436 protein-coding genes, 4 tRNA genes, 1 other RNA gene, 2 pseudogenes and 3 riboswitches (1 of these 446 only partly in view) are annotated in these 458208 nt (G+C 61.0%); of the genes and pseudogenes, 239 read left to right on the top strand and 204 right to left on the bottom strand.

Features of this window, described 5'->3' with window-relative positions:
- From HH303_RS02180 to HH303_RS02130, 12 genes are all read right to left on the bottom strand, one after another.
- A protein-coding gene (locus tag HH303_RS02180; RefSeq protein ID WP_319637282.1) for an ABC transporter ATP-binding protein crosses the window boundary here: on the bottom strand, positions 1 to 1024 show its 5' portion. It extends 584 nt beyond the left edge of the window; the window shows 1024 of its 1608 coding nt (coding positions 1–1024); it begins with the start codon at positions 1022 to 1024; its stop codon lies off the left edge, out of view.
- A gap of 33 nt (positions 1025 to 1057) precedes the next feature.
- On the bottom strand, positions 1058 to 2059 hold the full coding sequence (locus tag HH303_RS02175; RefSeq protein WP_169623559.1) for a BMP family lipoprotein: 1002 nt from the start codon (positions 2057 to 2059) through the stop codon (positions 1058 to 1060).
- A gap of 38 nt (positions 2060 to 2097) precedes the next feature.
- Positions 2098 to 2946: an isopenicillin N synthase family dioxygenase gene (locus HH303_RS02170; RefSeq protein ID WP_169623558.1), complete on the bottom strand. Its 849-nt coding sequence runs from the start codon at positions 2944 to 2946 to the stop codon at positions 2098 to 2100.
- On the bottom strand, positions 2943 to 3893 hold the full coding sequence (locus HH303_RS02165) for a nucleoside hydrolase (RefSeq protein ID WP_169623557.1): 951 nt from the start codon (positions 3891 to 3893) through the stop codon (positions 2943 to 2945). The genes HH303_RS02170 and HH303_RS02165 overlap by 4 nt, the downstream gene beginning before the upstream one ends.
- A 5-nt stretch (positions 3894 to 3898) precedes the next feature.
- Positions 3899 to 4777, bottom strand: coding sequence for a ribokinase (locus HH303_RS02160; protein WP_169623556.1), 879 nt, complete (start codon positions 4775 to 4777; stop codon positions 3899 to 3901).
- Between the two features lie 58 nt (positions 4778 to 4835).
- Positions 4836 to 5864 carry an ACP S-malonyltransferase gene (locus tag HH303_RS02155; RefSeq protein ID WP_169623555.1) on the bottom strand — a complete coding sequence of 343 codons (1029 nt, stop codon included), beginning with the start codon at positions 5862 to 5864 and terminating at the stop codon, positions 4836 to 4838.
- Positions 5861 to 8071 carry a dehydrogenase E1 component subunit alpha/beta gene (locus HH303_RS02150; protein ID WP_169623554.1) on the bottom strand — a complete coding sequence of 737 codons (2211 nt, stop codon included), beginning with the start codon at positions 8069 to 8071 and terminating at the stop codon, positions 5861 to 5863. Before HH303_RS02150 ends, HH303_RS02155 begins: the two co-directional genes overlap by 4 nt.
- 181 nt (positions 8072 to 8252) lie before the next feature.
- On the bottom strand, positions 8253 to 8837 hold the full coding sequence (locus tag HH303_RS02145; protein WP_169623553.1) for a hypothetical protein: 585 nt from the start codon (positions 8835 to 8837) through the stop codon (positions 8253 to 8255).
- A gap of 290 nt (positions 8838 to 9127) precedes the next feature.
- A complete protein-coding gene (locus tag HH303_RS20345) occupies positions 9128 to 9241 on the bottom strand; it encodes a DUF6471 domain-containing protein (RefSeq protein ID WP_406610860.1) in 114 nt (37 codons plus the stop codon).
- Between the two features lie 95 nt (positions 9242 to 9336).
- On the bottom strand, positions 9337 to 9747 hold the full coding sequence (locus HH303_RS02140; protein ID WP_227421470.1) for a DUF1801 domain-containing protein: 411 nt from the start codon (positions 9745 to 9747) through the stop codon (positions 9337 to 9339).
- Positions 9744 to 10217 carry a cupin domain-containing protein gene (locus HH303_RS02135; RefSeq protein ID WP_169623551.1) on the bottom strand — a complete coding sequence of 158 codons (474 nt, stop codon included), beginning with the start codon at positions 10215 to 10217 and terminating at the stop codon, positions 9744 to 9746. Before HH303_RS02135 ends, HH303_RS02140 begins: the two co-directional genes overlap by 4 nt.
- Positions 10218 to 10223: 6 nt before the next feature.
- Positions 10224 to 10565, bottom strand: a complete 342-nt coding sequence (locus HH303_RS02130; protein WP_169623550.1) for an accessory factor UbiK family protein — start codon at positions 10563 to 10565, stop codon at positions 10224 to 10226.
- Positions 10566 to 10731: 166 nt separating this feature from the next.
- On the opposite strand from HH303_RS02130, the gene rfaD reads away from it, so the two are divergent.
- From rfaD to HH303_RS02100, 6 genes are read left to right on the top strand one after another with little or no spacing between them, the layout of a single operon-like run.
- Positions 10732 to 11715, top strand: a complete 984-nt coding sequence (gene rfaD / locus HH303_RS02125; protein ID WP_169623549.1) for an ADP-glyceromanno-heptose 6-epimerase — start codon at positions 10732 to 10734, stop codon at positions 11713 to 11715.
- Between the two features lie 22 nt (positions 11716 to 11737).
- A complete protein-coding gene (gene lgt / locus HH303_RS02120; protein ID WP_169623548.1) occupies positions 11738 to 12586 on the top strand; it encodes a prolipoprotein diacylglyceryl transferase in 849 nt (282 codons plus the stop codon).
- A complete protein-coding gene (locus HH303_RS02115) occupies positions 12583 to 13695 on the top strand; it encodes a class I SAM-dependent methyltransferase (RefSeq protein WP_169623547.1) in 1113 nt (370 codons plus the stop codon). The genes lgt and HH303_RS02115 overlap by 4 nt, the downstream gene beginning before the upstream one ends.
- Positions 13692 to 14495, top strand: coding sequence for a peptidoglycan editing factor PgeF (gene pgeF / locus HH303_RS02110; protein WP_169623546.1), 804 nt, complete (start codon positions 13692 to 13694; stop codon positions 14493 to 14495). The genes HH303_RS02115 and pgeF overlap by 4 nt, the downstream gene beginning before the upstream one ends.
- Positions 14496 to 14500: 5 nt before the next feature.
- On the top strand, positions 14501 to 15652 hold the full coding sequence (locus HH303_RS02105; RefSeq protein ID WP_169623545.1) for a M24 family metallopeptidase: 1152 nt from the start codon (positions 14501 to 14503) through the stop codon (positions 15650 to 15652).
- 6 nt (positions 15653 to 15658) lie between these two features.
- A complete protein-coding gene (locus tag HH303_RS02100) occupies positions 15659 to 16537 on the top strand; it encodes a hypothetical protein (protein ID WP_169623544.1) in 879 nt (292 codons plus the stop codon).
- Between the two features lie 4 nt (positions 16538 to 16541).
- Here HH303_RS02100 and HH303_RS02095 read toward each other — a convergent pair whose 3' ends face one another.
- A complete protein-coding gene (locus HH303_RS02095) occupies positions 16542 to 17345 on the bottom strand; it encodes an FkbM family methyltransferase (protein ID WP_169623543.1) in 804 nt (267 codons plus the stop codon).
- Positions 17346 to 17492: 147 nt separating this feature from the next.
- Here HH303_RS02095 and HH303_RS02090 point away from each other — a divergent pair, with 147 nt between their 5' ends.
- Both HH303_RS02090 and HH303_RS02085 read left to right on the top strand, forming a co-directional pair.
- A complete protein-coding gene (locus HH303_RS02090) occupies positions 17493 to 17942 on the top strand; it encodes a VOC family protein (RefSeq protein WP_169623542.1) in 450 nt (149 codons plus the stop codon).
- A gap of 87 nt (positions 17943 to 18029) precedes the next feature.
- On the top strand, positions 18030 to 18536 hold the full coding sequence (locus HH303_RS02085) for a hypothetical protein (RefSeq protein ID WP_169623541.1): 507 nt from the start codon (positions 18030 to 18032) through the stop codon (positions 18534 to 18536).
- An 18-nt stretch (positions 18537 to 18554) separates the two neighbouring features.
- Here HH303_RS02085 and HH303_RS02080 read toward each other — a convergent pair whose 3' ends face one another.
- Positions 18555 to 21005 carry a GcvT family protein gene (locus HH303_RS02080; RefSeq protein WP_169623540.1) on the bottom strand — a complete coding sequence of 817 codons (2451 nt, stop codon included), beginning with the start codon at positions 21003 to 21005 and terminating at the stop codon, positions 18555 to 18557.
- A 208-nt stretch (positions 21006 to 21213) separates the two neighbouring features.
- Between HH303_RS02080 and HH303_RS02075 the strand changes: the two genes are divergently transcribed.
- Entirely contained in the window at positions 21214 to 22563 is a 1350-nt protein-coding gene (locus tag HH303_RS02075) for a M24 family metallopeptidase (RefSeq protein ID WP_227421469.1), read from the top strand.
- Here HH303_RS02075 and HH303_RS02070 read toward each other — a convergent pair.
- The 3 genes from HH303_RS02070 to HH303_RS02060 form a co-directional block, all read right to left on the bottom strand.
- Positions 22502 to 23542, bottom strand: a complete 1041-nt coding sequence (locus HH303_RS02070) for a peptidoglycan-binding protein (RefSeq protein WP_169623539.1) — start codon at positions 23540 to 23542, stop codon at positions 22502 to 22504. The genes HH303_RS02075 and HH303_RS02070 overlap by 62 nt on opposite strands.
- Before the next feature lie 76 nt (positions 23543 to 23618).
- Positions 23619 to 24500, bottom strand: a complete 882-nt coding sequence (locus tag HH303_RS02065; protein ID WP_169623538.1) for a 4-(cytidine 5'-diphospho)-2-C-methyl-D-erythritol kinase — start codon at positions 24498 to 24500, stop codon at positions 23619 to 23621.
- The gene (locus HH303_RS02060) at positions 24497 to 26245 is read right to left on the bottom strand and encodes a tetratricopeptide repeat protein (protein ID WP_169623537.1); all 1749 of its coding nucleotides are present in this window, start codon (positions 26243 to 26245) and stop codon (positions 24497 to 24499) included. Before HH303_RS02060 ends, HH303_RS02065 begins: the two co-directional genes overlap by 4 nt.
- A 271-nt stretch (positions 26246 to 26516) precedes the next feature.
- Between HH303_RS02060 and HH303_RS02055 the strand changes: the two genes are divergently transcribed.
- The 5 genes from HH303_RS02055 (at position 26517) to HH303_RS02035 (ending at position 43184) form a co-directional block, all read left to right on the top strand.
- A complete protein-coding gene (locus HH303_RS02055) occupies positions 26517 to 28358 on the top strand; it encodes a TolC family protein (RefSeq protein ID WP_169623536.1) in 1842 nt (613 codons plus the stop codon).
- 90 nt (positions 28359 to 28448) lie between these two features.
- Positions 28449 to 30176 (top strand): peptidase domain-containing ABC transporter, encoded by a 1728-nt coding sequence (locus tag HH303_RS02050; RefSeq protein WP_169623535.1) that lies wholly within the window; start codon positions 28449 to 28451, stop codon positions 30174 to 30176.
- Between the two features lie 8 nt (positions 30177 to 30184).
- Positions 30185 to 31507, top strand: coding sequence for an HlyD family type I secretion periplasmic adaptor subunit (locus HH303_RS02045; protein WP_169623534.1), 1323 nt, complete (start codon positions 30185 to 30187; stop codon positions 31505 to 31507).
- A 179-nt stretch (positions 31508 to 31686) separates the two neighbouring features.
- A complete protein-coding gene (locus HH303_RS02040; RefSeq protein ID WP_169623533.1) occupies positions 31687 to 39948 on the top strand; it encodes a LamG-like jellyroll fold domain-containing protein in 8262 nt (2753 codons plus the stop codon).
- A 107-nt stretch (positions 39949 to 40055) separates the two neighbouring features.
- On the top strand, positions 40056 to 43184 hold the full coding sequence (locus tag HH303_RS02035) for an ABC transporter substrate-binding protein (RefSeq protein WP_169623532.1): 3129 nt from the start codon (positions 40056 to 40058) through the stop codon (positions 43182 to 43184).
- On the opposite strand, the gene HH303_RS02030 is transcribed toward HH303_RS02035, so the two are convergent.
- Positions 43181 to 44206: a class I SAM-dependent methyltransferase gene (locus tag HH303_RS02030; protein ID WP_169623531.1), complete on the bottom strand. Its 1026-nt coding sequence runs from the start codon at positions 44204 to 44206 to the stop codon at positions 43181 to 43183. The genes HH303_RS02035 and HH303_RS02030 overlap by 4 nt on opposite strands.
- A gap of 94 nt (positions 44207 to 44300) precedes the next feature.
- Here HH303_RS02030 and HH303_RS02025 point away from each other — a divergent pair, with 94 nt between their 5' ends.
- The 3 genes from HH303_RS02025 (at position 44301) to HH303_RS02015 (ending at position 47171) form a co-directional block, all read left to right on the top strand.
- Positions 44301 to 45488 (top strand): phosphoglycerate kinase, encoded by a 1188-nt coding sequence (locus tag HH303_RS02025; RefSeq protein WP_169623530.1) that lies wholly within the window; start codon positions 44301 to 44303, stop codon positions 45486 to 45488.
- A 65-nt stretch (positions 45489 to 45553) separates the two neighbouring features.
- Positions 45554 to 46789, top strand: coding sequence for a PQQ-dependent sugar dehydrogenase (locus HH303_RS02020; RefSeq protein WP_169623529.1), 1236 nt, complete (start codon positions 45554 to 45556; stop codon positions 46787 to 46789).
- 64 nt (positions 46790 to 46853) lie between these two features.
- Positions 46854 to 47171, top strand: coding sequence for a hypothetical protein (locus HH303_RS02015; protein WP_169623528.1), 318 nt, complete (start codon positions 46854 to 46856; stop codon positions 47169 to 47171).
- 68 nt (positions 47172 to 47239) lie between these two features.
- On the opposite strand, the gene HH303_RS02010 is transcribed toward HH303_RS02015, so the two are convergent.
- On the bottom strand, positions 47240 to 47479 hold the full coding sequence (locus tag HH303_RS02010) for a hypothetical protein (RefSeq protein WP_169623527.1): 240 nt from the start codon (positions 47477 to 47479) through the stop codon (positions 47240 to 47242).
- A gap of 212 nt (positions 47480 to 47691) precedes the next feature.
- Between HH303_RS02010 and HH303_RS02005 the strand changes: the two genes are divergently transcribed.
- Positions 47692 to 47970 carry a helix-turn-helix transcriptional regulator gene (locus tag HH303_RS02005; protein ID WP_169623526.1) on the top strand — a complete coding sequence of 93 codons (279 nt, stop codon included), beginning with the start codon at positions 47692 to 47694 and terminating at the stop codon, positions 47968 to 47970.
- On the opposite strand, the gene msrA is transcribed toward HH303_RS02005, so the two are convergent.
- The 3 genes from msrA to HH303_RS01990 form a co-directional block, all read right to left on the bottom strand.
- A complete protein-coding gene (gene msrA / locus HH303_RS02000; protein ID WP_169623525.1) occupies positions 47924 to 48607 on the bottom strand; it encodes a peptide-methionine (S)-S-oxide reductase MsrA in 684 nt (227 codons plus the stop codon). The genes HH303_RS02005 and msrA overlap by 47 nt on opposite strands.
- Before the next feature lie 98 nt (positions 48608 to 48705).
- Entirely contained in the window at positions 48706 to 49671 is a 966-nt protein-coding gene (locus HH303_RS01995; RefSeq protein WP_169623524.1) for a class I SAM-dependent DNA methyltransferase, read from the bottom strand.
- 77 nt (positions 49672 to 49748) lie between these two features.
- The gene (locus tag HH303_RS01990; protein ID WP_169624141.1) at positions 49749 to 51263 is read right to left on the bottom strand and encodes a UbiD family decarboxylase; all 1515 of its coding nucleotides are present in this window, start codon (positions 51261 to 51263) and stop codon (positions 49749 to 49751) included.
- Positions 51264 to 51340: 77 nt separating this feature from the next.
- Between HH303_RS01990 and HH303_RS01985 the strand changes: the two genes are divergently transcribed.
- The gene (locus HH303_RS01985; protein ID WP_169623523.1) at positions 51341 to 51715 is read left to right on the top strand and encodes a DUF4170 domain-containing protein; all 375 of its coding nucleotides are present in this window, start codon (positions 51341 to 51343) and stop codon (positions 51713 to 51715) included.
- On the top strand, positions 51712 to 52446 hold the full coding sequence (locus HH303_RS01980) for a gamma-glutamylcyclotransferase (RefSeq protein WP_169623522.1): 735 nt from the start codon (positions 51712 to 51714) through the stop codon (positions 52444 to 52446). Before HH303_RS01985 ends, HH303_RS01980 begins: the two co-directional genes overlap by 4 nt.
- Here HH303_RS01980 and HH303_RS01975 read toward each other — a convergent pair.
- Positions 52438 to 53544: a PA0069 family radical SAM protein gene (locus tag HH303_RS01975; RefSeq protein WP_169623521.1), complete on the bottom strand. Its 1107-nt coding sequence runs from the start codon at positions 53542 to 53544 to the stop codon at positions 52438 to 52440. The two genes, HH303_RS01980 and HH303_RS01975, sit on opposite strands and share 9 nt — an antisense overlap.
- Before the next feature lie 158 nt (positions 53545 to 53702).
- Here HH303_RS01975 and HH303_RS01970 point away from each other — a divergent pair, with 158 nt between their 5' ends.
- On the top strand, positions 53703 to 54038 hold the full coding sequence (locus tag HH303_RS01970; RefSeq protein WP_169623520.1) for a hypothetical protein: 336 nt from the start codon (positions 53703 to 53705) through the stop codon (positions 54036 to 54038).
- Here HH303_RS01970 and HH303_RS01965 read toward each other — a convergent pair.
- The 3 genes from HH303_RS01965 to HH303_RS01955 all read right to left on the bottom strand — a co-directional run bounded on the left by HH303_RS01965 (position 54035) and on the right by HH303_RS01955 (position 59274).
- Entirely contained in the window at positions 54035 to 57826 is a 3792-nt protein-coding gene (locus tag HH303_RS01965) for an AAA family ATPase (RefSeq protein ID WP_169623519.1), read from the bottom strand. The genes HH303_RS01970 and HH303_RS01965 overlap by 4 nt on opposite strands.
- A 110-nt stretch (positions 57827 to 57936) precedes the next feature.
- Positions 57937 to 58662, bottom strand: a complete 726-nt coding sequence (locus HH303_RS01960) for a DsbA family protein (RefSeq protein ID WP_227421468.1) — start codon at positions 58660 to 58662, stop codon at positions 57937 to 57939.
- 87 nt (positions 58663 to 58749) lie between these two features.
- The gene (locus tag HH303_RS01955) at positions 58750 to 59274 is read right to left on the bottom strand and encodes a DUF721 domain-containing protein (RefSeq protein WP_169623518.1); all 525 of its coding nucleotides are present in this window, start codon (positions 59272 to 59274) and stop codon (positions 58750 to 58752) included.
- A 59-nt stretch (positions 59275 to 59333) separates the two neighbouring features.
- Between HH303_RS01955 and mutY the strand changes: the two genes are divergently transcribed.
- The 5 genes from mutY to HH303_RS01930 all read left to right on the top strand — a co-directional run bounded on the left by mutY (position 59334) and on the right by HH303_RS01930 (position 65939).
- On the top strand, positions 59334 to 60395 hold the full coding sequence (gene mutY / locus HH303_RS01950) for an A/G-specific adenine glycosylase (RefSeq protein ID WP_169623517.1): 1062 nt from the start codon (positions 59334 to 59336) through the stop codon (positions 60393 to 60395).
- A 415-nt stretch (positions 60396 to 60810) separates the two neighbouring features.
- Complete coding sequence (gene leuA / locus HH303_RS01945) at positions 60811 to 62484, top strand: 2-isopropylmalate synthase (RefSeq protein WP_169623516.1); 1674 nt, start codon at positions 60811 to 60813, stop codon at positions 62482 to 62484.
- Positions 62485 to 62602: 118 nt separating this feature from the next.
- Positions 62603 to 64066: a cation:proton antiporter gene (locus HH303_RS01940; RefSeq protein WP_169623515.1), complete on the top strand. Its 1464-nt coding sequence runs from the start codon at positions 62603 to 62605 to the stop codon at positions 64064 to 64066.
- A 16-nt stretch (positions 64067 to 64082) separates the two neighbouring features.
- Positions 64083 to 64733, top strand: a complete 651-nt coding sequence (locus HH303_RS01935) for a ribonuclease HII (RefSeq protein WP_169623514.1) — start codon at positions 64083 to 64085, stop codon at positions 64731 to 64733.
- Between the two features lie 126 nt (positions 64734 to 64859).
- Positions 64860 to 65939: a site-specific DNA-methyltransferase gene (locus HH303_RS01930; protein ID WP_169623513.1), complete on the top strand. Its 1080-nt coding sequence runs from the start codon at positions 64860 to 64862 to the stop codon at positions 65937 to 65939.
- Positions 65940 to 66012: 73 nt separating this feature from the next.
- Here the strand turns inward: HH303_RS01930 and HH303_RS01925 are convergent, their stop codons facing one another.
- Positions 66013 to 66531, bottom strand: a complete 519-nt coding sequence (locus HH303_RS01925) for a TetR/AcrR family transcriptional regulator (protein WP_227421467.1) — start codon at positions 66529 to 66531, stop codon at positions 66013 to 66015.
- An 84-nt stretch (positions 66532 to 66615) separates the two neighbouring features.
- Between HH303_RS01925 and HH303_RS01920 the strand changes: the two genes are divergently transcribed.
- The 9 genes from HH303_RS01920 to tenA all read left to right on the top strand — a co-directional run bounded on the left by HH303_RS01920 (position 66616) and on the right by tenA (position 74439).
- Positions 66616 to 67689, top strand: a complete 1074-nt coding sequence (locus HH303_RS01920) for an alcohol dehydrogenase family protein (protein ID WP_169623511.1) — start codon at positions 66616 to 66618, stop codon at positions 67687 to 67689.
- 51 nt (positions 67690 to 67740) lie between these two features.
- Positions 67741 to 67855, top strand: a riboswitch (TPP riboswitch).
- Positions 67856 to 67926: 71 nt separating this feature from the next.
- Positions 67927 to 68685 (top strand): hydroxyethylthiazole kinase, encoded by a 759-nt coding sequence (locus HH303_RS01915; protein WP_169623510.1) that lies wholly within the window; start codon positions 67927 to 67929, stop codon positions 68683 to 68685.
- Positions 68682 to 69353 (top strand): thiamine phosphate synthase, encoded by a 672-nt coding sequence (gene thiE / locus HH303_RS01910; RefSeq protein ID WP_169623509.1) that lies wholly within the window; start codon positions 68682 to 68684, stop codon positions 69351 to 69353. Before HH303_RS01915 ends, thiE begins: the two co-directional genes overlap by 4 nt.
- A complete protein-coding gene (thiD, locus tag HH303_RS01905; protein WP_169623508.1) occupies positions 69350 to 70171 on the top strand; it encodes a bifunctional hydroxymethylpyrimidine kinase/phosphomethylpyrimidine kinase in 822 nt (273 codons plus the stop codon). The genes thiE and thiD overlap by 4 nt, the downstream gene beginning before the upstream one ends.
- Positions 70168 to 71253, top strand: a complete 1086-nt coding sequence (locus tag HH303_RS01900) for a TRAP transporter substrate-binding protein (protein WP_169623507.1) — start codon at positions 70168 to 70170, stop codon at positions 71251 to 71253. Before thiD ends, HH303_RS01900 begins: the two co-directional genes overlap by 4 nt.
- Before the next feature lie 3 nt (positions 71254 to 71256).
- Positions 71257 to 72036: an ABC transporter ATP-binding protein gene (locus HH303_RS01895; protein WP_319637280.1), complete on the top strand. Its 780-nt coding sequence runs from the start codon at positions 71257 to 71259 to the stop codon at positions 72034 to 72036.
- Complete coding sequence (locus tag HH303_RS01890; protein ID WP_169623506.1) at positions 72033 to 72782, top strand: ABC transporter permease; 750 nt, start codon at positions 72033 to 72035, stop codon at positions 72780 to 72782. Before HH303_RS01895 ends, HH303_RS01890 begins: the two co-directional genes overlap by 4 nt.
- A gap of 32 nt (positions 72783 to 72814) precedes the next feature.
- Positions 72815 to 73771 carry an ABC transporter substrate-binding protein gene (locus HH303_RS01885; RefSeq protein WP_169624138.1) on the top strand — a complete coding sequence of 319 codons (957 nt, stop codon included), beginning with the start codon at positions 72815 to 72817 and terminating at the stop codon, positions 73769 to 73771.
- Complete coding sequence (gene tenA, locus HH303_RS01880; RefSeq protein ID WP_169623505.1) at positions 73771 to 74439, top strand: thiaminase II; 669 nt, start codon at positions 73771 to 73773, stop codon at positions 74437 to 74439. Before HH303_RS01885 ends, tenA begins: the two co-directional genes overlap by 1 nt.
- 39 nt (positions 74440 to 74478) lie before the next feature.
- Here tenA and HH303_RS01875 read toward each other — a convergent pair whose 3' ends face one another.
- Positions 74479 to 75141, bottom strand: a complete 663-nt coding sequence (locus HH303_RS01875; protein WP_169623504.1) for a DUF2062 domain-containing protein — start codon at positions 75139 to 75141, stop codon at positions 74479 to 74481.
- Positions 75142 to 75286: 145 nt separating this feature from the next.
- On the opposite strand from HH303_RS01875, the gene HH303_RS01870 reads away from it, so the two are divergent.
- Positions 75287 to 76687, top strand: a complete 1401-nt coding sequence (locus HH303_RS01870; protein WP_169623503.1) for an FAD-binding oxidoreductase — start codon at positions 75287 to 75289, stop codon at positions 76685 to 76687.
- A 79-nt stretch (positions 76688 to 76766) separates the two neighbouring features.
- Here the strand turns inward: HH303_RS01870 and HH303_RS01865 are convergent, their stop codons facing one another.
- Entirely contained in the window at positions 76767 to 76979 is a 213-nt protein-coding gene (locus HH303_RS01865) for a DUF1127 domain-containing protein (RefSeq protein WP_169623502.1), read from the bottom strand.
- Between the two features lie 122 nt (positions 76980 to 77101).
- Between HH303_RS01865 and gcvA (HH303_RS01860) the strand changes: the two genes are divergently transcribed.
- Entirely contained in the window at positions 77102 to 78022 is a 921-nt protein-coding gene (gene gcvA, locus HH303_RS01860) for a transcriptional regulator GcvA (RefSeq protein ID WP_169623501.1), read from the top strand.
- 21 nt (positions 78023 to 78043) lie between these two features.
- Here gcvA (HH303_RS01860) and HH303_RS01855 read toward each other — a convergent pair whose 3' ends face one another.
- Positions 78044 to 78235, bottom strand: coding sequence for a DUF4169 family protein (locus HH303_RS01855; protein WP_169623500.1), 192 nt, complete (start codon positions 78233 to 78235; stop codon positions 78044 to 78046).
- A gap of 102 nt (positions 78236 to 78337) precedes the next feature.
- Here HH303_RS01855 and HH303_RS01850 point away from each other — a divergent pair, with 102 nt between their 5' ends.
- A complete protein-coding gene (locus tag HH303_RS01850) occupies positions 78338 to 80938 on the top strand; it encodes an AsmA family protein (RefSeq protein WP_169623499.1) in 2601 nt (866 codons plus the stop codon).
- Here HH303_RS01850 and HH303_RS01845 read toward each other — a convergent pair.
- Positions 80925 to 81560, bottom strand: a complete 636-nt coding sequence (locus HH303_RS01845; protein ID WP_169623498.1) for a hypothetical protein — start codon at positions 81558 to 81560, stop codon at positions 80925 to 80927. The genes HH303_RS01850 and HH303_RS01845 overlap by 14 nt on opposite strands.
- A 130-nt stretch (positions 81561 to 81690) precedes the next feature.
- On the opposite strand from HH303_RS01845, the gene HH303_RS01840 reads away from it, so the two are divergent.
- Positions 81691 to 82935 (top strand): DUF2325 domain-containing protein, encoded by a 1245-nt coding sequence (locus HH303_RS01840; RefSeq protein ID WP_169623497.1) that lies wholly within the window; start codon positions 81691 to 81693, stop codon positions 82933 to 82935.
- 80 nt (positions 82936 to 83015) lie between these two features.
- On the opposite strand, the gene groL is transcribed toward HH303_RS01840, so the two are convergent.
- Complete coding sequence (gene groL / locus HH303_RS01835; RefSeq protein WP_169623496.1) at positions 83016 to 84653, bottom strand: chaperonin GroEL; 1638 nt, start codon at positions 84651 to 84653, stop codon at positions 83016 to 83018.
- Positions 84654 to 84726: 73 nt separating this feature from the next.
- Positions 84727 to 85041: a co-chaperone GroES gene (groES, locus tag HH303_RS01830; protein WP_169623495.1), complete on the bottom strand. Its 315-nt coding sequence runs from the start codon at positions 85039 to 85041 to the stop codon at positions 84727 to 84729.
- A 270-nt stretch (positions 85042 to 85311) separates the two neighbouring features.
- Between groES and HH303_RS01825 the strand changes: the two genes are divergently transcribed.
- Positions 85312 to 85593, top strand: coding sequence for an usg protein (locus HH303_RS01825; RefSeq protein WP_169623494.1), 282 nt, complete (start codon positions 85312 to 85314; stop codon positions 85591 to 85593).
- 3 nt (positions 85594 to 85596) lie between these two features.
- Here HH303_RS01825 and HH303_RS01820 read toward each other — a convergent pair whose 3' ends face one another.
- A complete protein-coding gene (locus tag HH303_RS01820; RefSeq protein ID WP_169623493.1) occupies positions 85597 to 86391 on the bottom strand; it encodes a class II glutamine amidotransferase in 795 nt (264 codons plus the stop codon).
- A 222-nt stretch (positions 86392 to 86613) separates the two neighbouring features.
- On the opposite strand from HH303_RS01820, the gene HH303_RS01815 reads away from it, so the two are divergent.
- Entirely contained in the window at positions 86614 to 87354 is a 741-nt protein-coding gene (locus HH303_RS01815) for a substrate-binding periplasmic protein (protein ID WP_169623492.1), read from the top strand.
- 10 nt (positions 87355 to 87364) lie between these two features.
- Here the strand turns inward: HH303_RS01815 and HH303_RS01810 are convergent.
- Positions 87365 to 87438 (bottom strand) — tRNA-Gly (locus tag HH303_RS01810).
- Positions 87439 to 87697: 259 nt separating this feature from the next.
- Between HH303_RS01810 and HH303_RS01805 the strand changes: the two genes are divergently transcribed.
- Positions 87698 to 88918 (top strand): aminopeptidase P family protein, encoded by a 1221-nt coding sequence (locus HH303_RS01805; RefSeq protein WP_169623491.1) that lies wholly within the window; start codon positions 87698 to 87700, stop codon positions 88916 to 88918.
- Positions 88919 to 88990: 72 nt separating this feature from the next.
- On the opposite strand, the gene HH303_RS01800 is transcribed toward HH303_RS01805, so the two are convergent.
- Positions 88991 to 89323: a DHCW motif cupin fold protein gene (locus tag HH303_RS01800; protein WP_169623490.1), complete on the bottom strand. Its 333-nt coding sequence runs from the start codon at positions 89321 to 89323 to the stop codon at positions 88991 to 88993.
- A gap of 166 nt (positions 89324 to 89489) precedes the next feature.
- Between HH303_RS01800 and HH303_RS01795 the strand changes: the two genes are divergently transcribed.
- Together HH303_RS01795 and hutC are read left to right on the top strand one after the other, a co-directional pair.
- Positions 89490 to 90320, top strand: coding sequence for a phytanoyl-CoA dioxygenase family protein (locus tag HH303_RS01795; protein ID WP_169623489.1), 831 nt, complete (start codon positions 89490 to 89492; stop codon positions 90318 to 90320).
- A gap of 11 nt (positions 90321 to 90331) precedes the next feature.
- Positions 90332 to 91045 carry a histidine utilization repressor gene (hutC, locus tag HH303_RS01790; protein ID WP_319637277.1) on the top strand — a complete coding sequence of 238 codons (714 nt, stop codon included), beginning with the start codon at positions 90332 to 90334 and terminating at the stop codon, positions 91043 to 91045.
- On the opposite strand, the gene HH303_RS01785 is transcribed toward hutC, so the two are convergent.
- Both HH303_RS01785 and HH303_RS01780 read right to left on the bottom strand, forming a co-directional pair.
- Positions 91033 to 91455: an ACT domain-containing protein gene (locus HH303_RS01785; RefSeq protein ID WP_169623487.1), complete on the bottom strand. Its 423-nt coding sequence runs from the start codon at positions 91453 to 91455 to the stop codon at positions 91033 to 91035. The two genes, hutC and HH303_RS01785, sit on opposite strands and share 13 nt — an antisense overlap.
- Complete coding sequence (locus HH303_RS01780) at positions 91448 to 91951, bottom strand: GNAT family N-acetyltransferase (RefSeq protein ID WP_169623486.1); 504 nt, start codon at positions 91949 to 91951, stop codon at positions 91448 to 91450. The genes HH303_RS01785 and HH303_RS01780 overlap by 8 nt, the downstream gene beginning before the upstream one ends.
- Before the next feature lie 349 nt (positions 91952 to 92300).
- Between HH303_RS01780 and HH303_RS01775 the strand changes: the two genes are divergently transcribed.
- The 6 genes from HH303_RS01775 to folE (HH303_RS01750) all read left to right on the top strand — a co-directional run bounded on the left by HH303_RS01775 (position 92301) and on the right by folE (HH303_RS01750) (position 98207).
- Positions 92301 to 93530, top strand: a complete 1230-nt coding sequence (locus HH303_RS01775) for an ABC transporter substrate-binding protein (RefSeq protein WP_169623485.1) — start codon at positions 92301 to 92303, stop codon at positions 93528 to 93530.
- Entirely contained in the window at positions 93520 to 95208 is a 1689-nt protein-coding gene (locus HH303_RS01770; protein ID WP_169623484.1) for an ABC transporter permease, read from the top strand. The genes HH303_RS01775 and HH303_RS01770 overlap by 11 nt, the downstream gene beginning before the upstream one ends.
- A complete protein-coding gene (locus tag HH303_RS01765) occupies positions 95201 to 95872 on the top strand; it encodes an ATP-binding cassette domain-containing protein (RefSeq protein WP_169623483.1) in 672 nt (223 codons plus the stop codon). The genes HH303_RS01770 and HH303_RS01765 overlap by 8 nt, the downstream gene beginning before the upstream one ends.
- Before the next feature lie 218 nt (positions 95873 to 96090).
- Complete coding sequence (locus HH303_RS01760) at positions 96091 to 96945, top strand: OmpA family protein (protein ID WP_169623482.1); 855 nt, start codon at positions 96091 to 96093, stop codon at positions 96943 to 96945.
- Positions 96946 to 97133: 188 nt separating this feature from the next.
- Entirely contained in the window at positions 97134 to 97526 is a 393-nt protein-coding gene (gene apaG, locus HH303_RS01755; protein WP_169624137.1) for a Co2+/Mg2+ efflux protein ApaG, read from the top strand.
- Between the two features lie 45 nt (positions 97527 to 97571).
- Positions 97572 to 98207, top strand: a complete 636-nt coding sequence (gene folE, locus HH303_RS01750) for a GTP cyclohydrolase I FolE (RefSeq protein WP_169623481.1) — start codon at positions 97572 to 97574, stop codon at positions 98205 to 98207.
- A gap of 50 nt (positions 98208 to 98257) precedes the next feature.
- On the opposite strand, the gene HH303_RS01745 is transcribed toward folE (HH303_RS01750), so the two are convergent.
- The gene (locus HH303_RS01745) at positions 98258 to 100051 is read right to left on the bottom strand and encodes a putative bifunctional diguanylate cyclase/phosphodiesterase (RefSeq protein WP_169623480.1); all 1794 of its coding nucleotides are present in this window, start codon (positions 100049 to 100051) and stop codon (positions 98258 to 98260) included.
- 231 nt (positions 100052 to 100282) lie between these two features.
- On the opposite strand from HH303_RS01745, the gene HH303_RS01740 reads away from it, so the two are divergent.
- The 4 genes from HH303_RS01740 (at position 100283) to HH303_RS01725 (ending at position 104238) form a co-directional block, all read left to right on the top strand.
- On the top strand, positions 100283 to 101731 hold the full coding sequence (locus HH303_RS01740; protein WP_319637276.1) for a TrkH family potassium uptake protein: 1449 nt from the start codon (positions 100283 to 100285) through the stop codon (positions 101729 to 101731).
- A gap of 3 nt (positions 101732 to 101734) precedes the next feature.
- Entirely contained in the window at positions 101735 to 102886 is a 1152-nt protein-coding gene (gene argE / locus HH303_RS01735) for an acetylornithine deacetylase (protein ID WP_169623479.1), read from the top strand.
- Positions 102887 to 103084: 198 nt separating this feature from the next.
- The gene (locus HH303_RS01730; protein ID WP_169623478.1) at positions 103085 to 103612 is read left to right on the top strand and encodes a peroxiredoxin; all 528 of its coding nucleotides are present in this window, start codon (positions 103085 to 103087) and stop codon (positions 103610 to 103612) included.
- A gap of 140 nt (positions 103613 to 103752) precedes the next feature.
- Positions 103753 to 104238 carry a PAS domain-containing protein gene (locus HH303_RS01725; protein WP_169623477.1) on the top strand — a complete coding sequence of 162 codons (486 nt, stop codon included), beginning with the start codon at positions 103753 to 103755 and terminating at the stop codon, positions 104236 to 104238.
- Positions 104239 to 104253: 15 nt separating this feature from the next.
- On the opposite strand, the gene HH303_RS01720 is transcribed toward HH303_RS01725, so the two are convergent.
- Positions 104254 to 104961, bottom strand: a complete 708-nt coding sequence (locus tag HH303_RS01720; protein WP_169623476.1) for a UTRA domain-containing protein — start codon at positions 104959 to 104961, stop codon at positions 104254 to 104256.
- 2 nt (positions 104962 to 104963) lie between these two features.
- Positions 104964 to 106322 carry a formimidoylglutamate deiminase gene (locus HH303_RS01715; RefSeq protein ID WP_169623475.1) on the bottom strand — a complete coding sequence of 453 codons (1359 nt, stop codon included), beginning with the start codon at positions 106320 to 106322 and terminating at the stop codon, positions 104964 to 104966.
- A gap of 90 nt (positions 106323 to 106412) precedes the next feature.
- On the opposite strand from HH303_RS01715, the gene hutI reads away from it, so the two are divergent.
- The 8 genes from hutI (at position 106413) to HH303_RS01675 (ending at position 114487) form a co-directional block, all read left to right on the top strand.
- A complete protein-coding gene (gene hutI, locus HH303_RS01710; protein WP_169623474.1) occupies positions 106413 to 107645 on the top strand; it encodes an imidazolonepropionase in 1233 nt (410 codons plus the stop codon).
- A complete protein-coding gene (gene hutH, locus HH303_RS01705; protein ID WP_169623473.1) occupies positions 107642 to 109213 on the top strand; it encodes a histidine ammonia-lyase in 1572 nt (523 codons plus the stop codon). Before hutI ends, hutH begins: the two co-directional genes overlap by 4 nt.
- Positions 109214 to 109233: 20 nt before the next feature.
- Positions 109234 to 110910 (top strand): urocanate hydratase, encoded by a 1677-nt coding sequence (gene hutU / locus HH303_RS01700; RefSeq protein ID WP_169623472.1) that lies wholly within the window; start codon positions 109234 to 109236, stop codon positions 110908 to 110910.
- 89 nt (positions 110911 to 110999) lie between these two features.
- A complete protein-coding gene (locus HH303_RS01695) occupies positions 111000 to 111821 on the top strand; it encodes a transporter substrate-binding domain-containing protein (protein ID WP_169623471.1) in 822 nt (273 codons plus the stop codon).
- An 80-nt stretch (positions 111822 to 111901) separates the two neighbouring features.
- On the top strand, positions 111902 to 112561 hold the full coding sequence (locus HH303_RS01690; protein ID WP_169623470.1) for an amino acid ABC transporter permease: 660 nt from the start codon (positions 111902 to 111904) through the stop codon (positions 112559 to 112561).
- A gap of 13 nt (positions 112562 to 112574) precedes the next feature.
- On the top strand, positions 112575 to 113240 hold the full coding sequence (locus HH303_RS01685; RefSeq protein ID WP_169623469.1) for an amino acid ABC transporter permease: 666 nt from the start codon (positions 112575 to 112577) through the stop codon (positions 113238 to 113240).
- A gap of 15 nt (positions 113241 to 113255) precedes the next feature.
- Positions 113256 to 114062 carry an amino acid ABC transporter ATP-binding protein gene (locus tag HH303_RS01680; RefSeq protein WP_169623468.1) on the top strand — a complete coding sequence of 269 codons (807 nt, stop codon included), beginning with the start codon at positions 113256 to 113258 and terminating at the stop codon, positions 114060 to 114062.
- Positions 114063 to 114106: 44 nt separating this feature from the next.
- Positions 114107 to 114487 (top strand): DUF427 domain-containing protein, encoded by a 381-nt coding sequence (locus HH303_RS01675; protein ID WP_169623467.1) that lies wholly within the window; start codon positions 114107 to 114109, stop codon positions 114485 to 114487.
- Here the strand turns inward: HH303_RS01675 and HH303_RS01670 are convergent.
- The 6 genes from HH303_RS01670 to HH303_RS01645 form a co-directional block, all read right to left on the bottom strand.
- Complete coding sequence (locus tag HH303_RS01670) at positions 114484 to 115107, bottom strand: FMN-binding negative transcriptional regulator (protein ID WP_169623466.1); 624 nt, start codon at positions 115105 to 115107, stop codon at positions 114484 to 114486. The two genes, HH303_RS01675 and HH303_RS01670, sit on opposite strands and share 4 nt — an antisense overlap.
- A 177-nt stretch (positions 115108 to 115284) precedes the next feature.
- A complete protein-coding gene (locus tag HH303_RS01665) occupies positions 115285 to 115782 on the bottom strand; it encodes a F0F1 ATP synthase subunit B family protein (protein ID WP_169623465.1) in 498 nt (165 codons plus the stop codon).
- Between the two features lie 3 nt (positions 115783 to 115785).
- Entirely contained in the window at positions 115786 to 116391 is a 606-nt protein-coding gene (locus tag HH303_RS01660) for a F0F1 ATP synthase subunit B family protein (RefSeq protein ID WP_169623464.1), read from the bottom strand.
- 69 nt (positions 116392 to 116460) lie between these two features.
- Positions 116461 to 116685, bottom strand: a complete 225-nt coding sequence (locus HH303_RS01655; protein ID WP_169623463.1) for an ATP synthase subunit C family protein — start codon at positions 116683 to 116685, stop codon at positions 116461 to 116463.
- Between the two features lie 127 nt (positions 116686 to 116812).
- Complete coding sequence (locus HH303_RS01650; protein WP_169623462.1) at positions 116813 to 117544, bottom strand: F0F1 ATP synthase subunit A; 732 nt, start codon at positions 117542 to 117544, stop codon at positions 116813 to 116815.
- 72 nt (positions 117545 to 117616) lie between these two features.
- Positions 117617 to 118003, bottom strand: a complete 387-nt coding sequence (locus HH303_RS01645) for an AtpZ/AtpI family protein (RefSeq protein WP_169623461.1) — start codon at positions 118001 to 118003, stop codon at positions 117617 to 117619.
- Between the two features lie 247 nt (positions 118004 to 118250).
- Between HH303_RS01645 and HH303_RS01640 the strand changes: the two genes are divergently transcribed.
- A complete protein-coding gene (locus tag HH303_RS01640) occupies positions 118251 to 118754 on the top strand; it encodes a PAS domain-containing protein (RefSeq protein ID WP_169623460.1) in 504 nt (167 codons plus the stop codon).
- Here the strand turns inward: HH303_RS01640 and folE (HH303_RS01635) are convergent.
- Positions 118751 to 119356: a GTP cyclohydrolase I FolE gene (gene folE, locus HH303_RS01635; protein WP_169623459.1), complete on the bottom strand. Its 606-nt coding sequence runs from the start codon at positions 119354 to 119356 to the stop codon at positions 118751 to 118753. The two genes, HH303_RS01640 and folE (HH303_RS01635), sit on opposite strands and share 4 nt — an antisense overlap.
- A gap of 197 nt (positions 119357 to 119553) precedes the next feature.
- On the opposite strand from folE (HH303_RS01635), the gene HH303_RS01630 reads away from it, so the two are divergent.
- Positions 119554 to 120018: an iron-sulfur cluster assembly scaffold protein gene (locus HH303_RS01630; protein ID WP_169623458.1), complete on the top strand. Its 465-nt coding sequence runs from the start codon at positions 119554 to 119556 to the stop codon at positions 120016 to 120018.
- Positions 120011 to 120250 carry a membrane protein insertion efficiency factor YidD gene (gene yidD / locus HH303_RS01625; RefSeq protein ID WP_169623457.1) on the top strand — a complete coding sequence of 80 codons (240 nt, stop codon included), beginning with the start codon at positions 120011 to 120013 and terminating at the stop codon, positions 120248 to 120250. Before HH303_RS01630 ends, yidD begins: the two co-directional genes overlap by 8 nt.
- Here the strand turns inward: yidD and HH303_RS01620 are convergent.
- Entirely contained in the window at positions 120229 to 120705 is a 477-nt protein-coding gene (locus HH303_RS01620) for a MarR family winged helix-turn-helix transcriptional regulator (protein ID WP_169623456.1), read from the bottom strand. The genes yidD and HH303_RS01620 overlap by 22 nt on opposite strands.
- A 145-nt stretch (positions 120706 to 120850) precedes the next feature.
- Here HH303_RS01620 and HH303_RS01615 point away from each other — a divergent pair, with 145 nt between their 5' ends.
- Both HH303_RS01615 and HH303_RS01610 read left to right on the top strand, forming a co-directional pair.
- On the top strand, positions 120851 to 121888 hold the full coding sequence (locus tag HH303_RS01615) for an alpha/beta hydrolase (RefSeq protein ID WP_169623455.1): 1038 nt from the start codon (positions 120851 to 120853) through the stop codon (positions 121886 to 121888).
- 78 nt (positions 121889 to 121966) lie between these two features.
- Positions 121967 to 122392, top strand: coding sequence for an organic hydroperoxide resistance protein (locus HH303_RS01610; RefSeq protein ID WP_169623454.1), 426 nt, complete (start codon positions 121967 to 121969; stop codon positions 122390 to 122392).
- A gap of 49 nt (positions 122393 to 122441) precedes the next feature.
- Here HH303_RS01610 and HH303_RS01605 read toward each other — a convergent pair whose 3' ends face one another.
- The 6 genes from HH303_RS01605 to HH303_RS01580 form a co-directional block, all read right to left on the bottom strand.
- Positions 122442 to 123425 carry an isopenicillin N synthase family dioxygenase gene (locus HH303_RS01605; protein ID WP_169623453.1) on the bottom strand — a complete coding sequence of 328 codons (984 nt, stop codon included), beginning with the start codon at positions 123423 to 123425 and terminating at the stop codon, positions 122442 to 122444.
- Between the two features lie 105 nt (positions 123426 to 123530).
- Entirely contained in the window at positions 123531 to 124283 is a 753-nt protein-coding gene (locus HH303_RS01600; RefSeq protein ID WP_169623452.1) for a class I SAM-dependent methyltransferase, read from the bottom strand.
- Positions 124284 to 124287: 4 nt separating this feature from the next.
- The gene (locus HH303_RS01595) at positions 124288 to 125871 is read right to left on the bottom strand and encodes a glycosyltransferase (protein ID WP_319637275.1); all 1584 of its coding nucleotides are present in this window, start codon (positions 125869 to 125871) and stop codon (positions 124288 to 124290) included.
- Between the two features lie 32 nt (positions 125872 to 125903).
- Positions 125904 to 126899 carry a lysylphosphatidylglycerol synthase transmembrane domain-containing protein gene (locus HH303_RS01590; protein WP_319637274.1) on the bottom strand — a complete coding sequence of 332 codons (996 nt, stop codon included), beginning with the start codon at positions 126897 to 126899 and terminating at the stop codon, positions 125904 to 125906.
- 76 nt (positions 126900 to 126975) lie between these two features.
- Positions 126976 to 128007 carry a polyprenyl synthetase family protein gene (locus HH303_RS01585; RefSeq protein WP_319637273.1) on the bottom strand — a complete coding sequence of 344 codons (1032 nt, stop codon included), beginning with the start codon at positions 128005 to 128007 and terminating at the stop codon, positions 126976 to 126978.
- A 102-nt stretch (positions 128008 to 128109) separates the two neighbouring features.
- On the bottom strand, positions 128110 to 128508 hold the full coding sequence (locus tag HH303_RS01580) for a VOC family protein (protein ID WP_169623450.1): 399 nt from the start codon (positions 128506 to 128508) through the stop codon (positions 128110 to 128112).
- A gap of 185 nt (positions 128509 to 128693) precedes the next feature.
- Between HH303_RS01580 and HH303_RS01575 the strand changes: the two genes are divergently transcribed.
- The 7 genes from HH303_RS01575 to HH303_RS01545 all read left to right on the top strand — a co-directional run bounded on the left by HH303_RS01575 (position 128694) and on the right by HH303_RS01545 (position 137288).
- The gene (locus HH303_RS01575; RefSeq protein ID WP_169623449.1) at positions 128694 to 129455 is read left to right on the top strand and encodes a class II aldolase and adducin N-terminal domain-containing protein; all 762 of its coding nucleotides are present in this window, start codon (positions 128694 to 128696) and stop codon (positions 129453 to 129455) included.
- A 28-nt stretch (positions 129456 to 129483) separates the two neighbouring features.
- Complete coding sequence (locus HH303_RS01570; RefSeq protein WP_169623448.1) at positions 129484 to 130722, top strand: NAD(P)/FAD-dependent oxidoreductase; 1239 nt, start codon at positions 129484 to 129486, stop codon at positions 130720 to 130722.
- Positions 130723 to 130770: 48 nt separating this feature from the next.
- Positions 130771 to 131880, top strand: coding sequence for an ABC transporter substrate-binding protein (locus HH303_RS01565; RefSeq protein WP_169623447.1), 1110 nt, complete (start codon positions 130771 to 130773; stop codon positions 131878 to 131880).
- Between the two features lie 99 nt (positions 131881 to 131979).
- Entirely contained in the window at positions 131980 to 133137 is a 1158-nt protein-coding gene (locus HH303_RS01560; RefSeq protein WP_169623446.1) for an ATP phosphoribosyltransferase regulatory subunit, read from the top strand.
- A 20-nt stretch (positions 133138 to 133157) separates the two neighbouring features.
- Positions 133158 to 134450 carry an adenylosuccinate synthase gene (locus HH303_RS01555; protein WP_169623445.1) on the top strand — a complete coding sequence of 431 codons (1293 nt, stop codon included), beginning with the start codon at positions 133158 to 133160 and terminating at the stop codon, positions 134448 to 134450.
- A gap of 94 nt (positions 134451 to 134544) precedes the next feature.
- Positions 134545 to 136578, top strand: a complete 2034-nt coding sequence (locus HH303_RS01550) for a protein kinase family protein (RefSeq protein WP_169623444.1) — start codon at positions 134545 to 134547, stop codon at positions 136576 to 136578.
- A gap of 23 nt (positions 136579 to 136601) precedes the next feature.
- Entirely contained in the window at positions 136602 to 137288 is a 687-nt protein-coding gene (locus HH303_RS01545) for a hypothetical protein (RefSeq protein WP_169623443.1), read from the top strand.
- A 64-nt stretch (positions 137289 to 137352) separates the two neighbouring features.
- Here the strand turns inward: HH303_RS01545 and rpoH are convergent, their stop codons facing one another.
- Positions 137353 to 138243 carry an RNA polymerase sigma factor RpoH gene (rpoH, locus tag HH303_RS01540; RefSeq protein WP_169623442.1) on the bottom strand — a complete coding sequence of 297 codons (891 nt, stop codon included), beginning with the start codon at positions 138241 to 138243 and terminating at the stop codon, positions 137353 to 137355.
- Between the two features lie 295 nt (positions 138244 to 138538).
- Here rpoH and HH303_RS01535 point away from each other — a divergent pair, with 295 nt between their 5' ends.
- Positions 138539 to 139042, top strand: a complete 504-nt coding sequence (locus HH303_RS01535) for a PAS domain-containing protein (protein WP_169623441.1) — start codon at positions 138539 to 138541, stop codon at positions 139040 to 139042.
- Here the strand turns inward: HH303_RS01535 and HH303_RS01530 are convergent.
- Positions 139029 to 140102, bottom strand: coding sequence for an RluA family pseudouridine synthase (locus HH303_RS01530; protein WP_169623440.1), 1074 nt, complete (start codon positions 140100 to 140102; stop codon positions 139029 to 139031). The genes HH303_RS01535 and HH303_RS01530 overlap by 14 nt on opposite strands.
- A 43-nt stretch (positions 140103 to 140145) precedes the next feature.
- On the opposite strand from HH303_RS01530, the gene HH303_RS01525 reads away from it, so the two are divergent.
- On the top strand, positions 140146 to 140511 hold the full coding sequence (locus HH303_RS01525; protein ID WP_169623439.1) for a hypothetical protein: 366 nt from the start codon (positions 140146 to 140148) through the stop codon (positions 140509 to 140511).
- A gap of 147 nt (positions 140512 to 140658) precedes the next feature.
- Positions 140659 to 143574 carry an HD domain-containing phosphohydrolase gene (locus tag HH303_RS01520; protein WP_169623438.1) on the top strand — a complete coding sequence of 972 codons (2916 nt, stop codon included), beginning with the start codon at positions 140659 to 140661 and terminating at the stop codon, positions 143572 to 143574.
- 21 nt (positions 143575 to 143595) lie between these two features.
- Here HH303_RS01520 and HH303_RS01515 read toward each other — a convergent pair whose 3' ends face one another.
- The 5 genes from HH303_RS01515 to HH303_RS01495 form a co-directional block, all read right to left on the bottom strand.
- Positions 143596 to 144468: a pirin family protein gene (locus tag HH303_RS01515; RefSeq protein ID WP_169623437.1), complete on the bottom strand. Its 873-nt coding sequence runs from the start codon at positions 144466 to 144468 to the stop codon at positions 143596 to 143598.
- A complete protein-coding gene (locus HH303_RS01510; protein WP_169623436.1) occupies positions 144465 to 145310 on the bottom strand; it encodes a 23S rRNA (adenine(2030)-N(6))-methyltransferase RlmJ in 846 nt (281 codons plus the stop codon). The genes HH303_RS01515 and HH303_RS01510 overlap by 4 nt, the downstream gene beginning before the upstream one ends.
- Positions 145307 to 146128, bottom strand: coding sequence for a ferritin-like domain-containing protein (locus HH303_RS01505; protein WP_169623435.1), 822 nt, complete (start codon positions 146126 to 146128; stop codon positions 145307 to 145309). The genes HH303_RS01510 and HH303_RS01505 overlap by 4 nt, the downstream gene beginning before the upstream one ends.
- Entirely contained in the window at positions 146125 to 146589 is a 465-nt protein-coding gene (gene bcp, locus HH303_RS01500) for a thioredoxin-dependent thiol peroxidase (RefSeq protein WP_169623434.1), read from the bottom strand. Before bcp ends, HH303_RS01505 begins: the two co-directional genes overlap by 4 nt.
- A gap of 75 nt (positions 146590 to 146664) precedes the next feature.
- The gene (locus tag HH303_RS01495; RefSeq protein ID WP_169623433.1) at positions 146665 to 149439 is read right to left on the bottom strand and encodes an Rne/Rng family ribonuclease; all 2775 of its coding nucleotides are present in this window, start codon (positions 149437 to 149439) and stop codon (positions 146665 to 146667) included.
- A 1014-nt stretch (positions 149440 to 150453) separates the two neighbouring features.
- Between HH303_RS01495 and HH303_RS01490 the strand changes: the two genes are divergently transcribed.
- Positions 150454 to 151725: an N-acetylmuramoyl-L-alanine amidase gene (locus tag HH303_RS01490; protein WP_169623432.1), complete on the top strand. Its 1272-nt coding sequence runs from the start codon at positions 150454 to 150456 to the stop codon at positions 151723 to 151725.
- A 148-nt stretch (positions 151726 to 151873) separates the two neighbouring features.
- On the top strand, positions 151874 to 154411 hold the full coding sequence (locus HH303_RS01485) for a penicillin-binding protein 1A (RefSeq protein ID WP_169623431.1): 2538 nt from the start codon (positions 151874 to 151876) through the stop codon (positions 154409 to 154411).
- On the opposite strand, the gene HH303_RS01480 is transcribed toward HH303_RS01485, so the two are convergent.
- Positions 154412 to 155563 (bottom strand): DUF1501 domain-containing protein, encoded by a 1152-nt coding sequence (locus HH303_RS01480; RefSeq protein ID WP_169623430.1) that lies wholly within the window; start codon positions 155561 to 155563, stop codon positions 154412 to 154414. It lies immediately after the preceding gene.
- A gap of 5 nt (positions 155564 to 155568) precedes the next feature.
- Complete coding sequence (locus HH303_RS01475) at positions 155569 to 156936, bottom strand: DUF1800 domain-containing protein (RefSeq protein WP_169623429.1); 1368 nt, start codon at positions 156934 to 156936, stop codon at positions 155569 to 155571.
- 199 nt (positions 156937 to 157135) lie between these two features.
- Here HH303_RS01475 and dgcN point away from each other — a divergent pair, with 199 nt between their 5' ends.
- The 3 genes from dgcN to HH303_RS01460 are packed head-to-tail and all read left to right on the top strand — an operon-like array spanning position 157136 to position 160150.
- Positions 157136 to 158131, top strand: a complete 996-nt coding sequence (dgcN, locus tag HH303_RS01470) for an N-acetyltransferase DgcN (RefSeq protein ID WP_169623428.1) — start codon at positions 157136 to 157138, stop codon at positions 158129 to 158131.
- Between the two features lie 3 nt (positions 158132 to 158134).
- Positions 158135 to 159118: an N-acetyl-D-Glu racemase DgcA gene (dgcA, locus tag HH303_RS01465; protein ID WP_169623427.1), complete on the top strand. Its 984-nt coding sequence runs from the start codon at positions 158135 to 158137 to the stop codon at positions 159116 to 159118.
- A gap of 39 nt (positions 159119 to 159157) precedes the next feature.
- The gene (locus HH303_RS01460; protein WP_169623426.1) at positions 159158 to 160150 is read left to right on the top strand and encodes an MDR family oxidoreductase; all 993 of its coding nucleotides are present in this window, start codon (positions 159158 to 159160) and stop codon (positions 160148 to 160150) included.
- Positions 160151 to 160179: 29 nt separating this feature from the next.
- Here the strand turns inward: HH303_RS01460 and HH303_RS01455 are convergent, their stop codons facing one another.
- The 3 genes from HH303_RS01455 to HH303_RS01445 all read right to left on the bottom strand — a co-directional run bounded on the left by HH303_RS01455 (position 160180) and on the right by HH303_RS01445 (position 162362).
- Positions 160180 to 160710: a PAS domain-containing protein gene (locus HH303_RS01455; RefSeq protein ID WP_169623425.1), complete on the bottom strand. Its 531-nt coding sequence runs from the start codon at positions 160708 to 160710 to the stop codon at positions 160180 to 160182.
- Positions 160711 to 160913: 203 nt separating this feature from the next.
- Complete coding sequence (locus HH303_RS01450; RefSeq protein ID WP_169623424.1) at positions 160914 to 161381, bottom strand: flavodoxin family protein; 468 nt, start codon at positions 161379 to 161381, stop codon at positions 160914 to 160916.
- A gap of 24 nt (positions 161382 to 161405) precedes the next feature.
- The gene (locus HH303_RS01445; protein WP_169623423.1) at positions 161406 to 162362 is read right to left on the bottom strand and encodes a PDR/VanB family oxidoreductase; all 957 of its coding nucleotides are present in this window, start codon (positions 162360 to 162362) and stop codon (positions 161406 to 161408) included.
- Between the two features lie 171 nt (positions 162363 to 162533).
- On the opposite strand from HH303_RS01445, the gene HH303_RS01440 reads away from it, so the two are divergent.
- The 5 genes from HH303_RS01440 to HH303_RS01420 all read left to right on the top strand — a co-directional run bounded on the left by HH303_RS01440 (position 162534) and on the right by HH303_RS01420 (position 166075).
- On the top strand, positions 162534 to 163427 hold the full coding sequence (locus HH303_RS01440; RefSeq protein ID WP_169623422.1) for a LysR substrate-binding domain-containing protein: 894 nt from the start codon (positions 162534 to 162536) through the stop codon (positions 163425 to 163427).
- Positions 163428 to 163537: 110 nt separating this feature from the next.
- A complete protein-coding gene (locus HH303_RS01435; protein ID WP_169623421.1) occupies positions 163538 to 164731 on the top strand; it encodes an aromatic ring-hydroxylating oxygenase subunit alpha in 1194 nt (397 codons plus the stop codon).
- 118 nt (positions 164732 to 164849) lie between these two features.
- A tRNA-Ser gene (locus HH303_RS01430) sits at positions 164850 to 164938 on the top strand.
- A gap of 224 nt (positions 164939 to 165162) precedes the next feature.
- Positions 165163 to 165447, top strand: a complete 285-nt coding sequence (locus tag HH303_RS20340) for a toxin-activating lysine-acyltransferase (protein ID WP_169624133.1) — start codon at positions 165163 to 165165, stop codon at positions 165445 to 165447.
- 10 nt (positions 165448 to 165457) lie between these two features.
- Positions 165458 to 166075 carry a hypothetical protein gene (locus HH303_RS01420; protein WP_169623420.1) on the top strand — a complete coding sequence of 206 codons (618 nt, stop codon included), beginning with the start codon at positions 165458 to 165460 and terminating at the stop codon, positions 166073 to 166075.
- 201 nt (positions 166076 to 166276) lie between these two features.
- Here HH303_RS01420 and HH303_RS01415 read toward each other — a convergent pair whose 3' ends face one another.
- From HH303_RS01415 to HH303_RS01380, 8 genes are all read right to left on the bottom strand, one after another.
- A complete protein-coding gene (locus HH303_RS01415) occupies positions 166277 to 167134 on the bottom strand; it encodes an amidohydrolase family protein (protein ID WP_169623419.1) in 858 nt (285 codons plus the stop codon).
- Positions 167135 to 167143: 9 nt separating this feature from the next.
- Entirely contained in the window at positions 167144 to 168250 is a 1107-nt protein-coding gene (locus HH303_RS01410) for an ABC transporter ATP-binding protein (protein ID WP_169623418.1), read from the bottom strand.
- Entirely contained in the window at positions 168247 to 169836 is a 1590-nt protein-coding gene (locus HH303_RS01405) for a phytoene desaturase family protein (RefSeq protein WP_169623417.1), read from the bottom strand. Before HH303_RS01405 ends, HH303_RS01410 begins: the two co-directional genes overlap by 4 nt.
- Positions 169837 to 169854: 18 nt before the next feature.
- Entirely contained in the window at positions 169855 to 171510 is a 1656-nt protein-coding gene (locus HH303_RS01400) for an AMP-binding protein (protein ID WP_169623416.1), read from the bottom strand.
- On the bottom strand, positions 171507 to 172325 hold the full coding sequence (locus HH303_RS01395; protein ID WP_169623415.1) for an ABC transporter permease: 819 nt from the start codon (positions 172323 to 172325) through the stop codon (positions 171507 to 171509). The genes HH303_RS01400 and HH303_RS01395 overlap by 4 nt, the downstream gene beginning before the upstream one ends.
- A 19-nt stretch (positions 172326 to 172344) precedes the next feature.
- Complete coding sequence (locus HH303_RS01390; RefSeq protein ID WP_169623414.1) at positions 172345 to 173166, bottom strand: ABC transporter permease; 822 nt, start codon at positions 173164 to 173166, stop codon at positions 172345 to 172347.
- 121 nt (positions 173167 to 173287) lie between these two features.
- Entirely contained in the window at positions 173288 to 174367 is a 1080-nt protein-coding gene (locus tag HH303_RS01385) for an ABC transporter substrate-binding protein (RefSeq protein WP_169623413.1), read from the bottom strand.
- A 38-nt stretch (positions 174368 to 174405) separates the two neighbouring features.
- Positions 174406 to 175899 carry an aldehyde dehydrogenase gene (locus HH303_RS01380; protein WP_227421463.1) on the bottom strand — a complete coding sequence of 498 codons (1494 nt, stop codon included), beginning with the start codon at positions 175897 to 175899 and terminating at the stop codon, positions 174406 to 174408.
- Positions 175900 to 176054: 155 nt separating this feature from the next.
- Here HH303_RS01380 and HH303_RS01375 point away from each other — a divergent pair, with 155 nt between their 5' ends.
- Complete coding sequence (locus HH303_RS01375) at positions 176055 to 176933, top strand: LysR family transcriptional regulator (protein ID WP_169623411.1); 879 nt, start codon at positions 176055 to 176057, stop codon at positions 176931 to 176933.
- On the opposite strand, the gene HH303_RS01370 is transcribed toward HH303_RS01375, so the two are convergent.
- Both HH303_RS01370 and HH303_RS01365 read right to left on the bottom strand, forming a co-directional pair.
- Positions 176930 to 178216: an NAD(P)/FAD-dependent oxidoreductase gene (locus HH303_RS01370; RefSeq protein WP_169623410.1), complete on the bottom strand. Its 1287-nt coding sequence runs from the start codon at positions 178214 to 178216 to the stop codon at positions 176930 to 176932. The two genes, HH303_RS01375 and HH303_RS01370, sit on opposite strands and share 4 nt — an antisense overlap.
- A 22-nt stretch (positions 178217 to 178238) precedes the next feature.
- Positions 178239 to 179159 (bottom strand): dihydrodipicolinate synthase family protein, encoded by a 921-nt coding sequence (locus tag HH303_RS01365; RefSeq protein WP_169623409.1) that lies wholly within the window; start codon positions 179157 to 179159, stop codon positions 178239 to 178241.
- A 303-nt stretch (positions 179160 to 179462) separates the two neighbouring features.
- On the opposite strand from HH303_RS01365, the gene HH303_RS01360 reads away from it, so the two are divergent.
- The 7 genes from HH303_RS01360 (at position 179463) to HH303_RS01330 (ending at position 186814) form a co-directional block, all read left to right on the top strand.
- On the top strand, positions 179463 to 180035 hold the full coding sequence (locus HH303_RS01360; protein WP_169623408.1) for a helix-turn-helix domain-containing protein: 573 nt from the start codon (positions 179463 to 179465) through the stop codon (positions 180033 to 180035).
- 186 nt (positions 180036 to 180221) lie between these two features.
- The gene (locus HH303_RS01355; RefSeq protein ID WP_227421462.1) at positions 180222 to 181031 is read left to right on the top strand and encodes an ABC transporter permease; all 810 of its coding nucleotides are present in this window, start codon (positions 180222 to 180224) and stop codon (positions 181029 to 181031) included.
- The gene (locus HH303_RS01350) at positions 181028 to 181837 is read left to right on the top strand and encodes an ABC transporter permease (protein WP_169623406.1); all 810 of its coding nucleotides are present in this window, start codon (positions 181028 to 181030) and stop codon (positions 181835 to 181837) included. The genes HH303_RS01355 and HH303_RS01350 overlap by 4 nt, the downstream gene beginning before the upstream one ends.
- A 35-nt stretch (positions 181838 to 181872) precedes the next feature.
- A complete protein-coding gene (locus tag HH303_RS01345) occupies positions 181873 to 183015 on the top strand; it encodes an ABC transporter ATP-binding protein (protein ID WP_319637272.1) in 1143 nt (380 codons plus the stop codon).
- Between the two features lie 35 nt (positions 183016 to 183050).
- The gene (locus tag HH303_RS01340) at positions 183051 to 184112 is read left to right on the top strand and encodes a polyamine ABC transporter substrate-binding protein (RefSeq protein ID WP_169623405.1); all 1062 of its coding nucleotides are present in this window, start codon (positions 183051 to 183053) and stop codon (positions 184110 to 184112) included.
- Positions 184113 to 184254: 142 nt separating this feature from the next.
- Positions 184255 to 185670 (top strand): FAD-binding oxidoreductase, encoded by a 1416-nt coding sequence (locus HH303_RS01335; protein ID WP_169623404.1) that lies wholly within the window; start codon positions 184255 to 184257, stop codon positions 185668 to 185670.
- Positions 185671 to 185689: 19 nt separating this feature from the next.
- Positions 185690 to 186814 carry an alpha-hydroxy acid oxidase gene (locus HH303_RS01330; protein WP_169623403.1) on the top strand — a complete coding sequence of 375 codons (1125 nt, stop codon included), beginning with the start codon at positions 185690 to 185692 and terminating at the stop codon, positions 186812 to 186814.
- Between the two features lie 281 nt (positions 186815 to 187095).
- Here the strand turns inward: HH303_RS01330 and HH303_RS01325 are convergent, their stop codons facing one another.
- Positions 187096 to 187296, bottom strand: coding sequence for a hypothetical protein (locus tag HH303_RS01325; RefSeq protein WP_169623402.1), 201 nt, complete (start codon positions 187294 to 187296; stop codon positions 187096 to 187098).
- Positions 187297 to 187450: 154 nt separating this feature from the next.
- Here HH303_RS01325 and HH303_RS01320 point away from each other — a divergent pair, with 154 nt between their 5' ends.
- Positions 187451 to 188644: an NnrS family protein gene (locus HH303_RS01320; protein WP_169623401.1), complete on the top strand. Its 1194-nt coding sequence runs from the start codon at positions 187451 to 187453 to the stop codon at positions 188642 to 188644.
- 16 nt (positions 188645 to 188660) lie between these two features.
- Here HH303_RS01320 and HH303_RS01315 read toward each other — a convergent pair whose 3' ends face one another.
- Positions 188661 to 188972, bottom strand: coding sequence for a carboxymuconolactone decarboxylase family protein (locus HH303_RS01315; protein WP_169623400.1), 312 nt, complete (start codon positions 188970 to 188972; stop codon positions 188661 to 188663).
- A gap of 15 nt (positions 188973 to 188987) precedes the next feature.
- On the bottom strand, positions 188988 to 189686 hold the full coding sequence (locus HH303_RS01310; RefSeq protein WP_169623399.1) for a cyclic nucleotide-binding domain-containing protein: 699 nt from the start codon (positions 189684 to 189686) through the stop codon (positions 188988 to 188990).
- Between the two features lie 252 nt (positions 189687 to 189938).
- Between HH303_RS01310 and HH303_RS19955 the strand changes: the two genes are divergently transcribed.
- The 15 genes from HH303_RS19955 (at position 189939) to HH303_RS01240 (ending at position 208645) form a co-directional block, all read left to right on the top strand.
- Positions 189939 to 191303, top strand: coding sequence for an MFS transporter (locus HH303_RS19955; RefSeq protein ID WP_227421460.1), 1365 nt, complete (start codon positions 189939 to 189941; stop codon positions 191301 to 191303).
- A gap of 66 nt (positions 191304 to 191369) precedes the next feature.
- Positions 191370 to 192764, top strand: a complete 1395-nt coding sequence (locus tag HH303_RS19950) for a NarK family nitrate/nitrite MFS transporter (RefSeq protein ID WP_227421459.1) — start codon at positions 191370 to 191372, stop codon at positions 192762 to 192764.
- Between the two features lie 24 nt (positions 192765 to 192788).
- On the top strand, positions 192789 to 196529 hold the full coding sequence (locus HH303_RS01300) for a nitrate reductase subunit alpha (RefSeq protein ID WP_169623398.1): 3741 nt from the start codon (positions 192789 to 192791) through the stop codon (positions 196527 to 196529).
- Positions 196526 to 198049, top strand: coding sequence for a nitrate reductase subunit beta (narH, locus tag HH303_RS01295; RefSeq protein ID WP_169623397.1), 1524 nt, complete (start codon positions 196526 to 196528; stop codon positions 198047 to 198049). Before HH303_RS01300 ends, narH begins: the two co-directional genes overlap by 4 nt.
- 14 nt (positions 198050 to 198063) lie before the next feature.
- The gene (gene narJ / locus HH303_RS01290; RefSeq protein WP_169623396.1) at positions 198064 to 198780 is read left to right on the top strand and encodes a nitrate reductase molybdenum cofactor assembly chaperone; all 717 of its coding nucleotides are present in this window, start codon (positions 198064 to 198066) and stop codon (positions 198778 to 198780) included.
- Between the two features lie 11 nt (positions 198781 to 198791).
- Positions 198792 to 199481: a respiratory nitrate reductase subunit gamma gene (narI, locus tag HH303_RS01285; RefSeq protein ID WP_169623395.1), complete on the top strand. Its 690-nt coding sequence runs from the start codon at positions 198792 to 198794 to the stop codon at positions 199479 to 199481.
- 5 nt (positions 199482 to 199486) lie between these two features.
- Positions 199487 to 200284 (top strand): peptidylprolyl isomerase, encoded by a 798-nt coding sequence (locus tag HH303_RS01280; protein WP_169623394.1) that lies wholly within the window; start codon positions 199487 to 199489, stop codon positions 200282 to 200284.
- A gap of 17 nt (positions 200285 to 200301) precedes the next feature.
- Positions 200302 to 200934 (top strand): carbonic anhydrase, encoded by a 633-nt coding sequence (locus tag HH303_RS01275; protein ID WP_169623393.1) that lies wholly within the window; start codon positions 200302 to 200304, stop codon positions 200932 to 200934.
- Between the two features lie 5 nt (positions 200935 to 200939).
- The gene (locus HH303_RS01270) at positions 200940 to 201461 is read left to right on the top strand and encodes a DUF2478 domain-containing protein (RefSeq protein WP_169623392.1); all 522 of its coding nucleotides are present in this window, start codon (positions 200940 to 200942) and stop codon (positions 201459 to 201461) included.
- A gap of 735 nt (positions 201462 to 202196) precedes the next feature.
- Entirely contained in the window at positions 202197 to 202859 is a 663-nt protein-coding gene (locus tag HH303_RS01265) for a FadR/GntR family transcriptional regulator (RefSeq protein WP_169623391.1), read from the top strand.
- Positions 202860 to 202952: 93 nt separating this feature from the next.
- The gene (locus tag HH303_RS01260) at positions 202953 to 204089 is read left to right on the top strand and encodes a sugar ABC transporter substrate-binding protein (protein WP_169623390.1); all 1137 of its coding nucleotides are present in this window, start codon (positions 202953 to 202955) and stop codon (positions 204087 to 204089) included.
- Between the two features lie 93 nt (positions 204090 to 204182).
- Complete coding sequence (locus tag HH303_RS01255; RefSeq protein WP_169623389.1) at positions 204183 to 205721, top strand: sugar ABC transporter ATP-binding protein; 1539 nt, start codon at positions 204183 to 204185, stop codon at positions 205719 to 205721.
- Positions 205721 to 206767 carry an ABC transporter permease gene (locus HH303_RS01250; RefSeq protein WP_169623388.1) on the top strand — a complete coding sequence of 349 codons (1047 nt, stop codon included), beginning with the start codon at positions 205721 to 205723 and terminating at the stop codon, positions 206765 to 206767. The genes HH303_RS01255 and HH303_RS01250 overlap by 1 nt, the downstream gene beginning before the upstream one ends.
- A gap of 4 nt (positions 206768 to 206771) precedes the next feature.
- Positions 206772 to 207725: an ABC transporter permease gene (locus HH303_RS01245; RefSeq protein ID WP_227421457.1), complete on the top strand. Its 954-nt coding sequence runs from the start codon at positions 206772 to 206774 to the stop codon at positions 207723 to 207725.
- Positions 207726 to 207739: 14 nt separating this feature from the next.
- Positions 207740 to 208645 carry an SMP-30/gluconolactonase/LRE family protein gene (locus tag HH303_RS01240; RefSeq protein WP_227421456.1) on the top strand — a complete coding sequence of 302 codons (906 nt, stop codon included), beginning with the start codon at positions 207740 to 207742 and terminating at the stop codon, positions 208643 to 208645.
- A 20-nt stretch (positions 208646 to 208665) separates the two neighbouring features.
- On the opposite strand, the gene HH303_RS01235 is transcribed toward HH303_RS01240, so the two are convergent.
- The 3 genes from HH303_RS01235 to xylF all read right to left on the bottom strand — a co-directional run bounded on the left by HH303_RS01235 (position 208666) and on the right by xylF (position 211974).
- Positions 208666 to 209430 (bottom strand): ATP-binding cassette domain-containing protein, encoded by a 765-nt coding sequence (locus HH303_RS01235; RefSeq protein ID WP_169623387.1) that lies wholly within the window; start codon positions 209428 to 209430, stop codon positions 208666 to 208668.
- 20 nt (positions 209431 to 209450) lie between these two features.
- A complete protein-coding gene (locus HH303_RS01230) occupies positions 209451 to 210719 on the bottom strand; it encodes a sugar ABC transporter permease (protein ID WP_227421455.1) in 1269 nt (422 codons plus the stop codon).
- Positions 210720 to 210930: 211 nt separating this feature from the next.
- Complete coding sequence (xylF, locus tag HH303_RS01225; RefSeq protein ID WP_169623386.1) at positions 210931 to 211974, bottom strand: D-xylose ABC transporter substrate-binding protein; 1044 nt, start codon at positions 211972 to 211974, stop codon at positions 210931 to 210933.
- A gap of 464 nt (positions 211975 to 212438) precedes the next feature.
- On the opposite strand from xylF, the gene HH303_RS01220 reads away from it, so the two are divergent.
- The gene (locus HH303_RS01220) at positions 212439 to 213422 is read left to right on the top strand and encodes an ROK family protein (protein ID WP_169623385.1); all 984 of its coding nucleotides are present in this window, start codon (positions 212439 to 212441) and stop codon (positions 213420 to 213422) included.
- Positions 213423 to 213464: 42 nt separating this feature from the next.
- On the opposite strand, the gene HH303_RS01215 is transcribed toward HH303_RS01220, so the two are convergent.
- Entirely contained in the window at positions 213465 to 215246 is a 1782-nt protein-coding gene (locus HH303_RS01215) for an IlvD/Edd family dehydratase (protein ID WP_169623384.1), read from the bottom strand.
- A gap of 179 nt (positions 215247 to 215425) precedes the next feature.
- On the opposite strand from HH303_RS01215, the gene HH303_RS01210 reads away from it, so the two are divergent.
- Positions 215426 to 216202: an SDR family NAD(P)-dependent oxidoreductase gene (locus tag HH303_RS01210; RefSeq protein WP_169623383.1), complete on the top strand. Its 777-nt coding sequence runs from the start codon at positions 215426 to 215428 to the stop codon at positions 216200 to 216202.
- On the opposite strand, the gene HH303_RS01205 is transcribed toward HH303_RS01210, so the two are convergent.
- Both HH303_RS01205 and HH303_RS01200 read right to left on the bottom strand, forming a co-directional pair.
- Positions 216192 to 217484, bottom strand: coding sequence for an ROK family protein (locus HH303_RS01205; protein ID WP_169623382.1), 1293 nt, complete (start codon positions 217482 to 217484; stop codon positions 216192 to 216194). The two genes, HH303_RS01210 and HH303_RS01205, sit on opposite strands and share 11 nt — an antisense overlap.
- Before the next feature lie 71 nt (positions 217485 to 217555).
- Entirely contained in the window at positions 217556 to 218701 is a 1146-nt protein-coding gene (locus HH303_RS01200; RefSeq protein ID WP_169623381.1) for a fumarylacetoacetate hydrolase family protein, read from the bottom strand.
- Between the two features lie 272 nt (positions 218702 to 218973).
- On the opposite strand from HH303_RS01200, the gene HH303_RS20335 reads away from it, so the two are divergent.
- From HH303_RS20335 to HH303_RS01170, 7 genes are all read left to right on the top strand, one after another.
- A complete protein-coding gene (locus HH303_RS20335; RefSeq protein WP_169624128.1) occupies positions 218974 to 219372 on the top strand; it encodes a sulfatase-like hydrolase/transferase in 399 nt (132 codons plus the stop codon).
- Positions 219320 to 219445 carry a hypothetical protein gene (locus HH303_RS20175; RefSeq protein ID WP_264465880.1) on the top strand — a complete coding sequence of 42 codons (126 nt, stop codon included), beginning with the start codon at positions 219320 to 219322 and terminating at the stop codon, positions 219443 to 219445. Before HH303_RS20335 ends, HH303_RS20175 begins: the two co-directional genes overlap by 53 nt.
- A gap of 129 nt (positions 219446 to 219574) precedes the next feature.
- A riboswitch (cobalamin riboswitch) is annotated at positions 219575 to 219788 on the top strand.
- A 143-nt stretch (positions 219789 to 219931) separates the two neighbouring features.
- Complete coding sequence (locus tag HH303_RS01190) at positions 219932 to 220729, top strand: DUF4198 domain-containing protein (RefSeq protein WP_169623380.1); 798 nt, start codon at positions 219932 to 219934, stop codon at positions 220727 to 220729.
- 12 nt (positions 220730 to 220741) lie between these two features.
- Complete coding sequence (gene cbiM / locus HH303_RS01185) at positions 220742 to 221377, top strand: cobalt transporter CbiM (protein WP_169623379.1); 636 nt, start codon at positions 220742 to 220744, stop codon at positions 221375 to 221377.
- Positions 221374 to 221985 carry a cobalt ABC transporter permease gene (locus tag HH303_RS01180; protein ID WP_169623378.1) on the top strand — a complete coding sequence of 204 codons (612 nt, stop codon included), beginning with the start codon at positions 221374 to 221376 and terminating at the stop codon, positions 221983 to 221985. Before cbiM ends, HH303_RS01180 begins: the two co-directional genes overlap by 4 nt.
- Before the next feature lie 3 nt (positions 221986 to 221988).
- Positions 221989 to 222786 (top strand): cobalt ECF transporter T component CbiQ, encoded by a 798-nt coding sequence (gene cbiQ, locus HH303_RS01175; protein WP_169623377.1) that lies wholly within the window; start codon positions 221989 to 221991, stop codon positions 222784 to 222786.
- The gene (locus tag HH303_RS01170; protein WP_169623376.1) at positions 222773 to 223456 is read left to right on the top strand and encodes an energy-coupling factor ABC transporter ATP-binding protein; all 684 of its coding nucleotides are present in this window, start codon (positions 222773 to 222775) and stop codon (positions 223454 to 223456) included. Before cbiQ ends, HH303_RS01170 begins: the two co-directional genes overlap by 14 nt.
- A gap of 272 nt (positions 223457 to 223728) precedes the next feature.
- On the opposite strand, the gene HH303_RS01165 is transcribed toward HH303_RS01170, so the two are convergent.
- A complete protein-coding gene (locus HH303_RS01165) occupies positions 223729 to 224862 on the bottom strand; it encodes a glycosyltransferase (RefSeq protein WP_169623375.1) in 1134 nt (377 codons plus the stop codon).
- A gap of 218 nt (positions 224863 to 225080) precedes the next feature.
- Positions 225081 to 225518, bottom strand: a complete 438-nt coding sequence (locus tag HH303_RS01160) for a MarR family winged helix-turn-helix transcriptional regulator (protein WP_169623374.1) — start codon at positions 225516 to 225518, stop codon at positions 225081 to 225083.
- 98 nt (positions 225519 to 225616) lie between these two features.
- Between HH303_RS01160 and HH303_RS01155 the strand changes: the two genes are divergently transcribed.
- The 27 genes from HH303_RS01155 (at position 225617) to HH303_RS01025 (ending at position 255627) form a co-directional block, all read left to right on the top strand.
- A complete protein-coding gene (locus HH303_RS01155; RefSeq protein ID WP_169623373.1) occupies positions 225617 to 226774 on the top strand; it encodes a substrate-binding domain-containing protein in 1158 nt (385 codons plus the stop codon).
- Positions 226775 to 226950: 176 nt separating this feature from the next.
- On the top strand, positions 226951 to 228552 hold the full coding sequence (locus tag HH303_RS01150; RefSeq protein ID WP_169623372.1) for a flotillin family protein: 1602 nt from the start codon (positions 226951 to 226953) through the stop codon (positions 228550 to 228552).
- Positions 228553 to 228622: 70 nt separating this feature from the next.
- Positions 228623 to 229849, top strand: coding sequence for an urea ABC transporter substrate-binding protein (locus tag HH303_RS01145; RefSeq protein ID WP_227421454.1), 1227 nt, complete (start codon positions 228623 to 228625; stop codon positions 229847 to 229849).
- 108 nt (positions 229850 to 229957) lie between these two features.
- Positions 229958 to 230824 (top strand): branched-chain amino acid ABC transporter permease, encoded by an 867-nt coding sequence (locus HH303_RS01140; protein WP_169623370.1) that lies wholly within the window; start codon positions 229958 to 229960, stop codon positions 230822 to 230824.
- Positions 230824 to 231891 (top strand): branched-chain amino acid ABC transporter permease, encoded by a 1068-nt coding sequence (locus HH303_RS01135; protein WP_169623369.1) that lies wholly within the window; start codon positions 230824 to 230826, stop codon positions 231889 to 231891. The genes HH303_RS01140 and HH303_RS01135 overlap by 1 nt, the downstream gene beginning before the upstream one ends.
- Positions 231884 to 232597: an ABC transporter ATP-binding protein gene (locus tag HH303_RS01130; RefSeq protein WP_169623368.1), complete on the top strand. Its 714-nt coding sequence runs from the start codon at positions 231884 to 231886 to the stop codon at positions 232595 to 232597. Before HH303_RS01135 ends, HH303_RS01130 begins: the two co-directional genes overlap by 8 nt.
- Complete coding sequence (locus tag HH303_RS01125) at positions 232594 to 235041, top strand: amidase (RefSeq protein WP_227421453.1); 2448 nt, start codon at positions 232594 to 232596, stop codon at positions 235039 to 235041. The genes HH303_RS01130 and HH303_RS01125 overlap by 4 nt, the downstream gene beginning before the upstream one ends.
- Before the next feature lie 35 nt (positions 235042 to 235076).
- Positions 235077 to 236867, top strand: a complete 1791-nt coding sequence (locus HH303_RS01120; RefSeq protein ID WP_169623367.1) for an AMP-binding protein — start codon at positions 235077 to 235079, stop codon at positions 236865 to 236867.
- A 78-nt stretch (positions 236868 to 236945) separates the two neighbouring features.
- Positions 236946 to 237554 (top strand): nitrile hydratase subunit alpha, encoded by a 609-nt coding sequence (gene nthA / locus HH303_RS01115; protein WP_169623366.1) that lies wholly within the window; start codon positions 236946 to 236948, stop codon positions 237552 to 237554.
- Positions 237551 to 238213, top strand: a complete 663-nt coding sequence (gene nthB / locus HH303_RS01110; RefSeq protein ID WP_169623365.1) for a nitrile hydratase subunit beta — start codon at positions 237551 to 237553, stop codon at positions 238211 to 238213. The genes nthA and nthB overlap by 4 nt, the downstream gene beginning before the upstream one ends.
- Entirely contained in the window at positions 238206 to 238604 is a 399-nt protein-coding gene (locus HH303_RS01105) for a nitrile hydratase accessory protein (RefSeq protein ID WP_169623364.1), read from the top strand. Before nthB ends, HH303_RS01105 begins: the two co-directional genes overlap by 8 nt.
- Before the next feature lie 141 nt (positions 238605 to 238745).
- Positions 238746 to 239999 carry a sarcosine oxidase subunit beta family protein gene (locus HH303_RS01100; RefSeq protein WP_169623363.1) on the top strand — a complete coding sequence of 418 codons (1254 nt, stop codon included), beginning with the start codon at positions 238746 to 238748 and terminating at the stop codon, positions 239997 to 239999.
- Between the two features lie 40 nt (positions 240000 to 240039).
- Positions 240040 to 240342 carry a sarcosine oxidase subunit delta gene (locus tag HH303_RS01095; protein WP_169623362.1) on the top strand — a complete coding sequence of 101 codons (303 nt, stop codon included), beginning with the start codon at positions 240040 to 240042 and terminating at the stop codon, positions 240340 to 240342.
- Positions 240339 to 243341: a sarcosine oxidase subunit alpha gene (locus HH303_RS01090; protein WP_169623361.1), complete on the top strand. Its 3003-nt coding sequence runs from the start codon at positions 240339 to 240341 to the stop codon at positions 243339 to 243341. Before HH303_RS01095 ends, HH303_RS01090 begins: the two co-directional genes overlap by 4 nt.
- 14 nt (positions 243342 to 243355) lie before the next feature.
- The gene (locus HH303_RS01085) at positions 243356 to 243859 is read left to right on the top strand and encodes a sarcosine oxidase subunit gamma (RefSeq protein ID WP_169623360.1); all 504 of its coding nucleotides are present in this window, start codon (positions 243356 to 243358) and stop codon (positions 243857 to 243859) included.
- A gap of 78 nt (positions 243860 to 243937) precedes the next feature.
- Complete coding sequence (locus tag HH303_RS01080; protein ID WP_169623359.1) at positions 243938 to 245041, top strand: NAD(P)/FAD-dependent oxidoreductase; 1104 nt, start codon at positions 243938 to 243940, stop codon at positions 245039 to 245041.
- An 18-nt stretch (positions 245042 to 245059) separates the two neighbouring features.
- Positions 245060 to 245410, top strand: coding sequence for a RidA family protein (locus HH303_RS01075; protein ID WP_169623358.1), 351 nt, complete (start codon positions 245060 to 245062; stop codon positions 245408 to 245410).
- 228 nt (positions 245411 to 245638) lie between these two features.
- Entirely contained in the window at positions 245639 to 246805 is a 1167-nt protein-coding gene (locus tag HH303_RS01070) for an O-antigen ligase family protein (protein WP_169623357.1), read from the top strand.
- Between the two features lie 4 nt (positions 246806 to 246809).
- Positions 246810 to 247247 carry a MaoC family dehydratase gene (locus tag HH303_RS01065; protein WP_169623356.1) on the top strand — a complete coding sequence of 146 codons (438 nt, stop codon included), beginning with the start codon at positions 246810 to 246812 and terminating at the stop codon, positions 247245 to 247247.
- Entirely contained in the window at positions 247229 to 247960 is a 732-nt protein-coding gene (locus HH303_RS01060; RefSeq protein ID WP_169623355.1) for an SDR family NAD(P)-dependent oxidoreductase, read from the top strand. The genes HH303_RS01065 and HH303_RS01060 overlap by 19 nt, the downstream gene beginning before the upstream one ends.
- Before the next feature lie 27 nt (positions 247961 to 247987).
- On the top strand, positions 247988 to 249814 hold the full coding sequence (locus HH303_RS01055) for an HAD-IIIC family phosphatase (RefSeq protein WP_169623354.1): 1827 nt from the start codon (positions 247988 to 247990) through the stop codon (positions 249812 to 249814).
- On the top strand, positions 249811 to 250062 hold the full coding sequence (locus HH303_RS01050; protein ID WP_169623353.1) for an acyl carrier protein: 252 nt from the start codon (positions 249811 to 249813) through the stop codon (positions 250060 to 250062). Before HH303_RS01055 ends, HH303_RS01050 begins: the two co-directional genes overlap by 4 nt.
- 7 nt (positions 250063 to 250069) lie before the next feature.
- Positions 250070 to 251554, top strand: coding sequence for an MBOAT family O-acyltransferase (locus HH303_RS01045; RefSeq protein WP_169623352.1), 1485 nt, complete (start codon positions 250070 to 250072; stop codon positions 251552 to 251554).
- Between the two features lie 9 nt (positions 251555 to 251563).
- Positions 251564 to 252526: a hypothetical protein gene (locus HH303_RS01040; RefSeq protein WP_169623351.1), complete on the top strand. Its 963-nt coding sequence runs from the start codon at positions 251564 to 251566 to the stop codon at positions 252524 to 252526.
- Positions 252527 to 252729: 203 nt separating this feature from the next.
- A complete protein-coding gene (gene dctP / locus HH303_RS01035) occupies positions 252730 to 253710 on the top strand; it encodes a TRAP transporter substrate-binding protein DctP (RefSeq protein ID WP_227421452.1) in 981 nt (326 codons plus the stop codon).
- A 97-nt stretch (positions 253711 to 253807) separates the two neighbouring features.
- Complete coding sequence (locus HH303_RS01030; protein WP_169623350.1) at positions 253808 to 254308, top strand: TRAP transporter small permease; 501 nt, start codon at positions 253808 to 253810, stop codon at positions 254306 to 254308.
- A gap of 2 nt (positions 254309 to 254310) precedes the next feature.
- The gene (locus HH303_RS01025; protein ID WP_169623349.1) at positions 254311 to 255627 is read left to right on the top strand and encodes a TRAP transporter large permease; all 1317 of its coding nucleotides are present in this window, start codon (positions 254311 to 254313) and stop codon (positions 255625 to 255627) included.
- On the opposite strand, the gene HH303_RS01020 is transcribed toward HH303_RS01025, so the two are convergent.
- The 10 genes from HH303_RS01020 to HH303_RS00975 are packed head-to-tail and all read right to left on the bottom strand — an operon-like array spanning position 255628 to position 264483.
- The gene (locus tag HH303_RS01020) at positions 255628 to 257136 is read right to left on the bottom strand and encodes an aldehyde dehydrogenase family protein (protein WP_169623348.1); all 1509 of its coding nucleotides are present in this window, start codon (positions 257134 to 257136) and stop codon (positions 255628 to 255630) included.
- 19 nt (positions 257137 to 257155) lie between these two features.
- Positions 257156 to 258181: an aminoglycoside phosphotransferase family protein gene (locus tag HH303_RS01015; protein ID WP_169623347.1), complete on the bottom strand. Its 1026-nt coding sequence runs from the start codon at positions 258179 to 258181 to the stop codon at positions 257156 to 257158.
- Positions 258178 to 258534 carry a cupin domain-containing protein gene (locus tag HH303_RS01010; RefSeq protein WP_169623346.1) on the bottom strand — a complete coding sequence of 119 codons (357 nt, stop codon included), beginning with the start codon at positions 258532 to 258534 and terminating at the stop codon, positions 258178 to 258180. The genes HH303_RS01015 and HH303_RS01010 overlap by 4 nt, the downstream gene beginning before the upstream one ends.
- 13 nt (positions 258535 to 258547) lie before the next feature.
- Positions 258548 to 258913, bottom strand: a complete 366-nt coding sequence (locus HH303_RS01005; RefSeq protein ID WP_169623345.1) for a cupin domain-containing protein — start codon at positions 258911 to 258913, stop codon at positions 258548 to 258550.
- A gap of 8 nt (positions 258914 to 258921) precedes the next feature.
- Positions 258922 to 259290 carry a cupin domain-containing protein gene (locus HH303_RS01000; protein ID WP_169623344.1) on the bottom strand — a complete coding sequence of 123 codons (369 nt, stop codon included), beginning with the start codon at positions 259288 to 259290 and terminating at the stop codon, positions 258922 to 258924.
- Between the two features lie 3 nt (positions 259291 to 259293).
- Positions 259294 to 260592 carry a nucleotide disphospho-sugar-binding domain-containing protein gene (locus HH303_RS00995; protein ID WP_169623343.1) on the bottom strand — a complete coding sequence of 433 codons (1299 nt, stop codon included), beginning with the start codon at positions 260590 to 260592 and terminating at the stop codon, positions 259294 to 259296.
- 36 nt (positions 260593 to 260628) lie between these two features.
- Positions 260629 to 261705 (bottom strand): ABC transporter ATP-binding protein, encoded by a 1077-nt coding sequence (locus tag HH303_RS00990; protein WP_169623342.1) that lies wholly within the window; start codon positions 261703 to 261705, stop codon positions 260629 to 260631.
- A complete protein-coding gene (locus HH303_RS00985; RefSeq protein ID WP_169623341.1) occupies positions 261702 to 262499 on the bottom strand; it encodes an ABC transporter permease in 798 nt (265 codons plus the stop codon). The genes HH303_RS00990 and HH303_RS00985 overlap by 4 nt, the downstream gene beginning before the upstream one ends.
- Positions 262492 to 263364, bottom strand: a complete 873-nt coding sequence (locus HH303_RS00980; RefSeq protein ID WP_227421451.1) for an ABC transporter permease — start codon at positions 263362 to 263364, stop codon at positions 262492 to 262494. The genes HH303_RS00985 and HH303_RS00980 overlap by 8 nt, the downstream gene beginning before the upstream one ends.
- Before the next feature lie 60 nt (positions 263365 to 263424).
- A complete protein-coding gene (locus HH303_RS00975; RefSeq protein ID WP_169623340.1) occupies positions 263425 to 264483 on the bottom strand; it encodes a polyamine ABC transporter substrate-binding protein in 1059 nt (352 codons plus the stop codon).
- A gap of 227 nt (positions 264484 to 264710) precedes the next feature.
- On the opposite strand from HH303_RS00975, the gene HH303_RS00970 reads away from it, so the two are divergent.
- Positions 264711 to 266063, top strand: a complete 1353-nt coding sequence (locus HH303_RS00970) for an NAD(P)/FAD-dependent oxidoreductase (protein WP_169623339.1) — start codon at positions 264711 to 264713, stop codon at positions 266061 to 266063.
- A 13-nt stretch (positions 266064 to 266076) separates the two neighbouring features.
- Here HH303_RS00970 and HH303_RS00965 read toward each other — a convergent pair whose 3' ends face one another.
- Together HH303_RS00965 and HH303_RS00960 are read right to left on the bottom strand one after the other, a co-directional pair.
- Positions 266077 to 266997 (bottom strand): GntR family transcriptional regulator, encoded by a 921-nt coding sequence (locus tag HH303_RS00965; RefSeq protein WP_169623338.1) that lies wholly within the window; start codon positions 266995 to 266997, stop codon positions 266077 to 266079.
- 95 nt (positions 266998 to 267092) lie between these two features.
- Positions 267093 to 267899 carry a helix-turn-helix transcriptional regulator gene (locus HH303_RS00960; protein WP_169623337.1) on the bottom strand — a complete coding sequence of 269 codons (807 nt, stop codon included), beginning with the start codon at positions 267897 to 267899 and terminating at the stop codon, positions 267093 to 267095.
- Positions 267900 to 268007: 108 nt separating this feature from the next.
- Here HH303_RS00960 and HH303_RS00955 point away from each other — a divergent pair, with 108 nt between their 5' ends.
- Genes HH303_RS00955 through pcaB form a run of 3 tightly spaced genes read left to right on the top strand, consistent with a single transcriptional unit; the run spans position 268008 to position 271267 of the window.
- On the top strand, positions 268008 to 269036 hold the full coding sequence (locus HH303_RS00955) for a histone deacetylase family protein (protein ID WP_169623336.1): 1029 nt from the start codon (positions 268008 to 268010) through the stop codon (positions 269034 to 269036).
- Positions 269033 to 269896, top strand: coding sequence for an N-carbamoylputrescine amidase (aguB, locus tag HH303_RS00950; protein WP_169623335.1), 864 nt, complete (start codon positions 269033 to 269035; stop codon positions 269894 to 269896). Before HH303_RS00955 ends, aguB begins: the two co-directional genes overlap by 4 nt.
- A gap of 9 nt (positions 269897 to 269905) precedes the next feature.
- On the top strand, positions 269906 to 271267 hold the full coding sequence (gene pcaB, locus HH303_RS00945; RefSeq protein WP_169623334.1) for a 3-carboxy-cis,cis-muconate cycloisomerase: 1362 nt from the start codon (positions 269906 to 269908) through the stop codon (positions 271265 to 271267).
- Between the two features lie 22 nt (positions 271268 to 271289).
- Here the strand turns inward: pcaB and HH303_RS00940 are convergent, their stop codons facing one another.
- The 3 genes from HH303_RS00940 to HH303_RS00930 are packed head-to-tail and all read right to left on the bottom strand — an operon-like array spanning position 271290 to position 275015.
- Entirely contained in the window at positions 271290 to 271694 is a 405-nt protein-coding gene (locus HH303_RS00940) for a DMT family protein (RefSeq protein WP_227421450.1), read from the bottom strand.
- Positions 271695 to 271729: 35 nt separating this feature from the next.
- On the bottom strand, positions 271730 to 273520 hold the full coding sequence (locus HH303_RS00935) for an acyl-CoA dehydrogenase (RefSeq protein WP_169623333.1): 1791 nt from the start codon (positions 273518 to 273520) through the stop codon (positions 271730 to 271732).
- Positions 273521 to 273563: 43 nt separating this feature from the next.
- Positions 273564 to 275015 carry an FAD-binding oxidoreductase gene (locus tag HH303_RS00930; RefSeq protein WP_319637266.1) on the bottom strand — a complete coding sequence of 484 codons (1452 nt, stop codon included), beginning with the start codon at positions 275013 to 275015 and terminating at the stop codon, positions 273564 to 273566.
- Between the two features lie 144 nt (positions 275016 to 275159).
- On the opposite strand from HH303_RS00930, the gene HH303_RS00925 reads away from it, so the two are divergent.
- Positions 275160 to 276380, top strand: coding sequence for an MFS transporter (locus HH303_RS00925; RefSeq protein ID WP_169623332.1), 1221 nt, complete (start codon positions 275160 to 275162; stop codon positions 276378 to 276380).
- Positions 276381 to 276382: 2 nt separating this feature from the next.
- Entirely contained in the window at positions 276383 to 277423 is a 1041-nt protein-coding gene (locus tag HH303_RS00920; RefSeq protein ID WP_169623331.1) for a hypothetical protein, read from the top strand.
- Positions 277424 to 277426: 3 nt separating this feature from the next.
- On the opposite strand, the gene HH303_RS00915 is transcribed toward HH303_RS00920, so the two are convergent.
- Positions 277427 to 279115 carry a glutamine--tRNA ligase/YqeY domain fusion protein gene (locus HH303_RS00915; protein ID WP_169623330.1) on the bottom strand — a complete coding sequence of 563 codons (1689 nt, stop codon included), beginning with the start codon at positions 279113 to 279115 and terminating at the stop codon, positions 277427 to 277429.
- Between the two features lie 5 nt (positions 279116 to 279120).
- Positions 279121 to 280249 (bottom strand): peptide chain release factor 2 gene (gene prfB / locus HH303_RS00910; protein ID WP_169623329.1). Its coding sequence is split into 2 segments (ribosomal slippage): positions 279121 to 280179 and positions 280181 to 280249, totalling 1128 coding nucleotides; the frame shifts between segments, so codons are not numbered across the junction.
- A gap of 213 nt (positions 280250 to 280462) precedes the next feature.
- On the opposite strand from prfB, the gene katG reads away from it, so the two are divergent.
- Positions 280463 to 282631, top strand: coding sequence for a catalase/peroxidase HPI (gene katG / locus HH303_RS00905; protein ID WP_169623328.1), 2169 nt, complete (start codon positions 280463 to 280465; stop codon positions 282629 to 282631).
- A gap of 138 nt (positions 282632 to 282769) precedes the next feature.
- Here the strand turns inward: katG and HH303_RS00900 are convergent, their stop codons facing one another.
- Genes HH303_RS00900 through HH303_RS00890 form a run of 3 tightly spaced genes read right to left on the bottom strand, consistent with a single transcriptional unit; the run spans position 282770 to position 283923 of the window.
- The gene (locus HH303_RS00900; protein WP_169623327.1) at positions 282770 to 283252 is read right to left on the bottom strand and encodes a HutD/Ves family protein; all 483 of its coding nucleotides are present in this window, start codon (positions 283250 to 283252) and stop codon (positions 282770 to 282772) included.
- Positions 283249 to 283596 (bottom strand): antibiotic biosynthesis monooxygenase family protein, encoded by a 348-nt coding sequence (locus HH303_RS00895; RefSeq protein WP_169623326.1) that lies wholly within the window; start codon positions 283594 to 283596, stop codon positions 283249 to 283251. The genes HH303_RS00900 and HH303_RS00895 overlap by 4 nt, the downstream gene beginning before the upstream one ends.
- Before the next feature lie 3 nt (positions 283597 to 283599).
- Positions 283600 to 283923, bottom strand: coding sequence for an NIPSNAP family protein (locus HH303_RS00890; protein ID WP_169623325.1), 324 nt, complete (start codon positions 283921 to 283923; stop codon positions 283600 to 283602).
- A 76-nt stretch (positions 283924 to 283999) separates the two neighbouring features.
- Here HH303_RS00890 and HH303_RS00885 point away from each other — a divergent pair, with 76 nt between their 5' ends.
- Together HH303_RS00885 and HH303_RS00880 are read left to right on the top strand one after the other, a co-directional pair.
- Positions 284000 to 284689: an ArsR/SmtB family transcription factor gene (locus HH303_RS00885; protein WP_169623324.1), complete on the top strand. Its 690-nt coding sequence runs from the start codon at positions 284000 to 284002 to the stop codon at positions 284687 to 284689.
- An 86-nt stretch (positions 284690 to 284775) separates the two neighbouring features.
- Complete coding sequence (locus HH303_RS00880) at positions 284776 to 285984, top strand: pyridoxal-phosphate-dependent aminotransferase family protein (RefSeq protein WP_169623323.1); 1209 nt, start codon at positions 284776 to 284778, stop codon at positions 285982 to 285984.
- Between the two features lie 9 nt (positions 285985 to 285993).
- Here the strand turns inward: HH303_RS00880 and HH303_RS00875 are convergent, their stop codons facing one another.
- Positions 285994 to 286464, bottom strand: coding sequence for an Lrp/AsnC family transcriptional regulator (locus HH303_RS00875; protein WP_169623322.1), 471 nt, complete (start codon positions 286462 to 286464; stop codon positions 285994 to 285996).
- 109 nt (positions 286465 to 286573) lie between these two features.
- Between HH303_RS00875 and HH303_RS00870 the strand changes: the two genes are divergently transcribed.
- Positions 286574 to 287443, top strand: a complete 870-nt coding sequence (locus tag HH303_RS00870; RefSeq protein ID WP_169623321.1) for an EamA family transporter — start codon at positions 286574 to 286576, stop codon at positions 287441 to 287443.
- 9 nt (positions 287444 to 287452) lie between these two features.
- Here HH303_RS00870 and HH303_RS00865 read toward each other — a convergent pair whose 3' ends face one another.
- Together HH303_RS00865 and lpdA are read right to left on the bottom strand one after the other, a co-directional pair.
- On the bottom strand, positions 287453 to 288037 hold the full coding sequence (locus tag HH303_RS00865) for an HD domain-containing protein (protein WP_169623320.1): 585 nt from the start codon (positions 288035 to 288037) through the stop codon (positions 287453 to 287455).
- A gap of 68 nt (positions 288038 to 288105) precedes the next feature.
- Positions 288106 to 289509 (bottom strand): dihydrolipoyl dehydrogenase, encoded by a 1404-nt coding sequence (lpdA, locus tag HH303_RS00860; protein WP_169623319.1) that lies wholly within the window; start codon positions 289507 to 289509, stop codon positions 288106 to 288108.
- A 191-nt stretch (positions 289510 to 289700) separates the two neighbouring features.
- Here lpdA and HH303_RS00855 point away from each other — a divergent pair, with 191 nt between their 5' ends.
- The gene (locus HH303_RS00855) at positions 289701 to 289964 is read left to right on the top strand and encodes a hypothetical protein (protein WP_169623318.1); all 264 of its coding nucleotides are present in this window, start codon (positions 289701 to 289703) and stop codon (positions 289962 to 289964) included.
- Positions 289965 to 290076: 112 nt separating this feature from the next.
- Positions 290077 to 290799 carry a GntR family transcriptional regulator gene (locus tag HH303_RS00850; protein WP_169623317.1) on the top strand — a complete coding sequence of 241 codons (723 nt, stop codon included), beginning with the start codon at positions 290077 to 290079 and terminating at the stop codon, positions 290797 to 290799.
- Here the strand turns inward: HH303_RS00850 and HH303_RS00845 are convergent.
- From HH303_RS00845 to hflK, 4 genes are all read right to left on the bottom strand, one after another.
- Positions 290796 to 291107 (bottom strand): hypothetical protein, encoded by a 312-nt coding sequence (locus HH303_RS00845; protein ID WP_169623316.1) that lies wholly within the window; start codon positions 291105 to 291107, stop codon positions 290796 to 290798. The genes HH303_RS00850 and HH303_RS00845 overlap by 4 nt on opposite strands.
- 4 nt (positions 291108 to 291111) lie before the next feature.
- Positions 291112 to 292038, bottom strand: a complete 927-nt coding sequence (locus HH303_RS00840; RefSeq protein ID WP_169623315.1) for an SPFH domain-containing protein — start codon at positions 292036 to 292038, stop codon at positions 291112 to 291114.
- 141 nt (positions 292039 to 292179) lie between these two features.
- The gene (hflC, locus tag HH303_RS00835) at positions 292180 to 293073 is read right to left on the bottom strand and encodes a protease modulator HflC (protein WP_169623314.1); all 894 of its coding nucleotides are present in this window, start codon (positions 293071 to 293073) and stop codon (positions 292180 to 292182) included.
- Positions 293073 to 294284, bottom strand: a complete 1212-nt coding sequence (gene hflK / locus HH303_RS00830) for an FtsH protease activity modulator HflK (RefSeq protein WP_169623313.1) — start codon at positions 294282 to 294284, stop codon at positions 293073 to 293075. The genes hflC and hflK overlap by 1 nt, the downstream gene beginning before the upstream one ends.
- A 287-nt stretch (positions 294285 to 294571) precedes the next feature.
- On the opposite strand from hflK, the gene apbC reads away from it, so the two are divergent.
- The 12 genes from apbC (at position 294572) to HH303_RS00770 (ending at position 305098) form a co-directional block, all read left to right on the top strand.
- Positions 294572 to 295672, top strand: a complete 1101-nt coding sequence (apbC, locus tag HH303_RS00825; RefSeq protein WP_169623312.1) for an iron-sulfur cluster carrier protein ApbC — start codon at positions 294572 to 294574, stop codon at positions 295670 to 295672.
- Between the two features lie 9 nt (positions 295673 to 295681).
- Complete coding sequence (locus tag HH303_RS00820) at positions 295682 to 296590, top strand: CAP domain-containing protein (RefSeq protein WP_169623311.1); 909 nt, start codon at positions 295682 to 295684, stop codon at positions 296588 to 296590.
- A 24-nt stretch (positions 296591 to 296614) separates the two neighbouring features.
- Complete coding sequence (locus tag HH303_RS00815) at positions 296615 to 297367, top strand: HpcH/HpaI aldolase family protein (protein ID WP_169623310.1); 753 nt, start codon at positions 296615 to 296617, stop codon at positions 297365 to 297367.
- A gap of 104 nt (positions 297368 to 297471) precedes the next feature.
- Positions 297472 to 298584 carry an S-(hydroxymethyl)glutathione dehydrogenase/class III alcohol dehydrogenase gene (locus HH303_RS00810; RefSeq protein WP_169623309.1) on the top strand — a complete coding sequence of 371 codons (1113 nt, stop codon included), beginning with the start codon at positions 297472 to 297474 and terminating at the stop codon, positions 298582 to 298584.
- Positions 298585 to 298598: 14 nt separating this feature from the next.
- The gene (locus HH303_RS00805; RefSeq protein WP_169623308.1) at positions 298599 to 299546 is read left to right on the top strand and encodes a diacylglycerol/lipid kinase family protein; all 948 of its coding nucleotides are present in this window, start codon (positions 298599 to 298601) and stop codon (positions 299544 to 299546) included.
- A gap of 18 nt (positions 299547 to 299564) precedes the next feature.
- Positions 299565 to 299981, top strand: a complete 417-nt coding sequence (locus HH303_RS00800) for a ferritin family protein (RefSeq protein ID WP_169623307.1) — start codon at positions 299565 to 299567, stop codon at positions 299979 to 299981.
- Positions 299982 to 300118: 137 nt separating this feature from the next.
- Entirely contained in the window at positions 300119 to 300943 is an 825-nt protein-coding gene (gene fghA, locus HH303_RS00795; protein WP_169623306.1) for an S-formylglutathione hydrolase, read from the top strand.
- A 233-nt stretch (positions 300944 to 301176) separates the two neighbouring features.
- Positions 301177 to 302595 (top strand): globin-coupled sensor protein, encoded by a 1419-nt coding sequence (locus tag HH303_RS00790; RefSeq protein ID WP_169623305.1) that lies wholly within the window; start codon positions 301177 to 301179, stop codon positions 302593 to 302595.
- A gap of 106 nt (positions 302596 to 302701) precedes the next feature.
- Positions 302702 to 304291 carry a lysine--tRNA ligase gene (locus HH303_RS00785; protein ID WP_169623304.1) on the top strand — a complete coding sequence of 530 codons (1590 nt, stop codon included), beginning with the start codon at positions 302702 to 302704 and terminating at the stop codon, positions 304289 to 304291.
- Between the two features lie 28 nt (positions 304292 to 304319).
- Complete coding sequence (locus HH303_RS00780; RefSeq protein WP_169623303.1) at positions 304320 to 304592, top strand: DUF6460 domain-containing protein; 273 nt, start codon at positions 304320 to 304322, stop codon at positions 304590 to 304592.
- A gap of 15 nt (positions 304593 to 304607) precedes the next feature.
- Complete coding sequence (locus tag HH303_RS00775) at positions 304608 to 304778, top strand: hypothetical protein (protein WP_169623302.1); 171 nt, start codon at positions 304608 to 304610, stop codon at positions 304776 to 304778.
- Positions 304775 to 305098: an MliC family protein gene (locus tag HH303_RS00770; RefSeq protein WP_169623301.1), complete on the top strand. Its 324-nt coding sequence runs from the start codon at positions 304775 to 304777 to the stop codon at positions 305096 to 305098. Before HH303_RS00775 ends, HH303_RS00770 begins: the two co-directional genes overlap by 4 nt.
- Before the next feature lie 4 nt (positions 305099 to 305102).
- On the opposite strand, the gene HH303_RS00765 is transcribed toward HH303_RS00770, so the two are convergent.
- From HH303_RS00765 to HH303_RS00750, 4 genes are all read right to left on the bottom strand, one after another.
- Complete coding sequence (locus HH303_RS00765; RefSeq protein ID WP_169623300.1) at positions 305103 to 305798, bottom strand: hypothetical protein; 696 nt, start codon at positions 305796 to 305798, stop codon at positions 305103 to 305105.
- Positions 305799 to 305895: 97 nt separating this feature from the next.
- Positions 305896 to 306825 carry a hypothetical protein gene (locus HH303_RS00760; RefSeq protein ID WP_169623299.1) on the bottom strand — a complete coding sequence of 310 codons (930 nt, stop codon included), beginning with the start codon at positions 306823 to 306825 and terminating at the stop codon, positions 305896 to 305898.
- Positions 306826 to 306883: 58 nt separating this feature from the next.
- Positions 306884 to 307588: a hypothetical protein gene (locus tag HH303_RS00755; protein WP_169623298.1), complete on the bottom strand. Its 705-nt coding sequence runs from the start codon at positions 307586 to 307588 to the stop codon at positions 306884 to 306886.
- Positions 307589 to 307756: 168 nt separating this feature from the next.
- A complete protein-coding gene (locus HH303_RS00750) occupies positions 307757 to 307987 on the bottom strand; it encodes a hypothetical protein (protein ID WP_169623297.1) in 231 nt (76 codons plus the stop codon).
- 110 nt (positions 307988 to 308097) lie between these two features.
- Between HH303_RS00750 and gcvA (HH303_RS00745) the strand changes: the two genes are divergently transcribed.
- Positions 308098 to 309027 (top strand): transcriptional regulator GcvA, encoded by a 930-nt coding sequence (gene gcvA, locus HH303_RS00745; RefSeq protein ID WP_169623296.1) that lies wholly within the window; start codon positions 308098 to 308100, stop codon positions 309025 to 309027.
- Here gcvA (HH303_RS00745) and HH303_RS00740 read toward each other — a convergent pair.
- The gene (locus tag HH303_RS00740) at positions 309024 to 309485 is read right to left on the bottom strand and encodes a GAF domain-containing protein (protein WP_169623295.1); all 462 of its coding nucleotides are present in this window, start codon (positions 309483 to 309485) and stop codon (positions 309024 to 309026) included. The two genes, gcvA (HH303_RS00745) and HH303_RS00740, sit on opposite strands and share 4 nt — an antisense overlap.
- 146 nt (positions 309486 to 309631) lie before the next feature.
- The gene (locus HH303_RS00735; RefSeq protein ID WP_169623294.1) at positions 309632 to 310207 is read right to left on the bottom strand and encodes an Hsp20/alpha crystallin family protein; all 576 of its coding nucleotides are present in this window, start codon (positions 310205 to 310207) and stop codon (positions 309632 to 309634) included.
- A 306-nt stretch (positions 310208 to 310513) separates the two neighbouring features.
- On the opposite strand from HH303_RS00735, the gene HH303_RS00730 reads away from it, so the two are divergent.
- A complete protein-coding gene (locus HH303_RS00730) occupies positions 310514 to 311848 on the top strand; it encodes an MATE family efflux transporter (RefSeq protein ID WP_169623293.1) in 1335 nt (444 codons plus the stop codon).
- A gap of 20 nt (positions 311849 to 311868) precedes the next feature.
- Here the strand turns inward: HH303_RS00730 and HH303_RS00725 are convergent, their stop codons facing one another.
- The gene (locus HH303_RS00725) at positions 311869 to 312579 is read right to left on the bottom strand and encodes a transglycosylase SLT domain-containing protein (RefSeq protein ID WP_169623292.1); all 711 of its coding nucleotides are present in this window, start codon (positions 312577 to 312579) and stop codon (positions 311869 to 311871) included.
- Between the two features lie 152 nt (positions 312580 to 312731).
- Between HH303_RS00725 and HH303_RS00720 the strand changes: the two genes are divergently transcribed.
- Positions 312732 to 312806 (top strand) — tRNA-Val (locus HH303_RS00720).
- A 56-nt stretch (positions 312807 to 312862) separates the two neighbouring features.
- On the opposite strand, the gene HH303_RS00715 is transcribed toward HH303_RS00720, so the two are convergent.
- The 3 genes from HH303_RS00715 to HH303_RS00705 are packed head-to-tail and all read right to left on the bottom strand — an operon-like array spanning position 312863 to position 314785.
- A complete protein-coding gene (locus HH303_RS00715) occupies positions 312863 to 313834 on the bottom strand; it encodes a DMT family transporter (protein WP_169623291.1) in 972 nt (323 codons plus the stop codon).
- A gap of 16 nt (positions 313835 to 313850) precedes the next feature.
- Positions 313851 to 314345, bottom strand: coding sequence for a hypothetical protein (locus HH303_RS00710; protein WP_169623290.1), 495 nt, complete (start codon positions 314343 to 314345; stop codon positions 313851 to 313853).
- Between the two features lie 50 nt (positions 314346 to 314395).
- Complete coding sequence (locus HH303_RS00705) at positions 314396 to 314785, bottom strand: c-type cytochrome (protein ID WP_169623289.1); 390 nt, start codon at positions 314783 to 314785, stop codon at positions 314396 to 314398.
- Positions 314786 to 314870: 85 nt separating this feature from the next.
- Between HH303_RS00705 and HH303_RS00700 the strand changes: the two genes are divergently transcribed.
- The 4 genes from HH303_RS00700 to HH303_RS00685 all read left to right on the top strand — a co-directional run bounded on the left by HH303_RS00700 (position 314871) and on the right by HH303_RS00685 (position 319447).
- Entirely contained in the window at positions 314871 to 316922 is a 2052-nt protein-coding gene (locus HH303_RS00700) for an EF-hand domain-containing protein (protein WP_169623288.1), read from the top strand.
- Positions 316923 to 317060: 138 nt separating this feature from the next.
- Entirely contained in the window at positions 317061 to 318401 is a 1341-nt protein-coding gene (locus tag HH303_RS00695) for a S41 family peptidase (RefSeq protein ID WP_169623287.1), read from the top strand.
- 3 nt (positions 318402 to 318404) lie between these two features.
- Complete coding sequence (locus HH303_RS00690; RefSeq protein WP_169623286.1) at positions 318405 to 318932, top strand: GNAT family N-acetyltransferase; 528 nt, start codon at positions 318405 to 318407, stop codon at positions 318930 to 318932.
- Between the two features lie 128 nt (positions 318933 to 319060).
- Complete coding sequence (locus tag HH303_RS00685; RefSeq protein ID WP_169623285.1) at positions 319061 to 319447, top strand: response regulator; 387 nt, start codon at positions 319061 to 319063, stop codon at positions 319445 to 319447.
- Positions 319448 to 319453: 6 nt separating this feature from the next.
- Here HH303_RS00685 and HH303_RS00680 read toward each other — a convergent pair whose 3' ends face one another.
- The 7 genes from HH303_RS00680 to HH303_RS00650 all read right to left on the bottom strand — a co-directional run bounded on the left by HH303_RS00680 (position 319454) and on the right by HH303_RS00650 (position 327860).
- Entirely contained in the window at positions 319454 to 319999 is a 546-nt protein-coding gene (locus HH303_RS00680; RefSeq protein WP_169623284.1) for a hypothetical protein, read from the bottom strand.
- 203 nt (positions 320000 to 320202) lie between these two features.
- Entirely contained in the window at positions 320203 to 321057 is an 855-nt protein-coding gene (locus HH303_RS00675) for an ABC transporter permease (protein WP_169623283.1), read from the bottom strand.
- A 5-nt stretch (positions 321058 to 321062) separates the two neighbouring features.
- On the bottom strand, positions 321063 to 322328 hold the full coding sequence (locus HH303_RS00670; protein ID WP_169623282.1) for an ABC transporter permease: 1266 nt from the start codon (positions 322326 to 322328) through the stop codon (positions 321063 to 321065).
- 85 nt (positions 322329 to 322413) lie between these two features.
- On the bottom strand, positions 322414 to 323514 hold the full coding sequence (locus HH303_RS00665; RefSeq protein ID WP_169623281.1) for an extracellular solute-binding protein: 1101 nt from the start codon (positions 323512 to 323514) through the stop codon (positions 322414 to 322416).
- A gap of 110 nt (positions 323515 to 323624) precedes the next feature.
- Positions 323625 to 324719, bottom strand: a complete 1095-nt coding sequence (locus HH303_RS00660; RefSeq protein ID WP_169623280.1) for an ABC transporter ATP-binding protein — start codon at positions 324717 to 324719, stop codon at positions 323625 to 323627.
- Positions 324720 to 325095: 376 nt separating this feature from the next.
- Positions 325096 to 326307, bottom strand: a complete 1212-nt coding sequence (gene hemA / locus HH303_RS00655; protein WP_169623279.1) for a 5-aminolevulinate synthase — start codon at positions 326305 to 326307, stop codon at positions 325096 to 325098.
- A gap of 173 nt (positions 326308 to 326480) precedes the next feature.
- Entirely contained in the window at positions 326481 to 327860 is a 1380-nt protein-coding gene (locus tag HH303_RS00650; RefSeq protein WP_169623278.1) for an aspartate aminotransferase family protein, read from the bottom strand.
- 294 nt (positions 327861 to 328154) lie between these two features.
- On the opposite strand from HH303_RS00650, the gene HH303_RS00645 reads away from it, so the two are divergent.
- Positions 328155 to 329081, top strand: coding sequence for a ribokinase (locus HH303_RS00645; RefSeq protein ID WP_169623277.1), 927 nt, complete (start codon positions 328155 to 328157; stop codon positions 329079 to 329081).
- Between the two features lie 23 nt (positions 329082 to 329104).
- Here the strand turns inward: HH303_RS00645 and HH303_RS00640 are convergent, their stop codons facing one another.
- The 5 genes from HH303_RS00640 to efp all read right to left on the bottom strand — a co-directional run bounded on the left by HH303_RS00640 (position 329105) and on the right by efp (position 334320).
- Positions 329105 to 330379: a peptidoglycan -binding protein gene (locus tag HH303_RS00640; protein ID WP_169623276.1), complete on the bottom strand. Its 1275-nt coding sequence runs from the start codon at positions 330377 to 330379 to the stop codon at positions 329105 to 329107.
- Between the two features lie 58 nt (positions 330380 to 330437).
- A complete protein-coding gene (locus HH303_RS00635) occupies positions 330438 to 331592 on the bottom strand; it encodes a flagellar motor protein MotA (protein WP_169623275.1) in 1155 nt (384 codons plus the stop codon).
- Between the two features lie 49 nt (positions 331593 to 331641).
- The gene (locus tag HH303_RS20170; RefSeq protein ID WP_169623274.1) at positions 331642 to 332817 is read right to left on the bottom strand and encodes an OmpA family protein; all 1176 of its coding nucleotides are present in this window, start codon (positions 332815 to 332817) and stop codon (positions 331642 to 331644) included.
- A gap of 101 nt (positions 332818 to 332918) precedes the next feature.
- Complete coding sequence (locus HH303_RS00625) at positions 332919 to 333740, bottom strand: inositol monophosphatase family protein (RefSeq protein ID WP_227421448.1); 822 nt, start codon at positions 333738 to 333740, stop codon at positions 332919 to 332921.
- Positions 333741 to 333753: 13 nt separating this feature from the next.
- Complete coding sequence (gene efp / locus HH303_RS00620; RefSeq protein ID WP_169623273.1) at positions 333754 to 334320, bottom strand: elongation factor P; 567 nt, start codon at positions 334318 to 334320, stop codon at positions 333754 to 333756.
- A gap of 166 nt (positions 334321 to 334486) precedes the next feature.
- Between efp and epmA the strand changes: the two genes are divergently transcribed.
- Positions 334487 to 335566: an EF-P lysine aminoacylase EpmA gene (gene epmA, locus HH303_RS00615; RefSeq protein WP_169623272.1), complete on the top strand. Its 1080-nt coding sequence runs from the start codon at positions 334487 to 334489 to the stop codon at positions 335564 to 335566.
- Here epmA and HH303_RS00610 read toward each other — a convergent pair.
- The 7 genes from HH303_RS00610 to tkt form a co-directional block, all read right to left on the bottom strand.
- On the bottom strand, positions 335538 to 336131 hold the full coding sequence (locus HH303_RS00610) for a PAS domain-containing protein (protein ID WP_169623271.1): 594 nt from the start codon (positions 336129 to 336131) through the stop codon (positions 335538 to 335540). The genes epmA and HH303_RS00610 overlap by 29 nt on opposite strands.
- A 9-nt stretch (positions 336132 to 336140) precedes the next feature.
- Positions 336141 to 336785 carry a thiamine phosphate synthase gene (locus HH303_RS00605; protein ID WP_169623270.1) on the bottom strand — a complete coding sequence of 215 codons (645 nt, stop codon included), beginning with the start codon at positions 336783 to 336785 and terminating at the stop codon, positions 336141 to 336143.
- A gap of 8 nt (positions 336786 to 336793) precedes the next feature.
- Positions 336794 to 337714, bottom strand: a complete 921-nt coding sequence (locus HH303_RS00600; protein WP_169623269.1) for a class I fructose-bisphosphate aldolase — start codon at positions 337712 to 337714, stop codon at positions 336794 to 336796.
- Between the two features lie 170 nt (positions 337715 to 337884).
- A complete protein-coding gene (locus tag HH303_RS00595; RefSeq protein WP_169623268.1) occupies positions 337885 to 338985 on the bottom strand; it encodes a hypothetical protein in 1101 nt (366 codons plus the stop codon).
- A gap of 135 nt (positions 338986 to 339120) precedes the next feature.
- Positions 339121 to 340032 (bottom strand): DMT family transporter, encoded by a 912-nt coding sequence (locus tag HH303_RS00590; protein WP_169623267.1) that lies wholly within the window; start codon positions 340030 to 340032, stop codon positions 339121 to 339123.
- A 134-nt stretch (positions 340033 to 340166) separates the two neighbouring features.
- Positions 340167 to 341174, bottom strand: a complete 1008-nt coding sequence (gap, locus tag HH303_RS00585; protein ID WP_169623266.1) for a type I glyceraldehyde-3-phosphate dehydrogenase — start codon at positions 341172 to 341174, stop codon at positions 340167 to 340169.
- A gap of 42 nt (positions 341175 to 341216) precedes the next feature.
- Entirely contained in the window at positions 341217 to 343208 is a 1992-nt protein-coding gene (gene tkt / locus HH303_RS00580) for a transketolase (protein WP_169623265.1), read from the bottom strand.
- Between the two features lie 194 nt (positions 343209 to 343402).
- On the opposite strand from tkt, the gene HH303_RS00575 reads away from it, so the two are divergent.
- The 5 genes from HH303_RS00575 to HH303_RS00560 all read left to right on the top strand — a co-directional run bounded on the left by HH303_RS00575 (position 343403) and on the right by HH303_RS00560 (position 345792).
- Entirely contained in the window at positions 343403 to 343726 is a 324-nt protein-coding gene (locus HH303_RS00575; RefSeq protein ID WP_169623264.1) for a hypothetical protein, read from the top strand.
- A 5-nt stretch (positions 343727 to 343731) separates the two neighbouring features.
- Positions 343732 to 344109 (top strand): cell division protein ZapA, encoded by a 378-nt coding sequence (locus HH303_RS00570; protein ID WP_169623263.1) that lies wholly within the window; start codon positions 343732 to 343734, stop codon positions 344107 to 344109.
- 13 nt (positions 344110 to 344122) lie between these two features.
- A non-coding RNA gene (gene ssrS, locus HH303_RS20375) (6S RNA) lies at positions 344123 to 344282 on the top strand.
- A gap of 80 nt (positions 344283 to 344362) precedes the next feature.
- Complete coding sequence (locus HH303_RS00565) at positions 344363 to 344977, top strand: 5-formyltetrahydrofolate cyclo-ligase (protein ID WP_319637265.1); 615 nt, start codon at positions 344363 to 344365, stop codon at positions 344975 to 344977.
- On the top strand, positions 344974 to 345792 hold the full coding sequence (locus HH303_RS00560; protein WP_169623261.1) for a TIGR00282 family metallophosphoesterase: 819 nt from the start codon (positions 344974 to 344976) through the stop codon (positions 345790 to 345792). Before HH303_RS00565 ends, HH303_RS00560 begins: the two co-directional genes overlap by 4 nt.
- Positions 345793 to 345803: 11 nt before the next feature.
- Here HH303_RS00560 and HH303_RS00555 read toward each other — a convergent pair whose 3' ends face one another.
- Positions 345804 to 346322, bottom strand: a complete 519-nt coding sequence (locus HH303_RS00555) for a hypothetical protein (protein WP_169623260.1) — start codon at positions 346320 to 346322, stop codon at positions 345804 to 345806.
- 517 nt (positions 346323 to 346839) lie between these two features.
- On the opposite strand from HH303_RS00555, the gene HH303_RS00550 reads away from it, so the two are divergent.
- The 15 genes from HH303_RS00550 to glmM all read left to right on the top strand — a co-directional run bounded on the left by HH303_RS00550 (position 346840) and on the right by glmM (position 362147).
- Positions 346840 to 347592: a YebC/PmpR family DNA-binding transcriptional regulator gene (locus HH303_RS00550; RefSeq protein ID WP_169623259.1), complete on the top strand. Its 753-nt coding sequence runs from the start codon at positions 346840 to 346842 to the stop codon at positions 347590 to 347592.
- A 52-nt stretch (positions 347593 to 347644) separates the two neighbouring features.
- Positions 347645 to 348145 carry a crossover junction endodeoxyribonuclease RuvC gene (gene ruvC / locus HH303_RS00545; RefSeq protein WP_169623258.1) on the top strand — a complete coding sequence of 167 codons (501 nt, stop codon included), beginning with the start codon at positions 347645 to 347647 and terminating at the stop codon, positions 348143 to 348145.
- A gap of 24 nt (positions 348146 to 348169) precedes the next feature.
- Positions 348170 to 348784, top strand: a complete 615-nt coding sequence (gene ruvA / locus HH303_RS00540) for a Holliday junction branch migration protein RuvA (protein WP_169623257.1) — start codon at positions 348170 to 348172, stop codon at positions 348782 to 348784.
- Entirely contained in the window at positions 348781 to 349845 is a 1065-nt protein-coding gene (gene ruvB, locus HH303_RS00535; protein WP_169623256.1) for a Holliday junction branch migration DNA helicase RuvB, read from the top strand. Before ruvA ends, ruvB begins: the two co-directional genes overlap by 4 nt.
- Entirely contained in the window at positions 349838 to 350269 is a 432-nt protein-coding gene (ybgC, locus tag HH303_RS00530; RefSeq protein ID WP_169623255.1) for a tol-pal system-associated acyl-CoA thioesterase, read from the top strand. The genes ruvB and ybgC overlap by 8 nt, the downstream gene beginning before the upstream one ends.
- Before the next feature lie 33 nt (positions 350270 to 350302).
- Positions 350303 to 351055 carry a protein TolQ gene (gene tolQ / locus HH303_RS00525; RefSeq protein WP_406610618.1) on the top strand — a complete coding sequence of 251 codons (753 nt, stop codon included), beginning with the start codon at positions 350303 to 350305 and terminating at the stop codon, positions 351053 to 351055.
- A gap of 63 nt (positions 351056 to 351118) precedes the next feature.
- Positions 351119 to 351502 carry a protein TolR gene (gene tolR / locus HH303_RS00520; protein WP_319637264.1) on the top strand — a complete coding sequence of 128 codons (384 nt, stop codon included), beginning with the start codon at positions 351119 to 351121 and terminating at the stop codon, positions 351500 to 351502.
- Between the two features lie 18 nt (positions 351503 to 351520).
- Positions 351521 to 352480, top strand: a complete 960-nt coding sequence (locus tag HH303_RS19935; RefSeq protein WP_227421447.1) for a TonB C-terminal domain-containing protein — start codon at positions 351521 to 351523, stop codon at positions 352478 to 352480.
- Positions 352481 to 352520: 40 nt separating this feature from the next.
- Entirely contained in the window at positions 352521 to 353855 is a 1335-nt protein-coding gene (gene tolB, locus HH303_RS00510; protein WP_169624120.1) for a Tol-Pal system beta propeller repeat protein TolB, read from the top strand.
- A 226-nt stretch (positions 353856 to 354081) separates the two neighbouring features.
- The gene (gene pal, locus HH303_RS00505) at positions 354082 to 354597 is read left to right on the top strand and encodes a peptidoglycan-associated lipoprotein Pal (protein WP_169623253.1); all 516 of its coding nucleotides are present in this window, start codon (positions 354082 to 354084) and stop codon (positions 354595 to 354597) included.
- Positions 354598 to 354756: 159 nt separating this feature from the next.
- Positions 354757 to 355929: a tol-pal system protein YbgF gene (gene ybgF / locus HH303_RS00500; RefSeq protein ID WP_169623252.1), complete on the top strand. Its 1173-nt coding sequence runs from the start codon at positions 354757 to 354759 to the stop codon at positions 355927 to 355929.
- 22 nt (positions 355930 to 355951) lie between these two features.
- Positions 355952 to 357373 (top strand): tRNA lysidine(34) synthetase TilS, encoded by a 1422-nt coding sequence (tilS, locus tag HH303_RS00495; RefSeq protein ID WP_169623251.1) that lies wholly within the window; start codon positions 355952 to 355954, stop codon positions 357371 to 357373.
- A 163-nt stretch (positions 357374 to 357536) separates the two neighbouring features.
- Entirely contained in the window at positions 357537 to 359459 is a 1923-nt protein-coding gene (gene ftsH / locus HH303_RS00490) for an ATP-dependent zinc metalloprotease FtsH (protein ID WP_319637262.1), read from the top strand.
- Between the two features lie 53 nt (positions 359460 to 359512).
- Positions 359513 to 360718 carry a DUF3095 domain-containing protein gene (locus HH303_RS00485; protein ID WP_169623249.1) on the top strand — a complete coding sequence of 402 codons (1206 nt, stop codon included), beginning with the start codon at positions 359513 to 359515 and terminating at the stop codon, positions 360716 to 360718.
- A 91-nt stretch (positions 360719 to 360809) separates the two neighbouring features.
- Entirely contained in the window at positions 360810 to 362147 is a 1338-nt protein-coding gene (glmM, locus tag HH303_RS00480; protein WP_169623248.1) for a phosphoglucosamine mutase, read from the top strand.
- A gap of 30 nt (positions 362148 to 362177) precedes the next feature.
- Here glmM and HH303_RS00475 read toward each other — a convergent pair whose 3' ends face one another.
- On the bottom strand, positions 362178 to 363113 hold the full coding sequence (locus tag HH303_RS00475; RefSeq protein ID WP_169623247.1) for a DMT family transporter: 936 nt from the start codon (positions 363111 to 363113) through the stop codon (positions 362178 to 362180).
- Positions 363114 to 363360: 247 nt separating this feature from the next.
- On the opposite strand from HH303_RS00475, the gene rpsD reads away from it, so the two are divergent.
- The 3 genes from rpsD (at position 363361) to HH303_RS00460 (ending at position 365330) form a co-directional block, all read left to right on the top strand.
- Positions 363361 to 363975 (top strand): 30S ribosomal protein S4, encoded by a 615-nt coding sequence (rpsD, locus tag HH303_RS00470; protein ID WP_169623246.1) that lies wholly within the window; start codon positions 363361 to 363363, stop codon positions 363973 to 363975.
- Positions 363976 to 364079: 104 nt separating this feature from the next.
- Positions 364080 to 364544, top strand: a complete 465-nt coding sequence (locus HH303_RS00465; RefSeq protein ID WP_169623245.1) for a hypothetical protein — start codon at positions 364080 to 364082, stop codon at positions 364542 to 364544.
- A gap of 12 nt (positions 364545 to 364556) precedes the next feature.
- Positions 364557 to 365330 (top strand): heparin lyase I family protein, encoded by a 774-nt coding sequence (locus HH303_RS00460; protein ID WP_169623244.1) that lies wholly within the window; start codon positions 364557 to 364559, stop codon positions 365328 to 365330.
- Here the strand turns inward: HH303_RS00460 and HH303_RS00455 are convergent.
- Positions 365317 to 365988, bottom strand: a complete 672-nt coding sequence (locus HH303_RS00455) for a nitroreductase (RefSeq protein WP_169623243.1) — start codon at positions 365986 to 365988, stop codon at positions 365317 to 365319. The two genes, HH303_RS00460 and HH303_RS00455, sit on opposite strands and share 14 nt — an antisense overlap.
- 139 nt (positions 365989 to 366127) lie before the next feature.
- Positions 366128 to 366766: an OmpW/AlkL family protein gene (locus HH303_RS00450; RefSeq protein ID WP_169623242.1), complete on the bottom strand. Its 639-nt coding sequence runs from the start codon at positions 366764 to 366766 to the stop codon at positions 366128 to 366130.
- Positions 366767 to 367089: 323 nt separating this feature from the next.
- On the opposite strand from HH303_RS00450, the pseudogene HH303_RS19930 reads away from it, so the two are divergent.
- Positions 367090 to 367239 (top strand): annotated as a pseudogene (locus HH303_RS19930) (alcohol dehydrogenase catalytic domain-containing protein); the annotation flags it as partial.
- Between the two features lie 30 nt (positions 367240 to 367269).
- On the opposite strand, the gene HH303_RS19925 reads toward HH303_RS19930, so the two are convergent.
- A complete protein-coding gene (locus HH303_RS19925; protein ID WP_227421446.1) occupies positions 367270 to 368577 on the bottom strand; it encodes an MFS transporter in 1308 nt (435 codons plus the stop codon).
- Between the two features lie 181 nt (positions 368578 to 368758).
- On the opposite strand from HH303_RS19925, the gene HH303_RS00440 reads away from it, so the two are divergent.
- The gene (locus HH303_RS00440; RefSeq protein ID WP_227421445.1) at positions 368759 to 369958 is read left to right on the top strand and encodes a cytochrome-c peroxidase; all 1200 of its coding nucleotides are present in this window, start codon (positions 368759 to 368761) and stop codon (positions 369956 to 369958) included.
- On the opposite strand, the gene HH303_RS00435 is transcribed toward HH303_RS00440, so the two are convergent.
- Both HH303_RS00435 and HH303_RS00430 read right to left on the bottom strand, forming a co-directional pair.
- The gene (locus tag HH303_RS00435) at positions 369955 to 370737 is read right to left on the bottom strand and encodes a TIGR03084 family metal-binding protein (protein WP_169623240.1); all 783 of its coding nucleotides are present in this window, start codon (positions 370735 to 370737) and stop codon (positions 369955 to 369957) included. The genes HH303_RS00440 and HH303_RS00435 overlap by 4 nt on opposite strands.
- Positions 370737 to 371369, bottom strand: coding sequence for a glutathione S-transferase family protein (locus HH303_RS00430; protein ID WP_227421444.1), 633 nt, complete (start codon positions 371367 to 371369; stop codon positions 370737 to 370739). Before HH303_RS00430 ends, HH303_RS00435 begins: the two co-directional genes overlap by 1 nt.
- 203 nt (positions 371370 to 371572) lie before the next feature.
- Positions 371573 to 371799, top strand: a riboswitch (cobalamin riboswitch).
- A gap of 147 nt (positions 371800 to 371946) precedes the next feature.
- Between HH303_RS00430 and HH303_RS00425 the strand changes: the two genes are divergently transcribed.
- The gene (locus tag HH303_RS00425) at positions 371947 to 373185 is read left to right on the top strand and encodes an aromatic ring-hydroxylating oxygenase subunit alpha (protein ID WP_169623239.1); all 1239 of its coding nucleotides are present in this window, start codon (positions 371947 to 371949) and stop codon (positions 373183 to 373185) included.
- 4 nt (positions 373186 to 373189) lie between these two features.
- Positions 373190 to 374275, top strand: a complete 1086-nt coding sequence (locus HH303_RS00420; RefSeq protein WP_169623238.1) for a hybrid-cluster NAD(P)-dependent oxidoreductase — start codon at positions 373190 to 373192, stop codon at positions 374273 to 374275.
- Between the two features lie 63 nt (positions 374276 to 374338).
- On the opposite strand, the gene HH303_RS00415 is transcribed toward HH303_RS00420, so the two are convergent.
- A complete protein-coding gene (locus HH303_RS00415; protein WP_169623237.1) occupies positions 374339 to 374803 on the bottom strand; it encodes an Hsp20 family protein in 465 nt (154 codons plus the stop codon).
- A 216-nt stretch (positions 374804 to 375019) separates the two neighbouring features.
- Complete coding sequence (rpmE, locus tag HH303_RS00410) at positions 375020 to 375241, bottom strand: 50S ribosomal protein L31 (RefSeq protein ID WP_169623236.1); 222 nt, start codon at positions 375239 to 375241, stop codon at positions 375020 to 375022.
- A 207-nt stretch (positions 375242 to 375448) separates the two neighbouring features.
- On the opposite strand from rpmE, the gene HH303_RS00405 reads away from it, so the two are divergent.
- Entirely contained in the window at positions 375449 to 375724 is a 276-nt protein-coding gene (locus tag HH303_RS00405; RefSeq protein WP_227421443.1) for a hypothetical protein, read from the top strand.
- Between the two features lie 22 nt (positions 375725 to 375746).
- On the opposite strand, the gene HH303_RS00400 is transcribed toward HH303_RS00405, so the two are convergent.
- Complete coding sequence (locus HH303_RS00400; RefSeq protein ID WP_169623235.1) at positions 375747 to 376130, bottom strand: hypothetical protein; 384 nt, start codon at positions 376128 to 376130, stop codon at positions 375747 to 375749.
- 252 nt (positions 376131 to 376382) lie between these two features.
- Here HH303_RS00400 and clpS point away from each other — a divergent pair, with 252 nt between their 5' ends.
- A complete protein-coding gene (gene clpS, locus HH303_RS00395) occupies positions 376383 to 376757 on the top strand; it encodes an ATP-dependent Clp protease adapter ClpS (RefSeq protein ID WP_169623234.1) in 375 nt (124 codons plus the stop codon).
- 146 nt (positions 376758 to 376903) lie between these two features.
- The gene (gene clpA, locus HH303_RS00390; protein ID WP_169623233.1) at positions 376904 to 379225 is read left to right on the top strand and encodes an ATP-dependent Clp protease ATP-binding subunit ClpA; all 2322 of its coding nucleotides are present in this window, start codon (positions 376904 to 376906) and stop codon (positions 379223 to 379225) included.
- A 76-nt stretch (positions 379226 to 379301) separates the two neighbouring features.
- On the opposite strand, the gene HH303_RS00385 is transcribed toward clpA, so the two are convergent.
- The 7 genes from HH303_RS00385 to HH303_RS00355 all read right to left on the bottom strand — a co-directional run bounded on the left by HH303_RS00385 (position 379302) and on the right by HH303_RS00355 (position 385087).
- Entirely contained in the window at positions 379302 to 379934 is a 633-nt protein-coding gene (locus tag HH303_RS00385) for a GTP pyrophosphokinase (RefSeq protein ID WP_169623232.1), read from the bottom strand.
- Positions 379931 to 380959 carry a hypothetical protein gene (locus HH303_RS00380; protein WP_169623231.1) on the bottom strand — a complete coding sequence of 343 codons (1029 nt, stop codon included), beginning with the start codon at positions 380957 to 380959 and terminating at the stop codon, positions 379931 to 379933. Before HH303_RS00380 ends, HH303_RS00385 begins: the two co-directional genes overlap by 4 nt.
- A gap of 290 nt (positions 380960 to 381249) precedes the next feature.
- Complete coding sequence (locus HH303_RS00375; RefSeq protein WP_169623230.1) at positions 381250 to 381843, bottom strand: hypothetical protein; 594 nt, start codon at positions 381841 to 381843, stop codon at positions 381250 to 381252.
- An 83-nt stretch (positions 381844 to 381926) separates the two neighbouring features.
- A complete protein-coding gene (locus tag HH303_RS00370) occupies positions 381927 to 382463 on the bottom strand; it encodes a GNAT family N-acetyltransferase (protein ID WP_169623229.1) in 537 nt (178 codons plus the stop codon).
- Between the two features lie 8 nt (positions 382464 to 382471).
- Positions 382472 to 383044 (bottom strand): helix-turn-helix domain-containing protein, encoded by a 573-nt coding sequence (locus tag HH303_RS00365; protein WP_169623228.1) that lies wholly within the window; start codon positions 383042 to 383044, stop codon positions 382472 to 382474.
- 31 nt (positions 383045 to 383075) lie between these two features.
- Positions 383076 to 384413, bottom strand: a complete 1338-nt coding sequence (locus HH303_RS00360) for an ATP-binding protein (RefSeq protein WP_169623227.1) — start codon at positions 384411 to 384413, stop codon at positions 383076 to 383078.
- Positions 384410 to 385087: a response regulator transcription factor gene (locus HH303_RS00355; RefSeq protein ID WP_169623226.1), complete on the bottom strand. Its 678-nt coding sequence runs from the start codon at positions 385085 to 385087 to the stop codon at positions 384410 to 384412. The genes HH303_RS00360 and HH303_RS00355 overlap by 4 nt, the downstream gene beginning before the upstream one ends.
- 162 nt (positions 385088 to 385249) lie before the next feature.
- Between HH303_RS00355 and HH303_RS00350 the strand changes: the two genes are divergently transcribed.
- Both HH303_RS00350 and HH303_RS00345 read left to right on the top strand, forming a co-directional pair.
- A complete protein-coding gene (locus HH303_RS00350) occupies positions 385250 to 385531 on the top strand; it encodes a PepSY domain-containing protein (RefSeq protein ID WP_169623225.1) in 282 nt (93 codons plus the stop codon).
- Positions 385524 to 386099 carry a cytochrome b/b6 domain-containing protein gene (locus tag HH303_RS00345; protein ID WP_227421442.1) on the top strand — a complete coding sequence of 192 codons (576 nt, stop codon included), beginning with the start codon at positions 385524 to 385526 and terminating at the stop codon, positions 386097 to 386099. Before HH303_RS00350 ends, HH303_RS00345 begins: the two co-directional genes overlap by 8 nt.
- Before the next feature lie 26 nt (positions 386100 to 386125).
- Here the strand turns inward: HH303_RS00345 and HH303_RS00340 are convergent, their stop codons facing one another.
- The 9 genes from HH303_RS00340 to cueR all read right to left on the bottom strand — a co-directional run bounded on the left by HH303_RS00340 (position 386126) and on the right by cueR (position 395970).
- Complete coding sequence (locus tag HH303_RS00340; protein WP_169623224.1) at positions 386126 to 388276, bottom strand: DUF6044 family protein; 2151 nt, start codon at positions 388274 to 388276, stop codon at positions 386126 to 386128.
- Complete coding sequence (locus tag HH303_RS00335; protein ID WP_169623223.1) at positions 388257 to 389222, bottom strand: glycosyltransferase family 2 protein; 966 nt, start codon at positions 389220 to 389222, stop codon at positions 388257 to 388259. The genes HH303_RS00340 and HH303_RS00335 overlap by 20 nt, the downstream gene beginning before the upstream one ends.
- Positions 389223 to 389243: 21 nt before the next feature.
- Complete coding sequence (locus HH303_RS00330; RefSeq protein ID WP_169623222.1) at positions 389244 to 389906, bottom strand: class I SAM-dependent methyltransferase; 663 nt, start codon at positions 389904 to 389906, stop codon at positions 389244 to 389246.
- Positions 389907 to 389920: 14 nt separating this feature from the next.
- Positions 389921 to 391000 carry a CDP-glucose 4,6-dehydratase gene (gene rfbG, locus HH303_RS00325; protein WP_169623221.1) on the bottom strand — a complete coding sequence of 360 codons (1080 nt, stop codon included), beginning with the start codon at positions 390998 to 391000 and terminating at the stop codon, positions 389921 to 389923.
- Complete coding sequence (gene rfbF / locus HH303_RS00320; protein ID WP_169623220.1) at positions 391000 to 391770, bottom strand: glucose-1-phosphate cytidylyltransferase; 771 nt, start codon at positions 391768 to 391770, stop codon at positions 391000 to 391002. The genes rfbG and rfbF overlap by 1 nt, the downstream gene beginning before the upstream one ends.
- Positions 391771 to 391945: 175 nt before the next feature.
- Entirely contained in the window at positions 391946 to 393610 is a 1665-nt protein-coding gene (locus tag HH303_RS00315; RefSeq protein ID WP_169623219.1) for an acetolactate synthase large subunit, read from the bottom strand.
- A 38-nt stretch (positions 393611 to 393648) separates the two neighbouring features.
- The gene (locus tag HH303_RS00310; protein WP_169623218.1) at positions 393649 to 395046 is read right to left on the bottom strand and encodes an aldehyde dehydrogenase family protein; all 1398 of its coding nucleotides are present in this window, start codon (positions 395044 to 395046) and stop codon (positions 393649 to 393651) included.
- 103 nt (positions 395047 to 395149) lie between these two features.
- A complete protein-coding gene (locus HH303_RS00305) occupies positions 395150 to 395578 on the bottom strand; it encodes a c-type cytochrome (protein WP_319637259.1) in 429 nt (142 codons plus the stop codon).
- Positions 395575 to 395970, bottom strand: coding sequence for a Cu(I)-responsive transcriptional regulator (gene cueR, locus HH303_RS00300; protein WP_169623217.1), 396 nt, complete (start codon positions 395968 to 395970; stop codon positions 395575 to 395577). The genes HH303_RS00305 and cueR overlap by 4 nt, the downstream gene beginning before the upstream one ends.
- A 143-nt stretch (positions 395971 to 396113) precedes the next feature.
- Between cueR and HH303_RS00295 the strand changes: the two genes are divergently transcribed.
- Positions 396114 to 398288 carry a heavy metal translocating P-type ATPase gene (locus HH303_RS00295; RefSeq protein ID WP_169623216.1) on the top strand — a complete coding sequence of 725 codons (2175 nt, stop codon included), beginning with the start codon at positions 396114 to 396116 and terminating at the stop codon, positions 398286 to 398288.
- On the opposite strand, the gene HH303_RS00290 is transcribed toward HH303_RS00295, so the two are convergent.
- The 5 genes from HH303_RS00290 to HH303_RS00270 all read right to left on the bottom strand — a co-directional run bounded on the left by HH303_RS00290 (position 398265) and on the right by HH303_RS00270 (position 404206).
- Positions 398265 to 399164: an FG-GAP repeat domain-containing protein gene (locus HH303_RS00290; RefSeq protein WP_169623215.1), complete on the bottom strand. Its 900-nt coding sequence runs from the start codon at positions 399162 to 399164 to the stop codon at positions 398265 to 398267. The genes HH303_RS00295 and HH303_RS00290 overlap by 24 nt on opposite strands.
- 25 nt (positions 399165 to 399189) lie before the next feature.
- A complete protein-coding gene (locus HH303_RS00285; protein WP_169623214.1) occupies positions 399190 to 400452 on the bottom strand; it encodes a polyhydroxyalkanoate depolymerase in 1263 nt (420 codons plus the stop codon).
- Between the two features lie 94 nt (positions 400453 to 400546).
- Positions 400547 to 402127, bottom strand: coding sequence for a phosphoglycerate dehydrogenase (serA, locus tag HH303_RS00280; RefSeq protein ID WP_169623213.1), 1581 nt, complete (start codon positions 402125 to 402127; stop codon positions 400547 to 400549).
- A gap of 24 nt (positions 402128 to 402151) precedes the next feature.
- A complete protein-coding gene (locus HH303_RS00275; RefSeq protein WP_319637258.1) occupies positions 402152 to 403297 on the bottom strand; it encodes a phosphoserine transaminase in 1146 nt (381 codons plus the stop codon).
- Between the two features lie 129 nt (positions 403298 to 403426).
- Positions 403427 to 404206 (bottom strand): LytTR family DNA-binding domain-containing protein, encoded by a 780-nt coding sequence (locus tag HH303_RS00270; protein ID WP_169623211.1) that lies wholly within the window; start codon positions 404204 to 404206, stop codon positions 403427 to 403429.
- Positions 404207 to 404300: 94 nt separating this feature from the next.
- Between HH303_RS00270 and HH303_RS00265 the strand changes: the two genes are divergently transcribed.
- Positions 404301 to 404786 (top strand): DUF2306 domain-containing protein, encoded by a 486-nt coding sequence (locus HH303_RS00265; protein ID WP_169623210.1) that lies wholly within the window; start codon positions 404301 to 404303, stop codon positions 404784 to 404786.
- Here HH303_RS00265 and HH303_RS00260 read toward each other — a convergent pair.
- Entirely contained in the window at positions 404768 to 406624 is a 1857-nt protein-coding gene (locus HH303_RS00260; RefSeq protein WP_169623209.1) for an SLC13 family permease, read from the bottom strand. The two genes, HH303_RS00265 and HH303_RS00260, sit on opposite strands and share 19 nt — an antisense overlap.
- 170 nt (positions 406625 to 406794) lie before the next feature.
- Here HH303_RS00260 and HH303_RS00255 point away from each other — a divergent pair, with 170 nt between their 5' ends.
- Complete coding sequence (locus HH303_RS00255; RefSeq protein ID WP_169623208.1) at positions 406795 to 407331, top strand: invasion associated locus B family protein; 537 nt, start codon at positions 406795 to 406797, stop codon at positions 407329 to 407331.
- Here the strand turns inward: HH303_RS00255 and HH303_RS00250 are convergent.
- Positions 407303 to 408847: a tetratricopeptide repeat protein gene (locus tag HH303_RS00250; protein ID WP_169623207.1), complete on the bottom strand. Its 1545-nt coding sequence runs from the start codon at positions 408845 to 408847 to the stop codon at positions 407303 to 407305. The genes HH303_RS00255 and HH303_RS00250 overlap by 29 nt on opposite strands.
- Positions 408848 to 409073: 226 nt before the next feature.
- On the opposite strand from HH303_RS00250, the gene HH303_RS00245 reads away from it, so the two are divergent.
- The 3 genes from HH303_RS00245 (at position 409074) to HH303_RS00235 (ending at position 415297) form a co-directional block, all read left to right on the top strand.
- Positions 409074 to 412571: a response regulator gene (locus tag HH303_RS00245; protein WP_169623206.1), complete on the top strand. Its 3498-nt coding sequence runs from the start codon at positions 409074 to 409076 to the stop codon at positions 412569 to 412571.
- Between the two features lie 49 nt (positions 412572 to 412620).
- On the top strand, positions 412621 to 413745 hold the full coding sequence (locus HH303_RS00240) for a response regulator (RefSeq protein WP_169623205.1): 1125 nt from the start codon (positions 412621 to 412623) through the stop codon (positions 413743 to 413745).
- A 124-nt stretch (positions 413746 to 413869) separates the two neighbouring features.
- A complete protein-coding gene (locus HH303_RS00235; protein ID WP_169623204.1) occupies positions 413870 to 415297 on the top strand; it encodes an AMP-binding protein in 1428 nt (475 codons plus the stop codon).
- A 44-nt stretch (positions 415298 to 415341) separates the two neighbouring features.
- On the opposite strand, the gene HH303_RS00230 is transcribed toward HH303_RS00235, so the two are convergent.
- Positions 415342 to 415416, bottom strand: a tRNA-Thr gene (locus tag HH303_RS00230).
- Between the two features lie 115 nt (positions 415417 to 415531).
- Between HH303_RS00230 and HH303_RS00225 the strand changes: the two genes are divergently transcribed.
- The 3 genes from HH303_RS00225 (at position 415532) to HH303_RS00215 (ending at position 418038) form a co-directional block, all read left to right on the top strand.
- Positions 415532 to 415753 (top strand): hypothetical protein, encoded by a 222-nt coding sequence (locus HH303_RS00225; RefSeq protein ID WP_169623162.1) that lies wholly within the window; start codon positions 415532 to 415534, stop codon positions 415751 to 415753.
- A gap of 190 nt (positions 415754 to 415943) precedes the next feature.
- Complete coding sequence (gene murA / locus HH303_RS00220; RefSeq protein WP_169623203.1) at positions 415944 to 417218, top strand: UDP-N-acetylglucosamine 1-carboxyvinyltransferase; 1275 nt, start codon at positions 415944 to 415946, stop codon at positions 417216 to 417218.
- Positions 417157 to 418038, top strand: coding sequence for a phosphate/phosphite/phosphonate ABC transporter substrate-binding protein (locus tag HH303_RS00215; RefSeq protein WP_169623202.1), 882 nt, complete (start codon positions 417157 to 417159; stop codon positions 418036 to 418038). Before murA ends, HH303_RS00215 begins: the two co-directional genes overlap by 62 nt.
- 3 nt (positions 418039 to 418041) lie before the next feature.
- Here HH303_RS00215 and HH303_RS00210 read toward each other — a convergent pair whose 3' ends face one another.
- Complete coding sequence (locus HH303_RS00210; protein ID WP_169623201.1) at positions 418042 to 418584, bottom strand: hypothetical protein; 543 nt, start codon at positions 418582 to 418584, stop codon at positions 418042 to 418044.
- A gap of 130 nt (positions 418585 to 418714) precedes the next feature.
- Here HH303_RS00210 and HH303_RS00205 point away from each other — a divergent pair, with 130 nt between their 5' ends.
- Positions 418715 to 419494: a creatininase family protein gene (locus tag HH303_RS00205; protein WP_169623200.1), complete on the top strand. Its 780-nt coding sequence runs from the start codon at positions 418715 to 418717 to the stop codon at positions 419492 to 419494.
- Between the two features lie 98 nt (positions 419495 to 419592).
- On the opposite strand, the gene HH303_RS00200 is transcribed toward HH303_RS00205, so the two are convergent.
- From HH303_RS00200 to HH303_RS00150, 11 genes are all read right to left on the bottom strand, one after another.
- Positions 419593 to 420318, bottom strand: a complete 726-nt coding sequence (locus tag HH303_RS00200; RefSeq protein WP_169623199.1) for an SOS response-associated peptidase — start codon at positions 420316 to 420318, stop codon at positions 419593 to 419595.
- Positions 420319 to 420320: 2 nt separating this feature from the next.
- On the bottom strand, positions 420321 to 420941 hold the full coding sequence (locus tag HH303_RS00195) for a CDP-alcohol phosphatidyltransferase family protein (protein ID WP_169623198.1): 621 nt from the start codon (positions 420939 to 420941) through the stop codon (positions 420321 to 420323).
- 67 nt (positions 420942 to 421008) lie between these two features.
- Positions 421009 to 422103, bottom strand: a complete 1095-nt coding sequence (gene paaE / locus HH303_RS00190; RefSeq protein WP_169623197.1) for a 1,2-phenylacetyl-CoA epoxidase subunit PaaE — start codon at positions 422101 to 422103, stop codon at positions 421009 to 421011.
- Between the two features lie 16 nt (positions 422104 to 422119).
- On the bottom strand, positions 422120 to 422653 hold the full coding sequence (paaD, locus tag HH303_RS00185) for a 1,2-phenylacetyl-CoA epoxidase subunit PaaD (protein ID WP_169623196.1): 534 nt from the start codon (positions 422651 to 422653) through the stop codon (positions 422120 to 422122).
- A 4-nt stretch (positions 422654 to 422657) separates the two neighbouring features.
- A complete protein-coding gene (gene paaC, locus HH303_RS00180; RefSeq protein WP_169623195.1) occupies positions 422658 to 423449 on the bottom strand; it encodes a 1,2-phenylacetyl-CoA epoxidase subunit PaaC in 792 nt (263 codons plus the stop codon).
- A 3-nt stretch (positions 423450 to 423452) separates the two neighbouring features.
- Complete coding sequence (gene paaB / locus HH303_RS00175; protein WP_169623194.1) at positions 423453 to 423746, bottom strand: 1,2-phenylacetyl-CoA epoxidase subunit PaaB; 294 nt, start codon at positions 423744 to 423746, stop codon at positions 423453 to 423455.
- 52 nt (positions 423747 to 423798) lie between these two features.
- Entirely contained in the window at positions 423799 to 424773 is a 975-nt protein-coding gene (paaA, locus tag HH303_RS00170; protein ID WP_169623193.1) for a 1,2-phenylacetyl-CoA epoxidase subunit PaaA, read from the bottom strand.
- A 144-nt stretch (positions 424774 to 424917) separates the two neighbouring features.
- Positions 424918 to 425340, bottom strand: coding sequence for a DUF2948 family protein (locus HH303_RS00165; protein WP_169623192.1), 423 nt, complete (start codon positions 425338 to 425340; stop codon positions 424918 to 424920).
- A gap of 80 nt (positions 425341 to 425420) precedes the next feature.
- Positions 425421 to 426071 carry a flavin reductase family protein gene (locus HH303_RS00160; protein WP_169623191.1) on the bottom strand — a complete coding sequence of 217 codons (651 nt, stop codon included), beginning with the start codon at positions 426069 to 426071 and terminating at the stop codon, positions 425421 to 425423.
- Between the two features lie 25 nt (positions 426072 to 426096).
- Positions 426097 to 427011 carry a fumarylacetoacetate hydrolase family protein gene (locus HH303_RS00155; protein ID WP_169623190.1) on the bottom strand — a complete coding sequence of 305 codons (915 nt, stop codon included), beginning with the start codon at positions 427009 to 427011 and terminating at the stop codon, positions 426097 to 426099.
- Between the two features lie 22 nt (positions 427012 to 427033).
- A complete protein-coding gene (locus HH303_RS00150) occupies positions 427034 to 428170 on the bottom strand; it encodes a cupin domain-containing protein (RefSeq protein ID WP_169623189.1) in 1137 nt (378 codons plus the stop codon).
- A 134-nt stretch (positions 428171 to 428304) separates the two neighbouring features.
- Here HH303_RS00150 and HH303_RS00145 point away from each other — a divergent pair, with 134 nt between their 5' ends.
- The gene (locus HH303_RS00145) at positions 428305 to 429027 is read left to right on the top strand and encodes a GntR family transcriptional regulator (protein WP_169623188.1); all 723 of its coding nucleotides are present in this window, start codon (positions 428305 to 428307) and stop codon (positions 429025 to 429027) included.
- 4 nt (positions 429028 to 429031) lie between these two features.
- Here the strand turns inward: HH303_RS00145 and HH303_RS00140 are convergent, their stop codons facing one another.
- From HH303_RS00140 to HH303_RS00115, 6 genes are all read right to left on the bottom strand, one after another.
- The gene (locus HH303_RS00140) at positions 429032 to 429874 is read right to left on the bottom strand and encodes a carbohydrate ABC transporter permease (RefSeq protein WP_227421440.1); all 843 of its coding nucleotides are present in this window, start codon (positions 429872 to 429874) and stop codon (positions 429032 to 429034) included.
- A complete protein-coding gene (locus tag HH303_RS00135) occupies positions 429871 to 430746 on the bottom strand; it encodes a carbohydrate ABC transporter permease (protein WP_169623187.1) in 876 nt (291 codons plus the stop codon). The genes HH303_RS00140 and HH303_RS00135 overlap by 4 nt, the downstream gene beginning before the upstream one ends.
- Before the next feature lie 76 nt (positions 430747 to 430822).
- Positions 430823 to 432109, bottom strand: a complete 1287-nt coding sequence (locus HH303_RS00130) for an ABC transporter substrate-binding protein (protein ID WP_169623186.1) — start codon at positions 432107 to 432109, stop codon at positions 430823 to 430825.
- Positions 432110 to 432205: 96 nt separating this feature from the next.
- Positions 432206 to 433357, bottom strand: a complete 1152-nt coding sequence (locus HH303_RS00125) for an ABC transporter ATP-binding protein (protein ID WP_169623185.1) — start codon at positions 433355 to 433357, stop codon at positions 432206 to 432208.
- On the bottom strand, positions 433354 to 434136 hold the full coding sequence (locus tag HH303_RS00120) for a DeoR/GlpR family DNA-binding transcription regulator (RefSeq protein WP_169623184.1): 783 nt from the start codon (positions 434134 to 434136) through the stop codon (positions 433354 to 433356). The genes HH303_RS00125 and HH303_RS00120 overlap by 4 nt, the downstream gene beginning before the upstream one ends.
- A 120-nt stretch (positions 434137 to 434256) precedes the next feature.
- Entirely contained in the window at positions 434257 to 434814 is a 558-nt protein-coding gene (locus tag HH303_RS00115; protein WP_169623183.1) for a putative glycolipid-binding domain-containing protein, read from the bottom strand.
- A gap of 137 nt (positions 434815 to 434951) precedes the next feature.
- On the opposite strand from HH303_RS00115, the gene HH303_RS20165 reads away from it, so the two are divergent.
- Positions 434952 to 435080, top strand: a complete 129-nt coding sequence (locus HH303_RS20165; RefSeq protein WP_264465879.1) for a hypothetical protein — start codon at positions 434952 to 434954, stop codon at positions 435078 to 435080.
- Positions 435081 to 435121: 41 nt separating this feature from the next.
- Here the strand turns inward: HH303_RS20165 and HH303_RS00110 are convergent, their stop codons facing one another.
- Entirely contained in the window at positions 435122 to 435502 is a 381-nt protein-coding gene (locus tag HH303_RS00110) for a winged helix-turn-helix transcriptional regulator (protein ID WP_169623182.1), read from the bottom strand.
- Positions 435503 to 435626: 124 nt separating this feature from the next.
- On the opposite strand from HH303_RS00110, the gene HH303_RS00105 reads away from it, so the two are divergent.
- On the top strand, positions 435627 to 435953 hold the full coding sequence (locus tag HH303_RS00105; protein WP_169623181.1) for a nuclear transport factor 2 family protein: 327 nt from the start codon (positions 435627 to 435629) through the stop codon (positions 435951 to 435953).
- Positions 435950 to 436732 (top strand): SDR family oxidoreductase, encoded by a 783-nt coding sequence (locus tag HH303_RS00100; protein WP_169623180.1) that lies wholly within the window; start codon positions 435950 to 435952, stop codon positions 436730 to 436732. The genes HH303_RS00105 and HH303_RS00100 overlap by 4 nt, the downstream gene beginning before the upstream one ends.
- A gap of 110 nt (positions 436733 to 436842) precedes the next feature.
- On the opposite strand, the gene HH303_RS00095 is transcribed toward HH303_RS00100, so the two are convergent.
- Positions 436843 to 439407, bottom strand: a complete 2565-nt coding sequence (locus tag HH303_RS00095) for a GcvT family protein (RefSeq protein ID WP_169623179.1) — start codon at positions 439405 to 439407, stop codon at positions 436843 to 436845.
- A gap of 265 nt (positions 439408 to 439672) precedes the next feature.
- Here HH303_RS00095 and HH303_RS00090 point away from each other — a divergent pair, with 265 nt between their 5' ends.
- Both HH303_RS00090 and HH303_RS00085 read left to right on the top strand, forming a co-directional pair.
- Positions 439673 to 440260: a PAS domain-containing protein gene (locus HH303_RS00090; RefSeq protein ID WP_169623178.1), complete on the top strand. Its 588-nt coding sequence runs from the start codon at positions 439673 to 439675 to the stop codon at positions 440258 to 440260.
- 209 nt (positions 440261 to 440469) lie between these two features.
- Entirely contained in the window at positions 440470 to 442056 is a 1587-nt protein-coding gene (locus tag HH303_RS00085; protein ID WP_227421439.1) for a trimethylamine methyltransferase family protein, read from the top strand.
- Positions 442057 to 442137: 81 nt separating this feature from the next.
- Here HH303_RS00085 and HH303_RS00080 read toward each other — a convergent pair whose 3' ends face one another.
- The gene (locus tag HH303_RS00080) at positions 442138 to 442599 is read right to left on the bottom strand and encodes a hypothetical protein (protein ID WP_169623177.1); all 462 of its coding nucleotides are present in this window, start codon (positions 442597 to 442599) and stop codon (positions 442138 to 442140) included.
- A gap of 138 nt (positions 442600 to 442737) precedes the next feature.
- Complete coding sequence (locus HH303_RS00075) at positions 442738 to 444366, bottom strand: ABC transporter substrate-binding protein (RefSeq protein ID WP_227421438.1); 1629 nt, start codon at positions 444364 to 444366, stop codon at positions 442738 to 442740.
- A 191-nt stretch (positions 444367 to 444557) separates the two neighbouring features.
- Here HH303_RS00075 and HH303_RS00070 point away from each other — a divergent pair, with 191 nt between their 5' ends.
- The 3 genes from HH303_RS00070 to HH303_RS00060 all read left to right on the top strand — a co-directional run bounded on the left by HH303_RS00070 (position 444558) and on the right by HH303_RS00060 (position 447977).
- Entirely contained in the window at positions 444558 to 446186 is a 1629-nt protein-coding gene (locus HH303_RS00070) for a GMC family oxidoreductase (protein WP_227421437.1), read from the top strand.
- 21 nt (positions 446187 to 446207) lie between these two features.
- A complete protein-coding gene (locus HH303_RS00065; RefSeq protein ID WP_169623175.1) occupies positions 446208 to 446648 on the top strand; it encodes a YqaA family protein in 441 nt (146 codons plus the stop codon).
- A 123-nt stretch (positions 446649 to 446771) separates the two neighbouring features.
- Positions 446772 to 447977: an MFS transporter gene (locus tag HH303_RS00060; protein ID WP_169623174.1), complete on the top strand. Its 1206-nt coding sequence runs from the start codon at positions 446772 to 446774 to the stop codon at positions 447975 to 447977.
- Between the two features lie 2 nt (positions 447978 to 447979).
- On the opposite strand, the gene HH303_RS00055 is transcribed toward HH303_RS00060, so the two are convergent.
- Positions 447980 to 448363 (bottom strand): winged helix-turn-helix transcriptional regulator, encoded by a 384-nt coding sequence (locus tag HH303_RS00055; protein ID WP_169623173.1) that lies wholly within the window; start codon positions 448361 to 448363, stop codon positions 447980 to 447982.
- 98 nt (positions 448364 to 448461) lie between these two features.
- Here HH303_RS00055 and HH303_RS00050 point away from each other — a divergent pair, with 98 nt between their 5' ends.
- From HH303_RS00050 to HH303_RS00015, 8 genes are all read left to right on the top strand, one after another.
- Positions 448462 to 449577: an NADH:flavin oxidoreductase gene (locus HH303_RS00050; protein ID WP_169623172.1), complete on the top strand. Its 1116-nt coding sequence runs from the start codon at positions 448462 to 448464 to the stop codon at positions 449575 to 449577.
- A gap of 277 nt (positions 449578 to 449854) precedes the next feature.
- Positions 449855 to 450031, top strand: coding sequence for a DUF1328 domain-containing protein (locus HH303_RS00045; RefSeq protein WP_169623171.1), 177 nt, complete (start codon positions 449855 to 449857; stop codon positions 450029 to 450031).
- A 48-nt stretch (positions 450032 to 450079) separates the two neighbouring features.
- A complete protein-coding gene (locus HH303_RS00040) occupies positions 450080 to 450364 on the top strand; it encodes a sll1863 family stress response protein (RefSeq protein WP_169623170.1) in 285 nt (94 codons plus the stop codon).
- A gap of 107 nt (positions 450365 to 450471) precedes the next feature.
- Positions 450472 to 451542, top strand: coding sequence for a pyridoxal-phosphate dependent enzyme (locus tag HH303_RS00035; protein WP_169623169.1), 1071 nt, complete (start codon positions 450472 to 450474; stop codon positions 451540 to 451542).
- Complete coding sequence (locus HH303_RS00030) at positions 451539 to 452699, top strand: M24 family metallopeptidase (protein WP_169623168.1); 1161 nt, start codon at positions 451539 to 451541, stop codon at positions 452697 to 452699. Before HH303_RS00035 ends, HH303_RS00030 begins: the two co-directional genes overlap by 4 nt.
- A 17-nt stretch (positions 452700 to 452716) precedes the next feature.
- On the top strand, positions 452717 to 453460 hold the full coding sequence (locus HH303_RS00025) for a maleate cis-trans isomerase family protein (protein WP_169623167.1): 744 nt from the start codon (positions 452717 to 452719) through the stop codon (positions 453458 to 453460).
- Between the two features lie 87 nt (positions 453461 to 453547).
- Positions 453548 to 455587, top strand: coding sequence for an NADH:flavin oxidoreductase (locus HH303_RS00020; protein ID WP_169623166.1), 2040 nt, complete (start codon positions 453548 to 453550; stop codon positions 455585 to 455587).
- Between the two features lie 191 nt (positions 455588 to 455778).
- Positions 455779 to 456783 (top strand): NADP-dependent oxidoreductase, encoded by a 1005-nt coding sequence (locus tag HH303_RS00015; RefSeq protein ID WP_169623165.1) that lies wholly within the window; start codon positions 455779 to 455781, stop codon positions 456781 to 456783.
- Here the strand turns inward: HH303_RS00015 and HH303_RS00010 are convergent.
- From HH303_RS00010 to HH303_RS00005, 3 genes and pseudogenes are all read right to left on the bottom strand, one after another.
- A complete protein-coding gene (locus HH303_RS00010; protein ID WP_227421525.1) occupies positions 456780 to 457442 on the bottom strand; it encodes a substrate binding domain-containing protein in 663 nt (220 codons plus the stop codon). The two genes, HH303_RS00015 and HH303_RS00010, sit on opposite strands and share 4 nt — an antisense overlap.
- A gap of 63 nt (positions 457443 to 457505) precedes the next feature.
- A pseudogene (locus tag HH303_RS20330) lies at positions 457506 to 457664 on the bottom strand (helix-turn-helix domain-containing protein); the annotation flags it as partial.
- Between the two features lie 78 nt (positions 457665 to 457742).
- On the bottom strand, positions 457743 to 458208 hold a 466-nt coding region (locus HH303_RS00005; protein ID WP_455011037.1), incomplete at its 5' end, for an oxidoreductase.

Below are 458208 nucleotides of genomic sequence, written 5' to 3'. Positions count from 1 at the left end.
GGTTGCGGCTGTCGATCACTTCCCCGGCGACCCGGATTGTGCCTTCCTGTACCGGTTCGATCCCGGACAGGACATCGAGAAGCTGGGATTGGCCGTTTCCGGACACCCCGGCGATGCCCAAGATTTCCCCCGCCCGCAGGGTGAAGGAAATATCGGACAGGACGGTACTGCCGCGACTGTCGTGATGGGTCAGCGCGTCGATTTCCAGGATCGGCGCGCCGGGTTCCTTTTCATGGTATTTCGCGGTGAACAGGACGTCGCGCCCGACCATCAGGCGCGCCAAATCCTCGCGGTTCGTGTCCTTCGTCTTGCGGTGGGCGACCATCTGACCGTGGCGCATGACGTTGACGTCGTCGGTGATGGCCATGATTTCGCGCAGTTTATGCGTGATCAGCAGGATCGTGACGCCGTCTTGTTTCAGCATCCGCAGAATTTCGAACAGGCGGTCCGCTTCCTGCGGGGTGAGGACGCCCGTCGGTTCGTCCAGGATCAGAATACGCGCGCCGCGTAGCAGCGCCTTCAGGATTTCGACGCGTTGCTGCAAACCGACCGGCAGGTCCTGGACCAGGGCGTCAGGGTCGATCTCCAAGCCGTAATCTTCGCTCAACTGCGCCAGACGTTTGCGGGTCTTGGATATGCCGTCGGTCAGGGTGAAACCGCCTTCGCGGCCCAGCATGACATTGTCCAGGACACTCATCGTCGGTACCAGCATGAAATGCTGATGTACCATGCCGATGCCGCAGCGGATGGCGTCGGCGGTGGATGTCAGCGCGACGGGGGTGCCGTCGATCAGGATGTCGCCGCTATCGGCGGAATAAAAACCGTACAGGATGCTGACCAGCGTGGACTTGCCCGCGCCGTTCTCGCCGATAATGCCGGTAATCGTGCCCGCGTCGATGGTCAGGTCGATATCGCGGTTCGCGTGAACCCGTCCGAACCTTTTGTTGATGCGGCGCAATTCAACGGCAGGCGGCGGGGAAACATCCCCGCCGCGCATACCGTGATGGGTGTCCTGTCCGGTCACGAATTCAATCCAACCGTCGTCCCAACTGCCGTCTTAAAACGGGCAGTTGGAATCGTCTTCGTAGTTATGGACAGTGACCTTGCCGGATACGATGTCCTCACGGGCCTGGTCCACCGCATCGGCGATGGCCCCGTCGACCAGGTCCTTGTTGTTGTCGTCCACGGCCCAGTCGACGCCGCCTTCGGCGAGGCCCAGCGACTGTACGCCCGGCGTGAACTTGCCCTTATAGGCATCCATGAAGGTCTGATAGGCGGCGATGTCGACGCGTTTGACCATGGAGGTCAGAACCTTGCCCGGCGCCAGATAGTTCTGGTTGGAATCGACACCGATGGCCAGTTTGCCCGCATCGGCGGCGGCGCGAATGACGCCCATGCCGGTGCCGCCCGCCGCGTGATAGACGACGTCCGCGCCACGGTCGATCTGACCCTGGGTCAGTTCGCCGCCCTTCACCGGATCGTTCCAGGCCGACGGGGTCGTACCGGTCATGTTTTCCAGAACGGTGATGTCGGGCTTCGTGGCCTTCGCGCCCTGGACATAGCCGCAGGCGAATTTGCGGATCAGCGGGATATCCATGCCGCCGACGAAGCCGACCGTGCCGGTTTCGGACGCCATGGCCGCCGCGACGCCGACCAGATAGCTGCCTTCATGTTCCTTGAAGGAATACTGGCGCAGGTTCGGCTGATCCAGCCAGAACACGTCGATGATGGAGAATTGCTTCTCCGGGTTTTCCTTGGCGACCGCATCGATCGCGTCGGCCTGGGCGAAACCGACGCCCAGCAGGATGGTCGCGCCACGGCTGACCATGCGCTCCATGGCCTGCTGACGCTGGGCTTCGTTGGTGACTTCGAATTCCATCACCTCGACGCCGGTTTCCTCGGTGAAACGCTTCACCCCTTCATAGACGCCTTCATTGAAGGATTTGTCGAACTTGCCGCCCAGGTCATAGACGACGGCGGGTTTGAAATCAGCGGCATTGGCAACACCGGCGATCGCCATGACGGCGGCGAGGCCGAGGCCACGGAAAACATTTTTCATTGCTTGGAACTCCCTGTTCGAAAGAGACTGCGGTTACCTTATCCCTTCAGGCCGATTTCGCGCAAACGCTCCTGAAGGTAATCATTCGCCGTGTAATCCGCATCCAACCGGACATCCGGGCGGGGATGCAGGAACATGGGCATGGAATATCGCGAAACATTCTGCCCTTCCTTCGGATTGACCACACGGTGGGTCGTCGACGGATAGTAACCGCCCGACGCTTTTTGCAGCATGTCGCCGATATTCATCGTGATCATGCCCGTATCGCAGGGAACTTCGTGCCAGTTGCCTTTAGCGTCGCGGGCTTCCAGACCAGGCGCGCTGCCGGAAACGAGCAGGGTGATCAGGTTGATATCCTCATGCGCCGCCGCGCGGACCGCGCCGCTATGTGCGTCTTCCGGGTCTTGCGGCGGATAGTGCAGAATGCGCAGCAGGTTCATCGAACTGCCGTCCAGCATCTGCGGCAAGGGTTCGGAAAACAGGGCGCGGATGTCTTCCGGAGAATTGTCCTCGATCCAGGACAGCATGGCGCGGCCCAACGCGACCAGCTTGTCATAGAAGTCCCGCGTCATCGCTTCCAAATCCGCCGGGACGGGACCGTGCGGATAGACGTGGAAGAATTCCTTCAAGTCCTTCTTGGAATAGCCCTTGGCGTTTTCCGATTTGAAGGGGAAATATCCGGTCTGCGTTTCCGGTGTCGTCAGATAGTCGAATTTGGCGTCCGACGCGAAAAACGCCTCCCAACCGGCATAAACATCGGCGATTTCACCGGCGGAAATCGGATGGTTCGTCAGAACCGCGAAACCCGTATCGCGCAGGGATTGGACAAGGCGCTGCGGTGCGTCCGATGCCTGACAGTCGATCGTCAGCAGATTGAAATCGGTCATTTCGCCGTGCGCTCCGCCACTCTTCCGTCCGCCGATTTGATCGTATCAATAAAAATCGATCGGACGCGATCAATATCGACACCCAGGGCCACATCGACCGGGCGGCGCGCCGGATCGTCGATGCGCACGGTCTGGCCGATCTTCTCCCCCTCGCAGATGACGGACAGCGGCACGGATTCGCATGTCAGGACATCGGGGTCGGTGACCGCGATCACCGCCGTCGGGTCATGCATGAAACAGCAATTCAGGTCGTGCTGTCGGCGGTGGAAGTCGAAGTAGAATTGCGTCGCGTCGTTCAGGAACCCACCGATCGTCGGGGACGATCCCGGCATGGACGCGAAATCGTCGGGCGTGCAACGGACCTGCATGGTGACGTCCAACCCGACCAGCGTGATCGGCCAGTCGGCGGCGAAGACTTCTTCCGCCGCGTGGGGGTCGTTAATGATGTTTGCCTCGGCGAAGGGGGACACGTTGCCCGGCGCGTCGACGGCCCCACCCATGATCACGACGCGTTTCAGGTTCTTCGTCACGGCGGGGTCGTGCCGTAGTGCCAGGGCAAGATTGGTCAGCGGCCCGACGGCACACAGGGTGATTTCACCGGGATGGGCGGCGGCCATTTCACAGATATAGGCGGCGGCACTGCGCGGATCGGGTTTGCCCGTCGGCGTGCGTGCGGGCAGGTCGCCGAATCCTTCCGCGCCATGCACGAAATCGGCGGGCGGGTTCAGCGGCAGGACCAGCGGTTTGTCCGCCCCCTGCGCGACGGCGCAGGGATACTGCGCCATTTCGGCCAGGACCAGCGCATTGCGGGTCGCCGTTGCGGTATGCACATTCCCGAAGATCGTGGTCAGGGCGACGACCTCCAACCCCGGATGGGCGAAGGCAAGGTGGATCGCCATGGCGTCGTCGATGCCGGGATCCGTGTCGATGATGATTTTTTCGGTCATGTTTCTCAGGCCCGGCTGAAGAGGAATTTATGGACGTCGTCGGCGGTCGGAATGGCATCCGCCGCCCCATGCCGCGACACCTGTAGCGCAGCGGCGGCGGAGGCTTGCAGCAAGGCATGCTGGCCCGGCGCGTCCTTGCTGATCGCGGCCAGGAAACTGCCCAGGAAGGTGTCGCCCGCCCCGGTCGTATCGACGGCGTCGACTTTGAAGGACGGGACGAATTCGACATGGCCATCGTCACGGTATTCCGCGCCTCGTGCGCCATAGGTGACCAACAGACGCGAAACCGGGATCGCGTCCATGTCGCCGCCATAGCCTTCCGCCAGGGTCGCGGCTTCCAGATGGTTCACGCAAATCATGTCCACCATATCCAACAGCGGGACGACCTTGTCGGCAATGAACGGCGCGGCGCTATAGGCGATGCGCACGCCCTTCGCCTTGCCGGCGGCGGCGATGGCTTCCGTCAGATTGGTTTCATTCTGGAACAGCAGCCAGTCGTCGGCACCCATCGCGCCGACGGCCGTGTCGATCTGATCCTGGGTTAGGGCGGCATTCGCGCCGGACAGGACCAGGATTTTGTTTTCCGCGCTGGGGTCGACCTCAATCACCGCATGGCCGGTGGCTTCGTTTTCCAGCACCGCAATGCCGTCCGTGTCGATGCCTTCGTCCGACAGCCGCTGTTTGGTCCATAACCCGTCGGTGCCGATGGCCCCGATATGTCGCACGTCGGCCCCCGCACGGGCCATCGCGATGGACTGGTTTGCACCTTTACCGCCCAGGCCGACCGAATACCCGTCGACCAGCAGCGTTTCACCCGCAGCCGGAAAATGCGAAACGCGATAGACCTTGTCGATATTGATCGACCCGAAATTGACGATAGCCATGTGATCCGATCTGGCTGTCTTGGGAAAGCGCGGGAGTATGCCCGCGCGGGCGGCGAATTCAAGCCTGAATCGCCAATCCGCGCTGACCGTCCATGCCCAGAGACACTAGATACGGGGCCGCCTTCTGCAACGCGGTGAAGTCGTCTTTGCAGGTCTGCCCGCGCCAGGAATTGGCAATCATGGTCTGCGCCACGGCCCCGCCCAGCGTCTGCCCCGGCCCGAGGACGATCACCAAATCCGGCGCGAATTCACGCAGGCCGCTGCGCACCGCCGCGGTGAAATCGTAGGGTTCGACGACTTGGTGGCCCAGCGTATAGTCGCGCAGGGCCGCACTGTCCGTTGCTTTCGGGAACCAGACATGGCCGCGCCCGTCGATCAACGGCAGGTCGGGGGAGTGGAACAGCGCCAGCGGCAGGGCCGCCTGACCGCGTTCCGCCACCGGCTGCTGCAACGGCGTGTGGAAGGCAGCGTGATTGGCCAGCCGCATCGGGAAGCGTTCCTGCACCACCGGCAGCCGCTTTTCCGCTGCCGCCAGGGCGTTGTCGGTGCCGGCCAGGACCAGCATGCCGCCCAGGTCGATGGACAGATACAGCCCGTCGATTTCCTCCGTCAGGGACAGGATGTCCGCCTTCTTCCCCGGAATGTCGCGCCAGTTCTCATCGACGAAAGGATAGATCAACTGCCCGCCGATCAGGGCTTCCTGCATCAGCGTGCCCATTGTGTTCACGACGGTGAAGCCGCCCATCGCGTCCAGCGCCCCGGCGCAGGCCAGCGCGATGTACCAGCCCATCGAATTACCGGTCACGGCGACCGGCTCGATGCGGTTTCGGTCGATGGTCAGAAAATCGGAATAGGCGCAGGCATAGATCAGGGGGGAGGCATTGTCGCCCCGCGTATGATCCGCCACCGAATAGCGCGCCGCGCCGTCCAGGGCGGAAACCGGCGTCTGCCCCAGGGCGGACCGCGCCGCGTCCAGATCGGCAATGAATTTTGCCTGGGCCCCGTGATAACGGGCCAGATAGCCCAATTCGTCCTTGTTATAGGTGCCGCGTCCGGGACAGACGATCAGTGCGCGTTGCTTGCTCATCGAGCCCCTCCCGTCACCAGATTGATCGCGGCCTTTGCAATCCCGTCTTTGCTGGGCAGGGTCGCGCCGAAGGCCGGACCGGTGGCGATGAAGCTGTCTTTCGCCGCGACCCGCGCCACAGTGGAACGGCCCGCTTCGGTGAACAGGGCCATCAACCCCTCGCTCTGCGACCCGGTGATGCGGCATTCGTCGACGATCAGGACATTCTTGCATCCCTTCGTCGCCGCCAGAATCGCTTCTTCCGGCACTGGTGCCAGCCAGCGCAGGTCGATGATCCGCGTCTTGATACCTTTCGCTGTCAGATCGCGTTCCGCCTGCCGCGACAGGAAATAGCCGTTGCCATAGGTCACGATGGCGAGGTCTTGCCCATCGCCGTGCTGGCCGATCTGGCCCAGGGCGATGCCGCCGTCGCCCGGCTTCGGGTAGATATGCGTCCAGCCGCCGTCCTTCGCTTCATGCAGGTCGCGGGTCATGTAGAGGGCGATCGGTTCGACAAAGGCGATGACGCGCTGTTCTTCGCGCGCCAGCCGCACGCATTCGCGCAGCATATGCACCGCATCCGCGCCGTTGGACGGGCAGGCCACGATCAACCCCGGAATATCGCGCAGGACGGCCAGTGAATTGTCGTTGTGGAAATGCCCGCCGAAGCCGCGCTGATAGCCCAGACCGGCGATGCGCACGATCATCGGATTGGTGTATTGCCCGTCGGAAAAGAAGCTGAGCGTCGCCGCTTCGCCGCGCAACTGGTCTTCCGCGTTGTGCAGATAGGCCAGGAACTGGATTTCCGGGATGGGCAGCAACCCGTTATGGGCCATGCCGATGCCGAGACCCAGGATCGACTGTTCGTCCAGCAGCGTGTTGATCATGCGGGCCGGGCCGAACCGGTCGTGCAGGCGCTGCGTCACGCCATAGACGCCGCCCTTCGGGCCGATATCTTCCCCCGCCATGACGATTTCCGGATGGGTCAGCATCAGGTCCGTCAGCGCCATGTTGATCAGCTTCGCCATGTGTTGCGGCTGTTCCTGGGCGCGCAGATCGGCCTCCCCGAAACAGGCGTTGCGGGCGTCCGCCGACGGGCCGTTGGTCGGGCGGCAATCGCGCTTCGGCGGGATCAGGCTGGCCATCACCTGATCGGCCGTCTTCAGGCGCGGGCGTTTGATCGCCTCTTCCGCCGCCGCCTCGACCCGATCGGACGTGTCGGTATAGAGGCCCAGTGCCTCCTCCGCCGTCAGGATACCCTCGCGGATCAGCGTCCCCGCTGTGTACAGCAGGGGATCGCGCGCCTCGTCGGTTTCGATCTCCTCCTTGCTGATATAGGCGGTTTGGACGTCGGCCCCGGCGTGACCGTACAGCCGCACGCAACCCATATGCAGGAAGGCGGGCTTGCGGCGCGTGCGGGACCAGTCGGCGGCCTGTTTCGCGACGGCGTAGGTCTCCGCGATGTCCAGCCCGTCGCAGCGGAAATATCGCAGGCCCGGACGATGTTCGACGCTGGCCGCGACCCAGCCGCCGGGGGTCTTGGTCGATATGCCGATCCCGTTGTCTTCACAGACGAAGACCAGCGGCAGCGGTACGCCCTGATAGGAGGTCCAGCCCGCCGTGTTGATCGCGCCTTGCGCCGTCGAATGGTTCAGCGAGGCGTCGCCGAAGCTGCACACGATCACCGCATCGTCGGGCAGGGTGGCATGTTCCGGTTTCACCCGTTTCGCCGTGCCGATGGAATAGGCCGCGCCGACCGCCTTGGGCAGGTGGGATGCGATGGTCGATGTCTGCGGCGGGATGGACAGCGCCTTGGACCCCAGAACCTTGTGCCGCCCGCCGGAAATCGGGTCTTCCGTCGATGTGGTGAAGCTTAGCAACATGTCCCATAGCGGCGTTTGACCCGGTACCTGCCGGGACCGCTGAATCTGGAAGGCCGCGTCGCGATAATGCAGGAAGGCCATATCCGTCGGCCGGAACGCGGCGGCCACGGCGGCATTCCCTTCATGCCCCGACGATCCGATCGTGTAATAGCCTTCGCCCCGCGCCTGCAGCTTGCGGGAGATACGGTCCAGGTTCCGCGACAGGATCTGCGACTGATAGATTTCGACCAGCGCTTCCGGCGTCAGCCCGGCGTCTGCCAGCGACACGGTACCGGACCGCACGGGCAGATCGCCCGCCGCCACCCGGCGCAGAAAATTGTCATGAACGATATCGGCGCGATCCATCGCAAACTCCCCAGACTTGAATGACCAGAGACATGCAACGGTTCATCGGGAAGGGCAAGATAGAGTGGGTCGCTTTTCCTCACTCTATGCCCCCTCACGACGGAAGAGGGAGCGTGGTTACAGCATTTGGTGGCAGACACATCTACAAGGGAAAGCCGTGATTAAGGCGGCTGTTCTTGCACTACGTGGAATCGTTGCCTTGTTCTAGCGGTGTGAAGTCGTCGCTGAAGATCGAGTACTTGTATCGGAAATTGGTGGTTTGGGTTTCGCCAAAAGCGTCCACATATCGCGCGGTCCCCCATACAACGAAAGTATGGGTGTTGTTCTCGATCTCCGCGAAACGATCGGCAAAATCGTTCCCGCCTGGCTGAATGAAACGAGCGGTTATGACTTGGCTTGGCCCGATAGTTCCAAGTGGTGGAGGATCGTCGATAAGAAATCGGTAGTCAGACACTTCGTGGGTCGGGATAATTGCACACTTTACTCTACTAGTCGTGTCATTGGCAGGCGTCTGTCCGACATTCTTCAATACCACGCCTACAAACAGCCACCCCTCCTGATGTTCATAAAAAGACACCTTCTCGGGACTTATGTAGGCTCTGAGTTGGGCCTTGGCGGTTCTCTCCGTCACGTCCACGGCATCTCGCGCCGCCTCCGTAGCGAGTTCAGCTTGCCTAACGGCGTCTCGCGTGGCCTCCAGGGTCTTTACCAGAAAATACACAGCCACCCCGCTTATTATCGTAGCAATTGCGCTTACAAGCGTCATGGCCCATTGCGCCGGGCTATCTCCCCAAAACTGAAAGTCTTCAACTACCCGCTTTGGCAGCTCCGCCTCGGTATATTCAGCGCTCTTGGGTTCGCCGTCATGTGAGGCGCTGCTAGGTTCAGTGCCCCTAACTGGCCCCGACGCCCCATCAACGTTGGGCGCTTCTTCTGGGGGGTGAAGCGCGGTCTTATCGTCTGGTTGTTGGGACGATTCTTGTTGGTCGCTTTGTCGCTCTTGCTCGCTGACGGAATCCTGCCCCAGCGCGGGGCCACTCAGTGCCAGCGTTATTCCTAATGCAAGTGCGTGCATCCAATGGCGATAAGACATTGGGTGAAGGATACAGCAGAGAACCCGCCAAGCGAGATTTTATTGTAGATGTTCCGTGCGGACTTGTTGAACCGTATCTCAGCTATTCGTTATGAGCACCGTTTCATTTGCTCCTGTGGTTGAAAGAAAGCTCATTCGATACGAATGGATTTCAAGCTTTTCTCTCTTATCCTCAGGGCAAGGGCCGATGGTATGTCAGCGCGTGCCGGATGAGCATCCGCAGTTTTTCAATATCTGCAGACGTATCGAAAAGAACCGCCCGATTGCCGTCGAAAGTGAACTCGCCGGGGAAGAGCGCGCGGAAATCCGACATGACGGTGGTCTGGCAGTGGGTGTAGAGCGCCGCTCCGCCGGTTTTCGGCATGCCCAGTCGGATCGTAGTGCCGGATTTGGTCTCTGGCGTCAGATAGGCAGGTTGCCCCCATTTCAGGGTTTCCTCGATCGCGCCGACGCCGGGCGTTTCCGCCGCGACCTCAAAGATCAATGCGCGTAAGGCGAGGAGGGTGCCGCGCGCCGGTTCCGGGAAGGCGTCGAAGGCGGCTTCGACGTCTGGCGACTGGAACGGGCGCGCAGGATCGGTCAATACGGCGTGCCGTCCTTGTGCTTGAAGACCCATTGGTCGTTTTCGCGCACGGCCATGATGTCGTCGTTCGGGTATTCGCCGGAATCGCCGGGCAGGCGGTCGCCGATTTCCAGATAGGTGACGTCCTCGTCCGTATCGTTGCGCAGGTGGTGGGCCGCACCTTGTGCCGGGAATCCCATGACCATGCCGGGATCCATTCGGTATTCCTGGTCGTCGACCGCGACGGTCGGGTGGCCGGACAGGATATAGATGAATTCGTCCTGAACGCCGTGGCGGTGGTGCAGGGCGGACATGGCGCCGGGCTTGAGTACCGTTAGATTCACACCGAAGTTCTTCAGCCCGAAAGCGTCGCCCAATTGCCGTTTGATGCGGCCTTCCACCTTCACGGCAAATTCCGGCGGGTAGTTGGACGGCTTCAGGCGCGGCGCGATATCCGTCGCGGTCAGCGGTTTCAACGGAGTGTCGGCCATGGGGATTTAGTCCTTCGTCGGGGCCGTCTTTGCCTTCGCGGTTTTGGCGGCAGCCTTTGCAGTACCAGTTTTTGAAGGGGCGGCTTTGGGCGCGCTTTCCAGCTTGGCAAGGCGGGCTTCCAGGGCCGCGACCTTCTTGGTCAGGGCTTCCTGTTCCTCGCGGGCGGCGCGGGCCACATCGGCCATGGCGTCGAATTCGTCGCGCGGCACAAGGTCCATATCGGACAGGATGCGTTCCAGCCGTTGACGGATCGCGGCTTCCGCTTCCTGCTTCACCCCGCCCAGCGCGCCCATGGCGCCGCCGGTCAGTTTGGCGATATCGTCGAAAAGTCTGCCAGTCGTCTGCATGGGTCTTGCCCTCTTAACAGCGTGTGCGATGCACCTTACATAGTCCCGAACAGGCGACCGGGCAACGGTTGCGGTGCCGCAATCCCGGGTCTAGAAAAGGGGGCGGCGGCGAAAGCGGGTTTACGGGTGACCGTGTGACGGGCGCGATAATCAGTGAGGGACTGGCATGATCTTGGTTACCGGCGGTGCAGGCTTTATCGGCTCCTACCTTGTGGGGGAACTGGCGGCCCGCGGATTGGGTCCCGTCGCCGTCTGCGACCGGTTCGGCACCGGGGACAAATGGAAGAACCTTGCCAAGCATCCCGTCGCCGCCGTCATCCAGCCGGAAAATCTGATGGACTGGCTGGCGGAAAACGGCGGGTCGGTGAACTGCATCTTCCATATGGGCGCGATTTCCGCGACGACGGAGGCCGATACCGACCTGATCCTGGAAACGAATTTCAATCTGTCCCTGGCGCTTTGGTACTGGTGCGCGGAAAACGACTCGCGCCTGATCTACGCGTCCTCCGCCGCGACCTACGGCAATGGCGATCAGGGGTTCGATGACGACAACGACCCGGCGGCGCTGGCGGCGTTGCGGCCGCTCAATCCCTATGGCTGGTCGAAGAAGCTGTTCGACGTGAACGCCGTTCGGTTGGCGGCGCAGGGGGCGGCGCCCCTGCAATGGGTGGGGCTGAAATTCTTCAACGTCTATGGCCCGAACGAATACCATAAGGGCGGTATGCGGTCGGTCGCGCATCAGGTGTTCGAAATGATCCGCGATACGGGCCGGGCGACGCTGTTCCGGTCCCATCACCCGGATTACGAAGACGGCGGCCAGATGCGCGATTTCGTCTGGGTCGGCGATGTCGTGGATATGATGCTGTGGCTCTATGACAACCCGCATGTCTCCGGCATCTTCAACAGCGGGTCGGGCAAGGCGCGCAGTTTCCTGGACCTCGCCAATGCGACCTTCGCCGCGATGGACCGGGAAGTCGCGATCGATTGGCGCGACACGCCCGAAGAAATCCGCCGCCATTACCAATATTTCACGGAAGCGAGCATGACGCGGATTGCGGCGGCGGGATACAAGGCGCCGGGCACGTCGCTGGAAGAGGGCGTGGCCGCTTATGTTCAAAACTTCCTCGCCACCGACGACCGGTATCGCTGACCCTTAGTTTTTCGGAGCCGACATGCAGCAGGCTTTCTGGACCCACGACCTCGATCCGGTTCTGGTTTCCATCGGACCGTTCGACCTGCGCTGGTATGCGCTGGCCTATATCGTCGGCCTGATCGCCGGGTGGCGTTGGGGCATGAAGCTGGCGGCACGCAGCCCGCTGTCGATCGAACCCGACCATATCGATCGGTTTCTGACCTGGGCCGTGCTGGGCGTGATCGTCGGCGGGCGACTGGGCAACGTCATCTTCTATCATCCGGGTCAATATCTGGCCGACCCGATCAGCATCCTGAAAGTCTGGGAGGGCGGCATGTCCTTCCATGGCGGGTTGCTGGGCGTCATGGTCGCCATGATCCTGTTCGCGCGGAACAACAAGATTCCGTTGTTTTCCCTGACGGATATCATCTGCGCCGTCGCGCCGTTCGGCATTTTCCTGGGGCGGATCGCGAATTTCATCAATGGCGAACATTGGGGGCGCGTCGCCGATGTGCCCTGGGCGATTGCCTTTCCCAAGGCGATGGACCTGCTGCCCCGTCATCCCAGTCAGCTCTACGAGGCGGGGCTGGAAGGCATTCTTCTGTTGATCGCTGTCACGGTTGCCGTCCGAAAGTTCAACGGTCTGGCCCGTCCGGGTCTGGTGTCCGGTGTTTTCCTCGTCGGCTATGCCATCGCCCGGTCGGTGGGTGAACTGTTCCGGCAGCCGGAAGTTCTGATGCAGACATTGCCTTTCGGTACGACCTGGGGGCAGTGGTTGTCCTTGCCGATGTTTCTGGGCGGCGTCTGGCTGATCGCGCAGGCCCTGCGGAAAGCGCCGGTGCCGATGCCCGCCCCGACCAAGACACCCAAGAAGAAACAGGCCGCATGACGCCGCTGGAAGCGCATCTACGCCGCCGTATCGCCGTCGAAGGGCCGATTCCCCTGGATACCTATATGGGAGAGGCCTTGGGCAACCCGGCCCATGGGTATTACATGACCCGCGACCCGTTCGGGCGGGCGGGGGATTTCACCACGGCGCCTGAAATCTCCCAGATGTTCGGGGAATTGATCGGCCTGTGGTTCGCCGAAATTTGGCGACAGATGGGCCAACCGAACCGTTTTCATCTGGTCGAATTCGGGCCGGGGCGGGGGACCTTGTCCGCCGATCTGCTGCGCGCGGCGAAGCGGCTGCCGGGCTTCCTGGATGCCTGTTCGCTGCATCTGGTGGAAACCAGCCCGGTCCTGAGAGAGGCACAGCGCAAGACCCTGTCGTCCAGCGGCGTGACGCCGGAATGGCATGGCGATATCGCGGAATTGCCCGACGACGCGCCCTTGCTGATCGTCGCCAATGAATTCTTCGACGCGCTGCCGATCCGTCAAATGCAACGGGTTGAAGGCGGATGGCGCGAACGTCTGGTCGGGATCGACCCGAATAGCGACGCCCTGGCCATAACCCTGGCAGGTGGGACGGGACCGTTGGAGGCGTTGATCCATCCGTCGAAGCGCGACAGCGCGAAGGTCGGCAAGGTGGTCGAACTGGCCCCCATCGCGTGGCGCATTGCGGGCGATCTGGGCGCGCGGCTGGCGGCCCAGGGCGGGGCGGCGCTGATCATAGATTATGGCTATGCCGGTCCCGCTACCGGCGATACGTTGCAGGCGGTAAAGGCGCATGAACCCTGCGGCATTTTTGAAACGCCGGGCGACGCGGACCTGACTGTCCATGTGGATTTCACGGCCCTGGCCCATGCCGCGACGCAGGCCGGATGTCGCGCCGCCCCCTTGCTGACCCAGGGGGAATTTCTGCATCGTCTCGGGATCGACATCCGCACCCAGACCCTGATCCAGGCGGCACCGGAACCGATGCGAGACGGTATCCTGGCGGCACGCAGCCGCTTGATCGGTGAGGAGGCGATGGGCACCCTGTTCAAGGTTCTGGGCCTCGCCGCGCCGGAGATGCCCGTGCTGCCCGGAATGGAAGAAACAGGAACCGAAGAATGACCGCCGATATGCTGGTGCTGACCGACCCGACCCTAATCGCCGAAACCGGCGTTCGGCACGGCTATTTCACGCGGATCGGCGGTGTCAGCGATGGAATATTCGCCGGGTTGAATATCGGCATCGGATCCGCCGACGAAAAAAGCCGCGTGCAGGAAAACCGGGCGAAGGCGATGGCCTGGCTGGGGCAGCCAGCGACCGCACTGACGACGCTGTATCAGATACACAGCGCGGATGTCGTGACCGTCGAGGCGCCCTTTGGCGATGGGAATCGTCCGGATGCGGACGGGGCGGTGACGAACCGTCCCGGTATCGCGTTGGGCATTGCGACGGCGGATTGCGCGCCGGTCCTGTTCGCCGACGGTAAGGCGGGGGTGATCGGCGCCTGTCATGCGGGCTGGCAAGGCGCGGTCGGCGGCGTGATCGGCAACACCGTCGATGCCATGGAACGCCTGGGCGCGGACCGCGATGCGATCACGGCCGTGTTGGGCCCCTGCATCCATCAGGTTTCTTATGAGGTTGGGCCGGAATTCCGCGACCGGTTCCTCGCCCAGAATTCCGCGAATGACCGTTTTTTTGTCGCATCGGATCGGGACGGGCATTTTCGTTTCGATCTTCCGGCCTATGTCCTGGCACGGATATCGGATACCGGCGTGGGGCGGATAGGTCATGTCGCGGAAGATACATATGCCGATCCCGCCCGCTTCTACTCTTATCGTCGGGCGACCCATCGCGACGAGCGCAACGCGGTGGGCAAGATCGATTACGGGCGGCTTCTATCCGCCATTGTTCTGGAGGGGTGACGATCATGGCGGTTCATTTTTCGACGGAAGAACTGGCGGCGCGGCGCGCAAAAGCATGCGCGACCATTCAGGATGCCGGGCTCGACGGGATGCTGATCTTCCTGCAGGAAAGCATGTATTGGCTGTCCGGCTATGACACGTTCGGATACTGCTTCTTCCAATGCTTCTATCTGGGGGCGGACGGGAAGTTCTTCCTGCTGACCCGCGCGCCGGATTTGCGGCAGGCGCAGCATACCAGCGTGATCGAGGATATCCGCATCTGGGTCGACCGGGACGGGGCCAATCCGGCGCTGGACCTGCGCGCGGCGCTGCAAGATGTCGGCGCGGCGGGCAAGAGTCTGGGCGTGGAATACGAGGCCGCCGGCCTGACCGCGTATCGCGGAAAACAGGTTGAGGCCGCGCTGGACGGATTCTGCACGCTGGTCGAGGCGAACGACCTGATCAACAGCCTGCGGATCGTCAAAAGCGAGGCGGAATTGGCCTATATCCGCAAGGCGGGCGAGTTGGCCGACGATGCCTATGACGCGGCGGTCGCCTGCACGGCGGCGGGCGTAGATGAAGGCCTGATCCTGTCGCGCATGCAAGGCGCGGTGTTCGAGGGGGGCGGAGATTATGCCGGGAACGAATTCATCATCGGGTCCGACCGGGACGCGTTGTTGTGCCGGTACAAGTCGGGCCGCCGCACCCTGTCCGCCAATGATCAACTGACCTTGGAATGGGCCGGGTCCTATCGGCGCTATCATGCCGCCATGATGAACACGTTCATCATCGGCAAGCCGACGCCGGAACACCTGACCATGTACGATGCCGCGAAGGAAGCCCTGCTGGCCTGCGAGGCGGCGATGAAGCCCGGCAATATCATGGACGACGTGTTTCAGGCCCATGCGACGGTCCTGGACGCGCATGGGCTGCGGTCCCATCGCCTGAATGCCTGCGGCTATTCGATGAGCGCGCATTACGCGCCGTGCTGGATGGATTGGCCGATGTTCTATGAAGGCAATCCGGTCGTCATGGCGCCGGGCATGGCTTTTTTCATTCACATCATCATCATGAATTCGGAAAAGGGGCTGGCCATGTGCCTGGGCCGCAGTTCGATCATTGAGGAAGGCGGATCGAAAACCGTGTCGCGCAGCCCCCTGGATATGGTGGTTTTGTAACCGGCCATGTCGCGCGTCCTTTCCGTCCTGGTGCTGTCTACCGCGCTGTTGGTTGCGGCCTGCGGTCCTATTCCGCAGCCCTATCGCGAAACTGCGGCGGAAAAGGCGGACAATCCGTTGCTGGCCATCCCGGATGGGGCGGGCATCACCGTCGCGCCGGTCACCGGGGCGGATCCGGCCTTGTCCGGTCCCCTGACGGAGGCGCTGGTCGCGGAATTCGAGAAGATCGGCATCCCGGCCTCCGCCGGGGCGGCGCTGACCAATGCGTTGCTGTTGGAAGGGGCGTCGCGTTGGCGGGACGGGCAGGCCGTGATCGACTGGCGTCTGACCGACCCGGACGGGGTTGAACGCGCCTTCGGCACGACGCAGGTTAATGCGACGCAGGCGGCCTATGACATGGGGTCTCCCTTCCTGATCCAGGATATTGCCCGCGATGGCGCCCTTTTGATCGCGGCGGCGCTGCGGCCCGAACTGGCCGTTCCCATCGAGGAATTCGGTGCCCCGAAACTGGCGGTGATCGGTGTCCGCGGCGCGCCGGGGGATGGCGACCGCGCGCTGGGCCGCGCCATGGGGGCGGTCTTGAAACGAGCCGGAATCGATATCCAGAAAGACCCGGATGCGGCCGATGTCCAACTGGCCGGAACCGTCAGTGTCGAACCGATCAACGAGGCCGCGGAAAAGGTCGATATCCATTGGGTCGTGATGGACCGGGACGGGAATATCGTCGGGTCCCTGACGCAATCCAACGCGGTGCCGAAGGGCGCCCTGGACGACCGCTGGGGACAGGCGGCCTATGATGCGGCCTTCGCCAATGTTGATGCGATTCAGGCCATCCTGGACCGCATGGCCGAAATGCGCAGCCTGGGTACCGACGCGACGCAGTAACGCGTCACTCTGTTTCTTTCTGTTCCGTCAGAAGATGCGGGGCGATGAATTTTCTCGCCCATTCCGCTTCTTTCGGGACGAAGAGATAATTAATTCCAAGCACAAAATACATGTAGTCATTATCGGAAAAGAAGTCGCACAACCGTTGTTGGTCGACCTTGATGCCTTCGCACAGCACGATAGGGCGGTGTTCTGTCACCGTGTCCGGGGCATCGCACAAGGCCTCGCATTCCATGCCTTCAATGTCGATCTTGATGAAATCGGGTGGATAGGGCTGCAAATCGGAAAGGGGGATCATCGGTACGGTCACGGTCGGCGACCCGGATAGGTCCTGACCGATGAATTCCGATCCTTCAGATTGCCGCAGTTCCAGCGACCCGAAGCTGCCGGTCTGGGAATAGTCCGGTTCTCGAAAGCTCAGCCGATCTCGCGCGGCACCGATCGCGGCATTGACCGGCACGACGTTGAACAGATTGTTGATGGCGATATTGCCGCACAACATATGAAAAATACGCGGCTGAGCCTCTACGGCGCAGACGGCGAGATCCCGGCCCAGTTCCCGCGCCCAAACAAGGGTATGGCACCCGATATTCGCGCCGATGTCATAGGCGACGACAGGCCGGTTCAACGCCACGCGCATGGCTTTCAGCAATTCGCTGGTGAATGCGACTTCGGCCTGATCGAAGGCGCCGGTCGTCAACAACTGATGGCCGACGCCGATAGGTCCGCCGTTTGACGGGACATGTCGGTCCAGCCGGTTCACGATCATCGTGCCATGCCATGTGTTCAGGATTACGTTCGGCTTCATTTTGTCCCGGCCGGATCGCGATGGTCGCCGCATATTGGCAATTCTACCGATGATGTGCAATGGCCCCATTTACGCGCGGAAACAGGCGCTTGCGGTCCCCGTGCGACCGATACAAAGTCGCGCGATAACTTGTCTGGAGCGCGCAACATGACATCGAAAAGCACCAAGGAACCGTGGATGAACGCCGACGAATTCGGGCGGTCGATCCCAAAAGGGTTGGGCATCAATCTGCTGGTGAAGGATGTCGAGGCGTCGGTCGGCTTCGCGATGCATGTTTTAGGCGCAAAGGCCGTTTATGCCGATGAGGATTTCGCCGTGATGGTCGAACCCGTGAGCGGCGCGCAGTGGCTTCTTCATGCCGATCATACCTATGACAAGCATCGGTTCTCCGGCCTTGTTCGGTCCGTTCAGGGGCGTGGGCCGGGGGTTGAAATCCGGCTATACGGCACCGATCCGGACGGCGCGGAAGCGCGTGCCCGGGAATGGGGATATCAGGTATTGGAAGGCACGATCGACAAGCCCCACGGGTTGCGCGAATGTTACCTGTTCGATCCGGACTGGTACTGTTGGGTGCCCAGCGTCCCAATCACCGAATAAGTCGATTTACGCCCTATCGGAATCGCGCGACACTTGTATTCGTGACAGAGATGGGTGGGTTGCTTCGGTTGATTGGGAGACTGGGTCGTGCCGAAAACAGAACGCCAAGTACCGAACCATCTGACCGCCAGCCATATCTATGGCGTCACGGAAGGATCGGACGCGCCGACCGTCTATTTCAAGGACGGGTTGGGCAAGATCACGCGCTTCACGCAACGGCACAAGAATCCCGACAATATCGGTTATCACCCGGCACGAGGGACGCATCTGTTCTTCGGCAATGTCCCGGAATCGATGTTGGTCACCACGAATTCACAAGGCCAAACCGTCGATAAATCATGGAGCAAGGTCGCCAGCGAATTGAAGGCGCAGGGTTGGAAAACCCCCGAAGGGACAGGGCGGGGGGTCCTGTTCGAAGTCGTCGATACCGGCGGCGGAAAGGTCAGCCTCCACCGGTCGCGCGGCACCTTCCGCGAGGTGAAGGACATGAACGAAAAGCGCAAATACTTCGCGCAGCTTCAGGGGCCCAACCACTATCGTGCGATGGACCCGATGACCCAGGAATTCTATTTCACCCAGACAGCGCCGCAGTGAGGTCAGGGCGGGGGTAGATTACCCCCGCATGCGTTCCGCTTTCGGGTCGAAGAGCGGTTCGGTCTGGATCGTGGCGGGCAGCATTTCGCCGAAGACTTCGATATTGAAGGCGCCGGTCGTCGTGTCCTCCGCCTGTTCCGCCGGGACGTATCCCATGGCGACGGAACAATCGGCGGCATGGGCGTAACTGCCCGACGTGACATAGCCGACGATCTTGCCGTCGCGATAGATCGGTTCGTTCCCCATGACGTCGCAATCCGTGGCCTGCACGGTCAGGGTGACCAGGCGTTTGGCCGGGCCGTCTTCCTTTTCCTTGCGGGCGGCGTCCTGGCCGATAAAGCCGTTCTTGGTCAGATCGACGAAGCGGCCCATCCCGGCGGCATAGGGACCATAGATTGGCCGGTATTCCGTCGCCCAGGACCCGAACTGCTTTTCCAGGCTCAACGACCGCATGGCCCGCGCGCCGAATAGCTTGATGCCGAATTCCTCGCCCGCCGCCAGCAATTCATCCCACAGGCGGGCGTGGAATTCCGGCTTCACCCAGATTTCGTAGCCCAGGTCGCCGGTGAAGGTGACGCGCCCGACGATGGCATGGGTCATGCCGACTTCCATTTCCTTGATTTGCAGGAATTTGAAGGCGTCGTTCGATACGTCGTCATAGGTCAGCTTGGCCAGCACGTCGCGGGCCTTCGGTCCTGCGAGGCTCAAGCCGACAAGGCCCTGACCGTGGGCGCGGATCGATACGCTGCCGGCCCCCTTTTTCGAGTCGGGCGGCAGGTGTTCTTCGAACCAACGCATGTGATAGGTCTCGCCCGTGCCGGACCCGAAGATAAAGAACCGGTCGTCCGACAGTTTCGCGAGGGTGAAGTCGCCGATGACCTTACCGTTTTCGTTCAACATCGGGGCCAGCGTCATGCGGCCGGTACGCGGCATCTTGCAAGCCATCATGTGGCTGAGCCAGGTTTCCGCGCCGGTTCCGGTGACTTCGTATTTCGCGAAGGAGGAAATGTCGCACAGGCCGACGGATGTCCGTACCGCCTTGCATTCCGCCTTGATGTGCTCGAAGGCGTTGGAGCGTTTGAAGGTGACTTTTTCGACCGGCTCCATCCCTTCCGGCGCATACCATAGGGCCTGTTCCAAGCCGTAGGTGACGCCGAAGACGGCATTGGCCGCCTTTTGCTTTTCATAAATCGGCGTGGTGCGCAGCGGCCGCGCGGCGGGCAGTTCTTCGTTGGGGAAGCGCACCTTGAACCGGCGGGAGTAGTTTTCGCGGACCTTGGCATTCGTATAGGCCATCGAGGTCCAGTCGCCGTAGCGCGCCACGTCCATGCCCCAGATATCGAAACCCGGATCGCCGTCGATCATCCAGTTGGCAAGCGCCAGGCCGACGCCCCCGCCCTGGCTGAACCCGGCCATGACGCCGCAGGCACACCAATAGTTCTTCAGGCCCCGGACCGGGCCGACCAGCGGGTTGCCGTCTGGGGCGAAGGTGAAGGGGCCGTTGATGATTTGCTTGATGCCGGTGGTCTGGAACGGTGGGAAATGGCGGAAGCCGACTTCCAGCGACGGCGCGATGCGGTCGAGATCCTCCGGCAGCAATTCGTGGCCGAAATCCCAGGGCGTTTCCTTCGGCGACCACGGCACGCAGGCCTTTTCATAGGTGCCCATCAACATGCCCTTGCGTTCCTGGCGCATGTAGATTTCGCCATCCGGATCGACGACATGCAGGACTTCCTTGCCGGTGGTACGGTTAATTTCCTCGACCTCCGGCATGTCCTCCGTGATCAGATACATGTGTTCCATCGCCAGGACCGGCAGTTCGATGCCGACCATGCGCCCGACTTCGCGCGCCCATAGGCCGCCTGCATTGACGACATGCTCGGCGCGCACGGTGCCTTGTTCGGTGACGACGTCCCAATGCCCTTCCGGTGTTTGGATCAGTTCCACGACCCGGTTGCGCAGCACGATTTCCGCCCCGCCGATCTTGGCGGATTTGGCATAGGCATGGGTCGTGCCGGACGGGTCCAGGTGTCCGTGCATCGGTGTCCACAGCGCGCCCAGGAATTCGTTGGGGTCCATGATCGGCAGGATCTTTTCTGCCTCCTTGGAGGTCATCAGCTCCGTGTCGATGCCCAGCAGCTTTTCCTGGGACTGCATGACCTTCAACAGTTCCAAGCGTTCCGGCGTCGCGGCCAGAAACACGCCTTCGGTAAGGTGGAAACCGGTGGATTGACCGGAAATCTCCTCGATCTCCTTGTACAGGTTGATCGTATAGGATTGTAGCTTCGCGACCTGCGGGTCGCCGTTCAGGGTGTGGAACCCGCCCGCCGCGTGCCAGGACGACCCGGAGGTCAGTTCGGACCGTTCGATCAGCATGACATCGCGCCAGCCCAGCTTGGTCAGGTGATACAGAACCGAACATCCGACGACGCCGCCGCCGATCACCACGACTTGAACTTGCGATTTCATACTCTGCCATCCCGTTGCATTGATCCGGCCGGTCAACAGCCCTTCCGTTGCGACACTCGCCTACCCTGCAATCCGTGGAGGATCGCCCCGCGACGTGAATTGTTCCGTTTTTGCCGCTTCTGTCGCAAGTGGGAAACTTCCCGATTGACGGGATTTTAAAACGGGTCTCAGAGTTTTGCGGGAGACATTTAGAACAAGGACCACGGGCATGGAACACGACCCCTTTATCCTGGGTGAAAAGCGTAAGATCGATCCGTATCGCAGACCGATCGGTACCGGGGATATGTTGGGGGACGGCACGCCCAACAATTACGATCGGGTCGAAATCGGCCCGACCGACCTGGCCTTCCGGGAATGGCAGGCGCTGGGCCTGACGCTGCCGGACATGCCGGCCTTGCGGGATTACCGGCTGTCGCGGCTGGTCACGGAAATGCAGGCGCGGGACTACGGGGCGCTGCTGCTGTTCGATCCGCTGAATATTCGATACGCGACGGATACGTCGAATATGCAGATATGGGTCATGCACAATTTCTGTCGCGCCGTCCTGGTAACGGCGGACGGGCATTTGACCCTGTGGGATTACAAGCCCGCGAAGCATCTGTCGGCCTATCTGCCCAATGTGCACGACCTGCGGACGGGGGCGGACTTCTTCTATATGGATGCGGCGCAGAGGGCGGAGGAACGCGCGCTGGTCTTCGCGCAGGAAGTCGACGCCATCGTGCGGGAACGCATCGGCGGGTCCAACCGGCGGCTGGCGGTGGACAAGATGGAACTGGCCACCCATTGGGGGCTGGAGAAATGCGGCTTCGAGATCAAGATCGGGCAGGAAGTGACCGAACATGCCCGCAAGATTAAGAACGCGAACGAGCTGAACGCCATGCGCTGCGCCATTGCGGGCTGCGAGGCGGCGATGGCGGAAATGCAGGCCGCCGTCCGCCCTGGCATGACGGAGGTCGAAGCCTGGGCGGAATTGCAAAAAGGCAATCATATCCGTGGCGGAGAATGGATCGAAACCCGTATCCTGTCATCCGGCCCGCGCACCAATCCGTGGTTCCAGGAATGCGGCCCCCGCGTGATGAAGGAAGGCGACATCCTGGCCTATGATACCGATATGGTCGGCGCCTACGGATATTGCGCGGACCTGTCCCGAACCTTCAAGATCGGCGACGGCAAGCCTACCGATGCGGAACGGGAGGCGTATCAGGTCGCCCATGACCAGATTCAGAACAATATGCAGTTGCTGAAGCCGGGCGTGTCCTTCCGCGAATTGACGGAAGGCGCGAAACCCCTGCCGGAAAAATTCCGGGAACGGCGCTATAGCGTCATGTATCACGGTGTCGGCCTGTGCGACGAATACCCGGCAGTGGTCTATCCCGAGGATTGGGAGTCCGTCGGCTATGACGGTGAACTGGTGCCGGGTATGGTCGTTTGCGTCGAAGCCTATGTCGGTTCTGTCGGCGGACCGTGCGGCGTGAAGCTGGAAGACCAGGTCGCGATCACGGAGACGGGTTACGAAAACTTGACCCGCTACCCGTTCGAAGACCGCCTGTTGGCATAAGCGCTAGGTCGGACGGCAGGGCGGTTTCAGCCTCCGTGTCGTCGTCTGACAGCCCCCAATCGGCGAGCGTGTAGCGGCTGCCATGCACCGTACCGGAACCGAGCGCGAGGCAGCGCTTCCGGTTCAGCACGTCCTGTCGGTATTTTTCGCGCGATCCCATGGCGACCTTTTCCGCGACGATTTCCCGGCGTCGGCGTTGATCCAGATGTGCTTCCGCATCGAATGCGGCGCGAATTTCCGCGATCTCGTTGATGCCGCCGTTCTGCACCGCGATGTCGAAGCACAGCGCATGGCCCAGCGGGCCGGTCAGGCCGAACCGTTCCGCATCCCGGACCGCGATGCGCCAAAATTTTTCGCGGGCGCGGGCGGATTGAACGGCCTGGGCCGGTTCCGTCGCCCCCAATCGGGCGAAGCCGCGCGCCCAGTCTTCGCGCAAACGGTATTTGCGGGCGCCCAGGCTGATGGAATCCGCCCAAGCGATCCGGCGCGCGCGATCCGATCCCAGAACACGCCGCAATTCGTCGGTCAGTCCGCCGAAGGCGCGGGACAGGCTGCCCGGTGCACGGGCCTCGATATCGCCCAGGACCGTCGCCAATTCGCCGGAGGCCAGGGTGAATCCGATGATCCCCCAGGTTACGCCCGCGCCATCGAAGTTGCCGACGGCCAGACCATAGCCGTGACCTTCGAAAGTGCCGGTGAGGGCGAGGCACAGATCGAAGGTTTCCGGTACGGGGTGTTCCGGGAACAGGCAGGACCAGCTTACTCCGTCCAGCACGCCGCTGGGCGGCAGCCCGGCATCCGCCTGAAAGGCCTTCAAGCCGCGTTCCGACCCGGCGCCGAAAATACCGTCGATCCCGTTCACGGTATAACCGCCGTCGGTCAGGCGGCGCTGCATCGATTCAACGAGGCGGCCCCGAACGGACTGGCAGCCAGGGGCGGCGCGGCGCGCGAATACCGGTGTTTCCTGTGCATGGGTCATTGTTGCCTCCTTCGGTGTGGAGGCGAGATAATAGGAACATTAGAAAAACAATCAAGATATAAAAGAGGAACAAATGTCAGGAGACTAATTGCCCTGCCTTGATCCACCAAGCATCCGGGACCGCAGGATCACGGGCCAATGCTGTCGCCGCAGCCTGTGCGGAGTCTGCTGTGTCGAACAAGCCGAAACAGGTCGCGCCACTGCCCGACATGCGCGCCAATCGGCAGGAGGGAAGGGTGCTGAAGGCCGTCAGGATTGTTTTGATTTCCGGACAGACCGTAACGGCGGCATCGGTCAGGTCGTTCGGTTCGTCGGCGAGGAAGGCCAATACTGTTTCTCTGTCCCAAGCGTCAGGAATGGACGATGCGGCGGGGGAGAACGATCCGACACGCGCCTTGAATACCGCCGGGGTCGGGCAGGGCGCGCCGGGATTGACCAGCACGATACCGAGTGACGGTAGCGGCGGGATCGGCGAGAGCGTTTCCCCGATCCCCGACATGCGACAGGCCCGCCCCCGCAGGCAGACGGGAATATCCGCGCCCAAGGACAGGGCGACGCCCGGCAGGGCCGGGTGGTCGGGATCGATGTCCCATAAATCGCAGAGCAATCGCAGAGCCGACGCCGCATCGGCGCTGCCGCCGCCGATGCCGCCAGCAGCGGGCAATTCCTTCGAAAGAGTCAGGGACGCGCCCAAACCTGCCGGGATATCAAAGCGATCGGCCAAGGCCTCGGCGGCTTTCACCACAAGGTTTGACGCATCGGCGGGAACGATACCCGCGAAGGGGCCGGTGATGCTGAACGTGATGTCATTGCTTGGCGAGACGGACAGGCGGTCGCCGAAATCGGTGAAGGCGACGAGGCTGTCCAACAGGTGGTAGCCGTCCGCCCGCCGTCCGGTGATCCGCAGGCTCAGATTAACCTTCGCCGGGGCCAGCATCGTGAATGTCGGTCCGGTCATTCCTTGGCGGCGGACTCGACGGCGTCGAGTCCGGATTTGAGTTTGCTTTCGATGGCCTCTCGCAGATCGTCGTCGACATCTTCCAGATCCAGCGCATGGGTCCATTGGTAACGGGCTTCGGTCCGACGACCGACGCGCCAATAGGCATCGCCCAGATGATCGGCGATCACACCGTTTTCCGGGCGTAGCTGCATGGCGCGTTCCAGTTGAACTACGGCCTCGTCATACTGACCCAGCCGATAATAGGCCCAGCCCAGACTGTCGACGATGAAGCCGTTGTTGCGGCGCTGATCGACGGCCTTGCGGATCATGTCCATGCCTTCTTCGACATGGATGCCCTTGTCGACCCATGTATACCCCAGATAATTCAGCACGAAGGGTTCGTCGGGATTAAGTTCCAGCGCTTTCTTCAGGTCCTCTTCGGCCTCTTCCCAGCGGTCGGTGCGTTCCAGTGTAATGCCGCGATTGTAGAACAGCGTCCAATGGCGCGGCTCTACGGTCTTCACGCGGTCCAGGGCGCGGTCGTAATATTCCGTGCCCTCGGCGAAGCGGTCGCGCGCCCGCATCAGGAAGCCCAGTTGTTCCAACGCCTCGATATCGTCGGGGCGTTCGTCCGCCATTTCCTCGAAATGCTCGATCGCCTCGTCGTCGCGTTTCAACTGCATCAGGTTGTCGCCGATTTCCATGCGGGCGTCCCAGCCGTAATGAGAGTCCGCCGGAATTTCGCGCAGTTCGGCAATCGCCTCGTCGTTGCGCGAGAAGCTTTCCAATATGGCCGCGACGATCATGCGGCCCAGATCGTTCTTTTGGTCCAGATAGACCGCCAATCGCGCATAGCGCAGTCCGATCAACGGGGCCTGATGGCGAACCTGAAGTCCCAGATTGACCAAGGCGTCCGCCGCGCCGGCCAAGGGGCCGTCGATTAACGGCGTCAGTTTACCGGTTTCGTCCAGTTCCGATAGATCCTGCTCGATCAGCGAAACGCCTTCATGCAGCGCGTTGTAACTGGTCAGCAGTTCTTCCGCCGCGTCCTTCTCGCCCAGGGCCAGTTTCGCACGGGCGGCGGCGCGGACAATGCCGATCGTGGCGGATTCCAGGTTTTCGACATGCGGCGATAATATCGCATCCGCTTCCTCGTTACGGCCGGCGTCCAGAAAGATTACGCCCGCATGGAAGTCATGCAGGTCCGGCAGTTCCTTTTCCGCGCGCAGCGGTGCCAATCTTTCGATCGCGGCGTCGGTCGCGTCGCGTCCCCGTTCCGCCCAGGCCGCGATGACGGGCGCGGAAAACCGCGCCAGGGCGATGCGGCGTTCCGGTTCAAGGATGGAAACCGCACGTTCCCAATCGCCCCGTTTCATGGCAGCGGCGGCAAGCGTGATGGCAGCGATGTCCACCTCGCTGGGATAGACGGCGATTTGTGGCCGGGCGAGGTCTACCGCGCGTTCAATCCGACCGGCATGCAGATTGGCCAGCATGCCGCGCCGTTGCAGCAGCGGGTCGTCCGGGCGGTTTTCCAGAACTTGATCGAGGAGATCGGCGGCGCGGCTGAAATCCGCGACGATTTCAGCGTGCTTCGCGCCCATATAGGCGCCGTAGAATGCATCCGTTTCCGACGGTGCGGCCAGAACGGTGTCTTCGCTGGTCTGGTCCGCAGACGAATGGACGGGGACCGCGGCAAGGATTGCGCAGGCGGTTCCGACAATCGCGCCGAAAGTCCGAACAGAGACACCAATTCCACTTTTCATCACACCCGCCAATCGAAAGGGGATTCACAAGAACCATGGAATCGTAAGATAGAGAGTATGGGGCAGCCTTGCCACCACCTTGGGGACGATCGTTTCGGTAAAGTCCGGAATTTATCGATTTCACGGCGCGAAGGCTGGCTCCAGCGCGTGCAATTGGATAGAACGAGGTAAGAGGGGGCGATTCTGATCAATCGAGACATCGCATCGGGTCTTCCACTCAGGTCCGGGCCGCCGGTCGGTTGTTAGGCCGGGGCTCATAGGGTCGAACGATATGGGGAAGATGCGCATCCTGAAAGTCGCCGCGATTTGCGCGGCAACCTGCTTCGGCGGGACTTTCGGCGTGCGCGCGCAGGATAACGCGGCCCCGGTTGGCGAAGGACCGGTCAATCCGGCATCCGGCGGGGCCCTTGAAACGCTGATTTCCGAAGTCGTCGAAACCCATGACCGCGTGCTCGCCAGTCAGGCGCGGGTGGAGGCGGCGCGACAACGGTCTTATGAATCGCTTGGTGCTTGGTATCCGTCCTTGGACCTTACCGCCAATGTTGAACGCTATAAGCTCGAACGCTCCCAACAGAACGGGTTGATTGAACCGGCGCAGGAAGTCTCTGCGGAAATCTCGCAGCTTCTTTGGGATTTCGGGGCGACCAACGCGACGATCGAACGGGCGCGGTTGGAACACGTACAGTCGGAAATCTCTCTGGTTCAGACGCGGCAGAATTTGATCGCGGAAGCGCTGGCGGCCTATATCAACCTGCTGCGCAGCGCCGATGTCCTGGTCTTCGCGGAACGGTCCGTTGAAAATATTCGCCGCCAGACCGGTTTGGAAGAAGCCCGGATCGAAGCCGGATCCGGCCTGTCGACCGACCTGTTGCAGGCGAAGACGCAATTGGCGGGCGCGCAAGCCCGCCTGGTGGACGCGCAGGGCGGCCTGGAAATCGCATTGAACCGCTATCGCGCCGTATTCGGCGACGTGCCGACCGCAATGGATGAACTGCCGGGGATCGATATCGACCGGTCCGCAATGCCGACCAGCCTGGACGAAGCGCTGATCCTGGCCTTCAAGGGGAACCCGGACATCCGATTGGCCAGTATCGACATTTCCCTGGCCAATCAGGATCGCATCGCCAGCAAGCAGGGCGACTTCTTCCCGACCTTCGAAATCGTCGCGGATCGGACGATGACGAAAAACGACGCGGGGGTGATCGGCCGCAAGATCGAATCCTCGATCAAGCTGGAACTCAGCTTCCCCTTCAATCTCGGGTTCACCGCGATCAACACGCTGCGTGCGGCGCAATCGGACGTCGTCGCGTCCAACCGCACCATGGCGGATTTGGAACGCACCGTCGAAGAGCGCGTGCGCAACGCCTGGAAACAGTTGGAGACCGCGCAATTGCGATCCGGTCACCTGTTCGATCAGGCGGGTATCGCGAAGGCGTTTCTGGATGTCGCCATTCAGGAACGCAGCCTGGGACAACGGTCGTTGATCGACGTGCTGGCCGGGGAAACCTCCCTGATCAACGCGCAAAGCGATGCGGTGTCGGCGGAAGCGGAGGTCTTGTTGGCGATCGTCGAACTTCTCGCGGCATCCGGCGCATTGGAATACGACATCATCCTGACGGTGCCGCGCAAGGACCGCAGCGAAATGCTGGAGCCGATCAGCGGGTTGTGGGGTGCCGGGCCGGACCCGGCGATGCAATTGCTGCAATCGCCGACCGGTTTGGGGGAAACGCTGGACCCGTCGTCGCTGATCCTGGATCCGTCGCAGACCGGGGATGGTACGACGACGATCACGCCGCCGCCGGGTGCGTCTCCGCCGGGCGCACCGCCCGTCTCAACACTTGAACCGGCCGAACCGCCCGCAGCGGCGGAACCGGTGCCCTCGCCGGATTTGGGTGTGGAGGCGGAACCGTCCCCACAAGACGGCGACGTTCTGCGCGATAGTCTCCTGGCGCCGCCGAGCTTCGATGCGCCGCCGCGTCCGGAACCGCCTTCCGCCCCGGCTCGTGGGGAAGAACCGACCGGTGCAGTTGATGAAACCGCGCCGCAATCCGAAGGCGGAAACGGCCAAGGTGATGGGGAACTCGACAACCCGCTCTTCCAATGGGCACAATAACTCCGTAGTTGTAGGCGTGGTCATAAGCGTGGGCGCGGTGTGCGGTTCGGTTTGCCCGGATCGCACGGCCGATAGGTGACGGGAGGCGGCATGAACGAACTTTGGGCCAGGCTCAGGCAGAGGCCGGGACCGGCGGTTCTGATGTTCGTTGCCTCGCTATTCGCGAACATCCTGGGGCTCGCCTCCTCGCTCTACGTCATTCAGGTTCTGAAGCGTTACGTCTCCTATGGCGTCGATGCGACGCTCGCCACGCTGACGGTCGGCGTGATTCTGGCCATCGTCTTCGAATTCGGCTTCCGGTGGAGCCGTATGAAATTGGCGGCCGTCGTCTCGGGGCGCCCGGATCACGAACTGGGGATCGGTGCCTTCGGTATCCTGGCGACCGCGCAATTGGGCGATTTGAACAAGCTGGCGCCGGGCGAACGTCGCGAAGCGGTCTCAAGCGTCGAACAGGTGGAAAGCGGCTTTTCCGCGCCGAACCTGACCGCATTGTTCGATCTTCCCTTCAGCATCATCTATGTCGGGGCGATCTATCTGTTCAGTCCCATGCTGGCCGGTATCGTGCTCGCCTTCCTGATTTTTGTGGCGACGGTCGGGGTCTTGAACCAAATGGCGGTGCGCCCCTTTACCCGGAAACTGGCGGAACATCAGTCCGTGGGGCATGGGTTGATCGGGACGACATCGACCGCGGCGGAAAGCGTGCGGGCCTTCGGCGCCGCGCAAAAGCTGATCGGGGATTGGTCGGCCAATTTGACGGCGGTGCAATCGCTACGGCGCAGCCTCGCGCGGCGGCAAGGCGTCGTTCAGTCGATGACGCAAAGCGCCCAGGGATTGATGGGCGCGGCTGTGATCGGCGTCGGTGCGACACTGGTCGTCAAAGGCGAGCTTGATGTCAGCATGATGATCGGTGCGAACCTGCTGGCGGCGCGGGCGCTACAGCCGATCACCCGCTTCGCCCAATTGTCGGAAGCCCTGGTGAAATCCAGACAGGCCCTCGATCGGGTCCGCGGTTTGAGCGCCTTGTCGGTGGAACGGGGCGAGGGCGCCGCGCTGCGCGAATATTCCGGGGCGCTTGAACTCCGGGACGTCAGTTTCACGCCGCCGGGGGCGCCCGGTCCCTTGTTCGAGGAATTGACGGTGAAGATCGAGCCGGGACAGGTCGTGGCCCTTGTCGGGCGAAACGGCGCGGGCAAGACGACGCTGATGCGGATGATGGCGGGGCTTATCGGTCCGGACCGGGGGCAAATCCTGGCGGACGGCGTCGATCTGCGCCAGATCGTGCCGGGATGGTGGCGCAAGCAGCTTGTCTATCTGCCGCAGGAACCGACCTTCTTCAACACGACGATCCGCGACAATTTGAAGATGCTGAACCCCGACCTGTCGGACGAAGCGCTGGAGGCCTTGCTGGAACGCAGCGGCGCGGCGCGTTTCGTCCATGAAACGCCGAATGGGTTGGATACGCGTATTACCGGCGACGGTCTGACCCTGGCGCGCGGTGTTCGGCGGCGGCTGGCGGTGGCTCGTGCGATGGCGTCCGGCGGGCGGGTCGTCCTGTTCGACGAACCGACCGAAGGCATGGACGATGAAGGTGTGCGTCAGGTCTATGAATCGCTGATCCAGCTTGCCCGCGCCGGGCGGACGATCGTCATTTCGTCCCATGATCCGCAGATCATCAAGGGTGCGCAGATCATGGTCGATCTGGACGCGAAGCCGAAGCCGACGGTAACCTCCCTGTCCAAGGAACCCGCCGGGGCTTCCAAGGATTGGGGCGCCGGTGCACGCGGGCGCCCGCCCGTGAAGCCGAAAGCGGCGGAGTAGGAACGGTCATGACCGATACGCCGCAATCCCTCTCGTCATCCCGTCCGCAGGGAATGGAAGCACCCCGCGACACGGCCGGGGCGACCGCGATTTTCGTTCTGATCGCGGCGGCGTTCGTTCTGGCGATCGGTCTGTGGTCCTGGTTCGGAACGCTGGATATCGTCAGCGCGACGGTTGGGGAGGTCGTTCCCGGTACCAGGGTTCGACAGGTTCAGCATCTGGAAGGCGGGATCGTCGCCGATATTCATGTTCAGGACCGGCAGATCGTCACGGCGGGCCAACCGCTGATCGAGTTGGAATCGACCCAGATCGACGCCGAAATTGCGGAATTGACCGCGCGGCTGACCGGGCTTCGGATCGATATCGTGCGCTTGGAAGCGGAATTGGCCGGGCAGGAAGCCCCCGACTTTCCGGCGGATCTTGTGGAAAACGCACCGGATCAGATCGCCGAGGCGATGGCCCTGACCGATACCAGACGCAAACGATTGACGGCCTCGTTCAATGTGCAACGGCAGGCGATCGCCCAGCGGCAGCAGGAAATTGCGGAGGTCACGGCGCGGCTGGAAACGGCGGCGTCGACGCGGAAATACCTGAAGGAACAGATCGATATCTCCGATACGTTGCTGGCGCAGAACATCACCAACCGGATGACGCACATCAACCTGCTGAAGGATCTCGCTGCCCTGGACGGACAGGTGAAAGAAGACCGGGCGCTGCTGCAACGGACCAAGGCGGCGCTTGAGGAAGGCAGGGCGAAGCTGCGGGAAATTGCGGAGACCTTCTCGGAAGAAGCACGGGATGCCTTGAGCAAGGCGCGGCGGGAATTCGACGAATTGAACGAACGGCTGCGCAAGTTTCAGGATAGCCAGACCCGGATGGTGCTGCGCTCTCCGGTCGATGGGATCGTGAAGACCATTCAGGTTTCCACCGTCGGCGGCGTGATCAAACCCGGCGATGTGGTGGCGGAAATCGTGCCGTTGGACGACCGGCTTGTCATCGATGCGCGGCTGCGGTTGGAAGACATCGGATATATCCATCCGGGTCAGCGCGCGCAGATCGCTTTGACCTCGGCGGATGCGTCGCGGTTCGGGACGATCGACGGGGAAGTCGTGGGCGTCAGCCCCGATGCCCTGCTGGATGAGGAAGGCGTGCCCTATTATGCGGTGCGGATCGAAACCAATGCGCAGGAATTCGAGGACGGCCAGCTTGTTTACAGGCTTTATCCGGGCATGCGCGTGGCCAGCAGCATCATCATCGGTGAAAGACGAATTGCCCAATATATTCTAGACCCTTACGTCAGCTCCATGCGGGCCGCGATGCGGGAACGGTAATATCATTTTTTAATCATTTAGATAAAATTTTAGACAAAATTTTTTAAAAGATACTAAAAATCCGATCTCGTGCTATACATATAGATGGCAATTTTACGCCATCTTGGCTTAAATTGTCGATATCTGGAGGCGCAGGTTGGGCAGGCTTGTGGGGGCTTCCGGCGAGAGGGACGGAAAATATGGCTGACGATAGCAATGTTCTGCCGGTCGGAAATACCGACGCGGTACCGCCGCAGCAACAGCTTGATGTGACCCTTGGTCCCGATCAGTTCGAGGGAATCCTGACCGCGCTCTCGGCGGGGGACGGCATCGAAGACGCCATTGCGTCCCTGCATTCTGCCGTTTTCGAGCAACTGATGGACCAAGGCGCGTCTGCCGATTCCGCGACCGCGGCCGCCGGTTCTTTCATCGATACGCTGCGCACAGAACTCTACAACGGAAATTTCGATATCGCCGATGCCGTGGATTACGCGCGTCAAGCGATGCTGAATACCATTGAATCCTACGATCCGACGGGGTCTGTCACCGACCCTGCCGATGCGTTGCTGGCGGCGATTGCCTCCGGCGACGGTGTCGAGGCGGCGGTCAGTGATCTGGTCCAGCAGATGGCGGCGAACGGTGCCCTTCCGTCGGACGCCGATTTGACGGATGTCGAATCCGTTTTCCTGGATGAATTGCAGGCCGCGTTGGCACAGGGGCAGGATCCGCAGGCCGCGCTGCAAACAGCCGAGGGCGCCGCGCAGGGATCGATCGACGCGATGCAGGCCGCCCAGGTGCCGGTGGAAAATCCCCTGATTACGGCGCTGGCCGGTGGGGAGAATGTCGACACTGCCCTGCAGGATTCGATCAATGCGTCCGGCGGCGACGCGGACGCCTTCGTCGAAGGGTTGGAAAATGCCCTGGCCGATGGTGTCGGCGCGGAAAACGCGCTGACCGAGGCGGAACAGATTGCCAAAGATACCGAACTGGCCAAAGGCGAAGCCGAGGTGGAACTCAGCGCCGCCGATAAGCTGGCGCAGACCCTGTCCAGCGGCGAGAATGTCGATGAGGCGCTGGCCGGTGCGGGCGGCGGCGATGCCTTTGCCGACGCACTGGAGCAAGCGCTCGCCGGCGGCTCGACCCCCGGCGACGCGATGAACCAGGCCGACGAGGCGCAGCAACTGTCCGATGCGATCACGCAGGAACAGTCCGTGCCCTTGTCGCCCGCGGATCAACTGGCGGCATCGCTGGCGTCCGGCGACAATGTGGATGACGCATTGGGCGCGGCTGGCGGTGGCGATGCCTTCGTCGATGCCTTGGAACAGAGCCTTGCGGACGGGTCGACCCCGGATGCCGCCATGGCCGATGGGCAGCAGGCATCCGATGTCGCGGATCAGACCGCGGCGGATCAATCCGTTCCCGTGTCTCAGGCAGATCAATTGGCGGCGTCCCTGTCGTCGGGCGAGAATGTCGATCAAGCGCTGGCGGATGCCGGTGGCGGCGATGCGTTCTCCGACGAATTGGAAGCGCAATTGGCGTCGGGGCAATCTCCGACGGATGCCATGAACCAAGCCGGTTCCGCCCAGCAGACGGCGGACAATACGGCGTCTCAGCAATCCGTCCCGGCGGATGCCGCCGCGACGGCCCTGGCGCAGGGCGGCGATGCGACGCAGGGTGTCGACATGGCGGGGGCGGTCGCCGATGCCACCGGCTCTACCGGCGTCGACTCCGGCGCGGGCGATGGGCAGCAGCCGGTCATGACGACGGCGTCCACCGAAACGCAACAATCCCAAGAGCAGCAGCCTCAAGCCCAGTCCGAGCCGCAAACCCAAAGCCAAACGGCCCAATCGACGGAAGAGGCCGCCCAAGCCCCGACCGAAAACGCGGATGGCGGCGAGGCGACAGGCGAGGGCGACGCCACGGGTGACGGTGTGACCGAAACCATTCAAACCGCGGAAGGCGGTGACGGCACGGGTGACGAGACCCAGGCCGACGGTGGCGGCGAAGGTGGTTCCGACGCGCCGGAAGATCAGCAGCTTGCGGAAACGACGCCCGTCGAAGGTGTCGGTGGTGGCCAGGAAGGTGGCGGAGAGGGCGACGACACCATCTCTGACGCCGATATCGAGGCCCTGCAAGACATCGCCACGGCGGCTGGCGGCAACAATCAGGGCGGTTCCGGGACGGGTACGACCGGCACACGCCCCAGCTACCAATCCACCTTGGAAGACAGCGGCTTTACCGGCAACGGCTTTACGCCGAGCAATACCGGAACCGGCGGCACCACGACAACGCGCAGCACCACACGGTCCAGCGACGATTCGAATACCGCGACCGGCGGGGCGGGGAATGATCCTGGCTTCGTGAACTCCACACCGACGGCTGTGGACGACAGCAGCGCCGGGACGGAAAATGAAGACCTGACCCTGACCGTTCTGGACAATGACAGCGATCCTGACGGTCAGAACCTGACCATCAGCGTATCGCCCCTGCCGGATGGTAAAGGTGAAGCCAGTGTCGTGGGCGGGTCGATCCTGTTCAAGCCGGGCACGGATTTCGACGATCTGGATGCCGGGGACGAGGAAACCGTCACGATCACCTATTCCATATCGGACGGTGCCGGGGGCAGCGACACCGCGACGGTCAGCCTGCTGATTACCGGGACGAACGACGCGCCGGTGATCACCGTTGCCGACAGCACGGTGACCGGCGACGTGACCGAACAAGGGGATAATGCCGCCGTTAACGCGGTCGAACTGACCACGACGGGGGCTATTTCCTTCGTCGACGTCGATGCGGACGACACGTTGACGATTGTGTCTTCCGACGGGAAAAACGGCGCGGCGACCAACGGAACCCTGACGGCGACGGTATCGACGCCCGCCGCGGGCGGAACGGGGGAAATCACCTGGATCTATACGGTCGACGAAGCGGCCTACAACTCTCTTGCCAAGGACCAAACGACGACGGAAACCTTCACCGTCGTGGCGGAGGATTCCCAGGGCGCAACCATCACGCAGGACGTCACGGTGACGATCACCGGGACGAATGACAGCCCGACCGTCAGCGGCACCATCGACGAAGGTTTGGTTTCCGAAGATGCGGCACCGTTCCAGATCGACCTGCTGTCGGTCGCCCGGGACGTCGACAACGGCGCCAATTTGGATACGGATTCCGTTGTCGTCACTATGCCGGACAGCACCCCTGTCGTGCCGCTTTCTCTGGACGACGACTCCGGCACGCTGGTCCTCGACCCCGCGCAATTTGAGTATCTGGCGGTTGGCGAGTCCGTTGATTTGACGGTGACTTACAACGTCGTGGACGAATATGGCGCGAGTGTCGCCAACACGGCGACTGTGAGGATTACGGGGGCGAATGATGCGCCCACCGTATCCGGCACCATCGATGCGGGCGCGGTGTCCGAAGACGGCGCCGTGGTACAAATCGACCTGCTCGACGGTGCTCAGGATATCGATTTGTCCGATGATTTGGACACCAGTTCCGTATCGGTGACGTCCAGCGACGGCCATCCGGTGGTGTTTTCCGCCGATAATGAGACCGGTACCCTGAATATCGATCCGGCCCAGTTTAACTATCTTGCCCAAGGGCAATCGGTTTCCCTGACCGTGAATTACAATGTTGTCGACGGAAACGGCGGGTCGGTCGCGAATACGGCGACGTTGACAGTTACCGGCGAGAATGACGCACCGTCGGTTTCGCTCGCGTCGGGTTCCGCTGGAGGGATGGGCGAGGAGTTCAATCCCTACACCTCCGCCGCCGGTTTCCAGGCGTATCCGGCGATCGGGACCTTCGCGGATGGCGGCTATGTGGTGGTTTGGTCGGCGATGGACCAAGACGGCAGCGGCAGCGCTGTCGTCACCCAAAGGTTCGCGTCTGACGGTACGAAGGTCGGCGGCGAAACGATCGTCAACACGTACACCGCGGGCGATCAGATCAATACGGATATCGCCGCCCACGCGGATGGTACCTACACCGTGGTGTGGAGCAGTGCCAATCAGGACGGCAGCGGCTGGAGCGCGCAGGCACAGCGTTTCAATGCCGACGGCACGCCGGACGGCGGGGAATTCCAGCTCAACACCGTGACGGTGGGAGACCAGGTGCATCCGACGGTTACCGCCCTTCCGAATGGCGGCGAAGTCATTACCTGGAGTGCCTCGGGTCAGGACGGTGACCGCTTCGCCGTTATGATGCGGGTTTACGACGCCGATGGGAATGAGGTGACGTCCGGTCCCGTCCAGATGAACACCACGACGGTGGGTGAACAATACATCTGGACGGAGCATGGTTCGCCGATTTCCGGATATCCGGATGGTTCTTTCGTCGCGGTATGGTCGTCTCAAAGCGTGGATGGCAGCGGTTATGCCGCCGTGGCACAGCGTTTCGCGGCCGACGGCTCCAAGGTCGGCGGCGAAATCATCATCAACACGACGACGGACCAAGATCAACATACGCCCGCCGTTGCGATCCTGGGCGACGGGACGACCGTGGTGACCTGGTCCAGCTATGCGGACGACGGCAGCGGTTGGTCGGTTATGCAGCGCCTATACGATGCCGATATGAACCCGATCACGGGGGAAATCCTGGTCAACACGACGGATGCGGGGGACCAGTACTTCCCCGATGTCGTCGCCTTGACCGACGGCGGCTACGTCATCGCATGGACCGACGGCAGCGCCTTGGACGGCAGCAGCTACGGCGTTTATGCGCAGGAATTCGATGCCAGCGGCAACCCGGTCGGCAGCGAAACGCAACTGAACGACTACACGGCGTCCGAACAGCGCAACGTCGATTTGGCGGCAAAGCCGGACGGCGGTTATTTCGTCGTTTGGAACAGCTACGGCCAGGACGGCAGCGACTGGAGCGCCGTCGTGCGGGAAGTGACGCCGTCGACATTGACTTGGCCCGGCTCGGTCGCGACCAGCGGCGCCGGTTCAAATGGGACCGATTCCAGCTTCTCCTATGCGGAAGCCGCGAACTTTACGAGTTTCCCGACCAGCGAGGGCACGGTTCAGGCATGGGTTAAGACGACGGATACCAGCGGGACGCTGTTCTCCTATGCCGTACCCGGTTCTGCGAATGAGTTGTGGGTGCACTTGACTGGCGGAAAGCTGGCAGTTTGGCTGAACAATACGAATCTCGGTTCGGTCGATGGGTCGCCCATGCTGGATGGCGAATGGCACAATGTCTCCCTGTCGTTCGGCAGCGGCGCGACCGATACGGTCCTGTATCTCGATGGCGAGCCGATTTTCGATCTGGGCAGCACCGCCTCGCTGACCTCCGGCGGAACACTGATTCTCGGAGCGGATCAGGATGTGGTCGGCGGCGACTTCGAATCCAGCCAATCCTTGAAGGGCGAATTCGACGGCTTGCGGGTTTGGAATTCGGCCCTGACGGAATCGGAAATTCGCGCCACGATGGCCGAAGACCTTGATCCCGCGATTTATCCGAATCTGATCGCGGACTATTCCTTCGACGGGTCGTTGGACAGTAACGTCCCCGGCGCGCCGACACTGACCCTGAACAATGCGACGATGGAAGACGGCGGCGTCTATGCCAGCGGCGCAATGGACAGCGCCATTCCCTTGGCCGGCATCGTTGTCTCGGATGCCGATGACGCGCCGATCACGCTGACGCTCAGCGCCACCGACGGAACGCTGTTTGCGGATGAAGGCGGCGGATCCGCGGACGTGCAGATGAATGGCGCGACACTGGTCATCACCGGGTCGCCCGCCGATGTGCAGGCCGCGTTGAATACCGCGACCTTCACCGGTGCCAACGGGTTCACCGGGACGGCGACGGTCACGGCGGAAGTCGACGACGGGATTGCCCCGCCGGTCAGCCAAACCGTTGAAATCGCGGTGGTCGACACCAATACGGCCCCGGTGATTGCCGGGGTTACAGCGGGTTCCGTGCTGTCCCTGGACGGCAGTGAAACCAGCAAAGTCGAGATTCCGAATGTCGCCGGGTTCGCGGCGGGCGGTAACACGCCGATCAGTGTCGAAATGTGGGTCAAGCCGGACGAGGTGGATGGCCTGAACACCATTTTCGATAAATCGTTGGCCGGTTCGGACCTGTCCACCTTCCGCGTTCACATCGACAATGGAAATATCGTGGTTTGGAACGGCGGCGATGTCGCCAATCTCGGCGGCGCGGTCGTCGAAGGCGTTTGGCAGCACATCGCGGTGACCTATGACGGGACGACGCTGACCGCCTATGTCGACGGTGTCGAAACCGGCTCCGCGCCTTGGACGCTCGGTGCGTGGAACGACGATCCTTGGACGATCGGCGAGGATTCGCAAGCCGGACGGAACTACGATGGATTGATCGACGATGTCCGCCTGTGGAGCACCGCGCGCACCGAGACGGAAATTCAGACCTATAAGGACGCGGAATTGCCGGATGCCGTCAACGAAGGCGATTTGGTGTTCAATCTGACCTTCGACGGCAGCGACGGGACGACCGTGCCCGACATTTCCGGCAACGGCAATGACGGAACGCTGGTCACCGGCGCGTCCATCGGCGTGGGGGAAGGGCGTTTCGGCGACGTCACGACCACGATCACGATGGAAGAGAACAGCATCGTCGAAGGGACCATTCTGGCAAGCGACGCTGACGGCGACACGCTGACCTATCTGTTGTCGGCCGACGGCGGGCATGGGACGGCGGTGGTCACCCCTGACGGAACCTATTCCTACACACCGAATGCCGGTTTCTTCGGGACCGATGCCTTCACCGTTCAGGTGCAGGACGGGAATGGCAAGTTCACGACGCAGCAGATTTCGGTATCTGTGATCGAACAGAATCATGCCCCCGAGACCGCCGGAGTGTTGAACGCAACCGTCGCGGATTTCTCCGGGTCGCAATCCTATATCGAAGTGCCGGACAACACCGTGAACAACATGTCCCAGGGCACGATCGAAGCATGGATCTATCTCGACGCCAATGATAACGAGGTGATCTACGGCTATCAGGCGCATGGCGTGAACAGCGCGGCGTTCCTGCAGATCGGCAAGAACGCCTATGCGGATTTGCCGGACGGAACGGTGAGCTGGCGACCCTATAACGGGGCACCGTTCCTCACCAGCTCCGCCACGATACCGACCGGCGAATGGCACCATGTTGCGGTCACGTTCAGCGGTACCGAAGGCTCCATCTATATCGACGGGCAACTCGACACCACGGTCACGGCCAATTTCTCCGTGCCGCCGGTAACGACGACGAATGGCGGCGGCGCCGCGATCGGCGGCTGGTATGAACACGGTGACTCCAGCTTCGATATGGACGGCCAAATGGGTGAGTTCCGCGTTTGGGATACCGTTCGCACAGCCCAGGAAATCGAGGATAACTATCTGGCGTCCATGGACGGAACCGAAACCGGACTTCGCGCCCTTTACAATTTCTCTTCCGCTTACGGGAACGGCGACACCATCACCGATCTGGCCGGAAACTATGACGGGACGGCGGTAAATTCTGCGTCGGTGAACAGCGACAACTATCCGTTGGGCGACGCTGCCCAGTTTGCCTATGCGCCCGGCTCCGCAACCGAAAGCGTCGAGATCGCCCATGCCGCTGATCTGGACCCCGGCACGGCCAGCATGACGGTGGAAATGTGGTTCTATTGGGAAGGTTCCGGTTCGGTGTCCGGCGTCCATTTCCTGGCGTCGAAGGGCAACACGGCCAATTCGTCCGACGAAGGCTATTCCATCTTTATGAACGACGACACGCTGTCGGTTCGTACCGCGGCCGGAGGTGGCGAGAAGGGCGAAATGGAAATCGATCTGGCGAGCGAAGGCGTGACGTCGGGCTGGCACCATGTCGCAATGGTGATCGACCAGACCGGTACGCCGGGCGTCGCCAGCATCCAGGGGTATCTGGACGGCAGCGCAAGCGGATGGGGTGTTCCGACCGGTTACGGCAATAGCTGGAATTCCGCTGATATCACGGCACCTTCCGATTCGCTGATTATCGGAAATCCGGGATCCGGTCAGGGAAGCGGCTATGCTTATCCGATGGACGAGGTCCGCGTTTGGGATCATGCGCGTAGCGAAGCTGAAATTGCCTCGACGATGGGTCAGGAGCTAAACGGCAACGAAAACGGTCTTGTCGGATATTGGAGCTTCAATGAAGGGGCGGGCACGACCGTCGTCGATCAGACGGATAACGGCCATGACGGCACGATGAGCGCCGGGGGAGACCGCGAGAATCTGGTCGAAATCTCCATCGCCAATAACGAAGTCTACAAGGGACTTCTGTTCGGCAGCGATGCCGATAATGATCATCTGAGCTATCAGATCGTCGATGGGCCGGAACACGGTCAGGTCACGTTGGACGGAAATAGTTTTGTTTACGATCACGACGGCACCGGTAACGATAGCTTCACGGTGGAGATTTCCGACGGAACGGATACAGTAACGCAGCATATTGATGTTACTGTGGTCGTGTAACGGCGGATACGGAGGGGGGAACCCCGTACCCGCCGGATAGCGGTCGAACTGTTTAGGGGCGGGTCGTGTTTCAAAAAATTTGGCGGACGGTTTTCGGCAATTGGCCGATGACCAAACGGAATATGTTCATCGTGATCCTGCTGGCCGTGGCGATCACGTCGGCGGTATTTTCGCTGGTCACCCGGGTCACCGTTCTGGACCTGAACACATCCTCCCCCGTCAGAATTGCCGTTGTCGGCCCGATGAGCGGCCCTGAATCCGCGCTGGGCGATGCGATGCGCCGAGGGGCGGAACTTGCCGCCAAACGGGCGAATGAGAACGGCGGCGTCAGCGGGCATGCCGTCGTTGTGGAAGCCTTCGACGATGCGAACGATCCCAAGCGCGCGGCGGAAATCGCGGAGGAGATCGTCGGGCGCGGCGATATCGTTTCCGTCGTCGGGCATTGGTCATCGGCGGCGACCCGCGTCGCCGAACCGATCTACGAAGCCGCCGGTCTGCCGGTCATCGTCACCGCCCCGGCGGAACCCCGTTCCGAATCGGATGAGGCCGGAACCGTTTATCGCACCGTGTTCGACGACTTGGAGCAAACCCGGTTCCTGGCGAACTATCTGCGCAACGTGGTCGGACAGGAAACGGTGTCGATCATCCATGCGAACACGGCGCGCGGGCGGGATCTGGCGGCGGCCTTCGATGCGACCTATCGGCGGTTCGGCACCAAGGTTCTGAACTATTGGGACTACGATCCCGACGATCTGGCAGGGCTGACCGCGCGGGCCGATGCGATCGCGCAGGAAATCCGCGACCGGAAGCTGACCGGCCATATCTTCATTCAGGGTGGTGCGCCCCAGGCCGCCAAGATCGCCGTCGCCCTGCGTCAGGCCAAGGTGCGCAACGGGATCGTCGGTCTTGCCGACATGGCCTCTACGGCATTCGTTTCGGCGGTGCAGGAAGCTCTGCCCGACGGTGACCCGGCGGCGTCGGTGACGAACGGTATGTTCGTGACGACCCCGCTTTTGTTCGATACGGCGACAGAGGTCGCGCAAAACTTCCGAACCGACTATTTGGCCGAATATGGCACGGTGCCCGACTGGGTTTCCGCCTATACCTTCGATGCCGCGCAATTGACCATCGACGCCCTGATCGACGATCTGGGCCCCGATGCCGACAGCGGGAAGGCGCAGTTGGACGATATGGCGACCTTGCATTCGGCCATTCGCGGCTTCCTGGATCGCTTCGATCATGTCGAACGGGCGCGCCGGACCGTCGGGGGCGAGCGCTATTTCGGGCCGAACGGCACCAACACGACCAGCGTTCAGATCGGTCTGTATAACGGGTCCAGCATGATTTCAGCGCTGACCCAGTTACAGCCGATCCTGGAACGCGGCGTGACCGGGTTCCTCGATCTCGTGCAGGCGGGCAAGGTTCTCTATGTGAACGACCGCTTCATGTACAAGACGAACGTCGTCTATACCGGCGTGCAACTGTTGAACGTGGAAGAAGTCCGCGAAGGCCAGGGCGAGGAAAGCCGGACGCTGGAGGATCGCTATCGCATCGATTTCTTGGTCTGGTTCCGGTATCGCGGCAATTTCGAGCCGCAGGATGTCGTCTTCGTCAATGCGGTCGAGCCGATTACGCTGAGCGCACCGGACAAGACCGGCACCGACGGCGATCTGAGCTACGCATCCTACCGCGTGTCCGGTCAATTCAAGTTGGAATTCTCGGACATCAAACATCCCTACGGGACGGTTCTGACCGGCCTCGGCTTCCATCACCGCCTGTTGAGTCGCAACAACCTGATGTATGTGACCGACGTTCTGGGCATGGGCTTGGCGAAGGCGCGCAACGATGCCGTCGCGTCGGTGCAGGAAGATAAGGAAACGGGCGCCTTCGCGGAGGAAGCGGAAAGCTGGCTGAACATGCTGGGCCTGGATCAGGTCGATCTGGCGGCGTTCTTCAGCACCGGCCCCAGCGGCGATCCCCTGCTGGACGGGCTGTCCGAACGGCGCGTTTTCGCCGGCATGCCGGATTGGGTGCCGGCGCGCAGTTGGATTTCGCAGGAAGTCTACGAAGGGACCGGGGAGGGCGATCCGTCCTTTATCGGCTATGGCAAGCAGGCCCCCGAATTCACGCGCATCGACCTTGGCGTTATCCTGGGACCGGCGGGCGTCGATCCGGCGGATGCGGTGCCCTATAACTGGTTTGTCTATCTGCTGATCTTTTCCATCGTCATCCTGATTTTCGCCGCCATCATGGACCGGAAGGATCGTGGGCAATTCTGGCGAGTCCAAACCTTGGGGATGCGGGTGATCGGTTGGCCGGTCCTGCTGGTGTCGGCCAGTACGCTGATGCTGGACTATTCTGCCCAGAATCTTCCCAACGCGGTGACCGATGCGTTGGTCATGCTGTTCGACAGTCTTTGGTGGATCGTGCCGGCGCGCCTGTTGGCGATATCCATCGAACGGTTCTTCTGGGTCCCGATTGAGGAGAAATCCGGACGGCGTATCCCGAACGTCGTGCGCCTGTTCGCATCGGGCAGTATCTATTTGCTGGCGATCTTCGGTGTTATTGCCTTCGTCTTCGACCAGCGCTTGACCAGCCTTCTCGCCACGTCCGGTTTGTTGGCGACCATCATCGGTTTGGCGATCCATGCCAATATCGCGAACATTTTCTCCGGGATCGTCTTGAACATTGAACGCCCGTTCAAGGTGGGCGACTGGGTCCAGATCGACGAGACGACCGGGATCGTCACGGATATTACCTGGCGGACGATGCGGCTTCTGACGCGCGAGGGCTATCATGTCAGTATCCCGAACGGCGTTGTGTCGGAATCCCTGATCGAAAACTACTCAACCGGGGAAATGGTTCGGTTTAGTTCCGAGTTTTTCGTCCCGGAACGGTTCTCCCCGGATAAGGTCGATCAATCGATTCGTGCGGCCGAATCCCGCATCCGGGACGCGTTGAAACGGATGCTGAAACGCGACGATGCGCTGGACGACTATACGTGGCGCTATGACGGCGTGAAGGTTTTCGAACTGGGCCTATTCCACCGATTCCGCGTCGATTACTGGATCGACGAATACAACGATTTCGAAATCGTGCGCGAAGCGGTCTATGCGGAAGTCTTCCGCCAATTCGGCATCGACGGGATCGAACAAGGACCGGCGCCGATGGATATCAACCTGAAGCGCGACAAGGCGGCCGCCGCGGCAACGGGGACGGCGCCGACCAATTCTTAAACCGGTTTGTCGAAGGTCATGATCCGCGAGAAGAAGGCGCGGCTGGTCCCGGTATGGACCAGTCCGCATTCCGTCCCGACGCGTTCCAAATCGTCGCGGATATAGTCCTGATAATAGGGCTCGTGGAAGGCGATGGGGAAACGATCCAGCAATGTGTCATAGTCGGCATGGTCCCCAAGCCGGATGGAGTCGACGATCACCAGACGCCCGCCGGGCCGCAGGACACGGGCCATTTCCGACAGGCCTTTGTGCCGTATCTTGCGCGGCAATTCATGCATCACGAAAACCGATGCGATGAGGTCCGGCCCCAGACCGGTGGCGAAAGGCAGGGATTCCGCCAATCCCAGGATCGGCGTGAAGTCCTTCCGCCACCGTCGTAAGCCTTGCCGGGCCTTGGTCAGATAGGCGGCGCTGGGATCCAGACCGATCAGGGATAGGGCGGGATGCGCCCGCTTCGCCTCCGCCAGAAAGCGCGCGGTCCCGCAACCGATGTCGAGCAGCGTGCGGTCCGCCGCGCCATTGACCCGAAGCCAATCGCCCAGGGGTACCAGGGCCTGCCGCCGCATCGCGTCGGCCCCGCCGGTGAACAGCACCTCCACCTGATGGTCGTAGAGTGCGGCGCTGTCGTCGGTCATCCAGCCGCCGGACTGATTGTGGAAGTTTTGCATATAATAGCGCGGTCTCGCTGCCGGTGGGACATCGGACCAGTCGCGCAGGCGGCGGCGCAGATTGACCGCGGGCAGGTCCTTCACGAAGCGCAGGGCAGAACCGATGGCCCGACGCGGATCGGGGATCAGATCGTCCGGCATCGGGTAATAACCGGCCTCGATATTCGCCCAATCCTGCAGGCGAAGGGCGCGCAGGTCCTTCAGGATCGTGGGCCAGCCGGGCAGGCTACCCGGTTTCGGCAAGGGGCCGTCAATCGGCGGGGCTAGTCGCTGTGCCAAGCCGTATTGCGCGCCGAACCATGCCGTTCTGGTGGTTTGGCTGGCCAGGAACATCGATTTTCCGATCAGACCCATTGGCTATTCCTCCGTCGGACCTTGCCCATATACTATAGGATCAGGTAGAGCAGGGGGCGAAATTTCAAGTATTCTGACAGAAAGGCGACGGCCCGTGTTCAAAACCATCGACGACGTTTCCCTCACCGGCAAGGTGGCGCTGGTTCGCGCCGATCTGAACGTACCGATGCGCGACGGCGCGGTCACTGACGCGACCCGCATTGAACGCCTGCGCGACACGGTCGACGACCTGATTGCGGGCGGGGCAAAGGTCGTGTTGATGTCGCATTTCGGTCGTCCGAAAGGCAAGGTCGTTCCGGAAATGTCGTTGGAGCCCGTGGCCGAAGCGGTCGTCGATGTCCTGGGGCGGCCAGTCGTCTTCGCCGCCGACTGCATCGGGGCAATGGCGGCGGACGCCATCGCCGCCGCAGCGGACGGCACGATTGTGGTGTTGGAAAACCTGCGCTTCCATGCGGGCGAGGAAGCGGATGATGCGGCGTTTGCCAAGGAACTGGCCGATCTGGGCGATATCTATGTGAACGACGCCTTTTCCGCCGCGCACCGCGCCCATGCCTCCACCCACGCGATTGCGGGGCTGCTGCCTGCCGTCGCCGGTCGGAACATGCAGGCCGAGCTGGAAGCGCTGGAATCCGCATTGGGCGCACCGGAACGGCCGGTGGCGGCCATTGTCGGCGGTGCCAAGGTGTCGACCAAGCTGGCGGTTCTGAACCATCTTGTGGAAAAGGTCGATCTGCTGATCATCGGCGGCGGAATGGCGAATACCTTCCTGCACGCGATGGGCAAGGATATTGCCAAGAGCCTGTGCGAAAAGGATCTGGCGGATACGGCCCGCGAAATCCTGGCCCGCGCGGATGCCGCCGGATGCCGGATCGGCCTGCCGCACGATGTCACCGTCGCGTCCGAATTCGCGGCGGGCGCGGCCAGCGAATCCGTACCGTTGGATGCCGTTCAGGCGGATAAGATGATCCTGGATATCGGCCCGGAAACGGCAGCGGCGCTGTGCGCGGAACTGGAAAATTGCCGGACCCTGATCTGGAATGGCCCGATGGGCGCTTTCGAAATCCCGCCCTTCGACGCCGGGACGGTCGCGCTGGCGCGGAAAGCGGCGGCATTGACCAAGGCAGGCACGCTGATTTCCGTGGCGGGCGGCGGGGATACCGTGGCGGCGCTGGCCGCGGCGGGCGTGTCCGACGACTTTACCTATGTATCGACGGCGGGCGGCGCCTTCCTGGAATGGATGGAAGGCCGCGAATTGCCCGGGGTTGCCGCGCTGAACCGCTGAACCGGACTTGATCTTCGCCGCGTGATCCCCAGGTCCCATTGACGGCAAACGGGAGGAGACGGCGCATGCGCGATATGTCCAAGACGATCCGGCGACTTTGTGCGGCGGCGTTGATGTCGCCGATCCTGGCGGTTCCGTCATTCGCCCAGGACGATCGTCCGGGGCAGGTGCATTTCGTCGATCCGACAACGCTTCCGGCTCCTTACGCCACCCCATCCGTGGCGAATTCGGCGGAACGCGTGCGGCGCGGCGATGCGATGCCGATCCTGGCTGACGGATTTGAGGCCACGCTTTACGCGGATGGTGTCACCGGCGCGCGGACTCTGCGGGTCGTACCGGGCAACGGGCTTCTTGTCGCGCGCAGCCGATCCGGCGCGGTCATGTTGTTGGAAGATCGGGACGGCGACGGGCGCGCCGACAGCAAGCGGGATATCCTGACCGGACTTTCGAGACCGCATGGTCTCGTCCTGCAGGGCGGGAATCTTTTCGTTGCCGATCAGCAAACCGTGTATCGGACGTCATGGCCGCTTGCCGGGGAGCTTACGCCGCTGACCTCGCCGGGCCTGTTCGGGTCGTCCGGTGGGCATTGGACCCGCAATATTGCCGTCTCGCCGGATGGACGATACCTCTACGCGTCTATCGGCTCGCGCAGCAACATTGGCGAAGAAGATGCTCCCCGCGCCACCATTCAACGTTACGAGATCATGCCGGATGGCAGTGTGGGGCCGGGAGAAACCTTCGCCGCCGGTCTGCGCAACCCCGTCGGCATCGCCTTCCTGCCGGGGACCGGACGGTTGTTCACCGTGGTGAATGAACGGGACGGTATGGGGGACGGGCTGGTTCCCGACTATTTCACCGAAGTGCATCAGGGTGCGTTCTACGGCTGGCCCTATGCCTATATCGGGGCGAATCCGCAGCCGGATTATGCCGACCGTCGCCCTGACCTCGTTCAGGCCGGCAGGGTGCCGGACGTTTTGTTCCAGTCCCATAGCGCGCCGCTGGACCTTGTCTTTCTGCAGGGCGCGAATGTGCCGGATGCGTGGCGAGACGACGCATTGGTGTCCTTACATGGCAGCTGGAATTCCGGTACGCCGACAGGCTATAAGGTTGTCCGCGTCGAATTTGAAAACGGCGGCCCGACCGGCCGGTATATCGATTTCATGACCGGATTCCGCGTCGATAACGGGGCGGAAACCGCAGAAGTCTGGGGTCGACCGGTCGGACTGGCGGTAGGTGAGGACGGCGCGATCTATGTCGGGGACGACTTGGGTGGCACGATCTGGAAGATTTTCCACCGTTAGCTTTTTTTTAATAGGTTGAGCGTAAAAGTTCCCGTCGGGTGGGAACTACGGTAACGAGGTTGTTGTGAACATTACCAACACCGATGCAAACGCACTGCTGACCGCGCAACTGACCGCGTCGCAACGCCAGACGGTACAGGACCGTCGCGACGCCACGCAGCGCGATCAATCGCAGGTCGTTCAGGACACGGCGCGCCAGCAAAATGCTCAGGCGCCGCAAAGCCAACTGGCCGTTACGGCCGCTAACACCGATGATTCCGGTCGCGCGGGTACCAGCCGCCGCGACTTGCCGCGCGATGCGCAGTCCGATGCGCGTGCCGCCCAGGAACGTAACGGCGGAAATGCGCCGCGTCGGGGATCCGTGGTCAACGTCTTCGCTTGATTGCCCAGAAATAAGAAAGGCCGGGCCAGCGGAATACGCGGCCCGGCCTTTTTCTTTTGCCGTCGGTATCAGACGACGGAAATCACCTTTACGTCGCAGCTGGGATGCCGGTCGACGAGTTTCGTAACCTCGATCGAATCCGTCGTATAAATCTGTCCGCCATCCCAAGTGACGCGGAACAGCAGCTTCGCGGCCCAATCCAGGGTTTGCGCGCGCGGCGCGGCGACCGCGACCTGCGCCGATTCGGCGCGGGCGATCGATACTTCATCCCGGTAGGCGTGTTTCTCGCCAACATACAGTAATGTCATGGCCATCCTCCAATGGGCTAGCCGCGTCATTTTGTGGGGATCACGTGCCGCGCGGCATCGACCAATTCGTTAAAGGTTGCGCACGTCGTGCGCCTTTGATAATAGATAGGCGCACTTGGTGCGCAGTTCAAGGAAAATCTGCGCACATCGTGCGCTTTGCGATCTGATGGGATTCCGATCGTATCTCGGGTGGGCAGTGATGGGACGACACGGTGAAACCGTCTGATTTCAAACGATGGCGCAAGGCGCATGACCTTTCGCAAAAGGATGCGGCCCATGTGCTCGGCCTGAAACGCCGGGTGGTGCAGTATTACGAAAAAGGGGAACGCGACGGAAAGGAAGTCGACATCCCCCTGACCGTGCGTCTGGCCTGCGCGGCGTATAACGCCGGATTCCGGGATTACCACGGACCGCCGAAACGGGCGGAGGACGATATGCCGCCGGTTACTCCGCCGCCCCCTGCTGTGCCGGAGCCGCCCGCGTCGGAATAGCGGGGCAGGTCACGCCGGTCCCGCCGAGGCCGCAATAGCCGCCCGGATTCTTCGACAGATAGCCTTGATGGTAATCTTCCGCGTAGTAGAAGTCCGGCGCGGCAACGATTTCCGTCGTGATCGGCCCGCGTCCGCGTGCCTGAAGCGCCTTGCCGTAGACGCGTGCGACGGCTTCCGCCGTTTCCTGCTGCACGGAATCGTAAGTGTAGATGCTGGATCGGTATTGCGTACCGACATCGTTGCCTTGCTGCATGCCTTGCGTCGGGTCGTGGCCTTCGAAAAACGCCTTCACCAAATCCGAATAAGAAACGCGGCTGGGATCGAAGACGACCCGCACGACCTCGTTATGGCCGGTCAGGCCGCTGCATACTTCTTCATAGGTCGGATTGGGCGTGTATCCGCCGGCATAGCCGACCGCCGTCGCATAGACGCCAGGAATACGCCAGAACATGCGTTCCGCCCCCCAGAAGCAGCCGAGGCCGAACAGCGCCATTTCGTTGCCGTTGGGGAAGGGTTCCACGATCCGCGTACCCAAATGATGGTGCAGGGGATTGACGCGCATGGCCTCCACCCGGCCCGGTAGGGCGTCTTTGGGGTTGGGCAGGGTCAGTTTGTCCTTACGGCTGATAAAGAACATGATCGGTTCCTTTCGCATCTGCGCTACACCGGAAAGATGAGTATGGCGCGGCTGTCGCGCCAATCAACTGTCGGTGAGGTGAAAGACCGGACGCGATCTTACAGCGGGTCGCGCGCCCCGCCCCGAACGGCCCGCCCAACGTCCATCATATCCGTATCCAGCACCGGCTTCCGCAGGGTCCATACCAGACCGTTCACCGGGCGGCGCTTTTCTTCGCGCAGGACGCATTGGTTGACGGATACGACGTCCAACAGCGCCGCCGCGATCCAGGGGCGCAGGCGTTCCGCCGAATGGCGATAGCGGTGGCCCTCGCCCAGTTCAATATCGGTGTCGGTCCCGGCTTCCACGGTGAAGACGAAATAGCCGCCCGGTTCCAAAAACTCCGCCGCGCGTTGCATGACAGGACCCAGATCGCCGATATAATTCAGCACGTCGCCCGCCGCGATCAGGTGGAAATGCGCGGCATTGTCGCTCCATCCATCGGTCAGGATGTCGGCCTGCCGGACGGTATCGTAAAGGCCCGTCGCCGCTGCTTGAACCAGCATTTTGGACGACAGGTCGATGCCTTCCAAGGAACCGGCGAGCAGCCGCAGCGGTTGGCCGGTCAATCCGGTCCCGCATCCCAGGTCGAGAACCCGCGCGCCGTCCGGCATATGGGGGGCAATTTCGGCAAGGCTTTCCGCGATTACTTCCGGCCCGCGATAGGCCAGCCTGTCCCGCATTTTCGTATCGAAGCGATGGGCTTCCTGATCGAACAGGGCCTCGACATAGGCCGCGGGCAGGCGGTCCGGCACCGGGGCCGCGCCCAGCAGGCTAAGGCGGATTTGCGCGCCCATACGGTCGTCGGGTTCAAGCGCCAGATAGGCGTTGTAGCGCCGTTCGGCCTCCGCCCTATCGGGAAGCCTTTCCAGTAGGCCCGCCAGCGCGAATTGCGCTTCCGGCCAGGCAGGCGCCAGATCGCAGGCAGCGGTGAGCGCCTCGACAGCGGCGGGGATGTCCCCTTCTTCCGCCAAGGCGAGACCGAGATCCAAACGCCGGGCGGCGCGCAGACGGTCGTCAGACATTTCCGTTTTTCCGAAACAGGGGCGATGGTGCCCATGCTTCTAGATGATACCGAATGGCGGTCTTGGCAAGAGGATCGCTATTTCCAAATCGTCTTGCCGTCGCCGGGTAGCCCCAAATCGGGCCACAGGCGGTCGATCTTGTCGATCACGTCCTGATCCATGCGGATTTCCTGACCCCATTCGCGCTTGGTTTCCGGCGGCCATTTGTCGGTGGCGTCCAATCCGATCTTTGATCCCAAGCCGCTTTCAGGGGAGGCGAAGTCCAGATAGTCGATGGGCGTATTTTCGATCACGGTGATGTCGCGGGCCGGGTCCATTTTCGTTGAAATCGCCCACATGACGTCCTTCCAGTCGCGGGCGTTCACATTGTCGTCCACGACGATCAACCATTTCGTATACATGAACTGGCGCAGATAGGACCACGCGCCCAGCATCACGCGCTTGGCATGGCCGGGATAGGCCTTCTTCATCGAAATGACCGCGATGCGATAGGAACAACCCTCCGGCGGCAGCCAGAAATCGGTGATTTCTGGAAACTGCTGTTGCAGCAGCGGAATGAAGACCTCGTTCAGCGCCTCGCCCAGGATCGACGGTTCGTCCGGCGGTCGCCCGGTGAAGGTCGACAGATAGATCGGGTCCTTCCGCATGGTGATGGCGGAAACACGGAAGACAGGGAAGGGTTCCACCGAATTGTAATAGCCGGTGTGATCGCCATAGGGGCCTTCATCACCGTATTCGTCCAGCATGACATGGCCTTCCAGCACGATTTCCGCGCTGGCCGGGACCTTCAGCGGCACCGTTTTGCAATCGACCAACTCGACCTTCTTACCGCGCAGCAGCCCGGCGAATTGGTATTCCGACAATGTGTCCGGTACCGGGGTGACGGCGGCCAGGATCGTGCCCGGATCGGCGCCGATTACCACGGCGGCGGGCAGCGGATCGGGCTTGGACTTTTTCCAGCGCGCGTAATGCTGCGCGCCGCCGCGATGCTTCAGCCAGCGCATCAGCGTGGTGTCGCGACCCGTCACCTGCATCCGATAGATGCCCAGATTGAAGGCGTCGGTCTTGTCGCCTTTCGGATTCGGTCCCTGCGTCACCACCAGCGGCCAGGTAATCAGCGGCGCGGGCTCTCCCGGCCAACAGGTCTGCACAGGCAGGCGCGACAGGTCGATATCGTCGCCGGTCAGGACGACTTCCTGCACCGGGGCCTTGGAGACGGTCTTCGGCTTCATCGCCAGGACTTGCTTGGCGAGCGGCAACAGCTCCAGGGCTTCCTTCAACCCCCCGGGCGGTTCCGGTTGGCGCAGGAAGGCCAGGGTTTCGCCGACGGCGCGCAATTCGTCCGGTGTCCGGTCCATGCCCCAGGCGACCCGTTCCACGGACCCGAACAGGTTTACCAGAACCGGCATCTCGCAGGGCGTGCCATCCGGCCCGACGGGATTTTCAAACAGCACCGCCGGACCGCGATCCTTCAACAGGCGGGTCTGGATTTCCGTCATCTCCAGTGCCGTCGAAACGGGCTGGCTGACCCGCACAAGGCGACCTTCCCGTTCTAGTCGGTCGATAAAGTCGCGGAGAGAGGAATAGGGCATTGGAACGCTTTCTAAATTCGCTATCATGTCCTAGATAGAGCCCCTGTCCGAGACTGTCGAGAGCGGGAGAGTCGCCAATGTCGTCACGTTACTGGGTCGTCGGCGGTATTTACGCCGATACGAACTTCAGCCAGATTGCCGCGGGTCGCGATGAAACGCGGCTCGGCCCCTTTGACGATTACGATCAGGCGAAGGCCGTTTGGCGGGCGAAGGCGATGGAAACGGTGGACGATGCCCATGCGCGCTATTCCATCGAAAAGGAAAGCCACGACGAATTCTGGGTGATCGGCGGCAACTACACCGACACCAATTTCCACAAGCTCGCCGACGGCGGATCGGAACAGCGGTTCGGTCCCTTCACCTCCTACGAACAGGCGCAGCGCGAATGGAAGGCCCGGTCCATGGCCGCCATCGATGACGCCTATGCCCGCTATCGGATCGAGAAGCTTTGAGCGAAACCGCCCGCGAGGCAGTTCTTCACCGCGCGCGCTCCTATCCCTATCTGGCACCACCGGATAGTTACTGCTGGCGGGATGGGGCGGTCGAACCGTTCGACCCGGCGGATCGGGACGGCCGGACGCCGGTTCTGGCCTATGGGTCGAACCGCACGCCGGAACGCCTGGCGCAGAAATTCGCGTCCCTCGGCACCCATACGATCCCGGTCGAACGCGCTGTGTTGCGCGATTTCGATGTCGTCTATTCGGCGCATATCACGTCCTATGGCGCGATCCCCGCGATGTTGCAGCATTGCCCGGGCGCAACGGTGGAAGTGGCGGTAACCTGGCTGGACGACGCGCAACTGCCGATCATGCATGACAGCGAAATGGCTGCGGCGAATTATGTCTATGCGCGGTTGGAGACGGTCTCGCTGCAATTGGGCAGCGGCGGCGGATTGTCTTCCGTTCAGTGCTATGTCGGGCGGCACGGCCATTTTGTCGGATCCCATGGCGGGGCCGTCCCGCTTCTCGCCTTGACCGGAAGCCGCCGACTGGGCACCCCGATGGCGACAGGGGAAGTCCTGGAAGAAATCAGGGAACGGGTTGCCCCGAAGGCCGATCCGGACGAATTCATCCTGCGTCTCGTTGCCGATTCTGACTATCGTCGCGCTGTCACCAAAACGATTTCGGAAAACGCGCGGCCCTTCGGCTATCCGATCACGGTGCTGGAAGACCGATCACAATAAGGGCAATTGCGCCGACGGTTTGGCGGGCGGACGGAAGGATGTGCAATCCATGGCAAGGCTGCGCCCGTCCAGTCCGTAGCGTTTGCGGGCCAGTTTGAAGCGTTGGGCGATCAGGTCGGCATAGGCGCCGGTTCCGCGCATGCGCGTGCCGAATTGGGCGTGGTTCAGGCCGCCGTCCCGGCTTTGCCGGATCAGCGACAGGACATGGGCGGCGCGATCCGGCACATGGGCTTCCAGCCATTCCCGGAACAGGTCCTTTATTTCCAACGGCAGGCGCAGCAGGACATAGCCCGCGCTGTCCGCCCCCGCATCCTTCGCGGCGGCCAGGATATCCTCCATTTCATGGTCGTTCAGGCCTGGGATCATCGGCGCGGCCAGGACGCTGACGGAAACACCGGCGTCGCGCAGCCGCCGGATGGCGTCGATCCGGCGCATCGGCGTGCTGGCGCGGGGCTCCATCTTATTCGCCAGATGCCGGTCCAGGGTCGTGACGGACAGGGTGACGCGGGCCCGGTTGGCAGCGGAGGCGGGGGCCAACAGATCGATGTCTCGGCAGACCATGGCATTCTTGGTGACGATGGAGAACGGGTGAGCGCATCCGGTCAGCACCTCCAGAAACCCGCGCATCAGCCGGGTTTCCTTTTCGATCGGCTGATACGGGTCGGTATTGGTGCCAAAGGCGATCGGCGCACAGCGGTAACGGGGATTCGCCAATTCCGCTTTCAGGAGGTCGACGCCATTCGGTTTCCAGAACAGCCGCGTTTCGAAATCCAATCCGGGCGATAGACCCAGATAGGCGTGGGTCGGCCGCGCGAAACAGTAAACGCAGCCATGTTCACAGCCCTTATACGGGTTGATCGACCGGTCGAAGGGCACATCGGGACTGTCGTTCCGGGTTATGATCTTGCGTGCCGCGTCGATGCCCAATCGGGTTCGGGGAGAGGGCGGCGGGTCTTCGCCTTGTCCGGGCCAACCGTCGTCCACCCGTTGGTTGTTGGTCGCCTCGAACCGGCCGGATCGATTGGACAGAGTCCCCCGTCCCTTCACCGGAAGGTCCGGCAGATCGTCGCTGGGATGGGGGGGTGTTCTTTTTGTCATGGGATCAATATAACAACAAAAATGGAACAATAAACAAAAAAGACATGTTATGTTCTTTAATGCATGACATTCTTGCCGGGATAGGCTGCCGGTTGCCGAATGGTGCGACGCTTCTTACACTGCGAACCGTCAGCAATTGCAGCGATTTGGATCCGGCAATGCCTTATGTCTCCCGCGATGAAAACGGAAAGATCAATGGGATCGGCGACCGGCCGTCGGGGAACGCGAAAGAGTTCTTGCCCAACGATCATCCGGAAGTGATGCAATATCTGCGCGGGGCGAGCCCCAGCGTGATGATGGATCGCTTGAGCGCGACCGACCTTGAAATGGCGCGTATCGCGGAAGATTTGATCGACGTGTTGATCACGCGGAACATCCTGAATTTCACGGATTTCCCGGTGGAAGCGCAGAAGAAGCTGATGGCGCGTCAGAAATTGCGTAAGAGCCTGTCGGCGCTCAGCAACCTCGTCACGGACGAGGACGATATCCTCTAACCCGCCTCGCGCATGCGCTCGGCTTGGCGCAGGTCGACGGAAACCAGCTGTGACACGCCGCGTTCGGCCATGGTGACGCCGAAAAGGCGGTCCATGCGCGCCATGGTCATGCGGTGGTGGGTGACGACGAGGAACCGCGTCGATCCCGCCTTGGTGATCTGATCCAGCATTTGGCAGAAACGATCGACATTGGTGTCGTCCAGCGGCGCATCGACCTCGTCCAGCACGCAGATCGGGGCGGGGTTGGTCAGGAACACCCCGAATAACAGCGCCAGCGCGGTCAGCGCCTGTTCCCCGCCGGACAGCAAGGACAGAATCTGCATCTTCTTGCCCGGCGGGCTGGCCATGATTTCCAGGCCGGCCTGCAACGGATCGTCGGATTCGGTCAGTTTCAGATGCGCTTCTCCGCCACCGAACAGGGTGACGAAAAGCTCCCGGAAATGGGCATCGACCTCGTCGAAAGCCTTCAGCAGGCGTTCGCGGCCCTCCCGGTTCAGGGCGTTGATCCCCTGACGCAGACGCCCGATCGCGGCAACCAGATCGTCGCGTTCGGACTTCATCGATGCGATCTGTTCTTCCAGTTCCTGGGCTTCCTGTTCGGCGCGCAGGTTGACCGGGCCGATGCTGTCGCGTTCGCGGGCCAGCCGTTCCAGCCGCCGTTCAACGTCGTCCAGGTCGGGCAAGGCGGCGTCCGGTTCCAAGCCGGATTGGGCCAAGGTTTCTTCCGGCGCACATTCCAGTTTCTCGCGGATGCGTTCCGCGACCGTGGCGACGGCCTGCATCGCCTGTTCGACCTCGGCCTCCCGCCGCACACGGGTTTCGCGAGCCTCGGCCAAGGCCTGTTCCGCAAGTTTCAGGGCATGGTCGGTATCGCGCATGGCGGTTTCGGCCTCGACCAGCCGGTCCGCCGCCGCCTGTCTTTCGGCTTCCAGGGCCGCGATCTGGTCGCGCAGCAAGGCGCGTTGTTCGGCGATTGCCTGGGGGCGTTCGGCCAGCGCGTCCTTTTCCTTCACGGCCTCGAACTGACGGTCTTTCAGGTCTTTCATGCGCCGCGTCGCGCCATCGGCGCGGGCCTGCCAGGACTGCTGTTCGGCGGAAATAGCGTTCAAACGCTCCTTGCGGGATTTGGCATCGCGTTCGAACCGGTCGCGGGTGGCGCGCTTTTCCACCTGTTCCGCCCTCAGTTCCGCCAGTTCGGTGCGGGCGCGGGACAGCCGTTCGCGCAGGGCATTGGTGTCTTCCAGCACGGACAGGGCCTGTTCCGAGCCTTCGATCCGACCGGCGGCGTCGGTTTTTTCCTCTTCAACACGGCGGCTTTCTTCCACCAGGGTCGCCAGCCGGGTGCGGCTGTCGGACACTTTTTGCTCCAAGCCGGACAGGGCGGTCCGCGCGGCCCCGGCGCGGTCGAAGGCATCTTGCTGCGCCCGACGCGCGGCCTGGGCAGCCTCTGTCTTTTCCGATGCGGTCCGGGCGGCGGTTTCCGCATCGCGGCGCAATGTGTCCAGGCGGTCGGTCGCCGCGTTTTCGGCGGCAGTCACGGCGGCTTCACCTTCGCGGGTTGCCGCTTCGATCGCGGCGGCGCCCGCGTCCTTCGTTTTGGCGACGGCAGCTTCCTGTTCCGCCTTCACGGCGTCCAGCGCCGTGCGGGCGGTCTCTGTCGCGCGTTCTAGGGCGGTCTTCGCGTCCGCCAATTCGGTTTCGACGACAGTCAGTCGGTTGCGTTGTTCCAGGCGTTTGGCGGCGGCGGTCGCTGTGCCTGGGCGGATGCGCAGCCCATCCCAGCGCCACAATCCGCCGTCGCGACTGACAAGGCGCTGACCGACGGCAAGCGACGCCTGAAGCGCCGTGGCATCCTCCGCCGAGTCCACCAGCCCGACTTGGCTCAAGCGCCGGGCGAGGGCTGGCGGGGCCATGACGAATTCGGACAGCGGCTTGGTTCCGGCGGGCAGGACCGGACTGCCGGAGGGCAGACCGCCGAGATCGCGCCATTGGCGAGCGGCATCGTCGTCCAAAGCGGCATCCAGATCGTCACCGAAGGCCGCCCCCAGCGCCGTTTCGAAACCGCCATCGACGGTCAGTTTTTCCAAGACCGGGTCGGCGTCGTCCTCGTCCTGATCCAGCAGGTCGTGCAGTGCCTTTGCTTCCGCCGACAGGTCGGCGACGCGACGCGACTCGGCCTCTACCGCCGCGCGTCCGGCATTTTCCGTTTCGGCGATTTTGGTTCGGGCCGTCTGTTCCGACTGGGACAGGGATTCGCGGGCGATGCGTTCGGCGGCGCTCACGGCATCCCGCGCGGCGTTGCGCGCCTTGTCCAAGGCCTCTCGACGTTGGGAATCGGCCTCCGACAGGGCCTCGCGGGCGGCGGCGGCGGCACGATCGGCCTCAGCGCGCGCCGCTTCAGCGGTCTCCAGCGTTTCCCGTGCGGCAGTCAGTGCGGTTTCCGCGGCCGTTACTTCGGCCCGTGCGGCATCGATATCGCCGGCGCCCGCGATGGCCTCCGACAGACCGGCATTTTCCGCCGCGATTTCCGTCTCGCGCTGTTGTAGGGCGGCCAGGCGTTGACGGGCTTCGTCCACCTGCCGGGACAGGGTGCCGCGTTGCGCCTCCACGGCGGCGACATGCTGGTTCATTTCGTCCAGCGTTTCTTCGCGTTCGGCGACGGCGGCGTCCAGCCGTTCGCATTCGGCCTGCAGCGCGGCCAGGGCTTCGCTTTCCCCGCCGCCTTGGGATGACAGGCCTTCCTGTTCCGTTGTCAGCCGCTCAAGCGCTTCCGCCGCATCGGTCGCCAGGGTTTCTTCCCGGATGATATCGGCGGCGATCTGGTCAAGGCGGCGGACCAAGTCTTCCAATTGTCCGGCGACACGCTCCGCCTCCGCCTCCAATTGGCCTTCGGACAGGATATGCGCCTGCAAGCGCGCCGCCGCTTCCGCCTCCGCCTCGCGTAGTTTCGGCAGGATGTCGTGGGCTTGGCTTTGCAGCGCCGTCCCCTGCGCCGTGCCGCGCGTGCGTTCGGCGACGAGGGCCTCCGCTTCCGTCAGGCGGGCGCGGGCAGCATCGAGCGATTCTTGCGCCGCCGACCAGCGGAGATGCAGCAGAATCGCTTCCTGCGCGCGGTGCTGTTCGGCGATCTTGCGATAGCGATTCGCCTGACGCGCCTGCCGTTGAAGCCCACCCAATTGGCTTTCCAGGGCGCCGATAACGTCTTCCAGGCGTTCAAGGTTGCTTTCGGCGGCCTTCAGACGCAGTTCCGCTTCATGCCGTCTGGAATGCAGGCCCCGGATGCCCGCTGCTTCTTCCAACAGGGTGCGGCGATCGGTCGGCTTCGCGCCGATCAGCGCGCCGACGCGGCCCTGACTGACAATGGCGGTCGAATTCGCACCGGTCGCCATATCGGCGAAGAACAATTGAACGTCGCGGGCGCGGACTTCCTTACCGTTGATGCGGTAGGTCGATCCTTGGCCCCGGTCGATTCGCCGCGTGATCTCCAATTCGTCCGAATCGTTGAAGGCGGCGGGGGCCAGTCGTTCCTGATTGTCGAGGGTCAGGGTGACTTCGGCGTTGTTTCGCTGCGGGCGTCCGGCGGAGCCGCCGAAAATCACATCGTCCATCTCGCCGCCACGCATGCGTTTGGCGGAAGCCTCCCCCATCACCCAGCGCAGCGATTCGATGACATTCGACTTGCCGCAGCCGTTGGGCCCGACCACACCTGTGATTCCCGGCTCGATGACGAGTTCGACCGGGTCGACGAAAGACTTGAATCCGTGAACGCGAAGCTTTTTGAAGTTCACTTAGGCTCTATATCCGCTTCAGCCGATTCCCAAGGGGGTAGGGGATACGGATTCTGAGCGAAGAGTCGAGTCACTCTCGGAATCGGTTGGAATCGCCGGTGATTCAGGACTCAGTTCAGGGCCGCTTCAATGGCTTCTTCGAACGTGGCGAAGGGTTGCGCGCCGACGATCTTCGACCCGTTGACGTAGAAGGTGGGGGTGGACGACACCGCCCCGCTGTCGGAATAGATTTTCCGCTGGCCCAAAACCTTGTCGTAGAGCGCCTGATTGTTGAAGCAGGCATCGGCGTCTTCCGAGGACAGCCCTGCGAAACCGGCCATTTTCTTGAGTTGCTCAATCAAGTTCGGTGCGACGGCCCAGCTATGCTGCTGTTCGAACAGCAGATCGATCAGCGGGAAATAGCGATCGTCCGGTACGCAATAAGCCAGAAGCGTGGCCAGCGCCGCGCGTTCGTCCAACGGGAAGTCGCGGCTTTCCAGCTTCACCTTGCCGGTGTCGATATACTTTTCCTTGATCTGCGGGAAGGTCTCGCGGTGGAACGCGGCACAATGCGGGCAGGTCAGGGAGGCATATTCGATGATCGTGACCGGGGCGTTCGGATCGCCCAGCACATGCGGGGCCAGCAGGACTTCCTCCTCCGAGGTGGTGACAGGAGCGGGCGTCGGCGCGGGGGCGGGTGTCGCGATCTCGCCGGATGCGGGCGACTCAGCCGTTTGATCTCCGGCCGGTTCCATAGTGGCCATTTCTTCGCCGTTCTGGGCGGTCAGATAATAGGCCGCGCCGCCGCCGACAATGACGATGGCAAGGAGAATGGCGATGAGGATGTTGCGATTCATTGACCGGTCCCGTTTCGAAGAAATGACAATCCAGCAAAACCTATTAGGGGGTTAGGTATTGTTTCAGCGCGAGGATGGCAAGGCCCGTTAACGGCCCTTGGCCGCTTCCCGCCGCAACAGCGACTCACCAAGCCGCGCCAGAATTTCCCGCATTTCAGGATCTTCTACATTCTCCAAGCGATCCGACAGGGCCGCCATCTGCTGTGGATCGGCGGGGGGCAGGGGCTTTTTCGGCGCGGCTTTCGCGGTGCGTGTCGTATCCGACCGGTTGGGCGGCACCTGCATCAGCTTGATCCCGGATACAGCGCGATAACCGAAATGTGAATTGATGCGGTCGATCAGCACCGGTTCCAGATGCTGCAATTCGGTCGCCATCGGTCCCATGGCGCGGATATATAGCGTCCCGCCGTCGCGGCGCCCCTTCGGGAAAGACAGGCGGTCGGGATGGGCGTGGCGGGACAGGTCCGCGCCGACGATCTGCGGCCATTCGTTCAGAATGCGCGCATCGGTGAAGCCGCGTTTTCCGACGGCCTTTTTCGCAATGGACGGGACAAGCGCGGCCAGCGGACGCATGCCCGCATATCGCATCTTATCCTGCTTGTCGTCCGTCACGGATGCACCCTTTCATTTCAGCGCTGGAATTGCCGCCCGGCGCGACTACACTCTGGCGCATGTCGTCCCGTTCCGAAACCGATATCGCCGACAAGACCGCCTCCTTGCTGCTGCCCTGGTATGATCGGCATGCGCGGCGGTTGCCGTGGCGATCCCTGCCGGGGAAACGGCCCGACCCCTATCATGTCTGGCTGTCGGAAGTCATGCTGCAGCAGACGACCGTCGCGACGGTCGGCAGCTATTTCGCGAAGTTCCTGGCCCGCTGGCCGACGGTGTCCGACCTCGCGGCGGCGGAATTGGACGACGTCCTGACCGAATGGGCGGGGCTGGGCTATTACGCCCGTGCCCGAAATCTCCATAAATGCGCGAAACGCGTCGCCGACGATTTCGGCGGGCGGTTTCCCGACACGGAAGACGCCTTGTTGGACCTACCGGGGATCGGGCGTTACACGGCGGCCGCCATCGCGGCCATCGCCTTCGACCGGCCCGCGGCGGTCATGGACGGCAATATCGAACGGGTGACGACGCGCCTGTATGCCATCGAAACACCGCTGCCGGATTCGAAACCGGCGCTGTATAAGCGCGTGGTGGCGATGACGCCCGGAAAACGGCCCGGCGATTTCGCCCAGGCGATGATGGATCTGGGGGCGACGATCTGTGTCCCCGGCAAGGCGAAATGCATGCTGTGTCCCTTGGTTCAAATCTGTACCGGCAAGGACATCGCGGAAACCCTGCCGCGCAAGAAACCGAAGGCGGCGAAGCCGACCCGGCGCGGCGCCGCCTTCTGGATCGAACGGTCGGACGGGGCGGTCCTGCTGCGCCGTCGTCCGGAAAGCGGGTTGCTGGGCGGTATGATGGAGTTTCCATCGACCGACTGGACGGAGCACGGCAGCGAGCGGTTTGAAGATACAGGGCTGGCCGGTCTTTCCGCCGATTTTCGGCCGGCGGGCGCGATCCGTCATACCTTCACGCATTTCCATTTGGAACTGTCGGTGCATCGCGGTCAGGCCGATCACAAGGATGCGCCGCCCGACTGCCATTGGTGCCCCATCGACGCGCTGGGCGACCGGGCCTTGCCGACCGTCATGCGCAAGGTCGCGAAGGCGGCTCTTTCCGGGTGAAAGTTTTGCGGAACCAAACCGCTTGACCGCCCCAAAGGTGAAGAGTAGCTTTCGATCACCATGACGAACTTGAGCGGCATTCTGCTCCTTCCGGAGCTTCTTCTAGGCCTAGCGCTAAGCTGAGCCTTGGGCGGGCGTTTATTGCCCCATCCCAACCGAAGCCTCCCCTCTCAAGTTTCCCGAAAATCGGAATAGCGTCATGTTTCAACAGAACACCATTCAGAAGACACAACGCCCAGCGTTCGGCCTTGCTGTTCTATCGCTACGACTAATCGGCGGTCGTCGGGCTTTCCGCGGCCAACCGGCGACCGTATGCGCGCCGCATTCCACGCGCACAAAATCGAAATTTCAGCCGTCCCGGCCCTCCCGTTAAGCAGACAGGGCGGCGGCAAAAGGACCCGAAGGAGTTTTCGTTATGAACCGCATGCCCGTCGAAAAATACCGCATGTATGACCGCATCCCGCTGACCGACCGTCAGTGGCCGGACAAGATCGTCGACAAGGCGCCGATCTGGTGCTCCGTCGATTTGCGCGACGGCAATCAGGCCCTGATCGAACCGATGGGCCCGGACCGGAAGCGCCGCATGTTCGAATTGCTGGTCAAAATGGGCTTCAAGGAAATCGAAATCGGTTTCCCGTCGGCGTCCCAGACCGATTTCGACTTCACCCGGGAATTGATCGAAAAGAATATGATCCCGGAAGATGTCACGGTTCAGGTCCTGACCCAGGCGCGCCCGCATCTGATCGAACGCACATTCGAGGCATTGAAGGGCGTCCACCGCGCCATCGTCCATGTCTATAACTCGACCTCCACCACGCAGCGCCGCGTCGTGTTCCAGCAGGACATGGCGGGCATCAAGCAGATCGCGGTCGACGGTGCGCAGCTGGTGCGGGACTTCGCGGAAAAGAATCCGGAAACCGACTGGCGCTTCCAATATTCGCCGGAAAGCTACACCCAGACCGAAATCGAATACGCGCTGGAGGTCTGCGAGGCGGTGATGGATGTCTGGGAACCGACGCCGGAAAAACCCTGCATCATCAATCTGCCTGCGACGGTCGAAGTCGCGCCGCCGAACGTCTATGCCGATTCCATCGAATGGATGCATCGCCGCTTCACCCGGCGGGACAGCATGATCCTGTCCGTGCATCCGCATAACGACCGGGGATCGGGCGTCGTCGCGGCGGAATTCGCCGTCATGGCCGGGGCCGACCGGATCGAAGGCACCTTGTTCGGCAACGGCGAACGCACGGGCAACGTGGATATCGTCACTCTGGGCCTGAACATGGTCGCGACCGGCGTCGATCCGCATCTGGATTTCTCCAACGTTCCGGAAATGCGCAAGGTCGTCGAATACTGCAACCAATTGCCGGTCCATCCGCGCCATCCCTATGGCGGCGATCTGGTCTTTACCGCCTTCTCCGGCAGCCATCAGGACGCCATCAAAAAGGGCCTGAAGGCGATGGACGACAGCAATAGCGGGGTTTGGGACGTGCCCTATCTGCCGATCGATCCGTCGGATGTCGGCGCGTCCTATGAGGCCGTGATCCGGGTCAATTCTCAGTCCGGCAAGGGCGGTGTCGCTTATATTCTGGAAAACGACTACGGCGTGCGCATGCCGCGTAACCTGCAGATCGAATTTTCCAACGTGATCCAAAAGATCGCCGACGAGTCGGGTAAGGAATTGTCGCCGACGATGATTTGGGACTCGTTCCAGGAAACCTATCTGGATAACGAAACGCCCTACGGCTTCGTCAACCACATTACCCAGTCCGACACACATGCGTCGGAAGTCCGCGCGATTGAGGCGAAGGTGACCAAGGGCGGCGAGGAAGTCCTCCTGCACGGCCGGGGCAACGGTCCGATCGACGCCTATGTCAACGCGCTGAAGGCTGATGCCGGGGTCGATATCTCCGTCATGGATTATTCCGAACATGCGATCGGCGAGGGCGCGAACGCCATGGCCATCGCCTATGTCGAGGCCCGCACCGCGGACGGCAAACGCCTGTTCGGCGTCGGCCGCCACCCGAATATCGTCACCGCCTCGCTGAAGGCTGTTACCTGCGCGGTAAACCGGGCCAGCGCGCTGTAAAACCGACCTTCGACCTTTCAAAAAGCCGGGTTCCGAATTGTCGGGCCCGGCTTTTTTCGTTTCGTGCCACGGCTTTAACGCTGTTTAGCCATGAAGCCCGTGTTATGATCCGGGCATTATGCATGGTGCTTCTGATCTGACAGGTATTGTGATCGTCATCGTCGGCGCGGTGTTCTGCGGCATGGCGATGGTGCGGCTGAAACAGCCGGCGATCATCGGCTATATTTTCGCCGGGCTGTTGCTCGGCCCCAACGGATTGTCCCTGGTGGAAAACCGGGAAACGATCGATCTCCTCGCGCAATTGGGCGTCATCATGCTGCTGTTCTTTGTCGGCATGGAACTGAGCCTGCGCAGTTTCAGGACGATCTGGAAGGTCGCGCTGGTGACGGCGGCGGCGCAGATCGGGCTGTCGGTGGGGGCGCTGTATATCCTGGGCGCCCTGTTCGAATGGCCGCGAGAATGGGCGATCCTGTTCGGCTTCTGTCTGGCGCTGTCGTCCACCGCCGTGGCGGTGAAGGTGCTGGAGGATACGGGGGAGTTGCGGACCCACACGGGCCGGATCGCCGTCGGCATCCTGATCGCCCAAGATCTTGCCGTCGCGCCGATGCTGGTCGTGATCAGCAACATGGCGTCGGAGGCCGAAGGCGCGGTCATGAAGATGATCGTGGAAGTCGGCCTGTCGGTCGGCATCCTGTTGGCGCTGATCTTGTTCCTGACGCGAAGGACGAAGGTGAACCTGCCGTTCCATCGACTGGTGGGGAACAGTGCCGACCTGAAGCCGTTGGCCGCGCTGGCGCTTTGTTTCGGCGTCGCGTCGGTGGCGGGGGTCGTCGGCTTGTCCCCCGCCTTCGGGGCGTTCTTGGCGGGGCTTACCGTCGGGAACAGCGCCCAACGTCAGGAGGTTCACGAAAACGCCGGACCGATCCAGGCCGTCCTGATGATGGTCTTCTTCCTGTCGATCGGCCTGTTGCTGGACCTGCCCTTCGTCTGGGACAATTTCGGTCTGCTCTGCGGGTTGCTGTTCTTCGTCACCGTGTTCAAGACATTGCTGAATGCCGGAATCCTGCGGGCACAGGGGGAAAATTGGCAATGCGCCTTCTCCGTGTCCCTGGTCATCGGCCAGTTGGGGGAATTTTCCTTCGTCATGGCGGCGGCGGCGGCGTCCACGGCGCTGATCGGCAGCGACATTCACAAGATGATCGTCGCACTGACCGTGTTCTCGCTGATGGTCAGCCCTGTCCTGTTCGACTTCCACCGCCGTATCCGGCACCGGGCGGCGGGGCGGATTTCCAGTGTCGGCGGGCTGCTGCGTTTCGCCTATTTCCGCGAGTGGCAGGTGACCAAGCAGATTTCCCGCGCCGTCTTCGCCATGGTCTTCCGGGTGTCCGACTGGTTCTATGACCGGGCGTCGGGCTTACGCCGTCACGCGGCGAAGAAGATCCGCGAAACCCGTCCCTCCAAAACGGCTGTGAAAGCGGAAACCGCGCCCGAAGGAGGAACATCGACGGAAGCGCCCGCAAAGAAAGCGTCGGCGAAGAAACCCCGAGCAACGAGTCCGAACCCAGATGCCGCCAAAGAGTAGCGCGGAACCGGATAAGATGGGTCCCGACCTGACCTTCGAACGGGCGATGGCGGCGCGGTGCAACGGCGGGCCCGTCGCCGGTCTGGACGAGGTCGGTCGCGGTCCCTGGGCCGGTCCGGTCGTCGCCTGCGCGGTGGCGTTGCCCGATCCGTTGGATGACTTTGGCGGTTTGCCGCAGGCGGTTTTCGAGGCGCTGGACGATTCCAAGAAACTGACGGAAGCCCGGCGGGAAGCGCTCTTCGATCCATTGTCCCAAGCGGTATCGCATGCCTTCGGCGAGGCCAGCGTTCAGGAAATCGACGATCTAAACATCCTGCAGGCGAGCCTGCTGGCCATGCGCCGCGCTTTGGAAGGGCTGCCCGGTCCCGTCTGCGGGGCGCTGGTGGACGGAAACCGCGATCCGAATTTGGGCATGCCGACGGAACTGATCGTGAAAGGGGACGGGCGGTCCATTGCCATTGCGGCGGCCTCCATCCTGGCGAAAGTCAGGCGCGACCGGATGATGCAGGCGCTTGGGATGGCCTTTCCCGGCTACGGCTGGGAACGGAATATGGGCTATGGCACGAAGGAGCATCAGGCGGGGCTGGCGACCCTCGGCGTGACGGAGCATCACCGCAAGAGCTTCGCCCCCATCAAGGCCCGCCTTCAGATCGGCCTCAACATCTAGAGTCCTCTCTGGAATCCGAGACTCTATATATAGAAAAAATTTAGTAGAATCAGTTAGTTGTTGACCGATTCTCACAAAAGACTCAAGATTCGGGCCTCTGGCAAGCACATTGGGTCTTTTAAAATCATGAAGAAACTACCTGAGAATCAAATTCTCAAAGGGGATTGTATTGAAGTAATGCGGTCCCTCCCGGAAGAATCCGTGGATATGATCTTTGCGGACCCGCCGTATAACTTGCAGTTATCCGGTTCTCTTTACCGTCCGAATAATTCGAAGGTCGATGCCGTCGACGACGAATGGGACAAATTCGACAGTTTCGACGCCTATGACCGCTTCACCCGCGATTGGCTGGCCGCCGCGCGCCGGGTGTTGAAGCCGTCGGGCACGATTTGGGTGATCGGTAGCTATCACAACATTTTCCGCGTCGGCACGGCGTTGCAGAATATGGGTTTTTGGGTGCTGAACGACATCGTCTGGGTGAAAACCAATCCGATGCCGAATTTCAAGGGCCGTCGCTTCACCAATGCGCATGAAACCATGCTGTGGTGCTCCAAGGATCAGGACGCGCGCTATACCTTCAATTACGAGGCCATGAAGGCGTTGAACGACGACCTTCAAATGCGCAGCGACTGGACCATGCCGATCTGCAACGGCGGCGAACGCATCAAGGACGATAACGGCGACAAGGCACACCCGACGCAAAAGCCGGAAGCCCTGTTGCACCGTGTCCTGCTGTCCTCCACCGAACCGGGGCAGGTCGTGTTGGACCCGTTCCTGGGCAGCGGCACCACGGCCGCGATGGCGAAACGTTTGGGCCGCCGCTGGATCGGGATTGAGCGGGAAGATAAATATATCGAGGTCGCGAAGCGTCGCATTGCCGCCGAAGTACCGGTGACGGACCGCGAGGCGATCCAGCACACGACGCCGAAGCGTAAGGAACCGCGCATTCCGTTCGGACTGTTGGTCGAACGCGGCATGCTGACCCCCGGTACGGTTCTGGTCAGCCCCTGCAAGCGGTTCACGGCGAAGGTGCGGGCCGATGGGACGATCATTTCGGCCGAACATCGCGGTTCCATCCATCAGGTGGGCGCGGCGGTGCAGGGCGCGCCGTCCTGCAACGGCTGGACCTATTGGCAGCTTCCGACGGACCGCACCGCCGTGCCGATCGACGCCTTCCGCCAGAAAATCCGCGCGGAACTGCATTGATCCGACCACGGATCGAATTGCGAGAGCCCCCGCTTCGGCGGGGGTTTTTGTTTAGGGCTGTCGTCCCCGTCGATCAGGCAGGACTGGTTTCTTGCATCAGCGCCGCGCCCAAATGCTTCGCTGCCTGAACCGCATTGTCACCGTGCAGGGGCCAGCTTTGCGTCAATCCTTCCAGGATGATCATCAGTTCGGTCTCATGACCGACGAGATGCAATGCGCCTGCCCCACGAAAGGCGACGTCGGCCTTGTGGTCTTGCAGTAGCTTGCGAAGCCGCTCGTCCCCCGGTGCCGCTGCAACCGCGGTATGGAACAGGCAACCATGCGAGGATTCCCGCCGCATCCACGACCCGACGCGATCCATAAGCGCCGGCAGGGCGTCCGAGGGTGTCGCAGGCAGGTCGTCGAACATGTGGGACAGATAGCGTCGGTGACGGTGTTCCAACGCCGCATAGACCATTTCACTGCGGGACGGCGCGTATTTGTAGAGCGTCCGCAGGCTTACCCCCGCCGCGTCGCGCAGGTCTTCCACACTCGGTTCGGCAAAGCCCTGGGTCGCGAAGGCGCGTTCCAGTCCCGCCGCAATTTTCGTCATCGTATCGATCATGCTTGACGATGTAGAGTAATCCCTCTACCTACGCAAGTAGAAGGATTGCTCTACTGCAAGAAAGGACATGCGATGACGCTGCCGACGGTAATGACGGGCATGGTGCTGACCGGCCATGGCGGGCTTGAGAAATTGGAATGGCGCGACGACTTGCGCGTTCCGGAACCGGCCGCCGGGGAAGTGTTGATCCGGGTATCGGCCTCGGCGGTCAACAACACGGATATCAATACGAGAACCGGCTGGTATTCGAAGGCGGTTCGCGGCGATACCGCGTCCGGCGCAGGCGGCGGCTACGGCGACGATGTTGTGGCCGACGGGGCCTGGTCGGGCGAGGCCTTGGCGTTTCCACGCATCCAGGGGACCGATTGTTGCGGCACGATCGTGGCTGTCGGTCCGGGCGTCGCGCAGACCCGAATAGGGGAGAGGGTCCTCGTTCGGGCGCTTCAGTCGATTGTCGGACCCGACGGCGACCGCCGCGTGGCAACCTTCGGATCGGAATGCGATGGCGGATTTGCGGAATATACGGTCGCGGCCGATCGCGATGCGGTCACGGTAAATTCCACTTTGTCGGATGTCGAACTGGCGTCGTTTCCCTGCGCGTTTTCGACGGCGGAAGGGATGATCCAACGTTCCGCCTTGGGGGTGGAACGGGTTTTGATATCCGGTGCGTCCGGTGGGGTCGGATCGGCGGCAATCCAATTGGCAAAGCGTCGCGGTGCCCATGTAACGGCGATCACAAGTGCGGACAAGGCGGCGGACCTGCGCGCTTTGGGGGCGGATCAAACCATGATGCGGCAGGACGCGATCCCGAAACGCCAGTTCGACGTGGTGCTGGACCTTGTCGGCGGACCGCGATGGGACGATATGATCGATGCGTTGCGGGACGGGGGGCGCTATGTCACGGCGGGCGCCATCGCCGGGCCGATCGTGGAACTCGATCTTCGCACGCTGTATCTGCGCGACCTTACCTTGATGGGATGCACCTATCAGGCGGATTCGGTATTCACCGATTTGATCGGATATATCGAGGCGGGCGAGATTCGCCCGGCGGTCGCGGAAACCTACGCCCTGCGGGATCTTCGGGCGGCGCAAGAAGCCTTCGTCGCGAAGTCCCATATCGGAAAGATCGGCATCGCCGTCGCATAGTCGCGGCAGGGGGTCTTGACCCGCCGTAACGAAGCTGTAATGTCCGCGTCAGACATCTCCTCGGGGTGCCGTCGGTTTCGAGTCGACGGCTGAGAGGCGGGAACCCGCCGACCCGTGGAACCTGAACCGGTTCGGACCGGCGTAGGGAAGGGAGATTTTCGGGTGACGCGACAGAACCCGTATCGATAAATCCCCCTTCATTCCCGATCCGATCCGCTGATTTGACGAGGCGGACCCTTGGACGTTTTTGAACTGGCAGACTTGGCGCAGGACCTGTTGCGGCGGATCGAAGACCGCGCCGTGCGGGTGCATTGCCTGACGAATTCCGTGGCGCAGCCGATCACGGCGAACGCCTTGCTGGCCATCGGCGCCGTGCCCAGTCTGACCGCCGATGCGGAAGAACTGTCCGAATTCGTGGACAGCGCCGATGCGCTGTTGGTCAATCTGGGGACGCCGACCCAGGAACGCCGTGCAGCCTGGGTCGCGGCGGCGGTGCAAGCAAGCGGGTCCGGCAAACCCTGGGTCCTGGACCCCGTCATGGTCGACCGGGCCGCCGGTCGCCTGGACGCCGCGCAGGCCCTGTTGACTTTCCGGCCGGACGCCATCCGCTGCAATGCGGGGGAGGCCGCGCGCCTATCCCTGGATGGGTTCACGGGCATCCTGGCCCGGACCGGCGCGGAAGACAGAATCTCCCAAAACGCGAACAGCGCCAGCTTATCGGCTGGGCACCCCTATCTTGCGAAGGTCACGGCGGCGGGCTGTGCCTTGTCCGCGATATTGGCGGCTTTTCTAGCCGTGGGCCGCGACGATCCCTTCGCCGCGACGGTTGCGGGACTGGCAAGTTTTGGCGCAGCGGGTGCTATGGCGGGGAAACGCGCGGAAGGGCCGGGCAGTTTTGCGGTCGCCCTGCTGGATTCCCTGTCGACCCTGGATGCTGCGGCGATCCGAGAAACCGTTACCGCTTTCACCGATGACCGGAAGGAGACCGCGCAATGAGACGCGATTTCGACCTTTCTCTCTATTTCATTGTCGGACCCAGCCATGTCGCGGGCGATCCCGTGGCCCTGGTGCAGGCGGCGGTCCAGGGCGGCGTGTCCCTGATCCAATTGCGCGACAAGACGTCCGGTACCCGCCAGATGGTGGACAGCGCGAGACGCTTGCTGACCGTGCTGAACGGCACGGGGGTGAAGTTGTTCATCAACGACCGTGTGGATGTCGCCTTGGCCTGCGGTGCCTATGGCGTGCATCTGGGCGCGAGCGACATGACCCCGGAAGACGCGCGGCGGATCGCGGGCGATGGGCTTGCCATCGGTGTGACGGTGAAGACCGTCGATGAGGTTCGGCGGATCGACCCTGCGATCGTGGATTATGCCTCCATCGGCGGGGTTTTCGACACGAAAAGCAAACAGAATGACAGCGCGCCCTTGGGCCTGAGCGGATTGCGGGAAATGGTATCGGCGCTGGATGCCCTTGCCCCGGAGATGCCGCGTTGCGCCATTGCCGGGATCGATCTGGAAAAGGCCGGATCGGTCGCGGCCTGTGGCTTGGACGGCGTCTGCACGATCAGTGCGATTGCCCTGGCCCCGAATGCGGAAGATGCCGCGCGGGCCATCCGTCAGACAGTCGATGCCAATAAGCGTGGCCGGGAAAGCGCCTTCGCATGACCCGTCATACCCCCATTGCGATGACAATCGCCGGATCGGACAGTGGCGGTGGCGCCGGGATTCAGGCCGATCTGAAGACCTTTTCCGCGCTGGGCGTCTATGGCTGTTCGGTCATCGCCGCGCTGACGGCGCAGAATACAAGGGCCGTGACGGGTATCTTCCCCATCGACCCGGGTTTCGTGCGTCAGCAGATCGATACCGTTTTCGCCGATATCGCCGTCGATGCGGTCAAGATCGGCATGCTGGGCGACGTGGCGACGATCCGCGCCGTTCGGGACGGATTGGCCGCGAATAGTCCGAAATGGATCGTGCTTGACCCGGTCATGGTCGCGAAAAGCGGCGATGCGCTGCTGGCGCGGGACGCCGTTGCCGCGCTGGTCGGGGACATGCTGCCCCTGGCCGATATCGTGACGCCGAACCTGCCGGAGGCCGCGGCGATTCTGGACGACGCGGAGGAAGCCGCCGGACAGGACGCCATGGAGGAAACCGCGCGGCGCCTGCACGCCATGGGACCGAAGGCGGTATTGCTTAAAGGGGGGCACCTGAAAGGCGCGGATTCGTCGGACCTGTTGTTCGACGGGGCCGACATGGTCTGGCTGCCGTCGCAACGGATTGAAACCAAGAACACCCATGGCACCGGTTGCACGCTGTCCAGCGCGATCGCCGCCGGGCTGGCCAAGGGGTTGAGCGTGCGAGACGCAGTGATTGAGGCCAAAGCCTATATCGGCCGCGCCATCGCCGCCGCCGACACGCTGACCATCGGATCGGGGCACGGTCCCGTCCACCACTTCCACGCATACTGGCCGGAGAACGGATGATGACGAAACAAACGACACGCCGTGGACTGATCGCAGGCGCCGCTGCAGGATTGGCGGCGAGCGCCGTCGCAACCCCCGCTATTGCCGATGGAAACCGTAAATGGCGGATGCTGACATCCTGGCCGAAGGGATCGCCGGGACCGGGACAGTCGGCGGATCGGCTGGCGAAACGGATCACAGACGCATCCGACGGCCGGATTTCCATCAAGGTCTATGGCGCGGGCGAGGTTGTTTCCGGGTTTGAGGTGTTCGATGCGGTCGCGGGCGGCACCGCCGAAATGGCGCATACGGCCGCCGCCTATTGGACTGGAAAGACGGCGGCGGCAGCCTTTTTCACCACCGTACCGTTCGGCCTGACCTCGCGCGAACACATGGCCTGGATTTATCACGGCGGCGGACAAGCCCTGTGGGACAAATTGTACGAACCCTTCGGGATCAAGCCGTTCATGGCCGGCAATACCGGCATGCAGATGGGTGGCTGGTTCAAGCAGCCGATCCGGTCGCTGGACGACTTCAAGGGCCTTAAAATCCGTATCATCGGCTTCGGCGGCGATATTTATCGGCGGCTGGGGGCGACGACCGTCGCCATGCCGGCGTCCGATATCTTCACGAATTTGGCGTCCGGGGCGATCGACGCGGCGGAATTCCTGGGACCATGGAGCGACGAGGCCTTCGGCTTCTACAAGGTCGCGCCTTATTACGTCTGGCCCGGCTTCAACAAACCGAATGGGACCGGCGAATGCCTGATCCGGCGGGACTTGTTCGAGGAATTGCCGGTCGATTTGCAGACCGTGGTTCAGGATGCCTGCATCGCCGAACATGCCTATGCCCTGGCAGAGGCGGATTGGAAGAACGCAGACGCGCTGGAACGGCTGGTTTCCGAACGCGGCGTCACCCTGATGCCCCTGCCGGACGATTTGATCGCGGCGGCGAGGACGGAGGCGCGTCTGGTATTGGATGCCGCCTTGGCCGAAGCCCCTCTCGGCAAGGAGATCGAAGACTCCTATGCCGAGGCGCAGCGGAAGGCGAAAGGCTGGGGCGCGGTCGGGGCCGCCGCCTATCAGTCGATCCGGGACGCCTGACCCGTGACTGCCGTTCTTCCCCAAATGCCGGGCGTGTCGATCCACGGCGCGGCCCTGGCTTATGCCGGACGGACGGTGTTCGATGATTTGGACCTGTCGCTGCCGGGGGGGGAATGGACGGCTCTATTGGGGCCCAGCGGTGTCGGCAAGTCCAGCCTGCTGCGTCTTATCGCGGGATTGCCTGCCGCTGGGGGGACGGCGGCGGGGTCGGTCCGGGCGACGGACGGTGCCTCGCTTGCCGGACGGATCGCCTATATGGCGCAGCGCGATCTGCTGCTGCCCTGGCTTAGCGTGTTGGACAATGTCAGGCTGGGTGCGCGGATGCGCGGTAAGGGGAGGGACGCGGACTCCCGGCGCGTTGCCATGCACCTGCTGGACACGATGGGGCTTGCGGACCGCGCGACGGATCGGCCGGGGTCGCTGTCCGGCGGCATGCGGCAACGCGTGGCTCTCGCCCGGACACTGTTTGAAGACGCCCCCATCGTCCTGATGGACGAACCGTTTTCCGCGCTGGATGCGGTGACGCGGTTTCAGTTGCAGGAAATGGCGGCGTCCCTGCTGTCCGGCCGGACGGTCCTGTTGGTCACCCATGACCCGATGGAAGCGCTGCGCCTCGCCGGGCGGATCATGATCCTGTCGGGTAGCCCGGCGCGGCTGCGGTCGGCGGGCGATCCGCCAGCCCTATCTATCCCCCGCGATCCGTTCCAGCCGGAAATGGCGGAACGGGCCGCATTGCTGTTTCAGCAGTTGGGCAGCGGGTCCCTGGAGGGGGCTGCGTCATGAAAGTCTTACGACCGATCCTGACTTTCCTGGGGCTTGTCGTCCTGTGGAAGGTCCTGGTTTCGCTGACCGGTGTGCCGGACTTCATCCTGCCCGGACCGGAACGGGTCGCTACGGTTTTGATCGACCGGGCCGGGGTGATCCTGCCCCATGCGGTGACGACCGGGATGGAGATTGTGATCGGTATGGCCGTCGGCACCGTTTTCGGCGGGACCAGTGCCTTGGTTTTGACGGTGTCCGCCCCGGCGCGGCGCTGGGTGCTGCCGGTCTTGGTGGTCAGTCAGGCGCTTCCCGTCTTCGCCCTCGCGCCGTTGCTGGTCCTCTGGCTGGGTTATGGCCTTGTGTCCAAGGTCGCGATGGCCGTGTTGATTATCTATTTCCCGGTCACGGCGGCTTTTTATGACGGGCTTCGACGGGTCGATCCGGGATGGCTGGACCTCGCCCGGGTCATGGGCGGGTCGACACGATCCGTCCTGCGCGTGATCCGCGTTCCGGCGGCGATGCCTGCCTTCGGGTCCGGCCTTCGGGTCGCCGCGGCCGTCGCGCCGATCGGCGCCGTGGTCGGCGAATGGGTCGGGTCGGCGGGTGGGCTCGGTTACCTGATGCTGCATGCCAATGGCCGTATGCAGACCGATTTGATGTTCGCCAGCCTGTTCGTTCTCGCGCTGATGGCGCTCACCCTCTACGCGCTGGTCGATCTCATCGCCCGGCGGCTCGCGTATTGGCAGCCGGAAAACGGCTTCGCTTGATGGTATCAAGAAAGGAACCGCAAATGACCTCAATGAAGCGTATCGCCCTGGCAACGGGCCTGTTCGCCGGTCTGATGTTCTCAGTCCTTATGACAGCCGCCCAAGCGCAGGCGGCGGACAAGATGACCGTCCTGCTGGACTGGTTCGTGAACCCGGACCACGCGGCCCTGATCGTCGCGCGGGAAAAGGGGTTCTTCGAAGCGGAAGGCCTGGATGTCGATCTGATCGCGCCCGCCGACCCGAACGATCCGCCGAAGCTGGTCGCGGCGGGCAAGGCGGATCTTGCCGTTTCCTACCAGCCGCAACTGCATCTGATGGCGGATCAGGGGCTGCCGCTGGTCCGGGTCGGCACCTTGGTCGACCAGCCGTTGAACAGCCTTGTCGTGCTGGAAGATGGGCCGATCCAGTCGATCGCGGATTTGAAAGGACGCAAGGTCGGCTTTTCGGTCGGTGGCTTCGAAGACGCGCTTCTGGGCGAAATGCTGAAACACGCGGGCCTCACCCTTTCGGATATCGAACTGGTCAACGTCAATTGGTCGCTGTCGCCGTCGATGATCGCGGGGCAGGTCGATGCGGTGATCGGTGCCTTCCGCAATTTCGAACTGAACCAGATGGATATCGTCGGGCGTCCGGGCCGGGCCTTTCTGCCGGAAGAACACGGCGTGCCGACTTACGACGAATTGATCCTATTGTCCCATTCGGACCATATTGATGACCCGCGTCTGCCGCGTTTCCTGAAGGCGCTGACCGCCGCGACGGCCTATATCCGCGCCAATCCGGAAGAAGCCTGGATGGCCTTCGCCGCGATCGATCCGGCGCTGGATGACGAATTGAACCACCGGGCCTGGGGCGACACGGTGCCGCTGTTGGCCACCGATCCGGGGGCGCTGGACGTCGCGCGTTACGATGCTTTCGCCGGTTTCATGCAGGATGCGGGGCTGACCCAGACCACACCGCCGGTCGAAACTTATGCAGTGGATGTCCGGTAATGGCCGATCTATTCGACAGGCTAAAGGCGGAGTGCGCGGCGGATTGGCATGCCTATACCGACCATGCCTTCGTGCGCGGACTGGCGGATGGCAGTTTGCCGGAGGCCGCGTTCCGCCACTACCTGACGCAGGATTACCTGTTCCTGATCCATTTCGCGCGTGCCTTTGCCCTGGCCGGATACAAGGCGAAGACCCTTGACGATATCAAACGAGCGAAGGAGGGAATATCCGCCATCGTCGATGTGGAGCTGTCCCTGCATCTGTCCTATTGCGAGAAATGGGGGATCGGCCCGGCCGATCTTACCGATTTGCCGGAGGCCGTGGAGAATATGGCCTATACCCGCTATGTCCTGGAACGAGGCATGGCGGGCGATCTGCTGGACCTGCATATCGCACTGGCGCCCTGCATGTTGGGCTATGGAGAAATCGGCAAGCGGTTGGCGGCGGACCCGGCGACGCGGCGAGTCGGCAACCCTTATCTGGAGTGGATCGAGATGTATGCGGGCGAGGAATGCCAGAACGCCTGCGCGGAAGAACGGGAATATATCGCGTCCCTGGCCGATGGGATCGGGGAGGCGCGTTTCAATGAACTGTCCCGCTGCTTCCGGGATGCGACGCGGTTGGAAATCGGCTTCTGGCAAATGGGCCTTGACGCGGTGCGGACCTAGAGGACTAAACCTGCGTGGCCCCTAAACCTGCGTGGCCCCCTAAATCTGCGTGGCCCGGGCGCGTTCCTTTGCGGCGCGTTTCCGGGCCAGCCTTTCGCGCCGGTTGTGCGCCATGATCCGCTGCTTTTCCCGAAACTTTTTCAGGAATTTCATGGTCAGGTAATAGCCGCCCCAGGTACCGATAATAGTCCATGGAATGCAGCCGACGAAGAGCGGCAGCCCCCATGTCTTGAAGATTTCGTGGGTGTAGACCCACAGGGATTCCAGGAACCCCGAATCCTGCGCCAGCACGGAATCGATATGGGCCCGGAAATCGGCGAAGCCCAGATCGGTCGTATCGCCCAACATCAACCGCCCGGTCATGAGACAGAGATAGTAGTAGAAGGGGGCGGTCAGAACGTTGGTCGGCCACGTCCAGGCCAGGGCGACGATCAGGTTGAATTTCCAGTCGCTGCGCAGCGCCTTCAGAATGCCCCAGAAAACGAGGATCATCGGCATTTGGATGCCGACCGTCGGCGTCAGACCGAAAAACAGGCCGATCGCAGTGCCACGCGCAGTGTAGGAACCGTCATGTCGGCCCCGGGCAATCGGCACGACCAACCGATATTTCAACAGGCGTGCGATGCGGGACAGGCGCTTCGGCGGCTCCCCCTGTCCTTGCGGGGCGCCTCCTGCACTATTGGTCTGTTCGGTTTCCGTCATTCTCAATTGGCGGCCCTACGGTCTTTCACGGGAGGCAACTTAATGCCATATCCTTATCAGGCAATTAAAGAATGGCCAAAAAACGGCGAAGTCGGAAATCTTAATATTCCGCCGAAAATTCGGCCTGAAAACGAGGAGAAGGAAGATGAGCGGAGACGCCGCCGTCCGAACCCATGCGGACAATCCGGGGATCGCGATCCTGAAACAGCGCTTCGGCGACCGAGCGTCCACCGCGGAATCGGTGCGCGAACATCACGGGCGCGGCGAAGGCTGGTTCCCGACCATGCCGCCCGATCTCGTGATTTATGCGCATACGACAGAGGAAGTGGCAGAGATCGTGACGGTCTGTGCCGAATACCGTATTCCGGTCATTCCCTTCGGCACCGGGACGTCGCTGGAAGGGCATGTTTCCGCCCTGCACGGCGGGGTTACCGTTGACCTGTCCCAGATGGACGCGGTCCTGTCGGTGAACACGGAAGACTTGGATTGCCGCGTGCAGGCCGGTGTGACCCGGAAACAACTGAACGAACATATCCGCGATACGGGGCTGTTCTTCCCCATCGATCCGGGCGCGAATGCCAGCCTGGGCGGGATGGCGTCGACCCGTGCGTCGGGTACCAACGCGGTGCGTTACGGCACCATGCGCGAAAACGTGTTGGGCCTGACGGTGGTGACGGCGGATGGACGCATCGTGAAGACCGGCGGCCGGGCCAGGAAGTCGGCGGCGGGATATGACCTGACGCGCCTCTTCGTCGGGTCCGAAGGGACGCTGGGGATTATCACCGAAGTCCAATTGCGTCTCTATGGCATTCCGGAGTCGATTTCGTCCGCCGTCTGCCAGTTCCCCGATCTGGAAAGCGCGGTGAACACCGTCATCCTGACCATTCAGTCCGGCATCCCCGTCGCACGGATCGAATTATTGGACGAAGTTCAGATGGCGGCCTGCATCGCCTATTCGAAACTCGAAGGCTTCGAGCCGGCCGTGACCATGTTCTTCGAATTCCACGGCACCGAAGCCAGCGTCGACGAGCAGGCCGCACAGGTTCAGGCGATTTCCACCGACTTCGGCGGTAGCGCCTTCACCTGGGCGAAACTGGCGGAAGACCGAACGGTCCTTTGGGAGGCGCGTCACAACGCATTCTATGCCGCGCTTGCCGCCGCACCGGGCAAAAAGGGGCTGGCGACCGATGCCTGCGTGCCGATTTCGAAACTGGCGGATTGTATCCTCGAAACGAAACAGGACGTCACGGATACGGGTGTCTTCGCCCCGATCGTCGGCCATGTCGGCGACGGCAATTTCCATCTGTGTCTGATGTTCGATCCGGACGACCCGGAAGACCTTGCCCGCGCCAAGGGGATCGTGGAACGCCTGAATCACCGGGCTATCGCCTTCGGCGGCACCTGCACCGGCGAGCACGGCATTGGTTATGGCAAGATGTCCTATCTCACCGCCGAACATGGTGAGGCGGTCTCCCTGATGCGGGATATCAAAAAGGCGTTCGATCCGAACAACATCATGAATCCCGGCAAGATCGTTTCCATCTGACGATCGCGCGGATACGAAAAAGCCGGCCTCGGATTGTCTCCGGCGGCCGGCTTTCTTTTTGGAAAGCGACGATAGGGGGTCACGCTCTCCAGAACGGTTTCGCGGCTTCCCGCAGGGCTTCTTCGCGGGTCATGCCGATGTCGTCCAGTCGTTCGCGCGGCATCTCTTCCAAGGCGCGGCGGTTCTGCCAACGGGCGTGCCATTTCACGATCAGCGCGCCGACCGTCAAACCGTCCCGTTCCAGCGCATCGGCGTAGGATTCGAAGTTTCCGTGGCTTGCATAATCACTCATGGCTCAGTCCTCTCAGTTGGGTTCTCGCTTTCGATGTGAATAAGGTAATGCTTGCCTTGAGCGCCGACAAACGGGATTATCCAGCCCATTGAATAAGGAAAACTTAGCCATTGGAGTCTGCGATGCGTCGCCGCCTTCCGCCATTGAATTCGGTGCGCGCCTTTGAGGCCGCGGCCCGTCACCTTAGCTTCGTGGAGGCGGCGGACGAACTGGCTGTAACCCCGTCGGCGGTCAGCCAACAGGTGAAACAGTTGGAGGAATGGCTGGGCGTTACCCTGTTCCGGCGGTTGCCGCGCGGCCTGACCGCGACGCAGGCGGCGCTGCGTTATTTGCCCGACCTGACGGAAGCGCTGGACCAGATTGACCGCGCGACCTTGCGGATGGAACGCAGCAAGTCGACGCACTCGCTGACCGTCAGCACGCTCAGCTCCTTCGCGGCCTTATGGTTGTCGCCGCGCCTGCATCGGTTCACCGCCCAACATCCGGAAATCGACGTGCTGCTATCCTCGTCGGATCGGCTGTCCGACATGGCGCGGGAAAATATCGATATCGCGATCCGATATGGCAGCCGGACTTGGCCGGACCTCCACGTCGAGGAACTGATGGACGACCATTTGGGGATCGTATGCAGCGCCGTGCTTGCACGCGATCCTGAACGCCCGATCAACAGGATTGAAGACATTGCCCGTCACACATTGCTGCACGATGCCGACGCGCAAACAGGCAGTATGCTGTCCTGGCCGCGCTTCCTGCAGGCTTGCGGCGTGACGTCCATCGATTCTGAACGGGGGCCGCGTTTCAGCGACAGTCAGTTGATCGTGCAGGCCTGTATCGCGGGGCGGGGTGTGATGATCGGACGATCCAGTCTGATTACCGAAGCGATGGACAGCGGTCTTTTGGTGGCGCCGTTCGGCATGGACTATGTTTCGGAACACCGGTATCGACTGGTCGCCTTGCCCGGCACTTATGCCGACCCGAAACTCCTGGCCTTCCGAAATTGGATTTTTCAGGAATTGGGCAAGGAACCGCCGCCGTTTTCCTGACTGTCCATCCGGCAGACAAGGTCAGTCTTCCGCCGGATCGGTCTCCAATCTGTGTCCGTCCAATTTGGCGCTTTCACGGTCCCGGCGTTTTTCTTCCGTGTCGCGCAGGCGCTTGGGCGTCCCATACAGGCGTCGATTGGCGTCGGCCTGTTTTTCCTTGTCTTCGCGGCGTTTCCGTTTACGCATCTCGCGAAGGTTGACGATCTCCGCCATGGCCATGTCCTATCGAAAATCCTGCCCTATGGAATCATATCGGCAGGGAAGGGTAGGATGACCGGGCGGGTGCGTCCAGTACGGGGTTAGGGGCAGGACGGTATGACGGAACAGGCTGTATCCAATGGACGCAGGCCGGTCTGGCTGGCGCTTGTGGCGGTGGTTGCCGTCCTCGCCGGCCTGTGGTTCGGGCCCCGTTTCGTGGATTGGAGCGGGTTCAAGCCGCGCCTGGAATCGCTGATCTCCAAACAATTGGGTGTCGATGTCGTCCTGCGCGGCGCCCTGCTGGTCGACATCCTGCCGCAACCCAAGATCACGGCGGCGGACGTCCTTGTCGTGGGGGACGGCGTTGACGGGTCCCTGCGCTGGCTGCGCGGGACACTGGACCCGCGCGGGTTGCTGTTCGGGGAAATTCTGCCGCGCGATCTGCATCTGGTTGAGGCCGATATTCGATTGCCCGCCGCCATTCCTCGGATCGGGACCGGCATGGGCAAGGCGGTGGTCGCCATCGAAAACAGCCGCGTTTCCCTGACCGGCGGGCCGGATTGGCTGCCCCAATCCGTCGAACGCGTGAACGGCGTGCTGTCCCTTGGGGGCGCCGCGGTCAATGGCGGGGCAGGCCTGTCCTTCGACGGGGAAGCTCGCTATCAGGGGCAACCGGTCGGCCTCGTCCTCGATGTCGGACGGGACGGCTATTCCCGCATCGCCATCGGACATGGCCCCAGTTCCGGCGATCTGGTGTTGAGCGGCATGGCGACCGCCGACGGGTGGCGGGGCAAGGGAACCCTGGTGTTTGAGGAAGCGGCCTTCCTGTCTACCCTGGATTTGGATGCCGCAACCCGGCTGGTCGGTGAAGGCGCGGCAACCATGGAAGCCGACATCGCGCTGGATGCCGCGGGGGTGTTGTCCCTGGACATTCGGTCCCTGGAATCGACCCGCCTTTCCGGTAAGGGCCGGGGGACGCTGGTCCCCGGAAACCGCCCTGCCGTCGATCTGTCCCTGACACTCGATCGGGCGGATTTCGCAACCGACGCGCCCGATGTTGCGTTACTGTCCGCTGACCTGTCGCGCTTCATGCAACGCAACGGCGGGGTTGATGTCACCGCGACGATTGAGGCCGGGTCTCTGCGCCTGCCCACCGGGATGCTGCGCCATGCGGTTCTGTCGCTCGCGGCCGGGGGCGGGGTGGCGATGATCGACCGGGCGAGCGCGGTCCTGCCGGGGCAGGCGGACCTTTCCTTCTTCGGCAATATCAATCCGTCGGAAGACGGCTGGTGGTTCGACGGGGACCTTGCCTTGTCGGCGGGCGATTTGCGCGGGTTGCTCGATTGGGCCTTACCGGATCGGAAGGCGGTGTGGGCGAATTTGCCACCGGATCGCCTGAAGCGGACCGAACTGACCGCGCATATGATCCTGGAACCGAAAAGCCTGGAAGTGGCGGAATTGACCGCGCGTGTCGACGACACGGTCTGGGCGGGGGCACTTTCCGTGCCGATGGGATCCACCGGCGGTGAGGATACCGGCACGATCAGCGCGGTGCTTCAGGGGGACAGCCTCAATCTGGATCGCTATCGGGGCGAGGGGGAGGGGATCGCCTTGCCGGACGGATGGCTTATATCCGACCGGAATCGGCATCTCTCCTTCTATCTGGACCGGATGATCGTCGGCGGCGTGCCGGTCGGCGGCGTTTCGCTGGATTTGCAGGCTGCCGCCGGCATGTTGCCCAGCATGGATTTGTCGGTCGCCGATATCGTCGGCAGTCGTATTTCCGGACGGATGGGGTTAGAGGCGCAGGGGGCGGCCAAGGCGCAGGTTACGGCATCGATCCCCGCGCCGGACCGGCTGTTCGGCGCCTTCGGCGTCCCGGCGCGGCAGGCGGCGACGTTTGCCTCCTTCGGCGAAACGGAAATAACGCTGGATCTCTCCTACAATCCGGATACCGGCCTCGGTTATGTGCTGGATGCATTGGGATCGGGCGGCGATGCGCGGCTGAACGGCTATACACAGGCGGGCAGTCCAGTGCGACTCAGCATCTCCGACGGCGCGATCAATACGGACTATCTGACGGTGTTCGGGGTTTCCGCCGATTGCCGATCCTTTCAGGCGGGTGGATGGCAGTGTCCCGAATGGTCCGGGGCGGTGCCTGGGCTTCAAGTGCAAGGGTCGGGCGAGGTGAAGGTTCTGGCGGACGGAACCCGCGAATTGGGGGTCAATATTACCGATGCGCAGGCTGATTTAGGATTGTTCGTTGCGCGCGCCGGGGTTCCGCTGTTGCCCGAAGGGAATCTCTTGGGCGCAGGTCGGCTGACGGGGCGCGGCGGCAGTTTTGGGGCTGCTGTCTCGGATTTGTCCGGCAGCTTGGCACTGAGCGGTAAGGCATCCCTGTCCCTGCGGCGCGGTGGCGGCGGTGCCGGGCGTCTGAAAACCATCCGCACCAAACTTGCGAAGACATTCGCGATGCCGGGCGACGTCACTGGCACGATAACGGTGGACCCGTCTCGGATCGGCGTCGATTTCGCGCTGTTGGGGGCCGGGGGACGCTTGGAATCCCATGCCGCGATTGATCGCGCGACGCGGGGGCTGACCGCGTCAATCGACATCGTCACGCCGCAAGAACCGGACCCGGCCCTGACCGTCGACCTGAAAGGCGCCTTGGGCGCGCCGGATATGAAGCTGAACGGGCGATGGCTTAAAGGGGGCTGACCGCCTCGGTACCACCGTCATCCTGGACCGGCCCGCCACCACGGCGCGGCCCGAACCACGAGGCTGCACGACCGGCACGGGACAGGTCTTTGTCCAGGGTGGCCATGGTCTTTGCGAAATCGTCGCTGTCGTCGTCCAACCAGACGGTGAAGACGCGAGTCCAGACAAGGCCCAGTCCTTTCGTCCGGATCAGGCCGAACGGACCTTTGATCGATACCCCTGCTGCTTCCAGATACCAGGATAGAGCCCGAAGCTCCCGCCCGCCGATCAGGGCGGCGAGGCAGGGGTTGCGGCGCATTTCCCGCGATATCGCGGCCATCGCTTGCCGATGAGGGGCCAATCCGTCCAATCGGCGCATCAGCAGATCGAATAACCGGTCCTTCACGCTGTCTTCATCGGTGAAGCCCGCGTCCTCCGACAAGACCTGCCGGTCGGCCCGGTCGAGGAACTTGAGAACGGCATCCGGCAGATCGCCGATATGCCCGCGTAAGACCTGCACCGTACAGGCGTTTCGGGCCGCGACCTCTTCCCAGGCGTCGTGGGATACCCCTCGTTCCGCAATCACGGTCATGGCGGTGTCGATGATGTCGTCCTGCGAGGGCTGGCTGGTGGTCGTGTTCATGATTGCCTCCTGTCCGACAAAGATTTGGGGGGCGGATCCATTGGGACAAGAAAAAAATGATGCAATTAAGAATGACTCGCATTATTAATACGAACGGTTAATGGGAACCACGATACGGGAGCGAGAAGTTATGTGCCGCGATTGCGACGGAAGCAGAAGTTTCGGATCGGTGCCGTCCTTCGACGGGTTCGGCAAGGACCCGCTGGCGAAAGCAGCGCCGGCAGTCGAAAAAGGGAAGGGCGGGCTGCCGTTCATCGGGAAGCAGAAGCAAGGCCGCAAGAAACTGTGGGAAATCGACATGGCCTATCATTGCGCCGTGATCGGAACGTGTTTTTCCATCGCGGAGCTGAAAAAGCTGGGCTCGAAATACGGTGTTTCCTTTCCGGAAAAGACCCAGGATTACACGGTGCATGGTTTCTTCGTTGAAAAGGCGAAGACATCGGAACCGGTGTCCAAGGCGATGTATAAGGCGCTGGAAAAGAAATACGCCGTGCCGGTGCGCCAGTTGGAGCGACAGCCGGACCAAGACGCACAGCGGCGTTTCTGGGCGGACAGTCAGGTGCAGGGCGGTCTGCCCGGCGCCTTTTGGGCCTTCGTCAGCGCCGGTCATGTTGATGCGGCATTGGTATCCGAAGTCTTCGGCGAGGTGCATATGCTGTCGCACGGCGTCGCGCAGGCAACGGCGAAATCGGCGTCGAAACTGACGAAACTGGCTGAAGATGCCGCCGCCGCCGACCAAGCCCTGCGGGACGAACGCAAGAAATCCGCCGGGTTGCAGGCGGAACGCGACGATCTCGCCAACCGGTTGACGGCGATGGAGGAAAAGGCGCGCCGGCTGACGGTGTCCAACGATTATCTGCAAGGCCAGTATCAGGAAGCGGTGAACGGCCTGCCCGCGCAATTGAAGGCGGAGAACGACGAGTTGCGGCGGCGGGTCGATCGCCTGGAACGGGAGCGCGCCGAATTCCTGGCCGAAGGCCCGGCGATAAAGATCGTGGAAAAGGCCAATCCCGAAACCGAGCGGCCCATCCAGGTGACAGACCGGTCCGACAAGGCGGACTTCAAAGGCCAACGCTTGCTGTATATCGGCGGCGTCGACAGCCTGCTGGACCGATACAAGACGGTGGCGGAGGAGGCATGCTGCGTCTTCATGCACCATGACGGCGGCAACCGGGATTGCATCAATCGGCTGGATGGGGCGCTGGAACGGGCGGACTTCGTCGTCGTACCGATCGAATGCGTCAGCCACAGCGCCTGCAAACGGGCGAAACAATTCTGCAAGGCAGCCAACAAGCGGTTCCTGCCGGTACGCACGCCCAGCGTTTCCGCCTTGGCGCAGTTGCTGTCGACCCTTCCGGTGTCTTCCGGCAACTGATCGAACAGCGTTCGAATCAAGAAGGGCGGCACCCGTGGGATGCCGCCCTTCCTTTTTAAGCGTAGGATGTCAGCCGAAGCTTACATCATGCCGCCCATGCCCCCCATGTCGGGCATGGCCGGGCCGGAGGCTTTGTCTTCCGGCTTGTCGGCGATCATGGCTTCCGTCGTGATCAGCAGACCGGCGACCGAGGCCGCGTCCTGCAGGGCGCAACGCACGACCTTCGCCGGGTCGATGACGCCGTCTTTCAGCAGATCGACATATTCGCCGGACTGGGCGTTGTAGCCCCAGCTGGTGTCTTTCGATTCCAGCATCTTGCCGACGATGACCGCACCGTCAGCACCCGCGTTGTCGGCAATCTGACGCGCCGGGGCGGTCAGGGCCTTGCGGATGATGTCGATGCCGACCTTCTGATCGTCGTTGCTCGTCTTCAGGTCCTTCAGGGCCTTCAGGGAGTAGAGAAGGGCGGTACCGCCACCGGCAACGACGCCTTCCTCCACGGCCGCGCGAGTCGCGTGCAGGGCGTCGTCGACGCGGTCTTTCTTCTCTTTCACTTCGACTTCGGTCGCACCGCCGACGCGGATGACGGCAACCCCGCCGGCCAGCTTCGCCAGACGTTCCTGAAGCTTCTCACGGTCGTAATCGGAGGTCGTGGTTTCGATCTGACCCTTGATCTGACCGCAACGGGCTTCGATGTCTTTCTTCTTGCCCGCGCCGTCGACGACGGTGGTTTCGTCCTTCGTGATCGACACCTTCTTGGCCGTGCCCAGCATGTCGAGCGTGACGGCTTCCAGTTTGATCCCGACGTCTTCGGAAATGACCTGACCGCCCGTCAGGACCGCCATGTCTTCCAGCATCGCCTTGCGACGATCGCCGAAGCCCGGCGCCTTGACGGCGGCGATCTTCAGGCCGCCGCGCAGCTTATTGACGACCAGGGTCGCCAGCGCTTCGCCTTCGACGTCTTCCGCGATGATCAGCAGCGGCTTGCCCGACTGAACAACCTGTTCCAGAACCGGCAGCATGGCCTGCAGGTTGGACAGTTTCTTTTCGTGCAGCAGGATATACGGGTCTTCCAACTCAACCGTCATGCGCTCGCTGTTGGTCACGAAATACGGCGACAGGTAGCCGCGGTCGAACTGCATGCCTTCGACGACTTCCAGTTCGGTGTCCAGGGACTTGGCTTCCTCAACCGTGATGACGCCTTCGTTGCCGACGCGCTTCATGGCTTCGGCAATCATGTCGCCGACGGTCTTGTCGCCGTTGGCGGAAATCGTGCCGACCTGGGCGATTTCGCTGTTCTTTTCGATCTTGCGGGCGCGCTTGGCGACGTCGGCGACGACCGCTTCGACGGCCAGATCGATACCGCGCTTCAGATCCATCGGGTTCATGCCCGCGGCCACGGCCTTCGCGCCTTCACGGACGATCGCCTGGGCCAGAACGGTGGCGGTGGTGGTGCCGTCGCCGGCCAGGTCGTTGGTCTTCGACGCGACCTCACGCAGCATCTGCGCACCCATGTTTTCGAACTTGTCCTTCAGTTCGATTTCCTTGGCAACCGTGACGCCGTCCTTCGTGATGCGCGGGGCGCCGAAGGATTTGTCGATGACGACGTTGCGGCCTTTCGGACCCAGCGTCACCTTGACGGCGTTGGCGAGGATATCGACGCCGCGCAGCATGCGGTCGCGCGCGTCGGTCGAGAATTTAACGTCTTTAGCAGCCATTTTCGCTACTCCATTGCTAGTGTGATTTGGCAGTAACGGTTCGCCCGGAACGAATTCCCGGGGGCCCCTTTACTCAGGCGGCCTTCTTCTTCGCGGCGGACGCTTCGATAACGCCCAGAATGTCGCTTTCCTTCATGATCAACAGGTCTTCGCCGTCGATCTTGACTTCGGTGCCCGACCATTTGCCGAACAGCACGATGTCGCCCGCTTTGACGTCCAGGGCGCGGACGGAGCCGTCATCCTGAATATGCCCGGTGCCGACAGCGATGATCTCGCCCTGCATCGGCTTTTCTTTGGCGGTGTCGGGGATGATGATCCCACCGGCCGTCTTCTGATCCTCTTCAACTCGACGAACCAAAACACGGTCGTGCAAGGGACGAAATGCCATGATGTAACCTCCTCCATTCCTTAGACAAAGGTTTGTCATGCTGATGATGACTTGGCACTCATGGCAGGAGAGTGCCAAGCTCGCGTAGCACTGCATTTATTGAAATCCGAGGCGCGTTTCAAGAGGCCATATGTAAATTTATCAGCAGTCGGGGCGTTTGGCTGACAAAGCATTGAAATATAACATTTTTATTGCGCCGAAAATGCGTTTTGGGTCAAAATTCCAGGATGGAGCGCGAACCGCGCCGTTACGAACACGGAGGCTTTTTGCATGACCCATCTTGTTTCCGACGGTTCCTTTTCCCTTCAGATGAAGGGCTACCGCCTGTCGACGGCGGAAATCCTCTATCACATGCCGGACCATCCCGACCTGCTGCAAAGCTTCGTTTGGCAGCATCTGGACATCGCGCCGGACTATCCCGAACTGCACAAATTTCTGGACTTCTGGGTAGATAATATCGACGGTCCGCTGCATTCGGTCCATGTCGCGCGCTACGATCTCGTCACGCCGGGCGACGCCCGCTACGCCGACGCCTGGATGCAGATTCACTGACGCTTAGGTCCGAACCGCGAACGGGACCGTCGTCAACGCGCCATCGGCCGTGACGGAGATCGCGTGGCTGGGCGGGATTGCGGTCCAGCGTTTGCGGTCGGTGTCCAGGGGTTCGGACACGACGGTCAGCGACCCGCCGCCAGTGCAAGGCGTTTCAGTGCAGGAATGGTACAGCGTCGGGGCCATGGCGTCGGTCGAATAGCGGAAGGCGAACAGCCGGTCGCCGTCGGACAGGGCGGCGGTAAAACGCAGCGGTTCGTCGATGCCCGCCTTTTGCATCTCGCCTTCGACGAAGCCCAGGCTTTTGCCCATCGCGCCGACCGGATCGTCGTCCAGTCCCATCGATAGCGCCAACAGGAAGATCAGTTCGGAATCCGTCGTCCCCTGGCGGGAGGCATAGAGCCTGTCCGGCAGGGCCTGTTCGAGCGCCCGGCGGATTTTCGAATAGCCGCCGATCTGGCCGTTATGCATGAACAGCCAGCGGCCTTGTGTGAAGGGATGGCAGTTGGCGCGCGTCGTTGCCGTCCCCGTCGAGGCCCGGACATGGGCGAAGAACAGGCGGGATCGAATTTGCGCCGACAGGTGTTTCAGGTTCTCGTCGTTCCAGGCGGGCAGGATTTCGCGGTACAGGCCGGGATTGTTCCGTTCCCCGTACCAGCCGATGCCGAAACCGTCGCCATTGGTTTCCGACTTCGCCTCGGCCGCATGCAGGCTTTGATGGATCAGCGACCGATCCGGCTTGGTGACCAAATCTTCCATGAACAGGGGCGGGCCCCAATAGGCGAGCCAGCGGCACATGGCCGAACCTCCGGACGTGACGAACGGGCGGATTTGATGCCGGGTCGCCCATTCGATCAAGTGGAATTCGGTGCCGGATCGGCAAGGGAGCCGCTTTCCTCGCGGTGAGAAGATTATTATAGTACGCCTAATAGTGGAAAAGGCGGCGTGCCATATCGGCCGATCGAATCGGACCGGAAGGACATGAAGGTGCGGATTCCGAAAAACAGAGCGGTTGGTTTGGTGTTGCTTTGGACAGCCGCTGCCGTCACCGTCTCCCCGGTTCCGGCGGCAAAGGCGCAGCCGGAAACATTCCTGGTCGCCGTCAACGATGCCCCGCCCTATCGCATTATCGAAACGGACGGCAACGGGCAGACGCGGTTTTCCGGTTTCTATATCGACGTCGCCCGCGAAATGGCGCGGCGTCTGGATATATCCCTGCGCTTTGTCGATACGCCCTTCCGCCGCGCCCTGGCCATGATGCTGACGGGGGAGGCGGACATGATGCTGGGCCCGAACCGCACGGCGGAACGGGAAACCTTCATGGTCTATGTCGAGGAACCGCTGCCGTCGGAACCGAAATCCTTCTATCGAATGGCCGGGAAGCCCGACATTGCGCGGTACGAGGATTTAGCGGGTCGGATCATCGGCGTGCAGCGCAAGGCGGCCTATTTCGATCCCTTCGATACGGACGAAGCGCTGACGAAGTTTCCCGTCGGCGATTACGAAGGTGCCTTCAAGATGATGGTGAACGGACGGCTGGATACGGTGATCGCGCCGACCTTGCTGGGCGATTACCTAATTTCCCGGCTGGGCTTGCCGATCGTGCGCAGCACTTTCACCGCGGGCGGTCGCCCCTCCTATTTCGCGATCTCTCATTTTTCGACCGCCGACGACCGTGCCCCTCAATTCGCGGCGGTCTTGGCCGAAATGAAGGCGGACGGCACCATGGCGCGGATTGAGGCACGGTATCGCGGACAGTAAGGGGAGAGTTTGGAGCGGGTGAGGAGAATCGAACTCCCGTATGCAGCTTGGGAAGCTGCCGTTCTACCATTGAACTACACCCGCATGCGCCGAAGCGGCGGTACCGCCCGGATATAGCCAGTGCGGCGCTTCGGATCAAGCGGGATCGTTGTCCCGACAAATCTATTGACCGGAAATCCCGATCTTCCATAAAGTCGCCGCCGTGACGGATGCCGCGATGGCGTCGCGGGCCTTTAGTTCGTCACGGTCGTCGGAACGATGTGACCTGCTGTCCTGTACGCCGGGACGTATAGCCGGGCATGTCGAACCCTCCACTGCCCGGTTTGGACAATGGAGTCGTGTGATGACCGATTTATCGAAACGCCCCGAATTCTTCCAACGCCCCAATGGCGAAAAGGCCCCGCTGCCGTTCAGCGCGGCGGAATACGAACGCCGTCTGGCGACCCTGCGTGCGATCATGGCGGAACGGGATGTCCCGGCGGTGCTGCTGACCAGCATGCACAACATCGCCTATTATTCCGGCTTCCTGTATTGCAGCTTCGGGCGGCCCTATGGCTGTGTCGTGACGCAGGATCGCTGCACCACCATTTCCGCCAATATCGATGCGGGCCAGCCTTGGCGGCGGTCCTTTGGCGACAATGTCACCTATACCGATTGGCAGCGGAACAACTATTGGCGGGCTGTTGCCTCCGTCCTGCCGACGTCGGTGAAACGGCTGGGGATTGAGGGCGACCACCTGACCTTGGCGGCGCGGGATACGGCGGTTTCCATGCTGGGCGGGCCGGAACTGGTCGATATCGCGCCGGACACGATGGCCGCGCGGATGGTGAAGTCGGCAGAAGAAATCGTGCTGATCCGGGAAGGCGCGCGCGTCGCCGATGTCGGGGGCGCGGCGATCCGCGCCGCGATCAAGGAGGGCACGCGGGAAATCGACGTCGCCATGGCGGGCCGCGATGCGATGGAACTGGAAATCGCGAAGTCGCGGCCGGAGTCGGAATTGCGCGACACATGGGTCTGGTTCCAGTCCGGCATCAATACCGACGGCGCACACAACCCGGTGACGACGCGAAAGCTGGAAATGGGGGATATTCTGTCCCTCAACACCTTCCCGATGATTTCCGGTTACTACACGGCGTTGGAACGCACCCTGTTTCTGGGCGAACCGGACGCGGAGTCCCTGCGCATCTGGAAGGCCAATATCGCCGCCCATGAATTGGGCATAAGCCTGATCAAGCCGGGCGCGACATGCTCCGGCATTTGTGCGGAGATCAACCGCTTCTTCGCCGATGAAGGCTTGCTGCAATACCGGTCCTTCGGATACGGCCATTCCTTCGGTATCCTCAGCCACTATTACGGCCGCGAGGCGGGGCTGGAACTGCGGGAGGATATCGACACGGTGCTGGAACCGGGCATGGTCGTGTCGATGGAACCGATGCTGTGGATTCCGGAAGGCCGGCCGGGCGCAGGCGGGTATCGGGAACACGATATCCTGGTTGTCGGCGAGACCGGGGCGGAGAACATCACCGGCTTCCCTTACGGGCCGGAGAAGAACATCGTCGCCTAAGAAATAGGTTGGAGGTGGCCCGTATTGCCGACGCGATACGGGCCGCATCCGCCAGCAGGCGGCCGGGGGGCCTCAATCGACGATGAAGAGCTTTGCCCCGTTTTCCGAATAGGACCGGTGTGCGGCATCCCCGAAATCCGAGACGTGATAGCTCTGTCCGGCGGTCATGACGGTCTTTCGCCCGTCTTTCAGTTCCGACACCAATTCCCCTTCCAGGACATAGAAGACATGGCCCCGGTCACACCAATGGTCGGCCAGATATCCCGGCGAATATTCGACCTGACGGATGCGAAGGTCCCCGACGGTTACCGTGCGCCAATAGGCGACACCGGTTTCTCCGGGATGTTCGGTTCGGGGCAGGTTAGCCCAGTCGGTAACGGTAAACGGGGAGGTGGGTATCTTCATGGCGATATCGCGGATTTGGGGGTGAGAGGGGCGGAAATCCAAGACCGCATCAGCGCATAAGGCCGACGCTTCCGCAAGCGACGGTATCGTTTGACAGAAGTTGTATATACAAGTAGCGTTGCCGTGGAATTGAGGCGGCGCAAATTTTTGTCAGCGGGAGGACGTCATGACGGAACAGCAAGCCAAGGCAGCGGATATCGGACTTCTCGGACTGACGCCGGAAACGGTAGAGCGGTTCGAAACGGATGGGGCGGTCGTCCTGCGCGGCGTCTTCAACGATTGGCAGACGGTTCTGGCCGACGGCATCGACTGGGCGATGGAAAACCCATCCTGGCGGGAACGCACCTACCGTCCCGACGATGGGAAATCGCCGTTCTTTCAGGACTATGTGACTTGGAACACCAACCCGTTCTTCCGCGATTTCGTCACCAATTCTCCTCTGGGCGCCTTGGCGGCGGGGCTGATGCGATCGCATACCGCGCGCATGTTCCACGAACATATTCTGGTGAAGGAACCGGGGAACAGCACCGTCACCCCCTGGCACCAGGACGGGCCCTACTATCTGGTCGAGGCGCGGCAGAGCGTCAGTTTCTGGGTGCCGTTGGACCCCGTGCCGCGCGAACGCACGATCGAATATGTCGCCGGGTCGCATCTGTGGGGCACAAGCTTCAAGCCGACGCGCTTCGACGGGACGGACCTCTATGCCAATGACGACAGCAGCGGCGTGCCGGACGTCGCCGCGAACCGCGACCAGTTCGATATTCTGGGCTGGGCGGTGGAGCCGGGCGACGCCGTTGTCTTCAATTTCGGCATGCTGCACGGGGCGCCCGCGAACAATTCGCCGATCCGGCGGCGGGTCGTGTCCTGGCGGCTGGTCGGCGACGATGCGACATTCGTGAAGCGGCCCGGCATGACATCCCCAGCCTTTCCGGACCTGGAATACGAGGACGGTGCGCCGTTCGGCGGGGAACAGTTCCCTATCGTCTATTCGGATTGAAAGGCGGATCGGTGACGCACGCCGTACCACAATACGAACGGATCAAGCGGACGATCCTGGAACGCATCGAAACCGGACGTTTGAAACCCGGCGACCGTATTCCGTCGGAAAACGAGCTGCTGCGCGATATGGGCGTCAGCCGCATGACGGTGAACCGGGCCTTGCGAGAATTGTCGCAAGCGGGCGTTCTGGTGCGGGTTCAGGGCACCGGCACCTATGTCGCGGAACGCAAGGCGCCGGTTGAAATTCTGGAACTGCGCAGCATCGCGGACCAGTTGCAGGCGGCGGGGCAGACGCATTCGCAGCGGTTGGTCACATTGGAAACCGTGGCCGCCGCTGGGGGGCTGGCGGAAGAAATGCACCTGCCGCCGGGCAGCCGGGTGTTTCATTCGGTCGTGCTGCATCTGGGCGACGGCATTCCGGTTCAGGTGGAAGACCGATATGTCAATCCGGCCATCTTCCCCAACTATCTGGATACGGATTTCACCCGCGTTACCCCGTATGCCGCGCTGATGGGGGCCGCCGTCCTGTCGGAGGTCGAACATATCGTCGAGGCCGCCTTGCCCGACGCGACGATACGGGAATTGCTGGACCTTGATGACGGCGAGCCCTGTCTGATTCTCCGGCGGCGGACCTGGACCCATGACGATGTAGCCACGGTATCGCGCCTGAGCCATCCGGGCAGCAGCCAATGCTTCGGTACCCGTTTCGCCTATCGCGCCTGATCGCCGATTTGGTGACCCGCATCGGTCCATAGACGGACCGCTCGATCCATTTCCGCCGTTCGGACGAGTATATAATCCCGATAATAGGTCGAGAGGACGAAGATACCGAGACCGGCCTGCGAGATCGGCTTAACGGCGGCGAGAACGACCCCCGGCTCGTCCAATTCGAACAGGGTCGTCACCTTGACCGCCGTCCAGCCGTCCGACCGTGCCACCCCATCCGGCACACGGTCGCTGCGGCATACGATGGAGGTTTCATCCTCCACCGCCGTGACGCTGACGCAGCCGTCACCGAGTGCCCAATCGGGCGCTGGCGATCCGGGCGTCAATTTCGAAATCGAATATCCATGCGGCAGCGGTTCCAGCAGAAGGCTGGGCAATGTAAGGCTGGGCAATGTAACCTCAGACATCGGCGGGGACCGGGGTCACAGTGCCGGATTGACCCGACAGGCTGCCTTCGACGAATTCCAGGCCCATCAATGCCAGCGGCATTACCGGACCGCCCATGTCCAGGTCATGAACAGTATCGACGCGGAAGCCGAACGGCGCGTAATAGCCTGGATCGCCGATGATCAGGATCGCCGGCGCGCCGCTTTCCATCACCGCATCGATACCCTTGCGGATCAAGGCCCGACCGATGCCCAAGCCGCGAATTTCGGGCCGCACGGCGAGCGGCCCCAATAGCGGCACGGTCTGCCCGTTCGGTAGAACCACGGGCCAAAACCGGATCGACGCGACCATGTCGCCGTCCAGATGGGCCACGAAGCCGAATTCGGCCAGCGGCGCGCGTCCGTCTCGGAACTGGAATACAGTGCGTGTCCGCCGCCCGGGACCGAAGGCGTCTTCGATCAGCGTCTCAATGGCATCGATGTCTTTGGGGGATTCCAGGGTAATGGCATAATTCATTTGGCTCTCTTTCCTAGGTCGTCTTGCTGTCGTGGCGACCGGAGGGAAGGAGGCGTATCGGAGCGGCTCTCAGCCTAGACAGTCCGACGCCGACCCATCGCGGTCACGGCGAATAACCATGCCGGTCCTGCCCGATACCGGGGCGGACGCGGCGCGGCTTCGTCGCGACTGAAAGGGTGGGCGCAAAAAGGTCATGTCTAACGGGCCTTGGCTGTCTTTCGTCTAATTCCATGCGCCGACGCATCCACGACAATCACGCAATCGTGTGGCGCGCAGGCGACGCAACTCTGGTCACCCGTAACGGGATTGTCTAGCTTTTCCTGAAACTTGGTCGGAGGAAATCCCGAATATGAGACATTCCCGCACTGTTCGGCACTGGATCGTGCTTTGCCTGTGGTTGATTGGGACCGCAATCCCATTCGGTCAGGTGGCAAGCGCCGAAGATCAGGCTCTGGATTGGGACCGGGCGTTGGAAAAGGCGCGCGGTCAGACCGTGTATTGGAATGCCTGGGGCGGCGACGATTCCATCAATGCCTATGTCGATTGGGTCGGGCAGCGGGTGAAGGAAGATTACGGTGTCACCCTCGTCCATGTGAAGGTGGGCGACATTTCCGAAACCGTCCGCCGAATCCTCGCCGAGAAGGCGGCGGGCCGCGACTCCGGCGGGTCGGTCGACCTTATGTGGATCAATGGCGAAAACTTCAAGGCGATGAAGGATAACGGGCTGCTGTTCGGACCCTTCGCGGACGCTCTGCCCAACCGCGAATTGATCGATACGCAGGAAAACCCCGCGATCCTTCGGGACTTCACGGTTCCGACCGACGGATATGAATCGCCCTGGGGTGGGGCGAAGCTGATTTTCGTATACGATACGGCGCGTTTGGCAAACCCGCCGCGCGATGCCGGTGCTCTTCTGGCCTATGCGACGGCGAATCCGGGGCGGGTTACGTACCCCGCCCCACCGAATTTTCTGGGAACCACCTTCCTGAAACAGGTGCTCTACGAATTGGTAGAAGATCCGTCGGAATTGCTGTCTCCGGCCGGGCAGAATTTCGATGCCGTGACGGCGCCGCTTTGGGATTATCTCTCGGCCCTGCATCCGACTCTGTGGCGCGAAGGCCGCGACTATCCGGCAACCGAAGACGACCTGATCGGGTTGCTGGACGACGGATCGGTGGATATCGCGCTGGCTTTCAATCCGGCTAAGGCGTCGAACGCCATAGAGCAAGACCGCTTGGTCGATACGGCGCGCACCTATGTTCCCGACGCCGGATCGATCGGGAACACGCATTATGTCGCGATCCCGTTCAATGCTTCGGCCAAGGAAGGGGCCGCCATTGTCGCGAATTTCCTGCTGTCGCCGGAAGCGCAGGCCCGCAAACAGGACCCGCGTATCTGGGGCGATCCGACGGTGTTGAGCATGTCGCGCCTGGACGATACGGCACGGGCCCTGTTCGACGATCTTCCGCGCGGTGTTGCGACTCTGTCGCCCGAGGAACTGGGACGTACCCTGCCGGAACCGCATCCGACCTGGATGACTCGGATAGAGGAGGTATGGCTGCGGCGCTATGGCGCTTAATTTTCTGCGCTATGGACCATGGCTGGTCCTGACCTTGTTCCTGGTGCCGCTGGTGGCGGGCGGGATTGGGACCCTGTTGCCCGCCTTCGGATATTTGCCGGCTCTGGGCGGGGTGAATTTTTCATTGGACCCGTGGCGGGCGCTCGCGGCGTATCCCGGCGTCTGGGATGCCGTGTTTCGCAGTCTCGCGACCGGGTTGGCCGCCGCTTTTCTGTCATTTGCCCTAGTGATGGGCGGATTGACCTTTTTCCACGACAGCCGATGGATGGGGCGGCTGCGCGCCGTGCTGGCGCCGATCCTTGCCGTGCCGCATGCGGCCTTGGCCGTCGGCCTCGTCTTCGTTCTATCTCCCAGCGGCTGGCTTGTCCGCATGGCCTCGCCCGGTTTCACCGGATGGGACCGACCGCCGGATGTCGCGCTGGCCCCCGATCCCCATGGCGTCAGTTTGGTTCTGGCCCTGGTCATTAAGGAAATTCCCTATCTGCTGCTGGTCAGCCTTGCCGCCTTGGAACGTCTTCCAACGGCGCGCAGTGTCGATATCGGTCGCAGTCTTGGCTATTCCGGCCCGGTTTCCTGGTTGAAACTCGTCATGCCGCAACTGGCGGGGCGGATACGCCTGCCGGTTTATGCGGTGATCGCGTTTTCCGTATCGACGGTGGATATGGCGATCATCCTGACCGCGACCCCGACGCCGACCTTGGGCGTGCTGATCCTGCGGTGGATGCGGGAAGCGGACCTGTCCTTCCAATTTGTGGCGGCGGCGGGGGCCGTGCTGCAAGTCGGTGTCGTCCTGGCGGCCGTGCTGATCTGGCGGATAGGGGAGGTCGTATCGCGGTTTCTTCTCAAGGCTTGGCTGCAACGGGGGGGACGGAATCTATTCCCCGGGGCGATCATCCTCGCGGCGGTTCCGACAGGCATTGTGTCTTTATTGGGCGGGCTTGGGTTGGTCGGATTGCTGATCTGGTCCTTTGCGGGGCGTTGGCGGTTTCCGGACGCGGTTCCGGGGCGCTGGTCCCTGGAAAACTGGGTCGACCGTTTCGACATGATCGCCGACCCTTTGGCGGCGACGCTATCGCTCGCCACGGCCAGCACGGTCGCCGCTGCAATCCTGGCGATCGTCGGTCTGGAAGCGGAAACCCGTTTCGGACGCGGGCAGAGGACCATGGCCCTGATCCTGCTGCCATTGATCCTGCCGGAGGTGGCGTTCCTGTTCGGGTTTCAGGTCTTTTTGGTCGGTCTGCATGCGGATGGCAGTTGGGGCGGGGTGATTTGGGCGCATCTGTTGTTCGTCCTCCCCTATACATATCTGACGCTCGCCGGACCGTATCGCGGTCTCGATCCGCGATACGCGCGGGCGGCGGCCTGTCTTGGCGCATCGCCCGCGCGCGTTTTCTGGTCGGTACGGCTGCCGCTTCTGTTGCGTCCATTGCTGATCGCCATGGCGGTCGGTTTTGCCGTCAGTGTCGGATCCTACTTGCCGACGGTCTTCGCCGGGGCCGGCCGCGTCACGACCCTGACGACGGAAGCGGTGACCCTGTCATCAGGCGGGGATAGGCGGTTAATCGGGGTTGTCGGCGTCTTGCAGGCGGGTCTGCCCTTTCTGGCCTTCGCACTAGCCTGGGCGATTCCGCGTCTCGTCAGATGGCGGCGTTTCGGGGTAGGACTGGGCCATGATTGACGAAAGCGGCTTGATCATCCGGGATTTGTCGGTGTCGGTTTCAGGCGCGCGCCTGTTTCCGCCCCTGTCCCTGCATGTGCGCCCGGGGGAGGTCGTCGCCGTGACCGGCAGAAGCGGCGTGGGCAAGTCGACGCTGCTTTCCGCGATTTGCGGAACGCTGGACCCATGCTTCGATGTCAGCGGCGATATTCTGGTTGATGGCAGGGTCGTCAGGGGCGTCGCGGCGGAAAGCCGACATGTCGGGATTCTGTTCCAGGACGATCTTCTGTTCCCGCATATGACGGTCGGGGACAATCTGGGCTTCGGTTTGCCGCCGAAGCTCAGCCGCGTCGAACGGCGGACGCGGATCGGCGATGCCTTGGCGGAAGCCGGTCTTGAGGGATTCGAGTCCCGCGACCCGGCGACACTGTCCGGCGGCCAAAGGGCGCGGATCGGCTGCTTGAGAGCCCTTCTGGCACGGCCGTCGGTTCTGCTGCTGGACGAGCCGTTTTCCGCCCTGGACCCGGAGTCGCGGTCGCGGTTCCGGCAATTCGTCTTTCAGACGACGGAACGCCGCGGGTTGCCGGTTCTGCTGGTCACCCATGATGTGGGAGATGTCGAAAACCTCGGCGACCGATCGCGCGTACTATCCTTGGATGTGCTCGAAAACGGCGTATCCGGTTAATACCGATAAACGGCCTAACCCCTTTGAAATTGTTCCGAACCCCAGTATAGTGCCGAATGGGAAGGGACGATCACCTGCGGCTTCGAGAGTTCGGGGCTGCGTGGGAAGTGAACTGAAACGCCGTATCGGTGGGTCGAGCCTGACGGTTCCGGTTGGCTTCTCGAAATTTGAACGGCGACGACGTTATGTCGGCGCGACTATAGAAAAGGGGTATCGAAATGCTGAAGCGTTTGATCGGCCTTGTCGGCGGGGCTGTCCTGCTCACGGGTTGCTCTGTTTACGGAAACCTGGACGAGCTCAAAATGCGCAATGCCCAGCCGGAAGGCACCGCCTTCACCAAAGCGCTGGCGATGGAATATCAGAAATTCTCTGAATTCGAGATGTTCCAGATGTACGACCATGTCGACGCCGATTACTTCGCCCGCAAGGGTGTTCGCGTCGCGATGGGCGAAGTCGTTGCGCCGGAAGATCCCGCCAACTGGAACGAACCCGCCGATTCCATCGACGAACTCAATGCGTCGCGCGCCCGTCTGATTTCGGCGCTGGATTCCGGTGGCCGTGAGGCGCACCCGATCGAAGCCGCAGTCGCTCAGGCGAAATACGACTGCTGGGTCGAACAGCAGGAAGAAAACTTCCAGCCGGACGACATTGCCGCGTGCAAGCAGGAATTCTTCGATGCCATCGCGGTGCTTGAGAAGAAGATGGAACCGGCCCCGGCGCCCGCGCCGGAACCGATGATGGAGCCGGCGAGCTTCATCGTGTTCTTCGATTTCGATGACTCCGCGGTCAACCAGGGCGCCGCCCAGGTACTGAGCCTCGTGAACTCGAAGTTCGGCGACTATAAGGACGGTTCCATCGCGCTGGTCGGCCACACCGATACGTCCGGTTCGAATGCTTACAACGATAAGCTTTCTTTGGACCGTGCGAATAACGTTCGCTTCTCGCTGATCGAAATGGGTGTCCCGGCATCCGCCATCAGCGTCGACGCGAAGGGTGAGAGCGAGCCGCTCGAAGCGACCGGTGACGGGGTGAAGAACCCGCAGAACCGTCGCGTCGAAATCACGATCAAGTAAGATCGCTGAACGGCGGTCGCGACGGCAACGTCGCGACGACGACAGAAATCGGGCCGGGGCCATGTGCTCCGGCCCTTTTTCTTTGTCAGTATCGCTTGGTCCGGGCTGGACTTCGGAAGGTTGGCGACTAATATCAGGCCGGTTGATCGAAGGAGTCCCGGAAACACGGGGTGACTCAGGCAGATATGATTTACGAAGCAACCACGCACGACGTCCGGGTTCAGGTGGAACCGGTCTTCCTGGAAAACCAATCCGCCCCCGACGAAGGGCATTTCGTCTGGGCGTATAGTGTCCGCATCGAAAATCTCGGCACGGCGCCGGTGCGTCTGGTGAACCGCTATTGGCGGATCACCGATGCGCAAGGCCTTGTGGAGGAAGTGCGCGGTCCCGGCGTGGTCGGGGAACAGCCGACGATTTCCCCGGGCAGCCATTTCGAATATACCAGCGGTGCTCCGTTGAAGACTCCCTCTGGAATCATGTTCGGCGCCTATGAAATGCACGATGCGGCGGGCGACAGTTTCCAGGTCGATATCCCGGCCTTTTCCTTGGATAGTCCGCATCAGGCGATCCAATTGAACTGAACCGCCGTATAACGAATGTTACGACAGAATTGAGTAGGATCCGATATGAACGCCATTCAGCCCTTGAGCGAAGACCGCGACGCCGAAGCGACCGAAACGTCGCGCCCCTCCCGTGAGGAAGCGGAAGCGGCGGTACGTGTGCTGCTGCGCTGGACCGGGGACAATCCCGACCGCGAAGGGCTGCTGGACACGCCGAAGCGTGTTGCGAAGGCGTATGAGGAATTCTTCTGGGGCTACCAGGAAGACCCGACGGAACTGTTGTCCCGAACTTTCGAGGAAACCGAAGGTTACGACGAGATGGTCCTGCTTCGGGACATCTCGTTCGAAAGCCATTGCGAACATCACATGGTGCCGATCATCGGCACGGCGCATGTCGCTTATCTGCCGCGCAATCGCGTCGTCGGTATTTCGAAACTGGCCCGCGTCGTCGATATCTATGCCAAGCGCCTGCAAATCCAGGAAAAGATGACGGCGCAGGTTGCCGACGCTATCCAGGATGCGCTCGACCCGTTGGGGGTCGCCGTTGTTCTCAGCGCACAGCACCAGTGCATGACCACGCGCGGTGTGAAGAAGGACGGCGTGTCCATGATTACCAGCCGCATGATCGGCGCTTTCAAGTCCGATCGCGCGCTGAAGGCGGAATTCCTGTCCCTGGCGGGGATGAACGGTAAGGGCCTCTAAGGCGGGATCAAGGGAACGGGCCGTTTCCGCGTTCCGGGGCGGCGACGGTGTCAACGTGCGGCAGTCGCGTCGGCTTTCTCGTCCTGCTCCGCACATTTGTGCGTGGTGGCGTGTTCCTGCACGAATGTCTCGAAATCCGCCTTTTCCATCGGCTTGGCGAAGAAGAAGCCCTGCGCTTCGGAACAACGTAGGTTGCGCAGGTAGTTCGCCACTTCCTCAGTCTCAACGCCTTCGACCGTCACGGCGAGGTCCATGTCGCGCATCAGGTTAATGATGTTGCGCAGAAGCAGGTTCGACTTCTCATCTTCCGGTACGCCGGTCAGGAAGCTGCGATCGACCTTGGCGCGGGACGCCTTCACCTCCCGCAGCATGCTCAGCGAGGAATGCCCGGTTCCGAAATCGTCGATCGATGTCGAAATGCCCAATTCGGACAGCTTTTCGATGGCGGCCAGTGTCTTGACCGGGTTGTTCGCGATGGTGGTTTCCGTGATTTCGAATTCCAGGGCGGAAGCGGGAATATCGAAACTGCCCAACGTCCGTTCGACAAAGTCGACGAAATTCTCGCGGTCCAGCTGTTTCGGGGAGATGTTGACCGCGAGTTTGACCTGGCTGAGGATCGGATCCGATTTCCACTCCTGGATGGCGGCGCAGGATTCCAGGAAAATGAACCGGCCGATCCCTTCGATAAGGTCCGCGTTTTCCGCCACCGGGATGAACAGGCTGGGCGGGATCATTTCACCGGCTTCCGTCCGCCAACGGATCAGGGTTTCCGCAGCCGCGAAACGCCCGGTCGCCAGATCGATCTTCGGCTGGAAGACCGGGAAGAATTCCTGCATCTGCAAGGCGTCTCGGATCTTGTGCACCAGGGACGCCGTCTGAAGCACCCGTGCGACATCCGCTTCTGTCAGAAGGTAAACCTCCCCGCGATGAGAGGCCTTCGCTTCGAAATACGCCATATCGGCGAAGCGCAGCGCGGTGCTGGCGGTTGTGGTCAGCATCGGCACTTCCACACCGCCGGTCGTCAGCGTGATGGAGGCGCGTGCCGCACCGAATTCAAACGGATCGGATAGCGCATCCTGGATTCGGTCCTGGATCGATTCCGCCAGTTCGGCGGCGGAATGCCCCGGCCGGATTTCGAACAGGGCGGAAAACCGGTCGCCATTGCCGCGTCCGAAGAAATCGCAGGGCGTCAGTGCATGTTCCAGGCGCTTTCCGACCAGCCGGATGACGTTGTTGCCGTCTTCCATGCCGAATGTCGTGTTGATTGCGCGCATCTGATCGATGCCCATTTCCATCAACAGGAACCGCATCCGGTTCGATTCCGCGGCCCGTAGTGCCGTTTCGAGGCTGATCGACAACGCTTCCTTGTTGGGCAGGCTCGTCAGTTGGTCATAGTAGAGGGAGAGATGCACCCGGTCTTCGAATTCGGAAACGTTCGACATTTCGCGCAGAAACGCGACGAAATACAGTTCGTCGCCGAACCGGTAGTCGGCGACATGGATATCGACCGGAAACACGCTACCGTTCTTACGCCGCGCCCAGAGTCGGCGCAGGTTGTTGACGACGTTGCCGCGCTTTCCCTGAATATAATCCATGATATAGCGGGCATGATGCGGCGAATGCGTTTCGTTCATCAGAATTTCGACACGTTCGCCGACCAATTCCGACATGCTTTCGTAACCGAAGGTTTCCAGCGTTCGTTTGTTCACCGCAACGATCTTCGAGTCCTTGTTGATCGAAACGATGGAGTCGTTCGTGTTGTGGAACACCAATTCCAAGCGCTCGATCTGTTCTTCGAGCGTTTTGGCGGGACCAAAAATTGGTGTTGTCGACTCCGCTGGCATTTTCTGCGGTTCGCCTCGCAGTTGTTCTGTTGCTTTGACAGACTTAGTACCAGCAACGAATTAAGGAAAAGTAAAGGGTAGCTTTTGAGCCCGGATCGATCGCCTGATGGCGTGTCGCGTTGGCGGCCTAGCGTTCATGGCCGATAATGGCTATTCTCCGCGCGATCGGGGCGATATGCGGTCGAGGGTCTTTTTCGCCGAATTTCCGAATTGGCGGCGCGGAGGGTTTGGGTGTTCGATTTTCGGCCGATTTTCATGGTCAATGGAATATTGCTGATGACCTTGGCGGCGGCGATGGCGTTGCCGGCCGCCGTCGACCTTGCCGTCGGAAATCCGGATTGGCGGGTATTTGCCGCCGCCTCCGGCCTGACCTTTTTTACGGGTGCGATGCTGGCGCTCACCAATTGGGTGAAATCGCGCAATTTCTCGATACGCCAGGCCTTCGTCATGACGACGTCCACCTGGTGCCTGTTGCCGGCCTTTGCCGCGCTGCCGATGGCGTTCTCGGATCTGAACCTTTCCTACACCGACGCCTTTTTCGAGGCGATGAGCGGCATTTCAACCACTGGGTCCACGGTCATCGTCGGATTGGATTTCGCGCCGCCGGGCATTTTGATCTGGCGATCCTTGCTGCAATGGCTGGGTGGGATCGGGATCATCGTCATGGCTGTTTCGGTGCTGCCGATGCTGCAGGTTGGCGGGATGCAGCTGTTCCGCATGGAATTCGCGGAACGGGTCGAAAAGGCGTTACCCCGCGCCGCCCAGATCGGGGCCTGGATCACGATTATCTATCTATTGCTGACCCTGATTTGCGCGGTTCTTTATTGGACGGCGGGCATGACGGGGTTCGATGCGATCAATCATGCGATGACCACCGTCGCAACCGGCGGTTTTTCGACCTATGACAGTTCCGTCGGCCTGTTCGGAAGCGCGTCGATCGAATGGATTTCGACCGTCTTCATGATCCTGGGATCGCTGCCGTTTCTGCTCTATTTACAGGTATTGCGCGGTTCCCCGAATGCGCTTTTCAACGATAGTCAGGTGCGTTGGTTTTTCGGTTTTCTAGGCTCGGCGACGATCATCATGATCGTCTATCTGGTGATGGAACGGGATTGGACGATCACCGATGCGATCCGGTTCACCTCATTCAATGTAACCTCCGTGATGACCGGTACGGGCTATGCGACGCAGGATTTCAGTGCTTGGGGTGCGTTTGCCGCGCCGATGTTCTTCGTCCTGATGTTCATCGGAGGTTGCGCGGGGTCCACGACCTGCGGGATCAAGGTGTTCCGATTTCAGGTCCTCTATGCGTCCGCCCGGGTTCAGATGAAGCGGCTGTTGAGCCCGAACGGGGTCTTCATCGCGTATTACAATCGCAAGCCGATCCCGGATTCGGTCGAAACATCCGTCATGAACTTCTTCTTCCTGTTTGTGGCGATATACGCGTTGCTGGCCTGCGGACTCGGCCTTATGGGCCTGGACTTCATCACCGCGACCAGCGGCGCGGCGACGGCGATCGCGAATGTCGGCCCCGGACTGGGGGAGGTGATCGGCCCCGCGGGGAATTTCTCCTCTCTGCCGGACGGCGCCAAATGGTTGTTGTCCTTCGGTATGCTGCTGGGGCGACTGGAACTTTTCACGGTGCTGATCCTTTTGGCGCCCGGCTTTTGGCGAGGTTGATTGATGCGAACGCCCACCGATTTTTTGGAAAAGCTCGTTTCCTTCGATACGACGACGGCAAAGTCGAATATGGAATTGATCGACTTCGTCGCGGACCATCTGCGGGGTCATGGCATCGAATCGACACTGGTCCGCAGTCCGGAAGGCGACAAGGCCAACCTGTGGGCGACGATCGGCCCGAAGAAGGAAGGCGGCGTTTGCTTGTCCGGTCATACCGACGTCGTTCCGGTTACGGGGCAGCCTTGGGATACCGATCCCTTCACCATGACCCGAAAGGGCAGTCGGCTGTACGGTCGCGGAACCTGCGATATGAAGGCCTTCCCCGCGACTGCCCTGGCGCTTTTGCCGGAAATGTTGGCACAGCCATTGGCGCGGCCCATCCATTTTGCCTTTTCCTATGACGAGGAAATCGGCTGCAAGGGCGCGCCCAGCATGATCGCGGAAATCGGGAGGAGCCTGCCGAAGCCGTCGGTCGTCATCGTCGGCGAACCGACGGATATGAAGGTCGTTTCCGCGCATAAGGGGATGTGGTTCTTCAGTGTCGTCGTGACCGGCAAGGAAGCCCATTCCAGCCAGACGCATCGCGGCGTATCCGCGGTCATGACCGGGGCGCGACTGATCGCGAAACTGGATGAAATGGCGAAGGCCCGCGCCGCCGCCGCGGATCCGGCCTGCAAGTTCGTGCCACCCTATACGACGATCCATGTCGGGACGGTGCAGGGGGGAACCGCGTCCAACATCATATCCCGGCATTGTGAGTTCGTGTGCGACATCCGCAACCTGCCGGACGATTTTCCGGAGGAAATCCAGGAAGAGTTCGAAGCTTGGATCGCGCAGGAAATTTTGCCGGAAATGCATGCGATCGATCCGTCGACATCGATCAAGGTAACGACGGAAAACGTCGTCGCGGGCCTGCGCGAAGACCGCGATAGCGAAGCGGAACAACTGGTCCGGCAACTGACCGGCGACAATGATATGAATTATGTTCCCTATGGCACAGAAGCGGGACAGTTCCAGCGCGCGGGGATGGCCGTCGTCGTATGCGGGCCGGGGTCGATCGATCAGGCGCATCAACCGAATGAGTTCATCGAATCGGATCAGATCGACCAGTGCGAAGCCATGCTGCGCAAGCTGATATTGCGGTGCAGAAAATAATCTTCGCAGGTGCCAAAAAATTCCTTGGAATGGTTCTAAGAAATCTCTATATAGACCGTACACGCTTATTAGAAGCGGTCTAAACGTCAAATCAACATATTGCTGTTGGGCCGCTTCCACGAAATTCGCCTGATCGCCCGGGTTCCGGGGCTTGGGGCGGGTTTCGTATCGACTGAACCGATAGAAATGGAGAAGCACATGTCCAATTTCCCGAATGCCAAGACCGTCGGCGACGCCGTCCCGCAGGTTACTTTCCGCACCCGCGAAAACGGTGAATGGAAAGATGTCAGCACCAACGACATCTTCGCCGGCAAGCGCGTCGTCGTCTTCGCCCTGCCGGGCGCGTTCACGCCGACCTGCTCCTCGACCCACCTGCCGGGCTACATGATCAAGTCCCAGGAAGTTAAGGGCCTTGGCGTCGACGACATTTACTGCCTGTCGGTCAACGACAGCTTCGTCATGAACGCCTGGGCGAAAGACCAGGGCGTGACCGACGAATTGAAGGTCATTCCGGACGGCAATGGTGAATTCTCCGAAGGCATGGGCTTCCTGGTCGGTAAGGAAGACCTCGGCTTCGGCAAGCGCTCCTGGCGCTATTCGATGGTCGTCAATGACGGCGTCATCGAAAAGACCTTCGTCGAGCCGGGCGAACCTGGCGACCCGTTCAAGGTTTCCGACGTCGACACGATGCTCGGCTACCTGAAGGAAGCCAAAGTGGCTGCCTGATCGACACCGATCACAACGGAAAAGGCGCCGATTACCGGCGCCTTTTTCTTTTGTTAACGAAATAATGTTACCCAACGGTCTCTGACACTAAAATTGCGCCGGAAAACCGGCGTAGCGCGTAGCGGGATTACCAGTTCATCATGCTTACACCAAAGAAGACCACCCCGATCGACCTATCGGAAATTGCCAACTATCCCGAGTTTCAGAAGCTCTATGAAAAGTGGTCGTCGGCAATAGACGCGGGTGAAGACGGCGCGTTGGACCTGTTCGACGTTCCCTTGCCACTTGCCCCGACCGTCATGTTGATTGAATTGGAACCCGATTTTTCCGACGGCGCCGTTCGCCTAGCGGGAACCTATGTCTGTCAGGTTCATGGCGGCGAGATGCGCGGTAAAAAGGTCAGTTCCTTTTTCTCCAATGCGGATGCACAGGATGTCCTCGATTCGATGCGGCATTGCATTGAAACCGGATCGGTGGACCTAAGCCTTCGGGAATACATCTCGATGGAAAAAGAGCACTGGAGCTATGTCCGAATCTTGGTGCCGCAGCCCGACAAGAACGGCAAGAAGCGCATCTTGAAGGCAATGGACCGGTCGACACTGCGCCGTATCCCCTGGTCCTGTTAAAGTCGATATTTAGGATTAACGGGCCACGAAAGCGGTGCGCAGGCGATGGCTGCGACCCGGGTGATGGAAGCGCACGGTCGTGACCGGGCCCTTGTCGTTCCAGGTCCGGCGTTCCACGACAAGCACGGGGTCGCCATCCGTCAGGTTCAAGGACCTTGCAATTTCTCCGGCCGCCAAATCGGCATGGATCGAATGTTCCGCATCGGTCCAGGGAACGTTGTGCACCAGCCAGCCGTTCGCTCCTTCCGCCGCGAAATCGACGTCCACAGCTTCCGGCACGGTGTCGATGTCGATCCAGCGATCTTCCAGTTGGTAGGGGCGGCGGTCCGCGAAATGTAGGCAGCGCAGATGCAGCGCGGGCGTTCCTGTCGCGCGTTCCAGGGATGCGGCCTCCGCCGGGGGCAGGGGGGCTATTTCCCGTTCCAGCAATTCGTAATGATAGCGTGCGCCCGTGGCGCGGATTTCATCCTCCACCAGCGGAATGTCGAAGGCGACGCTGCGGCTTGTCGGACGGGCGACGCGCGTTCCGGCCTTGCGGCGGCGTTCCAGCACGCCTTCTTCCGCCAATTCGCGCAAGGCGCGGTGCACCGTGGCGCGGGCGCAGCCGAATTGTTCCGCCAGACGCTGCTCGCCGGGGATCAGGTCGCCGGGCTTCCAGGTGCCGCTGCGGACGCGGTCCAGCAGGTCTTCCTTGATGCGCAGATAGGGGGCCAGCTCTCTCATACCTACATGTTTTCCATGAGTCGCGCCAAAGTGTCGTGAAATCGTGCGGTGATTCCCGTGCGTTCCCGATGACGCCCATCCGTTACGCAATGTCGCCCGGCCGACCAGACGTCCCGCACGGCCCGATCGCCCGACACGAAAATCCAGTGATCCAGCCACTGCGCCTGACCGGGTACGAAGGGCAGGATCTGGTCGGCGTCCAGCGCGACGATATCGGCCCAATTGCCGACCTCCAACGACCCTGTGGGGCGACCCAGCGCCCGCGCGCCGCCCGCCGTCACAGCCTGGAAGAGCGTGTCGCCGATCGATCCCGGATTTGTTCGAAGCACGGTCCGCCGCCGGTCGCGTAGGCGTTGACTGTATTCCAGCAGGCGCAATTCTTCCGTCAACCCGATCCGGATATGGGAATCGCTGCCGACGCCATAGCACCCGCCTTCGTCGATGAAGCGCTTTCCGTCAAAAATACCGTCGCCCAAATTGCCTTCCGTGATTGGGCACAGGCCCGCCACGGCCCCGGATCGGGCGACAGCTTCCGTTTCCGTCTGGACCATATGGGTTGCGTGGACGAGGCACCAGCTTTCGTCCACGGCGGCATTGTCCATCAGCCATGCGACCGGACGCGCGCCGTAGGCGGCCTTTACGTCGTCTACTTCGGCTGTCTGCTCGGCGATGTGAATATGGATCGGTCCCTGGCCCATCTGTGTCAGCGGGAACAGCCATTCCGGCGGCACGGCGCGCAGGCTGTGCGCCGATACGCCCAGGATGGAATCCGGGGCGGTCAGCTTTATCGCGCCATGCAGGTTCGCGAACCGATCCAGGTCGCAACCGAAGCGCAATTGCCGGTCGCTCAAGGGTCGCCGGTCGACGCCGCCTTGCGCATAGAGGACCGGGGCCAAGGTGAGGCCCATATCCGCGATGTCGGCCGCCGCCGCGATCCGATGCGCCATTTCCGCCGGATCGTCGTAGGCGTCTCCACCGGGCGCGTGATGCAGATAATGGAATTCTCCGACCGCGGCATACCCGGCCTCCGCCATTTCCATATAGGCATAGGCCGCGATCGCTTCGACATCGTCCGGGGTCAGTTGCCCGACGAAGCCGTACATCGCTTCCCGCCACGTCCAGAAACTGTCCTCGCCATCGCCCCGGCATTCGGCATGTCCGGCCATGGCGCGCTGGAAGGCGTGGGAGTGCAGGTTGCCGACCGCGGGCAGGACCAGACGATGGGACAAGAGTTTGTCGCCGGGCTGCGCCTGCGCGTTTCGGTCTATGGAGGCGATGCGACCGGTATCGTCGACGCCGATCCGGACATGGGGCGTCCAGCCTTCCGGCAGATATGCCCAATCGCAAAACAGGCCCGTCATCCGTTCCTCCATTTTTTGTATGGACAAAACAATCATTTTATCTATACAAAAAACGTCTCGATAGGCAAGCACGAAGCGGAGTGGGGCGGCATGTCTGACGCGGTATCCGACGATAATAGCACGGTCGTGCTGACCGATGTGACGCTGGCGACCATGGTCGCGGGTGGGCAGCCCTACGGCCTGATCGAAGACGGCGTCCTGGCCATCAGCGGCGACAGGATCGCCTATGCCGGTACCGCCGCCGACCTGCCGTCGCGTATGCAGTCATGGCCGTCGGAAAGTCAGCACGGGATGCTGGCGACCCCGGCGCTGGTCGATTGCCATACGCATATGGTCTACGGCGGCAACCGGGCGCGAGAATTCGAACTGCGCCTGCTGGGCGCCAGCTATGAAGAAATTGCGAAGGCGGGGGGCGGCATTCTGTCCACGGTTTCCGCGACCCGCGCCGCGTCGGAAGACGACCTGCTGGATGCGGCATTGCCCCGTATCGATTCCTTCATCGACGAAGGGGCGGGGACGGTCGAAATCAAGTCCGGCTACGGCCTGGATTTGGAAACCGAATTGAAGATGCTGCGCGTCGCGCGGCGGATCGGACGGGAGCGCCCGGTTCGGATCGAAACCAGCTTTCTCGCGGCCCATGCCATCCCGCCGGAATACAAGGGCAATGCCGACGGCTATATCGATTGGATCGTCCGGGAAATCCTGCCCGCCGCGGCGTCGGAAGGGCTGGTAGACGCGGTCGATGCCTTTTGCGAGACCATCGCCTTCAACCCGATTCAAGTCGCGACGTTGTTCGACGCGGCGGTGAAGCTTGGCCTGAAGGTGAAGCTGCATGCCGAACAATTGTCCAATATGGGCGGGACGGCCTTGGCCGCCGGGTACAAGGCGTTGTCCGCCGATCATCTGGAATATCTGGACGAGCAGGGCGTGGAGGCGATGGCGGCGAACGGTACCGTCGCCGTCCTTTTGCCCGGCGCGTTCTATACCCTGCGCGAAACCAAGTTTCCGCCGCTGGACCTGCTGCGGCAGGCGGGCGTGCCGATTGCGGTCGCGACCGACTGCAACCCCGGCTCGTCTCCCATGTTCTCCCCCCTCTTGGCCGTCAATATGGCCTGCACTCTGTTCCGCATGACGCCGGAGGAGGCATTGGCCGGGATCACGCGCGAAGGCGCGCGGGCGCTGGGCTGTCTGGATGAGGTCGGGACGCTGGAAGTCGGTAAGCGGGCCGATATCGCCATCTGGGATGTCGAAACCCCGGCGGAGCTCGCCTATCGCTTCGGCATCAACCCCCTGGCTCGCCGTATTTTTGGAGGCAATGTATGAAGACCCTGGAACTCGTTCCCGGCAAGGTCGGTATCGATGCGCTGCGCTGGATTTACCGCGACGGCGCGGCGGTCACGATCGACCGCAGTTGGGAAGCGGCGGTTCGCGCGGCATCCGACCGGGTGCAGGCGGCGGCGAACGGCTCGGCCCCAGTCTATGGCGTGAATACTGGCTTCGGCAAATTGGCGCAGAAGCGAATTGCCCCCGCCGATACCGCACAATTGCAGCGCAACCTGATCCTGTCGCATTCCAGCGGGGTGGGCGATCCCCTGCCGGAAGCGGTGGTGCGTCTGGTTATGGCGTTGAAACTGATTTCCCTGGGGCGCGGCGCGTCCGGCGTGCGTTGGGAATTGATTGAGTTGCTGGAAGGCATGCTGGCGAAATGCGTGCATCCGGTCATTCCGGGCCAGGGCTCGGTCGGGGCGAGTGGCGATTTGGCACCGCTTGCGCATATGAGCGCGGTGATGATCGGCGAGGGCGAGGCGATCCTGAACGGCGAACGCCTGCCGGGGGCCGAAGCCTTACAACGGGCTGGCCTGTCGCCGGTGCAGTTGGGACCGAAGGAAGGGTTGGCCCTGATCAACGGGACGCAGGTGTCCACTGCCCTGGCCCTGGCCGGTCTGTTCGACGCGCATCGGGCCTTTAGGGCTGCGCTGGTGTCGGGCGCGCTGTCGACCGACGCGGCGATGGGGTCCAGTGCCCCGTTCCATCCGGAAATCCATACCCTGCGCGGCCATAAGGGGCAGATCGACTCCGCCCATGCGTTGCGTCTGTTGATGGACGGCAGCGATATCCGCGAAAGCCACGCCGTCGACGACGAACGGGTGCAGGACCCGTATTGCATCCGCTGCCAGCCTCAGGTTATGGGCGCGTGCCTAGATGTGCTGCGTCAGGCCGCATCGACTCTGGAGATCGAGGCCAACGCGGTGACCGATAATCCGCTGATCCTGACGGATGGGGCCGGTATTGTGTCCGGCGGTAATTTCCATGCGGAGCCGGTGGCTTTCGCCGCCGACCATCTGGCGATTGCGATCGCCGAAATCGGGTCTATCACCGAACGGCGCATTGCCATGCTGGTCGACCCGGCGTTGAATTTCGGCCTGCCGCCCTTCCTGACCCCCGATCCGGGCGTCAATTCCGGTTTCATGATCGCGGAGGTCACGGCCGCCGCGCTATATTCCGAAAACAAACAGCGGGCCAATCCGGCCTCCGTCGATTCGACGCCGACCAGCGCCAATCAGGAAGACCATGTTTCCATGGCCTGCCACGGGGCGCGGCGCTTGATGGATATGAACCGCAATCTGGAACAGATCGTCGGGATCGAATTGCTGATGGCGGCCCAGGGCATTGAATTCCGAGCACCGTTGACGACCAGCCCCCGCTTGAAAGCGGTAATGACGGTGATCCGCGACGCCGTGCCCGCATTGAAAGAGGACCGCTATCTGTCGCCCGACCTGATCCGGGCGGCGGAATTGGTGCGGTCCGGCGATCCGGTCCGCGCGGCGGGCCGGGATATCTTCCCGCTCCTGCCCGGATCGATGGGGCTCGGGCTGGTTCAGAATGCCTAAGGCTTGAAGAGGAAACGACGATGAGCAGCAATCCCCGCCACAACACCAGGGTCGTCCGCGCGCCGCGTGGGCCGGAACTGACTTGCAAAAGCTGGCTGACCGAAGCGCCCTACCGGATGATGATGAACAATCTGGACCCGGAAGTGGCCGAAAACCCGAATGAGCTGGTCGTCTATGGCGGGATCGGGCGTGCCGCACGGACCTGGGCGGATTTCGATAAAATCGCTGACAGCCTGAAGACGCTGGAAGACGACGAAACCCTGCTGGTGCAGAGCGGCAAGCCGGTCGGCATCTTCCGCACGCATAAAGACGCGCCGCGCGTCCTGATCGCCAATTCGAACCTGGTCCCCCATTGGGCGACCTGGGAACATTTCAACAAGCTCGATAAGGCCGGACTGATGATGTACGGCCAGATGACCGCCGGGTCCTGGATCTATATCGGGTCCCAGGGCATCGTGCAGGGAACTTACGAGACTTTCGCGGAAGCCGGGCGTCAGCACTATAACGGCGACCTGAAGGGCAAATGGATCCTGACGGGCGGTTTGGGCGGCATGGGCGGCGCACAACCGCTGGCCGCCGTCATGGCGGGTGCCTGCTGCCTGGCCGTGGAATGCGACCCGGACCACATCGATTTCCGCATCCGTACCCGCTATGTCGATGAACGCGCCGATACGCTGGACGAGGCGCTGGAGATGATCGACCGCTGGACCAAGGCGGGCGAGGCAAAATCGGTCGGCCTCGTCGGCAACGCGGCGGATATCTTCACGGAAATCGAAGCCCGCGGCATTCGCCCGGATATTGTGACGGATCAGACCTCCGCGCATGATCCGATCAACGGCTACCTGCCCCAGGGCTGGACCCTGGCCGAATGGCGCGACAAGCGGGAAAGCGACCCGGCGGCGGTGGAAAAGGCCGCCCGTGCCTCCATGCGCGTGCATGTGGAGGCCATGGTGCGGTTCCACGAAAAAGGCATCCCGACCGTCGACTACGGCAATAACATCCGTCAGATGGCGCTGGAAGAAGGATTGGACAACGCCTTTTCCTTCCCCGGCTTCGTTCCGGCCTATATCCGCCCGCTATTCTGCAAGGGGATCGGCCCGTTCCGCTGGGCCGCCCTGTCCGGCGATCCGGAAGATATCTACAAGACCGATCAGAAAGTGAAGGAGCTGATCCCCGACGACGAACACCTGCACAACTGGCTGGACATGGCGCGGGAGCGGATTTCGTTTCAGGGCCTGCCGGCGCGTATCTGCTGGGTCGGGTTGGGACAGCGGCATCGCCTGGGTCTCGCCTTCAACGAAATGGTGAAGAACGGCGAATTGAAAGGGCCGGTCGTCATTGGCCGCGACCATTTGGACAGCGGGTCCGTCGCCAGTCCGAATCGCGAAACCGAAGGCATGAAGGACGGGTCGGACGCCGTGTCCGACTGGCCGTTGCTGAATGCGCTGCTGAACTGCGCGTCGGGGGCGACCTGGGTATCGCTGCACCATGGCGGCGGCGTCGGCATGGGATTCAGCCAGCATTCCGGCATCGTCATCTGCTGCGACGGCACGGACGAGGCCGCGGCCCGCATCGGGCGGGTGCTGTGGAACGATCCTGCCACCGGCGTCATGCGCCATGCGGATGCGGGCTACGACATCGCGATCGACTGCGCGAAGGAAAACGGCTTGCGCTTGCCGGGTATTCTCGGCAACTGATTCACTGGGAGGAATGCTCAGGCTCTTATTCGACCAAAAACACAGCGGGGCAAACCCGTGCCAACTCTAACTAACGAAAGAGCAAAATCATGAAGATGTCTTCTGTTCTGGGAACGATTGTCGCCGGTGCCCTGGCGGTTGGTTTGTCGGGTGCCGCGAATGCCGATCTCCTCGCCGATATCAAGGCGAAGGGTAAGATCGTCGCTGCTACTGAAATGCACTATGCGCCGTTCGACATGCTGGTCGATGGCGAATATCAGGGGATTTGCCACGACCTTTTCGTCGAAGTGGCCAAGGAACTGGGGGTCGAAGTCGAATTCCTCGATCTGCCGTGGTCCAGCGTCTTGCCGGGCCTGGAAGCGGGTAAGTTCGATATCGTCAACGCGCCGGTGACGATCACCGCCGAGCGGATGCAGCGCTACAGCTTCACCCTGCCGATCGGCAACGCCACGGTCGCGCTGCTGAAAAAGGCCGGCGACGATTCGATCATGAAACCGGAAGATATCGCCGGTAAGGCTGCCGGATCGCAGAAAGGTTCCGCGCAGTTGGAACAGCTGAAGCATTTCGGTGAATCGCTGCCGGAAGCGGTCGACGTGCGTGAATATGTGAACATCGACGAAGCAATGGCCGATCTGGCCGCCGGTCGCGTTCAGGCCGTCGCGAACTCCATGCCGCTGATGGGCTATGCCGCCGTTCAGCGTCCGGAAACCTTCGCCCTGGTGACCCCACCCTTCGGCGACCCGAAATACTTTGCCTGGGTTGCGCGTCCGGGTGACGAAACGGCCAGCCTGGTCGAGGCGATCAACGCTGCGCTACTGAAGATGCACGAAGACGGTCGTCTGCAGGCGATCAACGAAAAATGGCTGGGTACTGCGCCGGAACTGCCGACGGAAATGCCCGCGGTTAACTAAGTCCGCCTTCTGTCGGAATTGACCGACCCCGGTCCGGCGATTGCCGTCGGGCCGGGGCCGGATTGTGCCGGAGAGACGCCGTGGACTTTTCCTTCCAGGTCATCAGCCACAATTTTCCCTATCTGGTCAGCGCCGCCCGCTGGACGATTTTGATATCCTTTTTGGGTATGCTGGTCGGACTGTTGTTGGGGATCGGCATCTGTGCCGCGCGCCTGTCGCATCATGGCTGGCTGCGCCGCGCCGCCGCGCTGTATATCAGCTTCTTTCGCGGGGTGCCGCTGCTGGTTCAACTGCTGGCTTTCTTCTATATCCTGCCCTATGCGGGCGTGAACCTGCCCGCGACCGTCGCCGCCTTCCTGTCCATCGGAATGTGTTCGGCGGCCTATAACGCCGAAATCTTGCGGGGGTCGTTACAGGCGATCTCCCCCGGACAGCGGGAGGCTGCGGATGCGTTGGGCATTCCGCCCCTGGCCTTGTGGCGGCGCATTTTGGTACCGCAGGCGTTGCGCATCGGTCTGCCGTCTCACATCAACGAACTGATCCTGTTGGTGAAGGTCTCCTCTCTCGCCTCTGTCGTCGGGATCGGGGAATTGACCCGCGTTGCCCAGAACATCACCGGTCAGACCTACCGACCGTTGGAAATCTACATGGCCACCGCCGTGATCTATTTTGTGATCAACGCATTGATCGCCTGGGGTGGTCGTCGACTCGAACGGCGCCTCGGCGTCGGACAGCGGTAGGGGGAGGGCGGATATGGAACTCGACCTTTTCATCCGATACGGACCGGCGCTGTTAAGCGGTTTTGGGATCACGGTGCTGTGCTGGATCGTCGGGTCGCTAGGCGGCATGGGTTTGGGCTTCCTGATCGCCTGCCTGTACCAATGGTCGGGCAGTTGGGGCCGCGCTTGTCTGCAGGCCTATATCGAAGCCGTGCGCGGCACGCCGTTCATGATCCAGCTGTTCATCCTGTATTACGGCGGGCCCTCTTTCGGCCTTTTGCTGTCACCCGTTCAAGCCGGAATCTTCGGCTTCATCATTTACGGCAGCCCCTATTTCGCGGAAATCTTTCGCGCTGGCTTCCAAGCCGTGCCGACCGGGCAGTTCGAGGCCGCACGATGCTGCGGTATGACGGAATGGACGATCGTCCGGCGCATCGTATTGCCGCAAATGCTGGTGTCGATCACCGCACCGCTGACCAATTTCATGATCATTCTGACCAAGGAGACGGCGATTCTGTCCGTCGTCACCGTGCCGGAACTTCTGTTCGAAACGCAGACCATGGCGGCGGAAACCTTTACCTATATCGAACCCTTCCTGGCATTGTCCCTGTTCTATTGGGCGATGGTGGAATTCACATCCTGGCTTGGGCGGCGCGTCGAACGCCATGTTACCCGTCACCAGAACCGACAGACCCCGTAAGGGCCGAGAAACGCCATGACCGAAAACTCCTCCTCTCCCGCCAATGCACTGATCACCGCGCGCGGCTTGGGTAAGCATTACGGAACCTTCCAGGCATTGTCCGGGATCGACCTCGACATCTTGAAATCGGAGGTAACCTGCCTGATCGGACCGTCCGGGTCGGGAAAGAGCACGTTGCTGCGCTGCCTAAACTTTCTGGAAGCCTATGACGAAGGCGAGGTGCGCATCGACGGGCAACTGGTGGGATGGCAAGACGGTAAGGCAAGCCCGCGGAAACCGGTGTCGGCGACGAAGCTGCGCGAACAACGTCGGCAGGTCGGCATGGTGTTTCAGCAATTCAATCTGTGGCCGCATATGACGGCGGCGCAAAATGTGGCGGAAGCACTGGTCCAGGTGAAAGGACTATCGAAGGCCGAAGCCCGCGATAAGGCCATTCTGGCGCTCGCCCGCGTCAACCTGCGGGATAAGGCGGACAACCATCCATCGGCCCTGTCCGGCGGGCAGCAGCAGCGCGTCGCCATTGCACGGGCCATCGCCATGGAACCGCGCGTCGTGCTGTTCGACGAACCGACCTCCGCCCTCGACCCCGAATTGGTGGGAGAGGTGCTGAACGTCATGCGGGATCTGGCCGCGGACGGGATGACCATGGTGGTGGTGACCCATGAGATGGGCTTCGCCGCCCATGTCGCGAACCGTGTGGCCTTCCTGGATCACGGCAAATTGGTGGCTTGTGTCCCGCCCGACGAAATCTTCCGACAAGATCCGGCGGATCCTCGTATCCGGTCCTTCCTTCAAACCTATCGGGAGCGGAATGTGGTCTAAGCGGCGGGCCGCTCTAGTTCTTATCGGGCTGAAGGAGAAACGATATGCCCGATAGAACCGTCAAGAGCCCCGGACCGGACCATCCGCTCGCCATAGAACCGAACCCGAACCGTGTTACCGTCTCGGTCGGCGGTAAGGTGATCGCGGAGAGCAGGCGGGCATTGACGTTGCGGGAAGCGGCCTATCCCGCTGCTGTATATTTCCCCCGCGAGGACGTGGATATGACGGCGCTGGAGCGTAGCGGGCATGCCACCTACTGCCCGTATAAGGGAGATGCTTCCTATTACAGCATCCCGGCAGGCGGGGCGCGGTCCGAGAACGCCGTCTGGTCTTACGAGGCGCCCTATGAGGCTGTGGCGGACATAAAGGACCACCTCGCTTTTTATCCGGACCGGGTCGATGCGATTGTTGAGAGCGACGATTAAAGGTCGCGCATCAGCCGGACGATCCGATCGGCACCGAGCCCCAAACCGTCAGCGGTGACACCGGCGATGCCGTCTGCGGCATCGGCAATCGCTTGGGGCGGTTTCGGCTGGGCCAGCTTCCACGTTCCCTGAACATCGTCGATATCCAACCGGATCGGGACGATTTGCATCGACAGTTTTCGGTAAGCGTCGTCGGCGACCTTATCCAAGGTCCAGACTTTCTTGGGCAGTAGCCGTTGCTCGAATTGATCCGACAGACCTTCCAGAACGCCTCGCAGTTCTTCCGCGGGGAGCTGGTGCAGCGTGCCGCGCAGATGCACGGCCACGTAGTTCCAGGTCGGCACTTGATTTTCGAGCCCGTACCAATCGGGTGAAACGTAACTGTCCCCGCCGGATACCGCGATCACCGCCCGCTTCGGGTCGCCCAGCTGCTTGAGGATCGGGTTGGATCGTACCAGATGGGCTTCGGCATAGCTGCCGTCGGTGGATAGGACGAAGGGGACATGGCTCAACAGCGGCCCGTCGTCGTGGTTCAGACAGAGCGTGCCGAAGCCTCGGTTCCGGGCAAAAGACAGGTTTTCGTCCTGACTGGGGCCGCGATAGGCCTTGTTGGGATGCACGGGTGTGTTCTCCATTTCGACCGGCAGGGGCAGCGGGCTTGGGTCTAGCGGCAGGAGGCATCCAGGCGCAAGGGCCACTATCCGGAACGGAAACGGGCCGCTTCCTGTGGGAAGCAGCCCGTTCGTGACGGCACCGGTCGGTGCCGTTATGGCGTAACCTCGATCGGCGAAGCGTCCTTAGTGGAGCTTCCCGGGCAGGGCCGCGATGGCCTGATCGATGGCGGTATCGCCGTCCTTGCCACCCATGCGGTCCTTCAGAACCTGGGCGGTGGCGGCGATGGCCATGTCGACGGCCAGACTGCGCACTTCGGAAATCGCGTTGGCTTCCGCCTGGGCGATCTTGTCCATGGCCTGCTGTTCCCGGCGGGTCATGGATTCCTTGAAGCGGGCGTCCTGCTCCTTCTTCATGATCTTGGTTTCGTTCTTGGCATTCTCCACGATGGCGGCTGCCTGTTCCGTCGCGTCGCGCTGGGCGCGCTTCAGTTCAGCCAGTTTCGCCGACGCTTCTTCCTTCAGTTGTTCGGCTTGGGCGATTTCCTCACGGATACGCGCAATCCGGCCGTCGATCGCATTCGCGATGGCGGAGCGGCCTTTCCAGACCACCAACAACACAAAGATGACAAAGGAAACGGCAACCCATAGCGTCGTATTCTCAAGAAGGGAATGATGTTCCATGGGTTACGCTCCTTTCGAAGCGGCGTCGATCGCTGCGGACAATTCCGCAGGCTTCGCCTTCGTGCCGGTCAGCTTTTCCACCGATGCTTCCGCGACCTCAAGGGCCACGTCCCGGACGGAGGCGAGCGCCTCGTCCCGGGCGGCGGCAATCCGGGCTTCCGCCTCGGACAGTTTTTCCGCCAGTTCGGCGTCGAGCTTGTCCTGTTTCTTGGCATGATCGGCGGCCAGTTTGTCCTGCGCCTTACGCAGGATTTCCTGGGCTTCCGACCGGGCCTCGGACAGGGCTTTTTCGACCGACAGTTCGGTTTCCGCGATTTCGGCGCTGAGCTGTTCGGCCCGTTCCAAATCGGCACGGACTTTCTGCTCACGCGCTTGGACCACGTCACCAACGCGGGGAATGGCCACCTTCCACATCAGGATGAACAGCACCGCGAAGGTAACCGCAAGCCAGAAGACCTGCGTGCCATAGGTGCTGACATCGAGCTGGGGCATGGCCGAACCGCCCCCGTGGCCGCTTTCGGCGGCGAACAGGGTCAGCGGGGCCATGGCGGCGGAGGTCGCGGTGACCGCTGCCGCAAGGCGAATGCCCGTTTTGAAAATCGGGTTCATCCTAAAATCCCCTTTAAATCCGGTGTTGGGAGAGGACGGCGGAACCGTCCTCGCGACCAGGAACGGATCTTAGGTGAACAGGATCAGGAACGCGATCAGCAGGGCGTAGAGCGCGACGGCTTCAACCAGCGCGAAGCCCAGCATGGACAGGCCGAAGACCTGGCCGCGAGAAGCCGGATTGCGGGCGACGGAGGAGATCAGCGACGAGAAGATGTTGCCGATACCGATACCGACACCGAACAGGGAGATGACGGCGAGGCCGGCACCGATCATTTTCGCAGCAGCGAGTTCCATAACATTCACTCCTAATGTTATGCCCGGGGGGATTCGTTGTAGGCCCCAGGCAGGTTATGAACCGGGCGGGAATGTTAGGACCGCCCGGTCCGAATATCGGGTCCGATATTTCGGACCTGCCGAACGATCAGTGCAGGTGCAAAGCGTCGTTCAGATACAGGCAGGTCAGGACCGTGAACACATAGGCCTGAAGGAAGGCGACCAGGATTTCGAAACCGGTCAGCGCGACCATCATGGTGATCGGCAGAATGCCGCCGACGCCCGCCGTCACTGCGCCCAGGCCGAAAACGAAGCTGGCGAACACCTTCAGCATGGTGTGACCGGCCATCATGTTGGCGAACAGTCGGATCGCCAGGCTGAGCGGACGGGACAGGTAGGAGATGATTTCGATCGGGATCATCAGCGGATACAGCCAAGTCGGCGCACCGTGCGGCACGAAGAAGCTGAAGAAGTGCAGACCGTGCTTGGCGATACCGACCAGCGTCACGAACAGGAACACGAAGACCGCCAGCGCCAGGGTGACGATGATGTGGCTGGTGAACGTGAAGCTGCCCGGAAGCAGGCCCAGCAAGTTGCCGAACAGAATAAACACGAACAGCGTGAAGATCAGCGGGAAGAACTTGCGGCCTTCATCGCCGACATTTTCCCGTATCATCGATCCGATGAACTCATAGACCGCCTCTGACATGCTTTGCCAGCGGCCCGGCACCATTTCGCGTTTCGACATGCCCATGACGGTGAAGATCGTCACGACGATGACGGTAATCGTCATCCACAGCGCGGAGTTGGTGAAGGCGATGCCGTCGACGGGACCGTCGACGATCGGCGTAATCTGAAATTGTTCGAGCGGACCTGCCACGGCGAACCCCTTTTCGATGCTGTTGGCGTGAGCCTTAAGGCTCCGTTTCAAAAACTTCTAACGCGACCCCGGTTACTCTTTGTATTCCGTATCGTCGTCGCCTTTCGGGGGCTTCGTCCCCGCACGGCGCCAACCAACCCCGGAATCCATACCGCTGACCAAGCGATAGACATTCGTCACCCCGGCGCCGCCGCCCAGGAAAACGAACAGGATCATCAACCAGGGCTTCGTCCCCAGCCAGTAATCCAAACCGAAGCCGATCGCGACCCCGACTGCCGTTGCCGTGACCAATTCGGTCCCGACACGCAGGGCGAACCCCAGACCTTCCATACCCGTCTTCGGCTCACTGCCGTCGGCGGATTTCCGGCGTCGACCAGATCGTTCCTCATGGGCGGTTTTCGCGGCCCTTAGACGGGCATCGAAATCGTCCGATGAGGGCTTCTCGCCGCCCTCGGTCATGGTCTTGGTGGACCCCCTCGGTCTCTGCGTTTTCGAACGGTCGAAAGACCGCCCATTTCACGCGCGCGGACACTAGTGGCACCCCCCTTGGGAGTCAAGCGGCGCGGCACTCTTTGTCGCATTCGGGTGCCGTATCGGCAGGCGAAAACTGAAGTGTAGAAACGTGTGGAAAGGCATGCGCAGTTGGCAGCTATGGCGCGAACGTGCAAGCATGCCGTGAATCGTCTCCCGAAAGCGTAAGAACGGTATGGTTCAATCGGACATCAATCAGCGGTTTCTGGACTATTGGCGGTCGATCCGCGGGGCGGGCGGATCGATACCGGCACGCGCCGATTTCGACCCGGTATCCGTGCCGCGCGGCGTGTTGGATCATTTGTTTCTGACACAGATTTCGCCCGATCCGTTTCGCGTGCGGATTTTGCTTCAAGGCAGCTTTATAACGACAGAAGGCGGACAATCCCTGCGCGGGAAGGATGTCGGGCCCGACACGTTCGGGGCGGGATGGGAGGAAATCCTGGGCCTCTATCGCCGTGTCGCCATGCAGGGGCGGCCGATCCGAAGTAAGGAACGACATACGGGCGCGCATGGCTGGAAGATTCTGACGGAGGTGATTCTCGCCCCGTTGTCGGACGATGAGGGCGCGATCGGATACGTCGTCGGCAGCCTCGACCGTTTAAAGGACAGGACGGAGCGCGGTGCACCCGGTCGAACCGATACTTGGTCGGTCCTGGACGTCGCTGACGTCGATTAGATCATCGCCAGGAATTCGCGGCGGGTTTCCGGATTGTCCCGGAAGGCGCCGGTCATACGGCTGGTAACGGTCGAGACGCCCGGCTTATGGATGCCGCGGGTGGTCATACACTGATGTTCCGCATCGATCACGACGGCGACGCCGCGCGGTTGCAGGGTTTTTTCGATGGCGTCGGCGATCTGGACGGTCATGGTTTCCTGCGTTTGCAGTCGCTTCGCATAGATGTCGACGACGCGGGCCAGTTTCGAAATGCCGACAACGCGGCTTCGCGGCAGATAGGCGACATGCGCCGTGCCGATGATCGGCACCATGTGGTGTTCGCAATGGCTTTCAAAACTGATACCCCGAAGCATGACCATTTCGTCGTAGCCTTCGGTCTCTTCGAAGGTGCGGCGCAGTTCTTCTTCCGGGTCGATGGCGTAACCGGCATAAAATTCGTCATAGGATCGTACGACACGGCTGGGTGTATCCAGCAGGCCTTCGCGGTCGGGATCGTCGCCGGTCCAACGCAACAGCACGCGCACGGCCTCTTCCGCTTCTTCGCGGGACGGGCGGTTGGCGGCGATTTGGTCCGCCTGCTTGCGGGCTGCGTTGTCGGACATGCCTTTAGCCTTTCGATATCTGGGCCGGGGCGTAAACGCCCTTAAAGGGCCAGGGCGAAAACGCCCTATGGCGGCTGGGGCGAAAACACCCAATGGGGCGCTATATCGTTGCAATGGACGGTCAAGTCAACAATATCACTGGGCCTAAGCCTCCATCATGCGCGGATACGTCGGGTATCCGCAACAAGGGGTCGTTGATGAGCAATACGGGGTATGAAGCCCTCTACAACGAACGCATTCTCGGTTTGGCCGGTGGCCTGAACAAGGATGACCGCCTGCCCGAACCGCAGGCGACCGCGCAGGTCGATTCCCCTCTATGCGGCAGCCGCATTCGGGTCGATGTCGTGCTGGACGAGGAGGGGCGCGTCGCGGAATTCGGTCAGCAGGTGCGGGCCTGTGCCCTGGGGCAGTCGTCGGCGGCGATCCTGAAAGCGCATGTCCTGGGCTGCGACCGGTCGGAACTGGCCGATGTGCTGGACGCGGTGGCAGCCATGTTGAAACGCGACGGCGATCCGCCGACGGGAAAATGGGCCGATCTGGCGGTACTGCAGCCCGCGAAAACCCATAAGTCCCGCCACGCCTCCATCCTGCTCCCCTTTCGCGCGGTGGTGCAGGCAATCGATACCGTCCTGGCGGAGCGTCAAGGCGCCGATAATGCCTGAGGCGCGGAAACCCGGACCGGCGGCGTGGTTGCTGATCGGGCTGATCTATCTTTACCGCTATACCCTGTCGTACTTCCTGGGCAGATCCTGCCGGTATTTGCCGACCTGTTCGGAATACGGGATAGAGGCCATTCAGCGTCACGGTGCGTGGAAGGGCGGCCGACTGGCCCTTCGCCGTATCCTGCGCTGCCACCCCTGGGGCGGGTCCGGTTACGATCCCGTCCCGGACTGACGGATTGCGGCGTCGAGATTGTCGCGCAGAAAATCGATTTCCGTTTTCATTCCTTGAAGCGCGTCGATAGACATCCCGCTGGCTTCCAGAATGCAGCGCGGAATGTCGGCCGCCTGATCCCGCAGTGCACGGCCTTTGCCGGTCAACCGGATACGCACTTGTCGTTCGTCCTCGGGATCCCGTCGGCGTTCCACCAGTCCCATGCCCTCCATTCGCTTCAGCAGGGGGGTCAGGGTATTGGATTCCAGGAACAATTTCCGGCCCAGGCTACCGACCGTCCGATCGTCTTCTTCCCAAAGAAGGATGAGTACGAGGTACTGGGGATAGGTCAGGCCCAATCGATCGAGCAGCGGTTTGTAGACCCGATTAAAGGCGTGATTGGCGGAATAGACGGCGAAACAGAGCAGCTCTTCCAAATTCCGAACGCTATCTGGCCCCGAATAATCTTGCGGCATTTCGATCTCCTTTCTCGGCACGATATATAAATCGCGTGCGATCTAATCGCAAGCGCTTGACAACGGTTGGGTGGTGCATTAATTAGATCGTGTACGATGAAATCGTAAACGATTAAAATCAATTGAAGATCGAAAGGAGAGTGACATGTTGAAAGTTCGAAATTCGCTTACCGCCTTGGCATTGGTATTGGGCACCTCCGCAGGTGTGTCCGTTATCGCCCACGCCGATCCGATCCTTGAAGCTGAAACCGAGGAATTCCTGGCCGACCTCGCGGGGGCGCCCCCGATCTATACGTTGACCCCGGAGGCGGCACGCGACGTCCTGGTTTCCGTCCAGTCCGGTCCGGTTGCCGCGCCCGCTGTCGATATCGAAGACCGGATCTTGGCGGTCGGTCCGACCGGTTCGACGAAAATCCGCATCTACCGTCCGAAAGGCGTGGACGGTGTGTTACCGGGCGTCGTTTATTTCCACGGCGCCGGCTGGGTGATGGGCGATACCGTGACCCATGACCGGCTGGTTCGTGATATTGCCGACGGGGCACAAGCCGCTGTGGTCTTCGTAGATTATGAACGATCGCCGGAACATCGTTTCCCGACGGCGATTGAGCAGGATTACGCCGTGACCGCATATGTCGCGCGAAACGCGGCTGAATTCGGCATCGATCCGGCGCGGATTGCGGTCGGCGGTGACAGTGTCGGCGGCAATATGGCCGCTGTGATCACACTGCTGGCGAAGGAACGTCAGGGGCCGGACCTTGCAGGACAGTTGCTCTTCTATCCGGTAACTGACGCCGGAATGGATACGGGGTCCTATTCGGAATTCGCCAATGGCCCGTGGCTGACCAAACCCGCAATGGCCTGGTTCTGGGATGCCTATCTGACAGATGAGAAGAAACGCGAACACCGCTATGTCTCGCCGCTGAACGCAAGCCTGGATCAACTGTCGGGCCTGCCCCCAGCCATGGTTATCACGGCGGAAAACGATGTGCTGCGCGACGAAGGGGAAGCCTATGCCGAAAAACTCTCTCAGGCAGGCGTAACCGTCACCGCGACCCGGTATAATGAAACGATCCATGACTTCGTGATGCTGAACGCCTTGTCCGGAACACCGGCGACACGCGCGGCGATCGACCAAGCCGCGGCCTTTCTGAACACTGTTTTCGAAACCCCGGTCGGCAACTGATCGAACCGCCGTACCGACAATAGGGGAAGGCTCATACCGCGCATTCCCCTTTTACCTAGGCAAATGAGGAGAAAGATCATGTCTGTTAACGTTCTGTATCGTACGTCCGCAAAAGCGAATGGTGGCCGCGACGGCCGTTCCGGCACGCTGGATGGAAGTTTTGACGTCAAGCTGACCACGCCGAAGGAGCTCGGCGGTGCCGGGGGAGACGGCGTCAATCCGGAACAGTTGTTCGCGTCAGGTTATGCCGCGTGCTTCCTTGGTGCGATGAAGTTCGTCGCGTCCCAGACGAAGACGAAAATCGACCCGGAAACGACGGTGACCGCCCATGTCGGGATCGGACCGCGTGACGCGGGCGGCTTCGGATTGGAGATTGCCCTGGACATCGACCTACCGGGCCTGGATCGGGACGCGGCGGAAGCCCTGGTGGCGGAAGCCCACCAAGTGTGCCCCTATTCGAACGCGACCCGGAACAATATCGATGTGAAGCTGACCGTTCTCTAAAGACGGTAAGGTGCTAGAAACCCGGTCCCTTTCGATGGGGCCGGGTTTTCTAGTTCAAATGCGCGAAACTGGCGGCGTAGCGGTTCAGCTTGTTCTGCCCGGCGGAGATGGGGCCGTAGGCCGACGGGTGGTCGCCATCGATACATTGCGGCAGCGGTTCGATCACCGCGTCCGCGTTGCAATCCACGAAACAGGGTAGCGAATAGCGCTGGCGCCCGGATACATTCACCACGCGGTGCAGGTTCGCCAGATAGGTATCGTTCGTCAGCCGCTGCATCAGGTCGCTGATATTGATCACGAAGGTGCCGGGAATCGGTGGGGCTTCCACCCATTGCATCTTGCGGTTCAGGACCTGTAGACCGCCGACATTGTCCTGTGCCAGGACCGTCAACAGTCCGTAATCCGTATGCGCCCCGATGCCGATGGAACTTTCGTCGATCTGACCCGCCTGACTGGGATAATGGATCATTCGCTGGATCATCATCGGCTGGGTCATCTTGGGCTTGAAGAAATCGCGATCCAGATCGAGACTGAGCGCGACGCCTTCCAGGAACAGCACGGCGGTGTCGAGCATGGCCTGCAAATAGGCTTCCGTCGTTTCCCGGAACCCCGGCAAGGCCGGCCATTGGTTCTCGCCCTGAAACGGGCCGGTCAGCCCCGGATAGGTCAGGCCCACATCGAAGTTTTCTTTCAAGTCGCGGGTGATGCCGGGATTGGTGTTCTCTCCGCCAAACTCGGTGTAGCCCCGTAACGCCTCCCCCGATTTGGAGATATGGATTGCCATCTTCTCCTCGTCCGGAAGAGCGAAGAGCTGACGCGCCGCCTCGAAGGTCCGTTCGACCAGCGCGTCGGAGACACCATGTCCCTTCACATAGAGGAAACCGACATTGGCCAGCGCCCAACGCAGTCCGGAAACGGCCTCAGCATGATCCTCCCCGCTTCGAAGGGCGGAGAGGTCGACGATGGGGATACGGTCGAAGTCTTGTCGTTCCGCTTTCAGGCGATCATCGAGGTGCACAATTTCGGCGCTCATGGACTGACACCCTCAGACATTCATATGTATACGAATGACTTTGCGGCCAGACGATTCAATTGGCAAGGAAGATTCGATGGACCGGTTACGCCGACGCTTTCCCGGTTACGGGCGTTTTTCCATCACGACGAACAGGCGGAACGCCATCAGCAGGCCGAGTGCCGGAAGCAGCCGATCTTCCAAACGGACCAGGAAATCGGCCAGTCCCGCCGGAATCAGAGACCATGATTTGAAGCCGCCGGTCAGGGGATAGGCGAATAGGCTCAACCATTGCCGGTCGACGGTTCGCAGGGCCGGAACCGCTTCCGACAAGGCGATGCGGTGTTCCTGACGGCGGAACAGCAGCGTCGGGATACCTTGGTTGGAGTCGAACGGGTCTTTGTCGGCGCCGTAGTGCTGATCGGCCAAAGGGTCGGCGATCATGTCCACCGGCTCCTCATGCAGATAGTTGTAAAACAACCAACTGATCGGCGTGATCCCCGGTTCGATCATGGCAATCCGTCCGCCGGGTCGCAGGACGCGAGCGGCTTCCTCGAAGAATTTCCGCGGTTCCGCCAGATGATGCAGCACGTCCAGCAGGAAAATCCCGTCGAAGCTCTCGTCGGGGAAGGGCAGGGACTGGGCATCCGCTACCGTATCGACCCAGGGCGCGGGCAGGATGTCCAATCGGGTTATGTCCCGGCCTTTCGTGAAATCCCGGCTGTGCCCCGATCCTGCCCCTATCTCCAGATACTTGCCCTTCGGCGGCAGGGCGCCAAGCATCCGGAAGTAATAATCGCCATAAACGGCGCGCAGGCTCGCCTTGCGGCCCCAAACGTCGGCATGGGCCAGCAGGCGTGGGTCGACTGTATCATCCATCGGATCAGAATGCCTTCAGCTTACGCCAAGCAAAGACAACCATTTGCAGCAGCAGCCAGCCGTCGCGGAACCGGCTGATCTGCGGTTCGCCATAGGTGCGGTCGGCATAGCGCATGGGGATTTCGATGATCTTCAGGTTCTGCTTCGCCGCCCCGAAAATCAGGTCGAAGTCGCCGAAGGGGTCGAACTCCCCGAAATAGGATCGGCCCGCCTGAATTTTCTGATAATCGGCCTTCGTCAGGACCTTCGTGCCGCACAGCGTATCGGTGAACCGCTGGTTTAGCAGGAAGGAGAAGATCATGGCGAACGTCCGGTTCGCCCAATAATTCAGGAAGCGCATGGCGCCTTTTTCCATCGGATAGACAAGGCGGGATCCGTTGATGAATTCCCCCTTGCCGCCGGCGATGGCGTCATAGAATTTCGGCAATTCTTCCGGCGGCATGGTCAGGTCCGCGTCGAGGATCATCAGCACATCGCCGCGCGCCTCGTCAAAACCCTTGCGGACCGCGTCGCCCTTCCCCTTGCCGGGCTGCTTGAACACCTTGATGTCCCAGCCGCCGTTTTCCGGCTTGGCGTAATGATCGCGGACGCGTTCGCATTCCTCGAACGTCCCGTCGGAGGAGTTACCCTCGACATACAGGACTTCCAAATCGTCGCAGAAGCGCGGCAATCGGGTGATCGCGCTTTCGATATTGCCTTTTTCGTTGCGGCAGGGAACCAGAACCGTGGTCGACAGACTCTTGCGTTTCGCCTTACGGAACGATCGGGCGACGATGAAGTGGCGCAGACTCAATTTCCGGATCAGCGGTAGCGTGCCGATGAAACGGTTGATGGCGGTGCCGATCCCGAACAAGCGGGTCGGAACGATCTGGCGCCACTCGGTCTTGATGACGTCGAAATCGGCAAGCGACAGGATGTTGGCGATGTCGGCCGGGCTCAGGAAGTTCACTTCCGGCTGCGGCATTTTCAGGCCCAGGGCCTCGCCCGTGCGCAGCAGCGGTTCCCACAGATGGCTGTAATAGGCGATGACGATCCGAGTTTCTTCGTCGCACAGATCATGCAACTGCTCCAACAGGGCCTGGCAATCGTCGACGAAGCCCAGAGTGTCCGACAGGATGATGAAATCGAACGGCCCTTTCAGATCGTCCTTCAAGGGCTTCAGCGCTTCCACGTCGCCGACGCGGAATTGCAGTTCCGGATACTCCGTTTCGGGATAGTTGGCGCGCGCCACGTCGATCATATTCGCGGAAAAATCTACGCCCATGCCATAGGACGGCTTCAGTCCGGCCAATAGCGATCCGGTGCCGCAGCCCAGGTCCAGAATACGCGCCCCTTCCGGAATCAGGAATTTCAGGAAATTCATATCGTCGGCATAGAAACCGGAATTCCGATCCCGCCAGCGGTCGCGCTGGGTCGCGATACCGTCGATATGGGACAGGATGGCGGCCTTGCGCGCCGACAGGCCTTCCTTCCAACCGTCTCGCGCCGGGACCTTACGAGGGGCCGATCGCGCCGCCGCTTTTGCCGCCGCACTCTTAACAGCCGCTTTCTTTACGGGGGCCTTCTTTACGGGAGCCTTCTTCGACACCGCTTTCTTTCCAGTCGCTTTCGTAGCCAACGTCACTCTCCTTCGCGAAAGACCGCTGCTTCCGCTTCCGCTTCAGCCTCTTCCGATACTCGCACCGCGCCCCCCAGGAGCCAAACGGCGCCGCCGATAAGACCGACGACAACAAGTTGCAAACCCAATACGACCGAAAGGGCCACCCCGCCCGTCGGATCGAGGCCGATCAAGGCAAAGCCGGAGGCCATCGCCCCCTCGCGAACCCCCCATCCACCCAAGGACACAGGGAGTGTCGCTACCAGAATGGTCGTCGGTATCACGATCAAGCAATCGGTGAAAGACACCTCGAGGCTTAAACCTCTGGCGGAGATATACGCGACGGTAACGCTCAGGACCTGAGTCAGTACGGCGAGAGCCAGAATTGGAATTGACTGACTCGGCCGCCGGATCATTCGGTCTGCCATGCGGGCGAACCGAATGATCGCCCCGCGCAGCTTCCCGCCACGACCATTTTCCGACATGCGGGCGATGAGAACCAAGCCGACTAACCCGATCCCACCCAGTCCCGCGATCATCGCGAGCGCGGGGATCAAACCGGTATCGCCAATGCGGCTAACCAGCAATGGCAGGCCCAAGGCAATCAACACGCACAGCGAGAACAAACCGGTAAGCCGATCGAGGATCACGCTGTTCACCGCCTGTCCCAGCCCGTCGCACCAGCGCCGAATGCGATAGACCCGCAGCACGTCACCGCCGACAGCGCCCGGAAGGGCCTGATTAAAGAACATTGCTTCCAGATAGTAACGGAATGATATGGCATAGGGCGCACGCACGCCGTCCAGAAACAGCAGCCGCCGCCAGCGTTCGGCATTCAAAACGACCTGAAGAAAGATGATTCCGACGGCAAGCGTCAGCAGCAGGATATCGGCCGCGATCAGACGTTCGCCGATATCTGCAAAGTCGATCTTACGGGCAATTAGGACAAACAGCCCCACCGTCACGGCGACTTTCGCCAGGACGAGCAATATTTTCTGGTACTGATGGGATGTTGCCACCGAATCTAGCCCCAGATTCCGAATGCCGGGTAATCGACCCGCGCGTGAATAGCCGCTTCCCCGAGCAATGGCAATCTTAGTAAGCGCGGCGGATCACGAAGTCGATCAGGTCGATCAGGACGGTTTTGACCTCGCTGTTCGGGAAAATTCCCAGCGCGTCGCGGGCGATGCTGCCATAATGGCGTGCTCGTTCGACCGTGTCGGACAGTGTCTCATGCGCGGTCATCAGGCGCATGGCCTCGTCCAAATCGCCGTCCTTTTGATCCTGGTTGGCGATCGTGCGGTTCCAGAAATCCCGTTCCGCGTCGTCACCCCGGCGATAGGCCAGGATGACGGGCAGCGTCACCTTGCCGTCGCGAAAATCGTCGCCGACGGTTTTCCCCAGCGCCTGCTGATCCGCGGAATAATCCAGAACATCGTCAATCAATTGGAACGCGATGCCCAGATTCATGCCGTAGCTTTCCAGCGCTTCCTCTTCGGCTTTCGGTCGGTCGGCGACAACGGCGCCGATTTGGGTTGCGGCCGCGAACAAGGTCGCCGTCTTGGATCGGATCACGTCCAGATAGGCTTCCTCGCTGGTCGTCGGTTCGTTCGCGGTCATCAACTGCAGGACCTCGCCTTCCGCGATCACGGCGGATGCGTCGGACAGGATGCGCAGAACATCCAGCGACCCATCGGCGGTCATCAGTTGGAAGGCACGCGAAAACAGGAAGTCGCCGACGAGGACGGAAGCTTCGTTACCCCATATGGCATTGGCGCTGGCCTGCCCACGGCGCAGATCGCTTTCGTCCACGACGTCGTCATGCAGCAAGGTCGCGGTATGAATGAATTCGACGCAGGCGGCCAGACCGATATGCCGGTCGCCGTTGTAATTACAGAGCTGCGCCGCCGCCAGCGTCATCACCGGACGCAAGCGCTTACCGCCCGCGGCGATCAGGTGGCCGGCCAATTGCGGGATGAGCGCAACCGGACTCTTCATATTGTCGACGATATGTTGATTGACCTTTTTCAGGTCGGATTCGACGAGCGCAAGAAGCGTATCGAGCGCCGGTGGCGCATCGGATTTTGACTGTGCCCGCTTATCGTTCAGCGGCAGGATGGTCGCCACGCCTGTAATCCCCCGAAACTGTTGTCGGGCAACGCGCCCGTACCGGCCCCAAAATAGCGGTCGATCTAGTCCGGTCAAGCAGTGCTGTGTCGCACTGCAGCGTCAGGGGCCCGCCTGTGAAACCGGTAGGTGGCAGACGACTTGCAGCTTGTTCCCGTCCAGATCGCGAAAATAGGCGCCATAATAGTGTTCGTGATAGTGCGGGCGTTCGCCGGGCGACCCTTCGTCCCGCGCTCCGGCCGCGATGGCGGCGGCATGGGCGTCGCGGACTGTTTGCCGGGTCGGGGCATCCAACGCAACATGGGTTCCATTGCCGATGCTCGCCGGCTTGCCGTCGAAGGGGCGGCAGATGAACAGGCGCCCGGCGGCGGTGCCGTACCCAAAGAAGTCGCCGTCCGGGCTTTCGAAGAACAGGGGGCGTCCCAGCACTGCAAAGAGGGCGTCGTAAAGAGGTCGGGCCCGGGCCGGGTCATTGGTGCCGAGGGTGACGTGACTGAACATCCGAAACCTCCAAAATGAAACGGGATGCCGTTTGTTGCTTTTTTCCGACTGAAGCGATCCAATTTTGTCGGTTCATGACAATTGCCGTTATGTGCGTCGGCGCATAGTCTCATCGGTCTCGCCAGGAAGGTCCGATCATGGACTTTAGCGAGTGTATCACGCACCGAATAGAGGAGTTTCCCGACATGTCCGTAACATCCCTGTCCGAAGTCCGCGAAGGCACGCTGGACTACCGTCAGGAGCGTGAGGATTTGGCCTGTGCCTTCCGTTGGACGGCGCGGCTGAACATGCATGAATCCGTGGCGAACCATTTCAGTCTGGCCGTTTCCGACGACGGGACGGAATTCCTGGTCAATCCCTATGGCCGCCACTTCTCGCGGATGCGCGCCAGCGACCTTCTGCTGCTGAACGCGAAGGAAGAAAACCCGGAAGGCCTGGGCGATACGATCGACCCGACGGCGTTCGCCATTCATTCGGCGATGCACCGGAACAATCCGCAGGCGCGCTGTGTCCTGCACGTTCATTCGAAATATTCCCTGGCCCTGGCCACGTTGAAAGACACGTCCATGCCGCCGATCGACCAGAACACGATGCGGTTCTATAACCGGATTGCGGTCGATACCGGGTTCGACGGGATGGGTCTGGGCGACGAGGCCGAACGCCTGTCTACGACGCTGGGGAACGGGTCGGTATTGTTGTTGGGCCAGCACGGTGTCGTGACCGTGGGAGAAACGGTGGCCAAAGCCTTCGACGAACTTTACTATTTCGAAAAGGCCTGCGAAACGTTGATCACCGCGCTTTCGACGGGGCGCGAATTGAATGTCGCGAGCCCGGAAGTCGCGGAAAAGACCGCCCAGCAATGGGAAAACTATCCGGGCGCCTGCGAAAAGCACTTCGCCGCGCTGCGCGATATTTTGGATGAAGAGGAGCCGGGATACCGCTCCTGATAAAGGACCGAAGGGGGTAACATAGCGGATGAGTACCGACAGGGTTGTTATTGTCGGCGCGGGTCAAAGCGGCGGTCGTACCGCCGCTTTGCTGCGTCAGGAAGGGTTCGAGGGCGAGATTGTTCTGATCGGAGCGGAAAAGCACGCCCCCTATGAACGCCCGCCGCTTTCCAAAGCCGTCCTGAAGGGCGACAAGCCCGCGGAAGAATGCACTCTCTATGCCCCTGATTTCTTTGCGGAAAAGAAAATCGATTTGCGCACCGGTGTTACCGTGCAGTCGGTCGATCTTGATGGGAAGTCGGTGACCCTGGACGATGGGTCCAGCCTGAATTTCGGGTCCTTGGTCTTCGCCACGGGCGGCGTCGTGAAGCGGTTGCCGCTGCCCGGCGCCGATCTGCCCGGCGTGCATGTCGTCCGGACCTTCGAAGACAGCGCCGGTCTCGGACAGGACCTGAAACCGGGATCGCGCTGCGTCGTGGTCGGCGGTGGATTTATCGGTCTTGAAACCGCCGCGACCGCGCGTCAGATCGGCTGCGACGTAACCGTTCTGGAAGGTGCGCCGCGCATTCTGGGTCGGTCGGTACCGGTTGAGGTCGCGGACGCGGTTGCGCGGCTGCATGCAGAAAAAGGCGTGAAAACGATCCTGAACGCGCGGATTGCCGGGTTCGAAGGGACGGATCACGTGACGGGCGTCAAGTTTGAGGACGGCAGCGTCCTGCCCGCCGACAGCATCGTCATCGGAATCGGGATCGCCCCGGGGGTGGCCCTGGCGGAAGCGGCGGGGCTTGTCTGCGAAGACGGTATCCTGGTCAACGAATTCGGCGCCACGGCCCGTGAGGGCGTTTATGCGACAGGCGATTGCGCCCGTGGATTCAACCCGTTCTATGGCGAACGTATTCGACTGGAAAGCTGGCAGAACGCCGATATGCAGGCGCGCGCCGTGGCGCGGTCGGTCTGCGGTCATCCGGAGCCTTATGCGCCGGTTCCCTGGCTGTGGTCGGATCAGTTCGAATGGACACTGCAGACGGCGGGCCTGCCGTCGCGGGCGGACAGCGTTATCGTGCGCGGCCGGTTCGAAGACGGCTCGCTGGTCTTCCTGTGCCTTGCGGACGGGAAGCTTGTCGGCGTCGCAGGGTTCGGCCTGGTATCGACGATCGCCAAGGAAGTCAAAGTCGCGCAAATGATGATGGAACGCGGAATCAACCCGGACCCGGCGGCCCTCGCGGACGAGGCGCAGCCGCTCCGGAAATTGATGAAGGGGGGCTGACCGGCACGCGGTCGCTCCTGTTTACCGGCTGGTTTCAGGGGGCGTCGGATGGTCACAAGACGTTTTTGCACCGTTCAAAACGGTCTGATCGCGGCCATCGTCATGGCTTGTGTCTGGGGCGTGTCGTTGCCCGCGGAAACCGACGCCCTTCATCGCGTCACCCTGCAACTACCCTGGCATCACCAGTTTCAGTTTGCGGGGTACTATGCCGCGCAGAAGCTGGGATATTACCGCGATGTGGGGCTCGACGTTGACATTCGCCCCGGCAAGGTCGGCGATGCTTCCATGGACCGGGTGATCCGCAGCAACTCGGAATTCGGCGTGGGGTCGGCGGAAATCGTGGCAGCGCGATTAGAAGGCGCGCCGCTTGTCGTCGTCGCCCCGATTTTTCAGCATTCTGCCCTGGCCATTGTTTCCATCGACGGGTCCGGGATTAAATCCATCCGGGACGTCGAAAATCACAAGATCATGATCGAAGCCCAGGCGGCGGAACTGTTCGCTTACCTGTCACGAGCCGGGGTGGATCCGGAAAAGGTCGAAATCCTGCCGCATACGCATTCGCTGAATCCGTTATTAAACGGGCAGGCAAGCGCGCTGTCTGCGTATATATCCGACGAACCGTTCGGACTGTTGGAACGCGGCATCGCCTATACCGTCCATCTGCCGCGAGAAGTCGGGATCGATTTCTACGGCGATACCCTTTTCACCCAGGAGGCGTTTCTACTGCGTGAACCGCAAATCGTAGAAGCGATGCGGGACGCATCCTTGCGCGGGTGGGAATATGCCCTGGCGCATCCGGAAGAAATCGTAGACCTGATCCTGACCGATTACAGCCGAGATCAAAGCCGATCGCATCTTCTGTTCGAGGCCCGTGAAACACGGGACCTGATTCAGCCAGATAGAATTCCTTTGGGGACAAGCGATCCCGCGCGATGGCGCCACATGGCAGAGGTGTTTCGGGAAGCGGGATTTATCGTGGACGGCCCGATCGACCTGACCGGCCTGTCGATGGATGATCCCGTCTATCACGGGATCACGGCGTGGTTCCAGGGGATCGACCCGAGGGTGCTTCGGTTGGTTTTGGTCGCAGGGGCGTTTGTCGTGTTTGCCGTTGTGTTGCATCGTGCGCGCCGTCGGCGGGGTTCTGGCGCTTCCTGACGGGTTTGACGTCGCACATAAATGCGCTATTGCTTGCCCCCGCCCGTCAAACCCGTTACCTAACCGCGGCACTTTCCCGAACCGACAGAACGATCCGACATGACAGACGGACCATCGAAAATGCTGCTGCCGGATGGCTTGCGCGACGTGCTGTCGCCGGAAGCCACGCGCGAGGCGTCCGTGGTGCACGGCCTGATAGAACGATTTCGAGCTTCGGCCTTCCGCCGCGTCGATCCGCCCCTGGTCGAATTCGAAGACAGTCTGCTCGATGGGGTCGGGGCGCCGACCGCGCCGCACACCTTCCGGCTGATGGATCCCGTGTCCCAACGCATGATGGGCCTGCGCGCGGATATAACGGTGCAGGTGGCGCGGATCGCGACATCGCGCCTGACCCGTACCCCGCGGCCGCTGCGTCTGTGTTATGCCGGGCCTGTCCTGCGCGTTCGCGGCACGCAGCTGCGCCCCGAACGGCAAATTACCCAAGCGGGTTGCGAATTGATCGGCGCGGACACGCCCGAGGCCGATGCGGAACTGATCGAAATCGCGATCGACGCCCTGTCCGGTGTCGGCGCGAAGGACCTGTCCGTCGATATCAGCCTGCCCACCGTCGTGCCGTCGGTGTTCGAATCGCTGGGATTGGACAAGGATACCCGCCGTCGGGCTCGGCTGGCCCTGGACCGAAAAGACGCCCATGACGTTGCGGCGTTGGGCGGGGACGCAGCCCTGCGTCTGGGCGCGTTGTTGGATGCCTGCGGTCCGGCGGAACGCGCGATGGAAAAGCTGCTGGCGATCGATCTGCCCCCGATGGCGGCGGCGGAACGAGACCGTCTCGCCCGTGTCCTGGAACTTCTGGACGAAAGCGCGCCGGGCCTCGTCATCACCGTCGACCCGGTGGAACATCGTGGTTTTGAGTATCAGACGGGCTTGAGCTTCACCCTGTTTTCCAAGGGGGTGCGCGGGGAACTGGGGCGCGGCGGACGGTATGCGGCGGGTGCCGCTGGGGAACCGGCGACGGGGGTTACCCTGTATCTGGATTCCGTGATGCGCGCCGTGCCGATGGCCGAAGAGGTTCAAACCGTCTATCTGCCCCACGGCACCTCGCCTGCCCAGGGCCGCGCGCTTCGGGATGCGGGATGGTGCACGATGGCGGGCCTTTCCGCCGAAGCGGATGTCGCGGCTGAAGCACGCCGATTGGCATGCACGCATATTTTCGATCCGATGCGGGGGGCGGACCCAATTCCCCTCGATGACGCCTAAGGACTGAAAGGCTCTTTGCGATGACGAATGTTGTGGTGGTCGGTTCCCAATGGGGTGATGAAGGCAAAGGTAAGATCGTCGACTGGCTCTCCGAACGCGCCGATGTGGTCGTGCGCTTTCAGGGCGGCCATAATGCCGGTCATACCCTGGTCATCGACGGCACGACGTACAAGCTGAGCCTTCTTCCCTCCGGTGTCGTGCGGAAGGGCAAGCTGTCGGTGATCGGCAACGGCGTTGTCGTCGATCCCTGGGCCCTGATGGAAGAAATCGAACGTATCCGGCAGCAGGGCGTCGAAGTGACCCCGTCGAGCCTGATGGTCGCGGAAAACGCCGCGCTGATCCTGCCGGTGCACCGCGAGTTGGACAAGGCGCGCGAAATGGCGCGCGGGGATGCGAAGATCGGCACGACCGGTCGCGGCATCGGCCCGGCCTATGAGGACAAGGTCGCTCGCCGCGCGATCCGCGTCTGCGATCTGGCGGACCCCGAAACGCTTATGGACCGGGTCAATGCCTTGCTGGCCTATCACAACACGCTGCTGCGCGGCATGGGCCTTGAAACCGTATCGGCGGAAACCGTCCTGTCGGAACTGCACGAAATCGCGCCGAAGATCCTGCCCTATGCTGGAGTGGTCTGGAAGAAACTGGACGAGATGCGCCGCAAGGGCGAGCGCATCCTGTTCGAAGGCGCGCAGGGGATCATGCTGGACGTCGACCAGGGAACCTATCCCTTTGTCACGTCGTCCAATACCGGGTCGGGACAGGCGGCGACCGGATCGGGTACCGGCCCGAATGCGATCGGCTATGTTCTGGGCATCACCAAGGCCTATACGACCCGTGTCGGGTCCGGCCCCTTCCCGACGGAACTGACCGACGCGATCGGCGAACGTCTGGGCGAACGGGGCCGTGAATTCGGCGTCGTTACCGGGCGCAAACGCCGCTGCGGCTGGTTCGATGCGGTTCTTGTCCGTCAGGCGATGAAGGTCGGCGGCGTCAGTGGTATCGCCCTGACCAAGCTGGACGTGCTGGACGGGTTGGACGAAATCAAGGTCTGCACCGGTTATCGCATCGACGGTCGCGACTACGACCACCTGCCGTCGTCCACCGCGCTGCAGGCGCGGGCCGAACCGGTCTATGAATCGATGGAAGGCTGGCAGGAAAGCACCTACGGTGCCCGGAGCTGGGCTGACCTACCGGCGACGGCTATCAAATATATCCGTCGGATCGAGGAACTGATCGAAACCCCGGTGGCGCTGCTGTCGACGAGCCCGGAACGAGACGATACCATTCGGGTGCACGATCCCTTCGAAGGCTGACGGTTAGACCGATCTGACCTTTCGAACGGTTCGAATCGTGATAGCAGCCGAGACGGGTGCGGGAACGGTTTAGGCGGGAAAGGGCGGCAGTCGGATGGCATTGAAGGTCAGCGGTGGCGGCGGCGGTGGCGCCGAACCCACCATATCTACCGCGCGTGTCGTCGAAGTCCGCGATCGATATGATATCGATTCCGCGAAGCCGCTCCCGGAATACGACTCCCAACCCGCCGTGGCCTATAGCGCGGTGCATAAGCGCGATGGAAAACGGTCCATCTATGCGCTGATCTGCGATCCGAAATTGCCGCCGCGTCATGACATCGTCGCCAATCTGCGGCGGATCGACAATCGCGCGCTTGTCCGGACATTGGATTGGGACGTCGTCGACTGGCCGCCGGAAGGGCGTCGCTGCCCGGTCGTGATTATGGAACGGCCAGGTGGCCCCAGGGTGACGGAAAACCTGGATAAAAGTTTCGCGCCGCTTCCCGAAGACGCCATCGCCAGGGCATTCATCGAGCCCATGGCCCAGGTCATGGGCGAAATGCACAATCTGGGAATCTTCCATCGGATGATTCGTCCGGACAATTTGTTTTGGTCCGGTGCCGACCGACGCGATTTGCAGTTGGGAGATTGCGTGTCGTCTCCCGCGGGTATGACGAACCCGGTCGTCTTCGAACCGCTGGATTCTGCCATGGCAACCGCCGCCGGTCGGGGCGAGGGTGGGGCTCCCGCCGACCTGTTCGGTTTCGGCGTGACCGTCCTGGCGCTGTTGACCGGTCATTGTCCGTTACAGGGCAAGACGGATGAAGAGGTAATCCAACTGCGCCTGCAGCAGGGAACCTACGGTGCGTATGTACAGCATCACCGCGTGTCCCTCACCTTGATGGAACCGTTGCGCGGCTTGCTGAACGATGACCCTGCCGAACGCTGGACCCTGGATGATCTGTCGCTGTGGCTGAACGGGCGGCGACTGTCTCCGAAGCAACAGGCCATGCCCAGCAAGGGGTCGCGGTCTCTCGGCGTCGGCGGCACGGAATACTGGACCGCGCGGGAAATCGCCTATGCCATGCACAACAACTGGGATCAGGCGGCGATTCTGGTTACCAGCGGCACGCTGGATACATGGTTGCGCCGATCCCTAAGCGAAGACGACATGGTCGAGGCGGTAAACCTCGCCAAGGCCGGGGCGAGCGATAACCAGGACAAGCTGATCGCGCGTGTGTTGATTGCCATGGACCCGCATGCGCCGATCCGGCTGAAGGCGTTTTCCGCGACATTGGAAGGCTGTTCGACCCTGTTGGGCATGTTTGCGAATGACAGGGACGCGCGGACATTGTTCGCGTCGGTGCTGTCCATGGGGCTGGTTGCGTTTTGGGTCGAACAGCAGCGTGCGCTGGAACCCAATACGATGCGCCAAGTCACCCGGATGGAGCGCGTCAAGAATGTGATTATGCAAACCGGTCTCGGTTTCGGTATCGAACGCGTCATTTACGAGTTGAACAACAATCTACCCTGTCAGTCGGAACAGTTCGAACGCGACTATGTGGCGACGATCGAACATGTCCTGCCGGCCTTGGATCGGTTGTGCTATGGCGACAACCTGCCGCAGAAATTCATCGACCGGCATCTCGCCGCCTTTATCGGAACGCATTTCAAACGCGCCGTCGGTAGCGAATTGCGGGATATCGAACGCGCGGGCGACGACATCGAGGGCCGCATCGCTCAGGCGCGGATATTGAACATGCTGCAAGAAGGGCTGCACCGGAACGTCACTTTCCCCGGACTGACCAATGCGCTCGCCGTGTCTTTGGACCCGGCGACCAAACGGTTCTATAGCCGTGAACGACGGAATAAGATCAGGACGCGTATCCGCAAGGCGGCGAAATCCGGTAAAATCAAGGATCTGTTGGATATCGTCGAGGATTCGGCGGAACTGTCGCAGGACAATCAATCGTTCGAACGCGCCGTCCGCGAATATCGTGGGATGACCTATGAACTGATCGGTGTAATGTCCGACATTCACAATAAGAAGCGTTTGTCGGAAGAATATGGCGGTCAGTTGGCTTATGCTGCGGCATTGCTGGGTTGTGTTGCGGCGGTGGCCTTGTCCGGGTTTTTCCGTTTCTTTTAAGGTCGTGGTCGGAAGGAAAGGGTATGGCGAAGGCACCGCAGCAGGGATTGGTCGACGAGATCGGCGGCGCGCGTCGTCCGGCGGCGTCCGCGGCGTCGACCGCTGCGCCCAAGGCAACCGCCGACGCGGCGAAAAAGACTCGGTCCCCCGGATTTTACTACATGACGATCGCCCTTTCGTTGGTGACCTGCGTCCTGTTCTACGAAACGGCGATCCTGATCACGGTATCCATGCTGCCGACCGGGGTGGCCTATGTCATCGATACGCATCCCCGGCGCTATGCCACGAAGACGGTGGCCTGGGCGAACCTCGCGGGCGCATTGATCGTGACATTCGACTTGTGGGCGGGCGACCGCACATTGGCGACGGCATTCGATCTGATGAGCGATCCGTTCAACTGGGTGATCGTTCTGGGCGCCGCGGGGGTCGGTTGGGGCATCCATTTCATGGTTCCCGACATGGTGCTGCGCTATCTCGACATTTCCTTGGACCTGAAACGCAAGGGACTTCACGAACGGCAGAAGACCCTGGAAAAGGAATGGGGGAAGGAGGTCCGCCGGGATTCGCCGATGGACGATCTTGCCCGCGCCGAAGCCGGGGAGGTCGATGGGAATGAAGAGGACGAGTTCGACCTGCCGCCGGAAGAAGACGACGAGATTGAAGACGAAGATCCCGACGCCGAAATGTTGAAGAACAGCAGAATTGACTGACCCCGATCCAACAAAGGACCGGGGTCGTCGAAATACCTGGTATTCGGCAAGAAAGTTTTAAGCCTTAACTCGCCATTTCCATGTTCTGTTCGATCGCCTTGTTGCGCATCGCACGTTGCAGCTTTTCGAAGGCGCGCACCTCGATCTGCCGGACGCGTTCACGGCTGATCCCGTATTCCTGGCTTAGATCCTCCAGAGTCTTGGGATCGTCCTTCAGACGGCGTTCCGTCAGGATGTGACGTTCGCGTTCGTTCAGCCCCTGCATGGCTTCCGACAACATGTCGCGGCGCAGGGTCAGTTCCTCGCTTTCGGCCAGAACGGTTTCCTGACTGTCGCTTTCGTCTTCCAGCCAATCCTGCCATTCACCGTCGCCATCCGCTCTCAGCGGGGCGTTCAGCGAATTGTCCGACCCGGCAAGGCGCCGGTTCATGGACACGACGTCCTGTTCCGGAACATCCAGTTCCTGGGCGATCTTGGCCACGGTTTCGGGGTGCAGGTCGCCCTCGTCAAAGGCCTGCAGGCGACCCTTGATCTTGCGCAGGTTGAAGAACAGCTTCTTCTGCGCGGCGGTCGTCCCCATCTTAACCAGGGACCAGGAATGCAGGATGTATTCCTGGATGGCGGCGCGAATCCACCACATGGCATAGGTCGCGAGGCGGAAGCCGCGTTCCGGATCGAAGCGCTTCACCGCCTGCATCATCCCGATATTGCCTTCGGAAATCAGTTCCGCCACGGGCAGACCGTATCCGCGATAACCCATCGCGATCTTGGCCACGAGCCGCAGGTGGCTGGTCACGAGCTGATGGGCCGCTTCCCGGTCGCCATGTTCCCGCCAGCTTTTCGCCAGCATGTATTCTTCCTCAGGCGCGAGCATCGGGAACTTACGAATCTGATCCAAATAGCGCTGAAGGTTGCCCTCCGGGGTAAGGGCCGGGATATTCGCCGTGTTGCTCATTGTCTGTCTCTCCCCAACTAGGTCCGCGTCAGACCGGATTTTCCCTGCCGGTGCTAACAGGACCGATTTGGTACTCTATACCTTTCAATTCAAGACCGAAAGGCACGGATATGACTGATTTCCTCATCACCTAATCGTGAATGGCATCGGCCAAGTCTCACGCTATTGCCGGATTGAGGCGGAACTGTGGCCGGTCCAAGACAATGGCGTGGTCTTGATATTCCTTTATAACTGCGTCGAGGATGTTTCGAAATGCGGCTTTGCGACACGGGAACGATGGATAGGGCGATATCCTTTGGCTTGGCTTGAACGATACGATTGGCGGTACGACCTGTTTCCTTTCGACGCGCCTGGCGATTGCTTTCCTAGGAACGATCGTTTCGTTGCCCTGTGGCAAAGCAAGGTCGTGAACGGCGCGGTCCCGGCACGCGCGGATTTTCAGATGGAAGAGTTGAAACCCTGGTTGGGCTGGCTGACGATCCTGGAAATTCTGGACCCTGTCGCGCCCCGTGCCCGGTTCCGGCTGTGGGGATCGCACCTTGCGGAACTGACCCGTCTGGAAATGACGGGAAAGACCATGCAGGAACGTTTTGGTGAAGGCAGCGATGCCACCCATTACAATGCCGCTGACCTGGAATTTATCCGTGAAATCGTGACGCGGCCCTGTATCGGTCTGGCGGCAGGCCCAGTGGATTGGGACATTCCCGATTATGCGCTGATGTCGACGGTGCGCCTGCCGATATCTTTCCGCGGGGACGGGATCGCCGATGGAATCATCAGCCAGGTTACGGTTTCTTAAGCCCTAATTGGGACATCAGGCCGTCGAAATCCGGGGGTGGCGGGGAAACGAAATGCAAGTCCTGGCCGGTGACCGGATGCCGGAATCCCAAAACGCCGGCATGCAGGGCTTGTCGGGGGAAAGCATCCACGGCTTCACGAAACGGTTTGGTCAGTGCCGCCCGCCGCGTTCGGGATGCCTTGCCGTAGAGCGGGTCGCCGACCAGAGGGTGACCGATATGGGACATGTGGACGCGGATCTGATGCGTCCGGCCCGTTTCCAACCGGCATTCGATCAGCGCGACGGACATATCGGTCTGCGACAGGGTCGTATAATGGGTAACGGCATGCTTTCCCGAATGCGGGCCGACCACCGTAAACCGGATGCGATCGGTCGGATGACGGCCGATATTTTCGTCTATCGTGCCGCGCACGGGGTCTGGCACGCCGATGACGACGGCGAGGTAACGCCGGTCGATATCGTGTTCATGGAACAATTCCGACAGCCCCGCATGGGCCTTGTCCGTCTTCGCCGCCACCAGAAGGCCTGACGTATCCTTGTCGATCCGGTGCACGATACCGGGCCGCAACACGCCGCCGATCCCCTGAAGACTGCCGCCGCAATGATGCAGCAGGGCGTTTACCAGGGTGCCGTCCCGGTTTCCCGGCGCCGGATGCACGACCATCCCGGCAGGTTTATCCACCACGATCAGATGCGCGTCTTCGTAGACGACCGATAGCGGGATATCCTGCGCTTCCGGCAAGGCCGGTTCCGGGGGCGGCAGATCGACCAGATAGACGGTTCCCTGTTTGACCCGGCCAGAGGCCTCGGATACTGTCCGGCCCTCTGCCGTTCGGACATGCCCGTCCTTCAGCAAGGCTTGAATTCTGCTGCGGGACAGGGTGTCGATACGGTCCGCCAGGAAACGGTCCAGACGCTTACCGTCGTCTTCCGGGGTGGCGTCGGCTTCGATCGTTTCGAAATCGCCGTCGTTGCCGTCCTCCGCCCCGTCGAAATCGTCATCGGGATCGGGAAGCGGGCTGTCGGCGCCGGGATTGCGGTCGGTGGGGGTGAATTTCATCGTTTGCACCTTAGTGCCTTGAAGAGCCGGAGTCATCGCTTCCATGTCAGCCCAACCCACCGAACCGGAACAGCATCCGGCAAGCAATCATAAGGCGCTGGTCGCTGTCGTCGTCTTTTTGGGCGTCTTGATCGTCCTGGGCTTGGGCGGCCTCGTTTACGGCCTAATGACACGGACAGGCAAGTCGGAAGTGCCGCAAACCGTCACACAAACCATTGAACCGGCCAAAGCGGCCAATACCCCGGCCCTGGCGGACCTGCCCGGCCGACGCGTTGTCGGCATGACGGCGGCGGATGGTATCCTCTATTTGCATGTTCTGGATGACGATGGGCAGGAACGCATTCGCGCCTATGACAGCGGAGGTGGGCTGTTATTTGAAGTCGACCCCTATCCGGCTGTCGTAAAGTAAGTCGTCGCTGAACATCGATAACTAATTTTTTACTAATATTGTATTTAATTCCCTAATGTAAGAACTGCGCCCTGTCCGGGCTACGGTTTTTCTATCATTGGGGGAATTATGGGCGCGCTTAGGCTTAGGCACACGCTGCAGGTGCATTTGAGCAGTATTTTCGTTGTGCTGCTTTTAGGAACCGGTCTGGCCCTTGGCCTCGTCGCCTACCGCAGCATTACCCAGATCGTCGACAGTTCGAATGAAAGTGTCCTGAAAAGCGGTTCGAAATTCGCCATTGCCCATACGGAAGCCGTCTTCGCCCCGGCCAATACGATCGTCGAGCAACTCGCCAACGCGTCGGCGATGCGGTCCCGGACATTGCGGGGGCGTCTTCAAGCGATGCCGCTGTTGATCAGTGGGCTGGAGCTTTCGGAAAACATTACCTCGGTTTATGTGGGGAACGAGGAAGGGGACTTCCTTCTTGTTCGCCGGCTACCAAAAGATCCGGATCTGGCGAAGACATTCGATCCGCCCGACGGGACCGCCTATATCGTCCAAAGTCTGGAGCGAAGCGAGGGCGGGGACGCTGCCGGCCACTTCCTTTTTGTCGACAGAAAAGGTCGTGTCATTCGATTCGACGAACGCGACGATTACACGAAATACGATCCCCGAAAGCGGGGCTGGTACAATGCGGCCCTGGGCGTCGACGCTCTTATCGCCACCGACCCCTATCTATTCTTCACGACGCGGGAAATCGGCACGACGGTCGCACGACGGGGCAGCTATCCGGAAGACCTTGTCACCGTGGTCGGCGCGGATATCACCCTCAATACCCTGGGGCAGGCGATGGCGGGCATCCGTCCGACTCCGCATAGCCAGATCATGCTTCTGACTCGAAATGGAGAGATCGTCGCCCATGCCGATCCGGAAAAGGTCGTGACGATCAAGGCGGATGGCAGTCCGGCGCCGCGCCGTATCGATACCTTGGACGATCCGCGTATCGATGGGGCGTTCGATCGCTTTGTCGGGCAAAGCCAAAAGGCGGCGGCGCAAAATCGCTTCACGGAACAGGGTAGCGAAGACGTTTGGGAAGTCGCGTTCGAATCCGTGCCGATCCGCGGCGGGCGCGATCTCGTCCTGGCCATGACCATCCCGCGGTCGGAATTGCGCGCGGAAAGTACGCGCCTCGTCCTGCAAGGCGTGGTTCTGTTCATTGTCCTGCTGATCGTCGGCGTTATCCTCGTCATATATATCGCTGGGCGGGTGACACAGCCCTTGCGCCAGCTACAGGCGTTGGCGGAGGCGATCCGCCGCTTCGACTTCAGCAAAACCGATGAGGTCCGAACGCCGATTGCGGAGATCGAGGACCTTGCCCGTGCGACGTCCATGATGCAGGACACGATCCGACGCTTCCTGGAAATCACCAGTACCGTCGCGGCGGAGGAGGATTTCGACAAGCTGTTGGACCGGCTGTTGGATGAGATCATCGCGACGACGCAAACCGAAGCGGGAATTCTCTATCTGACGACGCCGGACGGGAAATATCTGGAAGCCCAGGCGCAGCGTCTCGACGCGCGGCGGGACTTGCCCGTATCGGTACCGTCGGTGGCGCTGTCGAATACGGATAGCCTGCTGATCCGGTCGATAGCGGACGAACATGCGGAAAGCGCTCAGGCATCGGAACTGGAATTGAACAGGATCGGTCTGCCGGACATCGCGGCCGTCATGGACGATGCGCCCAGCTTCCTTCTGGCGGCGCCACTGTATAACCGGCAGGGCGAGTTGGTCGGTGTCCTTCTGTTGTTCGAAACGACGGAAATGGAACCGGCCTTGGTACGGTTTACCGAAGCTCTGTCCGGCTCTGCCGCCGTCACGGTTGAGGCGCGGCAGCTGATCGAGATGCAGAAGGAGCTATTCGAAAGCTTCATTCAGATGACGGCGAGCGCGATCGACGCCAAAAGTCCCTATACCGGCGGCCACTGTGCCCGCGTCCCCGATTTGACCAAACTTCTGGCCGCCGCCGCGGACAAGTCGACGGACGGGCCCTTCGCCGATTTCTCCCTGACCGAGGACGACTGGGAGGCGATCCACGTCGCCGCCTGGCTGCACGACTGCGGCAAGGTCACGACGCCGGAATTCGTTGTCGACAAGGCGACGAAGCTGGAAACGATCTACGACCGTATCCACGAAGTCCGCATGCGGTTCGAGGTCATGAAGCGCGATGCGGAAATCGCCTATCTGAAATCCGTTACCGAATCCGGCGGCAGTGATGAGAAGCGGTCCGCGCTGGAACAGGAACTGGCGCAACTGGATGCGGATTTTGCCTTCATCGCATCCTGTAACGTCGGTGGGGAATTCATGACCGACGAGCAGGTGTCGCGTCTGAACGATCTGGCTAAGAAGGGATGGACCCGGACGATCGACGACCGGCTGGGCGTATCGCATGAGGAATTGAGCCGCAAGGAGCGGGAACCGAAAAAAAGCCTGCCGGCTGTGGAACCCCTGCTGGCGGATCGGTTGGAACACCGTTTCGAAAGGCCCGAGACGGAAAAGCTGGACTGCGACAATCCCTGGGGCTTCAAGATGGATGTGCCGGAACTTCTCTACAATCGCGGGGAATTGCACAATCTTCTGATCCGCCGGGGGACACTGACGGACGAGGACCGTTACAAGATCAACGAGCACATCGTCCAAACCATTAAGATGCTGGAAAAACTGCCTTTCCCGAAGCATTTGCGCAGCGTTCCGGAACTGGCGGGCGGTCATCATGAAAAGATGGACGGCACCGGCTATCCGAAGGGCCTGACCAAGGACGACATGTCCCCCGTCGCCCGCATGATGGCGATTGCCGATATCTTCGAGGCGCTGACGGCCATGGACCGCCCGTACAAGAAGGGCAAGAAACTGTCCGAGGCGCTGAAGATCATGACCTTCATGGTGAAGGATCGGCATATCGACCCGGACCTGTTCAACCTGTTCCTGGATGCACGAATCTACGAATCCTATGCCGAGAAATACATGCCGCCGGAACAGGTCGATGCGGTCAATCCGGACGACTATAGGGTAAAAGTCGGCGGCTGACCGTTAGGCGCCGGCATGATTCTAGTTTGTGTTCCGGGACGGATAGGGAGTGTAGCCGTTATCTCCGGGCACTGTCGGAAAGTCCCTGGCAAGCCACCGCTCTCTTGCGGTGGCGATCTTGGCCGGGTCCGATGATACGAAGTTCCAATCCATGGCACGCGGCCCATCGAGAGGTTCCCCGCCCAACAGCATGACGAGACTGGACCGATCCGCCGAGATGGTACGGGCATCTTTGCCCAGAACGGCGAGGCACGGTGCCACGATCGGAGAACCGCCGTCGATTGAAACCGCCCCGGTCGCGACATAGATTGCGCGTTCCTGGGCGTCCGGCAGATCCATGTTCCCGTCTGCGGCCAGCACGATTTGGGCGTAAAGCGTTTCGGACTGCGCCACGACGGGGGATTGTTCGCCCCATCCAGATCCGACGATCAGGGAGGCCGTTGCGCCGTCACCGGTCACTTCTGGGATGGTGCGGGACGGATAGTGCTGGAAGGATGGGGCCGTGTCCTCTCGGTCTTTAGGCAGGGCGGTCCAGGCCTGCATGCCAAATATCCGCGCCCCGGCATGGCGTTGCGCATCCGGGCTGCGTTCGGAATGGACGATCCCCGCCCCCGCGGTCATCCAGTTCACTTCTCCCGGCCTGATGACCAGTTCCGATCCCAAACTGTCCCGGTGCAGAATCTCGCCTTCGATCAACCAAGTGATGGTCGATAGGCCGATATGCGGATGCGGGGCGACATCCAGATATTTTCCGGCGTCGAAGGCGGTCGGGCCCATCTGATCCAGAAACACGAAGGGGCCGATGGACCGTCGCTTGATCCGCGGCAGCGCGCGCCAGACCGGGAAGCCGTCGATGGTGTTGCCCTTCGGGGGCAGGATCAGTTCGACGGTCATAGCGCCTCCAGTCGCCAACCGGCACCGCCGTCCCGCGCAAGCGTTTCGCACAGAAGCGGCAGTCCCTCCCGCAGCCGGTCTTCGATCGGCCAGATGGGATTCAAAAGGATCATACCGCTGCCAGTCAACCCGACCGCGTCGCTGTCCGGGGCCGTGACGAATATTTCACAACGCAATCCGCCTCGATCCGGAACCGGCAGGGACTCCACCAGGGCATCCCCGACGTCATGCGTTTTGATCGGGTACCAGATTGCCATGGTGCCGGTGGCGAAGCGCTTCATCCCGTCGCTGACGGCTTTCGCGGTGCGCGAAACCTCGTCCGAGTTTTCGTAGGGCGGGTCGATCAACGTCAAGCCCCGCTTTTCCTTGGGCGGCAGCATGGACGGTATGGCCTCATACCCGTCGCGCTCATAGACACGGGCATTCCGAAATTCCGCCAGACTTTCCTTGAGCAGACGGGCCTGTTCCGGATGGGCTTCCACTGCGGACAAGCGATCGTCTTGGCGTAGCGCGTCGGCAATCAACCACGGCGACCCCGGATACCAGCGAAGGTCGTTCGGATCGTCCATGCCGGGGTTCAGGCGGCGCACGGCCTCCAGATAAGGCGCGAAACTGTCCGGCAGGCGGGTTTCGGCGGCGAACAGATGGGCGATACCATCCGCCGCTTCCCCGGTGCGGCTGCTTTCGTCGCGGGTCAGGTCGTAGAACCCGGCCCCGGCATGGCTGTCCAGGACGAAGAACGGTTTGTCCTTCGCCGACAGCCGCTCCAGCAACAGCATCAGGATCCAATGCTTGTGCACATCCGCGAAATTCCCGGCATGAAAGGCGTGACGGTAGTTCATGCATTCAGGCTTTCCGCCAACGGCGCGTAATAGCATTCCGGGAAATCCGCCTTGTCCCGGCTGACCACGTTGAAGGGCGGCTTCAATCCGCCCTTGAAATGCCGTGTCACCAAATCCTGCCAAGTCGGCAAGGGATCGAGATTGCGTTTGGAACACAGGTGATCGAACCAGCGTTTCCCGGCGGCGACGTGGGTGATTTCGTCATCATGGATGATCTGTAGGGTATCGGCGCTGCGGTCGTCGCCGACGCTGCGCAGCTTGTCGATCATGGCGGGGGTCACGTCCAGACCGCGTGCCTCCAGAACCATCGGGACAATGGCCAGCCGCGCCAAGGGATCGAACGCCGTATCCATGGAGGCCATCCACAAGCCGTCATGGGCGGGCAGGTCGCCGTAACCGGCATCCAGTTCCGCCATCCGGTCGTCCAGCATCAGGAAATGCCGCGCCTCGTCATCGCCGACCATGATCCAGTCGTCCAGGAATCCTGTGGGAAAGACGTCCGGCGCATCGATCCCTCCGAAGCGGGCAACAATGTCGAAGGCCAGGTCGATGGCGTTCAGTTCGATATGGCAGAGCGCATGGAGGAGGGCGGTCCGCCCTCCGGGGGCTTCCGTGATCCGGCGACGGGGGACGTCCCTGGGGCGCTTCAGTTCCGGTCGGGCGGGACGGGCGGGTCGATCGGGAACGAGCTGGCTCCTGCCGCGCGGCAAAGACCCGGCGCGCCAATTGGCGGCGACGGCGCGCGCCCGGGCGGCCTTGTCCCGCGCATTGCCGGTTTCCAGGACGGAAACGGCGGCGCCGATCAGGGTATCCGTCAAAGATCCTTCAGCGCGGCAAGCACCGCGTCGACATGGCCCGCGACCTTCACCTTGCGCCAAATCTGCGCGACTTTACCGTCCGCGTCGATCAGGAAGGTGGCGCGGTCGATGCCCATATATTTCCGGCCATACATCGATTTTTCGATCCAGGTGCCGAAGGCTTCGCAAACGGTGCCGTCCACGTCGGCGGCCAAGGGAAAGTTCAATTCGTATTTGGTTTTGAACTTGTCATGCTTCGCGGCGGTATCCTTGGAGATACCGATCACCGTCGCGCCGACACCTGAAAAATCCGGCATGGCGTCGCGGAAGCCGCAGGCTTCCTTGGTGCAACCCGGCGTATCGTCTTTCGGGTAGAAATAGACGATGACCGGCTTGCCCTTCAAATCGGACAGGGTGATCGATCCGCCGCCATCGGTCGGCAGGGTGAAGTCGGGTGCGGAATCGCCGATTTCGAGAGCCATCGGACAAGCCTCCTGTTCTTCAAAGGATCGACATCCCGCGCCCCGTTTTCAGGCAGGGCGCGGGATTATGTCGGGTCAGCCGAGAACCCGGTTCCACCAGCCCTTTTTCTTCGGCTGGTCGTTGGCGGGTTCCGGGGTCGGTTCTGCTTCGGGCGCCGGTTCGGATTCGGATACCGGCTCGGAAACAGGTTCCGGCGCGGCTTCGGTCACCATTTCCGGTTGGGCGGCGGCCGCGGCTTGCGTCTCGGGCTTTGCATCCGGTTCAACCGCGGCGTCCTCTGCTACCGGTTCGGCGGCTTCCGGCTTCGCGGCAGCGGCCTTCTTGCGAGAAGCACGGGCCTTCTTGGCCGCTGCCTTTTTGGCAGGTTTCCGCTTGGCCGCTTTCGGTTCAGCCTGTTCGGCTTCCGAGGCCGGTTCCGTTACGGCGTCCGCCGAAGCGCCCGTCGCGGCTTCCGCCGGTTCCGGTTTCGCGGCAGCGGCTTTCTTACGGCTGCGACGCGGCTTCTTGGCCGGGGCTTCTTCCTCAGGCGCTTCGGTCTGGGATTCTGCCTGGGATTCGGCAGGGGCCCCCAATTGGGCGCCCGATTGGGCTTCAGCCGGTTCCGGTTCGGCAGACGTCACTTCAGCAGGGGCGTCATTCGGGACCTCATTCGGGGCAGCAACGGAGGCTTCAGCCGGGGCCGCGTTACCGTCGGTCTGGTCGTCCGTTTCCGACGTACCGTCCTGAGCTTCCGCCGACCGGCCACGGCCGCGACCGCGCCCGCGACGGCGGCGCTTGCTGCGCTCCCCGCCTTCCTGCGCGGCGGTTTCGCCCGTCTCGTCGGATTGTGTCCCATCCGTCTCGTCGGAACCGTCGTCGGCGCTATCGCCTTCGGCATCGCCCTCGGCGGACTGGTCCTGCGGGTTCTCGTCGTTCCGGTTCCGGTTGCGACGACGACCACCCCGGCGGCCCCGTTTGCGGCGCTTCCGGTTTTGATCGTCTTCGCTGTCGCCGGTTTCCGGCGTGCCGTCCGTCTGATCGTCTGCGGTGTCTTCGACATCCTCGGCGGCTTCGGCATCGTCGAACTCGTCGCGCGGGGCCTCGTCGTCCCGGCGTCCCCGACGGCGTCCGCCCCGGCGGCTGCGTCGGCGATTGTTGCGGTCTTCTTCCTGGTCGTTGCGGGCCGGTCGGTCACCACCGGAACGCTCTTCCTTCGCGGTAACCTCTTCGCCCTCGACCTGTCCGGCGCGCTGGATTTCGTAATGCGGCGGCAGCAGGCCGTCGACGGCCTCGATCGTGACGGTGAAGCCGTAGCGGGCCTCCATGTCCATCAGGATCGACCGTTTGTGGTTCAGCACATACAGGGCGACGGAACCCGGCACCTTCACGGTCAGGGCAGAGGCGCGCTTGCGCAGGCCCTCTTCCTCAATCGCGCGGGTAACCATCAGCGCCGCCGATTCCGTCGACACGATATAACCGACGCCGCCACAGGTCGGGCAGGGCTGGCTCATCGCCTCGATCAGGCTGGGGCGCAGACGCTGACGCGACATTTCCATCAGCCCGAAGGCGGAAATGCGGCCGACCTGAATGCGCGCCCGGTCGCGCCGCAGCGCTTCTTTCAGGCGGCGTTCTACCGCGTGGTCGTTGCGGGATTCGTCCATATCGATGAAATCGATGACGATCAGCCCGGCCAGATCGCGCAGGCGCAGCTGACGGGCCACTTCCTCCGCCGCTTCCAGGTTGGTCTTCAGCGCGGTTTCTTCGATATGGCGTTCGCGGGTCGACTTGCCGGAGTTGACGTCGATCGCGACCAGGGCTTCGGTTTGGTGGATCACGATGGACCCGCCGGAACGCAACTGCACCGTCGGTTCGTGGATCAGCGCCAGTTGCTGTTCGACCTGATAGCGGTGGAACAGCGGGATGCCTTGCTCGTCCTTATAGGGCTGGACCTTCTTCGCGTGGCTCGGAATCAGGGCCTTCATGAAGTCCTTGGCGATCCGATAGCCGTCGTCCCCGGCGACCAGCACTTCCTCGATATCCTTGTCGTAGACATCGCGGATGGCGCGCTTGATCAGATTGCCTTCCTCATGGATCAGGCTGGGCGCGGTCGATCCCAGGGTGTTTTCCCGGATTTCGTCCCACAGGCGCATGATATAGTCGAAATCGCGCTTCACCTCCGCCTTGGACCGTTCGGCCCCGGCGGTGCGCAGGATGACGGCCATGCCTTCCGGCACTTCCAGTTCGGACAGGATCGTCTTCAGGCGCTTGCGGTCCGCGACATTCGCGATCTTGCGGCTGACGCCGCCGCCACGCGACGTGTTCGGCATGACGACGCAATAGCGGCCGGCAAGCGACAGATAGGTCGTCAGCGCGGCGCCCTTGTTGCCGCGTTCTTCCTTCACGACCTGCACCAGCATGACCTGGCGGCGTTTGATGACTTCCTGAATTTTATACTGGCGGCGCAGGCGCGGGCGGCGGCGGGCGGCTTCTTCGACGGCTTCGTCGACGCCTTCGCTGGCCCCCATATCCTCTACGGCGCCGTTTTCACCGTCACCGTCGCTGCCCTCGGCATCGCCGTTGTCGTCGCCGTCCTCGTCATCGACGAGTTCTTCGCGGTCGCCGACCGGGATGCGGTAATAGTCGGGATGAATTTCCGAAAACGCCAGGAACCCATGGCGGTTGCCGCCATATTCCACAAAAGCCGCCTGCAGGGAAGGTTCGACCCGCGTTACTTTCGCGAGGTAGATATTGCCCTTGATCTGCTGCTTCGTTGTGGTTTCGTAGTCGAATTCCTCAAGACGGTTGCCATTTACGACCGTTACCCGGGTTTCTTCCGGATGGGTCGCGTCGATCAACATTCTTCTTGTCATATATTCCTACCTCGACGGCCCTGGCATAAAGGGCTGGAGACGTCGATTGTCGTTGCGCGAGCGGCCTGCCATCCGCGACGCGCATCCGTGAGGCGTCCCGGAGGGCGGGCAGCACGGACAAGGATCGCGCCTGTGGCGTCCTCCGGTCCGGTCTTATCTCGCTCGCTTGGTTCATCAAAATCGCTTTCGCGTCGGGGTGGTGCCAAGGCACCGTATGTGTTGTGGCGCCGTTGCGCCGTGATGCGTTCTGGCGCTGGTGCGCCGGTGCGTTGTGGCGCATCAGCGCCTGGTTCGTTGTGGCGCATTTGCGCCGGTTAGATCGCTATCGCCGGGCCGGTAGCCCCCGATGGCGAAGAAATACAGTCTTGCCCAAACGACCGCGCCGCTTCCGTCTCCGGCTCGGATCAGTCCGTGGACTGTCTCTCCGGTCGCGCCTTTGTCCTGTTCCGCCTTCGACAATGCCTTTAACGGCACAAGCCTGACTAGGCGGGGCGAGGACGAAGGAATGGCGGCGCCGCCAAATTCCCGCCCCAGCGTCCTGAACCTTTCCGAACCGTTTTAGATGGATTGGTATCGCACGCCGGTCCCTGGAGCGCCCTGACGGGGCGATCGGGATCGATTTTCGAAAGCCGCGGCCCGGGGCTGTCGACCCGGTCCCAGGAGATGGTTTAAATCCATGGGGCCGGTTTTGCACCGGGCGCGGACAGAAGCGGTCCGCGATCGTCCCGAATCCGTCACCTTGGTCCCGCAAAAACAAAGACTTCCGGCGCGCCGCGATTTTCTTGGCGCTGCCTTTCGCCTCCTGCGGGGGAAACGAATCGGACTCTCTCGAGCGGTAGATTATCCGCCCCGTCGGACTTGTACAATGCAATTCCGCCGCCAATTTCGGAAGAGGGCGTTGCATCGCTTGGAAATCCCGGCGACTCAAGGCATAGGGTGGTGGTTAGGGCGATACGGAATCTATGCTACCGAATCACCGCTTCATGGCAGGCGCATTGCAGGAGCAGCCGACGGATGGCCGGATGGTATGACCGACAGCAGACGCGCATCGGGGATGCGCTGCGGGCGGCGTGCATCGTCGTGCTCGCCCTCGTCGTATGCCTCAGCCTCTACACACCCGATGATGCATCGGCCCAAACTGTAACACCGCCGACCGTCAGCGATGCGCGAATCGGCGTGAACGACGGGAAGACCCGCTTCGTTCTCGAATTCGACAAGCCCGTTCCCTACAAGATATTCACCCTTGCCGGTCCCGACCGGGTCGTGATCGACTTGCCCTCCGTGGAATGGAACGGTCCCAAATCCGGTCAGGCGGAAGGGCGTGGGCTGGTTCAGGGATATCGCCACGGGCTGTTCAAGCCCGGAATCACCCGCGTCGTCATCGATTTGGCCGGTCCCGCTGCGGTGTCGCGGCATTTCGCCTTGGATGCGGGGGGCGGGGCCGGTCCGCGCATCGTGGTGGATCTCGCCGGTGCCGCACGGACGGAACAGTCCACGGAACCTGTGGAATCGGCGGGTTGGGCAGCCTATGCCGACGAGTTGTCGCGGTCGTCGCCGGTTCCGGCGGCTTTGGCCCCGGTTCCGAATTCGACGCGTCGGACCATCGTCATCGATCCGGGGCATGGCGGCGTCGATCCGGGGGCGACGGGTTCAAGCGGCATTTTCGAGAAAAAGGTCGTGTTGGAATTCGGCAAAATCCTACGCGATGCGTTGCAGGCGACCGGACGATACGATGTCGTCATGACCCGCGACCGCGATATCTTCGTCCCGCTGCGCGATCGCTATGCGGTCGCGCATCAGGTGAATGCCGGTCTGTTCGTTTCCCTGCATGCGGATTCGCATAAAAGCGCGGGGCTGCGCGGGCTGTCGGTCTATACCCTGTCCGACAAGGCGTCGGATAAGGAAGCCGAGGCACTGGCGAAAAAGGAAAACCTGTCGGACGTGCTGGCCGGGACGGATCTGACCGGATACGAGGCGGATGTGACCTCCATCCTGATCAGTTTGGCGCAGCAGAGCGTCAAACAGAGCAGCGCCCAATTTGCCGAACTGCTGGTCGCGGAAATGAAGCAGTCGGTGCGGTTGTTGCGCAATCCGCATCGCTTCGCGGGATTCGCCGTGTTGAAATCGCCGAATGTGCCGTCGGTTCTGATCGAGTTGGGCTATCTGTCGAATTCGAAGGACGAGGCCGGGTTGCGCTCCGACAAGCAGCGCAAGGCGATGGCGGGCGCCATGGTCCGCGCGATCGATCAATATTTCGATCGTAAGGAGCAGTTGGAGAGATCCTGATCGATTCCGCTCCTTGGTATTCCTATTCGTTGACCCCGTATCGCCTCATTTGCGTCATGGAATAGGCGGGTATGATCCGTTAGGATCGGGTGATTGGAGTGCCGGAACGGGCTGTCCGGCATGGTTTAAGAGGGTTGCGACGTTGTTTATGCGGTTTGTCGGACGGGCGTTTCTCGTCCTGTTCTTTTTGGCGATTGTCGCGGGGCTGGCCGGTGCCGGTGCCGTGGGGTGGGCGTTCTGGCATTACGGCAAAGGCCTGCCCGACTTCAAGCAATTGGCGGATTACGAGCCGCCGACATCCACCCGCGTCCATGCGGGCGACGGTCGGTTGCTTGCGGAATTCGCAACGGAATCCCGCGTTTTCGTTCCCATCGAATCCATACCGGTGCGCGTTCGTCAGGGCTTCATGGCGGCGGAAGACCAGCATTTCTACGATCATTTCGGCGTTGATCTTCAGGCCCTGTTCCGCGCTGTCGTGACCAATGTGGTGAATGTCGTGCAGGGGCGTCGCCTGATCGGTGCGTCCACGATCACCCAGCAGGTGGCGAAAAACTTCCTTCTGACCAACGAAGTATCGATGGAACGCAAGATCAAGGAAGCGATCCTGGCGCTGCGCATCGAACGCGCGCTCAGCAAGGATCGGATTCTTGAGCTGTATCTCAACGAAATCTATCTGGGCTATCGGTCTTACGGCGTCGCGGCGGCGGCGCTGAACTATTTCGACAAAAGCCTGGATGATTTGAGCGTCGCGGAAATCGCTTATCTGGCGGCGCTGCCGAAGGCCCCGAACAATTATCATCCGACCCGGCGTCGGGAAGCGGCGATTGCGCGCCGCAACTGGGTCGTGGACCGGATGTTGGAAGAAAAATTCATCACCCCGGAAGAGGCCTCCGTCGCCAAGGTCCAGCCGCTGGACGTCAAGGAACATCACGATTTCGATTTCGTCGATGCCGGGTATTTCCTGGAGGAGGTCCGTCGGGAATTGGGGGATCGTTTCGGCGAGACAGGTCTTTATGAAGGCGGCATGTCGGTGCGCACGACGCTCGATCCCGTCTTACAGGATTATGCACGGACCGCCCTGCGGGATGGATTGATCGCCTATGACCGGCGGCACGGTTATCGCGGTCCGATCGCGCGGGTTGCCGATAACGAACCGTGGCGTGAGGCATTGCATGCGTTTGAAACCCCGGCGGGCCACCTGAACTGGCTCAAGGCCGCGGTGATCGGCGTTGCGGACGGGGAAGCCAAATTGGGCTTCGAGGACGGTAGCGAAGGCGTGTTGCCCTTGGCGGAACTGCGCTGGGCGCGGAAACCGAAGGGCGATGTCCGACGCACGGTCGGCGCATCGATCAAATCGGTCGATCAGGTTCTGTCCGTGAACGATATCATCCTGGTGGAGCCGGTCACCGAAGGCGCCCCGGCCAAGGACGGCGACCCGCCGGTCGAATATCCGCCCGGAACCTATGCCCTGCGTCAGATTCCGGAGGTGAACGGCGCCATCGTCGCGATGGACCCGCATACGGGCCGCGTCCTGGCCATGTCCGGAGGGTGGAGCTTCGAAACCAGCCAGTTCAACCGGGCCACCCAGGCCCTGCGTCAGCCGGGGTCGTCCTTCAAACCGTTCGTTTATCTGACGGCGCTGGAAAACGGGTTCACCCCGGCGACGATCATCCTCGATGCGCCCTTCGTGATCGATCAGGGCTTCGGCCTCGGTAAATGGAAGCCGTCCAACTTCTCCAACGAATTCTACGGTCCGTCGCCGATGCGCGTCGGGATCGAAAAATCGCGGAACCTGATGACCGTGCGCCTGGCGCAGGAAGTCGGGATGGAGAAGATTTCCGAAACGGTGGAACGCTTCGGCATCGTGCACAACATGCCGCCGCAGCTTGCCATGTCTCTGGGCTCCGCCGATGTGCGCTTGATCGACATGGTATCCGCCTATTCCGCGCTGGTGAACGGCGGGAAAAAGGTCGTGCCGACGCTGATCGATCGCATTCAGGATCGCAACGGCCATTCGGTCTTCCGCCACGATACGCGCGATTGCCCGAATTGCACGGCGGCTTTCTGGGACAACCAGCCGGTACCGCAATTGGCCGACACCCGCCCGCAACTGACCGATCCGGCCTCCGCCTATCAGATTGTTACGATGTTGGAAGGGGTGGTGCAGCGCGGAACCGGTCGTCGCATCGCGGAATTGGGCAAGCCCCTGGGCGGGAAGACCGGCACGACCAACGATTCCCGTGACGCCTGGTTCATCGGCTTTTCGCCCGACCTTGCGGTTGGCGCTTTCGTCGGGTTCGATACACCGATCCCGCTGGGCTACCAGCCCTGGGGCGGACAGGAAACGGGATCGTCCGTCGCCGCCCCGATATTCAAGGAATTCATGGGTAAGGCCTTGGCCGACAAGCCGGCTATCCCCTTCCGGACGCCACCCGGCATTCGCATGGTCCGTATCGACGCGGAAACCGGGAAGTTGGCGAGCCCGTCCTCCTCCAAGGTGATTACCGAAGCTTTCAAGGCGGGGACCGAACCGGGGGCGGAATCGTCCGGCGTCTTCATTTCCGGCCGGTCCGACTCCGTTCTGCCGGTTCTGCCGCAGGGCGGCGATTCCGGGGACGGATCGACCGGCGTGTCGCTGCCCGCACCCACCGGCCGGGCTCAGGACGCGCCCAGCGGCCTTTACTGATTACAGACTGTAAGACGGCAGCGTTCCCGCGTTCGGAAAGATCGTCCGAACCTGACCGGGGCTGAGCGACCAATGTCGCGCCAGGGCGCTTCCGATCAGGGCCCGGCTGTCGACAGTCGCGGGCAGGGCGTCGCCGTCTTCCGGCAGGGTGGGGATGTCGCCCAGGGTTTGCGATTTGGACAATGTGCCGCCCAGAACGAGGGCGGTGCCACCCAGACCGGGATCCGTACCGCCCTGAGTATTGGGCGATATGCTGCGGCCCTGGGCGGACAGGACCAGCATCATTGCGCCTTCCCAGAATTCCCCCATCGTATCGGCTAGAACCGCGATGCCGTCCGCCAGACCGGCGATCCGCCGGGACAGGGGGCCGGAAGCACCGCCTTGCTGGCGTTGCGTCGTCCAACCGCCGATATCGATCCGCGCGGTCCTGGGGCCGTTGTCTGAAATCAGGGCCATTCCGGCATGCAGACAGGCGAAGGCAAGGTTCTGTGCATGCAGGCCGACGGCATCGGCAAGGCGAACGTCTTCCGATTGGGCCGCCCGTTCCGTTGCCCGCGCCGTTAAGGCGGCTTGCAGCAACCCGCTGAGTTCCCCGTCTTCCGAATAGAGCGCCATGCTGCGGGCCATCAAGGCGTCGTCCCCAGCCTTGCCGAAGGCGGGGCGCCAGACCGGGGTTTCGAACCCGGCGGCGGCGACCGCGCGGTCGAGCCATCCATCGGTGGCCTTGGGATTGAAAGCGGGAAGGCCTGATTCAAGTACGGCCTGGGCTTCCAATGCGGATGTACCGCGATAGGGCGAGGCAAAGGCGGGGGCGACGGCCATGCGTCCCGCTTGCCAAATCGGCAACAACGCCCCGGCGGATGGGTGCAGGCCGACCCGACCGTCCAGATCAAGGATGCCGCCGGGCGCATCGGGCGGCGGCAGGGTCAATTCCCGGCGAAGGTCGGCGTAATGCTTGTCGCTATAGATCGGTGTCAGTGCCTGTCCGTCCGGTGCGCCATGCAGCATGATGACGATCAGGGGGCGGTCCGTCGGTCCGGCGGCGAGGCTTAGTTTCACCCCTCCGGCGACGGTGGCGGCGGCCGCAACGGATCCCGCTAGAAACCGGCGGCGATCGATACGGTTCGACGATAGCTCTGGGGGTCGTGTCATGCCCGTTACCGCCTTTGGAATTCGGGGGAGGCAAGCAGAAGCGCCAGCGCATCCGCCGGGTCGCTGGTGACGCTCAACCGTCGGTGGGTGACCGGGGACAGCAGCGGGCCGAGCGTCGCCAGTCCCAAATCCGCCATATCGGCGCCATGGAAGACCGGCGCGGCCTCCCGCGCCGCCGCCGCGCCCCATTGCAGGCGTTCCAGCAGATGCTGCGGCGACAGCCAAGCTCGTCCGTCGGACGGCCAGCCGGTCAGGACCGGGAAGCGCTTCGGCGCTTGCCCCATGACCGATAGACCTGCAAGCGCCAACGGGGCCGCCGCCGATCCCCATCCGAACAGGCGGGCCGTTGAAAACACGAAATCGGTGGGCGTCTTCACCTTGGCTTGCTGCGGATGCCAGGCCGCCGGAGATCGGACCATGCCTTCCGCCATTCCCAGCAGGCTGTTCCCCTTGCCGGTGAACCCGTTCAGCATGTCGGAAATCAACTCGTCCGGCGGCGAGTCCGTCACAAAATATCGGGCCATGGATATCGCCAGATGGCGGGCGGTGTCTTCCCGGCGGCCGACGGTGTCCAGGGCGGCCTCCGCCTCCAATACCCCGGCTTCGGGGTAATAGCGCCGGAAGAAAAACTTTTTCTTCTGTTCGTGCCACAGGGGGCGGAAGCGGAAGGTGCCGGGGGCGTCTTCGTCCGATCCGGCGACCGACCAGCCGGTCAGCATCTTGGCCAGTTCCACGATGTCCCGCGTTTTGACAGCCCCTTCCGGGCCAAGTGTGTAGTTCTGCAGGATTACCCGTGCCAGGGTGTCGATCAGGTTCGGCGCGCCCTTCAGACCGGCAATGGAAATAGGTCCGGTGGACAGTCGATTGTCGGTCTGGATCAACACTGCCGGATGCCGCACCACGGCGGTCAGCATCTGGATGAAGGTGCCGGTGATGCGCGGTCGGATAACCTCCCGTTCGAAGGCATGCGACAATGCGAAGGAGACGGGATCGCGATCCGACACCGCGAAATGGTTCGACCAGAACCGGATCAGCCTTTCCCGGAACGGCGAGGGGGAGGCGAGCGTCGTGCCGGTATGGGCCAGGGCCTCTCGCCGGTTCATCCCCGCCAGTCGGCGACGAAACGCGTGCAGCGCCTCCGGTCCCGCCTGGATCGCGTCCAACAGGTCCGGAACGATGCTGGTACTGTCCGGCAGGACGGCCAATACTGGCGGCGGTGTTTCCGGTTGGTCGATCTGGGTGATCAACCAGCCCTGTGGATCGGCGGCGATTCCGTCCAACTCGCCCGGACGCGCGCCATAGCCGAAGCGATGCGCGGCAATCGCGGCCTGGAGCAGTTCCGGCGGGAACTTTTTCGGATAGGGAACAGCCATGTCTTTTCGACCTTGATCTAATCGGGGGAGACTATCGCGATTCCATAGGCCAACAAGCAGCCTCGATGCCGGGTCTTGCCGCAGCGCAATAAAAATGTGATCACTTTATTGCAACGGCACGTGACGGGGACGAAACAGGCCCTTATAGTGCGCGCCGACCGACATTCGGTATGATGTTCAATTGAGGGACCTGCACAAAATGCAAATCGAGAATCCGTATCTGATGTTCCTGGGCGATGCCGCCGACGATCTGGCCGCGAAGGTCGCGAATGGCGTCGCGAAATGGCGTCCTGACTGGTGCTTGGGCCAGTTGCGTCTGCCCGGTTGTAACGCGGATCTCGGCCTGACCGACATGACCCTGGAAGAGGCGAAGGCCGCCGGCGTCAAGACCGTCATCGTCGGCGTGGCAAACCGGGGTGGGATCATTCCGCAGTCCTGGCTGTCGACGCTGGAACAGGCATTGGTCATGGGCTTCGACATCGCGTCCGGCCTGCATAACAAGCTGACGGATATCGAAACCCTGTCCAGCCTGGCGGCGGAACATGGGCGTAAGCTGTTCGATGTGCGTCACCCGACCGAAACCTTCGACGTCGCGAAGGGTACGAAGCGTCCGGGCAAGCGTCTGCTGACCGTCGGCACGGATTGTTCCGTGGGCAAGATGTTCACGTCCCTGGCCGTGGAAAAGGAAATGAAGGCGCGGGGCATGAACTGCGACTTCCGCGCGACGGGGCAGACCGGCATTTTCATCGCCGGGTCCGGCGTTTCGGTCGATGCGGTGATCGCGGATTTCATTTCCGGCGCGACGGAAAAGCTGACCCCGGCGAACGAAGCGGACCATTGGGACGTCGTCGAAGGTCAGGGCTCGCTGTTCCATGCATCCTTCGCGGGCGTCAGCCTCGGCCTGTTGCACGGTGCGCAGGCGGATGCGCTGGTCATGTGCCACGAACCGACCCGCAAGCATATGCGCGGCCTGCCGGACTTCGAATTGCCGGACCTGAAGCGTTGCATCGAAGTGAACGAAATGATGGGCCGCATGGTCAATCCGGCCTGCCGGGTCATCGGGATTTCCGTCAACACGTCCGGTCTGCCGAAGGATCGTCAGGACGACTATCTGGAAGCGGTAGAAAAAGAAACCGGCCTGCCGGCGGTGGATGCCTTCCGTCAGGGTGCCGGTCGTCTGGTGGACGCGCTGTAAGTCATGCCGATCCTTACGGTTCGACACGATAGCTTTCCGATTGCCGGAACCTTCACGATTTCTCGTGGCTCCAAGACGACGGTCGAGGTCGTCGTCGCGGAGATTTCAGGAGACGGCCATGTCGGGCGGGGGGAATGCGTTCCCTACGCCCGCTATGGCGAAAGCATCGACAGCGTTATCGAAGAACTGCGCGGAATGGAGAAGGCCGTCACCGACGGCCTGACCCGCGAGGCATTGCTGGACGCGATGCCCGCCGGGGCGGCGCGCAATGCTCTGGACTGCGCGTTGTGGGATTTCGAGGCGAAAGCCACCGGTATGCCGGTCTGGCAACGGGCGGGTCTGTCGACGGCGCCGGAACCCGTCGTCACGGCCTATACGTTAAGCCTGGATACGCCTGAGAATATGGCGGCAAAAGCGACGGAAAACGCGACGCGGCCGCTGTTCAAGCTGAAACTGACCGGCGAGGGCGATTTGGAACGGGTCGCCGCCGTGCGGGAGGCCGCGCCGAATACGCGCCTGATCGTGGATGCCAATGAAGGTTGGTCCGTATCCATGGTCGAACCCTTTTCGGAGAAGCTGGCGGCGCTGGGCGTCGAGATGATTGAACAGCCCTTGCCTGCGGCGGACGATGCCATGCTGGCCGACGTTGCCCATCCGATCCCGCTCTGCGCCGACGAAAGCGCCCATGCTCGGGAAGGGTTTCCGTCCCTTGTCGGTAAATACGAGATGATCAATATCAAGATCGACAAGACCGGCGGGTTGACCGAAGCCCTGGCCTTGAAGGCGATGGCGGAAGATGCCGGTATGGACATCATGGTCGGCTGCATGCTGGCCACGTCCCTGGGCATGGCGCCAGCCTTCCTGGTGGCGCAGGGGGCGAAGGTTGTCGACCTGGATGGGCCGCTTCTGCTTGCACGGGATCGTGATCCGGGTTTTGTTTTCGACGGATCCACGATGATGCCGCCGTCCGCGGCGCTTTGGGGCTGATCGAAACCACCTGAACTTTTCAATCCGAAAGGGGACCGCATGTTCAAGGCATTGATAGTCGACAAGGCCGAGGATGGAACGGTGTCGGCGGCGATTCAGGAAATCAACGCTGATCGGCTGCCGTCGGACGGTGACGTTACCGTCGCGGTCGAATACTCCTCTCTCAATTACAAGGACGGTCTGTGCCTGACCGGCGGCGGCGGGTTGGTACGGAATTATCCGCATGTGCCGGGGATCGATTTCGCCGGGACGGTCGAAAGTTCCGACGATGCGCGATACAAGCCGGGCGACCGTGTTGTCCTGACCGGTTGGCGCGTCGGGGAAGTCTGGTGGGGCGGCTATGCCCAGAAGGCGCGGGTGAAGGCCGATTGGCTGGTGCCGCTGCCGGACGGGTTGACCACGAAACAGGCGATGGCCGTCGGGACCGCCGGTCTGACCGCCATGCTGGCCGTTCAGGCGCTGGAAGCGCACGGGCTGAAACCGGGCGGGCGTCCGGTTCTGGTGACCGGTGCCGCCGGTGGCGTCGGGTCGGTTGCGACCGCGATCCTCGCCAAGCTGGGATATGAAGTAGCGGGCGTGACGGGCCGCCCGGAAACGGAAGAATATTTGCGCTTCCTGGGGGCGACGGCACTGGTGCCGCGTGCCGATCTTGCGGATGCGCCGACACGGCCGTTGGACAAGGAAAGCTGGGCGGGCTGCGTCGATGCGGTCGGCGGCGCCATGCTGGCGCGCGTCCTGACGCAAATCGAATATGGCGGATCCGTTGCGGCGGTCGGTCTTGCCGGTGGCGCAGCCCTTCCGGCGACGGTCATTCCCTTCCTGCTGCGCGGGGTCAATCTGTTGGGCATCGACAGCGTCATGAAGCCTTATGAAGACCGCCTGACGGCCTGGGCGCGGGTCGGCACGGACCTGCCGATGGACAAGCTGGAAACCATGGTCGAGATGGCCGTGCTGTCGGATATGCCGAATTTGGGGAAGGCGATCCTGAAAGGCGGCGTCAAAGGCCGTGTCGTCGTCGACGTCAACGCCTGAGGTAACGCCTTTTCGATTAGGGAGCCTAGTTACGGAAGGTGCGGCAGGAATTTCGGTTCCGGCGCGACAAATGCCCCGTTCGATAAACAGGCGACCTGCGGTTTCGCCGGACCCGTCTTGTTGAAATCGAAGCTCTGCCCCACCAGAACATGCCCAACTCTCTTCGGATCGCCCTTGGCGGAAAAGGGCAACATCATCTGACAGGTGTCCAGCAGCCGACCGCGATCGTATTGGAAACGGTTGCGGCACACGATTGGCGACCGGCTCTTGACGCAATACATGAACAGGTCGTGGATAAAGTCCCGATAGGACCCCGACATAATTTCATCCAGGGTCTTGCCGGTGAAGTCGTCCCCCCAAGCTTGGGCCATTTCCGTTCCGACGACACGAAACAGGACGGTTTCGTCCTTGATATCCGACAAGACGAGGAAGGAGAGAAGCTTGGGAATGGCGCTGGGATCAAATTTGCAACGGTCGGGAATATCCTGCCCCGGTTCGATCAGGGAAGACCAATAGTCCAAGAGTTGGCGGTGCCTCTGTTCGAGCGTGACTCGTTCCATATGCGAGTCCTCCATTGCCTTTGTGCGGTACTCTAGGGCCAATGTTCGAATTCACGAATTAAAAGCTGGTAAAATTTTATTAAAAATTACCTCTATATTCGGTCCGATTGACGGAAACAATTATAGCGACAGTGTGCTTGAATCATAATACCGATATACGAGTACTTTCCTGAAATCCTCAGAAATCTGGCATTTATGAATGTCTAGAAGACCCCGGCACCAAGACCGGCGGCAACCAGCATGCCGAGCTCCCGGCATCGCGCAATAAAATCGTCATCCCACTCCCCGCGGCACAGGACAGGATCCTGTATCGCGGTCCAGCGCAGCCCGGTGGCGATGCTTTCGACGGCGCGCCGGGTGCCCGTGCCGTCCATACCGGCGCGGATATACAGGGCATACGGTAGGCCCTGCTTTTCTTCCAGCACACCGTAATAGGTCCGGTCGAAGAAGTCCTTCAGCGCGCCGGACATGTACCCCAGATTTTCGGTGGTCCCCAGGATGATGCCGTCGCAGGCCAGGACATCATCCGGCCCGGCCTCCAGCGGCGGGCGCATAACGATATCGATATCGCCGTCGCCGCCTTCCTCGGCCCCTGCCAGAACCGCATCGCGCAGCCGTACCGTATTCGGCGACGGGGCGTGAGCGACGATCAATAGGGTCTTGGCAGCCATGAATCCGATCGGGGTTGTGTCTTCCTAAAGGTCGATGACGAGGCGCTTGCCCTTCGCGCGGGACACGCACAGGCACATGATGTCGCCGTCGGCGCGTTCCTCGTCCGTCAGGACGCTGTCGCGGTGATCGATCTCCCCTTCCAGCACATCCGTGATGCAGGCGCCGCAGATCCCTTCGGAGCAGCTGTAGTCCGCCGGGATTTTGGCGGCGGCCAGCGCGTCCAGAATAGACCGGTCAGCCGGAACCTGGAGCGTCTTGCCCGATTGCTGAAGCACCAGTTCGAAGGCGTGGTTTTCGCCTTCCTTTGCCGACGGATCGGCGGAAAAACGTTCGAAATGGATGGCGTTGTGCGGCAGATGCTTTTCGCCTGCGGCAATCGCCGCCTGTAGCAGGGGTTCCGGCCCGCAGACATACAGATGCGTTCCGGCCGGGGCGGCGGCCAGCATTGCGTCCAGATCGAACAGGCCGTCTGTATCGTCGTAATGGCAATGCAGGGCTGCCCCCAGCCCCAGGGCCTCGAAGGCAGGCTGGAACGCCGAATGTGTCTTGCCGCGCACCAGATAATAGACATCGACCGGTTTGCCCTGAGCCTTCAGATGCGCGGCCATGGCATGGATCGGCGTCGCGCCGATTCCCCCGGCCAGCAGGATGGAATGCGCGGCTTCGTCATGCAGGGGGAAGTTGCTGCGCGGCCCGGTCAGGGTCACGCTGTCGCCTTCTTTCAGGGCGTGCATGGCTTTCGATCCGCCGCGTCCGGCATCTTCGCGTTTGACCGCGACACTGCCCCAGCGGCCCGCCGGGTCCCACTGCCACAGGGAATACTGACGCTGCATGTCGCCCGCCAGATGGACATCGACATGATCGCCCGGCTTGCAGGCGGCGAACGGCGCGCCGTCCAGGGCTTCGAAGGTGAAGCTCGATACCTCGTCGCTCAATACGTCGATCTTCGTCAGTCGGGTGGCAAATGTCGGCGCGCTCATCCAAATCTCCGGCAAAATACGGTCAGGGCGGACTCTGGTCCGCCACCAAGTCGGGGGAGACTGCCGGAAGCGACGGCAGGTCGCAAGGCCGGGAAAATACGGCGTGAACGGCACATCTTTTTCGATTGATCCATACTCAACTGACGCAACGGATTTTTCGGGAGAGTTACCATGCGCCGGCCTTATGACCTACCGCCCTTGACGGCATTGTCGGCCTTTGAGGCGGCGGCCCGCTTGGGCGGCGTGAAGCGTGCGGCGGAGTCGCTGAATGTCACGCCGGGGGCCGTCAGTCGTCAGGTGAAGGCATTGGAGGCCGATCTGGGATGCCTGTTGTTCGATAGGCTGCATCGCGGAATCGAATTGACGCCGGAAGGGCGGGAATTGGCGGAAACGCTTGCCGACGGTCTCGCCCGCGTGGCGGAGGTCTGTCGCCGGTTGCGCGGTCGTGGGGACACACCGACCCTGACCGTCGGCGCGACAACGGCCTTTGCCGGTTTGTGGCTCATGCCGCGGATCGGCGGTTTTTGGCAGGACAGCCCGGATGTCGCCGTCGATCATGTCATATCCGACGACCCCATTGATCCTGTCCGCCGCCAGGTCGATTTCGCCTTTCGCTACGGCACGGGCGATTGGCCGGGCCTGACCTCGGTCCTGTTGTTCGGCGATCGCCTGTTCCCGGTTTGCAGCCCGTCCCTCGCGGCGAAGATCGGACCGGTGACGCCCCAGGATCTGCCGGAACTGCCGCTCCTCCGGTTGAAAGGCGTCGATCCGTCTTGGATTGATTGGCGGTCCTTCTTCGCGGAAATGGGGCTGAGCGATCCCGGTGCCGGGCGTGGGATGAACAATTATGCCGTCGTCGTTCAGGCCGCGCTGGACGGGCAGGGTGTCGCCCTGGGCTGGGAAAGCCTTGTCTCCCCGCAGTTGAGGGCGGGCACGTTGACGCGTCTGACGGACCTCTCCATGACCGCGCCCGGCGCGCATTATCTGGTATCCGCCGACGGGCGCGAACCGACCCCGGCAATGGCCGCCTTTTCGGATTGGGTTCGCGCCGTTTGCGTCGATTGACTTTTAGGCAACCGAAACCGCGATTTTTACATATTGAGCCGTCGGACGCTTCAGCGGTATCGGAGTCCTTTATTTCGCGCGATGGGCGCGGTGTGGAGGAGCGACGGATCATGACGGTACAGGTATCTGAATTGGACGGTGTTCTGCGGCCCATCGGGCAGGCGGTCGGCCTGCCCAACGCGGCCTATACCGATGCGGATTTCGCGGCGGCGGAATCCAAGGCCGTCTTCCAGGACGGTTGGGCCGCGATCGGCTTCGGCAAGGATGTACCGGGTCCGGGCGACGCGACTCCCATCGACTTCCTGGGCATGCCGTTGCTGCTGCTGCGCGATCGGAAAGGCGCCGTTCGGGTCTTCCAGAACGTCTGTCGCCATCGCGGCATGATCCTGATCGACAAGCCGACGCGCATTAAGGGCGTGATCCGCTGTCCCTATCATGCATGGTGCTATGGCATGGACGGTGCGCTGCGCACGACGCCGGATGTCGGGGGGGCGGGGATCAACGACCATGAGGATATCGACAAGGACGGGCTGGGCCTGATCGAGGTTCGCAGCACGGTGTGGATGGATGTGGTCTTCGTGAACATGTCCGGTACCGCCCCGGACTTTGCGGTGGCCAATGCGCCGCTGGCCGCACGCTGGCGGGAATTCGATCACCCGATCTATCACGGCGGGCCGGAATCCTCATTCTCGCTGGAACTGAAGGCGAACTGGAAACTCGCGGTGGAAAACTACTGCGAAAGCTATCATCTGCCGGCGGTGCATCCGGGTCTGAACAGCTATTCCCGGCTGGAGGATCATTATCACCTGGAAGAACCGGGTCATTTCTCCGGTCAGGGAACGCTGGTTTACAATCCCAGCCCCGACGCCTCGGGACGCAGCTTCGCGAATTTCCCCGGCCTGTCGTCGAAATGGGACAAGGCGGCGGAATATGCCTCCCTCTATCCGAATGTGCTGCTTGGCGTGCATCGCGATCATACTTTCGCAATCCTGCTGATTCCGACCGGAACGGACCGGGTCGTGGAACGGGTGGAGCTCTATTACGCCGATCCCGCGATGACGGAGGCCCCCTATGACGATTTGCGCCGCCGCAATGCGGAAATGTGGCGCGCGGTCTTCCTGGAAGACGTTTTCGTGGTCGAAGGCATGCAGCGCGGCCGGGCCGCCCCCGGCTTCGATGGCGGTCATTTTTCCCCCGTGATGGACGGCCCGACACACCTGTTCCACCGCTGGGTCGCGGCACGAATGGGGGGCATCGAAAGCACCCCGACGGATGTCCCTGAAGGGATCGAGCGGGTCGCCTGACCGGTTGCTCCAAAGGGCGGATCGGCAAAAGGCGGAAAGGGGCGATTGCCGCATTGACAATGCCCCACCGAACCCGCTATTGCACCGCCTCGGCACGCAACCGCGCCGACCCGAATGCGGAGGGATGGCAGAGCGGTAATGCAGCGGATTGCTAATCCGTCACGGGGTTAAACTCGTGCGGGGGTTCGAGTCCCCCTCCCTCCGCCACTTCACCACCTAAGTGGTTGGAGTACCTAGACCCCGATATCCCAAAAATATGGCCCTCCATGGCAGTGCTACAGAAAACTGCTACAGAAGGGGGCCGTCCGCATGCGCCACCGCGCCATCCCGCATCTTCACTGTCGAGGCTCCGTCTATTGGTTCCGCATGGCCATACAGGAAACGAAACGCCGTAGAACTCAAGCAAAGACGATCTCGAGCCGCCAAGTCGGCTGGGACAGTTTCGAATTGTTCGTCGCAAGGGGGCAGCGCAGGCTTTTGTAACCCGGGCGTTTCTCGACGAAGATGCAGAGGCACGGTTGACTGATGGCGCGCGTAAACTCCGGCCCAGCGTTTGGAACTCCGGAGAACAGCCTTGGGTCATCGACGTCTTTGTACCGTTTGGAGGGGCTGATGATATTCTGCAAACTCTGCGAAAGGCTGTGTTCCTTGGCAAGAAGGTAAAAATGTTACAACGGTCCCCGGACGGCGATGGGGTGGCTGTTGTTGAGTGGTAGGGCGTCAGCCATGGAATTTTCTGGTATGGGTGCGATGACAAAGAAAAATGATGATCCAGTTGGATTCCGAAATATAAATGCGTTTTTGTTGATGTGGGTTCCCACACTATTTGTTCCTATTTTACTTATTTTTACTTTTTATATGTTCCGGCTGTATAATATACCTCTAACTATATCTGGATGGATGTTTAAAGAAATTAACATTGATTTCAATTTTTTTCTTAAAATAGTTTTGTTTATGATTTTTTCTAGGGTTTTTGTTGCTTATTCATTTAGGTCAGTCAAAGTTTTTCGTGAGTTTTTTTGGTGCAAGGGGTTCCTGGATTATAATAGTGGTGAGGTAATTATAAAAAATGACATTAGTTCAGGGTGTAGAAAAATATATGTTGGTGGGCATTATGCACAGTTTTTTACCCTTTTTGGAAAGGGGAACGTTGTTTTTATTGAAGATGATGGGGGGGCGCCCAAAAACAGAGTAACATTGATAATTCGGATCCTTTTATTGGTGCTGACGCACTGTGTTGGCGATCAGGTATTTGGTTTCTTTGGGCTGGTTCCTGAAGAAGTGGAACGCGTAGATGAATGGACCCTCAAAACGGGCGTTTTAACGTTATATAACAAGTTATGAGCGTGTTGTTTGCTTGTTAGGGATCCCAAAAATCGGCAGTTATCGAGCGCAGTGAAAGAGGAAATAGATGCTGATCTGGACACTCAGAATCCCGACAACGTGCATTGTGGTAAAGGAGGTGCCGGATAAAGAATGTCTGTTCATCCGAAGAGATCATTCGATAAACGATAAAACCCCAATAACAAAATTAACCTCGACCATCTAAGTTTCAATATCCAAGAAGTGAGCGGCATTTCCGTATACCCATTTTCGTTCGACATCCGCATCCAGGCCCAGCGATTTGATTTCCGCGATACAGCGGTCGACCGGCATCATCGGATAGGAAGAGCCGAAAATCATTCGGTCGGCGAGGATCCCTTTTCCATATGTCAGCAGTGGTTCGTATCCGGAACCGGTCACGGCGAGCAGTTTCTGGCGCACTGCCAGAACACCGATCCACAAGTTCGGATGCCGCCACGCCACGGCCAGCAATTCATGCACCCAGGGCCAACCCGGCGGCGAGGCGCAGACACGCAATTCCGGTAATGCGGTCAGTACCGAGTCCAGTAGTAGCGGCTGGCCAAAGCGCATCTCGCTTTGCAGTGAAAAATTCGTGCCGCAATGGATGTTGACCGGAATATCCAGCTCGACACATTTCTCGTACAGCCGGAAAAGCTTGGGATCGTCGATCGGCAGGCGATGTTCGAAACACTGGACGTTCAGCCCGCGCAGGCCGAGTTCCTTGACCGCATGATCCAATTCGTCGAGCGCGGCCCGGCCTTTGTGCGGATCGACTCCGGCAAAACCGATGAACCGACCCGGATAGCGGCGGCACAGGTCGGCCACGGCCTCGTTCGGAATTTTAAAACCGAACGTGGTCTCCAGGTCCCGCGCCTTCAACACGATATGATGGGCGCCCATTGCGTCATACATGGCGAGGTAATCGGCAAAGGCGTCGTCGCCGATGTCCCGGTCGACCTGACTTTCGCTATTGCGATAGACGCGTCGGTAGTTCTGGAGATGTCCAGCCCGCGGATTGAAGGCGGGCAGCGGCGGACGGCTCGAAAAATCGATGATCATACGGGCCGCCTATACCCTGTTCCGTAACACGAGGCCGTCCTCGACCCGCCAGGACACCCGAACCTGTGCACCCAAGGCCAAGCGTTCCAAGCCGCGGCGGTTGATTTCCGTCGCTTCGAACATGCGCCCGTTCGGTAGGCGAATGAAATGCTTCACGACGGCACCGAAGACCATCGTGTCGGTCAACTCTCCGGTCAATCCTGGCATGTCGGACGCCGTATCCGCCTTCTGCACGATCGCGCTTTCCGGGCGGATCAGGATTTGAACGCCGTCGCCGACGGACAGTCCTTCTTCCGACAATGCGGCGATTGTGCCGCCGTCTTGCAACGCGACCTGAACGGATCCGTTCAAGGCGCTGACACGGCCCGGGATCAAATTGGAATCACCGATGAAGTCGGCGGTGTACGGATTGGCCGGCCGAAAATACAGCTCTTCCGCTGTGCCGATCTGTTCAATCTGCCCGTCGCGCATGACGACGATCTGATCCGACATGGTCAGGGCTTCTTCCTGGTCATGAGTGACATACACCATGGTGATGCCGAGCTCGCGGTGCAAACGACTGATTTCGAGCTGCATTTCCTTGCGCAGCTTCTTGTCCAAAGCCCCCAACGGTTCGTCCATCAGGATAAGCGACGGGCGGTAGACAATGCACCGGGCCAGGGAGACACGCTGTTGCTGACCGCCGGATAGTTCCTTCGGTCGGCGGTCGCCGACGCCCGGCAGATGCACAAGCTCCAACACTTCCTCGACGCGGCGCTTGATTTCGGCGCTGGGTACTTTCCGGATTTTCAATGGAAAGGCGATATTGTCGAAGATCGACATATGCGGCATCAGGGCATAGTGCTGAAACACCATGCCCAGACCGCGTTTGCTGGCATGAAGGTCGGTCGCGTCCTGACCGTCGATGAACACCCGGCCCGCGGTCGGTTTGAAACTGCCGGATATCAGGTTCAGCAAGGTCGTCTTGCCGGACCCGCTCGGCCCAAGCAGACTGAAGAACTGGCCCTTCGGAACGGATAGGTCCACGGCCTTCAAGGCTTCCACCGTGCCGAAACTCTTGCTCACGCCTTTCAGCGTGACCATCGCATCCGCAGCGTCGGGGGCGGTCAAAGTCATTTCAGGTCTCCCAGGATTACTTTTGCGGCGTTGTGACCCGGCACACCGGTCACGCCGCCGCCCGGATGTACAGAAGCGCTGGCCAGGTAAAGGTTCTTGAAGGGGGTTCGGTAATCCGCGTAACCCGGTGCCGGGCGGCGGAAGAAAATCTGATCGACGGTAATGTCGCCGTGATGCACATGGCCGCCGGGTAGGGACAGGATGCGCTCGAAGTCCGGCGGGGCGAGTATCTGGCGATGCACGACGCGTTGGCGCATTCCCGGCGCATAGGTCTCGAGCGTGTCCATCACCCGATCGTAAAGGACCTCCCGGCCGGTCTCCCAATCCATGTCCTTCAGGTCATAGGCGACATGGCCGCCGAAAATGCTCAACAGATGCATGCCGGGCGGTGCGACGGTGCTGTCCAGGACACTGGGGGCCATGACGGTCATCAAGGGGTTACGCGCGATCCCGCCATATTTCGAATCGTCGAAGGCGCGTTCCAGATAGTCGATGCTCGACCCGATGCGCACCTGAACGGGATAGTCGAAACCGGCGGTTTTTGGATCGAAAGCCGTGTAACGCGGCAGTTCGGAAACCGCCAGATTGACCTTGAATACGGAAGAGGTGGTGCGGAAGCTTTGGATCGCAGCCGCGAAGTCGATAGGCAGGGCATCCTTCCCGATCAGTTTCAGGAAGGTTGTTTTGGCATCGGCGTTCGCGATGACGGCACTGGCCATGATCCGCTCGCCCGATGCCAATTCGACCCCGGTCGCCTGTTCGTTCTCCAGGATGATCCTGTGCACCTCGGCATCGGTGCGGATCTCCAGTCCATAAGCGCGACCTGATGCGGCGATCGCATCGGATATCCCGCCCATACCGCCGCGGACGAAACCCGCGCCGCCCGCCGCCGTGCCGTGGTCCCGCACATAGGGGCGCAGCAAGGCGTATGCTGTCGTCGGCGTCTTCGGCGATCCGTTGCCGCCGCCGCCGCCGGCATAGTAGGACAGCATTGCCTTGACCGTATCGTTTTCGAACCAACGCCCCAGGAAGTCATAGGCGCTTTGCGTCAGGACATCGTAGAAATCGTAGAATTTCGGCCCGATATCCCAGTATCGAACGGCTAGTTTCAGCAGGGCCAGCAGATCTTTGGGGCGTCGGGACCCGACATTCGGCGGAGTTTCCCAGATCAGTCGCTGCAGGTAGGGGGCCAAGCCTTCCATGTGCTTGCGATAATCGAGATAGACGCTGCCGTCCGCCGGGGAAATGCGGGCGATCTCATCGCGCATCTTTTCTTGGTCCGGCCAGAACGTGACGGACCGACCGTCGGGCAACGGCATGAAAAGCGGCGGGGCCGGAAGCACTTCCAACCCGTATTTCTTCAATTCCAGGTCCAGGATCACCTTCGGCTGCAACAGGGCCATGACGAAGGAGGCGATGGAAACCTTGTAGCCGGGCCAAACCTCTTCCGACACTGCGGCGCCGCCGATCATGGTGCGGCGTTCGAGGACCAATACCCGTTTACCGGCGCGGGCCATATAGGCGCCGCATACGAGGGCGTTATGGCCCCCACCGACGATTACTGCGTCATATCCACTGTGAGACATCGACGGTTCTCTTTCCTATCAACCGAGCCATCTGCCTTCCACGCGGTCGAAGGACCCCGTGCGAAGATCTGATTTTTCGTCTTTCAACGTTTGTTTGGCGATTTTCAGGGAGGCGGTCTTGGGGAGCGATTCCCGGAATTCGTAATAGCGCGGCACTTTGAACGGTGCCAGCCGCTCGCGGCAATGATCGATCAGCGCGGTCAGAGTATCCACCGGTCGTCGGTCGGACCGCAGGGCTTCTCGCAGGACGATACAGGCCTTCACTTCCTCGCCGCGGATATCGTCCGGCACGGGGATGGCCGCGACCTCAACGACATCCTGATGGGCCATCAGGACGGCTTCCACTTCCTTCGCCGCGATGTTTTCCGCCGCGCGCCGGATCATGTCCTTGTTGCGCCCGACAATATAGAAGAATCCACGTGCGTCGGTGCGCGCCAGATCGCCGGTATGGAACCATCCACCGTCCAGCGCCGCCGCCGTCGCTTCTGGCCGTTTATAATAACCGAGCAACATACCCGGCCCCTTGATCTGCAACTCGCCGATCTCGCCGACGGGTAGGGGGCGCCCGTCTTCGCCGACGACGCGGCATTCCCGGAACGGACCGGGCATGCCGCAGGACCCGGACCCGACCATGTCGGAGGCTTCCGCCGGGACGAACATGGTCGGCCCAACCTCTGTCATGCCGAAGGCTTCCCGCGCGGTGACGTGAAACCGTTCTTCGAAGGGGTGGTGCAGGGCGGGCGGCATCACATAGACATTGGCGCGCACGACTTCGTTCACGCCGTCGTCCGGTAGTTCCGGCTGCTTCATCATGACGACCGGCATAAGGCAGAAATTGATGTGGTAGTCGCGCAACCAGCCGAGGAAACGGCTCGTGCTCTGCCGCCGCGCGACGAACAGGGTGCCTCGGTGATAGAGCGTCATCAGCAGAATCCATTGCGGATCCATATAAAAGAACGGCGTCGAGGCCAGAAGATTGCGATAGGACAACCCGTCCCGGAATGCATTTACCAGTCCGGCCTGAATCCAATAGCGTTGCGTCAGCATGCAGCCTTTCGGAAACCCCGTCGTGCCGGACGTATATTGGATGTTCAAAAGATCGTCGTGCCCGACAGGTTCCACAGCGTGAAACGGCCCGTCGGATGCATCGTCCAACATCCGTTGCCAGGATTCCACCCCTTGCTCATCGTCCCCGACCAGGATCAACCGGTCCTCTGGCAATGCGATGAGGTTTTCAGACCGGGCTTCGCGATACACGGCCAATTGCTCGGTTCCGATGATCAGGTATTCGGCGTCGCTGTCGTTCAATACGTAAGCCAGTTCGCGTGGCCGATATGCCGCGTTCACCGGCACCGTCACGGCCCCGATATAACCGATCGCCAGCCAACTCAGCGGCCATGCGGGGATATTCGGCAACATGACCGCGACATGCGTTCCCTTGTGGATGCCGTGCGCGCGGAAGGCATGCGCCAGCCGCGCCACCGTGTCCCGCATTGCACGGTAGGTTAGGCTCTCATCCTCGTCGAAAAAGGTCCAGACGGTCCGGTCACCGGCGTCTTCGACCGCCGAGTCCACAAGGGCCTGAATATTGGCGGGAAGCGGCATGGCCTCGACAAGGCGGCGGCGTGTGGCGGCGTCAGGGATCGCCTCTTGGCGGGCGACGGATTCCGTCATTGGGAACTCCCATTATCTTGCTTTTGCAGGAACATGATGGCGACGCAGAACACCAGGGACAGGGCGGTCAGCAATGTCGAAACCGCGGCGATGACCGGGGAAATTTCCCAACGGATGGCGCTGAACATTTTGACCGGCAATGTCATGGTGTCGGCGCCGCTGATGAAGTAGGCGACGATCACCTCGTCGAAGGAGATGAGGAAGGCGAACAGGGCGCCAACGGCGATGGACGCCTTGATCTGCGGAAACACGACACCGAAAAAGATCGTTATATGCCCCGCGCCCATAATAGTCGCCGCGCGTTCCAGGGCCGGATCGATATGGCGCAGCCCGGAACTGATGGAAACCATGACGAACGGTGTCACCAAAACCGTATGTGCCAGGACCAGGGACAGGGTCGATCCCACGATACCGAGGGACGCGAAATGCAGGTACAGCCCCAGTCCCAATACGATAAGCGGAATGAGGATCGGGCTCAGCAGGACGATGGACAGGACCTGCTTGCCCGGAAAGGTACCGCGCACCAGGGCATAGGAAGCGGGTGCCGCCAGAACGACCGCAAGGATCGTCGTCAGTGTCGCGACCTGAAGGCTTTGCACGGCGGTTCCCCACCAGGCCGGATCGGTGAAGAAATCGGCATAGAGGTCCCAGGAAAAGGCCCGTGGAGGAAAGGTGAGTTCCCCCCGTCCACCGAACGAAATCGGGATGACGATCACGCTCGGCAGGATCAGGAAAAGATAACCGACGACGGCGACGGCACCGCCGGAAAGACGGTACAGCCGAATCAGGCCGCCGGGGGACAGTTTGTCGCTCATTGCATCAGCTCCCGTCGGACTAAAGGGCGGCGCCGCGACCGCGGCTCCGTTGCAGGAAGGCGGCCAGGATGACCGAAATCACCAGCAGCGAGACAGCGATGGCCGACGCCAATTGCCAGTCCAGTGTCTTCCGGGTGTAAAAGTCGATCAGGTTGGCCATCATCACGTCCTTGCGTCCGCCGAGCAGCGCCGGGGTGATATACATGCCCAGCGAGAGGACGACGTTCATCAAGACACCCGCCATGACGCCGGTCAGGCTCAACGGCAAGGTGATGGTCAGGAAAATCCGAGTCGGGCCGGCCCCCATGATTTCTGCGGCTTTCCGCAATGCGGGGTCTTGGGACATCAGGCTCGTCAAGATCGGCAGGATCATGAAGGGCAGCAGATAGTTCACCATCCCGACGAACACGCCGACGCGATTGAACATCATCGGGATGAAGAAATCGGGACCGAAGAAAAGGCCCAGAAAGTCATTGATAAGGCCGTTCTCGCCCAGAATGATCGCCAGCGCGAAGCTCTTCACCAGGATGCTGGTCCAGAACGGCAGCATGACCATGATCATGTACAGCGCGCGCCGCTTCGGCGTTTGCCGCGCCAAGTGCATGGCGATGGGATAGCCGAGCGCCAAGCTGATCAGGGTCGCGCCGATGGCGATCTCGAACGTGTTCTGCAATACGATCGCGATCAGGCGGCTGTTGAACAACGCCTCATAACCACGCAGCGTCCATTCCCCGTCATTGACGCTGTTGAAGACGATCAATCCAAGGGGATAGAGAAAAAAGACAGCTACGATCGCGGTCAGCGGCAGCAGCAGTAGGAATGTCGATTTGTGTGTCAGCATCTGGCTGTTCGCAAGGCCGCAGGGCAGGGGTAAACCGCAGAGTGCGGGTAAGACAATGTCGCGAAAAATGGCCCGGTCTAGTCCGCGCAAAGACGGAGTTCGACCGGGCCAGTGAGGCGAATCAGAGCAGAAGCCATTCCGTGAAACGGTTCTGCAGATCCGTGTAGTTGTCCGCCCACCACGCATCGTCGAGGATCGCGTTGTTCGGATTCGTCATGTCCGGCATGTATTCCCGCGCTTCCGGGCTGGCCGCTTCCAGGCCCGCCATGGAGTTCGGCGTGAAGTACAGTTTTTCGGCAAATGCCGCCTGACGATCCGGGCGCAGGCAGAAGGCGATATACCGCATGGCAGCCTCACGGTTTTTCGTGCCTTTGGCGACGGCCAGATATTCCAATGAGTTCAGCGTCTGCATCATCGAGATATTCAACGTGCTGCCGTCGAGCTGGGCCGGACGGATACGGCTGATATAGCTGTAGGAGAAATCGATTTCGCCGTTGGCAACCAGCGTTACCGTCTGCGGTGTCGCTTCGATCCACGTTTTCACGGCGGGTTTGATTTCGTCCATTTTGGCGAAGGCGCGCTCGACGTCGAGAGGATAGAGGTCATGCGGCGCAACGCCGTCGGCGATCAACGCCATTTCAAGGTTTTCGCTGACCCGGGGACGCAAGCCGCGGCTGCCCGGGAAGGCGTCCACGTCCCAAAGGCCCTTGAAGTCGACCGGATGTTTGCCGTCCGGGAAACGATTAGTATCCCATGCGATGCCGCCGCCGAAAAGATAAGTGCCGACATTGTCGTCGCCGCCGGGTGCGGCCAGATCGCTTCGATCGACGATGCTTTCGTCGACCTTTTCCCAAAGGCCCTGCTTCGAGCCGGACATGATCTGCGGGCCGACGCTATCGAAAACATCCCATTCGACGTTACCGCTGTCGATCTGGGCCTTCATCTTGGCCAGGTCCGCATTGTCGATCAACGTGACCGGGATGCCGGTTTCTTCCGTGAAGGGTTTGGCGAAAATCGTGTCGATGCCGTCGCGGTATTTGCCGCCCCAGCACGTCACGGTCAGGCCGGAATCCGCCCGCGCGCCGCGCCAAATCGCGGGGGTGGCCAACGTAACCCCGATACCGGCACCCGCCATCAGAACGCTACGGCGCGAAACAGTTCCGGTGGTACCGGAAAACTTTCCTTTTACTGTATCCGACATGGTCTTTCTCCCTGTTATTGTAATATGACGCGATCGGATCAATGGGCGATCCAGATCGATTTCCAATCGGTGTACTTGTCCATCGCATGCAGCGACTTATCGCGGCCGAAGCCGGATTGCTTGAAGCCCCCGAAGGGCGCCGACATCGACCCGCGGTCGAAGCAGTTGACCCAGACGACACCGGCGCGGATCGCCCGGGCGGCGCGATGCGCCTTGCGGATATCGCGGGTCCAGATCGCAGCGCTCAGCCCGTAAATCGTGTCGTTGGCGACAGTGACCGCCTCATCGAAATCCGCCACGGTGATCGCGGACAGAACCGGACCGAAGATTTCTTCCTGGGCGATGCGCATGCCGTTGCCGACATTGTCGAACACCGTCGGTTCGATGAAAAAGCCGCCGCTTTCCGGTCGGGCCGCCTTGCCGCCCGCCACGACGGATGCACCTTCGGATTTCCCGATATCGATGTAGGACATCACGCGTTCGAACTGTTTTTCGCTGACGATCGATCCCAGTTGGGTCGACTCGTCGAGCGGGTCGCCAGCCTTCAGATCCGTGGCGATGGCCACGACGCGCTCCAACAACGCGTCCTTGATGCCGCTTTCAACGACCAGACGCGACCCGGCGTTGCACACCTGTCCGGAATTCGAAAAAATCCCGGCGGCGATGGCGCGTGCCGCGCCGTCCAGATCGTCGCAGTCGTTGAGCACGATCTGCGGCGATTTTCCGCCCAGCTCCAGGCTGACATGCTTCGCATTGGATTGGCCGGAATATTCCAGGAACATCTTTCCGACTTCCGTCGAGCCGGTGAAGGTGACGCAATCGACATCCATGTGAAGGCCCAGGGCTTTGCCCGCTGCCTCTCCCAGGCCTGGGACGACGTTCAGCACGCCCGGCGGCAGCCCGGCTTCCAGGGCCAATTCGGCGATGCGCAAGGCCGTGAAGGGCGACTGTTCCGCCGGTTTCAAAATGACGGAGTTACCGGTGGCCAGCGCCGGGCCCAGCTTCCAGCAGGCCATGGAAAGGGGATAGTTCCAGGGGACGACCGCGGCGACGACGCCAAGCGGTTCGCGGACCACCATTGTCGTGACGTCCGGGCCGGTTTCGGCGACTTCGCCATACACTTTGTCGATCGCGTCGGCATACCAGGCAATGCACCCGGCCGCGCTCGGGATGTCGCCATTGCGGCTGCGCGTGATCGGCTTGCCGACATTCAGGGTTTCCAGACCGGCGAGTTCGTCTCGGTGCTCCAGCATCAGCTCCGAAAAACGAGTCAAGATGCGCTTGCGGTCCGCCGGAGCCATGCGAGACCAAACACCGCTTTCGAACGCCTTTCGCGCCGATGCGACCGCACGATCCACATCGACTTGGCCGCATGCGGCGATGTCCGCAATCTTCGTGCCGGTGCCGGGATAGATCGTTTCGAAGGTCGCATCGGAGGCCGGATCGACGAATTTTCCATCCACAAAAGGTTTGGTCTTGATGGATGACGGGGTGACGTCCTTTAGCCGGGCAATTAGGTCCTGTGCGGTCATTTTACGTTCCATACTGTGGATGTTTCGATTCCATGACCGGATCGTGAAAGGTCGATAAACTTCTGTCCAATACAGTTTTTTCCCTAACAACCTTCCAAAAAGTTATACCCTGGAGTAGGTATATGCGGTGAAAGAGGGGAACGGGGCGGCAGTGAATGATAAACTTCCGATATCTAACGGTTTTTAATGCGGTGATGCGGCACGGCACTGTTTCCGGTGCTGCGCGCATGCTTCACTTGTCACAACCGGCGGTTACTAAAACGTTGCATTTGCTGGAAGAAGATTTGGGGATCACCCTGTTTTCCCGGGTTCGGGGGCGTCTACAGCCGACCCCGGAAGCGGAACTTCTGCGGGTTGAGGTGGAGCGGTTGAACGGGGTTGCGACATCGATCGAAAACCTGGCCTCGCAATTGCGCGAAGGGCATGCGGGTAAAATCACGATCGCGGCGGCATCGACACTGGCCTCGTCATTGGTCGCCCGGGCCGTATCGCGATTTCACAAGTCATGGCCTGGCGTGCAGGTTCATGTGCATGCCTTCGCCAGCCGCGAGGTTATCCGACAGGTGGTCAATGGACTGGCCGATTTTGCAGTACTGGATGTCTACACCGACGAGGCGGAAGTCGAGGCGATATCCCTGCCAGACGGGGAACTTGTCTGCGTCCTTCAAGAGGATCATCCCTTGGCGGGTTACGAATCGATCCATGTGCGGCAGTTGGCGGGGGCGCGGCTTATCGCATTCGGGGACGATACACGATCCGGCTTGTCGGTCCGGGAGGCGTTTCGGCAGTTCGACATCCCCTTCGCGCCGTCCATGATCGTCAATCAAACGGTCGTGGCTTGCGCCTTTGCTTCCCTTGGCCTTGGAGTGGCGCTGGTCGATTCGTTCTTCCTATCGGCCAATCTGCACACGAATTTGGTCGCGCGTCGGCTGGAACCCAGGATCGTTTTTCAGCCTCGAATTCTGATTCGTCGGGATCGCCCGCCCTCGCATGCCTGCGAGGCCTTAATGGCGGAGCTTCAGGCCGAGTCCTAAATCCCGAAACGGTCGCGTATCCGGCCGGACTGGATCGCGAACCATGCGCCCAGCGGCCAGAATCTTTGGAAAGGGAACGGTTGGACCGGTGTGGTCGGGAACGGCAGGACACCCGCATCGTCAGTCCGCAGGTAGTCCGCCAACCGTTCGCCGAGTGCGGCGCTCAACGCGACGCCCCGACCGTTGTATCCCAAGCAGGCGGTCAGGCCGGGCGCGAGGTCATGGATATGGGGAAGGTGATCTTTCGTCATGGCGATGCGGCCGTTCCAGCCATGGGTCCATTCGATCCCGGCAAGGTCGGGCCACAGCGTTTGCGCATAGCCGGTGAGGTTGCCGAGAACCGCCGCCGTGTCCAGAGGGCGCATCGGCCCGCGCCCGCCGATCAGGAGGCGATTATGCGCATCGACGCGGTAATAGACGGTGATGAGACCCGCCTCGTACAGCACGGCGCGTGTCGCCATGATCCGTGCCGCCAGGGCGTCGGGGAGAGGGGCGGTTGCGGCGATCGCGCTGAACACCGGGACCACCGAACGTTCCAGACCAGGGAAGAGGGCGCCGGTGTAACCGTTGGTTGCCAGCAGTACCCGTTGTGCCCGAACGGTACCGTGAGGCGTGCGCAGGACCCAGTCTCCGGCGACGCGGTCCAGCGACAGAACCGGCGTTGCGCCATGAATTCGCGCGCCGGCCTGCGCCGCGGCAGAGGCTAGACCCAAGGCGAATTTGTAGGGGTTCAGGTCGCCGCCGCGCGCATCCCACATGGCGGAGCAATAGCGGTCCGTCCCCGTCGCATTCTGCAGTTCGTCCGGCGATAGGATGCGAACCGGCATGCCGCGCCGAATGCACTGTGCCGCCGTGCGTTCCACGGTTTTGGCGTGCTTCGGTAGGGTGGCCGCGCGTATAGTACCGTTCTGGCGCAAATCGCATTCGATGCCGTGCCGCTTTACCAAACCGGCGGTGAAATCCGTGACACCATAGGCGAAGTCCACAAGAGCGGCACCGGCCTCTTGGCCGAACATGGCTTCCAAAATGTCCGGATCGTATTTGAGACCGGGATTGAGTTGTCCCCCGTTTCGGCCCGATGCGCCCCATCCCGGCCCTTCGCTATCCAACAGGATCGGACGCTCCCCGGCCTCCGCCAGGTGCAGAGCCGTCGACAGGCCGGTAAATCCGCCGCCGATGATCGCGATCGAGGCCCGGCAGTGGCCGTCCAGGGCAGGATAGTCGGTGGTCTGTCCGGCATCTTCGGGATATAGATTGCGAGTCGCGGTTTCGGTCGCGGTCATGGCGGTGTCGCTACAGATGTTGTCACTTCGGCTGTTTGGGGGTGATGGTCAGGATCCCTTGTGCGTACAGGTCCTGAAGGACCTTGAACAACCGTGCCTTCAGGCCGTCGGATATCGCACCGAGCGGCAGGACCGACGGGCCGTTTGCCAGACCGATCATTTCCAACGCGGCCCGGGTCGGTCCGGGGTTTTCTTCCGCGAACAGGGCATCCATCAACGGGCATAGCTTCCGCTGCAGGGTAAGGGCGTCCATGAAGCGGCCCGCTTCCGCAAGGGCTTGAATGTCGTTCCAGACCCCAGGGACGATGACTGCGGACGTCAACACGCCCCCCCGCGCGCCCATCGACACTTGTTGGGTGAAAAGCGTGTCGTAGCCACTCAACATTTGGAAGTCGGGGCCGACGCGCTGCATGACATGATCGAAGTGATACAGGTCGGTATTCGATGCTTTCATACCGATGACGGTCCCGTCTGCGGCTAGTGCCCCGATCGTTTCCGGCTGTAATACCATATGGCTGCGCGCCGGGTTGTCGTACAGCACGATCGGGATGTCGACGGTGTCCCGAATCTTACGGAAATAGTCGATCACACCTTGCTGCGACGTCCGGACATAATAGGGAACGATCACCATGATGGCATCGGCCCCGGCGGCCAGGAAGTCCGCCGCCGTGCCGATCGCATCGCCCAGGCCGGGGCACAGAACACCCGCGACGACCGGCGCGTCGCCGGCGGCGTCCTTGCTGGTTTCGACGGTGGCGATCCGGTCTGCTTGCGAAAAGGCGGTGTATTCCCCGGTTCCGCCCAATGGCACAAGACCGCTAGCCCCGCCGTCCAGCATATATCGGACAAGCTTGTGCAAGGCGGGACGGTCGACAGTTCCGGACGGTGTGACCGGTGTGGGGCACGCTGGGACAAGGCCGCGTAAGGCGAGGGGGGTGGACATAATCGACTCCTGGTTTGTCGTCTGGAAGCGAGGGCGGAGAACCCGATCGCGATCGATCCAACCCGGCAAGCTTCCCGATAGAATTTCGATTAACTAATATTCGAGGGTATATAAGTTTCAGTATTCTACAATTATAAAATTTCAGTTTCCTGAAATATGTTGTGGGGCGGAACCTGTTTGGCTAAGTTGTTGGCGGCTGGGCGCATTTGCGAACGTGGCGGCAGCTTTGGGATGACAAGATGGTGCGAAAGAGAGATGGAGCGTATAAGAGCCAATTACGATCAGGTCGATGGGGGCTCAAATATGGAGTTGATCGAAGAACAGGAAACGAATCCACAGCTCGGCGCGCGGATTCGTGAGCTTCGTCAAAGTCGTAAGATGACGCTGGCCGATCTCGGGGCCGCAACCGGACTTTCAATCGGGACGTTGTCGCAGTTGGAGCGGGACTTGGTCTCGCCGACCGTGCGAACCCTCTTCACGCTCAGCAATGCATTGGACGTTTCACCTGCTTGGCTGATCGATCCGGACAGTAAGAACGGGAAAGAAGAACCCTATATCGTCCGGGCGGATCGGCGGCAGCCCTTCCTTCATGTGGATGGGCTTCGCAAGGATCTTGTCTCGCCTTTGGCAAGCAAGCGGCTGAAGGGATTCTATCTGGTGATCGATCCGGGTAGCAATTCGGGGCAGGCGCCCTATGTCCATCCGGGGGAAGAAATCGGGCTGGTTTTGGCCGGCGTGCTGGAGCTGCGTATCGAGGACGACGTTTATGTTTTGCGGGAAGGGGACTGTTTTTCGTTCCCGAGTAGTAAACCGCACAGCTTTGCGAATGTCGGCACGATGCAAGCTACTGTTTTCTGGGTGAATGCCGATATTTGATCGGTTGCATTTTCATTTTTCAGAAAATTCCTTGTAACAATCCTGTGCTCATGACAGTATTCTGAAAGTGCGTGACGGAGCTATCCGGCACATGTTTCAGTTTACGAGAATTTGATTCTCGCTATCCCGGTCAGGATGTTGGGTATGAGTTCGGGAGATTCCTACTTAAGCAAGCGGGCGGGAGGGATGTTGATTGCCCCCCTGTTCGTCCTGTTGCTGGTTTTCTTCGTTTATCCGTTGCTGCTGACGGTCTGGCAGAGCGTTTACGAAAACGGATTTACGACGCGGCCCTATGAAGAACTGCTGACCAGCACACTGTTCGCGAAGGTTCTGCGGACGACGTTCGACATCAGCTTCACCGCCACCATGGTCAGCTTGTTTGTCGGATATCCCGTCGCCTTGCATTTGTCGCGTCAGCCGCCGGGCCGCCGCGTTTTCTATCTGATGCTCGTGATGCTGCCGTTCTGGACCAGTATTCTGGTGAAGAGTTTTGCGCTGACCGTGCTTCTCGGTCATGCCGGGATCGTCAATCAGATACTCGGCTACCTTTCCGGCGACACTCTGCATGTGACGATGGTCTTCAACCGCTTCGGCGCGATCGTCGGCATGATCAACTATCTCCTGCCGTTCATGATCCTGTCGATCCTCGGCAGTCTGTTGGCGCAGGACCCGAACCTTGCGCGCGCCGCGCAGGTCATGGGGGCCGGGGCGTTTCGGATTTTCCGCAAAATCACGCTGCCGCTGAGCATGCCCGGTGTCATCGGGGGCGTGATCATCAATTTCACGCTGTCGATCGGCATGTATATCACGCCGGCGCTACTTGGTGGGCGCAAGGACATGATGGTGGCGAACTTGGTTGATTTCTATACGCGGCAGACGCTCGATTGGCCGCTGGCCGCTGCGATTGCCGTGGTGCTGCTGGTGATCTCCGGCGTTCTGGTCGCGCTGCTCGGTCGCGTTCGTGGCGGCTCCGGTACGATGGGAGCGATGGCATGACGGGTCGGAAACTTTCACGCCGCCTTTCCTTTGGGGCGCTGTTCGTCCCGGTCGTCGCCTGGATGTGCTACCTGTTTCTGCTGTTGCCGAGCACGATCGTCTTCCCGATTTCGTTTGGGAACACCAAGGAAATGGAGTTTCCGCCGAGCGAGTGGTCGCTGGACCTCTATCGGCAGTTCTTCAATGATTCCGCATGGTGGGGCGCGATGACGCAGAGCTTGTTCATCGCCACTGTAACGACCGTGTTTACCGCGGTCCTGAGCGTACCGGCAGTCTACGCTCTGCAGCGCGCACGGCTGCCGATGTCCAGCGCCCTGACCCATTTCACCATGGGGCCGCTATTGGTGCCGGTTATCGTTCTTGCCTTGGGCCTGTATCTTCAATGGGCGCCCTGGGGCGGACTGGACCGCAATCTGACCTTGGTCCTGTCGCACACCATGTTGGCGACCCCGTTCATGATGATTTCCGTTGGCGCGTCGTTACGCCATGTCGATCCGGCGCTGGAAAACGCGGCCCTGATCATGGGGGCGTCGAAGGTTCGGATTTTCTTCCGCGTGGTGCTGCCGCAATTGAAGTCTGGCATCGCGGCGGGAAGCCTGTTCGCCTTCCTGATTTCCCTGGACGAGGTGATCGTCGCCTATTTCGTGACGGGCCCTGAGACGGAAACCCTGCCGGTGAAGATGTATAGCGCCATCCGGTGGGAAGTCTCCCCCGTGATCGCGGCCGTTTCGACGTTGCTGACCGTCGTTTCGATGGCCCTGGCCGTCGCGTTGATGATGTTGGAACGCAAGCAGCGATCGGAATGACCCCGCGTTGCGCTCCCCTAAATTGAGGTAGTGAAGTGACGACTGAACTTGCAGAGAAATCCGTTGCGGCCGACACCGGCTCCATGATGATCGAAGTCCACCGACTGACGAAGCAGTATGGGGATTTTCGGGCGCTCGACACTGTCGATCTGTCAATCCGCAAGGGCGAATTCGTCACGCTCCTCGGCCCCAGCGGTTCCGGTAAGTCCACGCTGTTGAATCTGATTTCCGGCATGACGTCGCCGACATCGGGGCGCGTCGTGATCAATGGCGTCGACGCTACGGACATGCCGACCAACAAGCGCGGCCTGGGCATGGTTTTTCAGAATTATGCGCTGATGCCGCATATGACCGTGTTTGAGAACATCGCCTTCCCGCTGCAGGTGCGCGGCATGAAAAAGGCGGAGATCGAAACCCGCGTGGCGGAGGTCCTGAAGCTCATCCAATTGGAAAACGTTGCGAACCGCCGCCCGCGTGCGCTGTCCGGCGGGCAGCAGCAACGTATCTCGCTGGCCCGGTGCATCGTCTACAATCCGTCGATCATTCTGATGGACGAACCGCTGGGGGCGCTGGACAAGAAGCTGCGTGAGGATATGCAGCTTGAAATCAAGCGGCTGCATGCGGAGCTCGGCGTCACCATGCTTTACGTGACGCATGACCAGGACGAAGCCCTGACCATGTCCGACCGGATCGTGCTGATGCGCAACGGTCGCATCGAACAGCAGGGATCGCCGGAAACGCTGTATTTCAAACCGGACACGGTCTTCAGTGCCGACTTTATCGGCAGTTCGAACCTGTTTCAGGGACGTCTGGAAGGGGAAGGCGATACCGTCACCCTTACCGCCGGCAAGGATCGTCTCGCCGTGGAACTGCGTTCTGAAGCCGCGGTCGGTCCCGGCGACGAGGCGGTCGTCCTAATCCGCCCCGAAAACCTGCACATTGCGGACGGCGCAATCCCTGAAGGGACGAATGTCGTCACCGCAACGCTGTTGGATACGGTCGTGCTGGGCGGGGTTGTCCGCCATTTCCTGCGCACCGAAGACGGCAGGCAGTTGGTTGCACAAGTTTTGAACCGCTCGGATCGCGCCCGCCCCAAACGCGGAGCGCCGGTTCAACTGTACTGGCAGGTTGGTGAAAGCCGCCTCCTCAAGGCCGATCCGACCTTTTCCAAACAATAAGCAGAACAGTCAGGTCTCACGAAAGGAGAGTATCCATGAAGAAGTCCTTCAATTTAACGCGCCGCTCCTTTAACAGCGGGCTCGCCATGGCCGGTATCGGTCTCGCCGCCCCGGCCGTTTTCAGCAAACGCGCCAAGGCCGCCGATAAATCGATCACCATCACCTCCTGGGGCGGGGAATATCACAAGCGCGTGCAGCGCATCTTCATCGACCCCTTTACGGCGGAAACCGGCATCGAGGTTCAGATCGTCGATAACGGCGATATGGCAAAGGTGAAGGCGCAGGTTCTCAGCAATTCCGTGACCTGGGACGTGATTGACGCCCCGGCGGCGTTCGCCACGTCGGGCGCCAAGGAAAACCTGTGGGAAGAACTTGATCCCTCGCTGACCGGGATGAAGGGGCTGCTGACGGAAGGTAACCCGTTCTACATGCCCTATTACCTCTATAGCGGCGGTATCCTGTGGGACACGGAACGCACGCCGGACGGCAAACATCCGGTCGATTTCGCGGGGTTCTACGACGTCGAACAGTTCCCGGGCCGCCGTTGCATGCGGTCCCTCGCACCGGAAACCCTGGAAGCCGCCCTTATCGCGGACGGTGTCGATCCGAAAGACCTGTACCCGCTGGACGTCGACCGCGCCTTCGCCAAAATGGACGAACTGAAGGCGAATGTGTCGAAGTTCGCGGCCTCCACGCCGGAACAGGTGTCCTCGGTCGCTCAGGACGAGGCCGATTTCTCCTACAGCTACTACAACCGCGTGAAGGGTGCCCAGGAAGGCGGCGCGAATCTCGACTTCTCCTTCGAGCAGACGAACAATTCGCTCGACTTCTTCGCCATCCCGAAGGGGTCGAAGAACAAGGAAGCGGCGATGCAGTTCATCGCATTCTGCCTGCGTCCGGAGGTCCAGATGGAATGGTCGTTGAGCGGCTACTATCTGCCGAACAACCTCGAAGCGATCGAGATGGTAAAGGCCAAACCGGAAGGAACCTTCCTGCCGGATCTGAACAACGGCAAGAACGTCGTCATCAATCCGGAATGGTGGGGCGACAACTACACCGACGTGCAGAAGCGCTATTCGGAGTGGATCATCACCTGACGCTTGCCTGAATTAGGCGTTACGTAACGGTTGGGACCGGAAGACATACCTTCCGGTCCCGCTTTCCCAACAAAGGTCCGACGAACGCGACGCGGTCGGACAAAGAAGTGAAGCGATCATGCCCCCGGACGGATTGAACGATATGGATTTTATAGCGTCTCTGACGGCCATCGTCGGTGCGCGCAACGTCGTATCAACACCGGAGGATATGGCGCAATTCATGACCGACGTCCGGCGCACCTATCAGGGGCATGCACGATGCGTCGTATTGCCTGGATCGACGCAGGAAGTGTCGGACGTGGTCAAACTGTGCGACCGCCACCAAATCCCGATCACGCCAATCGGCGGCAATACCGGTTTGGTAGGGGGCGCTATCGGGTTGGAGTCTCCGCTCGGTATCCTTCTCAGCCTCAAGCGTATGAACCGCGTGCGTGAGATATCGCTGGTGGATGACACTATCACGGTGGATGCGGGCTGCGTGTTGCAGGATGTGCAACAGGTGGCCGCGGATGCGGACCGACTGTTCCCGATGAGCCTCAGCGCGGAGGGGAGCTGCCAGATCGGCGGCAATATCGCGACGAATTCGGGCGGTGTTCAGGCAATTCGCTATGGCGTTATGCGCGAACTCGTTCTTGGCTTGGAGGTCGTGTTGCCGACCGGCGAAATTCTAGACGGTTTGCTGAAGTTGCGGAAGGACAATACGGGCTACGACATCCGCGATCTGTTCATCGGGTCCGAAGGCACGCTTGGTATTGTTACCGCCGCGGTGCTGAAACTGTATCCCGCCCCCAAATCGGTGGTGACGGCGATGCTGGCGGTTCAATCGGTGGATGACGCCCTGGCCGTGCTGACGCTGATGCGCGGTGCCTTCGGTGAACGGGTGACGAGTTTCGAATGCACCCATGCCGACTACATGGATGTCGTGCTCGAAAACGTCCACAACACGCGTGCACCGTTTGAAACGCGCGCCGAATGGTACCTGTTGGTTGAAGTGATGGATTCGAATCCCGATGCGGATCTTGCCGACATCATGGAAACGACGTTGGAAAAGGCTTTCGAACAGGAAAAGCTGACCGACGCGGTCATCGCGCAGAACCAAGCGCAGGCCGACGCGTTCTGGCATCTGCGGCACGGCGTTTCGGAGGCTATCCGACATGCCGGACCGAACATGTCCCATGACAGTTCGGTGCCGCTGGACCGGCAAGGCGTCTTTGCGGAACGCGCGCGCCAGGACATTGGCGCCCGGTTCCCGGAATGCAAGGTCCTGTGTGTTGCGCATCTAGGCGACGGCAACATGCATATCGTTGTATTGTTCAAGCCGGGCCGTTTTGAGACCCCCGCCGATTACAAGGCCGCTTCCGCGGAAATCGACGAGATCATCGATGCGATCGTGGTGGATCTTGCGGGCAGCATTACCGCGGAGCACGGGATCGGGCTCAGCTATCGGGGGCGTCTCGCCAAGACCTCGGATCCTGTGGAAATTCGCCTGATGAAAGGGATCAAGTCGGTGTTCGATCCCAAGAACATCATGAATCCGGGCAAACTGTTCCTCGACTGATGGTCCTTTGGGGGCTGGTATGACGGTCGATGCCATGAATTATGCGGAGCTTCGGCAGATGGCGCGCCGCCGTTTGCCGCGCGGGATATTCGACTATATCGATCGGGGGGCGGAGGATGAGACGGCGATCCGCCGCAACCGCGACGCCTTGGACGCGACCCGGATCGTCCCCCGCGTGCTGCGCGGCACACCAACGCGCAACCAGGCTGTAACCCTGTTCGGGCAGACCTATCCAACGCCGTTTATCGTTGCACCGACTGCCTTTGCCGGGCTCGTTTGGTATAAGGGGGAAATCGAACTGGCTCGCGCAGCGGCGGACATGCAAATCCCGTTCTGCGCCGCGACCGAGGCGGTGACCTCCATTGAGGAAATCGCGGCGGCTAGTGCCGGTTCGATATGGTTCCAACTGTATTTGTGGCAGGAAGAAAAGCTGTGGCAGGACCTTGTGACGCGGGCATGGGACTGCGGTGTGCGCACCCTGGTTCTGACGGTGGATACCGCCGTCTTTCCAAAGCGTGAATACAATTACAGAAACGGTTTCGGCGTTCCCTTCTGCTACACGCCGCGCAACGTTTTCGACGTGCTGACCCATCCACGATGGCTGGCAACGGTTCTCGGTCGCTACGTATTGGCCGGCGGGCCACCTGGATTCGCGAACTATCCGCTCGAATACCGGCAGCGTATTACCGGCGGTGGGGCCGCAAGGAATATCCGGCACGAACCGGCGCTGACCTGGTCTCATGTCGCATCGCTGCGACGCTATTGGAAGGGGGCCCTCATCCTCAAGGGTATTCTCGATCGTGAAGACGCGCGCCTTGCGGCGAAGCACGGCGTGGATGGGGTCGTCGTTTCCAATCACGGAGGGCGAAACCTGGACAGCGCCGTCGCACCGATTGAAGTCTTGCCGGACATTGCGGATGCGGTCGGGGATAAACTGACAATACTGGCGGATAGCGGCGTACAGCGTGGGGCTGATGCGATGAAGCTGCTGGCTGCCGGCGCCGACGGCGTTATGGTCGGTCGCGCAGTCCTTTACGGCACCGCGGCAGCTGGACGGTTAGGCGCATGTCGGGCGTTCGAAATCCTGAAGTCGGAGTTGGATACCGCTATGGCTTTGGCTGGGATGGCGACCCTCGCCGATTGAATAGCCCCCTAGATTTCTGGACGCCTTCTTCCCTAAATTTGAGGCAAGGAGACCGGTTTGAGGAAAGCTGACCTAAGTCCTTAAATTTTCTCCAGATTTAAGCGGATTTTGTCTAAGGTGCACTGTGCACAAATTTGTCACGGATGCGAACGAGGAGACGATGCGCGGTTCGTCTCGGTTCGAGATGCCAAAACTGCATAACGTGCATTGTGGACCGCTCGTCCGTAGTCCAATGTTTTGGTGCGGCGGCGCGATCACTATCGCTGATCGTTTCTCGTCGATCACAGGTCATAGTCGCGTTCCAAACGGCGCACCGTTGTCCGACAGCCGGAGCTTTCCGGGCAGGGGTCGTCCTTGAAAAGGCATGTGGAACGCACTTGATTGAGAAGTATGAGAGATGCCTCGCGGTACCCTTCCAGGAGCAGCCGTTCCGCTTCCAGCGCGATTTCTTCGCATGTCGTGAATCTAACGTCTTCGATCATGGATTGATGCTGTGATGGAGCTTTCCGAATTTCAACCGTGAATTGGTGGTCCGTTTGGTTGCCGTCGCGATTTGTCCTTTTGGGCGGTGATATTGACGACCCGGCGATTTGCCGACCTCAATGTGCCGAATATCTCCATGCAAGGTAGGGCATAATGGTTTCGTCGATGGATCGTGTCAGAAACTGGCAAGGGCCGGCAGTGTTTTCGTACGGGTTTCGTCCATTCTTTCTGGGGGCGGGGCTTTGGGCGGCGGTGTCGATGGTTCTTTGGGTTCCGCTGCTATCTGGGCATATCGACATTCCGACCGCGTTCGATCCGGTCTCCTGGCATGCGCATGAGTTTCTGTTCGGCTATCTGGGCGCGGTTCTGGCTGGGTTCCTTTTGACCGCCGTGCCGAATTGGACGGGGCGCCTCCCCATGGTGGGATGGCCGTTGGTCGGGCTCTTTGTTTTGTGGGCCGTTGGGCGTCTCGCCGTTTTGTACGGTTCTTTGTTGTCCCCCGGTGTTGTCGCCGCCGCAGATCTCGCCATGCCGGTCGCGTTGATCGTGGCCATCGCGCGGGAGATCGTGATCGGCAAGAACTGGCGCAATCTGATCGTCCTTGCGATGGCCACCGCTTTGGCCGTGGGGAATGCGCTGTTCCATTGGGAAGCGGCGACCGGGGCGTTTGCGGCACAAGGCATGGGGCTGCGCTTGGGCCTAGCCGCCGGTGTCATGATGATCGCCGTCGTCGGCGGACGCATTGTGCCGTCGTTCACGCGCAACTGGCTGGTCAAGCGGGCGGCGGCATCGCTTCCGGCGCCACCGATGGGCAGGTTCGACCGTGTGGCGCTTGTTGCGTTGCTGGCGGCGCTTGTTGCCTGGGTCGGGATTCCGGAAAGCGCTGTAAGCGGCGCTCTCCTAGCCATAGCGGGCGTGTTGCATTTCGTCCGGCTGGTCCGATGGAAGGGCGGCAGCACCGCGGCGGAACCGCTCGTCCTGATTCTCCATATCGGGTATGCCTTCGTCCCGTTAGGCGCGGTTGCGATGGCGGTCGCCGTCCTGACGCCGGATGGTCTTTACGTCGCCGACGCCCAACATCTTTGGATGGCCGGTGGGATCGGCATCATGACGGTCGCGGTCATGACCCGGGCGACACTGGGCCATACGGGGCAAGCCCTGACAGCCGGTAAGGGAACCCTTTTGGTCTATGGGCTGATCATCCTGTCCGTCATGCTGCGGTTTTGCGCCGGGTCGCTGCCGTTCGACGGTACGATGCTGTACTCCCTGTCCGGCCTGAGCTGGATCCTGGGATATGTGGGATTCGTGCTGTTTTACGGGCCGAAGCTGCTGCGCCGGGCGAAATAGTGGCCCGGTCGGCGCGTCAGTCCGCGATGTCTTCCATCCATGTTTTCGCGGCCACCGCTTTCGGCAATCCCAGCGGCCCGATGGCAAGTAAAGCGACCTGAGCAAGCGCTTCCGGCTCGATGCCTTCGGACTTGGCGCGGCGTGTATGGGAATGGACGGCGCCTTCCGATCCCGCGCCGACGGCTAGGGCCAGTTTCACCAACCGCTTTTCCCGTGTTGTAAGGGGACCGGCCTCCCCCGTTGCCTTGCCGAGTTCCGAATAGGCGTCCCAGATATCCGGAAATTGCCGGGCGATATCGCCGGCGGCGCCGGGAATGGATTTAGCCATGGGAGAACTCCTTTCCTAGAGAGTGCGGTCGTCGATCAGGGGGCTGGGTTTGGCGAAGCGCCGAAGGTCTTCCGGGTCGGCAACGGTGATTTTAGCCCCGTCGACCGAAACGCCGTAAGCCTGGAGGGATTTGAAGGCTCGGCTGAGATTTTCCGGGGTCATGCCCAGCAGGGATGCGAGGCGTCGCTTTTCGGTCGTCAGTTCGAATTCCATATGGCCACCGGCGGCTTCCCACTCCCGCAGCAGACAATTTGCCAAGCGCTCAAGTGACGTCCTGAGTTTCAGGTTCTTCTTGGATTTTACGGTCGACCGGTAGCGTATCCCCAGCTCAGTCACGATGGCGCGGGCAAAGTTCGCATCGGCCTTGAATACCGATCGGACATCCTGGCTCGGTATCATCACGATGCGGCTTTTTTCCAGCGTCCGGGCAGACATCAGATACGGGGCGTCGTTGATTGTCGCCGCCAGAATGAAGGTCGAAACGGGTAGGACCGTATCCATGCTGGTTTCCCGACCGTTCCAGGTGGCGAACAACTCGACGGAACCGGACAGGACGATATGAAGGAAATCGCTGGAATCGCCTTCGGTGATCATTTCCACCTGCGGCGGGAAATTCTGCACATACGAACCGCGCATCAACGCTTCAAAATTCGCATCATCAATATCGATGAACAAATCAAGCTCGCGGATATTGGGAATATGCGATCCCGACATTTATTCCGCCCCCCTTTCCATCGACATTGCACCTTTCTCTTTCGGCTTGATAAATGTCAAGTGTCGGATTGATCAGGTTGCGCGCATATCTTGACTCTTTATTCACATTCAGATGACTAATTTGTCTAAGTCATTTATTTTTAACACATTTTTCCGTCAGATGATATAGATCAACCCGTTTCCGCTCCATGGCGGTCAGTTTCCGATGCAGTTCTGAAACAACCCATGCGTTATGAGCCTGGAGGAACAGAAATGCACGTACTGGACGGAGTGACCCGGTCGGATCAATACCGCGCCTTGGGTCTCAGCACCTTCGCCTTCACCGTCTGTTTTGCGGTTTGGACGATTTTTTCCATCATTGGCGTCAAGATTAAGCAGGACCTCGGCCTGAGCGATACGCAATTCGGGCTGCTGGTGGCAACGCCGGTTTTGACCGGCTCGGTCAGTCGGATTTTCCTCGGCGTCTGGACCGAACAATTCGGCGGTCGGGTGATGTTCCCGCTGCAAATGCTGATCACGTCGGTGTGCGTGTGGCTGCTCACGTCGGTTCAGACATATGAAGTGTTTCTCGTGGCCGCGCTCGGACTCGGGCTGGCGGGCGGCTCCTTTATCGTCGGCGTTGCCTATACCTCAAGATGGTTCGACAAAAAGCACCAAGGCACTGCGCTCGGCGTTTTCGGCGCGGGGAATGTCGGGGCAGCGGTAACGAACTTTGCCGCGCCGTTTCTGGTCGTCGCACTGGGCTGGGAAGCGACAGCGCAGGTTTATGCGGTGGTGTTGGCCGTTACGGCGGTTCTGTTCTTCGTCTTCGCCAAGACCGATCCGGTGCAAGTACACCGGCGCGCGTCGGGTGAAGGCCCGGTTTCTGCTGGGTCGCAGTTGGCGCCATTGAAGAATGTGCAGGTCTGGCGTTTCGCCACCTATTACTTCTTCGTCTTCGGCGCGTTTGTCGCGTTGGCGAGCTTCCTGCCGCGCTATTACGTCGGCGCCTATGGCTTGGAACTGACGACGGCGGGTGTTTTCGCCGGGCTCTATTCCCTGCCGGGGTCGGTGTTCCGGGCGCTTGGCGGATGGATGTCGGATAAGTGGGGCGCACGCTTCGTCATGTATCTGACCTTCATCGTGTCGCTCGTCGTCCTGTTTCTGATGAGCTATCCGCAAACCAGCTACATCGTGTCCGGTATAACAGGGCCGATCGAATTCAACTTCGGCCTGTCCGTCGGGTTCTTCGTGGCACTGACAGTCATCCTGGGTTTCGTCATGAGCCTGGGTAAGGCGGCGGTCTACAAGCATATCCCGGTTTATTACCCGCATCATGTCGGGTCGGTCGGCGGACTGGTCGGCATGATCGGCGGTTTGGGCGGGTTCTTCCTGCCCATCGGCTTCGGTGTCCTGTTGGACGCGACCGGTATCTGGACGGCGCCGTTCATGATGCTCTTCGCCATCGTCGGCATATCGACCGTGTGGATGCATGTCGCCATCCGCCGGATGGAACGCGCCCGTCACCCGGCCCTCGCGGACGAAAAATATCTGTCCGACGTGCCGGAAGCGCCTTTGCCGAAACCGGCATCGACCGACGCGACCGACAAATCGGCGGCCACGCAGCCTGCCGAATAATCCAAGCCTGGGCGGGTCGGCCAAGTCCGGCCCGCCGGCCACCAACACGCCGTAAGGGAGAGTCCCATGGCAAGCACGAATTCCGAAGCCATCCAACAGGGTCACATGCTGACCGTTTGGAAACCCGAAGACAGCGATTTCTGGAAACGCCGGGGGCAGGCGATCGCAACCCGAAACCTGTGGATTTCGATCCCCGCGCTTCTGCTGGCCTTTTCCGTCTGGATGGTCTGGTCCGTCGTCGTCGCGAAACTGCCGGCGATCGGCTTCAACTACTCGACCGGCGAATTGTTCTGGCTGGCCGCGCTTCCCGGTCTTTCAGGGGCAACGCTGCGAATCTTCTACAGTTTCATGATCCCGATCTTCGGCGGTCGGAAATGGACGACGATATCCACCGCCTCCCTGCTGCTGCCGGCGATCGGCATCGGCTTCGCGGTGCAGGATCCGGAAACGCCCTACTCGATTTTCCTGATCCTGGCACTGATGTGCGGCTTCGGCGGCGGCAACTTCGCGTCCTCCATGGCCAACATTGCTTACTTCTATCCCAAGAAGACCAAGGGTAACGCCCTGGCGCTGAACGCCGGGTTGGGCAATCTCGGTGTTTCCGTGATGCAGTTCGTCGTGCCGATGGTCATCACCGCGGGTGTCTTCGGCGGTGTCGGCGGCGCACCGCAGGCCTTGGCCGATGGCGGCGAACTTTGGATACAGAATGCCGGCTTCGTCTGGGTGCCGTTCATCGCGGTCAGCGCCGTCGCCGCCTGGTTCGGCATGAACGACATCGCCGACGCGAAGGCATCGTTCAAGGATCAGTCGATCATCTTCAGCCGCGCGCATAACTGGATCATGTGCTTCCTCTATACCGGCACGTTCGGCAGCTTCATTGGATATTCCGCGGGCTTTCCGCTGCTGATGAAAACCCAGTTCCCGGATGTGAACGCCCTGCAATATGCCTTCTTGGGTCCGCTTGTCGGCGCGCTCAGCCGGGCGGCCACGGGTTGGGTTTCGGACAGGTTCGGGGGCGGGCGGGTCACCTTCTGGACCTTCCTCGGCATGATCGTCGCGGTCTACGGAGTTCTGCAATTTCTCCCCCAAGGCGGTGACGCCGGTAATTTCTGGGGTTTCTTCGCCTGCTTCATGGCGTTGTTCTTCCTGACCGGCGTCGGCAATGCGTCCACCTTCCAGATGATCCCGTCGATCATGCGTCAGGAGATTGGTCGTCTGATGCCCGCGCTCGATGCCGCGGCCCAGTTGAAACAGTCTGAACGTGAAAGCGCGGCCATCATCGCCTTCACCAGTGCGATTGCCGCTTACGGCGCGTTCTTCATTCCGAAAGCCTACGGCACGTCGATCGCCATAACGGGCGCCCCGCACGGTGCGTTGTGGACGTTCCTCGGCTTCTACGTCGTATGCCTGGTGATCACCTGGTTCTGCTACAGCCGCAAAAACGCGTCCGTTCCGTGCTGAACGGGTTGAGATAGGAGAAAGACGATGAGCCATCTGCTCGACAGACTGAACTTCCTTCAGTCCAAGGAATTGGAGCAATTCGCGGACGGTCACGGTCAGGTCACCCGGGAAAACCGCGATTGGGAAGACACCTACCGGAACCGCTGGCGGCACGACAAGATCGTGCGCTCGACCCACGGCGTGAACTGCACCGGGTCGTGTTCCTGGAAGATTTACGTGAAGTCCGGGATCGTGACCTGGGAAACGCAGCAGACGGACTATCCACGCACGCGGCCGGACTTGCCCAATCACGAACCGCGCGGCTGTGCGCGCGGCGCCAGTTACAGCTGGTACCTCTACAGCGCCAACCGGGTGAAAAACCCGCTGGTGCGCGGGCGGCTGATGAAGGTCTGGCGCAAGCTGCGCGAAACCAAGACGCCGATCGAAGCATGGACCACGATCCAGGAAGACCCGATCCTGCGCTCCGGCTATGTCGAAATTCGGGGCAAGGGCGGCTTCGTCCGGGCGAATTGGGACGAGGCGACGGAAATCGTCGCCGCGGCCAACGCCTATACCGCGCGGAAATACGGCCCGGACCGGATCTTCGGCTTCTCGCCGATCCCGGCCATGTCGATGGTCAGCTACGCGGCGGGTTCGCGCTATCTCAGCCTGCTGGGCGGCGTGTGCATGAGCTTCTACGACTGGTATTGCGACCTGCCGCCGGCGTCGCCCATGACCTGGGGCGAACAGACGGACGTGCCGGAATCCGCGGACTGGTACAATTCGGGCTTCCTGATCCTCTGGGGCTCGAATGTGCCGCAAACCCGGACGCCGGACGCGCATTTCTATACGGAAGCCCGGTATCGCGGCACCAAGTCGGCGGTGATCTGTCCCGACTATTCCGAGGCGGCGAAGTTCGGCGACGTCTGGCTGAATGCCAAACAAGGCACGGATGCCGCCCTCGCGATGGCTTTCGGGCATGTCATCCTGCGCGAATTCCACCTGAACCGGCAAACGCCGTATTTCGAGGAGTATTGCCGGAAATATTCCGATTTCCCGATGCTGGTGCGCCTGGAGGAAAAGAATGGGAAGTATGTGCCCGGACGGTTCCTGCGCGCAGCGGATTTGGACGGTACTCTGGGCGAAACCAACAATCCGGATTGGAAGACCGTCGCCATCGACGAGATTTCGAACGGCATGGTCTCCCCGAACGGCGCCGTCGGCTATCGCTGGGGCGAGGCCGGGGAATGGAACCTTGAAGAACGCGCCGCCGGGGCCGATACCCGCCTTAAAATGTCCCTGATCATGGACGAGGACCGCGACGACGTTGTCGGCGTCGACTTCCCGTATTTCGGCGGGGCGGCAACGCAGGCCTTCGCCACCGGCCAATCTTTCCCGGATGTGCTGACCCGCAACGTGCCGGTCAAGAAGGTGAAAACCGTCGCCGGTGAGGAGCTCGTGGCGACCGTCTTTGACCTGTTCTGCGCCAATTATGGCCTGGATCGTGGTCTTGGCGGGGAATGGGTTACGGACGATTTCGCTGTCGATGTGCCGGGCACCCCGGCCTGGGCGTCGAAAATCACCGGGGTGCCCACGGACAAGATCGTCCATGTCGCCCGTGAATTCGCGCAGAACGCGGAAAAGACCAACGGGAAATCCATGGTCATCATCGGCGCGGGGATGAACCACTGGTACCACATGGACATGAACTACCGCGCCATCATCAACATGCTGGTGATGTGCGGTTGCGTCGGTCAGTCCGGCGGGGGCTGGGCGCATTATGTGGGGCAGGAAAAACTGCGGCCGCAGACCGGCTGGCAGCCTTTGGCCTTCGCGCTCGACTGGGGCCGTCCGCCGCGCCACATGAATTCGACGTCGGCCTGGTACGCGCATACGGACCAATGGCGGTATGAGACGCTGACGGCGGATGAAATCCTGGCCCCGACCGCACCGGATGGGGATTGGGACGCCAGTCTGATCGACTACAACATCCGTGCGGAACGGATGGGCTGGCTGCCCTCCGCGCCGCAGTTGAAGACGAACCCGCTGGAGGTGGCGAAGGCCGCCAAGGCGGCGGGTAAGGATATCCCGGCCTATGTCGCGGAACAGTTGAAGGCGGGTACGCTGGAAATGGCCTGCGAGGATCCGGACGCGCCGGAAAATTGGCCGCGTAACCTGTTCGTCTGGCGCTCGAACCTGCTGGGATCCTCCGGCAAAGGGCATGAATATTTCCTCAGACACTTGCTCGGCACGGATAACGCTGTTCTGGGCAACGATTTGGCGGAAGAAGGCCGTCCTTTGCCGAAAGAGGCGAAGTGGCATGACGAAGGGCCGCGCGGAAAGCTCGACCTCCTCGTCACCATCGACTTCCGGATGAGCACGACGGCGGTCTATGCCGATATCGTGCTGCCGACGGCCAGCTGGTACGAAAAGAACGACCTCAATACCTCGGACATGCATCCCTTCATCCACCCGCTGCAAGCGGCGGTGGACCCGGCCTATGAAAGCAAGTCGGACTGGGAAATCTTCAAGGCAATCGCCAAGAAGTTCCAGGAGGTCGCGCCGGAAATCCTGGGCAAAGAAACGGACGTCGTCGCCCTGCCCATCCTGCACGACACCCCGGCGGAAATCGCCCAGGACCAAGTGCGGGATTGGAAGAAAGGCGAATGCGACCTGATTCCGGGCAAAACCGCGCCGAATTATATCGCCGTGGAACGGGATTATACCGCCTTCTATGACCGGTATGTCGCCCTGGGGCCTCTGATGGACACAATCGGCAACGGCGGCAAGGGCATTTCCTGGAAGACGGAACACGAGGTGCAGGCGCTGCGGAACCTGAACGGTGCCTGGGAAGACGGCCCGGCGAAAGGCTGTGCGAAGATCGTCACGGATATCGACGCGACGGAGGTCATTTTGATGCTCGCGCCGGAAACCAACGGCGAGGTCGCGGTGAGAGCCTGGGATGCCCTGGGCAAGGCGACCGGGCTGGACCACATGCATTTGGCCCTGCCGAAGGAAGACGAGAAGATTCGCTTCCGCGACATCGCCGCCCAACCGCGCAAGATCATTTCCTCCCCGACCTGGTCCGGGTTGGAAAGCGAAAAGGTCTGCTACAACGCCGGTTATACCAACGTCCATGAACTGATCCCGTGGCGCACGCTGACCGGCCGTCAGCAGCTGTATCAGGATCACCTGTGGATGCGGGCCTTCGGCGAGGGCTTCATGTCCTACCGCCCGCCGGTGGACTTGAAGACCATCACCCAGGAAGTGAACCGTGACGCGCAGGAAGGGACGCCCCACGTGGTGCTGAACTTCATCACGCCGCACCAGAAATGGGGCATCCATTCCACCTATACCGACAACCTGCTGATGCTGACGCTGAACCGTGGCGGTCCGGTGATCTGGATCAGCGAGAACGACGCCCGCGATGCCGGCATCGTCGATAACGACTGGGTGGAACTCTACAACACAAACGGGGCGCTCACCGCCCGGGCCGTCGTCTCCCAGCGGATGAAGGACGGAACGACCTTCATGTATCACGCGCAGGAGAAGATCGTGAACACGCCCGGTTCCGAACGCACCGGCAAGCGGGGCGGTATCCACAATTCCGTGACCCGCACGGTGTTAAAGCCGACCCACATGATCGGCGGCTACGCTCAGCAATCCTACGGCTTCAACTATTACGGAACCGTCGGGTCGAACCGGGATGAATTCGTCATCGTCAGAAAGATGCAGAAGGTCGATTGGCTCGACCGGGAAGCCACCGGAAAGGAGGCAGCGGAATGAAAGTGCGCGCTCAAATCGGGATGGTGCTGAACCTCGATAAATGCATCGGGTGCCACACCTGTTCCGTAACCTGCAAGAACGTTTGGACCAGCCGCGACGGTGTCGAATATGCCTGGTTCAACAATGTCGAAACCAAGCCCGGCACCGGCTATCCAACCGATTGGGAAAACCAGTCGCGTTGGAACGGCGGCTGGACCCGGACGAAATCCGGGAAGATCCAGCCGAAGCAGGGGGCGAAGTGGCGAATCCTCGCCAACCTCTTCGCCAACCCCGATCTGCCGGAAATCGACGACTATTACGAACCCTTCGATTTCGACTACGACCACCTGAAGTCGGCGCCGGAAATGGAGGCCTTTCCGACGGCGCGTCCTCGGTCCCGCATCAGCGGAGAGCGGATGCAGAAGATCGAAAAGGGCCCGAACTGGGAGGAAATCCTGGGCGGCGAATTCTCCAAACGCTCCAAGGACTATAACTTCGAGGGCGTCCAGAAGGAGATTTACGGGGAATACGAGAATACCTTCATGATGTATCTCCCCCGGCTGTGCGAACACTGTCTGAACCCCGCCTGTGCCGCCAGTTGCCCGTCCGGTGCGATTTATAAACGGGAGGAAGACGGTATCGTCCTGATCGATCAGGAAAAGTGCCGGGGCTGGCGCATGTGCGTGTCGGGCTGCCCTTACAAAAAGGTCTATTACAACTGGTCGACCGGCAAGTCGGAGAAGTGCACCCTGTGCTATCCCCGGATCGAATCAGGCAATCCGACCGTCTGTTCCGAAACCTGCGTCGGGCGCATCCGTTATATCGGCGTGATGCTCTACGACGCCGACAAGATCGAGGAAGCGGCCAGCGTCGAACAGGCCACGGATCTCTATGACGCGCAGCTCGACGTCTTCCTGGATCCGAAGGACCCGGCGGTGATCGAGGCCGCCCGGGAAAGCGGAATCCCGGAGGACTGGATTCTGGCGGCCCAGGAAAGCCCGATTTGGAAGATGGCGATGGAATGGAAAGTCGCCTTCCCGCTGCACCCGGAATATCGGACGCTGCCGATGGTCTGGTACATCCCGCCGCTATCGCCGATCCAGAACGCGGCGGAAGCCGGTGCAATCGGCATGGACGGCGGCATGCCGGACGTGCGGAACCTGCGCATTCCGGTCAAATACCTCGCCAATTTGCTAACCGCGGGGGATGAGGAACCGGTCGTCCACGCCCTCGAACGCATGCTGGCCATGCGGTCCTACATGCGCTCGAAAAGCATTGAAGGCGTCATCGACGAGTCGATTGCCGAACGCGTCGGCCTGACCGGCCAAGTGATCGAGGACATGTATCGGATCATGGCGTTGGCGGATTACGAAGATCGTTTCGTGATCCCGACGACCCACCGCGAACAGGTTGAGGAAGCCTACGACTTGCGCGGCGGCTGCGGGTTCACCGACGGCAACGGTTGTTCTTCCGGCATCAGTTCCGGGTCCCTGTTCGGCGGCAAGAAGAAGCCGCTGCGCATGCCCCAGGAAGTGCAGTGAGAGGAGACGCAGAAATGGACCGTACCCTCAAATCCCTGTCGTTGATCCTCAGCTATCCGACGCGCGACTTGCAAAAGGCCATGCCGGAAATTTCCGCGGTTCTTGCCGCCGACAGCCGGTTGACAGCAGCGGCGCGGCGGGCGTTGCGACCGCTGATGGACGAATTGGCGCAACGCGATATCTACGATCTGGAAGAATCCTACGTCGCCTTGTTCGACCGGTCGCGGACCCTGTCCCTGAACCTGTTCGAGCATGTTCATGGCGAAAGCCGTGACCGTGGCGGTGCGATGGTCTCTCTGGTGGAAACCTATCGGGAGGCCGGGTTCGAACCGGCAACGACCGAACTGCCGGATCACCTACCCGTCCTGCTGGAATTCCTTGCCACGCGCCCATTTCCGGAGGCGCAAACGGTTCTGGCCGATGCGGCGCATATCGTCGAGGCGCTGAACGCGCGTCTGACGCGGCGGGAAAGTCCGTATGCCGCCGTTTTCGCGGCCTTGCTGCAACTCGCGGGCACGCAGGCGGACCAGGACGCCGTCGCCGAACTTCTCGAAGAACCGGAAACCGATCCGGACGACTTGGAAGCGCTCGACGCGGTTTGGGAGGAAAGCGAGGTCCTGTTCGGTCCGGATCCGAATGCCGGATGCCCGCAGGTGCGCGACATACTGTCCCGCATGGATGTTCCCGTCACGCCGTCACCGGACCGCACGTCCGGCGCGGCCGCAGAATGATGGAGGTAGCGATGCATAACTTCCTTTTCGGGATTTACCCCTATATCGCCCTGGCGGTGCTCGCCATCGGCTCCATCGCGCGTTACGAACGCGATCCCTTCACCTGGAAGACGTCGTCCAGCCAGTTGCTGCGGCGGCGGCAATTGGTCGTCGGATCGATCCTGTTCCATGTCGGCGTGCTGATCATCTTTTTCGGTCATCTGGTCGGGTTGCTGACCCCGATCTGGATTTTCGACATGTTGGGCATTAGCCACGGGGCGAAACAGACCTTGGCCGTCGTCGCGGGCGGTGTGGCGGGTGTCATGGCATTGATCGGCGGCTGTATGCTGTTCCACCGCCGCTGGACCGACCCGCGTATTCGCCGGACATCCAGTGTCGCGGATATCGGCATCCTGGCCTTGCTGCTGGCGCAATTGGTCCTGGGGCTTGGCACCATCGTCGTATCCGTCGGGCATTTGGACGGGCATGAAATGGTCAAATTCATGAACTGGGCCCAAGGCATCTTCACCTTCCAGGCAAATGCGGCGGATCACATCGCGGATGTCGCGCTGGTCTTCAAACTGCATCTGTTCCTGGGGCTGACGATCTTCCTTCTGTTCCCGTTCACGCGGCTGGTGCACATGCTGTCCGTACCGCTGCGCTATCTGACGCGTCCGGGGTATCAGATCGTCCGGTCCCGGCGGACCGGCCCGGCGGAGTAAGGCGGATGAGCACCCAACTTTTCCCCGATATCGTCGTCAACGGCGAAACGGTGCCGTTCACTGCCGTCGCGGCGGAAACGCAGAACCATCCCGGACCGCGCGACAAGCCGGGTACCTCGTGGCGGAAGGCGGCGGATGCCATCGCGATCCGCACCCTTTTGCTGCAGGAAGCCCGGCGGCGCGGCCTGTCTCCCGAACCGGAGGAGGTTGGACCCAACCGTTTCGAAACCGAGGAGGAAGCCCTGATCCGAACCCTGCTGGACGATGCGGTCGAGGTGGAGAAACCAACTGACGAGGCCGTGCGGGCAGAATGGGCGCGTGATCCGTCCCGGTTTCGCGCGCCGCCATTATGGGAAGTATCGCATATCCTTTGTGCCTGCGATCCGGAAGACGTCGTTGCCTCTGCGGCGGCCCAGGCGCGTATCGCCCATTTGGCGGAACGGGTGGCAGCCGATCCGGCGTGCTTCGCCGATATTGCTGCTAACGAGAGCGACTGCGGGTCCCGGGCGAATGGCGGCTTCCTGGGTCAGCTTCGACCGGGCGACACGGTGCCCGAATTCGAGGACGTTTTGCGCAGTCTTGCCGAAGGGGAGGTGACATCCGGACCGGTGCAGACGCGGTTCGGTTATCATCTGATCCGCATGGATGCCTTGGCGGAGGGACAGGTCCTGCCGTTCGAAACGGTGAAGGACAAGATTGCCGCAGCGATGGAGAAGGCGACCTGGGCCCGGGCGGCGAAAGATTTCGTCGCGGCGCTCGTCGAAGAGGCCGACATCTCCGGCGCGCGTTTCGGAAAGCGCTGAACGGGCGAGGCGGCGTCATGCTCGACGATCTTCTGATACGGAACCGGCAATGGTCAGCGCAGCGAAATGCGGACGAACCGGGATATTTCGCACGCCTGGCGACGCGGCAATCACCGGAATTCTTTTGGATCGGCTGTTCCGACAGCCGCGTCCCGGCGAATGTCGTCGCCGGTCTCGATCCAGGGGAGGTCTTCGTGCACCGGAATGTCGCCAACGTGGTGCATTCGTCGGACATGAACCTTCTGTCCGCCCTCGAATTCGCTGTTGATGCCTTGCATATCCGGGAAATCATCGTGTGCGGGCACTACGGTTGCGGGGGCGTTCGGGCGGCGACGGAAGACCTGCCGCACGGTCTGGCCGATCACTGGTTGGAGCCGATCCGTCGGTTGGCGCGGGCCTATGCCGTCGACCTCGCCCGCTGCGAAAACATGGATGAGCTTCGCGATCGGCTTGCGGAACTGAATGTTCTGGAAGGGGTTCGGCGCGTTTCCGAAACGCCGATTCTCCAACGCGCCTGGGCGGACGGTGAACCGATCCGGGTGCATGGCCTGATCTACGGATTGAAGGACGGCCTGCTGCGAGATCTGGACTGCACCGTCGCACATGGCGACGTGATGAACGGCAAAATGACGGTTTATGGAAGGGAGTAAGAGAGATGAAAATCGCCTATACGATGACGGAAAAGCGCGGGGATACGGATCTGCTATTGGCCGGCCTCGCCGCTCAATTGGAAAGCCGAGGCGCGGTCGTCTGCGGCACGGTTCAGATCAACACGGAAACCGGTGAAGACAATCCCTGCGACATGGACGTGAAGGTTCTCCCTTCCGGCCAAGTGCTGCGCATATCGCAAGCGCTCGGCGCGGCGTCCCGCGGCTGCCGACTCGACCCGCAGGCCTTGGAAACCGCCGTCGGCTATGTTCAGGCGGAACTCGCCAAGGGGGCGGACGTCCTGATCGTGAACAAATTCGGCAAGCACGAAGCCGAAGGTCGCGGCTTCCGCGAGATCATCGCCGACGCGCTGTCGATGGATATTCCGGTTCTGGTCGGTCTGAACGCGCTGAACAAGGATGCGTTTGAGGAATTTTCCAGTGGCGAGGCGGTACGCCTGCCGCCGGTCGAGTCCAGCCTGCTCGCCTGGATCGAAACGAACGCGCGAGCGGACGCCAGCGTAGCGTAACGCTCACGTAAGATTATCCCCGCCTCAAGAGAAGGGGTAATCTTGGAACCAGACCGCCTGACCTGCCCTACATCAGTAGTCCAGCCCGTTTGATAAGGTCGGGCGCATTCGGGTGCCCTGTTAGGTTGCCTGGAGCGAAGCGTAAGGCTTCCCAACAGGGCTTGGCAAGGTCGCCTTCGGCCGGGAGGGCGGTATCAGAGCAAGCCATGCGGTCGCTCGGCCGTTGCTGTGAACGCGGCGCCAACGCTCTTTGATCACCTGCGTTTCCCGGAGCGCATAGAAGATCTCCTGGTTCAGGATCTCGCCCCGCTGCTTGCTGTTAAAGCTTTCATTTTAGCTATTCTCCCAGGGGCTTCCCGGTTCGATGAAGAGGGTAAGCCATTCCCGGACTGCCGTAGCGGTAAACTCCGAACCGTTATCCGATCGAATGTGATTCGGCTTGATTGGTACGAGTCCCCCTGACCGGCGACCATGTCTGGAGACGTTTCACAATTTACGGTTCAGCATATCTCGTTCGGACTACGGATCCCCCCAAGGTGAAAATCTAAGAGTTGAAAAGACGATTCATTTTTGTCGTCACACGGTATTGACATGGAAAAATGACCACATTACGAATCTTGGTCCAACAAAATGGTTCGTAGATGCTTCCCTTGCGGGTATTCCGTGAACCGAAATAGAATATTTTGGGGTATTTCCGTGAATTCCTTGGCCTCGGCAGAATCGGCGGTTGATATCGTGGTTGGACAAATCCGCGATCTTATCGCCGAGAAAGGTTTGACGGTTGGTGACGGATTGCCGACCGAACGGGACCTTTGCACGCAGTTCAACGCGAGCCGGAACACGGTTCGGGAGGCCATGCGTATTCTAAAGGCCTATGGCCTGGTGGAAGTGCGCCCGAAAATCGGCGCAACCATTGCGGACAACCGGCTGGCCAGGGCCTTCGACCTGTTTTCCTTCAATACGATGGAGGTTTCGCGCAAGACCTTCAGCGATGTTCAGGCGTTTCGCGACCTTCTGGAAGTCGGGTCCGCCGAACAGATCATGGATCGGATAACGGACCGGGATATCGCCGACCTCTATGCATTGAACGGCAAGCTGGCGGAAGGCGCCGACATCCACGTGGCGTCGGAGGTCGATTACGACTTCCACTATCGTCTTATCTCCATTCTCGGCAACGACGCCATCCTGGATGTCTACAAGGTCATGAAGCCGGTCATTCTTCGCATCATGCAGAAGGGAAAGACGCGGCGGTCCTATAAGACCGAAACCTTTGCGGAGCATCAGGGGGTGATCGACGCGCTGGCCGCGCGCGACCGGCTGGCATTTCAGTACAGGCTGAGAGCCCACCTTATGATCGGGTTCAAGAACTTCAGCGACGAAATGGAGGGCGCGGCCTAATCGAACAACAGTGGCGTTCGCGTACACGGTTGCAATGAAAACCCGGAAACAAGGGTTCCACACCATGAACAAAACTCATCAGGGAGGTTAACGATGAAAACGGTATTGAAAATGGCGACCGCGGTCGCCGCACTCGCTTTTTCCGCCCATGCCGCGTTTGCGGGGCCGGAGGTCGTTTCCGGTCCGGGCGCGGATCCCGCGTGCTTCGCGCCGTGGTCCAAGGAAACGAAGTATTTCAAATGGGATGCGAAGCCCGGCCCGTATAAGGTCGCCGTCGTCAACGGATTCGTCGGCAATACCTGGCGCATTCAGATGATCAAAACGGCCAAGGCCTATGCCGAAGACCCGTCGGTTAAGGACAAGATCGGCGAGTTCAAGGTCGTGTCGACCGGGACGGATGCGCCGGCCCAGCTCGGCGCCATCGAGGACTTCATCAACCAGGGCTATGACGCCATCGTCACCATCGCGGTGTCGCCCGAAGGCTTCGACCGTGTGATCCGCCTCGCCGACAAGAACAATGTCGTCGTGGTTCCCTTCGACAACGTCCTCGACACCGACAAGGTCATGCAGATCAACGAGGACCAGTTGGAAATGGGTCGGACATGGGCGACCTTCCTGCTCAACGAGTTGAAGGCGGCGGGCAAGACGTCCGGCAAGATTTTGGAAGTACGCGGTCTGCCGGGCAACTCGGTCGACCGAGACCGGTCCATCGGGATCCATGAAGTTCTGGATGCGTCGGGCGGTAGCTGGGAAGTCGTCCAGGTCGTCGGCAACTGGGATGACGGCACGGCGCAAAAGGTCACGGCCGACGCCATCGCCGTGCATGGCCATTTCGACGCGATCGCCGCGCAGGGGGGAACCACCGGCGTTGTTCAGGCGATGCTGGATGCGAACCACCCGATGGTGCCGATTTCCGGGGAATCCGAAAACGGATATCGCAAGCTGGTGGCCGAACATTCGGCGGACGGTCTGAAGGGGATTTCCATCGGGCAGTCGCCGGGATTGGTCGCGATCGCCATGAAGGCGGCGATTTCCGCCTTGGAAGGCAACACCATGCCGCAGCTTATTTCGGTCCCGCTGCCGGTTGCCGATTACACGACGTTGAAAGACGGCGTGAACTATTGGACCGATCTGCCGGACAATTTCTTCACGGTTAATGAATTCCCGCCCTGCGGCGTGAACATTTCCGGTCCGGCGATCATGTCCCAGACCGAAGCCGACGTGAAGTAATTCGGTGCGTAACGGCTTTTATGGCCCCGGTGTCAAAGCCGGGGCCATTTTTTCTCGATTTGGGAGTCGGCCGGATGGCCGGATTGCGATCCGATGAGCGATGCTTCTCTGGTGGAACCGATCGTCGAATACCGTGGGGTATCGAAATTTTTTTCGGGCATTCGTGCCCTCGAAAAGGTCGACTTTGCCTGCCGTCCCGGGACGATTCACGCGATTCTGGGGGAAAACGGCGCCGGGAAGTCGACCCTGATGAAGATCATGGCGGGTGTGCTGAAGCCCGATGCGGGCGACGTGCGCGTATCCGGCGACGCCGTGCAATTCCCGACTCCGCAATCGGCCTGCGATGCCGGGATCGTCTGCATGTTTCAGGAACTGTCCCTGGTCCCGGACCTCAGCGTCGCGGACAATATTTGTATATCCGATCCGCCGCGCCGGTTCGGGCTGATCGACCGGCGCCAACAGGTTCGCCGCGCCGAGGAATTGTTGGCGCGTGTGCGATGTGAGGATGTGGACCCGAATTCCCTGGTCCGTGAATTATCGCTGTCCCGCCGACAAATGGTTGAAATCGCGAAGGCATTGGGGCGCGACCCGAAAGTCCTGATCCTGGACGAGGCGACATCGGCGCTGACGTCCCGGGACGTGCAGACGGTGTACGACCTGCTGGCGGAATTGAAGGCCCAAGGCGTGGCCAGCCTGTTCATTTCCCATCGAATGCATGAAGTGGACGCCTTGTGCGACACGCTTTCGGTGTTCCGGAACGGGCAGCATATCGAAACCTTTGCCAAGGGGACGAAGTCCGAACGCGACATCGTGCGGCTGATGATCGGCCGCGATGTGGAAACCCAGTTCCCGGAAAAGCCGCTGGTGTCGTCGGCGAGTGATGCGGGAGAGGCCATTCTGGAGGTGTCCGGACTGAAATGGGGCCGCCGACTGAACGGTATCGATCTGACCGTTCGGCGGGGGGAGATCGTCGGCCTCGGCGGGCTGGACGGTCAGGGCCAGAAAGAACTTCTCCTCGCCTTGTTCGGTGTCCTGCGTGATGTCGATGGCAGCGTGCGGATCGGCGACAGGAAGGGAATTCCGGCATCCCCGGCGGCGGCGAAATCGGCAGTGACCCGCATGGCTTTGGTTCCGGAAGACCGAAAGACGGAAGGTCTGATGCTCGGCATGTCGATCGCCGACAACCTGCTGTCATCCAGTTATGCACAAATCTCGTCCGGTCCGTTCATCGATCCGACGAAGGCGCGCGATGCAGTCGCGGAGGGAATTGCAAAGCTGCAGATCAAGGTCGGGGCACCGGACGATGCGGTCATGACCCTGTCCGGCGGAAATCAGCAAAAAGTGGTCATCGCGAAATGGCTGATGATCGACCCCGACATCATCCTTTTGAACGATCCGACGCGGGGGATCGATGTCGGCACCAAGCAGGAAATATACAAGCTCATGCGCGATCTGGCGAACGAGGGGAAGGCGATCCTGTTCTATTCATCCGACTATGCGGAACTGATCGGATGCTGCGATCGCGTTTCGGTTCTGTATGGCGGACGCGTGGTCAGTGAGCAGGTCGGCGACGCGATCACGGAGGAAAGTCTCGTCTCCGCGTCGCTCAATATCGATACAGAGGGGGCGTGATGCGCGTGTTTCGTCTGAAGCGCTGGGTCATGCAGAATGTTGGGTTTGCGACGGCGCTGCTGCTGTTGTTCGTTCTGCTGATCACGTACAACATGATGCATCCTCGAGGCTTTTCCTCGGCGGTGGCGATCCAGAATTCGAACGAGGCCGTGGCGATTATTTTCGTCGCGATGGCGCAAACCCTGCCGGTATTGCTGGGCGGGTTGGACCTGTCGGTCGGGGCCATCATGACACTGACGAACTGCATTGCGTCGGAGGTCGTGAACGGCAGTCCCGCTCAAATGCTTTTCGGCGCCGTGCTGACATTGCTGTCCGGAAGCGCGTTCGGCCTGCTGAACGGCTGCATCGTGGTCTATGGGCGGATACAGCCGATCATCGCGACCCTGGCGACGGGTGCGGTCGCCATCGGTTTGGCGCTTGCCGTGCGCCCGAAACCGGGCGGCAATGTCGATGACGACCTGTCCTGGGCGCTGACGAATTCCGTCTACGACCTTGCCGATACCTATGGGTTTGCGGATGGCGGTGATGCCTGGTGGATCAGACCCTTCGCCGATATTCCCGTGCCGATCCTGATCGTGGCTATTGTCGCGCTGGTCGTATGGCTGCCGTTCAAACGGTCGGTAACGGGGCGGACCGTCTATGCGATCGGATCGGCGGAAGGCGCGGCCTATATGTCCGGCCTGCCGATCAATCGTGCGAAGATCACCGCCTTCACATTGGGCGGGTTTCTCGCGGCCTGTGGCGGCCTGTATCTGGCAATTCAGACGTCGTCGGGGAATGCCGACATTCAACAGGCCGGTGCCTATACCTTGAACTCCATCGCCGCGGTCGTTTTGGGGGGCACATCGCTTCTGGGCGGGTCGGGCGGCGCGATCGGCAGTCTTGTCGGCGCGATGATCCTGCGGGTGATATCCTTCTTCTTCCGCATCCTGGATATCGACCCGCTATTGCAGCCGCTGATCGAGGGGTTCGTTCTCCTGACGGCGGTTTCCGTCGGTGCCTTCCGCACCCTGCGGGTTAAGAACAAACTCGATCTTTTCAGGTAGCCCCATGATGCAAACGCTTCTATCGACGGAAAACCGGCCCATCGCCATCGCCTCGACGTTCATCGTCGCGATCCTGCTGGCCGGTACGGTCTATACCCTATCGACGGCTGGAACGGCGCCGCTTCTCTCCCCGAACTATCTGCTTCAGCAATTGCAGACCGGGTCTTTTCTGGGGATATGCGCCGCCGGGATGATGATGGTCATTCTGTTGGGTCATATCGATCTGTCGGTGCCATGGACATTGACCGCCGCGGCCATGACGGCGACGGCCGTCGGCGGCGATATGGCGATCCCCACTGCGCTGGCCGTCGGGATCACTGTCGGGGTCGTGAACGGGTTGGGCGTTTCCGTCCTGCGTATCCCGTCCATGATCTTCACACTGGGCGTCGATACCGTCTTGCGAGGGCTTATGGTCGCGCAGACCGGCGGTTTCGCGCCGCAGGATAAGGCGACACCGATCATGTTGTTCCTGGCGAAGGAGCGGATGATGGGAATTCCGGTCGCGATCTTCGTCTGGGCGGCGGTGTCGGTCGCGATTGTCGTGATATTGACCAGAACGGGTTTCGGGCGGTCGATTTATGCGACCGGGTCTCGGGAAGCGGCGGCGTATCTTTCCGGTATTCGGACGCGGCTGGTGATTATCGGTGCGTTCGTCGCCTCCGGCCTCTGCGCCGCGATTGCGGGGGTGATGTTGGCGGGATATTCCGCGAAAGCCTATCAAGGGATGGGGAACGCCTTCCTGCTGCCGGCGATTGCCGCGGTCGTTCTGGGCGGCACGCATATATTGGGCGGACGGGGGCGGTACATCGGGACGCTGGTCGGCGTGATCCTGATCGTGCTTCTGAATTCGGTTCTGTCTATCATGCAGATGCCGGAGGCGGGGCGGCAGATCATCTATGGCTCGGTCATTGTCGGCATGTTGCTGGTCTATGGCCGAAACCAACGTGTGACATCCTAGGGGAAGAAACGGGCATGACGAAACCGCTGTATCAATTTCACGACGACGCCTTTTCGACCGTGATTCTGCCGACGGCGGGAATGGACACGTTGTGGACCGGCGGGCGCTGGACGGAGGGGCCGGCCTATTTCCCCGCCGGTCGTTATTTGATTTGGTCCGATATCCCGAACGACCGGGTGATGCGCTGGGATGAAATGAGCGGCGCCGTCGCGACATTCGAGCAACCCTGCCGCCACCACAATGGGCATACCGTCGACACCCTGGGACGTTTGATTGCCTGCGAACATCGCGGGCGCTGCGTCAGCCGATACGAAATCGACGGCACCCGAACCGTGTTGGCCGACAGCTATGACGGAAAGCGCCTTAACTCCCCGAACGATGTCGTTGTGAAATCCGATGGCTCCATTTGGTTTACAGACCCGTCCTACGGTATCGACAGCGATTATGAAGGAGACGCCGCGCCGATGGAGCAGGACGGCCGTCATGTCTATCGCATCGGTCAGGACGGTACGGTTTCCCGCGTAATCGACGATATGGTGCAGCCGAACGGTCTGGCTTTTTCCATCGACGAAAAGACACTGTACGTTGCGGATACCGGCCAAACCCATTTTCCCGACTGCACCCCCAAGATCCGCCGATACGACGTTGCCGAGGACGGGCGGATGGTCGAGAACGGTCGAGACTTCGTCACCTGCGACAGCGGCCTGTTCGATGGGTTCCGGCTGGATACGGCGGGAAACATCTGGTCCTCGGCCGGCGACGGGGTGCATTGCTATGCGCCGGACGGCACGCTTCTCGGAAAAATCCTGATTGACGAAATCGTGTCCAATCTGTGCTTCGGTGGGCCGAAGCGGAACCGGCTGTTCATCTGCGCGACGACATCCGTGCGGGCGATTTATGTGAACGCGCGCGGCCTATAGCATAACTCTCTGGCGCGCGATCAGGCCGCGTCCGCACTATCGCCCGGCATCTTTCCCAGGATGATCATGCCCAGGACATCGTCATGGGTGACATCCTGGGTCGCGACGGTCCCGACCAGCTTGCCGTTCTTCAGGACCGTCAGCCGGTCCGACAGATCGAACACATCGTGCAGATCGTGGCTGATCAGGAAGATGCCGATGCCTTCGGATTTCAATTGCTGAACCAATTCCGCGACCTGCGCCGTTTCCTGAACGCCCAGGGCGGCGGTCGGTTCGTCCATGATAAGGATTTTGGCGTTGAAATGGATGGCGCGCGCAATCGCCACGGATTGTCGCTGTCCGCCGGACAGGGCCTTCACCGGGGCGTGGAATTTTTTGAAATTGGGATTCAGGCGATGCATCACCTCGCGCGTCGCCGCTTCCATGGCGGAGTCGTCCAGAAAGCCCAGCGGCGTCCGAATTTCCCGGCCCAGGAAGAGGTTCGCCGCGGCATCCAGATTATCCGCCAGCGCCAGAGTCTGATAAATGGTTTCGATATTGTATTCCTTGGCGTCGTGCGGGTCGGCGATGGCCGCCTTTTCCCCGTTGATGAAGATTTCACCGGAATCCGGCGGATAGGCGCCGGACAGCATCTTGATCAGCGTCGATTTACCGGCGCCGTTATGGCCCAGCAAACCGACGACTTCGCCGGGATAGAGGTCGATGGAGACGTCATCGACGGCTTTCACGCCGCCGAAGGAAATCGACATGTTGCGCATTTCGACAAGAGGGGTGGGTGCGTTCATCGTGTTTCTCCGGCGTCCGATTAGTGAGCGCCATGGCGACGTCTGTAGAGGTGATCGATCCAAACGGCCAAAACCAGGACGATCCCGATGATGATGCTTTGCAGGGACGTGTCTATGCCGATCAGGGCCATACCGCTTTGCAGGCTCTGCATCACCAGGGCGCCCAGCAACGCGCCGTAAATCGTGCCGACTCCACCGGCCAGCGAACAGCCGCCGATCACCGCCGCGGCGATCACCCGCAATTCGTCGAGCGTGCCCAGATCGTTCGCCGCGGATTGCAATCGCGCGGAGGCGATGGCGGCGGAAATCGCGCAGAGTATCCCCATGACAACAAAGATCGCGGCCGTCATCCGTTTGACGTTGATCCCGGCGAGGCTCGCCGCCTCCGGATTGCCGCCCATGGCGAAGACGTACCGCCCGAAACGGGTCCTGGTCGCCAGAATGGTCATGGCGATCGCGACGGCGGCGACGATCAGGATCGGGATCGGCACGCCATGGGCAATGTCCAATCCGCCTTCGGGGACGGGCAGTCCTTGTTCTTCCGCGATGCGCAGCGCCGCGCGGGCCGGGATGGGATAGGCGTTCATCGTCGCGACATAGGCGATGACAAGCGCGGACAGGATTCCGGCGGTCACGATCTCCGCCCAAAGCGGCTTTACGGGGAAATCGAAGGATTTACGCCGCGCACGTCCATAGGCTGTGCCGCCCAGGATCGCCAATATGGCGATGGCGGCGAAGACCCAGCTCCATGTCGCGCCGATTGTGCCGTCAATGCCGCCGCCCATAAGCTGGAACGTGGAATCCAGCGGCGCGACGGTGCGCCCCTGCGTCACCCACCAGGCCGCCCCGCGCCAGACAAGATATCCGCCCAGCGTGACGATAAAGGCGGGAACCCCTAGAAACCCGACGGTCACGCCCTGAAGGCAACCGATGGCCGCCCCGACGCCGATCCCGATCAACAGCGAGACGATCCAGGTTGCCGGATGCTCGTATCCCAGAATTTCGGGCAGTAGATCGGATTGAACGACCCCCATGACCATGGCCACCACCCCTAAGACAGACCCAACGGACAGATCGATATGCCGGGTGACGATAATCAATACCATACCGCAGGCCATGACCGCGACGGAAGCGGTCTGAACCGACAGGTTGAACAGATTGCGCGGTGTGATGAAGCGTCCATCGGTGAAAAGGTCGAATCCGATCCAGATGACCAGAAGCGCCCCAATCATGCCGAGGAGACGCGTGTCGACTTCCATATCCGCCAAGATTTTCTTAAGTCCGTCCATCGACGCATCCCTTTGCGCGATCAATCATCCGATAGGGTTAGGCGATCAACGCCTCCGGTTGCGCAGGATTGTTTTGCGCGGCGACACCGCTGCAATTCCGCCCGTAACCGCCGACCCTGGATGTTTTTTGAAGGATACCATACTTACCGGGGCGCGTGTTGACGGCGCGGTCAGAGCCGGCGCCGTCAACACGTTCCGCCTCAGTCAGCCGTCAATTGCAAACGGCTACTTTGCCCGCCGGGACACCCTGGCAAAGGGCGTCCTTGGAAATCCACCCGGCGTCGACGACGACGTTCAGATTTTCCGCGGTGATCGGCACCGGCTTCAAGAACATGGCGTTCATTTCCACGCCCTTGGCACCGCCGGACCATTTGACCGCGCCATCGATATCCGAAAGCATCGCCCCCTTGGCCAGGTCAACGGCGATCGTCGCCGCGGCCTTGCCCAGGTCGCGCGCGTCCTTCCAGACGGAGACCGTCTGTGTGCCGAGAGCCACGCGGTTCAGCGCGGCATGGTCGCCGTCCTGACCGGACACCGGAATGCCTTCCATGCCCTGCGCGGTCAGTGCGGCGACGACGCCGCCCGCCGTGCCGTCATTGGAAGCGATGACCGCATCGACCTTGTTATCGTTCGCGGTCAGGAACTGTTCCATGTTGCGTTGCGCATTCGCCGGCAACCAGCCGTCGGTATAGGCTTCGCCGACATTCTTGATCGCCCCGCTGTTCAGCGCGTCGCCGACAATTTCAAGCTGACCTTCATGCAGGAAGTCGGCGTTCGGATCGGTCGACGACCCTTTTATGAACACGTAATTTCCGGTCGGCTGCGCCGCGAAGACCGCTCGGGCCTGCATCCGGCCGACTTCCTTATTGTCGAAGGTCAGATAGAAGACATCCTTGTTCTCGATCAAGCGATCGTAGCCGACCACCGGAATGCCTTCGGATGTCGCCTTCGAGATCGCAGGCGTGATCGCGTCGGAATCCTGGGCCAGCACGATCAGGGCATTGGCCCCTCGTGCGATCAGGCTTTCGACGTCGCTGAGCTGCTTGGCACTGCTGCTTTGCGCATCGGTTGAAATGTATTCGGCCCCCATGGCGTCGAGCTGTGCCTTGATGGCGGCTTCATCCGTCTTCCAGCGCTCTTCCTGGAAATTCGACCAACTGACCCCGACAATCAGATCCGCCGCCGACGCCGCACCGGCATAGGCGATGGCGCCGAGAGCGACAACTCCGCAGACTAGTTTCTTTGAAAGCGACATTCTTACCTCCCTTAGCGTTCATTCTTTGGGTTCCTGGGCCAGATTGGCCGTGGAATTATTTTTTTTGTTGCTCGAATTATATCCCTAGAGACCAAGGATCGGTCAACTGGAATTCGGGGGTTTTGAGAAAATCGGTGCCTGAGCATGGTAATAAAATTGTTGTGGAATGTCGTCTTACGAAACTTTCCCTTGATACAACTCTGGTTTTTTTCTTTGATTGAACAAAATAGGGGGAGCCATTGAAGAAAGCCGATGCAGATGTAATGCGGTCGACGAACCGTAAGGCCGTTTTGTCTGCGTTGCGGCGGCTGGGACCATTGGCGCGCGTCGATATCGGCGCGTCGACGTTACTTTCTCCAGCGGCCGTTTCAGGAATTACCGCGGACCTTCTGTCCGAAGGAATGCTACGGGAAGTAACCGCACCGACATCTGCGGCCCCCTCGTCGCGGGGACGGCCGCGCATCTTGCTGGACATCAACCCGGATGCGGCGGCGTTTATCGGTCTGCGCCTGACTAGCGATCGGTTGGATGTCTTTCAGGGCGACGCCCGGACGATTTTGCAAGGACACACGGTTTTCACGGTAAAGACCCGCCAGTTGTCGTCGAACGGTATCGCGGATTTCATAGAGCAAAGCGTCCGCCGTTTCATCGACGAGCGATCGGTCGATATTCGAAATCTTGCCGGAATAGGGATCGCGGTACAGGGCATCGTTGACGAAACGGTCGGCTGCATCCGCTGGTCTCCCATTCTGTCCTGCACGCCGGTCGATCTGGGCGGCGCGTTGGAAAGGCGGTTCGGCGTGCCCGTGATGATGGACAATGACGCGAACACGCTGGGCCTCGCGCATAGTGTCGAGCCGCAGCGATCTCGGAATGGGTGCCTTGTGTCGATCATGATCGGATATGGCGTCGGCATGGGGATCGTCATCGATGGGCGCGTCTATCGCGGAAATCGGGGGAGCGCGGCTGAGTTTGGGCATATGAAGATTTCCGGGTCGGGTGCCTTGTGCCGTTGCGGCGCTAGGGGGTGCATCGAGGCATCGGTAGGGGATTACGCGATCTATCGCGATGCGCGCGAGATACTGGAACTGTCGCCGTCCGTAACCCTGCCCGCAGACGGTGCGACGATGGAGGAGATCGCGGCGGAAGGACGTCGCGGAAACGCCGCGATTTGCAATCTGTTCCGGCATGCCGGGTCGGTTTTGGGGCTGGGCGTTTCCAACATCGTCAACCTTCTGGCCCCGGAAGCGGTACTGATCACCGGGGCGGGCACGGCGTCTTTCGACTTGATGAAGCCTGGTTTCGACGAGGCGCTGATGCCGAACATTCTTCCGTCGGTGCGGGACATCACCGAAATCACAGTGATGGATTGGAGTCTGGAAATCGACGGGCGCGGCACCATCGCCATGGCCGTTCAACACTGGATCGACGAAAGGAGCGCGGCCTAAGACGCGGTTGCGCCCGGATGTGGCGGGGCGACCGTCGGCGGATCAGTGATTATGCCGGGGCAGTTTCTTCCGCGACACGGTTCGATACTTGGTCGCCAATTCCATGCATGCGCCGTCCGACAGATGCCCCACCGTATTGCGGTATATCTCCTGCCAGGGCGTCTCGCTGACTGGGATATCCGGCATGGGCCGGTTTCGGCGCATGGCCAGTTCCTCGTCGCTCAACAGAACGTCGCAGCGTCCTTGATTGAGATCGATCCTGATCCGATCACCCGTTTCCAGAAGCGCCAGTGTCCCGCCGGCCGCGCTTTCCGGCGACGCATGCAGGATGGAAGGGCTGTCGGAGGTGCCGGATTGACGTCCGTCGCCGATTGTCGGCAGGCTTTCGATGCCTTTCTTCAGCAGCGCGGAGGGCGGTTGCATATTCACGACCTCCGCCGCCCCCGGCCATCCGATGGGGCCGGACCCCCGGATAACCAGGATGGAATTTTCGTCTATTCCTAGCGACGGGTCTTCAATCCGTGCATGATAATCTTCGGACCCTTCGAAAACGACGGCGCGTCCCTCGAAGACGCCTTCTTGGCCGGGGGTGACGAGGTAGCGTTCGCGGAAGGAGTCGGAGATAACGGAGGTCTTCATGATCGCCGTGTCGAACAAATTGCCGGTCATGACCAGGAAACCCGCCCGTTCCCGAAGCGGCTTGCCGTAGGCCAGAATGACCTCCCGGTCCGTCGATTGTCGGTTTTCCAGGTTTTCCGCCATCGTCTTGCCGGTCACCGTAGTGGCGTCGCCGTAGAGTTTCCGCTTCTGGAGCAGTTCCCACATGACCGCCGGAACGCCGCCGGCCCGGTAGTACCGCTCGCCCAAATAAGCGCCGGCGGGCTGCACATTGGCAAGCAGCGGGATGTCGTAACCATAGGACTGCCAGTCCGCTTGCGTCAGCTCGATCCCGGCATGTTTTGCCATGGCCATGACATGCGGATGCGCATTGGTCGATCCGCCGATCGCGGAAATGGTCATGATCGCGTTCAAAAAGGCGTCCCGCGTCAAAATCTTGGACGGGCTCAAATCCTCATAGGCAAGCTCCACGATGCGCTTGCCGGTGGCATAGGCCATTTGCGCGCGTTCCCGGTAAGGGGCGGGGATCGCGGCGCAGCCGGTCAGCGAAAGCCCCAGGGCCTCCGCAACCGCATTCATGGTCGATGCGGTTCCCATCGTATTGCAGTGACCGGCGGAGGGCGCGGAATCGGCAGCCGTCTGAATGAATTCCTCCTCGTCGATCTCGCCGGCGGCATATTTCCGGCGGCTCCGCCAGATAACCGTTCCGGACCCGACCAATTCGCCGTTATGCCAGCCGTCCAGCATCGGCCCGCCGCTCAAGACGATCGCGGGAATATCGACCGTCGTCGCGGCCATGATGTTCGCAGGCGTCGTCTTATCGCATCCGGTGGTAAGCACGACCGCGTCGATCGGATAGCCGTAGAGGATTTCGACCAGGCCGAGATAGGCCAGATTCCGGTCCAACGCTGCCGTCGGGCGGCGACAGTTTTCGAAAATCGGATGGACGGGAAACTCCATCGGAATCCCGCCCGCATCGCGGATGCCCTGGGCGGTCCGCTTGGCAAGATCGACATGAATGCGATTGCACGGGGAGATATCGCTGCCGGTTTGCGCAATCCCGATGATCGGGCGTCCGGACCGCAGCTCATCCGGTGTGAGCCCATAATTCATGAACCGTTCCAGATACAGGGCGGCCATATCTACGTGATCCGCATTGCGGAACCAATCCTGAGATCGGAACGGTCTCACGGGCTTCCGGGACATAGTATACCTTTCAACTGCCGTATTGTGCGATTTGGGACGGCGCCGACACATCGCATTCGGCCCCGCGCCCCTCCCTATCCCCTTTTTTTAACAGGTCTCGCAATGGAACCGCATCGAATATTGACCCCTATTATTTCGAGCGTCAAAATAAATCGATTTTCTCAGAGAGGTTCCTGTACATGACCATACGTCAGATTGCCAAATACGCCGATCTTCATGGTAAGTCCGTTTTTATCTCGGGGGGCGGCAGCGGTATCGGAGCCGACCTCGTCCGTGCGTTCCACACACAGGGCGCAGCGACGTTCTTCGTCGATATAGACCGGTCGGCAAGCGATGCATTATGCGAGGAGCTGAAGAAAGAAACCGGCAGTTCGCCGGATTTTCAGGTCTGCGACGTAACCGACCTGGAGTCGCTTGCCGCCGCCCTGGACCGGATTGCGGATCTGACGGGACGGTTGGACGTGCTCGTCAACAACGCCGCCAACGATACCCGTTATCTGTCGGCGGAGGTGGACGAGGCCAATTTCGACGCCAGCATCGCGGTCAATCTGAAACACCAATTTTTCGCCGCGACGCGGGCATTCGCCCATATGCGGCGGCGGGGAAGCGGATCGATCATCAATTTCGGTTCCGTCGCGCCGCGTTTGGGTATTCGAAATCTTGCCGTCTATTCGACCTGCAAATCCGCGGTGCAGGGACTGACACGCAGTCTGGCGCGCGAATTCGGCGAATTCGGCGTCCGCGTGAATGCCATCGTTCCCGGGGCGATCATGACCGAACGGCAACGCCAGCTGTGGATCACGGAGGAAATCGAGAAGGAGAATCAAAAGGCGCAATGCTTGCCGCGCACTCTGGTTGCCGACGATATCGCGCAGATGGCCTTGTTCCTGGCATCCGACGTATCCTGGGGCTGCACCTCGCAGAACTTCATCGTGGATGCGGGCATTACCGGGTAAGGGGTCCCTTGCCTATAACGCAGAAGTCACCGGTGATGGGCCGCGTAATCGGTGGTTCGTAAAGCGCCTGCAGCACCAATGCGGCGGCCCCACGGGCCCAAACAGTGTCGTCGGAGGACCCGACCGCCACGGGCATGGTATGCTGCTCGACACTCAACGCATTGGCTTTCAGGGCCCTCAGAAAGGCGTCTTCCATCAGATCGTAGGATTCCATACCCGCGCCGGACAGGATCAGCAGGGGCGGGTTCAAGATATTGACCGCGTTGGCGACGCCGATGCCCAATGCCTCCCCCGCTGCGGCGAACAGGGCGGCGGCATTGTCGTCACCGGCGCGCGCCAGGGCCGTCAGGGATCCGATCGCTTCCCGGACGGTGGACGGGTCGTCGCCCGCGGGCAACCGAAAGACGGTGCGGGCGTCGCGCACAAGCGCGTAGTCCGCGACATAGGCTTCCAGGCAGCCACGCTGTCCGCACCGGCACAGGGCGCCGTTTCTGTCGATCTTCGTGTGTCCCAGTTCAGATCCGAAGCCGCGATGCCCGCGATAGAGTTCGCCGCCGATTACCGCGCCCATGCCGACACCGTGCTCTACCGTGACGACGACGAAGTCCGACACCCCGTGGCCGTGGCCGAACCATTGTTCGGCCAGCGTAACGAGATTGGCGTCGTTGTCGACAAGCACCGGGATGCCCAACCGGTCGCGCAGCATCGCGGCGAAGGGAATGGCCTTGGCGCCGAAGACGGGGCTCCAATGGCAGACGCCCGCGACATGGTCGATGAATCCGGGGATACCGACGCCAAGGCCGGATAGGCCGGAAATGCTGCATCCGATATCGTCCGCGGACATGTAGAGCAGCCGTTCGATCAAGTCCGCGACAATTTCGGGCGGTTCGTGTTCGACATTCACCGGATGGGTTTTCGAGGTCAGAACGTCGCCCACGAAATTGGTGATCGAAACGGCTACCTGATGCATGGAAATCTTGGTGCCGGCGACGATCGCCGCGTCCGGATTCGGTCCCAACAGCACGCGCGGACGCCCGCGGGGACGCCCACTGTGACGACCATCGGGACGCACGAAATCCCGCCGATCCGCGTCCAATTCGACAAGCACCCCCTCGTCCAGGAGTTCCTGCGTCAGCGCTGAAACCGTGGCGGGGCTCAACCCGGCCGCCTCGGCGATATCGATCCGGGCGCGCCGTTCGTTCGGGCGCAGGACCGTCAAAATTTTGTGCTTGTTGATGCGCTTGATGAAATCCGCATCACCGGTCGCTGCAAAACCGTTCACGCGCGTATCCTTGCCATGCCGACCGGATATTCAGGAAACTTCGATCAACCATTTGAGCACGTTTGGGCCGGTTAAAGAAGACCGCGCGCCGCCAGATTCCGCATGAGATGGGACGCGCCGAATGTCCATTCGCGGCATTCGGTGGATAGCTTTACCCGGTTGCGCAACGTACCCAAACCGGCGGCGGAGATTTCGACGATGTCGCCGATCTTGTGAGTGAACCCCTCCCCGGGATGATCGCGGTCTTCCGTCGGCGCGAACAATGTTCCCAGAAACAGGACGATCCCGTCGGGATATTGATGATGCCGTCCAATCGTTTGGGCGACCAGATTCTCGGGATCGCGGCTGATCTGGTTCATCGATGACCGTCCATTCAGGACGAATCCGTCCTCCCCCCGAACCGTCAACGTCAATTCGGCGTTGCGCACGTCGTTCATGCCGTAGGTATCGTCGAACAGCCGGATCATCGGACCGATGGCGCAGGATGCGTTGTTGTCCTTTGCCTTGGACAGCAAAAGGGCCGATCTTCCCTCGACATCGCGAAGATTCACGTCGTTGCCCAGCGTTGCGCCGACAATGCGGCCTTTGGAACTGACGGTCAGCACGATTTCAGGTTCGGGATTGTTCCATTTCGAAATCGGATGCAGGCCGATATCCGCGCCCAGGCCGACCGACGACAGGACCTGCGCCTTCGAGAACACCTCCGCATCAGGTCCGATACCGACTTCGAGATATTGGCTCCACAAGCCTTCCTGGATGAGTGCATTCTTCACGAGTTGGGCCGTTTCCGACCCGGCTTCGATGTTGCGCAGGCTGTCTCCGATCAAGGATCCGATCCGGTCTCGGATTTCCGCCGCCTTACTGGGGTCGCCGGCCGCCTTTTCCTCGATCACGCGTTCGACCATGGACCCCGCGAAGGTGACGCCGCAGGCCTTGATGGCTTGAAGGTCGCAGGGGGAGAGGAAATGCGTGCGGTCCGGGACACCCACCGGTGCGGTCGCGACGGCCTCCACGGACCCGAGAGACCGTCCCGATGCGTTCCGAACAAAGCCGGACGGATCGTCCAATTCGCAGATGTCACGGACGGTCGCGGCGGTCTTGGATGTGATGTCAATCACCTCGCCGTCGCGAAGGGTGACGACGGCCGGTCCCTGAGCGTCCGAGGACCACACACGCCCCAAGACTACGCCATCCTTCGGCAAATCCACGGCATTCATGCTCTCATCCCCCTGTTCTTGTTCTTCGGGCGAGAGCCTAGTTGTGTGGCCGGGCACTTGGCAAGGATGGCGTGCCGGTCAATCTCGCGTTCCGATTCAAATCGGCACCATGGGTTTGGCACCGATAAAGGGCTGAACGATCTGGAACGCTATATCCCTGAAATTCGGAGGAGCGTCCGAATCGTGGCTAGGGGGCAGCCCGACCGCGTGGGGGGTGCCATTGCCTTGATTGCCGCAAGCATCGCGGCGAACCGGCAGGCTGGACGGACCGTCTGAAGGCGGCGGGCCACGAGACCGTTTCCATCGGCAAGCCGCACTACCGGTCGCCGGAATACGACGATGGTTTTGCGCAGGAAATCGTCGCGTTGCATGTCAGCAATGGGGAAGGGTGGGGCTTCGGTATTCTGCGCCCCCACGATCATACCTGTTTTGATAATTCTCAATATGCCCAGGATATCGGTCCGGGCGATGATAGCTATACAGAATATGATGTGAAGGTCCGGGATCACGCGGTCGACTGGCTGGCACAAGAAGGGGCGGCGGCCCGCGATAAACCATGGGCGCTGTTCGTGTCGTTCCTGCGTCCGCACTATCCGCTGACTTGCCCGAAACCGTTCTATGACATGTATGACCCGGAACGCCTGCCGCCGCGCCTTCGCCGATCTGGATAGTCGGATCGCGGAGCTGGGCGGGTTCGACGGCATCTATGCACGCGAGAATTTCGACCACACGCCGATCGAGTGACACAATAAGAATCTCGTTTTTGATCGGCAGTCCCAGCGCAACAGGATTGGCGAGTCCGATGCCGGAACATCTGTTCACAGAGGTAATCGGTATCCTGCATTTCACTTGACAATTGGCACCTCGACGCGGAAGACAGAAAACGCGCATGGTTGCTCGGCCGTGAAGATGGCCGGGCTGAAAAGGGAACACGGTGAGGCGTACCCATCAGGGACCGAGACCGTGGCTGCCCCCGCAACTGTAAGCGGAGAGCACTCGTTCGATAATGCCACTGATCGTCAGATCGGGAAGGTGGACGAAGGCGACGACCCGCAAGCCAGGAGACCTGCCTGCGCAGTGGACCGAAAGGTTCGCGACCGAGACCGGATGTCGGGGTGAACGTCCAGCGGTAAGGCGGGCTCCGAATCTATCCGGCGTTCTGCCTTCACGCCCTTTTCCCCGTCACCGAACCATCCATTCCGCGGGTGTGCGGTAGTAAGGGGAAGCACTATGAAATTTCGCAATGCAGTTCTGGGCGCGGTGCTGGCCGCGTCGCCGGTGGCGATCACGGGTGCCGAGGCGCATTTCCAACTGATCTATACGGAAAATACGCAAATCGAAGCCGCCGGTGATGTGCCGGTCAAACTGATCTTCTGGCATCCGTTCGAAAACGGTCATGTCATGGATATGGGCCAGCCGATCGAATTCTACGCGGTTCATCGCGGCGAAAAGATCGATCTGATGGACACGCTGAAGCAGACGAGCTTCAAAGGGGCCAAGAATGAAGCGGTTGCGTTCGACGCCGTTCTGCCGATCAAACGCTCCGGCGACTACGTCCTGGTTCTCAATCCCGCGCCTTATTATGAGGAAAGCGAGGACATCTATATCCAGCAGGTCACCAAGGCTTATTTGAATCGCAACGAACTGCCGACGGATTGGACGGAACCGCAGGGGCTCGCCACGGAAATCGTGCCGCTGAACAAGCCGACCAATGTCATCGCCGGATCGACCTTCACGGGCCGGGTTCTGGCGGAAGGCCAACCGGTCGCCGGGGCGGAAATCGAAATCGAATACATGGCGGCCGAACCGGATATGGCGACGAACGCGCCAAAGGAGCCGACCGCCGGCCCGATGCCGGGCGGATCGGTCGTCGCGATTTCCGACGATAACGGCTACTTCACCTTCGGTATCCCGAAAGCCGGGTATTGGGGCTTCGCGGCGCTCGGTTCCGGTCCGGCAAAGGAGCATGACGGCAAGGAGCTCAGCCAGGACGCGGTGATCTGGATCCGCGCCTACGATATCCAATAAGGGGACGGTCGGATGCATATCGTCGACGGTGCCCTGTCCAACCCCGTGGTGATCGGGGGCGCGGTTCTCGCGGTGGGCGGCATCGCCATGGGCTTGCGGAAGCTTCCCATGGAAAAGATCCCGGCGGCGGGCGTTCTGTCCGCCACCTTCTTTGTCGCCTCCCTGATTCATGTGCCTATCGGCCCGTCCTCGGTGCATCTGATCATGAACGGTCTGGCCGGGCTTGTGCTCGGTTGGGCCGCCTTTCCGGCCCTGTTTGTCGGGTTGCTGCTTCAGGCCGTGTTCTTCGGATTTGGCGGCGTTACCGTGCTCGGCGTCAATACGGTGAACATCGCCCTGCCAGCGGTCATCGTCTATTACGCCTGCCTGCGTGGCGTCCGGTCGCCGTCCGCGGTGGCGGCTGCAATATGGGGCGGTGTCGGTGGCGGCCTGGCGATTGCCTTGACCACCGGAACGGTTGCCATTGCGCTCGCCCTATCGGTGGAAGAGTTCCTACCGGCGGCAAAATTGGTCTTCTTCGCCCATATTCCGGTCATGATCATTGAGGCCCTGCTGTCCGCGGCGGCCGTGTTTCTTGCCCGTAAGGTGAAGCCCGAACTGTTCGGCGCGCTGACGGTGCTGCATGGCGCCAAGGGAGGCATACAATGAAACCCGTTTATCTGTCGGTTGCCTTCGCGATCTTGTTGGCGGCCTCGCCCGCTCAGGCGCATAAGGTGATTGCCTCGGTTTTCCGCAGCGGGACCGCTATCGAAGGTGAAATCGGCTTTTCCAACGGCGATATGGCCGCGAACCATTTGGTCGAAGTTTTCGACGCGGTGGGAAACAAGATCGGCGAAACGCAGACCGACGATGAGGGCTTTTTTACCTTCACGCCGACGGAACCCGTCACGCATGTCTTTCGGGCCGATCTCGGTGCCGGACATGTCGCGGAAGTCGCCATGGAGGCTTCGGAGATTGCCACCCTTCTGGGCAAGGCGGAAGCGGCTGCTGCCGAGCTTGCCCAAGAACAGGCTGTCGAGAGCGCCGTGCAGAAGGCGGCTCCCGGCGGTGCCGCGGTTGTCGTCGCGGCCTTGACCGAGGAGGAGAAGGAAGCGATCGCCGACGTGGTGCGAGACGAGGTGCGCCCGCTGCGCCGGGAGATTGCGGCCTATAAGGAGCACAACAATTTCCAGAACATTCTCGGCGGGGTCGGCTATATTGTCGGTCTCTTCGGCGTGGCCTTCTACGTGGCGGCGCGCCGGAAGGTGAAGGCGTAAACCGTGGGGCATGTCCTATCGAAAAGTGAAAAGACGCTGAAAGCGTCGGGCGCACCCGACGCCCAAGGGTCGTTCGTTTCCGGTATCGACCCGCGTTTGCGTATCGTGGCTGCTGTGGCGTATGCGGTGGTTGCGGTAGCCTGTCACTGGATTCCCGTCCTTGTGCTCGCGCTTGGCGTATCGCTCTGCGTCATGTTGGCGGAGTGTTTGCCGATCGCGCGCACGCTGAAGCGCATGGCGGCGATGGACAGTTTCATCATCTTCCTGCTGCTACTGTTACCCTTCACGGTGCCGGGAGAGCAGATCTTCACCGTCTGGGGCTTCACCGCCAGTTGGGAAGGCGTGCATCAGGCGGTGACCATCGCCCTGAAGGCCAATGCGATCGTTCTGATGCTGATGGTCCTTGTGGGTACATTGGAGGCAGTGACCTTCGGCCATGCGCTCCATGCCCTGCGCGTTCCGGCGGCCTTGGTCCATCTGCTGCTGTTCACCGTGCGCTATGTCGAAGTTCTGCACGAAGAATATCTGCGGCTAAGGCAGGCGATGAAGGCGCGCGGTTTCAAGCCGTCCAACTGCCTGCATACCTATCGCTCCTTCGGGTATCTGGTGGGCATGATGCTCGTCCGCGCGTTGGAGCGGTCGGAACGGATTCTCGATGCCATGAAATGCCGGGGCTTCACCGGCGCGATCCCGTTGCTCGCCAAGTTCGAACTCTCGCGTCGGGACTCGGCATTCGCCGTGCTGATGGGGGTGGTCATGGGGTCGTTCCCCGTTCTGGAGTATCTCTATGGCGCTGTTTGATTTGTCCGGCATCCGGTTCGGATATCCGGGGCATCCCCCGGTCCTGGATGACGCGTGTTTCTCGCTGGATTTGGGTGAGCGTCTGTGCGTCACCGGCCATAACGGGGCGGGGAAATCGACGCTGCTGAAAATCATGGTCGGGCTTCTGAAACCGACATCAGGGTCCGTCGTCGCCTTCGGGGTGGAACGGACGGAGGAAAAGGACTTCCAAGAGGTTCGTAGGCGGGCGGGGCTTGTGTTCCAGGATGCGGACGATCAACTGTTCTGTCCGACCGTTGCGGAGGACATCGCCTTCGGGCCACTCAACCTCGGCAAGTCCCGCGACGAGGCGTTGTCGATTGTCGAGGATGTGCTGACGCGCCTGGACCTGATGCGGTTCCGCGACCGGGTCACGCATCGTCTGTCCGGTGGGGAGAAGCGTCTGGTCACCCTGGCCTCCGTTCTTGTCATGGAACCGGACGTGTTGCTCCTGGACGAACCAACCAACGCCCTCGACGAGATGAACGAGGCACGGTTGACGGAAATTCTGCAGTCCTTGCCTCAGGCCATGGTTATCGTCTCCCATGACCCGCATTTTCGCCGCAAGATCGCGACGCGTCGTCTGCATCTGACCGACGGCCGTTTGGTCGAACCGGAACCGACATGCCGGAATGCAGATCCGGTCACCTAAGAAGTTTTCTCCCTCCATATCCGATCCAGGAGGAAAGGATACGGAGATGAAACACGATAGCTATTCCGTTATCGTGACACGGCGGAAGACGCTCTCGGACACGACCGGCATGGGCAAGTAATCCACAATTTGTTCCCGCCAGCATAGATTGAAGAAATCTTACAATATAATTTTCGCTTTGAGGGCTGTCGGGAAAACACTGTACGCGGGTAGGGTATGACAGATTGAGAAACAACCCCCGACATCAAGCGACCGGATCAACAGACAGATGGTCACGATACAAGACTTCTATAAAGCCGCGCGTATTGATCGTGGCAAGTGGACAGGCTGTATAGATCGAGAATGCGCTGGCGCCCGGCTTTGCCCATGGCTTCGCGCATGCTCCGGTCCGCAGCCAACCTTTCCACAGCGTTGGCTATAGCAGTAGGGTCTCGGCGCGGAACGACGATGCCCGCCGGTTCATGGTCCTCGCCGTCGGTTAGCATGCGTGCGGCGTCACCGACATCGGTTGCCACCACCGGAATTCCGCATGCCATGGCTTCGCCGATAGAATTGGACATTCCTTCGCCATAGGCGGAACTCGACACCAGAATGTCGGCGCCGTTCAGAAGGCGCGCCACATCCGAACGGCGGCCAAGACCCTTTAGCGCGGTTTGTTCGGGTAACGCGTCCGTTCCCAGACCCGCAGCATAGAACCTTGCCTTTTTCGAGATTCTGGCCGCCGCCGTTAACGACGCGAAGTCTTTCATCGGGTCGACCCTGGCGACCGTCAGGGCGACGACATCGTCCGGACCGACCTTAAAGTCTTCGATTCGCGCCGTACTCCGAGTCTCGCTGTCTGGGCGGAATAGGTCGGCATTGAATCCGTTGGGAATGACGCCGAATTTCCTACTCGCGTATCCGGCATTCACGTGAACGCCCAACCCGGCGAAAGAATTTGCAATGATTGAATCGACACCGCGCGAGCAAAGGGCCCCCAAACGGATGGCGCGGCGAAGGTTCGGCGGGTAGCGGTCCATATCCATATCCGAACACCGAATTCCCCAAACCAGCTTCGGATATCGGTCGACACCAATCGGCCAGGGAAACCGCAACGCCGCAAAGCAAAAAAGATTAGCGTAATACATCCAGCCGTGAACGATATCCGGTTGGAGGGTCCGGATTTGTCGACGGATTGACCCTATCCAATGCGGCGCGGCACGAAGACCTTCGCCGCCCGCGACTATCAACGGCACGCCGCTGTCTCGTACTTGATCGGAAAATGCCCCGCCGATGCGCAAACACATGACATGGTGCCGAATACCGGGGTCTTTTTCAGAGGTAACCAGATTGACCAATGCGCGTTCCGCGCCGCCGACCTCCAGGTCAACGATCACATGCAAAACAGATACGGTTTCGTCCGCCATGATGAGTTTTTCCGTTCGCTCCAAGACAGGACGTGTTGTCGACCGATTCAGGTCGCCCGTCACGGGTCGCGATACCGTTAAAGAGCGACGTCTTGTCAGAACCGCCAGCCTTCATTTCCTTGGTCAGGGCAGAATACGAGAAAATTGATTGAAGATCTGTTTGTACGACCGGCGGCATGGTGCCGGCCAGAGTGTCCGCAGAGGTTGCGTGACAAGTATTATACCCTTTCGGGAATGGCACGGCTGGCTCCGGTCAACATACCTTCGACCTGTTCGGCGGTGTCGCTGCCGAGCATATCGCGCAGTCTCGCTTCCTGGGCGGCGACGATCGGCTGCAATTTCCGTGTCAGTGCGACGCCGCGATCGGCGGCATAGACCAGGACGCGCCGCTGGTCCGCCGGGTCCGGCGCACGATGGACGAGACCGTTCGCGACCATACGGTCGATCATCTTGGTCAGGGCCGGGTGGTTCATCAGGACCTCGGCGGCCAGTTCGCCCATGGAAAAGCCGTTTCCGTCGGACAGGCGTTCCAGGACACGCCATTGTTCGACGCTGATCCCATGAGGCTGAAGCGTTTCTTCCAGGCTGTTATGGACGAAACGATGCAGTTTCGTGATCAGAAAGGCAATCCGGTCCGTTTGCAGTGCCGTCGTCACGGGCGTCTCCTGGCGTTTCCCTTATGCGACCGCCGAATCGTGCCTGTTGCGCCCGATTTCGGTTTACGCTTAGTATATTTGAATTGGAAAGTTATTGAATGGTTTTTCGGGGAAAGGCAAGTACGACGATCGTGGGGGACCGTCCAGACATGGGGCCGTTTTGGCAGGAATCCGCTCTTCCGGGGTTCAAGGATCGGGTGCACCGGGAAGAAGCCGCGGCCCGCCACGAACACGGGGTCGCGGTGCTGGTTCCCATGGGGGGGGAGGCCGGTATCTGGGGGCCGTCCTGTATTTCCAGCGCCCAACTCGCCATCGCCGAAATCAACCGCACCAACGGCATCGGCGGCAGGCCCGTCGCCCCGCTGTTCCTGAATTCCGACGACAGCAATACCGACGCGCTGGAACGCGAAATCAGTACCTTGCTGGATGACGGCAGTATCCATGCCCTGATCGGAATGAATGTCAGTTCCGTCCGCCAGCGCCTGAACAAAATCCTGCGCGGCAAGATACCCTATATCTACACACCGCTATATGAAGGGAATGAGCGCAGCCCGAACGTCTATACGATCGGGGAGACGCCTGACGATCAATTGCGGCCCGCCATTCGCTATCTATCGGAAACGCTGCGCGTTCGGCGCTGGGCCCTGATCGGCAACGATTACGTCTGGCCCCGGACATCGCATGCCGTCGCGAAGGACAGCATCGCGGCCAGCGGCGGCATCGTGACATTCGACGATTATGTGCCCTTCGGGATCGAGGCGGCGGAGGATCTTGTCGATCGGATCGCGCAGACCAAGCCCGATATCGTGCTGGTATCGCTGGTCGGTCAGGACTCGGTCGAATTCCACCGTGCCTTCGGTCAGCGGGGGCTGGACCGGTCTATCTTCCGGTTTTCGACGGCGGTCGAAGAGAACATCCTGATGGCGGCGGGTGCGGAGAATACCAAACGCCTATTCGCGGCGGCGGCCTATTTCTCCGGCCTGCAAACCCCGGAAAACGAGACGTTCAAGGAACGGTATCAGGCGCAGCATAAGGGCCGACCGCCGGTCCTGAACGCCTTGGGGCAATCGGTCTATGAGGGCATCCATTTTTATGCCGCCATGTTGAACCAGCGGCGGACTGGCACGCCCGGCCCGATCCGGTATCAAAGCGCGCGCGGCGGCTGTTTCCTGTCCAACAACCGCAAGAAGCTGCCGATCTATCTGTCCCGCGCCGATGGACACGATTTCCAGATACTCGACAAAATCTCAGGCTGAACGCGCGGAAGAGCCGGTCCGTCTCGGCCAATTCTCATGTCCGTCATGTTTTCTTTGAATTGGAAAACAAAATACTTGAATTGGAAAATATATCCGCATAATAATTTTCCAATTCAAGAAACGGTAGCTCGACAAAGGGCAAGCCGGACAGGGACAGCTGGGCAGAGGAGGTCGCATTGATTTGGACCATTCTCATTCTTGCGGCCATCGTATTGGTGGTCGTCGGGATTATCATTCTTAATCGGTTCTATGCGAAGGCGACCCGGGATACGGCGCTGATCCGTACCGGCGCGGGCGGACGCAAGATCGTCATCGACGGCGGGGCGTTGGCCTTTCCCTTCCTGCACAAGATAGACCGCATGAACATGCGGTCCCTGCGGCTGCATGTGGACAAGGGCGGCAATGCGTCGCTGATCACCGCCGACCGGCTGCGCGTCGATGTCGGGGTGGAAGTTCATGTGCGGGTCGCCCCGACCGTGGAAGGGATCGCGACGGCGGCACAGACCTTCGGGTCACGGTCGTTCCGCGAAGACGAAATGCAGGAACAGCTTTCCGGCAAGCTTATCAACGCCGTGCAGGGCGAGGTCTCGATCCGCAGCATGGATATGCTGCACGAGGATCGCGCCGGTTTCGTCGACGCGGTCACCGCGCGGTTGGATAAGGCGCTGGCGTCGTCCGGGCTGACGGTGGAATCCGTTTCCCTGGTCCGGCTGGATCAGACCCCTTTCGCTGCGCTGGACGATACCAACGCCTTCAACGCGGTAGGGATGCGCCGGTTGGCCGAACTGGTTTCGGAAAACCGCCGTGCGCGCGTCACGATCGAGGCCGATGCCGATATCGCCATCCGCAAGCGCCAGTTGGAACAGGCAAAAGAACGCCTGTCCATCGAGCGCGAACAGGAAGAGGCGGAAATCGCCAAACGCCTGGATATCGAACAGCAGCGCATCCGCACGGAAACGGAAATTGAAACCGCGCGAACCCGCTCATCCTCCATGACCGAGGAAGCGCGGATCGAACGGGAGCGCGAGGTCAAACAAGCCGAGATCGAACGCGACCTGCATCTGCGCAAACGCGAGTTGGAAGCCTTGAACGAGGTCGAACAGCGCAAGATCGACAATGCAATCCAGATCGAGGCGCGCAAGGCCGAGGAAGTTCTGGAGCAGGCGAAAGCTGAAATGGCGCGGCTGAAGGTCGTGGAAGCGTCGGAAACCGTTCAGACGTCGAAAGACATTGCCGTCGCGGAACGGGCACGCCGCCTCGCCCTGATGCGGGCGGAGGAGGAATCCGATGTCGACGATGCGAAGGTAAAATCGCAGGTCAGTTCCATCCTGGCGCTGGCCAGGGCGGAAAGCGCGGCCGCGGAACTGAAGGGGGCGGCGGAACGCGAACGCATGGTCGCCGAAGCCACCGGAAAACGTGCCCAGATCGAGGCCGAGAACCAGCAGAGCGAGAGCGTCCTGCGGTCGCGGGTCGAGATGTACAAGCTGGATCGCCTGCCGGAAATCACCGCCCAGATGATGAAGCCCGTGGAGAAGATCGAGTCCATCCGGATCAATCAGATCGCCGGACTGGGCCAAGGCGGCAATGGCGGGGGCGGCGGCGACAGCTCGCCCTTCACCCAGGCGCTGGACTCGATTCTCGGCATGTCGGTGCAACTGCCGATGATGAAGAAAATCGGCGAGGAAATCGGGCTCGACTTCGATGCCCAACTCGCCGGACGAACCGCCGATGCGGCAGGACGGGCGGCTGCGGCCACCCGACCCAAGAAAGACACGTAAAAGCATAAGACACCTGAAAATCAGGGTCGACAGGGACGGCTTCAAAACAAGGGACAGAAAGACAATGACGATGAACAGACGTAAATTCCTTTCCACCGGTTCCGCCATCGCGCTGGGGGCGCTTGCGGCACCGGCCATCGCCCGGACGGGCTTTGCCGCCGATACGATCAAGATCGGCTCCTTGCTGGATACATCCGGCCTGTTCGACGCCTACGGGAAGCCGATGGACATGGCGCTTCGCCTGGCTGTCGATGAAATCAACGGCGCGGGCGGCTTGGTCGGTCGCGAGGTCGAAATCATCTCCTACGACACGCAGTCGGACATGGCGCTCTACACGCAATATGCCCAACAATTGGTGCGCAAGGACAAGGTCGATGTCGTGCAAGGCGGGATCCTGTCCGCCTCGCGTGAGGCGATCCGCCCAACGCTGCGCAAGTCCAAGGTGCCGTATTTCTATAACGTTCAGTATGAAGGCGGCGTCTGCGACCGGAATATCGTCATCGACGGCGTGACCCCGGCGCAGCAGAGCGAAATCCTGATGCCCGCGATCATCAACAAATGGGGCAAGAAAATCTACATTCTGGCGGCTGACTATAACTACGGTCAGATCACCGCGCGTTGGATGCAGAAATACGCCCAGGACGCGGGCGGTGAAGTGGTCGCGGTCGATTTCTTCCCGCTGGACGTTTCCGACTTCGGATCGACCATTGCGAAGATCCAAAGCGCCGCGCCGGATATCGTCGTGTCGGCGCTGGTCGGCGGGGCGCATCTGTCCTTCTACCGTCAGTGGGCCGCCGCCGGGATGAACGCGAAAATCCCGATGGCGTCGTCGACCATCGGTGTCGGCAACGAACACAAGGTGCTGACGCCGGAAGAAGGCAACGGCATCATGGTCGCCTACAACTATTCCCCGGAATTGCAGTCCCCGACGAACCTGGCCTTCCTGGAAGCCTGGACGGCGAAATACGGGGACGTCTCCGCGATCCACGAAATCGCGGTTTCCCACTATCAGGGGGTCAAGCTGTGGGCGCAGGCGGTGACCAATGCCGGTACGCCGGATCGGGATAAGATGATCGAGGCCGTGGAAGGCGGCTTGTCGATCGACGGTCCCGCCGGGAAGGTCAGCATCGATCCCAAGACGCATCATGCGATCCTGGACGTGCATCTGATGGAATTTAAGGACCAGAGCCTGAAGGTCATCGAAAGCTTCTCGCAGCGTCCGCCCGTTGACACCCAGGCGGTCTGCGATCTGCAGGCCAATCCGGACGACACGACGCAGTACGAAATCAAAATCTGATAGAGGACGGCGGGGCTTCGGCCCCGCCCGTTTCCAGTCGGCGGGGCCGGTTAGCATCGGCACCGAACGGGTAAGCCTTGCCGTCGGTTTGGCAGGAAAGGACGCACAGTGGATCTCGCGGTCGTCGTCATAATCCAGATCGTTTATTCGGTCGCCCTGCTGGTCCTGATCAGCAGCGGCCTTGCGATCGTCTTCGGCATGATGCGCGTCATCAATTTGGCGCATGGGGAATTCATGATGGTCGGCGGTTATGCCACCATCGTTTCGGTCAATGCCGGGTTGAACGTCTATTTTGCGATGTTGGTGGTCGCGCCGCTGGTCGTCGGCATTCTGGGCCTGATCGTCGAACGATTGGTCATTCGGCATCTGTATGGCCGATTGGTCGATACCATGCTGGCGACCTGGGGGTTGAGCCTGCTGCTGATCGGGCTGGCGACGTTGATATTCGGCAATACGACGACCGGGATTTCCCCGCCCATCGAAGGTTTCCCGATCGGCGATTATCAGGTCAACGGGTACAATCTTTTCCTGATCGTGATGACGGTGCTGATCGTCGGCGCGGTTTATGCCGTGCTGTCGGGCACGCGGTTGGGCCTGATCGCGCGCGGCACGATGCAGCGATCCGACATGGCGGACGCGCTGGGCTACAATCCGGACAAGGTCTACATGGTCACGTTCTTCGCGGGGTCGGCCTTGACGGGGCTGGCGGGCGGGTTGTTGTCGCCGCTGGTCGGGATCGTACCGACGGCGGGGGCACAGTTCATTGCGAAGGCCTTTATCACCGTGATATCCGGCGGCGCGTCGGTCATCGCCGGGCTGCTGTCGAGCGCCACGCTGTTCGGGCTCGTATCCCAGGCATTCACCTTCCTAGTCGATTCCATGGTCGGCGAGATCGCGCTTCTGGTCGCCGCCGTGGTTCTGCTGCGCTTGCTGCCGCAAGGCATTACCGGCCGCTTCTTTAAAGGTGGTCTGTGATGGTCGGGGGAGAGTTCCGTAAAACACTCGCCGTCATCGTCGTTGCCTTTGTCGCAATGCTGATCGGGCCGTCGCTGATCGACAGTTACACGCTCACCGTCCTGATCATTTACGGCATGTTGGCGCTCAGCCTTGGCCTAATTTGGGGCTATGGCGGTATCCTGTGCTTCGGCCAAGCGGTGTTCTTCGGCCTGGGGGCCTATTCCTATGCCATCGCCGCCACAAATATCGGCGAAAGCACCGTGCCGTTCCTGCTGGGCATCGCGATTCCCTTCGCCTTCGCCTTTCTGTTGGGCGCGATGATGTTCTATGGGCGGCTGTCTGACGTTTATCTCGGGGTCATCACGCTGGTCGTGACGCTGATCTTCTACAAATTCGTCAATTCGACGGCGGGGCCGGAATATGTGATCGGCAATGCACGGCTGGGCGGGTTTAACGGTATCCCCGGTTTCCAGACTCTGAACGTTCCGGGCGATCCCGGCGCATATATCTACGATATCGATTTCTATTACTTCTGCGGCGTCGCGCTGCTGGTCGTCTATGCCCTCGTGCGCTGGTTACTGGCCAGTCCCTTCGGTCGGGTCGCCGTCGCCATTCGCGAGAACGAACAACGCGTCGAACTGATGGGCTATGATGTGCGGTTCCGCAAAACCGTTCTATTCGCCGTCGGCGGCGCGATTGCGGGCCTGTCCGGGACCTTGTTCGCGTCCTGGGCGGAAATCGTGACGCCGGGCATGTTCTCCCTGGCGCAATCGGCGGAAATCATCATCTGGTGCATCGTCGGGGGGCTTGGCACGCTGGTCGGGCCGGTCGTCGGGGCGATGGCTTTGGCCTATCTAAAATTCCTGCTGGGTCAGCAGTCCTTGGTCGATACGACGCTGGTCTTCGGCTTGATCCTGGTCCTGTCCGTCCTGTTCCTGCCGCGCGGTGTCGTGCCGACGCTGGGCCTGTTGGGTCGCAAGCGTCGGGGCGGCGGGTCGTCGCGCCGCAGGGCCGGTCGTGGCAGGTCGGGAAGAGGCCGCCGTGCCATGCAAGAGGATGCTGCGAAGGAGGGCGCGGATGTCTAGCGTTCTGGAGACACGTGGCCTGACCATGCGCTTCGGCGGGGTGACCGCTGTCGATACGGTTGATTTCAACCTTCAGCGCAAGGAGCTGCGGTGCCTGATCGGCCCGAACGGGGCGGGGAAGAGCACCTTCTTCAAATGCCTGACGGGACAATTGAAACCCAGTGACGGGCAAGTCTTCATCGACGGGGCGGAAACGACCGGATGGGACCCGCATCAGGTCGCAAGGCTGGGCGTTGGGATCAAAACCCAGGTGCCCAGCGTCATGGACGGCCTGTCGGTGCGCGAGAATATCTGGCTGGCCGCGAACCGGACTCATGGTCGCGAACAAGCCCGGCACCGGGCCGCCGACGCGATCGAGCGGCTGGACCTCGGTACTATAGCGAATTCGGAGGTTGGGCGCCTGTCCCATGGCGAACGCCAGCGGGTGGAGCTGGGCATCGTCATTGCGGGCGAACCCTGGCTGATCCTGCTGGACGAACCCGCGGCGGGCATGACGGCGGAGGAGGTCGACCGCATGGCCGACATCATTGTCGATCTCAACCGCGAGGCCGCGATCATCATTGTGGAGCATGACATGCAGTTCATCCGGTCCATCGCCCGGAAAGTGACCGTCTTCAGCCAAGGCCGCATCCTGATGGAAGACGATGTCGATGCGGTGATGCAGGACCAACAGGTGCGCGACGTCTATCTGGGGAAAAAGGCATGAGCGACGTGATGACCGATGCCGTCCCGGATATTGCCCTGGAAGTGCGTTCCCTGGCGACGGGGTATGGCCGTATTCCGGTTCTGCATGGGATCGATCTTTCCATCGCACATGGGGAAATCGTCGGCATCCTGGGCCATAACGGCATGGGGAAAACGACGCTGCTGAAGACCCTGATGGGGTTCCTGCCCGCGCGGTCGGGCAGCATCCATCTGGACGGGGAACAGATCACGCGGCTGAAACCGCATGAACGGTCCCGGCGCGGATTGGGCTATATCCCGCAGGGGCGCGGTATCTTCCCGAAACTGTCGGTGCGGGACAATCTGCGCCTCGCCTGGCAACAGGACGGTGAGGGGAGCGAGGAAGAGGCGCTGGATTCCGTGCTGTCCGACTTCCCGCGCATCCGCCGTTTGCTGGACCGGGACGGCGGCGCGCTGTCCGGCGGGGAACAGCAATTGCTGGCCCTGGCGCGCGGCTTGATGGCCGATCCGTGGTTGTTGCTGCTGGACGAACCGACGGAGGGGATCCAGCCCAGCATTATCGAGGAAATGGAAGAAACCCTGCTGGCCCTGCGTCAGCGCCATGGCCTGACCATCCTGCTGGTCGAGCAGAACTTCGATTTCATCAGCGCCCTGGCCGACCGGGTTCTCGTTTTGGAACGCGGGAAAATCACAGCCGAGTTCGACGCCGCCGGATTGACGGATTCCCGCGAGATCGAGGAATTTCTGGGGTTCGGCGGGGTGCGCCGGACGCGCGGTGCGGGAACGCCGGCATCCCCCGTGGCGTCCCGGGCGGCGGCCGCCGCCACCCCGATTCCCTATTCACCTTTACCGGATTTATCAGCCGGTTACCGCAGCGACGGGGCGATGGTCCCGACGCGGCCGGAACCGCAGCAGTCCGCCCGGATCGATGCCGGGCCAACGGAGGTACGCATGAGCGTCAGACGTCCCACCCTCGACCAGATGCGCAAGGTCGTGCAGGGCCTGTATATGTCCATGGATGATCGGGAGATCATCGACTACATGACGATCATGGAAGACACGTTCAAGGCCTATGACGTCGTCGATTCCCTGCCCGACAACCTGCCGAAGGTTAAATATCCGCGCACCCCCGGATACCGACCGAGCGGCGCGGAAAATCCCATGAACGCCTGGTACTACAAGGCGGAAGTGCGCGGTGCGGCGGGCGGCCCGCTGGAAGGGAAGAAGGTCGTTCTGAAGGACAATGTCTGTCTTGCCGGGGTGCCGATGATGAACGGCGCATCGACGCTGGAAGGCTACACCCCCGATGTCGACGCGACCGTGGTGACGCGCATCCTGGATGCGGGCGGCACCATCGCCGGCAAGGCGCATTGCGAATATTTCTGCCTATCCGGCGGCAGCCATACCAATGCGACCGGTCCCGTGCACAACCCCTATCGTCACGGTTACATCGCCGGGGGATCGTCGTCCGGTTCCGGGGCGCTGGTCGGGGCGGGCGAGATCGAAATGGCCATTGGCGGGGACCAGGGCGGATCGATCCGCATGCCCGCGTCCTTCTGCGGCGCCTATGGCATGAAGCCGACGCATGGTCTGGTTCCCTATACCGGCATCATGCCGATCGAACCGACGATCGACCATGCCGGTCCGATCACGTCCACGGTCCGCGACAATGCGCTGCTGCTGGAAGTGATCGCGGGCGAGGACGGTTTGGACCCGCGCCAATATGCGCCGCGCGTCGATAAATACACACAGGCCCTCGGCCAGGGTGTCAGCGGCCTGCGCATCGGGATCGTCAAGGAAGGGTTCGACCTGCCGAATTCCGAAACCGATGTGGACGACAAGGTCCGCAGCGCGGCGGAAAAATTCCGGTCCATGGGCGCAACGGTGGAGGAAGTATCGATCCCCATGCATCAGATGGGCTTGGCAATCTGGACGCCGATCGCGCTGGAAGGCCTTGTGGATATCATGATGCATGGGAACGGTTTCGCGACCGGTTGGAAGGGGCTCTATGTGATCAGCCTTCTCGACTACCACGCAAATTGGCGTAGCCGTGCCGACGAATTGTCGAAAAGCCTGAAGATTTCGATGTTCGTGGGCGAATACATGCTGAAGCATCATCGCGGCCATTACTATGCGAAGGCGCAGAATCAGAGCCGCCTGCTGCGTCGCGCCTATGACGAAGCGCTGGCGAAGTACGACATTCTTCTGATGCCGACGATGCCGATCAAGGCGCAGCCGATTCCGGCCGCGGACGATCCATTGCATATCCATATCCAACGAGCCTTCGAAATGGTCGGCAACACGGCGCCTTTCGACACGACCGGTCATCCGGCGATGAGCGTGCCGTGCGGTTTGGCGCAGGGCCTGCCCGTCGGAATGATGCTCATCGGCAAACACTATGCGGAAAGCACGGTCTATCGCGCGGCGGCGGCGTTCGAATCCCTCGGCGATTGGCGATCAATGTAACGGGCGCGGCAACGAGGATTTCCCGGGAGGAAGCGATGTCCATTCTATCGGAATCCCTGGCGGAAGGATTGTCTGCCAGTCTGTTGCGAAAAGAGGTGGGGCGGGCGCCGGTCGCGGCGGTGCGGTTGGTCGATCTAGCGCCACGGGACGGCAAGTCCTATGTCGCGGGCGATCGTACCGTGCCGCTGCGCCGCGCTACGGTGCCGCAGATATTTGCGGAAACGGTGGCGCGGTTCGGCCCACGCGACGCGGCGATCTTTCCGGAAAGCGGTGTCCGCTACACCTATTACGATCTGGACCGGGAAGTGGACGCGCTCGCCAGCGGGTTGCTTGCCTTGGGCATCATGCCCGGCGACCGCGTCGGTATCTGGTCGCCGAACCGGCCGGAATGGCTGATCACCCAATTCGCGACGGCGCGGATCGGCGCGGTCCTGGTGACCATCAATCCCGCCTATCGCCTGTCGGAGGTCGAATACGCCCTGAATAAGGTCGGCTGTAAGGCGCTGATCACGGCTGAATCGTTCAAGTCGTCGGACTATATCGGCATGATCCGGGAACTGGCCCCGGAACTGGCCGATTGCCGGGCCGGGGCATTGGCGTCTGAAAAACTGCCGCATCTTCACATCGTCATCCGCATGGGGGATGAGAAGACGCCGGGCATGCTGTCGTTCAAGGATGTCGGTCGGCTGGGCGGCGCGGCGCAGCAGATGCGGTTGAACGCGATCACCGCGTCCCTGGACCCGGACGATCCGATCAATATTCAATTCACCAGCGGGACGACCGGCGCGCCGAAGGGCGCGACCCTGACTCACTACAATATCGTCAACAATGCCCGCTTCACGGTTGCCACCATGGGCTTTTCGGAAGCGGATCGCCTGTGCATCCCCGTGCCGCTGTATCATTGTTTCGGCATGGTCCTGGGCACATTGGGCTGTGTGTCTGCGGGGGCGGCAATGGTCTTTCCCGGCGCGGGGTTTGAGCCGGGGGCGACCCTGGCCGCCGTCGGCGCGGAACAGTGCACGGCGCTGTATGGGGTGCCGACCATGTTCACGGCGATGCTGGACCGCCCGGATTTCGACACGTTCGATACGTCCAGCCTGCGTACCGGGATCATGGCCGGGGCGCCATGCCCGATTGAGGTCATGCGCCGTGTCGTGCGCGATATGAACATGGCGCAGGTCACCATCGGTTACGGCATGACGGAAACCAGCCCGATTTCCTTCCAAAGCGGCGTCGATGACGCGCTGGAAGACCGTGTGGCGACAGTGGGCCGCGTCCATCCGCATGTCGAAGTGAAGATCGTCGACGGGGAAGGGCGGACGGTTCCGGTCGGGGAGCAGGGGGAACTGTGCACGCGGGGCTACTCCGTGATGCAGGGCTATTGGGCCGACGACGGTCAGACCCATGCCGCCATCGACCGGGCCGGATGGATGCATACCGGCGATCTGGCGACCCTCGACAAGCGGGGCTATTGCCGCATCGTGGGCCGGGTGAAGGACATGATCATCCGGGGCGGGGAAAACATTTATCCGCGCGAGATCGAGGAATTCCTGCACCGCCATCCCGACGTGTCGGAAGTCCAGGTCTTCGGCGTGCCGGACGATACCTATGGCGAGGAAGTCTGCGCCTGGATCGTGCCGCAAGCGGGCGCCACGCTGACCGAAGCGGCGGTGCTGGCCTACTGCAAGGGCCAGATTGCGCATTACAAAGTCCCGCGCTTTATCCGGTTCAAGGAGGCCTTGCCGATGACCGTGACCGGCAAGGCGCAAAAGTTCGCGATGCGCGATGCGATGATCGAGGAACTGAAGGGTAAGACCGCGCATTGAGGCGGTGCCGCCGTTGCCTAAGCCGGTATTCTATGGTCCAGTCCGGTCATTCGGAAAAATTAACGCAGCGGCGGGATCATGAGCGGCGATCACAGTCATGGGCACGACAATCATCTGGACGATATGACAGCACGGGTCATGGCGCTGGAAACCGTCCTGACCGAAAAAGGCCTTGTCGATCCGGCGGCGCTGGACGCCATTATCGATACCTATGAAACGAAGGTCGGTCCGCGCAACGGGGCGCATGTCGTGGCCAAGGCGTGGAGCGATCCCGACTTCGCGGACTGGCTGAAACGCGACGCCACGGCCGCGATCGGGTCGCTAGGCTATAGCGGGCGGCAGGGCGAACATATGCGCGCCGTCTTCAACACCGACGATACTCATAACCTTGTCGTCTGTACTTTATGTTCCTGCTATCCGTGGAGCGTCCTGGGGCTGCCGCCGGTCTGGTACAAATCGCCGCCCTATCGGTCCCGTGCGGTCAGCGATCCGCGCGGCGTGCTGGCGGAATTCGGCCTGACCCTGCCGGAAGAAAAAGCCGTTCGTGTTTGGGATTCGACGGCGGAACTTCGCTATCTGGTCATCCCGCAACGTCCGGCGGGGACCGACGGTTGGGACGAAGACCGGCTGGCCACTTTGGTGACCCGGAATTCCATGATCGGTACGGAAGAGGCGTTGCAGCCATGAACGGACCGCAGGATTTGGGTGGGCGCGACGGGTTCGGTCCCGTTGCACCGGAACAGGACGAACCGCTGTTCCATGCGGATTGGGAAAAGCGCGCCATGGCCGTGACCCTGGCGGCGGGGGCGATGGGTCATTGGACCCTGGATGAGTCCCGTCATGCCCGCGAAGACCGCGATCCCGTCGAGTATCTGAGTTCGAGTTACTACAAGATTTGGATCATGGCGTTGGAGCGCCTGCTGATTCGTCACGGCTTGGTGACGCAAGACGAACTGGCGGCGGGAAAACCGTTGCATGAGACAGCGCCGCCAAACCGCGTGTTGAAGGCCGATATGGTCGCCGCCGCCCTGGCAAAGGGCGGACCTGTAGACCGCGACCCGGGCGACAGGAAACCGGCCTTTGCCGTCGGGGACCGGGTTCGGACCCGTAACCTGCAACCGACCGGGCATGTGCGTCTACCGTCCTATGCCCGCGATAAGGTCGGTACGGTGGAGGCGGTGCAGGGATATCATGCCTTCCCGGACAAGAGCGCGTTGGGTGATCGCTCGGCGGCCGAATGGATCTATACCGTCACCTTTGACGCCAAGACCCTATGGGGTGACCGGGGACGGGACGGCGATGCCGTATCGATCGATGCGTGGGAGCCGTATCTGGACCATGTCTGATACACGGAAGAATTCGGTTCCGCCGATCCAGGGGTTGCCGATCGATAATGACGAACCCGTTTTCCATGCGCCGTGGCAGGCGAAAGCCTTCGCGCTGACCGTCAAACTGCATGAGGCCGGTCTGTTCACGTGGCCCGCCTGGGCGGAGATGTTTTCCGACGTCTTGAAGGACCTGCCGTCCGACATGGGCGGCGATATCCGGTCCTCCGCCTATGCCGAAGCCTACTTTTCGGCTTGGACTGAGGCGCTGGAGCGAATGATCGCACAAGCGGGCGTCGCCGATGCGGCGCATTTGGGCGATGTCGCGGCGACATGGAAGCGGGCCGCGGAAGCGACGCCGCACGGCACGCCGATCCTCTATGAGCGTGGCCTGGAGTTGAAAAACCCGTGAGCATAAGTCTGGTGTCGTCGCCAGACATGTCGCACGTGGCGCAAATTTGTTGAATCTCCGACGCAGGCGTACAATTCATTTCGGCGCGCGGCCCCCATTCTGCGCCCCGTTCTGATCCCCCCGTACGGTAAGAGATCCACGATGACGCATTTTTCCGCCCTGTCGCTGTTCAAGAACGCCCTGTCCGGCCATAAGAATTGGCAGGAACAGTGGCCCGAACGCGAACCCAAAGCCGAATACGACGTTGTGATCGTCGGTGCCGGTGGTCATGGCCTCGGCTGTGCCCATTATCTGGCGAAGGAACACGGCATTACGAATGTCGCCGTGATCGACAAGGGCTGGTTGGGCGGCGGCAATACGGGCCGCAACACGACGATTATTCGGTCCAACTACCTGTATGACGAAAGCGCCGGTCTTTATGACCACGCCGTCGACCTGTGGGAAAACCTCAGCCAGGATCTGAACTACAACGTCATGTATTCCAAGCGCGGCGTGCTGATGCTGGCGCATAACGTCCATGACATCCAAAGCTTCCAGCGTCACATCCATGCCAACCGTCTGAACGGCGTGGACAACACCTGGCTGACGCCGGAACAGGCGAAGGAATTCTGCCCGCCGCTCAGCATCGATCCGGGTGCGCGTTATCCGGTGGTTGGCGCCGCCCTGCAGCGCCGCGCCGGGACTGCGCGCCACGATGCGGTGGCCTGGGGCTATGCCCGGTCCGCGTCTCAGCGCGGTGTGGATATCATCCAGAATTGCGCCGTGACCGCCATCCGTCGCGGTCCGGACGGCGCCGTCGAGGGTGTGGAAACGGCCAAAGGCTTCATCAAGGCGAAAAAGGTCGCCGTGTCCGCCGCCGGGAACACGACGGTGGTGCTGGATTCCGCGGGCGTGCGGATGCCGCTGGAAAGCTTCCCGCTGCAGGCGCTTGTATCCGAACCGGTGAAGCCGATCTTCCCCTGCGTTGTCATGTCGAACACGGTGCATGCCTATATCAGCCAGTCCGATAAGGGCGAATTGGTCATCGGCTCCGGCACCGATCAGTATACCAGCTATTCCCAGCGGGGCGGTCTGCCGCTGATCGAACACACGGTCGCGGCGATCTGCGAAATTTTCCCGATCTTCCGTCGCATGCGGATGATGCGGAAATGGGGCGGTATCGTCGATGTGACGCCGGACCGCTCGCCCATCGTCGGCAAGCTGCCGGTGCCGGGTCTGTATGTGAACTGCGGCTGGGGTACCGGCGGGTTCAAGGCGACCCCGGGCGCGGCGCATGTTCTGGCCTGGACGGTCGCGAAGGACGAACCGCACCCGATCAACGCGCCCTTCACGCTGGAGCGTTTCACCACCGGACGGCTGATCGACGAAGCCGCCGCCGCCGCCGTTGCCCACTAAGGCCCGTCTTAAAGAGACCGTCTTATAAGGACCGACCATCATGTTGCTGATCCACTGCCCGTACTGCGACAAGGAATTGCCGGAGCTGGAATTCGCCTATGCCGGTGAAGCCCATATCGCGCGTCCGGTCGACCCGTCCGCCCTGTCCGACGACGAATGGCGCGATTTTCTGTTCATTCGATCCAATCCGCGCGGCACGCATTTCGAACGCTGGCGCCATATCCATGGCTGTGGCCGCTTCTTCAATGCGGCGCGCGACACGGTTACGGACAAGTTCCTGACCACCTATCCCGCGGGTGAAGCCCGTCCCGACATTTCCAAACTGACCGGAAGCAAGGCATGAGCGCGTTTCGTATCGCCGGCAAGGGCCGGGTCAATCACTCCAAACCGGTCCGTTTCACCTTCGACGGCAAGACCGTTCAGGCGCTGGACGGGGATACGGTTGCGTCCGCATTGCTGGCCAATGGGATTCATCTGGTCGGCCGGTCGTTCAAGTATCACCGTCCGCGTGGCATCCTGACCGCAGGATCGGAAGAACCTAACGCGCTGGTCGGTACGACGCGCGGTCCGGGCCGATTCGAACCGAACACCCGCGCGACGATGCAGGAAGTCTTCGACGGCTTGAAGACGGAAAGCCAGAACCGCTGGCCCAGCCTGACCATGGATATCGGGTCGGTGAACGACCGGATGCACAAGCTGTTTTCGGCGGGTTTTTACTACAAGACCTTCATGTGGCCGCGCAGCTTCTGGGACAAGGTCTACGAACCTTTCATCCGCGCGGCGGCGGGTCTCGGCAAATCGCCGACGGAAGAAGACCCGGATCACTATGCGTCTCGCTTCCACCATTGCGACGTGCTGATCGTCGGCGGCGGCGCGGCCGGTCTGGCAGCGGCCTTGACCGCCGGGCGCAGCGGCGCATCGGTTGTCCTGGTCGATGAACAGTCGGAACTGGGCGGGTCGCTGCTGTCCGAACCGTCGATCGAAATCGACGGCAAGGATGCGTGGTCCTGGCTGGACGCCACGGTCGCCGAATTGTCCGGCATGGCCAATGTGCGGATCATGACCCGCACGACGGCCATCGGCTATTATCATCAGAACATGGTCGGCCTGTGTCAGAAGTTGACGGACCATATGGCGACACCGCCGGCGGATGCGCCGCGCGAACGCCTCTGGCGTGTCCGGGCGAAGCAGGTCGTGCTGGCCCAGGGCGCCTCGGAAAAGCCGCTTGTCTTTGACGGCAACGACCGGCCCGGTGTCATGATGGCCGGGGCCGCGCAGACCTATCTGAACCGCTTCGGCGTGACGGTCGGCCGCTATGCGGCGGTGGTGACCAGCCATGACAGCGCCTGGTACGCGGCTTTCGACCTGCTGACGGCGGGTGTGAAAGTCAACGCCATCGTGGATACGCGGGCACAGGTCGATCCGACCCTGGTCGATTCCGCCCGCGCGCTGGGCATCGACGTGTTTCTCAGCAGCACCGTCACGGGCACCTCGGGACGCAAGCGCGTCACGTCGATGACCGTTGCGCCGGTAACCGACGGCAAAGTGTCCGGCGGGTCCCATGTCGTGGCCTGCGACACCGTCCTGATGTGCGGCGGCTGGACGCCGAACCTGCATCTGTTCTCCCACACTAAGGGGTCCTTGATCTGGGACGACGAGAACAAAGTCTACTTGCCGCATGAAAAGACCGAGGAATGCCAGGTCGCGGGCGCGGGCCGTGCCGTCTGGGGCATCGCCGATACGCTGAAAGACGGGGCCGACGCCGGTGCCGCGGCGGTGAAGAGCCTCGGCAAGTCCGGTGCGGCGGTTACTTTCACGGTGTCGAAGGATCGGACCGGTAGTGGCGAAACCCATCGCGAATTGCCGACCGACGGCGATCCGGGATCGGCGCGGGCCTTCATCGACTTCCAGAATGACGTGCAGGCGAAGGATATCCGTCTGGCCGTGCGTGAGGGCATGAAGTCGATCGAACATGTGAAGCGCTACACCACCAACGGCATGGCGACCGATCAGGGCAAGCTCAGCAACATCAACGGGTTGATGATTGCCTCCGACGCGCTGGGCCGTGACGTGAAACAGGTCGGTCTGACGACCTTCCGTCCGCCCTATACGCCGACGACCTTCGGCGCGCTGGCGGGCTATCACAAGGACGGTCATTTCGAAATCACCCGGAAGACGACCATCGACAGCTGGGCGGAAGAAAAAGGCGCGGTCTTCGAACCGGTCGCCCTGTTCCGCCGTGCGCGTTACTTCCCGCAGGGCAGTGAAGACATGCATGCGGCCGTCAACCGCGAATGCAAGGCGACCCGCACGTCGCTGGGCATGTTCGACGCGTCGACCCTGGGCAAGATCGAAGTGGTCGGCCCGGATGCGGTCGAATTCATGAACCGCATGTACACGAATCCCTGGACGAAACTTCAGCCGGGTCGCTGCCGTTACGGTTTGCTGCTGGGGGAAGACGGGTATATCCGGGATGACGGCGTGATCGGTCGCCTGACGGAAGACCGTTTCCACGTGACCACGACGACCGGCGGCGCGCCGCGCGTCCTGAACATGATGGAAGATTATCTTCAGACCGAATGGCCGGACCTGAAAGTTTGGCTGACCTCCACCACCGAACAATGGGCGGTGGTCGCGCTGAACGGTCCGAACGCCCGTAAACTGCTGGAGCCGCTGGTCGAAGGTCTGGATATCTCCGACGAGGCCTTCCCGCATATGTCGGTGGCGGATTGCACGGTCGGCGGTCTACCTGCGCGTCTGTTCCGTGTCAGCTTCACCGGGGAACTGGGTTTCGAAGTGAACGTACCGGCCCGCTACGGTCTCCAGCTTTGGGAGATGTTGTGGGAAGCCGGACAGCAATACGATATCTGCCCCTACGGTACGGAAACGATGCACGTTCTGCGCGCCGAAAAGGGTTATATCATCATCGGCCAGGACACGGACGGCACGGTTACGCCGGACGATGCCGGGATTTCCTGGGCCATCGGCAAGGCGAAACCGGATTTCGTCGGTAAGCGATCGCTCGCGCGCCCGGATTTGGTTGCGTCGGGCCGCAAACAGTTGATCGGTCTGTTAACCGTCGATCCCAAGACCGTGCTGGAAGAAGGCGCGCAGATCGTCGACGACCCGAAACAGCCGATCCCGATGAAGATGCTGGGCCATGTCACCTCCTCCTATTGGAGCGAGGCGCTGGGTCGGTCCATCGCCATGGCGGTTGTTGAGGACGGCCGCGCGCGGGACGGTAAGTCGGTCTATATCCCGATGCCGAACGGCGTGATTGAAGCGACGGTGCAGGCCAGCACCGTATTCTATGACCCCGAAGGCGCGCGCCTGAAGCTTTAACGGAGAAGACGACCATGGTTGAAATCACGCGCCTGCCGGAAGAAGCCCGGTTCAGTTTCCGTGTCGCCGCGGGAGGCGTCGCCGCCGCGTCCAAGGCGTTCGGCGTCGATCTGCCGACGACCATCGGCGGGATGGCCGCGAACGGTAGCCGCCGCGCCCTGTGCCTGGGGCCGGACGAATGGCAGTTGGATGCCGCCGCAAGCGAACGCGACGCGGTCGTGGCCGCCTTCGCCGGTATCTATGCCGACACGCCGCACAGCCTCGTTGAGGTCACGGACCGGGAATTCACCTATCAGATTTCCGGCGAACAGGCCGAGGAACTGCTGACCGTCGGGGTGCCGCGCGACATGGCGCTGGTCACGGTCGGATCGGGCACGCGGACTCTTTTCGACACGGTGCCCGCCATTCTGGTACGGGAAGCGGACAACCGCTTCACCCTGTCGGTCTGGCGCAGTTTCGCCCCTCATGCGGAAGAACTGCTGCATATCGCGAATAAGGAATTCGCGGCAGGTCTCTGACGACGGAAACAGCCCTTTCGAACCCCGCTCGACTTCTCTAAGGTCCGCCCAACGAGAATAGCTTGAGCGGGGTTTTTCATGTCCGAAACGGCGGATGTCATCGTCGTCGGCGGCGGCATTGCGGGCATTGGTGCCGCGGCGATGCTCAGCGGAGACGCCAAAGTCATCGTTCTGGAAACCGAAGACGCGCCGGGCCGTCATTCGACGGGCCGCTCGGCGGCGATCTTCATCCGGAATTACGGCAATGCGGTGCTGCGCAGTCTGAATGCGGCATCCGCCCCGTTCCTGGAATCGCCTGAAATTCTGGACCTTACGTCGGTCCTGTCCCCGCGTGGCGAATTGCTGGTGGCGGGTGAAGAGGACCTGCCGGAACTGGAAGCCTATCTGGACGGCGCGGTCGGCATCGAACGCATGACGCCGGAACAGGCGGTCGAACTGGTGCCGATTCTCCGCAAGGAATTGCTGGTGGCGGCGGCGTATGAACCGGACGCGCAGGACATCGATGTCGATCGCCTGTTCCAGGGGTACATTCGGTATCTGCGCCACAATGGCGGGACCATTGCGACCAAGGCCCCGGTGGAAGCGCTGTCCCGCGACAACGGCGTTTGGACTGTCACGGCGGGCGGTGACACTTATCAAGCCCCGATCGTCGTGAATGCGTCGGGCGCATGGGCCGATGTCCTTGCCGGATTGGCCGGACTGTCCCCGATCGGTATTCAGCCGATGCGGCGGACGGCGGCGATCCTGCCCGCGCCGGAAATTGAGGGGTTCGACCGTTGGCCGTTATTCGCCGCCGCGTCGGAGGAATGGTATGCGAAGCCGGAAGCCGGGACCCTGATGGTTTCCCCCGCCGACGAGGACCCGGTCGATCCGCACGATGCCTGGGCCGACGATATGGTGCTGGCGGAAGGCCTGTACCGGTTCGAACAGGCCGTCAATTATCCCGTCACCCGCGTGGAGCGTAGTTGGGCGGGCTTGCGTAGTTTCGCACCGGATCGCAGCCCCGTTGTCGGTTTCGACCCGCGCTGCGACGGCTTTTTCTGGCTGGCGGGGCAGGGCGGTTACGGCATCCAAACCGCGCCCGCACTATCCACGCTGGCTGCCGATCTGTGTCTGGGGCGCGACTGCGGTCTGGACGCCGAAACGGTTTCGGCACTCTCGCCGGGCCGTTTTCTTTCTTGAACCCCGAAAGGAAATCTCATGAGTGATATTACCCGTCTCGACCCCGGCCCACGTATGAGCCAGGCCGTCGTCCACAACGGTATCGTCTATCTGGCCGGTCAGGTCGGCACGGCAGGCGCCAGCGTCACCGAACAGACGAAAACGGCCCTGGCTGCCGTCGAGGAACTGCTGGCCAAGGCCGGGTCCGACAAGTCGCGGATCCTGCAGGCGACTCTCTGGCTGGCCGACATGGCGGATTTTGCCGAAATGAACGCGGTTTGGGACGCCTGGGTCGACCCGAACAACACGCCTGCCCGCGCCACGGGCGAAGCGAAATTGGCCACGCCGGAGTACAAGTTCGAAGCGATCATCGTCGCGGCGGTCAAGTAATCCGCACCGGGCTTGCGGACGGCCCCCGACGTTCCCGGGTTGAGCAAGCCCGCGTCATTGTGTAACCAAAAGCGCGCTGGGTCGGATTAGGCTCGGCGCCTTTTCCGTTCCAGGGAGCATGTCGTGAAAAATAGCGGGTCAGACCCTCGCGGGTTGTCGGTTCGGACGATCGCCGTCGGGGTGTCGTTGGGGGCTGCCGTACCCGCACTCGCGATCGGTAAGGCGGCGATGGCGCCTTTCCTGGCGGTGGCACTGATCGGTGTCTTATCCAGCCTCACGACCCGCGCGGCGTGGGACGAGGTTTTCAGGCGTATTGTCTCTCCCTTGGGGATGACGCTCGGCGCTGGGTTTCTGCTGTGGCTGAGCAGTGCGTTGTTGTCGGACCATGTCTGGGCATCGGTGGAAACGGTCATCCGCACGGTCGCCATGGTTTTTGCGGGATTGTTGTTTTCCGTTTTCCTGGATGAGGATTCGGACCGGCGGCAGATTATGGGGCGGGCGCTTGTCTGGATATCGCTCGCTGTCATCCTATTCGTGGTGGCGTGCTTTTATCTCGGCGATCATATCGACGGTTTTGTACGCGCGGTAGGGGGCGGCGAATGGGCGTCGGCGCAGGTTCGTTTCAAGATGTTCGGGTCCGCGGTTGTTTGTTTGCTTCCGGTTGTCTTCTACTTCGGTCTTCGGATCGGGGGGTCGGTAAAGTGGGCTGCATTTTCCTGTGTGCCCTTGGTCATGCTGGAACTTTACGCCGATGGTGTGGAGCCCAGCTATTCCGGTATTCTTGGTATGGTTGGCAGCTCGGCCTTCGTGGCGGTCGTCTTGCTGCTTGGACGGATCAGACCCGCCATGCGCCGTATTGTATTGTCGGTTCTACTTGTCGGCGCGCTGGGCGGAGCGGTTGTGTTCCTTGAAGCCCTGCCCAAGCCGCCGGCCCCGCCGGTGCCGCAAATGAACGTGCCGTTCCCCGATTGGCACAGGCAGGTTATCTGGGGTTTCACCTGGGAGCAGTTAAAGTCGTCGCCTGTGCTTGGGGTCGGACCGAACACGATCAGCAAGGTTCCGGGCGCGCATGACATCATTCCCGGTATGAACCAGGAATATATCCCCGCCCACCCGCATAATTGGGTTCTGGAAATCGGCTCGGAAACTGGCATTCTGGGGCTGTCGGCCTTTGTTGCTGCTTTGCTGATGTTCGTACGCCGGTACTCCGTGCGCGTTGTGGCGGGTCGATGCGATGGCTGGGCGGGCCTCTTCTTGATGGGGGTCTTTTGGTCCAGCGCCATGGTGAACTTTTCGATTTGGGCTGCGTGGTGGGTGTTGGTGTTTGTCTTGCTTGTCGCCTTACTTCCCTGGAACGAGAAAGGGCGCAAGCCGTGGCCCGGCGAGAAAGGTTGAGCGAATGACGGAACGGGCGGAAGATCACGGCATTTCCGATCTGCCCGTCGGCACGGTTCGGGATCTGCGATGGACCGTCCGTGCGGAGGATGTGGACGCCTTCGCGGCGTTGAGCGGCGACTTCAATCCGCTTCATATCGACGACGATTATGCGCGATCCCAAGGATTCCCGGCACGGGTTGCGCATGGTTTCCTATTGGGTGCGAAAGTATCCGCGCTGGTGGGGATGCTGTTGCCGGGGCGCCGTTGCCTGTTGTTGGATCACTCCCTGTCGTATCCTAAGCCGGTGCATGTCAGTGACGATGTGACCCTAACCGGGACGGTCGCGGCGCGGCATGAAGAAATGAGCCTGATTGAAGTGAAATTGCGCGCAACCGTCATACGGGACGAAATAGCGACGACAGTGGCCAGGGGAAAGGCGACATGCAAGATCCTGTACTGATTGTCGGTGCGTCGGGAACGATCGGCGGGGCCGTCGCGCGACGGTTGAAGGCTGAAAAGCGTGCCGTCGTTTTACATGGTGGCACAGACTCCGACCGCCTTTTGTCATTGGGGCGGGATTTGAACAGCCCTACCGTCAGCGGCGATTTAAGCGACGTCGAAACCGTGGCGGCAATCGCGGCGCGCGAAGACCTGGGTATGGATCGGCTTTCCGGGATCGTCTTTGCCGCTGCCCGACCGTTTCCGCACAAGCTGACCTTGCGCACGGACTGGACTGTGTTCCAGGATCAGATCGACAGCCAATTGAAGGCGCTGCACACGATATCCACAGGCCTCATTCCGGCGATGAAGAACCGTCCGGGCGGCGCCCGGATCGTCGTGTTGTCGACGGAATACGTCTTGGGCATGCCGCCGCAGAAAATCGCGCCCTATGCGGCAGCGAAGGCTGCGCTCACGGCCTATGCCAAAGTCCTCGCGCAGGAGGTGTTGAAGCACGATATTCGCGTACATATTCTTGCCCCGGGGATGGTGCCCTCGGCCCTCACGGCCGATATGCCGGACGAATATCTGGCACAGGTGGCGGACGGCATGCCGGAAAAGCGTCTGACGGCGGCAGAAGACGTCGCGGATGTGTGCAGCTTCCTTCTCCGGCCGGCGGGGGATACGCTCTATGGGACGGTCGTTCCGGTTTCCAGGGCGCCTCGGCGGGTCTGATCGAACGGCGTGGAGTTTTTGGCGACCATGGCGGAAATGAACGAAAAACTTCAGTCGATCAAACAGGCATTGAACGATCCCCTGTTGCTCGACCGGCCCGTGGATGAGTTGCGAAAACTCGCGAAACGTCTGAGCAAGTTCAAACAGGATTTGCCCCCTTTTCGCCGGCAGGCCCGAATAGCCATGGGGGGTGGAATCACGACCGCCTATGTCGCGGAAATCCTGCCTTTGTTCCTGGCCCAGCGTGGAATAGATGCGGAAATTCGCGATGCGGATTACGGCACCTATCGTTTCGAAATACTGGATGGGACAAGCGGCTATCACGCTTTTGTGCCGGACGTTACCATTCTGCTGCCCGGGCAAGGCGATCTTCGCCATGCGCCGCTGCCGGGTGTCGGTCCCGACGAAGCCGCATCCTGCGCCGCGCGGGAGGCAGCTGACTGGCTAACAATGTGGTCGCAGGTCAAGGGACAGGTGATCCAGACAGGGTTCTCAATGCCGCCGCAACGTCCGTTGGGTGAATTGGACGGGGGCGTGCCGGGGGGACTGTTGAACCACATCCGGCGTGTGAATTTGGCGATGGCCGATGCCGCCCCGGCATCCGTTTCCTTCGTGGATATGGAGGCGCTATCCGCCCGGCAGGGTGCTGCGCTATGGCAAGACGAACGTCTCTACCGGATCGCCAAGCAGCCTTTCGCCATGGAGGCATTGCCGTTCCTCTGCAACGCGCTGGCGGCATCGACCGCCGCGGCGCTGGGCTGTGCGCGTAAAGCACTGATCCTGGATTTGGACAACACGCTGTGGGGCGGCGTCATCGGCGATCAAGGTGTCGGCGGCATCGAATTGGGGCCGGAAACAGCGAATGGGGAATCCTATTCGGCGTTCCAGCGCTATTTGAAGGCACTGTCCGCGCGGGGGGTGCCGTTGTGCGTCTGTTCCAAGAACGATCACGACACCGCGCTGGAACCGTTCCGGCAACATTCCGGCATGGTATTGGCCGAATCCGACATTGCCTGTTTCGTCGCGAATTTCGGAAACAAGGCTGATAATATCCGGGCGATCGCGAAGTCTCTCAATCTTGGCCTGGATGCGTTTGTCTTTGTCGATGACAGCCCGGTGGAATGCGCCCAGGTCCGTCGCGAACTGCCCGAAGTCTGGACCATTGAACTGTCGGGGGATCCGTCCGGTTTTGCGACGCAGGTCGATCGGATCGATGCGTTCCCGATCACCCGATTGACGGATGAAGACCTGACGCGCGCGGAAAGCTATAAGGCGATGGCGGCGGTTCACGATGCGGTCGACAGCGGTTCCGATCTCGACGGGTTCCTGAAGGACCTTTCCCCCGTTGCGGTGTTCGAGGCGGTGCGGCCGGAAACCGTCGAACGGATTTGCCAACTGATCGCGAAAACCAATCAATTCAAACTGAACCCGACCCGCTTCGATGTGCCGGAAATCGAACAACGCGCGGACACCGTGCTGGCCGTCCGATTGAAGGATCGTTTGCAGGATTATGGCATCGTTTCCGTCGCCGTGGCGGAGGTCGACGGCGATGTGCTTGAGGTGCGGAACTGGGTGATGAGCTGCCGCGTGTTTTCCCGCCGCCTGGAATACAGAATCCGCGAAGAGCTTGCCGTCATGGCGGATCGTTTCGGGTGTAAGATGTTGCGGCTGACCTATACGCCGTCCGGGCGTAACGGGTTGCTCGGCGATGTGTTGCCGAAACTGGGATTTGTTGAAACATCGGCTGATGGGGTCTATGAGGCTGCATGCGCGCCGCCGGATGAAATGCCGCCGCATTTCATGACGCGCGATACCGGAATGCCCGATACGGAAGCGAAAGAATACGCCCTATGACGCATGACCAGATCCTCCAAAATCTGAACGAAGTTTTCTGCGATATCTTCGACGATGAAGACATCGTATTGACCCGGGATACGACGGCGGAAGACATCGAGGAATGGGACAGCCTCAATCAGATCAAAATCATCCTGGCATGCGAAAAGAAGTTTAATGTCCGCCTGAATGCGCGGGATATCAATTCGCTGGAAAATGTCGGGGCCATGGTGGACCTGCTTGCCGGTTTGAATCCGTCAGCAAGCTGATCCGGCGATGCTGTTCAGCAGTCGGGAATTCCTCTTCGTCTTTCTGCCGATTGCGCTGTTGCTCTACCATGGGGCCCGGCATCTTGCGGGCGGCAAGGCCGCGCTTCTGATCCTAAGCGTTACATCGCTGTTCTTCTACGGCTGGTGGAACCCGCCCTACCTTCTATTGTTGCTCGGGTCGATCGCCGGGAACCTTTTGCTCGCGCGGGCTATTAAGAAAAAGGGAAGCGGCTGGTTGTTGACGGTCGGCGTCGCGGCCAACCTTGCCGTCATCGGTTACTTTAAGTACCGGAATTTCTTTATCGAAAATATTGGCTATCTGGTCGGCGAAAGCTGGGACCTCGGCCCGATCTTTGTACCGCTGGCGATTTCCTTTTTCACCTTCCAGCAGATCGCTTTCCTCTGCGATGTCGCGGACGGGAAGGCCGATCCGAAAGATGGCCTTGGTTTCGTGACCTTCGTGGCGCTGTTTCCCCAGCTAATCGCCGGACCTATCGTCCTGTATCGCGAAATGACCCTTCAATTCGACGCCGTCGAAAAGGGGGAAGGAAAGGGCTGCACGCTTGTTGCGGCGGGGCTCGTGGTGTTTGTCCTTGGTCTGTTTAAGAAGGTGGTGCTGGCGGATTCGATCGGCCCCTATGCCGATGCAGCTTTTGTAAGCGTCGATACGCTCACCTTCCTGGAAGCCTGGGCCGCAGCGTTGGCCTATAGCTTCCAGCTATATTTCGATTTCTCCGGCTATTCGGACATGGCTGTGGGTCTCGGCCTGATGCTGGGGTTCAGTTTGCCGATCAATTTCGACACGCCGTTCCGGGCGGTGTCGATGATCGATTTCTGGAAACGTTGGCATATCACCATGACGCGTTTCTTCATGATGTATCTGTTCTCGCCGATCGCCCTCGCGCTGACCCGTTTTTCGATGGAACGCCGTCTGGCGGCGACCGGTGAGTTCGTGCTCGCCGTTGCCTTGCCGATCATTGTCACCTTCCTACTATCGGGGCTATGGCATGGGGCCGCATGGACCTATGTCGCCTTCGGCGGTGTGAATGCGGTCGGGCTTGTCGCGAACCACGCCTGGAAGAAGGGTAAGCTGCCGAGATTGCCGCGCCTCCTGGGGTGGGTATTGACCATGCTGACGGTGGTGGTGTCGTTTGTTTTCTTCCGCGCCGAAACTCTTGCTGATGCGGGCCATTTGCTGGCGCTGATGGCGAATCCCGCGACGATCGTGATGCCCAATTGGCTGTCCGGTATCGCGGACACCGTCGGCCTGCCTTGGCATACGCTCAGATTTTTCGCGACCGGCAGCTATACGATCCGACTGGCGGCCTGGCTGGCTGTTCTGCTGCCGCTGTCGCTTTTGATCCCCAATCTATCCAAAAATGCGTTGTCGTTGCGGTTCGGCTGGGGAACCGCCTTCGCGATTGCCGGGATGGCGTGGCTGTCCCTGTCGTTGCTCGACCGGCCCCAAGCCTTCATCTACTTCCAGTTCTAGGAGAGGATGATGGGGCCGACGGAAATCCGCTTTCTTGCATTTCGCTTACCTTTCGCTGCTTTGGCGCTGGCCTTGGTCGTCGAACTGGCCGCCTGGGGGGTGTCGGGCGTCGGGTTGCAGCGTCACCCGCTGGACCGCACTGTGGCGGCACTGTCGTCCGGAATGGTCGCGGGCGATACGGTGCTGCTGGGGGACAGCGTTACCCAGGACGTGGCCGGGATGTTCCGATTGGCCGATCCCGGCAGAGTGGCCAATCTGACCACGAACAAGGCAAGCGGCCCGCTGGGAAGCGTTTTGTTGCTGCGGCGGTATCTGGAACAAGCGCCGTCGGTGCGCCGGGTGGTCGTCGCCGCCACGCCGGAATTCTTCACCTATATGCCGGACGGGGAAACCGCTCGGGTCTATCTATCGTCAGTCTTCACGCGCGAGGATGAACGACCGGTCCTGTCTGCCGCGGGATTGCCGATGGAAAGCGACGACTGGAAGCCCGCGATCCTGGATTTCGAGGCACGGGTTTTCGATCGTCTTTCGGCACTTGTCTTGGCGCAGCCCTTGCCCGCCGGGGACCGGGAACCGGACCCTGCGCTGCCGGTCGAAGACCGGGGTGGAAACGCCGTCAAGGAAGACGCGATCAAGACCCGGATGGTGGCAGACATGCCCATCGATCCCGGCGCGTCCATCGCGATTGAAAGTTTATGCACGCTGGCCAAAGAGCGGAATATCGCCCTTGATGTCGTATGGGCGCCCGTGCCGGACAGTGTGTATCGATTTTGGCTTTCCGCCGGAACGCTGCGAGACCTGCGGGACCGTATCGCCGACCTTGGCGGCGGGGCCTGCGGGCAGGTTCGGTTCCACGACATGAATAACGCGCGCCGATACCCGGATTTCGCATTTCGGGATTCCGATCACCTGCGGCGTCCGGGATGGACCAACGTCTATGCCCTGGCGCTCAAAGACTTTCTCGCCGAATAGTCACGCTCTGAGTTTCCAATATTATTCACCTTTGTATCGCGTCGGGCAGCGCCCGCGTTCCTAAAATGCTGAAAGGCATTTGACGGGGTGATTGACGGTTCGGGGCAAAGATAACAATATGAAAATGCATTTATCGAATTGCCTAGCCTGCCGACACTTGGCGAAGAAAAACAGGGGCTGGCATCAACACGAGGGAGAGAAACATGATGGGGACGAAATCACTTCTGTCGGCGGTCGCCGGTCTGGCGTTTGCCGCTACCGCGTTCACCGCGCCGGCCCAGGCCGAAGAAGTCACCTTGAACGCGGTCAGCGGCTTCGCCGAAGGCACGATCTTTTCGCGCCATTTCGAAGAGTTCATCGACATGGTGAACGAGACCGGCAAGGGCCAGGTTCAGATTTCCTACAAAGGCGGTGGCGGTAAGGTCATCAATCCATTCGAACTGGGCGATGCCGTCCGGTCCGGGGTGGTGCAGATCGGCAACCTGCCGGGCGCGTTCTATACGAAGCTGCTGCCGGAAATCGACGCCGTCAAAATGTCCGAATACACGATCACGGAAGAACGTGAGAACGGCGCCTGGGCCTATATGAACGACCTGCACATGCAAAAGATGAACGTCTATCATCTGGCGCGGCAGACGGAATGCATTCCGTTTCATCTCTACCTCAACAAGCCGATCGACAGCCCCGACCTGACGGGTCTGAAAATCCGCGTGACGCCGATCTACCGCGCCTTCTTCACGGCGCTGGGGGCGACCGCCATTCAAACCAAGCCGGGTGACGTCTATACCGCGCTGGAACGCGGAGCGGTCGATGGCTACGGCTGGCCGAGCCAGGGGATTTTCGACCTGGGTTGGGCGGAAGTGACGAAGTATCGTGTCGACCCGTCCTTCTATCGCTCCTCCGTCGAGTTCATCATCAACCTCGATGCCTGGAACGGGTTGGACGAAGCCCAGAAGAAAGTTCTGCAGGACGCGGCCTTCGAAATCGAAAAGGGCTGCGAAGCCGAGAAGGTGAAATCCGCGGCAGAACTGAAGCGTCAGGAAGAGGCCGGTATCCAGGTCATCTCCTTCACCGGTGCGGATGCCGAAAAGTATCTGGAAACCGCGCGTGAGGCCGGCTGGGCGGAGTTCATCAAGACGAACCCCGAGAACGGCGAAAAAATCAAAGGTCTGCTGACCAAGTAAGGGTTAGGCTCTCGTCCCGGCGCAACGGCTGAATGCCGGGCGTCGGGACTTTTGTATATAAGGGCTGGTTAAGAAGAGATTTCGGGAGGGATGGGACGTGTCGAAACTGGTGTCCTGGTATGATGGATTTCTGCTCTGTCTGGGCTATTTGGGCGGCATCTGTTTGGGGCTGATTGCTGTGATGGTCAGCCTGGACGTCATCCTGCGGAATATCGGGACCGCCAGCTTCCCCTGGCTTCTCGAAAGCGTCGAATACGCGCTGTTCGCCGTCAGTTTTCTGTTGGCGCCCTGGGTCCTCAATCAGGGAAGCCATGTGCGCGTCGACGTGCTGGTCACGAAGCTGCCGGGAAAATGGGCGCATAGGCTCGATATCCTGGCCGACACTCTGGGCTTCGCGGTTTGCGCCCTGTTCACCTGGTACGGTAGCCGCGTCGCGGTCAAGGCGTTCGAACGCGGGGAACTGATCTTCAAGGAACTGATCTTCCCCGAATGGTGGCTGATGGCGATCCTGCCTGTGGCGGGTATCCTGCTGACCGTGGAATTCGCCCGGCGGCTTGCGGGCCATAGAATCGCGCCGCCGCTGACGGAGGGGCTGTAATCATGGATTGGGGTCTTTCCCTGACGCTGCTGATCGGCGGCATGGTCTTATTGATGGCGTTCGGCCTGCCGGTCGCCTTTGCCTTTCTGGGCATCAACCTGCTGGGCGCCTTCATCTTCCTGGGGGGCGAGGCGGGGCTGGAGCAGGTCGCGCGGAACACCGTCGCCGCGCTCAGCAATTTTTCTCTGGCGCCGATCCCGCTGTTCCTGCTGATGGGCGAAATTCTGTTTCATACGGGCGTCGCCTTCCGCGCTATCGATGCGATTGATCGCTTAATCACGAAAGTGCCGGGGCGTCTGTCCATCGTCGCGGTCGGGGGCGGGATCGTCTTTTCCTCCTTATCCGGGTCGACCATCGCGAATACCGCCGTTCTGGGCAGCGCCCTGCTGCCCGACATGCTGAAGCGGGGCTATCACCCGACGATCGCCATGGGACCGATCATGGCCACCGGGTCGATCGCGATGTTGATCCCACCGTCGGCATTGGCCGTGTTGCTGGGCTCCCTCGCCGGGATGTCGATTTCCCAACTGCTGATCGCCGGGATCGTGCCGGGCTTCCTGATGGGGGCGGCGTTCTTGCTCTACATCATCGTGCGCTGCCGGCTGAACCCGTCTTTGGCCCCGTCCTATGAGGTGGAGGCGATGCCGTTCTGGGATCGGGTGAAGCCGTCCCTGGTCTATGTCGTGCCGCTGTTTACGATCTTCGTCGTCGTCGTCGGCAGTATCCTGGCCGGTTGGGCGACACCGACAGAATCGGCGGCGCTGGGCTCCGTCGCCGCGTTCCTGGCCTGCTTGGCCTATGGGCGGGTCACTGTGAAGAACATGATGGTGTCGCTGCTGGAAACGGCGAAGATTTCGGTGATGGTGCTGTTCATCATCGGCGCGTCGCTGACCTTCTCGCAAATCCTTGCCTTCTCCGGCGCGGCGGATGGGCTGCTCGGCTGGATTCAAGGATTCGATCTGTCGTCCTTCGCCCTGTTGCTGGCGATGCTGGTGGTCTTGCTGTTCCTGGGGTGCTTCATGGATCAGGTCAGCATGATCCTGATCACGCTGCCTTTCTTCATACCGCTGGCGCAGGCTGCCGGGTTCGACATGATCTGGTTCGGCGTATTGATGCTGGTCGTGATGGAAATCAGCTTCACCACGCCGCCCTTCGGCATGTTGCTCTACGTCATGAAGGGGGTCGCGCCGCCCGGCATCACCATCGGCGATGTTTACCGGTCGACCTATCCCTTCATCCTGCTGGAACTGATCGTGCTGGCGCTGATTGTCCTGGTCCCGGAACTGGCGACCGGACTGCCCGACTGGATCCGACGCTGATCAGAAGCGTCCGGAACCGTCGTAGAACCAGTCTTCGGGATACGGGTACCACCATTCCTGGACCTCCGGTTTGGCGTCGATGATGACCATCTTCGTCTGTCGGAACGCGTCCAGTCCGTGGCGGCCCAGTTCCCGTCCGGTGCCGGACAGCTTCCAACCGCCGAAGGGCAGGGCGTCGTTGTCGATCAACGGGTTGTTGACCCAGACCATGCCGGATTCGTATTCCTCCGCCGCCTGCATGGCCTCGCCCATATCCGACGTGAAGACGGAGGCGCCGAGACCGAAGTCGCTGTCATTGGCGAGGCGCAGGGCCTCGTCGAAGCTGGAGACTTTGCAGATCGACGCGACGGGGCCGAAGACTTCCTCCCGCATGATGCGCATATCCGGCGTGACCCCGGTCAGGATCGTCGGTTCGTAGAACCAGCCGGTGTTGTAATCCGGCGGTACGCGCCCGCCGATGACGGCCTTCGCGCCGTTGGCGACGGCGTCGCCGACCAGATCGATAACCTTGTTGCGGGCCGCCTCGCTGACCAGGGGGCCGATTTCCGATTTTTCCAGGCCCGGTCCGACGCGCAGTTTCGATGCGGCTTCGGCGAAACGGGTGACGAAAGCGTCATGCACCTTCTCATCTACGAAGAACCGTTCGGCGGAGGTGCAAATCTGGCCGGACAGATGGAAGGCCGCCGTGACCGATCCCGGCACCGCGACGTCCAGCGGCGCGTGTTCGGAAATGATCATCGGGTCGCTGCCGCCCGCTTCGATGACGCAGGGTTTCATCTGTTCCGCGCAGGCCATGTTGACCATCTTGCCCGCCGCGACGCTGCCGGTGAAGGCGACCGCATGGGTGTTCTTGGACCGGATCAGCGCCTGGGCCGTTTCCGCCCCGCCGGTGACGCAGGACACCATGCCCGGGGCGAGGATTTTGAAATGCTCCATGAATTTCAGCGTGCAGAGCGATGTCGCTTCCGCCGGCTTCACGATACAGGCATTCCCGGCGGCCAGCGATGCCGCCAGGGTCCAGCACATCAATAGGATGGGGAAGTTGAACGGCATGATATGGACGCTGACGCCATAGGGTTCATAGCGGGAAAACTGGAACGATCCGGTTTGGGTCGTCCCGGCGATCTTGCCCGCCTCGTCCCGCGCCAATTCGGCGTAGTAGCGGAAGATGGCCCCGCAATTCGCCAATTCGCCCGTCGCTTCCGGATAGGGTTTGCCCATTTCGCGGACCATCAGAATGGCCACGTCGTGGAAGTCCGTCGTTTCGATGGAATCCGCGATCTTGTGCAGCAGCTTGGCGCGAGACTTCGCGTCCATGCGCTTCCAGGACTTTTGGGCCGCATTGGCGTCGGCGATAACCGTTTCCACCTGGGCGTCGGTGCACAGCGCGATCCGACCGACTTCCGCCAGGCTGGCAGGGTCGATCAGTGTCTTGGTCGCGGCGCCGTCCAGGATCGGGTAGGCGTTCCCGGCGAAGATGCGGGGGGCGAAAGTGTCGAAGTCGGTCATTACGGTCTCCTAGTGCCTGTCAGCCCCATTCAGCGGGCGGCGGCAACGGTGCGTCGAATGTCGGCAGATGGGTCGCGAACCAGTCCGCGACCGGCGCCAGGTCCGGCGCGGTTTCCAGGTGGCGGCGCAACAGCCGGACCACGCGGGGAATGTGGATCAGGTATTTCGGTTTGCCGTCCCGCTTCATCAGACGGGTGAAGATCCCGGCGACCTTCGCATGCCGCTGCGCGCCGAGGGCACGGTACCAGCGGTCGAAGGCGGCTTCGTCTTCCAGCATAGTGCCCATCCCCGCGATATATCGGGCGCGGCAGCGGGCAACGATATCCGCATCAATGTCCCGGCGCGCGTCTTCCAGCAGGGAAACGAGGTCATAGGCGCGGGGGCCGATCAGCGCGTCCTGAAAGTCCAGCAGACCGCAGGCGGCCGCCCCGTTGCGACCGTCCAGTCGCATCAAGTTGTCGACGTGATAATCGCGCAGGACCAGCGTATCCGGCACCGGTGGAAGGCTATCGAATACCGTCCGCCATGCGCGGGCATAGTCCTCCCGAACTTCCGGCAGGCAGGCATGCCCGGTCTGGGCAGGGTAGAGCCATTCCGGCAGCAGCAACGCTTCGCGAAGCAACACATCCATGTCGTATGGCGGGACATCCAGGGCGGCCACCCCTTCCGCGCGATGCAGGGCGATCAATGCGTCCGTTGCCAGATCGTAGAGCGGGCCGTCGGCCGTCCCCCGCGCGAAGAGATTGGTGAAGGTCCCGTCGCCGAAATCCTCCAGCAGCAGGAATCCTCGATCCGCGTCTTGGGCCAGGATGCGCGGGGCGCTGAGGCCCAAGGAAACCAAGTGCTCGTCGACGGCGATATAGGGGTGCACGTCTTCCTTGTCCGGCGGGGCGTCCATGATCAGGGTGGACGTCCCGTCGGCACGGTTCAGGCGATAGTACTGGCGGAAGGACGCATCGGCGGGCAGCGCCGTTTCCGGCGCATCGCCCCATCCGGCGGCGACGGCAAAGGCGCGCCGCGCCGCGTTCCGGTCGGTCCCGGTCATCGAATCATATAGACCTTACGGATCGTTTCATGGACGCGGCATGTCCCTTTCCAGTCTTGCGGGAAGAAGGCCGCCGTGTCCGGGACGATCTCGATCACTTCCCCGGACTCGTGGGTATAGGTGCAGCGGCCCGACAGGAAGTGACAGAATTCGTCTTTCGTCACATGGCATTCCCAATAGCCCGGCGTGCAGATCCAGATGCCGCTTTCCGGCGATCCGTCCGGGCCTTTGTACAGCAGCTTGCCGGAGGTGCGGGACTCGCCCTCGATCATCGTCGGGATCACGCCCCAATCAACGATATCTTCGACGTCCATCGGGTTGTGCAGTACGGGGGTGGGGGAAAAGTCACTCATGGATGCGCCCTTTCTAGCGGAGCATGTAAACGCTTCGAATGGTTTCGAAGACTTCGACGGTACCGGACCAGTCCTCGCGAAAATGCACGACGGTGCCGGGGGTGATCTGGATTTCCTCCCCGTCGTCCCGCCGATAGACGGCACGCCCGGACAGGAAGTGACACAACTCGTCCCGCGGCAGGGTCAGACGCCAGCTACCGGGGGTGCAGATCCACAAACCCGCCTCCGGCAGCCCGTCCTCGCCTTTCCACAGCAACCGTCCGGTATTGTGCGACCGTCCGTCGATCGGCTCCAAATGCGGTCCCCAATCGGTCAGGTTCTCCGCCCAGTGGGAGGCGTCCTGGATATGAGGGGCGGTCGAGTCGAAACGGGCGGCCATCGTTACCTTCAAATCAGCATATAGACGTTGCGTATGGTCTCATGGACCGTGCATTCGCCGGCCCAGCCTTCCCGGAAGTGCACGACGGTGCCGGGCGTGACCTCGATCACCTCGCCTTCGTCGGAGCGGTAGGTCGCCCGGCCGGAAACGAAGTGACACAGCTCATCCGCCGGCAGCTTCAGCCGCCAGCGGCCCGGCGTGCAGACCCATACCCCGGATTCGGGCCGGTTCGCGACCGGCCCTTTCCAGAGAAGACGCCCGGAATTGCGGCTTTCCCCGTCCAGGGCGTCCGGTTGAACACCCCAGTCGGCGAGGTCCTCGGACCACGCGGTTACGCCTTGGATATACGGTGCGGAAGAAGCAAGATTCGCGGTCATTCGTCACGCATCCTTTGCCAGGGCGTCGAGAAGTTTCGCCGCCTTCGCCGGACCGTTCTGACCCTGCATATGGGCGGACGTCGCGGCCAGTTTCGTCTTCATGGCCGGGTCGGTCAGCAGCGTCTGGATATTCGCCTTCAGTTGATCCGCCGTCCAATTGGCGCGGTGCATATACAGGCCGTGGCCGGTTTCCTGAACCCGCGTCGCGTTGTCGTGGCCGTCCCAGACATAGGGCATGACGATGGCCGGAACGCCGAAATAGAGGCATTCGTTGAAGCTATTATTGCCGCCATGGTGGATGACCGCGTCCATCTGCTTGATGACGGACGGTTGCGGGAACCAGCTGTCGATCTGCACATTGCCGGGCAGGGCGCCGTACTGGTCCTTGTAATCGCCGACATTGACCAGGGCGCGGACATCCATCGTGCCCAGCGTGTCGATGATGCGTTTCAGCAGGTCCGTATCGCCCGATCCAAGGCTGCCGAAGCTGACATAGAGGATCGGCTTGTCGTTGTTCTTTTCGAACGTCGGGATGTCGTAAGGTTTTTCGTCCCGGACGCAGCCTTCGAGATACTGGAACTGCTTCGGGTCCAGCGGGTTGCGGCGTTTGAACTTCGCCGGTTCCGGATACAAAAGCAGGTTCAGGAAGGGCGAGGCCTCGAAGAATTCGCCCAGCTCATACGGTTCCTCCCCGCATTCGGCCAGGAAGGCGTTGAATTTTTCATGGGCCGGTTTGACGGTTCCCTTGAACTTCGTATCGAACTTTTCGAAGCATTCCTTGTCGTTCTCGCCGCAACCGGACAGGTGCGGGGGAATATCCGGGTCCGTGATTTCGTTTTCGGAGCAGGAAATGACCCGGACCCAGGCCTTTCCGTTTTCGCGGCAATAGCGCTTGATCGCCGGGAACAGGATCACGTTGTCGACGCAGACGACGTCCGGCTTCACCTTGTCCAGAACACTAGGGAGGTCCTTTTCCGCCCAGATGGAGGTTTCGACGATCGCGTCCCAGCAATCCTTCACGTAATTGTCGATCTGCTCATACGGGGTCTTGTTGAAATTCGGGATATGCCCGTTGATGAAGTCGACCCAATATTTCGCCATTTCTTCCGGTGGCATGGGTTCGGACATGTTCACCAGATGCTCTTCGAAGCCATAGCCCGAATACACGCCGCCCATGCCGGGATCGGTCAGGAAAACCGCCTTGTGGCCCAGCTTTTCGCAGGCCTGGGCGATCCCGACGGAGTTCAGCGCCGGGCCGAAGGCGGCCTCCGGGAAGAATGCGATGGTTTTCTTGTCTGACATGATCGTGCCTCCTGTTCCCTTGTGTCTCTCGTGTTTCTACGCGGCCAGAATGCGGGTATGCGCCGGATTCCAGCTGCACCAGACCTTGCCGCCATGGTGCCAGACCGTTTCGTCGGCATCCGTTGCGGGCACGCGTACCAGGACCGGATCGTCGCATCCGTCGACGGTGACATGCAGGTTCACATCCTGACCGTGATAGGCGACTTCCGAAATGGTTCCCGGCATCGCATTCATGTCGCCAGCCGGTTGTTCGACGCTCAGCTTTATCCGTTCCGGGCGGACGGCGGCCACCGCCTCGCCGGACAGGCCGGTCGGGATGTCTCCGGTCAGCACACTCTGCCCGGCGAAGGATACGCCGGTGCCGGCCACCGTGCCGGGGAAGAAGTTCATTTTCCCGATGAACCCGGCGACGAAACGATCCGCGGGGTTTTCGTACAGGTCGCGCGGTGCGCCGATCTGGGCGACGCGTCCGTCCTTCAGCACCGCGATGCGGTCCGCCATGACCAGGGCTTCTTCCTGATCGTGTGTCACGATAACGAAGGTGATGCTGAATTCGTGCTGCATCCGCTTCAATTCCAACTGCATCTGTTCGCGCAGCTTTTTATCCAACGCGCCCAGCGGTTCGTCCAACAACAGGACACGCGGTTTCTTGACCAGGGCGCGGGCGAGGGCCACACGCTGCCGCTGGCCGCCCGACAGCCGGTCCGGTTTCCGGTTGCGCATCGCCGATAGTTCCGTCTTTTCCAGGATTTCATCGACGCGGCGGTTCAGGTCGGCTTTGTCGAGGTTTTCCATTTCCAGACCGTAGGCGATGTTTTTCGCCACGGTCATATGCGGAAACAGGGCATAGGACTGAAACATCAGATTGATCGGTCGGCGGTTGGGGCGGATCGGGGTCATGTCCTGTCCGTCCAGAAGGATGCGGCCTTCCGACGGATCGGCGAACCCCGCGATCATTCGCAACAGCGTGGTCTTGCCGCAGCCGCTGGGGCCCAGCAGGGCGAAGAACTCGTTTTCCCGCAGGTCCAGATCGATGGAATCGACGGCGGTGACGGGGCCGAAGCGTTTGCTGACCCCTTCAATGCGGATGACGGTGCGGTCTTGGTCGCTCATCCGGTCACGGACTCCTTATTGATGCGCTGTGCGGCGATGACCAGCGTGAAGCTGACCAGCATGACGATGCTTGCCATCGCGTTGATTTCGGGCGTCACGCCGAAGCGGATCATGGAATAAATCTGCATCGGCAAGGTGGTGGAGCTTTGACCCGCCCCGGCGGTGAAATAGGCGATGATGAATTCGTCCACCGACAGGGTGAAGGACAACATCGCACCGGCGATCACGCCCGGCAGGATGGCGGGCAGGATGATCCGGCGAAAGGTCGTGATTTCCGTCGCGCCCAGATCGATGGAGGCTTCGAAGACGGACCAGTCGAAACTGCGAAGGCGCGTGCGCACCACCGCGCAGACGAAGGCGATGTTGAAGACGACATGACTCAAGATGATCGAATGCAAGCCCAGCGTGACTTCCAACAGCGTGAAGAAGGACAATAAGGCGATGGCCAGCACGATGTCGGGGATGATCATCGGGGCGAACAGGATCGCCTCCAATCCTGCGCCGCGCCGCCGATATTCCATGCCGATTGCCAGCAGAGAGCCGATGAGCGTTGCCAGGATCGTGGAAATGACGGCAACGACGATCGTGTTGCGCGCCGCCGACAGGATCGCCGCGTTTTCAGCCAGCTTGCCGTACCATTCGAAGGAAAAGCCGCTCCATACCGTCGGCAGACCGGCCTTGTTGAAACTCAACACCATCAACACGCCGATCGGGACGTAGAGGAAGACATAGACCAAGCGCAGATGCGCCGCGAGCCACAGGCGTGTCGGGTCGAAGCGTTTGAATTCACGCATTGGCTTCTTCCTTCTCTGGCGCATCGCCTTGCGCACGCCGAACCAGGATCGCTTGCGTGAACAGCAAGGCCATCATGATGCCGATCAGGATGAAGCTGAGCGTCGCGCCGAACGGCCAGTCGCGGGCGGTCAGAAACTGATCGTAGATGATGTTGCCGACCATGAGCAGGTTACCGCCGCCCAAGAGGTCGGGGGTGATGAAGTTGCCGATGGACAGGACGAAGATGAAAACGGATCCGGCGGCCACGCCCGGCATGGTCAGCGGCAGCGTCACCCGCAGGAAGGTCTTCCAGGACGGCGCGCCCAGGTCTTCCGACGCTTCCAGAATTTCCGGGTTCAGACGCGAGATCGACGAATAGACCGCCAGGATCACGAAGGGCAGGTAGTTGTACACGAGGCCCGTAATGATCGCGAATTCGTTATAGAGCAGGGGCAGCGGTTCCGCGATCCAGCCCAGGTCGCGCAGCCCGGTATTGATCAGGCCCTCACGGTTCAGCAACACGATCCAGGCATAGGTGCGGATCAGATAGTTGCTCCAGAACGGCAGCATGGCGAGAACCAGCAGGGCCGTCTGGCGGTTCGGCGGGGCTTTCGAAATGGCATAGGCCGCCGGATAGGCGAGGAACAAGGCGACCAGCGTCGCCGTGCCTGCGATTTTCGCGGATTTCAGGAAAATGGACAAATACAGCGGGTCGATGGCGCGCTGAAAATTCTCGAAGGTGAAAATATAGTCGATGCCGCCGTAAACGCCGCGTTCGAAGAACGAAAAGCAAAAGACGATGGCGCAGGGGATGACCAGGAACAGTGCGAGCCATAACAGGCCCGGTCCCAGAAGCAACCAATCGCGAAGGCGGGATGCCGGCATATCTCTAACCCGTAACCGGAAGGTCCCGCCGCCCGTGAGAGACGGCGGGACGGTCCGTTATCAGTTGGACGCCAGAATTTCAGTCACGGTCTTGGAGAAGGCCTTTTGGCCCGCCCCCAGATCGCGAAGCTGTTCCTGGGACAGCAATTCGTCAGGCGTGATGCCCAGATTCGGGAACTGCGTGACCAGGGCCGGGTCCAGGGCTTCCATGGCCGCCTTGTTCGGTACCTTGTACAGGATGTTGGCCGGCACCCAGGCACCGTTTTCGGCCTTCAGGACGAAATCCAGGAACTTGAAGGCCGCGTCCTTGTTTTCCGATGCGGCGGTCACAACCATCGTGTCGACCCACAGGTCGGAGCCTTCCTTCGGGATGACGTATTTGATGGCCGCGTTTTCTCCGATGCCGTAGTTGCACCAGCCGTCCCAGGCATGAACCATGGATGCCTCGCCGGACACCAGCTTCGAATAGAAGGTCGTGTCGTCGTAGGACAGCAGGTTCTTCTTGGCGGCGATCAGCAGGTCTTTCGCCGCTTCCAGGTCGGCCTCGTCGGTCGAGTTGACCGATTTGCCCTGCGCCAGGAAGGCCGCGGCCATCAACCAGCGGTCGGTCGATAGCATGGTGATCTTGCCTTTCAGGTCTGCCTTCGGCTCCAACAGGTCCATCCAGCTGGTCGGCGCGGGGGAGACGAGGTCTTCCCGATAGCACAGGCCGGTCGTGCCCCAGGCATAGGGAACAGAAACCTTCAGGCCCGGATCGTATTCAAGTTCCATCGCCTGCGGATACAGGTTCGCCATGTTCGGGATCTTCGAATGATCCAGTTCGGCAACGAGGCCCAGATGGTTCAACGCCTCCACGAAGGGCGAGGAGACGAACAGAACGTCATAGCCCTTGCCCTTACCGGCAACGACCTTGCCCATGATTTCTTCGTTGGTCGCGTGGACCGCCATTTCGGCGACGATGCCGGTTTCGGCGGTGAATTTCTCCAGCATGTCGGCCGGCATATAGCCGTCCCAGTTGGAGATGACGATTTTCTCTTCGGCTTGGGCCGTCGTGACCGAAACCGCGATAGCAGCCGTCCCGACAAGGCAGGCCGCGGCAAAACGTTTCAGGGTGCTCATAGATGTCTCCCGTTCCCTGTTTCCGCTCCCCCACGGTCTGTGTGCCGTTTTGGCCGGAGCGCCCGATAATCCCGCCATAATCCCGTTGCGGGGTCATTCCATTTCTTACGTTGTACAATTTCAGAAAAAAATACAACATGGAATTTCCTTGAAATTAACAACCGGTCGCCTAGGTGATCCTGACCGGCGGCTGGGAAGCCGGATTGGGGAAGTTTGGGGGCATTGCCATGTTAAAGCGTTTGTATCATGCCACGGCGTTCGATCCGGATCGTCCGGTGGACAGCCATTGGCTGGCGAGCGCGCCGCCGATGCGGAACGCGGCCCTGGCGCTGGATCAAGCGGTGACCTGCGATGTTGCCGTTATCGGTGGCGGGTTCACCGGTCTGTCCGCCGCCCATCGACTGGCGAAACAATACGGCATGGATGTTCGTGTTTTCGATATGGGGGAGCCTGCCTGGGGAGCCTCCGGCCGGAACGGCGGGTTTTGCTGCCTCGGATCCGCGAAAATCGGATTCGACGAAATGCGTCGCAAATACGGCCTGACGGAAGCGCAGAAATTTGCCGATGCGCAGCGCGCGGCCATCGACCATGTGCGGAGCTTTCTGGACGATTACGGCATCGATGCAGATACGCATAGCGACGGCGAATTGCTGCTGGCACATCGCCCGAACCGCGTTGCGGAATTGAAGGAAGAGGCCGCCCAGGTCGAAAAAATCTACGGCGTGAAGGCGACTTTCTACGATCGCGACGGCTTGGCGGAAATTGGCGCCAGCGGTCCGGAATTTCATGCCGGATTGCAGACGCCGCTGGGGTTCGGTCTGCATCCGTTGAAATACGGCCGCGGCCTCGCCGATGTCGCCATCGAGTCAGGAGCGACACTGCATGGCCACAGCAAAGTCACGGATTGGCGCTGGGAAGGCGGTCGGCACGTCCTGCGTGCCAACGGATACAGGGTGGAGGCGCGGTCCGTCATTCTGGCCACCAACGGTTATAGCAGCGAAAATCTGCCCGCATGGCTGGGGGGGCGGCTGTTGCCCGCGATGTCCAGCGTTCTGGTGACCCGGCCACTGACACCGGAAGAGCGGGCGGCGCAGGGATGGACGACGGACCTGATGTCGGCGGACACGCGGAATCTTTTGCACTATTTCCGACTGATGCCCGACGGGCGTTTCCTGTTCGGCGGGCGTGGCGGCAGCGATGCGTCGCCCGACGGCATCCGCAAGACGCGGGACTGGTTGCGCCAATCCTTCGAAAAGATGTTTCCGGCCTGGCGCGATATCCCGTCCGAGCGGACATGGGCGGGGTTCGTCTGCCTTGCCTACGATCTGGTTCCCTATATCGGCCCGATCCTGTCCATGCCGCAAAGCTGGGCGGCGATGGCCTATCACGGCAACGGCGTCGCCATGGGGAGTTGGAGCGGCGCGCGGGTCGCGGATCTGGTGGCGGGGGACGACGGCGTCGCGGCTGCTCTGCCGCGACCCATGACGGATTCGCCGAAGCGTTTCCCGTTCCCGGCGCTGCGGACCGCCTATCTGAAAGCCGCCTATGTCGGCTATTCGATCAAGGACGAGTGGCTGTAGCCGGAACCGAAGCCTAGCGCCGTGTCATCTTGCGGTGGGCGAGGGCGCGGACCTTGTTGAAGTTCGGGCGGACGTCCCGCGACACTTCGATATGGCGGCGCATCAGGGTTGCGGCCTCTTTCACGCGCCCGGCCTGGATCGCATCCATGATGGCCAGATGTTCCTCGCAGGAATCGCGTAACCGCGACCGTTCGCTGTAATTTTCGTATTCGCTGAGGCGCCGCAGCCGGGTCTGTAGCTGGATCGCATGGCGCAGGAAGCGGTTGCCGCAGGCTTCGGCGATGGCCTCATGGAATTCGGCATCGATTTCGAACAGTTCGGACATCGGTGCGCTATCGACCCCGGCTTCCAGCAGATCGATATGACGTTTGCGCAATTGCTCGAACCGCTTGGGGTCGGGCGCGAAGCCCGGCTCCAGGATGGCCGCCGGTTCGATGAGCAGGCGATAGCGATAGCTTTCCTCGTAAGCGTCGGCATCGTTCAGGACGGGTCCGAAGGAATAGCCTTGCCCGGCGGCGCGTTCAACGATGCCGTCCCGCGCCATGCCCGACAGGATGCGATTCGCACTGGGCCGGTCCAGGTCGTAGCGACGCATCACGTCCGTGACGGAAACCTGTTCCGGCACAAGATTGGCAAAGCGTGCGCGGACGAGGTCGCGGGTTATGCGTTCATCCAGGCTTTCCGGCGGGACGGCGTTGCGGAAGGCCTCGCTATCCGTATTGCACAGCAGGAAATAGCCCTGGTTCGGGGCTGTGGAAACGACCCCGCGTTCCTGCAACAGGGCCAATGCCGTCCGAACGGGCGACCTTGATACCCCCAGCCTTTCGGCCAATCCCGTTTCAGGCAGGTGCGTTCCCGCCTCCAACCCCTCATGCCGGACGATATCCATGATCCGGCGGGCAAGCGCGATTGTCTTGGGATTGGCGCGGGACATGGACGGCACGATCCGGTCAAAAATAGAGACACTAAGTTTACCCGAGTCCGGTTGAAAAGAACAAGCGGATGGGCCACGGCTATAATCGGGAGGCCTCAGGCGTCTTCCGAACCGCCCGCGAGCGCATTGAGGAATCGGGAGAACAGCTCGCTTTGCGAGGAAATACCCAGTTTGCGGTAAATGTTTTTGCGATGAATCTTGACCGTGCCGGGACTGATCCCGGTTTCCCGCGCCACGGATTTACTGGAATGGCCGCGCAGGATCAGGCTGGCGATCTGCCGCTCGCGCTCCGTCAGACGATCCGTGCCGAATTGCGCGAGCGCGGCGTCGATTTCCTCCGTCCCGATTCCATCCTCGGGCGTGTCGGCGTCCTGTTCGAAATGCTTTCTGTTCAGGGCGGCGACGACTGGCAGGATGCGGCGCAGGTTCGAAACATCCCGGCTGGAAAACTTCGGGTCGTCCGCCAATCGTCCCAGGGAATAGAACAGGTATTTGCCGGACGGCAGGTCGATCAGGATCGCCAATTCGTCGCGCAGTCGAATGGCGCTGTAATATTGTTTGTAATAGGTGGATTGCGGAAACCGGTCGGGGGCGACGTCTTTGAGCCGCAGGACCGCGCAGCGCGGATCGGCCCGATACGCAACATAGAACGGGTCGATCGTATAGGCCCCGTCCAAATAGCGGTCGATGACCTCGCCCCGGCGTTCCTGCCGGACATTGTCATAGACATGGGCCGGGCGGCGACTGCCATGCAGCAGGCTTAGGAACGCCCCGCGAAACGCCGTGTGCTGGCGCAGATAGTCAAGCAGCGCGGGTATGAAATCGGATGTGCCGGCGGCGGCGATCGCGGCGGCCAGCGCGGTTTCGGGGCTTTCGGCTGTATGAGATGCGGAGTTATACACCGACGCCCCAATCCAAATTGAAACCATCCCCAAAGGGGTATTTACCGACATCGCATTTGCCGGTCATTCTAGGCTATCAAGCCACCGACGCGAAGGAAAGACGGGCAAATGCTGACGGTACAGACGGATAAACATAAGCTCCGCGATGCGAAAACGGAACTTCACGGCGGGCAATTGGTGCCGCCTTTCGAATGTCCGGCCCGTGTCGATCGTATCCTGGAACGCGCCAAGGCGGTGAAGCTGGGCGAGTTCCGGGAACCGGACGACTTCGGCTTGGACCCGGTTCGCCGTATCCATGATGCCAAGTTTTTGGATTTCCTGTCGACGTGTTGGGACGAATGGCAAGCCGCCGGTTTCAAGGGAGAGGCGATCCCGACCGGATGGCCCGCGCGCCGGATGCAGACGCGGTGCCCCGAGTTTATCGACGGTAAACTCGGCTACTATTCCCTGGCGGCGGAAACCGCGATTTCCAACGGTACCTGGGAGGCCGCAAAAGCCAGCGCCAATGTCGCGCTGACGGCCCAGGCGGAAATCGCGAAAGGGGCGTCCTCCGCCTTCGCACTGTGCCGTCCGCCGGGGCATCACGCCACGTCGGATATGTATGGCGGCTATTGCTTCATCAACAATGCGGCCGTCGCGGCCCAGGCCTTCCTGGATCAGGGGGCGTCGCGCGTCGCGATCCTGGACGTGGACTTCCACCACGGCAACGGCACGCAAGATATCTTCTACGGCCGGGACGATGTCTTCTTCCAGTCTCTGCACGGCGAACCGCAGCATGCCTTCCCGTATTTCCTGGGCTATGCCGACGAATTGGGGAAGGAAAAGGGAGAGGGCTTCACCGCCAATTATCCGCTGCCGCCGGGGACGGATTTCGCCTCCTGGGGCGACGCGATGACGGCGGCGATCAAGCGCATCCACGATTACGGGCCGGATGCGGTCGTCATCTCCCTGGGCGTCGATACCTACAAGGATGACCCGATTTCCTTCTTTAAACTGGAAAGCGACGACTACAAGACCTATGGCGCGATGATCGCGGATCTGAAGCGTCCGACCCTGTTCGTCATGGAAGGCGGCTATGCCGTCGAGGAAATCGGCATCAACGCCGTCAACGTTCTCATGGGGTTTGAAGACAAATGACCGCTGTCACCATTGCCGCGACGCAGATGGCCTGCGACTGGAATATTGAGGGTAACCTGGACCGGGCGGAAGGGCTGGTGCGCCGCGCCGCGTCGGACGGTGCCAATGTCATTCTGTTGCAGGAACTGTTCGCCACCCCGTATTTCTGCCCCGATCAGAAGGCGGAATATTTCGAATTGGCGAAACCGTTGGCCGGCAACCCGATCGTCGCGCGCTTTGCCGATCTGGCGAAGGAACTGGGTGTCGTCCTGCCGGTCAGTTTCTTTGAACGGTCGAACCAGGCCTATTTCAACAGCGTCGCTATCGTCGATGCCGACGGGTCGGTGATGGGGCTCTATCGCAAGAGCCATATCCCGCAGAATCCGGGCTATGAGGAAAAGTTCTACTTCAACCCCGGCGATACCGGGTTCAAGGTCTGGGATACGGCCTTCGGGCGGATCGGCTGCGGCATCTGCTGGGATCAGTGGTTCCCGGAATGCGCCCGGTCCATGGCGTTGAAAGGCGCGGATATCCTGCTGTATCCGACCGCGATCGGTAGTGAACCGTCCGATCCGACCGTGAATTCCAAGGATCATTGGCAGCGCGTCATGCAGGGCCATGCCGGCGCGAATGTCGTCGCCTTGGCCGCCAGCAACCGGATCGGGTACGAAGAACACGACGCGGCGAATATAACCTTCTACGGTCATTCCTTCATCGCCGGACCGACGGGCGAGAAACTGGCGGAATGCGACAGCGGGACAGAATCGGTTATCACCGCTACATTCGATCTGGATGCGATGCGGAACTATCGGGCGAATTGGGGCCTTTTCCGAGATCGCAGACCGGAATTGTACCAGACACTGTTGACCCTCGACGGATAGGAATCCCACATGCCCGCGCTCGTCATCCAATCCCGCATATTCGGTGAGATGTTCGGGAGCGATGCGATGCGCGCCCTGTTTTCGGATGCGGCCATGGTCGCCCGCTATGTCGAGGTCGAGGCAGCCCTGGCCAAGGCGGAAGCGCGGGTCGGCGTGATTCCGGAGGAGGCCGGGGCGGCGATTGCCGAAACGGCGGACCCATCGCGCATCGACATGGCGTTGCTGGGCGAGCGCACGGAAATCGTCGGCGTGCCGATCACGCCGCTGGTCGCCCAGATGTCGAAATGGGCGCCCGACGGACACGGCAAATGGGTCCATTACGGTGCGACCACCCAGGACATCATGGATACCGCCGATGTCCTGCAAATCCGCGATGCGCTGAACCTTGTATCCGAAGACCTGGACGGCGTGGCGGAAGCGCTGGTCGCGCTGGCGCGCGATCATGCCGAAACGCCCATGGCGGGCCGCACCCATATGCAGCACGCCCTGCCGATATCCTTCGGCTACAAGGCGGCGACATGGTTGGCGGCCATCGACCGGCATCGTGCCCGTTTGAAGGAGTTGCGTCCGCGGGTAGAGGTCGTGTCCTTTTCCGGCGCGGCGGGAACCCTGGCCTCCCTTGGGGAAGAAGGGTTGGCCGTGCAGGCGGCGCTGGCCCGCGAACTCGACCTCGGAATCCCGGATATCACGTGGCACACGGCACGGGACGGCTTCGCGGAAACGACCGGCCTTCTCGCCATGATTTGCGGCACATTGGGCAAGATCGGGACGGACATCATCCTGATGATGCAAAGCGAGATCGGGGAGGTCCTGGAACCCTATCTGCCGGGGCGGGGGGGATCGTCCACCATGCCGCAGAAGCGCAACCCGTTAGGCGCGGAAATCATGCAGACCTCCGCCCGGCTGCTGCGCGAACAGCACGGTGCGATGCTGGACGCCATGGTGCAGGATCATGAACGGGCCAGCGGTCCTTGGGCCATTGAATGGCACACTTTGCCGACGGCTTTTATTCTGGCCTCGGGCTCCCTGCGTGCCTCGCTTGAGGTTCTGGGCGGGCTGGAAGTCTATCCCGACGCGATGCGCCGCACGCTGGACGGCACCGGCGGGTTGATCGTATCGGAAGCGGTGATGATGGGATTGGCCCCGCTACTGGGGCGTCAGGAAGCCCATCATCTGGTCGCCGATTGCTGCCGCGCGGCGATTGAAACCGGCCGACCCTTCCTGGACGTCCTGTGCGACGAACCGACGATATCGGGCGCCATGGACCGCGAGGACTTGGCCAAACTGGTCGATCCCGCGAATTACTTGGGATCCGCACCGGAAATGGTGGCGCGCCTGTTGGCGACGCGGTCGCACGAAGACGGCGAATAATGATGGTCGTTTCAGGGCGGTTTTAGCCGTTTCCGTAGAACACGAAGGCGGCGCCCAGCGCGATCAGCGCGAAGCCCACGGCATAGCGCCACGTAAACACCTCTCCCAAATACAACATCGAAAATCCGGCGAAGACGCACAGGGTGATGACTTCCTGCATCGTCTTGAGCTGAACCGTCGAATAGACGCTGCTTCCCAACCGGTTCGCCGGGACGGCAAGGCAGTATTCAAAGAAGGCGATGCCCCAACTGATCACGATGGCCAGCAGAAGCGGTGTCGATTTGAATTTGAGATGGCCGTACCACGCCGTTGTCATAAAGACATTCGACGCGACGAGCATCAGCGGCGGCGCAATAAAGCGCCAAAGGTCGGCGGATTGCAGCATGACCAAGGATGAGCAGAGTCTTTCCGCCGTATCCAGCGCCATGTATGGGGCGGAGGGGGATGCGCCGCGTCCGGTCCTTACAGGATATCGTCGGGGATATCGCGCAGGGTTTCCCAGCCGTGCTTCATCGACCGATACAGGCTGGAAACCTGGGGCAGGATATTGTCGGCATAGAAACGCGCCGTCGCAATCTTCGCCTTCAGGAAAGCGGCATCGGGACGATTGGGATCGGCTTCCAGCTTTTCTATCGCGATCCGGGCAGACCGCGCCATGATCGCGCCGCCCGCCGTGATGCCGACCGCCCGCAGGTAATAGGCGGCGCTGCCCGACGCGGCGTCCGGGTTTTCCGGGCCGATTTCCAACAGCCATTCCGTCGCATCCTCGACCGCGTCGACCGCCAAGGCGAACCGCTTGCGGATGCGCGCCATGTCGTCGCCTTCGATCGGATTCAGCGCGGTGATGAGGACATTCAGTTCCTCAATGAATTCCCACGCTGCCTTACCTTCGTCACGCAGCACCTTGCGCCCGACAAGGTCCATGGCCTGAATGCCGTTGGTGCCTTCATAGATCGGCAGGATGCGGCTGTCGCGCAAATGCTGGGCCGCGCCGGTTTCTTCGATGAAGCCCATGCCGCCGTGAACCTGAACTCCCATGGAGGACAGTTCCACGCCCAAATCGGTGAACCAACCCTTGATGACGGGCGTCAGGAAGCCGACGCGTCGCTCGGCCCATTTGCGCCAGGAATCGTCCGGGTGGCGTTTCTGTTGGTCGAGGGTCAGCATGGTTTCCAGAACCAGCCCGCGCATGGCTTCCACCGAACTGCGCATGGTCATCAGCATGCGCCGGACATCGGCATGGTCGACGATGGGGGCCAGTTTCTTGTCGCCCGCCCGGCCCTGCTTGCGATCCTTAGCAAAGGCGCTGGCCTGCTGATAGGCGCGTTCGGCGATGGCGAGGCCTTGCAGGCCGACCGCCAGCCGGGCGTTGTTCATCATGGTGAACATATATTCCAGGCCGCGGTTTTCCTCCCCGACCAGGAAGCCGATCGCGCCGTCATTGTCGCCGAAGGACATGACGCAGGTCGGCGACCCCATGATGCCCAGCTTGTGTTCCGTCGACACGCAACGCAGGTCGTTGCGGGCACCGGGCGTGCCGTCGTCCTTCGGCAGGTATTTCGGCACGATGAACAGCGAAATGCCGCGTACGCCCTCCGGCGCGTCGGGCAGGCGCGCCAGGACCAGATGGACGATATTGTCCGTCATGTCGTGTTCGCCGAAGGTGATGAAAATCTTCGTGCCGCTGATGCGGTAACGATCGCCGTCGCGCACGGCCTTGGTGCGCACCAGGGACAGGTCGGACCCGGCCTGCGGTTCCGTCAGGTTCATCGTGCCGGTCCATTCGCCGGACACCATTTTCGGCAGGTATAGGGCTTTCTGTTCGTCGGACCCGTGGGCCTGCAAGGCCTCCACCGCGCCCTGCGTCAGCAGCGGACACAGCGCCCAGGCCATGTTCGACGACTGCCACATCTCCGACACCGCCGTCGCCAGCGTCCAGGGCAGTTCTTGGCCGCCATGTTCGGCTTCGAAGGGGACCGCGTTCCAGCCGCCGTCGACGAAGGCCTTATAAGCCTCGCTGAATCCCTGGGGCAGCCGGACGACGCCGTTTTCCACGGAAACGCCTTCGAGGTCGCCGCTGCGGTTGAGCGGGGCGAGCTGTTCGGAGGCGAACTTCCCGGCCTCTTCCAAAATGGCGTCGACCAGATCGGGCGTGGTTTCCTCGCAGCCGGGCAATTGCATCACCTGATCGAGCAGCCCCAATTCCTTCAGGACGAATTGCATGTCGCGGATCGGGGCGGTGTACGGGATCATGGTCTCGCTTCCTCGCGTGTATTGGCTCTATTTGCCCTTTTCCCTATCGGGGGGCGGGAATGGTCTTTCCCGGATTCATCAGGCCCTTCGGGTCGAACAGGTTTTTCAGCGCCCGCATCGTGTCCAGTTCGACATCCGATTTGCAACGTAACAGTTCGTCGCGCTTCGTGCGCCCAATTCCGTGTTCAGCCGAAATCGACCCATTCATCGACAGGGCGACGTCATGCACGGCACGGTGGATCGCCTCTTGTTCCGCAAAGAACGTCTCGACAGGCATGTCGACGGGTTGGGACAGATTGTAATGGATGTTGCCGTCGCCGACATGCCCGAACGGGTAGGGGCGAATGCCGGGCATCAACGCGATAGCGGCCGCGTTGGCCTGACGGATGAAGTCCGGGACAAGGCTGACCGGCACGGCGACATCGTGTTTGATCTGCGCCCCTTCGCGGTTTTGCGCTTCGACAATGGCTTCACGCAGGAACCATAGCTGGGCGCGCTGTTCTTCGGACTGCGGCAGGATCGCATCGACCACCTGACCGGCCTCGAACGCTTCTTCCAGCAGGCCTTCCAGCGCTACCCCGGCGCTGCCGTCCATCTTGGTCCCGCCGATTTCCATCAGGACGGTCCAGTCGTAGGTCGTCTCGAAGGGCTGTTTCGCGCCTTCGACATGTTTTTCCGCCCAGTCGAGGGAGAAGCCGGGCATCAGTTCGAAGGACATCAGCGCATCGGCGCTCGCCGTGCGCGCTTTTTCCAGCAAGGTCACGGCGCTGTCCAAACTGTCCAGCGCGACCAGGGCTGCGGCGCGTTCCTTTGGCAGCGGGAACAGCTTCAACACGGCGGCGGTGATGATACCCAGCGTGCCTTCCGATCCCAGGAACAGGTGCTTCAGGTCATAGCCGGTATTGTCCTTGCGCAGGCGGCGCAAGCCGGTCCAGATGCGGCCGTCGGGCAGCACCACTTCCAATCCCAGGACGAGATCGCGGGCATTACCATAGCGCAGGACGTTGATTCCGCCGGCGTTGGACGCAAGATTCCCGCCGATCTGGCAGGACCCTTCCGCGCCGAGGCTGAGCGGGAACAGGCGGTCGGCATTTTCCGCCGCACGCTGGATGTCCTGCAGGATGCAGCCCGCTTCCACCGTCATCGTGTAGTTGGCGGCGTCGATGTCCCGGACCTTGTTCATGCGGCCCATATTGATCAGCAACTGATGACCGGTGTCGTCGGGGGTGGCACCGCCGACGCGGCCCGTATTGCCGCCTTGGGGCACGATTTCGATTCCGGCGTCATAGGCGACGGCGAGAACTTGGGATACTTCCTCCACCGAGCCGGGACGGGCCATGCCCAGGCATCGGCCGTGATACACGCCGCGTGAATCCACCAGCCACGGTGCCAGGTCGTCCGCATCGTCGACCCAACCTTTCGGGCCCAGGATGTCCTTGATCCGGGAAAGAGCTTCGGGATCGGGGCGTTTGTCGATCATCTGTGTCATGGGCATTGGTTTAGTGCGTCCCCCCGGTCCAGGCAAGCGGCAGCGGGAAAACAGTATGAGGATGGAACACACCGGATCAGAAGCGGGTTGGTTTTATGAGCCGACGCCGATTACGCTGTCGCGCCGATAGGTGTAGAGGAGGCCGTATTCGTGAAACCGCCCGCGAAGTTTTTTGCCGTTGCGTCGTTCCTGACCGCATCGGTGTTTTACCTTTTCGAATTCGTTTTGCGGATCGAACCCAGCCTCGCGACAAAGGATATCGCCGACGATCTGGGCCTCTCCCTGGCGGGGTTCGGCATTCTGTCCAGCCTGTTCTTTTGGATATACGCCCCGATGCAAATCGTCGTCGGGTTGCTGCTGGATCGTTATGGGGCGAGGCGCTTCATCCTGCCGGCCATTCTCGTTTGCGGGTTGGGCGTATGCCTCTTCGCATCGGTCAACTCGCCGGTTTTGGCTGGGGTCGGGCGTTTCGCAACCGGTCTGGGCGCGTCCTTTGCGTTTGTCGGGGCGCTCTATGTCGTGAACCATTGGTTCGCGAAGGAACGGTTTGCGTTGCTGTCCGGTGCGGTCAATGCGCTGGGCATGATGGGGACCGCCGTCGGTGCGGTCGCCCTGACCGCCGCCGTCGAAACGACGGGCTGGCGGACGGTTTTCCTGGGGACGGGCATTTTCGGTGTCGGCTTGTTCACCCTGGCGCTGCTGGTCTTTCGCGATGCGCCGGTCATTGAGGATATGGAGGTACACGAGTCGCCACTGGGGCCCTTGCACGAAATCATTCGGGAACCGCAGGTCTGGCTGACCGCCGTTATTGGAGCGTTGATCTATATGCCGATCAATGTCTTCGGCGGTTTGTGGGGGCATGCGGAACTGGTTCGGGATCACAATCTGTCCTCCGTCGGGGCGGAAACGGCGGTATCCATGGTATTCTGGGGCATGGCCGCGGGCAGTGTCGGGGCCGGGGCTTTGTCCGATCATATCGGCCATCGGAAATGGATTGTTTTCGTCGGCGCGGCGGGCGGCGCGGTCGCCTGGGCGGCAGCCATCTATGCCGGTACCGGTTCCGAGACCATTCTGTCGGTTCTTCTCTTTCTGGCCGGGATGTTGAGTGCTACCCAGATGCTGACCTTCGCGATGGCCCGCGACGGCCAGAGCGAGAGGGTGGCGGGTACGACGATCGCCTTCGTCAATATGATCGGCATCGGCGCCGCGCTGATCTTTCAGCCGCTGATCGGGTGGTTGGTCGATTACGAGGGCGGCAGTTTCCTGCTGGCGATGATGACGATCCCGGCCAGTTTGGCGCTCGCCGCCGTCCTGATCGTCGTTGCCTTGAAGGAACCGGATTACCCGGCGAAGAGCGAAGGAAGCAATTAGCCATGTACAGCGAAGACGAAATCACCGCCGCCGTCGACGCGGGCGTGATGGATGAGAAGACGGCCCGGGCCTTCCGCGGTTTCGTCGAACAGCGCCGCAACGGTGCTCTGGCGGATGAGGAACATTTCCGTTTCCTGACCGGGTTCGGCGACATCTTCGTCACCGTCGGAATCCTGTTGCTGCTGATCCCCGCGATCTGGTTGGGCACGGACTTTCTGGGCAATCCGTTCGGTTTCGCGGTCGGGGCCGCGGTGTCTTGGCTCTTGGCCGAACAGTTCACGCGCCGCCGCCGTCAGGCGCTGCCCAGCATCGTGCTGCTGGTCGGATTCGTGTTGTGCGTTTTTCTGTCAGGCTTCTTTCTGGCGGCGGAAAGCTTCTTCGCCGGGCGCAGTATCGATTTGACGGAAGTGGAGGACGCAAGCTCCCTTCTGTTCTTCCTGCCGGGATTGGTGGGGGCAGGGGCGGCCTATCTGCATTGGTGGCGGTTCCGGGTGCCGATCACGGTCGCGGCCGGGGCCTTATGTTTGGGCTATACGGTGCTGTTCCTGTTGGGCGCGATCTTCCCGGCGGCGTGGCATTATTCCGAATGGATCATCTTCGCCTTCGGTGTGTTTACCTTCGGTCTGGCCATGCTGTGGGACAGCCGGGACACGGCCCGGTCGACGCGCCAATCCGACGTCGCCTTCTGGCTTCACCTCTGTGCCGCGCCGATGCTCGTGCATCCGGTGTTTATGAGCCTGATCCAGGGCGACGTTACCGCCGTCGAGATCCTGGCGGTGATGGCGATTTATGGGATGACGATCCTGTTGGCGCTGATCATCGACCGGCGGGCCATGCTGGTCTCCGCCGCCGCCTATGTCCTCTACGCCCTGTCGGAGACGATCGGCGCGAAGTCGGCGGTGCCGGAACTGAAATACATTCTGGCATCGCTGGTATTGGGCGCGTTGCTGCTGACATTCTCCGTCTTCTGGCAGCAGGCACGCCGCGTCCTCGTCGCCCCATTGCCGGAGGACATCAAACGCCGTCTGCCGAGCGTCGGATAGAGGTCAGCCGTTCTTCTGGGCCTTGGCCCAACTGTCGCGCAGGCCGGTCGTGCGGTTGAACACCGGCTTGCCCAGCGTTTCGCTGTCCGGATCCATGCAGTAGTAGCCCAACCGTTCGAACTGGACGGCATCGCCGACCGGAATCTCGCCAAGGCTGGGTTCCAGCTTCGCCGCCGTGTTCACGATCAGGCTGTCCGGGTTCAGATCGTCCAGGGGATCGCCCTCCGCGCCCGGATCGGGGCGGCCATACAGGTGATCGTAGACGCGGATTTCCGCATCCAGCGCATGGTCGGCGCTGACCCAATGCAGCGTGCCCTTCACCTTGCGGCCGTCCGGCGCATCGCCGCCGCGTGTAGCGGGGTCGTAGGTGCACAGCAGTTCGACGACATTGCCGTCGGCGTCTTTCACCACGTCCTGACAGGTCACGAAATAGGCCCAACGCAGGCGCACCTCGCGGCCCGGCGCAAGGCGGAAGAACTTCTTCGGCGGATCTTCCATGAAATCGTCACGCTCAATATACAGCGTGCGGGAGAAGGGGACCTTGCGGCTGCCGCCGTCTGGATCTTCCGGGTTGTTCACCGCGTCCAGCCAGTCGGTTTCGCCTTCCGGGAAATTGGTGATCGTGACCTTGATCGGATCCAGAACCGCCATGCGGCGCTCGGCCGTCTTGTTCAGGACTTCCCGGATGCAGAATTCCAGCATCGGGTATTCGATCAGCGTATCCGACTTGGTAACGCCGATGCGTTCGCAGAAATCGCGCAGCGCCGCCGCCGGGACACCCCGCCGCCGCAGGCCGCGAATGGTCGGCATGCGCGGGTCGTCCCAACCGTTGACGTGGCCGTCTTTCACCAGTTGGATCAGCTTCCGCTTCGACAGGACCAGATAGGTCATGTTCAGGCGGGCGAATTCCGTTTGGCGCGGGCGGGCCGGAACCGGCAGGTTTTCGATCAGCCAGTCATAGAGCGGGCGGTGATCTTCGAATTCTAGGGTGCACAGGGAATGCGTCACGCCTTCCAGCGCGTCGCCCTGGCCATGCGCGAAATCGTACATCGGATAGATGCACCATGTGTCGCCCGTCTTCGGGTGACGGGCGTGCAGGATGCGGTACAGAACCGGGTCGCGCAGATTGATATTGCCCGACGCCATATCGATCTTCGCGCGCAGACATTTCGCGCCGTTCGGGAATTCCCCGGCGCGCATGCGGGCGAAGAGGTCCAGGTTTTCCGCGATCGACCGATTACGGTGCGGACTTTCCTTGCCCGGTTCCGTCAGCGTCCCACGATATTCGCGGATTTCATCGATCGACAAATCATCGACATAGGCCTTGCCGTTTTCGATCAGATGCACGGCATAGCCATAGAAGGTTTCGAAATAATCGGAGGCGTATTTCGGTTCCCCGGCCCAGTCGAATCCCAGCCATTTCACGTCTTCCTGAATGGCCTCGATATATTCGATGTCTTCCTTGACCGGGTTCGTGTCGTCGAAGCGCAGGTTGCAGCGCCCACCGAATTCCTGCGCGACGCCGAAATTCAGGCAAATCGACTTCGCATGACCGATATGCAGATAACCGTTCGGTTCCGGCGGGAAGCGGGTGACGATGCTGTCGTGCTTCCTGTTCGCCAGATCGCTGCGGATCATGTCGCGGATGAAATCACGGCGTTCGGGGGCCGTGTCGACGGTTTCTTCTGACATATACCTTAATCCAGGTCTTCAACGTCGGCGTTCTTGCCGTCCAGTTTCGCGGCCAGGGACGCTTCCAGGAACGCATCGATATCGCCGTCCAGAACGGCGCCGGTATTGCTGGTCTCTACCCCAGTGCGCAGGTCTTTTACCATCTGGTAGGGCTGCAGCACATAGGATCGGATCTGGCGGCCCCAGCCGATTTCCGTTTCCGCTTCGAACTCGTCCTGAGCGGCGGCTTCGCGTTTTTTCAGTTCGGCTTCGTACAGGCGCGCTTGCAGCATCTTCATCGCTTGCGCCCGGTTCTTGTGCTGGGAACGGTCATTCTGACACTGTACCACGATCCCGGTCGGGATATGGGTAATACGCACCGCGGAATCGGTCCGGTTGACGTGCTGACCGCCCGCGCCGGAGGCCCGGTAGGTATCGACGCGCAACTCGCTGTCGTTGATTTCGATTTCGATGGAATCGTCGATGACCGGGTAGACCTTGACCGACGAGAAGCTGGTATGCCGCCGCGCCGCCGAGTCATAGGGCGAGATACGCACCAGACGATGGACGCCGCCTTCAGTTTTCAGCCAGCCATAGGCGCTGTCGCCCTTGATCTGAAGCGTCGCCGATTTGATGCCCGCCTCTTCGCCCGGGCTTTCTTCCATCAACTCGACCTTATAGCCGTGCTGATCGGCCCAGCGCGAATACATGCGGTAGAGCATGCTGGCCCAGTCCTGAGACTCGGTGCCGCCCGCGCCCGCATGGACTTCCAGGAAGCAGTCGTTGCCGTCGGCTTCCCCGGACAGCATGCTTTTCAACTGCTGTTTGGCCGCTTCGTCACGCAGGTCGCTCAGCGAGGCTTCGGCTTCCGCGATCAGGTCGTCATCGCCTTCGATCTCCGCCAGTTCGATCATCTCGACATTGTCGTTCAGACCGTTTTGCAGCGACAGGAAACCGTTGATCCGCGATTCCAGCGATGCCCGTTCGCGCATGACTTTCTGCGCGGCCTCCGGATCGTTCCAAAGGTCGGGGTCTTCAGACCGGGCGTTCAGTTCTTCCAGGCGTTTGGTCGAAACATCCCAGTCAAAGATGCCTCCTCAGCAGCACCAGGGACTGCTTGAGTTCGTCGACCACCGCTTGCGTCTCGGCGCGCATGGCAAAGGTCCTTACAACAAATGCAAATTCAGGCGTCAGCACTTAGGCGATGGCGCCTCATCAGGCAAGCCCTGAAACTTTTTTGGAATGGTTCTAAAATATCGCTTGAATTCGATTTAGAATAATTCTAACTTTTTTCTCACACACCCCGGTAACCTATCGATGCTAAAGTCGCGTGGACGGTCGGGGCAGCCACAATGTCGGAGGAAGACAATGAGCGAACACGATCCCGCGGGTAAATGCCCTTTCATGCATGGCGGCAACACGTCGTCGGCGGAGCCCGTCACCAAATGGTGGCCGAGCACGCTGAACCTGGACATTTTGCACCAGCACGGCGCGCGGACCAATCCGATGGATGAGGATTACAACCATCGCGAAGCGGTCAAGAAACTGGACTTCGAGGGTGTGAAGGCAGATCTGAAAGCCCTGATGACGGACAGCCAAGAATGGTGGCCGGCTGACTGGGGCCATTATGGCGGCCTGATGATTCGTTTGGCTTGGCACTCTGCCGGTTCGTATCGCATGGGGGATGGCCGCGGTGGTGCCGGCTCCGGCAATATCCGTTTCGCGCCGCTGAACAGCTGGCCGGACAATGGTAACCTCGACAAAGCGCGCCGCCTGCTCTGGCCGATCAAGAAGAAATACGGCAACGCTCTGTCCTGGGCGGACCTGATCATCCTGGCCGGTAACATGGCCTATGAATCCATGGGGTTGAAGACCTTCGGTTTCGGCTTCGGCCGCGAAGACATCTGGGCCCCGGAAACGGACGTCAATTGGGGGTCGGAATCCGAGTGGCTGGCGGCGAGCGAAAACCGCTTCGGAGACACGGAAGACGCGGATTCTCTCTACAATCCCCTGGCTGCCGTCCATATGGGGCTGATTTACGTGAACCCGGAAGGTCTCGACGGCATTCCGAACCCGGCGAAAACCGGGAAGCTGGTCCGTGAGACGTTCGCCCGGATGGCGATGAACGACGAAGAAACGGCCGCACTGACCTGTGGCGGTCACACCGTCGGTAAGGCGCACGGTACGGCGGCTGGCGCAAATGTCGGCCCGGAACCGGAAGGCGCCGGTATCGAAACCCAAGGCTTCGGCTGGATGAACGATGCGCTGGACGGCAAGGCGACCAACGCTCACACCTCCGGTATAGAAGGTGCCTGGACCCAGAACCCAACGAAATGGGACATGGGTTATTTCGACTATCTGTTCAACTACGAATGGGAACTCACGAAGTCTCCTGCCGGGGCGAACCAGTGGAAGCCGATCGATATGCCGGAAGATAAAATGCCGGTGGATCCTACGGACCCTTCGAAACGCCGCATGCCGATGATGACCGACGCGGATATGGCGATGAAGGTCGATCCGATTTATAACGCGATCTGCCAGAAGTTCATGGCCGATCCCGATTACTTCGCCGATTGCTTCGGTCGCGCGTGGTTCAAACTGACCCACCGGGACATGGGGCCGCGGGTAAATTATCTCGGTCCGGACGTTCCGACCGAAGATCTGATATGGCAGGATCCGATCCCGGCTGGCAGCACGAGCTACGATATCGCTGCCGTGAAGGCGAAGATTGCCGATAGCGGCCTGTCCGCGGCGGAACTGATCGCCACGGCATGGGACAGTGCGCGAACCTTCCGTGGCTCCGACAAGCGCGGCGGTGCCAATGGTGCGCGTATCCGTCTTGCCCCGCAGAAGGATTGGGAAGGCAACGAACCGGCGCGTCTGGTGAAGGTTCTGGGCGTTCTCGAGCCAATCGCGGCGGATGCGGGTGCGTCTGTTGCCGACGTCATCGTGCTTGGCGGTAATGTCGGTATCGAAATGGCGGTCAAGGCCGCGGGCGGCACCGTCGACGTGCCGTTTGTTCCCGGTCGCGGCGATGCCACGGACGCACAAACCGATGCCGACTCCTTCTCTGTCCTTGAGCCGTATGCCGATGGCTTCCGGAACTGGCAGAAGCAGAAATATGCCGTTAAACCGGAAGAGTTGATGTTGGATCGTGCGCAGCTTCTCGGCCTTACGGCGGCGGAAATGACTGTCCTGGTCGGCGGTATGCGTGTGCTCGGCACCAACTTTGGCGGTACGAAGCACGGTGTTTTCACCGACCGCGAAGGTCAATTGACGAACGACTTCTTCGTCAACTTGACGGACATGTCCTACAGTTGGAACCCGGTGGAGGGCGACCTCTACGAAGTGCGCGACCGGAAGTCCGGCGCCACCAAGTGGACCGCCACAAGCGCGGACCTCGTCTTCGGGTCGAATTCGATCCTGCGGGCCTATGCCGAAGTTTACGCCCAGGACGACAACAAGCAGAAGTTCGTGAAAGACTTCGTCGCCGCCTGGACCAAGGTCATGAACGCCGACCGGTTCGACGTCGCGTGATCGCGATCTATATCGATTGATGCCGGATCCGTTCCGCCCCAACCAGTTGGAATCCCCCGGGGCGGAGCGGTGAAGGCGGCCAAACGGTAACGAAGACGGGGCCGATACCTGAACAGGGTATCGGCCCTTTTCGGTGTATCAGATGCGGCGTGCTGACAGAATCCGACCGTCCTCCAGCCGGATGACCACACCGTCGGGAGAGATATCCACCATACCGACAGGCGGGGCGTCCCGACCGGCCGGGAGACGCGCGACCGACATCCCGACGCCGCTGCGCGCCATGACGTTGATGTCGCGGCTTTCGCCCCCGATCAGGGTGCAGTCGGTGCCGATCCCGCCATCGAATTCGTGGACCGGGCCGGTTTCGTCGATCCGCAGCGACGTCCCGTCCGCGAAATCCAACACGAACCCGTCGCCGTGGCTGAGGAACAGCCAGCGCGTCACACCGGGAAAGGCGGAAAACGGACCGTCCTGCGCGACCAGGGCCGTACTGACCCGCCAATCGAATGTGTCCATATCCGCGCCGGGTGGAAAGACGGCGATTTCCGTCGTCACGCCGCCGCCGTTCTTCCACGGTTTTTCAGGCAGGTCGGACAGGTGAATGCGCGTCGGTTTCGTCATGCGCCGTGTTCCGCGATGGAATCGGCAGGCGCTTCCGCCCTATCGTTTAAGGTATAGTCGCGCAGAACCTGAGCCACGCGCAGACGGTAATCCTGGAAGACGCCGCTGCGTCCGGCGCTTTGGGCGCCGCGATGCTGCATCGTCTTCCGCCAAGCCTCCACGGCGGCCTCGTCTCGGAAGAAGGAAATGGACAGCATTTTGTCCGGGTCGGTCAGGCTCTGGAATCGTTCGACGGAAATAAACCCGTCGATCTTTTCGAGTTCCGGGCGGATGGATGCAGCGATGTCCAGATATCGCTCCCGCTGGCCGTCGGCGGGGAACACTTCGAAGATGATGGCGATCATGGATTAGTCCTCCCTGGCATGCGGGGCGGATGCGAGCTTCAGGAAGGTACGGTCTTCCCGAAGCAGGAATTTTTCCCGCTGTGCGAATTCGTAGTTGGCCTGACCGATCGGGTCTTGCGCCAGACGCTGGCGGTAGGCTTCGTAAGCAGCCAAGCTTTCGATATTATACACGCCGTAGGCCAGCGTGCTCGACCCTTCATGCGGGGCGAAATAGCCGATCAGGTCCGCGCCGCAACGGGGGATCGCCTGGCCCCAGTTTCGGGCATATTCTTCGAACTGCGCCTTCTTGGTCGGGTCGATGTGATAACGGATAAAACAGGTCAGCATTGGAACGCTCCGTAATTTGTCAGGAAGCTTTCAATGCCACATTGTCGGACGACAATGCTTCGGTTAACATCGAAGTATGAAAGAAGGACCGGACATAGCCCTCGTCGCGTCGCTGATCGGCGATCCGGCGCGCGCGAACATGCTGACCGCCATGATGAACGGCAAGGCCTATACCGCTACCGAACTGGCGGCGGAAGGCGGTATCTCCCCGCAAACGGCCAGCACGCACCTGAAGAAACTGGAAAGCGGCGGCTTGATCCGGCAACGGAAGCAAGGGCGGCATCGGTATTTCTCCTTGGCGGGGCCGCAGGTCGGCGTTGCGCTGGAGGCCCTGATGGGGCTGGCGGCGGAACAAGGCCATACCCGCACCCGAACCGGTCCGAAAGACCCAGCCCTGCGCAAGGCGCGGGTCTGTTACGACCATCTGGCGGGCGAACTGGCGGTCATGCTGTTCGACGGATGGCTGGAGACCGGCCTTTTGCAGCAGGATGATGAAGACAGCGTGTCGGTGACACCAAAAGGGGATGCCTTTTTCCGGACCGTCGGTCTGGACATGGACGGTTTGATCGGGGCGCGGCGGCCTGTCTGTAAATCCTGCCTGGATTGGAGCATGCGCCGCACCCATTTGGCCGGTGGTCTGGGACGGGCGGTTCTGGACCATGTCTACCGGAACGGTTGGGCTCGCCGGGTGGACGGAACCCGCGCCGTGCAGTTCACGGCACAGGGGGAAAAGGCGTTCCGACACAGTCTCCTGCCGTTGGTTTAGCGGCATCGAAAAGAATTGACGGTCCGGCGATATGGCCTACCTATGACGATCTCATTTTCCAGTCACAGCTTTGTCGGATGGTTCCCATGCAGTCCGCGCGCGGTTTCCAGTTTCTTCTAAGCCCGGGGCCGACGCCGGTTCCGGATCGTGTCCTCAATGCAATGCACCGGCAATCGGTCGACTTCTCCGGGCCCGATTTCATCGCGCTCAGCGACAAGATTTTCGAGGATGTGAAGTCCGTCTTCCAGACGAAAAGCGTTGTTCATATCTACACATCCAACGGTCACGGCGGCTGGGAAGGCGTTCTGGCGAACCTGCTGTCGCCGGGCGATGAAATCCTGATTCCGGAAGTCGGCGTCTTTTCCGAAGGCTGGCGGGATATGGCCCAAGCGCTGGGGATCGTCTGCCGCACGGTGCCGAACGACTGGCGCACGGCGATCGACGCGAACCGATTGGAAGAAGCCCTGCGCGCGGATGTGGACCGCAAGATCAAGGCCGTGCTGTTCACACATGTCGACACGGCGACCGGTATCGTCAGCGACGTGAAGGCCGCCCGTCAGGCCATCGACGCGGCGGGCCATCCGGCGCTGTTCTGCGTCGACGCCATCGCGTCGCTCGCGACCACGGATCTGCCCATGGATGCCTGGAATCTGGACGTCGTCGTCGGTGCGTCGCAGAAGGGCCTGATGATGCCGCCGGGGCTGGGCCTTGTGGCCGCCAATGACCGCGCGATGGAAGCGTCGAAAACCGCGACCCTGCCGCGCCGATACTTCGATTGGCAGGAACGCATCAAGGGCATGCACTATCAGCGTTATGCCGGGACCGCGCCGGAACATCATATTTTCGGTTTGCGCGAGGTCCTGGACATGTTGGCGGAAGAAGGGCTGCAAAACGTCTTTGCCCGGCATCGTCGTCTGGCCGATGCGGTGCGCGCTGCGGTCGAGGTCTGGACGGAAGGCGGGGCGTTCGAATTGAATGCGCTGCGTCCGGAACAGCGGTCGGATTCCGTGACGTCCATGCTGGCCGGTCCGAATCTGGATGTCGGCGCATTGCAGGCGATGGGCCGTCCGATGAACCTGTATATCGGGTCCGGCGCGGGATCGATGAGCGGCAAGAGTTTCCGCATCGGTCATATGGGCTTCATCAACGAACCGATGATCCTGGGGTCGCTTGCCGCCATCGAATTGGTGCTTCGGCGCGCGGGCGTAGCGATCGGCCAAGGCGCTATGGATGCCGCGATCGCATCGCTGGCGGCCGCTGAACCAGCCCGGACAATGGCAAACGCCGCCGAGTGAGTTCCGCGGCTAGATCGCCCGGAGCGGCGGCAGGCGTGCCTCGAAAGGTGACGATTGCACCACCGATGTGTTGGTGGTGGCATAGACAAGCAATCGATCGATCAGGACTTCTAGGTCCTGCATGCTGCGGACATGCGCCTTTGCGATGAAGCAGTCGTCCCCGGTGATACGGTCGCATTCCACAAAGTCGGGCGTATTGGCCAGCATTTCCGCGACTTTCTTCAATTGGCCCGGCAACGGCCGGACGCGTAGCCATGCCGTGATTGCAAAGCCGAGAGCTGCGGGGTCGATATCGACCGTATACCCCCGTATGACGCCGACATCCTCCAACCGTCGTATCCGTTCGGCAACGCTGGGGGCGGATAGTCCGACCGTGCGCGCCAGTTCCGCAGTGCTGATCCGAGCGTTCTTCGCCAGGACGGTAATTAGCGTTTCGTCGGTCGAATCCAAGGACTGATTTTTGAATCGAAGGCGATTCATTCGAAACTCCAATTTATTTGTTCCTATTTATCAAATTACCCTTCGAAAATCTATTACTTTAATCGATATAGACATTCATCCTTTGCATAACGGCAAAAGGATGGCGCACATGACGGAAAAAATATCGGGATACGGGAAGATTGCTGATCGGGTGCCACCTCATGCGTGGTTCGGCGTCAGTGCGGTTTTTCATTATCTGGGCCCGTCTTTTGCCGTGCTTCTTTTCCCGTCGGTCGGCGTGCTGGGGGTGGCATGGTTCCGTGTAGCGTCCGCCGCCGCCGTGTTTTGTATCCTGACGTCGCCGGTTCGGGTTTTCCGCGAATCAACATGGATGGGGCGGGGGTTATTGGTTGGGCTAGGGCTGTGTCTCGCGGTGATGAACACGTCATTTTACCTAGCTCTCGACACACTGCCGATGAGTCTCGTCGCCGCAATGGAGTTCATTGGGACGATTGCAGTGGCGCTGTACGGCTTGCGCACCGGTCGTAACCTGATCGCACTGATTCTGACAGTTAGCGGTGTATTCGTTCTGGTGGACGTCGTGTGGCAGTCTGATCCGTGGGGATTGTTTTGGTCGACCGTGAACGCGGCACTGTTCGTCGGCTATATCGTCCTTGGGCACAGGGCGGCCGCGGAAGGGGCTGATCGCGGGGTGGAGCGTCTTGGCGCAGCCATGGTGATCGCATTTCTCGCTCTGCTACCGGTAGGGATTGCGCAAGCTGCGACCGTGTTCACCAATTCGTATTTGGTTCTTGCCGGGATTGGTGTTGGCGTTTGTTCGTCTGTGATCCCGTATATCTGCGATCAGCTTTCCATGTCACGCCTGCCGCGCGGCAGTTTTGCCCTAATGTTGGCGCTCCTGCCGGCGACGGCGACGATTATTGCGGCGATCGTTCTTTCACAAATTCCGACGTTGCGCGATCTGATCGGAATAGCCCTAGTCATGCTGGGCGTCGCCATGCATCGGCCCGCAACCTAGACTGCGGAATTACTCCGCCGCAGCGGTGGAGGCGAGTTCCATATGGCCGTATTTGCTCTGCGCGAAGACCCGTCGGACCATGGGCTCGAAGAAGTCGAGCGGCAGGGTGTCGTAATCGGGGTCGAAAGCGTTCTGATCGTAGTTCTGACAGAAATACGCACAGGCGTCGTAATAGGGATGATCTTTGAAACGATCCCGCGCGTTGCGGTCGCCGCCCAGGAAATGGTCGTAATAGTAACCCTGGAACAGGCCGTGATGCTTCACGATCCAATGCGTCTTTTCGGAGACAAAGGGCTTCAGAATCGCGGAGGCGAGATCGGAATGGTTATAGGGGCTGAGAATATCCCCAAGGTCGTGCAGCAAAGCCGCGACCACCAGTTCCTCATCCGCCCCGTCGCGGTGGGCCCGCGTTGCGGATTGCAGGGAATGCTGATACCGCGTGACGCGATACCCGCCCCAATCCACGTCCAGGGATTTCAACTGATCCAGAACACGGTCCACGAGGTCGGCGTTGAATTTCTCCTCCAACCGACAGAGAAGGTCCCAGTCCTCCTGGGTGCCGTCTTCCATTTTGGTCCAGTTTACGTATTCCATCGACCCGATCCTTCCGGAAAATGTCCCGGACCGTCATGCGGTCCGGGACTGTGTTAGACGCCGGATTATTACACGTGGATCGCGCGCTTCTCTACATCAAGCGCCGCTTCCTTGACCGCTTCTGAGAAAGTCGGGTGTGCGTGGCATGTCCGCGCCACGTCTTCCGACGATCCGCCGAATTCGATGATGGTCACGATCTCGTGGATCATCTCGCCCGCGGCCGGGCCGATGATATGGGCGCCCAGCACCCGATCGGTTTCCGCGTCCGCCAGGATCTTGACAAAACCATCGGTCGCGTCGTTCGCCTTGGCGCGGGAATTGGCCATGAAGGGGAATTTGCCGACCTTATAGGCGCGGCCCTGTTCCTTGAGCTTTTCCTCGCTCATCCCGACATCGGCGACTTCCGGCCATGTGTAGACCACGCCCGGAATGGCGTCGTAATTGATGTGCGGCTTCTGCCCGGCCAGAATTTCGGCGATGACGACGCCTTCATCCTCTGCCTTATGGGCCAGCATCGGGCCGGGGATGCAGTCCCCGATAGCGTAAATGCCGTCGATATTGGTCTTGTAATGGGCATCGACCTGGATGACGCCGCGCTTGTCTCGTTCCACGCCGATGTCGTCCAGTCCCAGACCTTCGGTGTAGGGACGCCGTCCGATGCAGACCAGAACCTTGTCGACGGACAGGGTTTCCACGTCGCCGCCCGCCGCCGGTTCCATCGTCAGCTCGACGCCGGATTTCGACTTCTTCGCGCCGGTGACCTTGGTCTTCAGCTTGAACTCCAAGCCCTGCTTTTTCAGCGTGCGCTGGAAGGTCTTGGACACCTCGCCGTCCATGTTCGGGACAATGCGGTCCAGGAATTCGATGACCGTGACCTGCGCGCCCAGGCGCTTCCAGACGGACCCGAGTTCCAGACCGATGACGCCGCCGCCGATGACGGCAAGATGCTTCGGCACCTTGTCGAATTCCAGCGCGCCGGTGGAGGTGACGATGGTTTTCTCATCGACGTCCAGACCCGGCAGCGGGGTCGATTCCGATCCGGTGGCGATGACGATGTTCTTGGTTGTCAGGACCTTGCCCTTATCGTCGCCTTCGGTCACGGAAACCTGACCCGGCGCATCGATATGGCCACGCCCTTTGACGTAGTCGATCTTGTTCTTCTTGAACAGAAATTCGATCCCGCCGGTCAGGCCTTCGACGATTTTCGCCTTGCGGTCCAGCATCGCCTTCAGGTCCAATTTCGGCGACACGACGATGCCGTGGCTTGCGAAACTGTGCTGGGCTTCGTGGTAGAGCTCGGAGGATTGAAGGAGCGCTTTCGACGGGATGCAGCCGACATTCAGGCAGGTGCCGCCCAGTTTGCCGCGCATTTCCACGCAAGCCGTCTTCATGCCCAATTGCGCGGCGCGGATCGCTGCCACGTAACCGCCCGGCCCTCCGCCGATTACGACGACGTCATAGGTCTCGCTCATCCTTCAAATCCCTGGATTGTTCATCGGTGACGCTTCGCCGGACATTGCCCCAATCGCGCCGGACGGGCAAGTACCGCCACCCGGACGGCGGCATGCAGGAACGCTTTGACTCCGCCCCGCGCGATCCCCAAATGAAGGGGGATAAGGCGGGCGGCGTTCCGATCCCGCAGGGTAGATTTGGAGGATTGTTGATGAGACGGACCTTGATGGCCGCAAGCCTTGTTCTGATGATGCCGGTCGCCGGTGCCTGGGCCGAGGAGCCGACCGCCCCGGAAACCATGGCGGCGGAAGGGATATCGAAGCTCATGAAGGCGTTGGAACTATTCGTCGACTCAATCCCACTCTACGCCGCGCCGGAAATCCTGCCGAACGGGGATATCATCCTGCGCCGGATTCAGCCTGACGATGATGCCTCTCCGACCGACGGCACGCCGGAAGGCGATACCCAGACCTGATGCATCCCCGCATCGTTTCGGCTTTTCGGTTGCGGGTTTCCGCGCATCGCCTCACAATGTGATCACAGTAATGCGGTACACACCGCACGGTCGACGAGGCGATTTTACGGTAATGCAGTCCGACGACGGCGACGAAGACACCGGACACGACGAGCCTGCGCCAAAAGGCACGACGCTTCAGGAACGTGTCTACGCTGAATTGCGCGAGGCGATCATGCTGGGCCGGTTCCGGCCCGGTGAGGCGATGACCATTCGGGGATTGGCGGACAGTCTGGGCACCAGCATGATGCCGGCGCGGGAAGCCTTGCGGCGTCTCGTGGCGGAACGGGCGCTGGACCTTTTGCCGAACCGGCGCGTCACGGTGCCGACCATGACCGGCGAAATGTTCGAGGAATTGACCGAAGCCCGCGTCGCCCTGGAAGTGCTGGCCGCGCGCCGCGCCTTCCCGGCCACCGATCCGGCTTTTGCCGATCGGTTGGAAGCCATCGACCTGGAACAGGATGCCGCGATCGAGGCGCGCGACTGGGCGCTGTATCAGGAACGCAACCGCGCCTTTCATTTCGAACTCTACGAACGCGCGCCGGGCCGCGTTTTGATGCCGATGATCGAAAGCCTGTGGCTTCAAATCGGCCCGTTCCTGTATCTGACCCGTGAAAGCCTGGGCCGGACCTATATGGAAGACCGGCACAAGGAAGCGGTCGCCGCCATCCGAAGCCGCGACGAAGACGCCCTGGCGTTGGCCATCGAACAGGATATCCGCGACGGCATGGGCGGCCTGCCCGCGCTGATCGCCGATCAAAACGCTGAAGGCAAGTCGGTCGAAGCGGTCGGTTAATAGGTATTGATGTCGTCTTCCGCGTCGGCGGGACGTTGGAACAGCTTCTTCACCACGAAAACCGATACGACCGCCAATACGGCGAAGGCGATCATCACATCGCGCCAGTTTTCCAACAAAACGAGGTTGCTGAACCAGAAGTGCTGTTCCGCGAACAGCATGGCGGAAACAAGCGCCGCCGCGATACCGATCGGCAGCACGAAGAAGTTCAACCCGATGGCGATGTCGGCGACGATCAGAAGCAAGGCCAGGATCAGCCAGACCTCCGACTGAAACACCCAGAAGGAAAGGGAGGTCAGCACGTCCATGCGATCAGGCCTCCCGCTTCGCGCTATGCAGCGTTTCGGCCAGAACCTGCAAAGACCCGATGGCGCCGGTCACATCGGTCGGCACGATGATCGTCTTCGCATTGGGCGCGGCGGCGACGGCGGACAGCGCGTCGACTTGGCGCTTCATGATTTCGAAATCGATGGCGGGTTGGCCGTTCTTTGAAATGGCATCGGCCACAAGGCGGGTCTGTTCGGCGTCGGCCTCTGCCGCGACTTTCACGGCATAGGCATTCGCGTCGGCCTGGAGCCGCACCGCTTCGGCATCTTTTTGCGCCTGATAGAGTTTGGCGTCGGCGGCGAGTTCGACGGCGCGCTTTTCGCCCTCCGCGACCGCGATGGCGGCGCGGCGCGACCGTTCGGCATTCAACTGCTGACGCTGCGCATCCTTGGTCTGTTCATCGACAATGACGTCGGTGATTTCCGTGCGCGTGATTTCGATGCCCCAGACCTCGGCGGCCTGTTGCAGGTTGCGGGCGATTTCCTCGTTCATCGATTCCCGTGACGACTGCAGGTCGTCCAGTTCCAGCTTTCCGGCGGCGGACCGCACGATGGAGGTCGCGGCGGTATAGATCGCCTGATCGATATTGCGGATACGGTAAACGGAGGATGCCGCATCGGTGATCCGATAGAAGACCGTCGCTTCCAGGCGGACCTCCACGTTATCGCGGGTGATCACGGAAATTTCGAATTCCGGCAACTGCCTTTCGAGAACGGAGACGCGATGCGCGACCCGGTCGAGGAACGGGACGATGAAGCTGAGGCCGGCCGGCAGGGTTTTCGTATATTTCCCGAAGCGTTCGATCACGTAGACCTCGCTCTGGGACACGATCTTCACGCCTTTTACGACCAGCGTGATGGCGAAAATCACAAGGATAAGGGCGATCACACCCGAAAGAGAATTTTGAATCATGTAAAAGAAGCCGCCGTTCACGTCCTAACTCCCCGGTTGTAATTGCCTGTAAGGTATAGGCGGCGCGGCGGTCTGCCGGAAGCAAAAAAAGCCCCGAACCGTCGGGTCCGGGGCTTTTTTCATGGACTTGCGTCCAGCGGCTTAACGGGCGGTTTCGGCCGCTTCCGAGATTTTCCCGGTTTCGTCCCGGAAATAGCGGAAGAAGTCGCTGTTCGGCGGTCCGACATAGGTGGTCGTATCGCTGCTCAACCCCTTCGTCATGGCCTGCATGGACCGCCAGAAATCGAAGAAGTCGACATTCTGACCATAGGCGGCGTTGTAGAGGCCCTGGGCTTCGGCATCGCCTTCACCCTGAAGGATTTCGGCCTTCTTGCGGGCTTCGGCGAGAATGACGCGCTGGCGTTTGTCGGCGTCGGCACGGATGCGCTGGGCTTCCTTGCCGCCTTCCGCGCGGGCCAGCCGGGCTTCCTGTTCACGCTGCGTGCGCATGCGTTTGAAGATCGCGTCGCTGTTTTCCGACGGAAGGTCGATGCGTTTGATGCGAACATCCACGACGTCGACACCGAAGCCTTTGGCTTCTTCGGCGACGATGCGGGTGAATTCCTCCATCAGGCGCGCGCGTTCCGGTGTCAGGACGACGGTCAGTTCGACCTCACCCAACACCCGCCGCAAGGCGGAGTTGATCAGCGAGTTGAAACGCTGCTGCATGCCGCGTTCGGTGCCGACCGATTGGAAGAACAGCAGCGGTTTGGTGATCTTGTACCGGGCGAAGGCGTTGACGACCAACTGCTTCTGGTCCGCGGTCGGGATTTCCTGTGCCGCGGCGTCGTAGTCGAGGACGCGGTTGTCGAAGAACCGCGCGGTATCGACGAACGGTACCTTGAAATGCAGACCCGGTTCCGTGATCTGACGACGCGGTTCACCGAAGCGCATGACCATGACCTGTTCGGTTTCGCGAACGGTGAAGGCGCTGCTGGCGGCGACGATCAGGCCGACCACCAGGACGCCCAGGAGGATAAAGCCGGTGCGGTTCATCAGTTCGACCCTCCCTGATTGGTGGTGGTTTGGCCCGTTGTCGTTACCTTGTTCGGGGTCAGACGATCCAACGGCAGATAGGGCAGAACGCCGTTACCGCCCTGACCATCGGTGTCGATCAGAACCTTATTCATGCGCTGAAGGATTTCTTCCATGGTTTCCAGATAAATCCGGCGCTTGGTGATATCCGGCGCCTGTTTGTATTCCGTCAGGATCGACAGGAAACGCTGGGTGTCCCCCTGTGCCAGATTGATCTTTTCTTCCTTATACGCTTCCGCCGCGCGGATGATCTGCTGTGCGTTCCCTTCGGCGCGCTGCGTCACTTCGTTGAAATAGGCGGTGGCCTCGTTGATCGACCGTTCGCGGTCGGCCTGGGCCGCCTGAACGTCGCGGAAGGCATCGATGACCTCACCCGGGGGGCTGACGCTTTGCGGGTTCAGACGCGTGATTTCGATACCCGCGCCGTAATCGTCCAGGATTTCCTGGATTTTTTCCTGCGCATCGATCCCGACGGCGTTACGACCGCGCGTCCGGATGAATTCGAAATTGCTCTTACCCACGATTTCGCGCATCGCGGCCTCGGCGGCGTTCTTGACGCTTTCTTCCGGGTTGCGGACGTTGAACAGGTATTCGCCGGCGTCGCGGATGCGCCAGAACACGGAAAACTGAACGGCAACGATATTTTCGTCCCCGGTCAGCATCTGGCTTTCTTCCGGGACGTTGCGTGTCGTGGCGCCGGATTCGACGAAACCGATATTCACCTGATTGATCGCGGTGACGTTCGGTTTGATCACTTCGCCGATCGGGGCCGGGAAATTGTAGTTCAGGCCGGGACCGGTGGTGGAGGTCAGCTTGCCGAAGACCAGTTCCACGCCCTGTTCTTCCGGGCCGACGGTGTAGAAACCGCTGCCGAGCCATGCCGCGATCGCCAGAAAGACCACCGCAATGGCGCCCTTGCCGCCGAAACCGCCGGGCAGGATGGCCTTCAGCCGTTCCTGACCCTTGCGGACCAGTTCTTCGACATCGGGCGGTTGGCCGCCTGGGCCGCGTCCGCCGCCACCGCCGGGTCGTCCCCAGGGGCTGTTGGGGCCGCCGCCGTTTCCGCCGCCGTTTCCGCCGCCGTTACCGCCACGTCCGCCACCATTGCCGCCGCGTCCGCCGCCGCCGGGGGGAGATCCCCAGGGGCCGCCGCTATTGTTTTCCCATGGCATATTCTGTCTATCCGTCCGCCGTTGTTCGTCGTTTCACTTGCCCGGACTGGTCCACTGATCGGTTCGACCAGTCCGAAACCCCCTAATCGCGCCGCGCATAACACTAGATTTCACGGCATCGGACAACCCGCGCGCCCCACGCGCGATGAATTGCCCTATCGACTGCGCATCCACGCAGCCTAATTGCTTCCGGGACTTTGCGCCCCGGTCTTGGTTCATATATGTAGCCTTGGACGGGGATACCACCGTTACCCAGCAGGATTCTTTTCATCGAGGGGACTTCTTTCATGGCCGATATCACCGAAGACAGCGTCAAACGAGCCCTCGCGGAGGTCGCGGTGCCCGGCGGCGGCGACGTCGTTTCGTCCGGTATGATCTCCGGGATCGCCATTCGCGACCGCATGGTTCAAGTGTCCCTGGATATCGACGATCCGTCGCGCGCGGCGGAATTCGAACCGTTGCGCCGCGCGGTCGAGGAGAAAATCGGCGCACTGCCGTCGGTCCTGTCGGCCAGCGCCGTGCTGACCGCGGAAAGCAAGAAGCCGGCCGCCGCGACTGCCGCGCCATCGGAATCCGGTGGAAAGGGCGTGTCCGGTATTCGCCATATCATTGCCGTGGCCAGCGGCAAGGGCGGCGTCGGCAAATCGACCACTGCGGTGAACCTCGCGCTGGCGCTCAAACAGTTGGGGCTTTCCGTCGGTATCCTGGATGCGGATGTCTATGGCCCCTCGCTGCCGCGTATGATGGGGTTGGCCGGGCAGCGTCCGACATCCCCCGATGGGAAGACGCTGGTACCGTTGGAAGCCTATGGCACGAAAGTCATGTCCATCGGCTTCCTGGTCGCGGAAGATCAGCCGGTGGTCTGGCGCGGTCCGATGGTGATGGGCGCCTTGCAGCAGATGATGGACGATGTGCAATGGGGCGCGCTGGACGTCTTGGTCGTCGATATGCCGCCGGGCACGGGCGACGCGCAATTGTCGCTGTCGCAGAAGGTGCCGTTGGCGGGGGCGGTCATCGTTTCCACGCCGCAGGACATCGCCCTGCTGGATGCCCGCAAGGGATTGAACATGTTCCGCAAGGTCGATGTGCCGGTGCTGGGCATCGTCGAGAATATGTCCATGTATATCTGCCCCAATTGCGGGCATGAGGCGCATATCTTCGGCCATGGCGGTGCGAAGGCGGAGGCGTCGAAGCTGGAGACTCCGTTCCTGGGCGAAATTCCGCTGGATATCGAAATCCGGGAGACCTCGGACGGCGGCACGCCGATCGTCGAAACCCAGCCGGACAGCCCGCACGCGGCGGCCTATCTGTCGGTGGCGCAGAAAATCCGCGAGGCGCTGGACGGCGGCCAGGCGTCCCGCGCGGCGCCGCGCTTCGTAGACGAATAGGGCGTTCGAATGCTACGCGCCGTCCTCTTCACGCTGTGTCTGCTCCTCGCGGGCGGGGCGGGATTGGGACGCCCGGCGCATGCTCAATCGATGGGGGACGGTGCGGGAAATCCGGAACGTCTGATCGAAATCATTAATTCTGCCCGTAAGGAATGGGGGCTGAGGCCGCTGCGGTTCGAGCCGCGCTTGACCCAGATCGCCGAGCAGATGACGCAGTCGATCTATCTGGGCCAGAACATGGATGCCGTCGCCGACGGCCTTGAAACCCTGCTGCGTGAAAAGGGGTATCCCAACATGCTGTTCGGCGGGCGCTATGCGACCGTGGACGGTGGCGTCGATCCCATGATCCGCGCCTGGCTGGAAGAGGGCGGACGCCAGAGCATCCTTGTCAATCCGAACGCCACCGAAATCGGCGCGGCGCATAAGGACAGCACGGGGTCGCCGGTCGCCGACATGCCGCGCAATATCTGGGCGGTGGTCATCGCCGATCCGGCGCGCCCGGCGGCGGAAGACTGGCCGAACCGGATATTGCTGCTGGTCAATTCCTTTCGCGCCCGATACGGCCTGCCGGGGTTGAAGGCCAATGCCTTCCTGGACCGGGCGGCGATGATGCAGGCACGGGACATGGTGACCCGCGATTTCTTCAGCCATATCAATCCTGACGGCGACGGGCCGGGAGACCGCGCGACCCGGGCCGGATATAAGTTCCAGCGTCTGTTGGAAAATATCGCCGTCGGCCAACGGTCGCCGCGCGATGTGGTCGACGCCTGGATTCGGTCCAAGGACGGCCATCGCGAGGCCATGCTGGATCCGGCGGTGACGGAGCTTGGAATCGGCTATGTCTTCGCGCCATATGAAAACGGGCGGATCAAGGGGCTGCACTATTGGGCCATGTCCCTGGGACGACCGCTTGAATAACGAAAAGAGCCCTGGGGAGAAACCATGACGGCGTTGGAAAAATTGCGGGACGGCGGGACGGCGATCGGCACATTCGGCATGATCGACGGGACGTTGAGCGTTGAAGGGCTGGCGCGCGCCGGCTTCGATTTCGTATGCCTGGATCGTCAGCACGGCCTGTTGGACGACGCCACGGTCTGGAACCAGATCGTCGCCATCGGCAAGGCGGGGAAGGCCTGCCCCTGGGTGCGGATTCCCTGGAACCGCCCAGAGGACGCGATGCGTGCCTTGGACGGCGGGGCGACCGGCATCGTCGCGCCGATGATCGGATCGCGGGCGGAAGCGGAAGCCCTTGTCCGCGCGTGCCGCTATCCGCCGATGGGCGAAAGAAGCTGGGGCCCGATCCGGGCCGGTATGAACGATCCCGTTTTCTATACGGAAACCGCGAATGACAGCATCTTCGTCGCGGCGATGATCGAAACGCGCGGCGGCTTCGACAATTTGGAAGAAATCGCGTCGACGCCGGGGCTGGACGCGATTTTCGTCGGGCCGAACGATTTGAGCTTCGCGATATCCTCTTGGCAGCCGGGCATGCCGACGCATACCGATTTTCTGGACGATTTGCGCCGGATTGCTGAGGTCGCTACAGCGAACGGTAAGATTCCCGGCATCCACTGCGCGGATGCGGCTATGGCACGGGCGGCGCGGGGCTGGGGGTATCGATTCATGACCGTCGGTGCGGATATCGGCTTCATGGTTCAGGCGGCCAAGGCGACGGTCCTGGACGCCAGAAAATAAACGGGTAATCGCGTCGGAAAATTGCGGCATCCGATTCTTGCGCCACCCGGAAGGGGCTGGCAGTGTGCCGCCGACGATAAATTCTTTTCAGGGAGTGTTGTGGGATGAAAACGCGCGCCGCTGTCGCCTTCCAGGCGGGAAAACCGCTGTCGATTGAAGAGGTTGATCTCGACGGTCCGAAGGAAGGCGAGGTTCTTGTCGAAATCAAGGCGACAGGCATCTGCCACACAGACGAATTCACGTTGAGCGGCGCCGATCCGGAAGGGGCCTTCCCGGCAATTCTGGGCCATGAAGGTGCCGGTGTCGTGGTCGATGTCGGTCCCGGTGTGAAAACCCTGAAGAAGGGCGATCATGTCATTCCGCTCTACACGCCGGAATGCCGGGAATGCGAATATTGCCTGAATCCGAAGACCAATCTGTGTCAGGCGATTCGCACGACCCAAGGGGCCGGCGTCATGCCGGACGGCACGTCGCGTTTCTCGCTCAACGGCGAAAAGATCCTGCACTATATGGGCACGTCCACCTTCGCCAATCATACGGTGCTGCCTGAAATCGCCTTGGCGAAAGTGCGTGAGGACGCGCCGTTCGACAAGATCTGCTACATCGGTTGCGGCGTGACGACGGGCATCGGCGCGGTCATCAACACCGCGAAGGTCGAACCGGGTTCCAACGTCGTCGTGTTCGGTCTGGGCGGGATCGGCCTGAACGTCATTCAGGGCGCGAAGCTTGTCGGCGCGAACATGATCGTCGGCGTCGATCTGAACCCGGCGAAAAAGGAAATGGCCGAAAAGTTTGGCATGACCCATTTCGTGAACCCGAAGGAAGTCGAAGGCGATCTGGTCCCGTATCTGGTCGACCTGACCAAGGGCGGCGCGGACTATAGCTTCGAATGCATCGGTCTGCCGCAGACCATGCGTCAGGCGCTGGAATGCTGCCACAAGGGCTGGGGCGAAAGCATCATCATCGGCGTCGCCGGTGCGGGTCAGGAAATCTCCACCCGTCCGTTCCAGCTGGTGACCGGCCGGTCCTGGCGCGGCACGGCCTTCGGCGGTGCGCGTGGGCGCACGGATGTGCCGAAGATCGTCGATTGGTATATGGACGGTAAAATCTCCATCGATCCGATGATCACGCATACGTTGACGCTGGACGAAATCAACAAGGGCTTCGACCTGATGCATGCGGGCGAAAGCATTCGCTCCGTCGTCGTTTACGACTGATCCGGACGGGACGGATGACGACGGTCGGCTCGAATCCGTCCCATTCCGCCGACACGCAAACCGCCCCGCAACGGGCGGTTTGTTTCGTTAATCCCAATGCCCGCGCCGCACGGGACCAGACGGACGCCTTTGTCGCGGCATTGGAAGGGCACGGCGTCTCGGTCACCCTGAAACGGACGAAATCCAGGGAAGAGGCGCTGGATCTGATAGACGCCCTGCCGGAAACGGATGCGATCCTGGTCGGGGGCGGTGACGGCACGATCAGCGGCTTGTTGCCGTCCTTGCTGAAGCGGCCCGAACCGATCGGCATCCTGCCGCTGGGTACGGCCAACGACTTCGCGCGCAATCTGTCCATTCCCGCCGACCCGCAAGCCGCCGCCGCCGTGATCGCCGGGGGACATCGTGTCGCGGTCGATACCGGCGTAGTCGGGGATCGCCCCTTCCTGAATGTCGTCAGCCTGGGGATCAGCGTCGAAATTGCCAGCATGCACGAAGACGGTGCGAAGAAACTCTTGGGCCGTTTTGCCTATCCCATTCGCTGGTCCGAAGCCTGGCGCCGGCACCGGCCGTTGAAACTTGAAATCGACGTGGATGGGGAAAAGCGTCGGACCCGGTGTTCGCTACTCGGCGTCGGGTGTGGGCGGCATTACGGCGGCGGATTGACGCTGGATGAACAGGCGAAGCTGAACGACGGCTTTCTGCATCTGTATTATGTCACACCGAAGCATGCATTGCATTGGGTCCGGTTCCTGCCGGGATTGTGGCGCGGCACATTGCGCCGGACGGAGGGGGCCTTTACGGCGCAGGGTAGAGAGGTCAGCATTACCGTGTTGAGCGGTAAGCGGAAGAAGGTGAACGTGGATGGCGAAATTGTCGCGAAAACCCCGATCAAGGTATCGGTACGGCCGCGTAGCCTGACTGTCTTCGCGCCTGTGGACGCGCCGGAAGACGTCTTGGAGTAACGCTGAAAGGATGGGAATATGTCAGTTCTAATTCCCCCGGAAATCGCTGCCTTGAACGATGTTATTCAGGCATTGTGGCATTGCGCGCGGGCGATGCGGGAAAGCGCGGCGGTTGACGGGATAGCCGCCCCGGCCAGTTTCAAGCAAAAGGCCGATGGGATGTCCGATCTGGCGGATAGACTGTGCGATATTGTGCGTGAATTGGGACACACGCCGAGGGCGGAGCCGACGGTCGAGGAACGCGAGGTTCTGGAAAAAGCCTGGGTCGAACTGCGCGGCGGTCTGACCGGCGATCCGGTCCCTGCCGCAGAGGCGCGCTGCGCGGAAGCGGAGCGGCAATTGATCGAGACCGCCAAGGATGCCTTGTCCGAGGAAACGCTCCCGGTTTCGGCTGTAGACCTGTTACGTCCGCTTATCGCCGGGACCTATTGCTGATCGAAGCGCGCATCGCATCTTTGAAGAGCGATCGCGCGGCTATTAAAGATTTATGCTGGCTGGATCGCGTCTTGCAAAGACGGGGCGGCGCCGTCACCTTTCCGATCATCAGTGCACGGTTCTTTGGGAGAGTTCGGATGGGTTTGGAAGTCCTCAATCAGTGGAAATGCTTCGGCGGAACACAGTCCGTTTACGCGCATGCAAGCGAAGCGACCGGGACGCGGATGGAATTTTCCGTGTTCGATCCGGGTAAGGGACCGGCTCCCGTCCTCTACTGGTTGTCGGGCCTGACCTGCACCTGGGAGAATTTTACCGCGAAAGCCGGGGCGCAGCGTTATGCCGCCGAACACGGCCTTATACTGGTTTGCCCGGATACGAGCCCGCGCGGCGATGACGTGCCGGATGCGGCGGATGAATACGATTTCGGCAAGGGCGCCGGATTCTATGTCAACGCGACGCAGCAGCCCTGGTCCAAGAACTATTGCATGTACGATTACGTGGTAAGCGAGCTTCCCGGCGTCGCTGAAGCGACCGTGGAGACGACCGGCCAGCGCGGCATTTCCGGCCATTCGATGGGCGGGCATGGGGCGCTGACCATCGCGTTGAAAAACCCGGACCAATACAAATCCGTTTCCGCCTTTTCCCCGATTGTGGCGCCCAGTCAGGTTCCCTGGGGGCATAAGGCGCTGGGTCGCTATCTGGGCGACGACCGTGCCGCCTGGGCCGACTACGATGCCACGGAACTGGTGGTCGCGCGGGGATGGAACGGCGATATCCTGATCGACCAGGGCAGCAAGGATCAGTTCCTGGAAGAACAACTGCGATCCACCCTGTTCTCCGATGCCTGCGCCAAGGCGGGCGTGACGCTCGACCTTCGCTTCCAGGAAGGCTACGACCACAGCTATTATTTCGTCGCAAGCTTCATCGGAGAACATATCGCGTGGCATGCCGCGCGCCTGTAACGCCCATCTTTACATCGGAGATTCGACCAACCCTTGCGTGTTACGGGGCGACGGGTCTGTTTGTTTTTAAACTCAAGATCGCAAATGGGTATTAGTTAAAATTAAACTACTGGTAACCAGTATATGGTAAAGACATTGAATACGTTGGGGAATAAGAGCGAACTTGCGATTGGGTGGCGGAAACATGCTCCTGAAAACAGGGGCGCTCGCGGTTGAACTAGGAGACGCCACATATGTCCGACGACAGCATCGATTCCCGACTCAAATATCTGTGTATCGACCAGGAAACCCGTAGCGACGTCGTCGCGGTTCGCGACGATATCATCAAGGGCATAGGGCCAATCCTGGACGATTTTTATCGTCATGTTCAAACCAACCCGGAAGCGGCGGAAATCCTGAAAGGGAAATCCCTCGACGGGTTGAAGAAGGCGCAGACCTTACATTGGTCGACCCTGTTCAGCGGGACTTTCGATGCCGATTATGAACGGAAGGTGACGGCGATCGGTAACGCGCATATGCGCATCGGTTTGCGTCCGTCAGTTTATATCGGCGCCTATCTGTTCGCGCTTAACAAGATCGTCGATCAATTCGCGAAAACCAGCCGCCGTACCGATCCGGTTTTCGTCAAGCGGCTGAAAAGCGTGCTGAAAGCGGTTTTTCTGGACATGGACTTGGCGACATCTGTCTATCTGTCCTCCGGTGAAAAACAACGCAAGGATATGCTGATCGAGATCGCCAATGATTTGGAAACGGAAATCAGTTCCGCGATTTCACAGGTATCCGCCCAGGGCGACGGTTTGCAGCGCGAGGTCGAGGCCTTGCTGAAAATCGCGGAACGTCTTAACGACAATTCGGAAACCGTCGCGGCGGCGTCGGAAGAAGCAACGGCCAACGTTTCCACCGTCGCGGCATCGTCGGAAGAACTGTCGCATTCCATCAACGAAATTGGGAATCAGATAGAACGCGCGCAAAATTCGGTTGCCGAGGCCACGCAGGAGGCGAGTTCCGCTTCGTCGATCGGCGAGTCCCTTGCGTCCTCTACCCGCGAAATCACCGATATTTTGAAACTGATCACGGATATCGCCAGCCAGACCAATCTCCTTGCGCTGAACGCGACAATCGAGGCCGCGCGGGCGGGAGAGGCAGGAAAGGGCTTTGCCGTTGTCGCGGGCGAGGTGAAGTCTCTGGCTACCCAGACCCAGAAGGCAACGGAAGAAATCCGTGAAAAGGTCGAGGCAATTCAGAACCGGACGAACGAAATGATTGCGTCCATCGCGCAGATCAACACCGGCGTTGGAAATGTTACGGCCACGTTTTCCGAAATCGTTACGGCGGTCGAAGAACAACGGCAGGCAACCGGCGAGATCGCGAAGAATATCAGCGAGGCCGCCGTCGGCACGCAGGAAGTGTCCCGAACCATCGGTCAGGTCGCGTCGGAAGCGACGGAAACCCAGACGGTCAGCCAAAAGATCGGCAGTGCCGTCGACGCGGTCGGTCATGCGAATAGGGATATGGAAAACCGCGTTTCAAACCTAATGAGCAGCCTGCGGTCCCAGGAGGAATTCGATCGCCGCGTGAAGGCTCGGCGTTCTCGCGACGAAGGTGCGGCAGGACAAGAACGACGCGACCGGAGCGACCGGCGGAAATCCTGATCATCGATCCCGAACCTATAAAGGTGCGTGGAGTTGACGCCCGAGTAAGCAGCGCCTAGTTTCCGGCGCACTTTTCGTCGGTTAACCTTTTTCGGAATTTGGGATCATGACCAATCTGCGCGACCTAGCCCTGAACGCCCGTGCCTGGCCTTTTGAAGAGGCGCGCAAGGTCCTGAAACGCTACGAAAAGAAGGACCCCGAGAAAGGCTATATCCTGTTTGAAACGGGCTATGGTCCGTCCGGTCTGCCGCATATCGGCACTTTCGGGGAAGTCCTGCGCACGACCATGGTGCGCCGCGCTTTCGAAATGATGAGCGATATCCCGACCAAGCTGATCGCCTTTTCGGACGATATGGACGGGCTGCGCAAGGTGCCGACCAACGTCCCGAACCAGGACATGCTGACCGCTGCGTTGAACAAGCGCCTGACCAAGGTGCCGGATCCGTTCGGGACGCATCCCAGCTTCGGCGAACACAACAATGCGCGTCTGTGCGCCTTTTTGGACAGCTTCGGCTTCGAATACGAATTCGCCAGTTCGACGGACTATTACTTTTCCGGCAAGTTCGACGACGCGCTGATCCGGGTTCTCGAATGCTATGACAATATTCAGAAGATCATGCTGCCGTCGCTGCGCGACGAACGACGCGAGACCTACTCGCCGTTTCTGCCGGTCGATCCGGACACGCATGAAGTCTATCAGGTCCCGGTCCTCCATACCGACCCGAAGAACGGCACCATCGTCTATCGCCACCCGGATGGCCGCGAGGTCGAAACCCCGGTCACCGGCGGTCGCTGCAAGCTGCAATGGAAGCCGGATTGGGGCATGCGCTGGTATGCGCTGGGCGTCGATTTTGAAATGTCCGGCAAGGATCTGATCGACAGCGTGAAACTGTCCAGCCGCATCTGCGAAACCCTGGGCGCACCGAAGCCGGAAACCCTGACCTATGAATTGTTCCTGGACGATCAGGGCCAGAAGATTTCCAAGTCGAAGGGCAATGGCCTGTCGATGGAGGAATGGCTGACCTATGCGCCGGGCGAAAGTCTTTCGCTTTTCATGTTCCACAAGCCGAAGACCGCGAAGAAGCTGTATTTCGACGTGATCCCGAAGGCGGTGGACGAATATCTGGTCTTCCTGGACAAGTTCCCGGACGAGGAACTGGAACGGCAGATCGAAAACCCGGTCTGGCATATCCATAACGGCAAGCCGCCGGCGTCGGAAGTGCCGGGGATCAGCTTTGCGCTGCTGCTGAATCTGGCCTCCGTCTGCAATACGGAAGACAAGGCGGTTCTGTGGGGCTTCATTTCCCGCTATGTGCCGGAAGCGTCGCCGGAAAACGATCCGATGCTGGATCATCTGGTCGGGTTCGCGCTGCGTTACTACCAGGACTTCGTGAAGCCGACAAAGAGCTTCAAGGCCCCGGATGCGACCGATCTGGCCGCGATGAAGGACCTGCGCGACGTGTTGGCCGGTCTGCCGGAACACACGTCGGCCGAGGATGTTCAGACGGAGGTCTACGAGGTCGGCAAGCGCCACGGTTACGAAAACCTACGCGACTGGTTCAAGGCCCTGTATCAAATCCTGCTGGGGCAGGAACAGGGCCCCCGGATCGGCTCCTTCTTTGCCCTATACGGTCTGGCGGACACGATTGCCTTGATCGACCGGGCTTTGGCGGGCGAAGATTTGAGTGCGGCCTGAACGGTCGTCGCAAGAACCGGAGCGGCCCATGAAGTTCGATCTCGGAAAATCCCTGGGTACGATCGTCAAGCTGGCGGTGATTTGTTTCGTTGTCGGCTGGCTGCTGGTGCAGTTCGATATTTCGCCGGAAGCGATTTTCGACAATTTCGGTGAAACCGTCCGCAAGATTTATGACATGGCCCGCGGCGCGATCGAATGGAGCGCGGGTTACATCGTCATCGGTGCCGTGATCGTCCTGCCGATCTGGTTGGTCGCCGTCATCCTGAACGCCTTGAAAGGGCGTCAGCGTAAGTCGGATTAAGGGAAGGGGACGGTTATGGGAATTTCCGGACTTCTGATCATCATTATCGGGATCATCGCGTCCACGTCCTTCCTGGGCATGATCATCGGCATTCCCATGATCCTGATCGGGATCATCCTCGTCGTTCTGGCCGTCATCAAGGGCGGTATCTCCGCCATCTGGCGGCTCGGTGGCGGCGGAAAGTGACCGCCCGTCTCTCGTTACCGCTAACGGTAATGTTGATGGTCGGCGCCTGTTCCTCAAAACCGGACGGTGAGGAGGCATTCGACGGATCGCGTTGGGCCTTCACATGCGACGAGATCGCCTTTGATCTTCAGTACAGCCGGGATGTCGAGCGGGCCCTGTTGGAGGCCGGGGGGCGGCGATATATTCTGACGCAGCAACGTACCGCGTCCGGCGCGCGCTATGGCGACGGGAAAGGAACCTTTGTTTGGAGCAAGGGACGCCAGGCCCAGTTCGAACTAGCCGGGAAGCCCTATTCGGGCTGTATCGGGCGGGAAGACTAATTCCTTAGGCTAGAAAGCTGTAGCCCGATAGCTTGTTGGCGCTGATCGAGGGCAGGACCGATAGGACGGCGGTCGTTTCATGCAGGGCCTTGCTCGCTTCCGTCAGGTCACGCCGGGACAGGCTGTAGAATTTCAGGCCCGCACGGGCGGTATCGACCAGGTCTTGCAACATGTCCTTGGCCTTGCGCGCGTCGCTGGCGAAGCCGCCGCCGGTATCGATCTGCCCCGTGGAAGCGTCTTTCGCACCCGTTCCATTCCGCTTTTCAAGCGCGGCTTTGGCCGTTGCAACGATTTCCGCCACGGTCGGTAGCGTGCGGTAGGACGACTGTGATCCTTCGGCGGCGGCATAGGCCTTGGTCGCGTCGGCGAGTTCGAGGCTGAGTTGCCGCAACTCCCGCGCGGTCGCCTTGGGCTTGCCGTCCTCGCCGGGCTGTAGGGCCTCAAGCCGCGCGGTGATCCAGTCGACCTTGTGCTGCGCGGCGTCCGGGATGTCGACGGCACCGCCCCGGCGATAGGCCTGGATACGATGGACGATCCCATCGGCTTCCCGAACCTTGCTTTTCAGATCGGCGGCCTTGTCCGGATCCAGTTTCGACAGGGTTTCGAGCAACGGCTTGGTCCAGTCGGCGCGCGCCTTCGTTCCGACGGCGGAATTGGCCACCGTCGTCTGACTGTTTCTCAGGGAAGACAAACCGTCCATTTCTTGAACCGTTCCTCGTCGGGCCCGCACCGGGCCGCTCAATTTCGTTCTTCTACGCCTATTATACGCCGCCGTCTCGCAGAATCATCCGCAAGGGTCAGGCGACGACATTCACGGTCGGTGTCGGTAACGTCGTATCTGCCGCCATGTCATTCAACAGTGTTTCTACCGTCTTCAAGGCCTTTTCCGATTCTTTCAAATCATTCTCGGCGCCCGGATCGTTCTCCATTTTTCGGCGGGCCTGTTCGATCAGGCTCTTCAACATGGATTTGATGAACCGCACATCCCGCATGAATTCTTCTTTATCCTTGTCGACGCCGCTTACGGCGCCGTGTGCCTTGTTGGGGATATCGAATGGCGTTGGCGCCGCCGCATCTGTCGCCGCCTCGTTCTCCGCGTCGGACCGGTCTTGTGAGTCTACCGCACCCTGCGACGCAGAGGCCGCCTCAGTCGTTACCGTCGGATCGCTCTCGGTATTCGTCGATGTCGTGCCGTCCGTGGAAATAGAGCCTGTTGGGGCGGTGCCGGCCTGGGCAAGATCGGCCTGGGCAAGTTCGGTTTGGGCAAGATCGGTTTGAGCGACATCAGTCTGCGTGGCGGTCATCATGGCCGGGTCCGGCGCCGACACGCCTGCATTCGTGCCGCCGGCACTGGCATATTCCCGCACGGCGGCGGCAAGCATGCGGCTCAATTGCTTGATCTGCCGGGCCATGGCTTCCGGGTCCAAGGCCAAGAGGCGCAGCATCTTCAACTGGGCCTTGATCTGTTCCAGCTTCTCCTTGGCGCGGGCCTTGCGGGCTTCCCTAGCATTGTCCTTCGTGGATTCAAGCTGCCTGATGACGTTGTCCGCATCGCGGGCTTGTTCCACCAGATTGCCGCCGAACTGCTCGTCCAACGCAGTGGCGATCCTGACCAGCGGCGATGCGTTGGAATGCGCGGAGTCGCGTTCCTGCCGGGGCGTGGCCGGATTGCGGATCGTCAGATTGGCGAGGTTGCTCGCCGTCAAAAATGAGGAAATGCCCTTCATTCTTTATGGCTCCTTCCTGAACGCTATCGGGCGGCTTCTGCCGCCCCGGTACTAAACCTTAAACCAGGATGCGAATCCCGGCGCTGCCCAGCGCCTTCGGTGGATCCAGCTTCGTCAACGCCGTATGGATATCCATGACGGCAGACCGGGCGTTCAGCATGCCGCGTTGCGCGCTGCGGCTCTTATTGCCCAGCGTGTCCAGGCGATCCTGCGCGGTGTTCAGCGCGTCGCCGATCGTCGCGGCGATCCCGCGCACTGCCTGGACGAAGGCGTCGCCGGTCGACAGGGCTTCCATCTGCGCCTGTTTCGACCCGGTAAGAACGGGCGGGACAGTTAAAAACCCTGTATCGCTGTTCGTCTTTTCGGTGGTCAGCGCGGTCGCCGGCAGGGGCGGAGCGGGACTCGCGCTCGGTCCACCGGCCCGTTCGTAGTCCTCGACGGCCTTGCTCAGTTCCTTGCCCAATTGCGCGGCCATACGGGCGGCGGTTTTCGGGTTGGCCGTCGCCATCAGGTGCAGCACCTGCAGACGGGCGTTGATCTCAATGACTTTCTCACGCGCGGCCTTGATGCGCTTTTCGTTTTCGTCCTGACGCGCGGCGTCGGATCGATCTTTTGTCGATTGGTCGCCCTGAACCGAAGATAGGATTTTTTCAGGAGCGGCGGTCGCATCCTGCTTCGTGGCATCCTGTGCCGAAAGGGGGGCTGCCCCAACTGAACCCAGGACGACAGGCGTCGTGGATTTCAGACCCGCTAAACCGTCCATTCTGATCGGCTCCCACACGGAAAAGTCAGCGAGATTTCTTTCTCGCGGTATTATCATAGTCCATTTTCTACCAAGAGTCTCGTCTTTTCGTGCCCATAGAATAAGAGCGGCTTCCGATTGAAAGCCGCTCTCATCCCGGGATACAGGGAATGCTATCGTTTAGAGACCTCACCCGGCGGTCCCCGCCGACCGATTTTGCGTCGGAAGCGTGTTCTGCTTCGCTTTCAACCGATCGACGATCCAATCCAGGGCGGAGCCGATTTTCACCATGGTGCGCCAGGCGGAGGCGGCATGGTTCTCGTTGATCCGGCGGTACTGATCTTCGACGCCTGCCTGCGGGGCCAGACCGTACCAATGAGTGAAGACCAAGGCCAAGGCAGAGCCACGATGATAAGACATTTTCTTTCTCCTTCGTCCGTGTTGATATGAGTAATAAAAGCTTTATCTACCTCCGTGACAAACGAGTGTTTTTGAACGTATAGGATAGTTAGTCTTAATCGTGAGGGGTTATGGCAAGAGATCTTCCGCCGCTGGGATCGCTGCGCGCCTTCGAGGCCGCCGCCCGGCATATGAGCTTCAAGGACGCCGCATCCGAACTGCATGTGACGCCCGCCGCGATCAGTCAGCAAATCAAGACGCTGGAGGATTTCTGTGGGGTTAAGCTGTTCCGGCGCCTTACCCGCGCCCTGGTGTTGACGGAGGCCGGGCAGATCGCCCTGCCGCAGATCACGTTGGGACTGGACCAACTGGCGGCAGGGTATCGCTTGATCAAGGGGCATGGCGGGATCGGGCCGTTGGTCGTGTCCCTGCCGCCGTCCTTCGCGACGAAATGGCTGGTCCCGCGTTTGGGGCGGTTTCAGGAACGTCACCCGGAAATCGTGGTGCGGATCGATGCGACGTCCCGACTGGTTCAGTTCGATGCGGAGGGCGTGGATATCGCGATCCGCTTCGGCAAGGGACACTATCCGGGACTGACGTCCCATCATCTGTTCCCCAGCCGGGTGATCCCGGTCTGCAGTCCGACTTTACCCGGTCCGAATCGACCGTTGGAAAAGCCGTCCGATCTGTCGGCCTTCACCCTGTTGCATCTGCGGGACAGCGATGCCCCCGGCACGGAACCGGTGTGGGACATGTGGTTGCGGGCGGCGGGGGTGACCGGCGTCGATACGCGTTTGGGCCCGCAATTTGGCGAGTATGGCTTGGCAATTGACGCCGCGGTGTCGGGTCAGGGGGTGGCGCTCGTCGATGCCAGCTTGGCAGAGGTGGAACTGAAATCGGGCCGCTTGATTCAGCCCTTCGCGGATGTTGCCGGAATCGAGGACGAGTTCTGCTACTACCTGGTCTACCCGAACGGACGTGGCGACGACCCGCGTATCAGGGCGTTCAAGGTCTGGATAGAATCTGAAATTCTGCCCGCCCCGGATAGTGACGCGATTTAAACCGGTCCGCCGAAGAGGTCCCGCATCAAGTCGGTCATGACCGCCGCATCCTCCTCATCGAAGGCGTCGGGCCGGTCGCTGTCGATATCCAGAACACCGATCAGGGTGCCGTCCGGGCCGTAAACCGGCAGCACCAGCTCGGACCGCGTGCTGGACGAACAGGCGATGTGACCGGGAAAAGCGTCCACGTCCGGCACCAATTGGACTTCGCCCGTCCGGGCGCAGGCGCCGCAGACGCCCTTCGAAAAGGGAATGGTCAGGCAGCCATGCCCACCTTGATACGGGCCGATCTTCAGCGTGTCGTCCCCGACATTGCGGTAGAACCCGACCCAATCGAAGCGGTCGTCGCCATGGAACAGCTCGCAGGCCGTCGTCGCCATCAATGTGATCGTGTCGGTTTCGCCGTCGGCAAGCGCCTTGATCCGGGCAACGAGGTCGGCATGGCGATTGGTCTGCATGGGACGATCCCTGTGTAAGAATGACTAAGCTTTCAACGGGAGTTGGTAGCAGCGGCAAAAGAAAAGCCGCACACAGCCGCCAGCCCCCTCCCGAGAGGGACTGTAGCGGTAGCGCGCGGCGAATGTCGGATCAAGCGTGGCGAGCGTCAGCTCTTCACCGCGACCTTCTTCACCGGGTGGCTGCTTTTGCCGTCCTTCGGCATATGCAGGGTCAAAACCCCGCTGTCGAAATTCGCTTCGATCTGCTTGCTGTCGACCCCGTCGGGAATGCGAAAGCTGCGGCGGAAGGCCCCGTAATGCCGTTCGACATGGCGCATATTCTTGTCCTGCCGATCGGATTCCGTTTTCTTTTCGCCATGTACCGTCAGCAGCGGACCGCAGACGGAAATGTCGATGTCGTCGGCGGAAATCCCGGGGACTTCCAGGCTGATTTCAACGGAATCGTCCGTTTCCGCGATATCCGCACGGGTTTCCAACGCGTTCAGGTCGCCGAAGACCGATCGCGGCATCGTATCCCAGCGATAAGGCCAGGACGTGAAAGCCGCATCCATCCAGTCCAGCATTTGACGGACCGGCTGGAACATCGCATCCGGAGACAGGGCGGTTATAGGGTTCAATGGATTGGGGAATTCCTGACCCGACGGTTCCACGGAGGAAACCGTGGGCTTCTTCCCCACGGGTGTTTTCGCGGATTCGGGTTGAACCTGTTCCTGTTGTGACATGATTGTGCTCCTTCCAGAAAACATGGGGCCAAAAACCATAGGAAATTTGGCGACGCCGTAGCCTGATTGTTCTTGTTCGGAGTGCCACTGAACGCAACTGTGACGCGATTTTGTGCGTTTGAAAAAGGACGCGCCATGATCTGGATCAAGATCGTAACCACGGATGATGACGTTTTTGGGACCGGCCGGGACCTTTGCCATGGCGGGACCCTTGCAATGGCGGGACCTTTGCCATGGAAAGTGTCGCAAGCCGCGTGATAGGTTATGGACTATCAGGAATCCCACCCCTCCGGCAGGCTCCCGTTCATGTCCCAGCTTCAGGATCGCCGTATCACCTTCGGCCGCGTATCCGCCATCGCCCTTCCCGTCGTTCTGTCGAACGCCATGGTCCCCCTGCAAGGGGCGATCGATACCGCGATTATCGGGCATCTGGGGGCCGCCAGTTACCTTGCCGCCGTGGCATTGGGTGCCGCAGTGCTCAGTCTCGTGTTCAGTGTCTTCAATTTCCTGCAAATGGGGGTGTCCGGCCTGACGGCGCAGGCCCTGGGCGCGCGGGATAATGGCCGCGTATTGAATACCTTGGCGCGCGCCGTCTTGATCGCGCTGACGATCGCGGCGCTGCTTGTGCTCGCGAAGCAGCCTATTCGGACCGGGGCGATCGCCCTTTTCGACGGCAGCCCGGAAGCGCTGGAACTCGGCGGTGCCTATGTCGATGTTCGGTTGTGGGGCGCGCCGGTGGAACTGTTGAACTATGCGCTGATGGGATGGTTCGCGGGGCAGGGCCTGACGCGGCGTCTGTTCGAAATGCAGATGCTGACATCCATTGTGAATATCGGTCTGAATGTCCTGTTCGTGGTCGTTCTGGGCTGGGGCGTGGAGGGGGTCGCGTTGGGTACGGTGTTGGCGACCGCGACCGGCGTCACCTATGGCGGTGTGCAGGTATGGAAGCGTATGCGGCAAATCCGGCCCGACGGCTGGGTTCTGGACCGCGCGCGCGTCTTGGACCCGAAGGAACTGCGCCGCGTCATGGCGCTGAACCGGGATATCATGATCCGAACCTTGATGCTGACCGGTAGTCTGGCCTGGATGACCCGTCTGGGATCGATGCAGGGCGACGTGATCCTGGCGGCCAACGGCATCCTGTTGCAGTTCATCTTTATCGCGTCGAATGCCCTGGACGGTTTCGCCCTGGCGACGGAATCCCTAGTGGGACAGGCGATTGGCGCGCGCAGCCGCGAAACCCTGCGCCGCGCCGTCGTCGTCAGCACGATATCGGCCCTGGCCACGGCGGCGGCCCTGGCCCTGATCTTCACGGCGCTTTCCGACAGTTTGATTGCGCTGTTTACCAATGTGGCGGACGTGCGCGAAACGGCGGGGAGATATGCCATCTGGGCCACGCTGATGCCGCTCGGCTCCGCGCTGGCCTATCAGTTCGATGGGGTGTTCAACGGCGCGACGCAGGGGGCGATGATGCGCAATGCCATGATCGTTGCCGCCGCGCTCTATGTCCCGATCGGCTATGTCATGACGCAGGCCTATGGGAATCACGGGCTTTGGGGGGCGCTATGGATCTGGATGGGGCTGCGGGCGTTGACGCTTGCCGTCGTCTATCCGCGCCTGGAAAGCCGGGCAATTACTTAGCGGGGATCACGTTTCGAGGATTACTTCACGGGGGCCCCTGCCATGACGCGGGCGCGCACGGCGGCCTGCATCTGCTGCTGTTCGCGATAGCTTTTCGGCGGCCAGGACACATCGGCGAGATGGGTATATCCGGCACCGTCGATACCGGTTTCCCGGCCGCCGACCGGCTTCCCCTTTTTCAGGGCGTTCCAGACCGTCATCACGCGCTTTTGATAGGCCGTTTGGCGCTCGCGGTCCGTGGAATGATATTCCTTCACCGCGCGGGTCCAGCTGTTCCGCTTCTGCCGCAGGTCGGTCAGGAAGGACGTGGCATAGGCGACATTGTTGATCGGGTCGAAGGCTTCGTCGAGGGATCGGAAACTTTTGCCGTGGTAGTACAGGTTCACCTGCATGCAGCCGACGTCGATATTCGTCACGCCCTTGGCCTGCAGGGTCTTTACCTCGGCAATCGCGGCTTCCTTGCTGGGCAGGTAGCGGCCTTTGCCTTCCGCCATGACGGTCCAGGGCCAGGCGATGAAGGCGTCATGGTAATCGCTCCACCGCCCGCTTTCGGTCAGGGAGATCGCCTGCAGCAGATGCACAGGGATGTTGCGTGCCTTTTCCGCCAGCGCGATCGCCTGGGCGCATGGTCCGGCCTTCGGCGACGACTCGGACGCCGCATTGGCGGAAATCGCCGCCGTGCCGATGCTGAAAACGGTCGCTAGGGCTGCCAAGCTTGCCCGGAACCACATGGTCTCTCTCCAAACCGTGTCACTCTCTCGCCATAGGAAAAGCAAGCGCCGTGCCAGCTTCTGGACATGCGTGGACAGAAAACTTTCACAGAACCGAAATCAAAGGCTTGATGACCCCGTCTGCCGGTGTTATCTACCCGCCCGCACCGAAAGGGCGCGTAGCTCAGTGGGAGAGCACTGTGTTGACATCGCAGGGGTCGCAAGTTCAATCCTTGCCGCGCCCACCATCGAAACCCCCAGGGAAACCTGGGGGTTTTCGCTTTTCAGGCTGTTGGGCGATGCGTTACAGACGCTTGTAGCGCTCCGACAGATAAATCCCGCCCAGGACGAGGACGAGCGCGAGCGCGTGGTAGAGGTGGAATTGTTCCCCCAATACGATCACGGCCATGACGGCGGCGAAGACCGGGACGAGGTTCATGAACACGCCCGCCCGGCCCGGACCGATCTTATCGACCCCCTGAATGAACAGGATTTGCCCGATGAAGGACGGGAACAAGGCGATCAGCGCGACGATGATCCAGCCTTTTGCCGTGGGCATCTGGCTGTAGCCGGACAGAGCCTCCATGCCCGCGATGGGCAGCGATACGACGAAGGCGCTGGCCGCCATCACGGCAAAGGTGCTGAGCGGGGAAATGGCGGGGCGTTTCCGCAGGGCCAGCGTATAGGCGGCGTAGAGCAGGCTGGCGAGCAGCATCAACAAGTCGCCCTGGTTGAAGGCGAGGGAGGTCAGACGGTCCCAGGAGCCTTGCGCCGCCACCAGGGTCACGCCGCTGAGAGTGATGACGACACCGACGGCCTGTAACGGGCCGACCGGCATGCGATAGAACAAGATCGTTCCCACCAAGACGAAGATCGGCGTGGATCCTTGCAGGATGCCGATATTGATCGCCGTGGTCGAATGCGCCGCGACATAGAACAGCGCGTTGAACCCGGTATAGCCGAGCGTCCCCAGCGCGGCCAGGAAGGGCAGATGCCGTTTCAATACCGGCCAGTCTTCCTTGATCCGCGGCCGCAGGAAGACGAAGCAGAGCAGCATCACCCCTGTCCAGCGACCCAGCACCACCAGCATGGGGGAGACTTCCCCCACGGCCAAGCGCCCGGCGACGGCGTTCGCCGCCCAGCACAGTGTCGTTGCGATCAGGAAGAGATAGGCTTCCAGATTGGATCGGTCGGGACCGAAATTCTCAAGGCCGGGGGATGGCAGATCGCTGCCGTCCCGGTCCGGGACCGGCGGCGGGGAGGGTGATTGAGACATGAAAGATGTTTGCCCGTCAGCCGCCCGCCTGTTCGGCGATTGCGATCAGTTCGACGATATCCGGGCGCGGCCCGTATTCCTGCATCAGGCGCTGCCGGGTCGTCCGCTCCGTGATCGGCGGCGCATCGAGCCGCGCCCCGGCGCGGACCAGTATCTGTACCCAGACCGCCCGTTCGGGCACTTCCCAGCGGTCCCAGGAAATCACCGTCGCCAGCAGGTCGCCTTCCATCCCGCCGACGGCCGGATGGGCACCCGCTTCCAGGAAGCGCAGGGCGAGGTCCTGACAATTCTTGAAATAAGCGGCATAGAGCGGCGACCAGACGGAACGTCCGCGCACGGTGCGCGTGTTCATGTCGCTGCCGCTATAGGCCTTGCGCAGGTCCTCGCAGGTGCCGCAAACGTCGGGGTTCTTGGAATTGCATTCCAGAGCGGCGGCCTGCCGCGCGGTCGGCGGTGCCCCGACAAGCATCAGGAAGGCGACTGCCGCCAGGACGATGCGATAATCAAACATGATCGTTTCCTGCCCTAATCACTACCGACGGACGGTTCGTTCCGATACCGTCAGCGTACCGGCGCACAGCGTTCCTTGTCTTCCACCTGCGTGTCGCCCTGACAGGCGTAGAACGCGGCGATGTCGCGGACAGTCTGCCCATCCAGGCGCCCGGCATAGAGTTCCATGAACTTATGGGGCCGACGACCGTCGCGGAAATTGAACAACTGGTTCACCAGATACGGTTCGAACTGACCGTCCAGACGGGGCACACCGGGCGTATCGGAATGCCCGATCCCGCTGTCGCCATGACATTTTGTACATTTCATTTCCAGCATCAGCGCCTGACCGCGCGCCGGGTCGCCGGTCACGTCCTGCGCCATGCCCTGTGTCGCGAAAAGCGACACGGCGAAACCGACGGCAAGCGCCGGAAAGATGGTTTTGATCGTGCGAATCATCATGACTGGAACGATACGGTAGTTCGGTTCGCGCCGCAACGTGTAGGATACCGTTCCTCGCGAAACCAGCGTCGGATAGGGAATGTGAATGAACGTCGATGATGTCGAGTATCCGAAGAAGCGGCCCGGCCAGGGGGCGATGACCCACCTGCACGATATCGAGGCGCGGTTCAAAGAAATCGCCGGGGACGACGACCGGATCGACGTCGGTGAATTACAGCGCGGACTGGACCTGCACGATGCCGATTACGCGGCCCGGGTGTTCCGACTGATCGACGAAGACAAGAGCGGCGAAATCTCGTTGTGGGAATTCATCCGGTTCGCCCGCGTTCTCGTCGAAGGGACGCCGGAAGAAAAGCTGCGGATCATCTTCAACCTGCATGATCTGAATGGCGACGGGACGGTCGATTTCGAGGAACTGACCCATATCCTGGACCGCAGCCTCAACGAACACAGTATCGACGTGCCGCCGGAAAAGGTCGCGCAATTGGGGCGGGTCCTGTTCGCCTCCATCGATACGGATGGCAGCGGATCGATCGATTTCGAGGAATTTCAGGCAAGCATCGACGCCCATCCGTCCTTGAAGGCGCAGATGATCGACCGGTCGTCGACTTGGCTGCGGTTACCGGAACGGATTGCGTCGGATCGGCGGCGGCGGGGCAGGAGTTTTCGAGCCTTGTTCGGCGGGCTTCGGCGCGCCTGGGAGAATGAGCGACCCTGGCTGATCTTGCTGACCGTGACCGGTGCGGCGCTGATATGGCTATTCGAACGCGGCATGGTTCGGGAGGCGGCGATCGGGTCCGACCTGCCGACGCAAATTGCCCAAGGCGCGGCGGAGGCGGTGAAGCTGTGCGGCGTCTTGATGATCGTCAGCATGCTGCGGCACAGTTTCACGCTGCTCCGGCGATTCGGGATCGCGCGGATTTTGCCGGTCGATCGTATGATCGACTATCACCGGGTCGTCGGTCACACCCTGGCCTTTCTGGCGTTGGTCCATGTCGTCGGCTACATCGTCACTTACGAAAGCCTGATCGATCCCGATTTCTTCACCCGGGACGTGGTCTATGGCGAATTGTTTCGATCCCAGGTCGGGTGGTCGGGCGTCACGCTGGCGACGATCCTGCTGCTGATATGGGCATTCGCGCGCGAATCCGTGCGCCGCAGCGGGATGTTCGAGGCCTTTTATCTGACCCATCGGCTGTTCTGGGCGTTCCTGCCGCTGCTGATCGTGCATGTACCGGGTTTTGCGGCATGGATCGCCGTGCCGGGCGCGATCTTCCTGATGGAACAGGGGCACCGATTGATTCGAGGGCGAAAGCCGTCGGAAATCGACGACATCACGCCCATGCCGTCCAATGTGACGCGCCTGCGCATGAAGCGACCGGATTGGCTGGATTTCAAGCCGGGGGAATATGTGCAATTGCGCATCCCGGCGGTGTCCAAGCGGGAATGGCATCCGTTCACCGTAACCTCGTCGCCCGACGAAAAGGACTGTCTGGAACTGCATGTCCGCAGTGTCGGGAACTGGACCCGGAAGCTGAACGAGTTGGCGATGCGGGATGAGGCGGCGCGGGCGGAAAACTGGCGGCGTGTTTATCTGGAAGGGCCATACGGGTCGCCGTCGTCGGATATCAACGACTGCCCGGTGCCGGTGCTGATCGGGGCGGGGATCGGGGTGACCCCCTTCGCGTCGATCCTGAAGACCGTGCTGGAACGGTCGAAGTCCGGGAACCCGCCGGGAGAGGACTTGCAGCGGCTTTATTTCATATGGCTGAACCGCGATCAGAAGGCATTCGAATGGTTCGGGGCGTTGATGGCGGCGCTGGAAGACCTGCCCGAGCTGAAGGGGCGTATCGATATTCGCGTGTGGCTGACCGGATTGAAGGCCGAATTGACCTCCGCATCACTGACCGTCGCGATGGAGGTTTATCACGAAGCTGCCGGACGCGACTTGCTGACGGGGCTTAGAACCCGGACCGAACTGTCCCGGCCGAATTGGAACACGATTTTCAGCGAGATCAAGGCGCGCCACGAAGGCGCGCCTATCGATGTCTTCTATTGCGGACCGGAAGGTCTTTCGACCGTCCTGTCCCAGGAATGCGCGCGGTTCGGCTTCGGCTATCGCAAGGAGAACTTCTGACCCGATGTGGCGCGCGGCTTGCACATGTTCGAACCCGGTTGGTCGGACATCCGCTAGGGCTTGTGTGGTCGGGTGGGGACCTTACTTTATGGATCGGAAGAAATAGGCGTTTTCCTGGCGCCGCGGAAATGGTCACCTATGTCGAACTCGAATATGCTGCTGCTCATGACACGTGGAACGAAATTGCTGATCGCCGCCGGATTTGCCGGTGCGGTTCTGGTCGCCTGTGCTGTCGGGGTCGGGGTATCGGCCCCCGGCACAAAGGATGTCGCGGCGCGGATAGATCGAGAGGTCGCGAACTATCGGGCCGGAGGATATGGTCCGGCGGAAATCGGCGGGGTTACCGACAAGGTCTTCGCGCAGACATTCCAACGGGTGCGCTACACCTATGTCCGGGAGCTTCCGGAAGAAACGCTGTTCGCCGCGGCGGTGCAGGGCATGCACGAAACCTATCCCGACCCCACGGTTGCGTCCGATGCGGCTCTGCGGGAAGCCGCCTTGCAAGGCATGCTGTCCTCCCTGGACGATTATTCCGTCTATATGAACAAGGAAGCCTTCACCGCGCTGAATGAGAAGATCAGCGGCAGCTTCGGCGGGCTGGGGATCGAAATCAAAAAGGACCCGATCGGCCTGGAAGTGATTTCGCCGATCGAAGGCACGCCCGCGATGCGCGCCGGTTTGCGGCCGGGGGATCGCCTGACCCATGCGGACGGGGCCCCTTTGGCGGATATGAGCCTGCATGACGCGGTCACCCTGCTGCGTGGTGCGCCGGGGACCACCGTCACGGTGACCGTGGCGCGGAAGGGGACGGACAGTTTCGATGTACCGCTGACCCGCGAAGTCATCCGCATTCAACGTGTCCGCGCGGAATTGGAAAACGGCATCGGCTATCTGCGCATCGCGCAGTTCATTCGCGGGACGGGGCGGGTTCTGCGACAGAAGATGGTCGAATTGAAGGAACAGGCAGGGCCGGGCGGCCTGAAAGGCTACATCCTCGATCTGCGCAACAATCCGGGTGGGCTGCTGGACGAAAGCATCGATGTGGCGGGCGCGTTCTTAAGCGGTGGCCTCGTCGTATCGACCAAAAGCCGCCATGATGAACAGGAATTCAAGGCGGACCTTGCCGATCCCAGCGCGGGTCTTCCCGTCGTGGTCATGATCGATCAGGGCTCGGCCAGTGCGTCGGAAATCGTGGCCGGTGCCATCAAGTATCGCGATCGGGGCCTTGTTATCGGTCAACGCAGTTTCGGGAAGGGATCGGTGCAGACGACCTACGAATTCCCCGATGGCGGCGGCCTGAAGCTGACGACGGCACTTTACTATACGCCCAGCGGTAAAAGCGTGGATGGCGGGATCGAGCCGTCCCAGGAAGCGGCGGACGACCCGGAAACAAAGGACGTTGACGAGGCGTTGGAGGCCGCGAATGCGGTTATTTATTCCATTGCTTCCGGCGATATCCTTGTCGGCGTACAGGACTGATCCTTGGAATCCGGGAACGAAGACGATGCTGCGGTTCGGGTTAAGGTAGTCGCCGCGCGTCAGGGCGATATGCTGCGGGTTGCGCCCTTGATCGCTGAAATGCTTACCTTCTATGGGGCGGAAGGTCCGCCGATCCCATTGCCGGATTTCGCCGTGCGCCTGGAAAAGGACGGACCGGCCGGACGGCGGGAATACGACTGCCTGATCGCCGATGATGCGCAGACGGGGACGGCGCTGGGCTTCGCCATGTATTCGACGGTCTATGAGGCCGCTTTCCCCGGTAACGGCATTTTCCTGCGCGATATCTACGTCACGAAATCCGCCCGCGAACGGGGTGTCGGCAAGGCCTTGATGGTCGCGCTGGCGCAGGTCTGTTTGCGGGAAGGATATCGTCGGATCGATTGGCATGCCGATCGCTTGGACCTGCATGCCAGGACCTTCTATGAGCTGATGGCGCCGGACAGTTTCAAACTGAATAGGTTGAGCTACCGGATCGAGGAAGAAGAGATCGAATTGCTGTCGAAACGATAAATAGATCGACGGTACGGCACGGTGTTTAGACTTCGTTAACATTGTTTGGATAGTGATAAAGGTCCGAAGTCGGGTGGGAGGCCGGCGGAGAACCGCCGGAAACAATAAATCGAATTGAGGTACACAGGGTGAAACCGCCCATACTCATCGTAGAAGACAATGAACTGAATATGCGATTGTTCAGCGATCTTCTCAGCGCGCTGGGATATGATATCCGGCAGGCGCAGGACGCCGAAAGCGCCCTGGAAATCCTGGAAAAGGAAGTGCCGGGCGTCATCGTCATGGATATCCAACTGCCGGGTATGTCGGGTGTCGAATGTACCAAGACCATCAAGGCGGACCCGCGTCTTTCGACCATTCCCGTTATCGCGGTGACGGCCTTCGCCATGGCCGGAGACGAAGCGCGGTTTCGGAAAGCCGGATGCGACGATTATATGTCCAAGCCGATTTCCGTTCCGATCTTCGCGGAAACCATAGCCAAGCACTATCGCAGCGATATCGGGGCCGAAACCTAAGCGTCGTCAGGCGGATACGCCGAATTCGGACAGCGCCGTTTCCAGCCATTCGATACGCCGATCGGCAAGCTGAACGTCGAAGGCCAGCCAATCGGCGATATCGCTTCCCTCGTATTCCTTCGCCAGATCCGAAGCGCGGGCGCGTTCCGTGCGAATGACGTCGCATAGAAGATCCAATTGATCTTCCTTCGCGTCGTCCGAAAGGTGTTTCAGGAACCGCAGTTTCAGCAACAGGACAAGGCGTCCGACATCGTTGATCGGTGCCCGCAATTGCGCGTCCATAAGAAGCCGGAACAGGTCACGTCCCGATTCCGTAATGCGCAGGACGGTATCTTCTTCCGATGATGCACCGCCGGTTGTTTCCGCCAGGCCTTCGATGCGCAGCAGTTCGAGGGACGATCCCAGCAAATCCAGAGACGGGCCGACGATCCGCTGCGTGAAGAAGCGGATTTCAGTTGCAAGATCACCGTACCGCCGATCACCTTCAACAAGAACACCGAGGGCGAGGAGGCGGACGGCTTCCGCCGGGACGAGACTGCGATCGCGGTACATACCGCTTGCTCCTTCATTTGCGAATCGTTCGCAATAAGTGATACGCCCTCACGGCGCGATACACCAGTATTAATGTAGGGCGGGGATGGGGCGATGTTCAATCCACCGCAGGGTCGCCGCAAAGAAAAACCGGTCGGCGTATTGTCGCGCCGACCGGTTCTGTGTTCGGAATTCGGCGCTACGCGCCTGACCGATTTACCGGATCATCCGGGCGAGAGACCGCGAATCCGCTCCGACCGGCGGCGCAGCAATTCCAGCGTCGTCAGCAGGATGATGGAAATCGTCACAAGTACCGTGGCGACGGCCAAGATTGTCGGAGAAATCTGCTCCCGTAACCCGGTGAACATCTGCCACGGCAGGGTCTTCTGGGACGCGGAACCGACGAAGAGCACAACGACGACTTCATCGAAGGAGGTAATGAAGGCGAAGAGCGCGCCGGAGATGACGCCGGGCAGAATCAGCGGCATCTGGACCTTGATGAAGGTCGTCACCGGGTTTGCGCCCAGATTGGCCGCGGCGCGGACGAGGCTTCTGTCGAAACCGACCAAGGTCGCCGTCACGGTAATGATGACGAAGGGCGTGCCCAGCGCGGCGTGGGCCAATACGACGCCCCAATAGGTCCCTTGCATCCCGATCCGGGAATAGAAGAAGTACATGCCCGCCGCCGAGATGATCAACGGAACGATCATCGGCGAGATCATGACCGCCATGATGGCGCTGCGGAAGGGCACGTGGCTCTGCGATAGGCCGATTGCCGCCAGGGTCCCCAGCGCGGTCGACATCAGGGTGGCCATCGGGGCGATCTGCACGGAGTTCACCAGGGCCTGCTGCCAATCCGGATTGGTGAAGAAATCCTCGTAATGTTTCAACGAGTATCCGTCCGGGTCGAAGGCCAGCATTTCCTTGGTGAAGGTGAAGAAATCCTGCGAGTTGAAGCTTAACGGGATGATCACCAGAACCGGGATGATCAGAAAAAGGAAGATCAGCGCGCAGATGACACGGAAGCCGTAGTACCAGGCAATCTGGCCCTTGGAGGCATAAGGAGGAAGTGCAGACATGGTGATCACCCCAACTTCACGTTATCGATGCCGACGATCTTGTCGTAGACCCAGTACAGAATGAGGATCATGCTGAGCAGCACCACGCCGAGCGCTGCGGCCAATCCCCAGTTCAGAGACGAGGAAATGTGATAGGCGATCCGGTTCGAAATGAAGATCCCGGACGTCCCCCCGACCAGTTCCGGCGTGATGTAGTAGCCGATGGCCAGGATGAAGACCAACACGGCCCCGGCACCGATCCCCGGAACGGTATTCGGGAAATAAACCTTCCAGAAGGCGGTCCAGTCGTTCGCGCCCAGCGACTTTGCCGCGCGGACGTAAGACGGGGACACCGTCTTCATCACGGAATAGAGCGGCAGGATCATGAACGGCAGCAGGATATGCGTCATCGCGATGATCGTGCCGGTCTGATTGTGCATCAGTTCCAATCGGTTCAGGTCATCGACCAATCCGATCGCGACCAATGTGTCATTGATGACGCCCTGTTGTTGCAGCAGCACGATCCAGGCCGACGTGCGGACCAGAAGCGAGGTCCAGAACGGCAGCAAAACCAGAATCATCAGTAGGTTCGAATACCGCAGCGGCAGGTTTGCGAGAATCCATGCGACCGGATAGCCCAGGATGGTGCAGGTCAATGTGATGGCGACGGACAAGACGATCGTCCGCCACAGCAGGAACAGATAAATCCGCTGGTCTTCATCGACGAATTCGAAACCGTCATGGCCGATTTTCGCATCGATGGATGCCAGGAAATAACCGGCGGTGTAATCGCCCGAGAACCGCTTGATCGTGCGCCAAACATCGACATTGCCCCAGTCTTTGTCGATGGCTATGAACTGTTCCTTGTAGTTGCCGGGGGTCATATCGTCGACCTTACGGCCCGACTTGCGGAACAGGCTGGAAATACCGGGCATTTCGTAGTTCAGCCGCGATCCGAGGCGCGTATGGGTCTTCTCTTCGGCCGCGATCAGAAGATCGGCATGCAGCGCGGTGAAGACGTCTTCGCCCGGCGCCTCTTCGGAACTGGCGTCCCAATCCGCCAACACCGCAACCGTTTCGGGCAGCGTGTCCGGAACAATGGCGTTCTCCACCGACCGGAACAACATATCCCCGATCGGCGCGAGAAAGGTGATGACAATGAATAGAAACAGCGGGGCGATAAGCATGAGAGCGCGCAATTTTTGACGGCGCAATGCGCGGGCCAAACTTACCTTGAGAGGCGTTCCGTCCGCGGCGAGCATCGGTCCGCTTTGGGCTGTCGTATCGCTCATCGTGTTCTACCCCGTACCGTTTGCAATACTTGATTCAAAAGGAACAAACACCGGGGGCGGGCGAACCGCCCCCGGCAATAACGGCTTAGTTCGCCAGCCACGCCTGGAACTTGGCGTCCAGATCGTCGCGGTTGTCCGCCCACCACTCGTAATTATAGAGCAGCGTGTGAACGGCGTTTTTCGGATCCGTCGGCATGTGCGGCGCCATTTCAATGCCCAGTTCGGCGTGCTTGCCGACCAGCGGGGCAGAGGACTTACGGGCCGGGCCGTACGAAATGTACTTGGCCTGGTCCGCGAGACGCTGCGTGTCCGTCGCGAAATAGATGTAGTCCAGAGCGCGCTTCAGGCGGGCTTCCGGCAGACCGGCCGGAATGATCCAGCCGTCGAGGTCGAAGACCTGCCAGTCCCACAGCATGGCGACCGGCTGCTTCTGTTCTTCGATGACGGAGAACAGACGACCGTTGTAGGTGGAGCCGATCACGACTTCACCATCGGCGAGGCGCTGCGGGGTTTCCGCACCGGCCGACCACCAGACGACGTCGTCTTTGATCGTCGCCAGTTTGGCCAGGGCCTTATCGACGCCTTCCGGGGTGGACAGAACGTCATAGACGTCTTCCGGTGCAACACCGTCGCACAGCAGGGCCCATTCAACGTTGTTGATCGGGCGTTTTTCCAGGCTGCGCTTGCCCGGGAAAGTGTCGGTGTCGAACACGGCGCAGATATCTTCCGGCGTTTTACCGCCCCATTCGGCGACATCCGTGCGATAGCCGAAGGTCGTGGAATAGACGATCTGCGGAATGAAGCATTCGGAAACCAGCAGGTCGCCGAAATCCTTCGACGCGGGCGTGCCGTCCGGCGCGGGCGCCAGCATCGTGTCCGGGTCGATCTCCATCGCCAAGCCTTCGTCGCACAGGCGGATGGCATCCGCCGCCACGACGTCGACGACGTCCCAGGTGACGTTGCCAGCTTCCGACATGGCGCGGAGCTTGGCAACCGCTTCGGCGGAGCTTTCGTCGTTGATGATGGTTACGTCCGGATGCATGGCCATGTACGGATCGTGATAGGCTTTCTGCTGAGAGGCAGAGTAGGCGCCACCCCAGGACACGATTGTCATGTCCTCGGCTTGGGCTGCGGAAACGACGGTCAACGCCGCGGCAGCGGTGGCAAGGGTAAGCATGGATTTCATGACGTACTCCCTGTTATTCCCTAGTGTCATGCCCGGGCTTGCTTCGCTCGAACCCGTCCCGGGCCTCCGGGTTCGATAACCTCGCGCGGAACCGATCGGATCAGAGCCGATCAGATCATGTCCAGCGCCCGGCAATCCTCTGTGACCCAACCGACCGGCGTCACTTCGCCGACCTTCAACGCCGCATGAGCGTGGCTGTTGGGTACCTTGACGATAAATTCGTTGCTATCGCCGACTTCCATCCGGCAGCGAATGTGATCGCCCAGATAGATCAGCTCGACGACCTTGCCGCTCATTTTGTTCGGGGCGTTTTCATCACCGATGATGATGCGTTCCGGACGGATGGAAAGCAGCGTTTCGTCACCCTTGCCGCCGCAATTCACGGCCAGGGCCGCAACCTTGTCGCCGGTGGATTTCAGCGTGACCTGCGCCGTCTCGCCGTCGACGGCCGTCACGGTGCCGGACAGCTTGTTGTTTTCGCCGATAAACTGCGCGACGAACGAGTTTTCCGGCTGTTCGTACAGCACTTCCGGTGCCGCCAGCTGCTGCACGATACCGTCGTTGAACACGGCGATCCGGTTCGACATCGTCAGCGCTTCGGACTGATCATGCGTCACGTAAACGACGGAAACGCCGAGGCTTTCGTGGATGTGCTTGATTTCGAACTGCATTTCTTCACGCAGATTCTTGTCGAGCGCCCCCAGCGGTTCGTCCATCAGAACCAGGTCCGGTTCGAACACCAAGGCACGGGCAACGGCGACTCGCTGCTGCTGTCCTCCGGAAAGCTGTGCCGGCCGCCGGCCGCCAAATTGCGGCAGTCGGACCATTTCTAGGGCGCGTTTGACCTTGGCGTCGGAGTCCGCTTTCGACATGCCCCGAACCTTCAGCGGGAAGGCGAGGTTTTCCGCCACCGTCATATGCGGGAAGAGGGCGTAGTTCTGGAAGACCATGCCGATCCCGCGCTTATGCGGCGGAACATTGTTGATCGGTTGGCCGTTCAGGTAGATTTCGCCATGCGTCGCGGGTTCGAACCCGGCCAGCATCATCAGACAGGTCGTCTTTCCGGACCCCGACGGGCCGAGCATCGTCAGGAACTCGCCCCGATCGATGTCGATATTGAAATTCTTCACGACGAGCGTTTCGCCGTCATAGCTTTTTTGGACGTTCTCGAAGCGTACGATGTGGTCCTGTGCCCCAGCTTCCATGACGTGAGTTACCCCCTAGCTCTCATAAATCACTATTGTACGGCAAACGTAAGCGTAGCCGAGCGGTTCGAGCGTTGAATGCTCGCCGGAATTGGAAAGTGTCGGTTGGTTTGAATCTTTCAAACCGCCCCCAGACTATCTGCGCCGAACTTTACTGCCGACTAAAATAAGTCGACTAGTCTTTCGGCGTCATGGAGCCGCAATTGCGCGGCACTACCCTGTTTCGACCGACGACATTGTTGTTGCCGCCGTTTTGTATTTGACGAAACCCTAACCCGTTCTCGGCGGAAAAGAAAATCCCTAATTTTGTTCCTGGGGGGATTAAATTGATGCGCTCCTGTGGAAAGGGGCGCGTAACATTTTGATTCAAATGTATTTAGGCAGCTCTCTTGAGTTCGAGAACCGACCAGATATCGACAAGTGCCTGGGTCAGATAGGCGATATCCTCGTCGCTGTGATAGGGGGTCGGTGTCAGGCGCAGACGTTCCGTTCCCCGATCGACCGTCGGATAGTTGATCGGCTGTACGTATATTTTGTGCCGGTCCAATAGCAGATCCGATGCCCTGCGGCAGGCGACGGGATCGCCGACCAGAACGGGAACGATATGCGTCACCGACGGCATGACCGGCAGACCGGCGGCGGATAGCGATGCCTTGAGGGCCGCCGCGCGTTCTTGATGGCGTTCCCGCATGTCGGGCGCATTGCGCACGATTTGAATGCTCTTGCGAGCGGCAGCGGCGACGCCGGGCGGCATCGCGGTCGTGAAGATGAAGCCGTTGCCGAAGGATCGGACGAAATCGACCAGATTGTGCGAGGCCGCGATATACCCGCCGATGACGCCGAAGGCCTTGCCCAGCGTCCCCTGCATGACATCGACACGGTGCATGACGCCATCCCGTTCGGCGACACCCGCGCCATGGTCGCCATACATGCCGACGGCATGGACTTCGTCCAGGAAGCTCAGCGCGTTATAGCGTTCGCAGACGGACAGAATCTCGTCCAGCGGGGCGATGTCGCCGTCCATCGAATAGACGGATTCGAAGGCGACCAGTTTCGGCGCGGCCGGGTCGTCTTCCAGGATCAGGCGCTCCAAATCCGCCGGGTCGTTATGTTTGAATATCCGCTTCTGCGCCCCGGAATGGCGGATGCCTTCAATCATGGAGTTATGATTCTTGGCGTCCGAATAGACGATACAGCCCGGAATGCGCTTCGCGAGGGTCGACAGGACCGTCATATTCGCGACATAGCCGGATGTGAAGATCAGTGCCGCGTCCTTGCCGTGCAGGCTGGCCAGTTCGCGTTCCAGCAGGACGTGCAGGCGATTCGTGCCGGAAATGTTGCGCGTGCCGCCGGCACCGGCGCCGTGCGTCCGAATCGCCTCGACCATGGCGTCGATGACCTCCGGATGTTGGCCCATGCCCAGATAGTCGTTGGAACACCAGACGGTGATGTCCTCAATACCGGCGTCATCATGACAGCGCGCGCTCGGGAAATGCCCCGCACGGCGTTCCAGTTCGGCAAAAATCCGATAGTCGCCACGATCCTTGAGGGAGCGCAGCTGCTCTGCGAAATACGCTTCGTAATCCATTAATCGCCTTCCAGCCGACCTCTATACGGTCGGGTAAACCCAATGCGTCGGCCTTTATACATAGATTGACCCTGGAAACGAAAGCATTGTGGGCCAGGGTGTCGCAGGCCAAATGAAAAGCCCCCCGAAATCCGGGGGGCTTTTCGTCGTCTATTCGTTGTCCCCGATGCTGTTTAGGCCTGTTCGGGAATCCAGTCCGCCAAGCTGGTCACCGCCTGGGCGAAGCGGTCGACCATTTCGTCGATTTCTTCCTTGGTGATGATCAGCGGCGGGGAGAAGGCAATGGCATCGCCCGGCGTGGCGCGCAGGATGACGCCCTTTTCCTGGGCCGTGGCCATGATCTTCGCACCGACGCCCTTGGTGGGGTCGAAGCTGCGTTTGGTCGCCTTGTCCGCGACGAATTCGATGGCGCCGATCAAGCCGGTGCCGCGAACTTCCCCGACATGCGGGTGCGCTTCAAATTCCCGCAGGCGCTTTTGCAGATGTGGGCCGACCTCTTTGACATGATCGACGATCTTGCGCTCGTCATAGATTTTCAGCGTTTCCAGCGCGACGGCAACCGCCGCCGGGTGACCGGAATAGGTGTAGCCGTGACCGAAAGTTCCCAGCTTGCCGCTGTTCTTCGAGACGCCTTCCGCGATTTTTTCGGATACCAGGACCGCCGAAATCGGCAGATAGGCGGACGACAGCGCCTTCGCGACGGTCATCATGTCCGGCTGGATGCCATAGGTTTCGGACCCGAACATGTTTCCGGTCCGACCGAAGCCGCAGATGACCTCGTCCGCGACCAGCAGAACATCGTATTTCTTCAGGACGGCCTGGATTTTCTCGAAATAGGTCTTCGGCGGCAGAATGACGCCGCCCGCGCCCATGATCGGTTCGGCGAAGAAAGCGGCGACAGTGTCCGGGCCTTCGTCCAGGATGCGCTTTTCCAGATTGTCGGCCATGCGGGTGGCGAAGGCTTCTTCGCTCTCGCCCTCTTCACCGTAGCGATAGTAATGCGGGCAATCCACATGCATGATGTTGTGGATCGGCAGGTCGAAATCCTTATGGTTATAGGGCAGGCCGGTCAGGCTCGCCGATGCCACGGTCACGCCGTGATAGCCCTTGATCCGCGACAGGATCTTCTTCTTTTCCGGTTTGCCGATGGCGTTGTGGTAATACCAGATCAGTTTGACGGCGGTGTCGTTCCCTTCCGATCCGGAATTCGCAAAAAAGGCCTGGGCCATATTGCCCGGCGCCATGGTGCAAAGCTTTTCCGCCAGATCGATTGCCGGCACATGCGTCTTGTGTGTGAACAGGTGATAGTAGGGCAATTCGCGCATCTGCTTCGCGGCGGCCTCGACAAGGCGTTCCTCGCCGAATCCCAGGGACGTGCACCACAGGCCTGCCATGCCTTCGATGTATTTATTCCCGGCATCGTCGGTGACCCAGACCCCGGCGGATTTTTCGATGATCAGCGGTCCCTGTTCCTTGTGTTTTTCAAGGTTCGTGTAGGGGTGCATGACATATTTTATGTCGCGGGCGGCAGGTGAGTTGACGAGTTCGGACATGGTCGCGTTCCTACGGTTCGAGAATGGCGCGCCCCGGAATTCCGACGGCTCCAGCGCCAATGTGATCACATTGTCGGGAACACTATACGCCCCATTGATGACGGGCAAGGGCAGGGCGCACGCGCTTTGGGAAAAGGTGTTTGGAGGGCGGGGTTCCCCGACATCGACAAATCGAGTAACAATCGACTCAGGAAGTCGGGCGACCCAGGAAGTCGGGCGCAAGGGACGATACCGGTCTGGAGGGGCCGCGTATCGTCAGACCCGGCAGACTCTATCGCGGGGGAGGACCGGAACGTGATCGTCGTTTTCGGATCGGTGAATATTGATATCGAGATGCGCGTCGCGCGTCTGCCGCGTCCGGGCGAGGTCCTTCTGTCCAACGATTATCTGATCGTGCCCGGTGGCAAGGGTGCGAACCAGGCCATGGCCGCGACCCGCGCGGGCGCGCAGGTTCGCTTGTTCGCGACCGTCGGCGACGATCAGTTCGCCAGTTTCGCGCTGGACTTGCTGAACGAGGAAGGCATCGACGTGACCGGTGTGGTTGAGGCAAAGGACAGCCGCACCGGCTGCGCCACGATCTGGGTCGATGAAAGCGGGGAGAACAGCATTCTTGTCGGCGCCGGGGCCAATCTGGCGGCGAAGGCGAGCCAGGTGCCCGATTCGGCCCTGACCAAGGACACGGTCCTTCTGGTCCAGATGGAAGTCCAACCTGCGGAAAATTGGGCCCTGGTGAAGCGCGCGAAGCAACGCGGCGCGCGAATCATCGTCAACGTCGCCCCTGCCGGCATGGTGCCGGAGGAGGTGCTGCGTGCCGCCGACTTCCTGGTCGTCAACGAATTGGAAGGGCAGACCGTCGCGCATGAGGTCGGCCTGGATGTGGAACAGGCGACACGGGTGCCGCGTGCCCTGGCGTCGCGCTATGGCTTGACCTGTATTCTGACCTTGGGCGGCGCGGGGCTGTTGTGTTTCAGCCCGGACGGCGGCTGGTCCGTGCCCAGCATGCCGATTTCCGCCGTGGACACGACGGCGGCGGGCGATGCACTGGTCGGCAACTTTGCCGCCGCCTTGGATGCCGGTTTGCCGATAGAAGAGGCCCTGCGCTGGGGGTCCGTCGCGGCGGGGTTGAGCTGTATGCGGGAAGGTGCCCAGACGGCGATGCCGACGGAAGACGAAATCCGCGCCAATCTCGACCGACTGCCCCCGACACGCAAACTCGCCTGAGGTCGTCTGCTGATCCGGATTGGTTAGCGGTTGGTGAACTTCATTTCAATGCGGCGGTTGCGGCGCAGGGCTTCCGGGCTGTTTCCGTCGTCCAGCGGCTGATATTCGGCATAGCCTGCGGCGGTCATGCGTTCGGGCGGAATGCCGCGGCTGGTCAGGAATTTCACCACAGAGATGGCGCGCGCCGCCGAGAGTTCCCAGTTGGACGGGAATTTCACGGTGTTGATCGGCACCTTGTCCGTATGGCCGTTCACCTGAAGCACCCAATCGATATCGTCCGGGATTTTCGCGGCGATTTCCTTCAGCGTATCGGCAAAACCGATCAACTGCACCTTGCCCGCCGGGCCCAGTTCCGCCTCGCCCTGTTCGAACAGGACTTCCGATTGGAAGACGAAGCGGTCGCCGACGATGCGGATATCGCTGCGATTGCCCAGGATTTCCCGCAGTTTTCCGAAGAATTCGGATCGATAGCGAGCCAGTTCCTGCACCTTCCCGGCCAGCGCGACATTGAGGCGTTTGCCCAGGTCGACGATCTGTGTTTGCTGCGCCTTGTCCCGGGCCTCGTATGTCTCCAGGAGGGAGTTGAGTTCGGCGATCTGGTCGTTCAGGGCGGAAATCTGATCGTTCAGCAAGGCGGCTTCAGCTTGCGCGGCGATCAGGTCCTTTTGGCTTTCGTCCAGCTTCAAGGCCTCGTCGGCAAGGCGGCCCTGCATTTCGTCACGCAACGCGATCAGTGCCTTGATCTCGCGTTCGAGCGCCGCCAGTTTTTTCAACTGCACGGAAATCTTCGCCTGATCGGCGGCAATGATTTTATAAGCGTCCTGCAGGTCTTTCGAGACCCCCGCCAGATCGGATTCAAGCTCTGTAGCCCGTTCCTTCGCGGAACTGCCGGCTTCCTCCGCAATCGTCAATTGGGACAGCAGATCGGCATTCTTCGCCTGCGCGGCGCTGAGTTCGGAGGCGAGAGACGCGTTTTCCCCCCGCAGATTGAACAACTCGCTTTCCAGAGAATCCTGCTTGGCCAGGGAGGCGCGCAATTGTTCGGACACCGTCGCCAGATTGGTCTTCATTTCCGCCGACGCCTCGCGTTCGAGCGCCAGCATATCCGCCAGTTCCGACACGCGCCCTTGTAGCTGTTCCAGCGCCTTGTCGCGTCCGATCAGTTCTTCGTTCAGATAGAGCTGTGAGACGACGAAGATCATCAACAAGAAGATGATGACCATCAAGAGCGACGCCAGCGCGTCTACGAAGCCCGGCCAGATGTCCTGATTGCCGCGTTGCCGCCGTGCGAGGGCCATGGATCAGCGTGTCCCTACAATCCGTTGGGCCGCCATCCGGCCTGCCGGTACGGCCCGATTACGCGCCGCCATGGCCGCCGTCCTTCGTTGCGGCGATGGTCCGTGCCAGGATCCGCAATTCGGACCGCAGTTCCTGCACCATATCCGCCCGCCCGCGGGAGCTTTCCTCGATCAGGCGCACCATCTGCGTATCGATATTGCGCAGGTGGCGTCCGGCATCCGCATCGCCGGCGGTCTTGCCGGATCCATCGGCGATTTTGACCAAGGCATCCTTCAGGGCCTTTTGACCTTCGGCCAGTTTTGCCATCAGGTCATGTTCGGTGCGCATGGTTTCAGCCAGGATCGCCAGCTTGTCGTTCAACTGGACGAAGTCGTTATGCGAGGTCAGCCGCGTTTCTTCCGCCCGCGCCATAGTGCGTTGCAGGCTTTCCAAGCTGTCGGCGGTCTGCTCCAGCAGGGCCTGGATATAAGCAGGGACGGATTGATCGCCGTCGCCGCCGATCGACCCGCTGCTCAACCGCGTCAGGCCGGAAAGCCAGTCTTCGAGTTCGTTATAGAAGCGGTTCTGCGCCTGACCGCTTTGCAGGCCCAGGAAGCCGAGGATCAGCGACCCGGCGAGACCGAACAGGGAGGAGGCAAAGGCCGTCCCCATGCCACTGAGCGGGGTCTGCAGGCCTTGCTTGAGATTTTCAAATGCGCCTGCGACGTTCTCGGACCCGATATTCAGGCTGCCGATGACGCCGCCAACGCTGCGCACGGTCTCCAGCAATCCCCAGAAGGTGCCGAGCAAGCCCAGGAAGACCAGAAGGCCGACCAGATACCGGCCGGTTTCCCGGCTTTCGTCCAAACGTGTCGAGACCCCGTCCAGAATTGTCTGCATGCCGCCCGCGGAAATGTGCATCTGACCGCGCTCGCTGCGCTTGGACAGCATGGTCGCAGCGGAAGCCAGCAGACGCGGCGGCTTGCTGGACGGCTGATAGCCTGCCTCGTAGCTCATCCGAAAATGCTGAATCCAACTGGTTTCGGAGTACAGGACGATGACGGTGCGGAAGGCATGGACGATCCCGACCAGCAGCGCGCCCAGGATGACCCCGTTGATCACCACATTCGACACGAAGGCATGCTCGAGCGCGGGTAGGATGAGGAAGCAACCGATCGCCACAAGCATCAGGAAGATGCCCATCCGCAACAGAAACGGGGTCGGGGTGCTCATGGAACCTCTTTCCGTAGGTCGTTCGACAGGGAAAACGATGGGTTAACGGCTAACTGGCGGAAACCACGATGTCGACCCTGTTTTTCGGGCGATCGGTTTCCGGGTCTTTGGACCCAAGCGCCTGAACGGTCATCCGGCGACTGTCGATCCCTTGCTTCAAAAGATAGGTACGGACAGCCAGAGCCCGGAACAAAGACAAGCGGCGTGGTTTGCTGGGTGACTCGCCGATTGCTTCGGAATAGCCCAGCAGTTTCAGCGTCGCGTCCGGCTGGTTCTTCATCGTCGCGGCGATTTCGTCCAGAGCGCCGTTGGCACCGCCGGGCAGGTCCTGGGATTCGCTGGCGAACAAGATGCTGACGCCGTCATCGTTCCGCGCGACACCGGTTTGGTCCACCGCCGTCAGGTCGATGGCGGCAACGGCGGTTTCGGAAGATGGATCGGCGACCTTGGCCGGAGCCGGGGGCGAAGACGGAGCCGGGGCGGCAATCGGTTCGGGTGCCGGTTCCGGTGCCGGTTCGGGTGTCGGTTCCGGCGTCGGCGCGGGCGCCGGTGTCGCCATCGCGGTTTCCGTTTCCGCCGGCGTGGTTTCGGCCGTCGGCGCTTCTATTGTCGATTCCGGGACGGCGGTGGGGGTCGGTTTCGGCATCGGTGCGGGCGTGGGAGCGTCTGCCGGGGTCGGTGCCGCCGCGACCGACGGTTTGGGTGGCGGGGCGCTCGGCATCGGTGCCGGGGTTACTGATGCGGGCGCCGAGGGTTTCGGCAGCGTCGCCGGTTTCGGCGCGGGCGATGCCGGGGTCGGGGCGGCGGATGCGCCGGGCGTCATCAAGGTCGATTGCGGCATGGCCGATGGCGGCGCCGCAAGTCCGCTACCTTCACCGGACGGTGCGGCGGTTGTCGAAGGCGGGAAAAGTGCCAAGGGCGTGCCGCTGCTGGGCGCATTGCCGTAAGCAGGCGCGGCGAATGACGGCAGTGTCGGCGCCGTGGCGCGGCCGCCATTCGTCAGCTTGTCGATGACCGACAGATTGACGACGACGGAGTCGTCCTGTTCCGCCTCGCCCCGGTAATAGGCTTGCTGCGCTTGTGCGGACGAGAGGCCGGTCGCACAGAGAAGCAGGGCCGCGCCGACGAGGCGCACAGGGCGGCGGAAGGTTTTCTTGGAAAGGCGGTCGGCGGTCTTCGACAGGGACATCGCTTCGCTCTTAATCGGTGTTTCGCGGTCGCTCATCCCGAACGCATTGCGTTACATGGGCGAACGACCATACCGTGAGCCGGGGGCTTGGAACAACCGCGTTCCGCCCCTAACGATGAAATCCCGCGAAAAACCGCTTATTCCGCTGCCTTTTCTTCCTTTGAAGCGTCTTTCAGAAGCTTCAGGAAGGCCGGATGCAGCGAATCGTTTGCTGCAACCGTGTCGACGGAATCAACTTTATAGGCACGTCCGGAGGCATCGGTGATGAAGCCGCCGGCCTCTTTTAAGATCACGGCACCGGCCGCCACATCCCACGGGCTGAGCGCGCGTTCCCAGAACGCATCGAACCGACCCGCGGCGACATAGCACAGGTCCAGGGATGCCGTGCCCCAGCGGCGGACACCGGCCGTATTGCCCATGACGGCGGCTAGGCGGCGTTGGAACAGGATATGACCCTTGGTGTCGCGCCCAATATGCGGGATGCCGGTTCCGACGACGGCGTCGGCCAGGTTCTGGCGCGCCGACACGCGGATGCGGCGGTCGTTCAAGAAAGCGCCCTGGCCGCGTTCCGCCCAGAACAGCTCGTCCTTGATCGGGTCGAAGACGACCCCGGCGATCAGGTCGCCGCGTTCTTCATAGGCGATGGAAATCGCCCAATGCGGCAGGCCGTGCAGGAAGTTGGTCGTCCCGTCCAACGGATCGACGATGAACCGCTTCGTCGGGTCGTCGCCTTCCTTCGTGCCGCTTTCCTCTGCCAGGATACTGGCTTCCGGGCGGGCGCGTTCCAGTTCTTCGATAACGATCCGTTCCGCCTTTTTATCGGCGGTGGAAACGAAGTCGCCGGGACCCTTGCGGGAGACCTGCAGCTGTTCGACCTCACCGAAGTCGCGCACCAGCGAGCGGCCCGCCTTTTGCGCGGCCTTGGTCATCACGTTCAGGATGGCGGAGCGGATCATCATCGTTCAGGTGCCCTCAGTCTTTTGCGCGTTCGACATAGGACGCGTCGGTCGTGTTCACGACGATGCGCGTGCCCGCTTCGATATGCGGCGGAACCAGGACGCTGACCCCGTTTTCCAGCTTCGCCGGTTTGTAGGAGGAAGACTGCGTCTGGCCCTTCACGACCGGATCGGCCTCGACGACTTCCAGCGTGACCTTCTGCGGCAGCGTGATGGAAATCGGCGATGCTTCGTAGGTCTTGATCTGAACGATCATGTTTTCCTGCAGGAACGGGCGCAGATCGCCCAGAACATCGTATTCGACCTCGATCTGGTCGTAGGTGTCCTGGTTCATGAAGTGCAGCTTTTCGCCGTCGTCATACAGGAAGGAATAGTCCGTTTCGAATAGTTCCGCGGCTTCCAGGGCTTCCTGGGTGCGGAAGCGCAGGTTGGTCTTGACGCCGGTGCGGGCATCGCGGGCTTCGATCTGGGCGACAGCGGCGCCTTTGCCCGGCTGGTTGATTTCGTTCTTGGTAACGACCAGCAGTTTGCCGTCCAGCAGGAAGGCGCTACCGGCGCGCAGGGAGATTGCGTTGACTTTCATGGTTTCCGTCCTTTATCCGGGGTACATCCGGGCATCCCCTGACGGATGAGCCGCGGCGGGTGTCCGCCTGAAAGCGGGAAGACCCGGTACCGAATCGCGCGCCTGTCTATCACCACGGACGCGGAACGGCAACCTGTGAAGGAACGGCGAATGACGTCGCACGGCAATGGCTGAATCCTGGTGGCGCGAAGACAGGCTTTCGGCGCGTCTGGGCAACCTGTCCCTGCGGGGGAAGGCGAAGCGCGCGATGGCTGATTGGTTCGATGGCGACGGTTTTGTCGAAGTCGAAACCCCGGCCCTCCAAGTCTCGCCTGGGATGGAACCGCATCTGGCCGGATTCGCCACGGAATTGCTGCATGCCGGGCACTACGGATCGACGACGGCGGGGGAGCGCCTGTTCCTGCATACCAGCCCGGAATTCGCGATGAAGAAGCTGCTGGCAGGCGGGATGGAAAAGATCTGGCAGCTCTGCGCCGTGTATCGAAATGCCGAAGGCTCCCCCACGCACAGCCCGGAATTCCGTATGTTGGAATGGTACCGCGCGGGGGCAGAGTATGGCGCGCTGATGGATGATTGCGAGGCGATGATCGCCCATATCGCGGCCGCCTGCAGTGTCGATCAACTGCGCCGGGGCGACCGTAGCGCAGACCCATCGGCCCCGTTTCGCCGGTTGACCGTGGCGGAGGCGTTCGATGTCTATTGCGGTCACGATCTGACGGCGACGGTCGCGGCCAATCCGATGGCGCCGCCAGCCGCGCCGTTGCGTGACTGCGCGGAAGGCCTTGGGGTTCGATGCGGTGAGGCCGACACGTTCGACGATATCTTCTTCCGGCTGATGGACGATCGGATCGAACCGCTGCTGGGCGACGGCGCGCCATGCCTTCTATACGATTATCCGATCAGCATGGCGGCGCTCGCCCGGCCGAAACGGGAAGACGGGCCGGTTCTGTGGGCGGAGCGGGTGGAGCTTTATGTCTGCGGTGTCGAACTGGCGAATGGATTCGGGGAACTGACCGACGGGGCCGAACAGCGGCGGCGGTTCGAATCGGACATGGATACGAAGGAACGCCTATACGGTCACCGCTATCCGATCGATCAGGATTTCATCGATGCCGTTTCCATGATGCCGGACGCGGCAGGCATGGCGCTGGGTTTCGACCGGCTGGTCATGCTACTGACCGGGGCGGCGGATATTGAAGATGTTCTTTGGGCGCCGGTCAGGACCGGGACGGGGTCGTATCGGTGATTTCCATCGCGCCGGTTTCCAGCGAGATCGTGCGCCGCAACTGCCGGTATCCTTCCTCTGCGGCCGTGGCATTCGGGAACTGACGGACCTGATAGGTCATGCCCAAAATCCCCAAAGTGCCGCGCCGCGAGACTCGCAACGGGAGGATCAAGCGTTCGCCGAAGCCTGGAGCGTCATGTTCGGCGTATAGAATGCCGGCGATCTGAATGATTGCCGGGTCGTGCATGCAGCGTTTGAAATATCCCTGAACCCGTTCGATGGCTGTCGGCGCGGTTATTTCGTCCAGATACTTGCCGTTGATGGATTGTTTGTACCGGCTGTTGATCTCGTCACCCGCCAGACGATAGAGCAACCGGCCCGTTTCCGGCTCCAGTTCCATCAGATAGACATGGGGCAAGGTATGGCGAATCTCGATCGGGTCGATGTCTGTACGATCCGGCAAATCCGATCCGGCAGCGTCGCGAAGCTTTGCCCAATAGGTCAGGACGTCCCGGGTTTCCGGGAAGGTAAGATGGGACAGCGCGGTTTCGACCGCTATACGCCATCCGGTATCGGCGATTATCATTCTTTTTGATTACTCGGCTTCGCGTATCTTGGCGTGAAAATCCGCCACCGCCTGTTTCGGGCCCTTGGGGTGGTTCCAGATCGCGCTGACCGCGCAAATGAATTCACAGCGCGTTTCCAGGACGGGATCCAGATTGTCGGGCGTGATGCCCCCGACGGCGACACAGGGAACCTCCATCATTTCGGCCCACCAGGACAGGGTGTCCAGGGCGTCCTCGTCCGCGTCCAAGCCCTTGGTGGAGGTGGCGTAAACAGGCCCGAAAGAAACATAGTCGGCACCGGCTTCCGCCGCTTCCATGCTGGTATGGCGGGACGACCCGCAACTGACCCCGACCACGGCGTCGTCGCCCAGGGTCTTGCGCGCGGCCTTGATGGTCTTCGCGTCGGTATCGTCCAGATGAACGCCGTCGCAGCCGACGAAACTCGCCAGCTTCGTATGGCCGTTCAACAGGAAGGCCGTATCGTATTCCAGGATGATCGGGCGCAGGGTGCTTGCGACTTGGCGGATCGTGTCTTCATCCGCATCGGGCATCCACAGTTGGAAACAGGCGACGGGACCGCCGTCCAACGCCTGGCGCAAAGAATCGGTGAAGCCCGCCGGCTCGAAGCGCGGCGGGCTCACCAAATAAAGCTGCGATTCTACCCGATCGCCCATTCGCGGGATCAGGCCTTGCCCTGGTAGATCTTGATGATCTGGTCCAGCATCGCCAGCGCTTCGTCGCGCGGGCGCTGGAAGGTGTTGCGCCCGATGATGGAACCGTTGGCACCGCCGTCGCGCAGGCCGCGGATTTCTTCGTACAGACCGTCCAGGCCTTTCGCCGCGCCGCCGGAGAAGACGACGATGCGCTTGCCGTTGAAGGACGACTGCATGACGTGCTCGACCCGCTTGGCGAGGGTGGAAATGTCGATCTTCTGCGCTTCGTAGACCTTCTTCGCTTCCGGCTGCTCCAAATGGGCCGTCGGCGGCTTCACCTTGATAATATGCGCGCCGAGCTGGGCGGCCAGATGCGCCGCATAGGCGCAGACGTCGACGGCGGTTTCGCCGTCCTTCGTCAGGTCGCCGCCGCGCGGATAGGACCAGATGACGGTGGCGAGACCGACCGACTTCGCCTCTTCCGACATTTCACGGATTTCTTCCATCAGGTCGATGGCGTATTCCGACCCCGGATAGATGGTGAAGCCGATGGCGGCGCAGCCCAGTTTCAACGCATCGCCGACGGAGGCGGTGATTGCCTGGTCCTTCGTGACGGCCCAGCTGTTGGAGCTGTTGACCTTCAGGATCGTCGGGATCTGACCGGCGAAGGTATCGGCGCCGAGTTCAAGCTGACCCAGCGGCGCGGCATAGGCGTTCAGGCCCGCATCCACGGCCAGTTGATAGTGATAATGCGGGTCGTAGGCGGCCGGGTTCGGGGCGAAGGAACGGGCCGGGCCATGTTCGAAACCCTGGTCGACCGGCAGAATGACCATCTTGCCCGTGCCGGCCAGTTTGCCGTGCATCAGAATGGAGGCGATGTTGCGTTTCGTTCCCGGAGAGTCGCTTTCGTAATACGACAGGATTTTTTTGACTTTTTGTGTGACTTTCATTGCGCCGAACCCTTTGACGTTAGCAGACGGACCGCACAGGGAAACGGCGATCCAGGGAATGCCGACGGACGTCCCGCAAAACGGCCGACGGAAGATGTTGTTCGGGCAAGTGGATTACACGCAAGGGCGCGGTTTTGCAATGCCGGGCGGGTGTCGTTGCGCGCGACGTGTCAGGTGATGAGGTTGACCAGGGCTTGCGCGGTTTGTTGGCGATAGGTGCCGGCCACGTCCAGTAGGTCGAGCCGCCGCATATTCACGAAATTCGTCTGGCGTGCGACGATCGTATCGCCCTGAAGGTCTAGGAAAAACGGCGTCTTCGACTGAATGAACGCGGCGGCCTGTTCTTCCCAGCTTGCCTTGAAGATATTGGTATTCTCGGTTTTCAGGAATTCCGGAATGACGTGATAATCGGTCCCGGCATTCGCATGGAACTGGGCGAAGAAGTTCGTCGCGGACCGGCGCTTTTCCGTATTCCGGCGAATCACGATCTCGTTGCTGTCATCGACGTCGAGGAAATAGTCGTCACCCTCGATCTGGTTGCCCAGGGCCGCGTATTGCCAGTTTTCAGTCGCGGTGGCGGTGCCGTTCAGAATGTTGGTCAGCTTGCGCCCCGCTTCCTGAAGGATCAGGCGTTTGTCCGGGTCTTCGACATAATCGAAATTGGATTCCAACTGATTGATCGCGCGCACTTCGCCATCGGCATTCAGGCCGATCATGACGGGACGGCCGGTCGACTTGATCGTCTGAAATTCGGTTTCCCAAAGGGCCGAGGGCGGGGAATGCAATTCCATTTGGGCGACGCGGTTCACCGCATCGATCAGGCGAACACGCAGATTGGCCTTGGTCACGGTTTCATCGACTTGGGACCGAACCTCATCCAGGCGTTCAAGGGCCGCACGCATTTTTGATTGGTTGGCAACGGGCAGGGACGACAGATTGTCCACGTTTTGCTCGTTGACCTCGATCTCCCCGGCGTTGGAAACCTTATAGGTAAAAGGTTGCCCGGTCAGCGCGAGAAAACCGGCAACTTTCTCCCAGGTGTCCTTCGGCACGACCTCTTCATTGACGATCGCTTCGATGCGCAACTGCACATTTGCCATGATCTGCTGGCGGCCGGCATCGTATTTCGCGTTGTCGAGGACGGATTGGACGTTGGCGACACCACTGGACCGGCTGGCCGAGGCGCCCTTCAGAATCGTAAGCGCGCCCGATCCACTGTTGTTCGTGAAGGAGCCGGTCACGCTAGACATCAACGTCGTAAACAGCGACACTTTCTGAACCTTTCTTCTGTCGGTACCGAACGCAGGCCTCGTTTTCCAAGGTCACTATCGTTCGCAAAGAACGAGCTTCTGCCGTCCCAAATACATCGCTGAACGGTATACAAATATCATGCCGTTGCGCGAGAGTCACGAAAATTTGGGTTTTCGCAACCTGTCCAGCAAGCGGCCGTCGATCGCCGCGAGGCCGATTCCGATCCCGGCCATGCCGATGACGTGGCGCGCGGCCAACGCCTCGCCTAGGAACAATACGCCCAAAAGGATTGCGCTGACAGGAATCAGGAAGGTTACCAGCATCAGATTCGTCGCGCCGGCGCTGGACAGAATGCGGAAGAACAGGATGTAGGCGAGCGCGGTGGATAGGGTCGCGATCCCCAGGATGGACAGAATGGTGTCCGATCCAGGCATCGGCAGTGTCCAAGGCCGGTCGACGATAAGGACGAGCGGTAGGAGGATCATGCTTGAGACAGTCACCTGACCCGCGGCGGTAACCATGGGCGTCAGGCCCAGCCGTTTGAACCGCCGTCCGAAGATGCTGGAAAAGGCGTAGCTTGTCGCCGCGCCCAGACAGGCCAATTGGGCCAGGATGTCGATGCCGATATCCGCCAGGGCATCGACGCCGATCATGATCGCGACACCGCCGAACCCGGCCAGAACCCCGAATACCTTTGCCGGGGTCGCCCGTTCGTCGCTGGTCAGCACATGCGCCACCACGACGCCGAACAGCGGGGTGGTCGCGTTCAGAATGGCGGCGAGGGAGGACGAGATATGCGTTTGCCCCCAGGCCAGCAGAGAAAAGGGGATGGCATTGTTCAGGATGGCCATCCCAAGAAAGGACAGCCAGATGACCGGGATGCGTGGTACTGCAAGTCCGCGCAGCAGGATGACGCCCCACAGGATCAGCGCCGCCAGGAAGATGCGACCGAACACGACCGTGAAGGGTGGTAAGTCCTCAAGAGCCACCTGATTGAAGAAAAAGGAACCGCCCCAAAGTATCGACAGGGTGACCAACATCCCCCAATCGAGCGCCGACATACGCATTGTTTCCTCCTGAACATATTCGGCGGCCATTTAGCCGACGCCGCATTTTACGGAACACCCGAAACTTGCGTTAAGAACGAAAAAGCCCCCGATCCGGCGATCGGGGGCTTCCTCTTCGTTTGTCGACCGATCCGTTAGATCAGTTTGCCCATGGCGACCGCCGTGTCCGACATACGGTTGGAGAAGCCCCATTCGTTGTCGTACCAGCTCATCACGCGCACCAGGGTGCCGTCGATGACCGTGGTCTGGGTCAGATCGAAGGTCGAACTGGCCGGCGCGTGGTTGAAATCGCTGGACACCAGCGGCTCGTCATTCGTGGCCAGGACGCCCTTCAACTCGCCATTCGCGGCGGCGATGATGGCATTGTTGACCTCTTCGACCGTCGTCGCCTTCGAGGCGTCGAATTTAAGATCGATCAGCGAAACGTTGGCGGTCGGCACGCGGATGGCGGTGCCGTCCAGCTTGCCCTTCAGTTCCGGCAGAACCAGGCCGACGGCCTTCGCCGCGCCGGTCGAGGTCGGGATGATGTTCTGGGCGGCGGCGCGGGCGCGACGCAGGTCCTTGTGCAGGGTATCCACCGTCTGCTGGTCGCCGGTATAGGCGTGGATGGTGGACATGTAGCCGCGTTCGATGCCGACCGTCTTGTGCAGAACCGCCGCGACCGGGGCCAGGCAGTTCGTCGTGCAGGACGCGTTGGACACGACCAATTGATCGGCGGTCAGCGTGTTGTGGTTCACGCCATAGACGATCGTGTTGTCGGCTTCCGTGCAGGGGGCGGAGACCAGGACGCGTTTCGCACCGGCCGTCAGGTGAGCCGACGCCTTGTCCTTGGAAGCGAAGATGCCGGTGCATTCCAAGGCGATATCGATGCCCAGTTCGCCCCAGGGCAGTTCGGCCGGGTTGCGGATCGCGGTGACCTTGATCTTACCCGCACCGGCATCCATCCAGTCGTCGCCGGTGGTGACGTCATGCGGGAAACGGCCATGGACCGTGTCGTATTTCAGCAGATGCGCGTTGTCCGCGACGGAGCCGAGGTCGTTGATCGCAACGAACTCGATATCCTTCCGACCGGCTTCCATCGCCGCACGCAGGACCAGACGGCCGATCCGACCGAAACCGTTAATCGCAACCCGAACTGCCATAGGACTGTCTCCTTCCTTATTTACGCCGCACCGATTGGGGCGTTATAGCCGCGCCTTGGCGGCGTCCACGACCGCCGAAGCGGTGATACCGAAATGTTCGTACAAATCCTTGTAGGGCCCGGACGCGCCGAAACCAGTCATGCCGACAAAATCGCCATTGCAGCCAAGAACGCTGTCCCAGCCTTGGCGGATCGCGGCTTCCACGCCGATGCGGACGGTATCGCGACCAAGGACCGCGTCCCGATATTCGGCACTCTGCCGCGCGAACAATTCGAAGCATGGCATGGATACGACCGCCGTCCCGACACCGCCGGCTTCCAGCGTTTCGCGGGCCGCGACAGCGATTTCAACCTCCGATCCGGTGGCGATCAGCGTTACGGCGCGCGGACCGGCTTCCGCCTCTCGCAGGACATATCCGCCTTTCGCGCTGGCCATCTTGCCTTCGGCGCCGGTGCGCAGGACCGGCAGGTTCTGACGGGTCAACGCCAGGACGGACGGGGCATCTTCGCTTGCCAATGCAGCCGCCCAGCATTCCGCCGTTTCCACGGCATCGCAGGGACGGAAGACCAGCAGATTCGGAATGGCGCGCAGCGCGGCCATATGTTCGACCGGCTGGTGCGTCGGGCCGTCTTCGCCCAGACCGATAGAGTCATGCGTCATGACATAGACGACGCGCTGGCCCATCAGGGCGGACAGCCGGATCGACGGGCGGCAATAATCCGTGAAGACCAGGAAGGTACCGCCATAGGGAACGACGCCGCCGTGAAGAGCCATGCCGTTCATCGCGGCGGCCATGCCGTGTTCGCGCACGCCGTAGTAAACGTACCGACCCGAGAAATCGTCCGCCGAAATCGGAGCGGTCGCGGGCGTCTTTGTGTTGTTCGATCCGGTCAGGTCGGCGGACCCGCCGATCAATTCCGGGATCGCCTCGGTCAGGACCTCTAGCGCCTTTTGCGACGCGACGCGGGTCGCCAGGGACGGCTTTTCACTCAGCAGCTTTTCGATATGGCCGTCCAGGGCCGCCTGCCAGCCGCCGGGCAAGCCGCCGGACATGGCGCGGGTGAAGTCGTCCGCTTTGCCGGATGCCGCCAGCTTCGCTTCCCATGCCGCCCGCAGGGCAGCGCCTTGTGCGCCAACCGCCGTCCAGTTTTCCCGAACATCGGCGGGAATTTCGTAAGGAGCATAGGGCCAGTCGAGGGCCTTGCGGGCGCCTTCGATTTCTTCGGCACCCAACGGCGCACCGTGACTGCCGCTGGTTCCCGCCTTTTTCGGTGCACCGAAGCCGATGGTCGTCTTGCACGCGATCAGCGACGGTGTGTCGGTCGCTTTGGCGGCGGCGATCGCGGCCTCGATGGCGTCCATGTCATGCCCGTCGACCGCACGAACGTCCCAGCCGGAGGCTTCGAACCGCTTCAATTGGTCGTCGGACACGGACAGGGAGGTCGGGCCGTCGATGGAAATGCCGTTGTCATCCCACAGGACGATCAGCTTGCCCAGTTTCAGATGCCCGGCCAGAGAAATGGCTTCGTGGCTGATCCCTTCCATCAGGCAGCCGTCACCGGCGATGACATAGGTATGGTGGTCGATTAGATCGTCGCCGTACCGTGCGGCTGTCAGGCGTTCCGCCAGCGCGAAGCCGACGGCGTTGGCGATTCCCTGGCCCAGCGGCCCGGTGGTGGTTTCAATGCCGCTGGCATGGCCGAATTCCGGATGCCCTGCCGTTTTGGAGCCGAGCTGACGGAAGTTCTTGAGATCTTCCATCGACATGTCTTCGTAGCCGGTAAGGTGCAGAAGCGAGTAAATCAGCATCGACCCGTGTCCTGCGGACAGGATGAACCGGTCGCGATCCGGCCAGTTCGGCGCCTTCGGGTCGAATTTCAGGAACTTCGAAAACAGCACCGTCGCGACGTCTGCCATGCCCATCGGCATGCCGGGATGTCCGGACTTCGCCCTTTCGACGCTGTCCATGGCGAGGGCGCGGATGGCGTTCGCCATGCGGGTAAGGTCGGCTTTGGCGGGGAAAGCTGTCGGCATCGGTCTCGCGGATCCTGATCTGGCTGGAAAGGCGGCGGCAACATGCCGAGAGCGGCCCGCCGGGTCAACCGATTCTCGATGAAATTGTCGCTGTTTCCGCGTCATTTCCTTTGAACCGGGTCGGTTGACGCTGCCGGGCGCACACCCGTATTGTGATCCCCACCCGTAAACCGCGCGTTCGGAGAGACTTCCGCATGACACTTCCCGACCCACTCGAATTGGCGCTGACCAGACTGGAACAGGCGGTCGCCAAACGGATGGACGCGGCCGCCCAAGCGACAAAGGCTGCCGCCGAACAGTCTGTCGCCCGACAGGACACCGCCGTTGGCGGCGTATCCGACGACGCGCCGGGCGTGGCGGAAGACCTGCGCCGCCGTCTGGAAGCGTCGGAGGCCGAAGTGCAGAGATTGACCCGGGCGCTGGCCGTGGCGGAAAAACGCCGTGCCGACGCCTTGGCGAAGCTGGACGCCGCCGTCGGTCAGGTCGATTTGTTCCTGGCCCAGCCGGAGGTTCGGTAATCGTCATGGCCCAGGTTACGATCACGATCAACAATCGTCCCTACACCGTCGCTTGTGAAGACGGGCAGGAACCGCGTCTTCAGGAATTGGCGGATGCCCTGGATCGAGAAGTCGCGGGATTGGCGCGCGCCGTCGGTCAAATCGGCGATTCCCGCCTTCTGGTGATTTCCGGCCTGTCTCTGATAGACCGGTTGGAATCGGCACCCGCCGTTGCCCTGGCGGAGCCGGTTGAAGCCCCGGCCGCGCCGGATAATTCCCAGGAAATCGCAGCCTTGGAGGCCCGCGCGCAGGCGGCGGAGGAACAGGCCGCGACCCTTCAGGCGCAACTGGCGGAGGCGACGCAGCGGATCGACGCCCTTGCGGCGGGGTTACAAGGAGACTAAGTAATCCGCTGGGCGTGTGCTGCGCCGTTGCGTGAAGCCAAACTTGTCCCGGGGGCTATACTCTCCTCTTGGGAGCTGCCTCTGCCGGGATTCCGGTCCCGGTACCGCGGTGCCCACCTACAACTGTAGGCTCCAGAGGACCAGAGAAGAGGCCACGGCGGAGGCGGCCACGCCCGCATTGTTATCTATCGGTTCGGATATTTTTCAGCTTATGGCATCCAGTCCCACAAATGCGCCCGCGCCGGATGGCGGAGTGGCGGACCTTAAAAAGGCCGCGCGACGGCTCGCCACCGCGTCCCGCAAGGCCGCGAAAGACGCCGCGGGAAAGGATGCCGCGCACGTGTTGGCGGATCGTGTCCTCGACGGACCCGCGCGCGCGGAAGGGCTGATTCGGGCCGGATCCGTCGTGTCCGGCTTTCTGCCCATCGGCAGTGAAATCAATACATTGAAGGCGCTGGACCGGTTCCGGGAAATGGGCTGTACGGTCTGCCTTCCCTGCGTGGTGCAAAAGGATGCGCCGCTGGTCTTCCGAGCCTGGACGCCGGGTGACCTCTTGATTGAGGAAAGCTTCGGCACCCGTGCGCCCGCCGACACGGCAGCGGTGGTGGAACCCGATTTACTGCTTGTGCCGATGCTGGCCTTCGACCGGCAGGGATACCGATTGGGCTATGGCGGCGGGTTCTATGACCGCAGTCTCGATCGCTTGCGTGGGATGAAGCGTGTTGTCGCGGTCGGTGTCGCCTTTGCCGGGCAGGAGGTCGATGCCGTGCCGCATGACTCCCTGGACCAGCCATTGGATTGGATCGTGACGGAAAAGGAAGCGATCCGGCTAACAAGAGCGGATCAGATGCCGGGAACGGTACGATGAAGGTTCTGTTTCTGGGCGATATCGTCGGGCGCGCGGGCCGGGATGCCGTTGTTGCCGAATTGCCGCGTCTACGCGACCAACTGGGCCTGGATTTCGTTGTGGTGAACGGCGAAAACGCGGCCCACGGTTTCGGTATTTCCCCCAAAATCTGTGACGAACTGTTCGAGGTCGGCGTGGATGTCATCACCGGCGGCAATCACAGCTGGGACCGGGCGGAAATCCTGACTTACATCGACGAGGAACCGCGCCTGCTGCGTCCGGCGAATTTCCCACCGGGAACGCCGGGGAAGGGGACCGGGGTCTATGAAAGTCGGGGCGGCCATCGCGTCCTGGTGATCAACGTCATGTGCCGCCTGTTCATGGAAAGTCTGGACAATCCGTTCGAGGCCCTGGACCGGGCGTTGCCGGAGGGCGTGCCCTTCGATGCGGGGATGGATTTCGTCCTGGTCGACATGCATGGCGAGGCCACGTCGGAAAAATACGGTATCGGTCATTTCAGCGACGGTCGCGCCAGTCTGGTCGTCGGCACGCATACCCATGTGCCGACCGGGGACGCCCACATCCTCGAAAACGGCACGGCCTATCAGACAGATGCCGGGATGTGCGGCGATTACGACAGCATTATCGGCATGGACAAGGATGCCGCGCTAAGCCGGTTCCTGGGACATTTGCCGAAACCGCGCCTGAGCCCGGCGGAAGGGGAGGCGACCGTTTGTGGTACGGTCGTTGAAACGGACCCGAAGACCGGACTGGCGGTGTCCGTGCAGCCGTTGCGAATTGGCGGGAAACTGGCGCGGGCCTGGCCGTCGGCCTGATCTCCGAAAATCTACTGATTGGCCAAGTATTTCGCGGTGGCGTTTTCCAAGCCGGACGCGATCTTGTCGCCCATGTCCCCGCCATTCCCGCTGATGCGGTTTTCGAGAATGGTGCGCAGTGCTTTGGCGTGGGCGTTGCTGATGGCCAGAACCTGCGGGGTAACATCCTCCACCGCTTCCAGAAACCGGCAGAACGAACCCGATATCCGCGTGATCAGCGGATAGCCGAAGCTGCCCCCTTGGCCGCGCATGTCGTGCACGATCTTGAACGCTTCCGACAGGGCGGCCTTGCCGTTTCCGGATGTAGGTGTCGCCTCGCGTAAATGGGCGTCGAGTTTGCCGATATCTTCCAGCGCCCAAACCGGGAAATCTTCCGTCATCTTCCGAATGGCGGCTTCTGCACTGGCAACACGTTCGGATTTCTCAGGGCGACCGACAAAAGACGGAATAGGCGAAAAAGATGCAATATCGTCGTCGACGCTTTCCGACGGAGCCGTGTCTTCGGATGGATCTTTTGCGTTCTTGCCCATTCAAGCCACCCTTTACGGTCCCGGATGCCGCGTCGAACACGCGTCCAAGATCGGATATCCGCTCCGAATGCACTGTTCTACGGGAGAAGGCTGCATGCCTTACAACCCCGTACCTGCCCACGGCAATAATATAGTCTTCAACTGGCTTTGAAACCCGAAAGACAATCCAATATTATACTAAAATCCTGTGCAGCGTAATAACCGCGTCGCGGGCGATAGAATTCGCAAAACACTCATTAAGAGAATATTGTCGTTACTAGGGTCTTTATTACTATTTTTGGGTGAACGTGGCGCCGTCGCGTTTCAAGGGCTGTAGTTGCAAATTCCGCTGAGTCGGCCTATTGGACGCTCCCGAAGTTATGCGCGATCTGGGTTGCCCTGCCGAAGGCGGACGGCACCGGTCGCCGGAGCCGAGAATAACGCCTCTGGAAATTCCCTCTAGAGGGTTTCCGAACCGCTCGGCGGGACAGACGTCATCGGTCCCAAGTCCCGGGATCGCAACATCGATGGTGAGAGTATGGCCGGCCATTCAAAGTTTAAGAACATCATGTACCGCAAGGGGGCGCAGGACCGGAAACGGGCGCAACTCTTTGCGAAGCTCGGTAAGGAAATCATGGTCGCGGCCAAGATGGGCGGCGGCGATCCTGATTCGAATTCGCGCCTGCGTCTGGCCATCCAGACGGCCCGTGCGCAGTCGATGCCGAAGGACAATATCGAACGCGCCATTCAAAAGGGAGCGGGCGGCGGTGACGGCACCGATTACGAAGAAATCCGCTACGAAGGCTACGGTCCGGGCGGCATCGCGGTTATCGTCGACGTCCTGACCGACAACCGCAATCGCTCGGCGGCGGAAGTCCGCTCCATCTTCAACAAAAGCGGCGGCAATATGGGGGAAACGGGATCCGTCTCCTTCATGTTCGACCGCGTCGGCCAGATCGTGCTGAAAGCCGGCGTCGGGGACGCCGATACGGTGTTCGAGGCGGCGCTGGAAGCCGGCGCCGAAGACGTCACCAGTTCCGAAGACAGTCATGAAATCATCTGTGCGTCGGACGACCTGAACGACGTGTCGACGGCCCTGGAGGCGAAATTCGGCGATGCCGAGGAATCCAAGCTGATCTGGAAGCCGCGGACGCTGACGGCGGTGGAAGGCGACACGGCGGTGTCCCTGTTGAAGCTGTTGGACAATCTGGACGACAATGACGACGTTCAGAACGTCTATGCCAATTACGACATCGCCGACGACGTGATGGAATCGCTCGCGAACGGTTAGGTCCGGCAGCCGGCCGGTCCGCGCCGAAGCGTCAATCGGGAGTCCGTATCGCATGCGTATTCTCGGTCTCGATCCGGGGCTGCGGCACACCGGGTGGGGGGTCGTCGACTGCCAGAGCGGCCGTCTGCGCTTCGTCGCCTGCGGTGCCGTGCACCCGCCAGCGGATGTCGAAATGGCGGCGCGGCTGAAGGCCCTGCACGACGGCATCGCGGAGGTGATCCGCGAATGGAAGCCGGACGAGGCCGCGGTCGAGGAAACCTTCCTGAACAAGAATCCGGGCACGACGCTGAAGCTGGGGCATGCCCGGGGCGTCGTTCTGCTGGTGCCTGCCTTGTTCGACCTGCCGGTTGCGGAATATTCGGCCAAAAGCGTGAAACAAGCCGTCGTCGGGACCGGCGGCGCGTCGAAGGATCAGATCGAAATTATGGTCCGGACCTTGCTCCCGGGCTCGAATCCCCAGACGGCTGATGCATCGGATGCGTTGGCCGTGGCCATTTGCCATGGGCACCGCGCCGATACCGACCGCCGCTGGGCGGCCGGAACCCGGCAATAGCAGAGGCGGGAGGAGAGGCGGGGCATGTTCGCGAGGCTCAAAGGTCTGCTGGACGAGGTCGGCGAGGATACCGTGATCGTCGATGTCGGCGGCGTCGGCTATCTCGTCTATTGTTCCAGCCGGACGCTGGGCGCGTTGCCGGGCATAGGGGAGGCGGTTCGTCTGGAAATCGAAACCCATGTCCGGGAAGATCACATCCATTTGTACGGATTCCTGGATAAGAGCGAGCGCGATTGGTTCCGCCTGTTGACCACGGTGCAGGGCGTCGGGGCGCGGGTCGGGCTGGCCATTCTGTCCGTCCTGGCCCCGGATGCGCTGACCCAGGCGGTTGCCGCGCAGGACAAGGCGGCGGTGGCCCGCGCCAATGGCGTCGGACCGAAACTGGCGCAGCGGATCGTCTCCGAACTCAAGGACAAGGTTGGCGGCATGGCGCTGGGACCGGTCGCGTCGGCGAAACCGGCGTCGGGTCAGGCGGCGCCGGCAGATGCCGGGGCGACGGAAGACGCGGTGTCCGCCCTCGTCAATCTGGGTTATGGCCGCAGCGATGCGTTTACCGCCGTGGCGAAAGCCGCGCGGTCGGGTGAAGGATCGGATGTCTCCAGCCTGATCCGTCTGGCCCTGCGGGAGCTTGGCCGATGAGCGATCCCGACAATCGGATGGTCAGCCCTGAGGCCGATGCCGAAGACCAACGGGACAGCACCGTTCGGCCGCTGACCCTGTCGGAATTCGTCGGTCAGGGCGCGGTTAAGGAAAACCTGAAGGTCTTTGTCGATGCTGCCCGTCAGCGGGCGGAAGCCATGGACCATGTTCTGTTCTACGGGCCGCCAGGGCTGGGCAAGACGACCCTGGCGCAGATCGTCAGCCGCGAATTGGGCGTGGGGTTCCGCGCGACCTCCGGCCCCGTGATTGCGAAGGCGGGGGATCTGGCGGCGTTGCTGACCAACCTGCAGCCGCGCGACGTTCTGTTCATTGATGAAATTCACCGCCTGTCGCCGGCGGTGGAGGAAATTCTCTATCCGGCGATGGAGGATTTTCAGCTCGACCTGATCATCGGGGAGGGGCCTGCCGCGCGGTCCGTGCGGATTGATCTGCCGCCGTTCACCCTGGTCGCCGCGACGACGCGCGCCGGGTTGATTACGACGCCGCTACGCGAACGCTTCGGCATTCCCCTGCACATGAATTTCTATACGGAAGACGAACTGACATTCATCGTCGAACGCGCGGCGCGTGTCCTGTCCATGGATATGACGGAAGACGGCGCGCGGGAAGTTGCCCGCCGCAGTCGGGGGACGCCGCGCGTCGCCAACCGATTGCTGCGCCGGGTGCGGGACTTCGCGTCCATTTTCGGGTCCGGCCCGATCGATGCGGCGGCCGCGGATTCCGCCTTGCTGCGTCTGGATGTCGATAAGCGCGGGCTGGATGCGATGGACCGCCGGTATCTGGGCTGTATCGCTGAAAACTACGGCGGCGGACCGGTCGGGGCGGAAACGCTTGCCGCCGCGCTGGGCAACGAACGGGATGTGCTGGAGGAGGTTGTGGAACCCTTCCTGATCCAGCAGGGGCTGGTGCAGCGCACGCCGCGCGGGCGCATGCTGACGCGGCAGGGGTGGTCCTATATCGGGCTGGAAATGCCCGCGCCGATGGCCGCGCAACTCGATCTGCTGCAGAAGGCCGCGCCCACGGGGGATGAGGATGCGTAAACCCGCCCATCGGACGCCCATTAGGGTTTATTACGAAGACACGGACTCCGGCGGAATCGTCTACTATGCGAACTATCTGAAATTCGCGGAACGCGGACGGACGGAGTTATTGCGGTCGATCGGGTTCGATCATCGGACAATGGCGGATGAGTACGGTTTGGGTTTTGTCGTGCGGCGATGCTGCGCGGATTACCGGAAACCGGCGCGGCTGGACGACCTGCTGACGGTCGAAACGTCGCTGGTGAAATTGGCGGGTGCGAGTGCCGAAATGGCCCAACGTGTCCTTATTAATGACACGATCTTGTGCGAATTGGCTGTCACTCTCGGTTTGGTGGACGGGACGGGACGCCCCAGGCGTTTTCCCGACCCTGTGCGTGCCAGCCTGACCGAGGTGATGGAGTCTGGGTCGACCGAGGACAACTGACCGGCGACCGAAGTGGAAGGAAAAGGGTAGACCATGGAACAGCAGCCGGGAGTCGATGCCGGGGGAGGCATCGTCGACACCGTGATTACCGGGCAGGCGATGATGGATCACGCGGGTGATCTGTCGGTCATGTCCCTGTTTCTCGAAGCGGACATGATCGTCAAGATCGTGATGATCCTGCTTGCCCTCGCGTCGATCTGGTCTTGGGCGATCATCTTCGAAAAGCTGATGCGCTTCCGCCGGATGCGGACATTGGCATCCCGTTTCGAAGACGCTTTCTGGTCCGGCGGTTCGCTGGAAGACCTCTATGGCCGGATCGGGCAATATCCCGCCGATCCGATGTCCTCTATCTTCTCCGCCGCGATGCGTGAATGGGAACGTTCCGCCGCGCGCGTGACGTCCGGTTCCGCCGCTTTCCTGCAGCAGCGCATCGAACGCGTCATGCAACTGACGATGAACCGCGAAATCGACAAGCTGGAACGCTATTTGCCGTTTCTGGCCTCCGTCGGGTCGGCGGCGCCCTTTGTCGGTCTGTTTGGAACGGTCTGGGGGATCATGAACTCCTTCTCCTCCATCGCCGCCAGCAACCAGACTAGCCTTGCCGTCGTTGCGCCGGGCATCGCGGAGGCGCTGTTCGCCACCGCGCTGGGTCTCGTCGCGGCCATTCCGGCGACCCTGGCCTATAACAAGCTGTCCGCCGATCTGGGACGTTATGCCGGTCGTCTGGAAAGCTTCGCCGGGGAATTCGCCGCCATCATCTCCCGCCAACTCGACGAGCGGAGCTGACCCATGGGCGTGCAACTCGGTCCAGGGCGTCCGGGCGCTTCGGGACGCGGCAAATACCGGCCGATGTCGGAAATCAATGTGACGCCCTTCGTGGACGTCATGCTGGTGCTGCTGATCGTCTTCATGGTGACGGCGCCGCTGTTGAGTGTCGGTGTGCCCGTCGACCTGCCGAAGACCGAGGCCGCGACCCTGAACGACAGCGACGAACCGCTGGTCGTGACCGTCAATCGCGACGGCGAGGTCTATCTGGACGAGGAACCGACGGATCTTGCGCGGCTGGTCGCAACCCTGGTTGCCACGCATGGTGCCAATCCGGATATCCGGATCTTCGTGCGCGGCGACGAAAACATCGCCTATGGCCGGGTTATGGAAGTCATGGGCAAGATCAGCGCCGCCGGGTTCAAGAAGGTGGCGCTGCTGGCGAAATTGCCTGAGCAGGCGAACTAGGCGGCGATTGATCCGACGATGCGCGGTCCCCTGATCACATCGATCCTGATGCATATCGCAATCGTTGCCGCGGCCTTCATTTCCTGGCCCAGCAGCGACCGGGAGCTTTTGGAACTGGGCGGTGAACAGTCGTTCGAGGTGGTGAGCGAGGAAGAGCTTGCCGCCATGCCGACGCCGGACCCCGCGCCGGAGGAACCGAAAGACCCCGAACCGCAGGAAACCAAGCCGGACGAACCGCCGCCGCCCCCTCCGCCGCCGGAGCCGACACCGCCGCCGCCCCCACCGCCGCCACCGCCGCCACCGCCGGAACCGACCCCGCCGGAACCGGTGCCGGAGCCTGAACCCGAGCCGGAACCCGTGCCGGAGCCGGAGCCTGAACCGCTGCCCACGCCGGACCCTGAGCCGGTGCCGGAACCGGAACCCAAGCCGGAACCGAAGCCGCAGCAAGCCGCCGCGACGCCGCCCGCATTCCAGCCGCCGGCGAAACCGAAGCCGCCGGAGCCGCCGAAACCGGACTTTGCGTCCTCGGTCCTGAATACGCTGGCGAAGGTTGACGAGGCCCCGCGCCCGAAACCGAATCCGGAAGAAAAGCCCAAAGAGGTCACGACGTTGAACGACGCCGTTGCCGCCGCGTTGGGCAATCGGACGAACGCAACCCCCGCGACGCGGATAACCTCGCCCGGTCTGACGGATTCGGAACTGGCCGTGGTGCGGGATCAGATCGTGCGCTGTTGGAACCCGCCTGTCGGGGCGGCTAATGCAAAGGACATGTTGGCGGTGGTAGAAATCGATATGAACCGCGATAAATCGGTCGCACGGGCGGAGGTGACGGAACTCTCTGCCTCCGCGACTCAGCAGTTTGGGGAAAGTGTCGTCCGAGCGGTAAATAAGTGTTCGCCGCTGAAACTTCCGGACGGCAAGTATTCGGAATGGAACCGGATTATCCTGACCTTCACACCGCGTGATATGGTGTTCTAGGTTCCGGGTAATCTTCAATAACGGCCCTACGGAAACGATGATGGTGACGGTGATGAAACAGGCTTTTACGGCGACCCTGGCGCTGGCGGTTGTGATTCTGGGAACGGCACTGTCGGGTCCGGCCCGGGCGGAGGTCCGGATCGACATTACGCGCGGCAATGTGGAACCCATGCCGATCGCGATTTCCGAATTCTTCGGGTTGAGCGCGCCGGAGACAGAACTGGGCAAAAACATCGCCGATGTCATCCAGAACAATCTGGTGAATTCCGGTCTGTTCCGCGCCATCGACCGCGCCGCCTTCAACCAGGACTCGCAGAGCCTCGCGGTGCGCCCGCGCTTCGAATCCTGGCGTAAGATCGACGCGCAGGCCCTGGTCAGCGGCAAGATATCCACGGAAGCGGACGGCCGTATCACCGTCGAATTCCGGCTGTGGGACGTGTTCGCCGCCGAACATATGCTGGGCCGCCGCTATTCCGCCGACGCGGCCAGTTGGCGCCGAATTGCCCATGTCGTATCCGACGCGATCTACAAGCGGATCACCGGGGAAGAAGGCTATTTCGACAGTCAGATCGTCTATGTCGCGAAAAGCGGCCCGAAGGACAAACGCATCCACAAACTGGCGATCATGGACCAGGACGGCGCCAACCATCGTTACCTCACGGACGGCAGCAGCCTTGTCGTGAAGCCGCGGTTCTCCCCGGCGCGCAAGGAAATCGTTTATCTGGACTTCTACAACAACACGCCGCGCGTCTATCTGTTCAATCTCGAAACCGGTCGGCGCGAGGTTTTGGGACCGTATAACGGCATGACGTTCTCGCCGCGGTTTTCGCCGGATGGCAACCGCGTGGTCATGACGTTCGAAGAAAACGGCAATTCCGAAATCTATGTCATGGACCTGCGCACGCGTCAGTCTACGCGGCTTACCAAAGACCCGGCGATCGACACGTCGCCCAGCTTCGCGCCGGACGGAAATCGCGTAACCTTCGAATCGGATCGCGGCGGGTCGCAGCAAATCTACGTCATGAATGCCGACGGCACGGATCAGCATAGGATCAGCTTCGGTGAAGGGGTATACGGCACGCCGGTCTGGTCGCCTCGCGGGGATTTGATCGCGTTTACGAAAATCCTGCGCGGGGAGTTCTTTATCGGCGTCATGCGCCCGGACGGAACCGGCGAACGGCTGCTTGTCGGCGGCTATCACAACGAGGGTCCGACCTGGTCCCCGAACGGCCGTGTCCTGATGTATTACCGGGAAACGCGTGGGGAAAAGGGCGAATCCTATCTCTATTCCATCGACCTTACCGGATATAACGAACGGCTTATTGCGACACCGGGCTATGCCGCCGACCCGGCGTGGTCGCCCCTCAATCGGTAGTCACTCGGCAAAAATGCACGTCGCATTGCTGCAACAGGACGGGAAGATTTTGTAAATGTTTCCGAAATTTGTCTGCATTTCCGCCGGTTACTATTGAAAATGAAATGCCGACATGCTTATTATTGCACCGCCGAAGGGTGGAGGTGGTCCGCATTTCCATCACGTGTCGGATGAAAACGAGATGTTTACTCGCCGATTTTTCGGCGATCGCGTAGGGGGTACCTCAATGCGCTTGAAAGTTATTGCGATGCTGGCGGCTGTTAGCTTGGTCGCCGCCTGCTCCTCGTCCGGTGAAGAAGCCGCGACGACGGAAAACACCGGCACTCAAACCACCGCTGCGCCGCCGCCGCCCGCCCCGTCGGGTCCGGTCGCCGGATCGCGCGAACACTTCATTCAGGTCGCCGGCGATCGCGTCTTCTTCGCGTTCGACCGTTCGGACCTGTCTGATCAGGCGCAAAGCACGCTCGACGCGCAGGCCGCTTGGTTGGGCAGCTTCCCGGCCGTGACCGTCACGATCGAAGGCCATGCCGACGAACGTGGCACGGATGACTACAACTTGGCGCTCAGCGCCCGTCGTGCCGCCGCTGCCCGCGATTATCTGATCGCGAAAGGCGTTGCCGCCGGTCGTATCGAAACGCTGGCCTATGGCGAAAGCCGCCCGGCCGCGATCGGCTCGAACGAAGCCGCCTGGGCCCAGAACCGTCGCGCGGTCACCGTGCTGACGGGTGGTCTCGGCAGCTGATCCGTTCAGCGCTTACCGCTTAAAGAAACGGCCGCTGGTTCATCCGGCGGCCGTTTTTTTGTCTCGCATTTCCGCCAGCAGGCTGCCTTTTTCTTGCCATCCTGACGCGGCAGAATAATGCTTGAGCGATTATCCCTAACAAGATGTAAGGCATATCCCGTGTTTTATCGGTCCGTTCTCCGCAGCTTCACCATCGGATGTTCCGCCGCCGCGTTCCTGGCCGTTGCCTCGCCCGCCGTGCAGGCCCAGGATTTATCGCGCGAGATCCAGACGCTGAAACGCGATCTCGCCGATCTGCAGCGCTATATCTACAACGGTCAGTCCGGCACGCCTCCGCAATCGCTCGGTCAGACGGGCGGTTCGACGGAAGTATCCGGCGACGTTGCCGCGCATCTTCAGGTGAAGATCCAGGAAATTGAACACAATATCCGTAACCTGAACGGACGGGTGGAAGAGGCTGATTTCAAGCTGCGGCAATTGACGCAACGTTTGGATACGGCGCTGGCCGATATGGAATACCGTCTGTCCCGTCTTGAAGGCGGCAACCCGGTCCCGCCCGGACAAGTGTCGTCGACTGGCGGGCAACCGACGGCGCAGGCTCAGGGAACGGCTTCAGGCGCGAGCGGCCAGCAGATTATTCCGGTGCCGGGGCAACAACCGGCATCGCCGTCCATCGGCACCACGGTGATTTCCTCCGCCGGGACCGAAACGCCGGCCAGTGCTCAGAACGCGCCGTCAGGCGGGACGCTGGGCAGTCTCATTCTCGATGCGCAGGGCAATGTCGTGGGCGGGCAAGCGTCTGTATCCGCCACCCAGGGCTCCGGCCCCGCCCCCCAGGCGGGCAGTCCCGCGACGCCGCCCCCGGCGCCCAATACGATCGCCAGTTCCGGCCCGGTGGAAGGCGCGGATCTGGCGCAGGCCGGTCAGGCCTCGACGGCATCGCTGCCGACGGAACCGCAGGCCTTATACGATTACAGCCTCGGCCTCATGCGGCAGGGTGATTATCCGGGCGCGGAAAACGCGCTGCGGGTCTTCCTGGATCAGCATTCCAACAGCGACCTGACGGGGGCCGCGCTCTATTGGTTGGGTGAAACCTATTATGTCCGGAATAACTACCGGGACGCAGCCTTCTCCTTCATCGACGTCTATTCGAAGTATCCGAAGAATTCGAAGGCGCCGGACAGCCTGTTGAAGCTGGGCATGTCCCTGCACGCGCTCGGCAATAAGGCGGAGGCCTGTTCGGCCTTCCAGACCTTGAAGGCGGATTACCCGGATGCGCGTCGCGCCGTGCTGAAACTGGCGGAAGAACGGGCGGCGGAATACGGCTGCTAACGAAATGGGGGGTGGCCGATCCATGACGGACGGCCCGATCACCGAAGACGAATTCGAAGCGGCGCTCTGCGCCCTGGCGTTTCCGGAAGACGCGGACATCCACGTCGCCTGTTCCGGTGGACCGGACAGCATGGCGCTGGCCATCCTGGCGCGGGATTGGGCGCAGCGCAGGGGACGGCGTGCCGTCGCCGTCGTCGTCGATCACGGTTTGCGGCCGGAGGCGTCGGCGGAAGCCGAAACCGTCGGGGCTCGTCTGCGCGATTTGGGATTGGCCGCGATTGTCCTGCACTATGACGGCGCTAAACCGACCCGCGATATTCAGGCGGCGGCCCGCGAAATCCGGTATCGCCTGATCGGCTCATGGCTTGCCAGGCAGGGGTTGGCACGGCAGGGGTTGGCACGGCAGGGGCTGGCACGGCAGGGGCTGGCACCGCAGGGGAGGGAGGCGCCTTCCCGGTTATTGCTTGCCCACCATCAGGAAGATCAGGCGGAAACTTTGCTGCTGCGACTGGCGCGGGGCAGCGGCGTTGATGGGCTGTCCGCCATGTCGCCGCTGAGTACGCGCGACGCCATGACCCTCTACAGGCCTCTCTTGTCCTTCCCGAAGGCGCGACTGGCGGCGACGGTACAGTCGCACGGTGTTGCGACCGTGGATGATCCGTCGAACCGGAATACCGATTTTGCCCGTGTCCGCATGCGGGGCTTGCAGGATGTGTTGGCGGCGGAAGGCCTGACCCCGGCCCGTCTTGCCGACACGGCGGCCCGGATGGCACGCGCCCGCGACAGCCTGAATGCCGCCCGCGACGATTTCCTGACCCGCCACGCGACGGCACGGCGGGAGGGATTCCTGACCTTCCCGGTGGAACCTTATGCAGCCCTGACAGAGGAAATCGCGCTGCGCGTTTTGTCGGAGGCGGTGCGGGTGCTGGGGGGGCGCAGCTACCCGGCGCGGGAAGCGCAAATTGCCGCAGCGCATGCGGCGATCCTGGACGACAAACTGAAAGGCGGGCGGACGCTCGCCGGAGCCGGTGTCCGAATGTGGCGCGGAAACATTTTAATCTGCCGGGAGGCGGGGACCGTCGCCGGGGCGGCCGCGCTCCACAAGACCGATAGGGACGAAATCATGAGTTGGGACGGCCGGTTCGATATCCGCGTGAGCCGCGCAATCGCTGCCGATCTGGAAATCGGTGCCTTGGGGACGGATGGCGTCACCGCCCTGCGCAAGGCCGGGGTCGGGCAGGTCGAGACGCTGCCGGGGCCCGTGCGGGCCAGTCTTCCGACCCTGCGGGACCGGGGGGGGATCGTCTGCGTCCCACATCTGAACTACACAGCCGACGGGGCCGACCTGACCGGAGAAATTGCTTTTCGACCCGTTTCTTCGGCATGGGGAGAGGATTTCCGGGGCGCACTGGCCTTTTCAAATGGGGTTCGGCCTCTTATGTAACTACCGACGAGCGGAAATCTGGACGAATGCCCGGAAGACCGCTTTAATGGTTAGATACGCGTATGGGCGTGGCGTCACCAGCCGCCCGGCGCGAGACGATGGACCCCTCGGCCGCAGAATAGGCGGTGACCGGGGCGGGTTCCTTGGAAGGGCGATAGCGACCGTGAATTTCTTCGGCAAAAACCTGGCACTCTGGATTGTCATCATCGTTCTGCTGCTGTTCCTGATCAATGCCTTCGACGGCAACAGAAGTCAGGTTCAGTCGGACAGCACGGCCTATTCGGAGTTTCTGTCGCAAGTTCAGTCCGGTTCCGTCAGCAGCGTGCGGATCGACGGCAACAAGATCACCGGGACCTACACGTCCGGTCAGCCTTTCCTGACCTACGCGCCGCAGGACCCGACGCTGATCCACACCCTGACCCAGACCGGCGTTCGGGTTGAAGCGGTCCCGCCGGATAACAGCATCTCGCTGACCAGCATCCTGTTGAACGCGCTGCCCATCCTGCTGCTGATCGGGTTCTGGTTCTTCATCTTTCGTCAGATGCAGGGCGGCGGCGGTAAGGCCATGGGCTTCGGCAAGTCCAAGGCGAAACTGCTGACCGAAAAGCATGGCCGCGTCCTGTTCGAGGATGTCGCCGGTATTGATGAAGCCAAACAGGAATTGCAGGAAGTCGTCGAGTTCCTGCGCGATCCCCAAAAATTCCAACGCCTCGGCGGGAAAATCCCGAAGGGCGTGCTGCTGGTCGGCCCGCCCGGTACGGGTAAGACGCTGACCGCGCGCGCCGTCGCCGGGGAAGCCAATGTGCCGTTCTTCACGATTTCCGGGTCGGACTTCGTTGAAATGTTCGTCGGTGTCGGCGCCAGCCGTGTCCGCGACATGTTCGAACAGGGCAAGAAGAACGCGCCCTGCATCATCTTCATTGACGAAATCGACGCCGTCGGCCGCCATCGCGGCGCGGGCCTGGGTGGCGGTAACGACGAACGCGAACAGACGCTCAACCAGTTGCTGGTCGAAATGGACGGGTTCGAGGCGAATGAAGGCGTCATCCTGATCGCCGCGACCAACCGTCCGGACGTTCTCGACCCGGCGTTGCTGCGCCCCGGTCGCTTCGACCGTCAGGTCGTTGTGCCGAACCCGGATATTCTGGGCCGCGAAAAGATTTTGAAGGTGCATCTGCGCAAGGTGCCGATGGCACCGGACGTCGATGCGAAAGTCATCGCCCGCGGTACGCCCGGTTTCTCCGGTGCCGACCTTGCCAATCTTGTGAACGAGGCCGCCTTGCTGGCCGCGCGTCGCAATCGCCGCGTTGTGTCCATGCAGGAACTGGAAGACGCCAAGGACAAGGTCCTGATGGGGTCGGAACGCCGCTCCATGGTGATGAGCGAGGAAGAGAAGAGCCTGACCGCCTATCACGAGGCCGGTCACGCCCTGGTCGGTATCCATGTCGCCGGCAACGATCCGCTGCACAAGGTTACGATCATTCCGCGCGGCCGTGCGCTGGGCGTCACGATGAACCTGCCGGAGCGCGATCGCCTGGGCTACAAGAAGCTGGAGATGCATGCCAAGCTGGCCATGATGTATGGTGGCCGCGCGGCGGAAGATATCATCTTCGGCCCGGAAAACGTTACCACCGGCGCGTCGAACGACCTGATGCAGGCGACCGGTCTGGCGCGCCGTATGGTCACGGAATTCGGCATGTCCGAAAAATTGGGACGCCTGCGCTATTCGGAAAATCAGGAAGAGGTCTTTTTGGGTCACTCCGTCGCCAAGACGCAGAATATCTCGGAAAAGACGTCCGAATTGATCGACGAAGAAATCCGCCGCATCTGCGAGGATGCGGAGGAATTGGCCTATAAGGTTCTGAACGAGCACAAGGACGACCTGCACCTGCTGGCCAAGGCGTTGCTGGAATATGAAACCCTGTCGGGGGACGAGGTCCACAAGCTGCTGAAGGGCGAAACGATCCACCGGCCGGAAGACGACGAACCGGCGTCCAAGCCGGGTGGCCGTGCATCCGTCCCGACGGCGGGCAAGCACAGCACCCCTCCGCCAGCCGCCGACCCGGAACCGGGTCCGGCTGAGTAACATGAACCAAGGGGGGCGGTTCCGGTACTTCGGAACCGCCCTTTTTCTTTGCCATGATGGCGATTGACCGCTTTTACGCCGATCTTTCGGCCTTTGAGAATTTCGACCTGATTGCGGAGCCGGGTCGGTTTTCTTCCGTGCCGGCTGACTGGGTCGTCGTCATTACCGATATCCGCAATTCCACCGGGGCGATTTCCGACGGGCGGTATAAGGAAGTCAATCTGGTCGGGGCGTCCTGTATCACCGCGGCGTTGAACGCGGTTTCCCCGTTGGTCGGAAAGGGCGATATCGCGGCCAGCTTTCTGCCTTTTGTTTTCGGTGGGGACGGGGCGACGATTCTGTGTCCCGGATCCGTCTTTCCGTCAGTACGGGACGCCCTGATTGGGGTGGCTGTTCTGACCCGCGCCGAATTCGGGTTCGATCTGCGTATCGGGGCGGTGCCGGTTACGGCGTTGCGGGAGAAAGGGGCAGACGTCGCGGTGGCGAAACTGCGCCTGAGTCCCGGCAACGATATCGCGATGATCGGTGGCGGTGGCGCAAAACTGGCCGATGGATTGATCAAATCCCCGACCGCGTTGGAAGACGGGTATTGTATCCCGGTGCCTGATGACGCGCCGCCCGCCGATCTGACGGGGCTGTCCTGCCGCTGGGAGCCGTTGAAGGCGCAAAACGGCGTGACCTTCTGTGTCATCGTGCAGGCCCTGGCATCGGAGGTGGATGCCCGACAGAAGGTCTTTGGCGACCTTTTGCGTGAGATATCCGCGATTTTAGGGGGAGATGTCCGAAAGGCCAGCCCCGTCAGCCCCGGCGCCATGATCTTTAAATGGATTCCGAAGGGACTGCGCATGGAAGCGCGCCTGACCCGCGCCGGTCAGCCGTTTTGGCGACGCTGGCTCTACCTTCTGTATCAAAGCTTCGTCCAGTATCTATTGGAGCGCTTCGACCTCAGCGCCGGGGGATATGACGCACCGTCCTACCGGGCGGAACTGCAGGCGAATTCCGACTTTCGGCGATACGACGATGTGTTGCGGCTGGTTCTCGATTGCCGGAAGGATCAGGCATCGGCGATTGAGACGCACTTGAAGGAACTCCGGAAAACTCGGGCCGTTGCCTACGGTCTGCACGCGGCGGATCATGCGCTGATGACCTGTCTGCTGTTCAATCTGGAGCAGGGGGAGCACATTCACTTCGTCGATGGCGGGATGGGCGGATTTACCCTCGCCGCCGTCGAATTCAAACGACAATTGAAGGAAACCTGATCGGTTTCGGTCTTCCGAATGGGCCGAAAGCTTGCCTCTTCGGCGATGCGGTCGCATAGATAATACGGCTTTTCGTTGGAGTAGAGGTACGATGTCCAGGCGTTATTTCGGAACCGACGGCGTTCGCGGCACCGCGAACCGTGCCCCGATTGAGGTGGATACGGTTCTTCGTCTCGCCCTTGCGGCGGGCGCGCATTTTCAGCGCGGCGGCCATCGCCATCGTGTGGCCATCGGCAAGGACACCCGCCTGTCCGGCTATATGCTGGAAAGCGCCCTGACGGCGGGGTTCAGCGCCATGGGCATGGATGTCATGCTGTTCGGGCCGTTGCCGACCCCGGCGGTCGCCATGCTGACCCGGTCCATGCGGGCCGATGTCGGGGTGATGATCTCCGCCTCGCACAATCCGTATCTGGATAACGGGATCAAGCTGTTCGGGCCGGACGGGTTCAAACTGTCCGACGATACCGAACTGGAAATCGAACGCCTGATGGATAACGGTGTCGCGGAACGCGCGGCCCCGGAAAAGATCGGCCGGGCGACGCGGATCGACGATGCGCCGGGGCGGTATATCGAGGCGGTGAAGCGCACCTTCCCGGAAGATATCAGTCTGGAAGGCCTGAAAGTCGTCGTCGATTGCGCCAACGGTGCGGCTTATAAGGTGGCGCCTGTCGTGTTGCGCGAATTGGGGGCGACGGTCATTCCGCTGGCCGTCGCGCCGAACGGCAAGAACATCAACGAACAATGCGGCGCGACCGCGCCGACCGCGATGCGCGAGGCGGTGCTGGCCCATGGCGCGGATATCGGTCTGGCCTTGGATGGCGACGCCGACCGCCTGATTGTCTGCGATGAATTGGGGCATATCGTGGACGGGGATCAGATCATGGCTCTGGTCGCGGAATCCTGGGCGTCCGCTGGCGCGCTGAACGGCGCTGTCGTGGCGACGGTCATGTCCAATCTGGGGTTGGAACGCTACCTGTCCGAAATCGGCATCGGTCTGACGCGCACGAAGGTCGGCGACCGCTATGTCGTCGACGAAATGCGGTCCAGCGGCAGCAATCTGGGTGGGGAGCAATCCGGCCATATCGTGTTGAGCGATTTCGCCACGACCGGCGACGGTTTGATCGCCGCCTTGCAGGTCCTCGCCGTGCGTGCGCGCAAACGGACGGCGATGAGCCGCTTGAGCCGTGTTTTCGTCCCGGTGCCGCAGAAGCTGCACAATGTGCGGTTTTCCGGCGGTCGTCCGCTGGAGGAAGCGCCGGTCTTGGCCGCGATCGAAAAGGCCGAAGCGGTGTTGAACGGCAGCGGCCGTCTGGTCATCCGTCCGTCCGGCACGGAACCGTTGATCCGCATCATGGCGGAGGCCGACGACCCGTCGCTGATCGACCAAGTCATCGCCGATATCGCCCGCGCCGTGGAAAGCGTCGCCTGACGTCCTGCCAAGGTAGGGGGCAGTGCGTCCTTAGTCGGCGGCCGCCTCTATTTCCGCTTCGGTGGGTACGGCGGTCTTGCCGGATCCACGCGTCAGTCGCCATGCCGAATGCACGGCCAAAGACGTCAGCACGATCGCTGCGCCGATCAGCGCATATAAGCCGGGTTCCTCACCCAAAAAGAACCAAACCCAAATCGGCCCCAGGATCGTTTCCAGCAGCATCAGCAGGGAAACCTCAGGCGCGGGAATGCGGCGCGGACCGAGCGCGATGAGACCGAAGCTCAAGGGCAGCACGACGATGCACAGCAGGGCGGTCCAACCGATCTGCGCCCCTTCAAGCGCCAATGGCGCGGCGAAAGGCACGGCGATCACGGCACTAAGCAGCCCACCGATGGCCATGGCGGGGATCATGTTGACGCTGCGGCGCTGACGGATGAAGACGAAACTGCCGGCCAGGGAGAGGGAGGCGGCGAGTGCACACAGGTCGCCTTGCCAACTGGCCGCGACATGAGTGTTCAGCAAGCCTTCCAACATGACCACACCGATGCCACAGAACCCGGCGATAATGGCCAGCCAAGTTTGCCAAGCAACCGCTTCCCGCAAAATCACGCGCGACAGAATGGCGGAAAAGAAGGGGGAGGCAGCCAGAATGACGAGCGTGTTGGCGACACTGGTAAGGTGCAGGGCGCTCATGAAACCGATGGCCGTCGATGTGTAACACAGTGCGACACCGACCCCGCTGCGCCCGCCGAGCCGCAAACTGTTGCGGATCGCGGAAGCGCCGTAACGGAACGCGATGAAACCCAGGAAGGTGACGCCGATCAACACGCCGCGCCAGAAAACCATGGTCCAGGAATCGGCATCGATGATCCGAACGATCAGGGAATCGGGCGAAATCAGAAGGACGCCGAACAAAGTCATGACGAAGCCCGTCCGGTGTTCGCGAACGGAATCCTGAAGGGGCATTAAGGTCACTCCCGCTTGTCACCGGTCCCGTCGCCGTCATCTGCATTTGACAAAGGCGCGGAATTCCCTATAACGCCCCTGCTTTCCGGGAATGCGGATAGCCGACGCGCGTGGTGATTTTTATTCATCGAGTTGCCCGGCTTTCCCGCCGCCCTCCAAGGATTTGCGGATTTCCGCAGATTTGAGGACGGGGTCGGACTACCGGGACAAGTTGGAACAACACCGTATACAACGGGAGATATAGTAAATGTCGAAGCGTATCAACGCAAAGCATAAGATTGACCGCCGTCTCGGCGTCAACCTCTGGGGCCGTCCGAAAAGCCCGTTCAACAAGCGCGAAACCCCTCCGGGTCAGCACGGTGCCCGTCGGCGGAAGCCGTCCGACTTCGGCATCCAGCTGATGGCGAAGCAGAAGCTGAAAGGCTACTACGGCAATATCGGCGAGAAGCGCTTCCGGAAGTATTACGAGGAAGCCTCGCGGCTGCGCGGCGATACGGGTGAAAACCTGGTCGGCCTGCTGGAACACCGCCTGGACGCCATCGTCTATCGTGCCAAATTCGTCCCGACCGTCTTTGCCGCGCGTCAGTTCGTGAACCATGGCCACGTCCTGGTGAACGGCCGCCGCATGACCGTCGCCTCCTACACTGTCCGCGTCGGCGACGTGATCGAGGTTCGTCAGAAGTCCCGCGAAATGCCGCTGGTCCTGGAAGCGATCCAGAGCGCCGAACGTGATATTCCGGAATATCTGGACGTCGACCACAACAAGCTCAGCGTGTCGATCATCCGCACGCCGAAGCTGGAAGACATCCCGTATCCGGCGCAGATGGAACCGAACCTGGTCGTCGAGTTCTACTCGCGCTAATTCGGTTTTCTTACGGAATACGAAAAGGCCTCGTCTTCGGACGAGGCCTTTTTCTTTGGTCCTTTTTCGTTGCCGATGCATCGTCCCGCCGCCACTCTTCACCCATGTATTGGTTGAAGCCCGGCATCAAGAAAGACCTGGAAAAACGCTGGCGGTTGCCGGATCGGATATTCTTCGGTCGGGGCGCCTGCCACATCCTGGCCGGTGTGTATCTGGACGCCCCGCCGCTACCGGGATTTCGCGCGCAGCGCATCGTGCCGGACGACGGATACGCCGGGAACCATATCTTCCTGACCGACGGCGCCATTGCCTTCGATTTTCACGGATATTCCATCCGCGACAGATTGCTGGCTCAGCATTGGCGGGGCTGGTCCAAACGCTACCCGAGTTGGACAGGGGCGGTGGAAGACGTCGACTTTCCGCTTCTGGATACGGCGGCACTGAATGCCCGAAAGATGTTGGGGCCGGATCAGTACGGCTATGATCCGGTGGCGCGCGCGCAGCGGCTTCTGGCGCGCATCGATCACGCGGCGGCGTATCGTGCGGCGGCGGCTCTTGTCGGCAACTGAATTGGGGTGGGGATGTACAAGGTAACAATCGCGGTGGCGGCCATGTTGGGGTTGGCCGGATGCCTCTCCGGGGAGGACACCCATGGCTGGTCCTTCACGAAAAGCCTGCCGGCGAATTTCAAGGGCTATGGGGTTCAAACCGTCGCCGCGGCGGACGGGTATCCTGTTCGATCCGGAAAAACATCGCAGCGCTTCGAGGTGCGCGCCGGGGATTGCAGCTATTCCGACGATTGGAGCGATTGCGACAACGACCGGGAACGGCACGAGCTGAAATCGGTGACCGACTGGTTGGGCGGTGAACGCTGGTATCATTGGTCGATCTATCTGCCTGCGGATTATCCCAACATTTACCCAGTGAAGGTGGCTTTGGGCCAATTTCATCAGCACCGCGGGCACGTCGTCTGGATGTTCCAGAACAACAACGGCGGCTATTGGGTGGACAATCAGGTCCCCGGCTATACCAAGGATTTCAAGATGATCCTGACGGATGCCGATATGCGGGGCGTCTGGAACGATATCCTTGTGCACGTGAATTGGAGCGACGGCGAGGACGGGTATTTCTACGTCTATGTGAATGGCGAGACGGAACCGCGATACGCCTATACCGGACAAACGAAATCCACCGGGAAGAAGGTCTATTACAAGTACGGACTGTACCGGTCCTTTGTCTCTCGCCGGGGCGGAGAGGAACCGGCACAGGTCGTTTACTATGACGATCTATTCGCGGCGACGACCTGCGCAGGTCTGTCGGAAAACCTTCGATTCGACTGCGCTAAAATCCGCTGAACTGCGCGAAGTCGTCCAACGTCGCGCGATCGGTGCGCAGGGAATTGATCGGGTCATCCTCGTCCATATAGCCAAGGGCGATTCCGCAGAACAGAATCCAACCGTCCTTCGGGGACAGATGACGCCGCAAGATGCTGTGGAACTGACCCCAAGCGCCTTGGGCACAGGTGTGAAGTCCATGTTCGCGGGCCAGCAGCATAACGGATTGCGCAAACATACCGACATCGCCCCATTGGCGCGGGTTCATCGTTTCATCAATATAGAGGTACAGGCCGACCGGGGCGTCGAACAGCCGGAAGTTGCGCTGGAACTGGCGGATGCGCCCGATCTTGTTGTCCCGCGCGATGCCGATCGTCGCATACATATCCTCCCCGCATTTGAAGCGGCGGGACTGATACGGTTCATCGAGGGGATCGGGGTAGAACGGGACTTCCGGCTTTTCTCCGCGCGGCGTTTCCGCCATTTGCGAGGCGATGTCGTCGAGCACGGCCTTCAACGGATCGCCGGTCAGCGCGAAGACGTGCCAGGGTTGCAGATTTCCGTTAGACGGCGCGCGGGCCGCCCCTTTCAGGATGGCCTCAACGGTTTCCTTCGGAACCGGCGTCGACAGGAATTTTCGGCAGCTGATCCGCGAGTCGAGCGCGTCGGAAACCTTCATCTTCTATCCCCACCTTTGTTGCTGCCCTTGTTTTAAGGGTTAGGCCGGGGCGATTCCAGTAGGTCGACGGAAATAAAACGGCAAAACCCTGCCGCCGGTGGTTGGCAGCAGGGTTTACCGGGATTGATTTCGTGTAGGGTTAGAAGTTGTAGCCGATCCCGATGCCGACGATCAGCGGGTCCAATGCCGTATCGTTCGCATTGATCGTCCCGCCGTTCACCTTGATATCGGTATCGACGAAGACTTTTTTGATGTCGGCGTTGATCATCCAATGGTCGTCCAATTGGTAATCGAACCCGGCTTGGAGTGCGTACCCGACCCCGTCCGAATAATCGATATCGTTGATTCCGGCCGATTTATCCGCGTTGTACATGATCGTGTAGTTCAAACCGGCGCCCAGATAGGGGCTGAACGTATCCTTCGGCATGAAGTGGTATTGCAGGGTCAGAACCGGCGGCAGCGCCCAGACGGTACCCAGGTCGACGTCGCCCGCGCTGGAATTTTCGACCTTCACCTTGTGTTTCGTCGTCGCAAGGATCAACTCCGCGGCGATGTTGTCGGTGAAGAAGTAGGAAAAATCCAATTCCGGGACATAGTCGTCGGAAGTTTCCGCCGACCCGCCCAAAGCGTCCGTCGTGCCGTCGGTATCGGTGAGGAACGCAATCCCGCGGGCGCGCATGATGAAGTCGCCTTCGCCCTTGGCCATGGCGACGCCGCCATCGGCCACACCCAAGGCCAGTGCGAGACAAATTCCGGTGAGCGTTTGCAGTTTTCTCATGGAGGATCCCCTCTATCATATCGATCTCAATGAAAGAAGAGATTCCAGTAATAAAGGAGATAATCAACTTAAAAATCAAGAATTCAAATGGATAATATTTAGAATAATTAAATATTATTAAGATAAATACAAAGGAAGTATTTTGATTTTTTTATAATACAGAATTTCGTGAGTTGTTCCTTGATCTGGGTCAATTTTTCCTGTCGGGCATGTAACGTGTTCTTGAAAATCAGGGCGGTTTCTCGCGGACAAGAATGAATTCATCGGATGCATTTTTCGGGCTTCCGTCTATTCGCAATCTCCCGTAAAGCGGCAAGGGCGGCATGCTTCCCGCCGTCTTCGGTCATGAGGCCGCCGGTGTGGTCGAGGCGCTTGGTGAGAATGTGCGCGGCTTGACGATCGGCGAGCCCGTGGTCGTTGTCCGCTGGACCGGATCAACGAGGCGATCGATGAGGTCCGGTCCGGAGCCGTCTTGCGGAATGTTATCGTCTTCGACGAAGGGGCTACTTTTCGGAGTGTCGGTAATGGGGGCGCTCGTCCTCGTCCCGTTCGCTGCCGAAGGCTTCTTCCAGGGTTTCATCGATTTCCGGTCCCGGAGAACGCGGGTCGAGTTGCGAGATCGCGGTCGAACTGGCCGGGACGTTGACATAGGCCGACCTGTCCAGCGTGACCGGCGCGGCGCGGCGGCTCATCCGATACAGCGCGAAGATGACGAAGATCGTGCTGAAAACGATGGCATGCAGGAACAATCCCTTCGGTCCCAGTAGGTCCATGGCAAAACTGCCCGTCAGCGGCCCGATCGTCATGCCGAAGGAAAAGGCCAGCATCAAGGTCGCGCACAGCGGCACCATTTCCGCCGGTTCGACGAAATCACCGGCATGGGCGACGATGATCGGATAGATCGAAAAGCCGAAGCCGCCGGTAATCCCGATCAGGATGATATAGACCGGCAGCGGCATGGGCGGCAGTAAGGCAATGGTCGCGCTGACCGCGGCCATGGCGGCGATTCCGAAAATCATCACCACCCGGCGGTCCGTCTTGTCCGATGCCCACCCCATCGGCCATTGCAGGAACAAGGCGCCCAATTGCAGCGCCGAACTCAGGATCGCCGCGCCGGCAACCCCCAAGCCCGTGGATACGCCATACAGCGGGATCAGGTTTGCCAAGGCGCTGTTCGACGTCGCCACGCACAGGCAGCCGACAACGGCCAGCGGCGTTGTTCGATAGACTTCCACAAGTCCCATGCGGGCATTCGACGGTGGCGTCGGGTTGCCGCCATGCCGCAGTGCCACCGGGACGAGGCAGAGCGAGAACAACGCACTGACCAGCATGAAATGCCAGTTTCCGTGAATGGCGGCGACGGTCAGGATCAGCGGCCCCGCCGCCTGCGCGAGTTTGTAGAGGATCATATAGACGCTCATCACCCGGCCACGCACGGATCGGTCGGTTTCGCTGGAAATCCAGCTATCGGAAATCGTCAGCAACCCGGCAAAGCAAAATCCGGACAAGAGGCGTGCGGCGGTCCACAGGAACAGGTCCGTGTCGATTGCGAGCGCCAGGGTCAGGGCTGACAGGATCGTGGCGAAGGTCGAGAAAGCCCGAATATGACCGATCCGTCGGACGAGGCGCGGGGCGTAGATGCAGCCGACCAGAAATCCCCCGGAAAACCCGGCGGCGAGAATCCCGATTTCGGAAGAGGCGAAACCGGCATCCGCCATGCGCAGCGGCAACAGCGCACTCAACAATCCCATCCCGAGTTGAAGCAGAACGATTCCGTTGATGATGGCGCCGACGGCAAGGATGGGTGACATGGTCAAAAGTGCTGGTTGCAAACGCGTTGTTTCGATCACCTTACGCCAATTCGGTCGTGTAGGAAGGTTGTAGCGGACGCAAAGCAGCCCATTCGAGACATTTCGCGATGGTTTTCGGATGCCAGGATGCGTCAATTTGGTAATCAGACGCGTTTGCAATGCTAATTCGACAGGCGTAAGCATGGGACGCGAAACGCGTCGGGAGAAGCAAATGGTGGTCCGGTCGATCCTCTCAGTAACCCTAACTCTAGGTTTGGTCGCTGGCGGCCTTATCGGCATCCGATCCTCATTGGCGGCAGATGCCATCTATCCGACGAAGGAAGCATTGGGGGAGGCCTTGTTCTTCGATACCAACCTGTCGAAGAACCGGACCATGGCTTGCGCGACCTGTCACGATCCGGCCCTGGCCTTTACCGATCCGCGCGAGACGGAGGTTGGCCGCGCCGTGTCCCTGGGGGATGACGGAACGTCTCTGGGGGACCGGAATACGCCGACCGCCGCTTATGCCCGGTTCTCACCGAAATTTCAGCATGTTGCCGGATTGATCTATAAAGGCGGCCAGTTCCTGGACGGTCGCGAAGCTGACCTGCCGGGGCAGGCGGGCGGGCCGCCGCTCAACCCCATCGAAATGGGCATGCCGGACAAGGCGGCCGTCGTCGCGCGGTTGCAGGAAAATCCGGATTATATCGACGCCTTTACGCGGCTTTATGGCGACGGTGTTTTCCAGCAACCGGACGCCGCCTATGCGGCGATGGCGGACAGCATCACCGCCTTCGAAATGACGCCGGAATTCGCGCCCTTCGATTCGAAATACGACCGGTTCCTGCGCGGGGAAGCGACGCTGACGGATCAGGAAGAACTGGGGCGTCTGCTGTTCTTTTCGGAGCAGTTCACGAACTGCAACCTGTGCCATCAACTGCACGATTTCGGCGGTACGCCGAAAGAAACCTTCTCCAACTATCAGTATCACAATATCGGTGTGCCGGTGAACGCGGCGGTTCGCGCGGCGAATGGACTGGGGCCGGATCATGTCGATCATGGGCTTCTGGAAAACCCTGCGGTCGACAATCCGGCGGAAGACGGCAAGTTCAAGGTGCCGACCCTGCGCAATGTCGCGGTGACCGGCCCCTATATGCATAACGGTGTCTTCAAGGACCTGCGCACCGTCATCCTGTTCTACGACAAGTATAACAGCAAGTCGGAGGCCCGGCAGATCAACCCCGAAACCGGCAAGCCCTGGGCGGCGCCGGAGGTCCCGAATACGCTGTCGACCAAGGAACTGACCCACGGTCCCGCGCTGGACGACAAGCGGATCGATGCCTTGGTTGCCTTCCTGAAGACATTGACCGACCGGCGCTACGAAGGACTGTTGGAAAACTAGGCGGTTCTGACGCCCGGCGCGGGGGGATCGTGCGGCGGTCCCGCGAAGCATTGTGCCCGCGCCATCCAGGCCCGCGCATTCGGCCCGGTCACGGTCAGGCCGGTATCGGCGACATTGCGGGTTTGCGTCACGACCTGACAGAACGCCTCCGCCGGTCCCGTGATGCGCTCCGCGTCTGAGACCTCTCCGAATTCCCAGATATCCCCGGATGGCGCCGTCAGCCGGATATACGGCATGGGCGCGGGGGCGGGCTCCCCACGGTTGGCGAAACTCCAGCCATAGGTGTTCACCCCCAACACGGCGATGTTTTTCAGGCGGTCCGTCGCCGGGCGGTTGGTTTTGTGCAGGTCGAACAGCGCCTGACCATGGGCCCAGGTTTCCATCAGGCGCGCGGTGATTGACGACCGGGCGCTCATATCCGGCCCGGCCCATTTCAAACGCGCCTTCGGATCGAGTGTAGAGAACCGGTCCGCAAGGGTGTTCGCGCCGTCGATCCAGGCGTCCAGCAGAGCCGTCCCGGATAGGCCGTTCAGATGGGAGGTCTCAAAGGCATGCATGCCGCGTGGATCCGACAGGGCCCGGTCGATCAGGCCGATCAAGCGATCGGGATCGGTGACCTGCAATGCCGCCATCCCGTTCCAGAAATGCAGATGTTGCAGGATATCGTCGGCGGTCCATCCCTTGAACAAGGTCGCCTCATTCCACCGGCCAGTCGGGATGCCGGCCAACAGTTCGTAAAGGACTACGCTTTCTTGTCGAAAATCCTCTGCCTGTTGCATCAGCCGGTCCCGGGTTCCATGGGCCAGGGTTCCATCGGGATGAAGCCGGGCAGGGCGGCGACACGGTCCAGCCAACGCCGAACGGCGGGATAGGCTTTCAGGTCGAAGCCGCCTTCCTCGCAGACGCTGGTATAGGAATAAAGGCTGATATCTGCGATGGTCGGGTCGTCGCCGACGCACCAGTCGGCATGGATGAAATTCTTTTCCATCAGCGCCAGGGCGTCGTTGCCTTTCGCCCGCTTTTCGGCCAGCAGGGCCTTGCGTTCCGGTGTCATTTCCATGTGATGACACCAGAACCGCGCGACCGCCAGGGTCGGTTCGTGCTGATATTGTTCCCAGAACATCCAGCTCATCACCTGGGCGCGCTTGAACGGATCGGACGGAAAATAGTCGGTGCCTTCCGCCAGATAGAACAGGATCGCGTTGGATTCGCTCAACGTCCGTCCGTCGCCCAGTTTCAGCGCCGGAATCTTGCCGTTCGGATTGATCGCCAGGAATTCCGGCGTGTGGGTTTCGCCCTTGTGAATATCGACCAGGACCAGGTCGAAATCGCGGTTCAGTAGGCTCAAGAACAGTCGTACCTTGTGGCCGTTACCGCTTTCCAGACAGTCATACAAAGTCAGGTCGGACATTCTTTTCTCCGTGGGAATGGGACGCCCGCGATCTTGCCAAATGGCAGGGGACGCGCAACCGAGATTTCCTGCGCGGGTGGCTTAGAGAATCGAAACCATCGTTTCGGACATCCGGCGGGAAAAATCGCACCGACGACAATCCGTCGTCGCTGTTGAATTTTAAATTGCCGCAAATCGGTCAGTTCGATCCCCTCATTCGGCGGCATGTTGTGCGGGCTTAAGGTGCTTGGCGGCCAGGGCGTCCGACGGACGTTTCAGGAAGTCATAAAAAGTGGGAAACCGGTGAAAATCCGGTGCTGCCCCCGCAACGGTATTGGGAGGATAATTGCGGCACAAAAGCCATTGGGACATGCGCATGTCCTGAGAAGGCGCCGCAACCGGCTATGGCCCCTTCCTTAGCCCGGAAACCAGCCTTGAGCAGACATCGCTTGGATCGCGGGTGGCGATCTTGAGGCGGTACGGACGTGCGCCCGATTGTCGGGCGAGGACACGTTACGGCTCCTCCTGACTTCACCAGCGACCATACCACACCCGACCGGGGAAACCGGTTCGGACCGACAAATGAGGAGAGTTCGGTATGGACGCACTTATTCACGCCAAGGCATTGCTGGAATCGCGGCGGCCCGGCTATTCCCTGCCGCAGGGGCTTTATTCCGATCAGGCGATTTTCGATCTGGAAATGGACATGCTGTTCCAGCGCGATTGGCTGTTCGCCGGACACGATTGCGAAATCCCGAAGGTCGGCGATTATGTGACCTATAAGGTTGGCAGCGCGGAAGCGATCATCATCCGCAGCGCCGACGGCGAAATCCGCGCCTTCCATAATTCCTGCCGTCATCGCGGCAGCCGCTTGTGTCAGTCCCATCGCGGGTCCGCGCCGCGTCTGGTTTGTCCTTATCACCAGTGGACCTACGATACCGAAGGCAAGCTGCTGTTCGCGCGCGAAATGGGCCCCAGTTTCGACCCGACCGCGCATGCGCTGAAGCCGGTTCAGTGTCGCAGCTTTGCCGGATACATCTTCATCTGCTTCGCCGAGGACGCCCCGGATTTTGAGGCCTTCCGCGCCGTTGCCGAACCCTACATGCTGCCGCATGGGTTGAAGGATGCGAAACTGGCCCATTCCAGCAGCATCGTCGAGGCAGGCAATTGGAAGCTGGTCTGGGAAAATAACCGTGAATGCTATCATTGCTCCGGGTCCCACCCGGAACTGTGCCGCACCTATTCCGATGCGCCGACCTTCACCGGCGTCGTCGGACAGGACGGCGACGATACGTTGAAGAATCACTGGGACCGGTGTGAGGCGGCGGGCCTGCCCAGCACCTTCCAAATCGCGGACAACAACCAATACCGCGTCATGCGCGTTCCCCTGAACCGCGACACCGAAAGCTTCACCATGTCCGGCAAGCCCGCCGTGTCGAAGCCTTTGGGCGGGATCGGGGAACAACGGATCGGGTCAATGCTTCTGTTCCATTATCCGACGACCTGGAACCACCTGTTGCGCGATCACACGGTGACCTTCCAGGTCACGCCGATCGGGCCGAAGGAAACCCTGGTGACGACCAAGTGGCTGGTTCACAAGGATGCGGTGGAAGGCGTCGATTACGATCTGAAGACCCTGACGGAAGTCTGGACCGCGACCAACGACCAGGACCGCCGCCTTGTCGAGCAGAACCAGATGGGCATCGATTCCCCGGCCTATGAACCGGGGCCGTATTCTCCGGTCTATGAGGACGGCGTGATCCAATTCGTCGATTGGTATTGCGAAGCGTTCGGCAAGCAGCTTAACGCGGCTTCTTTCCTGGCCGCGGCGGAATAATCCGATGATGAAGCTAGGAACCTACCTGCCGCTGAACGAGCGGGCTTATTGGAAGGACTCGCAGGAACTCGTCTGCGTGATGATCATCCCGGAAGCGCCGGATACGGTCACGTTCTGCTTCAAGACGGCGGATGACAGCTGGTTCCTGTATCAGCCGGGGCAGTTCATTTCTCTTGAACTACCCGTCGGTCCGCAGCCGATCCTGCGGACCTATACCCTGTCTTCCTCGCCGTCGCGGCCGATTTCGATTTCCGTGACGGTGAAGGCGCAGGCGGACAGCATCGGTACGCGCTGGATGATCGACAATCTGAAGGTCGGGGACCGCCTGCGCGCCTATGGGCCGGGCGGGATTTTCACCTTCACCAAGTATTCGGCGGACAAATACCTGTTCATCGGTGCCGGTTCGGGCATCACCCCCATGATGTCCATGACCCGGTACCTGTTCGACAATGGGGAGCATACGGATATCGCGCTGATCAACTGCGCCCGGCGTCCGTCGGAACTGCTGTTCGCCAATGAAATGCGCCGCATGTCGCAGCGCGTTCCCGATATCAAGCTGCATTTCGTGGTGGAAGAAGACGACCCCTATGCCGCCTGGGCCGGGTATCGCGGACGCCTGAACCAACTGATGCTGGAATTGATGGCGCCGGACTATATGGAACGGGAAATCTTCTGCTGCGGTCCTGAACCGTTCATGCGCGCCGTCCGGGACGTTTTGAACGTCGCCGGATTCGATATGGATCACTATCACGAGGAAAGCTTCCACGCGCCGATCCGGACCGAAGAACAGGTCCCGGAATACGACGATGTCGTCCCCAGCGAGGAAGCGACTGCCCACCTGACCTTCGCCCTGTCGGGGGTGGAGGCGGATTGCCGGGAAACGGATTCGATCCTGACCGTGGCACGCGAAGCGGGGCTGAATATTCCGTCCGCCTGCCAGTTCGGGGTCTGCGGCACCTGCAAGGTCAAGAAGACCAAGGGCGAGGTGCATATGGTCCATAACGGCGGCATCACGGATGACGAAATCGCCGACGGTTTCGTGCTCGCCTGCTGCTCCCAGCCGATCGGCGCCGTCGAAGTCGAAGTCTAAATAGGAAAACAGGCGCCGGGATCGTTCCCGGCGCCTGTATCGTCTCTTGATTGGGAAGGCGCGTTACGCGGCCTTCTGCTCGATGGTCTTTTGCTTGCCGATTGCGTTGGTCGCAATCGGGATCGACCGCGGCTTGGCTTCTTCCGGCACTTCGCGTTTCAGCGATACGTGCAGAAGGCCGTTTTCCAGACGGGCGTCCGCGACCTTGATATGGTCGGCGAGGCTGAAATGACGTTCGAAGGCCCGCGCCGCGATGCCACGGTGCAGGAACTGGCGTTCCTCCGCATTGTCGTCGGCGGTGGTCTTGCCGCGTACCGTCAGCGTGTTTTCCTTCACGACGATGTCGAGTTCGTCCTGCGAAAAGCCGGCGACGGCCATGGTGATGACGTAATCGTCGTCATTCAGCTTTTCGATATTGTAGGGCGGATAGGACGGCACTTGTTCGGTAGCAAGGCTGTCCAGGGTGCGGGCCAGACGGTCGAAGCCGACGGTGGTGCGCAAAAGGGGTGACATATCGAATCCACGCATGGTGATCCTCCTTAGATCGAGCGATACCTGTTCCCGGACCGTCCCGTTCATTCGGCGACGGTCCAACTTGCGTCTTGGGCGCGGAAACCCCGTTCGGGCATTCCCGGTTTCGCCTTTCGACACATCAAATTTGGGAAACGCGTTTTCAGGATTCAAGAGGGCAAACGAAAAGGGCGGCCGAAAGGCCGCCCCTAGCATCCGGCATGGTGCCGAAACTTACTTCAGACCGAAACCGGCGAAACGCTTGTTGAAGCGGTCCAGCTGGCCGGACGCCATCAGCTTGCCCGTGCCGCCGGTCCAGGCCGGGTGGCCGGTCGGATCGATGTCCAGCTTCAACTCGTCGCCTTCCTTGCCCCAGGTCGAACGGGTCTTATAGGAGGTCCCGTCGGTCATGGTGACGGTGATCCAATGGTATTCCGGGTGGATCTCGCTTTTCATCGAACTCATAGCTCCATTTTATGCGCGATGTCCGTCGGCCCGACACTTGGGAAAGAGCCTGATCGGCATGGCGCGAATTCCGTATCAGAGGCGGCTTTTACTAGGGTGTTTCCCCGGATGCAACCGCTTTGTCGCCGGTTCCATTCGACGCGGCGATGCGAATGGGCTATTCCTTTGAAAAACGAGGCCATAGTGAGAGGAGCCTGCATGATGACGCATTTCCTGGTTTCGGAGGAACGCCCGGATGGCCACAAGCTGGAAGAGGTATTGCGCATCGTCCGCAAGGATGTGCTGATCCGTTGCACCAAGATCACCGACGATACGCGTCCGGAAGCCCAACACGTTCTGGCGAACAACGTTAAGATCCTGGGACTGCTGTCGGAAGCTATCGCGCTGGGCGAGGATTCGACCCGTGTTCTGGACAAGGCTTTCGGTCCCAGCCAGGCGGCGAAGGGCGGCCCGCCGCGGATCGGTACTGAATAACGGTTGAGAGGCGCTTTTCCGGTCAGGGTTTCTGGGCCGGGAAGCGCATTGCGTTTATGGCGTCCAACCAGCCCAGATGCACCATGCCCTCGGCGTCCAGATAGGCGGCGTAGTCAGCCTCCTTCCCCTTTTCGACGAACAGCATGTAGAGCAATCCGTGGGCCTCGTTCCGGCATAAAGCGGGTCGCAGTCCTTGCCGGGGCAGGGTGCCGTTCAACGAATTCGACGCATAGTATCCGAAACTTTTTCGCGTCACGTCGAAGGCGGTTTCCGTACCACCCGATACGCTATGGAAGGTGACCTGTTCATCCGCGTCCAGACGGACAGTCCCGCAATCGGACAGTTCGATTTGCCCCGCTGCGCCGACCGTAAACCGCCGGGGCGGGTCCCGTTTTACGAAATCCATCCGTGCCGTCCCCCATTAGTCGGTTACACGCTTGCGAGTATCCTATGCTACCGTATCCCTTGATACGACAGAACAGGATCACCATGAAACGTCCCTTGTCACGATTCTCTTGAAAATCGCCCCTTTGAATGGCGATGAATCGCACAATATAATCTTCTGTGGGGACGGCGGTGCACAATTGGCGCATCGTCCTATCCCGTGACGGTAATCAGCCGGATTCCGGCAGTTAAGAAAGTAACGGTCGAAGCGACAATGACGATCGATTGGGACATACGGGTTTTCGCCTCCGGTCCGGACGGCGGGGACGATCAGGACGGTGGCGGAAACGGTGCGCCGGGTACGGGCGTCGTAACCAAAACGCGTCCCAAAACCCAGAAACCGTCCATGTACAAGGTTTTGATGCTGAACGACGACTACACACCGATGGAGTTCGTCGTTTACGTCCTAGAAAGGTTCTTCGGTAAGACTCGCGAAGAAGCGACCCAGATCATGCTTCACGTGCATAACCGCGGTGTCGGTATCTGCGGCGTCTATACCTATGAGGTGGCCGAAACGAAGGCGACCCAGGTCATGGACATGGCCCGCAAGGAAGGACATCCGCTTCAGTGTACGCTGGAGAAGGAATAGAGGTTCCAAAGGCCCGTGTTTCCCGCGTCCCCGTCGGGACGTTTCAAATCGGAACGGCGCGGGCGGGCCTTTGCAAGGTACCGGATCGGCCGAAGCCGGGCATCCCCGTCCGGCAGACCGCTCCGGAAACGTAAGGAGACGGGTATATGCTGTCCAAGGTTCTCGAACAGACGCTGCACCGGGCCCTCACGCTGGCCGGGGAGCGTAATCACGAATACGCCACGCTGGAACATCTCCTGCTGGCCCTTACCGAGGATCAGGACGCGATTGCCGTCATGCGGGCCTGCGGCATCGATATGGAAAAGCTGACGGGCAACCTGGCGGATTATATCGACAACGACCTCAGCAATCTGGTCACGTTGTTGAGCGAGGATCCCAAGCCGACCGCCGGGTTCCAGCGGGTGCTGCAACGCGCGGCGATCCATGTGCAATCCTCTGGCCGGGAAGAAGTGACGGGCGCGAATGTCCTGGTCGCCATCTTCTCCGAACGCGAAAGCCACGCAGTCTATTTCCTGCAGCTTCAGGATATGACGCGGTTCGACGCGGTGAACTACATCTCCCACGGCATTGCGAAGGTGCCGGGTCAGGAACCGAACCCGACCCAGGCCGCCCCGTCCGGGACGGAAGAAGACGCGAAGGCCGAAGATGTGAACAAGTCGGGGCATGAGGCGCTGGACGCCTATTGCGTCGATCTGAACAAGAAGGCGGGCGAGGGGAAGATCGATCCGCTGATCGGACGAACGCAGGAAGTGGAACGCGTCATTCAGGTCCTGTGCCGCCGGACCAAGAACAACCCGCTGCTGGTCGGCGATCCGGGCGTTGGCAAGACCGCCATCGCCGAAGGGCTGGCGAAGCGCATTGTCGAACTGGACGTGCCGGACGTGCTGGCGACCTGCACCATCTTCTCGCTCGACATGGGCTCGTTGCTGGCCGGGACGCGATATCGCGGCGACTTCGAAGAACGGCTGAAGGCCGTGATGAAGGAACTGGAACAGACCGACGGCGCGATCCTGTTCATCGACGAAATTCACACGGTGATCGGCGCCGGGGCGACCACGGGCGGCGCGATGGACGCGTCCAACCTTCTGAAACCCGCCTTGCAGAACGGTTCCCTGCGCTGCATCGGGTCCACGACCTATAAGGAATATCGCGGTCACTTCGAAAAGGATCGGGCGCTGGCCCGCCGTTTCCAGAAGATCGACGTGACCGAACCGTCGGTCGAGGATTCGATCAAGATCCTTATGGGCCTGAAACCCTATTACGAGGAGCATCACGGGGTGAAATATACCCAGGATGCGATCAAGACGGCGGTGGAACTGTCCTCGCGCTACATCAACGACCGCAAGCTGCCGGACAAGGCGATCGACGTGATCGACGAGGTCGGCGCGGCCCAGATGCTGCTGGCCGAAAGCAAGCGGAAGAAACAGATCGGCACCAAGGATGTGGAAGCCGTGGTCGCGAAGATTGCGCGCATCCCCCCGAAACAGGTCAGCCGCGACGACCGCGACGCGCTGTCCAACCTCGAATCCGACCTCAAGACCATGGTCTATGGCCAGGATCAGGCGATCGACGCGCTCACCTCCGCGATCAAGCTGGCCCGTGCGGGCCTGCGTGAACCGGAAAAGCCGATCGGGTCCTACCTGTTCTCCGGCCCGACCGGCGTCGGCAAGACGGAAGTGGCGAAGCAACTGGCCCGCACCATGGGCGTCGAGCTCAAGCGCTTCGACATGTCAGAATATATGGAACGGCACACCGTGTCCCGTCTGATCGGCGCGCCCCCGGGCTATGTCGGCTTCGACCAGGGCGGTCTGTTGACCGACGCCATCGATCAGACGCCGCATTGCGTGCTGCTGCTGGACGAAATCGAAAAGGCCCATCCGGACCTGTTCAACGTCCTGTTGCAGGTCATGGATCACGGCAAGCTGACGGACAATAACGGCAAGTCGGTCGACTTCCGAAACGTCGTTCTGATCATGACGACGAATGCCGGGGCGACGGATATGGCAAAGCCCGCCATAGGCTTCGGCCGGGAAAAGCGGGAAGGCGAGGATACGGAAGCGATCGAACGCCTGTTCACGCCGGAATTCCGCAACCGTCTGGATGCCATCATCCCGTTCGCGTCCCTGTCCAAGGACGTTATCGGCCGCGTTGTCGACAAGTTCGTCATCCAGTTGGAAACCCAGCTTGCCGAACGCGACGTGACCATCGACCTGACGGACGAGGCCCGCGTCTGGCTCGGCGACAAGGGCTACAGCGACCGCTACGGCGCCCGCCCGCTCGCCCGCGTCATCCAGGAACACATCAAACGCCCGCTGGCCGAAGAACTGCTGTTCGGCAAGCTGTCCAATGGCGGGTCGGTCCTGGTCGACGTCGACAAGGCGGAAAACAAACTCCGCTTCGCCTTCCCGGATACACCGGCGAAAAAGTCGAAGTCCAAAAAAGGCACGAAGAAGGGCGAGAAGGCCTGAGGTGCATGACTATAGTTTAGAGCTTAATGGCTCCGCTTTATTGCGGAGCCATTATTCTTTTTCGATGGATATCGATTTAGTGCTTTGTTTCTGGATAATCCGATAGGTGTTTGGCCGATAGGTCGTTAAACGTGAAATCCGCCCCCCAAGCCTGCGCAGACGTAAATGCTAACAGTCTTTTGTCATTGGGCGACATGCTTGCTTCTATGTTCTTATACCCGAGGTCATGGTTTGCCTCGGACCAAGCATGTTGGAACATCGTTTTTATCTGCAACTCAAAAAATTGAGGAACAACTCCCGGCTCAAAGTCCGATTCGTAAACTTCAGTAGGTAACAGAAAGATAGAGTGGTTTCCAAAATATCCGAACTCCCATTCAGAATCTGGGATTCTGTTTTTTTGCTCTATTGGTTTAAGTGATTCAAGTAATAATTCGTAAATTCGCTCAACATCTCTGGTGTAAAATGTTATAATACGTGCTCCTATTTGGTCTTGTATTTGGTTTATCGGATCTAGGTATTTCTTGTCTCCTGCGTTATCGGTAGATTTTGATTTCTCGATAAAGCTTTTGATTGATTTTGGTCTTGTCGTGATTCTATCAATTCGACTTACATCGCGTAAGCAAAGTCGAATGTAGTCTTCGAGCTCTTTACAGATTCCGAATAAATGTTTGTTGTATCTCTCAGTATAAACTTTTTCTAAATCGTTCATCTGCGTTTCTCGATGCGTTCGGATGTTATACGACCGCTAGTGCTGTAAGTAACAAGCTGGTCTTCATTGTCTGATTCAGTGCGTTTGAATAAATCGTCAAATTTTTCCGTTTGAGCCATCAGAGTTGCGCCTGTGTCCAATTGGATGGACCGATATGGTGTCTCAGTGGAAAAAAGAGTCGCATTAAAAGTAAATCGCTCCTTTGCTAAAGAAGGATTTTTGAATTGAGATAATATCAGGTTTCTAGATTTTTCAGATAGCCCAAGAGAAGAAAGGGCAGATTCGGCACTTAAAGTTTGTCCATCAAAATTCTTAAATAGAATTGATGCTGCTGTTAACTCTTGTTTGATATCCAAATCATCTGTGACCTGCGTTGCCTTTCGGAAAGCTGAAGCTAATCTCATCGTCCCCTGCTTTGGCGTGGTCGCGTATTCCGAGTCCAGAAAATCATTTATCCAATAAGCAGATGTTTCAATATCGCCGCTATTTACTTGGCGATCTACCGCATGTCCCTTCCAGAATCCATGATCAATAGATGAATCCTTATATAGAACAGATTTATAAGCGTGAGCGCTTCTCATAAATACACGTTCCAAGAATTCAATACTCAGCTTTTCAGAATTTTCCTCCGCTAGAATAGCGCTGTTGACTGGGAAACGTGAAATAACAAGTTTTTTGTACGGTGATGCACCAACTTCGTTGCCGCATATTAGAAATAGCAGTCCTAGGCTCGAACGTTTTGTCGTATTTTCAGATAGCCTTTTAGCGATGGCGGACCCGGTTGTTAAATTTTCATGCTTGAGATGGTCCTGGATAATTGTTCTGCATCTATTGGTTTGAGTTCCATCTTCGCTCATCCTAAATGCAATTGGAATGCTGCATTCACTTTCGCTTCTAGTGTAGACCTCATCAAGTAAGTCATAAAGTTTGCCGGAAAAAGTGACTTCTGTGCCGCCAACTTTAAATGGATTCTTAGCACCTTTTAGGGGATGTACTAGGAAGCTATGGATTGCTGTGATCGCCATTTTTTTGCTTTTTCGATAATATTGAAAGTTTTACGATTTTGGGTGGAGAGTGTTTCTCTGTCAATGTGTGGTTTTAGTAGATTTAAGCTGGAGCATAACGTTCCTATACGTGATTAAGTGTGTTTAAGAACACAGGGTAGTTTTGTATAATTTTCGGAATAGAAAGAAAAAATAAAGTAAAGAAAATATTAATATTATATAGTTAATTTTTTTGTTTGTGTGAAATGCATGCGTGTTTTTGTGTTGAAGAATCCTTTCGCGCGGGAAATTGGACTTTCTTTGTGGATCGATCAGCCCCAGCACCCCACATCATTGAGCAAACGGTAGTGTTCGCGGACGTGGCGGTAGTTCGGGCTTTCCTTGACCGAGTCGTAAGGAGCGGGCGGGGCGTTGACCGTGATCAGGGCGATGATGCCCGTTGTTTCGCCCTTGATCGTCGGATAGAGGCTGCGTTCCGTGAAGACGGTGTCGCTGTTGCCGAAGGTGGCATGCGTGGCGGAAAACAAAGGTTTTATATGGTCGCAGACGGCATGGGAGTAGGTTTCCATACTGGCCCGGATATCCGGATGCGGAAAGGTGGACAGCAGCTTTCCCGTCATATTGACCCCGGCATAGTCGACCAATGTGCCGCCCATCAGACGATAGACGAAATCGGCCCTGACCTCACCATCCGCAGGCAGCCGGTCCAGGACGATCAAGCACGGTAGAAGGGCCGGTTGAATGTCTTCCGGTTGAATGGCCGCGCGGTCGACGTATCCGTCGACCATCTTGGACTTCAAGAAATTGCCGAGCCAAATATGGCCGTCATGTTCCGGTTTCAGTGCGGAGTCTTCTGACGCCTGCAGTCCAAAACCGTCCACATGGGATATAATGGACGAAACCATACGTGGAATTCTTCCCGTTTCTAGTTTCCCCACCCGTGATCAGGCTAGGGGGGGATACGTTAACGGTTGGTTAACGCGAACGGCTATTCCCGTGTTAAATGTTTATAAAAGATTGTCGTGGCATCCAGCCGATCTGACGCTACGTCGCGCGCAAAACCTGGAATCGTGCCTGCTCGTTCGTAATCTAACGATGCATAGAGGGGTTCCGCCGCATCGCCTGTCCGCGTATCGAGGGTGATCAGGGTTCGATGGTTGGCGAGTGCCGCAACTTCAAGGCGATTCATCAGTAACTTGGCGATCCCGTTGCGACGGCAGTCGGGATGGACCAGCAGTTTTCGCACTTCGCCCCTATGGTGCTGGTTCGGCGGTGTGTTCATGTCGAATTGAACGGATCCGACGACCCGGCCATCAATTTCGGCGTCGAACAGCAGGCAGGTTCCGGCCTGGACGCCGGGGAAGACGCTGTCTTTCCAAAACATCGATGCGTCTTCGGGACGGAAGGGTTTGATAAAACTGATGCTCGCCCCCGCCGCGACGCAGGCATGCAGTAAGTCGCGCAAACCGGGCAGGGCGGCGTCGAGATCGGTTGCGGAGAGTTCCCTGAGGATGGGGGCGGTCATGCCGTACCTCACACTAGGAAGAGGTGATAGCGGGCACCGATATTCGCCGGTGTTTCGAAACGGCTGGTTCCGAACAGGCGATACCGCAGACAATCGCCAGGGGCGACCCGGTGCGCCGTCCCGTCCAGGGTGACGGTCAACATGCCGTCCAGCAGCACAAGATGGTGCTCCAATCCCGGCCGTGGCGGGGCGTCATAGTCGATGCGGCAGGCGGGCGGCAGGGTCGCCTCGATCACCTCTCCGGACAGATCGCCGCCGGGCGGGGAAAGGACGCGGCGGACATAGCCCGTTTCGGGATCGGTCCAGACGGTTTGCGCCGCCTGCGGGATCAGCGGGGCAGTGTCGCCTTCCACCAGGATCATCAGGCGCGACAATGTCATGCCATGGGCGGCACATAGGCGGCCCAGCACCGTGGTGGTCGGGCTGACCTCGCCGTTTTCCAGCCGGGATAGCGTGGCGCGACTGACCCCGCTGCGCTTGGCAAGGTCGTCCAGCGTCCATCCACGATCCATCCGCAACAGGCGCAGCCGTTCCGCGAGGCGGGTATCGATCGAGGTTTCAATACTCAGAGAAGTTTCCATAAATGGGAAAATATCCCGAATAGGGAAACGGTCAAGAGGGTTCGTTCACCAGGGTCAATCGGGCAGTAAAGCCGCTGTCCCGGCCCGGGCTGGGCGATCGGAGCGTCAGATCGGCGCCCGCGGCTTCCGCGATCGTATGGGCGATGGCGAGACCGAGGCCGCTGCCTTCCGCCGTGCTGCCGCCGCGCGCGAACGGATCCTTCAGGCGCGAAAGGTCGTTCGGCCCGATGGGGGGCGCGTCGTTATCGATCTGGATTGTACCGGGCGCATTCACGGTAATCTTTATCGTGCTGCCGGGATTGCTGTGCTTCAGCGCATTTTCGATCAGGTTCCCGATCAGGATGCCGAAGGAATCCGGGTCCAGCCGGGACATCAGATGCGGCTGGGCCGCGTGATACTCGATCCGCGCCGCTTGATCGTGATCGCGGCGATAGGACTCGACCAGGTGATCGAGGATCGGGCGCAAATCAGACTCATGGGCGGCCAAAACGCCGGCCCCTTCGGCGCGGGCGAGCTGCATCAGCTTTTCCGAAATCCGCTGGATACGCTTCAGGCTGGCCTCCAGCGCGTCGGCGCGGTGGCGCAAGTCGTCCGTGTCCAACTGATCCCGCAATCGCTGCGTCTGGGCAAGGGCGCCTGCGATCGGGGTGCGCAGCTCATGGGCGCTGTTCGCCGCGAAGGCACGTTCCGCTGCCAGGCTCTTGGACAGTTGACCCAGCAATTCGTTGACGGAGGTGACGATCGGCAGCACCTCCTCCGGCAAGCCGCCGCCGGCGATGGGGGACAGGTCCTTGGACCCGCGTTGTCCGATCTCACCGCACAGGGTCAAGACGGGCGCCAGTCCACGGCGGGTCAGCCAGAACAGGCCGAACAGGCCGATCGGCAGCAGGACCAATAGGGGATAGAGCAGCGCCACGGAGGATTCCATCGTCGCTTCCCGGCGATGGGCCAGCGGTTCGGCGACTTCCAGGATGTAACTGCCGCTGACCGCGCTTTCGCCATAGATTCGATGGTCGCCGCTGTTCCGGAATCCGGTCGAGGGTCGGTCGGGAAAGACGGCCGGATCGGCATTGTGGGAATGCAGCAGCACCGTGCCGTCCGCGCGGCGCAGGATATAGATCAGGTATTCTTCCTGATGAGACAGGGGGGAAATGCGGCGGGCGGTATCGGTTTCGCCCAGTTCCAAAACGTCGATGACCGCCAGCGGCAAGATACGTTGGGCGGTTTCCTGCAAAGCGCTGTCGAAGGCCTCGTCCAATTCGTGGCGGACGACAAAGGCGGACACCGCCGTGCCGATCAACCAAAGCGCGGTCACACTGACCGACAGACCGATGACGAGGCGCCGCCGCAGGCTGTAGCCGGTTTTCACGACGCGGTTCCCGATGCCATGCTGTTCAGGCGATAGCCGAGGCCGCGGGCGGTTTCGATCGCGTCTTTGCCCAGTTTCTTGCGCAGGCGGCTGATATGGACTTCGATCGTGTTGCTTTCGAACTCGCTGTCGAAATTATATAGGCTTTCTTCAAGCTGCGTCTTGGACAGGATCGTGCCGGGCCGGCGCATCAAGGCTTCCAACAGGTGCCATTCGCGCGCGGTGAGGGTGATGGTCTTCCCATCCCGCCGCAGCACGTGGGCGGCAAGATCGACCTCCAGCGGACCGACGGTGACGATGGGGTTCGGATTTCCGGCATAGCGTCTGGCGACGGCGGCGATGCGGGCCGACAGTTCGGACAGGTCGAACGGTTTGACCAGATAGTCGTCGGCCCCGGCATTCAATCCCTCGATCCTTTCGGAAATACGGTCGCGGGCCGTCAGGATGATAACCGGTACAGTGGCGCCGCCCCGGCGCAGGGCGCGCAGGAAAGACAGACCGCTACCGTCCGGCAACATCAAATCCAACAGGATCAATTCATACGCGGCGGCATCCAAACAGGCGTTCGCATCGGACACGGTCTGCGCCCAATCCACGGCATGCCCCTGATCCGCGACCTGTTCGGAAACGGCGTTTCCGAGGGCGGCGTCGTCTTCAACCAACAGAACTCTCATACCCGTCTCCACAAGGCCGGGGAAATATCTAGGCAGCGTAGCTTACGGAAAGCTGAAGAAAAAACTTATATGCCGTCAGGTTCGTGTCAGGACGCCGGGTCATGGTGATCTCATAGAAAGCGCGCCGACATGGTTCGGCCATACCTTCAGGAGACGTACACTATGAATAAATCCATCCTTCGTTTCGCCACGGTTGCCGTCGTTGCCTTCACCGGAATGGCAGCCGCCCAGGCTGGCGGCGATTATTGCAAGGTGCCGATGTCCGAATGGCAACCGACCGAGGCGCTGGAACAGATGCTGACGCAAAAGGGCTGGGAAGTCCGCCGCATCAAGCAGGACGACGGCTGTTACGAAGTCTATGCCATGGATGAAAAAGGCCGCCGCCGCGAAGCCTATTTCAACCCGAAGACCTTCGAACTCGTCAAGGACGGCGAGGATGACTGACACGGGCATGACCGGGACAGGAATGTCTTCCCGGGCGACGATCCGGGTCTGGGACCCGGTCGTGCGCCTGTTCCACTGGGGATTGGTCGCCAGTTTCGCGATCGCCTGGATCAGTGCGGAGGAATGGAACGACCTGCATGAAACGGCGGGGTATGTCGCGGGCGGTCTGATCGCCGTCCGACTGGTCTGGGGCCTGATCGGGACACGGTACGCCCGGTTTTGGCAATTCGTGCGCCGTCCGGCCACGGTCATTGGATATCTGGGCGATATGCTGAAAGGCCGCGAGGCCCGCTATATCGGCCACAACCCCGCCGGTGGGGCGATGGTCCTGGCCCTGCTCGCCTGCATGGCGGTGCTGGTCGCGACCGGATGGATGGGCACCCTGGATGCCTTCTGGGGCGTCGAATGGGTGGAAGAAGTCCATGAGACTTTCGCCAACCTGCTGCTGGCGCTCGTCGGCGTGCATGTTCTGGGGGTTGTCTGGGCCAGCCTGAAACACGGCGAAAGCCTGGTGCGCGCCATGGTCAACGGCCGCAAAAAGGCCCCGGAACCGGGTGATGTCGCCTGACCACTGGCTGGGAAAGTCCGGTGCGGTTACGGCTCCAGGACACGGTAAGGCGGGCGGTAGAAGAATTCCACGACCCCTTTACCAGCCGGTACCAAGGTCCCGATGAATGCATGATAAAGGGGGGCGGTTTCCAACGGAACCGTCTCCCCATCATCCGGGATGAATTGTGCTTTCCAGAAGGGACTGTAGCTGACCGACCCGGCCAAAAGACCGGGGGTTTTGTAATCGACCTGGATGCGGTAGCGATCCGATAGCCGTTCGATTTTTCCGATACTATCCGACGCTTCGTCGGCGCGCCCGCCCGATACCGACCATCCGGGCGCTTCGTCATCCTCGATTGGCGCCGCTGCCAGCAGTTCCTCCAGGGAACGGGTTTGCAATGCCGAGAGAACCGCCCCGTCGTTCGGCATGACTTCCAAAGCCATAGGGCGGAAAAAGCGACGGGCGGCTCTGGGATTTTCATAGATGTAAAATTCAGAAAATCCGGTGAAATTCGCTTTCAGGTTTTCCGTCGCCTTTTCCGTCGTTGACCTTTCGTCCCAAGCCATGGCGGCGGTTCTGCGGGGGATCAGCCAATTTTCGGAAAGAGGGTTCTTCGAAAGTATAAACCGTACATTGCCGAGGGACAGCAAATCGATATCCGCAAATTCGGCCAGTGCCGGGCTTGCATCGTGATCGGTGGAAAACAGGAAGCTTTCGCTTCCCAAGCGCCGCATGGATTCATAGGCATCCGGGCTGGTTGTCTTGAGCGGATCGATCAGCGCCAGCCAGTAATTGTGGAACCGTTTGGGATAGAGAGTGAAATAACCGCCCAGTGTTTCGATTCCATAGGCCTGTAGCCGCGTCGCTTCCACGCGTATCGGTTCCGCTCGCCACGGGCCTTGGTCGGTCTCTTCCACGGTCGTCGCGAGGTCCGATAGCGTGTCGCTCTGGAAAGCGAACACGAAGCTGCCGGTCCGAATATAGGCTTCAAGGTTATCGATTTTCTGCGTCGCGATCGAATAGATCAGAAAACAAGCCACCGCGACGAAAACGGCCTGTCCACTTTTCGGGCCAAGCACCGGCCAGCGCCCCGTCCCTGATGTATGCGATGCGAATAGCGATGCGGCCGCGCCGATATTGATCGCCCAGAAGATGGGCACCGCAATGGCACCACGCGAAAGGGCGAACCCGTTGAGCAACGGAAGAATGGCAACCAGATGCGGCTTAACCAGCGGCACGATAATGACCATGGACTGTAGGAAAAGGCAGGATAGAAGTAATCGAATTGCCGGGCTAGCCATGACCATGGCTTTTCGACGAAACATCAGCGCTGCGGCCACGGCGGCGACCGTCACCAGAAACGACACCGTGGCGATGGCATGAGACCGCAGCAGCGCCATGTCTACGACCGCGTCCAACGATTCCAACGGAAGGTCCCGCGGTTGCTCGTTGCGGTGGGACAGGGGACCGTTCAAAGCGGCTGCCGCGAAATCTTGCCAGCGCATAGCAAGGGGTAAAAGAACCGCCATCACGGCCGGTCCGATTACTGCAATTTTTCGGGTGGGAAAGACGACCGCCAGCCATAGAATCAGGATCGGTGCGAAGGCGACGGACATGAAATGGATATGTCCCGTCAGGCCGTGAAATACTGACAATCCCAGAAGGCAGGCGACGCTGCGCCGGAACGTTCCGGGATCGCGTCGGATTTCCGTCAAGTACCAGAGCGTCGGCGGCACCAGCGCCATGGTCGTGTTGAACAATTGTCCCTGGCTGCACAGGAATCCTGCGAAGATACCGGTAATGGCAGCCCATGGACCCGGCGCGCCGAATAGATCTCTGGATAGCCGAAACGTGTAGAAGGCGGCGAAGGCTGTAAGCGCGACGGTCAACAGGGTGAGACCCAGCCAATCCGGCAACAGCCAATATAAGAACAGCTCCATGCCGCCATGATGGCCAGTCGCCAACCTGTCAGTGCCCGCCATGCCATAGGGATAGAACAGGCCCGGTAACGGGAATTCGGAAACCAACGGCGCAACGGTCGGATAAATTGCGTCGCCGTTGTCGTGTTCCTGATAAAAGGAAAACGGGCCGAGCGCCAAGAACTCCACTTGTACGAACAGCGTGCCGACAATGAGCGCCGTCAGCGACCGGTCCCGCGCAATGACGGTTCGCAACCTATTTCCGAGGATCGTCATTGACGGTCTCTTCGATCAAGGCCTGCGGCGTCTTCTTGAGCTGTTGATATATCCGCGCCAGATATTCCCCGATAATGCCCAGGAAGATGGCGTTCAGCGATATGCCGAACAGGATCAAAACCGTTGTCGTCGCGAAACCGGCGGGTTGGGTGTCGTCCGAAAGAAAGTGATTCAGAAGATAGAATAAAATCAACACGACGGTCCCGCCGGCAATAAGAAGACCGAAATATGTCGCCGCGCGAAGCGGCAGGACCGAATGGAACAGGATGCCGTCGAAGGCGAAGGAAAAATACTGACGAATCTTGAACTTGCTTTCGCCGAATTCGCGGGCCTGGCGGTCGAACGGAACGCCGATCTGCGTATATCCCATTTCCGCCAGCATGCCGCGGATATAGGGGTGGCAATCGCCTTTCGCGGCGATCTGATCGATCAGGACGCGATCGACCAGCCGGAAATCCCCGGCATGGTGGGGTAAGTCGCATTCCGCCAAGGCGTCGATGATGAAATAGAAGGCCGCGCGAAGGAAATTAATGACTTTCCCTTCCTTGCGATTGCGCCGAATACCGTAGACGACCTTGTAGCCCGCTTCCCATTTTTTGATGAATTCTGCGATAATTTCCGGTGGATCCTGGAGATCGGCGTCGATTTGAATCAGGGCATCGCCCCGTGCCATGGTGTAGCCGGTGAAGACGGAGCGCTGGAACCCAAAGTTCTTCGAATAGCGAATGGCCCGCAATCGCTTATCCTGGGCGGCGAAGCCTTTCAGTATCTCGAACGTACCGTCTGTGCTGTGGTTGTCGACGAACAGGAGTTCGAACTCATAGGATGCTTCAAACGGGGCGATCACATCCGAAACGCGGCGATAACATCGCTCCACATTGTCTTCTTCGTTGAAGGTCGGAACGAGGATGGTGATCGTCTTCTTGGTTTTCGGCGATGCCGCCATGGCGTTTCGCTCCCGAAAAAATTATCGCTGTCCGGCGAAGGCCAAATATTGCGCACCCAAGGGGCACCAGCCCAAAAACTTCTCCAGTCCCATCAGTGATTTGAGGGACGCCGGGAAGAACAGAGTGAAACGCACATTCGCAGGCCCCCCGAACAGACGGGACAATCGGTCTTTCGCTTCGCCGCTGGGCAGGAGGATCGCGTTTTCGTCGAATGGACAATCCCGGACGATTTTTCGGGTCATCGGATTCAGCGGATTATGTTCGATGATGGCGATATGGCCGGTTGGCGCCAGTCGGGATCGGGCATCCGCGAGAACGGCGTCCCGTTCGGTCGGCTCCACGTGATGCATGACATTGGAAAATACGACGAGGTCGTAATCGCGGCCTAACTGCGTCCCGTCCGTCGTGAAGGCGCCTTGTGCGCGGACATCGTCGGCCACGCGTTTCAGGCTGTCTTCCGATGGATCGAATCCGTCGACGGTAGCACCGAGACCGCTGCGCACGATTTCGGACGCCAGGGTGCCCGTTCCACAACCGTAGTCCAATATCCGCATGCCGGATTTCAGCAATCCGTTCTGCCGCAGCGTCGATACTTTCTGATAGGTATAGTATTTGTGATCGCCGAGCAGCTCTTGCATATGCTCGTCATAGTCGGCGGCGTATTTGTCGAATTCCTGGTCCATTGAAGACTTTCGGATTATGGGCTGGGCGCGGCGGCCAGATATCGCTCTATTTGCTCCATCGTAAGCGTATGCGCATTTTTTTTCTCTACGAAAACGCCGCGATACCATTCGATGGTTTCGGCGATGGCCCGGTCCACTCTGTATCGTGGTTTGAAGTCCAGATACGACGACGCCTTCGCGATATCCAGTTTCAGCAGCGCCGCTTCCTTGACCGCCTTCGGATCCACCGCCGTTTCGATCCGGCCGCTGCCCCAGCAATCGACGATTCCGCGCGCGAGGTCGCTTACCGGGACCTGATCGTCGGCGTAGGGACCGAAATTCCAGGCCGTTGCGGCAGCGCTGTCGCCGTTCAGCAAACGGCGTCCGACTTCAAGATACCCGGTCAACGGTTCCAGAACATGCTGCCATGGGCGAATGGCGCCCGGATTACGCAAGACCAGCGGCTCCCCGTTCAACAAGGCGCGGATCGCATCTGGCACAAGGCGATCGACCGACCAATCCCCGCCGCCGATGACGTTTCCGGCCCGTGCGGTCGCCAACAAGCAGGACGCGTCACGATGAAAAAAGCTTTTGGCGTAACTCTGGGAGACGATTTCCGCGCAGGCCTTGGATGCGCTATACGGGTCGTCGCCGCCCAGCGGGTCGTCTTCCCGATAGCCCCAGATCTGTTCCGTGTTGCGGTAACACTTGTCTGTCGTAACGACCACAATGGCGCGAAGGCTTTCCACGCGGCGGGCAGCCTCAAGCAAACGGACGAGGCCCATTACGTTGGTTTCGTAAGTTTCCGCAGGGTCGTTGTACGATGCGCGCACCAACGGCTGCGCGGCCAGATGGAATAGGATGGCGGGCTGGGTTTCCGTCAGCCAATCCGCCACCCGCCCCGGTTCGTTGATATCCGCTAGCGTTTCCGCCGCGACGGAATCCCGAATACCGGCCCGTTCGTACAATGCGTCCTTGCTGCCGCAGGGTAAGGAAAAGCCGGATATCCGAGCACCGAAATGCCGAAGCATCAGGGTCAACCACCCGCCCTTGAACCCAGTGTGGCCGGTGACCGCGACCGGCAAGCCGTCGTAGATGGAAAATGCGCCGGTCATCAGTCCCAGAGTTTCCACGGGGCGGTACCCGTTTCCCACATCTGAACCAAGTTGCGATGTTCGCGCAGGGTATCCATCGGTTGCCAGAAGCCGTCATGCTGGAACGCGCGCAATTCGTCCGCTTCGACAAGGCGTGTCATCGGGTCCGTTTCGAGATGGGTTCCGTCTCCGTCGATCAAATCCAGGAAATCCGGCTCGAAAACGAAAAACCCGCCGTTGATCCAACCCACATCCGCATTGGATTTTTCGTTGAAGCTCAATACCCGGTCGTCGTCCAACTTCAAGGCGCCGAAACGGGCAGGGGGGCGAACCGCCGTGACCGTCGCTAGTTTGCCGTGCGACTCATGGAAGGCAACCAGCTTCGCGATATCGATATCGCCGACGCCGTCACCGTAGGTAACCATAAACCGTTCATTGCCGATATGGTCGCGCAGGCGGCGTACACGTCCACCGGTCATCGTATTCTGACCGGTGTCGATACACCCGATCTTCCATTTCGGAACCCGGATATTCGTATGTTCCAGATGTCCGCTCTCCAGATCGACGAAAAGGTCGCTGTTGTGATGGCGGAAGTTGGAAAAATATTCCTTGATGTATTCGCCTTTGTAGCCGCAGGCGACCAGGAAATCTTTATGGCCGAAATGGCTGTAGATCATCATGATATGGACGAGGATCGGCCAATTTCCGATTGGAATCATCGGTTTCGGCTTGTTGTCCGTTTCTTCGCTGATTCGCGTGCCGAAGCCGCCCGCCAGTATTACGACTTTCATATTGTCCCCCAAGGCCCAACGGCCGATTAGGCCCATAACGGCCTAATCGCGGTGTCGGCTTTCCCCAAAGCCGACACCGACGGTGCGTTTGTAATGGGCGGGAGAAGCCGCTGTCAATTGCGGCATCCGGTCTGGACGAATATCGAGGGCTTTCGGGCTTAACCCTACCGCCTTTCTACAAGGCGACGCTTACATTGCCCAGGCGCTGGGACAGTTTGATATTCTCGCCGTAATCGACCGGGATGGCGATCAGGGCTGGGCCTTCCTGGCGGAAAGCTTCTTCCAGCGTCGGAATGATCTGGTCGGTCGCGGTGATTTCGCGGCCCCACATGCCGAAACTTTCCGCCAGTTTGACGAAATCCGGGTTGCCGAAGGCCAAGTCGGAATGGCGGCCCTGGAAACCGTTCTGCTGCTTCCATTTGATCAGGCCGTATTCGCCGTCGCACCAGACCATGGCAACGATGTTCAGCTTTCGCCGGACGGCGGTTTCCAACTCCTGCACGTTCATCATGAAACCGGCGTCGCCGGAAATCGACAGAACCCTCTTGTCCGGGTTGGCCATTTTCGCGCCGATGGAACCGGGCATGGCGAACCCCATCGTGCAGAACCCGTTGGAAATCAGGCAGGTATTCGGTTCCACGCACTGATAGTGCCGGGCGATCCACATCTTATGAGCCCCGACATCGGACAGCAGGATGTCTTCCGGCCCCATGAATTCGCGGACGTCCCACAGGATTTTCTGCGGTTTGACCGGAACGGCGGTGTCGTCCTTTTCCGCCGCGAATTCCCCGGCCATGATGCCGCGCAGCTTCGCCCGATCGTTGATGTCGAACAGCGGCAGGCGGTCGCCGTACATGTCGTTCACCGCCTCGTTCAACTGCCACAGAGCATCGGCCAGATCGCCGACGATTTCGACATCCGCCTGATAGTCGCGGTCGACTTCCGCCGGCCAGAAATCCAGGTGGATGATGGTCTTGCTGTCCTTGTTGTGCCGGTTCCAGGCGGCGGGCGCGTACTCGACCAGATCGTAGCCGCAGGAAATCACCAGATCCGCGTCGTCAAAGGCAAGGTTGTTATAGTCGCCGGATCCCAGCCCCATGGTGAAAAGGCAATGCGGATCGTCCATCGGCACCGCGCCTTTGCCCATGAAGGTGTTCACGACCCCGATCCCGGTTTTCTGGGCAAGGCGCTGCAATTGTTTGGCCGCACGTTTTCGGATCGCGCCGTTCCCGGCCAGGATGATCGGCTTCTTCGCCGTGCCGATCAGGCGCGCGGCTTCCGCGATCGCCTTGTGGTCGGCGGCGGGCCGGCGAACCTTGATGGCGCGCATCGGTTTGTCGTCGACGTCTTGTTTCGCGACGTCTTCCGGCAGTTCGATGACCGCCACGCCGGGCTTTTCGGTTTCCGCGACCTTGAAGGCCTTGCGGACCACCTCGGTAATGTTTCCGGCGGAGACGATGGATTGCGCCCATTTGGAAATCGGCCGCATCATCGCCACGGAATCCATGTTCTGGTGGCTTTCCTTGTGCAGGCGCTTCAGCGATCCCTGACCGATAATCGCGACCAGCGGCGCGCGGTCCATATTCGCATCGGCCAGTCCGGTGACGAGGTTCGTCGCGCCGGGGCCCAGCGTTGCCAGACAAACGCCCGCCTTACCGGTCAACCGGCCATAGGCATCGGCGGCGAAGGCGGCGGCCTGTTCGTGGCGGCATAGAACGAAATCGATCTTGGAGTCCATCAGGGAGATCATCAGATCGGCGTTTTCCTCGCCGGGAACGCCGAAAATACGTTCGACCCCCTCCTCTTCGAGGCATTTCACGAAGAGATCGGACGCTTTCATAATCTAACTCCTACAGGGATAACGGGCTGGGTGAATACCTAGTTCAGGACATCGGAACGCCAGACCATCATCTTTTCGGTCTGCATTTCGTGCATGGTATATGGTATCCCGCCGACCCCGTGACCAGAGGTGCGTGCGCCCGCAAACGGCATCCAGTCGACCCGGAAGGCCGTATGGTCGTTCACCATGACGGCCGTACCGTCCAGATGGCGATAGCAACGCATTGCCGTATCCAGGTCGCGGGTGAAGACCGATGCCTGGAAACTGACCGGCAGGCTGTTCGCCCGCTCGATACCTTCGTCCAGGTTGTCGACCGGGTAGACGCAGATCACCGGCCCGAAGACTTCCTGGGTGGATACTGTCGCGCCGGGCTCCGGATCGTAGATGATCGTCGGCTTGTAGCAACTGGATGACAGTTTACCGCCGCCCGACAGGATGCTCGCCCCCGAGGCACGGGCCTCTTCAACCCAGGAATCGATACGGTCGCATTCGGCATGCGTAATCAACGGACCGATATCCGTATCGGATTCCGTCGGGTCGCCGACCGTCATGATCCGGGCCTGTTGCACCAATCCTTCGGCGACCGACTGCGCGATGCTGCGTTCGCAGAAGATGCGTTGCACCGAAACGCAAACCTGACCCGCATGATAGAAGCCGCCCTTGGCCAAACGGGGCAGGGCGGAATCCAAATCCGCATCGCTTGCCACGATTACCGGGGCGACCCCGCCATGTTCCAGGGCGCAGCGTGCGCCGGGCGCCAGTTTGGACCGCAACATCCAACCGACGCGGCTGGACCCGATGAAGCTGAAGAATCCGACCCGCGGATCGGCGACCATCGCGGTCGCCTGCTCATGTGTTTCGGGCATCACCATCCGGGCATAGGATTCCGGCAATCCAGCCTCATACAGGATATCCAGAAAGGCGCGGCAGCTCAGCGGCGTTGTCGCCGCGGGCTTCACGATGACGGGGCAGCCCGTGGCGATGGCCGGGGCCACCTGATGGACGATCAGGTTGAATGGGTGGTTGAAGGCGCTGACCGCGACAACGACGCCGATCGGTTCGTATTGCGTGAAGGCGATCCGTCCGGAAGACGCCGGATTGACCCGCATCGGGATGACCGATCCGGCCTCGTTGCGCAGTTGTTCGATGCAGGTATCCACGCCGTCGGCGGCGCGGTCGATTTCGACCAGCGAGTCCCGGAGGGGCTTTCCACCCTCCCGTGCGGCGGCGACGGCAAGCGCCTGACGCCGTTCGCGGATCAGTTCCGCCGTGCGGCGCAGGATCGTGATCCGCCGTGCCTTTGGGATCCAGGACGCGCGGTTTCGATATATGCCATAGGCAGCGTCCAGCGCGGCCTCTATGCCCGCCTGGTCGGTCGTCGGCACGGTCCCGATTTCGGCCCCGTCATACGGTGCCGTTACGACAATTTCTCCCATCCAGCCGAAACTCCCTTGTCCTCAAAGGCTCCTGCGACGGCGGTGTCGGCAGTTTCCATCCCTTTGGGTAGTAAATGCAAGGGGTGACTAAACAGTTAAGAAATTAGGAACCGTTCCTAAGGTCGTGTTGTTTTTGGATGTTTTCGGGCCAAGTGCTCTTGATATAGGACAGCACGGCGATGATTTCGGCATCTGTCAGGCGAGAGCCGAAAGCAGGCATGTCCGTCGGATAGTCTGGACCGGCGAAGGGGGCGAGGCCCAATTTCGTGATATTGAAAAGCTGCCGATCCGGGTGATGCCAAGTATGGCCCGTTTCGTCATGCGGCGGTGCGGGCAGCTTTCCGTCCGGCAGTCGCTCGCGCCAATTTGCCTGTCCCTCCAATTGCGCCCCGTGGCAGGCCGCGCATTCGGAATCGTAAATCACCTTCCCCATGGCGACGAAGGTTTCGTCCATTGGGGCCAGCAGGCCTTCCGCGCTGGCTTGGATAGGTCCGGCTAAGGCAAGAAGAAGTAGGGGAAGGGCGTATTTCACGCGATTTTATCTCCGGCTAGGCTGTCCAAGATCGGGCAGGAGGGGCGGGAATCGCCGTCGCAACAGTGGACGAGATGCGACAGCGTGCGATGCATGCTTTCCAGTTCCGCAATCTTCGCGCGGATTTCGTCCAGATGTTTGGCGGCGATCGACTTTACCTCCGCGCTGGTTCGGTGTTCGTCGGTATAGAGGCTCAGCAGCAAACGACAATCGTCGATGGAAAAGCCGAGGTCCCGCGACCGCTTCAGGAAATGCAGCATCCCGACATCGTCGGTGCTGAAGTCCCGGTACCCGTTGTCATGCCGGTCGGGCACGACAAGATTGATGTCTTCATAGTAACGGATGGTTTTCGCGGGTAGGCCCGTGCGTTTCGACGCTTCGGAAATGTTCATGCCGGTGGCTCCTTAACGCAGCAGTGTTTGCAGCTTCCTCCCACTGGAAGGTCAAGTGCAGAAATACCCCTTGACCTTCCAGTGACTGGAAACCCTATCTGATATGGGACTGAAATTCGAAATGTCGAAAGGGTCCCTTTCCAATGAGTACGGTAGAACTCGAAATCGACGGCATGACTTGCGCCGGATGTGCGTCGCGGGTCGAAAAGGCTTTGGCGTCGGTGCCGGGCGTTTCGGCGGCCAGCGTCAATCTGGCGCTGGAACGGGCGTCCGTGGAAAGCGACGGCGACGCGCGCAGCCTTGTCACGGCGGTCGAAAAGGCCGGATATGCAGCGTGGCTGAAGGAAGACACTGATCCGGAGGAACAGGCCGCCCGCGCTCGTGCGGCGGATCGACAGGCTTGGGTTTGGGTTGGTGTATCGGTTGTCCTGACCCTGCCATTCCTGGTGCAGATGGTGGCCATGGCGTTGGGTATCCATGCGCTGATGATGCCGTATTGGCTGGAGCCTTTGCTGGCCGCGCCGGTCGTTTTCGGGGCGGGCGCGCGGTTCTTCTCCGGCGCCTGGCATGCGGTGCTGACCCGGTCAGGCACGATGGATGTCTTGGTCGCGATGGGAACCGGGGCGGCCTATTTCTACAGTCTCTATCTGGTTCTGACGCTGGGGGCCGGATCGGAGGGGCATTTGTATTTCGAGGCCGCCGCCGTCATCGTGACGCTGGTTCTGTTCGGCAAGCGTCTGGAAGCCTGGGCGAAGCAGGGGACGAGTGCCGCACTGCGCAGCCTGATGAATCTGCGCCCGGCAACCGCGCGCCGCGTCGATGCAAACGGCCGGGAGGAAACCGTCGCGATTGAGGCGGTTGCGACCGGCGATGTTCTGATAGTCCTGCCCGGCGAACGGATTCCGGTGGATGGCCGTATCCTGGAAGGACAATCCGACAGCGATGAATCCCTGATCACCGGGGAAAGCCTCCCGGTGCCGAAGAAGCCCGGCGATCCGGTAACCGGCGGAGCCGTCAACGGTGACGGGCTGTTGAAGGTGGAGGCCGTCGCCGTCGGGCGCGATACGACCCTGTCCAAGATCACCCGTCTGGTCGAACGCGCCCAGGCCGGGAAAGCCCCGGTGCAGAAACTGGTGGACCGGGTCAGCGCGATCTTCGTGCCGACGGTATTGGGGATCGCCCTTGTGACCTTCGTCGGCTGGCTGGTCGCCGGTTACGGTTTGGAACAGGCGGTCACGGCGGGCGTGTCCGTCCTGGTCATCGCCTGCCCCTGCGCCCTGGGCCTCGCCACGCCGACGGCGATGGTGGCGGGCACCGGCGCGGCGGCGAAGGCGGGTATCCTGATTAAGGATATTGAGGCGATGGAACGCGCCGCGTCGATCGATACCGTTCTGTTCGACAAGACGGGAACCCTGACCGAAGGGCATCCGGTTCTGTCGGACACTGTCGATCTTTCGGGCGTGGATACGTCGGACCACCTGCGGCTCGCGACCGCCTTGCAGCGCGGCAGCGACCACCCGCTGGCCAAGGCCTTCCGAAGCGCGTTTGAGGCCGCGGATGGGGATGCGGCCTCCTTGCCGTCGCCGCGTAATTTCACCAATCGCCCCGGCGAAGGCGTCGCGGGAGAGGTCGACGGTGTCTCCGTCGCGCTGGGCAATCGTGCGTTGCTCAGCCGTCTTGGCGTCGCGTTGGACACCAACGCCGCGCAAAAGATGGAAGAATTGGGGGAGACCGTGGTCTATCTGGTTCGGGACGGGAAACCGGCGGCGGTTTTCGGTTTCCGGGATGCGCCGCGCCCGATGGCGGTTGCGGCCTTGGCGCGGTTGAAGGAACGCGGATTGGCGACCGGCATGGTATCGGGCGACAGTCAGGCTGCGGCCGATCGGGTCGGTCGGGATTTGGGCATGGACCTCGTGCTGGCCGGGGTGCGCCCGGACCGTAAGGCGAAGACCGTCGCCGCCCGTCAGCAGGACGGGGCGAGGGTTGCCATGGTCGGTGACGGGATCAATGACGCCCCCGCGCTGGTGCAGGCCGATCTGGGGATCGCTATGGGGACGGGCAGCGATGTCGCACTGGACGCGGCGCCGGTCACCCTGATGCGGTCGGACCTGATGCTGGTTCCGGCGGTTCTGGACATCTGCCGAAAGACGGTCTCGAAAATCCGGCAGAACTTGTTCTGGGCCTTCATCTACAACGTGATCGGCCTGCCGCTCGCGGCCCTGGGCTTCCTGAGTCCCGCCGTCGCCGGGGCGGCCATGGCGATGAGTTCCGTCAGCGTGGTGACGAGTTCGCTGCTACTGCGCCGCTGGCGCCCCTGACGGCATTTCCGCCTGTGCCGGTGACGGCGGCGGCAGATGGTGGGATTTCTTCAGGGCGGCTTCCGCCGGATTGTAGGGGCGGGTAAAGGTTCGGTTCGGTCGTCCCTTGATCGGCACGATCAGGAAATTGCCCTGAAGAATCAGGTTTCCCGATATTTCCCGCCTTAGGGAAAAGCGGTCGACCTCTCGAAACATATCCCCGGCGAAACTGGCACCGATCAGCGCCGTTCGATCCTGGGACGGCAGCAGGATGTCCGCTACGCCGTCGCCGTCCCAATCGACGATAATGGACAGGTCCTGATCGCGGCTTCCGATGACATGGGTGGAAAAGCCCGGAACGCGCTGACGTTCCACCAGCGTGCCGGATTGACCGTCCCAACGGTACAGCACCAGAACGCCGGCGATATGCGGCGTTTCCACGACGGCGATTTCCGGATGACCGTCTCCGGTAAAATCGGCGACCCCGACAGGGTTGAGCCAGCGGTGGGGCTTTCCGATGAAAGGCGAGAGGGCCAACTGCTTGCCTTCCGGGCTGTAGAGGGCGATGGCCGCACCGTGATCGAGGGAGGACAGAACCGTCAGGATTTCCGGCCTACCGTCGCCATCCGCATCGACGATGCGTGGGGTAAGGTCCTCGAAGACCTGGTCTTCCGGTAGGGAAACCCGGATTGTACGGCCGCCGGTTTCGATCGTCAGAGATGCCGCCTCGATCTCATCCCCCAGAATACCGTGGTCGTATCGGTCGGTCGGGTCGCTATAATAGGCGGTCAGGCCCTCAAGGCGCGCCTCCCCACCGTCGGGCAGGCGTGTGCCCGCCATCGCCATAGGTGGCGCGATGGTTAGCCAGACTAGAAGTGCGACAAAGGTTCGCGTCACCGATCCCGTTCCCGTTGTGGCGGGGTCAGGCGGCTTGCTTCTTGGCCTTTTGCGCCTCGATCCCGCGCACGAATTCCCCGATATGCGGGCATATATTATCGCGCCAGCGCCGTCCGTTGAAGATACCGTAGTGACCGACATTTTCCTGCAGTAGATGATCGCGCAGGCTTTCCGGGATATTCGGGCAGATATCGTGCGCCGCTTCGGTTTGGGCCGGGCTGGAGATATCGTCCAATTCGCCTTCGACGGTCAGCAGCCCGACATCGGTGATCGCTTCCGGGTTCACCTTGCGGCCGTTCCACATCAACTCCCCTTTCGGCAGGGAGTGTTTCTTGAAGACGTGATCCACGGTTTCCAGGAAGAAATCGGCGGCGACATCGGCGACGGCCATATATTCGTCGTAGAAGGCGCGCGTCCGGTCGGCGGATTCGCCGTCCCCCTGGCTCAAATGCTTGAACATGTTCCAATGCGCCCCGGCGTGGCGCGCCGGGTTCATCGACCAGAAGGCGCGCAATTGCAGGAAGCCCGGATAGACCCGGCGGTTCGCGCCGCGGAAGCTGGGCGGAACGCGGTGGATCATATGCGTGCGGAACCAGTCGATGCTGCGGTTCAAGGCGGCGCGGGTCACGGCGGTTTCGGATGCGCGGGTATCGATCGGCCCGCCCATCAGGATCATGCTGGCCGGGCAATGCGGGGCCTTGTCTTCCGCCAGGATCGCCGTGCTGGCCAGAACCAGCGGCGCGGGCTGACACACCGCCATGATATGGAACGGACGGCTGGAATCCTCCTCATGCAGGAAGGCCATGAAATCCATCAGGTATTCCATGTAGCGTTCGATGCCGAACTTGCCTTCCGCATCCGGCACGTCGGACGCGTTCGCCCAATCGGTGATCCAGACCTCGTTTTCCTTCAACAGCGCGCGTACGGTGTCGCGCAGCAGCGTTGCGAAGTGACCGGACATCGGCGCGACCAGAAGGATTCGGGTCTGCTTCTTGGACATTCCGACCTTGCGGAAGCGGACCAAATTGCCGAACGGTTTTTCCAGGACGGTTTCGATGGCGATGGGGCGTTTCTTGCCTTCGCTTTCGACCGTGTCGATGTCCCAGTCGGGCTTGCCGCGTTCGGCCAACAGGCTTTCCACCACGCCGGATCCCGCCGCGATCATACGGCCCATCGGCGTCCAGCTCATCGGATGCAGCGGGTTGACGAAGGCAAGGCGCGTAGCCTCCGCCATCCAGCGGACCGGCGCGAGCGCCCGGTTGCGGGCGTCGTAAAGCGAATACAGCATAACCGTCCTCGAACAATGTTTCGGGGAACTATTTTAACGGTTTATGCTGCACCTGCGAAAGACCTTTTTCGGTATTCCGAATCCGACATTCAAATCAGAAGTTTAACGTCTTAACCTGCATGATTTGCGGCAGCGCCTGAAGCTTTTCCATCACATCTGGCGGCACCGAGTCGTCGACGGCGATCAGGGCGATGGCATCGCCACCGGCTGCCGCACGGCCCAGATGGAAGGTCGCGATGTTGATGCCCGCGTCCGCCAGAACGGAGCCCAGCCCGCCGATCAGCCCCGGCTTATCGTGGTTGGTGATGTAGAGCATGTGTTCGGTCAATTCGGCCTCAACCGAAATGCCCTTGATATTTACCAGACGCGGCAGTTTCCCGCCGAACAGCGTGCCGGATACCGACCGTTCGAACCGTTCGGTTTTCACCGTCAGTTTGATCAGCGTCTGGTAATCGCCGGGGCGGTCATGGACGATTTCCGATACCTCGATCCCGCGTTCCCGGGCGAAGACGGGTGCATTGACCATGTTCACGGCATCGGAGAACGGCTTCATGACTTCCGCCAAAGCCGCCTGAACCAAGGGTTTGACGTTCAGTTTCGCGACATGGCCTTCGAATTCGACGGTGACGGCCTTGATCGCGGTTTCCGTCACTTGACCGGCGAAAGACCCCAATTGGCAGGCGAGAGTCATGTAGGGCTGAAGGCGCGGGGCGTCCTCGGCGGAAATGGAAGGCATGTTCAATGCGTTGCTGACGGCGCCCGTCAGCAGATAATCGGACATCTGTTCCGCGACCTGCAGGGCGACGTTTTCCTGCGCTTCCTCCGTTGCTGCTCCCAGATGCGGGGTGGCCACAACATTATCCATCGCGAACAAAGGATTGTCGCGGGCCGGTTCGACCTCAAACACATCCAGCGCCGCGCCTGCGACCTGACCGGACTCCAGGGCGTCCTTCAGGTCGGCCTCGTTCACGATCCCCCCGCGCGCGCAGTTGATGATGCGCACGCCCTTACGGCATTTCGCGAAGGCGTCGGCGTTCAGCAGGTTGCGCGTGCCGTCGGTCAGTGGGGTGTGCAAGGTGATAAAATCGGCTCGTGCCAGAAGTTCGTCGATCGTGACGCGCTCGACGCCCAGTTCCCGCGCCCGTTCCGGCGACAGGAAGGGATCGAAGGCGACAACCTTCATCTTCAAGCCCTGCGCCCGATCCGCGACGATGCAGCCGATATTGCCCGCCCCGACGAGGCCCAGTGTTTTGCCGAACAGTTCGACGCCCATGAATTTCGACTTCTCCCACTTCCCGGCGCGGGTCGACGCATCGGCGGCGGGAATTTGCCGGGCCAGCGCCATCATCATGGCAATGGCATGTTCGGCGGTGGTGATCGAATTGCCGAAGGGTGTGTTCATGACAACGGTGCCGTTGCGCGTCGCGGCGGGCAGGTCGACATTGTCCACGCCGATCCCGGCGCGGCCGACGACTTTCAATCGTCCGGCCCCGGCATTCAGGACCTCTTCGGTCACTTTGGTCGCGGAGCGGATGGCCAAACCGTCATAGTCGCCGATGCGTTTCAGCAAATCTTCGGCGGGCAGGCCGGGTTCGAAATCGACCTCAATCCCGCGTTCCTTGAAGATTTCGACCGCGCGGTCGCTCAATTTATCGGAAATCAGTACCTTGGGCATATATCAGGCTCCCGCGTGGGTCGTTCAGGATGCGATTTCGGCATAGGCCCAGTCGAGCCAGGGCATCAACGCTTCCATGTCTTCCGGGTCGACGGTCGCGCCGCCCCAGAGACGCAGGCCGGGGGGCGCATCGCGGTATCCGTTGATGTCATAGGCGACGCCTTCCTTGTCGAGCAGTCCCGACAGGCGCTTCGGCGCGGTATCGCGGGCCTCGCCCGTCAGCGGACACGCGTCCGACAGCATGACGCAAATGGACGTGCTGGACCGGGTCGCCGGATCGGATGGCAGGAAATCCGCCCATTCGGTGCGCAGGACCCAATCTTCGACGATTTCCAGGTTGCGGCTGGACCGCGCGATCATGCCTTCCAGACCGCCGATTTCCTCCGCCCAGCGCAGGGAATCGATGGCATCCTCGACGCACAGCATGGACGGAGTGTTGATCGTCTCCCCTTTGAAGATACCGTCGATCAGCTTGCCGCCCTTGGTCATGCGGAAGATTTTCGGCATCGGCCAGGCGGGGGTGTAGCTTTCCAGCCGTTCGACGGCACGCGGCGACAGGACCAGCATGCCATGCGCGCCTTCCCCGCCCAGAACCTTCTGCCAGGACCAGGTGACGACATCCAGCTTGTCCCAGGGCAGCACCATGGCGAAGGCGGCGGAGGTCGCATCGCAGATCGTCAGGCCCTTGCGGTCGTCGGCGATCCAATCCGCGTCCGGCAGACGGACGCCGCTGGTCGTGCCGTTCCAGGTGAAGACGACGTCGCGGTCGGTATCGACGGGATCGAGATCGGGCAACAGCCCGTAATCGGACTCGAAAATACGGACGTCTTCCAGTTTCAATTGCTTGGCGACATCGGTCACCCAGCCCTTGCCGAAGCTTTCCCAGGCCAGCATGTCGACACCGCGCGCGCCCAGCAGGGACCATAGCGCCATTTCGACCGCCCCGGTATCGGAGGCCGGGACGATGCCGATGCGGTAATCGTCGGGAATACCCAATATGGCGCGTGTCCGGTCGATCACTTCCGCCAGCTTCTTCTTGCCGGGGCCGGACCGGTGCGACCGGCCGACCAGGGCGTCGGACAGGGCGGCGGGGCTCCAGCCGGGCCGCTTCGCGCAGGGACCGGACGAAAAATGCGGGCGGGCGGGACGGGATGCGGGACGCTGGGTCACGATGGGTCGCTCCGGGAATTGAGATGCAGAGTGGATGGGCGGGGAACCTATGCCGCGTTCCGCCGATTCGTCAATTCCCATATGGTCGCGGACAGCGAAAAAATAGTCGCATTTGCGCGAAATACAAACTCAGAGCAACCCGGCGTCCTTTAGAGCGGGAACATAGCTTCGGCTGACCGGAAGGTCGCGCCCGTCGGAAAGCGTTAGGATCGCGCGCGCGCCGTCGCGCTTGATCGCGCGGATTTGACCTGATGCGACCCAATGCGACCGATGAATCCGGTGCCCCGGCCCGGCCTCGTCAATCGCATCGGACAAACGCATCAGGACGAGTTCGCGCCCTGCCGTCGTGGCGATATCGACATAGTGGTCCTGGACCGACAGGGAAATCAGCGTCCCGCGCTTGTCGAAGGGCACTCGACGCAGGATCGCGGGTGGTTCGTCGGCTCGCCTTTCCGCTGCGCCGGCTTTCGGTATCGCGATGGAGTCGTAGGCGGCGGAAACGACCATTGTGATCAGGATAACAGGCAGGGCTTGTTCGTCGATCCAGACCCGATCGAGCAGCGGAAGCCCGGTCCAAAGCGCGGTCAGGGCACTTACGATCGCGAAATTCAGGATGCCCGCGACCGCCGCACCCGTCGCAAGGGCGGGATAATGCCCGATGCCGCCCGACTTCAACAACCGCATGACAAGGGTCGTCGCCGTCGCACCGGTAAAGAAACAGGCGATGACGATGGCGGCCCAATAGAAGAAACGCGGGGCCGGGGGCAGGGTTCCCGACGTTCCGAAGGGACCCGCCACGGTCAGGATCGCTGTCACCGCCGCAAGCGCGATCCACAGGGATCGGTTGCGCAGGAGCGTTTGCATCCTGCGCTTCGTGAACTGCACGGCACTGTCGTTCACGATGCCCATCGTCCTTCCACGTATCCGCGCTGGTCTTCGGTCCCTTTCGATTACAGGACGGGGGCGGACCAATTCAAGACCGGACTAGGGAAGGACGGAAAGCATGACAATTGCGCCGATTGCCGGATCGTCAATCGCGATCCAAATTCACGTTGCCGCCGCGGTGCTGGCGGTTTGCCTGGCCCCGCTGATTATCGCGAGGCGGCGGCGGGACCGGATGCATAAAGCCATGGGGTATGTCTGGGTGTCGGCGATGACGCTGACGGCCTTGTCGTCCTTCTGGGTTAGGGAGATCCGGCTGATCGGCGATTTCAGCCCGATCCACCTGTTATCCATTACGACTCTGGCTGCCTTGATCTGGGCGATCGCCGCGATCCGGGCCGGGAATGTGCGGCGGCATCAGGGCATCATGCGCGGTTTGGCCTTCTGGTCGTTGGGCGTCGCCGGTGCTTTTACGCTATTGCCGGGGCGTCGCATGAATGCCGTCCTCTTCGGCGACTTTCCTGAACTGGGGTATGTCGCGATTGCGATTCTGGTCTGCGGGCTGGCGGTCCTGTCGATCCGTACCCGTCAAAGGTCGTACCAATAGGGGGCGAATAGACTGAAGGTGATCCAGCACAGGATCAGCAAGGGCGTTCCCGCCCGGACGAAATCCTTGAACTTGTATCCCCCCGGCGCCATCACCAGCAGGTTCGTCTGATAGCCGACCGGACTGGCGAAGGAACAGTTGGCGGCGAAGACGACGGCAACGGCGAAGGGTTCGGCGGGAACGCCGATCCCATGCGCGATTGCCACCGCGATGGGGGTAAACAGCACCGCCGTCGCCTTGGTCGACAGGATATTCGCCAAACAGGCCGTCAGCAGGAAGAAACCCGACAGGATGATTGCCGGGCTGGCATCCCCCAGCGCATAGACCATTGTATGCGCCAGGAAGGCCGCCCCGCCTGTCGCCTGCATCGCGGTGCCGAGAGACAGGGCGGCAGCGATCAGCATGATGATCTTGTGGTCCAGCGCCCGGATGGCCTCTTCCGCGGACAGAGCGCCGACAATCACCATCGCCGCGGCGCCGGATAGGGTCGCGACCTCCGTCGGCAGCAGACCGGTGGCCGCGGCGCCGACCGTCGCCAGGAAGATGAGCCCGGCGCGTTTCGCGTGATGCGGCTTCGGCAAGTCTTCCGCCGACCATTCCAGCAGGACGACTTCCTGACTGCCGCGCAGGGCCTCGATATCCGCCCGGCGGCCTTGGATCAGAAGAATATCGCCCGGTTCCAGCGGGATTTCCGTCGGCTTGGTGCGCTGCATGCGGCTCCGCCGTTCGACACCCAGAACCACGCAGTCGTGGCGATAGCGAAAGCCGATCGTATCCAAGGTGCGGCCGACCATGCGCGATCCCGGCGTCACCATGACTTCGGCGACGGACTGCGCGCCCGATTGCCAGGGCGCGCTGCGGTCGATCATGCGGGCCAAGCCGCTGTGGGCCATAATGTCCGGCGTCAGCGCACCGGGATTTTCCTTTTGGAATTGCAGTAGTTTCTCGCGCGTCGCGGCGACAATCAGGGCGTCGTCCGGCTGTAGGGGGACGTCCTCGTAAGGCGGCAATATAACGTCCCCGTCCCGTTCGATGGACAGGACCGTGATACCCGCGAGGCCGGGGAAAAATCCGGCGGTCGGCGTCATGCCGTCCAGCTTGCTGTGGCGCTTCACCGTGATCTGAGCCTTGAACTGCTTGGCTTCGCGCTGAAGGGTGGCGGTTTCGCCCTCACGGTCCGGCATCAGTCGCGGCAGGACGAAGGCGACATAGAGAAAGCCAACGGCGGCCACGACCAAGCCCGGTATGGTGAAGCTGAAGAAATCGAACCCGTCTTCGCCCAGTTCGATCATCGCACTGGACACCAGAAGGTTCGTCGAAGACCCGATCAGTGTCGTCATACCGCCCAGGATCGCCGCGAAGCTGAGCGGCATCATCAACCGCCCGGCGGACCGGTTCGACCGGACGGCCAGTGCCTGCATGATCGGGATGAACAGAACCACCACCGGAATGTTGTTCAGCACCGCCGACACGATACAGACCAGCAGAAGCGCCATACCCGCCGCCGCGACCGGCCGCCCGCGCGATGCCGCATAGACCACGCTTGCCGCCGTATCCAACGCGCCGGTCCGGTTCAGGCCTTCGCCCAGGATCAGCAATGCCAGGACCGTCAGCATGGCCGGATTGGCGAACCCGGCCAGTAATTCATGGGCGGTCAGGATATTCTTGCCGTCCGGTCCCGTGATCGGCAGCAGGTGGAAAACCACCATAAGGGCGCAGATCACCGCTAGAGACGTGACCTCAAGCGGCAGTTTCTCCGTCGCATAAAAATACAGCGACCCGGCGATCAGGATGAAGACCAGGATCATCTCCAGGGCCTTCACATCGGCGAATTCCATTCTTCGATAGTCTCCCTAGACGGCGCGGCGGGGACGGTCTTGCCCATCTTCTCAACCGCCTGTTTATATCCCTAGCATGGTGATTGCCGCCGGGAAAACGTTCCCGCACCGACTTTTCGCGTGGCGAGAGTTCGGCTAGTAGTGTCAGGTCGGCGAAAGCGGGGAACCGGATGAGATTGTTTTTATTGAAACAGCGGGCAGGGATGGTCCTTTCGGTTGTTTTGACCGGGATCGCGCTGACTTGGGTTTGCAACGCTTCCGTTGCCGCCGAACCGCAACCGGAAACGGTGCGGGAGACCCATGGCGACTGGGCGATCCGGTGCAGTGCCGCCAGGCCCGGCGACTGTTACATGGTACAGCTCGGCTATGATGCCGCGGGGAATCCGATGGCGGAATTCAGTCTCGTTCGGTTCGGGGAAGGTCGGCAGGCCGCGGCGGGCGCGACCATCATCGTGCCATTGGGCACTGCCTTGCCGGAAGGATTGGCCCTGTCCGTCGATGGTGGAGAGGTTCGACATTACATATTCGATGTCTGCACCCCGGCCGGGTGCGCGGCGAATATCGCCTTGCCGGACGCGCAGGTCGCGGCCTTGAAGCGCGGTGCGCGCGCGAATATCGCCTTCGTGCCGATCGCGTCGCCGGATCGGACCGTGTCGGTATCGATTTCCTTGAGCGGTTTTACGAAGGCCTATGAGGCGCTTCGCTGATCGGGACCAGATCGAAGGCGACGCTGAGCCGCGATTCTTCAGACGAGAATGGAATGGTGCGGTGGAACAAGGTCGACGGGAACAAGACCAAATCCCCCACCATCGGGTCGTGCCGCGTCGTCGGTGTCGGCGTGTCGCCCAGAACCGGGTAGGTGCTGCCCAACAGATCGAATTCGATGGACCCTTCCGGCGGTCCCTGTTCGGTGGGAAGCTTCAGATAGAATACGCCGCTTAACCAGCCGTAAGGATGGTTGTGCGCCCGCTGATGCCCGCCCTTGCGCAGGTTCACGAACCACGCATCCAGCGCGTAATTTTCCGGCCAATCCCGAATCAACCCGCATTTCGACCCCGCGAATTTTGCGCGATAACGCGCCACGGCGGCCTGTAGGATCGGTTCTATACGCGCCGCGGGCCCTTCCGCTGCGCGCAACAGGTTCACTTGGGTCTGGTAACCCTTCGTCGTGGTGGAGCCGAGCGGCTCCCAAACCGCATCGCGTTGAAGCAACTGGTCCGATAGGGCTTCCAGGAACGGCTCGGCCGGCTCGTCCAACCCCAGATTCTTGAAGATCGCCACATGGGCCATCGGGTCTGGGCAGAAGGGGAAGGGGTCTTCCGTGCCGCGTCGATCCGCGACATAGCAGGATATCGACGCCATGCGCAGGTTGTTCTGTTCCTTGGCAGCACGGTCCGGCGCTTCCCGATCGTAGGTTTCCCAATCCTGCATGTGCACAAGGCATTCCAGGGCCCTAGCACGGCTGATGAGGCTATCGGCCTTCAGGTAGTGGTCGCGCGCGGTTTGGAAATCGCCCGACTTGAAGAACAATTCCGCCAGATTCAGACGTGTCTGCTTCATGTCCGGAACGCGGGCCAGAACCTTTTCGAACAATTGCTGCGCTTCCGTCCTGTCGCCGCGGGCGGCCAGCATATTGCCCAGATTGTTGTTGGCCGGGATATCGTCCGGCGCGAGCGCCAGGGCCTTTCGACAAGACGCGATAGCGTCGTCTTCCTTTTTCGGATGTTCCTTGGCCTGACGTTTCTGCGTGGTCGACAGGCTGATCCAGATCGGAACCTGTTTCGGGTCCAGTTTCAGCGCCTTTTTGAAGCTGACTTCCGCCTCCGCCAAACGGCCCTTCGCGTCCAGCACGGTGCCCCGATGATACAGGGCGGCGACATTCCGGGGCTGTTTCTTCAAAACGCGGTCAAGATCGGCCAATGCGTCATCCAGCGCATTGCGCTTGTAATTCAGGAAGGCGCGTTGTTGCAGCGCCTCCATATTGTCCGGTGACAATGACAGGCAGGTGCTCAGGGCCTCCATCGCCCCGTCGCCGTCGCCCCGTCGCGTCAGAATGCCGGCCAAAAGAAACCAGACACTGCCGTCTTTCGGCAATTGCGTCAGATGGCGGCGGCACAGTGTTTCCGCTTCCGCCATGCGTCCGGCTTGCATCAAGCCGGCCACGGTTCGCGGCACGGACATCGGTCGGTTGGCAGCGGGTAAGGGGGCGAAGGGCGGTTTCATCAGGGGGCTGTCACAGGTGCGATGGGGCTGCATTCTAACAAGCGTGTGCCGCCCGGCCAGTTCTTTCCGACGCCGATCCTGAAAGAACCTCTCAAATCATAGGAACCGTAAAGTTTCTTTTAACGAAGGCGGATTAGAAACACTCGAAATCTCTCAGCTCAAGGCTGGCAAACTCTCGAGTTTAGGTCATATAATTTGAGGCAGATATGAGAGGGTGCGGTCCACAATGTATTTGAGCATGTACTTCGACGGTTTCGTCGAGATTCCGGGTGATCTGATCCCTCTCCTCGGTTTCTACAGTCCCGAACTTGTCGTCCTTTCGGTGATTATCGCGATCGGCGGCGCCTGGGCGGGACTTTCCGGTCTCGTCCGGTCTCAGGCGGTGCGGAAAGGCGATACCGTCAATGAGTTGCTTTGGAAGTTTTCCGGGGCACTGGGGTTCGGCGGGTCCATCTGGGGCATGCATTTCGTGGGCATGCTGGCCTTCACCCTGCCATGCGGCGTTTCCTATGATTTCCTGACCACGTCCATTTCAATCATCCCCGGTATTCTGGCCAGCTTGACGGCGCTGGTCGTGATCGGGCGGTCGGACTTGCGGCGTCAGACGCGGCTTCTCGCCGGGTCGGTTCTGATGGGGGCCGGGATCGGCACGATGCATTACATGGGCATGGCCGCGATGCGGATGCCCGCGATGCTGATCTACGACCCGGTGACGGTGGGGATTTCTGTCGTGGCGGCCGTCGCGCTGTCCTATATCGCGCTGCGCGTCGCATCCATCGAACAGGAAGGCAGCGAACATCAGGCCATTTGGCGCCGGGTGATTGCCTCTGTCTTTCTGGGGGCGGCGGTCGCGACCATGCATTATGTCGCGATGCAGGCCGCCGTCTTCTACCCGGTCCAGGCGACGTCGCAGCCGACGCAGGACCTGCCCGCCGAGGTCCTGGCCTTGTTTGTGGGGCTGGGCACGTTGGCCCTGGCGGTCGGCGTTATCGCCGCGTCCTTCGCCGCCCGGCAGAAGGAAACCGCGCGGTCGCTGGAGGAAGAAGTCGTGCAGCGCAAGGCGGCGGAACACGCCGCCCGTGCCGGTCAGGCCCGGCTGCAGGCGATTTTCGATACTGTCGTGGAAGCGATCGTCGTGATCGACAGCAATGGCTGCATCCAACAATGGAGCCGCAGCGCGGAACGTATGTTCGGTTATTCGGCGGACGAAATGCTGGGCCAGAATGTCGCCATGCTGACCAACGGTATCTCCAACAGCGAACATGACGGTTTCATCAACCGGTACCGTAAAACGCGGGAGGCCCATATCATTGGTATCGGGCGAGAGGTCACAGGTCGGCATCGTGACGGCACGCTGATTCCCCTGGACCTGTCCGTGTCGGAAACACCGATCGACGGCACGGTCCTTTTCACCGGGGTGCTGCGCGATATCACAGCGCGCAAGAAGATCGAGGAAGCCCTGATCGACGCGCGTCATATGGCGGATGCGGCGAATGAGGCGAAATCCGCCTTCCTGGCGAATATGAGCCATGAAATCCGCACACCGCTGAATGCCATTGTCGGCATGACGCATTTATTGCGGACGACCAGTCTGAACGGACGGCAGGCGGGTTTTGTCGATAAGATCAGCCGCGCGAGCAAAAGCCTTTTGGCCATCGTCAACGACATCCTGGACTATTCCAAGATCGAAGCCGGGAAGCTGGAAATCGAACACACGCCTTTCGATCTGGAAAAGGTCCTGCGCGATGTTGCCGATATCGTGATGCAGAAGGCAGCGGCGAAGAATCTGGAATTCCTCTTGGACATCGCGCCGGATGTGCGGTTGTCGCTGGTCGGCGATCCGTTGCGGTTGGGTCAGATCCTGACCAACTACGCCAACAATGCCGTGAAGTTCACCGAAAAAGGGGAGGTCGCGCTTACCGTACGGGTCGTGACCGACGATGAAACGACAGTACGGCTGCGTTTCGCGGTGCGCGATACCGGAATCGGCCTGACCCAGGAACAGCAGCAGAAACTGTTCCAGTCGTTCCATCAGGCGGATGTCACGACGACGCGGGAATACGGCGGTACCGGTCTGGGGCTGGCGATCACCAAGAACCTGGCGAGCCTGATGGGCGGCGAGGTCGGCCTGGAAAGCGCTTATGGCGAAGGCAGCGTCTTCTGGTTCGAGGCTCCGTTCGCGAAGGACGAAAAGCAGCGCTCGATTTGGGATAACCGTGCCCGGGCGATCGGCGACCGGGTGCTTGTGGTCGACAATAACGAAAGTGCGCGCACGATCCTGGCGAATATGCTCCAAGACATGGGACTGACGGTCGATATGGCCGAGTCCGGTCCTCAGGCGCTGGAATTGTTCCGCTCGGCCTCCGATTCCGGATCTCCGCATGCCTTGGTTTTTCTCGACTGGCGCATGCCGGAAATGGACGGTTGCGAGGTCGCACGCCGAATCCGGTCGCTTTCCCCGCGCGCCGTGCCGGGCTTGGTGATGGTCACGGCTTACGGTCAGGAAGAACTGTTGCACAATGCGAAGGACTGCGAAATCGATACGGTCCTTGTGAAGCCGGTCAGCCCGTCGGTTCTCTATGATGTCGTTGTGCGGCTGCTGAACGGCGAACGCGTGGGACACCCCCGGACGCTGTCCGATGCCGCCCCCTCGGCGATTCCGCAGGCACCGGACTTGAGCGGCAAGCGTATCCTGCTGGCCGAAGACAATGAAACGAATCAGGAAATCATCGCGGAGCTGTTGCAAGACACAGGTGCGATGGTCACGATCGTTTCGGATGGACGTCAGGCCGTGGACCGTATTCAGGAAGAACCCTTCGATGTTGTGCTGATGGATGGGCAGATGCCGGTTCTGGACGGCGTCGCCGCGACCAAGATCCTACGCAAGGACGAACGGTTCGACAGCCTGCCGATCATCGCCATGACCGCCAATGTGATGGCGGGTGACCGTCAGCGCTTCCTAGACGCGGGGATGAACGAACATCTGGGCAAGCCCATCGATGTCGACGTCTTTTTCAGAACACTTGCGTTTTTCTGCCACCGACAGGCGGGGGACGCTCGGCCTGTTCATATCCGGGCGGACACCACAGACCACCCCGTGGACGAATCCGGTGTCGGCGTAACCGTGCCGGGCTTGAACACGGGGCGTGGTTTGGCCTGTCTTGGCGGTCGGGTCGATCGTTATCGGGCGGCGTTGAAGCGGTTCTGTGAAGGCTGGCCGCGCATGGAAGCATCCTTCCGCGCGGGTCTGGGGGATCCGGATTCGACAACGCTGGAACGGGAAGCCCACACGTTGAAGGGGCTGGCCGCGACTCTGGGGGCAATCGAACTCGCCGAATTGGCCGGGATGCTGGAGGCGCGTGCCGGTTCCAGCCTATCGGTCGAGGCACTGGAAGATGACGTGGTCGCCGTGCTGGGGGCGGCGGAACAGTTGACAGCCGCGATTACGATTGAACTTGCGGAATCCGAACCCGAACCGGATGCCGCGGCGGCAACCGACACGGATGGCGACAGCAATCATGCGCCCAATGCCGATATCGCCGAAGTTATGGCGCGGTTTATCGCGCTGTTGGAGGACGACGACGCGGAAGCGGCGGAATGGGCACGGTCGAACCGGTCCGCGCTGCGCGGTGTCATGGGCGATACGGACGCGAAGGCGGCCATTGCCCTGACGGAAAAATTCGAGTTCGAGGAAGCACTCAGTCTCGTTCAAAAATATGCCTAAGGCGTCGGTTTATGGAAGCCGGACGCTTGGAGCTTAGGAGTGGTGTGGGATGGTAAATGCGAATGGTCGAACGGCCACTATTCTGGTCGTGGACGATACGCCGGAAAATTTATCGTTGATGAGCGATCTACTGCGCGACGACTACCGTGTGAAGGTTGCGACGAACGGCGAGAAGGCCCTGCGCATCGCGGCGGGCGATTCCGGGCCCGATATGATCCTTCTCGACGTCATGATGCCGGGTATGGACGGGTATGAGGTCTGTCGACGGTTGAAGGCCGATCCGGCGACCAAGGACATCCCCATTATCTTCCTGACCGCCCGGACCGATCCGGAAGACGAACGGGTCGGTTTGGAACTGGGGGCGGTCGATTTCATCACAAAGCCGGTGAACCCGCCCCTGGTTCAGGCGCGCGTGCGCAATCACCTGATCGTCAAAACGCATGCCGACCTATTGCGCGACAAGGCGGATTGGCTGGAAAGCGAGGTTCAGGCCCGGACACGCGATATCGAACGCATCAAGGAAGTGACCATTGTCGCCATGGCGTCGCTCGCGGAAACCCGCGACAACGAAACGGGCAACCATATCCGCCGTACACAGAACTACGTGCGCGCTTTGGCGGAGCATTTGAGCACCCATCCCGATTTCGCATCGGAACTGACGCCCGAAGCGGTAGAACTCCTCTATAAATCCGCGCCCCTGCACGATATCGGCAAGGTCGGCATTCCGGACAGCATCCTGCTGAAACCCGGTAAGCTGACGCCGGATGAGTTCGAGATCATGAAAACCCATCCGACCCTGGGCGCGGAAGCGATCAGCGCGGCGGAAGAGGGGTTGGATGAGAAGGACAGTTCCTTCCTGCGCTATGCGCGGGAAATTTCGCAATACCACCATGAAAAATGGGACGGGTCTGGCTATCCATTCGGGTTGAAGGGGGACGACATTCCAGTGTCCGGCCGCTTGATGGCCGTGGCGGATGTCTATGACGCATTGATCTCCAAACGGGTTTACAAGCCCGCTTTCCCGCATGAAAAGGCTGTTTCCCTGATTCTGGAAGGACGCGGCGGGCATTTCGACCCGCGGATTGTCGACGCATTCGCGGAAATTGCAGACCGTTTCGATGAAATCGCCGCCGCCTTCGCCGATACGGATGAGGAACTGGCGGAACTGGTCTGATCCGCCACTCGGCTCTGCCTTATGGTTCCCCTCGCGATAAAGGTCGGCGGGCCGGGGTGAACTGCGATACGATCAGGTGACCCCGCATCGCCGTCCGGCGCAGCGGACTTTACCGGACCGTAGGATGTCGCGAACCCTTGACCTGATAGCCGCCGTCGAAAAGGCCCGGACCGCGATTGAGGTCGGGGAACGTCACTACTCGTATGGGCAATTGCAGGTGGATGTCCTGCGGGCGATGTCGGCGTTACAGGGGCCGCTCACCGACCATCAGCGCGTTGTCGTGGAATGGGGGGACGTTTACCGGCACGTCGTCCTGACATTGGCGCTGGAAGGGCTGGGCCTGTGCAGCGGCAGTATCCTCGGCATCGGCGATTCCGCATCCGCCGGATTGATAATGCAAAGCGATGCGGTGATTGCGATGAGGCCGCCTGATACTCCCGTCAACCGTCCGATAGTGATCGCGGATGAGGCATGGTGGCGGGGGCTCGGCGCTTTCGACCGCGGCGTGCCCGTCCCCTGGCGGCCAGAGATGCCCCATCGCCTCGCCAGCAGTTCGGGGACGACCGGAACTCCGCGCGCGACACTTCGAACCTACGGACAAAGCGAGCATAAGACCCATCGCAACGGCAGCCGGAACACCATCGATGCCGCAACGCGGATGCTGCTGCGCGGGACGTTCACCTTTCAGGCGACCCACCTGACCACAATGTCGTGCCTGCGTGCCGGGGCGACAGTGGTCTTCGACAGGGACAGACCGTTTTCGACCGTCATTCGGGAGCGCGCGATTACCCATGCGGTCTGTGTGCCTCTGGATTTGATGTCGATATCCGGAAAGGACATGACCGGTTCCGCCGTACCGCATCTGACGATTATGGCTGTCGGTGGACGCGTCCCGGCCGCGCAGCGCCGTGCCGTCGCCGGTCTCGCGAACAAGATCGACTTGATGGAGCTGTACGGAACCAATGAGACCGGGACCATCGCGGTCATGGATGAGAATGGCGACGGTGTTATCGACGCGGATGTCCGGGTCGAAATCGTCGACGACGACAACCGGGTTCTGCCGATGGGGGTGGTGGGCCGTATCCGATCCGCAGGTCCGGGTAATCTGACCGGCTATCTTGATCCATACCCGGAAGACGCGCGTCGATTCGATGGGGAATGGTTCTTGACCGGCGATATCGGACGCCTCACCGCGCCGGGTCGTCTGCAGGTCATGGGGCGGGCCGACGACGTTTTGAACCTATCCGGCATCAAGATGGCGCCGGAGGTATTGGAGGCGCGCGTGATCGCGCTACCCGGAATTCGCGATGCGTGTATCGTGTCCCTCTTCGGTAAGGAGGCGACGATCGGCACGATCTTTGTTCTTGTTCTCGATCCCGGTATGACGATGGAAGTGGCGGTCCGATCCATCCTGACCGAAATCCCCCAGGTGACGACCGCCAAGTTCTTCCAACGGGAGGACCTGCCGCGCACGCAAAGCGGAAAGCTCCGCCGGGAGGAAATCCGACAGTTCGTCTCCGCCGCCCTGGCGCGTCCAACGAAATCCAAGTGACGATGCGAAAATGCGAAAACCCTCGGTCTCCCGAGGGTTTTCGATGGTGCTGCCGCGGGGAATTGAACCCCGGGCCTCTCCCTTACCAAGGGAGTGCTCTACCCCTGAGCTACGGCAGCGTCGCGTCGTTGCGAGCGGCGCGCTTATGGCATAGGGGCGGGGGATGTGCAAGCGCCTCTGTCCGCTCTTTTTCACGGCCTTGACTCCGCGCCGGACGGACGGCATTTCCGGGGCATGACGAAAGACCGGAACCTCAGCGACAGCGAGCGGGCGCGGGCCGAACGGCAGGCCGAACGCCTGCGTGCGAATCTGCAGCGGCGCAAGGCGCAGCAGCGCGCGCGCAAGCAGGCGACTCCCGAGGAAGAACCTGACGCGACAGCAGAGATGACCGGAGACGAATCGTCTATTCTTCCCGAAGGTGAAACGCCGTCCGATTCCGGACCCGAAAAAGCCTAGACAGCGTCGTACCAACGCCCCAGTCCACCGCCATCGTCCGCGCCTGAGGGGCCGACGGCGCGGGGCCGGGCCGATACCATGGTTTTTGTGAGGATTTATGTCGCCGCACGATCTCGATAATGCTTATCTCGACACAGTTGGTACGAACCCGGTAGGGCTCTCTGCGGAGGGTGCCGGAAAGACGAGCGGTATGGACAAGATACGAATTGTGGGCGGCACGCCCCTGAAGGGCGAAATCAGAATCGGCGGCGCTAAAAACTCCGCCCTGAAGCTGATGTGCACGTCGATCCTGACCGACGGCGATCTGGTCCTGGAAAACGTCCCGCGCCTGGCGGACATTCGCACGACGGCGCAATTGCTGGAAAGCATGGGCGTGGGCGTGACCTTCGCGGAGCCGGAGGGCGAAGACGCGCCACAGCGTCTGACTCTCGGCGGCGGCAGCCTGAACAGCACCCTGGCGGATTACGACATCGTGCGGAAGATGCGCGCGGGTGTGCTGGTCCTGGGCCCGTTGCTGGCGAAGCATGGGAAGGCGCGGGTCTCACTGCCCGGCGGCTGCGCCATTGGCACGCGGCCGGTCGATCTGCACCTCAAGGGATTGCAGCAGTTGGGCGCGGAAATCGACCTGGATGGCGGTTATATCGTGGCGGCCGCGCCGAACGGACTGATCGGGGCGGAGGTGACGTTCCCCTTCGTTTCAGTCGGTGCGACGGAAAACCTGATCATGGCGGCGACGCTGGCCAAGGGCACGACCCGTCTGGTCAATGCGGCGCGGGAACCGGAAATCGTCGATCTTGCCAATTGCCTGATCGCGATGGGCGCGCGAATTAGCGGCGCGGGCAGCGATACGATCGAAATCGAAGGCGTGGACAGTCTGTCGGGCGCCACCCACACCGTCATGCCGGACCGGATCGAAACCGGTACCTATGCCATGGCCGTCGCGGCGACGCGCGGGGATGCGGTGCTCGTCGGAGCATTGCCGGAAACACTGGGCGCGGCCATCGCCTCCATGGCGGCGGCGGGCGTGATCGTCGATCATGTGCCGAACGGCATGCGGATTCGCTGCGGCGCGTTGGTCGGCACCGACGTCATGACGGAACCCTATCCGGGCTTCCCGACCGATCTGCAGGCCCAGATGATGGCCCTGATGGTGACGGCGCAGGGCGCGTCCATGTTGACCGAAACGATTTTCGAGAACCGTTTCATGCATGTGCCGGAACTGATGCGCATGGGGGCGAATATCAATTTGCATGGTCGGTCCGCGATGGTGCGGGGCGTGCCGCGCCTGACCGGGGCACCGGTCATGGCGACGGACCTTCGCGCCTCCGTCGCGCTGGTCATTGCCGGGCTGGCGGCCCAGGGCGAAACCATGGTGAACCGTATCTATCACCTGGATCGCGGCTATGAGCGATTGGACCGCAAGCTTGCCGCCTGTGGCGCTCAGATCGAACGGGTTGCCGGGTAATCGCCACATGCCGGACCGGATCGCGTCCCTGCCGCAATACGATCTTCCGGAACTGCGGCAGGCGACGGATGCGTGGTGGACCGGGATCGCGCGCCATATGCGGGTCGTGGGCCTGGATGACGTGCCCCAAGTCCTGACGCGGGCGGAGGATGCGGAGGCGCTGTGGCGCGATCCGCATATCCTATTGACGCAGACCTGCGGTTATCCGCTGATGACGGAACTGTCGGATTGCTTGCGGCCCGTGGCGACTCCAATCTATCGGTGCGACGGTTGCCGGGGTGCGACCTATTCCAGCGTTCTGATCGTCCGAACCGACGGTCCGTTGCATCGCTTGGAGGATGCGCGGGGAAAGGTTGCGGCGGCGAATAATCGGAATTCCCATTCCGGCATGAACGCCTTGCGCCATTGCGTGGCTCCTCTTGCAACGGATGGTCGATTCTTCGGTCGGGTTTTGTGGACGGGCGGGCATGCCGCATCGGCGCAAGCGGTGGCGGAAGGCAAGGCCGATATCGCGGCCGTCGACGCAGTGACCTGGGCTTTGTTGTCGCGGGAACGGTCTGCCCTGACCCAGCGCCTTCGCGTTATCGGCAATACGGATTACGCGCCGTCGCTGCCCTATGCGACGCGGATCGATGCGCCGGAGGCGGTGCGGGCACTGCTGTTTCAAGCCCTTGCGGCCGCGGCAGCCGATCCGTCGCTGGCATCCGTTCGGCACGCCTTGCTGATTGGCGGATTCACGCCGGCGGATTTTTCCACCTATCAAACCGTGCTGGATTGGAAGGCGGATGCGGCGGCGGCAGGTTATCCGGACCTGCGCTGATCCTTACGGCTTTTTGTATTCCATTGCGAAGGTGTAGGCGTCGTTGATGAAATCGGCGAGCGCGGCCTTCATCATGTCTTCCGACAGGGTCTTCATCTTCTCGTCGATCTTGCCCATCGCGGCGGTCATCTTTTCAAATTCGGGAGAACTGTCCCCGCTTTCCATAATCGATGCCAATTGGGCGTCCGTCAGGAAGGTCGCATAGGTTTCCGACAGGTTACATTCCCAAATCGGCAGGTGCCGCTGAACGCTTTCTCGCAATGCACCGATAAAATGTTTGGAGGCTTCTTCCTCAAACCCCTCCTCTTTGGCTTTTGCCAGCGCTTCCTTATAGTTCGGCGTCAGGGAGGCGATGCGGATCATCATGGACCCCATATGGCTAGCTGGGTGCAGATGCTTGCGCACGAAGGTCAGGGCCGTATCGGTCCCACAATCCGCCGGTGCGGGTAGGGGGACTGACACGGTGCCGGATTCCGCGGACGCGGGACCGGCGAAAACCGTTAGGGCGACGAGGGACAGACCGGCAAGGGATAGGCGACGCCGCATCGGGGCCTCCTTCTGAACTGAATGGATGTGCGATGCCACAGGCGTAACGCATTCAAGCCGTGTTTGAAAGGTGGCGACCGTCTCACGGTTACGCTTGAAGCTTGGCGGCGTGGACGCCACACTCCCGCCCATGACGATAGGATATTGGTCAGACCTGACGGTGGAGGATTTTCGCGCGCTCGATACCGGGCGGGCGATTGCCGTTTTGCCGGTCGGCGCGACGGAACAACATGGGCCGCATCTGCCCCTGTCGGTGGACAGCGACCTGGCGTCCGGCGTTCTGGCGCGGGCAATGCCGAAGATCGACCCGGACCTGACCGTCCTGGTTCTGCCGCTTCAGCCGATTGGCCGTAGCGTGGAGCACGAGGCCTTTCCCGGCACGTTGAGCCTGTCGGCGGAAACCTTGATCCGTCTTTGGATGGATATCGGGGAGGGGGTCGCGAAGGCGGGAATCCGGAAATTCGTGATCTTCAACGGGCATGGCGGCAATGTGTCGACCATGGACATCGTCGCCCGCGATCTGCGCGCCCGCTTCGGGATGCTGACGGCGCATACATCCTGGTTCACGTTGGCCGAACAGGACAAGCATCTGGACCTGCACGAACTGACCCACGGCATTCACGGGGGACACGCGGAAACGGCGGCGATGTTAGCGCTGGCCGAAGATCGCGTGCGTATGGATAAGGCCCAAAACTTCCCATCGAAAGGCGAGGATTGGGCGAAGGAGAACCGTTTCGTCGGTGTCGGCGGCAAGCCGGTCAAGCTGGGCTGGTTGATGCAGGATTTGAACGCGGACGGCGCGTCGGGGAATGCCGCAGCGGCGACGGCGGAAACCGGCTCTGCACTGCTGGACAAGGCCGCGGAAAATTTTGCGGCCTTCCTATCCGAATTCGACCGGATAGCCCCCTAAGCATTCTTGTCATCCTGGCGAAGGTCAGGATCCAGGGATGCCCGCTCAACAGTCCCCGTCGCTATGGACCCTGGCCTTCGCCAGGGTGACGAGGCTAGTCAAAACAGCGACAGTTGGTCGTCCGCCAGCTTCTTCGGCTGTGCGGCTGGTTCCGGTTCCATCGGCAGGGGAGCTTCCTCCCAGACGGATGCGTCATCATTGCGCACGTCGTTCAGCTTTCGCGAAATCGGATAGTAGGTCAGACGGCGCGGGCCTTGATAAGGGCGCATCAGATCGGCGGCGTCATTCTGCGGGCCGGTCAGCCAGGTTTGGAATCCGTTCGAATCCAGGATGACCGGCATGCGGTGGTGCAGCGGGGACAGGATTTCGTTCGCATCCGTGGTGACGATACTGCAGGTATCGACATCCGATCCGTCCGCCCCCAACCAGCGTTCCCAGAGACCCGCGAAAGCGAAGGGGCCATCGTCCTCGAACCGGATGCGGTAGGGCTGCTTGATGCCGTGAAGGGTCTTCCATTCGTAGAAGCTATCGGCCGGGATCAGGCAGCGGCGCCGTTGAAAAGCGGTCTTGAAGGACGGTTTCTCCCGCACCGTTTCGGCGCGGGCATTGATCAGTTTGGCGCCTATGGAGGGATCCTTTGACCAACTCGGGATCAGGCCCCAGCGAGCGGGAAAGGCCGCCGGGCCGTCCGGTTCCTGACGCACCGCAAGAACGGCCTGGGTCGGCGCGATGTTCCAGCGTTCCGTCAGGTTCGGCAATTGACGAAAGCCGAACAGTTCCCGAAGCCGGTCGACCGGCAGGGTCAGGGCGAAACGACCGCACATGTCTAACTGGCTTCCCCATTCGTGAAAGTTTGGTAGGCGGCGGCGATCCGCGTCGCCGTCGTGACACAGCATAGCGCGGCAAACCCATAGGCCAAGACCGGGAAGTGGTTCGGCAGAAGGCAGCACAGGACCAGGAAGGCGATGGTCTCCGTCCCCTCCGTCAGGCCCCCCAGATGATAGAAACTCTTCTTCCCCCGGATTTCGGTGGAGATACCCCGCTTCGCGGCGACGATGGCATAGGCGAGGAAACTGCTGCCCGTGCCGATGAAACTGGCAATCAGGACGGCGGCGGGCAGGGCGTTCACTTCGGGATGGGCGACCGCGAATCCCAGGGGGATCACGGCGTAGAACAGGAAATCCAAGACGATATCCAGATACCCGCCGAAGTCGGTCGCCCTCGTCTGACGGGCCACCGCGCCGTCCAATCCGTCCGACAGACGGTTCAGCAGGATCAGGACCAGTCCGGTGAGATAGAGTTCAAATCCGATGCAGACCGCCGCCGCGAAGCCCGGCACCGCCCCCAGGAGGGTCACCTGATTGGCGTTGATCCGATAGCGGACAAGCCCCCTGGCCATCCAGGCGAGAGGCGGGTCGATCAGGGGGCGAAGACGGGCATCGAACATAACCCCGCGATGATGTGTCCCCCGCCCGCGTCAGGCAAGAGGCGTCACGGTCACAGGCGCGTGACGGTCACTTGATATCGAAATCCACCACGACGCGGTCGGTCATCGGATGCGACTGGCAAGACAGGACGAATCCGGCCTCCACCTCTTCCGGGGTGAGGGCATAGTTCACGTCCATCGCGACCTCGCCCTCCAGGACCTTGCACCGGCAGGTGCAACACATGCCGCCCTTGCAGGAGAAAGGCAGGTCCGCACGATTTTCCGACGCTGCGTCCAGGATCGTTTCGCCGTCGGAGGCGATGTCGAGTTCGCTTTCAATCCCATCGAAAATCACCGTCACATGGCGCAGTTTCGCGCGGTCGGCCTCGCTCATCGTCGCCGCACGGTCCTCACGCGCCTTCGCCGCCGCCACGCTGCCATCCGCCGGGGTGAACAACTCCATATGGACTTTCTTCGGATCGACGCCGGCCTCTTCCAGGGCGGCGCGGGCGTCGTCGACCATGCCTTGCGGGCCGCACAAAAAGACCTCATCCGCATGGGTCGGGTCGACCGGTCCGGCGAACAGGGACCGGCATTTATCCGCATCGATACGACCGTTCAGCAACGGGACCTCGCGCGGTTGCCGCGACAGGACGTTGATCATGCTGAACCGCGTCGGATAGTGATCCTTCACGCCCTGCAACTCCTCCAGGAACAGGATGGAACCGGCATTGCGGTTACCGTAGATCAGGGTCACGGAGCTGTTCGGTTCTCCGGCCAGATAGCTTTTGATCAGGGACAGGATCGGCGTGATGCCGCTGCCCGCCGCGATCATCAGGTAATTCTTCGCATGGGCCGGGTCGATCGGCGCGGTGAAGCGGCCTTCGGGGGCCATGACGTCGATGCGGTCGCCCTTCGCCAGTTTGCTGTTGGCGAAGGTGGAAAATCGACCGTCGGCGATCTGCTTCACGGCGACGCGCAGGTCGTTGTCGTTGACGCCGCTACAGATGGAATAGCTGCGGCGGACTTCTTCCCCGTCGATCATGGTGCGCAGGGTCAGATACTGACCGGGTAGGAAGCGGAAGGCGTCGCGCAGGTCTTCCGGCACGGTGAAGCCGATGGACACGGAATCGTCCGTTTCACGACGGACTTCGGCAATTTCGAGCGAATGAAAACCGGCCACGTTGATCCTCCCGAGATCAGATACACTTGAAATATTCAAAGGGTTCCAGGCAGTCCGTGCAGCGGTATTGTGCCTTGCAGGCCGTGGACCCGAATTCGCTGACTTTTTCGGTATGCGCGGACCCGCAATGCGGGCAGGGAACGTCCGGGTCGGCCCCGAACAAGGTCCCGCGTCCGGCGCCTTCTCCTGCCGCCGTGCCGACCGGCGGCGCGATGCCGTAGTCGCGCAGCTTGCGCTTGCCGTCCTCGCTGATCCAATCCGTCGTCCAGGCAGGGGCCAGGATCGTGTCGATGGTCACCGTATCATGTCCCGCCTGCAGCAGCCGGTCGCGGATCGCCATATTGATCGCCGCCGTCGCCGGACAGCCGGAATAGGTCGGCGTGACACCGATCCGGATCGCGCCGTTTTCCGCCACGGCAACGGATCGGACGACCCCGAGGTCCAGGATCGTGAGGACCGGCACTTCCGGGTCGGGAACCTCCTCCAGTAGCCGCCAGATGGCCGCTTCCGTTGGAAATTTCCGCTGCTGGTCTAGCGACACGACGGGCATGACATTACCAGTCCATGCCCGGATAGGCGCGCTGCATGAATTGCATGTCGGCCAGGATGTATCCCAGATATTCCGAATGTTCGCCCTTGCGACCGCCACTGCGCGGGAAGTCCGCGGTCGGGCGGGTCAGGGTGGCTTCGGATAGGACGCGGTCCATCATCGAATCCCAGGCCGGGCGCAGGCTTTTCGGATCCGGGCCGATCCCGGCGGCGGTGATCCGCGCGTCCAGGTCGTCGCTTTCGAACAGTTCCTCGACGAATATCCAGTGCCGGTCGAAGGCCGCCTGAATGCGGCGATGGCTTTCGTCCGTTCCGTCGCCCAGCCGGATCACCCATTCGCCGGAATGACGACGGTGATAGGTGACTTCCTTCAGCGTCTTGGCGGCGATGGCGGCCAATTGATCGTCGGTGCTTTTGGTCAGTGCGGAAAACAGTTCGACATTGTAACAGTCGATCATGAACTGGCGCGCCATCGTATCGGCGAAATCGCCGTTCGGTTGTTCCACCAGATGCACATTCTTCCAGTCGAACACGTCGCGCAGGAAGGCGATGTCGTCTTCGGTTTGACCTTTTCCCTCGACCTCCCCGGCATGGGTGTAGATCAGGCGTGCCTGACCGATCAGGTCCAGGGCGACGTTCGACAGGGCGATATCCTCTTCCAGGACCGGGCCGTGGCCGCACCATTCGCACAGGCGCTGGCCCAGGATCATGGAATTGTCGCCCAGGCGCAGCAGGTATTCGACCAAGTCGGCCCGATCGATCTGCTGGGCGTCGATCTGTTGGGTTTCTGTCGTCATGGCCTACATATTCTCCACGCCGTCCGGCACCGTATAGAAGGTAGGATGCCGGAAAATCTTGTCGTCCGCCGGGTCGAAGAACGCGCCGCGTTCCTCCGGCTGGGAGGCATGGATATCGCTGGCCAATACGACCCAGACGCTCTCGCCTTCGCGGCGGCGGGTATAGACGTCGCGGGCGTTCTGGATCGCCATTTCGGCATCCACGGCACGCAGGGACCCGGCATGCTTATGGCTCAGGCCCTGACGGCTGCGGACGAAGACTTCCCAGAGCGGCCATTCCTTGGCATTCGTGGACATGCGGTTTCCTTCCTAAGCGTATTTGGTATTCGCGGCTTGTTAGCGCGGCTTGTTATTCAGCTGCGGCGGCGTGCTGCCGCGCCTTGCGTTTTTCGGCATGGGCAATGGCGGCTTCGCGGACCCAGGCGCCGTCGTCATGGGCGGCGCGGCGCGCCGCCATACGTTCCCGCCCGACCGGACCGCCGCCTTTCAGGACAGCCTTGAATTCGTCCCAGTTAATTGGCCCGAAATCGTAGTGGCCGCGGTCCTCGTTCCATTTCAAATCCGGGTCGGGGACGGTTAGGCCGAGGAATTCGGCCTGCGGTACGGTCATGTCGATGAAATGCTGACGCAGGTCGTCGTTGGAGCGGCGTTTGATCTTCCATTCCGTGCTCTGGTTGCCGTGCGTCGACTCGCTGTCATGCGGGCCGAACATCATCAGCGACGGCCACCACCAGCGGTTCAACGCGTCCTGCGCCAGTTTTTTCTGAGCCGGGGTGCCCTGGGCCAGCTTGATCATGATTTCGTAGCCCTGGCGCTGGTGGAAGCTTTCTTCCTTACAGATGCGTTCCATCGCGCGGGCATAGGGACCGTAGGAACAGCGGCACAGCATGACTTGATTGACGATGGCCGCGCCGTCGACCAGCCAGCCGATCGCCCCGACATCCGCCCAGGTCGGGACCGGATAGTTGAAGATGGACGAATATTTGGCGCGTCCGTCCAGCAGGGCTTCAATCGTTTCCTCGCGGCTGGTGCCCAAGGTTTCGCAGGCGCTGTAGAGGTAGAGCGCGTGCCCGGCCTCGTCCTGGATCTTGGCCAGCAGGACCGCCTTGCGTTTCAGGGTCGGCGCGCGGGTCAGCCAATTGCCTTCGGGCAACATGCCGACGACTTCGGAATGCGCGTGTTGGGAAATCTGTCGGACCAGCAGTTTGCGATACCTGTCGGGCATCCAATCGCGGGGTTCGATCTTCTCCTCCCGGTCCAGCAACGCCTGGAAACGCGCCGCGCCGGATTCATCCTCCGGCGACAGATGGGCTTGGTCGCTCATCCCATTTCTCCCTAAAGCGGGTTGTTCTGCTTTCTGACTAACATGATACACTTTTTTTAAATTAGTTCAATATATCGTATCATATCGCACCAGCGATTGATTGTTGTCGGTTTCTTCGACCGAATACAATTTATTTTCAGTGACTTAAGAGTGTCCCGGTTTCCAGTCCGTCGGCCAGGTCGGCCCGAGGTCTTCCAAGGCGACCGTCAATTTTTCGACATCCAGACGGATCGCGCCGTCGCCGGAAAAGGTTAGGACGACGGTGCCGTCGTGATAGGCGATGGCCAAAAGGGATAGGAGCTTATCGCGCGCGCGGCCGTCGATGCCGCGGCGGGCGACCTTGCGGACGAAATCGAAACGCAGGCCCGAATGGACACGGGCATAGGGCGGTGCACCGTCATCCCGTTCCCAGCAGAACCGGTTCAGCGCCAGGATGAAGCTGCCCTCATCCGCCATGAAACGCATATCGGCAAGCGGCACCAGGGAATCCTGCACCATGCCCGACAGGATGCTGAGATCCTCCAGGTCGTAGGCGCGCAATTTCAGGGGTTTTTCCCCGTCCCGCATAGTCGATTTCCCCCAACGATACTCGCCGAACGATACAAAGCGTGGCGTCCGATGTCGAGGTATACGGTGTCGCGGGGCGGCTAACCCTTTTTCGGGTCGCCGTTTTTCGCGATCCAGTCGTCGTAGACGGGACGGCCCATCTGAAACTGATCCGCCGTCTTCGTGTACCAACCGCTACCGTAAGTCCGTCCGATCATGTGCAGGGCCGGTGTGTCGACATAGGCCTTGTCGGCATCCAGGATATATTCGTCTTCGATCCGAATGCCGACCACGCGGCCGACGACCAATGTCTGCCGAGGACCGGTGACCAACGATGTCAGATTGACGCATTCGAAAGAGACGGGCGATTCCGCAATCTGCGGCGGCTTTACGAGTTGCGACGGGCGCTGCGTCAGGCCGGCAATGTCGAATTCGCTGACGTCGCGGGGTGCGTCGATACAGCTTATATTCATTTTCTCCGCCACCGCCTCATTCACCAGATTCACGACGAATTCGCCGGTCGTGAGGATATTATGGGCGGAATCCTTGAAGCCGCGCTTGGCATCTTTCTGAATGCCGATCACGACGGTCGCCGGATCGCTGCCCATCACGTTGAAGAAGCTGTAGGGGGCGGCGTTCGCCACCCCGTCCTCCGACAGCGTCGATACCCAGGCAATCGGCCGGGGAACGACGGTGGAGGTCATCAGCTTGTAGGCGTTTTGCGGTTCGATCCGGCTAACGTCGAAGAACATGAAATCGCTTCCTTTCCGGGTGGCGTCAGCCGACCTTTACCACGGGATGGCGGATCGTGCCGATGGCTTCGACATGGGCTTCGACGACATCGCCCGGCCACAGCCATTCCTGCGGGTCGCGGCCCGCGCCGACGCCTTCCGGCGTGCCGGTCGCGATGATGTCGCCCGGTTCCAGCGTAATTCCCTGGGAAATATCGGAAATCAGGGTCGGGATTTTGAACAGCATGAACTTGGTGTTCGAGTTTTGCTTTTCCACGCCGTTGACCGTCAGCCACAGGTTCAGGTTCTGCGGATCGGCGATTTCATCGGCCGTGACGATGCAGGGGCCGAAGGGGGCGTAGGTATCCATGCCCTTGGAATAAATCCACTGTCCGGCGCGGCGATTGTCGCGGGCGGAGACATCGATCATCACGCTATAGCCGAAGACGTGGCGCAACGCGTCGTCTTCCGTCACGCGGCGGGCGGTGCGGCCCATGATGACGGCCAGTTCGACCTCCCAGTCCAGTTGTTGGGTGATCGCGGCGTTGTGTTCGATCGCGTCGCCCGGCCCGATCACGGTCGTCGGCGGTTTGGAAAAGATCACCGGCTGGGTCGGCAGGTCCTTCGACGTGTCCAGCGTACGGCTGGATTCCGCGACATGTTCCAGATAGTTCAAGCCGATCCCGAAGATGTTCTTGCGGGGACGGGGGATGGGCGCCAGCAATTTGACGTTTTCGATGGGCAGGGCCGAACCGATGGGCCAAGTGCTGCGGCATTCGTCCAGAGCGTCGGAAATCCGGGCCAATGCCGCCGGGCCCAAATCGATCAGGTCCAGCATCGTATCCGGAAAGTCCTCGCCCATCACCGCACCCAGATAGGCGACGTCCACGACAAGGCCTTCTTCAATCACGCCCAGACGGGCCGCGGCATCCACTGTCGGCCGGAAAGTAACCAGTTTCATCTTCTATCCCTACTTTTTTAGATTAGTCGATCAGCGGCTGGTGGCCGCCATTGTCGCCGAAGGCTTCCTCGCGATAGAGGCCGAGCGCCCGCATTACCGGTAGATCGTTGAAGCAGAACAGGCAGGCATCCTCGCTGTCGGACGCATTGGCATGTTCGTGCCAGGCCCAGGACGGAACGCAGAAGATATCCCGTTCCGACCATTCGAACTTCTTACCGTTGATCACGGAATAGCCGGAGCCTTTGGAACATTGGTACAGGTAACTGCCGGTATGCCGGTGGGCCTTGGTTTTCTCACCCGGACGCAGCATCTGCATGCTGGCGCCGGTGGTCGGCATCACCGGGCCGCCGGTGACCGGGTTTATGTAGTTCATCATGATCCCGTCATAGGGCGACCCGTCACTGGTATCCGCCAAACGGGACAGCGCTTCATAGGTCGGTTCCCATTCGTATTTGAACATCGGGGAATAGGGTTTGTCCCAAGCGCCGCCAAGAGGAGAGTTCGCCGGTGTCAGACCGGGATTGCCCCAGGCCTTCGTCATATCGTCGACCGGATAGTTCGTCGCTTGCGAAAGATCGGGATGCACCTCGTAGAAATTCGCTTCCAGGCAATTGACCAGCGGAATGTCCAACCCGTCCTGCCAGATGCAGGGGGCGCCGTCTTCGGATACGCCGTGTTCGTGCCAGGTGCCGTTCGGCGTCAGCACGAAATCGTTGCGGCCCAGCGTCATCTTGTGGCCATCCACAATAGTATAGGCGCCGGACCCTTCCATGATGAAACGCAGGGCGGAGGCGGAATGCCGATGCGCGGAGGCGCATTCCCCCGGATGCATGACCTGAAGCCCGGAATAAATCCAGCCGACCGCCGCGGCGACTTCCTTGCGGCCCGGATTTTCCAGATAGATGACGCGGCGGCCCGCCTTTTCCGGTGTCACCAGATCGACGGATCGCAGGACATGATCGCGCAGGTCGTTGTAGCGCCAGATCATCGGCACCGATTCAGATTTCGGCTCCCAGGGTTCGATCTTGTTCGCGACGGTCCATAAGGCCCCCGCGCTGAGCTGTTCCAACTCGTTATAATAGGCGTCCAGTTCCGGTGAATCCTCGACATTCGCCCGCCCGGCAACGTCCTCGCGATAGTTCTGTCGGGTCGACGGCATGGTCGTGCCTCCCTCAAAATGCCCTTTGTTGTCGAAAGAGTGACGGTCGACGCGGATATTGTAAACAAAATTTTCGAAAATCTTGTTTATTTGCGAAAATATGAGTAGAAAGTTGGCCGAAGGAGCAACAATCCATGTCTCAGGTTTCGCCGTCCCCCTATGCCGACATTGCGGTCGGAATAACGCCCGATACCGGTAAGCGGACCCTGGCGGATACGGTCTATGACCGGATGCGCTGGGACATCGTGCGGGGCGAGCTGCCGCCCGGCATGCCGTTACGCCTGGAACAGTTGAAAGATCGCTACAGCGCCGGTTTCTCGCCCTTGCGGGAAGCGTTGAACCGGTTGCAGGGGGAACGGCTGGTCGTTTCGCAATCCCTGCGCGGATTCGTCGTCGCGCCACTGTCCCGAGACGAAATGAACGACGCCATCGACGCGCGTATCCTGGTTGAGGGGGAGGCCTTGCAGCGGGCGATCCGAAACGGCGGCGACGCATGGGAGGCGGAAATTCTGGCCGCCGCCCACGAACTGACGAAATCCCTGCGCCGAGCGTCGGATGGATTTGATGTCGACATGACGGATCTGGAACGCCGACACCGCCGGTTCCACCACGCATTGATCGCGGCCTGCGGATCGACGCGGCTGCTGCGCATGGCGGATACGCTGTATATGGAAACCGAACGCTATCGCCTGACGGCACTGCACCGATCCGTCGATCTCGGCGAACGGGACGTTTGTACGGAACACGAAGCCTTGGTCCGTGCCGTCTTGGCGCGGGACGAAGATGCCGCCGCGGCGCTGTTGACCGAACACTATCGCGATACGGGCCGCCAGATGGAGTCGGTGCTTACCGCCTGATGCATCACTTGATCCCGGCGCGCATGAAGCTCTGCACGAATTGGCGTTGGAACAGCAGGAACGCGATGAGCAGCGGGCCTGAGGTCATCAGCGTCGCCGCCGTGATGATCGACCAGTCGATCCCCTGATCGACGGAGGAAAAGACCGACAGACCCACCGTGACAGGTCGTGTTTCGACGGAATTCGTTACGATCAGCGGCCATAGGAAATTGTTCCAATGGTAACTGACGGACACCAAGCCGTAGGCGAGGTAGGTCGGTTTGGCGAGCGGAACATAGACCTTCCACAAGATGCCGAGCGTTCCGGCCCCTTCGATGCGGGCGGCTTCCTCCAACTCCTTTGGGACGGTCATGAAGGTCTGGCGCAGCAGGAAGATGCCGAAGCCCGACGCGACATAGGGCAAGGCGATGGCGGCGATCGTATCGATCAGGCCCAGGACGCGCATGGTCTGATAGTTTTCGACGATCAGCATTTCCGGCATGACCAGCAATTGCAGCAGCACCAGCGTGAACAGCAGCGTCTTGCCGGGAAACTCGAACCGCGCGAAGGCATAGGCGGCGAGGGTGCACAGCACGAATTGGCTGAGCGTGACCATCGTCACCAGCATCACCGTGTTGACGAAATAATGCGCGAAGGGTGCGGCGTTCCAGGCATTGACGAAGTTCTGCAGCGTCAACGGCGCGAAGGGTTCGAAGCGTGTGGCATAGGCGCCGGGATGGAACGCGGTCCAAACCGCGTAGATCAGAGGCAGGAACCACAACAGGCCGAGGGCCCAGGCCCCGATCGTGTTCAGAATCCTGTCGTAACGGCTGGTATCGACGGCGATTTCCATCGTGTCCACGCTCATCGGTAATGCACCTTTCGATCGACCAGGAAGAACTGCCCGATGGCGAGCACGGACAGCAGGACCAGCAGGGCGATGGTGGCGGTCGCCGCATGCGCCGTATCCCAGAATTTAAACCCGGCCTCATAGATGTAATAGAGCAGCAGGGAGCTGGCATTGTCCGGCCCGCCTTCCGTCATCACGAAGATATGGTCGACCAGACGGAAGGAATTGATGACCGCGTTCACCGACACGAATAGCGTCGTCGGCATCAGCAGCGGGAATGTCACGCGCCGGAAAAAGGTCCATCGGCTGCTGCCTTCGATGGCGGCGGCCTCACGCAGGCTGGGCGGGATCGTCTGAAGGGCGGCGAGATAGAAGATCATGAAGAAGCCTGCTTCCTTCCAGACGGCGACGACCATGAGCGCGCCCAGGACCGTGTCGGGATTGCCGAGCCAGTTCGCCTCGCCCGCGCCCCAGAGGCCGCGGACCTGATCGATGAAGCCGAAGCCCGGCGTGTAGAAGAAAAGCCAGATATTGGCGACGGCGATCAGCGGCAGCACGGTCGGTGCGAAATAGGTCATGCGCACGAAGCCGCGGCCATGCAGCTTGCTGTTCACGAACAGCGCCATGATCAGCGCCAGCGCCACGGAAACCGGAATGGTGATCCCGGCATAGAGCAGGTTGTTGTACAGGACCTGCCAGAACTTATCGTCCGTCAGCAGGGTTTGGTAATTTTCCAGGCCGACGAATTTCGCCGATCGCTTGCCGCGCGGCGTCGAAAAGAAACTGGCCCAGAAGGTCACGACCGCCGGATAGTGGGTGAAGGCGAAAAGCAGGATCAGTGCCGGGCTTAAGAGCAGCCAGCCGTGGATCCATTCGCGCCGTCCCATCATGTCCGAATTCCTTATCGAAAACCCGCGTCCCGGCGGCGCGGGTAAGGCGCCGCCGGAAGTTGGGAGTAGCTAAGACTTAGCGATAATCCGCCAGAACCTTGTCGGCTTCGGCCTGGGCGTTCTTCAGGGCTTCTTCCGCCGACATCGTGCCGGTGATCGCGGCTTCCAAAGCATCGTTCAGGATGCCGGTAACGCGCTGGTTCTGATAGGTCGCCAGTTCGGCCACCGCGAATTCAAGCTGCTCGCGGGCGACCAGCGCCTGCGGGAAGCCCTTCACGTAGTCGATCATCGCCTGGGTTTCCCAAGCGGCCGGGCTCGGCGCGACATAGCCGGTCGCGATGGTCCAGCGGGCGGCCTGTTCCGGGGCCGTGATCCACTTGATGAAGTCGAGGGACGCAGCCTTCTGTTCGTCCGTCGAGTCCTTGAAGATGTAGAAGTTGCCGCCGCCGGTCGGGGCGCCGCGACGCTTGTGGGCCGGCAGCATGGCGACGCCGAAATCGAACGGCGCGTTTTCGCGGACGTTGGTCAGGTTACCCGTGGTCGTCCACATAATGGCGGCCTGGCGCTCGAAGAAGGCCTTCGGCGTGGCACCCCATTCGATGATGCCCGGCTGCATGATGCCGTGCTTCTTGGACAGGTCGACCATGAAGTTCAAGGCTTCGACAACCTTCGGATCGTCGAAGTTGGTCTTGTTGCCGGCGTCGTTGGCCAGGATCACGTCGTTTTCCGTGGTCAGGCCCTGAAACAGCCAGTAGGGGAAGCCGGAGGACGGGATGCGCAGGCCCCACTGGGTAACCGTGCCGTTGGCGTCCTTCTTGGTCAGCTTCTTGCCGAATTCGACCATTTCATCCCAGGTCGCGGGCGGGAGTTCCGGGTCCAGACCGGCTTCCTTGAAGGCTTCCTTGTTCCAGTACATGACCGGGGTCGAGCGCTGGAAGGGGATACCGTAGGTCTTCCCGTCGGTCATGGAATTGTCCATGAAGCCCGGATAGAAGGAGGTCAGCCACTTCTTGTCTTCATCCGTCGTCGCAACGTCGTCGAAGGGGATGATGACGTCTTCGTCGATCAGGGTGAACATGTCGACCGACAGGATCACGGCCAATTGCGGCGGGGTGCCGCCGCGCGCCGCGGTCAGGGTCTTGGTGATCGTGTCCTGATAGCTGCCGGCATAGACGGCGTCGATTTTGACGTCCGGATGAGCTGCCGCATATTCGTCGGTCAGTTCCTGGATCGTCGTCGCGGCCTTACCGCCGACGGCGACCGGGAAGTAGAATTGAAGGTCGACGGCAAAGGCGGTGCTGGCCATCAGGCCCGACAGCGCGGCGGCGCCGAGACCGGCCCCAACTTTTCGCATGAAAGACATTGGTTTATGCTCCTTTTGTCTTCGGTTTACGAGATCACTTGCTAACCAAGGCATTGGACCGTTCGGAACTTTTAGCGGAGGGCCGAACGGTCCTTTCTATGACGACGCCATCTGCTTGGCGGCGTCATGTTTCGGTGTCGGCGCGGAGCCCTGTCCCGTTAGGGGAAGACGCTCGCCGTTGACGGAATTGAACAGATGCATGGCCTCGTCGCCCCAGCCGAGGCGCAACCGGTCGCCGGGTTTCATCCCGGCATGGCGGGGCAGGCGGGCGGTCAGCACGGCCTCCCCCAATCGGCAATCGACCAGATTGTCCGCGCCCAGATATTCCACGGCTTCCACGACAGCCTCGATGCCCGACGGGTCGCGGCGGATATCCTCCGGCCGGACGCCCAGCAGCGCGGTGTCGCCCTGCGCGGGATCAATGGCCAGCGGTAGGGGCGCATCCGTGCCCGGTATCGTCCAGCCGCGCAGGCCGCGCTTCAGCTCGATCAGGTTCATCGGCGGCGTGCCGATAAAGCGGGCAGTGAAGGCGCTGGCGGGCCGGTCATAGATATCGGTCGGGGTGCCGACCTGTTCGATGCGTCCGCCATTCATCACCACGATACGGTCGGCCATGCTGATCGCTTCCGCCTGATCGTGGGTGACATAGACCATGGTCAGGCCCAGCTTCTGCTGCAGCGCGCGCAGCTCCACACGCATTTCATGGCGCAGCTTGGCGTCCAGGTTGGACAACGGCTCGTCCATCAGGCAGATCGGCTTTTCCGCGATGATCGCGCGGCCCAAAGCGACGCGCTGCTGCTGCCCGCCGGACAGTTGGTTGGGCTTGCGGTCCAGCAGCTCCTGCAATCCCAACAGTTCCGCGACCCGGCGCAGGCGCACGGCGCGTTCGACCGGCGGCACCTTGCGGACCTTCAGGCCGAACAGGATGTTTTCCTCCACATTCAGATGCGGGAACAGGGCGTAGGATTGGAAGACCATGGCGATGCCGCGATCGGTCGGCGGGCGGCGCGTCATGTCCTTGCCGTCGATCAGGATACCGCCGTCGCTGGCCGCCTCCAGCCCCGCGATCAGGCGCAGCGTCGTCGACTTGCCGCAGCCGGACGGGCCCAGCAGGACCGTGAACTTCCCGGCCTCCGCCGTGAAGGATACGCCGTCGACCGCCGCTGTTTCTTTCCCCGCCTTGTCTCGCCAGACCTTGCTGAGGTGCCGGATATCGATAGTGACCCCGGTCTTGTTGGCCCCGCTCATGCCGCTTCCTCTTCACCGCAATAGATGACCTGCCGCCCCGCCTTGCGCAGCATCGCCGCGATGCCGGGCGGCGGGGTGCCGTCGCAAAAAATTACATCCGCTTCGTCGATCAGGCCGCCGCGCACATGACCGGCGCGGCCGAATTTGCTGGCGTCGAGGATCAGGAAGGATCGGCGGCTGTTGCGCCGGATCGCCTCGCGCACCTGCACTTCCTCTTCATGGAAATCCATCAACTCGCCCGTGGCATCGACCCCGCCGACGCCGTAGATGCCGATATCGACCTTGTAGCGGGCGAAGAAATCCTCCACCGCGCTGCCGACCACGTCGCGTTCGGCAGAGCGCAGCGGCCCGCCGGGGATCGTGACCTCCGCCGTCGGAATGGCGCAGGCGGTCAGGGCCGCCATGATGTTGTTGGTATAGACCTTCAAATGAAGATGCGCCGACAGGGCATGGATCACCAATTCCGGCGTCGTCCCGATGCTGACGGCAACGCTGGCCCCGTTCGGGACATGCCGCGCCACGGTCCGCGCGATACGCTGTTTCGCGTCGAAATTCAGGATACGCCGTTGACCGAAGCTCAGATTGGCCGTCGGAACCGGCAATTCGACCCCGCCATGCCGCCGTTTCAGAACGCCCAGTTCCGCCAGTTCCGAGATATCGCGCCGGATCGTCTGGGTCGTGACGTCAAAATGCGTCGCCAGGTCGGCCACGGTCTGAAACCCGCGCTCCCGCACCCGCTCCGCAATCTGCGCCTGCCGCTCCGTAATATCCCCGACCATCGCCCCCGGCCCAAAACCCGATCCGCATATCTTGAGGGCAGCAGGAATACAGTCCGGCCATGACACGACCGCTTCGATTTCATGACATTCGAATGAATGTTCGGATGAACATGGCGACGTTTAAGGAAGTGCCGACCATAGGGACGGATAGGTCGCGACGACGCCAAACGGATCGATTGTCAAAACTGCTTCATACGAATGCTCCGGAGAAACATACCAATATTCGTTTTCCGCAATCCGTCGATACATCTGCCTTAGTGGCTTCCAAGACCAATCCGTGACGTCCAACCACACGGCGGTCGATTCAGCCTCCTCGCCGATGGCGAGGTTCAGGCGGCGGATGGCGATTGTGTTGGTGGCGGGGGTGAAGCCCAGATCGACGTCGAACAGGCCGTCGGTGCCGTCGATATGCCGGCCGTTTACGGTCCATTTGCCGTTAGGCGCGCGGTTCAGGTCGATATGGATGTCTCGGTCCCCTTGCCAGCCGACGATACGGGCGCTTCGGGATATCCAGTCGTCGGTGCAGAGGACAGAATAGGTCAGACTGACGACCGTGCTGTTTTCCCGATAGGACGCGGTTCCCTGGATTTCCCAGCCGTCGCCCATCGGGCGGAAGCGGCAGGCCTCCATCCCGTCCATGTCCAACCGGTTCCAAAGGACTGTCCGTTCCTGCCGCATGTATCGCGCCATCCGTATCGTCTGCCGTTAGAATGATGAATCCGGCCATAAGTGGCAGCGAACCAATGGCGGGTTGAAAGTCTATACCTTCGACATCGATTTCGCCTATAGCGGCCGCAGGATTCCATGCGGTTCGAATGCCCGCCATCTACAAGGATATGTCCAACACGGTCCTCTGCACCATCGACGTTCCCGGCGGCGATTCCACCTGCGCCTATAACGGCCGCGTGTTGACGATCAACGGAAAGGAATTCGTTCGGGAGTAGAGATGCCGTTCCTCTCTCGAATTCCGGAGGCGCATCGTTAGTCAGGGTTGGACGGTCTGTGTCGGCTGTTCCTCGGCCCAGGTCAGCAAGGCGTCCAGCGCAGGACACAAGGCCTGCCCCCAATCGGTCAGGGCGTATTCCACTTTCGGCGGAACTTGATGGTAAACAATACGCCGAACGATACCGTCCGCTTCCATTTGGCGAAGTTGCTGGATCAACATCTTTTGAGAAATTCCCTGAATCCCGCGTTCCAGTTCTGAGAACCGCTTTATTTGACCGCCGAACAAATGAAAGAGAATGATAAGCTTCCATCGTCCTTCGAGAAGTTTAAGAGCATGTTCAACACCTTCAGCCGCCGTCTCGCGGGTGTAACTGTGTTTGGAACCCTTTGAAGGTTCGGTCTCGGGCAGCTTGTTTTCCATTAACTTACCTTCTCGTAAGTACCATACTTTTTTGTCGGTACTTGTTATCGGGTAACGTTATGTCGATCTTTCGTTCCGTACAACGGATATGCGCTGTTTCCGGCGCGGAATGGAAGGATACGTCATGCAGACCACATTACCTGATCCTATCTCCCGATACTTTGCCGCTGATAAATCGGACGGCGCAGCGGTGGCTCAGTGCTTTACGGAAACTGGACGCGTTACCGACGAGAAGCAGACCTATCGTGGGCGCGATGCCATTCGGAAATGGCGTGAGGAGGCTACAAGCCAGTACACATATACCGTTGAACCTTTTTCGGTACGAACCGACGGTGAGGCCGTCATCGTGACCGGCCATGTATCCGGGAACTTCCCGGGCAGCCCCGTGGACCTTAAATACCGATTTGTCCTGGCCGACGGCGAAATCGATTCCCTGGAGATCGCGCTATGAGCTTTTCTCTAGAACTCGAAGGGCGTCTTGCGTTGGTGACAGGCGGGACAAAAGGCCTTGGTGCGGCTGTTGTGAATATTCTGGCCCAAGCGGGGGCTAGGGTTGTAACGACGGCCCGAACCGTCCCGGACGTATTTCTGGATAACGTGCACTACGTTGCCGCTGATTTGACCTCGCCAGATGGATGCGATGCGGTGGCTGAGGCGGTCAGGGAGCATTTGAGCACCATCGATATAATCGTTCATGTCTTGGGCGGGTCCCAAGCCCCGGCTGGCGGATTTGCCACTTTGGACGATGACGTCTGGATGCGGGAAATTAACCTGAACCTGATGCCCGCAGTCCGGCTCGATCGCGCCCTCCTACCGCTAATGATCGGGCAAGGGACGGGGGTCATTGTCCATGTTGCCTCCATCCAGCATCTGCTGCCGTTGCCGGAGTCGACGACGGCCTATGCCGCTGCGAAGGCTGCCCTTTCGACCTACAGCAAAAGTCTATCCAAAGAAGTCGCACCGAAAGGCATCCGAGTGCTGCGCGTGTCGCCTGGATGGATTGAGACGGAAGCTGCGGAACATCTTGTCGAGCGTATCGCCAAGGAAGCAGGAACGGACAACGAGGGAGGTCGGCGGATCATTATGGACGCATTGGGCGGTATTCCTCTGGGACGGCCGGCAAAGCCGTCGGAAGTTGCGGACTTGATCGCGTTTCTGGCATCGCCGAGGGCGGGCGCAATCACCGGGTCCGATTTCGTGATCGACGGCGGCACTGTGCCGACGGCGTGATATGCGCGTTGCGCCCGCTATCCTGTAGCGGCGACCCTGGGCGCGAATAAAATAGCCGCCGAGACCTGTTTGGCCCCGGCGGCTTTCGTCTCTGCCGATGACGTCGCGGCTTAAGACTTCATGCGCGCATTGGTCGGGTCGTAGAGGGATTTCATGCCGATGCCTTCGACTTTGACTGGGAATTTCTGGTCGAAATATTCGATCTCCAGTTCCAGGCCTTCCTGGCAATAGTCGTGGGGCAGGTAGCCCATGGCGATGTTCTTGCCGACCGACGGGCCGTAGGCCAGCGAGGTCGTGTAGGACCGGCGGCCCTTACTGTCGATCAGGACCTCGTTGGTTTTCGGATCGACGATCGGGCAGCTGCCCATCATGAAGCGGGCGACGCCGTCCTTGTCGATGTTGTCGGTCACCGTCATCGTGCACAGCATGGCCGCCTGATGCGGCAGGTCGCGCTGGGCGATGTTGGCGTCCTTGCCGCGAAAGTCGGCGGCTTTCACCTTCGGACGGGCCAGGCCTGCCTCAAGCAGGTTATATTCGGTCAGCAGGTCCGCGTTCTGCAGACGCAGGCTCTTTTCCAGACGGCGGCTGTTGGCATAGGTCTCAACGCCGATCGGGGTGATGCCGACCTCGCGGAACATGTCCCAGAGCGCCAGGCCATACGACATGGAGAAGTGCAGTTCCCAACCCTGTTCCCCGACATAGGAGATGCGGAAACCCTTCACCGGAACGCCGCGCAGGGTGAAGTCCTTGCAAGCGCCGAAGGCGAAGTTGTCAAGGTCGAGCCCGGCCGGATCGTCGGCCAATTGCTTCAGCGTCTCGCGGGCATTCGGTCCCCAGACGCCGATGCAGCCGTAATGGTCGGTGCGGTCTTCGACGAAGACGTCCCATTCCTTGTCCTGGGCCATGCGGCGCAGATAGGTGGCGTCGCGGTTCCCGGCATCGCCGCCGTCGATCATCTGGAAGCGGTTTTCGCCCAGACGCAGGACGGTCAAATCCGCCATCACCCCCCCGGTATCGTCCAGGAAGTTGGTGTAGACGCCCTTGCCCACGGCGGTATCGCCCGCGACCTTGGAGGAGGAAACATATTCCATCAGCGTCGCGGCATCGCGGCCCGTGATGTCATAGATGGCGAAGTGAGACAGGTTCACCATGCCGACATTCTCGGAAAGCTCCAGATGTTCGGCGTTGGAGACGCGCCAGAAATGGCGGTTGTCCCATTCGTTTTCGCGCACCGGCACGCGGTCGGCGTATTTTTCCAACAGGTGATCGTTGCAGGCGTAACCGTGGGCGCGTTCCCAACCGGCGATTTCCATGAAATGCGCCCCCAGTTCCTTTTCCCGCAGATAGTACGGGGCGGTGCGCAGGTTGCGACCCTTGGAATAGGGTTCGCGGTTATGGACCGGCGGGTTGTAAATCTTGAACGCGGATTCGAAGCAGCGGTCGTAGATGTATTTCTCCGACTTCTGGATCGGATAGAAGCGCGCGTAATCGATGGCGTGATGGTCGATATGGGTGCGGCCGTCCGTCATCCAGTCGGCGATCAGCTTACCCGTGCCGGGGCCGTCCTTGACCCAGACCGACACGCCGTACCACAGACCACGGACAGTCGGGGATTCCCCAATGGACGGGCCGCCGTCGGCGGTGACTTGCAGCAGACCGTTGAAGGAATGTTTCTCGTTGTAACCCAACTCGCCCAGGATCGGCGTCAGTTCAAGGGCGCGTTCCAGCGGCTCCATGATCTGTTCCATGTCCAGATCGCGCTGGGACGGGGACAGGCGGGCTTGTTCCTTTTCCAGGATATCGCGCGGGTGAACCAGACGCGGTTCCTTTTCTTCGTAATAGCCCCATTCGATTTGGCCGCCTTCGGTCGTTCCGGCGGCGCCCGTGTCGCGCAGATAGGCGGAGTTGCCCTGGTCGCGCAGTAGCGGATAGCCGATTTCCTTGCCCGTGCCTTCGAATTCGTTATACGGCCCGAAGAAGGTCAACGGGTGGTCGACCGGCATGACCGGCAGGTCTTCGCCCGCCATTTCGGCGATCAGACGGCCCCAGAGACCGGCACAAACGACGACCTTGGAAGTTTCGATATAGCCGCGCGTCGTGTGCACGCCCTTGATCTTGCCGTCTTCGATATCCAGGCCGGTGCAGGGCGTGTTCGGGATGGTTTCCAGCTTGCCGCTATCCACGGCTTCCTGGACCAATTCGCCCGCGACCGTCTGGGACCGCGGCACGACAAGGCCCGCATCCGGGTCGTAAAGCGCGCCCTGGATCACGTCTTCTTCCAGAAGCGGCATCATTTCCTTCGCTTCCTTGGCGGAGATCATGCGCACGCGGTTGCCGAAGGCACGGCCGGAGCTGACGCGGCGTTCCAGTTCGCGCATACGCTCGTCGTCGTCCTTGCGCGCAACCTCGATCCCGCCGATCCGTTCATAGCGGCCACGGGATTCGAAGAAGTCGATGGAATACTTCGTCGTGAACATCGTGATCGGATCATGCATCGTGTTGAAGCAGAAATCCGAAGCATGACCGGTGGAGCCGATATCCGTCGGAATGCCCGACTTGTCGATGCCGATGATGTTTTCCCAGCCGCGTTCGATCAGGTGGTGGACCACCGACGCGCCGACGATGCCGCCCAGGCCGATGATGACGACATCTGCCTTTTTATGGAACTGCGCCATTAATACCGTCTCCGTACTAGAAGAATTTGCGTAAGACTGGACCGCCGCGAGTGACCCTGGCGCCAACCGGTCGCAGAATGATCAGAACGCGACCGCCCGGCTTTCGAAAATGCGACGCCGACGGTAAATCCTACGTCACAAGCGGGTGTCGCGGAAGCACCGGGGAAAGCAAAGGGGAACGCGCACCATTCGACAGATATCGAAACTTGTATCACTATACCCGCATAACGTGGGAACGCCGCCAGAGATCGCGAAGGTTTCGGATATGGGACTCACCGAGGATGTCCGTCGAATTATCGACGCGGATCGGGATTGGATGCGGCAGCGTTTCCTGATGGATACGCCCTTTCCGCCGCAGATCGTCTGGCATCCCGATCCGGACAGCCTTCCCTTCCCATTGCTCACCAGCTTCGTCAGGTCTTGGCGCGACATGCCCAGGGTGGATGGGGGGCTGCCGTCCGTTGATGACTTTGATATCGTCGATTTCCGGAAACCCATGAAATATCTGATGTATCTGGACGTGTTGGACGGCGGCGCGGATTTCCAGTATCGGGTTTACGGCACCGGCATTTCACAGGTATCGGGCTTCGACTTGACCGGAATGAGGTTGAGCGAGACCCATATCCCGCCGGTGACGCGCGATTTCATGATGGCTTGTTATGGTGCGGTCGTATCGCGGCGAGATCTGTTGTTCACGGAGCACCATCCCCCGGTCCATTTCAAGATCGCCACATGGTCGCGCGTGCTGGCGCCGCTGGTCGATGCTACCGGTGCGGTCGCGCGGATTGTCGCGATCAATTATCCGGATCGGCTGCGTGATCCGACGGACGGTGTTCGCCCATTAACGCCCTGACTCGTGTCGAAACGAATGCGGCGATGACGCGGCTTGACGAAAAGGAAGTCGCGAATACGAACGTCCTGAAGCGCCCTTCGGGCGATAAAGAGGGCGCTGGCAGCGACGGTATTCCAATGAAGAGTCCGTCGAGGTCTGTTTCTTGTTATTTGGGATGGTCGATCGGTCGGTGTTCGCAAAACGCCGGGACAGATCTGAAAGGGACGACAATGAGTGAGGAAATGGTCGCGTCGGAACAGGCGGAATCGGGAAGCACGGGCGGCGGACGCCGCGCGGCGCGCGGCGGCGGTCGGGCGGCCCGGCAGGCGGCACGGGCCAGCGCGGGTAAGACGGCGCCCGCTTATATCACTCGGCAGATCGGCTATTTCGATCTTCTGAACGAAGAAACCCTGGATCTGATCGAACGCAACGCCGACACGGTGCTGGAGGAGATCGGCCTCGATTTCCGCGGCGATGAGGAAGTGCTGCAGATGTGGCGCGACCAAGGCTGCGACGTTCGCGGCGAACGCGTTCACTTCCCGAAAGGCCTCTGCAAAAAGCTGATCCAAGACACGGCGCCGTCGCTGATCACCCAGCATGCCCGCAATCCGGAGCGTACCGTGAAGATGGGCGAGGGCAATACGGTCCTGGTTCCGGCCTATGGCCCTCCCTTCGTGCGCGACCTCGACAAGGGCCGCCGCTACGGCACGATCGAGGATTTCCGCAATTTCGTGAAGCTGGCCTATATGTCGACGGGTCTGCACCATTCCGGCGGAACGCTGTGTGAGCCGGTGGACGTCCCGGTGAACAAGCGTCACCTGGACATGGTCTACAGCCATATGCGCTGGTCCGATAAGCCGTTCATGGGCTCCGTCACGGCGCCGGAGCGCGCGCAGGACACGGTCGATATGTGCAAGATCCTGTTCGGCGCCGATTTCGTCGATCAGAATTGCGTCGTCATCAACCTGATCAACGCGAACTCTCCCATGGTTTGGGACGACACCATGCTGGGCGCGTTGAAAGTGTATGCGCGCAATAATCAGGCAACGGTGATCTCGCCCTTCATCCTGTCCGGCGCGATGAGCCCGGTGACGATTATTGGCACCCTGACGCAGCTTTATGCCGAAGCGCTGGCGGGCATGGCGTTGACCCAGGTTTGCCGCCCCGGCGCGCCGGTCGTCTTCGGTACCTTCGCATCGTCCATTTCCATGCAGTCCGGCGCACCGACTTTCGGCACGCCGGAACCGTCGCTGGTCCTGTACGGCGCGGCGCAGTTGGCGCGGCGACTGGGTGTGCCCTTCCGGTCGGGCGGCGGGTTCACGGCGTCCAAGATCGCCGATGCACAGGCAGCCTACGAATCTGCGAACACGTTGCAGACGGCGGCGCTGGGCGGCGTGAACTTCATGCTGCACACGGCCGGCTGGCTGGAAGGCGGCCTGTCCATGGGCTATGAGAAGTTTGTCATGGATGCCGATCAGGCCTCCATGCTGGGCCGTCTGCTGAACGGGCCGGACCTGTCGGAAAACGGTCAGGCGATGGACGCGATCCGCGAAGTCGGTCCGGGCATGCATTATCTGGGCTGCGCGCATACCCAGCGGAACTTCGAAACCGCCTTCTATCGGTCCCCGCTGGCGGACAACAATTCCTACGAACAGTGGGAAGCCGAAGGCAGCCTGGATATGAACCAGCGCGCGAATGCCTATTGGAAGAAACTGCTGCGCGAATACGAAGCGCCGGCCATCGATCCGGCGGTCGACGAGGCCTTGCTGGCGTTCATCGAACAGCGGAAGTCATCGATGCCCGACGCCGCATACTGACGTCGCGCAAAAACGCGTGAACGTATAGGAAAAACGCCCGGCCGATCATTTCGGCCGGGCGTTTTGCTTTTTTGTGCGGGGCTATTCCGGTTTCGCGACCAGGGCCGTGGCGATGGCGGTCAATTCGGCTTCCGCGGCGATCCGGTCGTTGCCCAACCAGGACAGTGCATCCGTGAGATCGGTGAAGGTGTCGGGTTCTTCCGACCCTTCGGTGGAAGCATGGCCCAGCGTAACGATCATACGCATGATGATACGGTCCAGGTTTTCCGGGCAGACGAAGGCCAGTTTGGAAGACGGCTTTTCGCCAAACGGCTCAAAGAACGTTTCTTGATCCGCTTTCCAGATTTCCACGGCGAATTCCGGCGTGATCGTGCTGAGGTCCGCATTGGGCATTATTTGGACCAGTGTATCCGCGCGAAAGGTGTCTCGGGGCTCAAACCCCGGCGACCGAATTTCAGCCAGCATTTGCTTCGGATCGCAAATACCCCAGTGAACGCAATAGACGAGATTGTACTTCGGCAGGTGGCGGATGGCGTAGCCCAATGACGGACGCTCCTAAGCGTTATTCGCTGGTCCCCGCCCCCAAGCACGACCAGTTTAAAAGACACGAGGCGCGGGTGTTACATAAAAAGAACGGCCCGGTCAAACCGGGCCGCTCCGTAACAAACCTTTGGGCAGATCTTATTCGAACCACCAACGTTCGGCGTTCTTGTGACCATCCAGTTCCCAGTTGTTGGCGATTTGATCGGGCAGGCCGATTTTCGCGCTGACGGCGTGGGTGTAGGCCATGAAGATCGGAATGATCGAACCGCAATCTTCGTTGCAGATCGTCTGCATTTCGACATACATCTCGCGACGTTTCGTGGAGTCGAGTTCGGCGCGGGCCATGACAAGCAGTTCGTTGAACCGCGCGTTGTCCCACTTCGACTCGTTCCATTCCGCGCCCGAGGCGTAAATCTGGCTGAAGACCCAATCTTCCGTCGGACGGCCGCCCCAGTAGCTCGCGCACCACGGCTTCGCCAACCAGACGTTCGACCAGTAACCATCATCCGGCTCGCTGACGACGTTGATGTTGATGCCGCACTGCTTCGCCGTTTCGGCATAGAGCTGGCCGGCGTTGATCGCGCCTTCGAAGGCCGTGTCGGCCAGGTGCAGATCGACGCTGAGGCTGTCCAGGCCCGCCTGTTTCAGGTGGAACTTGGCCTTTTCCGGGTCGAACTGACGCTGTGGCAGTTCTTCCTGTGTGGCGCGGTAAATGTTCGCCGGGCCGATCGGATGGTCGTTACCGACTTCGCCCAGACCCTGCAGGATCTTTTCGACCAGTTCCTTACGGTCGATGGCGTATTTCAGGGCAAGACGGACGTCCGGATTATCGAACGGGGCCGTGTCGCACATCATCGGCAGCGTCGCATGCTTGTTACCGAAGGTTTCGAAGACCTTCAGCGTCGGCACCTGACGCATCAGGCTGACCGTGTTCAGGTCGAGGTTCGCGATGGAGTGCAGCTCACCCGTCTGAAGACCGGTGTTACGCGCGTTGGCGTCGGCAACGAACAGCGATTCGACTTCGTCGAACCAAGCGCGGCCTTCTTTCCAGTAGTTCGGGTTGCGCTTCACTTCCGTGCGGACGCCCGGCTCGAAGCTGGTCAGCGCGTAACCGCCCGTACCAACGCCCGATTCCCAGTCGATCGAACCGTCGTCCTTCGCCGGGCAAATACCCAGGTGATAGTCGGACATCAGGAACGGGAAGTCGGCGCTGCCGCCGCTGAGCGTGACCACGACAGTGTCCTTGCCGTCCGCTTTCACGTCGGAAATGTTGGACACGATACCGGAGGCGGCCGATTTGCTGTTTTCACCACGGTGATGGTTCAGGGAGGCGACGACATCCGCCGCTTCCAAGGTCTTGCCGTTGTGGAATTCGACGCCCGGACGGATTTTGAACGTCCAGGTCATCGCGTCCGGCGAGGCTTCCCAGCTGGTCGCCAATTCGCCGACCAACTGACCGTCCGGCGCGATTTCCGTCAGGTTGTTGCGCAGCATGCCGGAGCTGACGTTGATCATGTAGGAATCGAGAATCTGCGCCGGATCCAGCGTATCGCCCGACCCGCCGCCGGTCAGGGCCTGAACGAAACGACCACCCTTTTTCGGGGTCGCGGCCTGTACCTTCTTAACATGGCCGAAGACGGAGCTTCCGGCGACACCGGCACCGAGTGCCGCAACGATGAATCCGCGCCGGTCCAGTTCCCCTTTGGCGAGGGCGCGCTTCATGCGTTCGAATTTATGGAGAAGTTCTCCATCCATTTTCTGAGACATTTAGGTAACTCCCTGTTCCTGTCCGTAAAAAGCCCAGCGGAAGGTAACGCCAAGCGGAGCACGCTGTCAGGTGTTATTCATTCTTGAAAGGTTGAATCAGTTTCACCCGAACGCCTGCCGACCTTTCCGTGATCACAAAGCAAGGCTAACATGTCCGGAAATCAATGCAACATTTCCTGGGGGGACATAATTTGTCGAATTTGGGCATTTCCAGTCTTGGGGAATACGATTTTATCGTCATCGGCGCCGGAACGGCAGGTTGTGTGCTGGCCAATAGGCTGAGCGAAAACACCAAGTATACCGTGCTTTTGCTGGAAGCGGGCGGCAAGGATACCTATCCGTGGATCCATATTCCCGTCGGGTATCTGTTTACCATGGGTAACCCAAGGACGGATTGGCTGTTTAAAACGGAATCGGAACCGGGCCTGAACGGGCGCGCTCTGGATTATCCCCGCGGCAAGGTTCTGGGCGGCTGTTCGTCGATCAACGGCATGATCTATATGCGTGGTCAGGCACGCGATTACGACGGATGGCGGCAGGCTGGAAATCCGGGTTGGGGCTGGGATGACGTCCTGCCGTATTTCAAGAAGTCGGAAGATCATGTCGACGGGCCGTCGGAAGCCCACGGAACGGGCGGCAATTGGCGCGTCGAACATCAACGGCTGCGTTGGGACATTCTGGACGCCTTTCGCGAGGCCGCGATCGAATCGGGCATTCCGGCGACGGACGATTTCAATACCGGCACGAATGAAGGGGTGGGTTACTTCCAGGTCAATCAGAAGCGGGGAATTCGCTGGTCCTCCGCGAAAGGTTTCCTGAAACCGGCCCGGAAGCGTCCGAACCTGAAAGTGGTCACGAAGGCCCATTGCAAGACGCTGACGATAGAGAACGGTCGCGTGACGGGGGTTAAACTGACCGTCGACGGCCGCGACGCGGAAGCGCGCTGCCGGGGAGAGGTCGTGCTGGCCGCCGGGGCCGTTGCGTCGCCCGTCATCCTGCAACGATCCGGGATCGGACCCGGTGCCCTGCTTAAGGACCGGGGCGTCGACGTCCTGCATGAGATGCCTGGCGTCGGCGAAAATTTGCAGGATCACCTTCAAGTCCGGCTGGCATTCAAGGTCGAAGGGGTTCGAACCCTGAACGAAATCAGCCACAATCCGCTGCGCCGTGCGGCGATGGGGATCGAATACGCCCTGTTCCAAAGCGGCCCGTTGAGCATGGCGCCCAGCCAGTTGGGCTGTTTCGTGAAATCCGATCCGGCTCGGGAAACGCCGAATCTGCAATTCCATGTCCAGCCTCTATCGACGGAAAAATTGGGGGAGGCGCTGCATCCTTTCCCCGGCTTCACGGCATCCGTCTGCAACTTGCGTCCCGAAAGCCGGGGCACCGTTACGATGCGGTCGGCGAATCCCTTCGACAAGCCGGTGATCCGTCCGAATTACCTGCAAGCGGTGGGGGACCGTCAGGTCGCGGCGGCGGCGATCCGCCTGACACGCCAAATCGCGAAAGCCCCGGCCTTGCAGAGGTTCAAGGCGACCGAATTCAAACCCGGCCCGGAAATCGACGGCGACGACCAGTTGGCGAAGGCCGCAGGCGACATCGCGACGACGATCTTTCATCCGGTCGGCACCGCTAAGATGGGGCCGTCTTCCGATCCCGACGCCGTGGTCGATCCGACCCTGAAGGTCTATGGCATAGCGGGCCTTCGCATTGCGGATGCGTCGATCATGCCGACGATTACATCTGGGAATACGAATTCCCCTGTCGTCATGATCGCGGAAAAAGCGGCGGATATGATTCTGACGGATGCCCGTGCGTAACAGACAGGCGCGGGGCCGACGATGATTTGGGATACGGTTGCGGCGGCGGGCGGGCTGTTCCTGTCCGCCTTCACCGCTGCGACGATCCTGCCGATGCAGTCGGAGGCGGTTTTGGTCGGCTTGCTGGCAGCGGGCTATCCGCCCTGGCTGATGCTTGCCGCCGCCAGTCTGGGCAATATTCTAGGGGCCGTCGTGAACTGGCTTCTGGGCCGATGGGTTGAGCGGTTTCGGGATCGACGCTGGTTTCCCATATCCCCCGAACGCATGGAAAAGGCCGGGCGATGGTATCGACGGACTGGCAAATGGTCGCTGTTGCTGAGCTGGATGCCGATTGTGGGGGACCCGCTGACCGTCGTCGCGGGCATCCTGCGCGAACCTTTTTGGGTTTTCCTGATCCTGGTAACGATTGCAAAGACGGGGCGATACCTTGTTCTTGCCGCCGTGACGTATGAGTTTCTGTGACCATTGTTGTCTTTCGGGATTAAACCTTTGTCGTCTAGGGGCGATAGTCCGGATCGGCGGCAGGGATATCTGTGATCGAAATTTGTCGGGTCCATCCCACGTGGCAGCAAGAAAGTTCAGTGCATGACCTCCTCCCCTCTGTCGGGCGGCTCGTCCGGAACCGGCCAACCTCCCGCCTTTATTCAACGGACCGGCTTGTTTGCCATGGCGGCGGTCTGCGGTCTTGCCGTTGCGAATATTTACTACAATCAGCCGATGATCGGCATTATCGAGGCGGAGTTCGAACAACCGGAGATCACCCGTTTGATCCCGACGGCGACGCAACTCGGCTATGCTCTTGGCCTTTTCTTTCTGTTGCCGGTCGGGGATATCGTCGAACGTCGGCGGTTGATCGTCGGGCAGTTCCTGTTGCTGGCCGTTGCCCTGGTCGGCGCGGCCTTGGCGACGAGTGCTTGGGTTCTGGTCGCGGCCTCTCTGGCGGTCGGTGCGTCTGCCTCCGTCGCGCAACAGATCGTTCCCCTCTCCGCCACCTTGTCGGACCCGGCCCGCAGGGGACGCGCGATCGGAACCGTGATGGCGGGACTGCTGTCCGGGATTCTTCTCAGCCGGACCCTGTCCGGATTTGTCGGCGAACATCTGGGCTGGCGCGACATGTTCTGGGTCGGTGTGCCGCTGGCGTTGGTCAGCGCGGGTTTGATGAGGCGTGTCTTGCCGGTGCTATCGCCTCATACCCCGATGGCGTATGGGAGAGCGCTGCGGTCTTTGGCGAACCTTTGGATGCGACACCGCGAATTGCGGGCCGCCGCCCTTGTGCAGGCCTGTTTGTTCGGGTCTTTCAGTGCCTTCTGGACGATTTTGGCGCTCTACCTCGCCGGGCCGAACTTTGGCTTGGGGGCGGATGTCGCCGGATTGTTCGGTGTCTTGGGCGTCGTCGGCGTCGCGGCCGCGCCCATCGCCGGGAAGCTGTCGGACAAGTACAATCCCCGCGTTACCGTCTGGGCAGGTGTGGCCCTGTGCATCTTCGCCTGGGGGGCGGCTGGCAGTTTCGCTGCGATTGCCGCCCTGATTATCGCCGTGATCGTGATGGATTTCGGGTTCCAGATAGCATTGATTTCGAACCAGCACATCGTCTATTCCCTGGCGCAGGCGGCGCGCGGTCGACTGAACACGATTTTGATGACGGGCATGTTCCTGGGCGGAGCCGCAGGATCGGCTCTATCGACCTATGCCTGGGCTGTCGGCGGATGGGGTGGTGTTTCCATCCTGGGCGTTGGATTGGCCGTCGCGGCATTGGCCGTGATGGCAGTTCATCGCCCGAAAGCGGCCTGAATTCACGTCTCGGTTCCCGCCTCGGTTTTCGCGTCGAAGGCGGCGCGGGCACGCTCTACCGCCGCCATATGCTCCTTGGTCCAGCCGTACAGCGCCATAAAGGCGGGTTGCAGCGTCCGGCCCAGGTCTGTGATTTCGTATTCCACGGCGACGGGGGACACGGGGATCACCCGGCGTTCCACCAAACCGTTGCGTTCCAGGCGGCGTAGGCATTGGGTCAGGGCCTTCTGGGTTATTCCTTCCAGCCGACGCTTTACCTCGTTGAATCTCAGGGGGCCTTCGTCCAGGACGCTCAACACCATCATGGACCATTTGTCCGCAATTTGGTCGAACAGCACCCGGCAAGGGGAGTTGGCGGCAAAGTGTTTTTCACAGGCATGCAGCATGGTGGTTTCCTCATGTATACCTAGGCGACTTAAAGTACCTAATTGAACCCAAGGATAAAAGATATACTTACAGGTCTCCAATCAAGACGGAGACCCAAATGTCCGACCCCTACGACCTTCTTTTCCAACCTTTCAGCCTAGGTTCGCTGACGCTCAAGAACCGTATCGTCATGGCCCCCATGACGCGCAACAAGGCCCAGGACGGTATTCCCGGTCCGGCAAACGCCGCCTATTACCGCCGCCGCGCGGAAGGCGGGGTGGGGCTGATCCTGTCCGAAGGCACGGTGATCGATCGCCCGGCCTCTCGCAACGAAGGCCATATTCCTTTCTTCCACGGTGATGCCGCTCTGGCGGGTTGGAAATCCGTGATCGACGAAGTGCATGATGCCGATGGCCGTATGGCGCCGCAAATCTGGCATACCGGATCGGTTCGCGGCTCCGGCGGTTGGGAACCGCCGGTACCGGTCGAAAGCCCGTCCGGCCTCGTCGGCCCGGGTGACGCCCGCGGCGTCGCGATGACGGAAGAAGATATCGCGGATACCGTCGCGGCCTTTGCCCGCGCGGCGGCGGACGCGAAGCGCCTGGGATTCGATACCGTCGAAATCCACGGCGCACATGGATACTTGATCGACCAGTTCTTCTGGTCCGGCACGAATTTGCGCGAGGACCGGTATGGCGGTGAGACGATCAAGGACCGTTCCCGCTTTGCCGGTGAAGTCGTCGCTGCCGTCCGGGCCGCAGTCGGTCCCGATTTCCCCATCATCCTGCGCGTCAGTCAGTGGAAGCAGCAGGACTTTACCGTCCGGCTTGCGGAAACGCCGGATCTGATGACCGATTGGCTGGGTCCCTTGGTGACGGCCGGGGTCGATATCCTGCATTGTTCGCAACGGCGGTTCTGGGAACCGGAATTCCCGGAAATCGACGGGGAGCACGGACTGAATTTCGCGGGCTGGGCCAAGAAACTGACCGGCGCGGCGACGATCAGCGTCGGGTCGGTCGGCCTGACCGGCGATATGGTGTCCGCCTTCCAGGGGCAGGCCTCCCAAAGTACGGGGATCGACGGTGTCATGGATCGGCTGGATCGTGGTGAATTCGACCTGATCGCGGTCGGCCGCGCCCTGCTGTCTGATCCGCATTGGGCCGAAAAGGTTCGGATCGGCGACAAGGAAGGATTGAAAGGCTTCGATCCGGCGGCCCTCGGCGAACTCGTCTAAACCAATCGGGGGAGGCGGGTTCGGTCGAATCCGCCTCCGTCGAAGAATAGATATCAATAAAGCAGTATTTCACGGAATTAAGAAAAATTCCATTGTGCCCCTTAATTGAGCGGGTTGCGCGTAATCACGGTGGTTTGAATTGTGTCAGGAATTTGGAATTTCCGGTCACATTCATTGTTATGCGTTGATCTGATTACACAGATACCAATGTCTTTTCCGTGAATTGAGGGCGAATAGGAATTCGACCCGTTCAATAATTACGGAAAGGAGATCGACGATGCTGTATTGGGCGCTCGTCTTCTTCATCATCGCGGTGATTGCCGCAGTCTTCGGTTTCGGCGGGATCGCGGTCGCGGCCGTCGGAATCGCAAAAATTCTGTTCTTCATTTTCCTGGCGCTCTTTGTCTTGAGCCTGGTCGTCCACGTTTTACGGGGTGGGCGCCCACCGGTCTGATCGATCCGAGGACAAAGCCAAATCGTAAACGAGGAAAGGAGCAATCTGATGAGTATCCAGAACGCTTATGCCGATAAAATGAATGCGCAAATTCGAAAGGCCGAGGCGGAAGTCGACCGTCTGAAAGCCAAGGCGGATGAGGCCGATGCCGACGCGCGGCTGACCTATCACAAGCATATCGCGGAAATCCAAGAACACCGCGATTACTTGCAGGCACGGGTCGACGAACTGAACGCGGCGTCTTCCGAAGCCTGGGAAGACGTGAAGGCCGGGGCGGAAAGCGCGTGGAACACCCTGCGGGACTCCGTCGACCGGGCCTCGAGCCGCTTCTGACACCGACCGACCTTTCCCCTATATGACGGCTCCGTTGCAACGGAGCCGTCACTTTGTCTAGGGTGGCGGATCGCGCAAGGGAACGGTTCCGGGGGAGAGGTCTTGGTATGCAGGTTCTGTACAATCGGTTTCGCGGGGATAGTGAGGCGGCCCTGGTTGATGGGGCGACGGTTCCCTATCCCAGCACCGATGCAGAGGCGGTAAGCGCGCTTCTGTCCCGATGTCCGGCGGCGATGGAAACGCCGCTGGTGGATTCCCCCGATATTGCCGGACAGGCCGGTGTCGGTTCCGTCCATGTGAAGGACGAACGGGGCCGCATGGGCCTGGGCAGCTTCAAGGCGCTGGGCGCGGCCTATGTCATCGCCTGCGATGCCGTGGCGACGGGCAAAGACGATCTGGCCAAGGCGTTGGCGGGGGAGATCTATATCACCGCCAGTGCCGGGAACCACGGTATGTCCGTGGCGGCGGGCGCGCGAGTCTTCGGCGCGAAAGCTGCGGTCGTCCTCTCCGAAACCGTCCCGGAAAGCTTCGCCGACCGCCTGCGCGCGAAAGGGGCGGAAGTTCTGCGGGCCGGGGCGATCTACGAAGACAGCATGGCCTTCGCCGCGGAGACGGCGGAAAAGGAAGGCTGGCACCTTCTGTCCGACAGTTCCTGGGCGGGCTATATGGATCGCCCGCACCGCCTGATGGAAGGCTATCTGCAAATGGCGGCGGAGGCCGCGCGGCAGATACCCGAAAGGCCGACGCATATCTTCCTGCAAGCCGGTGTCGGCGGGTTGGCCGGGGCGGTTGCTGCCTATGCCCGCAAGGTCTGGGGTGCGTATCCCCGGATCGTCGTCGTCGAACCACAGGCCGCGCCTGCCCTGACCGAAAGCATCCGTGCGGGGCGTGCCGTCGCGACGACGGGCCCAGTCTCCTGTATGGGGCGGTTGGATTGCAAGGAACCGTCCCTGATCGCGTTGCGCGGATTGGCGCGCGATGCCGATGACTTCGTGACGATCACGGAAGCCGAGGCAAAGGCCGCCCTGCCGGCGCTTGCGGCGGCGGGATTGGAAACCTCCGCTTCCGGTGGGGCGGGGTTGGCGGCGCTCTTGGGCGCGTCCGATAGCCGGGACGCAATCGGTCTGACCGCGACCAGCCGTATCCTGACAATCCTGAGCGAGGAGCCAGCCGCATGAGCTTTCCCGCGCGGGGTTTCCCTAAGTCGGAATTTGAAAGCCGAACCCGCCGGGCGCAGGATGCCATGGCCGAACAGGACCTGTCGGCGATCCTGCTGACCACCGAACCGGATATCCGATATTTCACCGGCTTCCTGACCCGCTTCTGGGAAAGTCCGACACGGCCTTGGTACCTTGTGTTGCCTGCATCGGGGCCGCCAATCGCCGTTATCCCCAGCATCGGGGCGGCCTTGATGGCGACGACCTGGATTTCCGATATCCGAACCTGGCGCGCGCCGGATTTGACGGATGACGGGATCGGTTTGCTGGCCGATACCTTGGTCGAAGTGGCCGGGCCCGCCGGTCGGATCGGCACGCCCATGGGGCACGAAACACTGGCCCGCATGCCTCTGGCCGATTTGAAGCGATTGGAAGCGCTGTTGTCGCCGCGTGTGTTGTCGGATGACGGCTGGATCGTAAAACGCCAACGCCAGATCAAGAGCCCCGCCGAAATCGACAAGATCGAAGCGGCCTGCCGGATCGCGGATCGCGCCTTCGCGCGGCTACCGGAAATCGTGCGGGTCGGTGTGCCTTTGGCCGATGTGTTCCGCAAGTTCCAGATTCTATGCCTGGAAGAGGGCGCGGATTGGGTTCCCTATCTGGCGGGCGGTGCAGGGCAGGGCGGTTATGCCGATGTCATCTCTCCGGCGACGGAAACCCCGTTGGCGTCGGGCGATATCCTGATGCTGGATACCGGATTGGTTTGGGACGGCTATTTCTGCGACTTCGATCGGAATGTCGCCGTCGAACGGGCGGATGCGGCATCCATGGCAGCGCATGCGAAATTGATCGAAGCGGTCGACGCCGCGATGGCGATCGCGAAGCCGGGCGCGCGGGCCTGCGACTTGTTCCATGCGATGGACCGGATCGTCACCGGCGGTGCGGGCGGATCCGATGCGGGGCGTCTGGGCCACGGGTTGGGCATGCAGTTGACCGAAGTTCCGTCCCTTATCCCTGCCGATAGGACCGAACTGGCAGAGGGAATGGTCTTGACGTTGGAGCCGGGAATCGAAACCGGCGATGGGCGGATCATGGTGCATGAAGAAAATATTGTGGTCACGGCGGATGGGGCGCGGATGCTGTCCACGCCCTGCGGCTCAGACTTGCGGGTGATTTAACGCGAAGGGAAGCGGGTATGCGTCTTGAATTCGAACTGACCGACCCGCTGGGCCAACGGGCGACGATGGGGCTGATCGCCCTGCAATCGGATGAGACGATCGAACACGACTTCCGCCGCCTGCTGCCGATGGACGGTGTCGCTTTCTATGTCAGCCGCGTGCCCAGCGGGCTGGACGTGACGCCGGAAACCCTGGCCGCGATGGAAACCCATATGCCCGCGGCGGCGACCCTGCTGCCGCGACCGGCGGCGTTCGATATTGTCGGTTATGGGTGTACTTCCGGTACATCGGTCATCGGACCGCAGCGCGTGGCGGACCTGATATCCGGGGCCTGCACGACAAAGGCGGTGACGGAACCGCTGACGGCGCTTGTAGCCGCCTGCAATACGCTGTCCGTCTCGCGCCTCGGATTCCTGTCGCCCTATGTCGGGCCGGTATCGGAAACCCTGCGCGGAGAATTGGCGGCGCGTGGGATCGAGTCCCCCGTTTTCGGATCCTTCGAGGAGGCGGAAGAGGCGAAGGTCGCGCGGATCGCACCGCAGTCGGTTATCGACGGCGCGCTGTCGCTGGCGGCATCGGATCGGGTCGACGCGGTCTTCCTGTCCTGCACCAATCTGCGGACCCTGGACGTGATCGAGGAAATCGAAACGAAAGCCGGAAAGCCGGTTCTGTCCAGCAATCAGGTGCTGGCCTGGCATATGTGTCGAAGCGCCGGTCTACCGTTGGCGGACCGATCGGTCGGCGCGCTTTCCAGGACGTAATATGACGCAAAGGGAAGAGTGCCGGTTTACCGACGCAGGCGAAGCTTCCCATTCCATGGTATTCAGTCAAAAGACGGATGGTTTGCAATGTCCAACGACCCGCTTCTCCAGCCCTTCAAACTGAAACATCTGACCCTGCGCAACCGGATCATCGTGACGTCGCACGAACCGGCCTATCCGGAAGACGGCATGCCGAAAGGGCGGTACCGCGCCTATCACGCGGAACGGGCGAAGGGCGGGATCGCGCTGACCATGACGGCGGGATCGGCGGCGGTGTCGAAGGACAGTCCCCCCGCCTTCAACAATATCCTGGCCTATAAGGACGAGGTCGTTCCCTGGATTAAGGACCTGACCGATGCGGTGCACGAGCACGGCGCGGCGGTGATGATCCAACTGACGCATCTGGGCCGCCGCACACGCTGGGACAAGGACGATTGGCTGCCGGTCGTATCGTCGTCCCAGCATTGGGAACCGGCCCACCGCGCCTTTCCGAAACGGATCGAAGAATGGGACATCGCCCGTATCGTGAAGGATTACGGCGATGCCGCCGAACGGATGAAAGCAGGCGGCATGGATGGGATCGAACTGGAATCCTACGGCCATTTGATGGATCAGTTCTGGTCCCCGAATACCAACGATCTGGACGGTCCCTATGGCGGTCCCAGCCTGGAAAACCGCATGCGCTTCTGTTTCGAGGTGTTGCGGGAAATCCGGTCGCGGGTCGGGGAGGATTTCATCGTCGGCATCCGCTATGTCGCCGATGAGGCCTGGGAAGGCGGAATCACCAAGGAAGAAGGGCTGGAGATCACGCAGCGCCTGAAACAAAGCGGGCTGGTCGATTTTCTGAACGTGATCCGCGGGCATATCGAAACCGACGCGGCGCTGGCCGATGTCATCCCGGTACAGGGCATGGCGAATTCGCCGCATTTGGATTTCGCCGGAGAAATCCGCGCGGCGGCCGCCATCCCGACCTTCCATGCGGCGAAAATTCCGGATGTCGCCACCGCGCGTCATGCGATCGCGTCCGGGAAGCTGGATATGGTCGGCATGACCCGCGCCCATCTCGCGGATCCGCATATCGTCCGAAAGATTATGGAAAAGCGGGAGGAGGATATCCGCCCCTGCGTCGGCGCGACCTACTGCCTGGACCGCATCTATCAGGGCGGCGCGGCGCTGTGCATCCATAATCCGTCCACGGGCCGCGAAGAGACGATGCCGCACCGGATCGACCGTGCGACGGATCGAAAAAAGCTCGTCATCGTCGGCGCCGGCCCGGCGGGGTTGGAGGCCGCGCGGGTCGCGGGCGAGCGCGGCCATGACGTGACCGTGTTCGAAGTCGCCGACAAGCCCGGCGGGCAGATCCGATTGACCGCGCAAAGCCCGCGTCGTCAGGAAATGATCAGCATCGTCGACTGGCGCATGGCCCAATGCGAGAAACTGGGCGTGACCTTCCGCTTCAACACCTGGGCGGAGGCCGCGACAATCGAGGCGGAAAACCCCGACGTCGTCGTCATCGCCACGGGCGGTTTGCCGAATACCGAAATCCTGTCGGCGGGCAATGAACTCGTCGTATCCGCCTGGGATATCATTTCCGGCGATGTGAAGCCGGGGAACAATGTCCTGCTGTTTGACGATGCGGGCGACCATGCCGGGCTTCAGGCGGCGGAATTCATCGCCGAATCCGGCGCGCGAGTGGAAATCATGACCCCCGACCGATCCTTTGCGCCGGAGGTCATGGGGCTCAATCTCGTCCCCTATATGCGCAAGCTGCAAAAGCTGGATACGGTCTTCACCGTGACCTATCGCCTGCTGGCGGCGGAGCAGGCCGGAAACCAACTCGTCGCCCATATCGGCAGCGATTACGGCGGGATCGCCCTGCAGCGAACCGTGGATCAGATCGTCGTCAATCACGGCACAATCCCGTTGGACGATTTGTATTTCGACCTGAAGCCGCTGTCCCGCAATCTGGGGGAGGTCGACTACGACGCCCTGATTGCCGGGGAAATGCAGACGGTCAGCCGAAACGCCGATGGCCGGTTCCAGCTCTTCCGCATCGGGGACGCGGTCTCCGCCCGCAATACGCATGCGGCAATCTATGACGCGCTCCGGCTGGTCAGGACGGTGTGACGGGGCACTCGGTTTCGGCTGCCAGCGTCCGGTTCTGCCGAGGCGTTGAGAAAAGCGGTTATCTATTGCTTCGGCAATTCTATTGTCCGATATTTTGAACAATCTGTTCAAAATGGACGTCTACAGCGAGATGGTGCGGGCGGTTATATCCGGTTGGAGTTCCGTGAAACACCGTACCATGAGGCATCGCGATGACGACAAACCCCACCTGGATTTTGAAGCGGCATTCTTCCGGAATGCCGATCCCGGACGATTTTTCCTTTGAAGAAAATGCAGTGCCCACCCCGCGTACCGGCGAATTACTTGTTCGTACGCTTTGGTTGTCGGTCGACCCATATATGCGCGGACGGCTCAGCCCAGCCAAAAACTATGCGGCGGGCGCAAAGATCGGGGACATCATGCGCGGCGGGGGCGTTGGGGAGGTCATGGCCTCGGAATCATCCCTATTCAACGTCGGGGATATCGTTCAGGCCGACGATTTCGGTTGGCAACCGTATACGGTTGTTGCGGCCGATACCGCCCTGCGTCTGGATCCGGCAGCGGCACCGGTGCAAACCTCTCTCGGCTGTCTCGGCATGCCGGGCCTTACGGCGTATTTTTCCCTACTGAACGTCGGACGACCGAAGCAGGGGGAGACGGTATTGATTTCGGCGGCATCGGGCGCCGTCGGCCAAATTGCCGGTCAAATTGCCCGCATCAAAGGACTGGATGTCGTTGCGGTGGCCGGGTCGGACCAGAAAGTCGAATGGTGCAAAACGATCGGCTATCGAACCGGTATCAATCACCGAACAGTGGAAAACATCACCGAAGCGGTGGCTGCCGCATGTCCGAATGGGGTCGATGTTTACTTAGATAATACGGCGGGACCGATCCATGACGCCGCCATGATGAATATCAACCTGTTCGGAAGGGTTGTGATCGTCGGCACCGTGGCTCTTGCGGATCGCTTTGACGAACCGGATATCGGGCCGCGGCATCTTCGTCGTATCTTGGTTTCGCGCGTTCGCGTGGAAGGGTTCCTCCTCGACGACTTTGAATCCGACTATGTGTCGGCACGATCGCAGCTTCTGGAATGGTACAGGGAAGGTGCCCTAACAGCTCGAGAAGATATTTCCCATGGCATCGAATCGACGCCACACGCTTTCATCCGCATGCTGAAGGGCGAGAATTTCGGTAAGCAGTTGGTGAAAGTCTAGGCTGTCGATATCCCAGCCGCGAAACGCGAGAAATCAAAGGCATCAACGAAATCCCGGAAGGCGGTTTGTGCCTTTGATTGGTTTGTGCGGTCGGGAAATATCAGCGCCATATCGTAAGGAACCAAATCCCAATTCGGGAGCAAAACCGTCAATCGTCCGGCGGCGATCGCCGGTTGGCAGATATAGGCGGGGAGCAAAGAAATACCGCTCCCGAAAATGCAGGATTGCAGCAGGAAACCGAGCGAGTCGCTTTTCGCCGCCGCGGGGGGCGCCAAGGTGGTCCGGGTCGTGCCGTCCGAAAGCGTCCAGTCGGGCAGGGCATCGTGCAGTAGGCACCGATGCTGGATAAGATCGTTGGGATCATTGATCTTTGGGTTGGCGGCAAGGTAGCCCGGAGCGGCGACCAATACGCGCCGAATGGAAGATATCTTGCGTGTGATGAAGGTCTGGCTGGCGACCGGCCCGACGCGAAATGCGAAATCCACGTTCTCTTTTATCAGATCGAGATGTCGGTTCGTCGCTAGCAATTCGATCGAGATTCGGGGAAACCTCTCGGCGAATTGCCCAAGAAACTCCGGCATGAAATAGGTGGCGGTAACATCGGGGCAGGTGATCCGCAGTGTCCCATGCGGTTGGTCCTTCAGGTTGGACATCGCCATATTGGCTGCGGCAATTTCCGCGCGGATACGGCGGCAATATTCGAGATAGGTTTGACCGGTGCCGGTCAGAGACACTCGCCGCGTCGATCGGTTGAACAACCGCAGGCCCAGACGCGCTTCCAATTGGGTGATACGGTGACTGACCGTCGATTTCGGCATGCCAAGTTTGGCTGCCGCGCGCGTAAAATTACCGGCTTCGGCAATTTCAATCACCAATAGCATATCGTAGGCGCTTTCCATGGTACATCCTATCTTGGGATGAAGCCTGTTGTTGAAACTATTGCCTTGGTTCGATGCAGATCAATTCCCGAAACGCGCCCGCCAGAGCGGGATGCGGTCCTTGTCGCGGCTGTCATAGGCGTCGATTGCGTCGGGGATATCCATCGGCGGTTCGGCGTCGCGGTCTTCGGCGATTTGCGTCAGGTGCATCGTGTACCAGGCTGTGATCCCGCCGTCGGGTGGATTGTCGAACCGGGGGAAGACGGGATTCCGGGGTGGGGATTGAGCCCAGCTTTTCGGTAGGGAAGGGTCGATGACAAGGCTTCTTGCCAGACCGATCATGTCGGCGCTGTTGTCCGACAGGATATCCGCGGCTTCTTCCCAGGTTTTGATGCCGCCGGTCAGCATGATCGGCTTCTTGGTGCGCCTCTTGGCCGCGCGTGTGAAGTCCCGGAAATAGGCACCCTTGGCGCGCCCGTCCGACGCCGCCTTCGCGCCGGGGAAATAGGTCCCGCCGCTGGTATCGATCAGATCGATGGCGGACGCA

Source organism: Pacificispira spongiicola, from assembly GCF_012926505.1.
GTDB lineage: Bacteria > Pseudomonadota > Alphaproteobacteria > UBA8366 > Aestuariispiraceae > Pacificispira > Pacificispira spongiicola.
Note: the sequence above shows the minus strand (reverse complement) of the source record. Positions and strands in the feature narration are given on the sequence as shown.

Excerpts from the sequence above, each read along its gene's own strand:
- HH303_RS00125 (WP_169623185.1), bottom strand. The coding sequence starts at position 433,357 with ATGAGCGGGGCCAACAAGACCGGGGTCACTATCGATATCCGGCACCTC.
- HH303_RS00800 (WP_169623307.1), top strand. The coding sequence starts at position 299,565 with ATGTCAGTTCTAATTCCCCCGGAAATCGCTGCCTTGAACGATGTTATT.
- narI (WP_169623395.1), top strand. The coding sequence starts at position 198,792 with ATGCATAACTTCCTTTTCGGGATTTACCCCTATATCGCCCTGGCGGTG.
- lpdA (WP_169623319.1), bottom strand. The coding sequence starts at position 289,509 with ATGAGCGAGACCTATGACGTCGTCGTAATCGGCGGAGGGCCGGGCGGT.
- HH303_RS00450 (WP_169623242.1), bottom strand. The coding sequence starts at position 366,766 with ATGAGAAAACTGCAAACGCTCACCGGAATTTGTCTCGCACTGGCCTTG.
- HH303_RS01005 (WP_169623345.1), bottom strand. The coding sequence starts at position 258,913 with ATGGCCGCCCGTTTCGACTCGACCGCCCCTCATATCCAGGACGCCTCC.
- HH303_RS01780 (WP_169623486.1), bottom strand. The coding sequence starts at position 91,951 with ATGAATTATGCCATTACCCTGGAATCCCCCAAAGACATCGATGCCATT.
- HH303_RS01680 (WP_169623468.1), top strand. The coding sequence starts at position 113,256 with ATGACCGAAAACTCCTCCTCTCCCGCCAATGCACTGATCACCGCGCGC.
- HH303_RS01565 (WP_169623447.1), top strand. The coding sequence starts at position 130,771 with ATGGTCACAAGACGTTTTTGCACCGTTCAAAACGGTCTGATCGCGGCC.
- HH303_RS00700 (WP_169623288.1), top strand. The coding sequence starts at position 314,871 with ATGAACGTCGATGATGTCGAGTATCCGAAGAAGCGGCCCGGCCAGGGG.
- HH303_RS01845 (WP_169623498.1), bottom strand. The coding sequence starts at position 81,560 with ATGAACACGACCACCAGCCAGCCCTCGCAGGACGACATCATCGACACC.
- efp (WP_169623273.1), bottom strand. The coding sequence starts at position 334,320 with ATGAAAGTCAACGCAATCTCCCTGCGCGCCGGTAGCGCCTTCCTGCTG.
- HH303_RS00225 (WP_169623162.1), top strand. The coding sequence starts at position 415,532 with ATGACGAAAGACCGGAACCTCAGCGACAGCGAGCGGGCGCGGGCCGAA.
- HH303_RS00135 (WP_169623187.1), bottom strand. The coding sequence starts at position 430,746 with ATGATGGGACGGCGCGAATGGATCCACGGCTGGCTGCTCTTAAGCCCG.
- leuA (WP_169623516.1), top strand. The coding sequence starts at position 60,811 with ATGAACCGCATGCCCGTCGAAAAATACCGCATGTATGACCGCATCCCG.
- HH303_RS01495 (WP_169623433.1), bottom strand. The coding sequence starts at position 149,439 with ATGACAAGAAGAATGTTGATCGACGCGACCCATCCGGAAGAAACCCGG.
- HH303_RS01420 (WP_169623420.1), top strand. The coding sequence starts at position 165,458 with ATGGAATTTTCTGGTATGGGTGCGATGACAAAGAAAAATGATGATCCA.
- HH303_RS00990 (WP_169623342.1), bottom strand. The coding sequence starts at position 261,705 with ATGAGCGACCAAGACCGCACCGTCATCCGCATTGAAGGGGTCAGCAAA.
- HH303_RS00365 (WP_169623228.1), bottom strand. The coding sequence starts at position 383,044 with ATGGAAACTTCTCTGAGTATTGAAACCTCGATCGATACCCGCCTCGCG.
- HH303_RS02020 (WP_169623529.1), top strand. The coding sequence starts at position 45,554 with ATGCGCGATATGTCCAAGACGATCCGGCGACTTTGTGCGGCGGCGTTG.
- HH303_RS01640 (WP_169623460.1), top strand. The coding sequence starts at position 118,251 with ATGGTTCAATCGGACATCAATCAGCGGTTTCTGGACTATTGGCGGTCG.
- hutU (WP_169623472.1), top strand. The coding sequence starts at position 109,234 with ATGAGCAGCAATCCCCGCCACAACACCAGGGTCGTCCGCGCGCCGCGT.
- HH303_RS01380 (WP_227421463.1), bottom strand. The coding sequence starts at position 175,899 with ATGACCGCACAGGACCTAATTGCCCGGCTAAAGGACGTCACCCCGTCA.
- HH303_RS01315 (WP_169623400.1), bottom strand. The coding sequence starts at position 188,972 with ATGGCTAAATCCATTCCCGGCGCCGCCGGCGATATCGCCCGGCAATTT.
- HH303_RS20165 (WP_264465879.1), top strand. The coding sequence starts at position 434,952 with ATGCCCGCCATCTACAAGGATATGTCCAACACGGTCCTCTGCACCATC.
- HH303_RS01360 (WP_169623408.1), top strand. The coding sequence starts at position 179,463 with ATGGAGTTGATCGAAGAACAGGAAACGAATCCACAGCTCGGCGCGCGG.
- murA (WP_169623203.1), top strand. The coding sequence starts at position 415,944 with ATGGACAAGATACGAATTGTGGGCGGCACGCCCCTGAAGGGCGAAATC.
- HH303_RS00920 (WP_169623331.1), top strand. The coding sequence starts at position 276,383 with ATGTACAGCGAAGACGAAATCACCGCCGCCGTCGACGCGGGCGTGATG.
- HH303_RS19950 (WP_227421459.1), top strand. The coding sequence starts at position 191,370 with ATGGCAAGCACGAATTCCGAAGCCATCCAACAGGGTCACATGCTGACC.
- HH303_RS01065 (WP_169623356.1), top strand. The coding sequence starts at position 246,810 with ATGACGGAACGGGCGGAAGATCACGGCATTTCCGATCTGCCCGTCGGC.
- HH303_RS00120 (WP_169623184.1), bottom strand. The coding sequence starts at position 434,136 with ATGGTCGGGGATATTACGGAGCGGCAGGCGCAGATTGCGGAGCGGGTG.
- gcvA (WP_169623501.1), top strand. The coding sequence starts at position 77,102 with ATGCGTCGCCGCCTTCCGCCATTGAATTCGGTGCGCGCCTTTGAGGCC.
- HH303_RS00900 (WP_169623327.1), bottom strand. The coding sequence starts at position 283,252 with ATGACGAAACCGACGCGCATTCACCTGTCCGACCTGCCTGAAAAACCG.
- HH303_RS01770 (WP_169623484.1), top strand. The coding sequence starts at position 93,520 with ATGGCGCTTAATTTTCTGCGCTATGGACCATGGCTGGTCCTGACCTTG.
- HH303_RS01050 (WP_169623353.1), top strand. The coding sequence starts at position 249,811 with ATGACGCATGACCAGATCCTCCAAAATCTGAACGAAGTTTTCTGCGAT.
- HH303_RS01760 (WP_169623482.1), top strand. The coding sequence starts at position 96,091 with ATGCTGAAGCGTTTGATCGGCCTTGTCGGCGGGGCTGTCCTGCTCACG.
- HH303_RS00045 (WP_169623171.1), top strand. The coding sequence starts at position 449,855 with ATGCTGTATTGGGCGCTCGTCTTCTTCATCATCGCGGTGATTGCCGCA.
- HH303_RS01395 (WP_169623415.1), bottom strand. The coding sequence starts at position 172,325 with ATGAGCGACAAACTGTCCCCCGGCGGCCTGATTCGGCTGTACCGTCTT.
- rfbG (WP_169623221.1), bottom strand. The coding sequence starts at position 391,000 with ATGACCGGCGCATTTTCCATCTACGACGGCTTGCCGGTCGCGGTCACC.
- HH303_RS01555 (WP_169623445.1), top strand. The coding sequence starts at position 133,158 with ATGACGAATGTTGTGGTGGTCGGTTCCCAATGGGGTGATGAAGGCAAA.
- HH303_RS00040 (WP_169623170.1), top strand. The coding sequence starts at position 450,080 with ATGAGTATCCAGAACGCTTATGCCGATAAAATGAATGCGCAAATTCGA.
- HH303_RS00840 (WP_169623315.1), bottom strand. The coding sequence starts at position 292,038 with ATGATTCAAAATTCTCTTTCGGGTGTGATCGCCCTTATCCTTGTGATT.
- HH303_RS00145 (WP_169623188.1), top strand. The coding sequence starts at position 428,305 with ATGTCTCAGGTTTCGCCGTCCCCCTATGCCGACATTGCGGTCGGAATA.
- HH303_RS00310 (WP_169623218.1), bottom strand. The coding sequence starts at position 395,046 with ATGGGAGAAATTGTCGTAACGGCACCGTATGACGGGGCCGAAATCGGG.
- HH303_RS01350 (WP_169623406.1), top strand. The coding sequence starts at position 181,028 with ATGACGGGTCGGAAACTTTCACGCCGCCTTTCCTTTGGGGCGCTGTTC.
- ruvC (WP_169623258.1), top strand. The coding sequence starts at position 347,645 with ATGCGTATTCTCGGTCTCGATCCGGGGCTGCGGCACACCGGGTGGGGG.
- HH303_RS01375 (WP_169623411.1), top strand. The coding sequence starts at position 176,055 with ATGATAAACTTCCGATATCTAACGGTTTTTAATGCGGTGATGCGGCAC.
- HH303_RS00570 (WP_169623263.1), top strand. The coding sequence starts at position 343,732 with ATGGCCCAGGTTACGATCACGATCAACAATCGTCCCTACACCGTCGCT.
- HH303_RS00780 (WP_169623303.1), top strand. The coding sequence starts at position 304,320 with ATGAAGTTCGATCTCGGAAAATCCCTGGGTACGATCGTCAAGCTGGCG.
- HH303_RS00340 (WP_169623224.1), bottom strand. The coding sequence starts at position 388,276 with ATGACGATCCTCGGAAATAGGTTGCGAACCGTCATTGCGCGGGACCGG.
- HH303_RS01040 (WP_169623351.1), top strand. The coding sequence starts at position 251,564 with ATGGGGCCGACGGAAATCCGCTTTCTTGCATTTCGCTTACCTTTCGCT.
- HH303_RS01560 (WP_169623446.1), top strand. The coding sequence starts at position 131,980 with ATGACAGACGGACCATCGAAAATGCTGCTGCCGGATGGCTTGCGCGAC.
- tenA (WP_169623505.1), top strand. The coding sequence starts at position 73,771 with ATGGCCGATCTATTCGACAGGCTAAAGGCGGAGTGCGCGGCGGATTGG.
- HH303_RS01660 (WP_169623464.1), bottom strand. The coding sequence starts at position 116,391 with ATGAACCCGATTTTCAAAACGGGCATTCGCCTTGCGGCAGCGGTCACC.
- HH303_RS01885 (WP_169624138.1), top strand. The coding sequence starts at position 72,815 with ATGAAGCGTATCGCCCTGGCAACGGGCCTGTTCGCCGGTCTGATGTTC.
- HH303_RS02040 (WP_169623533.1), top strand. The coding sequence starts at position 31,687 with ATGGCTGACGATAGCAATGTTCTGCCGGTCGGAAATACCGACGCGGTA.
- HH303_RS00855 (WP_169623318.1), top strand. The coding sequence starts at position 289,701 with ATGAGACGGACCTTGATGGCCGCAAGCCTTGTTCTGATGATGCCGGTC.
- HH303_RS02155 (WP_169623555.1), bottom strand. The coding sequence starts at position 5,864 with ATGAGCAAGCAACGCGCACTGATCGTCTGTCCCGGACGCGGCACCTAT.
- rfbF (WP_169623220.1), bottom strand. The coding sequence starts at position 391,770 with ATGAAAGTCGTAATACTGGCGGGCGGCTTCGGCACGCGAATCAGCGAA.
- HH303_RS00625 (WP_227421448.1), bottom strand. The coding sequence starts at position 333,740 with ATGATGATCCGCTCCGCCATCCTGAACGTGATGACCAAGGCCGCGCAA.
- pal (WP_169623253.1), top strand. The coding sequence starts at position 354,082 with ATGCGCTTGAAAGTTATTGCGATGCTGGCGGCTGTTAGCTTGGTCGCC.
- ruvB (WP_169623256.1), top strand. The coding sequence starts at position 348,781 with ATGAGCGATCCCGACAATCGGATGGTCAGCCCTGAGGCCGATGCCGAA.
- HH303_RS00255 (WP_169623208.1), top strand. The coding sequence starts at position 406,795 with ATGAGATTGTTTTTATTGAAACAGCGGGCAGGGATGGTCCTTTCGGTT.
- HH303_RS00105 (WP_169623181.1), top strand. The coding sequence starts at position 435,627 with ATGCAGACCACATTACCTGATCCTATCTCCCGATACTTTGCCGCTGAT.
- HH303_RS00735 (WP_169623294.1), bottom strand. The coding sequence starts at position 310,207 with ATGTCACAACAGGAACAGGTTCAACCCGAATCCGCGAAAACACCCGTG.
- HH303_RS00635 (WP_169623275.1), bottom strand. The coding sequence starts at position 331,592 with ATGAGCACCCCGACCCCGTTTCTGTTGCGGATGGGCATCTTCCTGATG.
- HH303_RS00590 (WP_169623267.1), bottom strand. The coding sequence starts at position 340,032 with ATGCGTATGTCGGCGCTCGATTGGGGGATGTTGGTCACCCTGTCGATA.
- HH303_RS02065 (WP_169623538.1), bottom strand. The coding sequence starts at position 24,500 with ATGACCGGACCGACATTCACGATGCTGGCCCCGGCGAAGGTTAATCTG.
- HH303_RS00785 (WP_169623304.1), top strand. The coding sequence starts at position 302,702 with ATGACCAATCTGCGCGACCTAGCCCTGAACGCCCGTGCCTGGCCTTTT.
- paaA (WP_169623193.1), bottom strand. The coding sequence starts at position 424,773 with ATGAGCGACCAAGCCCATCTGTCGCCGGAGGATGAATCCGGCGCGGCG.
- HH303_RS02070 (WP_169623539.1), bottom strand. The coding sequence starts at position 23,542 with ATGACCCATGCACAGGAAACACCGGTATTCGCGCGCCGCGCCGCCCCT.
- HH303_RS02010 (WP_169623527.1), bottom strand. The coding sequence starts at position 47,479 with ATGACATTACTGTATGTTGGCGAGAAACACGCCTACCGGGATGAAGTA.
- HH303_RS01055 (WP_169623354.1), top strand. The coding sequence starts at position 247,988 with ATGGCGGAAATGAACGAAAAACTTCAGTCGATCAAACAGGCATTGAAC.
- HH303_RS02105 (WP_169623545.1), top strand. The coding sequence starts at position 14,501 with ATGGCGGTTCATTTTTCGACGGAAGAACTGGCGGCGCGGCGCGCAAAA.
- HH303_RS02130 (WP_169623550.1), bottom strand. The coding sequence starts at position 10,565 with ATGCAGACGACTGGCAGACTTTTCGACGATATCGCCAAACTGACCGGC.
- HH303_RS00930 (WP_319637266.1), bottom strand. The coding sequence starts at position 275,015 with ATGCCCATGACACAGATGATCGACAAACGCCCCGATCCCGAAGCTCTT.
- yidD (WP_169623457.1), top strand. The coding sequence starts at position 120,011 with ATGCCTGAGGCGCGGAAACCCGGACCGGCGGCGTGGTTGCTGATCGGG.
- HH303_RS00060 (WP_169623174.1), top strand. The coding sequence starts at position 446,772 with ATGACCTCCTCCCCTCTGTCGGGCGGCTCGTCCGGAACCGGCCAACCT.
- HH303_RS01240 (WP_227421456.1), top strand. The coding sequence starts at position 207,740 with ATGACGAAACCGCTGTATCAATTTCACGACGACGCCTTTTCGACCGTG.
- HH303_RS01485 (WP_169623431.1), top strand. The coding sequence starts at position 151,874 with ATGCGGTTTGTCGGACGGGCGTTTCTCGTCCTGTTCTTTTTGGCGATT.
- HH303_RS00465 (WP_169623245.1), top strand. The coding sequence starts at position 364,080 with ATGTATTGGTTGAAGCCCGGCATCAAGAAAGACCTGGAAAAACGCTGG.
- tkt (WP_169623265.1), bottom strand. The coding sequence starts at position 343,208 with ATGCCGACAGCTTTCCCCGCCAAAGCCGACCTTACCCGCATGGCGAAC.
- HH303_RS00380 (WP_169623231.1), bottom strand. The coding sequence starts at position 380,959 with ATGGCGATCACAGCAATCCATAGCTTCCTAGTACATCCCCTAAAAGGT.
- HH303_RS01450 (WP_169623424.1), bottom strand. The coding sequence starts at position 161,381 with ATGGCTGCCAAGACCCTATTGATCGTCGCTCACGCCCCGTCGCCGAAT.
- HH303_RS01580 (WP_169623450.1), bottom strand. The coding sequence starts at position 128,508 with ATGTTCAGTCACGTCACCCTCGGCACCAATGACCCGGCCCGGGCCCGA.
- HH303_RS01015 (WP_169623347.1), bottom strand. The coding sequence starts at position 258,181 with ATGACCGGGACCGACCGGAACGCGGCGCGGCGCGCCTTTGCCGTCGCC.
- nthB (WP_169623365.1), top strand. The coding sequence starts at position 237,551 with ATGAACGGACCGCAGGATTTGGGTGGGCGCGACGGGTTCGGTCCCGTT.
- HH303_RS01600 (WP_169623452.1), bottom strand. The coding sequence starts at position 124,283 with ATGGATGATACAGTCGACCCACGCCTGCTGGCCCATGCCGACGTTTGG.
- pcaB (WP_169623334.1), top strand. The coding sequence starts at position 269,906 with ATGCCCGCGCTCGTCATCCAATCCCGCATATTCGGTGAGATGTTCGGG.
- HH303_RS00885 (WP_169623324.1), top strand. The coding sequence starts at position 284,000 with ATGAAAGAAGGACCGGACATAGCCCTCGTCGCGTCGCTGATCGGCGAT.
- HH303_RS00740 (WP_169623295.1), bottom strand. The coding sequence starts at position 309,485 with ATGCAGACCAATCGCCATGCCGACCTCGTTGCCCGGATCAAGGCGCTT.
- HH303_RS01275 (WP_169623393.1), top strand. The coding sequence starts at position 200,302 with ATGCTCGACGATCTTCTGATACGGAACCGGCAATGGTCAGCGCAGCGA.
- HH303_RS00245 (WP_169623206.1), top strand. The coding sequence starts at position 409,074 with ATGTATTTGAGCATGTACTTCGACGGTTTCGTCGAGATTCCGGGTGAT.
- HH303_RS01550 (WP_169623444.1), top strand. The coding sequence starts at position 134,545 with ATGGCATTGAAGGTCAGCGGTGGCGGCGGCGGTGGCGCCGAACCCACC.
- gcvA (WP_169623296.1), top strand. The coding sequence starts at position 308,098 with ATGGCAAGAGATCTTCCGCCGCTGGGATCGCTGCGCGCCTTCGAGGCC.
- HH303_RS01335 (WP_169623404.1), top strand. The coding sequence starts at position 184,255 with ATGGATTTTATAGCGTCTCTGACGGCCATCGTCGGTGCGCGCAACGTC.
- HH303_RS01165 (WP_169623375.1), bottom strand. The coding sequence starts at position 224,862 with ATGGCGGACGAAACCGTATCTGTTTTGCATGTGATCGTTGACCTGGAG.
- HH303_RS00850 (WP_169623317.1), top strand. The coding sequence starts at position 290,077 with ATGCAGTCCGACGACGGCGACGAAGACACCGGACACGACGAGCCTGCG.
- HH303_RS02115 (WP_169623547.1), top strand. The coding sequence starts at position 12,583 with ATGACGCCGCTGGAAGCGCATCTACGCCGCCGTATCGCCGTCGAAGGG.
- HH303_RS00425 (WP_169623239.1), top strand. The coding sequence starts at position 371,947 with ATGGACGCACTTATTCACGCCAAGGCATTGCTGGAATCGCGGCGGCCC.
- HH303_RS00710 (WP_169623290.1), bottom strand. The coding sequence starts at position 314,345 with ATGTTTGATTATCGCATCGTCCTGGCGGCAGTCGCCTTCCTGATGCTT.
- clpA (WP_169623233.1), top strand. The coding sequence starts at position 376,904 with ATGCTGTCCAAGGTTCTCGAACAGACGCTGCACCGGGCCCTCACGCTG.
- HH303_RS00115 (WP_169623183.1), bottom strand. The coding sequence starts at position 434,814 with ATGCGGCAGGAACGGACAGTCCTTTGGAACCGGTTGGACATGGACGGG.
- HH303_RS00810 (WP_169623309.1), top strand. The coding sequence starts at position 297,472 with ATGAAAACGCGCGCCGCTGTCGCCTTCCAGGCGGGAAAACCGCTGTCG.
- gap (WP_169623266.1), bottom strand. The coding sequence starts at position 341,174 with ATGGCAGTTCGGGTTGCGATTAACGGTTTCGGTCGGATCGGCCGTCTG.
- HH303_RS01725 (WP_169623477.1), top strand. The coding sequence starts at position 103,753 with ATGCTTACACCAAAGAAGACCACCCCGATCGACCTATCGGAAATTGCC.
- HH303_RS01930 (WP_169623513.1), top strand. The coding sequence starts at position 64,860 with ATGAAGAAACTACCTGAGAATCAAATTCTCAAAGGGGATTGTATTGAA.
- HH303_RS01330 (WP_169623403.1), top strand. The coding sequence starts at position 185,690 with ATGACGGTCGATGCCATGAATTATGCGGAGCTTCGGCAGATGGCGCGC.
- HH303_RS01230 (WP_227421455.1), bottom strand. The coding sequence starts at position 210,719 with ATGGACGGACTTAAGAAAATCTTGGCGGATATGGAAGTCGACACGCGT.
- HH303_RS02095 (WP_169623543.1), bottom strand. The coding sequence starts at position 17,345 with ATGAAGCCGAACGTAATCCTGAACACATGGCATGGCACGATGATCGTG.
- HH303_RS00160 (WP_169623191.1), bottom strand. The coding sequence starts at position 426,071 with ATGTTCTTCGACGTTAGCCGGATCGAACCGCAAAACGCCTACAAGCTG.
- clpS (WP_169623234.1), top strand. The coding sequence starts at position 376,383 with ATGACGATCGATTGGGACATACGGGTTTTCGCCTCCGGTCCGGACGGC.
- HH303_RS01615 (WP_169623455.1), top strand. The coding sequence starts at position 120,851 with ATGTTGAAAGTTCGAAATTCGCTTACCGCCTTGGCATTGGTATTGGGC.
- HH303_RS01245 (WP_227421457.1), top strand. The coding sequence starts at position 206,772 with ATGATGCAAACGCTTCTATCGACGGAAAACCGGCCCATCGCCATCGCC.
- paaB (WP_169623194.1), bottom strand. The coding sequence starts at position 423,746 with ATGTCCACGAATGCCAAGGAATGGCCGCTCTGGGAAGTCTTCGTCCGC.
- HH303_RS01280 (WP_169623394.1), top strand. The coding sequence starts at position 199,487 with ATGAGCACCCAACTTTTCCCCGATATCGTCGTCAACGGCGAAACGGTG.
- HH303_RS00995 (WP_169623343.1), bottom strand. The coding sequence starts at position 260,592 with ATGTCAGACAAGAAAACCATCGCATTCTTCCCGGAGGCCGCCTTCGGC.
- HH303_RS00110 (WP_169623182.1), bottom strand. The coding sequence starts at position 435,502 with ATGGAAAACAAGCTGCCCGAGACCGAACCTTCAAAGGGTTCCAAACAC.
- HH303_RS00435 (WP_169623240.1), bottom strand. The coding sequence starts at position 370,737 with ATGCAACAGGCAGAGGATTTTCGACAAGAAAGCGTAGTCCTTTACGAA.
- argE (WP_169623479.1), top strand. The coding sequence starts at position 101,735 with ATGCGAACGCCCACCGATTTTTTGGAAAAGCTCGTTTCCTTCGATACG.
- tolQ (WP_406610618.1), top strand. The coding sequence starts at position 350,303 with ATGGAACAGCAGCCGGGAGTCGATGCCGGGGGAGGCATCGTCGACACC.
- HH303_RS01935 (WP_169623514.1), top strand. The coding sequence starts at position 64,083 with ATGGGTCCCGACCTGACCTTCGAACGGGCGATGGCGGCGCGGTGCAAC.
- HH303_RS00440 (WP_227421445.1), top strand. The coding sequence starts at position 368,759 with ATGGGACGCGAAACGCGTCGGGAGAAGCAAATGGTGGTCCGGTCGATC.
- HH303_RS00265 (WP_169623210.1), top strand. The coding sequence starts at position 404,301 with ATGACAATTGCGCCGATTGCCGGATCGTCAATCGCGATCCAAATTCAC.
- HH303_RS00030 (WP_169623168.1), top strand. The coding sequence starts at position 451,539 with ATGAGCTTTCCCGCGCGGGGTTTCCCTAAGTCGGAATTTGAAAGCCGA.
- HH303_RS00065 (WP_169623175.1), top strand. The coding sequence starts at position 446,208 with ATGATTTGGGATACGGTTGCGGCGGCGGGCGGGCTGTTCCTGTCCGCC.
- HH303_RS02075 (WP_227421469.1), top strand. The coding sequence starts at position 21,214 with ATGGAACACGACCCCTTTATCCTGGGTGAAAAGCGTAAGATCGATCCG.
- HH303_RS00195 (WP_169623198.1), bottom strand. The coding sequence starts at position 420,941 with ATGTTCGATGCCCGTCTTCGCCCCCTGATCGACCCGCCTCTCGCCTGG.
- HH303_RS01995 (WP_169623524.1), bottom strand. The coding sequence starts at position 49,671 with ATGTCTGACGACCGTCTGCGCGCCGCCCGGCGTTTGGATCTCGGTCTC.
- HH303_RS01720 (WP_169623476.1), bottom strand. The coding sequence starts at position 104,961 with ATGAGAGAGCTGGCCCCCTATCTGCGCATCAAGGAAGACCTGCTGGAC.
- HH303_RS00415 (WP_169623237.1), bottom strand. The coding sequence starts at position 374,803 with ATGCGTGGATTCGATATGTCACCCCTTTTGCGCACCACCGTCGGCTTC.
- HH303_RS01215 (WP_169623384.1), bottom strand. The coding sequence starts at position 215,246 with ATGTCCCGGAAGCCCGTGAGACCGTTCCGATCTCAGGATTGGTTCCGC.
- HH303_RS01610 (WP_169623454.1), top strand. The coding sequence starts at position 121,967 with ATGTCTGTTAACGTTCTGTATCGTACGTCCGCAAAAGCGAATGGTGGC.
- HH303_RS01365 (WP_169623409.1), bottom strand. The coding sequence starts at position 179,159 with ATGTCCACCCCCCTCGCCTTACGCGGCCTTGTCCCAGCGTGCCCCACA.
- HH303_RS01745 (WP_169623480.1), bottom strand. The coding sequence starts at position 100,051 with ATGCCAGCGGAGTCGACAACACCAATTTTTGGTCCCGCCAAAACGCTC.
- HH303_RS00815 (WP_169623310.1), top strand. The coding sequence starts at position 296,615 with ATGACGGCGTTGGAAAAATTGCGGGACGGCGGGACGGCGATCGGCACA.
- HH303_RS00205 (WP_169623200.1), top strand. The coding sequence starts at position 418,715 with ATGACGATAGGATATTGGTCAGACCTGACGGTGGAGGATTTTCGCGCG.
- bcp (WP_169623434.1), bottom strand. The coding sequence starts at position 146,589 with ATGGCTCTCGAAATCGGCGATTCCGCACCCGACTTCACCCTGCCGACC.
- HH303_RS01070 (WP_169623357.1), top strand. The coding sequence starts at position 245,639 with ATGGCGCCTTTCCTGGCGGTGGCACTGATCGGTGTCTTATCCAGCCTC.
- HH303_RS00285 (WP_169623214.1), bottom strand. The coding sequence starts at position 400,452 with ATGCTGTATTCGCTTTACGACGCCCGCAACCGGGCGCTCGCGCCGGTC.
- HH303_RS01820 (WP_169623493.1), bottom strand. The coding sequence starts at position 86,391 with ATGTGCCGCTGGCTCGCCTATTGGGGCCCGCCCCTGTTCATGGAAGAT.
- HH303_RS19935 (WP_227421447.1), top strand. The coding sequence starts at position 351,521 with ATGCGCGGTCCCCTGATCACATCGATCCTGATGCATATCGCAATCGTT.
- HH303_RS01855 (WP_169623500.1), bottom strand. The coding sequence starts at position 78,235 with ATGGCGGAGATCGTCAACCTTCGCGAGATGCGTAAACGGAAACGCCGC.
- HH303_RS01010 (WP_169623346.1), bottom strand. The coding sequence starts at position 258,534 with ATGAGTGACTTTTCCCCCACCCCCGTACTGCACAACCCGATGGACGTC.
- HH303_RS00295 (WP_169623216.1), top strand. The coding sequence starts at position 396,114 with ATGAGTACGGTAGAACTCGAAATCGACGGCATGACTTGCGCCGGATGT.
- HH303_RS00845 (WP_169623316.1), bottom strand. The coding sequence starts at position 291,107 with ATGGACGTGCTGACCTCCCTTTCCTTCTGGGTGTTTCAGTCGGAGGTC.
- HH303_RS00870 (WP_169623321.1), top strand. The coding sequence starts at position 286,574 with ATGACGGAAAAAATATCGGGATACGGGAAGATTGCTGATCGGGTGCCA.
- HH303_RS01460 (WP_169623426.1), top strand. The coding sequence starts at position 159,158 with ATGTTCAAGGCATTGATAGTCGACAAGGCCGAGGATGGAACGGTGTCG.
- HH303_RS01525 (WP_169623439.1), top strand. The coding sequence starts at position 140,146 with ATGTCAGCCCAACCCACCGAACCGGAACAGCATCCGGCAAGCAATCAT.
- HH303_RS01120 (WP_169623367.1), top strand. The coding sequence starts at position 235,077 with ATGTCCATTCTATCGGAATCCCTGGCGGAAGGATTGTCTGCCAGTCTG.
- HH303_RS00140 (WP_227421440.1), bottom strand. The coding sequence starts at position 429,874 with ATGAGCGTGGACACGATGGAAATCGCCGTCGATACCAGCCGTTACGAC.
- HH303_RS01090 (WP_169623361.1), top strand. The coding sequence starts at position 240,339 with ATGAGCGCGTTTCGTATCGCCGGCAAGGGCCGGGTCAATCACTCCAAA.
- HH303_RS01695 (WP_169623471.1), top strand. The coding sequence starts at position 111,000 with ATGAAGATGTCTTCTGTTCTGGGAACGATTGTCGCCGGTGCCCTGGCG.
- HH303_RS19955 (WP_227421460.1), top strand. The coding sequence starts at position 189,939 with ATGCACGTACTGGACGGAGTGACCCGGTCGGATCAATACCGCGCCTTG.
- dgcN (WP_169623428.1), top strand. The coding sequence starts at position 157,136 with ATGCAAATCGAGAATCCGTATCTGATGTTCCTGGGCGATGCCGCCGAC.
- HH303_RS01085 (WP_169623360.1), top strand. The coding sequence starts at position 243,356 with ATGGTTGAAATCACGCGCCTGCCGGAAGAAGCCCGGTTCAGTTTCCGT.
- HH303_RS01180 (WP_169623378.1), top strand. The coding sequence starts at position 221,374 with ATGAAACCCGTTTATCTGTCGGTTGCCTTCGCGATCTTGTTGGCGGCC.
- HH303_RS00650 (WP_169623278.1), bottom strand. The coding sequence starts at position 327,860 with ATGTCCGAACTCGTCAACTCACCTGCCGCCCGCGACATAAAATATGTC.
- hflK (WP_169623313.1), bottom strand. The coding sequence starts at position 294,284 with ATGCCATGGGAAAACAATAGCGGCGGCCCCTGGGGATCTCCCCCCGGC.
- HH303_RS00215 (WP_169623202.1), top strand. The coding sequence starts at position 417,157 with ATGAGCGATTGGACCGCAAGCTTGCCGCCTGTGGCGCTCAGATCGAAC.
- HH303_RS01545 (WP_169623443.1), top strand. The coding sequence starts at position 136,602 with ATGGCGAAGGCACCGCAGCAGGGATTGGTCGACGAGATCGGCGGCGCG.
- HH303_RS00075 (WP_227421438.1), bottom strand. The coding sequence starts at position 444,366 with ATGTCTCAGAAAATGGATGGAGAACTTCTCCATAAATTCGAACGCATG.
- folE (WP_169623481.1), top strand. The coding sequence starts at position 97,572 with ATGAACGCCATTCAGCCCTTGAGCGAAGACCGCGACGCCGAAGCGACC.
- HH303_RS00025 (WP_169623167.1), top strand. The coding sequence starts at position 452,717 with ATGCGTCTTGAATTCGAACTGACCGACCCGCTGGGCCAACGGGCGACG.
- HH303_RS00695 (WP_169623287.1), top strand. The coding sequence starts at position 317,061 with ATGTCGAACTCGAATATGCTGCTGCTCATGACACGTGGAACGAAATTG.
- HH303_RS00200 (WP_169623199.1), bottom strand. The coding sequence starts at position 420,318 with ATGTGCGGTCGTTTCGCCCTGACCCTGCCGGTCGACCGGCTTCGGGAA.
- HH303_RS02175 (WP_169623559.1), bottom strand. The coding sequence starts at position 2,059 with ATGAAAAATGTTTTCCGTGGCCTCGGCCTCGCCGCCGTCATGGCGATC.
- HH303_RS01800 (WP_169623490.1), bottom strand. The coding sequence starts at position 89,323 with ATGAAGATACCCACCTCCCCGTTTACCGTTACCGACTGGGCTAACCTG.
- rfaD (WP_169623549.1), top strand. The coding sequence starts at position 10,732 with ATGATCTTGGTTACCGGCGGTGCAGGCTTTATCGGCTCCTACCTTGTG.
- tolB (WP_169624120.1), top strand. The coding sequence starts at position 352,521 with ATGGTGACGGTGATGAAACAGGCTTTTACGGCGACCCTGGCGCTGGCG.
- tolR (WP_319637264.1), top strand. The coding sequence starts at position 351,119 with ATGTCGGAAATCAATGTGACGCCCTTCGTGGACGTCATGCTGGTGCTG.
- HH303_RS01765 (WP_169623483.1), top strand. The coding sequence starts at position 95,201 with ATGATTGACGAAAGCGGCTTGATCATCCGGGATTTGTCGGTGTCGGTT.
- groES (WP_169623495.1), bottom strand. The coding sequence starts at position 85,041 with ATGGCATTTCGTCCCTTGCACGACCGTGTTTTGGTTCGTCGAGTTGAA.
- HH303_RS01025 (WP_169623349.1), top strand. The coding sequence starts at position 254,311 with ATGGATTGGGGTCTTTCCCTGACGCTGCTGATCGGCGGCATGGTCTTA.
- HH303_RS00705 (WP_169623289.1), bottom strand. The coding sequence starts at position 314,785 with ATGATGATTCGCACGATCAAAACCATCTTTCCGGCGCTTGCCGTCGGT.
- HH303_RS00980 (WP_227421451.1), bottom strand. The coding sequence starts at position 263,364 with ATGCCGGCATCCCGCCTTCGCGATTGGTTGCTTCTGGGACCGGGCCTG.
- HH303_RS01785 (WP_169623487.1), bottom strand. The coding sequence starts at position 91,455 with ATGTCTGAGGTTACATTGCCCAGCCTTACATTGCCCAGCCTTCTGCTG.
- hemA (WP_169623279.1), bottom strand. The coding sequence starts at position 326,307 with ATGGATTACGAAGCGTATTTCGCAGAGCAGCTGCGCTCCCTCAAGGAT.
- HH303_RS01655 (WP_169623463.1), bottom strand. The coding sequence starts at position 116,685 with ATGGAACTCGCTGCTGCGAAAATGATCGGTGCCGGCCTCGCCGTCATC.
- paaD (WP_169623196.1), bottom strand. The coding sequence starts at position 422,653 with ATGCCCGTCGTGTCGCTAGACCAGCAGCGGAAATTTCCAACGGAAGCG.
- HH303_RS00345 (WP_227421442.1), top strand. The coding sequence starts at position 385,524 with ATGACTGACACGGGCATGACCGGGACAGGAATGTCTTCCCGGGCGACG.
- HH303_RS00935 (WP_169623333.1), bottom strand. The coding sequence starts at position 273,520 with ATGATCCCGTACACCGCCCCGATCCGCGACATGCAATTCGTCCTGAAG.
- HH303_RS00250 (WP_169623207.1), bottom strand. The coding sequence starts at position 408,847 with ATGAAACCGCCCTTCGCCCCCTTACCCGCTGCCAACCGACCGATGTCC.
- HH303_RS01960 (WP_227421468.1), bottom strand. The coding sequence starts at position 58,662 with ATGAATCGCAACATCCTCATCGCCATTCTCCTTGCCATCGTCATTGTC.
- HH303_RS00430 (WP_227421444.1), bottom strand. The coding sequence starts at position 371,369 with ATGTCCGACCTGACTTTGTATGACTGTCTGGAAAGCGGTAACGGCCAC.
- HH303_RS00355 (WP_169623226.1), bottom strand. The coding sequence starts at position 385,087 with ATGAGAGTTCTGTTGGTTGAAGACGACGCCGCCCTCGGAAACGCCGTT.
- HH303_RS01715 (WP_169623475.1), bottom strand. The coding sequence starts at position 106,322 with ATGACGGGCCTGTTTTGCGATTGGGCATATCTGCCGGAAGGCTGGACG.
- HH303_RS00050 (WP_169623172.1), top strand. The coding sequence starts at position 448,462 with ATGTCCGACCCCTACGACCTTCTTTTCCAACCTTTCAGCCTAGGTTCG.
- HH303_RS01875 (WP_169623504.1), bottom strand. The coding sequence starts at position 75,141 with ATGACGGAAACCGAACAGACCAATAGTGCAGGAGGCGCCCCGCAAGGA.
- HH303_RS01415 (WP_169623419.1), bottom strand. The coding sequence starts at position 167,134 with ATGATCATCGATTTTTCGAGCCGTCCGCCGCTGCCCGCCTTCAATCCG.
- HH303_RS00150 (WP_169623189.1), bottom strand. The coding sequence starts at position 428,170 with ATGCCGTCGACCCGACAGAACTATCGCGAGGACGTTGCCGGGCGGGCG.
- HH303_RS01570 (WP_169623448.1), top strand. The coding sequence starts at position 129,484 with ATGAGTACCGACAGGGTTGTTATTGTCGGCGCGGGTCAAAGCGGCGGT.
- HH303_RS00750 (WP_169623297.1), bottom strand. The coding sequence starts at position 307,987 with ATGTCTTATCATCGTGGCTCTGCCTTGGCCTTGGTCTTCACTCATTGG.
- ruvA (WP_169623257.1), top strand. The coding sequence starts at position 348,170 with ATGTTCGCGAGGCTCAAAGGTCTGCTGGACGAGGTCGGCGAGGATACC.
- HH303_RS00550 (WP_169623259.1), top strand. The coding sequence starts at position 346,840 with ATGGCCGGCCATTCAAAGTTTAAGAACATCATGTACCGCAAGGGGGCG.
- HH303_RS01630 (WP_169623458.1), top strand. The coding sequence starts at position 119,554 with ATGAGCAATACGGGGTATGAAGCCCTCTACAACGAACGCATTCTCGGT.
- HH303_RS00660 (WP_169623280.1), bottom strand. The coding sequence starts at position 324,719 with ATGGAAGCTGGGGCACAGGACCACATCGTACGCTTCGAGAACGTCCAA.
- HH303_RS00600 (WP_169623269.1), bottom strand. The coding sequence starts at position 337,714 with ATGAAAGTCACACAAAAAGTCAAAAAAATCCTGTCGTATTACGAAAGC.
- HH303_RS01105 (WP_169623364.1), top strand. The coding sequence starts at position 238,206 with ATGTCTGATACACGGAAGAATTCGGTTCCGCCGATCCAGGGGTTGCCG.
- apbC (WP_169623312.1), top strand. The coding sequence starts at position 294,572 with ATGGCCGATATCACCGAAGACAGCGTCAAACGAGCCCTCGCGGAGGTC.
- HH303_RS01730 (WP_169623478.1), top strand. The coding sequence starts at position 103,085 with ATGTCCAATTTCCCGAATGCCAAGACCGTCGGCGACGCCGTCCCGCAG.
- HH303_RS02100 (WP_169623544.1), top strand. The coding sequence starts at position 15,659 with ATGTCGCGCGTCCTTTCCGTCCTGGTGCTGTCTACCGCGCTGTTGGTT.
- glmM (WP_169623248.1), top strand. The coding sequence starts at position 360,810 with ATGTCCAGGCGTTATTTCGGAACCGACGGCGTTCGCGGCACCGCGAAC.
- HH303_RS00020 (WP_169623166.1), top strand. The coding sequence starts at position 453,548 with ATGTCCAACGACCCGCTTCTCCAGCCCTTCAAACTGAAACATCTGACC.
- HH303_RS01045 (WP_169623352.1), top strand. The coding sequence starts at position 250,070 with ATGCTGTTCAGCAGTCGGGAATTCCTCTTCGTCTTTCTGCCGATTGCG.
- HH303_RS01475 (WP_169623429.1), bottom strand. The coding sequence starts at position 156,936 with ATGGCTGTTCCCTATCCGAAAAAGTTCCCGCCGGAACTGCTCCAGGCC.
- HH303_RS01340 (WP_169623405.1), top strand. The coding sequence starts at position 183,051 with ATGAAGAAGTCCTTCAATTTAACGCGCCGCTCCTTTAACAGCGGGCTC.
- HH303_RS01900 (WP_169623507.1), top strand. The coding sequence starts at position 70,168 with ATGATGACGAAACAAACGACACGCCGTGGACTGATCGCAGGCGCCGCT.
- HH303_RS01250 (WP_169623388.1), top strand. The coding sequence starts at position 205,721 with ATGCGCGTGTTTCGTCTGAAGCGCTGGGTCATGCAGAATGTTGGGTTT.
- dctP (WP_227421452.1), top strand. The coding sequence starts at position 252,730 with ATGATGGGGACGAAATCACTTCTGTCGGCGGTCGCCGGTCTGGCGTTT.
- HH303_RS00985 (WP_169623341.1), bottom strand. The coding sequence starts at position 262,499 with ATGCGTGAATTCAAACGCTTCGACCCGACACGCCTGTGGCTCGCGGCG.
- HH303_RS20175 (WP_264465880.1), top strand. The coding sequence starts at position 219,320 with ATGACATGTATGACCCGGAACGCCTGCCGCCGCGCCTTCGCCGATCTG.
- HH303_RS00315 (WP_169623219.1), bottom strand. The coding sequence starts at position 393,610 with ATGAAAGCGTCCGATCTCTTCGTGAAATGCCTCGAAGAGGAGGGGGTC.
- HH303_RS01235 (WP_169623387.1), bottom strand. The coding sequence starts at position 209,430 with ATGAACGCACCCACCCCTCTTGTCGAAATGCGCAACATGTCGATTTCC.
- HH303_RS01605 (WP_169623453.1), bottom strand. The coding sequence starts at position 123,425 with ATGAGCGCCGAAATTGTGCACCTCGATGATCGCCTGAAAGCGGAACGA.
- HH303_RS01325 (WP_169623402.1), bottom strand. The coding sequence starts at position 187,296 with ATGATCGAAGACGTTAGATTCACGACATGCGAAGAAATCGCGCTGGAA.
- HH303_RS00405 (WP_227421443.1), top strand. The coding sequence starts at position 375,449 with ATGATGACGCATTTCCTGGTTTCGGAGGAACGCCCGGATGGCCACAAG.
- HH303_RS00085 (WP_227421439.1), top strand. The coding sequence starts at position 440,470 with ATGAGTGAGGAAATGGTCGCGTCGGAACAGGCGGAATCGGGAAGCACG.
- HH303_RS02090 (WP_169623542.1), top strand. The coding sequence starts at position 17,493 with ATGACATCGAAAAGCACCAAGGAACCGTGGATGAACGCCGACGAATTC.
- HH303_RS01920 (WP_169623511.1), top strand. The coding sequence starts at position 66,616 with ATGACGCTGCCGACGGTAATGACGGGCATGGTGCTGACCGGCCATGGC.
- HH303_RS00015 (WP_169623165.1), top strand. The coding sequence starts at position 455,779 with ATGACGACAAACCCCACCTGGATTTTGAAGCGGCATTCTTCCGGAATG.
- HH303_RS00955 (WP_169623336.1), top strand. The coding sequence starts at position 268,008 with ATGCTGACGGTACAGACGGATAAACATAAGCTCCGCGATGCGAAAACG.
- HH303_RS01060 (WP_169623355.1), top strand. The coding sequence starts at position 247,229 with ATGCAAGATCCTGTACTGATTGTCGGTGCGTCGGGAACGATCGGCGGG.
- narJ (WP_169623396.1), top strand. The coding sequence starts at position 198,064 with ATGGACCGTACCCTCAAATCCCTGTCGTTGATCCTCAGCTATCCGACG.
- HH303_RS01210 (WP_169623383.1), top strand. The coding sequence starts at position 215,426 with ATGACCATACGTCAGATTGCCAAATACGCCGATCTTCATGGTAAGTCC.
- HH303_RS01200 (WP_169623381.1), bottom strand. The coding sequence starts at position 218,701 with ATGAATGCCGTGGATTTGCCGAAGGATGGCGTAGTCTTGGGGCGTGTG.
- HH303_RS01125 (WP_227421453.1), top strand. The coding sequence starts at position 232,594 with ATGAGCGACGTGATGACCGATGCCGTCCCGGATATTGCCCTGGAAGTG.
- HH303_RS01075 (WP_169623358.1), top strand. The coding sequence starts at position 245,060 with ATGAGTGATATTACCCGTCTCGACCCCGGCCCACGTATGAGCCAGGCC.
- HH303_RS01155 (WP_169623373.1), top strand. The coding sequence starts at position 225,617 with ATGGTTTTTCGGGGAAAGGCAAGTACGACGATCGTGGGGGACCGTCCA.
- HH303_RS01355 (WP_227421462.1), top strand. The coding sequence starts at position 180,222 with ATGTTGATTGCCCCCCTGTTCGTCCTGTTGCTGGTTTTCTTCGTTTAT.
- HH303_RS01255 (WP_169623389.1), top strand. The coding sequence starts at position 204,183 with ATGAGCGATGCTTCTCTGGTGGAACCGATCGTCGAATACCGTGGGGTA.
- HH303_RS00485 (WP_169623249.1), top strand. The coding sequence starts at position 359,513 with ATGATGGCGATTGACCGCTTTTACGCCGATCTTTCGGCCTTTGAGAAT.
- HH303_RS01865 (WP_169623502.1), bottom strand. The coding sequence starts at position 76,979 with ATGAGTGATTATGCAAGCCACGGAAACTTCGAATCCTACGCCGATGCG.
- HH303_RS01100 (WP_169623363.1), top strand. The coding sequence starts at position 238,746 with ATGACGCATTTTTCCGCCCTGTCGCTGTTCAAGAACGCCCTGTCCGGC.
- HH303_RS01270 (WP_169623392.1), top strand. The coding sequence starts at position 200,940 with ATGAAAATCGCCTATACGATGACGGAAAAGCGCGGGGATACGGATCTG.
- HH303_RS02060 (WP_169623537.1), bottom strand. The coding sequence starts at position 26,245 with ATGAAAAGTGGAATTGGTGTCTCTGTTCGGACTTTCGGCGCGATTGTC.
- hutI (WP_169623474.1), top strand. The coding sequence starts at position 106,413 with ATGTCTGACGCGGTATCCGACGATAATAGCACGGTCGTGCTGACCGAT.
- groL (WP_169623496.1), bottom strand. The coding sequence starts at position 84,653 with ATGGCTGCTAAAGACGTTAAATTCTCGACCGACGCGCGCGACCGCATG.
- epmA (WP_169623272.1), top strand. The coding sequence starts at position 334,487 with ATGGCTGAATCCTGGTGGCGCGAAGACAGGCTTTCGGCGCGTCTGGGC.
- HH303_RS01435 (WP_169623421.1), top strand. The coding sequence starts at position 163,538 with ATGACGGTACAGGTATCTGAATTGGACGGTGTTCTGCGGCCCATCGGG.
- HH303_RS02150 (WP_169623554.1), bottom strand. The coding sequence starts at position 8,071 with ATGGATCGCGCCGATATCGTTCATGACAATTTTCTGCGCCGGGTGGCG.
- katG (WP_169623328.1), top strand. The coding sequence starts at position 280,463 with ATGAGCGAACACGATCCCGCGGGTAAATGCCCTTTCATGCATGGCGGC.
- HH303_RS01970 (WP_169623520.1), top strand. The coding sequence starts at position 53,703 with ATGCCTTATGTCTCCCGCGATGAAAACGGAAAGATCAATGGGATCGGC.
- xylF (WP_169623386.1), bottom strand. The coding sequence starts at position 211,974 with ATGTCGCTTTCAAAGAAACTAGTCTGCGGAGTTGTCGCTCTCGGCGCC.
- HH303_RS01455 (WP_169623425.1), bottom strand. The coding sequence starts at position 160,710 with ATGGAACGAGTCACGCTCGAACAGAGGCACCGCCAACTCTTGGACTAT.
- HH303_RS00055 (WP_169623173.1), bottom strand. The coding sequence starts at position 448,363 with ATGCTGCATGCCTGTGAAAAACACTTTGCCGCCAACTCCCCTTGCCGG.
- HH303_RS01410 (WP_169623418.1), bottom strand. The coding sequence starts at position 168,250 with ATGACTTTGACCGCCCCCGACGCTGCGGATGCGATGGTCACGCTGAAA.
- HH303_RS01975 (WP_169623521.1), bottom strand. The coding sequence starts at position 53,544 with ATGACAAAAAGAACACCCCCCCATCCCAGCGACGATCTGCCGGACCTT.
- HH303_RS01795 (WP_169623489.1), top strand. The coding sequence starts at position 89,490 with ATGACGGAACAGCAAGCCAAGGCAGCGGATATCGGACTTCTCGGACTG.
- HH303_RS00270 (WP_169623211.1), bottom strand. The coding sequence starts at position 404,206 with ATGGGCATCGTGAACGACAGTGCCGTGCAGTTCACGAAGCGCAGGATG.
- HH303_RS01080 (WP_169623359.1), top strand. The coding sequence starts at position 243,938 with ATGTCCGAAACGGCGGATGTCATCGTCGTCGGCGGCGGCATTGCGGGC.
- HH303_RS00880 (WP_169623323.1), top strand. The coding sequence starts at position 284,776 with ATGCAGTCCGCGCGCGGTTTCCAGTTTCTTCTAAGCCCGGGGCCGACG.
- HH303_RS00165 (WP_169623192.1), bottom strand. The coding sequence starts at position 425,340 with ATGCGGGACGGGGAAAAACCCCTGAAATTGCGCGCCTACGACCTGGAG.
- hflC (WP_169623314.1), bottom strand. The coding sequence starts at position 293,073 with ATGAACCGCACCGGCTTTATCCTCCTGGGCGTCCTGGTGGTCGGCCTG.
- cbiM (WP_169623379.1), top strand. The coding sequence starts at position 220,742 with ATGCATATCGTCGACGGTGCCCTGTCCAACCCCGTGGTGATCGGGGGC.
- serA (WP_169623213.1), bottom strand. The coding sequence starts at position 402,127 with ATGCCCAAGGTACTGATTTCCGATAAATTGAGCGACCGCGCGGTCGAA.
- HH303_RS20170 (WP_169623274.1), bottom strand. The coding sequence starts at position 332,817 with ATGAGCGACCGCGAAACACCGATTAAGAGCGAAGCGATGTCCCTGTCG.
- HH303_RS02170 (WP_169623558.1), bottom strand. The coding sequence starts at position 2,946 with ATGACCGATTTCAATCTGCTGACGATCGACTGTCAGGCATCGGACGCA.
- HH303_RS01310 (WP_169623399.1), bottom strand. The coding sequence starts at position 189,686 with ATGTCGGGATCGCATATTCCCAATATCCGCGAGCTTGATTTGTTCATC.
- HH303_RS00765 (WP_169623300.1), bottom strand. The coding sequence starts at position 305,798 with ATGGACGGTTTGTCTTCCCTGAGAAACAGTCAGACGACGGTGGCCAAT.
- HH303_RS00895 (WP_169623326.1), bottom strand. The coding sequence starts at position 283,596 with ATGATCGCCATCATCTTCGAAGTGTTCCCCGCCGACGGCCAGCGGGAG.
- HH303_RS01190 (WP_169623380.1), top strand. The coding sequence starts at position 219,932 with ATGAAATTTCGCAATGCAGTTCTGGGCGCGGTGCTGGCCGCGTCGCCG.
- HH303_RS19925 (WP_227421446.1), bottom strand. The coding sequence starts at position 368,577 with ATGTCACCCATCCTTGCCGTCGGCGCCATCATCAACGGAATCGTTCTG.
- HH303_RS01990 (WP_169624141.1), bottom strand. The coding sequence starts at position 51,263 with ATGCCCTATTCCTCTCTCCGCGACTTTATCGACCGACTAGAACGGGAA.
- HH303_RS00155 (WP_169623190.1), bottom strand. The coding sequence starts at position 427,011 with ATGAAACTGGTTACTTTCCGGCCGACAGTGGATGCCGCGGCCCGTCTG.
- HH303_RS00010 (WP_227421525.1), bottom strand. The coding sequence starts at position 457,442 with ATGGCGATGTCCAACCTGAAGGACCAACCGCATGGGACACTGCGGATC.
- HH303_RS01145 (WP_227421454.1), top strand. The coding sequence starts at position 228,623 with ATGAACAGACGTAAATTCCTTTCCACCGGTTCCGCCATCGCGCTGGGG.
- HH303_RS01135 (WP_169623369.1), top strand. The coding sequence starts at position 230,824 with ATGGTCGGGGGAGAGTTCCGTAAAACACTCGCCGTCATCGTCGTTGCC.
- HH303_RS00100 (WP_169623180.1), top strand. The coding sequence starts at position 435,950 with ATGAGCTTTTCTCTAGAACTCGAAGGGCGTCTTGCGTTGGTGACAGGC.
- hutH (WP_169623473.1), top strand. The coding sequence starts at position 107,642 with ATGAAGACCCTGGAACTCGTTCCCGGCAAGGTCGGTATCGATGCGCTG.
- HH303_RS00760 (WP_169623299.1), bottom strand. The coding sequence starts at position 306,825 with ATGAAGGGCATTTCCTCATTTTTGACGGCGAGCAACCTCGCCAATCTG.
- narH (WP_169623397.1), top strand. The coding sequence starts at position 196,526 with ATGAAAGTGCGCGCTCAAATCGGGATGGTGCTGAACCTCGATAAATGC.
- folE (WP_169623459.1), bottom strand. The coding sequence starts at position 119,356 with ATGTCCGACAACGCAGCCCGCAAGCAGGCGGACCAAATCGCCGCCAAC.
- ybgC (WP_169623255.1), top strand. The coding sequence starts at position 349,838 with ATGCGTAAACCCGCCCATCGGACGCCCATTAGGGTTTATTACGAAGAC.
- HH303_RS01445 (WP_169623423.1), bottom strand. The coding sequence starts at position 162,362 with ATGAGCGCGCCGACATTTGCCACCCGACTGACGAAGATCGACGTATTG.
- HH303_RS00805 (WP_169623308.1), top strand. The coding sequence starts at position 298,599 with ATGACGACGGTCGGCTCGAATCCGTCCCATTCCGCCGACACGCAAACC.
- HH303_RS00455 (WP_169623243.1), bottom strand. The coding sequence starts at position 365,988 with ATGAAGGTTTCCGACGCGCTCGACTCGCGGATCAGCTGCCGAAAATTC.
- HH303_RS01530 (WP_169623440.1), bottom strand. The coding sequence starts at position 140,102 with ATGAAATTCACCCCCACCGACCGCAATCCCGGCGCCGACAGCCCGCTT.
- HH303_RS01020 (WP_169623348.1), bottom strand. The coding sequence starts at position 257,136 with ATGACCGACTTCGACACTTTCGCCCCCCGCATCTTCGCCGGGAACGCC.
- HH303_RS01390 (WP_169623414.1), bottom strand. The coding sequence starts at position 173,166 with ATGCTGACACACAAATCGACATTCCTACTGCTGCTGCCGCTGACCGCG.
- HH303_RS00560 (WP_169623261.1), top strand. The coding sequence starts at position 344,974 with ATGAAGGTTCTGTTTCTGGGCGATATCGTCGGGCGCGCGGGCCGGGAT.
- thiE (WP_169623509.1), top strand. The coding sequence starts at position 68,682 with ATGAGACGCGATTTCGACCTTTCTCTCTATTTCATTGTCGGACCCAGC.
- HH303_RS01890 (WP_169623506.1), top strand. The coding sequence starts at position 72,033 with ATGAAAGTCTTACGACCGATCCTGACTTTCCTGGGGCTTGTCGTCCTG.
- HH303_RS00730 (WP_169623293.1), top strand. The coding sequence starts at position 310,514 with ATGTCCCAGCTTCAGGATCGCCGTATCACCTTCGGCCGCGTATCCGCC.
- HH303_RS00240 (WP_169623205.1), top strand. The coding sequence starts at position 412,621 with ATGGTAAATGCGAATGGTCGAACGGCCACTATTCTGGTCGTGGACGAT.
- HH303_RS02045 (WP_169623534.1), top strand. The coding sequence starts at position 30,185 with ATGACCGATACGCCGCAATCCCTCTCGTCATCCCGTCCGCAGGGAATG.
- HH303_RS01775 (WP_169623485.1), top strand. The coding sequence starts at position 92,301 with ATGAGACATTCCCGCACTGTTCGGCACTGGATCGTGCTTTGCCTGTGG.
- HH303_RS00605 (WP_169623270.1), bottom strand. The coding sequence starts at position 336,785 with ATGGGCGATCGGGTAGAATCGCAGCTTTATTTGGTGAGCCCGCCGCGC.
- HH303_RS00555 (WP_169623260.1), bottom strand. The coding sequence starts at position 346,322 with ATGGGCAAGAACGCAAAAGATCCATCCGAAGACACGGCTCCGTCGGAA.
- lgt (WP_169623548.1), top strand. The coding sequence starts at position 11,738 with ATGCAGCAGGCTTTCTGGACCCACGACCTCGATCCGGTTCTGGTTTCC.
- HH303_RS01850 (WP_169623499.1), top strand. The coding sequence starts at position 78,338 with ATGACGGAACAGGCTGTATCCAATGGACGCAGGCCGGTCTGGCTGGCG.
- HH303_RS00090 (WP_169623178.1), top strand. The coding sequence starts at position 439,673 with ATGGGACTCACCGAGGATGTCCGTCGAATTATCGACGCGGATCGGGAT.
- pgeF (WP_169623546.1), top strand. The coding sequence starts at position 13,692 with ATGACCGCCGATATGCTGGTGCTGACCGACCCGACCCTAATCGCCGAA.
- HH303_RS00790 (WP_169623305.1), top strand. The coding sequence starts at position 301,177 with ATGTCCGACGACAGCATCGATTCCCGACTCAAATATCTGTGTATCGAC.
- HH303_RS00385 (WP_169623232.1), bottom strand. The coding sequence starts at position 379,934 with ATGAACGATTTAGAAAAAGTTTATACTGAGAGATACAACAAACATTTA.
- HH303_RS00210 (WP_169623201.1), bottom strand. The coding sequence starts at position 418,584 with ATGCGGCGTCGCCTATCCCTTGCCGGTCTGTCCCTCGTCGCCCTAACG.
- HH303_RS01385 (WP_169623413.1), bottom strand. The coding sequence starts at position 174,367 with ATGTCGGATACAGTAAAAGGAAAGTTTTCCGGTACCACCGGAACTGTT.
- HH303_RS02050 (WP_169623535.1), top strand. The coding sequence starts at position 28,449 with ATGAACGAACTTTGGGCCAGGCTCAGGCAGAGGCCGGGACCGGCGGTT.
- HH303_RS01300 (WP_169623398.1), top strand. The coding sequence starts at position 192,789 with ATGAGCCATCTGCTCGACAGACTGAACTTCCTTCAGTCCAAGGAATTG.
- HH303_RS01685 (WP_169623469.1), top strand. The coding sequence starts at position 112,575 with ATGGAACTCGACCTTTTCATCCGATACGGACCGGCGCTGTTAAGCGGT.
- nthA (WP_169623366.1), top strand. The coding sequence starts at position 236,946 with ATGAGCGGCGATCACAGTCATGGGCACGACAATCATCTGGACGATATG.
- HH303_RS00420 (WP_169623238.1), top strand. The coding sequence starts at position 373,190 with ATGATGAAGCTAGGAACCTACCTGCCGCTGAACGAGCGGGCTTATTGG.
- HH303_RS01870 (WP_169623503.1), top strand. The coding sequence starts at position 75,287 with ATGAGCGGAGACGCCGCCGTCCGAACCCATGCGGACAATCCGGGGATC.
- HH303_RS01490 (WP_169623432.1), top strand. The coding sequence starts at position 150,454 with ATGGCCGGATGGTATGACCGACAGCAGACGCGCATCGGGGATGCGCTG.
- aguB (WP_169623335.1), top strand. The coding sequence starts at position 269,033 with ATGACCGCTGTCACCATTGCCGCGACGCAGATGGCCTGCGACTGGAAT.
- HH303_RS02145 (WP_169623553.1), bottom strand. The coding sequence starts at position 8,837 with ATGACGCTTGTAAGCGCAATTGCTACGATAATAAGCGGGGTGGCTGTG.
- HH303_RS00335 (WP_169623223.1), bottom strand. The coding sequence starts at position 389,222 with ATGGCGGCATCGCCGAAAACCAAGAAGACGATCACCATCCTCGTTCCG.
- HH303_RS00235 (WP_169623204.1), top strand. The coding sequence starts at position 413,870 with ATGTCGCGAACCCTTGACCTGATAGCCGCCGTCGAAAAGGCCCGGACC.
- HH303_RS01985 (WP_169623523.1), top strand. The coding sequence starts at position 51,341 with ATGTCGTCACGTTACTGGGTCGTCGGCGGTATTTACGCCGATACGAAC.
- HH303_RS00475 (WP_169623247.1), bottom strand. The coding sequence starts at position 363,113 with ATGCCCCTTCAGGATTCCGTTCGCGAACACCGGACGGGCTTCGTCATG.
- HH303_RS00400 (WP_169623235.1), bottom strand. The coding sequence starts at position 376,130 with ATGGATTTCGTAAAACGGGACCCGCCCCGGCGGTTTACGGTCGGCGCA.
- fghA (WP_169623306.1), top strand. The coding sequence starts at position 300,119 with ATGGGTTTGGAAGTCCTCAATCAGTGGAAATGCTTCGGCGGAACACAG.
- HH303_RS00670 (WP_169623282.1), bottom strand. The coding sequence starts at position 322,328 with ATGAGCGATACGACAGCCCAAAGCGGACCGATGCTCGCCGCGGACGGA.
- HH303_RS00370 (WP_169623229.1), bottom strand. The coding sequence starts at position 382,463 with ATGACCGCCCCCATCCTCAGGGAACTCTCCGCAACCGATCTCGACGCC.
- HH303_RS00715 (WP_169623291.1), bottom strand. The coding sequence starts at position 313,834 with ATGTCTCAATCACCCTCCCCGCCGCCGGTCCCGGACCGGGACGGCAGC.
- rpoH (WP_169623442.1), bottom strand. The coding sequence starts at position 138,243 with ATGAGCAACACGGCGAATATCCCGGCCCTTACCCCGGAGGGCAACCTT.
- HH303_RS00095 (WP_169623179.1), bottom strand. The coding sequence starts at position 439,407 with ATGGCGCAGTTCCATAAAAAGGCAGATGTCGTCATCATCGGCCTGGGC.
- rpsD (WP_169623246.1), top strand. The coding sequence starts at position 363,361 with ATGTCGAAGCGTATCAACGCAAAGCATAAGATTGACCGCCGTCTCGGC.
- HH303_RS02035 (WP_169623532.1), top strand. The coding sequence starts at position 40,056 with ATGACCAAACGGAATATGTTCATCGTGATCCTGCTGGCCGTGGCGATC.
- HH303_RS01480 (WP_169623430.1), bottom strand. The coding sequence starts at position 155,563 with ATGACACGACCCCCAGAGCTATCGTCGAACCGTATCGATCGCCGCCGG.
- HH303_RS02165 (WP_169623557.1), bottom strand. The coding sequence starts at position 3,893 with ATGACCGAAAAAATCATCATCGACACGGATCCCGGCATCGACGACGCC.
- HH303_RS00820 (WP_169623311.1), top strand. The coding sequence starts at position 295,682 with ATGCTACGCGCCGTCCTCTTCACGCTGTGTCTGCTCCTCGCGGGCGGG.
- HH303_RS00975 (WP_169623340.1), bottom strand. The coding sequence starts at position 264,483 with ATGAGCACCCTGAAACGTTTTGCCGCGGCCTGCCTTGTCGGGACGGCT.
- HH303_RS00755 (WP_169623298.1), bottom strand. The coding sequence starts at position 307,588 with ATGGACGGTTTAGCGGGTCTGAAATCCACGACGCCTGTCGTCCTGGGT.
- HH303_RS01510 (WP_169623436.1), bottom strand. The coding sequence starts at position 145,310 with ATGAACTACCGTCACGCCTTTCATGCCGGGAATTTCGCGGATGTGCAC.
- HH303_RS00915 (WP_169623330.1), bottom strand. The coding sequence starts at position 279,115 with ATGTCAGAAGAAACCGTCGACACGGCCCCCGAACGCCGTGATTTCATC.
- HH303_RS01840 (WP_169623497.1), top strand. The coding sequence starts at position 81,691 with ATGTGCCGCGATTGCGACGGAAGCAGAAGTTTCGGATCGGTGCCGTCC.
- thiD (WP_169623508.1), top strand. The coding sequence starts at position 69,350 with ATGACCCGTCATACCCCCATTGCGATGACAATCGCCGGATCGGACAGT.
- HH303_RS00130 (WP_169623186.1), bottom strand. The coding sequence starts at position 432,109 with ATGTCTTTCATGCGAAAAGTTGGGGCCGGTCTCGGCGCCGCCGCGCTG.
- HH303_RS00875 (WP_169623322.1), bottom strand. The coding sequence starts at position 286,464 with ATGAATCGCCTTCGATTCAAAAATCAGTCCTTGGATTCGACCGACGAA.
- HH303_RS01805 (WP_169623491.1), top strand. The coding sequence starts at position 87,698 with ATGACCGATTTATCGAAACGCCCCGAATTCTTCCAACGCCCCAATGGC.
- HH303_RS01620 (WP_169623456.1), bottom strand. The coding sequence starts at position 120,705 with ATGCCGCAAGATTATTCGGGGCCAGATAGCGTTCGGAATTTGGAAGAG.
- HH303_RS00940 (WP_227421450.1), bottom strand. The coding sequence starts at position 271,694 with ATGGCGCTGGATACGGCGGAAAGACTCTGCTCATCCTTGGTCATGCTG.
- HH303_RS00375 (WP_169623230.1), bottom strand. The coding sequence starts at position 381,843 with ATGGTTTCGTCCATTATATCCCATGTGGACGGTTTTGGACTGCAGGCG.
- HH303_RS01130 (WP_169623368.1), top strand. The coding sequence starts at position 231,884 with ATGTCTAGCGTTCTGGAGACACGTGGCCTGACCATGCGCTTCGGCGGG.
- HH303_RS01575 (WP_169623449.1), top strand. The coding sequence starts at position 128,694 with ATGTCCGTAACATCCCTGTCCGAAGTCCGCGAAGGCACGCTGGACTAC.
- dgcA (WP_169623427.1), top strand. The coding sequence starts at position 158,135 with ATGCCGATCCTTACGGTTCGACACGATAGCTTTCCGATTGCCGGAACC.
- tilS (WP_169623251.1), top strand. The coding sequence starts at position 355,952 with ATGACGGACGGCCCGATCACCGAAGACGAATTCGAAGCGGCGCTCTGC.
- HH303_RS00775 (WP_169623302.1), top strand. The coding sequence starts at position 304,608 with ATGGGAATTTCCGGACTTCTGATCATCATTATCGGGATCATCGCGTCC.
- HH303_RS01440 (WP_169623422.1), top strand. The coding sequence starts at position 162,534 with ATGCGCCGGCCTTATGACCTACCGCCCTTGACGGCATTGTCGGCCTTT.
- HH303_RS00460 (WP_169623244.1), top strand. The coding sequence starts at position 364,557 with ATGTACAAGGTAACAATCGCGGTGGCGGCCATGTTGGGGTTGGCCGGA.
- HH303_RS01515 (WP_169623437.1), bottom strand. The coding sequence starts at position 144,468 with ATGACCGTCGAACTGATCCTGCCCCCGAAGGGCAACACCATCGACGGC.
- HH303_RS00680 (WP_169623284.1), bottom strand. The coding sequence starts at position 319,999 with ATGTACCGCGATCGCAGTCTCGTCCCGGCGGAAGCCGTCCGCCTCCTC.
- HH303_RS02080 (WP_169623540.1), bottom strand. The coding sequence starts at position 21,005 with ATGAAATCGCAAGTTCAAGTCGTGGTGATCGGCGGCGGCGTCGTCGGA.
- HH303_RS00675 (WP_169623283.1), bottom strand. The coding sequence starts at position 321,057 with ATGTCTGCACTTCCTCCTTATGCCTCCAAGGGCCAGATTGCCTGGTAC.
- HH303_RS00330 (WP_169623222.1), bottom strand. The coding sequence starts at position 389,906 with ATGGACCAGGAATTCGACAAATACGCCGCCGACTATGACGAGCATATG.
- HH303_RS00665 (WP_169623281.1), bottom strand. The coding sequence starts at position 323,514 with ATGAAATCCATGCTTACCCTTGCCACCGCTGCCGCGGCGTTGACCGTC.
- HH303_RS01825 (WP_169623494.1), top strand. The coding sequence starts at position 85,312 with ATGACCCATCTTGTTTCCGACGGTTCCTTTTCCCTTCAGATGAAGGGC.
- HH303_RS01000 (WP_169623344.1), bottom strand. The coding sequence starts at position 259,290 with ATGACCGCGAATCTTGCTTCTTCCGCACCGTATATCCAAGGCGTAACC.
- HH303_RS01665 (WP_169623465.1), bottom strand. The coding sequence starts at position 115,782 with ATGGAACATCATTCCCTTCTTGAGAATACGACGCTATGGGTTGCCGTT.
- HH303_RS00640 (WP_169623276.1), bottom strand. The coding sequence starts at position 330,379 with ATGGCCCTCGCACGGCGGCAACGCGGCAATCAGGACATCTGGCCGGGC.
- HH303_RS01170 (WP_169623376.1), top strand. The coding sequence starts at position 222,773 with ATGGCGCTGTTTGATTTGTCCGGCATCCGGTTCGGATATCCGGGGCAT.
- HH303_RS00610 (WP_169623271.1), bottom strand. The coding sequence starts at position 336,131 with ATGATAATCGCCGATACCGGATGGCGTATAGCGGTCGAAACCGCGCTG.
- paaC (WP_169623195.1), bottom strand. The coding sequence starts at position 423,449 with ATGACGACAGAAACCCAACAGATCGACGCCCAGCAGATCGATCGGGCC.
- HH303_RS01940 (WP_169623515.1), top strand. The coding sequence starts at position 62,603 with ATGCATGGTGCTTCTGATCTGACAGGTATTGTGATCGTCATCGTCGGC.
- HH303_RS00260 (WP_169623209.1), bottom strand. The coding sequence starts at position 406,624 with ATGGAATTCGCCGATGTGAAGGCCCTGGAGATGATCCTGGTCTTCATC.
- msrA (WP_169623525.1), bottom strand. The coding sequence starts at position 48,607 with ATGTTCTTTATCAGCCGTAAGGACAAACTGACCCTGCCCAACCCCAAA.
- HH303_RS01400 (WP_169623416.1), bottom strand. The coding sequence starts at position 171,510 with ATGACGGAATCCGTCGCCCGCCAAGAGGCGATCCCTGACGCCGCCACA.
- HH303_RS01095 (WP_169623362.1), top strand. The coding sequence starts at position 240,040 with ATGTTGCTGATCCACTGCCCGTACTGCGACAAGGAATTGCCGGAGCTG.
- HH303_RS01925 (WP_227421467.1), bottom strand. The coding sequence starts at position 66,531 with ATGACGAAAATTGCGGCGGGACTGGAACGCGCCTTCGCGACCCAGGGC.
- HH303_RS01675 (WP_169623467.1), top strand. The coding sequence starts at position 114,107 with ATGCCCGATAGAACCGTCAAGAGCCCCGGACCGGACCATCCGCTCGCC.
- HH303_RS02135 (WP_169623551.1), bottom strand. The coding sequence starts at position 10,217 with ATGGCCGACACTCCGTTGAAACCGCTGACCGCGACGGATATCGCGCCG.
- HH303_RS00965 (WP_169623338.1), bottom strand. The coding sequence starts at position 266,997 with ATGTCCCGCGCCAATCCCAAGACAATCGCGCTTGCCCGCCGGATCATG.
- HH303_RS01370 (WP_169623410.1), bottom strand. The coding sequence starts at position 178,216 with ATGACCGCGACCGAAACCGCGACTCGCAATCTATATCCCGAAGATGCC.
- HH303_RS02030 (WP_169623531.1), bottom strand. The coding sequence starts at position 44,206 with ATGGGTCTGATCGGAAAATCGATGTTCCTGGCCAGCCAAACCACCAGA.
- HH303_RS02055 (WP_169623536.1), top strand. The coding sequence starts at position 26,517 with ATGGGGAAGATGCGCATCCTGAAAGTCGCCGCGATTTGCGCGGCAACC.
- HH303_RS02160 (WP_169623556.1), bottom strand. The coding sequence starts at position 4,777 with ATGGCTATCGTCAATTTCGGGTCGATCAATATCGACAAGGTCTATCGC.
- cueR (WP_169623217.1), bottom strand. The coding sequence starts at position 395,970 with ATGAACATTTCCGAAGCGTCGAAACGCACGGGCCTACCCGCGAAAACC.
- HH303_RS01645 (WP_169623461.1), bottom strand. The coding sequence starts at position 118,003 with ATGACCGAGGGCGGCGAGAAGCCCTCATCGGACGATTTCGATGCCCGT.
- HH303_RS01260 (WP_169623390.1), top strand. The coding sequence starts at position 202,953 with ATGAAAACGGTATTGAAAATGGCGACCGCGGTCGCCGCACTCGCTTTT.
- rpmE (WP_169623236.1), bottom strand. The coding sequence starts at position 375,241 with ATGAAAAGCGAGATCCACCCGGAATACCATTGGATCACCGTCACCATG.
- HH303_RS00865 (WP_169623320.1), bottom strand. The coding sequence starts at position 288,037 with ATGGAATACGTAAACTGGACCAAAATGGAAGACGGCACCCAGGAGGAC.
- HH303_RS01320 (WP_169623401.1), top strand. The coding sequence starts at position 187,451 with ATGGTTTCGTCGATGGATCGTGTCAGAAACTGGCAAGGGCCGGCAGTG.
- HH303_RS00725 (WP_169623292.1), bottom strand. The coding sequence starts at position 312,579 with ATGTGGTTCCGGGCAAGCTTGGCAGCCCTAGCGACCGTTTTCAGCATC.
- HH303_RS00970 (WP_169623339.1), top strand. The coding sequence starts at position 264,711 with ATGTTAAAGCGTTTGTATCATGCCACGGCGTTCGATCCGGATCGTCCG.
- HH303_RS00350 (WP_169623225.1), top strand. The coding sequence starts at position 385,250 with ATGAATAAATCCATCCTTCGTTTCGCCACGGTTGCCGTCGTTGCCTTC.
- HH303_RS00575 (WP_169623264.1), top strand. The coding sequence starts at position 343,403 with ATGACACTTCCCGACCCACTCGAATTGGCGCTGACCAGACTGGAACAG.
- HH303_RS00035 (WP_169623169.1), top strand. The coding sequence starts at position 450,472 with ATGCAGGTTCTGTACAATCGGTTTCGCGGGGATAGTGAGGCGGCCCTG.
- HH303_RS00890 (WP_169623325.1), bottom strand. The coding sequence starts at position 283,923 with ATGCTGACCTGTTTTATCCGTTATCACATCGACCCGACCAAGAAGGCG.
- mutY (WP_169623517.1), top strand. The coding sequence starts at position 59,334 with ATGTCGTCCCGTTCCGAAACCGATATCGCCGACAAGACCGCCTCCTTG.
- HH303_RS01405 (WP_169623417.1), bottom strand. The coding sequence starts at position 169,836 with ATGTCTCACAGTGGATATGACGCAGTAATCGTCGGTGGGGGCCATAAC.